Source organism: Salmonella sp. SSDFZ69 (genome assembly GCF_004010755.1).
GTDB lineage: Bacteria > Pseudomonadota > Gammaproteobacteria > Enterobacterales > Enterobacteriaceae > Salmonella > Salmonella enterica.
In genome coordinates this window covers 2,873,575-3,334,947 of record NZ_CP034831.1, presented here as the reverse complement: position 1 = coordinate 3,334,947, position 461,373 = coordinate 2,873,575, and the positions used below count along the sequence as shown (strand labels likewise).

Here is a 461,373-nt window from a genome sequence, read left to right as displayed (position 1 = left end):
CTGGCAAGTGGATAGCCAGAAAGTCGCGGGCGACCTCTTTTTGCATCAGCATTTGTCGAAATACCGCATCGTGCGGTGTGGTGGGTAGACGTTCCATGACCCGTCCCTTGTTGCCTGACTGTGGCGACCACTTTGTCAGCGACAACGAGGACAAACCAGGGGGCAATTACTCTGTTTGCGAGTCGTCTTCCGTACTTTTTAACTTGTTTTCATAATCACGCATAACTATTTCCAGCGCGCGTAGCACCGTTCGTGCCGGTAAGCGATTCTCTTCAAGCAGCACAATTAAATCCACGGCCAGTTTGACTTCATCAGGGGCATTTTCAAGCGACATACTTTCTCCAGGATTAACGGGTTAAACGCGCCAGTACGTTTTCTATTTTCTCCAGCGCATGTCGGCAACGCGCCAGCCGTCCTTCATAGATCTCGACTTCCTTTTGCAGCGTTTGTTGTTCGACAAGGCCGGTCGCCTGCGCCAGACGAATTTTGCGCTCCTGTGTCATCGCCAGTAGTCGACGTTCAAACTCCTGATGCTGTATTCGTCTGCGCTGCCAACGGCCAAGCCCTGGCGCGGCGGTGTCCCACTGGCGCAGCGACCAGGCGGCGGTTTCACGCGATATCGCCTCCAGTTGCGAAGCCAGATGTTCCGCCAGCCAGGCGACTTGCGGCAGTTGCTCATGTTTTACCGCCTGACGCAACGCGACGAGATTGGCGCCTGCCTCTTCCAGATATCCCTGCAACAGAGTACTGCGGGTACGGAAAAGGTGTCGGTCAAAGCGCGCGCTTAACGTCGCATGTTGCGCCAGCGGCGCGCAGCGTTGGCGTAGCGTCGCCAGCCTCTCTTCCAGCGTCTGTAACAGCATAGCGGTTTTCAATTCAACACCCCGATGAAAATAAGACAGGCTGTGCTACAGTAGCCTTCTGTTTGATAACGATTCGCATTATGCAACGTACTATTTTAATCATCATTGGCTGGCTGGCGGTAGTATTAGGGACACTGGGCGTGGTTTTGCCCCTGTTACCGACTACGCCGTTCATTTTACTGGCGGCCTGGTGTTTCGCCCGCTCGTCGCCGCGTTTCCATGCCTGGTTGTTATACCGCTCATGGTTTGGCGGTTATCTGCGCCACTGGCAGCGCTATCGGGCCATGCCGCCGGGAGCGAAACCGCGAGCGATCGCGTTGATATTGCTGACCTTTGGTATATCGCTGTGGCTGGTGAATATGATGTGGGTGCGGGTGCTGCTGTTGGTTATTTTGGCCTGTCTGCTGATTTTTATGTGGCGGATACCGGTGATTGATGAAAAGCAACAAAAGCGCTGAAGCACACGAATCGCTGTTGCAATTGTCGTTCACAGCCAGTAAATTCGACCGTTTTCGAGCACAGGCGCAGGCGGTCAAAGAGTAACCGAGCGTTACCCCTGACCGAAAAGTATTGCGCCGTGAGTAACACCGTACTTAGCAGGCATATATCCATGACCGCGACTGCACAGCAGCTTGAGTTTCTCAAAAACAGCATCAAAAGCATTCAGGATTACCCGAAACCGGGCATTCTTTTCCGTGATGTCACCAGCTTACTGGAAGACCCGAAAGCCTACGCGCTCAGTATTGAACTGTTGGTTGAGCGTTATAAAAATGCGGGTATCACCAAAGTGGTCGGCACCGAAGCGCGTGGCTTCCTGTTTGGCGCGCCGGTTGCGCTTGGGCTGGGCGTTGGTTTTGTTCCGGTACGTAAACCGCGCAAATTACCGCGTGAAACTATTGCCGAGACCTATGAATTAGAGTACGGCACCGATCAGCTGGAAATCCATGTCGACGCGATTAAACCTGGCGACAACGTGCTGGTCGTGGACGATCTGCTGGCGACTGGCGGCACCATTGAGGCGACCGTGAAGCTGATCCGTCGTCTGGGCGGGAAAGTCACCGATGCGGCGTTCATCATCAATTTGTTCGATCTGGGCGGCGAGCAGCGTCTGGAAAAGCAGGGGATTACCTGTTATAGCCTGGTGCCGTTTCCAGGGCATTGATTCAGGCTATCCGCACTGCTATTTTAGCCAGAGAGACAACCTCGCTGTATCGGCGAGGTTGTGTTAGCATTACCCTTCTATGAATCCACCTTCCAGCGTTTCAGAGCCTGCCAATGAGTTATCAGGTCTTAGCCAGAAAATGGCGCCCACAAACCTTTGCTGACGTCGTCGGCCAGGAACATGTGCTGACCGCACTGGCGAACGGCTTGTCGTTAGGGCGCATTCATCACGCATATCTTTTTTCCGGCACGCGCGGCGTCGGTAAAACCTCTATCGCCCGACTGCTGGCGAAGGGGCTGAACTGCGAAACCGGTATTACCGCGACGCCGTGCGGCGTTTGCGATAACTGTCGGGAAATTGAGCAGGGGCGTTTTGTCGATCTCATTGAGATTGACGCCGCATCGCGTACCAAAGTCGAAGACACCCGCGACCTGCTGGATAACGTCCAGTACGCGCCTGCGCGCGGTCGCTTTAAAGTCTATCTGATCGATGAAGTCCACATGCTGTCGCGCCACAGCTTTAATGCGCTACTTAAAACGCTTGAAGAGCCGCCAGCGCATGTGAAATTTTTACTGGCGACCACCGATCCGCAGAAGCTGCCGGTGACCATTTTGTCGCGCTGCCTACAGTTTCATCTCAAAGCGCTGGATGTTGAACAGATTCGCCATCAGCTTGAGCATATTCTCAATGAGGAACATATCGCTCACGAACCCCGCGCGTTGCAGTTGTTATCACGGGCGGCTGACGGCAGCCTGCGCGATGCATTAAGTCTGACTGACCAGGCGATCGCCAGCGGCGACGGGCAGGTTTCGACGCAGGCGGTAAGCGCCATGCTCGGTACGCTGGACGACGACCAGGCTTTGTCATTAGTCGAGGCGGTGGTTGACGCTAACGGCGAACGCGTCATGTCGCTTATCAACGAGGCGGCGGCGCGCGGTATTGAATGGGAAGCGCTGCTGGTCGAAATGCTTAGCCTGCTGCACCGTATTGCGATGGTGCAACTTTCTCCTGCCGCGTTAGGCAGCGATATGGCGGCTATCGAGCAACGGATGCGCGAACTTGCCCGGACGGTGCCTCCCGGCGATCTTCAGCTCTATTATCAGACGTTGTTGATTGGTCGCAAAGAATTGCCCTGGGCGCCGGACCGGCGGATGGGCGTTGAAATGACGTTACTGCGTGCGCTGGCGTTTCACCCGCGTATGCCCTTGCCGGAGCCTGAAACGCCGCGGCAGTCTTTTGCGCCCGTGGCCCCAACGGCGGTAATGACGCCGCCGCAGGTGCAGCAGCCGTCGGCGCCCGCGCCGCAGACATCGCCAGCGCCGCTGCCGGCGTCTACCAGTCAGGTGCTGGCGGCGCGCAATCAGCTACAGCGCGCGCAGGGAGTAACCAAAACAAAAAAGAGTGAACCGGCAGCCGCATCCCGCGCGCGGCCGGTGAATAACTCTGCGCTGGAGCGGCTGGCCTCGGTTTCGGAGCGCGTACAGGCGCGCCCGGCGCCGTCTGCGCTGGAAACGGCGCCAGTAAAGAAAGAGGCTTATCGCTGGAAGGCCACCACGCCGGTAGTACAAACCAAAGAAGTGGTGGCTACGCCAAAAGCGCTTAAGAAAGCTCTGGAGCATGAAAAAACGCCGGAGCTGGCGGCTAAACTGGCGGCGGAAGCGATTGAGCGCGATCCGTGGGCGGCGCAGGTAAGCCAGCTTTCTTTGCCTAAGCTGGTGGAGCAGGTGGCGCTCAATGCCTGGAAGGAGCAGAACGGCAACGCGGTTTGTCTGCATCTGCGCTCGACGCAGCGGCACCTCAATTCCAGCGGCGCGCAGCAAAAGCTGGCGCAAGCGCTCAGCGATCTGACGGGAACGACGGTTGAACTGACCATCGTTGAAGATGATAATCCCGCGGTGCGTACGCCGCTGGAATGGCGTCAGGCCATTTATGAAGAGAAACTCGCGCAAGCGCGTGAGTCAATTATCGCGGATAATAACATTCAGACGCTGCGTCGATTCTTCGACGCCGAGCTGGATGAAGAGAGTATCCGCCCCATTTGATCGTAAGCCCGGCTTGCGATTGTGAACCATCAAGAGAGAGAGCTTATGTTTGGAAAAGGCGGTCTGGGCAATCTGATGAAGCAGGCCCAGCAGATGCAGGAAAAAATGCAGAAAATGCAGGAAGAGATTGCGCAGCTGGAAGTGACCGGCGAATCCGGCGCGGGTCTGGTGAAGGTTACCATCAACGGCGCGCATAACTGCCGCCGCGTGGAAATTGACCCAAGCCTGCTGGAAGATGACAAAGAGATGCTGGAAGATCTGGTCGCTGCGGCCTTTAACGATGCGGCGCGCCGCATTGAAGAGACGCAAAAAGAGAAGATGGCCTCCGTCTCTTCCGGTATGCAACTGCCGCCAGGCTTTAAGATGCCATTCTGATGCAAACCAGTCCGCTGTTAACTCAGCTTATGGAAGCGTTGCGCTGCCTTCCGGGCGTCGGCCCTAAGTCGGCGCAGCGGATGGCGTTTACCCTGTTGCAGCGCGATCGCAGCGGCGGAATGCGCCTGGCGCAGGCGCTGACCCGGGCGATGTCGGAAATCGGCCACTGCGCCGACTGCCGCACCTTTACCGAGCAGGATGTCTGTAATATCTGCTCGAACCCGCGGCGTCAGGAAAACGGCCAGATTTGCGTGGTGGAGAGTCCTGCGGATATCTACGCCATTGAGCAGACCGGGCAATTTTCCGGGCGGTATTTCGTGCTGATGGGCCACCTGTCGCCGCTGGACGGCATCGGGCCGGATGATATCGGTCTCGATCGTCTGGAACAGCGGCTGGCGTCAGAAAAAATTAGTGAGCTGATCCTCGCGACCAACCCGACGGTTGAAGGGGAGGCTACCGCGAACTATATTGCCGAGCTGTGCGCGGAGGCCGGCGTCGAAGCCAGTCGTATCGCCCACGGCGTGCCGGTTGGCGGCGAACTGGAGATGGTCGACGGTACGACGCTGTCCCACTCGCTGGCGGGACGCCATAAGATTATTTTCTGAACAAACGGAGGCGGCATTCGCGGCCTCCGCTTGAAATCACACCCGCTTGTCCCCATCTCACCCTCAACGTATTTTTACCATTAAAAATGGCATTGTTGAGGTCTATCCACATGAAAGGACAAGAAACGCGTGGTTTTCAGTCAGAAGTTAAACAGCTTCTGCACCTGATGATCCATTCTCTTTATTCCAATAAAGAAATCTTCCTGCGTGAACTCATCTCTAACGCCTCAGATGCGGCGGACAAGCTGCGTTTCCGCGCTCTGTCAAACCCGGACCTGTATGAAGGAGATGGCGAGCTGCGTGTGCGCGTCTCTTTCGATAAAGATAAGCGTACGTTGACCATTGCCGATAACGGCGTGGGGATGAATCGTGATGAGGTGATTGACCACTTAGGCACCATTGCCAAGTCCGGCACCAAATCTTTCCTCGAATCAATGGGGTCCGATCAGGCGAAAGATAGCCAGCTCATCGGTCAGTTTGGCGTAGGCTTCTACTCCGCGTTTATTGTGGCCGATAAAGTGACCGTACGTACCCGTGCGGCAGGCGACAAGCCGGAAAATGGCGTGTTCTGGGAATCGGCAGGCGAAGGCGAATACACCGTTGCCGATATCACCAAAAATGACCGTGGTACGGAAATCACCCTACACCTGCGTGAAGGCGAAGATGAATTCCTCGATGACTGGCGCGTACGCTCGATTATCAGTAAATATTCCGATCACATCGCATTGCCGGTAGAGATTGAAAAACGGGAAGAAAAAGACGGCGAAACCGTGATTTCCTGGGAGAAAATCAACAAGGCTCAGGCGTTGTGGACCCGCAACAAGTCGGAAATTAAAGACGACGAGTACAACGAGTTTTACAAGCACATCGCGCATGATTTCACCGATCCGCTGACCTGGAGCCACAACCGCGTGGAAGGTAAGCAGGAGTACACCAGCCTGCTGTATATCCCGTCGCAGGCGCCGTGGGATCTGTGGAACCGCGATCACAAACATGGTCTGAAGCTGTACGTACAGCGCGTGTTCATTATGGACGATGCCGAGCAGTTCATGCCGAACTATCTGCGTTTCGTGCGCGGCCTGATTGATTCTAATGACCTGCCGTTGAACGTCTCCCGTGAAATCCTGCAGGACAGCACGGTAACGCGTAATCTGCGTAGCGCTCTGACCAAACGCGTTCTGCAAATGTTGGAAAAACTGGCGAAAGACGACGCGGAAAAATACCAAACCTTCTGGAAACAGTTCGGTCTGGTGCTGAAAGAAGGCCCGGCGGAAGATCACGCCAACCAGGAAGCGATCGCTAAACTGTTGCGCTTTGCCTCCACCCATACCGACTCTTCCGCCCAGACCGTGTCGCTGGAAGATTACGTCTCCCGGATGAAAGAAGGGCAGGAAAAAATCTACTACATCACCGCAGACAGCTATGCGGCGGCGAAAAACAGCCCGCACCTGGAACTGCTGCGTAAGAAAGGCATCGAAGTGCTGCTGCTCTCCGATCGCATCGACGAGTGGATGATGAACTACCTGACCGAGTTTGACGGTAAAGCATTCCAGTCGGTCGCTAAAGCCGATGAGTCCATCGAAAAACTGGCGGATGAAGTCGACGAAAATGCGAAAGAAGCGGAAAAGGCGCTTGAGCCGTTCGTGGAGCGAGTCAAAACCCTGCTGGGCGATCGCGTGAAAGAGGTGCGTCTGACGCACCGTTTAACCGACACGCCGGCGATTGTCACCACCGATGCGGATGAAATGAGCACCCAGATGGCGAAACTGTTCGCCGCGGCCGGTCAGTCCGTGCCGGAAGTGAAATACATCTTTGAGCTCAACCCGGATCATGTGCTGGTCAAACGCACTGCCGATACCAAGGATGAAGCGCAGTTTAAAGAGTGGGTCGAGCTGCTGCTGGATCAGGCGCTGTTCGCTGAACGCGGTACGCTGGAAGATCCGAACCAGTTTATCCGCCGTATGAACCAGTTGCTGGTGTCCTGATAACGCTCATCTGATTGCCGGATAGCGACGCGAAGCGTCTTATCCGGCCTACGGACGGGTACTGTTTTGTGACTGCCGGATGGCGACGTGAAACGTTTTATCCGGCCTACGGACGGGTACTGTTTTGTGACTGCCGGATGGCGACGCGAAGCGTCTTATCCGGCCTACGGGCGGGTACTGTTTTGTGATTGCCGGATAGCGACGCGAAGCGTCTTATCCGGCCTACGGACGGGTACTGTTTTGTGACTGCCGGATGGCGACGCGAAGCATCTTATCCGGCCTACGGGCGAGTACTGTTTGTAGGCCGGATAAGCGCCAGCGCCATCCGGCATTTTTTATAATACCTTCTCTTTTCTGGATTTCTCTTCGTTAACCGTTTCAGCATCAGGCGGCTTCCTTGAGCGAAATGCGTGATGGTGGTATCGTTTAGCGCTTTTTAAAAAATATCGACAACCTTTGAGGGGATTTTCGTAATGCGTATTATTCTGCTTGGCGCTCCGGGCGCGGGTAAAGGAACTCAGGCTCAGTTCATCATGGAGAAATATGGTATTCCGCAAATCTCCACTGGCGATATGCTGCGCGCCGCAGTGAAATCAGGCTCCGAGTTGGGCAAACAGGCGAAAGATATCATGGACGCCGGTAAACTGGTGACCGATGAACTGGTGATTGCGCTGGTTAAAGAGCGTATCGCCCAGGAAGACTGCCGTAACGGTTTTCTGCTGGACGGTTTCCCGCGCACGATCCCGCAGGCTGACGCAATGAAAGAAGCGGGTATTGTGGTGGATTACGTGCTGGAATTCGACGTACCGGACGAACTGATCGTTGACCGTATTGTGGGTCGTCGCGTACACGCCGCCTCTGGCCGCGTTTACCACGTTAAGTTTAATCCGCCGAAAGTAGAAGGCAAAGATGACGTCACCGGTGAAGATCTGACGACCCGTAAAGACGATCAGGAAGAGACCGTTCGCAAACGTCTGGTGGAATATCATCAGATGACCGCGCCGCTGATTGGCTACTACCAGAAAGAAGCGGAAGCGGGCAACACCAAATACGCTAAAGTTGACGGTACGCAGGCCGTTGCCGACGTGCGCGCAGCGCTGGAAAAAATCCTCGGTTAATTTTTTCGCGTAGTGAACCGCTTATCAGGCCTGCCATTATCCCGCAAGCCTGATAAGCGTAGCGCCATCAGGCAATCGGTGCCGGATGGCGGCCTGAACGCCTTATCCGGCCTGCTGGTATCGTTAGCGCCATTCGGCGAATTCTCGTCTTACCTCTCGCAGCAATTAGTTCTTCTTTATCACTTTTCCGCTACAATTATCAACAATTTGAATAGATAAGAGGCGGCAATGCGTCAGACGAAAACCGGTATCCTGCTGGCTAACCTTGGCACGCCAGATGCCCCAACTCCCGAAGCGGTAAAGCGCTACCTGAAACAATTTTTAAGCGACAGACGCGTGGTGGATACTCCTCGTCTGCTGTGGTGGCCGCTGCTGCGTGGCGTTATTTTACCGCTGCGTTCGCCGCGCGTCGCGAAACTCTATCAATCTATCTGGATGGATGGCGGTTCGCCGCTCATGGTATATAGCCGCGAACAGCAACAGGCGCTGGCCGCGCGGTTGCCAGACACGCCCGTCGCGCTGGGGATGAGCTACGGCTCGCCCTCGCTGGAAAGCGCTGTCGATGAACTGTTAGCAAGCGACGTCGACCATATCGTCGTGCTGCCGTTGTACCCGCAATACTCTTGCTCAACGGTGGGCGCAGTCTGGGACGAACTGGGGCGGATACTGGCGCGTAAACGTCGTATTCCCGGTATCTCATTTATTCGCGATTACGCAGATGACAGCGCTTATATCGATGCGCTGGCGAAAAGCGCGCGTGAGTCGTTCGCCAGACACGGCGAGCCGGATGTGCTTCTGCTCTCCTATCACGGCATTCCACAACGTTATGCGGATGAAGGCGATGACTACCCGCAGCGCTGTCGCGATACCACGCGCGAACTGGTTTCCGCATTGGGACTGCCGCCGGAAAAGGTAATGATGACGTTCCAGTCGCGCTTTGGCCGTGAACCGTGGCTGACGCCGTACACCGATGAAACGCTAAAAATGTTGGGTGAAAAGGGGACTGGCCATATTCAGGTTATGTGTCCGGGATTTGCCGCGGATTGTCTGGAGACGCTGGAAGAGATAGCGGAACAGAACCGCGAGATTTTCCTTGAAGCGGGCGGTAAAAAATATGCGTACATTCCGGCGCTGAACGCGACGCCGGAACATATTGATATGATGCTGAAACTCACGGCGCCGTACCGTTAACGCGGCGTCTTCATCCTCGCCATAAAGAATCGCGCGCCGTCCTGCAAGGCATCGTCGGCGATTGTCATCATTCGCGAATAGTGCAGAAAGGCGTGCAGCGTGCCGGGATACATTTTGTATTCGCAGGGCTGCTGGTGCGCCTGTAATGTCTGGTGCAGCAAGCGGCTGTCATCAATGAGCGGATCAAACTCCGCGCTGGCAATAAAGCAGGGCGGCACATCGCGCGTGAGATCGTTATTAAACAGACAATACCAGGGCGATTCCCGATCTTCATCGTTACGCAGATAGGCCTTTTCGTACATGTCCAGATCTTCACGCGTCAGGCCGTCCCATGCGCCGCCGAACAGACGGCGGCTTACCGAATCCTGCAACCCATACAGCCCATACCACAACAGAATCGCGATAACGTTACCGCAGCGAATGTGCTTATCACGTAACCAGAGCGCGCTGGCAAGCGCCAGCATGGCGCCTGCGGAATCTCCGGCGAAACCGATTTTCTCCACGTTGAGCGAGTATTCATCGGCATGTTGAGAGAAGTAGCTGCATACCGCGACGGTTTCTTCAATGGCCTGCGGATAACGCGCTTGCGGCGACAGCGAATAATCAATACCGATCACGGTGCAGCCGGTATAACGCGCCAGCAGACGCATTATCCGGTCATGCGTATCCAGATTACCGAGGATAAATCCGCCGCCGTGCAGATAGTATAAGGTGGCCTGACTGGTCGGCTGCGGCGAGTAGAGCCGGGTTGTTACATCGCCATAAGGCGTAGGGACGGCGCAGGTGCGGGTGGTCATGGACGGCGCGTCGGCATTCCAGAAACGGCGCTCAAGAAGATAATACTGACGCTGGGTCTCAATATCGCCATCGGCAGGCCAGGGGGGAAGGCCTGGTTGCTGGAAGTTTACGACGGCTGTCATTTCGTCAGACAGTCGGGTGAGTACGGGAATTTTATTTTCCGGCTTCATAAAACGCTCCTTGTGAAAGTGAACCATTGTAAAAAACGCGGCTGGAGAAACTGCGATCTCGTCGTCCGATATTGAAACGCCATCGTCCGTCGCGCGCAGCGGGGGGAATGTGCTACCATGCAGCGCTCCGTTATTCATCCGTAAGCACAATCATGAAATTTCCCGGTAAACGTAAATCCAAACACTATTTTCCCGTCAATGCGCGTGACCCGTTGTTGCAACAAATTCAGCCAGAACAGGAAACCAACGCCTCCTGGGTCGTCGGTATCGACCAGACGTTGGTGGATATTGAGGCGAAAGTGGATGACGATTTTATTACACGCTATGGATTAAGCGCCGGGCATTCTCTGGTGATAGAAGACGAGATGGCGGAGAAGCTGTATCAGGAACTAACGCGGGAAAATCTGATCACCCATCAGTTTGCTGGCGGCACCATAGGCAATACGATGCACAATTACTCGGTACTGGCGGATGACCGTTCGGTGTTACTGGGCGTGATGTGCAGCAACATTGAGATTGGCAGCTACGCTTATCGCTACCTGTGTAATACTTCCAGCCGTACCGACCTGAATTATCTGCAAGCGGTAGATGGCCCGATTGGCCGCTGTTTCACGCTGATTGGCGAATCCGGCGAGCGTACCTTCGCTATCAGCCCCGGCCATATGAATCAGCTACGGGCGGAAAGTATTCCGGAAGCGGTGATCGCTGGCGCTTCCGCTCTGGTGTTGACCTCATATCTGGTGCGCTGTAAGCCTGGCGAACCGATGCCTGACGCGACGATGAAAGCGATCGAATACGCGAAAAAGCATAACGTGCCGGTTGTCATGACGCTGGGCACCAAATTTGTGATCGCCGATAATCCGCAGTGGTGGCAGGCGTTTCTCAAAGAGAATGTCTCGATTCTGGCAATGAATGAAGAAGAAGCGGAAGCGCTGACCGGCGAAAACGACCCGCTGCTGGCGGCGGATAAGGCGCTGGACTGGGTCGACCTGGTGTTATGCACCGCCGGGCCGATAGGGTTATATATGGCGGGCTTCACCGAAGAGGAAGCAAAACGTAAAACCCAGCATCCGCTGCTACCGGGAGCTATTGCTGAATTTAACCAGTATGAATTTAGCCGGGCAATGCGCCATAAAGATTGTATTAATCCGCTGCGCGTTTATTCGCATATTGCGCCGTATATGGGCGGGCCGGAAAAAATCATGAACACCAACGGCGCGGGCGATGGCGCGCTGGCGGCGCTGCTGCACGATATTACGGCGAACAGTTACCATCGTAGCAACGTACCGAACTCCAGTAAGCACAAATTTACCTGGCTGACCTATTCGTCGCTGGCGCAGGTGTGTAAATATGCTAACCGTGTCAGTTATCAGGTACTGAACCAGCATTCTCCGCGTCTGACACGCGGGCTGCCGGAACGTGAGGACAGCCTGGAAGAGTCGTACTGGGATCGCTAATCTGGCTTGCCCGATGGCGCTGCGCGCATCGGGCCGCCCGGCAAACCCTTAACTGGCGACGACTTCACCTGCGGGCGGCGTTTCAAGCAGTTCCAACATCGCCCGGGCAATTTCTCGCTCGCCCATCACTACCTGATTGGCTCCCCGCTCGGTAATATATTTCACTTCATCATCATAGTGTGCGCGGGCGATTATCTCGATATCAGGACTTTTTTCCCGCGCTGAGGCGACAATCTCACCGGCTTCGTAACCGTTGGGGATGGTCAATAACAGCCAGCGGGCGCAGTCCAGATGCGCCAGATTCATGATTTCTTCGTTAGCGGCGTTGCCCAGCACGGCGCGAATCCCGCGTTCGCGCAGTTCATCCACGCGGGTACGGGACGTTTCGATAACCACCAGCGGAATCCCCGCCGCCAGTAATTTTTCTCCCAGCAGACTGCCTACGCGGCCAAAACCCACCAGCAGGGCATGATTACAGATATCCACCGGAATTTGCTTCTCTTCTTCGATAGCCTCTTCCAGAGTTTGCTCTTCCAGCGTTTCGGTTTTCGCCAGATACTTCTCCAGCAGGGTAAACAGTACGGGATTAAGCATAATCGACAAAATAGCGCCTGCCAGCACCAGGTTCTGTCCCGCTTGCGGCAGCAGATTGAGCGCCATGCCGAGTCCGGCGAGAATAAAGGCGAACTCGCCGATTTGCGCCAGGCTGGCGGCAATGGTCAGCGCGGTTCGCGGCGAGTGGCCGAACATACGCACCAGGAAAAACGCAGCGATCGATTTGCCAAAGACGATAATGGCAAGCGTCGCCAGCACCGCCAGCGGCTGTTGGATCAAGACTAACGGATCGAACAACATGCCGACGGAAACAAAAAACAGGACGGCAAAGGCGTCGCGCAGCGGCAACGTATCGTGCGCCGCCCGGTGACTCAGTTCTGACTCATTAAGCACCATTCCAGCGAAGAACGCGCCCAGCGCAAAAGAGACGTCAAACAGTTCTACCGCGCCAAACGCAATGCCTAACGCCAGCGCCAGTACGGAAAGGGTAAATAATTCGCGCGAGCCGGTGGCGGCGCTGCGGGCCATAATCCACGGCACCAGGCGGCGTCCGACCAGCATCATGATGGCGATAAACGCCACCACTTTACCAATGGTTATCCCCATATCGACTGCCAGCGAGGCTATGCCGACATCGCCTTTTTCCACCATGCCGGCAACGGCGGGCAGCAAGACCAGCGTCAGTACCATCACCAGATCTTCGACAATCAGCCAGCCGATGGCGATTTGCCCGCGCTGGCTATCAAGGAGTTGTCGCTCCTCAAGCGCGCGCAGCAGGACGACGGTACTGGCGGTAGACAGACAGAGCCCAAAAACGATGCCGGTCATTAATGACCATCCCAGCACGGCGGAAAGCGCCATACCCAGCAGCGTCGCCACCGCTATCTGAGCGACAGCGCCGGGAATGGCGATAGACTTTACCGCCATCAAATCCTTCAGCGAAAAATGCAGCCCGACGCCGAACATCAATAGAATCACGCCGAGCTCCGCCAGCTCCGGCGCCAGTTTGGTATCCGCAACAAAACCCGGGGTAAAAGGTCCCGCCAGAACGCCCGCTAACAGATATCCCACCAGTGGAGAAATACGCAATTTGTTGGCAATCATGCCGAGAATAAAAGCGAGCACAAGGCCGCCGACAATGGTGGTGATAAGCGGGGTAGCGTGATGCATTCCGTCTCCTTTGGTTGCTGGACTCCAAAACTCCGGGTAATAGTTTATGACAATTTCAATCAGGATGTTTATAAAAAATGGTTGTGTTTTATAAAAAGATACGATCTGAAGGCAAAAAGAGCACGGAACGTAAAAGTGATAAGTATGGGATGGACAAAGCAAGATGGCATCAGGATGTACAGGCGGTTAAAGCGTACCTTTAACCGCCATAAAATCATGCTTTATGTCGATTATCAGGTAAGAATATGGTCAGTATCCCCAGAAGCGGCAGGAAAGCACAGATTTTATAAACTAAATAGATACTGGTATGGTCGGCAATCAGCCCCAGCACCGCTGCGCCCAGGCCTCCCATCCCGAAGGCAAACCCGAAAAACAGGCCGGAAACCATACCGATGCGTCCTGGCAGCAGCTCCTGGGCATACACCAGAATGGCGGAAAACGCCGACGCGAGAATAAAGCCGATAATCACCGTTAAAATCCCCGTCCAGTACAGTGTGGCGTAGGGTAAAACAAGGGTAAACGGCGCGACGCCGAGAATAGAGCCCCAAATCACATATTTCCTGCCGATTTTATCGCCCACCGGCCCGCCGATTACCGTCCCGGCAGCCACCGCAAACAGGAAGGCAAACAGATGGAGCTGCGCGTTTTGTATTGATAATCCGAATTTTTGCATCAGATAAAAGGTGTAATAGCTACTGATGCTCGCCATATAAAAATATTTCGAGAAAATGAGTAGCAATAACACGCTGACCGCCAGCACGACTTTATTGCGCGGCAGCGGGTTAGCGATTATCGCTTTTGGCTTGCCTTTCGCTATCCGGTGCTGGGCGGCATACCAGCGGCTGATCTGCGCCAGCACCACGATCGCCAGCAGCGCGGCCAGCACAAACCAGGCGACATTCCCTTTGCCATAGGGCGCGATAATCACGGCGGCCAGCAGCGGGCCCAATGAACTGCCGAAGTTACCGCCGACCTGGAAGATAGACTGCGCCAGACCATGACGTCCGCCGGAGGCCATGCGCGCCACGCGGGACGATTCCGGGTGAAAAACGGACGAGCCGGTACCCACCAGCGCCGCAGCGAGCAATACGCCGCCAAAACTTCCCGCCATTGCCAGCAGTACCAGCCCGCTCAGGGTAAAACACATGCCGACAGGCAGCGACCACGGCATGGGATATTTATCCGTCCAGTAGCCGACGACCGGTTGCAGTAGCGATGAGGCGAGCTGGAACGTCAGGGTGATCAAACCTATCTGGACGAAAGTCAGTGAGAACTCCGCCTGCAACAGGGGATAAATGGCTAAGATTAGCGACTGGATCATATCGTTCAGCAGATGGGAAAGACTGATCGCGCCCAAAATACCAAACGAAGTACGTGCTTTAGCGGCCGCTGCGGGCGCGCCGGCTAACGGCTGGGTTGGTTCACTCATGGCCATAGAAAGTCACTTAAATTTTATGCGATGTTGGAGATAGTAGGATGTGTAATTATTACTTGCCTAACATACCTGTGAAATGTGTTTGAAGGAAGTCTCAATTCTGAAAACATATTTGTCTATTATTGCAAGGAAAGGTAATTTCTGCGGTTGATATTGAGTCAGGGAGAGAAAGATGAAATTTTTGAAACGGGGTGTGGCGCTGGCGTTACTGGCGGCGTTCGCGCTGACGACTCAGCCTGCACAGGCTTACGAAAAAGATAAAACCTATAAAATTACTATCCTGCATACCAACGATCACCACGGTCACTTCTGGCGCAGCGAATATGGCGAATATGGTCTGGCGGCGCAAAAAACGCTGGTGGACAGTATCCGTAAAGAGGTGGCGCAAGAGGGGGGAAGCGTCCTGTTGTTATCCGGCGGCGACATTAATACCGGGGTGCCGGAATCCGATCTCCAGGATGCGGAGCCCGATTTCCGCGGGATGAATCTGATTGGCTACGACGCTATGGCCGTCGGTAATCATGAATTTGATAATCCGCTCACCGTATTGCGCCAGCAGGAAAAGTGGGCGAAGTTTCCCTTTCTTTCCGCCAATATTTATCAAAAAAGTACCGGCGAGCGTCTGTTTAAGCCGTGGGCTATTTTTACACGCCAGGATATAAAAATCGCGGTAATCGGCTTAACCACCGATGACACGGCGAAAATAGGCAACCCGGAATATTTCACCGATATTGAGTTTCGTAAACCTGCTGAAGAAGCAAAGGTGGTGATTCAGGAACTTAATATGAATGAAAAACCGGACGTGATTATCGCGACCACGCATATGGGACATTATGACAACGGCGATCACGGTTCGAACGCGCCGGGCGACGTTGAGATGGCGCGTAGCCTGCCTGCCGGTTCGTTGGCGATGATTGTGGGCGGTCACTCACAAGACCCGGTATGCATGGCGTCGGAAAATAAAAAACAGGTGAATTACGTACCGGGAACGCCCTGCGCGCCGGATAAGCAAAATGGCATCTGGATCGTGCAGGCGCATGAGTGGGGTAAATATGTGGGCCGCGCGGATTTCGAATTCCGTAACGGCGAGATGAAAATGGTTAACTACCAGCTTATTCCGGTAAATCTCAAGAAAAAAGTGACCTGGGATAACGGGAAAAGCGAGCGTGTACTTTACACGCCGGAAATCGCCGAAAATCCGCAAATGCTCTCGTTATTAACGCCGTTCCAGAATAAAGGTAAAGCGCAACTGGAGGTGAAAATTGGTAGCGTGAATGGCCTTCTTGAAGGCGATCGCAGTAAGGTCAGATTTGTCCAGACCAATATGGGACGGGTGATTCTGGCTGCGCAGATCGCGCGCACCGGCGCCGATTTTGGCGTGATGAGCGGCGGCGGTATTCGCGACTCGATTGAGGCGGGAGATATTACCTATAAAAGCGTGCTCAAGGTACAGCCATTCGGCAACATTGTGGTGTATGCCGATATGAGCGGTAAAGAGGTGGTTGATTATCTCACCGCCGTAGCGCAGATGAAACCGGACTCCGGCGCCTATCCACAGTTCGCCAATGTGAGCTTTGTCGCCAAAGAGGGCAAGCTCACCGATCTGAAAATCAAAGGCGAGCCTGTTGATCCGGCTAAAACCTATCGCATGGCGACGCTGAGTTTCAACGCCACGGGCGGCGATGGTTATCCGCGCATCGATAACAAACCGGGATACGTGAATACCGGGTTTATTGACGCGGAAGTGCTGAAAGAGTTTATTCAGCAGAATTCACCGCTGGATGCGGCGGCGTTTACGCCAAAAGGCGAGGTGAGCTGGCTGTAGCGGTACGGATAGCCATTTCTGCCTGATGGCGCGCAGCCTTAAGGCCTACGGATTATATATGCTGTAGGCCGGATAAGGCGTTTGCGCCGCTATCCGGCAATGTATTTTACGCAGGCTTAATCCCGACGCGCGATATCAGCGAATTTAGCACCCAGTATGGCGGCCAAATCGTCAGCCGCCAGCTCAATATCCAGCCCGCGTTTACCACCGGAAACATAAATAGTGGCAAACGTGCGGGCAGGCGCGTCAATCAGCGTGGGCAGCCGTTTCTTCTGTCCCAGCGGACTGATCCCGCCGACCAGATATCCCGTGGTGCGTTGCGCCACCATCGGGTCGGCCATATCGACCTTTTTCGCGCCCAGAGCTTTGGCGACTTTTTTCAAATCCAGCTGCCCGGCTACAGGCGTCACGGCGACGGCCAGTTGCTTCATATCACCATTCACGGCAACCAAAAGCGTTTTATACACCTGATCGGCGTTTAGCCCGAGCTTACGCACCACTTCATCGCCAAAGTTAGTTTCATTCGGATCGTGATCGTAGGTGTGAATGTTAAACGGAATCTTGTTTTTTTCGAGTAACTTAACTGCGGGTGTCATAACGTTCCTTCTTACTACAGACGTGATTTGCCATCAGCATACGCCCGAAAGCGGACTAAAAAATAGTATAATCTTGTGCATTAGGTCTTGGCAGTTGCGGCAACTTTGAGCGACAATCTGAAGATCCGAAGCGAAAGCGTCGGGATAATAATAACGATGAAATTCCTCTTTGACGGGCCAATAGCGATATTGGCCATTTTTTTATTTCAATATTTGCGGTAGGTTGCCTTCGCCGTACAGATGTAGCGCCCCTACGGCTACCACGTAGCGTCCCGGCGGCAGTGCCAGCAGCGCGTCGCGCCAGGCTTCATTGCGTTTTACCATCAGTACATCATACAGCGGCTGGCTAAACGTTCTGGGAAGCGAAGCTCCGACGCTGGTCGGCGGCTGTTCAAGCCACCAGCCGATCATCACCTGCAAAAGCCGTGCGTTGGTGTGCCAGTGCGTCAGCGTGTCGTCGAGCAGCGCCATCCCGCCATCGGGCAGATCGCATAGTAGTTCGAGCTGGTGTTTCGCCCCTTCCAGCTCTTGCACCGGCAGCGACATTTCGCGGGCAGCCTGTAATAGCTGATAATCAATGCCATAGTCCGGGCGCAATCCCAGCCGTTGCGCCTGCGTGGCCTGTAGCACCATAGCTATCTGCCATAAAGGTTGATTATCAAAATGGATCAGCGGCATACCCAACTCGCTGACCCGTTTTTCCAGTGCGCTTAGCTGCCCGGCGCTGAGACGTTCGACCAACGGCGGGCATTTGGGGAGATTGCTGAATGGCGTTTCGTTACCAGAAATATCCGCTTCAACGACCAGCGCGTCGGCCTGGCGTAGCTTTTTCACCAGCTTTGCTGGAAGAGGAGCCATATCGCGTGTCCCCATATGAATACTGCCAACCAGATGCAGATGACGACCGCCGGGCAGGGAGAGATCGATAGCAGGCCAACTATTTGGGGTACCACGCAGCGCGCGCCATAAACGTTTAAGTTGATTTAATAACTCCATACGCGCTCCCTTTGAAAAAGCTCATGCTAGCGCGTTGGAGAAAAGGGCGCAATGCGCCCTGACGGGACGTCAACGAACGGTCGGGTTATTCGCTGCCGTCGAGATAGGCCGTTCTGGCGATGGTCATTTCAAGCTGGCATTTATAAATACTGATGCGCTTCTCAGCAGGTATGGCCTCGGATTTGGCATCGCTAAGTTTGCCGCACTGCTGCTCTTTTTTGGTCACCCAGACTCGCTGTTCTTGTTTTAATGCCGTTCGGGCAGAGGCGGGTAGCGATTTCCAGACCTGATTAAGCTCGCGATCTCTACTCTCAAATTTCTTTGCTGCGATTTCAATCAGTGAGTTATTTTTTTTCTTTATAATGCTATCACCAGATACCGTCATTCTTGCCATTACATAAATAGATCGCGCCAATTTATCGGTTTTTTGCACAGAGGTGACAACAATATCTTTGTTGTTGTCTGCTAGCTGAATATTGTAGTTAACCTGTTTCCAGGTCACCGTATTGTTTATTACCTGTCCATCCCCTTGTGAAATATAGAATAGAGTATTTGGTAAGTCTTTCATTAATTTAAATAATGGCTGAGGAATACCCATGGCGACGGTAGCCGAGCAAGTTCGTAGGTTGGCATTTTCTGCTTGAGGGTTCTGCGTGATTACATCACTGAATTGAACAGGAATAGCCCGGAGTTGCTGCTCGTATTGAGTCTGGGGGATATCGAAGAAAAGCGTGGAGGGCTCTTTAATATAGTCTTGCTGTAAACGACCTAATGCTTCATTGTAAATCCATTCTTTTGCCGCCGTGACTGCATTATCGTTGCCACATTTTAAATCTGGAGTGGAATCAAATAACCCTGCATAACTGACGGCGGGAGAAAGCAGGAAAAGAAGCGTAACTGCTTTTCTAAACATAAATAACACATCCTTATGATTCAAAAAAACATTATAAAATGTTGATTTTTATTTTTCTATAGGATGTGCGGTTAAATTTTTATATATTGATACGGTAAATTACTGATGGCTTAATAATATATCAGGCAGCTGATGCTGCCTGATATAGCGTTTTTACGCTTTCGGTTTAAAGCGCAATAGCCGGTTGGCATTGCTTACGACGGTAATGGAAGACAGCGCCATTGCCGCGCCCGCTACTACCGGGTTTAACAAGGTACCGGTAAACGGCCACAGAATACCGGCGGCCACCGGGATACCAATGCTGTTGTAGATAAATGCGCCAAGCAGGTTTTGCTTCATATTGCGCAACGTCGCGCGCGAAATGGCCAGCGCATCCGCCACGCCCATCAGACTATGGCGCATCAGCGTAATCGCCGCGGTTTCAATCGCCACATCGCTGCCGCCGCCCATCGCGATACCGACGTCCGCCTGCGCCAGCGCGGGCGCATCGTTGATACCATCGCCGACCATCGCAACCTGACGACCCTGGCTTTGCAGACGTTTAATCGCATCGGCTTTGCCATCCGGCAGAACGCCCGCAATCACTTCATCAATGCCCGCTTCTTTGGCAATCGCGTTAGCCGTCGTTGGGTTATCCCCGGTGAGCATTACCAGACGGTATCCGGCGTTGTGCAGGCGTTCAAGCGCGGCAATACTATCGCTGCGCAATGGATCGCGTACCGCCAGTAACGCCGCCGCTTTACCGTCAATCGCCAGCAGGACCGGAGTCGAGCCTTGCGAGGCCTGCGCGGTGATTTCCGCCGTCATATCATCCGTGGCGACGTGCTGTTCGTTCAGCAACGCCTGGTTCCCCAGAAGCAGTTGATGGCCTTCCGCTTCACCGCTGACGCCCAGTCCGCGCAGAGTTCTGAAACCGTTCACCTGCGGCAGTTTATCGTCGCCGGCTTTTTCCAGAATCGCATGGGCCAGCGGGTGGCTGGAGCCTTGTTCGAGCGCGGCTGCCAGACGTAATGCCTGAGCTTCATCAACGCCGTTAAAGGTTTTTACCGCCACCACTTGCGGCTTGCCTTCCGTCAGCGTCCCGGTTTTATCAAAAACGAGGGTATCCAACGTACTGGCGCGTTGCAGGGCATCGGCGTCGCGTACCAGCACGCCGAATTCGGCAGCGCGGCCTACGCCGGAAATAATCGACATTGGCGTCGCCAGGCCTAATGCGCAAGGGCAGGCGATAATCAGTACGGTGGTGGCGATGACCAGCGTATAAACAATTTGCGGCGCCGGTCCGAAGAAATACCAGATAGCGGCGCTGAACAGCGCAATGGCCACGACGACGGGAACGAATACCGCGGAGATTTTATCGGCCAGTTGGCCAATTTCCGGTTTACTGCTCTGCGCCTGGCGTACCATGCGAATAATGCGTGACAGCGTGGTATGACTGCCCACCGCGCTGGCGCGGAACAGGACGCTGCCGTCCTGGACGACGGTGCCGGCATGAACGCTGTCGCCTTCGCCTTTTTGCTGCGGAATAGGTTCGCCGGTCAGCATGGCTTCATCAAGCCACGCTTCGCCCTGGGTAATTTCGCCATCCACCGGCACGCGATCGCCGGTAGTGAGCCGCAGTAGCATCCCTGGCTGAACGTCCGCCAGCGGGACGCTTTTTTCGCCGTCTTCTGTCACGACGCGTGCGGTGGGCGGGGTGAGATCGAGTAATTTTTCCAGCGCTTTTGAGGAACGCTGACGGGCGCGCGCTTCCAGCATGTGTCCGAGATTAATCAAACCGATAATCATCGCGCTGGCTTCGTAATAGAGGTGCCGCGCTTCCATCGGGAACCACTGCGGCCACAGGTTGACGCTCATGGAGTAGAGCCAGGCGACCCCGGTGCCGAGCGCCACCAGCGTATCCATCGTCGCCGTGCCGTTCAGCAGGCTTTTCCACGCGTTACGGTAAAAGTGACCGCCCGCAAAGACCATCACCGCAAGCGTGATCAGGCCAATAGCCAGCCACAGGCTGCGGTTGTCGCCGGTCACCATCATGTTATCGCCGATCATCCCCCAGACCATGACCGGTATACCGACCGCCAGGGCAACGATGGCCTGCCAGCGAAAACGTTTCATGGTGGCGATGGCGGTTTCCTGCTGGCGCTCGCGGCGTTTGATGTCATCTTCAATCGCCTCTGCGCCGTAGCCGGCTTTTTCCACCGCCTGCACTAAATCAGCGGCGGACGCGCTGCCCATCACCAGCGCAGTGCGTTCCGCCAGGTTTACCCGTGCCTGCGTGACGCCCGGTACGCTTTGTAGCGCATGTTGTACGCGGGTGACACAACTGGCGCAGCTCATGCCGCTTAACAGCAACTGTTGGCTTTCTTCATCGGCCGTCGCTACCGGAAGCTCATGAGGAACCGCTGCCAGTGCTTCCGACGGGATTGATGACTCTGTCAGCGGTTTAGCCTTTGGGTGGCTTAACGTCGCGCCATACCCGGCTTGTTTGATGGTTTCAATTAACGCGTCCGCACTGGCGGTACCGGTAACGTGCGCTTCGGTTACGGTGACGTCCGCCAGCTCAACATCCGGACGTTGTTCAAGACTTTCTTTCACGCGTTTAACGCAATGACCGCAGGACAAACCGTCCAGGGTCAGGTCGATAGTTTGAGACATAGTAAAAACTCCTTTATGATTGGTCATCAATTCATTGACCTTAGTAATCGTAGTGACTCACTGTGATAAAGGTTAAACCTTCCAGCAAGGTTAAGGTCAAGGGGGAAATATGAATATTAGCGATGTGGCGAAAAAAACCGGTTTAACCAGCAAAGCCATTCGGTTTTATGAAGAGAAAGGGCTGGTGACGCCGCCATTACGTAGCGAAAATGGTTATCGCACCTACACGCAGAAGCATTTAAACGAGCTGACGTTGCTGCGACAGGCGAGGCAGGTGGGGTTTAATCTGGAAGAGTGTGGCGAACTGGTCAATCTGTTTAACGATCCGCGACGCCATAGCGCAGATGTGAAAAAGCGGACGCTGGAAAAGGTCGCGGAGATCGAGCGCCATATCAGCGAGCTGCAATCAATGCGCGATCAACTGCTGGCGCTGGCGGAGAGTTGTCCCGGCGATGACAGCGCCGACTGCCCGATTATTGATAATCTTTCCGGCTGCTGTCATCACAAGGCGCAAAAGCCACGTTGATTAAACGGCACGAATGCGTAAGGTGATGCCTTCCACGGCGATCACTTCGACATGCGTACCTGCGCGCAGGTCTTCGTCAGCGCATACCGGCCACGAGCTGTCGCCGACACGCATATGACCCCGTCCGTTCACTAACGCGGCATCAAGCATAAACCGGCGGCCTACCAGTTGTTGTCCGCGTTGGTTAAGGCGGCTGTCGGTCGGCTTTTGTTCCCGCACGCGACGCGCCAGCCAGCGCCACCAAAGCCAGGCCGCCAGTAACGTTAAGGCCGCAAACAGCACGCCCTGCCATTCCCAGCCGAGCGGTAAGAGCCAGACGGTTAAGCCGGTAATCACTGCCGCCACGCCGCTCCACAGCAAATAGCCGTTACCGCCGAGCATTTCCGCAGCCAACAACAGGCCGCCGAGGCTAAGCCAGAAGATATGCGGATGCACCAGAATCATCGCTATCATGCTTTTTTCCGTTCGCTGGCGCTGTCCTTAACCAGCTCGCTGATCCCGGCGATAGCGCCCATCAGACTGCTGGCATCCAGCGGCATCATGACCACTTTGCTGTTATTCGCCGAGCCGATTTGCTGTAACGCTTCGGTGTATTTCTGCGCCACGAAGTAGTTTATCGCCTGAATATCCCCGGCGGCGATGGCTTCAGATACCATCTGCGTAGCGCGGGCTTCCGCTTCGGCGGAACGTTCGCGCGCTTCCGCCTGCAGGAAAGCGGACTGACGTTCGCCTTCGGCTTTCAGAATCTGCGACTGTTTTTCCCCCTCGGCTTTCAGGATTTCCGCCTGACGTACCCCTTCGGCTTCAAGGATATAGGCGCGTTTGGTACGTTCCGCTTTCATCTGGGCGTTCATAGAGGAGATCAATTCCGCGGGCGGGCGGACATCGCGAATTTCGATACGGGTAACTTTAATTCCCCACGGGTTGGTGGCTTCATCGACAATATGCAGCAGCCGCGTGTTGATGCTGTCGCGCTGGGAGAGCATTTCATCCAGCTCCATCGAACCGAGCACCGTACGGATATTGGTCATGGTCAGGTTAATGATCGCCAGTTCCAGGTTACTGACTTCATAAGCGGCGCGCGGCGCATCGATAACCTGAATAAAACAGACCGCATCGATAGTGACGTTGGCGTTATCTTTTGAGATAACCTCCTGCGACGGAATATCCAGCACTTGCTCCATCATATTGATCTTGCGACCAATTCTGTCCATAAACGGTACAACAAGGCTTAATCCCGGCTGCAGGGTTTTGGTGTAACGTCCAAAGCGCTCCACCGTCCACTGGTATCCCTGCGGAACGATTTTGACGCCCGCGCCGACGATCACCAGCGCGACGAAAATGAGAATAGGGATAAGAATGAGCATAGCTAAACCTCCTGTTGCGTTGTCCATAAACCGATTTTGCTGACGAATTAAGCGAATTATACCTGATTCAGTAAAGCATGTTCCCCCCTTATTAATTACAGGGATACACTATCGCTATAAAAATATGAACAACGGATGCGCAATAAATGACAGAACGTAGCATGTTGCTTGAGTTAAAGCAGGTCGGTTACCGGACTGCGACGACAAAAATAGTGAATAACATCAGTTTTACGCTGCAACGCGGCGAATTTAAGTTAATTACCGGTCCTTCTGGCTGCGGAAAAAGTACGTTGTTGAAAATGGTGGCCTCGTTAATAAGCCCTGATATCGGCATGATTCTTTTTGAGGGGCAGGATATTACTACTCTGAGTCCGGAAGCCTATCGCCAGCAGGTTTCTTATTGCGCTCAGACGCCAGCGCTATTTGGCGATACGGTTTACGATAACCTGATTTTTCCCTGGCAAATTCGCCATCAGCGCCCGCAGCCGACAGCCTTCGCAGACGATCTGGCGCGTTTTGAACTGCCGGAGACGATTCTGCAAAAACCGATTACCGCGCTTTCCGGCGGAGAAAAACAGCGTATTGCTCTAATTCGTAATCTACAGTTTCTGCCGAAAATACTGTTACTCGACGAAATAACCAGCGCGCTGGATGAACATAACAAACGGAATGTAAATGATATTATTCATCGCTATGTTCGCGATAAGCAGGTCGCTGTCTTGTGGGTAACGCATGATAAAGATGAAATTCAACACGCGGATAAGGTGATAACGTTAACGCCATCTGCCGGAGAGATGCAGGAGGCGCGTTATGAACGAGCATAATATTACCAATACCTCGCTGGCGTTATCGATGCTGCTGGTGGTGGTCGCGATGCTCATCAGTCACAAGGAAAAGCTGGCGCTGGAAAAAGATATTCTGTGGAGCGTATGCCGGGCGGTGATACAGCTCATTATTGTCGGCTATGTACTGAAATACATCTTTGGCGTTAATCATGCCGCCCTGACGCTGCTGATGGTGCTGTTCATCTGTTTTAACGCCGCCTGGAACGCGCAAAAGCGCAGTAAATATATCGATAAGGCATTTCTCTCCTCGTTTATCGCCATCACCGTCGGCGCCGGACTAACGCTGACGGTACTGGTGCTTACCGGTTCGATTGAATTTGCGCCGATGCAGGTGATTCCCATCGCTGGCATGGTCGCCGGTAATGCGATGGTGGCGGTAGGGCTGTGCTACAACCAACTGGGGCTGCGTTTTCACAGCGAGCAGCAGCAAATCCAGGAAAAATTAAGTTTGGGCGCAACGCCGAAAATGGCCTCCGCCGGGCTTATCCGCGATAGTATCCGCGCATCGCTTATCCCGACGATCGACTCGGCAAAGACCGTTGGGCTGGTGAGCCTGCCGGGGATGATGTCCGGGCTGATTTTTGCCGGGATCGATCCGGTAAAAGCGATTAAATATCAAATTATGGTAACGTTTATGCTGTTGTCGACAGCCAGCCTGTCTACCATCATTGCCTGCTATTTAACCTACCGGAAGTTCTATAATTCGCGTCATCAGTTGGTAGTGATGCCGCTCAAGAAATCATGATAGTTGCCGGATGATGGCGCAAGCGCCTTATCCGGCCTGAGGACGACAGGTAGGCCAGATAAGCGCGCCATCAGGCAAGAGAGGATTAATACAGTAGCGCGTACAACTGGCGGCGGTATTTCGACGCCAGCGCGTCGCCGGTGCCGAGCGCGGCAAGGATCTCCTGGAAGGTTTTGCGCGTCTGTCCCTCGGCGGCGGCAAGATCTTTTCTCAGATGGCTGAACAGCAATTCCAGCGCTTCTTCATTACGTCCGACCTGGTGCAACTGCAACGCCAGTTGCGTTGCCAAAGCCGCATCCTGCGGATTCTCCGCGACTTGCTGCTGAAGTTGCTGAATTTCCGGCGTATCCGCCGCCTGTTTAAGCAGTTCGATCTGCGCGACCAGCCCCTGATAACGGGTATCCTGATCCTGTAGCGGTATAGTTTTTAACACCGCTTCGGCCTCTTCAGAGCGGTTCAGCGCAATTTGCGCTTCCGCCAGTAACAGGCCAATCTCACTGTTCTGCGAAGAGAGCTGCCAGGCGTCTTTGAGCAACGGCAGCGCGTCAATGTAGTTGCCCTCCTGCATTAACTGCATCGCTTGTTGCGCTTTTAGCTCTTCTTCGCGCGGCAGTACTTTATCCAGCAGAGCGCGGATCGCCTCTTCCGGCTGCGGCCCCTGGAAACCATCGACCGGTTGGCCATTCTGGAACAGATAGACTGTCGGGATGGCGCGCAGACCAAACTGAGCGGCGATCATCTGTTCGGCGTCGCAGTCCAGCTTTGCCAGAATAAACTGACCGTGGTACTGGGCAGCCAGACTTTCCAGCACTGGCGTTAATTGCAGACAGTGTTGGCTGCGTTCAGACCAGAAATAGAACAGTACCGGCGTGGTCATGGACTGCTCTAAGGTCTGCTGCAGGTTGGATTCATTAATATTGACAATGTTCTGTACGGACATGGCGTCGCTCTCTTTTGTCTGTGTCACGTTTACATGGGGGCTGACTGGCGCGCTTCAACTCAGCTTTGTAAAATTTTATCCAGCACCCGGCCCGGCAATAGGCGTTTCAGCGCCATCACCGCCCAGGTGACCAGCGTAACGGGATAGCGCAGCCTGGGTTTATCGCTTGCAAAAGCATGACGCACTTTCGCTACTACCGCGTCAGGATCGCGGGTGAAACGTGCGGCGATGCCGGGATTTTCTACCGGTTTATCACGCTGCGTCTGGTTAACGTTATCCGTAAAACGGGTACGAATCGGCCCCGGTTCTATCAGGCTCACTTTAATGCCTGTGTGCCGTAGCTCCATACGTAGCGCGTCAGACCAGGCTTCGAGCGCATATTTGCTGGCGGCATAAGCGCCGCGCCCTGGGGTGGAAATCAGCCCCATCACCGATGAGGTCATCACAATGCGTCCTTCGCCATGCGGCAACATGGCGGGAAGTAAGCGCATAGTAAGCTGATGCGCGCCGAAAAAATTACTGGAAAACTGTTGCTCCATCTGCTCACGGCTGATGGTAGAAAGGGGGCCATACACGCCGTAGCCGGCATTGTTAAAGATCCCATACAGACGATTATCGGTCAGGGCGATCACTTCATCGGCGGCACGATCCACGCTTTCAGGGGAGTCGAGATCGATCAACACGCCGGTAAATCCCATACTGTTCATCCGGGCGACATCATCAGGTTTGCGGCAGCCCGCCAGGATTTGAAAGCCCTGGCGTTTAAGTTCAAGCGCGCTGTCCAGACCGATTCCGCTGGAACATCCTGTTATTAAGACCGATTTTTGCATAACTTTACCTGTCAGGATCTCCGTTGATTTAAGAGTCGTGGTTAACTATATCCGTCATACTTCAAGTTGCCTGTGCGTTCGTTTACTCCAGTCACATAGGTATCTATGCTCCTGGAAATTCTCTTACGTGCCGCCTTCATGCAACTCGAATGATTCAGGAGAGAAAAGGGGTCAACTGCTTCGCCATCCAGTCGGCAATAAACGGCTGGGCGTCGCGGTTGGGATGAATGCCGTCATCCTGCATCCACTGCGGTTTCAGATATACCTCTTCCATAAAAAACGGTAACAGAGGAATATCGAACTCTTTGGCGAGCTTAGGATAAATGGCGCTAAAGGATTCATTATAACGGCGACCGTAGTTAGCGGGCAGATGAATTTGCATCAGTAACGGTTGGGCATCGGCGGCTTTCACCGTCTGAATGATTTTACGTAGCGTCTGTTCGGTTTGCGCAGGCGCAAAACCGCGTAGGCCATCGTTGCCGCCAAGTTCCACCACTACCCAGCGCGGGTGATGCTGTTGCAACAGCGCCGGCAAACGCGCCAGTCCCTGCTGCGAGGTATCACCGCTTATACTGGCATTAACGACCGACGTTTTGTTTTGCCATTTATCATTAAGGAGCGACGGCCATGCCGCGCTGGCGGCCATACGGTAACCGGCGCTGAGGCTATCGCCCAGAATTAATAAGGTGTCTGCGGCGGCGGCACGGAAAGTTAACAGGATCAAAAACAGGAAGGGCAAATGCCAGCGGAAAACAGTGTTGAAGTTCATCGTCTCAGGAAGTCCGTCGGTCAGGGTGAGCATGAGCTTTCCATCCTTACCGGAGTTGAACTGGTTGTCAAACGCGGTGAAACCATTGCGCTGATTGGCGAATCAGGATCGGGAAAATCTACGCTGCTGGCGATTCTCGCCGGACTGGATGACGGCAGTAGCGGAGAGGTCAGTCTGGTGGGGAAACCGCTTCACCAGATGGACGAAGAGGCGCGGGCGCAGCTTCGCGCTCAGCATGTCGGTTTTGTTTTTCAATCCTTCATGCTTATTCCTACGCTTAACGCGCTGGAAAACGTTGAGCTACCGGCCCTGCTACGCGGTGAAAACAGCGGTCAGAGTAAGGCGGGGGCGAAAGCGCTGCTCGAACAACTGGGACTGGGAAAACGGCTTGACCACCTTCCGGCACAGCTTTCCGGCGGCGAACAGCAGCGCGTAGCGCTGGCGCGCGCGTTTAACGGGCGTCCTGATGTGCTGTTTGCCGATGAGCCGACGGGCAACCTTGACCGTCAGACCGGAGATAAAATCGCCGACCTGCTATTTTCGCTTAACCGCGAACACGGCACCACGCTGATTCTGGTGACGCACGACCCGGCGCTGGCGGCGCGCTGCGACCGGCGGCTGCGGTTGGTCAACGGTCAGTTACAGGAGGAGGCATGATAGCTCGCTGGTTCTGGCGCGAATGGCGCTCGCCGTCGCTGATTATTGTCTGGCTGGCGTTGAGTCTGGCGGTGGCCTGCGTACTGGCGCTCGGCAGTATCAGCGACCGGATGGAAAAAGGGTTAAGTCAGCAAAGCCGCGAGTTTATGGCAGGCGATCGGACGCTGCAAAGTTCGCGGGAGGTACCAAAGGCCTGGATTGAAGAGGCGCGTAAACGCGGCCTTAACGTGGGCGAGCAGTTAACCTTTGCGACCATGACGTTTGCCGGCGATACGCCGCAACTGGCCAGCGTGAAGGCGGTAGATAGCATTTATCCGATGTACGGCGAATTGCAAACCCGTCCTGACGGAGTGAAACCGCAGCCGGGTAGCGTACTGCTGGCGCCGCGTCTGATGGCGCTGCTTAATTTGAAAACGGGCGATACCATTGATGTCGGCGACGTGACCTTGCGTATTGCCGGTGAAGTGGTGCAGGAGCCGGATTCCGGATTTAACCCTTTTCAGATGGCGCCGCGTCTGATGATGAATATGGCCGATGTGGCAAAAACCGGTGCGATACAGCCGGGGAGCCGCGTGATGTGGCGGTATAAATTCGGCGGAACGCCGCAACAGCTTGCTGGCTATGAAAGCTGGCTGTTACCACAGCTTAAACCGGAACATCGCTGGTACGGACTGGAGCAGGATGACGGGGCATTGGGGAAATCGCTCGAACGTTCGCAGCAGTTTTTGCTGCTTTCGGCGTTATTAACGCTACTGCTGGCGGTAGCTGCCGTCGCGGTGGCGATGAGCCATTACTGTCGTAGCCGCTACGATCTGGTGGCGATTTTAAAAACGCTGGGCGCGGGCCGGGCCCAGTTGCGTAAACTTATCATCGGACAGTGGTTGACGGTGCTGGGGCTTTCCGCCGTCACGGGAGGCGCGATTGGGTTACTGTTTGAAAACATATTGCTGGTGCTGCTAAAACCGGTACTGCCCGCCGATTTGCCGCCCGCCAGCCTGTGGCCCTGGCTGTGGGCGCTGGGCGCGATGACGGTCATCTCTCTGCTGGTCGGTTTACGGCCTTATCGATTGTTGCTGGCGACCCAGCCGCTACGGGTGCTGCGCCGCGACGTTGTCGCTCGCGTCTGGCCGTTAAAAATTTATTTGCCTGTCGCCTGCGCCGTCGTGGTGGCGCTGCTCGCCGGATTGATGGGCGGAAGTATGCTGTTGTGGGCGGTTCTGGCGGGTGCAGTGATACTGGCGCTGCTGTGCGGTCTGGTGGGCTGGATGCTGCTTAACGTGCTGCGCGGCATGACGTTGACGTCGCTACCGCTGCGTCTGGCCGTCAGCCGACTTCTGCGTCAGCCGTGGTCAACGTTGAGTCAGCTTTCGGCGTTTTCGCTTTCGTTTATGCTGCTGGCGCTCTTGCTGGTGCTGCGCGGCGATCTCCTCGATCGCTGGCAACAGCAGCTCCCGCCGGAAAGTCCGAACTATTTCCTTATCAATATTGCTTCAGAGCAGGTCGCGCCGCTGAAAGCCTTTTTGGCGGAACATCAGGTGATTCCGCAGACGTTTTATCCGATTGTGCGGGCGCGGTTAACGAAGATAAACGGTAATCCGACGGAAGGTCAGCAGGATGAGTCGCTCAACCGTGAACTGAATTTGACCTGGCAGGATACGCGCCCGGCGCATAATCCGCTGGTCGCCGGTCACTGGCCGCCAAAATCGGGCGAAGTCTCTATGGAGGAGGGGCTGGCGAAGCGGCTGAACGTCAAACTCGGCGATAGCGTAACCTTTATGGGCGATACCCAGGCATTTAGCGCTAAAGTCACCAGCCTGCGTCAAGTGGACTGGGAAAGCCTGCGGCCCAACTTTTTCTTCATTTTTCCTTCCGGGGCGCTGGACGGGCAACCGCAAAGCTGGTTGACCAGTTTTCGCTGGGAGAATGGCAACGGCATGTTAACGCAGCTTAACCGCGAGTTTCCTACCGTCAGCCTGTTAGATATCGGGGCGATCCTGAAACAGGTGGGACAGGTGCTGGAGCAGGTCAGTCGGGCGCTGGAGGTGATGGTTGTGCTAGTCACCCTCTGCGGCATGTTGCTATTACTGGCCCAGGTACAGGTCGGGATGCGTCAGCGCCATCAGGAGCTGGTGGTGTGGCGCACGTTAGGAGCCGGAAAGAAACTGTTGCGTACCACACTCTGGTGCGAATTCGCCATGCTGGGGTTAGTTGCCGGGTTGGTCGCCGCGATTGGCGCGGAGACGGCGCTGGCGATCTTACAAATTAACGTTTTTGATTTCCCCTGGGAGCCGGACTGGCGTTTATGGGGCGCACTGCCGTTTTGCGGCGCGCTGCTGCTTTCCGTATGCGGCGGCTGGCTTGGCGTTCGTTTGCTGAAAGGCAAAGCGCTATTCCGACAGTTTAGCGGATGATTCATGATGTGAATAATTTCGCGCCGGTTTTTAAAACGGCGCGTACTTTTTTAGTCGCACAAATTGCTAACTCCTTGATTTTTAGTAGCACAAATCATTAAAAAATACACAACACGTAAGGTTTTATAACAGTTATTATTTGCCTGCTAAATGATTTGGATTGGCTATCTATCAAGGAAAATATAATGACAATTAAAATAACAGCGTTGGCGGCATCGATCGGCGCGGCAGTGGCTTTCATGCCTTTCGCCACTCAGGCGGAAATCACCGTTTTAAAACAAGATCCCCAGGCGGGTAATCCACTCAGCCGACTCAATTTCACCGTTGGCGGGAGTATTCGTCCGCAGTTCCAGAATATGACCGGCAATGACGGCGCGAACGGTTATAAACGTAATGGTTTTGATGGCGGGACGCGTTTCCGCTTCGCCGCGGATTATTATCTGTTTGATGATATCAGTTGGATTAGCTATTACGAGCTGGGCGTCAATATCCCTGCGGTATTTGACTGGGATAACCATTATGCGAAGGGCGCGACTGATACCACTCGCCGTATGCTGTATACCGGCTTCAAGAGCGCGACGTGGGGAACGCTGACCTTCGGTCAACAGAACAGCATTTATTACGATGTGGTGGGCGTAAAAACCGATATCTGGGATTACGACATGATAGGTCAGGCGCCGGGCAACGGGATTAACGGCGACTACGATGGTTCTTACCGTACACGTAAGTCATTGAAGTATAAGAAAAACATTGGCAATGTCGATCTCTACGCGTCTTATCTGTTCAGCGACGATTATAATGCCAATAACGGCCTGAATTACAAACGTAAAGGCGGCGGTTCTTTAGGCGCGGATTACCATCTCACCGACGATCTGACCTGGGGGACGGCATGGAACTATACCCGTGCGGAGATGCGCGGCAACGGCAATAAAACTTACGATCAAAATATTGTCGGTACCGCGTTAAGCTGGACGCCGGAAAACTGGACTATCGCCGCAGGCGGCGGTTGGTATCAGAACTTTATGACGACCAAAAAAGTGTCTGTGAATGATTACTTTGCCGGCGATGCGTGGGGTCTGGAATATTTTGTCGGTTACGCTTTCCCGATTGGTCAGTATGCCGTGAAAGCTATTCAACCGTACTTTATGGGCGACCGCATTGAATATGTGAATGGCCGCGACTATCTGCGCACCGATAACGGCGTGGGGATCACCTTCCAACTGGATTATGGTTTCCGCGTTGATTATGAACATGTTTTCACCTCCAGCACTGACAATCTGGGCGATATGAACCTGGTGCGTCTGCGTTACGATTTCTAAAGCGTTTTCCTCTGCCGGATGTTGGCGTTAAGACCTCTTATCCGGCATTTCCCTTTACGCCATTCCCGCCTGACACACGCCTGAGCGCCTGCCTCGTACATTTAACGACACACCAGGAAACATCATGAAATAATTTCAAGGACAGCAGGCTGTGATCTGTGTCATGTTAAGAAATAGCCTTTCGTTTGGGCCAAAACAGACGATGCCGCATGAACGGCATCCGGCACAGCATCACACTATTTAAAATGGAGAAATTATGGGATTGCGTCAGAGTTTACGCATTGCGGCCAGCACGCTATTACTGGCCTGCGGATTACAGTTTGCCCATGCCGATAGTTCCCCGCAAACGATCGTATTTGGCGTCGCGCCAGGGCCGTATGGCGACATGGTGAAGCAGGCGATTGCGCCGACATTAAAAGAAAAAGGGTATAAGGTCGTGGTGCGCGAGTTTAGCGACTATGTCCAGCCCAATATGGCGTTAGCTAACGGCAGCATTGACGCCAACCTCTTTCAACATACCCTCTATTTTGACAAATTCACCGCTGACAAAGGGCTGAAGCTCAGCAAACTTATTGTGGTACCGACCGCCGGGATGGGCTTCTATTCACGTAAAATCAACAGTCTGGATGCGCTTAAAAAAGGGGACATTATTACCCTCTCCAACGATCCGACCAACCTGGCGCGCGGCCTTCGCTTCCTGCAATCGTTGGGGCTTATCACGATTAAGGACAATATCGATCCGACCAAAGCCTCTGAACGAGATATCGCCAGCAATCCAAAAGGACTGGTTTTCAAACCGCTGGAAGCCGCACAGCTACCGCGCACGCTGGATGGCGTGACCGGCGCGCTGGTTAACGGGAACTTTGCGGTGGCGGCAGGACTCGATCTCTCCAGCGCGATTAAGCAGGAACACCTGGATGAGAATCTGAAAAATATCATTGCGGTACGCAGTGAAGATGCCGATAAGCCGTTTGCCAAAGATATTGTCGAGGCGGTGAAATCGCCGGCTTATCGCGCGGTTATCGACGATCCAAAGAATATTTATAGCGCCTTCCAGAAACCGGAATGGATGACCGCGACACCCTGATCGCAGCGGTGGCCATCCCCAATTTCTGAGGTGAATATGATTGAAATAGAAAAAGTCTGCGTCGATTTTACCGCCGGTCGCGGTACCCCCACGCGCGCGGTGGATGATGTGAGCCTGCATATCGCCGCGGGCGAGATTTTTGGCATTGTCGGTACCAGCGGCGCAGGAAAAAGCACTCTGCTGCGTACCCTGAACGCCTTAACGCGTCCCAGCCAGGGGCGCGTCAACGTCAACGGCGTGGAAATTTCGGCGCTGGACGGAAAAGCGTTACGTCAGGCGCGGCAGCGTATTGGTATGATTTTCCAGCATTTTAACTTAATGCATACCCGGACAGTGGCGCAAAACGTTGCGTTTAGCCTGAAAGCGGCTGGCTGGGAACGCAGCAAAATCGCGCCACGGGTGGCGGAAATTTTAACGCTGGTGGGCCTTGCCGATAAAGCGAACCGTTTTCCGGTACAGCTCAGCGGCGGGCAAAAACAGCGGGTGGGGATAGCGCGCGCTATCGCTAACCATCCGGATGTTTTGCTGTGTGACGAACCGACTTCCGCTTTGGATCTGGAAACTTCCGCCACGATTCTGGCTCTGCTCAGACAGATCAACGCACAGCTCGGGATTACTATTGTGCTGATCACCCATGAAATGAACGTGATCAAATCTATTTGCGATCGCGTGGCGGTGATGTCGGGCGGTAAGGTTGTGGAATCGGGCGAGGTGTTTGATGTGTTTGCCCACCCGCAACACGCTTTCACACAGCAACTGGTGTCTCATACCCTTAATTTGACCCTGCCGGAGCGTTTACGGGAACACCTGCCCGGGCAGTTGCTGAAAATTTTGTTTATCGGCGATTCGGCGGAGCAGCCGGTACTGTCGGAGGTGGCGATCAAGTTTGGCGTCGCGGTCAATATCCTGCATGGCAAGATTGAGTATATCGGCGAACGCGCGTTGGGCATTCTGGTGGTGCAATTAACCGCGCCGCATAATCCAACGGCGGTGGCCGCCGCCGTGGAGCATATCCGTCAACGTACCGCACAGGTGGAGGTGATCCGTGGATGATTTATTGCCGGATTTAACGCTGGCGTTCAATGAAACTTTCCAGATGTTGAGTATTTCAACGGTGCTGGCGATTCTTGGCGGTCTACCGCTCGGTTTTCTGATTTTTGTCACCGATCGTCATCTGTTCTGGCAGAACCGTTTTATTTATCTCGTCGCCTCGGTTCTGGTGAATATTATCCGCTCGGTGCCATTTGTTATTTTACTGGTGCTGTTACTGCCGCTAACGCAGCTTTTGCTGGGCAATACGATAGGCCCGATTGCGGCCTCCGTCCCGCTGTCGGTGGCCGCAATCGCGTTTTATGCACGCCTGGTAGATAGCGCGCTCCGTGAAGTCGATAAAGGGATTATTGAGGCGGCGCTGGCATTCGGCGCTAGTCCGATGCGTATTATCTGTACCGTACTGTTGCCGGAAGCCAGCGCAGGGCTGCTGCGCGGCCTGACGATTACATTGGTAAGCTTAATCGGTTACTCGGCGATGGCCGGGATTGTCGGCGGCGGCGGGGTAGGCGACCTGGCGATTCGCTATGGCTACTACCGTTACGAAACCGAAGTGATGGTTGTTACCGTAGTGGCGCTGATTGTGCTGGTTCAGGTCGTTCAGATGCTGGGCGACTGGCTGGCAAAACGTGCCGACAAGCGCGACAGACACTAAGCCGGCTCAATGTAGCGTCAGCCGGCAATAAAAGTAAGCTATTGCGCTTTTAGCCAGTTGGCAACGTCTTGCCATGGGCCGCGAAAAACGATATTCGCGGCTTTTTTCTCCAGTTGATAGCGATACATTGGGTCGTAATATTCGTTAAGTAGCGGAACCAGCCATGCCATATGGCCGTCGGTGCTGCCGCTGGATAATTGTTCCGCCAGCGCCCTATCCAGCGTGTCCGTCAGTTCGGCAAAGCGTTGCAACCCCAGACGGCGGCGAATAGCGAACAGTCCATGATGAAGATATTCACTATACGCTTGCCAACCGGCTTCATCGCCGTAGGCGTGGGTGAAGTCGTGATGCATACGGATGAAATACTCTTCACGCAGTCGTTCCAGACGAAGCGCAAACGGATCTTCCACTACCGCAATGGGGGCCTGCGCCATTCTTTCGCGTAAACACTCAGGCAGATGGTTGGCGCCGATCGTTCGCCCTTCATCTTCCAGTACCCACCTTTTTAGCGTCTGACGCGCGTTAATTTTCAGCAATTCAACGGCAAGTTTGTTTTCAAAACTGGCCTGGCTGAGCTGGGGGTTCAGCGTGCGGCCAAAAGAGGAGCCGCGATGACGCGCGAGACCTTCCAGATCCACGCCGTTGGGCTGTTGTCGCACCAGTTGCGTTTTGCCGCTGCCCGTACAGCCGCCAATTAAAAGTATCGGTTTTTGCGCCAGTTGCCAGGTCGCCTGAATTGCCGTCTGGCGCAGCGCTTTATAGCCGCCTTCAATAAGCGGGCAGTCAATCCCTGTTTCTTGCAGCCAACGTTGTACGATATGTGACCGCTGACCGCCGCGCGCGCAGCACAGATACCCGTTGGGGAAACGTTGATACGCGGCTTTCCAGGCCTCAAGCCGCTGCTGGCGAATGTCGCCGCAAACCAGCCGATGCCCCAGCGCTAACGCCGCATCCGCGCCCTGACGTTTGTAGCAGGTGCCGACGGCGGCCCGCTCGTCATCCATCATCAATGGCAGGTTGATAGCGCCCGGCATGGCGCCCTGTTCAAACTCAATCGGCGCGCGTACATCAATTAAAGGCGTATCGGCAAGGAGGAGCGCGCGATAGTCCTGTGCTTTTTGTCTGTCTTGCATAACGTAAAACGTAACCTTAAATCATCCTTTGCGTTATTTTACGCGCCAATTCGCAAAGTGGCTTGATTTTTAACAGCGTACCGTGTTGAAAATGGATAAAAAACCGGCTATTTCGGGTTGCCGTTGGGTAAATAATTTCACAATGTCTTCTACCGCTTTGCCTCCGCCAAATTTATGCCAGGCGAGGCTTAACGGTGAGGGCGGACGCATCGTCGGGATGGTACAGCTTACCAGTTCGTTTTTGTCGATCAGCGTTTGACAAAGCGGCTGCGGGACAAAACCGATACCGACGCCTGCCAGATGAGCGGCGATTTTGGTTTCCATATCAGGCACGATAATTTCCTTCTGCCCCGGAAGGCGCCAGGCTACCCGTTTGGTCAGCGTACGCGCGCTGTCTTCGATATTAATTGCCGGGAAACGGCGCAACTGCGCTTCTGTTAGAGGCCCGCTGACGTGAGCTAAAGGATGATCCGCGGACATTACAAAACGCCATTGTACGGAACCTAAAGGGTCGAGCATAAAGGTATTAGCCAACGGCTCGGTGCCAGTTACGCCAATCGCCAGCGAAAAACCTTCATACAGGAGCGAATCCCAGACGCCCATATAAATTTGCCGGGAAAAGTGAAACTGAGTGAAAGGGTAACGCGCATTAAGCCACGATAAGAGACTGGCGACCGCTTGCGGGCTATAGAGCAGGTTATTCACCACAATATTGACCTGACGCTCTACGCCGTCGTTAACCTGGCGTAGCTCGTCAGGCATGCTGTCCAGCCACGCAAGCCAGTCTTTTGCCTGAGAGAGAAGGTGAGAGCCCGCCGCCGTCAACGAGACGCTTCGCGTTGTACGAAAGAACAGCCCTACGCCGGTATTTTCCTCCAGCAGTTTGATGCGGTAGCTAATGGTTGCCGTGGTTTTACACAGGCGCTCCGCCGCTTTGGAGAAACTCCCCGTTTCGGCAACGCTGATAAAGGTACGCAGTGTTTCCGGGTCAAACATCGTCAGACGCCTCCTTACGATCCTGATAAAACCAGAATTGTTTTCCTATGATTTTTAAGTAGTTTTACATAATAGCCATGTTTGATTTGTGGTCTAAATCTACTTTTGGAAAAATATTCCAACTTTTATGTTGATGTTAAATCCCGAAGGTTTTAGATTGCATGGTATTGAAACCGGACAGAGTCCAAACCGCGGTTAAACGGAATCGAGCTACAAGGGAAAAATAATGAAACTTGAGGTATTACCGTTAGATCAGAAGACGTTCAGCGCTTATGGCGATGTTATTGAGACGCAGGAACGTGACTTTTTTCATATAAACAACGGGTTAGTTGAGCGATATCACGACCTGGCGAAGGTTGAAGTTCTGGAGCAGGATCGCACGCTGATCAGTATTAACAGGGCGCAACCGGCCGCGATGCCTATTGTGGTACATGAACTGGAACGTCATCCTTTAGGTACGCAGGCGTTTGTGCCGATGAACGGCGAGGCTTTTGTCGTTATTGTCGCGCTCGGCGATGATAAACCCGATCTCTCCACGCTGCGGGCGTTTATTAGCAATGGACGGCAGGGCGTCAATTATCACCGTAATGTATGGCATCACCCGCTGTTTGCGTGGCAGACGGTTACCGATTTTCTGACGGTGGATCGCGGCGGCAGCGATAACTGTGATGTTGAAAGTATCCCGACACATGAACTCTGTTTTGCGTGACGCTATTGGCCTTCTTGCATAAGATGAACATATTGTTCATTGTTTATGCTCATATTTTGGGCCGGAGTTAACGTAAATATGACGGAAGTAAGACGACGCGGCAGGCCAGGACAGGCAGAGCCGACTGCGCAGAAAGGCGCTCAGGCGCTGGAGAGGGGCATAGCGATATTGCAATATCTCGAAAGAAGCGGCGGCAGTTCATCAGTTAGCGATATTTCCGGCAGCCTGGATTTACCGCTTTCTACGACGTTTCGCCTGTTAAAGGTACTGCAAGCGGCTGATTTTGTGTACCAGGATAGCCAGCTTGGCTGGTGGCATATTGGTTTAGGCGTATTTAATGTGGGCTCTGCGTATATTCATAATCGCGATGTCCTCTCGGTGGCCGGACCCTTTATGCACCGACTTATGCTGCTTTCTGGCGAGACGGTCAACGTAGCGATTCGCAACGGTAATGAAGCGGTGTTAATCGGTCAAAAGGAGTGCAAATCGATGGTCAGAATGTGCGCGCCCTTAGGGAGTCGTCTGCCGTTACATGCTTCCGGCGCCGGAAAAGCGCTGCTTTACCCGCTCACCGAAGAAGAGCTGGTGGGGATCGTCGTCAATACCGGTTTGCGGCGGTTTACGCCGACCACTCTGGTGGATTTACCTATCCTGCTTAAAAATCTGGAGCAGGCGCGTGAACAGGGCTACACCGTCGACCAGGAAGAACATGTTGTCGGGCTGAATTGTATCGCCTCCGCTATCTATGACGATGCGGGCAGCGTGGTCGCCGCTATCTCAATATCGGGACCGGCTTCCCGGCTGACGGAAGATCGCTTTATCAGCCAGGGGGAACTGGTACGGGATACCGCGAAAGACATCAGTACGGCGCTTGGGCTAAAACCCCCTGTAGCCTGAGCCGCATCCCGCTCGCTGGAGCGGGACTTTTTTAAAATTTTTAAAAGTTGGAAACTTTTTCCAATAAAAAGAGGTAGCAATAAAATGGCAAAAATGAGAGCCGTGGATGCGGCAATGTATGTGCTGGAAAAAGAAGGTATCACCACAGCATTCGGCGTTCCTGGGGCTGCAATCAACCCCTTCTATTCTGCAATGCGTAAGCATGGAGGCATTCGCCATATACTGGCGCGTCATGTGGAAGGCGCTTCGCATATGGCTGAGGGCTACACACGTGCGGCGGCAGGTAATATTGGGGTTTGCCTGGGCACTTCCGGCCCGGCGGGAACCGACATGATCACCGCGCTCTATTCCGCTTCTGCCGACTCTATCCCGATTTTATGCATTACTGGTCAGGCGCCACGAGCGCGTCTGCACAAGGAAGATTTCCAGGCAGTCGATATTGAAGCGATTGCAAAACCAGTCAGCAAGATGGCAGTGACGGTTCGTGAGGCGGCGCTGGTGCCGCGCGTATTACAGCAGGCTTTTCATCTGATGCGCTCAGGCCGCCCAGGTCCTGTGCTGGTTGATTTACCGTTTGATGTCCAGGTTGCGGAAATCGAATTCGATCCGGATATGTATGAGCCGCTGCCGGTATATAAGCCAGCCGCCAGCCGCGTACAGATTGAAAAGGCGCTGGAGATGCTGATTCAGTCCGAGCGTCCGGTAATTGTCGCGGGCGGCGGGGTTATTAACGCCGACGCCGCGCCACTGCTGCAGCAGTTTGCCGAACTGACCAATGTACCGGTGATCCCTACCCTGATGGGCTGGGGCTGTATCCCGGACGATCACCCCCTAATGGCGGGGATGGTCGGCCTGCAAACGGCGCACCGCTACGGCAACGCCACTCTGCTGGCATCCGATATGGTTTTTGGCATCGGTAACCGTTTCGCCAACCGTCATACGGGGTCCGTTGAGAAATATACTCAGGGGCGAAAAATCATCCATATCGATATTGAACCGACGCAAATTGGCCGCGTGTTGTGCCCGGATCTGGGCATCGTTTCGGACGCCAAAGCGGCGCTAACGTTGCTGATCGATGTCGCGCAGGAGATGCAAAAAGCGGGGCGTTTGCCATGCCGGAAGACCTGGGTGGACGAATGCCAGCAGCGTAAACGGACTTTGCTGCGTAAAACCCACTTTGACAACGTGCCAGTGAAGCCGCAGCGCGTCTATGAAGAGATGAACAAAGCCTTTGGTCGCGATGTGTGCTATGTCACCACCATTGGATTGTCGCAAATCGCGGCAGCGCAGATGCTGCATGTGTTTAAAGACAGACACTGGATCAACTGCGGCCAGGCGGGGCCTCTTGGCTGGACAATCCCGGCGGCATTAGGGGTTTGTGCTGCCGATCCGCAACGCAATGTGGTGGCGATTTCCGGCGATTTCGACTTCCAGTTCCTGATCGAAGAGTTAGCCGTCGGCGCGCAGTTTAACATTCCGTATATCCATGTGCTGGTTAACAACGCTTATCTTGGCCTGATTCGCCAGTCGCAACGCGCATTTGACATGGACTACTGCGTACAGCTCGCCTTTGAAAATATCAACTCCAGCGAAGTGAATGGCTATGGCGTTGACCATGTAAAAGTGGCGGAAGGGTTAGGCTGTAAAGCAATTCGTGTCTTTAAACCGGAAGATATTGCGCCTGCATTTGAACAAGCCAAAGCGCTAATGGCGCAATATCGCGTTCCGGTGGTGGTGGAAGTCATTCTGGAACGCGTAACCAATATTTCCATGGGCAGCGAACTGGATAACGTAACCGAGTTTGAAGAGATTGCGGATAGTGCGAAAGATGCGCCAACAGAAACCTGTTTTATGAAATATGAGTAAGGGAGGTAATCGATGTTACGTTTCTCTGCCAATCTTTCTATGCTGTTTACGGAATATGATTTCCTGGAACGCTTTGATAAAGCGGCGTTGTCGGGATTTCGCGGCGTGGAATTCATGTTTCCCTACGATAACGACATCGAAGTGTTAAAATGTAAGCTCAGGGATAATAATCTGGAACATACGTTACATAATTTACCGGCTGGCGACTGGGCGGCTGGCGAACGTGGAATTGCCTGTATTCCTGGGCGCGAAGAAGAGTTTCGCGATGGCGTAGCGGCCGCAATCCGCTATGCACGTGCGTTAGGCAATAAGAAAATAAATTGTCTGGTGGGTAAAACGCCGTCAGGATTCTCCGCAACGGAGATCCACGACACGTTGGTCGAAAACCTGCGCTATGCGGCAAATATGCTGGCGAAAGAAGACATTTTATTACTTATCGAACCTATTAATCACTTTGATATGCCGGGATTCCATCTCACCGGCACTCAACAGGCGTTAGCCTTAATTAAGGATATCGGCAGCGATAATATCAAAATTCAGTATGATATTTATCACATGCAACGCATGGAAGGGGAATTAACGCAAACCATGACGGCATGGGCCGATAAAATAGGCCATTTACAGATTGCTGATAACCCGCGTCGCGGCGAGCCGGGGACCGGGGAAATTAATTATGACTTTATTTTTAATGTCATTAAACAGTCTGGTTATGATGGCTGGGTTGGCTGTGAATATAAACCACTGACTACCACGGAAGCGGGATTATCGTGGATTAATCAGTACCGTTAAAACGCAGAATAATTCGGGCAGCGCTTTTTTTTTCCACTGTGTTGGAAGGGGATTGTGTTGCCTGAATCTGGAAACACCGAAAGCAATAAAAGAGGTTGTATATGAAACTGGGATTTATTGGCCTGGGAATTATGGGCTCGCCAATGGCTATCAATTTGGCACGCGCCGGTCATCAATTACACGTTACGACTATTGGTCCGGTCGCGGACGAACTGCTCTCGCTGGGGGCGGTAAATGTTGAGACTGCACGTCAGGTAACTGAATTTGCAGACATTATCTTCATAATGGTGCCGGATACGCCGCAGGTTGAAGAGGTGTTATTTGGCGAACACGGTTGCGCTAAAACATCGCTTCAGGGAAAAACCATCGTCGATATGAGTTCTATTTCTCCTATCGAAACCAAACGTTTTGCCCAGCGCGTTAATGAAATGGGCGCTGATTACCTGGATGCCCCGGTTTCCGGGGGAGAAATCGGGGCGCGTGAAGGCACTCTGTCGATTATGGTTGGCGGCGAGCAGAAAGTCTTTGACCGCGTTAAACCGCTCTTTGACATCCTGGGAAAAAATATCACCCTGGTGGGCGGCAATGGGGATGGGCAAACCTGTAAGGTGGCTAACCAAATTATTGTTGCGCTGAATATTGAAGCGGTTTCTGAAGCCTTAGTGTTTGCTTCAAAAGCAGGTGCCGATCCGGTACGCGTGCGCCAGGCGTTAATGGGCGGGTTCGCCTCTTCACGCATTCTGGAAGTTCACGGCGAGCGGATGATCAACCGGACGTTCGAGCCTGGTTTCAAAATCGCGCTTCATCAGAAAGACCTTAATCTTGCATTGCAAAGCGCAAAAGCGCTGGCGCTGAATTTACCGAATACGGCGACCTGCCAGGAATTATTCAATACCTGTGCGGCAAATGGCGGGAGCCAGCTTGATCATTCGGCAATGGTACAGGCGCTGGAATTAATGGCCAATCATAAATTGTCCTAATTATGTGTATCGCTGCGGCTGCAGCGATACCTGTTCACAAGGAACACTCTGTAAAGGTGAAGAACATGAGTGAAACTAAAAAATCCGGAATTGATTACTGGAAACAAATTGTTGTCGTAATGAGTCTGGGCTGGGTAGCGATTTGGATCTATCGCACCGTGCTTACGCCAATTTATCCAGAAATTCAGGCATCTTTAGACAATGTAAGTAATGCTGAAATAGGCGCCATTGCAAGTTTTTACTTTTTTGCTTACTGCAGTATGCAAATCCCTTGCGGAATATTGGTCGATAAATTCGGTCAAAAAATCATGCTGATGGCCGGATTTACGCTTTTTATTATTGGTACACTCTGTATCGCGAAAGCCAATGGCCTGACCATGATCTATATAGGGTCGCTAATGGCAGGTGGCGGATGCGCTTCTTTCTTTAGCTCGGCTTATTCACTCTCTTCGGCAAACGTGCCGCAGGCCCGTCGGGCATTAGCCAACGCGATTATCAACAGCGGGTCGGCTATAGGGATGGGGATTGGCTTAATCGGTTCCAGCGTATTAGTAAAAAACATGAGCATGGCCTGGCAGAATGTACTGTATATCGTGGCCGCGATATTAGTAATCATGCTGTGCGTCTTTACGCTGATCATTCGCGGTAAAGCCAAAAGCGACTCTGCGCAAGCGGAAAAGCAAACCCAAACCGTTACGGAAGATGAGAAACGCGCGCCTTTATTCTCTGGTTTATTGTGTAGCGTTTACTTCCTCTATTTCTGTACCTGCTACGGTTACTATTTGATAGTGACCTGGCTGCCCTCTTATCTACAGACTGAAAGAGGATTTGATGGCGGAGCTATCGGGCTGGCATCAGCGCTGGTGGCGGTGGTTGGCGTACCGGGGGCGTTATTTTTTAGCCATCTGTCAGATAAATTCCGTAACAGTAAAGTTAAGGTTATTCTCGGTCTGGAAATTGTGGCGGCAGCAATGTTGGCGTTTACGGTTTTGTCCCCGAATACCACGATGCTGATGGTCAGCCTGACGCTATACGGCTTGCTGGGGAAAATGGCGGTAGACCCGATCCTGATCTCCTTTGTATCTGAACAGGCTTCGGCAAAAAGTCTGGGAAGAGCTTTCAGCCTTTTTAACTTCTTTGGCATGAGTTCAGCGGTTGTCGCTCCAACGTTGACCGGATTTATTTCGGATGTAACGGGGTCGAAGGAGATCAGTTTTGTGATTTCAGCATGTTTAGTGGTCACCGGAACGCTGATCTTTGCTGTCGTCACTTTATATAAAAAGAAAGCAACGCAACGTATTGCTTCAGCTTAAAAATAATTATATCTACTGTTTCTTTATTTTATATTTATTTGTTCCTCATAGCTAAACCCATAACAACGTTATCCGATGCGTGAAAAGAGGGATTTATGGAACATCAAAGAGAGCTATACCAGCAGCGCGGTTATAGCGAAGACTTATTACCTAAAACAGAAACCCAACGAAACTGGAAGGCATTTAACTATTTCACCTTATGGATGGGATCTGTACATAACGTGCCAAATTACGTTATGGTCGGCGGTTTTTTTATACTGGGGCTATCAACATTTAATATCATGTTGGCCATTATTATCAGCGCATTATTTATTGCGGCGGCGATGGTAATGAATGGCGCGGCAGGCAGCAAATATGGTGTTCCTTTTGCTATGATATTGCGAGGTTCTTACGGCGTCCGCGGCGCGCTATTCCCTGGATTATTGCGAGGGGGAATCGCGGCAATTATGTGGTTCGGCTTACAATGTTACGCGGGATCGCTGGCATTTCTTATTTTGATTGGGAAGATCTGGCCAGGATTTCTGACATTAGGCGGAGATTTCAAGCTGCTGGGTCTTTCACTGCCAGGACTAATTACTTTTCTAATTTTTTGGATTATTAACGTTGGCATCGGTTTTGGCGGTGGTAAAGTATTAAATAAATTTACCGCTATCCTCAATCCATGTATTTACATTGTCTTTGGCGGCATGGCTATTTGGGCAATATCGCTGGTTGGCATTGGCCCGATTCTGGACTATCTGCCTTCAGGCGTGCAAAAAGCAGAGCACAGCGGCTTTCTGTTCCTGGTGGTGATTAACGCCGTAGTCGCCGTCTGGGCTGCGCCAGCGGTGAGCGCGTCCGATTTCACGCAAAACGCGCATTCATTTCGCGCTCAGGCATTGGGACAAACATTGGGGCTTATCGTAGCGTATATATTATTCGCCGTAGCCAGCGTGTGCATTATTGCCGGAGCCAGTATTCATTATGGTATGGATACCTGGAACGTGCTGGATATTGTGCAGCGCTGGGACAGTCTGTTTGCTTCATTCTTTGCGGTGCTGGTGATTCTGATGACGACAATTTCAACCAACGCCACCGGTAATATTATACCTGCGGGGTATCAAATTGCGGCGCTTGCCCCGACAAAGCTTAACTATAAAAATGGCGTAATGATTGCCAGTATTATCAGTCTACTGATTTGCCCATGGAAATTAATGGAGAATCAGGACAGTATTTATCTGTTCCTCGATATTATCGGCGGTATGCTTGGCCCGGTAATCGGCGTAATGTTAGCTCATTATTTTGTGGTAATGCGTGGAAAAATTAATCTTGATGAGCTGTACACCGCCAGCGGTGATTACAAATATTATGATAATGGATTTAACCTGACTGCATTTTCAGTCACCCTGGTCGCAGTCATTCTGTCATTAGGCGGCAAGTTTATACCATTTATGGAGCCTTTATCCCGCGTGTCCTGGTTTGTAGGCGTAATAGTTGCGTTCGTTGCTTATGCGCTATTGAAGAAACGCACGCGTTTTGAAAATACAGGAGAGCAAAAACTCGTAGGTTAAATATTGAAAAAGCATTAAGCGTATTTAATGAAGTGTGCGCTATTTAAAAACTATCTGTATCCATACAAGGAGTTTGTTATGTCTTTTGATTTAATTATTAAGAACGGTACTGTCATCTTAGAAAACGAAGCGAGAGTTATCGATATCGCCGTCCAGGGCGGAAAAATCGCCGCGATTGGCGAAAACCTGGGGGAAGCGAAAAATGTGCTGGATGCGACGGGATTGATCGTTTCGCCGGGCATGGTTGACGCGCATACCCACATTTCTGAACCGGGCCGTACCCACTGGGAAGGCTATGAAACCGGTACCCGCGCGGCGGCGAAAGGCGGTATTACCACGATGATTGAGATGCCGCTCAATCAGCTGCCAGCGACGGTCGATCGTGAGACGATTGAACTCAAGTTTGACGCGGCAAAAGGTAAATTGACCATCGACGCCGCGCAGTTGGGCGGTTTGGTTTCTTATAACCTGGATCGGCTGCATGAGCTGGACGAAGTGGGCGTTGTCGGCTTCAAGTGCTTTGTCGCCACCTGCGGCGATCGTGGCATCGATAATGATTTTCGCGACGTTAATGACTGGCAGTTTTACAAAGGCGCGCAAAAACTGGGGGAAATGGACCAGACGGTACTGGTACATTGCGAAAATGCTCTGATTTGCGATGAGCTGGGCGAGGAAGCTAAACGCGAAGGACGCGTAACGGCGCATGATTATGTCGCCTCACGTCCGGTATTTACTGAAGTGGAAGCCATTCGTCGCGTGCTGTATCTGGCGAAAGCGGCAGGTTGCCGTCTGCACGTTTGCCATATCAGCAGCCCGGAGGGGGTAGAGGAAGTAACGCGCGCGCGTCAGGAAGGTCAGGATGTCACCTGTGAATCATGCCCGCACTATTTTGTCCTCGATACTGATCAGTTCGAAGAGATTGGCACCCTGGCAAAATGTTCTCCGCCAATTCGCGACCAGGAAAACCAGAAAGGGATGTGGGAAAAACTGTTTAACGGCGAAATCGACTGCCTGGTATCCGACCACTCTCCATGCCCTCCGGAAATGAAAGCAGGCAATATCATGCAAGCATGGGGCGGAATTGCCGGACTGCAAAACTGCATGGACGTCATGTTTGATGAAGCGGTGCAAAAACGCGGTATGTCGTTGCCGATGTTTGGCAAATTAATGGCGACCAACGCCGCCGATATTTTTGGTCTGAAACATAAAGGACGTATTGCCCCCGGCAAAGATGCTGACCTGGTCTTTATTCAGCCTGACAGCAGCTATGTTCTGAAAAATGAAGATCTGGAATATCGCCATAAAGTCAGTCCGTATGTTGGCCGTACTATTGGCGCGCGTATTACCAAAACGATTTTGCGCGGCGATGTTATTTATGACATCGAGCATGGCTTCCCTGTGCCGCCAAAAGGTCAGTTTATCCTTAAACATCAGCAGTAATCCGGTGTGATTTAATGCCCGTCGTCACGACGGGCATTCTCTATTTTAAGGTGTGGATATGTTCCCTGTTATTAACCGCGAAAGTGTATTGTCCGGCTTTCAGTGGTTTTTCTTTATTTTCTGTAACACGGTTGTGGTTCCCCCTACCTTGCTGTCCGCTTTTCATCTTCCCGCTGATAACCTGTTAATGCTCACACAATACGCTTTTTTGACCACCGCGTTGGCCTGCCTGGTTCAGGCATTTTGCGGCCATCGTCGCGCCATTATGGAAGGGCCGACAGGGTTGTGGTGGGGCGCTATTCTTACGATTACGCTTGGCGAGGCGTCTCGCGGCACGCCGCTGAACGATATCGCCTCCAGCCTGTCGGTCGGGATTGCGATCTCCGCGATGGTGACGATATTTATCGGCATTAGCGGCTTAGGACACCGTCTGGCTCGCCTGTTTACGCCGGCGGTAATGGTTTTTTTCATGCTGCTTTTGGGCGCGCAGCTGACCTCAATATTTTTTAAAGGCATGCTGGGGCTGCCTTTTGGCATTGCCGATACCAGCGCCAGAATCAAATTGGCCCCCTTTGGGCTGGCGGTCGCGGTGATGTGTTTTATCCTCGCGATGATTATTTTCCTGCAGCAGCGTATCTCCCGTTACGCGTTACTGGTAGGGACCGTGGTCGGGTGGGGGCTATGGCGGTTATGCTTTCCTTCATCACACTTACCGCTGGGTGAATTAAGCTGGCGATGGTTTCCGCTGGGCAGCCACGGCACGCTGATGCCGGGTATTATTGTGACGGCGGTGATGACGGGGTTAGTCAACATCAGCAACACTTACGGCGCCATCCGCGGTACCGATATCTTTTATCTGCATCAAGGGTCGGGCAGTTCTCGTTATCGCCGAAGCTTTATGATTTCCGGACTGATGACGTTAGTGACGGTGCCTTTCGCGGTCGTGCCTTTTTCGCCTTTTGTGTCTTCCATTGGTTTATTAACGCAAACCGGCGACAGTTCTCGCAAATCCTTTATCTGCGGTAGCGCGCTGTGTCTGCTGGTTGCCATTATAACGCCGTTAACCCGCTTATTTTGCGCTATTCCACTGGCGATCAGCAGCGCCGTTATGCTGGTCTCTTATTTACCTTTACTTTATTCCGGTTTGGTTTTTAGCCAGCAAATTACGTTTACCGCACGGAATATTTATCGCCTGGCATTACCGCTTTTTGTCGGCATTTTTTTGATGGGGCTTCCTCCGGTCTATTTACAGGATCTTCCACTGATGATTCGTCCTTTGCTTAGCAACGGATTACTGGTGGGAATCTTACTGGCAGTGCTTATGGAAAATCTTATTCCGTGGGAACGCATTAAATAACGTGAGAAAACAAGGAGACATGATGAAGATTGTAATTGCGCCAGATTCATTTAAAGAGAGCTTAAGCGCTGATAAATGCTGTCAGGCTATTAAAGCGGGATTTTCAACCGTATTTCCTGATGCGCGCTATGTTTGTTTACCGATCGCCGATGGCGGAGAAGGAACCGTGGACGCAATGGTGGCTGCGACCGGCGGGAAACGGGTTTCTGTGGACGTTAGCGGGCCGATGGGGGAAAAAGTAAACGGATTTTATGGCCTGACCGGCGACGGCAAAACGGCGATTATTGAAATGGCGGCGGCGAGCGGATTGATGCTGGTGGCGCCCGAGGCGCGTAATCCGCTGCTGGCATCCAGTTTCGGCACCGGCGAATTGATTCGTCACGCCCTGGACGCGGGGATTCGCCATATTATTCTGGGTATCGGCGGCAGCGCCACGGTGGATGGCGGAATGGGAGTAGCGCAGGCGCTCGGTGTGCGTTTTCTGGACGCGCAGGGAACGCCGCTTGGCGCCGGAGGGGGCAATTTATCGCGCCTGGCGAGCATTGACCTGCAGGCGTGCGATCCGCGAATTTCAGAGTGTCGTATTGAGGTCGCCTGTGATGTTGATAACCCGTTGGTGGGGCCACGCGGCGCGGCGGCGGTATTCGGTCCGCAGAAAGGGGCGACGCCTGAAATGGTTGAGACGCTGGAAAATGGATTACGTAATTATGCCCGTGTTTTACATGCCCTGACCGGACGCGACATGTCTCAAATACCGGGCGGTGGAGCGGCCGGAGGAATGGGGATTGCTGCTATCGTCTTCCTGGAAGCGGAAATGAAGCCCGGTATTGAGATTGTTATGCAGGCGGTGAAGCTGGAGGAGGCGGTAAAAGAGGCCTCGCTGGTGATTACCGGAGAAGGGCGAATCGACTCGCAAACGGCGGGAGGAAAAGCGCCGATAGGCGTCGCGTCAGTGGCGAAACGGCATCACGTCCCGGTTATCGGCATTGCCGGCGTACTGGGCGACGGCGTGGAAGTGGTCCATCGCCACGGTATTGATGCCGTATTCAGTATTTTGCCGCGGCTGGCGCCTTTGCCGGAAGTTCTGGCGAACGGTGAACAAAATCTCTACCACAGCGCCTGTAATATTGCCCGCGTCATCAAACTTGGCCAGAATATCGGGACTCGTTAAGCATAAAAAAAGCCACGGTTCTCACCGTGGCAAAATCCAACATAGCTAAATTAAAAATAATCAGGAGGGCTGCCCGCCGTTAAATCATAACGTCGCGGTTACAGTCTTTGGAGTAGATGTAGCTGAATGCTTCGCCACGACCTACACCGTATCCGGCCTGCAGGGAATAAGCGCCCATGAAGATGTAGTCGCCTTTTTTCACCGGCACCCAGTTGTTGTCGAGGTTATAAACCCCCTGGCCGGAAAGGATATAAGCGCCATGTTCCTGGACGTGGGTTTCAATATAGCCGTGGCTGGCGCCCGGTTCGAACGACAGAATATGCATATTCATATCGAAGCCCAGCTCTTTAGGCAGGAAATCCAGCAGAATAACATCTTCCATGCCTTCATAATGAATACGCTCCAGCTGGCTGGCGTTGCCGGAAACCAACCACGGGGCATGCCCCTCGACAGGAGTATAGCGGCGTTTATATAAAAATAGCTGGCTGTCTTCCGTTTGAGCGTTGCTAAAAGTCATCATCTCGCCCGGTGGACAATAGAGGTATCCGCCCTGAGTTAAAGAGAATGTTTTTCCTTCTGCTTTAGCTTCAATATTTCCCGTAATGACATAGAGAAAAGTTTCAATCCCCTCGCCGCCAAAGCCCTGCTGGTTGCCGCCATTCTGATGTAAGGTGACCAGATAATCGACGAAAGAAGCACCCAGCTTCGGCGTCGAAAGGATGGTGACGTCACAGTTTTCAAAGCCGGGAATAATATTTTTCACCAGACCGTCCGGCGTTAAGAGCGCATAGTTACCGTGTTTCACAATGGCGCGGTTCGCCAGTAAATCATCGCGGTAACCCGTGACGTTATTCAGATATCCCATTGATGGCTCCTTATTTTTGCCAGGCAAGTTGATGCAGCATTAATGCCAGAGTTTTGACCCCTTCAGCAAGGTCATTAATGTTGGTACGTTCCGCCGGGTTATGGCTGATACCATTAATGCTGGGGACGAAAATCATACAGGTAGGGACGCGCGGCGCGAAAATTTGCGCGTCATGACCTGCGCCGCTATGCATTATGCGATAGTTCAGTTGTTCGGTTTCACACAGCCTGGTGAGGGCCGCGACCAGTTCGGCGTTCATCGGCACCGGCGCTTCGTCCATCCACAAATCGATATCGATGCTGATATCCATTTCATCGCAGATGGCGCGCATATCGTTTTCCAACTGTTCGGTAAATTCGCGAAGTACCGCGGCGTCCGTATGCCGGCAATCGATTGTAAATGTGGTTTTTCCAGGGACAACATTGACCGTATTCGGCTGCGGCTCAACTTTGCCGAACGTTAATACCAGGGGATCGCCATGCTGTTTGGCTTTTTCAATGGACTGACTGCAAATACGACTGAAGGCATGCACCGTATCGCGACGATAGCCCATTGGCGTTGTGCCTGCATGGTTGGACTCGCCGTTGAGCGTCACCGTGTAGCGACGTTGCCCGACGATGGCGTTGACGACGCCAATCGACTGTCCGTTGCTCTCCAGAACACAGCCTTGCTCAATATGCAATTCAACAAAGGCGCGGATATCGGTTCGCGCGGCGAGCGGCGCGGCGGGAAGGGTAAATCCGCACGCCTGCATAGCGTCGACAAAGCCTGTGCCTTTGGCGTCCTGGATATGGCGTACCTCTTCAGGATTCGCCAGGCCAAAAATGTTCTTGCTGCCCCAAAAAACGTAAGGGAAACGGCTGCCTTCTTCCTCAGCCATTGATACTACCTCGACGGTGCGCAGCGGCGCGCCGTAGGTCGCTTTTAGCCAGTCGAGCGCCAGCCAGGCGGCAAGCGCGCCAAATTGCCCGTCCAGATTGCCGCCGTTGACGACCGTATCAATATGCGAACCGCTTAAAATCACCTGCTCCGGAAATTGTGTGCCGCAAAGGCGGCCATATAAATTTCCGACGTCATCAAAGCGTGTTTCCAGACCGCTTTCTGCCATTCGCTTTTTAAACTGCTGCTGTGTTTCCAGCCACTCAGGCGAATAAAGTAAACGCGTCATTCCACCCGTAGGATCGGCTCCAATGGAAGAGAGCCAGGGCAATGTTTCTTCTATCGCGTGGCGAAAATGCTTTATCATAGAAAATTCCTGTTTCAATAATTATTGGGCAAAGGGATTTTTTGTTTCGTATGACTTGAGATAGAGGGCATCGGAAATAAGATATTGATAAATATCATCAACAATATCGATGCCATTCATATCGGCATTTTTCTGTTTAATATCCTGATCCTGTCCAGGATAATAAACCTGTTTAAAACCGGGAGCGGGCTTCACGGAATTGAGTTCCTGCATAGTCTGACTAATATGTTTGCGGAATAATTCACAGGAAGAAAAGAACGCCGGATTAATGACCAGATGAAGTTGTCCTAAATTGCGTCCGGCGTGTAAATCTTCATACATCGAACTGACCTGGCGGCCAAACGGCAGCCCCAGCAGAATGCCGGACAAAATATCGATCATCATCATCAGGCCGTAACCTTTCGGGCCTGCGGCGGGTAATAACGCATTGACGGCAAAAGGATCATGTGTCGGCGCGCCGTTTTTATCGACGGCCCAACTCTCCGGAATGGACTCATTGCGAGACCGTGCATCGAGGACTTTTCCCCAGGCCTGCACGGTGGTGGCCATATCAAAGGTAATGATGTCATCGCCTTCGCCCGGCGCGGCAAAGGCCAGCGGATTAGTGCCATAGTAAATATCCGCCCCGCCAAACGGCACGACCATAGGATCGGACTGACAGATAGACAGACCAATCAGGCCTTCGCGAGCAGCCTGGCGGACGAAATAAGAGATGGCGCCGCTATGGCCCATTCTGCTAATGCCGACAACCGCGACGCCATTTTTTTTGGCTATTTCAATAGCATGCTCCATTCCCATTTTGGCTGCGACCTGTCCGGCAGCATTATCGGCATGCAGTATCGCCGTACAGGGACCGGTATTCTCAATGCGGAACGTCGGCTCCCGGTTGGTGCCGCCTTTTGAAATTCGTTCGGCATAATATTCAACGCGTACGGCGCCATGTGAGTGAATACCTCTGGCATCTGCATAAACCAGTACGTCGGCGACGATGGCGGCGTGCTCACGTTTTAGTCCGGCTTTATAAAGCTTATTTTCGATAAGCTGATGGAGTGTTTCCCGACTGATTTTCATCTGTCTTCCTTTTTAACGACGGTGTGAAGCATGACTGCGATTAACATACCGGGAAAATAAAATGATTATGTGATCCAGACAGGCAAAAAAATATAATTAGAATTTATTTGATAATCAGGCGGGTTTTATCTTTTTGCTTAAATAAAAAGCTTTTTTAGAAAATCATAACTAATCCTTTAGCCGTTGTTTGAATTCTTTTGTTAATAAATTTGATGTGACGTTAATCACTCTATTTACCCTCCCGGATATATACCGTGAAGCGCACATTAACACTGCTCGTGCAATTGCAATGGGTGCAATTATTAAGGAGTTGTTATGATCCACGCCTTTATTAAAAAAGGGTGTTTTCAGGACTCTGTCAGCTTAATGATTATTTCTCGAAAGCTGAGTGAGTCCGAAAATGTTGATGATGTATCGGTAATGATGGGAACGCCTGCGAATAAGTCGCTGCTGGAAACTACCGGTTTCTGGCATGACGATTTTCATGGCGCTACGCCCAATGACATTTGCGTGGCGATTCGTACCGAAGCGGTAGATGACGGCATTACGCAGGTGATTGTGCAACAGCTCGAAGAAGCATTGCAGCAGTTGGCGCAGGGAAGCAGCGGCAGCCAGTCGTTAATCCAGGTCAGACGCTGGGAAAGCGCCTGTCAGAAACTGCCAGAGGCGAATCTGGCGCTGGTATCGGTGGCCGGCGAATATGCGGCGGAACTGGCAGAGCAGGCGCTGGATCGTTCGTTGAACGTGATGATCTTCTCCGATAATGTCACGCTGGACGATGAAATCAGACTAAAACGCCGGGCGCGTGATAAAGGACTGCTGGTCATGGGGCCGGATTGCGGCACCGCTATGATCGCCAATACGCCGCTGGCTTTCGCTAACGTCATGCCAGAGGGCAACATCGGGGTGATTGGCGCTTCCGGCACCGGTATTCAGGAGCTCTGTTCACAGATTGCGCTGGCGGGGGAAGGGATTACCCATGCCATCGGGCTTGGCGGACGCGATTTGAGCGCCGAGGTCGGCGGGATCAGCGCGCTAACGGCACTGGACATACTCAGCGCGGATGAAAAGAGCCAGGTGCTGGCCTTTGTCTCCAAACCGCCTGCCGATGCGGTTCGCCAGCATATTATCGCGGCGATGAAAGCCACCGGCAAACCTGTTGTAGCGCTGTTCTTAGGGTTTTCCTCCCCCGTTGCGCGTGAGGAAAACGTCTGGTTTGCCTCGACGCTGGATGAAGCCGCCCGCCTGGCATGTTTATTGTCTCGCGTGACGTCGCAGCGTAAAGAAATGGTTTCAACAGGCGGCGTGATTCGTGGCCTCTATACCGGCGGAACGCTGGCGGCGGAAGCGGCGGGGCTGCTGGCCGGCTATCTGGGCGTCGCGGCGGATACGGAACATCACCATGGCATGATGCTTGACGCTGACGGCCACCAGATTATCGATCTGGGCGATGACTTTTATACCGTTGGGCGACCACATCCGATGATTGACCCGGCGTTACGTAATCAGCTTATCGCCGGGCTTGGCGCGCAGCCGCAGGTACGCGTGTTATTAGTGGACGTCGTTATTGGTTTTGGCGCGACCGCCGATCCCGCCGCATCGCTGATTCAGGCCTGGCAGAAGGCATGCGCCGCACGCGCCGGCGACCAGCCGCTGTTCGCCATCGCAACCGTCACCGGAACGGAACGCGATCCTCAGTGCCGCTCGCAACAAATCGCCGCGCTCGAAGATGCCGGCATCACGGTAGTGGATTCTCTTCCCGAAGCCACTCTGTTGGCCGCGGAACTGATTCGACCCACTCTCTCTTCCACTCATCCATCAGCTCCCCGGTTACTGGAAGCGGTAGCGGTGATTAATGCCGGGTTACGTAGCTTCGCGCTGGATTTACAGGCTGCCGGTATGCCCGTGGTGCACTACCAGTGGGCGCCTGTTGCTGGCGGTAATAAAAAACTGGCTCGTCTGTTAGAACGTTTGCAATAAGGGGTTCCCATGTTTACATCAGTGGCGCAAGCCAACGCTGCAGTCATCGAACAAATTCGTCGCGCACGTCCGCACTGGCTGGATGTGAAGCCAGCTTCTTCATTAATTAGCGTGCTCAATCAGGGGAAAACGCTTCTTCATGCCGGCCCGCCGATGCGCTGGCAAGAGATGACCGGCCCGATGAAAGGCGCCTGTATCGGCGCATGCCTGTTTGAAGGATGGGCCAAAGATGAAATGAGCGCGCTCGCGCTGTTAGAGCAGGGAAAGGTCAACTTTATTCCCTGCCATCACGTTAACGCCGTGGGGCCGATGGGCGGTATCACGTCAGCCAGTATGCCGATGCTGGTCGTGGAAAATATCACCGACGGCAATCGCGCGTACTGCAATCTCAACGAAGGGATCGGCAAAGTGATGCGTTTCGGTGCCTATGGCGAGGATGTTCAGCAACGTTTGCGCTGGATGCGTGATGTGCTGATGCCGGTATTAAGCGCGGCGCTGGGACGTCTGGAGCGGGGGCTCGACCTGACCGCAATGATGGCGCAGGGCATTACGATGGGAGATGAATTCCACCAGCGCAATATCGCCTCTTCCGCATTGCTGATGCGCACGTTGGCGCCGCATATCGTCCGTCTGGAACACGATAAGCAGCAGATAGCGGAAGTGATGGATTTTCTGAGCGTCACCGATCAATTCTTCCTTAATCTGGCGATGGCCTACTGTAAAGCCGCCATGGACGCGGGCGCGCAGATTCGCGCCGGCAGTATTGTGACGGCGATGACCCGTAATGGCGATATGTTTGGCATTCGGGTTAGCGGTCTGGGCGACCGTTGGTTCACCGCGCCTGTTAATACGCCGCAGGGGCTATTTTTTACCGGTTTTTCGCAGGATCAGGCCAACCCGGACATGGGCGACAGCGCCATTACTGAAACGTTTGGTATTGGCGGCGCTGCGATGATTGCCGCGCCTGGCGTAACGCGTTTTGTCGGTGCCGGGGGAATGGAAGCGGCGAAATCTGTTTCTGAAGAGATGGCTGAAATTTATCTCGAACGCAACATGCAGCTACAAATCCCCGGCTGGGATTTTCAGGGGGCCTGTCTGGGACTGGATATCCGCCGCGTGGTCGAGACCGGAATTACGCCGCTGATTAACACGGGTATCGCGCATAAAGAAGCGGGGATTGGACAGATTGGCGCGGGAACCGTCCGTGCGCCGCTGGCCTGTTTCGAGCAGGCGCTGGAAGCGCTGGCGGAAAGCATGGGCGTAAGTTAAGAGAGCGTCTCATGAAACGTATCCATCCTCTTATGGCAAGCCGACAATCGGCGGATTATCGGCAACCCTGGCAGATGTCAGGGGTATGGCGTCGCTCTATTAATTTTGTGGCGAAAAGCGGTGAGTTATTAACACTTCACCGTCGGGGGAGCGGCTTCAGTCCGGGAGGGTGGATACTGCGCGGCGGCGATTTTGACGCCTTGCGCGATGTGCTCACCGATGGCGAAAAACCGCAGTCAACCGCTGCCGGTATTCAGATTGGCGAGTTTCTTTTATGCGAGCCGGAGAGGCGCTGTTCGCTGCGGGTTCCACGCTATCTTGCGTCGCCGCGTCTTAACGCGACGTACATGCAGCGTAGTGAGGAGACGGGACTGTTTGGGCCGTTAACCGTCGCCGCAGCCCAGCCTCTATGTCCGGAACTTCGCCAGTTTTGTCACTGCTTTCAGTCGGCGCTTGCAGGTGCTGCGACTGACTGGCGGCTATGGCTGGGTAAAGGGCCGGGCTTAACGCCCAGTCATGACGACACGCTGACGGGAATGTTGCTGGCGGCCTGGTATTTTGGCGCCATAGATGAACGCGCCGGGCGTAATTTTTTTGCCCAATCCGGCAGCCTTGATCGGGCGACGACGCTCGTGAGCGTCAGCTATTTACGCTATGCGGCTATGGGTTATTTCGCGTCGCCTTTACTCCACTTTATTCATGCGCTGCGACGAGATGCTCGCACAGAAACGGCGATTGACGGACTGCTGGCGCTGGGGCACACCTCTGGCGCGGATACGCTGCTGGGGTTCTGGCTTGGACAACAAATAGTAAAAGGATAGGGAATGAAAACGTTGGTAGTTGCTCTTGGCGGCAACGCATTATTGCAGCGCGGAGAAGCGCTAACGGCAGAGAATCAATATCGTAATATTGCCGACGCAGTGCCTGCGCTGGCGCGACTTGCCCGCTCGTATCGGCTGGCGATAGTACATGGCAACGGCCCCCAGGTCGGCCTGTTGGCTTTACAGAACCTTGCCTGGAAAGCCGTTGAGCCTTATCCGCTGGATGTGCTGGTGGCGGAGAGTCAGGGCATGATCGGCTATATGCTGGCGCAGCGTCTGGCGCTTGAACCCGATATGCCGCCGGTGACTACAGTATTAACGCGGATAAAGGTATCGGCGGACGATCCTGCTTTTCTTGAACCGGAAAAGTTTATCGGTCCCGTTTATTCGCCAGAAGAGCAAATGGCGCTGGAAGCGACTTATGGCTGGCATATGAAACGTGATGGAAAATATCTGCGCCGTGTCGTCGCTTCCCCGGCGCCGCGTCAGATTATCGAAAGCGCCGCTATTGAGTTATTGCTAAAAGAGGGCCATGTGGTGATTTGCAGCGGCGGTGGCGGGGTACCTGTTGCCGGCGAGGGCGAAGGGGTCGAGGCGGTGATAGATAAAGACCTGGCGGCGGCATTGCTGGCGGAGCAGATAGCGGCCGATGGTCTGATCATTTTGACGGATGCTGATGCGGTGTATGAACATTGGGGAACGCCACAACAGCGCGCTATTCGTCAGGCTTCGCCCGATGAGCTGGCGCCGTTTGCCAAAGCCGATGGCGCGATGGGACCGAAGGTGACCGCGGTAAGCGGATATGTGAAGCGGTGCGGAAAGCCGGCATGGATTGGCGCATTGTCGCGTATTGACGATACCCTGGCGGGCAGAGCGGGAACCTGCATCTGTCTGTGATCGCGACGGGCGGCGACAGAGAATGCGCCGCCCACGCTGTTTATTTAAGCTTACTTTGCGCCCAGATAATGCCGCTGGCGTATTCGCCCGGCAGGAGCGGAGAGAGCGCTTCCAGGGTGGCGCTAAGACGTGACGTATCGCTGTCGGTCAGATTCAGATGGCCGACTTTTCGCCCCGGACGTACCGCTTTATCATACCAGTGCAGATGTACCAGCGGCAGCTTCAGCCAGTCGTAATTCAGCTCGCTGCCGATCAGGTTGATCATCACCGACGGGGCGTTAATCACCGGCGCGGGCAACGGCAGGCCGGTAATCGCGCGCAAATGCAATTCAAACTGACTGATGCTGGCGCCATTTTGCGTCCAGTGTCCGCTGTTATGTACGCGCGGCGCCAGTTCATTGATTAACAGGCCTTCCGGCGTGATAAAACATTCCATCGCCATTACGCCGACATAGTTCAGCGCCTGCATAATTGCTGACAGCATCGATTCCGCCTGCTCCTGCTGTTCGGCGTTCGCCTGTGGGAACGCGACGCTGGTCCGCAAGATGCCGTCCTGATGCAAATTGTGCGTTAGCGGGTAAAACACGGTACTGCCGTCATGAGCGCGAGCGCCGACTAACGACACTTCGCCGGAAAAATGGATACCGCGCTCAACAATACATTCGCCATAGCAGTCATCCGGCAGTTGCCCGGTTTCGTCCGCGCGTAGACGCCACTGCCCGCGACCGTCGTAGCCGCCAACGCGACGCTTAATAATCGCCAGTTCGCCCAGGCGGTCAAAGATGCCGGACCACTCGTCGGCGCTGGTCAGCAGCTGCCACGGCGCGGTCGCGAGTCCCAGTTTATCGAAAAGCTGTTTTTGTGTCAGACGGTCGGCGATGATCGGAAATACATCGCGATTGACGAAGGCCGGGTGGCGCGCCAACTCGCGGGTAAGCGCGGTTTCCGGCCAGCGCTCAATCTCCGCGGTAATGACGCTCTGCTGTACCGGAACGGCGGTAGGCTCTGCATCCAGACCAACCGGCCAGACGGCGATACCCAGCGGTTCGCCCGCCTGGCGCAGCATTCGGCCCAGTTGTCCGTTGCCGAGAACGCAAACTTGCTTCATAGCGTCCCCCGCGGATCGGGATTTTCCAGAACTTCATCGGTTTGCGCTTTGCGCCAGTCAGCGATGCGCTGATGCAGTTCCGCGTCGCGTTGCGCCAGAATCTGCGCGGCGAGCAGGGCGGCGTTAGCGGCACCGGCTTTACCGATCGCCAGCGTACCCACCGGAATGCCGCGCGGCATCTGCACGATGGAGTAGAGGCTATCCACGCCGCTGAGCGCAGCGCTTTGTACCGGCACGCCGAGTACCGGGACCAGCGTTTTTGCCGCAATCATTCCCGGCAGGTGCGCCGCGCCGCCCGCGCCGGCAATAATCACTTGATATCCGTTCTCTTCCGCCGTTTCGGCGAAGCTGAACAGTTTATCGGGGGTGCGATGGGCGGAAACCACTTCTACATGGTGCGGGACATCCAGAATTTCAAAAATTTCGGCGGCGAATTGCATGGTAGCCCAGTCGCTTTTGGACCCCATCACGATGGCGACACGCGCCGGATTATTGCGGGAAGACATGCGTCTTAAAACTCCTGTGGTGCGGGACACGCTGCTTTTGAGGTGTCAAAGAATAGCATGATAATCAGGCAAGGAAAACGGTTGCGTGTGCGCCGTAACGGACGATTCGACGAACATTTACAGGGGGAAGGCGATTAACTCAACGTTGTCCGGCGTGACTTTTACCATTGAACCTTCATGATGCCATGCGCCTAACACCACGCGGAACGCGGGCTGGTCGTTGACGGAAAGTTCATGCACCGCCGGGCGGTGGGTGTGACCGTGAACCAGCCACTGTACGCGGTGTTTTTCCATTTCGGCGACGACGGTCTGCGCATTGACGTCCATAATATCCAGCGATTTGCTGCTGTTGGCGGCTTTACTGCCGGCGCGCATTCTGGCGGCGATACGGCGGCGGATAAACAGCGGCAGGGTAAGGAACAGTCGTTGAACCCACGGATTATGGACTTTGGCGCGAAACGCCTGATAACCGGCATCATCGGTACAGAGCGTATCGCCGTGCATAATCAACACATTGCGGCCATACAGGTCGAGCACTTTTTCCTGCGGCAGTAGAATCATGCCGCTTTCGCGGGCAAATCGCTTGCCAATCAGGAAATCACGGTTACCGTGAATAAAGAAGCAGGGGACGCCGGAATCAACCAGCGATTTAATGGCAACGGCCATTTCACGATGTAGCGGGTTGGGGTCGTCGTCGCCAATCCAGGCCTCGAAGAGATCGCCAAGAATATACAGCGCGTCGGCCTGACGGGCTTCTACGGCTAAAAAACGCAGAAAACCGGCGACGATCGCCGGTTCTTCCGTTTGCAGATGCAAGTCTGCAATAAACAGTGTCGCCACGATTACTCGCTGACGGTCACGTTTTCAATGATGACGTCTTCTTTTGGTACGTCCTGGTGCATACCGCTACGGCCAGTGGCGACGCCTTTGATTTTATCTACCACGTCCATACCTTCTACGACTTCCGCAAAGACGCAGTAGCCCCAGCCCTGCAGACTTTCGCCGGAGAAGTTCAGGAAGTCGTTGTCTGCCACGTTGATGAAGAATTGCGCGGTAGCCGAGTGTGGTGCCTGAGTACGCGCCATCGCCAGCGTACCACGGGTATTTTTCAGACCATTGTTGGCTTCGTTTTTGATCGCCTCTTTGGTGGCTTTCTGTTTCATGCCCGGCTCAAAGCCGCCGCCCTGAATCATAAAACCGTTAATCACACGGTGGAAAATGGTGTTGTTGTAAAAACCTTCGCGGCAGTAGTCCAGGAAGTTTTTAACTGTTTCAGGCGCTTTATCATCAAAGGTTTTGATTACGATATCGCCGTGATTAGTGTGGAAAGTAACCATTTTTGCATCCTGTTCCAAGAGAGTGGTGCTTTAGCCCGCAATGGGGCACATATAGGGGCTTGTTATAGCATAACCGTAAGCTGCGATCACCTTGCAAAGTGTGCTGCTTCGATTACGAATAATATGTATCATACAGAGATTATTACCCACACACGTCTATACGGAATCTTCGATGTTAAAAATTTTTAATACACTGACGCGCCAAAAAGAGGAATTCAAACCCATTCATGCCGGGGAAGTCGGCATGTACGTGTGTGGTATCACCGTTTACGATCTCTGCCACATTGGCCACGGACGCACGTTTGTCGCTTTTGACGTTGTCGCGCGCTATTTGCGTTTTCTCGGTTATAAGCTGAAGTATGTGCGTAACATTACCGATATCGACGATAAAATTATTAAACGCGCCAATGAAAACGGCGAAAGTTTTGTCGCGCTGGTCGACAGAATGATTGCGGAAATGCATCAGGACTTCGACGCGCTGAATATTTTGCGTCCGGACAGCGAGCCGCGTGCGACGCACCATATTCAGGAAATTATCGAGCTCACCCGCACCTTAATCGAGAAAGGGCACGCCTATGTGGCGGATAACGGCGATGTGATGTTCGATGTACCGACCGATCCGACTTATGGGCAGCTTTCCCGTCAGGATCTTGAGCAGCTTCAGGCGGGCGCGCGCGTGGATATCGTTGACGTGAAGCGTAACCCAATGGACTTTGTGCTGTGGAAAATGTCGAAAGAGGGCGAGCCGAGCTGGCCGTCGCCGTGGGGCGAAGGGCGTCCGGGCTGGCACATTGAATGTTCGGCGATGAACTGCAAGCAGTTGGGCAACCATTTTGATATTCACGGCGGCGGTTCCGATCTGATGTTCCCGCACCATGAAAACGAGATTGCCCAGTCTACCTGCGCGCATGACGGCGAATACGTCAACTACTGGATGCACTCCGGTATGGTGATGGTGGATCGCGAGAAGATGTCCAAATCGCTGGGCAACTTCTTTACCGTGCGCGACGTGCTGAAATACTACGATGCGGAAACCGTGCGCTACTTCCTGATGTCCGGGCATTACCGTAGCCAACTGAACTACAGCGAAGAGAACCTCAAGCAGGCGCGCGCCTCGCTGGAGCGGTTATACACTGCATTGCGTGGAACGGATAAATCAGCGGCCCCGGCGGGCGGCGAGGCGTTTGAAGCGCGTTTCGTGGAGGCGATGAATGACGATTTCAACACGCCGGAAGCCTACTCCGTCCTGTTTGATATGGCGCGTGAAGTCAACCGTCTGAAGGGCGAAGATATGACCGCCGCAAATGCGATGGCGTCTCATCTGCGGAAGATTTCCGGCGTGCTGGGACTGCTGGAGCAGGAGCCGGATGTTTTCCTGCAAAGCGGCGCGCAGGCGGATGACGGTGAAGTTGCGGAAATTGAAGCCTTGATTCAACAGCGTCTGGATGCCCGTAAAGCGAAAGACTGGGCGGCGGCGGACGCGGCGCGCGATCGTCTCGCTGAAATGGGTATTATTCTGGAAGATGGCCCGCAGGGCACCACCTGGCGGCGTAAGTAAGCGCTTTTACAGGCCGCTCTATTTGCATAGAACGGCCTGTTTTTTATTTTTTCGCACCGGGCGAAAGATAAACACACACCGACTCCCCCAGATTCTGATGTTCACACCCGGGCATTGCCCGGCTGTAATGGGCAATAAAGCGGATGACGCTGTCGCCGCTGTTTAGCCCCACATCTCCTTTTCGCAGCAATTCTGCTGGCTGATCGTCGGTGAAAACGTTGGGGGTGAACAGTTTTGCGCCTAATCGTTCAAAAGCGCCAGCACTAACGATAGAGGGTTGATAACCCTGAAGTTGCAACCAGCGGCGGGCATCATTGCGTGACCAAATCTGCGCATCGTTTGCTCGCGCAAACACTTCGAGAAGCCAACCATTCGAATTCTGATAAGGGCCGGAAAAAGGCCACGCAATCAGGTTATAGCGGGGACTGTGGAAGAGATTGAGTTTGATAGCGCTATGTAAGAGCGTTTGTAATGCCGTCGCGATATCTGAACGCGGGCGCAAAACGGCAATGCTCTGATTCACCAGGTCATCAGCCAGAAACTCATACAGACCTTGTATATAGAGCGCTGATTCAGCGGTTCCGCAAGTATTCAGATTATGGTAAACCCGCCAGTCTCCGTTTGGCTGGCGCATGGCATAGCCAGCATGTGACCAGGTTAAATGTCGGCTCGACATATCTTGCCCCTGGCGAACCAGAATGACGACCGGATCGGGTTGACTGTTAAGCTGTTGTTTGAGCTGTAGCGCCTGATCCATTGTCGCTGCGATGTTCTCCGGCGTGTTTGCTTTTTGGTGACAGTTAGCACTGTCTGCATAAGCGTTGAGCGAGATTGCGCTGAGCCACAGGGCAAACGCGAACCGCTTCATTTGGCCGGTACCGTCTGGTTGCTGGAAAGTCCTGCGTCGTCCTGATTTACCATATGGGCAAGGACTTTGCCCTCTTTTTTCAAATAAGCGCCGGTGCCTTCCTGCGTTTTTTCCAGAGTGACTTTATCACCTGCTTTGAGGTTGCCTTCTTTGACGACATTTAGCGGAACTTGCATTTTAATGTCTTTGTTATCGGGGGACTTAGTGGTTAACAGCGCGGTTTTTTGCTTTTTATTTTCGACAACAGAGCCAATGCTCAGGTTGAGCGGCAGCAGTACGGGGGAGAGTATAATTCCGCTAACCAGTGCGGAACTGCCCACGCTGACAACCGCAGACGATGCCGCATACCATCCAGTGGCAGACATTTCTTCGCTATAGCTGGCGTGGGAAAATGAGAAACAGACGACCGCGGCGGCGAATGTCATTTTATTCATATTGATTCCTTTTAATATGCGTTTTAAGTATCCATAGAAATAACACTAAAATACTTCCCGGCAACCACACCCACAGCAATTCTGAGAGAATGACCTGGTGTCCATACGGCGTGATGTAGCTTGAAAGCGCAAACGGCGCGACTTTAATCACCTGCCAGGGCGCAAAGAAACGTTCATCCGACCACGGCCACAGCCAGCCGACGCCTTTACCGCCCGTGGTTATCGAATCCAGCAGGCTGTGCGACAACAATGAAACGGTTAAAAATAGCCAGCAGCGCACCTGCCCAGCTCGAAACCATCGTCGTCCCGCGAGTACGCACAACAGGGGGAGGACGAATGCGAAAAGTAAAGAGTGGGTAAATCCGCGATGGCCGAAAACGTTGCCGTAGGCGACGCCAAATTTAAAGGCCAGCACGTCGGCATCGGGGAGCATCGCCAGCACAACACCGGCAAACAGCAGGCGAGGAGGGATAACTTTCAGGCCTAAGCCTGCGCCAAAACACAGGGGAACGGCGGCGTGGGTGATAACGGTAGGCATAGCGATGGTTCTCAGGGAAATAGCCATGCTAGCAGTTGGAACGCAGAGGATTAAGTGGATGATTATCTGAAAAGACAGCGTAATCAGGCCGGATAAGACGCTTTGCGTCGCTATCCGGCACTCTGTATCAGGCCACGACGTTCACACTTTGGCCTTCGAAGCTAACGGTTTGCCCGGCGACAATTTTGCAGCGTTTACGCGTTTCAACCGCGCCATCAACCTTCACCAACCCGTCGGCAATGGCGATTTTCGCCTGCGCGCCGCTTTCGCTCCAGCCTTCCAGCTTGAGCAGATCGCACAGCTCGACGTGCGGGTGCTTGCCTAAAGAGAATGTCGCCATGTTATTTTCCTTGTGGATCGTGATATTCAATGCACGCCTGCAGCGTGTTTTCGATAAGCGTGGCGACCGTCATCGGGCCGACGCCGCCCGGTACTGGCGTGATGTATGACGCGCGCGCCGCGGCTTCGTCAAACACGACGTCGCCAACGACCTTGCCATTTTCCAGACGGTTAATACCGACATCAATCACAATTGCGCCTTCTTTAATCCATTCGCCGGGAATAAAGCCCGGTTTACCTACGGCGACAATGAGCAAATCAGCATGCTCGACATGGTGACGCAGATCTTTGGTAAAGCGGTGCGTAACGGTAGTCGTACAGCCAGCCAGCAGCAGCTCCATGCTCATCGGGCGTCCAACGATATTGGACGCGCCAATGACCACCGCATTCAGGCCGTAGGTATCAATATTGTAACGCTCAAGCAGCGTCACAATACCGCGGGGCGTACAGGGACGCAGGCGCGGCGCACGCTGGCACAGACGACCGACGTTATAAGGATGAAAACCGTCTACGTCTTTATCCGGCGCGATACGCTCCAGCACTTTAACGTTGTCGATACCTGCCGGTAAAGGCAACTGCACCAGAATACCATCGATCGTGTTATCTGCATTCAGAGTATCGATAAGCGCCAGCAGTTCGGCTTCGCTGGTGGTTTCTGGCAGGTCATAGGAGCGGGAGACGAATCCCACTTCGTCGCACGCTTTACGTTTGCTTGCGACATAAATCTGTGAGGCCGGATTGCTGCCGACCAACACCACAGCCAGGCCGGGAGCGCGAAGACCCGCTGCGACGCGTGCCTGAACTTTTTGAGCAACCTCAGATCGCACCTGCTGCGCAATCGTTTTACCGTCAATAATCTTTGCTGCCATCAGAGAGAAGATTCCATCTGTTACTTCAAGTCAAAGGGGATAACGCTATTTTGTCAGAAGCGGGCCTCGCTGTCAGTTAACGTTTGTGTTTCCGATGCAAACGCGACGTCTCCCCCGTCCGTTGACGATGCTGAGACGTGACCCGTAAGCGCGCCATGATTAACCAAAAAGAAACAATTCATCACCCTGGCTATGGTTACCGTAATCCCTCGCCGTTAATAGCATCGGGCGGCATAATGCGACATTTTATACAAAATAAGATTAGACCATTCTTATATCCCAATAAGAATTAGCTTAGGTCATTAAAAGAGTTTGCGGCTATTTTTTATTTAGCGAAATGTTTAATTTATTACCGTGACGAAATGTCATATTCGCAAAGATTAATTACTGCGTCTGATACTCAGGGGAGAAACAGAAAACTAATTAATCTGCGATATCTATCTTTACAGGATGCAGAGATAACTTTTCTGACATGCTATGTCGATAATAATTCAAACGGAGCCGACAGGATGCCGAAACCGGGTGTGTGTAATTCAAGGGAAATCCATGAAACATAAATTAATGACCTCTACTATTGCGAGTCTGATGTTTGTCGCTGGCGCAGCGGTTGCGGCTGATCCTACTCCGGTGAGCGTGAGTGGCGGTACTATTCATTTCGAAGGTAAACTGGTTAATGCAGCCTGTGCCGTTAGCACTAAATCCGCCGATCAAACGGTGACGCTGGGTCAATACCGTACCGCCAGCTTTACGGCGATTGGTGATACGACCGCGCAGGTGCCTTTCTCCATCGTCCTGAATGACTGCGATCCGAAAGTGGCGGCTACCGCTGCCGTGGCTTTCTCTGGTCAGGCAGATAACACCAACCCTAATTTGCTGGCTGTCTCCTCTGCGGACAATAGCACTACCGCAACCGGCGTCGGGATTGAGATTCTTGATAACACCTCCTCACCGTTGAAACCGGACGGCGCGACCTTCTCGGCGAAGCAGGCGCTGGTTGAAGGCACCAATACGCTGCGTTTTACCGCACGCTATAAGGCAACCGCCACCGCCACGACGCCAGGCCAGGCTAATGCCGACGCCACCTTTATCATGAAATACGAATAATCCCGTCTGGGAACGCCAGGGAAGGGAGGCGCCTCAACGGAAGAGGCTATCGGGGATAAAAGAGAACATAGCAGATGATAAGGAAAGGCGCGGCGCTAGTGGGGCTTGTTTTGATGTCGCCCGTTATTGCGCAGCCGGTAATGGTGGAGAGCGGGCGTATTCACCTGCGCGGACAACTGGTCAATGGCGGCTGCGCTGTCGCCACAGAAAGCCAGGATTTGCGCGTACTGATGGGACAGTACCGCACGAATGCGTTTACCGGTCCTGGCAGCTTCGCTCCCGTCAGCGTTCCATTTTCGTTACGGTTAATCTCCTGTAGCGCGGAAGTCTGGCGTCATGTCGGCATTGCGTTTGCCGGCGTTACGCCTGCGGAAGATCCCCATGTTTTTCTGGCCAGCGGCGAGGGTATCGGTAATGCCGGAATCGGCCTGGCGTTATTTGATGACCAGCAGCGGCAAATCATACCTAACACATTACCGCTTCATTACACGCCCATTTTAACGTCAGAAATGACTTTGCATTTTACCGCCCGCTATCGGGCAATTTCAGAAAATATGACGCCGGGACGAATTCATTCAGAAGTGTGGTTTACGCTGGTTTACCCATGAATTTTCTTGCCGACGTGACTCAATGCAAAAGGTATTTTTTACCATGCTGAATAGTATAAAATTAGGCTTTATTGTTCTTCTCACGTTATTTACTTCGCTGAACGTACAGGCGGCGGGGGGGATTGCATTAGGCGCCACGCGCGTTATTTATCCCTCGGCGGCGAAACAGACTTCTCTGGCAATCAGTAATAGCGATACTCAAGAACGTTACCTCGTCAATTCATGGATCGAAAATAGCGCCGGGCAGAAAGAAAAAACGTTTATCGTTACGCCGCCTTTATTCGTCAGCGAACCCAAAAGCGAAAACACGCTGCGTATTATCTACGCCGGGCAACCGCTACCCGGGGATCGGGAGTCGTTATTCTGGATGAACGTGAAAGCCATCCCGTCGGTCGATAAAAGTCATATTGAAGGAAAAAACGTTCTGCAACTGGCGATTCTGTCGCGCATCAAACTGTTCGTGCGTCCGGCGAATTTGCCACAGACGCCGGAAGACGCGCCGACCTTGCTGAAATTTTCCCGTGTCGGCAACCATCTCAAGATAACCAACCCATCTGCTTATTACCTCACGCTGGTCAATATCAGCGTGGGCGCGAAAAAGATTGATAACGTGATGATCGCGCCAAAAAGCGACATGCAAATTCCCTTACCGACTGGCGCGCAGGGCAGCGTGACATTTCAGACCGTCAATGATTACGGCGCATTGACGTCGGCGACAACGGCCAGTCTCGGTTAAGCAGAGAGCGTGAAGCCACACGAGAACACGATGAAGAAGACAACCTGGTTTGCAGGGCGATTTCCCGGCTATGTATCACCGTTAAGCGGCGTGGCGCTGTCGGTGCTGGCGGCGCTGTGTCCGCTGACGAGCCGCGGCGAAAGTTATTTCAACCCTGCGTTTTTGTCGGCGGATACCGCGTCCGTGGCGGATTTATCTCGCTTTGAAAAAGGTAATCATCAGCCTCCCGGTATTTACCGGGTGGATATCTGGCGTAACGACGAATTCGTAGCGACGCAGGATATTCGTTTTGAGGCGGGCGCCGTGGGCACCGGCGATAAATCCGGCGGCCTGATGCCTTGTTTTACACCGGAGTGGATTAAACGGCTGGGCGTGAATACCGCGGCGTTCCCTGTCTCAGATAAAGGCGTCGATACCACGTGTATTCGCCTTCCTGAGAAAATCCCGGGCGCGGAGGTCGCGTTCGATTTCGCGTCGATGCGCTTAAATATTAGCTTGCCGCAGGCGTCATTGCTCAACAGCGCGCGTGGCTATATCCCGCCGGAAGAGTGGGATGAAGGGATACCCGCCGCACTCATTAATTACAGTTTTACCGGTAGCCGTGGAACAGACAGCGATAGCTATTTTTTGAGTCTGCTGAGCGGGTTGAACTATGGCCCCTGGCGGCTGCGTAATAACGGAGCCTGGAACTATTCGAAAGGGGACGGCTATCATTCGCAACGCTGGAACAACATTGGCACCTGGGTACAGCGCGCCATCATTCCGCTAAAAAGCGAACTGGTCATGGGGGACAGCAATACCGGGAACGATGTTTTCGACAGCGTCGGCTTTCGCGGAGCGCGGCTGTACTCTTCTGACAATATGTATCCCGATAGCCTGCAGGGCTACGCCCCCACGGTTAGAGGAATCGCCCGGACGGCGGCAAAGCTGACGATACGACAGAACGGGTATGTTATCTACCAAAGCTATGTGTCGCCGGGTGCGTTTGCGATTACCGATCTTAATCCTACCTCTTCCAGCGGCGACCTTGAGGTGACGGTAGATGAAAAAGACGGTAGCCAACAACGTTACACGGTGCCTTACTCTACCGTTCCGCTATTGCAGCGTGAGGGCAGGGTGAAGTATGACCTGGTGGCCGGGGATTTTCGCAGCGGCAATAGTCAGCAGTCTTCGCCATTCTTTTTCCAGGGAACGGTGATTGCCGGCCTGCCTGCGGGGCTGACGGCTTACGGCGGTACGCAACTTGCCGATCGTTACCGTGCCGTAGTGGTCGGGGCGGGGCGAAATTTGGGTGACTGGGGTGCCGTGTCGGTCGATGTCACACATGCGCGTAGCCAACTGGCAGATGACAGCACCCATCAGGGGCAATCGTTGCGTTTTCTGTACGCCAAATCGCTAAATAATTACGGGACTAATTTTCAATTGCTGGGTTACCGCTATTCCACACGCGGATTTTACACCCTGGATGATGTGGCATACCGCAGTATGGAAGGGTACGACTACGAATACGATAGCGACGGACGCCGCCATAAAGTGCCGGTGGCGCAGAGCTACCACAATCTCCGTTACAGCAAAAAAGGCCGCTTTCAGGTCAATATTTCGCAAAACCTGGGGGATTACGGGTCACTGTATCTTTCCGGCAGTCAACAAAATTACTGGAATACGGCGGATACCAATACCTGGTATCAACTGGGATACGCCAGTGGATGGCAAGGCATAAGTTATTCGCTGTCATGGTCGTGGAACGAGTCGGTGGGGATCTCAGGCGCCGACCGCATTCTGGCATTCAATATGTCCGTTCCGTTTAGCGTTCTGACCGGACGGCGTTATGCGCGCGACACTCTTCTTGATCGTACTTATGCCACGTTTAACGCCAACCGCAACCGCGACGGCGACAATAGCTGGCAGACCGGCGTGGGCGGCACGCTTCTGGAAGGACGTAATCTGAGCTACAGCGTGACGCAGGGTCGTAGCAGTACCAATGGTTATAGCGGCAGCGCCAGCGCTAGCTGGCAGGCGACGTATGGCACGCTGGGCGTGGGATATAACTACGATCGCGATCAGCATGACTATAACTGGCAACTTTCCGGCGGCGTGGTCGGTCATGCGGATGGTATTACGTTTAGCCAACCGTTGGGCGATACCAATGTCTTGATTAAAGCGCCGGGAGCGAAAGGCGTGCGCATCGAAAACCAGACCGGCGTGAAAACGGACTGGCGGGGCTATGCGGTAATGCCCTACGCCACGGTATATCGCTATAACCGCGTCGCGTTAGATACCAACACGATGGACAACCATACCGATGTCGAAAATAACGTCAGCAGCGTGGTGCCGACAGAGGGCGCGCTGGTAAGGGCCGCTTTTGATACGCGGATAGGCGTAAGGGCAATCATTACCGCGAGGCTTGGCGGACGTCCGTTACCGTTTGGCGCGATAGTACGAGAAACCGCCAGCGGCATTACCAGTATGGTCGGCGATGATGGGCAAATTTATCTGAGCGGCTTGCCGCTAAAAGGTGAACTGTTCATCCAGTGGGGAGAGGGGAAAAACGCGCGTTGTATCGCCCCTTACGCCCTGGCGGAGGACAGCCTGAAGCAGGCGATTACGATAGCCAGCGCGACCTGTATCCGTCCGGCGTCATAAAAGGAAAAATAGAGATGAAAATATACTCAGCGCTATTGCTGGCGGGGACCGCGCTCTTTTTCACCCATCCCGCGCTGGCGACGGTTTGCCGTAATTCAAACGGGACGGCGACCGATATCTTTTACGACCTGTCAGATGTTTTCACCAGCGGCAATAATCAGCCGGGACAGGTGGTGACGCTGCCGGAAAAATCAGGTTGGGTCGGCGTAAACGCGACGTGCCCGGCGGGGACAACGGTAAATTATACCTACCGAAGCTATGTATCAGAATTACCGGTACGAAGCACCGAAGGAAATTTTAAATACCTCAAACTGAATGACTACCTTCTGGGCGCGATGAGCATCACCGATAGTGTCGCTGGCGTATTTTATCCGCCCCGTAACTATATTCGCATGGGCGTCGACTCTAACGTGTCGCAGCAAAAGCCGTTTGGCGTGCAGGACTCAAAGCTGGTTTTTAAATTAAAAGTGATCCGGCCTTTTATTAATATGGTGACGATCCCTCGCCAGACAATGTTTACTGTCTATGTGACGACCTCTACCGGCGACGCGTTGAGCACGCCGGTGTATACCATTAGCTACAGCGGCAAAGTGGAAGTACCGCAAAACTGTGAAGTGAATGCCGGACAGGTCGTGGAGTTTGATTTCGGCGATATCGGCGCGTCGTTATTTAGTCAGGCGGGGGCGGGTAATCGTCCGCAAGGCGTCACGCCGCAAACGAAAACTATCGCTATTAAATGTACCAACGTCGCGGCGCAGGCCTATTTATCGATGCGGCTTGAAGCCGAAAAGGCCTCAGGGCAGGCGATGGTGTCCGATAATCCGGATTTAGGCTTTGTAGTTGCTAATAGCAACGGTACGCCGCTCACACCCAATAATTTGTCGAGTAAAATTCCGTTTCATCTTGATGATAACGCCGCCGCTCGCGTAGGTATTCGCGCCTGGCCGATCAGCGTGACGGGGAATAAACCGGTGGAAGGGCCGTTTACTGCGCGCGGCTATCTACGAGTCGATTATGATTAAGGAGGTATAATGATCCTTCGGCGCGTTTTCATCACTATTGGTTGTGTTTTGTTCAGCCCGCTGAGTCAGGCCAACTCATCTCTGGGCGAAGTGAATATTGAACTGCGCGGTAACGCGGTGGATTTTACCTGCGCCGTGGTGGCGGGCGACAGTAACAAATCGGTTAACCTCGGCACCTGGCCGACAAAACAGCTTCACGCCGCCGGTGACGCCACGCAACCGGTAGCCTTTAGCCTAAAACTTGAAGGCTGCCCGCCGGGGTCGGCGTCTATAACGTTTTCCGGGACGCCAGCGCCCGGCACGGCATTACTGGCGCTTGCTGATACGGCAATGGCGCAAAAACTGGCGATTGAAATTCGCGATGGCGATCAACGTCGATTGCCGCTTGAACAGGCCAGCAAGGCCGTCGATATTGACAACAACGGCAATGCTACCCTGAAATTCTATGCGAACTATATCGCCTTAGCCGATGGCGTGCAGCCCGGACTTGCTAACGCGGATGCGACCTTCCTGATCAATTACAATTAGTGTCCGTTATTGTGGCTCCCGAACGATAATTCGTCGGGAGTACCTTTACAATAATTCGTGTGATTTGGCGTAATCGATAAGCTCAACGATAGAGTGAAGGCCAAGTTTAGAAAATATATTGGCCTTATGCGCGCTGATAGTCTTGTTACTCAATAAAAGTTGCTCGGCAATTTCTTTGTTAGACATTCCATTGGCCAGATAGCGCAGCACGGTAACTTCGCGGTTAGATAGTGGCATATCATGGTGCCCGCCTTTGGGGGGACGGGTATTACTGATGAAATTAAGCGTCTCAGATGGGAAAAAAGAATAGCCGGATAAAATCGTTTTTACCGCATTATAAATATCATTGAGGTCTTTGCGTTTACTTACAAATCCGTTTGCGCCCGCTCTTATTGCTCTTCCGGCATAAAAAGCCTCTGATTTCGACGATAAAAAAAGTATCCGGGTATGTTCCTGGATAGATTTGATTCGTTTAAGTAAGGTAAAGCCGTCGGTGCCCGGTAATTCAATATCCAGAATGACAAGGTCAACAGGATAAGTGCGCAGATACTCTATCGCTGTTCGGCTATCATCCGTTTTCAGGACAACCTGGATATTGCTATTTTTACCGAGTAAAACTTCGATCGACATTCTTACAATAGGGTGTTCGTCCATAATGATAACAGATGCAGGTTTCATTGTTGTATGCCTCAGACTGTTATGCGTCCTTCGTTTTATAATAAGCGTCAGACACCTTAAAGATTGTGAAATAGCCAGATCTACACACCACACAGTGGAGCAATAATAAAGAATGAGACCTCCCTGTTGACTGGCTATTTTGCGTAAGAGTAATAAATATGTGGAATATCCATTTCGCACCAACAAAAAAGAAATTTCTGATTAAGTAAAAACAATATGGATTATACCTGGTCTGATTTCTCGGAAAAGTCTTGCGAAATGCGAATTATGGATAGCGGGTAGGATATTCTGTGACGTTATAGAAAATTTGTTCGTGGTGGAGCTATTTTCTTTGGAGTTGACATTGAACAGTTTAAACTGTTGTTTTTAAGTATAAAAATAATATGAAAGACTAATTGTTTAGTATTTGTTATGTAATAACAGAAAGATGTTGACGCTGGAGACCTCAAAAAACGAGGAGGGACAGGGGGCGATGTAAGAAAAAAATTTTTATCGCTTACCAGGACGAGTTGTAAATATTAATTTTATGTGAAATATTTACATTTAATGGAAGTGAAAATAAGTAATTTCTTAAAAAATCTTATTCACCAAAACGTTAGTTCGTTAAAAAATGTCGTGGAAAGTAACGTTTAACTGCTGGATCAGCCGAAGAAAGCTTTGCCTGTGGGGAAGGTTAAGGAGGGTGATAAGTTGTTTAAGCCGGTAAACTACACGATGATAAGGTACGCTTTGCTGACGTGCTATTTCTTTTAAAGAGGCACCTTGCGCTAAAGTTTCAATCATCAACCAGTCAGTACGGCTAAAGCTTTCCGATAAGCGAGGTTTGGCGGCTGATAACAAGGCTTCGCGTACTGAGGCCAGGTTTTGTTGTCGTGACAGAACAAAAAAACGCCCAGCCATACGGATAAACTGTGTTATAGCGGGGGTTTTATCTGATACCAGCAGGTAAATCTGGATATCGCTTTGTTGCCAACTGAGCGCGCGTAGCTGGTTAAGCGCCTCAATACAGGAGACAGGTAGCGCCTCCATATCTACAATCAGTTGTCTGAGCGACCCCTTTTCAATCCACAAAGAAATGTCATCTAATGAGCGGAATGCAGCAGTACGTTTTCCGGAAAATAAGTAGTGACTCAATGAATAGCCGAGGTAGTTATCAGTTGTAATTATTGCCTGGGAAATGATACCAACCGGCAAGGCATAATTAAGCTGTTGGTCCAGTAACTCAAGGCGATCAAATATCTGCGGCGTTGGAGAGTGATAACGGCAGGCGCAGTCTTTGGCATTTCTTAAACGGCGGTGTCTTTCCCTGCGTGGTACGCTGCGCATCCTGCTTTTTCCATTGCTCTAATATATATCTGGTAATATGGCTGGCCATAAATAACCTTGTTCCATCGTTGCACCAGCGTAAAAAGCAATGCTTCGTTGCTCTGATGTTTCAATGCCTTCCATCAGCATTAACTGCTGAAAAAAAACTTCGCTATCATGTTCTGACGGAAGTTGCGTCAGGACCTCATAGCCGATTAATTGCGCAGTTGAGAGATTAACGATTGGCTCAGATTTTAACAATTCGCTGTTGAGATATGAATGACGTGTGGGCGAAGACGCCAGGTGTGGGGGATTTATCCTTTCCTTTAATAAAGTACCCTGTGCCACCAAACACTCCTCCAGGCATTTATGATGCAGCCATATATTTTCGACCCCTGAATCTATCAGGATATTATGGGCATCATTGTGGCAGCGTTAAAAAAATGCCTGTAGGTATCGTTACTTAATTATTGGTGAGATATTTCGTAAGCCTTGTAAAAAGTTAAGTGAGTTTACTTACTGAGTAAGAAATGAAGGTTAACTCTAATATATTTTAAAAACTGCTGCTCCGTTTTAACATGTAATTTTCGCATAATGCTCCGGCGGAGTGACTTTGTCTGCTCTTCAGAAAGTGAAAGTAAAGCGGCCGTTTCGCTTAAATGATAACCGCTGGCGATCAGTTTTAACAGGTGACGTTCTGTTACTGAAAAATGACGAGTCGTGCAGTAGTGGCAAATGCCAGAAGGGACGCTATGTCGAAGCGCTCGCTTATGTAAGATCAATATCATTTTCCGGGTAATTTCTTCAACATCATCTTCCCGATAAATATGCGGCAGCATATACAGGCATGGTCTGAACATGAGCTTTTCTTTATCGCATTTATTACAAATAATCACCCGTAGCTGATGTTGGGTATGCATAGGTATCTGGTAACAACCTGCGCTGAACCAATCATCATCCAGGGCCAGAAAAGCGATATCGGCATTATCTATCTCTTCTGGCGGCAGAAAGTCAATTTTCTGCTGCCATTGATTCGCCAGACGCGTCATGATGATTTTCAAACCATGCTCAAAGTGACTGTTTTGTTCCTTAATAGCGATACGCAGCATAAAAAATATCCTACACGGCAGGTGAATCATGGTGAAATATTAAAGAAACTTATTGATTTTCTAAATACTGGCGGCCTTAATTCCCACTTTATGCGTGCTGAGATGTGTCCAGGCGATTTCCTGGAACCTGGCATTGCGCCAGAAAAGACGATATTCGTACACTTAGTCAGCAACCAGAACAAAAGCCATTGACTCAGGAGTGCCTGACCGTATAATTCTCGCGTTTCGTCTACACGAAGTCTTCACTTCACAAGGCGCCCTTAGCTCAGTTGGATAGAGCAACGGCCTTCTAAGCCGTGGGTCGCAGGTTCGAATCCTGCAGGGCGCGCCATCTAAAAATCAACAAATTACATTTCTTTTATTTTCTCTGCTCTTTCATTGTGGGGAAGCTGGGACACAATCGTTCAATATTACGCCTATTTGCTTAGCGTGTTCGGTTAAATTTATGCATACCTATTGACTGACTTGGCGGAATCTTTACATGATGTTTACAGACAGCCTGTGTGAATCCAGTTAGTAGCGATAGGTTTGGTAACTTGAAGAAATACACAGGCATCATCAAGTGTGAGGCTGTGTGATTCCGGGGGCATCTGGCTCAGCTTTTTGATTCTCTAGCGAGTTGTTGGTGCTACATTCCTGCGTGTCTCCATTTCAGACTTTAACAGCGCAACGAGGGAGTCCGATTTACTGAGGGCATCTTTGAATTCCGGAACTCATTTTGACGTTTTTCGGATGTATCCCTGATTCTGGAGACTGCTGAACAAGCCAGACACATCTGCGGAAGCCTGCTGGATCATATGGCGTGTCAAAGCCGTCACCATTAATATTCTTTTTCAGATCACACGCAATAGAAGTAAGAGTAGCACTGGTGATGCTGACATTTCCTGCGATTAGCATTTCAAAACCTTCATTGCCAAAGCCGACATTTATTGCCTCTAATAAAAAACGCCATCAAGTGGCTTGGTGTTTTTTCGCCTCTTCTATTGAGAACGACTACGTGTCGAAAACAGATGCAATATCGTAATCGCTGGTCTCCTCTCTTAATGTGGTAACATCTTGTTCAGTAGGCGGCATGAAAGTTATCGGCGCTCGCCAGACATAATCGACGGCAACTACTGGTACGGTACTTATCGGGGCGTTCGACGCCAGGCAATTATATAAGATTGGTACCATGTATGTTCAATCTGAAGGTGCTACTATAGTAGGGGGTTACAGCATGTTCTTCGCCATCTAATTCATAGCGCTGGTGTGGAATAACTATTCCGATTTTCGGAACATTTCAACCAAAACCCGCTTAACAGCATGAGTTTTCTATAGACAAAAAGCGCCTGTATTAGTTACTGACGCTTTTCCATGACTTTATTATTTTATATGCTGAAGTGAGTATGACTCAAAACATACATTTGAATCTTTTTGAGCGAATAACTGTATTTCTGCAGATGGCATATCTTCGTTTATTTCGAAAATATAAGAACCATTTTTATATTTATTCTCAGACATCTTGATTTTTTTTCCTGTTATATAAGAAAAAATTAATGCTTCATACTGATCGCCATGTGCATTAATTTTTAAAGAATACCACCCACGACCAAGAGTCTTATAGGGCCCATATGCAACCATGCCTTGTACGCCAGCATTGCATATTTGATTATTGTCCCCAACCTTGAAGTCACTTTTTACTACATTGGCACTTCCTTCTATATCGCCATCATAAATATTAATAGAATGACTGTAAACCAGGATGGGGGAATCCCACACCATATATGTTAATTCTGGTTTGCCATATAATTCTTCTATGACTTTTTTTTGTTGGTCATTATCAACAATGAAAAAGTTATTTCCATTGTTAAAATATGATATTTTTGTTAACCAAAAAGATGGCAAAACTTTTTTATTTTCTATGTCGATGTTAACAGGGGCTATATTGAATTTCTTTTCCACACTCACCGCTGCCGCATTCCAGAATGTTGCATATCCATTAGATAAGTTGTGTTGAGTCAAAAAATTAGATATAAGCCTATATTTTGATGTGGTTCTGTCATTGCGAAATAAGAAATCAGGCTGATTTACATATATTAATGAATAAGCAGAAATTGAAATTGAAAAAAACCATAAAACTATATTTGATATCTTTGGTACATTCGCATTTCGACATAAGAAAATTGAACCAAAAATAATGACAGGAATTAAATATCTTGTTGTACCCTCATCCACTGGTTTATCGCTTAAGGCATATGCAGGAATCATAATAAGAGATGCTATCAATAGCGCGGCGTCAACGAGACTAAACTTTCTTATTTTTATAAGCGAAGAAATTAAAAGTATAAAAAATATAACTAATGATGTGAATTTTAAAGAAGAGAATATTCCTTCAGGTGAACTGATTATTTTACTAAAAAAATCAGCGTTGAATAATATCAAAAGCCCTTTAAAAAGTAGCGAGATGTTAAAAGTTAACTTGTCATAACTAACAAATGTAGGCGAACCAACCCCTGGCAAATAAAAAAAATCAGCCGAGTTAGTAAAATGTAAGATTAACTTGAATAAAAAATACGAAAAAACCAAAGACGAAAATATTACAAATTTATCTTTTGCATTTTCATTGGCTATAAAACAGCTCAATGCAATTGGCAAAAAAAATAAATATATTGTTATATCATCGCTAAATATCGTTAAAGATGCGATTATTGATGATAGAAATAAATATAATCTATTTCTTCTGCGACAATAAAAATCAATTAATATATATGAAACAACGATATAAGTATATGTAGGGACATGGATTATCGCTACAGAAAGCATGTAACTGACAGCAGCACCAGGGAAAGCAAGGAACAGTAGCAAAGCCCATGCTTTTTTGTAGCCAGAAATTGTTCCCAGTGCATAGCATGAAGCGAACAGGCTACCAGCCATTAATCCAGGTATAACGTATGTTATCCATTCAGAATAACCAAAAAGCTTTATAGCAAGAGCAAACCAGACTAAGTCAGTAAAATAGAAAGTTACTGTAGATAAGTACCATCCTTTTAGTGTTATGTTTCCGTTTGCAATGTCAGCAGCCTCTAAAATACCACTCATGCTGTCAGAGCTTGGGATAAATTTATAGCTTAATGCGGTAAAAATATATGAAAATATCAAAAAAACTAATATTACCGAAAGCCCCTTTTTGGTCATTTTTTAATATCCTTAAGTAAATATTTTGGACGTTTTTTGGTTTCAATATAAATTCTGCCAATATATTCTCCCAGCACGCCTATCCCTATCAACTGCACCCCTCCAAGGAAAAGTATGGAGACGAGTAATGAAGGATATCCTCTTACTGGGTTTCCGAAGGCGAGCGTATCCAAAATCATCCACGCCCCGTAAATAAAAGCCATTCCTGCGACAACCAGACCGATATAGGTCCACATACGCAGAGGAAAAGTTGAGAAGCTAGTTATACCTTCTATCGCCAGATTCCATAGCTTCCATCCGTTGAATTTAGTGTTGCCAGCCACACGTTGCGCGCGCGCATACTCCACAACATCAGTGTGTCCCCCAACCCAACTCAGCACACCCTTCATGAACAAGTTGCGTTCGGGCATTAATTTAATATTTTCGACAACTTCACGACTCATTAACCTAAAGTCGCCAACGTTCTCTTCGATTTTCGGATTGCTGATTTTGTTGTGCAGCTTATAAAACCACTCAGCTGTCTTACGCTTCATGCGCCCGTCAGTTGAGCGGTCTGAGCGCTTAGCCAGCACCATATCTGCGCCAGCCTGCCACTTCTCAATGAGATGGGGGATTACTTCTATCGGATCCTGTAAATCGACATCAATAGGAATGACCGCATCCCCGGTTGCGTGGTCGAGCCCCGCGAAAAGAGCAGGTTCTTTACCGAAGTTTCGCGTAAACGAAAGCGGAATAACGAGCGGATCAGATGCAGCTATTTTGTTAATTATTGATTCAGTTGCATCTTTGCTTCCGTCATTAATAAAAACGATCTCCACTTCATATTCTTTTAGTTCATTAAACTCACGTACCGTTTTATAGAAAATCGGTATCGTGTCTTCTTCATTAAAAACTGGAACGACAAGAGAGATTTTCATTTCGCATCCCTAAAGACAATGAACTTTGAATAAATGAATCCGCATATCAGGCTGATAGCTGAAAAGGTGATAAGAGTAAGGAGTGGTGGCAAGGAGCATTTGTCAGCCATCCAGCCAACAACAGCGCTCAGTGTTCCCATAAATCCCACGTACATCATGTAGCGAAGCGTGGTGGTGCTGGCGTTAAAGGTGAAGCGCGCATTGGCATAGAAGCTGAACGATACAGCGATAACAAAACCGGAAAAGTTCGCCAACGCCTGATGCGTATGCATCCCATACACACAAAAAGCAAATACGCCCCAATGAATAAGCGTGTTAAGAACACCGATCGATGTGTACTTAGCGAATAACTTCAACATTATGAAAATCAGCGGATTCGGAAAGGTCTGGAGTGTAGCACTACAAATTGGTTTGATCGATATAAACGATCAATAATGTGATATTTGATAGTTTAAACTTATTGTTATCTTATTAATTGATCGTTGTTACCGATCAATTGGGGCTACTGATTGCTAAGTAGTTTGGGACAAAAACGGGACACACAAAGCTTTGCATCGGCTTGCAAGGCTTTGCATGTTTTTCGAAGATGGGGCGAGTGTGAGTGCCGTAGTAATGGGATAACTTGTTGTTAGCTCAAGTAGTTCCAGAAACATCTAAGCCGTGGGTCGCAGGTTTGAATCCTGCACGGCGCGCCATTTAACCTCTCAAAATTATGTTAATCCGTAAGCTTCTGCGGCGGCGACGTTGCGCCATCCGCTGTACGTGACGCTAATATGCAAATAACTAATTGCGTTTAATCTGTTTATGGTACTCCTCAGCCTGGATCTCGTGGGAGAAAGAATGGGCATTATTCATCGATTGATGGATGACCATTGCTTTTTCATAGTCGTCCATTTCAGAAAAGGGTGTCGCATTTTCCACAGTAGTCGGGGCGCTGGGTTTCTGTGTCTGAGCCATTTGCTGATGCGCGAAGGCGTCACCGTTATTCATCATCTCATGCGCCGTGGCGGATAATTGGCGGGATTCCATTTTCTCTGCGGCTTTTACGCCAGCTGAAATAAAAAAACGACAGCTAAAAGGGATGTAAACTTATTCATCTTATTTCTCCGGTGTGGGTTAAGAAGAGAAATAATAAAACAGTCATTGGGTCTGGCGCGTGACGGGATAATGACGATGATGTCAGATTATTTTGCTGTCTAGTGATAGCGCCTTTCACTATCGCTACAGTTCAACGGAGGTGTTTGGGTAATGTCAAAATAAAACGAGTAGCGCGCGTATCGGAGGCGACAGAAACTTTTCCCTGATGCGCAGTGACGATGGATTTTACAATTGCCAGGCCTATACCGCTGCCTTCCCCTTTACGCTGGCGGGAGGGATCAATGCGATAAAAACAATCGAAAAGGCGCGGCAAATGTTCCGGCGCGATTGGCGTACCGGGGTTTTCAACAATAATATGTATCTGGTCGTCCGCTTCTTTTATCTGAAGAGTAATGGTTTTACCCGGCGGCGTATAGCGCATCGTATTTGAGAGTAAATTACTGATCGCTCTGCGCAGCATGATGGGATCGCCGGTGATTCAGCAGGCGCGGCCTTCAAAGTGCAAGCTCCCAACACCTTTTCGGCAGAAAAGCTCGATGAGGCGCTTTATCACGGGGCGGTGCTCCGGGGGCGGCCAAAAGCCATGACGGTAGCGGTGATTATCGCCGGTCTGCTACCTGTTTTATGGGAGACCGGCGCGGGTTCTGAGGTGATGAGCCGTATTACCGCGCCGTTGCTGTCGCTGTTCATCATTCCGGCAGCCTACAAGCTGATGTGGCTGCGCAGGCATCGTCGCCTTGCGGCTAACGTGTGTCGCCCGCCTGCGGCGTCAAACTGCAGGCGGGTTCAGTATACGTTTATCGTCCGAGCGCGTTGACCCGTTTGCGGTACTCGCCTGGTGTACAACCGAATTCACGGACAAACGCTTTGTGAAAAGAAGATTCGCTCGCATAACCTACCGACTCGGCAATCACCATCACCGGCAGCGCTTCACGCGACAGGGTCTGGGCGGCGATTTGCAGGCGCAGCGTTGTTAACACGGCTAAGGGCGTTGTAGCGGACACGTCGCGAAATAGCTGGGCGAAACTCGCCCGCGACATGTGTACCCGTTGCGCCAGCGTTTCGACCGTCCAGGGATGCGCCGGTGTTTCCAGCATGTGAAGGATCACGCGACCCAGCCGGGGATGCAGCAATAAATTGAGCACGCTTTTCGCCGTGCCAGCCTGCGATAGCCAGTCGCGAACGGCGAGGGTAAACAGCGTGGCGCACTGCTGACTGTATAAGACATCAGCGCCGGGTAAATGGTGTTCTGACTCCTGCTGTAACAGCAAAATGGCGGCGTTAAGCCAGATACTGGCGGGGCTATGTGGCGGCGGGGCAAGACATAACACTTCCGGCAACGCGGTAAGGAAATAACGTGACGTCGTGTGCAGACGTAGACTACCGCACACGATATGTGTCGGTGCTTCGCCAGACTGGCGCAAACGGTGGGCGGAGTTTTGCGGCAGAATCACCACCTTTCCCGGCGTAAGCGTCATGGCGTCGCCGGTAGGCATTTCCAGTTGCGCTTCGCCCTGCGTAACGGTATGCCAGCGAATCACCGATAGTTCGCCAGCGGCGTGCGGCAACTGCCAGTCGCCGCCTAACGGGCAATTCTTGTCGATTGAGCCCTGAGGGGCGTTAAGCGTCAATAGCCGACTAAGCGCATCCATATAGACTCCAGAACAGATTCTTTTTCAAAAATAGGGATAACCATTTCTGTCTCTGATCACTATATTTCGGACTCAATGTCATTTCTACCCTTCTTTTTGCTAACCGCCAATTTAGACGATAAGACAAAAAATGACGCGTTGCGGATAACCCTGTCTTTTTTGACGTTATTTATACTTGTCCTGACAAACAGATGGTGATTTGGCGGAGAAAGAAGATGACACAGTATCAGGCGCTCATTATTGGTTTTGGCAAGGCAGGAAAAACGTTGGCGGCAACTCTGGCGAAGACGGGATGGCGCGTGGCGATTATCGAACAGTCCGCGAGTATGTTTGGCGGAACCTGCATCAACATTGGCTGTATTCCAACGAAAACGCTGGTGCATGACGCGGAACGTGAGGGCGATTTTTCTGTCGCCATGCAACGCAAAGCGGCGGTCGTAAATTTTTTACGCGACAAAAATTTTCATAATCTTGCCGACCTGGACAATGTCGATGTGATTGAGGGAAGGGCGGAGTTTATTGATAACCATACCTTACGGGTATTTCAGGCGGACGGCGAGCGGGTGTTACGGGGAGAAAAGATCTTCATTAATACTGGCGCAGAGTCGGTGATCCCGGCTATTACGGGCTTAACAACGACGGCAGGGGTGTTCGATAGCACCGGGCTACTCAGCCTGAGCCAGCGTCCGGCGCGGCTGGGGATTTTAGGCGGCGGTTATATTGGCCTTGAATTTGCCTCAATGTTCGCCAACTTCGGTACGAAGGTCACTATCTTTGAAGCAGCGCCGCAATTCCTGCCTCGTGAAGATCAGGATATCGCGCAGGCAATTACCCACATTTTACAGGAAAAGGGCGTCGAGCTGATTTTAAACGCCAACGTACAGGCCGTATCCTCAAAGGAGGGCGCGGTACAAGTTGAAACGCCGGAAGGCGCGCATCTTGTGGATGCCCTGCTGGTGGCGTCGGGGCGAAAACCGGCGACGGCTGGCTTACAGTTGCAGAACGCCGGCGTGGCGGTGAACGAACGCGGCGGGATCATCGTGGATGATTACCTGCGTACCACGGCGGACAATATCTGGGCGATGGGCGACGTTACCGGTGGGTTGCAGTTTACCTATATTTCACTGGATGATTTTCGTATTGTACGCGACGGGTTATTGGGAGATGGCAAACGCAGTACCCGCGATCGCCAGAATGTTCCGTATTCCGTCTTTATGACGCCGCCGCTCTCTCGTGTCGGGCTGACGGAAGAACAAGCGCGGGCAAGCGGCGCAACGGTGCAGGTGGTGACATTATCGGTGGCGGCGATCCCTCGCGCCCGTGTTATGAACGATACTCGTGGCGTACTAAAAGCGGTAGTGGACGTGAATACGCAGCGTATTGTAGGGGTGTCATTGTTATGCGTCGATTCTCATGAAATGATTAATATCGTTAAAACCGTTATGGATGCAGATTTACCTTATACGGTGTTACGCGACCAGATATTTACCCATCCTACAATGAGTGAGTCTTTAAACGATCTCTTCTCTCTCATTAAGTAAAACATAAATAACGTAGCCCTGTTAATCAGGGCTTTTTTTGGCCTGTCAGGCTATAAAAATACGCCAGGACAAATATGCTGGCGTCTGAAAGAAAAGGCTTTAGTCAGGCGTAACGTATTATAACACCATTGAAATAACCCACGACTGGAAATCTCGATGTTAAAAGTTACCACACTTATTGCTTCATTATTGGCTGCGCCGCTGGCGTTTTCCGCCTCCGCCCAGCCGCTAACCGGCGTTGAATATATCAGCGTTTCTGCGGTGTCAGCAACGCCGTCAATGCTTGAAGACGCTATTGCCAGACTGGCGCAAAGTAAACAGGCGTCGTCATGGAAAATTACGTCCATGCGTATTGATAATACGGGTTACGCCACTGCGATATTATATAAATAAGGAGAGCCTGAGATGGATAAATATCTTCGTCTGTTAAGTCAGGGGGATCGGCTAGGATTAACATTAATTCGCCTGAGTATCGCCATCGTTTTTATCTGGATTGGACTACTAAAATTTGTGCCCTATGAGGCAGACAGTATTACCCCGTTTGTGGCGAACAGTCCGTTTATGTCTTTTTTCTATGAACATCCTGAAGAATATCGTCAGCATCTGACTCATGAGGGCGAACTAAAACCGGAGGAACGCGCCTGGCAAACGGCCAATAATACGTATGCGTTTTCGGATGGTCTGGGCGTGGTGGAATTGATTATCGCGGCGCTGGTACTGGCTAACCCTGTCAGCCGCTGGTTAGGGCTGGCGGGCGGCGTGCTGGCATTCCTGACGCCATTTGTCACGCTGTCGTTTTTAATCACCACGCCGGAGGCCTGGGTTATGCCGCTGGGCGATGCGCATTATGGTTTTCCGTATTTATCGGGCGCCGGGCGGCTGGTATTAAAAGATACGTTAATGCTGGCAGGGGCGGTGATGATCATGGCGGACTCCGCCCGTTCGTTACTTTTACAGCGCCAGTAGCGACCCTCTTACCCTCTTTATGCCGCGATTCGTCGGGTGGCGCTTGCGCCATCCGACAATGTGTTGATGAATGATGGACTACCCTGCCAGAAGTTCCTGTTCCACCTGTTGAACCTGCGCCTCCAGCGTATTGCGAATTTCGGTTAGCGCCCGTTCCTGCTCGGAGAAATAGGCTTCCTTATCCGCAACGGAAGAGGCGAGCCGCCAGGCGTTTTCCGTTTCCAGCTGCGTTATCTCTTTCAACAGCGCGTCGATTTGCGTGCGGAGCTGGCGTATTTTATGGCGCAGATGTTCCAGGTTATTGAGCCTGTCGCTTGCCATCATCGGTTCCAGACCGCTTTGCAGCTGCGTCAATAACGCGCGAATTGCCGCCAGATCGGCATTCTGCCGCGCCTGATTAAGTTGTACCATCATCTGGTGCGCTTTTTCTTTCAATTCATCGGCGACCACATCCGGGTGACACAGGCGGCTGGCCTGACGCCACAAACGTTTTAATTCACTGCGTTCGTCTGCCGACAAACGTTGATCGCGGGCGTAGCGGAATTGCGCTTCCTGCTGCTGCTCTCGGTACTGGTGATAGTCCTGTTCCGCATTTTCCTGCGCCTGGCGGAATGCGCTGTCGTCCTGATGGGAAAAATCCGCTTCCAGCTCGCGAATTTCCGCCAGCAACGCGGTGATTAACTCCGTCTGCTGCTGGATTCGCTGACGGATGCCCACCGCTTCGCGCGAGGCGGCATTCAATCCTGTCCACTGTTGTTTTAGCGTTGCCAGTTGATCCACGGCCTGGGAAATAAATTGCAGGCAGGATTGATAATCCTTTTCCCGGCGTTTTATTTCGGCTTCTTGCTTACGCTGCATACTCACCGCGAGCTGTTTACGCAACTCCAGAATACGGCTCATCAACGGCCCGAGGCGCAGATGATAGAGGTCGTTGAAATCGTCGAGGATTTGTACCCGCGCATTTCGTTTGTCAATCAGATCGCGAAGCTGGGCTTCAAGCGCTTTCAGCTCCAGTTTACTGGCGGCAATAGAGGGATCTTGCCACGTCGAGAGCGCCCGTTGAGCCTGTAGCCAGGCGGCGATCTCTTGCATGGCGTCACTGAATCGACGAGCTTCAATCGCCTGGGCAATCGCGCTGATTACGGCATCCTGCGGCTCATTTTTCAGGTAGATGAGCTGCTGACGGATAATCTCTTCGTCCTCAAGTTCAATGGCGCTTTTGATGATCTCTAAACGTTTGATGATCTTATTCATGACGTTGATGCCTGGCGTGGCTCAAAAACGGATAACAGATACCAGGTCTGATTCACCTTTTTGAAAATACTGAAAAAATACTAAATGTATTCTGTAGGGTGTCGTACTTTTCGTCCAGAGTTATTCACATATTTTATACTCGGCGTCTGTCACCCGTAACGTTCTATATCGGCGCGCACTCTTTTCTTTTTACTGCCCGCGACATCTTTTTTTACACGATAACGTTAACGTCCGGAGTTGAGCCTTGACAAACGATTGCGCCTTGCGGCAGCGAGAGCGAAATGTTAAAAGGTGCCCCTCAATAAAAACGATACAGGGGTAGGACGTGAAAAACGCGTCAACTGCATCCGGCGCCAGCGTGTCGGATGCCGCGTCGAAGAATGAACCGACGCTTCAGCGGGGGTTGCAAAACCGCCATATTCAGCTAATTGCGCTGGGCGGCGCCATTGGCACCGGACTGTTTCTGGGCATCGGCCCGGCGATTCAAATGGCGGGGCCGGCTGTTTTGTTGGGCTATGGCGTTGCCGGGATTATCGCTTTTCTCATTATGCGCCAGTTGGGTGAAATGGTCGTGGAAGAGCCGGTTTCCGGATCGTTTGCCCACTTCGCCTGGAAATATTGGGGGCCGTTTGCGGGCTTTTTGTCGGGCTGGAACTATTGGGTCATGTTTGTGCTGGTCGGGATGGCGGAGTTGACCGCGGCGGGCATCTATATGCAGTACTGGCTGCCTGACGTACCAACATGGGTATGGGCGGCGGCGTTTTTTATTATCATTAATGCCGTGAATCTGGTGAACGTTCGTCTGTATGGCGAAACGGAATTCTGGTTCGCGCTCATTAAAGTGCTGGCGATTATCGGCATGATAGGTTTTGGTCTGTGGTTGCTGTTCTCCGGCCACGGCGGCGAACATGCCAGCATTGATAACCTCTGGCGTTATAACGGTTTCTTCGCTACCGGTTGGCATGGTTTGCTTCTGTCGCTGGCGGTGATTATGTTTTCTTTTGGCGGACTGGAGCTGATCGGCATTACTGCGGCGGAAGCGCGCGATCCACAAAAAAGCATTCCGAAAGCGGTGAATCAGGTGGTATACCGTATTTTGCTGTTCTACATCGGTTCGCTGGTGGTGTTGCTGGCGCTCTATCCATGGGTAGAGGTGAAATCCAATAGCAGCCCTTTTGTGATGATCTTCCATAACCTGGACAGTAATGTGGTGGCTTCGGCGCTGAATTTCGTTATTCTGGTCGCGTCGCTTTCGGTGTATAACAGCGGCGTTTATTCGAACAGCCGAATGCTGTTCGGCCTGTCCGTACAAGGCAATGCGCCGAAATTTTTAACCCGCGTCAGCCATCGCGGCGTGCCGGTGAACTCGCTGATACTTTCCGGAGCGATTACCTCGCTGGTGGTGCTGATCAACTATCTGTTGCCGCAAAAAGCGTTTAGCCTGTTGATGGCACTGGTTGTCGCGACGCTATTGCTAAACTGGATAATGATCTGTCTCGCGCATTTACGTTTTCGCGCGGCGATGCGTCGTAAAGGGCGCGAGACGCAATTTAAGGCGCTGTTCTATCCCGCCGGAAACTATTTGTGCATTGCGTTTCTGGCGCTGATTCTGGTGTTAATGTGTACGATGGACGATATGCGATTGTCGGCGATTTTGCTGCCGGTATGGATTGTATTCCTGTTTATCGCGTTTACCGTTTTGCGCCGTAAGTCTCATTAACTTTTTTGCCCGATCCCATGCTCATGCGATCGGGCAATCCATTAATGCCGCAATGTCCCTGACAGCGCGCGAATATCGCTGCCGGTCGGCGTCTGATGAATACGCAAGCCGAACTCTTCCACCACGGCAAAAATATGGTCGAAAATATCGGCCTGAATGCTCTCATATTCCAGCCACACGACGGTATTGGTAAAGGCGTAGATCTCTATCGGCAAACCATGATCGTCAGGCGCCAGTTGGCGTACCATCAGCGTCATGTCTTTACGGATGCGCGGATGGTGGCGTAAATATTCGTTCAGATAGGCGCGAAATGTCCCGATATTGGTCATTCGGCGGTGATTTAAGGCTGATTCCGGCGCATCCAGTTGTTTATTCCATTCATCGATTTCCTGATGACGGCTGGTAAGGTACGGCTTTAACAGTTGCGCGGTTAACAGCCGCTGTTTTTCATCATCATCCAGAAAATGGATACTGGTCGCGTCAATATTAATGCTGCGTTTAATCCGGCGTCCGCCGGACGCAGACATGCCGCTCCAGTTTTTGAACGAGTCGGAAACCAGCGACCAGGTGGGAATGGTGGTGATGGTATTATCCCAGTTGCGTACTTTTACCGTGGTTAAGCCAATATCAATGACCGCGCCATCTGCGCCATATTTTGGCATCTCCAGCCAGTCGCCTAGTTTGAGCATATCGTTGGCGGAAAGCTGGATACCGGCAACCAGGCCAAGAATCGGGTCTTTAAAGACCAGCATTAATACCGCGGCCATCGCGCCCAGCCCGCTGATTAAAATTGCTGGTGACTGGCCAATCAGCAGTGAGATCATCAGAATGCCGACGATAATTGCGCCGATGAGCTTAATACCCTGAAATATTCCTTTTAGCGGTAACTGAGAGGCGGCGGGCCATTTTTGCGATAGATTGAAAATCACGTCCAGCAGAGAAAATAACGACAGCAGGGCGTAGGTCATAATCCATAACTGCGCGCAGGTCGTCAGGATATCCGCAGCCTCACTGCCTTTTTGTAGCCAGAGCGCGGCCTGAATATTGACAATGATGCCTTGCAGCGTAAAAGCCAGACGATGGAATAATTTATTCTGGGTAATAATTTGCAGCCACAGGCGGGAACTGGCGCTGGCACGTTTTTCGAAAGCGCGCAGTACTATCCAGTGCAAAATAATATGCACGACAACTGCTGTCAGAAAAATAATACCAAATATCACCACCAGCGACGTGGTGTGATTCATTTCAATTCCCGCTAAATCTTCTACCTGGGATATCAATTCCTGCATAATCTCTCCTTTATAAACAGCAGCCTATGATGACTGCTGAATGGCATTTATGCAAATCAGGACGCCTGCGCTTCAGGCATAATCAGCAACAGACGGGTAAAAGCGCCTCTGGGGCTATCCATACGCTATATTTTATCCAGCGCCCTATAAACGTCGTTATTTTACGCGGTTCCCTCTTTTTGAACAGGCGCCAGTCCGTCAACAATGAATGAAAACTTTTTAACCAGAATGTTTAAAACGATTGCAATATCTCTGTCGGATAATGATTAGCACCGTCGTACCTATCAACAATAACATTAAGGAACATCGGATGACCCAAAAGCGTACCCTGCTAAAATACGGCATACTCTCGCTGGCGCTGGCCGCGCCATTATCTGCCTGTGCGTTTGATTCTCTTACGGTAATTGGCGATAGCCTTAGCGATACCGGGAATAACGGTCGCTGGACCTGGGATAGTGGTCAAAATAAGCTCTACGACGAACAGTTGGCCGAACGATATGGGCTGGAATTAAGCCCTTCCAGCAATGGCGGCTCTAATTATGCCGCCGGCGGCGCGACGGCGACCCCGGAATTAAACCCGCAGGATAATACCGCCGATCAGGTACGGCAGTGGCTTGCCAAAACGGGGGGAAAAGCCGACCACAACGGTTTGTATATTCACTGGGTCGGCGGAAACGATCTGGCGGCGGCCATCGCGCGACCTGCCATGGCACAGCAAATAGCCGGTAATAGCGCCACTAGCGCGGCGGCGCAGGTAGGGCTGTTACTGGATGCCGGCGCCGGGCTGGTCGTGGTGCCAAACGTACCGGATATTAGTGCGACGCCAATGCTTCTGGAGGCGGTAATCACCGCCGGGCTGGGCGCAGCGGCGCCCCCGGCGCTAAAAGCGGCGTTAGAGGCGCTGGCGGAGGGCGCTACGCCCGATTTCGCCAGTCGGCAACAGGCGATCCGCAAGGCGTTGCTGGCGGCGGCTGCAACGGTAAGCAGCAATCCGTTTATTCAGCAACTGCTCGTTGAGCAACTGCTGGCGGGCTATGAAGCGGCGGCAGGGCAGGCGTCAGCTCTGACCGATTATTATAATCAGATGGAAGAGAAGGGGCTGGAGCAACACGGCGGCAATATAGCCCGTGCCGATATCAACGGCCTCTTTAAGGAAATTCTTGCCAACCCGCAGGCGTTTGGTCTGACAAATACCGTAGGCATGGCCTGCCCGCCGGGCGTATCCGCTTCGGCGTGCTCCTCGGCAATGCCAGGATTTAATGCGTCGCAGGACTATCTGTTTGCCGATCATTTACATCCCGGTCCGCAGGTCCATACCATTATTGCGCAATATATCCAGTCGATCATTGCCGCGCCGGTACAGGCGACATATCTGAACCAAAGCGTTCAGTCGATGGCGCAAGGTAGTCGTACCACGCTTGACAGCCGTTATCAGCAGCTTCGCCAGGGGGAAAATCCTGTTGGTTCACTGGGCATGTTCGGTGGATACAGCGGGGGATATCAACGTTATGATAATAATGAGGCCGACGGGAACGGTAATCATAATAATCTGACGGTTGGCGTCGATTATCAGCTTAACGAGCAGGTACTGCTGGGAGGGCTGATAGCCGGTTCTCTGGATAAGCAACATCCTGACGATAATTATCGTTATGACGCCCGCGGTTTTCAGGCCGCCGTATTCAGCCATTTACGCGCCGGTCAGGCGTGGCTGGATAGCGATTTACACTACCTGTCCGCTAAATTCAGTAACATTCAGCGCAGTATCACGCTCGGTGCGCTAAGACGGGTGGAAGAGGGCGAAACCAACGGTCGGCTGTGGGGCGCGAGGTTAACCAGTGGTTATGATTTTGTCATGATGCCGTGGTTAACGACCGGACCGATGCTGCAATATGCATGGGATTACAGCCACGTTAATGGTTATAGCGAGAAGCTCAATACCAGTACATCAATGCGTTTTGGCGACCAAAACGCCCATTCGCAGGTGGGTAGCGCGGGTTGGCGTCTGGATCTCCGCCACAGCATCATTCACTCCTGGGCGCAGATTAATTATCGCCGTCAGTTTGGCGATGATACGTATGTGGCGAACGGCGGCCTTAAATCGACCGCGCTGACGTTTAGCCGCGACGGAAAAGCGCAGGATAAAAACTGGGTTGATATCGCGATTGGCGCAGATTTTCCGCTGTCGGCAACGGTGTCCGCTTTCGCCGGGCTGGCGCAAACGGCAGGGTTAAGCGATGGCAATCAAACCCGTTATAACGTTGGGTTTAGCGCCCGATTTTGATGACACGCCAGGGAGGGCCAACCCCGTGGTGACAATATCGCCATCGTAGGCGCAAACCGGTGTCACGCCGTTTTCTCCTTCATCCAGATAGGGGGTATCCAGATATGGCAAACGGCGTGCCAGTTTTAAATGTTATTTATTTTCAATGGCTTGAAAGAGAAAGTTAACACTAGCGATGTAAAACCTGGCACTTCGCGCCATTGATCATTGGGGAACCTGGCAGAAAGGTGAAAAAAGCCGGACGGGCGTCCGGCTTAGGCAGGGGATTAGACTTCCGTCAGTGTGGTTTCAAGCGGCAGACGTGATTTCGGCAGCCCGGCGTTGAAATCCTCGACGCTATGATGGCCGACCGGCACCACGACCAGACTGGTATAGCCTTTTTCTTTCAGACCAAATTCAGCGTCGAGCACCTCGGCGTCGAAACCTTCAATGGGGACGGCGTCGAGACCCATCGCGGCGACGCCCAGCAGAAAGTTGCCGACGTTCAGATAAACCTGCTTCGCCATCCACTGGTGGTCATCTTTCAGCGAGACGCGGTGCATATCGGCGAAAAAGCGGCGACCTTTATCATTTGCCGCTTTAGCTTCCGGCGTAGCGAAACGGCCATCAGCATCTTCCTGATCGACGACGCGCTCAAGCCATGCGTCATCCATTGCGGTTTTGGCGCAGAAGACCACCACATGGGAGGCGTCCAGCATTTTGCGTTCGTTGAACGTGTAGTTTCCGGCAGCGGATTTTGCTACGCGCGCTTTGCCTTCTTCCGTACTGGCGACAATAAAGTGCCACGGCTGGGAATTGGTGCTGGAGGGGCTGTACTGTAGTAGTGTTTTTATTTTATCCGCTTCTTCGGCGGTCAGTTTTTTGCTGGGATCGAACGCCTTAGTGGAGTAGCGCTGTAAGGCGACAGAAACGATATCCATAAATGCTCCTGGTTGGTTTAGTACCCTTTTGTATCAGCAGGGTACCGGGTTATCGGTAAAAAGATAAGGGAGGAAAATGCGGAAACGGTTATTGCATCAGCGCGGTCGCAGGCGCAGTTGCTCTCTTTTAGGCAGCCCGTCTACAACCAGATTCCATGAGTCATTTATCAAATCGTTGAGTAGCGAGACGGTGATATCCTCGCCCGCATAGACTGAAATCCAGTGTTTCTTATTCATGTGATAGCCAGGCGCAATGCTGGGGTAAATTTGTTGATTTACCAGGGATTTTTGGGGATCCGACTTCAGGTTCACCACTGGGCGACAGTGATGTTCAGTGAAAAGCATGAATATTTTGCCGCCGACTTTAAACACATCGTACTGTGGGCCGAAAGGCCAGCAGTGTTCGGTAAAAGGCAGTTCCAGCGCAAAGCGTTTTGCACAGGCGTGCAGTGTTTGACCGTCCATTATTGCTCCTCGCGAGTCAGCGCGCGCCACATGGCTTCGAATCCCAGCGCAATATATTCGCCAGCGCGAGCGGGATCGCGCGCGGCGAAATCCATTGTTGTTTCAGCCAGCGCCAGAAAAAGGCCGTCGCCGAAGGCGCGGTACTCATCCGACATAAACACCATCAAAACGGAACGATGACATAAATCGCGCAATTCGGGGAACATATCGTCGGCCCGTTGTTCCGTCTCTTTGGTGAGCTTTTCGCTGACGGCCAGTTGACGGATCGCCCGATGGCGCGCGGGATGGTTCAGACCCCAACTGATGTAACTGTTCCAGATAAAACGAGTCATCATTTTGGCATCGGTAATGGATCGATCCAGCTCCATTATCATTGACTGGCAGAGATCCTGCTTTAAATGCAAATACAACGTGTTAATCAGCTCATCTTTGGTCGCGAAATAGCGAAACAATGTTCCTTCTGCAACACCTGCGTTACGCGCAATCACCGCCGTTGAGGCGGCGATACCGGATTGCGCTATCGCCTGGGTTGCCGCTTCCAGTAATGCTTGTTTTTTGTCTTCACTCTTCGGACGAGCCACTACACGTTACCCTTATGTCTGGAAAAACATGATTGAATCATGCCCGTTGTCGCGTCGCAACGGTGAATGTCAACCTTTGAAAAGTACCTTGACGGCGTATCTTTGCTTTCTATAATGAGTGCTTACTCACTCATAATCAAGGGCTGCCGCATGAAGTGGTAGAAAAGCATATTGCAGGCCATGCGATAAGCCGTCTCACAATTTGTGTGGTTATTACTATGCTTATTGCTGTTGCCGTAAATGTGCGGTGCGGGAGCCGCTGACGAGTTTGATAGAGGGGAGAGCACGATGACCATTTCCGCTCAGGTTATCGACACGATTGTCGAGTGGATTGATGATAATTTGAATCAGCCGTTACGTATTGATGATATTGCCCGTCATGCGGGATATTCCAAGTGGCACCTGCAGCGCCTTTTTATGCAGTACAAAGGGGAGAGTCTGGGGCGCTACGTGCGTGAACGGAAGCTAAAACTGGCGGCGCGCGACCTGCTCGACACCGACCAGAAGGTGTATGATATTTGTCTCAAGTATGGTTTTGATTCGCAGCAAACCTTTACGCGCATTTTTACCCGCACGTTCAACCTGCCGCCAGGCGCTTATCGTAAAGAAAAGCATGGCCGTACGCATTGAAATGTTTAATCGGCCAGCGAAAACCAGCGCCGCCAGATAAAGCGAATAACATAATATTCCAGCGCGCCGAGCAACAGAAACCATAAACAAAACAACAAAGTATAAAGCTGGTTGAGATCCATAAGATGAAAGATCCCGACCAGTTTTTGCGCCAGCGCAAGGCCGAGCGAAGGGGCGGGCAGCAGCAGGCTGGAGAGCAACGCCATCAGCAAAATACCGGCAGCGGTCATCAATGATTCAAGCGGGTGTTTCATGGTTTTGTTAAACGTAAGTTAAAACGCCATTGTCCGGGATATCGCCTGGTAAGGCAAATATGCTGTCTATTGTCCCGCCCAGATTTCACAATGTTTTTGTACCAGACCTATCAGCGATCCGCCGTCGGCAATAAACTCCCGCATATATTGCGCTTCGTTACCGCCTTTTTTCACCTGCAGACGTAGCGCGTCAATGGCGCTGTCGGCGCCCAGCTTGCGCGCAGAGGGGGTAACGTTGTCCAGCAGACGCAGCGTATCATCTGCCAGGCGACGGCGGTCGCCGGTATAGACATCGGTTAGCACGCCCTCCAGACCATAGCGGCAAGCCTGAAAACGGTTGAATTTATATAACAGATAGTCTTGTTCCTGCGGTTTAAAGGGACGCTCGGTCAGCAGCCAGTGCGCGGTCGCCTGAATCAACCCTGCCATATTGATGGCATGATCAAGGGTGAGCGGCGTATCCATCACCCGAACTTCTACCGTGCCAAAGGCCGGGCTGGGGCGGATATCCCAGTGCAAATCTTTGATGCTGTCGATCATCGTGGTGTAAGACAGACGGCGAAATAGTCCGGCAAACTCTTGCCAGTTACTGACCCACGGCATGGGACCGTTATCGGGAAAAGCGGAAAAAATATTCAGGCGCGCGCAGGCAAAACGGGTGTCAGATCCTTGCATATAGGGGGACGCGGCGGAGAGCGCAATAAAGTGCGGCACAAAATGCGACAGCCCGTGTAAAAGATAAATCGCATCGTCGCCGTTCGCGCAGCCGACGTGGACATGCTGGCCGAAAACCGTCGCCTGTTGAATTAAGTAGCCGAAATTTTCCAGCGTGCGTTGATAGCGCTCATTATCACAGACCTCCTGACGCTGCCATTTTTGAAAAGGGTGCGTACCGCCGCCGCAAATGCCGAGATGGTGTTCCGACGCCGCCTGTAAAATAACGTGCTGCATGGCAGAAAGTTGGGCCGCCGCCTGGTCAATATCGCGGCAGACGCCCGTGGCCATCTCCAGCATACTTTCGGTGATATCGTGCTTAATTTCTCCCGCAGTAAGTTGGGGCTTAACGGAGTCGATCAGCGTAGAAGAGTCCTGGCTTAAATCGTAGCCAGGTGGATTGATCACCTGCATCTCCAGCTCAATACCAAGCGTATAAGGTTCAGAAACGTGAAAATCATTCAGCGCCATAGCGATCTCATTTATCGGGGGATTGCGCTAAGTATAGAAGCGGGAGCGCTCCTGTCGTGGGGAAAGCGCGTTATTGCAGAAACTAGAGTAATAACGCTATTGCCACGTTGAAACCATTCTGTACGGACGGTACGTTCAGCCATCATGGCGGCAAAGGCTGGCAGCAGATGTAACGAGATGTGCGTGGCGTTAAGCAAGGTAACTTTTGCGCTATCGAATCCCGGGAGCGTGACGCGGTCTGAAAAGGCTTTATAAACGCTCTCTTTGGCGGAGAAAGCCAGCGTCAGGGCAAGCGGAAAAGGGAGCGAGCTCGCCTGGAGAATTTGGCGCTCATCGCTATCAATAATGGACGGCGCCAGCTCTGTCGCCGTGTGCTGACTCATGATTTTTTCTATATCAATGCCGATACGCTGTCGGGATATGACGGCCAGCGCCGTTGTCGCACAGTGGCTGATGCTGCCAAATAGGCCGTCCGGCCATAGCGGCTGTCGCTTCTCGCCAATACCGGGCACTGTCCTGACGCCCACCTCGCGTAGCGCATGAACGGCGGCGATGCGGCCTGCCAGATGTTCAGCTTTACGCTTGCGTCCGGCAGACCGGAGCCGATCGTGATGAGGAAGCCATAGCAGGTCGTGTTCGTGAAAGCTGCTCGCATCAAAGTCGACGATATGCAGCCTGTGTCCGGCAAAGGGAAGGGGAAAATGAGATGTCAGCATCGTTTTTGCCAATTCCCTCCCCGAATGAGGGAGGGAAGGTTGCCATCAGAAATGGGTATTAATGCTCATATACCACGTACGCCCCGGTTCGTTATAGGTGTACGCGCCAGCGCCCGCCATATAAGCGCCAGTTTGAGTATCCCTGACGGTTTGCGCGTTACCTTCACGCCACAGACGTTTGTCAAAGAGGTTATCCACGCCACCGGTCAGGCTGACATTTTTGGTCACGTCCCAGGTCGCGCTCAGGCCAACAATACTGTATGGGCTGACCGCTTGCTTATCTGTTCCGGTAACGGGGTTACCCTGATAATCATATTTCTTCGGCTCTTGTTTGCCGTACCAGGTGAAGGTCGATTGCAGAGAAACGTCCTGACGTACCTGCCAGCTCAGGGTTGAGTTAAGCGTGTACTGTGGAATAATCGACAGGCGTTCGCCGGTCTCTTTGTTTTTGCTCTGCAGCATATACGTAACGTTATTCGTCCAGTTGACGGTGTCGCTAACCGGTACGTTTAACGTGCCTTCCAGACCTTCAACGACCGCTTTCGGCACGTTCTCCCACTGATAAACATCCGTTTTGCCGTTGTTGATACGCTGCAACGGCACCGTACCCGCTTCGATCTTATTGCGGTAATCATTGCGGAACCAGGTGATGCCGGCCAGCCAGCCATCGCGTTTAAATTCCAGACCGATCTCTTTATTGATGCTGGTTTCGGCTTTCAGATCATCGTTACCCATCATATAGCAGCCGATGCCGGTACCCGCGCCAGTCGCGTAGCAACCCTGACCTTTACTGTACAAAATATAGTTTGGGTTAGTCTGGTACAGACTCGGGGCTTTATAAGCGCGGGCGATTCCCATTTTCAGGGTAAAGTCATCCCCCAGACCTTGCGACAGGTTCAGCGACGGGCTCCAGTTATCCCCCACAATACTGTGATGATCGAAACGTAGCCCCGGCGTCAGCATGGTGCTGTCGGTCAGTTCCATGTTGTTTTCAGCAAACAGAGAGAAAATTTCCGCTTTTGAATAGGGGCTACGATTGGTACTGCTGTAACCCGGGATATTTCCCCCCATAAAGGTTTGCGAGTTGGAGAGCTCGTCTTTCATACGCTGTTGGGCCCATTCGGTACCCAGCGTCAGGTTTTGATTGACCAGCAGATCGAAAGGGAGGCTCACTTCGCTGTGTAGGGTGACGTCATTCAAATCGGCATCGGCATATTTTTGCGATGCTTTGGGATCGAAAATTCCTTCGGTGCCGCCTGCCAGGCCTTCCGGCATCCGGGAGTTACGGGTATGTTCGTATTGCACCCAGTTACTGGTGGTTACGCCATTATTCCAGCCGCCGTCCCAGGTCAGAGAGTAGTTCTGCCGATAGAGGCGGTTCGTCTCTTTTCCGTAATTATCTTTCACCAGTTGGTTCGTATTGGTGTTCTGAGTATCGCCGGCATAGAGGTTGCCCTGGCGACTGTATCCGGCCTCCAGTTCCAGAGACTGAAGCGGAGCAAAATCCCAACGAACCACGCCGTTGATATCTTTGTTAATGACCCCCTCGCGTCCTGCCGGTAGCGTGTCGGCGTAACTCCCGGTACGTTCAGACTGATGCCCCTGGTTAATATTACGCGCATCCGCCTGCGTTTTGTCGAGGTTGCCATACAGACGGAAGCTGAAATCCCCGCCCAGCGGGCCGTTCAGGCTAAAGTTAGTGCGTTTGGTCGCGCCTTCGTCTTTATGTTCCGGCGCGTTGAAATAGGTATTCCAGGAACCGTGCCACTCGCTACCGCCTTTTTTGGTAATGATATTGACCACGCCACCCGCCGCGCCGTTACCGAAACGTGCAGCGGCAGGGCCACGCAGCACTTCAATGCGTTCGATCATCTCCGGCGGCACCCACGCGGTATCGCCGCGGGTATCGCGTTCGCCGCGCCAGCCCAGGCGCACCGAGTTACGGCTGGTGACGGGTTTACCGTCTATCAGGATGAGGGTGTTTTCCGGCCCCATGCCGCGAATATCGATTTGGCGGTTATTCCCGCGCTGACCGCTGGTGGAGTTGCCGGTCAGGTTTACGCCCGGCATGGTGCGGATGATTTCTGACACGTCGCGCGCGGGCGGATTTTTGCGGATCTCATCGGCGGTGATGGTGGATACGCCTGGCGCCTGTAGGTTTTGCTGGGCAGCGGTCACCACGATGGTGTCTTCATTGGTGAGCGCAGCGCTATCGGTTTTGTCTTCCGCCATCACGGGCAGAGCGGCCCCGTAAATCCCTAAATTGACCAGTAAGGTCAGGGAATGAATCTTCTTGTTCATTGTATATCCTGCTTTTCTTTAGCCACATAAGCCAAAGCGCCCGTCAAAGGCATTGGCCGGGTGGTGAAATTGTGTTCGCGCGTCCCATAGCGCGACAATACGCTATTGCAAATGCAAATAGTTATCAATAATATTATCAATATATTTCACCTTTTATATACAAAATTCATAATAAACACAGGGTTATAATGAAAGAGGCGCTGGCAACGGGAAGTGAGGCCTGGTGGAGGACGAAAACCGGGCCGGAATGGATACGGGAAAAAGACGGAAATTATCGGGTCACTTTTTGGTGGCGCGACCCGCAGGGAAACGAAACACACTCCCCGATACGGCGTGTCTGGGTCTACATCACTGGCGTAACCGATCATCATCAAAACGCGCAGCCTCAGACGATGGCGCGTATTGCCGGAACGGATGTCTGGCGCTGGAGTACGGCGCTTAGCGCTAACTGGCGCGGCAGCTACTGTTTTATTCCTACCGAACGCGATGACGTTTTTGCCGCTTTTGCGCCGGGCGAAACGCCCGATCGGAACGCGCTGCGTGAAGGCTGGCGACAGCTATTACCGCAGGCGATTGCCGACCCGCTTAATTCGCGAAGCTGGCGGGGAGGACGTGGTCATGCGGTTTCAGCGCTGGAAATGCCGGGTGCGCCCCTTCAGCCGGGATGGGATCGTCCTGAAACGCCGTACTCGCCGCCTTTGATGATGCAGTGGCATAGCGAACGTCTGGGTAACTCCCGCCGCGTATGGATATTGACGACCGGAGACGAGGCGCCGGAGGAAAGACCGTTGGCTATTCTGCTGGACGGTCAATTCTGGGCGGAAAATATGCCCGTCTGGCCCGCACTCGCCTCGCTGACTCATCAACGCCTGCTTCCCGGTGCCGTCTATCTGCTGATTGACGCGATTGATACTCAACACCGCAGCCAGGAGTTGCCCTGCAATGCCGACTTCTGGCTGGCGGTGCAGCAGGAACTGTTGCCGCAAGTCAGAGCCGTGACGCCTTTTAGCGATGATGCCGGGCGAACGGTGGTCGCCGGACAGAGTTTTGGCGGCCTGTCGGCGCTGTATGCCGGCCTGAACTGGCCGACGCGTTTTGGCTGTGTACTAAGCCAGTCAGGATCGTTCTGGTGGCCTCATCGCATCACCCCGCCGGAGGGGGAAGTCATTACCCGGCTGAAAACCGGCGCATTATGCGCGCGCGGACTGCGTATCGTACTGGAAGCCGGCGTGCGTGAGCCGATCGTGTTTCAGGCGAATCAGGCGCTTTATGCCCAACTGAATACCTCGCAACAGTCCATTTTCTGGCGTCAGGTTGACGGCGGACACGATGCGCTTTGCTGGCGCGGCGGGCTAACGCAAGGTCTGATGCTGCTTTGGCAGCCGCTTATCGACACGCTTTAACCGGGCACATGTCCATGACAGGAGTTGAGTATGGAATTCAGTAATCCCTTCGATAATCCGCAGGGACAGTTTTACATCCTGCAAAATGCGCAGCGTCAATTCAGCCTTTGGCCAGCGGCATGTGCGCTTCCCGCAGGCTGGGACGTGGTATGCGAACCGCAATCGCAGGACGCGTGCCAGCAGTGGCTTAATACGAGCTGGACAACACTGAATCCGGCGCATTATGCCGATAAGCAGGAGGCGAAATGACGCAGCGTTTACCGTTAGTCGCCGCCCAGCCGGGGATCTGGATGGCAGAAAAACTCTCTGATTTACCCTCCGCCTGGAGCGTGGCGCACTATGTGGAACTGAATGGCGAGCTGGATGCCGCCTTGCTGGCAAAAGCGGTAGCAGTAGGGATGCAACAGGCGGATACGCTACGGATGCGTTTTACCGAAGAGAACGGCGAGGTCTGGCAATGGATAGATCCTGAGCACACCTTCGGCGAGCCCCCGATTGCCGATTTACGCGACCAGCCCGATCCGCATTACGCGGCGCAGGCGTTAATGCAGGCGGATTTACGGCAAAACCTGCGCGCAGATAGCGGTAAGCCGCTGGCGTTTCACCAGTTAATCCGCATTGATGATACCCGCTGGTATTGGTATCAGCGCTATCACCATTTGCTGGTGGATGGCTTTAGCTTCCCGGCGATAACCCGCCAGATTGCGGCGATTTATCGCGCCTGGCAGAGCGACGCTCCTACGCCGGAGTCGCCTTTTACCCCCTTTGCGGATGTGGTCGAGGAATATCAGCGCTATCGCCAGAGCGAGGCCTGGCAGCGTGACGGCGCCTTCTGGGCGCAGCAGCGCCGCGAGCTGCCGCCGCCGGCGTCAATGTCTGCCGCGCCGTTGCCGGGGCGGTCGGCGAGCGCGGATATTCTACGTATGAAATTGAGCGCGCCGGCGGGGGCGTTTCGCCAACTGGCGGCGCACATGCCTGAGATACCGCGAGCGGATCTTGCCCTGGCGCTGGTGACGTTGTGGCTGGGACGATTATGCGGGCGTATGGATTATGCCGCCGGATTTATCTTTATGCGGCGGATGGGTTCGGCGGCGTTAACGGCGACCGGGCCTGTCCTTAACGTGTTGCCGCTGGCGATTAACCTTCATGCGACGGAAGATCTGCCAACGCTGGCGAAGCGTCTTGCGGCGCAGTTAAAGAAGATGCGCCGCCACCAGCGTTACGACGCCGAACAGATTGTACGCGATAGCGGGCGAGCCGCAGGGGAGACGCCGCTATTTGGCCCTGTGCTCAATATAAAAGTATTTGATTATCATCTGGCTCTTCCTGGCATACAGGCGCAAACCCATACCCTGGCGACGGGGCCGGTTAACGATCTTGAACTGGCGCTTTTTCCGGATGAAAACGGCGGTCTGGATATTGAATTGCTGGCGAATGCACAGCGTTACGATGATGCCACGCTCTCCCGCCATGCCTTACGATTGATGGCGCTTATCACGCAGTTTGCGGATAACCCGGCGCTGCGCTGCGGCGATGCGCAAATGCTGCTGGCGGAAGAACAAACGCAATTAGCACACCTTAATAATACGGCGGTAACGATTCCCGCCGCCACGCTTAGCGATTTGGTGGCGCAGCAGGCGCAAAGAACGCCAGAGGCTTCCGCGTTGGCAGATGCGCATTATCATTTTACCTACCGTGAAATGCGCGAACAGGTTGTGGCGCTGGCGTACGCGCTGCGGGAACGCGGCGTTCAGCCTGGCGATAGCGTGGCGGTGGCGTTGCCGCGGTCGGTTTTCCTGACCTTAGCGCTGCATGGCATTGTCGAGGCGGGCGCCGCCTGGCTGCCGCTGGATACCGGTTATCCTGACGATCGGCTGCGAATGATGCTGGAAGATGCGCAGCCGAAACTGTTAATTACGACTCAGGCGCAGCTGGCGCGCTTTCACGATATTCCGGGGATGGAATATTTGTGTTATAGCCAACCGCTACCGGTCAGTGACGCCACTCCGCTGGGGCTGTCGTTACCGCATCATACCGCTTACATCATTTTCACCTCTGGCTCGACGGGCAGGCCGAAAGGGGTGATGGTGGGACAAACGGCGATAGTCAACCGGCTGCTGTGGATGCAGGATCACTATCCGTTGACGGCGGATGATGTAGTAGCGCAAAAAACGCCGTGCAGTTTTGACGTCTCAGTATGGGAGTTTTTCTGGCCGTTTATCGCCGGGGCGAAACTGGTGATGGCCGAGCCGGAAGCGCACCGCGACCCGCTCGCGATGCAGCGGTTCTTTGCGCAATACGGCGTCACGACCACTCATTTTGTGCCGTCGATGCTGGCGGCCTTTATTGCCTCGCTCACGCCAGCGTCGGCTGGGAAAAGATGCGCTTCCTTAAAGCGCGTTTTCTGTAGCGGCGAGGCCCTGCCGACGGCGCTGTGCCGCGAATGGGAGACGTTAACCAACGCGCCGCTACACAATCTGTACGGGCCAACGGAGGCCGCGGTGGATGTGAGCTGGTATCCGGCCTGTGGCGATGAGCTGGCGGCTGTTGACGGCAACAGTATCCCGATTGGTTATCCCGTCTGGAATACCGGTTTACGTATTCTCGATGCGCATATGCAGCCGGTGCCGCCGGGCGTGGCTGGCGATCTCTATCTTACCGGTATCCAACTGGCGCAGGGCTATCTGGGGCGTCCGGATCTTACCGCCAGCCGTTTTATCGCCGATCCTTTTGCGCCAGGCGAACGGATGTACCGTACCGGAGATGTGGCGCGCTGGCTGGATTCCGGCGCGGTAGAATACCTGGGGCGCAGCGACGATCAGCTCAAAATTCGGGGGCAACGTATTGAACTGGGCGAGATTGACCGCGTCATGCAAACGCTGCCGGATGTTGAACAGGCGGTAGCACATGCCTGCGTCTTTAATCAGGCGGCGGCGACGGGCGGGGATGCCCGGCAACTGGTCGGCTATCTGGTGTCGCACTCCGGTTTGCCGCTGGATTTACCGGCGCTGCAGGAAAAATTACGCCAAAAACTTCCCGCGCATATGGTGCCGGTTGTGTTGTTGCAACTTGCCAGCTTGCCGCTTAGCGCTAATGGCAAGCTGGATCGTAAAGCCCTGCCGCTGCCGGACCTGACGCCGCGCGTGAAAGGGCGTGCGCCGCAGTCCGCAACGGAGATTGCTGTCGCCGCGGCGTTTTCCCGCCTGCTGGGCTGTGAGATTAATGACGTTGAAAGTGATTTCTTTGCGCTGGGCGGACACTCGCTGCTGGCGATGAAACTGGCCGCGCAGCTAAGTCAGACGTTTAACCGCCAGGTGACGCCGGGGCAGGTGATGGTGGCGTCTGACGTGGCGCAGTTAAGTAAGCTGCTCGATACTGACGATGACGAACGCTCGCGCAATCTGGGGTTCGGGCCGCTGTTGCCGCTGCGTGAAAGCGATGGTCCAACGTTATTTTGTTTCCATCCGGCGTCGGGGTTCGCCTGGCAATTTAGCGTATTATCACGCTATCTCAGCCCGTCGTGGTCGATTATGGGGATTCAGTCGCCGCGCCCCGCTGGCCCTATGCAAACCGCAACCACTCTTGATGAGGTATGTGAACATCATCTGGCGACATTGCTCGCCCGGCAGCCGCATGGCCCTTATTATTTATTAGGCTATTCGCTGGGCGGGACGCTGGCGCAAGGGATCGCCGCCCGGTTGCGCGCGCGCGGCGAAACGGTGGCGTTTTTGGGGTTACTGGACACCTGGCCGCCGGAAACGCAAAACTGGCGGGAAAAAGAGGCGAATGGCCTCAATCCGGACGTATTGGCGGAAATTGAACGTGAACGCGCTGCGTTTGTCGCCGCGCAGCAGGGAAATGCCTCCGAAGCCTTATTTACTGCCATTGAAGGCAATTATGCGGATGCCGTCCGTTTGCTGACGACGGCGCATAGCGTACCGTTTGATGGACATGCTACGCTCTTTGTGGCGGATAAAACGGTGCCGGAAGGCGTATCGCCTGAACAGATCTGGTCGCCGTGGATAGCGTCTTTGGCTATTTATCGCCAGCCGTGCGCGCATGTAGATATTATTTCTCCCTCCGCTTTTGAAACTATCGGGCCCATCATCAGCGAACTTATTAATAAATAACGGGCGTTGTTTCTGCCTTTAACAAATTAAATCCTGAAACCCATAATAATTACTAATTATTATGGGTTTTTTATTGCAACTATTAATTCTTTTAACATAAGTGATACATGCTACAGGCAAGTTTAATTCCGAATATTTAGCTTTTCGGGCACTGGCGCGTAAAGATTGTTTCGGATAATTCTGACTTGCTGTTAGAATCTCTGACAGGAATGTGTTCTTTCATTGGATAAAGTTTTCAGGTCATACGGCATGCCATCTCTTAATGTAAAACAAGAAAAAAATCAGTCATTTGCAGGTTACTCACTGCCGCCCGCCAACAGTCATGAAATCGATTTGTTTAGCCTTATAGAGGTGTTATGGCAGGCGAAACGTCGTATTCTTGCTACCGTTTTCGCCTTTGCGTGCGTGGGGTTGCTTCTGTCCTTTCTGCTGCCGCAAAAATGGACCAGCCAGGCGATTGTCACACCGGCGGAGTCGGTACAGTGGCAGGGGCTGGAGAGAACGTTGACCGCGTTGCGCGTGTTGGATATGGAGGTAAGCGTTGATCGGGGCAGCGTATTTAATCTGTTTATTAAAAAGTTTAGCTCGCCCTCGCTGCTGGAAGAATATCTTCGTTCTTCTCCGTATGTCATGGATCAATTAAAAGGCGCGCAAATAGACGAGCAGGATCTTCACCGGGCGATTGTCGTGCTGAGCGAAAAAATGAAAGCGGTGGACAGCAATGCCGGCAAGAAAAATGAAACGTCGTTATTCACGTCGTGGACATTGAGTTTTACCGCGCCGACGCGGGAAGAAGCGCAAAAAGTGTTGGCTGGCTATATTCAGTACATCTCCGATATCGTCGTGAAAGAGACGCTGGAAAATATTCGTAACCAGCTGGAAATCAAAACCCGCTATGAGCAGGAAAAGCTGGCGATGGATCGGGTGCGTCTCAAAAACCAGCTTGATGCCAATATTCAACGTCTCCATTATTCGCTGGAAATCGCCAACGCCGCTGGCATTAAGAGACCGGTTTACAGCAATGGTCAGGCGGTAAAAGATGATCCGGATTTTTCTATTTCCCTCGGCGCGGATGGTATTTCCCGCAAACTGGAAATTGAAAAAGGGGTAACGGATGTGGCCGAGATCGACGGTGATTTGCGTAACCGTCAATACCATGTTGAACAACTGGCGGCAATGAATGTGAGCGACGTGAAGTTTACCCCGTTTAAATATCAACTGTCGCCGTCTCTGCCAGTGAAAAAAGATGGCCCGGGTAAAGCGGTCATTATTATCCTGGCGGCGTTGATTGGCGGTATGATGGCCTGCGGCGGCGTATTACTGCGTCACGCGATGGTCTCGCGTAAAATGGAAAACGCGCTGGCGATAGATGAACGGTTAGTCTGATTTACCCGAAAAGCCGGATAGCGATATCCGGCTTTTTCATCTGTGTGGGCGACTATCGCCGCCCCAACGGTACCACCAGCGGCGTCCCGGCAACCGGATCGTCGATAATCATACAGCGCAGCCCATAGATTTTTTCGATAAGCTCTGCGGTAACAATCTCTTTCGGCGCGCCCTGTGCGACAATGTTACCTTCGCGTAATGCAATCAAATGCGTGGCGTATCGGCAGGCCTGATTCAGGTCGTGCAGGACGGCGGCGAGCGTATAACCTTTTTCGCGGTTGAGATCGCTTAACAACTCCAGCAAATCAATTTGATGGCTAATATCCAGCCACGTTGTCGGCTCATCCAGCAGCATGATGGACGTTTCCTGCGCCAGCACCATGGCTATCCACGCCCGCTGACGTTGGCCGCCGGACAGAGTATCTACGCTTTGCGTCGCCAGTGAGGTGATACCTGTTGCACGCATGGCACTGGCGACGGCGTCGGCATCTTCCTTGCGCCAGCGGGTAAATAACGGCTGATGCGGATAACGCCCTCTGGCGACCAGTTCTTGTACGGTGATATCGCCCGGCGTAGTGGCGTTTTGCGCCAGCAATCCGATGCGCCGCGCCACCTCTTTACTGGCGTAACGCTGTATTTGTTCGCCATCCAGCCAGACATGGCCGTCAACAGGCGTCATCAGACGGCTTAGCGTGCGTAGTAACGTTGACTTGCCGCAGCCGTTAGGGCCGATGATGGCGGTAAAATGGCCGTCCGGAATCGAAACATTAAGGTTTTTTGCGACGGTATATCTGCCATAACCCAGCGTTAACTGGTCGCCGCGCAAACGGGCTACGGATTCGGTCATTTTTTGCGGGACTCCTGAATTAACAAGACGATAAGGTAAATACCGCCGAGGCTGACGGTGACCACGCCCACTGGAAGCTGATAAGGCATAAACAGTTGCTGCGCGCACGCATCGGCGGCCAGTAGTAATAACGCGCCGCACAGCGCCGACTGGGTTAATCCCCAGCGCGCTGTGCCGCTAAGGCGGCGGGCGATGTGCGGCGCGACAAGGGCAATAAACGAGATGGGGCCAGCCAGTGCCGTTGCCGCAGCGGTGAGCGACACCGCCACCAGCATCAGCATCAGGCGTGACCGCTCCACGCTAACACCCAGCGCGCAGGCGCTGTCATCGCCCATCTCCAGCAGCCGCATACGACGCACCAGTAGCGCGGCGCCTGTCAGCATTACAATAATCAGCGGCGCCGAAGGCCAGGTTTTTGCCCATGTCAGACCGTTGAGCGACCCGGCGTTCCATAAGCCGGCGGTGAGCGCCGTTTCCAGCGACGCCTGCAACAGAAGCCAGGTATTAAAGGCGACTAACATCGCGCGGATGCCGATACCGATGATAATCAGCCGGAAAGTTTCAATCCCGTTACGCCAGGCGAGCAGCCAGACAATCAATGACGTGACGATACCGCCCGCCATTGCCGCCAGCGCGATCGCGGTAAGATGCTGGCCAAACAGGACCATTGCGACCAGTACGCCGCTCCAGGCGCCGGTATTAAAGCCCATCACATCAGGGCTGCCTAGCGGGTTACGCATCAACGACTGAAAAATCGCGCCACTGACGCCAAGCGCAGCGCCAATCAGCAGCGCCATTAATACGCGCGGTAGTCGCCATTCGGTTACGACAAGGGTGATGTTACGCGGCGCGTCGCCCAGCAGCGCGGCAATAATCTGCCCGGTCTCAAGAGGCACGGCGCCGCTTTGCAGACTCCATAAGCCAATGGCGAAGCAGCCAGCCGCCAGAAGCAGGCAGCTTACGATAAGCCGACGAGAAAGAAACATCACAGGCCGCCTCCGCTCGATTTACGGCGTACCAGAAAGATAAGTACCGGCGCGCCGATAAACGCACTGACAACCGATACGCGGAGTTCGCCCGGCACCAACAGACGACCAATAATATCGGCAAAAAGCAGCAGAGCAGGGGTTGCCAGTAGCGTCACTGGCAGCGACCAGCGGTGGTCTGCGCCCACCAGCCAACGCGCCATATGCGGCATCATCAGACCAATAAAGGCGATAGGGCCGACCAGCGCCGTTGCGCTGCCGCACAAGACGGTAATCGCCAGTAAACCGATAAGTTGGGTGCGCGCCACTTTACTCCCCAGCGCCGTCGCGGTATCGCTGCCGAGGCTCAGGCTGTTCAGCGCACGGCTCAGAAATAGCGCCACGATCCCAGCGATAACCACGGGTGCGAGCGCGACTTTCAACGTTTGCAGGCTGCGAATATCCAGCGATCCCGCCTGCCAGAAGCGAAGCTGGTCATAGACCTCTGGATTTAACAGCGCGATGCCGCTGGTCAGTCCTTCCAGTACCGCGCCAAGCGCCACGCCCGCCAGTGTCAGGCGGACCGGGCTTAACTGGCCGCCGCCCTGACTACCGGTGAAGGCGACAATCAGCGATGCGATAAGCGCGCCGCTAAATGCCATGAAAAGCTGTTCCAGCGGCGTGGAGAAACCAAACAGCGCCGCGCCCAGTACAATGGCGAAGCTGGCGCCGTTGTTAACGCCCAGAATCCCCGGGTCGGCGAGCGGGTTGCGAGTGAGTGTTTGCATGAGCGCCCCGGCGAGACCCAACGCGCCGCCTGCCAGTAATCCGGCCAGCGTACGCGGCAAACGCGCATCCAGGACGATGGTGCAGTCGGCGCTTTGGCATACGCCGGTGAACGCCTCCAGCACGGCGGCGGCGGGCAGCGGTTTCGCGCCAATGACCAGGCTTAAAACCGCGGCGAGACTCAGTAATAACAACAATCCGGGCACGGCAAACGCGCGCGTCACGGAAAACGAGCATGACATAGTAACTTCCCTGATAATGATAGTAATTATCGTTATCTATCTTATTTGGTTATGTTAGCATGTGCAGCCATTGAATGGATATTTAAAAAAACTCGCATTAAGGCGTTGTAATGAATCGACAATCCTGGCTGCTCAATCTCAGCCTGTTGAAGACGCACCCTGCATTTCGCGCAGTATTTCTGGCCCGTTTTATCTCTATTGTCTCGCTGGGGCTGCTTGGCGTGGCGGTTCCGGTACAGATCCAAATGATGACGCACTCCACCTGGCAGGTAGGGCTGTCGGTAACGTTAACCGGCGGCGCCATGTTTATTGGCTTAATGGTGGGCGGTGTGCTGGCCGATCGCTACGAACGTAAAAAGGTGATTCTGCTGGCGCGCGGTACTTGCGGTATTGGCTTTATTGGCCTGTGCGTGAACGCGCTGCTGCCGGAACCGTCATTGCTGGCGATATATCTCCTTGGCCTGTGGGACGGCTTTTTCGCGTCTTTGGGCGTGACCGCGTTACTGGCGGCGACGCCAGCGCTGGTCGGAAGAGAAAATCTGATGCAGGCCGGCGCGATTACCATGCTGACGGTACGTCTGGGATCGGTTATTTCGCCGATGTTGGGGGGCATATTGCTTGCCAGCGGCGGCGTAGCCTGGAACTATGGGCTGGCGGCCGTCGGGACGTTTATTACGCTATTGCCGTTACTGACGCTGCCGCGACTGCCTGTTCCTCCGCAGCCGCGGGAAAATCCTTTTATCGCGTTACTGGCGGCATTTCGTTTTTTGCTCGCCAGTCCGCTTATCGGCGGTATTGCGCTGCTTGGCGGTCTGGTGACGATGGCAAGCGCGGTACGCGTCCTCTATCCGGCGCTGGCGATGAGCTGGCAGATGTCGGCGGCGCAAATCGGTTTACTGTATGCGGCAATTCCGCTGGGGGCGGCCATTGGCGCGCTGACCAGCGGACAACTGGCGCATAGCGTTCGTCCGGGGCTCATTATGCTGGTTTCGACAGTCGGTTCTTTTCTGGCGGTGGGGCTGTTCGCCATCATGCCGGTCTGGATCGCAGGTGTTATCTGTCTGGCGCTGTTTGGCTGGCTTAGCGCCATCAGTTCGTTATTACAATACACCCTGCTGCAAACCCAGACGCCGGAAAATATGCTGGGGCGAATGAACGGCCTGTGGACCGCGCAAAACGTCACGGGAGACGCTATCGGCGCGGCGCTGTTAGGCGGTCTTGGCGCAATGATGACGCCGGTCGCTTCCGCGAGCGTGAGTGGATTCGGGCTGGTGATTATTGGTTTGCTGCTGCTGTTAGTGCTGGGCGAGCTACGTCGTTTTCGCCAGACGCCGCCGGTTAGCGATGCTGGCTGATAAAGAGGCGTTTATCCGACTGACAAAATCGGTCTGGTCAGTCGGATAAGACTCCGATAAGGCTAAAACAGGGCGGCCAGCCGGTTAAGCAACAACGTTGCGCTGTAATAATCCAGACGGAACGTCTCCGTACCAAGGGCATAGACGCGCTTATTTTGCACCGCTGGCAGGTGCGCCAGCAGCGGATTGGCGTAAAGGGCCGCGACATCTTTGTTGTCGCCGGCAAACAGGAAAAGAGATTCGCCGTTTAACCCGGCGGCCAGATTTTCACCGCCAAGCTGAATGATATCGTGGCGCTTACCCTGGCTTTTGCTGGTTTGCAGCCCTCGGGGCAATGTCGCCAGCGTAAAGCCTAACTGCGTCAATAGCTTGCCTTGTGCTGATTCTGGCGTCCACAGATTGGCGCTATGCGCGGCAGGGGTATACACCAGCGCGCTAACCGGCTGCGGCGGCAGGGCGATTCGCTGTTTAACCGTCGTCAGTTGCGCCTCAAATTCCGCTATTCGCGCGGCGGCCTGTTTCTCCTGACCGGTGATCTCGCCAAGCTGCGTGAGCAAACTCTGCCAGCTTTTATCGTCATAATTGATGACGAGCGTCGGCGCGATAGCGGAGAGCTGATCGTAAAGCGCCAGCGCGGAGTCGCCGCCGGTGGCGCTAATCAAAATGAGATCCGGCATTTGCGCGGCGACCGTTTCGGCATTCGGTTCGCCGATATACAGCCGGGCGACATGGCGAGCCTTTGCTACGTCGCTCCACTGGCGCATAAACCCTTGATCGTCGGCAAAGCGGTTATTCGGCGTAGTGGCTCCGCTGGCGACGACGGGCGCATCAATCGCCAGCAGCGAGCCTGTCAACGTCACGCTAGTAGAGACGATACGCGCGGGTTTGTGGTCCAGAGTATGAACGCCGCGGCTGTCCTGGAGTTGCCGGGGCCAACCGGCGTCCTGGGCTAAGGATATTCCTGAAATTGATAAACCAACCACTAAAAGCAGCCAACGATAAAAGGCGGGGAGTCTCACAATAGCGTCCTGTTATTAATAAAGTTAATGCTTCTCATTTTCATATCGGCGGCAGCGAGATGCAAGCCTTAGTGCCATTTAACTCATGACCAGAGTTGACAGAGCGACGTTTTACTCTTAGGTTAGCGCACTAAAAATAGAAATAATAATCATTATTATACACAAAATCATTCAAGAAGCATCGCGACGGCAAGGGAAGAAATCCCCGCGAGCATAGATAACTGTGTGACCGGGGTTTCTGAGCGCAGCCAACAAAGAGGCAGCTTGAAAGATGAAGTGTATATAAGCCTTTATCATTGGAGGATGATATGGATATGTCACTGGCCGAGGACGCTCAGGAGACAATGGCAACGCTTGCTCCCGATCGCTTTTTCTTCATGTCGCCGTATCGCAGTTTTACCACTTCCGGGTGCTTCGCCCGTTATACCGAGCCTGCGGTTGCCGGAGATTCGCCGGATAGCCCTTTCCAGCAGAAATTGCGCCAGCAGTTTGCCGAGGCCAAATCGCAGGGCATCGCCAACCCTATCCTGGTGGGGGCGATCCCCTTTGATACCCGTCAGCCGTCGTCGCTATTTATCCCGATGGCGTGGCAGTCCTTTTCCCGCCAGCAAAAGCAGCGCACGGCGCGTTATTTTACTGCCCATCAGCCGCTGACGGTGACGGCGCGAAAGGCGATTCCGGAGCAGGATGCTTTTGAAGCGATGGTCGCACGTGCGGCTATGCTGACCGCCACGCCAGACGTCGATAAAGTGGTGCTTTCCCGGTTAATAGATATCACCACTGATGTGGCGGTGGATAGCGGAGCATTGCTGGAGCGGCTGGTTGCGCAGAATCCAGTTAGTTACAACTTCCATGTGCCACTGGCGGATGGCGGCGTTCTGCTGGGCGCCAGCCCCGAATTGCTGCTACGCAAAGAGGGCGAGCGGTTTAGTTCGCTGCCGTTAGCAGGCTCGGCACGCCGGCAGCCGGATGACGTTCTGGATCGCGAGGCGGGAAACCGACTGCTGGCTTCACAAAAAGATCGCCATGAACATGAGCTGGTGACGCAGGCGATGAAGCAGATCCTGCGCGATCGCAGCACGGAACTGCAATTACCTTCCTCTCCGCAGTTGATCACCACGCCGACGCTATGGCATCTCGGTACGCCGTTTGAGGGCAAGGCCAACGCCGGAGAAAACGCGCTGACGCTGGCCTGTCTGCTGCATCCAACGCCTGCGTTAAGCGGTTTCCCCCATCAGGTCGCGAAAAAGCTGATTGCTGAACTGGAACCGTTCGATCGTGAACTGTTTGGCGGCATTGTCGGCTGGTGCGACGCCGAAGGAAACGGCGAGTGGGTAGTAACGATTCGTTGCGCGAAATTGCACGGTAATCAGGTGCGCCTGTTCGCCGGCGCCGGGATTGTCCCTGCCTCTTCGCCAGTCGGAGAGTGGCGGGAAACCGGCGTCAAGCTCTCTACGATGTTGAACGTTTTTGGACTGCATTAAGGAACGATGATGCGTATACCTTTCACCCGTTGGCCGGATGAATTTGCCCGCCGTTATCGTGAAAAAGGCTACTGGCAAGACGTGCCGTTGACCGATATTCTGACCCGCCACGCTGACAGCGACAAGACGGCGGTCATTGAAGGCGAGCGCGCATTCAGCTATCGCCAGCTCAACCAGGCCGCGGATAATCTGGCCTGCAGTTTACGCCGTCAGGGCATCAAACCTGGCGAAACCGCTCTGGTGCAACTGGGGAATGTACCGGAACTGTATATCACCTTTTTCGCCCTGTTGAAGCTTGGCGTAGCGCCCGTTCTGGCGCTGTTTAGCCATCAACGTACCGAACTTAACGCCTATGCGATGCAGATCGCGCCGACGCTGGTGATTGCCGATCGCCAACATACGCTGTTCGCCGGGGAGGACTTTCTCAACACGTTTGTGGCTGAACACCGCTCTGTGCGGGTGGTGTTATTGCGCAACGACGACGGCGATCACAGCCTGGACGCGGCGATGCGGCAGGCGGCGGAAGATTTCACCGCCACGCCATCACCTGCTGACGAAGTGGCCTACTTTCAGCTTTCCGGCGGTACTACCGGCACGCCAAAGCTTATTCCCCGTACCCATAACGACTATTACTACAGCGTGCGCCGCAGCAATGAGATTTGCGGTTTCAACGAGGAGACGCGTTTTCTGTGCGCGATTCCCGCCGCGCATAACTACGCCATGAGTTCGCCGGGCGCGCTGGGCGTTTTTCTCGCCAAAGGAACGGTAGTGCTGGCGACCGATCCCAGCGCCACGCTCTGTTTCCCGCTGATCGAAAAACACCAGATTAATGCCACGGCGCTGGTGCCGCCCGCGGTCAGTCTATGGCTACAGGCTATCCAGGAGTGGGGCGGCAATGCGCCGCTGGCGTCATTAAGGTTATTGCAGGTCGGCGGCGCGCGGCTTTCTGCGACGCTGGCCGCCCGTATTCCGGCTGAAATTGGCTGTCAGTTGCAGCAGGTCTTCGGCATGGCGGAAGGGTTAGTGAACTATACCCGGCTGGACGATAGTCCGGAACGGATTATCAATACCCAGGGAAGACCCATGTGTCCGGACGACGAAGTGTGGGTGGCGGATGCTGACGGGAATCCACTGCCGCCGGGCGAGATTGGTCGTCTGATGACGCGCGGCCCCTATACTTTTCGCGGCTATTTCAACAGTCCGCAACACAATGCCAGCGCCTTTGACGCCAACGGTTTTTACTGTTCCGGCGATCTGATCTCCATTGATCAAGACGGCTACATCACCGTTCACGGGCGTGAAAAAGATCAGATCAATCGGGGCGGCGAGAAGATAGCCGCCGAAGAGATAGAAAACCTGTTACTGCGCCACCCGGCGGTGATCCATGCGGCGCTGGTCAGCATGGAAGATGAACTGCTGGGGGAAAAAAGTTGCGCATATCTGGTGGTAAAAGAGCCGCTGCGAGCGGTACAGGTACGCCGTTTCCTGCGAGAGCAGGGCGTGGCGGAATTTAAATTACCGGATCGCGTGGAGTGCGTTGCGTCACTGCCGCTGACGCCGGTTGGTAAAGTCGATAAAAAACAATTACGCCAGCGGTTGGCGTCACGTTCACCGCTCTGAAGGAGAAAGAGAGATGGCCATTCCAAAACTACAGTCTTACGCGCTGCCCACCGCACTGGATATCCCGACCAACAAAGTGAACTGGGCATTTGAGCCGGAGCGCGCGGCGCTGCTCATCCACGATATGCAGGATTACTTTGTCAGCTTTTGGGGCCGCAACTGCCCAATGATGGACCAGGTAATTGCCAATATCGCCGCTCTGCGCCAGTACTGTAAGGAACATCATATCCCGGTCTATTACACCGCTCAGCCGAAAGAGCAAAGCGATGAAGATCGCGCGTTACTCAATGATATGTGGGGACCGGGACTGACGCGCTCTCCGGAACAGCAGAAGGTGGTAGAAGCCTTAACGCCGGATGAGGCGGATACGGTGCTGGTGAAGTGGCGCTATAGCGCGTTTCACCGCTCGCCGCTGGAACAGATGTTAAAAGATACCGGACGCAATCAGCTCATCATTACCGGCGTGTATGCGCATATTGGCTGTATGACCACCGCTACCGATGCGTTTATGCGCGACATTAAGCCGTTTATGGTGGCGGATGCGCTGGCGGATTTCAGCCGGGAAGAGCATCTGATGGCGCTGAACTATGTGGCGGGGCGTTCAGGTCGCGTCGTCATGACTGAATCGCTGCTGCCGACGCCGGTTCCTGCCAGTAAAGCGGCGCTGCGGGCGTTGATTCTGCCGTTGCTGGATGAGACTGACGAGCCGCTGGATGATGAAAACCTGATTGATTATGGCCTGGATTCAGTACGCATGATGGGGCTGGCGGCGCGCTGGCGTAAAGTACACGGCGATATCGACTTCGTGATGCTGGCGAAAAATCCGACCATTGACGCCTGGTGGGCGCTGCTTTCTCGCGAGGTAGGGTAATGGCCTGTATTGATTTTTCAGACAAAACGGTATGGGTGACCGGGGCGGGGAAAGGGATCGGTTACGCGACGGCGCTGGCGTTTGTTGACGCCGGGGCGCGGGTGATCGGCTTCGATCGCGAATTTACGCAAGAGAATTATCCCTTTGCTACCGAAGTCATGGATGTGGCGGATGCCGGGCAGGTTGCGCAGGTGTGCCAGCGTGTGTTGCAAAAAACGCCGCGGCTGGATGTGCTGGTCAACGCCGCCGGTATTTTGCGTATGGGAGCGACCGATGCGTTTAGCGTTGACGACTGGCAGCAGACATTTGCGGTCAATGTGGGCGGGGCATTTAACCTGTTTTCCCAGACGATGGCGCAGTTTCGCCGTCAGCAGGGAGGGGCGATTGTCACCGTAGCCTCAGATGCGGCGCATACGCCGCGCATCGGTATGAGCGCCTACGGCGCCTCTAAAGCGGCGCTGAAAAGCCTGGCGCTAACCGTAGGGCTGGAGCTGGCGGGCTGTGGGGTGCGCTGTAATGTGGTGTCGCCCGGTTCGACCGACACCGATATGCAGCGCACGTTATGGGTAAGTGAAGATGCCGAACAGCAGCGTATTCGCGGTTTCGGCGAACAGTTTAAGCTCGGCATACCGCTCGGTAAAATCGCCCGTCCGCAGGAGATAGCCAATACCATTTTGTTTCTTGCCTCCGATCTGGCCAGCCACATTACCTTGCAGGATATCGTGGTGGACGGCGGTTCAACATTGGGAGCCTGACGATGATCTGGAAACGGCATTTAACGCTGGATGAATTGAACGCTACCAGTCAGAACACGCTGGTGGCGCATCTGGGCATTGTTTACACCCGTCTGGGCGATGACGTGCTGGAGGCGGAAATGCCTGTCGATGCCCGCACTCATCAACCGTTTGGTCTGCTACACGGCGGCGCATCGGCAGCGCTGGCGGAGACGTTAGGATCAATGGCGGGTTATCTGATGACCCGCGACGGGCAGTGCGTGGTCGGGACCGAGTTAAACGCCACCCACCACCGCGCCGTCTCGCAGGGGAAAGTACGCGGCGTTTGCCTGCCGCTGCATCTGGGGCGGCAGAATCAAAGCTGGGAAATTACGCTCTTTGACGAGCAGGGGAGGCGCTGCTGCACCTGTCGCCTGGGAACGGCGGTAATGGGATAGTTCTGGCAAAGTAAAATGCAATTGCAGCATTAACGAAGAAAGGAAGTGATCTGGTTAACACTGTAATGTAAAAAATGGGTAACGATACGGTTTTATCATGTTGTTGTGTTGTTAATTACGGTAAAGGTGTTATAGAAACAAAATGTAACATCTCTCTGGAACACCCAAACGGACAACAACTATGAATAAATCAGGGAAATACCTCGTCTGGACAGCGCTCTCAGTATTGGGTGCGTTTGCCCTGGGCTATATTGCGTTAAATCGTGGGGAACAGATCAACGCGCTATGGATCGTGGTGGCGTCGGTCTGTGTCTATCTAATTGCGTATCGTTTTTATGGGCTCTATATCGCCAAAAAAGTGCTGGCGGTTGACCCAACGCGTATGACGCCCGCGGTACGTCATAATGATGGTCTGGATTATGTCCCGACCGATAAGAAAGTGCTTTTTGGTCACCATTTTGCGGCCATTGCTGGCGCAGGTCCGCTGGTCGGGCCGGTACTGGCGGCGCAGATGGGCTATCTGCCGGGGATGATCTGGCTGTTGGCGGGCGTCGTGCTGGCGGGAGCGGTGCAGGACTTTATGGTGCTGTTCGTCTCGACCCGGCGCGATGGGCGTTCGCTTGGCGAGCTGGTTAAAGAGGAGATGGGCGCGACGGCAGGGGTGATCGCGCTGGTAGCCTGCTTTATGATCATGGTGATCATTCTGGCCGTCCTGGCGATGATCGTGGTGAAAGCGCTGACCCATAGCCCGTGGGGAACGTACACTGTCGCGTTCACTATTCCACTGGCGATTTTTATGGGTATCTACCTGCGTTATCTGCGTCCGGGGCGCATCGGCGAGGTGTCGGTCATTGGGCTGGTATTTCTTATTTTCGCTATTATTTCCGGCGGATGGGTGGCGGCAAGCCCAACCTGGGCGCCGTACTTTGATTTTACTGGCGTGCAGCTTACCTGGATGCTGGTGGGTTATGGTTTTGTCGCGGCGGTACTGCCGGTCTGGCTGCTGCTCGCGCCGCGTGATTACCTCTCTACCTTCCTGAAAATTGGTACGATTGTCGGTCTGGCGGTCGGGATTCTGATCATGCGTCCGACGCTGACTATGCCGGCGCTGACCAAATTTGTTGATGGTACCGGACCGGTCTGGACGGGCGACCTGTTCCCGTTCCTGTTTATTACCATCGCCTGCGGCGCGGTATCCGGTTTCCATGCGCTCATCTCCTCCGGCACGACGCCGAAGATGTTGGCCAACGAAGGCCAGGCCTGCTTTATCGGCTACGGCGGGATGTTAATGGAATCTTTCGTCGCCATTATGGCGCTGGTCTCCGCCTGTATTATCGATCCGGGCGTTTACTTTGCGATGAATAGCCCGATGGCGGTACTGGCGCCAGCGGGGACAGCGGATGTTGTGGCTTCTGCCGCGCAGGTGGTCAGTAGTTGGGGTTTCGCTATCACGCCGGATACGTTACACCAGATTGCCAATGAAGTCGGCGAACAATCCATTATCTCCCGCGCAGGCGGTGCGCCAACGCTGGCGGTAGGGATGGCCTACATTTTACATGGCGCGTTGGGCGGCATGATGGATGTGGCGTTCTGGTATCACTTCGCCATTCTGTTTGAAGCGCTGTTTATTCTGACGGCGGTGGATGCGGGTACCCGTGCGGCGCGCTTTATGTTGCAGGATTTGTTGGGCGTAGTGTCGCCAGGGCTGAAACGTACCGATTCGCTGCCAGCGAACCTGCTTGCTACGGCATTGTGCGTGCTGGCGTGGGGGTATTTCCTCCATCAGGGCGTGGTCGATCCGTTGGGCGGTATTAACACCCTGTGGCCGCTGTTTGGCATCGCCAACCAGATGCTGGCGGGTATGGCGCTGATGCTTTGCGCCGTGGTACTGTTCAAAATGAAGCGTCAGCGTTATGCGTGGGTCGCGCTGGTGCCAACGGCCTGGCTGCTGATTTGTACGCTGACGGCGGGCTGGCAGAAAGCGTTTAGTCCGGATGCGAAAATCGGCTTCCTGGCCATTGCCAATAAGTTCCAGGCGATGATCGACAGCGGCAATATTCCGCCGCAGTACACCGAATCGCAGCTCGCGCAATTGGTATTCAATAACCGTCTGGATGCCGGGCTAACCATCTTCTTTATGGTGGTGGTCGTGGTGCTGGCGGTCTTCTCTATTAAGACGGCGCTGGCCGCTCTGAAGATTGATAAACCGACGGCGAATGAAACGCCGTATGAGCCGATGCCGGAAAATGTGGATGAGATCGTGACGCAGGCGAAAGGCGCGCACTAATCTTTTTACATCAATAGCCCTCTCCAGAATAAGGAGAGGGCATTTGGATGACAGGTGACAACGATGTTCGATACGCTTTCGAAAGCCGGAAAATATCTGGGACAGGCCGCAAAAATGATGATTGGCGTGCCAGACTACGACAACTATGTGGAACATATGCGCATAACGCATCCGGATCAGACGCCGATGACCTATGAAGAATTTTTCCGCGAGCGGCAGGATGCGCGCTATGGTGGAAAAGGCGGCGCGCGTTGCTGCTGAGGGTTGCCAGGCCTGATAAACGCAACGTCACCAGGCTATATTCTGAAAAATTCAACTTTTTCAAACGCCGCACGCAGGGTGTCTGGCGTTAACGTCACCGGTAAATAGTGGATGGATTCGACCGGGCGCAGGGTATGCGCGATGACCCTATCGATCTCGGCGGTGTTATGAATATCCACGTCCAGTTCGCTAAGCCGGGTCGGCAGATGAAATCGCCGGTACGCTGTAATCAATTGCGCCAGCACGTCATCTTGTCCCAGTAGCGCGCTTTGCACCAGAATGCCATAAGCTACTTTCGTTCCGTGCAGGAATTTTTCCGTTTGCGGCAGAACGGTCAGACCGTTGTGTACCGCATGGGCGGCGGCGACACGGGTATAGCGTTCCCCGAGGCCGCCGACCATACCGCCGCCAGCGATAATCGCATCCACCACGTCGCAAAATGCCTGGGTCAGCCGACGCTGCTGTTTATCCGCTAATGCTTGTTCGCTGCTGTCCAGCAGGAGATCGCGAATAGCGCACGCGCTGTTAATGCCCAGTCTTACGGTCAAAGGTAACGTTTCAGGCTGCGGCGCAAGCACAACGGCTTCATACCATTTCGCCAGCGTATCGCCAATGCCAGCTAACAGATAGTCATCGGGCGCCTGCAGAATAATGCGCGGTTCGACCAGCACCAGAAAATTGGCATCATCAAAAATTTCGAACTGTAACGCCTGTCCCGCATCGTTATACCAGACGGAAAGCGGTGTCCAGGCGGCGCAGGTCGCTGCGATGGTCGGGATAGCGACAAACGGCAGCGCCAGACGGCGGGCGAGCGCTTTAGCGGTATCGAGCAGCGCGCCGCCGCCGACGCCTATCACCACCTGACGATCGTCGTTGCAGGCGTGCGCCAGTTGGGCAACATGGCGTTCGCTACAATGGCCGGTAAACTGCAGATGTTTTGCGCCAGCACGTTCAAACGCTTCCGGCAGGTAAGGCCGGGCGGCGGCAATCGCGCGTTCGCCGTACACCCAAACGGCGTGGGAAAGCTGTTCCGGCGTGAAAAAGTCTGTCAGTCTTCCGAGGCTTCCGGCATGGGAAAAATAATTCGCCGGGCCGGTAACGACGCGGATTTCAGTGTGGTTCATGTTGTGTTGTCCTTAGGGTCTTCTCACCGCTGTTATTATATTTAGACATCTAAACGTCTTGATTGCCAAATACTAACACCCTGTGATAGTGTGTCAATAACCACATCACTGGCGGGTATGAAGATAATGAGAAATAACCCACTGATTCCAAAAAGCAAATTGCCCAATCTTGGCACCACGATTTTTACGCAAATGAGCGCGCTGGCGCAGAAACATCAGGCAATAAATTTATCGCAAGGCTTCCCTGATTTTGATGGTCCTCGTTATTTGCACGAGCGGTTGGCTTATCATGTCGCGCAGGGCGCGAATCAATATGCGCCGATGACGGGCGCGCAGGCGCTGCGGGAGGCCATAGCCGATAAAACGGCGGAAATATATGGTTATCGACCCGATGACGTAAGTGATATCACCGTCACGGCGGGCGCGACAGAAGCGCTGTATGCGGCGATTACCGCGCTGGTGCGGGCAGGGGATGAGGTTATCTGTTTCGATCCCAGTTACGACAGCTATGCCCCGGCCGTGGCGCTTTCCGGCGGCGTGTTAAAACGCATAGCGCTTACGCCGCCGCATTTTCGCGTCGACTGGCAGGCGTTTTCGGCGCTGCTTAGCGAGCGCACGCGGCTGGTGATCCTCAATACGCCGCATAATCCCACCGCTACCGTCTGGCGTCAGGAGGATATCGAGGCGCTGTGGCAGGCTATCGGCGAGCGGGAAATTTATGTGTTAAGCGATGAAGTGTACGAACATATTTGTTTTGCCGTCGAAGGCCATGCCAGCGTATTGGCGCACCCTCAGTTACGAGAGCGGGCGGTTGCCGTTTCATCGTTTGGTAAAACCTTTCATATGACAGGATGGAAGATTGGTTACTGCGTTGCGCCTGCGGCCATTAGCGCCGAAATACGCAAAGTTCATCAGTACCTGACGTTTTGCGTCAATACGCCGGCGCAACTGGCGCTGGCGGATATGCTGCGCGCCGCGCCGGAACACTATCGCGCGTTACCCGATTTTTACCGGAAAAAACGCGATGTGCTGGTTAACGCGCTGGCGCAAAGCCGATTAAAAGTGCTGCCCTGTGAAGGTACCTATTTTCTGTTAATCGATTACAGCGCAGTGTCGACGCTAAATGACGTTGAGTTTTGTCAGTGGCTAACCGAAGAAGTCGGTGTCGCCGCTATTCCGCTCTCTGTCTTTTGCGCCGCCCCTTTCCCGCATCAGCTTATACGTTTATGTTTCGCTAAACAGGAATCAACGCTGCTGGCCGCCGCAGAGCGACTGTGTAAACTGTAGTTATTTAACCGTCCACGCTCTGGAGAATCGACGGTCTGCAAAAAGCTCCTGCAGGCCGTTGATCTGTTTCAGGCGCAGGACTTCATCGGCGTCCATACCTAACTCCTGGCCGATTTTGCTCTCGTCCCAGCCTAGCAGAGAAAGTTCGCGCACGATTTCTGACATGGCGTGGATCTGGTGACGCCCGCGCGCGCGGTTATGCCGAATGGTTGCCGCCATGCGTTCGTGACGTTCTCTGTCCAGACACGTTATCGGCAGGTAGCCTTTCAGACGCCTTTTCAGGGCCGCTTTTCCTTTGCCCAGCTCATGACGGTGAAAACCGTCCACAATCTCGTACTCCTCGGCATCGGCCTTTACCACCACGATCGGCTGAGTAAACCCATCTTGTTCAATCGATTTAAGCAGCAGTTTTTTCTCCGGCGGCGCAACGTTATTCGGGTTGTAGTCATTAGGCGAAATATGATCGTTTTTCACCCACAGGACACAATCGACAGGCTCATCGCGAAAAGGACTAACGCTATGTATCGCCATTCTAAATTCATTAATGGCGGCGATCCTCTCCTCTTCAGGCAGTTCAGAGAGAAAGTGAGTTATTTCGGTTGTGAGTCGGTGTTGCATAAGATCCCCCATTCCTGGCGTTTAGCTTTCATACGTTCGTTATAACGCTGGTAATTCTTAGGTTTTGTCGGACTGAATGACAGCGCCCGGCACCAGTAATCATTGTTCAGTAATACTTTGCAGATCCGTCGCCACGACGGAATATCGCGCGATCCGATATCGCCATGCTGCGTTTGTGGAATGGTGTGCATGCCTTTTTTCTTATACCACTGCAAATAAACGGCGATTTTATTACGGTAATGTTCGGCAGTGACTTCAGGCATACTGTGTAGCAGGAGCAGCGCGTACTCTTCCCAGTTAAGGTGATCGGGTTTTAAAATTTTCCGGTGGCCATAAAAATGGCTGTCTTGTCCGGCGTATATTCCTCCGCTGAGTGCGCCGCTGACTCTGGCGCACATGGCCGCCCAGCGCTCAGGTTCGATTACATGATACAGCCATAACCCCTGTCGTTGTTCCGGGCCGAACGGTTCGCAAATACGCATGTAACGGGGCGGTACGCCAGCCTGATACATCAAATTATACAAAGGGTTACAGGGTTTACCTGTTTTGGCGAACCAGGTCCAGATATCTGCGGTTTTCCAGTCATAGATGGGATAGATATACCAGGTGTGCCCTTTAGGGGCTAACGTGGTCCAGGGCTTATCGTCGGCAAAGCGCAGCTTATGCGAGTTAGCGATAGCGGCAAATCGGTTATAGGATTCGTCGGAACGAATACCGACCAGCATAGCGGCAGGACGTTTTTCTGAAAACCAGTCGGCAAAATCGCGAACGAACTGTTCAAAGGTCATGCCTTGTTGATAAAAGGAAAAAAAGGCCGGATCGGTAATCGCATCTTCTGGCGGTTGTCGTACCCAGTCGGTACCCGGTTGCCAACACTGCCACTCCGGCTGGTATTGTGAAAGGGAATTTTGTGTGGTTAAGGGTAATGCGACCCAATAAAAACGCTCAATAACGTCCGCGTAGTATTCACGTAACGATTCAATATAGGCGATGGTACAGGAGAATTGCGCTTCCCAGTCAATGAAGAGAACGTGGATCTTTTTATTCATTTTGCGCGCCAACGTTGCCGTCAGGTGCAGCATAAGTCCTGAATCTTTACCACCAGAAAATGAGACGCAGACCCGGGGTAAGGTTTCCAGGGTCCACATTATACGCTCTTGAGCCGCTTCCAGAACATTTTGCTCAAGCGGAACTTTATAAACCGACATCTCTGGATAGTCTCCGATGTGTTAACTAGAGTATATTCGAATAATTAACATAAAGGATAAGCGGATTAGATGAACTTGCAATGCTTTATTATATTTGCTAAATAAATACATTATGTAGACATATACATTGAATTTATATTACCTCCCTCTTGGGCCTTCTTATTAATACTTTTTTGTGATGTGCTCAATGAGCTCAGCAAATCCGCTATTATTCAGCGAAGCTCTATTATACATAAGATAGAGGGGGTTGGCAGGAACAGAAAAAGGTGTGGAAATTTGTCTAAGCTTAACCGTGGGTTGATAATAATCCACAATAATCTTAGGTAAAAAACCAATAAGATCTGTCACGCTAATCGCATTGGCAATAGTGATAAGCGACTTACTTTTAAAGCCTATAGTTCTTTCTGCTAATACCTGATTAAGGAAAGTCTGATGCTCTTTTACTGCGGCATCATCGGCGGCGATGAGATGAGTAAAATTTTCTTTCAGCAGTTCTTCAACGCTTACGCTCTCTCGCAATCGGGGATGGTTTTCACTGCAAACCAGAACGCATTCCACCCTATAAAAGTGCGTACAAACAATGGAGCGATTACTGATCGGCGACATCGAGAGGACAATATCTGCTTTACGGTAGGCGAGAAGATCTTCAGGAGATTCTTCCGTTCCCAAAATGTCGTGATGTTCAATTTCAATCTGTGGGTCTTTACGCAGATATTTCATCAGTTCCAGTAATTGTTTCGTTATCAACAGCTGTGGGCTGTAGATAATAAACTTTTTCTTCAGGCTGGACTGATTCATTATATTAATAGTTTGTTCCAGGCTGTTAAGGTTATTTTCTAAATGATAATGTAAATTAATGCCTGTTACGGTAGGCGTAATTCCTTTACCTGAACGAATAAATAGAGGGTCGTTGAATTGCGTGCGCAGGCGTTGCAATGACTGGCTTACAGCAGAAGGTGTAATATAGAGTGTTTCTGCTGCTTTGCTAATGCTTAAATGTTGATAGATACATTCAAATATAACCAACAAGTTAAGATCAAATTTTTTAAGGTCGTAAAGGTTAGCCATAGTATCTTCCCGGCATCATCATGGTATCTTCCATGATTATGACTTAATCTCAATAATTTACCAGAGTTATGTTTATTAAACTTAATGTAGAGTTTATTTAAACTAAAATACCACAGTTATGAATATTTTAGCGAGTAAATAATTACAGTAAAGGCGGACATAACGTACACTTTTATAATCACGCCGTTAGTCTAAAAAGGCTGTGCCGGATGACATGCTGGTCTGGCGTCGCGTTAATGCCGGGAGGAGGTTGGCCCGACAAACGCAGCGCTATCGGGCGGGGTACGGTTAAGCTTCTGCCTTGCTAATTTCTGCGTTAAGGCTGCCCCATCATGGCGTCCAGTTGCGCTTTTTCCGGTAAACCTACAACCTGTTGCAAAATCTTATCTTTATTCATGTAATAAATTGCTGGCGTCGCGTTAGCGCCAAGATCGTCCATTAACTGCTGATTCTGATTAATGACTTTCATCTGCGCCGGGGGGATGGACGCCGGAACCTCCAGCTTCATCTTTCCTGCGGAGGCTTCATAGTCATGCCAGGTTTTCGCCGGGTCTTTCGCGGCTAAAATCGCTGCGGCTGTGGCCGGGCTTTCCGGTTTAATCACGCCGACCAGTAACGTACGTAATTGTACCTTGCCGGATTCGACCCACGGACGAGCTTGTTGCCAAAACTGCTTACAATAGGGGCAGAAAGGGTCGGCGAAGACATACAGCACCACCGGCGCGTCTTTTTTACCGTCGAGTATCCATGACGCTTTTTCCATTTTCTGCCACATTTCTCGTCCGGCCGGCGCATAGATCTCTTTTTCTATCAGGGCGTTGCTAAGATTTTCACCTTTTTCATTATACATATAGCCGGAAATCGCGTGTTTACCGTCCGGCGTCAGGTAAATGGTGACGCCCATATCCTGATACTTTCCGAGATAGCCCTTCATGCCCCCCGGCGCCTCGAAGGATTTCAGGATTGTTATGCCCTGTTTTTCAATGGCTTTTACCGGCGCAGGCAGTTCTTCCGCGTGGGCGAGAATGGGCAGCATAGCAAGCAGCAGTGTACGTTTAATCATATTTTTTCCTTTTAAGATCAAAGCGAAAAGAGTATTAATGATGATGCCTATCACAGACATAGGTAAGAGCTGGCGTGCCGGGATTGCCCTTTCTATGCTGGGGTGATGTAATCCTTTTCGCTGTTACAGCCTTTGTTAAGGTAATGTAGAGCGCAACACTTAGCCAGCATATACGCTATGGATTTCGAGTTGCAGACAATACGTCTGTAATTTGCAAGACGAGTCGTACTGGCTCTGAAGTTACCTACGGGTAGTTCAGGTAATGGGGCCGCCTGTCAGGCGGCCTTTTTACTTTAGATGGCTGACAGGGCGCAGTGTTCACAATGTCGCCCGAATCGGGTTGTTAGTTAACGCTTATTGATTTGATAATGGAAACGCATTAGCCGAATCAGCAAAATTTCGTTAACTTACTCCTCAACGAAAACACGGAGGAAGTATAGATGTCCTTAATTAACACCAAAATCAAACCTTTCAAAAACCAGGCGTTCAAAAACGGTGAATTCATTGAAGTCACCGAGAAAGATACCGAAGGCCGCTGGAGCGTCTTCTTCTTCTACCCGGCCGATTTTACCTTTGTTTGCCCGACTGAACTGGGTGACGTTGCCGACCATTACGAAGAACTGCAGAAGCTGGGCGTAGACGTTTATTCCGTCTCAACCGATACTCACTTCACGCACAAAGCATGGCACAGCAGCTCTGAAACTATCGCAAAAATCAAATATGCGATGATCGGCGACCCGACTGGCGCCCTGACCCGTAACTTCGACAACATGCGTGAAGATGAAGGCCTGGCAGACCGTGCGACCTTTGTTGTTGACCCGCAGGGTATCATCCAGGCGATCGAAGTTACCGCTGAAGGTATCGGCCGTGACGCGTCTGACCTGCTGCGTAAAATTAAAGCAGCACAGTACGTTGCCGCTCACCCAGGCGAAGTATGCCCGGCGAAATGGAAAGAAGGTGAAGCGACTCTGGCTCCATCTTTAGACCTGGTCGGTAAAATCTAAATTTCCGTCGTCTTTCACGCCATAGCTGCGTTGGCGTCGCCTGCTCACCCCGGTCACTTACTTCAGTAAGCTCCCGGGGATTCTCAGGCTAGCCACCTTACTCTGACGTGAAATACTTTGGAAATTGTTTCAGTCATGGGCGCACCCGCGCCCATTTCATTTCAGCACCATGACGCAAGTTGCATTAATGCAGTCCCGCGAAGTCGGCTTGCATGATGATGTTTTCAGAGAGGGAAGAAGAATGCTCGACACAAATATGAAAACCCAGCTCAGGGCTTACCTTGAGAAACTGACCAAACCTGTTGAGCTGATTGCCACGCTGGATGACAGCGCTAAATCGGCGGAAATCAAGGAACTGCTGGCTGAAATCGCCGAGCTGTCCGACAAAGTCACGTTTAAAGAAGACAATACTCTGCCGGTGCGCAAGCCGTCTTTCCTGATTACGAATCCAGGTTCTCAGCAGGGGCCGCGCTTTGCCGGTTCTCCGCTGGGCCACGAATTTACCTCGCTGGTTTTGGCGCTGCTGTGGACCGGCGGTCATCCGTCAAAAGAAGCGCAGTCGCTGCTGGAGCAGATTCGCGATATTGACGGCGATTTTGAATTCGAAACTTATTATTCACTCTCCTGCCATAACTGCCCGGACGTAGTGCAGGCGCTGAACCTGATGGCGGTGCTGAACCCGCGTATTAAACATACGGCAATTGATGGCGGTACCTTCCAGAACGAAATCACCGAACGTAACGTGATGGGCGTTCCGGCGGTATTTGTTAACGGTAAAGAGTTCGGCCAGGGACGTATGACTCTGACCGAGATTGTCGCTAAAGTGGATACTGGCGCAGAAAAACGCGCGGCGGAAGCGCTGAACAAACGCGATGCGTATGACGTACTGATTGTCGGCTCCGGCCCGGCGGGCGCGGCGGCGGCGGTCTACTCGGCGCGCAAAGGCATCCGTACCGGTCTGATGGGCGAGCGCTTCGGCGGTCAGGTGCTGGATACCGTGGATATCGAAAACTATATCTCAGTGCCGAAAACCGAAGGCCAGAAACTGGCGGGCGCGCTGAAAGCGCATGTCAGCGATTATGACGTTGACGTTATCGACAGCCAGAGCGCAAGTAAACTGGTTCCGGCCGCGACAGAAGGCGGCCTGCATCAGATTGAAACGGCGTCCGGCGCAGTATTGAAAGCGCGCAGTATCATCATCGCCACCGGCGCGAAATGGCGCAATATGAATGTGCCGGGCGAGGATCAGTATCGCACCAAAGGCGTCACCTATTGTCCGCACTGCGACGGTCCGTTATTTAAAGGGAAGCGTGTGGCGGTCATCGGCGGCGGCAACTCTGGCGTTGAAGCGGCTATCGATCTGGCAGGTATTGTAGAACACGTTACGTTGCTGGAGTTCGCGCCGGAGATGAAGGCGGATCAGGTGCTACAGGACAAAGTGCGTAGCCTGAAAAATGTCGATATCATTTTGAATGCGCAAACGACAGAAGTGAAGGGCGACGGTTCGAAAGTGGTGGGGCTGGAGTATCGTGACCGTGTCAGCGGCGATATTCATAGCGTCGCGCTGGCAGGGATTTTTGTGCAGATTGGTCTGTTGCCGAATACCCACTGGCTGGAAGGCGCGCTTGAGCGTAACCGCATGGGCGAGATCATTATTGACGCCAAATGTGAAACCAGCGTTAAGGGCGTCTTCGCTGCAGGCGATTGCACCACCGTTCCTTACAAACAGATTATCATCGCCACAGGCGAAGGGGCGAAAGCCTCGTTGAGCGCCTTTGATTATCTGATTCGTACCAAAATCGCATAAAAAGAAGTAAGCACACCTGCAAGGTCAGTTAACTGGCCATCGTAAACGGCCCGATAGTGTAAGCTATTCGGGCCTGCGGTGTTTATGCCCGGGGAACGCCGCCGGGTAAAACACGTTCTTCATTATCAATACTCTGAAACCGTCTGTTAATAACAGACGGTTTTTTATTTCAACGGTCTTCTGTTTTTAAACTTTGAAACAATAAAAAAGCCTTCTACGGATTTAACTGGAATTTTTCTGTTTTTTTATCAAAGAAAGATTAAGCGCTTCCGTTAACATGCCCATTCTTTTTTCTTGATTTATATTGCATTTGTATGTGAGGTTATTTATTCATGGATTCAATCTATGAATCACTGACGGAATTAGAAAAAACAGGGCTTACATTGCGTGATTTTTTTAATTCTCATGATAGTCGTTCACTGAAATCTGCCTACGTGAGATTAAATCCCACTGCTGCGGTAAACCTTACCGACCGGGCGTGGCTGGAAGCGGAGTATGATTTTAATGCGCTATTCGTCGGCCCTGGCAAGCTGCTGGCTGCGCCTTTCGCTTCAGTGTATCTGGAAGAGGATGCGCTGGTGATGGGAAAGGCGACGCTGGAGATACGGGAGTTTATGGCAGCGTTGGGATTATCGGTTAATCAGGGGAGCAATATTCCTGACGATCATATTTCCTGCGTGCTGGAATTGACCACACTATTACTGGCTAATACCCGGCAAACGTCACAATACCGATCTACTCTCACTCAATATATCAATAACTATTTAACAAAGTGGGTGCCATTATATATCGAAAAAATAAAAACTCATGCACAAACGACCACGTTATATACGGTGGCGGACATCTTATTTTATTGGCTTGATGAATTAAAACGAGAGTATCTATATGAGTAATGAGACGGGACATCTGAACAGACGTTCTTTTTTAAAGGGGATAGTGGCACTGGGCGCCGTTGCGGCTTTACCCGGAGGATTACTGACCTCCCGATGCGCGCTTGCGCAGCCGCCTGTTCCCTTTAACCCTAAAACGTACAAAATTTATCGTAACGCGTGTCCGCGTAACTGCTATGACACCTGTAGCCTCAAGACGTGGGTAAAGGACGGGGTCATTACTTTCGTGGAAGGCGCGTCGGAATCAACATTTACTCACGGTACGCCTTGCGTCAAAGGGTTAAGCTATCCTCGCCGGGTTTATAGCCCCGATCGTATTAAATATCCCATGGCGCAGGACGTTCGCGGTAGCGGCAACTGGCGTCGCATCTCATGGGAAGAGGCGATGCAGCGCATTGCCGCCAAAATGCTGGAGATTAAGAAAAAAGACGGTTCTATGCTCGGTCTGGCGCTGACCAAATATTCCGGTAAGTTTGGCGTGCTGAACTATGCCGTTGAAGGGATGATGTCCTCGCTTGGCTATACCACCCGTTTTGCCGGTACGCCGTGCTGGCCTGCCGGTATCGACGCGCAAAACTACGACATGGGCGACATGTGGTGTAACGACCCGGAAGATATGGTGAAAGCGAAATACATCATTATCTGGGGCGCCAACCCGGCCTGGTGCTCAATGCACAGCATGAAGTACATCTATCAGGCGCGCGAGAAAGGGGCGAAGGTCGTGGTTATCGACCCGCTGCTGTCGCAGACTGCCGCCAAAGCCGATCTCTACCTGCGCGTACGGCCTGGCTCAGACGGTGCGCTGGCGCTGGGGATGGCGCGTCATCTGGTGGATAAAGGCCTGGTGGATCAGAATTTTGTCAACAACGATGCTCACGGCTATCCGGAATTTGAAGCCTATCTGCGCAATAACGTCACCGTGGAATGGGCGGCAGAAATCTGCGGCCTGTCTGCGGATGTCATTCGCCAGCTGGCAGAAGAGTTTACGGCGGTTAAGCCGGCCACGGTCTGGATTGGTTACGGGATGCAGCGTCATGTCAACGGCGGCGCCAACGTTCGCGCTATCGACGCCTTTGTCGCTATGTCCGGCAACATCGGTGTCGAAGGCGGCGGCGCGCGTTATGGCCATCTGCATACCTGGGGCTTTAACTATAACGCCATGCAGCAGAAGCCGCCGGTGGGCGCTATTGGCATACCGGGAGCGGCGGGCACCACCAGTGAATTCGGGGCTGCCGCTGGCAGCGACGCCGTGCAGTACTCCGATCGCTCTCTGAATATTAACCAGACGGCGCAGGGGATTCTGGAGGCCAACGATCCGCCGGTTCGTATGCTGTGGGTCGCCTGTAAAAACCCGTTTGCCCAGGATTTCGATCGCAGCAAGATGAAGAAAGCGTTTGAAAAACTGGAAATGGTGGTCTGCGCCGATCAGTTCTTCAACGAAACGGTGCAACACGCTGATATCGTGCTGCCCGTTACCACCGCGTTTGAAGAATGGAACGTGGATGCTTCTTACTGGCACTACTGGCTTTCCATTAATCAGCCGGCGATTAAGCCGATGTATGAAGCAAAATGCGATCTCGAAATCGCTACCATGCTGTCGCGCACCATTAATAAGATGGCGCCGGGTTCCTGTACCTTCCCGCAAGAGTTCGATCACAAGCGCTGGCTGGATCAGGAGTTCAACGACGGTATGGCGAAAATGTTCGGCATCTCGTCCTGGGACGATCTGCTGGACGGGCCGAAAAAAGCGATTCTGCCAAGTTCAGCCGCCTGGTACGATCGCAAGTTCAAAACGCCGTCAGGCAAGTATGAATTTAAATCTGAACTGGCGGAGAAAAACGGCCACACCGCGCTGCCGGAATACAAACCGGAAGCCGAGAGCAAACTGCCTTTCCATCTGTTTACGCCGCACGTGCAGTTTGGCCTGCACTCGCAGTTTATCAACCTGGACTGGATGCAGGTGTTCTACCCGGAACCGTTCGTTTATATCCATCCTTCTTCCGCACAAAAAAAAGGCATCAGCGAGAACGATCTGGTCAAAGTTTTCAATGGCACCGGTGAAGTTGAGCTGCGGGCAAAAGTCACCACCAACGTGCCGGAAGATTTTCTGGTGATGTATGAAGCGTGGTTCCCGAAACGGCAGTACAACGTGCAAAACGTCGTGGCCGATACGCCTGCTGATATGGGGCTGATGAAAACTGGCGCGCCGGGCGCCGCTATCCACAGTCAGTTTGCTGACGTTGTATTGATCGGTAAAGGGGAATCCGTAGCATGAGACGTGCGTTTTTAGTGAATAGCGATAAGTGCATCGGCTGCCGCGGCTGTGCTATGGCGTGTAAAAGCTTTAACCAACTGGAGCCGGATCGTTTCTGGCGCTACGTTTATCCGTTGGATAAAGACATCTATCCACATGAAGAGCGGGCGTTTTACTCGCTGGCCTGTAACCACTGCGAACATCCGGCCTGCGTCGCCGCCTGTCCGGTCGAAGCCTATACCAAACGTGAAGATGGCGTGGTGGTGCATAACCCTGAGCGCTGCATTGGCTGCAAAAACTGTATTCGTAACTGTCCTTATGGCGCGCCGCGTTTTAATGAAGAGACGCGTAAAGCGGAAAAATGCAGTATGTGCTACGAGCGTCTTGATATCGGTATGAATCCGGCGTGCGTAAACGCCTGCCCGGTGGGCGCCTTGTCGATTATCGATTTGGATGCCGATCCTGTACCCGATAATGCGGTGCAGTATCCGCCAGGGTTCCCGCATATGCCACAGCTCAATCCAGGAACGCGCTTTATTCTGGCGCGCCAGCCTAAGCAGCCGGAGGACAAGTAATGGAAAAATATGAACTGCCGCTGGTGTTTTTTACGGTATTAAGCCAGATGTCTGTCGGGATGGCTTTGGTACTGACATGGCGTACGCTGCGTGGTGAAGTGGAAGGCCAGCGTTTCTATTGGTTGGCCACCGGGCTGGTGCTGGCATTGGCGTCTATTGCCGCGATTCTGCATCTGGCGCATCCCGATCGCGCTTATAATGCGCTGATTAACCTGCGACATGCCTGGTTAAGTCGGGAAATCCTTGGCGCCACGTTGTTTGGCGCAGCGGTCGGCGTAACGTTCCTGGCAAAGGGACATAAAGCGATGGCTCTTATCGCCTCCGTGTTCGGCGTGTTACTGGTGGCGGTGCAGGGGATGACCTACGCCGCGCCAGCGATGGTAGCTATCGCTAATGGATTTACCATGCTGTTATTTTTTATTACGGTATGGGTCATGGGTTGCGCGGCGATTCCGCTGTTAAAACTCAGGCCTGCCGTTCCTGCGTTACGCCAGGGAATTGTGGTGTGTATCGCGGTACTTATCGCGGCGCCGCTGGTGTGGTTAAGCGGGGGAACGGTAATGCAGATGACGGCGCGTTCATGGCTGGCTTCACCGTTTTATCTGGCAAGCCTGGTCTGCCTTGCGCTCGCTTTTGTCGCCAGCCGTCACGGTGATTCGCGCCCGAAACTCCTGTTCGTCTTGTTATTCGTCGGCGTATTTCTGAGTCGGCTGGTCTTTTTTGGCGACACGGTGAGTACTATTGTGAATATCGGGCATTTGTACTAACGATGATGCAGTAAAAAGCCCTGCCAGGCGTGACCTGGCAGGGCGTGTCAGTTTTTAGCCACTAGGGTTAACGCACAACCAATACTGGCAGCGTCGCATGGCGCACCACGCTTGAGGCGTTAGACCCCAACAGGTGTGTCGTGATGGACGGATTACGCGAACCGATTACCACGACATCCGCATCCAGTTCTTCGCCCATCTCATTGACGACATCGCGCACGCTACCAAAGCGAACATGCGTTTTAATTCGTGAAGGATCGATACTGAAGTGTCCCACCATCGTTTGCAGACGCGTTTCCGCCTCATGCTGTAAATGTTCTTCAAAGCGACGCACGTCGGCGGCAAAGCGGTGCAGACTCATGCTCGCGGACCCAGGCAGTACATGCAACAGATGAATGACGCCATCCTGTTGCGCCAGAAACTCAGCGTGGCGAATGGCTTTATCGCTAAGTTCCATTTCAAAAACATCAACCGGCATAATGATTGTCTTATACATACCCGTTACTCCCTGTTAATCAATACTGAATTTATTCAAGCATATAATAATGTTTCTTTCTGCTATTTGTCTGGCAATTTTAAATATTGCGACAACCTGACGTTAAAAAAGTCGTGTATTTTCCAGGAAAAATCCTAAAGCCGCCTGTTTTTCCGGCAGTCTCTCCGGGATAGCTACCCTTTTATAGTCGAACGCAACATTCACCGTTACCCCGGAGGCTGCATGAAAGCATTGACGTATCACGGTCCACATCACGTAAAGGTTGAAAACGTACCCGATCCCGGCATTGAGCAGCCTGACGATATCATTTTGCGTGTTACCGCCACCGCGATTTGCGGATCTGATTTGCATCTCTATCGCGGCAAGATCCCACAGGTAAAACATGGCGATATTTTCGGCCATGAGTTTATGGGCGAGGTGGTGGAAACCGGACATGATGTGAAGAATATTCGAAAAGGGGATCGGGTCGTTATCCCGTTTGTCATTGCCTGTGGTGACTGCTTTTTCTGTCGGCTACAGCAATATTCAGCGTGTGAAAACACTAACGACGGACACGGCGCGGCGATGAATAAAAAACAGATCCCGCCACCGGCGGCGCTGTTTGGGTATAGCCATCTGTATGGCGGCGTTCCCGGCGGACAGGCCGAATATGTTCGCGTGCCAAAAGGTAATGTTGGTCCATTTAAGGTGCCGCCGCTGTTATCTGACGATAAGGCGCTGTTTCTTTCTGATATTTTGCCTACCGACTGGCAGGCGGCAAAAAATGCCCAGATTCAGCAAGGTTCCAGCGTGGCGGTTTTTGGCGCAGGGCCGGTAGGATTACTGACTATCGCCTGTGCGCGACTGCTGGGCGCGGAGCAGATCTTCGTCGTTGATCACCACGCCTGGCGCCTGCGTTTCGCCGAAGAACGTTACGGCGCGATACCGATCAACTTCGATGATGAGAACGATCCGGCGGAAAAAATCATCGAGCAGACGGCAGGACACCGCGGCGTGGACGCGGTAATTGATGCCGTAGGCTTTGAAGCGAAAGGCAGCTTGACGGAGACGGTGCTGACGAACCTTAAACTGGAAGGCAGCAGCGGCAAAGCGCTGCGACAATGTATCGCGGCGGTCAGACGCGGCGGCGTGGTCAGCGTGCCCGGCGTGTATGCCGGTTTTATTCACGGCTTTTTATTCGGCGACGCCTTTGATAAGGGGCTAACTTTTAAAATGGGTCAAACCCATGTTCACGCGTGGCTGGGGGAATTATTACCGCTTATTGAAAAAGGGTTGCTGAAGCCGGAGGAGATTGTCACGCACTATATGCCGTTTGAAGAGGCGGCGCGCGGCTACGAAATTTTCGAAAAACGCGAAGAAGAGTGCCGGAAGGTTATCCTGGTGCCGGGAGCGACGTCGGCACAAGCGGCGCAGAAACAGGCGACGGGAGTAGTCAACCCGATGCCAGGCGGCGTTGTCTGAAGCAGGCAGAAATGAAAGGGCTAACGGAAAGAGGATGCGCAGGCATCCTCTGTGTAAACGCATTAACGCTTATGCAGATGGTTTAACGCAGGAAGTCGCCCGCGGCTTCAGGCTGATATTCGAGTTCCAGCACTTCGAGATGGGTGGAGGCGCCGCCCGGCAGTTCCCAGTGAATGGTGTCGCCGACGCGCAGTCCCAGCAACGCCGCGCCGACGGGCGCCATTACCGAAAGCTGGGTACTGCTATCCGTCATATTGGCGGGGTACACCAGCGTCCGCACGCGTGTTTCACCATCGCTCAAATTGCGGAATTTAACGCGGCTGTTCATGGTGACGACATCGTTCGGCATCTCTTGTGGGGAACACATTTGCGCGCGATCCAGTTCGGCGTTGAGCGCGTCGGCAATCGGCAGATCCGCATACGCAGGCTGTTCCAGAAGACGATCAATACGTTCGGCGTCAAGGTCGTTAATGATAATAGTGGGTCTGGACATTTCTTACTCCATGTCATCGATACTGCGAGTAGTGCAGGTAAATGGTCCCAAAAGAAAACCCTCACCGTCTGGCGGCGAGGGTTTAACTCTCATGATGATACTGAGACTTACCCCGTCTTTGAAGTGATTTAGTTCACATTCGGGTAAATCCTCAAACGTCATAGCCCTGAGTGAATTTTAGTCTACATTCGGGCGTGTTCTCAAATGTGGCTACGGTTTTAAACCTCTGCTTCGTCAATAACCGGCTTTATCGATAATAAACTGTTTCCCGCAGTTGCCGGGATGCGGCTGCGGCTGGAATGAGGCAGAGGAGAGCGGGGCGTTAATCATCGACGCCTTTAATGAAAACTGAATCTCTGTTAAATAGGCGGGATTGCCATGGCAGTTTACTTTAACGGCTTTGACATTATCCTGGCCCCACATTTGTGCGACGACGCTATCAAACTCAGCGCGGCTAACGGTTTTGCCGTAATTATCCGCCAGAAACTGCCCCAGCGCGCTGTCTTTTATCGCCTTATCCAGCCGTATCATGGTGCCGAAATAGGCATTGGGATCAAACCCGAAACAGGCGCCATGTTTGGCATATTCGTAGCGCTCCAGACAGGAATTCCCCCCCGCGCCGGGCATCACTTCCTTAAGCGCTGCCGCGATGTCAGGCGAAAGTCCAGGGGCGGGGGCGGAGCATTTCCGGCTGGCCTTGACTTCAGGCAGATTCGGGATTGGCCGCGTCGCACAACCAAAGCGCTGCCAGCGTCTCTGGTCAACACCGCGTGCGGCGATAGATTTGGGTAATCCTGGCCACAGGCCGTGGACGGTCAGAAAGTCTGCTTTGTTGGCTGGCTCTTTTTGCAGACGGCACTCATCGGGTTCCCGATGGCGGCGTTCATGCTGGCTTTGACAAAAACCGGTTTGCCAGGAAAGCGCCAGCACATAGTCAGTGAAATCACCGTACTGTTGCGCCTGAAGTTCGTCGGCGTTGGCGGCAAAAATCGGGGTTAAGAGGGCAGCCAGCAGCGGACTGTAATGCCATATTGTGTTCATGATGAATTCGATAATTTATACACATTATGAATGTTACCCATTTAATCATAAAAAATGCCGCTCAGGTGAACCTGAACGGCATCATTTTTAACCTGCGTTGGCGTAATGTTTAATTCCACATTGCCAGAATCGGCCAGCCCACCAGCAACAGCATCGCGATATAGATAACGCCAAAGATTGCGCCAAGCCGCCAGTAGTCTCTGGATTTCACGTAACCGCAGCCGTAGATAATCACACCAGGGCCGGTGGCATACGGCGTCAGACAGCCCATGATACCGATAGACAGCACCAGCAGAATACACAGTTGTTCCATCGGAACGCCCGGAATGCCTTTACCCACCGCCAGAATGACCGGCAGCATGGTCGCGGTGTGAGCGGAAAGACTGGCGAACAGATAGTGCGCGAAATAGAACACCAGTACCAGTACAATCACGGTTGCATCCGGCGAGAAACCTTCCAGATGCGTACTCATGGTATTGGCGAACCAGTCAATAAAGCCGGAGCGGGTTAAGCCATTGGCCATGACCACCAGCGTAGCGAGGTTCACCAGGGTGTTCCAGGCGCTGTTGTAGCGCGTAATATCTTTCCACGGCACAACATGCAACGCCAGCATCAGCGAGACGGCCAGCAGACCCACGGCAGTGGCGTTGATGATTTTTCCACCAAAAACCCACAATCCTAAGCTAAGCAGCACCAGGCCAATCAGCGTCCACTCTTTGCGGGACAGACGCCCCATGTTTTTTAACTCGCCGCCAGCCCAGGCCGCGACTTCCGCACTGTGGGTCACTTCAGGTTTATAAAGTACATAGGAGAGCCACGGCGCAACGATCAGTAAAATAATCCCTACCGGCAGAAAGCTGAGAAACCACTGCAGCCAGCTAATCTGGACGCCAGCGATCTTGCTGACGAACTCCAGACCTAATACGTTCGGGGCCGCGCCAGTGACAAACATCGAAGAGCTCAGGCTGGTACTGATCACCATCATCCACATCAAATAACCGCCGATGCGGCGTGCGGAAGGATCGTTTGGAAACGATTTAAACAGCGGCGGCAGGTTCTTGATGACCGGGAAGACAGTCCCGCCGGTACGAGCCGTATTGGAGGGAGTAAACGGCGCCAGCAAAATATCGATAATGACAATCGCATAGCCGAGCGTCAGCGTGCGTTTACCCATGAATTTTACCAGAAACAGCGCAATGCGGCGCCCCAGCCCGGTCACTTCGTAGCCCAGCGCGAAAATAAACGCGCCGAAAACCAGCCAGACCGTGGTGCTGGAGAAACCGGCAAGCCCCCATTTCAGCGCCTGTTTACTGGCTTTAAACGCCGGATCGGCCAGTTCTGAAGCGTCAAATAGCAGGTAATTGCTGCCGATAACGCAAATGGTTACGGCGATAAAACTGATCGCTGTCGCCGGGATCGGCTCCAGGATCATACCGACAATCATCGCGACGAAAACCGCAAAATAGTGCCAGGCCTGCGGCGGCATACCATCTGGAACAGGAATTAGCAACATGACGCCCATCACCACTAATGGGGCCAACAACTTCCATATATTATCTTTGGATAAAGACATAAATGACTCTCCGGAAAGGATATTTTCTATAATTGTGTTAATGATTAACTTGCGAAATTTGCGCTAAAAACCAGGTCACGATCAGCAGATCGGCGCTACCGCCTGGGCTGAGATTGCGTTCAATGCATTGCTGATCGAACCGGTGGAGATAAACGAGATCGTCAGGCGTCCGTATGCCGCCCTGCTGTAATAAGACCGCAGCCTGCTGCTGTAACCAGCGCAGACCGTCCGCCCCGCCGCGCGACGCGACGTTGGTATCGCCGTTAAGCGACATCAGCAGCAGTAAGGTATCAAGCAGCGCCAGCTCCGGATCGCGCCCCTGCGCCAGCAATGCGCGGTAGTGCGGCAACGCGTGGCGGATGACCAGCGGATAGCCCGCTTCCGCTTCACCGCGCGCGCCGGTTAATCCCAGTTGCTGATACAGCCGCTGGCCTGCGGTGAGCTGTAGGTTGTTCTGGCGCAGTTCGCGCGTGGTCAGGCCGCGGCAAAAATCGGCGGCGGTAGCGCAGAGTGTTTCTGCAGCGATCGGCTGGCGTAGCTGATACAGGCGGCCAATGGCGGCGCACAGTAACCCCAGCGAGAAAATGCTGCCTTTATGGGTATTGACGCCCGCCGTTGCGCGAAACATCGCTGCTTCACAGGCCATCCCCAATGGACGCAGGCCCGCCAGAACTGACTCTGGCGGCAGGCGCGTGCAGCTGGCGCCATATTCCATAAAGCGCGGCAGCCAGTGTCGAATCGCCTCCGCGCTGCGGTGAAAATCCGCCAGCGCCATATCTTTGTGCGCGCCGCAGTTTAGTCGGTCTACCAGACCGGGTTTTGGCGATAAATTTACCTCGGTCAGCATGGCGCGCCAGGCCAAATCGGCCCAGGCGTCATACAGCGACTGAGGCTGAATGGAGGCGTTAGTCGGGTTGGCGGGAATCGGCATCATGCAGCAGCGCCTCCATATGAATCAGTAAATCAGTCAGCGCGTGGGTTTTACCCCGCGCGCATTCAGCCGCGCTTTGCCCGCACAGCAGACAGCGGCGAGCGGGAAGCGCGAAATGGCGGCGGGAGAGTATTTCGCCTTCCGCCGTCAGGACATCGATATCCCACAGGCGCCCCAGTGGATAACGCTGTTCAAGTGCGATGGTCGCCTGTTTGAGCGCCTGAGCGGGCGCGTCAATCGCCAGCAGCCCTTCCGGCCCGCTGGCGGAAGCCAGTGCAGCCTGCTCCCGGATGGTCCAGCCATACTCTTCTGCCAGCGTGTGCAGGGCAGTCACGCCGTGATTAAAGATCCGGCGGGTTAACGCGCTGTCTTTTATCGGGCCTGGCGCCACCACGGTAAAGGAGACCAGTGGAGTGGCGTGGCGCGTTAGCCAGGCGCGCTGTCTTGCTTGTCTCTCATCCCGGCTGGCGAGCAGCTCAGGAATAGAAACGTCGTGACAGGTGGCGAGTTCAGGAAACAGGCGCATGGCTTATTCCTTCACCTGATGCACCACATCGATCACTGAACCGTCGCGATAACGCACGACAGCAATCACGCGGTCGGTGAATTCGATAGGGCGGGGCTGACCGGTAAGCAGTTGCGCGCGTTCGCGCAGCCACTCAATCGATACCACTTTCATTCCCGCTGCTTTCAGGCGTTCAGCCAACTCCGGACGCGCCGGATTGACGGCGATACCGTGATCGGTGACCAGAATGTCAACGCTGGAGCCTGGTGTGACGCAGGTGGTGACGTTATCAACCAGCGTTGGGATGCGACCGCGCACCAGCGGCGCGACGATGATGGACAGCGCCGCCGCGACGGCGGTATCGCAGTGACCGCCGGACGCGCCGCGTAGAACGCCGTCGGAGCCGGTCAGCACGTTAACATTGAAGTGGGTGTCTACTTCCAGCGCGCTCAGCACCACCACGTCCAGACGGTCGACGGAAGCACCTTTAGAGCCCCAGTTGGCGTACTGGTTAGCGCTGATTTCGATATGGTTCGGGTTGCGGGCCAAAGATTGCGCAGCGTTACGATCGAAGCTCTGCACGTCAAGCAGTTTGCGGATTAAGCCCTTTTCATGCAGGTCGACCATGGTGGCGGTGATACCGCCCAGCGCGAAATTAGCCACAATGTTGCGGCTACGCATTTTGTCTTCCAGGAAGCGGGTGACCGCCAGCGATGCGCCGCCGGTGCCGGTTTGCAGGGAGAAACCTTCGTTGAAGTAGCCGGAGTGAGCAATGACTTCCGCCGCGCTGCGGGCGATCAGCAGTTCACGCGGATTAGTGGTCATGCGGGTCGCGCCAGCGCCGATTTTGTTTGCATCACCGACTTCTTCGATTTGCACGATCAGATCAACCTGATCCTGAGCGATGCTTGCCGGGTTATGCGGATACGGCAGCAGTTGCTCCGTCAGCATCACGACCTGCTTCGCGCTGTCGGCATCCACCATCGCGTAGCCCAGTGAACCGCAACAGGCTTTGCCGGTATAACCGTTAGCATTACCGAATTCATCGCAGGAGGGCACGCCAAGAAACGCAACATCAATATTGAGTTCGCCGCTTTGTACCAGATGCACACGACCGCCGTGGGAGTGAATCTGAACCGGCTCAGCCAGCAAGCCGCGAGAAATTTCTTCCGCCAGCGGGCCGCGCAGGCCTGACGTGTAGATGCGGCTGACCACCCCGTTACGAATGTGTTCAACCAGCGGCGCATGGCAGTCGCTCAGCGAACTGGAGGCCAGCGTCAGGTTTTTGAAGCCCATCTTCGCGATGGTTTCCATCACCAGGTTAATCGTCAGATCGCCGCCGCGAAACGCGTGGTGAAAGGAGACCGTCATGCCGTCGCGTAAACCGGAACGGCGGATGGCCTCTTCCAGGCTGGCGCACAGTTTGTGGTCGCGCGGTTTTTGCGCTTGTAGATCCAATTTTGCCGCACTTTGGTAAGCACTCAGTTCGCTTTCAGCGTGACGGCTCCAGGCGGCTACGCGATCCTGGCGTTGAGATTCATTTTTCTGCGTCATTTTTTTGCCTTATTCTTCGCGAATACCGGAAAGTTCTGCACGGGAGAGCACCAGACGGGCGCGTTCAATCACCGGGCTGTCGACCATCTTGCCGTTAAGGGAAACGACGCCGAGACCTTCGCGGGCGGCGGCTTCTGCGGCTTCAACGACCAGACGCGCATGGGCGACCTCTTTACGCGTCGGCGCATAAAGGTTGTGCAGCAGTTCTATTTGGCGGGGGTTGATCAGTGACTTACCGTCAAAGCCCAACTGTTTAATGTGGGCGGCTTCTTGCAGGAAACCGGCTTCGTTGTTGGCGTCGGAATAGACGGTATCGAAGGCCTGAATGCCGGCGGAACGCGCGGCCTGCAAAATGGCGCAGCGGGCGAACAGCAGTTCGGTGCCTTCCGGAGAGCGTTCGGTGCGCAGGTTGCGAACATAGTCTTCCGCGCCCAGCGCAATCCCGATCAACCGTTCAGAGGCGTGGGCGATTTCTACCGCGCGGGTAATACCCAGCGGCGATTCCACGGCGGCTAACAGGCCGGTACTGCCCGGTTCGCGACCGCAGGCGTTTTCAATGCGCAGAATTTCGTTTTCGATATCAATGACGTCCTGCGCGGTGTCGGTTTTCGGTAAACGCACCACGTCCGCGCCGCCGCGCACGACCGCTTCCAGATCGTTGACGCCCCATTCGGAGTCCAGCGCATTCACGCGGACAATGGTTTCGACGTCACGGTAAAGCGGGTGTTGCAGCGCGTGATATACCAGACGGCGCGCCGCGTCTTTTTCGCGTAATGCAACGGAGTCTTCCAGGTCGAACATCAGCGCGTCGGCCGGGTAGATAAACGAATTGCTCACCATCGCCGCGTTGGCGCCCGGTACGAATAACATACTGCGGCGGGTGCGGGTTTTACGTTGTTGCAGAGAGGCGGAAATCATTGGCGATCCTCCCAGGGCAGAGCGGCAATACCGCTGGCGCGCGCCAGTAGCGTTTCCAGTCGGGCGCGCAAAATGCAGTCCAGAGCGCCTTTATCATCGACGTTCAGTTGTACGCCGCGCACGTCGTAGCGAGAAAGCACCTCCAGGATGGTGGCGCGAATGGCCTCGCCAAACTGTTTTTCAACGCTACTGTTGATTTGCAGGTCAATATCCTGCGTATCGAGCGGCGCAATGCGTATCATCACATCGCCGGACTCAAGCGTGCCTGCGACGGCTAGCTGGTTTATTTTCATTTTTCACCTGTTGCTAATACGGGGGACTTTTGACGGGCTGCCGCGCTGCCCGGATGGCGTTCGACCATGCCCTGCAAATAGCGCAGGGTGGCGTCGGGAACCAGCGGCGCGATAGCCGTGAGATCGTGTTTAACCAGCAGCTTGCGTACCCAGGAGGCGGATATCGGCGTCTCCTGGAAGCAAAGCCGCTCTATTTCCACCAGCGTAATGGGTGGGGCGGGAAGCGTTGGCGTCTCCAGCCAGAAACGCATATCAAGGTTGTACTGGGCAGTAACGGTGCAAAACGGCTCCGTACCGACAAAGCGGTGTGTGATGCCAAGCGCGGGCGCCAGATACTGGCGGAAAATCTTCAGGTCGATTTCGGTATAACAGTGATTAATAACGCTCTGCTCTTTAATGAAATAGCAGGGGAACGTCGCACGAGAAATAATGTATTCGGAGCCGCGGTGAACGGTTAAGCGCGGGATATCGGTGGTCCCTTTAAGGACCAGATCGAGTCGGTCTTCATAGGGAAAGCGTGATGTATCTTCTTTGACCAGGAACAGATGCAGCCAGTCGCACTGTGCCGCCGCCTGTTGGATCAGATAGCGATGGCCGTTCGTGAAAGGATTGGCGTTCATCACAATACAGCCAATTTTCTTTCCCTCATGACGCAATGTCGCCAGCGATTCCGCATACCGTTTCAACCGGGTCGCGCTATTTTCCATTAAGACCATCACGCCAGGGACGCTGGCTATCGTCGAAAAGCTGCACTGTTTAAACAGCGCTTCGTATTCCGTTTTGGTATAAATAAAAAGATGGGTGCAGTGCCGTTCCCAGGCGAGATTAATCAATTCCGTCGCCAGCGTTAACGCTAAGCCTTCGCCGCGTACTGATTCGCTAATGGCCACACATTTAATGATATTTCCGGCAATACCGCCGCAGGCAATAAGACGGTCATCACGGCTGACGGTAATAAACACTTCTACAGTGGTATCGACGCTTAAATCATTCTCTTTGAGAAAGTGAGCGATCTCCGCCATTTTTTTATTTTCAGAGCGTTTTACCCGAGTGAATACATTATTGCCAAACATAGTAAGAAATATCCTGGTGATATGCTTGTTGCCACTTTTCTGTATATGTTGCGCTGTGTTGCAACTTGATAACTTTTTCTTTTCAGTCAGAGTGGGAGTATTTTTATGACGAGTTATTTATTTTTTCTCACTGACGTATACATCGTAAGGAGTATTTTGGTGGTAAATTTTGATTTATTTCACAAAGCGTTAGATGGTTTTTAAGTGTTTTATGGTTTTAAGTTTTTTAATTAATTTAATCGCCATTCCGGCGGTGGGTTTTAGTTGTTTAATTGATTTAATGTGGGGAATCTGTAACGATTGGTTTTTATATGCTCCAAGATGCTGAAAACATTTTTATTACATTTGCGATAAATCTGAAGATAAATGCCAATAAGGAACCTTAATGTCCTATCAGAAAAATAAAAAGCTGTTTCCTTTTTTTCGGCAACTCGCGTTTCCGTTACGTATTTTTCTGCTCATTCTGGTGGTTTCTGTTTTCATCGTGGCAGCGTTAGCACAATATTTGTCTGCCAGTTTCGAAGATTATCTGGCGTCCCATGTTCGTGATATGGCGATGAATCAGGCAAAAATTATTGCTTCTAACGACAGCATTATCGCTGCCGTAAAAAACCGGGACTATAAACGCCTGGCGATAATTGCGAATAAACTGCAGCGCGGGACGGATTTTGACTATGTGGTGATAGGCGATCGCCACTCGATCCGGCTTTACCATCCGAATCCGGAAAAAATCGGCTATCCCATGCAGTTTACGAAACCCGGCGCGCTGGAAAGAGGAGAAAGTTATTTCATTACCGGTAAGGGCTCAATAGGGATGGCGATGCGCGCCAAAACGCCTATCTTTGACAACGAAGGCAACGTGATCGGCGTTGTTTCAATTGGCTATCTGGTCAGTAAAATCGACTCCTGGCGGCTGGACTTCTTATTACCGATGGCGGGGGTTTTTGTCCTGTTGCTGGTGGTATTAATGCTGCTTTCCTGGTTTTTCGCCGCGCATATCCGCCGACAAATGCTGGGCATGGAGCCGAAACAGATTGCGCGCGTGGTACGCCAGCAGGAGGCGTTATTTAGCTCGGTTTATGAAGGGCTGATCGCCGTTGATCCGGAGGGACATATCACCGCGATTAACCGCAGTGCGAGAAAAATGTTGGGGCTGTCGTCGCCGGGGCGTCAGTGGCTGGGCAAGCTGATAGCGGAAGTCGTCAATCCGGCAGACTTTTTTACCTGCCAGATCGCAGAAAGACGCCAGGACGTGATGGCCAACTTCAATGGCCTGAGCGTCATCGCCAATCGTGAGGCTATCCGTTCCGGCGAGGAGCTGCTGGGCGCTATTATTAGTTTTCGCAGCAAAGATGAAATCGCGACGTTGAACGCGCAGTTAACCCAGATTAAACAGTATGTTGAGAGCCTGCGCACGCTACGCCATGAGCACCTGAACTGGATGTCGACTCTGAACGGCCTGCTGCAAATGAAAGAGTATGATCGGGTCAGAGAGATGGTGCAGGGCGAATCGCAGGCGCAGCAGCAACTTATTGATAGTTTACGCGGCGCCTTCGCCGATCGTCAGGTAGCCGGTTTGCTGTTTGGCAAAGTTCAGCGCGCGCGTGAACTGGGGCTCAAGATGGTGATTGTTCCCGGCAGTCAGCTACATCAACTGCCGGAGGGGCTGGATAGCACGGAATTCGCCGCCATCGTCGGGAATCTGCTGGATAACGCGTTTGAGGCGAGTTTGCGTACACAGGAAGGCGACAATACCATCGAACTTTTCCTGAGCGACGAGGGCGACGAGGTGGTAATAGAGGTCGCCGACCAGGGCTGCGGCGTTCCTGAAGCGCTGCGGGAAAAAATTTTTGAACAGGGCGTAAGTACCCGAACTGACGAACCCGGTGAGCATGGTATCGGGTTATATCTGATTGCAAGTTATGTGGGGCGCTGTGGCGGGGTCATTACGCTGGAAGACAATGATCCTTGTGGCACCTTATTTTCTTTATTCCTTCCGAAAGTGAAAAAAAACGATGACAGAACCATTAACCCTATTGATCGTTGAGGATGAAACGCTGCTGGCGGAAATGCACGCAGAATATATCCGCCATATTCCTGGCTTTAACCAGATATGGCTGGCGGGCAATCTGGCGCAGGCGAGAATGATGATTGACCGGTTCAAACCTGGATTAATTCTGTTAGATAATTATCTGCCGGATGGGAAGGGGATTACGCTGCTGCATGAATTAATGCAGTCGCGCTATCCCGGCGGCGTCGTGTTTACGACCGCCGCCAGTGACATGGAGACGGTAGCGGAAGCGGTACGTAGCGGCGCGTTTGATTATCTGGTCAAACCTATTGCTTATGAACGTTTGGGACAGACGCTGACCCGCTATCAACAGCGCAGACGTATGCTGGCGAGCGCGGATAGCGCAAGCCAGAAGCAGATAGATGAAATGTTCAACGCCTATGCGCGCGGCGAACCGAAAGGGGATTTGCCGACCGGTATTGATGCCTTAACCCTTAATGCGGTGATGAAGCTGTTTGCCGATCCAACCGTACGCCATACGGCTGAAACGGTCGCGCAGGCCTTAACGATAAGCCGCACCACATCCCGACGCTACCTGGAATATTGCGCGAGTCGGCACCTGATTGTCGCAGAGATTATTCATGGCAAAGTGGGCAGGCCGCAGCGTATTTACCACGGCGGCTAAGCCTGGTTTAAGATGCAGGGGCGATGTTTTCCCTCGCCCCGGCTTACCGGCTATCAGCTGCCAGTAACGCTGGAAGAGGCGCCTGGCACCATAATTTCCGTGGCGATAATGACGATCAACAGACCGACGATGACCGGAACGGACGTGCGTTTCACCACTTCAAACGGTGATATTTTAGCCATCCCGGCGACAGCGACCACGACGCCGGAGACCGGCGAAATCGTGCGCCCCAGGTTTGAGGCTTGCAGCATTGGGATGGATAAATAGGCTGGGTTGATGCCGGAGGAGTGCGCCAGTTTAGGGATCATCTCAACAAAGGCGTAAAAAGGCGCATTGCCTGAACCGGTGGTCATCGCGGCCAGCATGGTTAAAATCACTAAGACCAGCATCAGAATAATGCTGGCGGAGCCAAAAGAAGTGGCAATCGAGATCAGACTTTGGATAAAGCCAATGGTGCTCAGCCCCTGGGCGAAAACGCCCGCCGCGACCAGCAGCATCACGACGCTGGCAAACGCATCCGCCATGCCGCGATAAGCCACTTCCAGGCCGGAAAACACATTTTGCGTGTTGAAGCCGCGCACGAATTCCAGCACGGCGGCCAGCAGCATACAGATCACCAGAATGGTAATAATGTGCAACTGCGGCCCCCATTTACCGTCAAAAATCAGTACGCCGATAATGGGCGTGAACGGCAAAAGGGCATAAAACGCCGGGGCCGTGGTGGTAATCTCCGCCACGTCCAGCATCTCATGTGAAATGTTCTCTTTTTTATCCAGATAGCGTTGCCAGAAAAAGTGTGCAATCGCCATACCGATAATGGCGGCGATGGAAATCGGCAGCGTGGTTTTGAACGCGAAATCGATTAACGGCATCTCCGCCGCCTTTGCGGCTAAAACCACATCGCCAGACGTTGGCGAGAGGATGATGGCGGCCGGAGAGGCGCAAATAGCCGCCGCCGCGCCGCGGCTAATGCCGACGTTGACCATCACCGGGAAGAGAGTAGCCATGAGCAGTACGCCAAGCCCCGTCGCGGAAGAGACGGCCAGCGACATCAGGCAGGCGACAAAATAGGCGGCAATCATCAACAGGTAGGGCGAGTTTATGTACTGTAAAGGTTTCGACGCCAGCTTCACGACCATATCATTCGCGCCGATATGCGTCATATAAGCGGCAAAGCCGCACAGCATCATGATCATCATGCCAAGATCGCCGCCGCGACTCATAAGCAAAATTTTGATGTATTCAACAATATCTGTTGCGGTATAGCCGGTACTGGTTTCGCTGGCAGGTAATACCTTATGCCCCATCAGCGCGCTGATAATAAGCAGAACCAGACCGCCGACAAATAAAACGCCAGTGGCGGAATATCCCTTAATGATGTAGCGCGCTACACCCACAATAACGACGACTCCGATAAGGAGTTCTATAACTGTTAGCATTGTTTCCCCTGTCTTATCGACACCCAGAGTAAAAATAAGAGCCACAAAAGTGGTATAAAAATGTACCGAATAAAGGATGGCGCCTTACTGATTAAAATCACGGCGCGGTTATTTTTTCATGTCATCGCTAAAGATGAAATATGCTTATACGAATTTTCTGTAGCGCTATAAGTATTAATTTATTGTTATTTTATTGTTTTATTTGTTGTGCTTTGTTTTGTGTTTTTTGTGAAAGCTTATTAAGGAGCGCGCGACGGTTCTGAGTGCTAAATCAAACGCCGTTAACCCGATACTCTCTCAGATTATTCTCTGTTTATAGTTTGTTAAGATTTTATTCAGGTTAATGTTGTTATTATCACAGTCGAATTTTTGAACGGTATGGCTGTTGTGATGATTATCAGAAAGTATTTTCTTATTATTGCTCTCCTTGTTATGCCATGGCTGGCTATTCCTTCAGTCTCTGCGGCGGATAAAGGGTGGTTTAACACGTTTACCGATAACGTCGCAGAAACGTGGCGACAGCCTGAGCATTATGATTTGTATGTCCCCGCCATTACCTGGCATGCGCGCTTTGCCTACGATAAAGAGAAAACGGATCGCTATAACGAGCGGCCGTGGGGCGTTGGTTTTGGTCAGTCGCGCTGGGACGACAAAGGCAACTGGCATGGCCTTTATATGATGGCCTTTAAAGATTCATTTAACAAATGGGAACCCATAGGCGGTTATGGCTGGGAAAAAACCTGGCGACCGCTGGAAGACGATAATTTTCGCCTTGGACTGGGCTTTACCGCAGGCGTTACCGCGCGCGACAACTGGAATTATATTCCCATCCCTGTGCTGTTGCCTTTAGCGTCGATAGGCTATGGGCCCGCTACCTTTCAGATGACCTACATTCCGGGTTCGTATAACAACGGAAACGTCTATTTCGCCTGGATGCGTTTCCAGTTTTGACGGGGAAGGGCATGCTTCAGTTGTGAATTAAAAAGTCTTAAAAAACAATAGGTAGCTAGAGTTAGCTAAAAATTAACGCGATATTTATCACTTTTTCGCAAAGTTCGACTGGACAAAATGCATCACAATTGTTGTACTGGTATCCGACACAGCATTTGTGTCTATTTTTCATGTAAAGGTAATTTTGATGTCTAAGATTAAAGGTAACGTTAAGTGGTTTAATGAATCCAAAGGATTCGGTTTCATTACTCCGGAAGATGGCAGCAAAGACGTGTTCGTACACTTCTCTGCAATCCAGACCAATGGTTTTAAAACTCTGGCTGAAGGTCAGCGCGTAGAGTTCGAAATCACTAACGGTGCCAAAGGCCCTTCCGCTGCAAACGTAACTGCTCTGTAAGCATACGTCCGACAGCAAGATTTCAAAACCCGCCCTTTCGGCGGGTTTTTTTTGCGCTTAACGCGCCGCTGCGGCGGAAAATAGCCAGAATGCCAGCGCCGTCATGGCAAACGAACCCAACAGGTTAATCAGCACATTCAGCAGCGCCCAGCCAAAGCGCCCCTCTTGCAGCAAGAATACCACTTCAGCAGAAAAAGTAGAAAAGGTCGTCAGGCCGCCGCAAAAGCCGGTCGTAATGAGCACTTTCCACATCGGATCGATATGTGTCATGCGGTTAAACCAGGCGAACCCCATGCCGATAATAAACGCGCCAAGCAAATTTGCTGTTAGCGTACCGATGGGAATCGCCTGATGAAGCGGATTAAAACGCATACTTAGCATCCACCGGGCTACGCTCCCCGTTCCACCGCCGATAAAAACTGCTAAAAGAAGCTGTAACACTGCCGAATCCTTTATTTAATTGCTATACAGGAGGAGTGTAACGCCGAACACGCATAATTGGCGAGTCCTGACAGAGGTGTGGGAGGGGATATGTTCGTTGCAGCCGGGCAGTTTGTGGTGAGTTCTGTATGGGAAAAGAATGCGCAAGTTTGCGTTTCGTTAATGGCTCAGGCGGCGTGCCGCGGCGTATCGCTTCTGGTGTTGCCTGAGGGGATATTAGCGCGAGATGACATCGACCTTGACCTGCCGATTCGCGCCGCGCAGCCGCTGGATGGCGCGTTTATGACGCGGCTTCTGGAAGAAAGCGCTCATAATAATATGACGACGATATTCACTATCCTTGTCCCGTCAACGCCTGGACGGGCGGTTAATATGCTGGTGGCGCTACGGGCGGGTCACATTGTCGCGCGTTACGCGAAGCTGCATCTCTATGATGCGTTTTCGATGCAAGAATCCCAAAGTATTGATGCCGGAACCGTTATCGCGCCTGTGCTGGACGTGGAGGGGGTTAAGGTGGGGCTTATGACCTGTTATGACCTGCGCTTTCCGGACATGGCGTTAGCGCTGGCTTTACAGGGGGCTGACGTATTGGCGCTGCCGACGGGCTGGGTTCGCGGCCCGTTGAAAGAGCAGCAGTGGTCGACGCTGCTGGCGGCGAGAGCGCTGGATACCACCTGCTATATGATTGCGGCCGGGGAGTGTGGTAATCGTAATATTGGTCAAAGTCGTATTATCGATCCGTTGGGGGTAACGATAGCCGCGGCAGCCGATCGTCCGGCGCTGATCGTCGCGGAAATATTCAGAGAACGAATAGACCAGGTGCGGGAGCAACTTCCTCTTTTGCAGCAACGACGATTTGCGCCACCGCAATTATTATGATGTTTTTTTACGCAAAGCTTGATTCACCTTGTTACAGATTGCTATTGTGTGCGCGCGTCGAAAGACCGTTAATATTCTCAGGTTAATCCGGCGCGTTACGCAGCCTGTTTTTAGTGAAGAAGGTATCTATGGGTGAGATTAGTATTACCAAACTGCTGGTGGTTGCCGCACTGGTTGTTCTGCTGTTTGGTACCAAGAAGTTACGTACGCTGGGCGGAGACCTGGGCACGGCGATTAAAGGATTCAAGAAAGCAATGAACGATGAAGACGCGGGCGTTAAGAAAGACGTCGACGGTAGCGTTCAGGCTGAAAAACTCTCGCATAAAGAGTAATAGCGCAATGCGCTTGCTCCGCAGAGTAAAAAAACCGGCGAGTTGCCGGTTTTTTTTGCCTGAAATGTAAGCGTCTATTACACGATCATTTCACTTCCATGCCTTTGGCCTGGAGATCAGCATGGTACGAAGAACGTACAAAGGGGCCACAGGCGGCATGGGTAAAGCCCATCGCCAGGGCTTCCGCTTTCATCTCGTCAAACTCTTCCGGGCTGACATAACGCTGTACCGGCAGGTGATGGCGGCTTGGCTGTAGATACTGACCAAGCGTCAGCATGGTAACGCCGTGACGGCGTAAGTCGCGCATAACCTCAATGATTTCCGCATTGGTTTCGCCTAAGCCCACCATCAGACCCGATTTTGTCGGAATTTCCGGGTGCGCTTCTTTGAAGCGTTCCAGTAATTTCAGCGACCAGTTGTAATCGGCGCCCGGACGAACCTGGCGGTAGATACGCGGCACGTTTTCCAGGTTGTGGTTAAACACATCCGGCGGCGTCGCGTTAAGGATATCCAGCGCGCGATCCATACGTCCACGGAAGTCTGGCACCAGCGTCTCTATTTTTATCTCCGGGCTTTTGGCACGGATGGCGGTGATGCAGTCAGCAAAATGCTGGGCGCCGCCGTCACGCAGATCGTCACGGTCGACAGAGGTGATGACCACATAGCGTAGCGCCATGTCGGCGATCGTTTGCGCCAGTTTCTGCGGCTCTTCCGCATCCGGCGCAACGGGGCGGCCATGGGCGACATCACAGAACGGACAGCGGCGAGTGCAAATGGCGCCAAGGATCATAAACGTAGCGGTACCGTGGTTGAAACATTCAGCCAGGTTTGGGCAAGACGCTTCCTCGCAGACAGAATGCAGGCCATTTTTGCGCATTGCGGCTTTGATGCCCTGGATACGGGTAGAATCCGCCGGAAGTTTTATTTTCATCCATTCCGGTTTACGTAGTAGAGCGTCGCGCTCTGTGACCACATTTTTAACCGGGATAAGAGCCATCTTATCGGCATCGCGGTATTTTACACCGCGTTCCATCACAATGGGTTTACTCATAGCGTGCGTGTTCCAGTTGCGAATAACGAAGGAAAGCGTTTCAATTCAAGGGAAAGTTGTATTTATCAACTATTTTTGAATTTGTGACACGCAGTATATCATTGATAAGGGCCATAAAGCAGCCTGACAGCCCGGCAAAATGTAAAATAGTTGTTGTTTTGTGCTGTTTGCCCATATCTTCCGTGACCTGGATGCAACATTTTTGTCAGAACGCCTCACGGATGATATCAATGACGTTCTCCAGCACCGGATCGCGCAGACTCAGTTTATTGTAATGCAGCGAGAACTCGACCTGTTCACTATTCACCGGCGCGTAGGGAAGGCGTTCAAGCGGCCAGCAGCGGCTAAATAAGTCGTAGAAGCGGGTGGGCATCAGTCCCAGCAGATCGCTGCTGGCGATCAGCGAGGCAATGGTAAAAATATTGTAGCTGCTAAAACTGATTTGCTGATCGGGAAATGTCTCCTGCAGTCGCTGGCGCAGGAGGGAAAGATGTTGTCCCTCCAGCATCAGAAAGGTGTGATCCGCGCTGTTCAGTCTCTCTTCAGTAATGGCGTTCGCCAGACACGGGTGATGCTGGCGGCAGACAATCTCAAGCGTATCGCTAAACAGGACGTGATGCTGGATGCTCCGGTTGTTATAGCTATGGGTATTGATAATGAGATCGGTCTGAAACTGACTAAGCTGGCTTTCGGCATCGTCTACCGGAATGTTGCGCAGCAAAAGCTGAGGATAACGCGGCCTGATGGCCTGGTAAATAATCGGCATCACTAGCGCGCCGACCGAAGGCGTCGTGCCAATTGTAATGGTGCGTTGCTTATCATAGCTGCCCGTAAGATCCAGGGCGCCAAGAATAGATTCCAGCCCCTGGCTGATGTATTCGTGCAGATGCGTAGCATACGTCGTGGGCGTTACGCCCTGGCCTTTGCGAATAAACAGCGGATCGGGAAATATAGTCCGTAATTTTTGAATGGACTGGCTGATGGCTGACGGCGTCAGGTTAAGGATTTTCGCTGCATTGACGATCCCTTTATGGACATATACGGCCTCAAAAATCGTCAACAGATTGAGGTCAATATTTCTCAGTGTTCTGAAAATTTGCGGTTTGTCTTGTAGGTGTTGATCGGCCGGTTGTCTTTCTGCCTGATTATTATCACTCACGCTCTGGCTCCGAATTCATTCGTATTATGAATAATAGATGAAATAGTATATTTTGCATTTATGAGTTGGTTTTAAAATTACTCTTATGAATGTATTTTTAGTCATTTCAATAAGATAAGTAACAGCAAGGCCGGGATTTTGTTCACGGAAAATTCCTCATCATGAGGACTGAAGAGGCCATGCCGCCTGGCGGCTACAGCAGGGATATAACGAAAATATAGAAAGCGGGGGGAGAAGTAAAGCATTCAAATCATATATGATTAATGACCCATAAATTTCTTGGGCCATTATATTTTACGCATTAAGCAGCAATATATTCATACGGTGGATTATTTAGCAGAGCTAAAATATTCGCCAGCAAGCGGGGCGCAATATTATCCGTGGTAGCGTCTTCCTTCCACTGTGTTATTTTGGCCATTTCCATGCCGGCATAACCACACGGGTTGATGCGCAGGAAAGGAGAAAGATCCATGTTAACGTTTAGCGCTAAACCATGGAATGAGCAGCCGCGACGGATACGTAAACCCAGCGAGCAGATTTTCTTTTCACCCACATAGACGCCCGGCGCATCGGCGCGCGGATGCGCCTCAATACCAATTTCAGCCAGCGTATTCACCACGGTCTGTTCAAGTAGGGTGACTAAATCACGCACGCCCAGTTTACGTCGTTTCAGGTTAAGTAAAACGTACATTACCTGTTGGCCCGGACCATGATAGGTCACCTGTCCTCCACGATCGCTCTGCACAACGGGAATATCGCCAGGCATCAATATATGTTCCGCTTTACCGGCCTGGCCCTGGGTAAACACCGGGTAATGCTCAACCAACCAGATTTCATCATGGCTGTTTTCATCGCGCATATCGGTAAAGTTATGCATGGCCTGAGAGATAGCTTCATAGGGCTGAAGGCCGAGCTGGCGGACAAGGATTTTATCCTGATACAAAACGGCATCTCCGTAGAGAATGAAAAAAGAGAGGAAAGTATATCACAGCGGGGGAGGCGGGGAGTTACCCGGATAAGACCGGGTAACCGTCTGGATGTATTACAATACCATTCGCACGATATCAATATTGCCCAGTTCTTCGTACAGCGTTTCAACCTGTTCAATATGGGTGGCATTAATGGTGATAGAGACCGAGTGGTAGTTGCCTTTGCTGCTCGGTTTTACCGTCGGAGAGTAATCACCAGGCGCATGGCGCTGTACCACTTCAACCACCTGATCAACCAGCTCAGGTAACGCCTGCCCCATTACTTTGTAAGTAAATGGCGTAGGGAATTCAAGCAGTTCGTTAAGTTTGGTTTTCATGTCAGCTCCGGCATTACGTAAAAAAAATAACAACTCCCGCCACAGGGCGGGAGTTTTACTGATGCATAGTATATGGGGACGAAAATCACACTTTCAAGCGTTCAATTTTTATCCAAACCAGTGATGGAACATTAATTTAATGTAATCAATGATTTTACCGAAGAAGTTCCCTTCCGGGATCTCTTGCAGTACGACCAGCGGACGCTGCTCGATGGTTTTACCGTCCAGCTGGAAGTTGATGGTGCCGACCACCTGGTTTTTCTGCAGCGGCGCGTGCAGTTCTGCGGTATTCAGTACATAGCTCGCTTTCAAATCTTTCATGCGACCGCGAGGGATCGTCAGGTAAACGTCTTTATCGACGCCCAGCGAGGCGCGATCGGTATTACCAAACCAGGCGGGTTCAGAGGCGAACTCTTTACCAGCCTTCAGCGGATTAACGGTTTCAAAGAAACGGAAGCCCCACGTCAGCAGTTTTTTGCTTTCTGTTTCACGGCCTTTATAGGTTCGTCCGCCCATTACGGCGGAAATCAACCGCATCTGGCCTTCGGTTGCGGAAGCGACCAGATTATAGCCCGCTTTGCTGGTATGGCCGGTTTTGATGCCGTCCACATTCAGGCTGTTATCCCACAGCAGACCGTTACGGTTTAACTGGCGAATGCCGTTAAAGGTGAACTCTTTTTCTTTATAAACGGCATATTCGTTAGGCACATCGCGAATTAACGCCTGACCAATCAGCGCCATATCGCGAGCTGAACTGTATTGTCCGTCGGCGTCCAGGCCGTGTACGGTCTGGAAGTGGGTATTTTTCAGCCCCAACGCGTTCACATAGCTGTTCATCAGTCCGACGAAAGCATCCTGGCTACCGGCGGCGAAATCAGCCATCGCCACACAGGCGTCATTACCGGATTGCAGATTGATGCCGCGTATCAACTGAGAGACCGGTACCTGCATTCCCGGTTTGAGGAACATCAGCGAGGAGCCTTTAAATACCGGATTGCCGGTGGCCCAGGCGTCATTACCGACGGTAACCAGGTCGGTTTCTTTAAATTTACCCGCTTTCATTGCCTGTCCGATGACGTAACTGGTCATCATCTTCGTCAGACTAGCCGGGTCGCGACGTTCGTCGGCGTTTTGTTCCGCCAGAACTTTGCCGGAGTTGTAGTCGATCAGGATGTAGGATTCCGCATCGATCTGCGGAACGCCCGGGATCATAGTTTTGATATTCAGGTCATCGGCATGTGCGGTTGAGATAAACGCGGCACAAAGCGCCGTGGTGAGCGCCATGCGCTGCATAAAACGAGCGGAAAAAGTGGTCTTCATGGTCTGAACTACGACGTCCGTGATGAAATTAAAAAAAGAGCCCTACTATAGCAAAAGCATAACTGGCAGGCATCTGACTTTCCGCGTGACTTTGTTAATGTCATTTACAGAAATTGACAGTACAGATACCTGCGATCGGTTACTGCGCGCTGGCGATAAAGGACTGTAATTGTGCTTCTGTTTGCAAACGTTGCTGTAACGCGCTGGCTTCGGCTTTACTGGCAAAAGGCCCCAGTTGAATACGCCAGACCGCGCCGTTTTGTATTACGCGTCCTGGTACGCTGAACTGCTGGCTTAAACGCTGTTGGTACTGCTGCGCGCGCGTTTGATCGCTGACGGCGCCGACCTGGACGACGAAACGACCGCTCGCCGCGGCGGCTGGCGCACTCACCGGGGCAGATACCGGGGCCGCGGCAGCAGGCGCGCTTACCGGCGTCGCAGTCGCTGGAGCCGTCACCGGCGCGGAAACCGGCGCTGGCTGTGGCGCCGGCGTCGGTTCATTACCCTCCAGCACGCCAGGCGCCAGCGTGGTCGGCGCGCCGAGGAAGCCGCTGCTGCTCACCGGCGCGCCGGTGGTATCGTCACTTTTCAACGTGGAATTACTGACCGGAAGAACGTCGCCTTGCGGTTGCGCAGGCGCTGAAGAGGCGCTTCCCATTCCGCCGCTTAAATCAGGGCGAGGGGGCAGAGCGTAGGTCTGTTTCGCCACCGTCGTACAGGCCATCCCCGGGCCGGAGAGCGAACCATCCGGCGCCACGATAATGGGGTCAATCCGTACTTTAGTATTATTCGAGGTATTCAGACGATCCGCCGCCGCGCGGGACAGGGAGATGACCCGATCGGTGCCATAGGGGCCGCGATCGTTAATACGCACGACGATCATGCGACCGTTGGCCAGGTTGGTGATTCGCGCATAGCTGGGGATAGGCAGTGTCGGATGGGCGGCGGTAAGCTGCATCGGATCGAACATCTCCCCGGAGGCGGTTAAATTACTGCCGGGTTCCGCATCATAAATAGCGGCCAGGCCAGCCTGGCTAAAGCGGGACGGGTCCTGAACGATTTTATAACTTTTACCGTCACGCTGATAATCCTGGTTTGCGGTCGGATTCAGAGGTTCATAACGCGGTTCCGCTCCGCTGATTTCCACAGTCGGACCATTACATACCGCAGGTTGCGGCGCGACGGTGGTTTGCTGCTGACCGCCGTCATTAGTACATGCCGCGAGTAGTACTATCCCTGCCGCGACGCAGATTACAGGCAACTGCTTACGCATTGCGCACCCCTTATACGCTTTTCGACAACATTTTTCTGTGGGTGTGGATCGACATCACAATCCCGAACCCGGCCATCAGCACAATCAGTGCGGAGCCCCCGTAGCTGACCAGGGGTAAAGGTACTCCAACCACAGGCAGAATACCGCTCACCATACCAATATTTACGAAGACATAAACGAATAATATTAACATTAATCCGCCAGCCATCACGCGACCAAATGTAGTTTGCGCTCTGGCGGCAATCCACAAGCCGCGCATTATTAGCAAAATATAGAGCGCGAGCAGAATCAGGATGCCCACCAGACCGAGCTCTTCCGCCAGTACCGCGAAGATAAAGTCGGTATGGCGTTCGGGTAAAAACTCCAGCTGCGACTGGGTGCCGTGGAGCCAGCCTTTACCGCGCAGGCCGCCTGAGCCAATGGCGATTTTAGACTGAATAATATGATAGCCCGCGCCCAGCGGATCGGTCTCCGGATCAAGGAGCATCATGACGCGCTGGCGTTGGTAATCGTGCATCAGGAAAAACCACAAAATAGGAATAAATGCAGCGATCAATACAATGGCGACCCCAATTAAGCGCCAGCTCAGACCAGACAAAAATAGGACAAAGAGACCGGAAAGGGCGACCAGAATAGACGTCCCCAGGTCCGGCTGGGCGGCGACCAGCAGGGTAGGCATAAAGATTAATACCAGGGCGATGGCGGTATTTTTCAGCGAGGGCGGGCAGACGTCGCGGTTAATAAAGCGGGCGACCATCAGCGGCACGGCGATTTTGGCTATTTCCGAAGGCTGAAAGCGAACGATTCCCAGATCGAGCCAGCGCTGCGCGCCTTTGGATATTGCGCCGAAGGCATCAACGGCGACCAGCAAAATGATACAAATGATATAGAGATAGGGCGCCCAGCCTTCATACACGCGCGGCGGGATCTGCGCCATCACCACCATGACCACCAGCCCCATCGCAATCTGACCGATTTTACGCTCCATCATGCCGATGTCCTGGCCGCTGGCGCTCCAGATGACCAACGCGCTATAAACCAGTAACGCCAGCAGAATAAGTAACATCGTGGGATCGATATGAATTTTATCCCAGAAGGTTTTTTTGTTCGGATTATCCGTCATGATTATTGGTCCTCCGCCGCTGCAACCACCGGGTTTTCCGCAGGCAAATGGGTGTTGTTGTCGCCCAGCATGATGTGATCAAGGATTTGGCGCATGATTGTGCCTACTGCCGGGCCTGCGCCGCCGTTTTCAAGGATGATCGCGACGGCGACCTGGGGATTGTTATACGGCGCAAAGGCGGTCATCAATTTATGGTCGCGCAGGCGCTCGGCGATTTTATGCGCATTGTACGTTTCGTTGGCCTTCAGGCCAAAGACCTGCGCGGTGCCCGACTTCGCCGCGATTTTATAGGGCGCGCTGGCAAAATATTTATGCGCCGTGCCGTTAGGGCGGTTGGCGACGCCATACATGCCATCTTTCGCAATTTCCCAGTAGCCGGAGTGAATATCGCCCACCGGCGGCTCATGCGGCTGTACCCACGGCACCTGTTTACCGTTTTCCGCGGTGCTCATTAACAGGTGCGGGACTTTAACTACACCGTCGTTAATAAGGATCATCAGCGCCTTACTCATCTGAATCGGCGTCGCTGTCCAGTAACCCTGGCCGATGCCCACCGGAATCGTATCGCCCTGATACCACGGTTTTTTAAAGCGTTTCTGTTTCCACTCGCGGGTCGGCATATTACCAGAGCGCTCTTCTGCGAGATCAATTCCGGTATAGTGACCATAGCCGAACTTACCCATCCATTCTGACAGGCGATCGATCCCCATGTCATAGGCCACCTGATAGAAGAAGGTATCCGCCGACTCTTCAAGGGATTTGGTGATATTCAGATGCCCGTGGCCCCATTTTTTCCAGTCGCGGTAGCGTTTCTCAGACCCCGGCAACTGCCACCAGCCTGGGTCGAAAAGACTGGTGTTACGGGTGATGACGCCAGCGCTTAACGCCGATACGGCGACGTAAGGCTTAACGGTAGAAGCGGGTGGGTAGACACCCTGAGTCGCGCGGTTCACTAATGGCGTGTTCGGGTCGTTAAGCAGCCCGGAGTAATCTTTGCTGGAGATGCCATCCACGAAAAGGTTAGGGTCGTAACTTGGCATGGAGACCAGCGATAGCACGCCGCCGGTACGCGGATCGGTGACAATCACCGCCGCGCGACTGCCTGCCAGCAGCGTTTCAATATACTGCTGGAGCTTGAGATCCAGCGTCAGGTAGATATCGTGTCCGGCCTGCGGCGGCACCTCTTTGAGTTGGCGAATAACGCGACCGCGGTTGTTGACTTCAACCTCTTCATAACCGGTTTGCCCATGCAGAATATCTTCATAGTAGCGCTCAATGCCCAGCTTGCCGATGTCATGGGTGGCGGCGTAGTTCGCCAGTTTGTTTTCTCTGTCGAGACGCTCGACGTCTTTATCATTGATTTTCGATACGTAGCCGATAACGTGGGTCAGCGCCGATCCGTATGGATAATAGCGGCGTTTATAGCCTTTGACTTCGACGCCCGGAAAACGGTACTGGTTGACAGCAAAGCGCGCGACCTGAACTTCCGTCAGGTTTGTTTTCACCGGAATAGAAGTAAAGCGATGGGATCGGGCGCGCTCTTTTTTAAAGGCGGCGATATCGTCGTCGTTTAAATCGACCACACTGCGTAGCGCATCCAGCGTTTGCTGAACGTTATCCACCTTTTCCGGCATCATTTCAATCTGATAGATAGTGCGGTTCAGCGCAAGGGGAATGCCGTTACGGTCGTAGATTATCCCGCGGCTTGGCGCAATTGGCACCAGCTTGATACGGTTTTCGTTCGAGCGGGTCTGGTAATCGGTAAAACGGAGAATTTGCAGATTATACAAATTGGCGATCAGTACGCCGGTCAGCAGCAAAATACCCAAAAAGGCGACCAGCGCCCGACGCACAAACAGTGCGGACTCAGCCGTATAGTCACGAAAAGAATTTTGTCGTTTCATCCGCTGCTTAATCTTCTCAAGACTTCACGATCACTCACGGTGATAAGGGTGGTTGGTTGTGATGCTCCACGCCCGGTACAAACTCTCCGCGACCAGAACCCGAACCAGCGGGTGAGGGAGCGTTAACGCCGAGAGCGACCAGCTCTGTTCCGCTGCCGCTTTGCAGGCGGGAGATAATCCTTCCGGGCCGCCAATCAGCAAACTGACGTCGCGCCCGTCCTGTTTCCAGCGCTCCAGCTCATTGGCTAACTGCGGCGTATCCCACGGCTTGCCTGGAATATCCAGGGTAACAATGCGATTCTTACCGGCGGCGGCCAGCATCTGCTCGCCCTCTTTGTCGAGAATGCGTTTGATATCCGCGTTCTTGCCGCGTTTGCCCGCAGGGATTTCGATCAGCTCAAAGGGCATATCTTTCGGAAAACGACGCAGATATTCCGTAAATCCCGTTTGAACCCAGTCGGGCATCTTCGTGCCGACAGCGACAAGTTGCAGCTTCACGCATTAACTCCAGAGTTTTTCCAGTTCATACAGGCGGCGACTTTCTTCCTGCATGACATGCACAATCACATCGCCCAGATCGACGACAATCCAGTCAGCCGCATTTTCGCCTTCGACGCCCAATGGCAGCATACCGGCCGCGCGCGACGACTGCACCACGTGGTCGGCAATAGACATAACGTGACGGCTGGAGGTGCCGGTACAAATAATCATACAGTCGGTGATACTGGATTTACCCTGAACATCTAAGGCGATGATGTCCTGACCTTTCAGGTCATCAATTTTGTCGATAACAAAATCCTGGAGTGCTTTACCCTGCAAGTTTTCCCCCTGGGTGAATAATTGCGTTATAACGATAGAAAAAAGGCCAACAGGCTGGACCGGTAAGGCGTTGCGAGTTAACGCTAACCTTCCGGCGGGACGCCGTGTAGTATACCTGAATTAGCAGCGATACCGGGACTTATGTCGCCGGATCGGCGTTTAAAACCAGATTATCATCCCATCCCACGTCACAGAAAGCATCGCCATTTTTGTAAAACAATTTCTGCAAAGCTCTGCAAGGTGAAAAAAGCCTGGCTGCGGAGAATAACAGCCTGTCGGGGGCTGTCAATGGGCGAAACCGCTGCGGCGAGAAAAAACGGAAAATTCATCACTCAGGCCGCCAGACGGCACGACTATTTAATACTTTCAGGGTGGCGAACCCTTCGCATATGTCGATTGCGCTCCAGCATCCCTGTTCTACCCGGAAATGCCATAGCGAGGCGGCGGGCATTGCGAGCAGACGGGCAATCAACAGGCTGAGTACGCCCTGATGGCTGACGATCAGCAGGTTCTGGCAATCGCTAAACGCGTCGAGTCGCGAGATAAAGCGCTCTACGCGCCGGGTAAAAGCCTGAAAACCCTCGCCATTGGTCGGAACCGCATTCTGCCAGTCCGTACACCAGGCGGCATAGCTTTCGGCATCTTCATGGGTGAGGTCGCGGTGATGGCGCATTTCCCAGTCGCCAAAGTACATCTCATTAAGCTCAGGTAAGATGTGTTGCGGCACATCCCGGCCCTCCAGTACGAGCCGGGCGGTATGGCGCGCGCGCTCCAGCTCGCTGCATAACACCCTGTCAAATGGCGCGTGGCGCAATAAAGTATGTAGCGTTTTCGCCTGGCCAATCCCTTTTTCCGTTAACGGCGTGGGAGCATGTCCGCTATACAACCCGGCGACATTGGCCTCGGTTTCGCCATGACGCACCAGCCACAATCGCATGGTATTCCTCATGAGGTTAAATGCGCAAAACATGATAATGCCCCTGATTGCGCAACGTTTTTTTCACTAAAATAGCGTTTTTTGGCCGGAGGCATAATGGCGTTATTCAACAGCGCGCATGGCGGTAATATTCGGGAAGCCGCGACGGTGTTGGGCATCTCGCCTGACCAGTTACTGGATTTTAGCGCAAACATTAATCCGCTGGGTATGCCTGTCAGCGTGAAACGCGCGCTTATCGACAATCTGGACTGCATTGAGCGCTACCCGGACGCCGATTATTTTCATTTGCACCAGGCGCTGGCGCGTCATCATCAGGTGCCGGCATCGTGGATACTGGCGGGAAATGGCGAGACGGAGTCAATCTTTACCGTGGCGAGCGGTCTTAAACCGCGTCGTGCAATGATTGTCACGCCAGGTTTCGCGGAGTATGGCCGGGCGCTGGCGCAAATTGGCTGTGAAATTCGTCGCTGGTCTCTACGCGAAGCGGATGGCTGGCAGCTTACCGATGCCATTCTCGAGGCGTTGACGCCCGATCTGGACTGCCTGTTTCTGTGTACGCCCAATAATCCTACCGGCCTGCTGCCGGAGCGGCAGTTATTACAGGCCATTGCCGTACGCTGCAAATCGCTGAACATTAACCTGATCCTGGATGAAGCGTTTATCGATTTTATTCCGCATGAGACGGGCTTTATTCCTGCTCTTAAAGATAATCCGCATATCTGGGTGCTGCGTTCGCTGACCAAATTTTATGCCATTCCCGGCCTGCGGTTGGGATATCTCGTCAACAGCGATGACGCGGCGGTAGCGCGGATGCGTCGCCAACAAATGCCGTGGTCGGTTAACGCGCTGGCGGCGCTTGCCGGTGAGGTAGCGTTACAGGATAGCGCCTGGCAACAGGCGACCTGGCATTGGTTACGGGAGGAGGGTGCCCGGTTTTATCAGGCGCTTTGTCAGCTCCCCCTGCTGACGGTCTATCCCGGGCGGGCAAACTATCTGTTGTTACGCTGTGAGCGAGAGGATATTGACCTACAGCGGCGGTTGCTGACGCAGCGGATTTTAATTCGTAGCTGCGCTAACTACCCGGGGCTGGACAGCCGCTATTATCGTGTGGCGACACGCAGCGCTGCGCAAAACGAGCGTCTGCTGGCGGCGCTGCGCAATGTGCTTACCGGTATAACCCCTGCTGATTGATGTAGTTCAGCACGTTTTCCGGCAACAGATCGTCGCAGGACTCGCCTTTTTCCAGCCGTTCGCGGATGAGGGTTGCGGAGATATTAAGCCAGGGCGTTTCCGCCAGGTAAATTTTACCGGCTGGCAACTGGTGCAGATCGTCCGGCGTATGGGTCAGATGCTGTTCCAGCCACTGCTGGTGTTGCGCCTGCGTCATTTCAAGGGGGTAGCCCGGACGACGACAAACGATCAGGTGAGTGTTATCAAGGATGGTGTCGTAATCATGCCAGGTGGGGAAGTTAAGTAGCGAGTCCTGGCCGATAATAAACGCCAGCGGCGCTTCGGGGCCCTGTTCTTCGCGCCATGCTTTCAGCGTTTGCGCAGTGTAAGAGGGCGCGTTTCGCTGTAGCTCGCGTTCATCCAGCGTAAAAAGCGGCTTATCGGCGATAGCCAGCTCCAGCATATATTTACGCTGCGCGCTGGAGGCTTCCGGCTGGGGGCGATGCGGCGGCACATTGTTAGGCATAATAATCACCCGCGATAAGCCGATCAGATTCGCCAGCGTTTCAACAGGTTTAAGATGTCCATAATGCACCGGATCAAAGGTGCCGCCGAATAAAGCCTGTAACGATTTCATATCACCCATCAATAAATACGTCTGCCAGCGCCTTATGGCAGAGCAGGAGCGACAGCCCTTCAAGATCTGCCCATACCGACTGACCATAATCCTGTTTGAGCGTAATTTCTGTACGCGTCAGTAACTGCACGGCCTGGCGAAGCTGTGCAGGATGGAGACGCTGCAACGCGTCGCCGATCATGGGGCGACGGTTTTGCCAGACCCGGTGTTTATCAAACAGCGCGCGTAACGGCGTATGCGCGGACTGACGTTTGAGATTTACCAGTAGCAGCAGCTCTCGCTGGAGGGTCCGCAGCAGAATGACCGGCTCGCTGCCTTCAAGGCGTAGCTGTTGCAGAATGTGCAGCGCGCGTTTGCTTTTCCCCATCAGTAACGCATCCACCCAGTGGAAAGGGGTAAAGTGGGCGGCGTCATTGACGGCCTGCTCCACGCGAGGAAGCGTTAACTTACCGTCAGGCCAAAGCAGCGACAGTCGTTCCAGCGCCTGCGCCAGCGCCAACAGATTGCCCTCATAGCAATAGCACAGCAGTTGGTTCGCGGCGTCATCCAGTTGCAAATTCTGTGCTTTCGCTCTGGCGGCCACCCAGCGGGGAAGCTGCGCCTGCTCCGGCGTCTGACAACTGACCTGAACGCTACGGTCTGCCAGCGCGGTATACCAGGCGGCGTTTTCCTGCGCTTTGGTGAGCTTGTTTCCGCGTACTATTAATAACAGGTCGTCATGCAGCAGCTCGCTCAGCGTGGCGAGTTGCTCATTCATTGCCGCGTTAGGCCCGTTTTCCGGCAGTTGCAGCACCAGCGTTTGACGGCTGGCGAACAGGCTCATCGCCTGGCAGAGTGAGAAAAGCGATCCCCAGTCGGTACTGGGATCGAGAGTAAAAGCGTGGTGCTCTTCGAAGCCTTGCGACGCAGCCGCCAGACGAATAGCGTCCTGACTTTCCTGCAGCAGCAGCGGATCGTTGCCCAATAGCAGATATGCCGCACGCAGCCCTTCATTGAGCTGCGCGCGGAGTTGTTCAGGATACAACCTGATCATTAGTTACTCAGCGTAGTGGAGACGCGTGCTGGCGTAGAGGCGGGCGCCGCCGTCTCATTGTCGGCGGTAGCCTCCTCTTTCGTCGCCTGAATATCCGCCGCGCGGACGCTGGTCAGCTTACGAATCAGCTGTTCAGCGGCTTTGTCGTACATCTCCTGAACGATCATGGCCTGCTCGTTATCCTTCGCCAACGCCATCTGCGGGTTATCGAAGAACGAACGGTACACTTTCGTGCTGATAGGATAGATGTCATGGCCCGGAATCAATACCGAGGCATTGACGGTCATCACCATCTGATATTCCGCCGTCTGGCCGTCCTGGAACACTGACGCCGTATCCTGCGAAATAGTCACCGTTCCAAGCCGCAGAGACGGAACGTCTTTGCGCGTTGTGTCTTTATCAAGCAGGTTTACGTTATTCAGCCGTAACTGATTACGTACCGCACGACTTAGCGGACCGTTCGGATCGCCTGAATCGAGGATCATCGTTTTCATTGAAGCCGGAACCTGCGTAGTGCTACGCAGATGCCAGCCGCATCCGGCGGTGACCAGCACCGCCAGAGATAACAACAGTGTTACCAGATATCGCACGCTTCCTCCCGCGCTTAGCCAACAACCAGATTGAGGAGTTTACCCGGAACGTAAATCACTTTACGCACGGTAACGCCATCAAGATATTTTGCCACCAGATGTTCCTGGCCTGCACGTTCACGCACCTGTTCTTCGGTAGCATCCACCGGTACGGTGATTTTCCCGCGAACTTTACCGTTAACCTGCACGACAACCAGCGTGGTGTTTTCCACCATTGCCTGCTCGTCGGCAACCGGCCACGGCGCGTTGTCGATATCGCCTTCGCCACCCAGTTCCTGCCACAAGGTAAAGCAGACGTGCGGGGTGAACGGGTTAAGCATACGCACGACGGCCTGCAGCGCTTCCTGAAGCAGTGCGCGGTCTTGTTCGCCTTCCTGCGGGGCTTTCGCCAGTTTGTTCATCAACTCCATGATCGCCGCAATGGCGGTGTTGAACGTCTGACGGCGGCCGATATCATCGGTCACTTTGGCAATGGTTTTATGCACATCGCGACGCAGCGCTTTTTGATCTTCGCTCAGCGCATCGACGTTCAGCGCCGCGACAGGACCTTTAGCGGTGTGTTCGTAAACCAGCTTCCAGACGCGTTTAATAAAGCGGTTTGCGCCTTCTACGCCGGACTCCTGCCATTCCAGAGTCATATCCGCCGGAGAAGCGAACATCATAAACAGGCGTACCGTGTCCGCGCCATAACGTTCAACCATTACCTGCGGGTCGATACCGTTATTTTTCGACTTGGACATTTTACTCATGCCAGTGTAGACCAGCTCATGACCCGCTGCGTCTTTTGCTTTGACGATGCGGCCTTTTTCATCGCGCTCGACGATAGCGTCAACTGGCGAAACCCAGTTACGTTCGCCGTTCTCGCCGACATAATAGAACGCATCCGCCAGTACCATGCCCTGGCACAGCAACTGTTTAGCCGGCTCGTCAGAGGTGACCATGCCCGCATCGCGCATCAGCTTATGGAAGAAGCGGAAGTAGAGCAGGTGCATGATGGCATGTTCAATACCGCCGATGTAGATGTCGACTGGCAGCCAGTAGTTTGCCGCTTTCGAATCCAGCATTCCTTCCTGATACTGCGGGCAGGTGTAACGCGCGTAGTACCATGACGATTCCATAAAGGTGTCGAAGGTGTCGGTTTCACGCAGCGCCGGCATACCGTTAACGGTGGTTTTCGCCCACTCAGGATCGGCCTTGATCGGGCTGGTGATGCCGTCCATGACGACGTCTTCCGGCAAAATAACCGGCAGTTGATCTTCCGGCGTCGGCAGCACGGTGCCATCTTCCAGGGTGACCATCGGGATCGGCGCGCCCCAGTAACGCTGACGGGAAACGCCCCAGTCACGCAGACGATAGTTCACTTTACGTTCGCCGACGCCTTTTTCCGCCAGTTTATCGGCAATGGCATTAAACGCCGCTTCAAAGGCCAGACCGTCGAACTCGCCGGAGTTAAACAGCACGCCTTTTTCGGTCAGCGCCTGTTCGGAAAGATCCGGCTCGGAACCGTCGGCGGCCAGAATCACCGGCTTGATGGTCAAACCGTATTTGGAGGCAAATTCGTAGTCGCGCTGATCGTGACCCGGAACGGCCATCACCGCGCCAGTGCCGTACTCCATCAGGACAAAGTTTGCCGCCCAGACCGGGATCTCTTCGCCAGTTAACGGATGAATCGCTTTATAGCCGGTGTCGACGCCTTTTTTCTCCATGGTCGCCATTTCGGCTTCGGCCACTTTGGTGTTACGGCATTCGTCGATGAACGCCGCCAGCTCGGCGTTATTCGCCGCCGCTTTTTGCGCCAGCGGATGACCGGCGGCCACTGCCAGGTAGGTGGCGCCCATAAAGGTATCCGGACGGGTGGTATAGACGGTCAGCGTGTTATCGTAACCCTTCACATCGAAGGTGATTTCCACGCCTTCAGAGCGGCCAATCCAGTTGCGCTGCATCGTTTTTACGGTATCAGGCCAGTGGTCCAGCTTATCCAGATCGCGCAACAGCTCGTCTGCGTAAGCGGTGATTTTGATAAACCACTGTGGGATCTCTTTACGCTCAACTTTGGTATCGCAGCGCCAGCAGCAGCCGTCGATCACCTGTTCGTTGGCGAGAACGGTCTGATCGTTCGGGCACCAGTTAACGGCAGAAGTCTTCTTGTACACCAGGCCTTTTTTATACAGCTCGGTGAAGAATTTCTGTTCCCAACGGTAGTATTCCGGGGTGCAGGTCGCGATTTCACGGCTCCAGTCATAGCCAAAACCCAGCGTTTTGAGCTGGTTTTTCATGTACGCGATGTTGTCGTACGTCCACGGCGCCGGCGCGGTGTTGTTCTTCACCGCCGCGCCTTCCGCCGGCAGGCCGAAGGCGTCCCAGCCGATTGGCTGCAGCACGTTTTTGCCCAGCATACGCTGGTAGCGGGCAACCACGTCGCCGATGGTGTAGTTACGTACGTGGCCCATGTGTAGTCGGCCAGAAGGATAGGGAAGCATCGACAGGCAGTAATACTTCTCTTTGCTCTCGTCTTCGGTCACTTCAAATGTGCGCTTCTCATCCCAGTGAAGCTGTACTTTGGATTCTATCTCTTCCGGGCGGTATTGCTCTTGCATGGCAGCCAGTAGTCCTGTTTTCGATACAGCTACAAATGTAGCTTTAGAGGTGGTGTTTAGATCCGCATAGCATAGCCCAAACACGCACGTCAAAACAGGGGGTAGAACATTTGTCGCGCCAGGCGTCCGTGAGGAGGTGACGCAAAATGCGACACGACTGAGGCAAATTACCGCAGTTCCTGTCACCGCCAGATCGGCCTGTAAAAATAAAGTCATATAAACCATGCAGTTAAAAAATGGCACGCCTTTTGATTAGGGAAGACAGGACTAAAGCAAAGGAGTTAATCGTGAAAAAAAATGCAGTGGTGATTCACCCTCAGGATTGCGTCGCGACGGCTATTACGGCGCTCAAAGCCGGCGAAACCGCCACAATGTTCGTTGGCGAACGCGAGATAAGCGTTGTGTTACATCAGGATGTGCCATTTGGCCACAAATTCGCCATCTGCGATGTGCCTTTTCATGGCGAAGTTTATAAATATGGTGAATCCATTGGCCGCGCCACTCAGGAAATAAAAAGTGGCGACTATGTGCACGTCCACAATGTGGAAAGCGAACGCGGACGTGGTGACTGGAAATAATATAAAACAAGGGAAAATGATTATGAGCAATGAGACTTTTTTGGGTTTCCGCCGCCCTGACGGCCGTTTTGGCATCCGTAATTATGTACTGATTTTACCTACCAGCGTTTGTGCGAATAAAGTTGCTCAGGATATTGCCCGGCAGGTAAAAGGCGCGACATGGGTGAATAACGATTTTGGCTGCTGCCAGGTGGCAGGCGATGCGCGTCTGACGGAAAAGACATTGATTAATGTGGCGAATAATCCCAACGTCGGCGCTATTGTGGTTGTGGGCTTAGGCTGTGAAGGCGCGGAGCCGCTGCGCATCGCAGAAGAGATTACCGCATTTGGCAAACCGACTTCCTGCATTACCATTCAGGAAGAGGGCGGCACGCTTAAATGTCAGGCCAGGGGGATTTCGCTGGCCCGCGACTATGCGCAACAACTCTCCATGCAAAAACCGCAGCAAGCACCGGTTAGCGAGCTGCTGCTGGCGATGGAGTGCGGCGGGTCAGATACGACATCGGGGCTGGCGTCTAACCCTTCCTGCGGGGTCGCCTCGGATAAGCTGATACGCTGCGGCGGAAGCTCAATTCTTTCTGAAACGACGGAATTTATTGGCGCCGAGCATGTGATGGCGAAACGCGCGGTGACGCCGGAGGTTGGTCAACAGCTCATTGATTTAGTGGTCGGCTGCGAGGCGCGAGCAAAAGCGCTGGGCGAGGATATTCGCGGGGGACAGCCGACGCCGGGCAATATTAAAGGCGGGTTGACTACCATTGAAGAAAAATCGTTAGGCTGTATGCATAAAGCAGGTCATGCGCCGCTACAGGGCGTACTGGAATATGCCGATAGCCCAACGCATCCTGGCCTGTGGATTATGGATACCCCAGGGCAGGATATTGAATCTATTTCCGGCATGGTGGCGGGTGGAGCGCAGATCGTTATTTTTACTACCGGTCGCGGAACGCCTGCCGGTAACCCAATAGCGCCGGTAATAAAAATTACGGGTAATAAAGCAACGTGGGAAATGATGCAGGACAATATTGATATTGATGTGTCCGCCATTATGTCTGGCGAGGCTTCTATTACGCAAATGGGCGAGGAAATTTATCAGGAAATTTTACGCGTCGCGAATGGGAAAACGACTAAATCAGAAGATTTAGGTCATAACGAATTCTCTATTTATAAGATCGCGCCGACGTTCTGATACCAAATCGGGCAGCACAAGCTGTCCGGTTATCTCCTGGGAATAAGCTATGAAAATTAAAAAAACACTGGAACGTTTTCCTGGTGGTATGATGGTTGTACCGCTGATCATCGGCGCATTGTTTAAAACCTTTGCGCCGGAGGCGCTGGAAATAGGCGGTTTTGTCACCTCTATTTCGCATGGCGCAATGGCGATTTTAGGCATGTTTTTAGTCTGTATGGGCGCGGATATCCAGTTTAAAGCCGCGCCGAAAGCGCTGAAAAAAGGCGCTGCGATCACCTTTGCGAAATTTGCCAGCGGCGTGATTATTGGCATTCTGGTCGGAAAATTTTGCGGCCCGGATGGGTTATTAGGTCTGTCTGCTTTAGCGATTATTTCGGCGATGACCAACTCAAACAGTGGGTTATATGCCGCGTTGGTGGGGGAGTACGGCGATGAAACCGACGGCGGCGCGATTGCGGTAATATCGTTGAACGATGGTCCCTTTTTCACCATGCTGGCGTTAGGGTCGGCAGGCATGGTGTCGATACCCTTTATGAATCTGGTGGCGGTTATTATTCCCATTATCATTGGCATGATTTTGGGTAATCTGGATGAGGACATGCGCAAGTTTCTTAAACAGGGCAGCGTGGTAACGATTCCCTTTTTTGCCTTTGGGTTAGGATACGGTATTGATTTCGCAAGACTTATCACGGCAGGTTCTTCAGGCATTTTACTGGGACTCATGACGGTGGCGATTGGCGGATTTTTTAATATTTTCGCCGATCGTGTGACGGGAGGCAGCGGCGTGGCAGGCGCGGCGGTATCCACCACCTCTGGCAACGCCGTCGCGACGCCAGCGGCAATCGCGCTGCTCGATCCGCATTTTACTGACCTGGCGTCGACGGCGGCGGCGCAGGTGGCGGCCTCGACGATTATTACCGCTCTGTGCGCCCCCTTCCTGACCGTATGGATAAAAAAACGCTACGATCGTAAACTGAACCCAGCCGCCGCAGGCGGTTAGCGTTTCGGCGGAAAATAAATCACGACGGGCGGTCTCGCCCGTTCATAAACCAACAGGATGGTGAGTGATGAATAAGACGAAAGATATAGCCGCATCTCCTCTCTGTTTTGTCTCTCCTTACCCTCAACTGGCAAAGGCTGCCGAGGCGCTGGTCGCGCAGTTGGATTACGCCGTCACTATTCATCAAACGACGCTTAATCGTATCCTGGATGAGCTACCTTTATTAGAGTCCCGTGGGCACCAGGTACTGATTAGTCGTGGCGGCTGTGCGGAAATATTAAAAAAGCACAGTAAATTACCGGTAGTCGAAATTAAAATGTCTGGCTACGACATTCTTGATGCGCTTATCCCTTTTAAAGGACAAAAAGGCACTGTCGGTATTGTCGGCTTTTCCAGTGTGATCAAAGGATGCGCGCGCGTAGCGGAACAGTTAAATATTAACTATAAAATTTTTACCTTACAGGGAAATGATAAAGAAACGATTTCTTGCCTGAAGCGGCAATTAGCGTCCACGCCATTAGATTGCATTGTTGGCGATACCGTTTGTCAGGATTATTTTTCACCGCTGGGCTCGCAATTCCGTTTACTTGATTCCAGCCCCGCCTCAATAACCGAAGCTCTGGAAGAAGCCCGCTCATTATATCTGGCTTTTCGCAGCCAATTACTGGAGCGCCATCATCTGCAGCTGATTCTCGATCAGTTTGATAAAGCTGTTATCACGCTTGATGATACCGGCGCGTTACTGCATTACAATAAATATGCGAGCCAACTTTTTAAAATTAACGCCTCCGGTGAGATTTATGACGCATCTTTCCTGAAACAGGTATTGCACCAGGAGCGGCATACATTACGTGAGGGAAAAACCGTCAGCGCGAAAGTCGTCGATACGCCGCAAGGCGCGATGGTGGTTAATCTGTATCCGGTATTTGCGGCCAGACAGTTAAGCCGGGTAGTGTTGACGATGCAAACCGTCTCCAGTTTACAGGGGGCGGAACATCATGTTCGCCGCCAGGAACTGTCTCGCCGTGGCTTGAGCGCCCGCTATCATTTCGACGATCTGCTTACCGAAAACCCGGAAATGCTGCGTCGTCTGGCGATCATTAAAAATTATGCCGGTACGGACGCGACTATCTTAATTAATGGCGAAAGCGGGACGGGAAAAGAGGTGCTGGCGCAAAGTATTCATAATGCCAGCCAACGCGTCAACGGCCCGTTTGTCGCCATTAACTGCGGCGCGATGGCCCCTCAGATTCTGGAGAGCGAACTCTTTGGCTATGTCGCCGGCGCATTTACCGGCGCGTCGCCGAAAGGCAAAATAGGCCTGTTTGAATTAGCGCACCACGGTACCATTTTTCTGGATGAGATTAGCGAACTGGATAAACCGCTACAGACGCGCTTATTACGGGTATTGCAGGAGCGGCAGATTATGCGGCTGGGCTCAGACCAGATGATACCTGTTGATATTCGCGTGATTGCGGCGACCAATCAGACGTTAACGAAGCTCATTGCGGACGGGGCATTTCGCGAAGATCTTTATTATCGGCTTAACGTATTAAAAGTGACCACCATCCCGCTACGCAAACGTCCGGAGGATATCAAAGCCATCGGCCTGTCGCTGCTTACTAGTTTCAGCCAGCATTATAAACGCCCGGCACTAACGTTAACCCCGGCGCTGTGGCAAGAGCTTCAGCGCTTCGCCTGGCCCGGAAACGTCAGGCAGTTAAGCAATATTATCGAACGGCTGGTGCTCTCTATTGATCACTCCCCGGCAACGCTGGATGAGGGCCGCCTCTTGCTGGACGATCTGGAAGAGGGGAACCGACGCGAGCCAAGTACCTGCCACGACTGCCAGATGTTGGCTGGCGATTATAAAACGATTCTCCTGCGTATTTTGAGAAAATTATTAGAGGCGGAAAGGGATAATAAATCGTTAGTGGCGAAACGGTTAAATGTCGATCGTACCTCGCTGACGCGCTGGATACGTGAGTCGGCCTGACAAGAATTTACAGACTCTGTGGGCAGCCTTGCAAAGCGTAACGCAAATAACGTCTATTATTATAGGCAGTTAACGATCCAAGAGGTGAAGTGATGAACAAGGTTGCTCAATATTACCGTGAACTGGTGGCCTCATTAAGCGAGCGTTTACGCAATGGCGAGCGCGACATTGATGCGCTGGTGGAGCAGGCGCGCCAGCGCGTGATGCAAACAGGGGAGTTAACGCGAACCGAGGTGGACGAACTGACGCGCGCTGTCAGACGCGATCTGGAAGAGTTCGCCATGAGCTACGAAGAGAGCCAGGAAGATAGCGTCTTCTTGCGGGTGATTAAAGAGAGTCTCTGGCAGGAACTGGCGGACATTACCGACAAAACCCAGCTGGAATGGCGTGAAGTCTTCCAGGATTTGAATCACCACGGCGTGTATCACAGTGGCGAAGTGGTGGGGTTGGGGAATCTGGTGTGCGAGAAATGCCACTATCATTTGGCGGTTTACACGCCGGATGTGCTGCCGCTCTGCCCGAAGTGTGGGCACGATCAGTTCCAGCGCAGGCCGTTTGAGCCGTAAGGTTCATTATCGTGAGCGGACGGTTGCCGTCCGCCATGTTAAGCGTGCAGTTGGGCTTCCAGTTTGCGGATCTCTTCGTCGACGTTCCATTTGCCCGTGGGCTGTGCTTTTTTGAACCAGTAAAGCGCTTGTTGTAGGTCTTGTGCGGTACCGTATCCATCTCTGTACATGCATCCGAGGTTGTACCAGCCCGATGAATTGTTACATTCTGCTGATTTGTGGAACCATTCCAGTGCTAGCGAATAATTTTGCTCGACGCCATGACCGCATTTGTACATCCAGCCGATACTGTTATAGGCATCATCGTCACCCTGGTCTGCCGCTTTTCGAAACCAGTATATTGCCTGCTGGTAATCTTGTTTGATACCTTTTCCGATGTAATAACAATAGCCCATCTGATATTGCGAGTAGTTGCTCTCTTGTAGCGCGCTCTTCTTGTACCAAAGGGCGGCAAGGGATAAATTTTTTCGACATCCTTTCCCATTGCCATACATATACGCCAGTCTTTCCTGGCTGGCGCAATGGCCTTGTAATGCTGCCTGTTTAAACCAGTAGAGTGCCTGTGTATCATTTTGCTCTACGCCAGTTCCTGAATGATACATTCTCCCGAGATTATATTGCGCAAGGTTGTGGCTCTGTTCTGCTCCTTTGCGATACCAGGCAACGGCCTGGGCATAATCTGGCGCCATCCCGGTTTCTCCTTCCTGAACCCAGCCTAATGTGTTGAAAGCGTGGCGGTGTCCTTGCTGTGCGGCTTTTTCTGACCAGAATAAAGCCAGCGTATTATCTTTCATGTCGGTAGGCGTGTCTTTGTATCGTAAGCCGAGCCAATATTGCGCCTCGCAATGCCCTTGCTCGGCCGCCTGCTGTAGCCAATAAAAAGAGAGCTTATCCTCTTCGCTGCCATCTATACGTTCGTCATTATATAAACGGCCTAATATATATTGAGCTTCACTATTTCCTGACTGCGCCAGTTCGGTTAATTGTGCTAAAGATACGTTGTCGCAGGGATGACTGGTTATGGAATGATTCATTTTTTAATTTATCCCGCCATTGTTTTTTAGATTAATAATATATTGCGATTTGGCTTTGTTGTACTCTATTTTAGTTTTCAATTGCGTTTTTATTTGTGGTGTGAATATATTTTGGCGATTTATTATGGATAAAGAATCACAATATTTACTCTTTGCACTTTCCTCGCCGATGGAAGTATTGAACGAGGACTGTTTACCTTCACATTCGTCACCGAAAATGTATTTAGGGATAAAACGTTTCGATCTTGAATCGTCGTGGGGTATTGAAAATCGCGATGAACTGCTTCAGACCATTTCCCGCATGACGGATGACGGTCATGCCACACAACTGGAATGGCTATATCGCCGCTGGTTTAGGTATGCGCCGCAGGAGTGGCAGGAGTATACCGACGCGCTGGATGAGGGAGATCGCATTTATGCCCGATTCGTCGCTGATACCGCCGTGTGTTGCGGCGAAGGTGGTATTCGTAGCTGGGATTATGTGCGGATGGGGTTTCTCTGCCGCATGGGCGTACTCAATGAATGGCTGACGGAAGAGGAGAGCCTGTGGCTGCAGTCGCGGATACAGCTTCGTGCGCTCAGCTATTATTCCGGCTGGTTGCCGTATTTCAGCGCTTATTACACCGGGCGTTTGTACTGGCAGTTACGGAATGGCGATAACCTACCGCTGCTACGCGAGACATTCGCCCGTAAGGAGTTTGATGACGCGGGGCGACGTATGATGAATAAGCTGATCGCCGGGAAAGACAGTTTTTACGCCACGCTGCCGTGGCGCTACCTGCCCCATTACCCTGAATGCCCGGACACGCTTCAGGAGGTGAGCGATCTATGAAAACCTGTTGGCAAGTCCTTGGTATTGAGGCCACCACGGATACCGACGCCATTCGTCAGGCTTATCTGGCGCTGCTGCCGTCATTTCATCCGGAAACCGATCCGCAGGGTTTTAAGCAATTGCGAGAAGCTTATGAATACGCATTGCGGTTTACGAAATCTCCCGCCATAACGATGGTTGAAGAGGATCCCGATACCCCGTGGGTGAATTATCTCAGGGAGATATTCGGTGATTTGCTGGCGGATGGCGAACGGCGCTTTCAGCCGCAGGCATGGCAGGAGTTTATCCAACAGATCAATAAATTATCGATTTCACAGGTCGAAAAATCGCGCTGGTGGCTGTGCGCTATCGCGATGAAGACCTTTCCTGTTTCGTACTCGTGTCTGAAACTGCTGTCAGATCGCCTGGCCTGGGAACAGGGGAGTGATAATCGAGATGTCGATGCCGAGGAGGTGGAGGATCTTTTGTTTGAAATCCGCCGTGGCGACCTGTTTGATTATTCGCTATTGCTGCATTTGCCAGTGGCGGTACAAAACCAGACCATTGCTTTTTATGATGCCCTGGACAACACCTTTTTCGAGCATCCTCTCTATTTCGCCCAACTTATGGCGCAGCACGGCGCCTGGATTATCCCGGACAATCTACGCTTTCAACGACGTCTGTTACGCTGGTTCAGCACCTTGCACTGGGGTATTGCGGAGCTGCTGCCTGTCGCCCTGGCATGGCAGGAAGCCGAACCCGATAGCCAGACGCCGGGTTATTACTACTTAGCCCAGCGCGTATTCTGCGGTGAAGGCGATAGCCTGCTGCCAGAACTTTACGCGCAGTGGTGGGCGCATCCTTCTACCCAGCTTGACGATCTGTTGCTGCGCTGGTGTCGCCAGCATCGGCCGGACTTTTTCCCGCTGCTGGTGATGGCGGTTGAGACGCGCGAGCAGGTCGATATCGATGGCGAACCGCTGCTCTATATTCCCGGCTCAAGCGCGCGTACCTGCTTGCTGTGGGCCGAGGCGCTGCACAGCGTCGCATTATCGCCACTGAGCGAAAGTTTTATTGCGCGGCGTTTGAATTATGGCGCGCCAGCGATGAGTGAGGCGCATAGCCAGCATCCATACTGGCTGTTGTATCAGGTGGCGGATAGCCTGGCGTGCGCCGAGGAGCCGTCAGCGGCATTGTTACAGAGGCTGGTGACGAAGCTTGATACGCCGGATATCTGCCCGTTGGAAGCGCTGGTTATTCGCGGGTTGCTGGGGCGGGCTGCGGCTGTCGCCACACCGTGTGAAGCTGTAGTCGCAGATGAAGACCCGGTGACGACGGTGACTTCGCCGAGTACGGAGGAATCTGGCGGCGGCTTTGGCCTCTGGCAGGTGATTAAAATCATTTTATTTATTGGCGTTGTCGGCCATGTATTACGCCAGTTTATGCATTAGGGATATCGAATATGGACAAGGAAGAACAATATTTACTTTTTGCGCTCTCCACGCCGATGGAGGTGCTAAACAGTCGTGCCATTGGCGCGAAACCTTCGCACTTCTCCCCGGCAATGTATACCGGGAAAACACACTTTGATCTCTCCGATTCATGGGGGATTGATAACCGTGAAGATCTTATTCAAACCATCTATCGGATGACGGACGATGGTCATGCGGCAGATTTGGCTCCCTTTTATATCCGCTGGTTTACGCTATCTCCTCGCCAATGGCGCGAATTTACCGCGCAGTTTGGCGAGCAGGGCCAGATTTATGCGCGATTTGTTGCCGAAACCGCACTATGCTGCGGTCGCGGCGGTATCAAAGCCTGGGACTATGTGCGTATGGGGTTTTTATGCCGGATGGGGGTGTTGAATCAATGGCTGACGGAAGAGGAAAGCCTGTGGCTGCAATCGCGTATCTATGCGCGGGCGCACTATTTTTACGACGGCTGGACGCAATATTTTGCCGCCTATTCGTTGGGGCGGCTGTACTGGCAGGCCGAAGGGGACGCCATGCAGGCATATTTCGCCCACCTAAAGTACGACGCTTCAGGCGCGCGGATGTTTAATGAACTGGCCTCTACGACAGAGAGTTATTATGCGCAGCTACCGTGGCGTCCGCTCAACGAACAACCGACATGCCCGGAAACGCTTAAAGGAGTGAGCGATTTATGAATATCTGTTGGGAAATCCTGGGCATTGAACCCACCACCGATCTGGAATGTATCCGTCAGGCTTATCTTGCCCTGTTGCCCTCATTCCACCCTGAGAGCGATCCGCAGGGTTTTAAGCGATTGCGCCAGGCCTATGAAGAAGCGCAGCACTGGGCCGCCTCGCCTGCGGAAGATGTAAAAACGGAAGAGGTGGGCGACGAACATGAAATACTGGTGGCGTTCAGGGAATTACTGGCATCAGAGCGCGATCGCTTTCAGCCCTCGGCATGGCAGAAATTTATTCAGCAATTGAACCAGTGTTCAATGGATGAGATAGATAAGCTGCGCTGGCAGTTGTGCGACATCGCCATGAAAACGGAAACGATCTCGCTGTCTTGCCTGGCATTGTTGGCGCAGCGTCTGAACTGGCAGCCGCAGGAAGCAGACGATGATGCTGAGGGAGAAGAGCTGGAAGCATTTCTGGAGACCGTAAAGCGGGGCGATGCGTTTGATCTGCTAAGTCTGGCCAAATTGCCTCTTGTTGTTCAAGACCAAACTGACGCCTACTTTTTTAAGCTTGAGCATATCTGGCGCTTTTATCCCGAACATTTTGCCGACGCTCTGCAGGTTCAGGGAGCCTGGATAATTCCCGATGATAAACAGCTGCATCGTAAACTATTACACTGGTTTAGCGCCGAGCAGTGGGGTATGGCGGAACTGGCCGATATTGCTCGTCGCTGGCAGGCCGCGGAGCCGGATAACGAAGATGCGCACTATTACCTGTGCAAACAGCGTTTGCTCTGCGGTGAAGGGGAAAGCCTGTTGGCCGACCTTTGTGATTTCTGGCAGCGTTATCCCTCCACGCAGGCGGACGACCTGTTGCTGGGCTGGTGCCGCCAGCACCGGCCTGATTTCTTCCCGCTGGCGGTGATGGCGGTCGAAGCGCGCTGTATGGCGGATGCCGAATATGTCCCCGGTGAAAGTGCGCGCACGCGTTTACTGTGGGCGGATATTTTGCACAGCGGTAGGTTATCACCGCTGGGGCGTTCATTTGTTGACTCCCTGTTTTATAAGCGAAAAGCGATGGCGTGGGCAAATTCACGGCTGAGTACCCAGGGGGAACCCGAAACGCCGCTGTTGGATCTGTACCGGACGGCGGAGCAGGTGGTGCTGGAAGCGTTTCCCAAAGAAAAGCCCTTTTTTCGCCTGCTGATCCGGCTGGAGGAGGGGCAAGCCTGTCCGCTGGAGGCGCTGATAACCCAGGCATTGTCATCAAAAATCGCCATGAAGCCAGGCGATATTCGCGACAAAAAGGAGCTGGCGGAAGAGCTCAGACTGGCGGCTGAGAAAAAATTGTCTTCTGAAGCGAAAACCGAAGCACCCCGTCAGGCGGAATCTGGCGGGGTGATGAAAATCATGAAAATTGTCGGTTTGATCGCGTTGATTGTCTGCGCGTTAAATCGATTCTTCCATTTTTTCTGAACAGGGGCAGTGAAAGCGCCGTTACGGCGCTTTCGGCTCGTCAATACCCAGATATTCGCAGGCACGACGGCGCACGTCATCGACGCGCTGCATATCATTAGACAGCAGCGCCGCGTCGAAATCGGTAATAATCTCCCCCAGCATTTCGCGCTCATCGCCTAACGCGCGTGACCACTGCTCCTCTAACTGTGCTTTAAACGTCCGGTTAATCAGCATATCGCGGGGATAAATTTTCAGCGCCTGCAGGCGCTCGCGGCTGGCGTCGATTTGCTGCGTCGTCAGTGAGGTGGCATTGTGGCTGATGATTCTGGATTCACTCTTGCCGTCTTCCAGCAGCACGTCAACTTCCAGCAGACCATTAATATCGTAGCTAAAACGAATATCAATGGCCTGAATGTGCCCGTTCGGCTTCAGCATGACGTCAAAAGAATCGATCAGGATATTATTTTTCACCTTATGGCTTTCGCCCTGGTATACCCTGACGCAAATAGAGTCCTGCTCAGGGTGCATGGTGGAGTACGTTTCCACTTTTGACACCGGAACGGTGGTATTGCGTTCAATGATGGGCGAGAAAATACCAGGCACGCCCTGTCGGTTGACTTCCACGCCCAGCGAGTAGGGGCAGATATCCGTGAGGATCACCTCTTCAACGTCTTCATGGCGCAGGCGACAGGCGGCCTGAGTCGCGGCGCCAAGCGCCACGATGGTGCTGGGATCGTAACTTTGATAGGGCAATTTACCGAATAAGCGCACCGCGATGCGTTGCACCAGCGGCATCTGTGACGCGCCGCCGACCAGCACCAGGCTGTCAATTTGCTCCGGTTTGAGTCGGGAATCGCGCAGCGCCTGCTCAATGGGCGTGCGCAGCCGGTTGAGCAACGGTAGCCACAGGGCTTCCAGCTCATCGTCATAAAACGTGCTTTCCAGCGCGCGCTCCTGATAAAGCCAGCTCATGCGCAGCGGGGAGCCGCTGGCGCATTTTGCGGCTTCAACACAGGCATACAGCGCAGCCAGATCGCTATCCGTCAGCGCTGATTTATCGAGATTCCAGCGTTTCAGCACTTCATCAAGTAACAAATGCGTGAAATCTTCGCCGCCGAGGTAGTTATCGCCAGCGGAGGCGTGAACTTCGATAATCGGCGTAGCGTATTCCAGAACGGTCACATCAAAGGTTCCGCCCCCCAGATCGAAAACCAGCGAACGGCTGTTTTGCTGCGTATGCAGGCCATAAGCCATTGCCGCCGCCGTGGGTTCATTGATCAAGCGCACGGCGTTTAACCCCGCAAGCTCAGCGGCAAGGCGTGTATGCTTACGCTGCTCATCGCTGAAATAAGCCGGAACCGAGATCACGACGTCCTTGATTGGCTGCTGAAGGTAGTCTTCCGCATCTTCTTTCAGCGAGCGTAAAACCAGCGAAGATAATTCCGGCGCATTAAACGACTCTTCACCCAAATGCCAGTGAGTATTACTGCCCATTGCGCGTTTAAATAAGGCAGCGGTTTTATCTGGATGAGATGTTTTACGAGCTGCGGCAGGTTTTCCCACCAGAATTTGTTTATTTTCATCCATACTAATTATGGATGGTGTTAAATATTCACCAAATTTATTAGGTATTAATTGTGCGGCTCCGTCTTGCCAGACGGCGATTAAACTATTAGTGGTGCCGAGATCGATACCAATCGCTAACGTTGCATTATCCATTGCGTTTAATTTATCGGGAAAGAGAGTTCATAGAATAAAGAACACCACCCTCTGGCGTGGTGATCTTTATCAATGTCATGCCTGGCGAAAGTATTCATCCATAATATTCGTTAACTCCGGGCGCTCGCCGTCATCATTGATCGCAAAATCGAGGAAAAAAGCATCGGCCTGTGGCGTGCGTTTTTGGGCCAGTAAACGAAACGCCAGCGGGTAGTGGCAAGCATAATCGGGGATGCGAGTCAGAAAACGGACAAAATCAATCAACAAGGGAGAATGGGTATAAAACAGCGCGCGTAACAGTACGGCGGGAAATCCCTCTTCGGCGATCCCTTGCGCCATGATTTTGTTGAGGCCGGCCTCGCTCAGATCGCCTGCGGCAATAATATCTGCGCAGGCCGCAAGATCGGGATAATGCGTTGCGCAGTTAGCCAATGCGTTCGGCCAGTTGACGCGGGTATAACGTCCGTCATGGCGAGTAAAGTAATCCTCCCAAAGGGATGGCGGTAGTTTTTCGTACTGTATTTTCAGGGGGATGCGGCGCTGAAACTGGGCTGCTTCCAGGCGCTCGCCGTCATAAAATCGCAGGTATTGCTGTCGCGTCTCGTAGCATGACACCGCTACCGGCTGGCTGATGACCCAGGTCTTCACGGGCCGGCCTTCCAGCGCCGCGGCGGTAGCTTTATGGTGACCATCAAGCAGGACGCAAAGCCAGCTGTCATTCATATGCCAGGCCAGCGCGTGGCTCTCTGGCTTATCGCGGTAATACCCGGCGCGTTGTGGGTTAAATCGCGATGGGGGCTGGCCTGGCAGTAAAAAACAGGGTTCGCCGGACTGGTAGTGATAGTCCACGTCAGCAATCCACTGCCCTGTGGTCGCGGGATTCGGTTGTTTTTCGTTACCCACCGCCCAGAAAAAATGTCCGTTGCCATCTGTGGGATAAAGTTCGCGTTCCTCCAGTCGGTAATAGCCATCGGCAAAGAGTGAAAACAGCGGCGTCAGGGCGGTAAATGCTTCGTTCAACCCGACTCCTGTCTGATTCCACTCGGCAAGTGAGGATAAAAACTCCGCGGCGCCTTCATCATCATTGCTAAAACCGGCATAAACAAATTCTGCGCAGGTTGGGCACCAGGCTTCAGTGTAAAAACGAATCAGCGGCGAGCCATGCCAGGAGAGCGTATGAATACCGGCGTAAGAGTCGGGATCGTGGATAACGCAGGGACGAAGCAATGCTTTTCCGTTACGTACTGAAAACGTAATATGGGCTACGTCGTGCTGTAGCAGGCTGATTTCAGGTCTATTGTTACGCCAAAACATCGCTGTTCATCCCTGGATTCTACTTTGCGCTTTATGCGTAGTATTGCAGCCGTTCCGCCAGCAAATCGACAAATCCCTGGCGGTCTACATCGACCATCACCGTCGCATTCGGCTTATTCCCCGTCAGAAAATAATAATCCACCACCGTCATCCCCTGGGTGTATTTCCCCTGGGTTTCCACGCCAACCCAACGCTCAACGGTGGTGAAAATCTCGGGCTTGAGCAGCCAGGCGATGGTGCACGGGTCGTGCAGCGGCGCGCCGACAAATCCCCATTTTTCGTCTTTGTGGTACTCCATAAAGAAGTCCAGCAGTTCGGCGACGATGGTGGAAATCGGGTTACCGATGGCGCGAAAGCGTTCGATATCGGCGGCGTGAATCTGCGCCTTATGGGTGACGTCCAGCCCGGCCATCACCACCGGAATGCCTGACTGGAAGACAATTTCTGCCGCTTCCGGGTCGACGTAAATATTAAATTCCGCAGCGGGCGTCCAGTTACCCAATCCTATTGCGCCGCCCATGATCACAATGCGGGCGATTTTCGTATGCAGTTCCGGATGGCTATTCAGCAGCAGCGCCACGTTGGTCTGTGGGCCAGTAGAGACGATGGTGACCGGCTGTGCGCTCTCGCGCAGTGTTTTTGCCATCAGCTCAACGGCAGTGCCGCTTTGCGGGGCGAATGACGGCTCGGGCAGCGCCGGGCCGTCGAGGCCGCTTTCGCCGTGAACGTTATCGGCGATAATCAGTTCGCGCATGAGAGGTTTCACCGCGCCGCCCGCCACCGGAATATCCGGGCGTTTGAGCAGTGTCAGCATCCGCAGCACGTTGCGCAGGGTCTTCTCCGGCGTCTGGTTACCGGCGGAAGAGGTGATCGCTTTCACTTCCAGTTCAGGGGAGGCGAGGGCGAGAACGAGGGCGATCGCGTCATCATGACCCGGATCGCAATCAATAATAATGGGCAGTGCCATTGTGGCTCCTTGTAAGCGGTACTTTGTGACAAGGTTAACGCCCGGCTGGATACGTTTCGAGAAGCGAAGAAGTAAAGCGTGAGATAGCGCGCACTCTGACGTGCGCGCCGGGAAGATTAGTGCAGGATTTTCGCAAGGAAGTCTTTTGCGCGATCGGAACTGGGGTTAGCGAAGAACTCCTCTTTTGGCGAATCTTCGACGATTTTACCTTCATCCATAAAGATCACCCGGTTAGCCACTTTACGGGCAAAGCCCATTTCGTGCGTCACCACCATCATGGTCATCCCTTCGTTCGCCAGCTCGACCATTACGTCCAGTACCTCGTTGATCATTTCCGGATCGAGCGCGGAAGTCGGTTCATCGAATAACATGGCAATGGGGTCCATACATAGCGCGCGGGCGATCGCCACGCGCTGCTGCTGACCGCCGGAGAGCTGCGCCGGGAACTTGTTGGCATGTGCAGACAGGCCAACGCGCTCCAGCAGCTTCAGGCCTTTATCGCGGGCGGCGGCCTTATCGCGCTTGAGCACTTTCACCTGCGCCAGCGTCAGGTTTTCGATGATCGACAGGTGGGGAAACAGCTCGAAGTGCTGGAATACCATGCCTACGCGGGAACGCAGTTTCGCCAGATCGGTTTTTTTGTCGTTCACAATAATGCCGTTAACGGTAATTTCGCCTTTTTGCACCGGTTCCAGACCGTTGACGGTCTTAATCAGCGTGGATTTACCGGAACCCGATGGCCCGCAGACTACTACCACCTCACCTTTTTTCACTTCTGTTGAACAATCGGTCAGCACCTGAAAGTGACCATACCATTTTGAAACATTTTTCAGGGTAATCATTAAACTGTCCTTTTCTTCAAATAGCTGACCAGCAACGACGCGCTCAGGCTGATAACAAAATAAACGGCGCCAGCGAACAGAATCATTTCGACCTGAGTACCGTCACGCTCGCCGATAGTCGACGCGGTGCGGAAGAAGTCCGCCAGGCTGAGTACATAAACTAAAGAGGTGTCCTGAAATAGCACAATGCCCTGCGTAAGCAACAGCGGCACCATCGCCCGAAACGCCTGCGGCAGAATAATGAGCTTCATCGACTGCCAGTGGGTCATCCCCAATGCCAGCGCGGCGCTGGACTGCCCGCGGGAAATACTTTGAATACCGGCGCGAATAATCTCGGAATAGTAGGCCGCTTCAAACATGGAGAATGCCACCATCGCGGAGATCAGGCGGATATCGGTTTTCGGCGATAGTCCCAGCACGTTTTGCAGAAAGCCGGGTACAATCAGATAAAACCACAGCAGCACCATCACCAACGGGATGGAACGGAAAACGTTAACATACGCTTTAGCAAACCAGGCGATAGGGGTAAAGCTTGAGAGGCGCATGACGGCCAGAATGGTTCCCCAGACTATCCCCACGACAACGGCGGTGACGGTGATCTTCAGCGTGATGACCAACCCGGCCAGCAGGTAAGGCAGTGAGGGGATAATCGAACTCCAGTCAAATTCGTACATTATTTGCTCCCCACGTTGCCCGGCAGGCGGACTTTGCGTTCAACCAGGCTCATGACCAGCATGATAACGGCGTTAATCAGCACATAGGCCAGCGTAATGGCGGTGAAGGATTCCCAGGCGTGCGCCGAGTAATCCAACAGTTTGCCTGCCTGCGCTGCCATATCCACCAGACCGATGGTTGACGCGATGGCCGAGTTTTTCACCAGGTTCATCATCTCTGACGTCATTGGCGGCACGATAACGCGATAGGCATTCGGCAGCAGGACATAGCGATAAGCCTGCGGCAGCGTTAGCCCCATCGCCAGCGCCGCGTTCTTCTGCCCGCGAGGCAAAGACTGAATCGCAGCGCGTACCTGTTCGCAAACACGGGCGGCGGTAAACAGTCCCAGACAGATCATTGAGGAGAGGAAAAACTGAATATTGGGATCGAGTTCCGCCTTAAACCACATGCCAAGATCTTCCGGCAACAGTTCAGGCACCACCAGGTACCAGGTGAAGAATTGCACGATCAGCGGCACGTTACGGAACAGTTCTACGTACAACGTGCCCAGTCCGGAGAGGAAACGGTTGGGAACGGTACGTAAAATGCCGAAAATAGATCCTACCAGGAAAGCGATAATCCAGGCGGTAATCGAAAGGGCTACGGTGACCTGAAAACCACTCCATAGCCAGCCGAGATAGGTGGTATTGCCGAAGGGGGCTTCCTGTAAAAAAATACCCCAGTTCCAGTCTATTGACATACATCTACTCCGAAAAAAAAGGGTAGCAGCGCTACCCTCGAAGATTGTTGCCCGGCGATTTGCGGCTTCAGGCCCGATGGGGAACGACCATCAGGCTTATAGTCTGTCCGTGCTGAGCGACAATCGAGAGGACAGGAGTCCCGTCCCATTTAGTTTTAGTTAGTTAAGCGCTTTATCATTCGGTGCTTTGAACAGGGCTTTCATCTCGTCAGACAATTCGAAATTCATGTTCAGGTTTTTCGGTGGGATCGGATTTTTAAACCACTTATCAAACCACTTTTCCGCTTCGCCGGAGGTTTGCGCCTGGGCGATGGTATCGTCCATCAGCTTTTTAAACTCAGGGTCGTTTTTACGCAGCATACAGCCGTAGGCTTCCTGGGACTGCGGTTTACCGACAATCTCCCAGTTATCCGGTTTCTTGGCTTTGGCGCGCTCGCCGGCCAGCAGCGCGTCATCCATCATAAAGGCGACGGCGCGACCGCTTTCCAGGGTGCGGAACGAGTCACCGTGGTCTTTCGCGCTAATAATACGCATCCCCATCTTTTGCTCTTCGTTAAGCTTATGCAGCAGAATTTCAGAGGTCGTCCCGGAGGTGACGACGACCGCTTTGCCTTTCAGATCCGGGAAATCTTTAATATCGCCGCCTTTTTTAGTCAGCAGTCGCGTCCCGACGACGAAAATCGTATCGGAGAAGGCGGCCTGTTTCTGGCGCTCAAGGTTGTTAGTCGTTGAACCACATTCAAAATCGAAGGTTCCGTTTTGCAACAGCGGAATACGGTTTTGCGAGGTGATCGGGATCAGCTTCACCTGCAGATCGGGCTTGTTAAGTTTCTTTTTTACCGCTTCCACAATGGCGTTGGAGTAGTCCTGGGAATAGCCGACCACTTTCTGCTGGTTGTCGTAATAAGAAAAGGGCACAGAAGATTCGCGATGCCCGACGACGATCACGCCATTTTTAGCGATCTTGTCCAGGGTGCTACCAGCGGCAGGCGCGCCATCTTCTGCGTGCGCGAGGCCCGCAGACAGTCCCATGACCAGCATTGCTGTGGTTAGCTTACGTAATTGCATATCCAACTCCTTTATCATCTGCGCCGTCGACGCATTGATAGCTATTGTGATGTTGTTATTGCCTGCAACTTGCGCGTGCAGTGTTATGTGTGTTTGTTAACATTTAGTGTGGCTTGTTGTAAATATTTTGCTGCGATATTGTTTATTTTTGCGAAGTGCGCCGCACCGTTCAGAGGCAAAAATCGCAGTTTGCACAATAATGGTGCTACCGATGCTGTGTTGTGGTGCAACCTGGTTGCGCCGGTAGGGAGTGTGCAGCCTCTTGATTATATTAAGCAATTGGCGTGCCAGAATGAGATTTTGGTGGCGGTGAGAGGTTGTAGGCCTGATAAGCGTAGCGCCATCAGGCACGGTGCGATACAACTGCCGGATGGCGGCGTAACGCCTTATCCGGCCTACATTGGATAGTGCAATGTTTTATTTGCGGCGTTGACGCAGGCTCATCACCAGCGCGCCAAAGCCGAACAGTACGGTAATCAACCACACCGTCCAGTCGCCGGTTCGTGCGTACGGCGTCAGGCCGGTGGTCGGCGTGACTTTGGTAGTTAGCACCTGGCGTGTGAACTGCGGGATCATCGCCTGGATTTCGCCCTGCGGGCCAATCACTGCCGTAATACCGTTATTAGTACTGCGCAGTAACGGACGCGCCAGCTCCAGCGAACGCATCCGCGCCATCTGGAAATGTTGCCACGGGCCAATGGACTTACCAAACCAGGCGTCGTTAGAAATCGTCAGCAGATAGTCGGTGTCCGGGCGGAAGTTATCCCGCACCTGTTCGCCAAGAATAATTTCATAACAGATTGCCGCCGTCAGCTTATAGTCGTGCGCATGTAACTGCGGCTGGATATAAGGGCCGCGGCTAAAGGAGGACATGGGCAGATCGAAGAACGGCGCCAGCGGACGCAGGATAGACTCCAGCGGAACGAACTCGCCAAAGGGTACAAGGTGATTTTTATTGTAGCGATTGGGCGAGTCATAACTGTATGGATTATCCTTGCCCAACGTAATAATCGTATTGTAGGTGTCGTATCGATTCTGTTTATTGAGACGCGCATCGACAATACCGGTGATCAGCGTGCTATTTTTTTCGCGTAACATCTCGTCCAGCGAACGAAGGAAAGGCTGCTGATTGATTTCGAGATCCGGAATCGCCGACTCAGGCCAGATAATAATCTGTGATTTGCCTAACTCTGGGCGGGTTTCGTTGAGATAAATTTTTAGCGTATTCAGTAGCTGGTTTTCGTCCCACTTCAGCGACTGCGGAATATCGCCCTGCACCAGCGATACCTGGGTCGCTTTGGTCGGTTCCAGCGTAAACCACTGGATATAACGTAGCGGAAAGGGCAAAGCAAACAGAATCACGGCGACAGCCAGCGGACGCCAGTTCCGCGTCGCCAGTGCCAGCGCTAACAGGCCGCTGACCATCATCAGCAGGAAGTTGATCGCTTCGACGCCCATTACCGGCGCCAGGCCTTTTAGCGGGCCGTCGACCTGACTATAGCCAAATTGCAGCCAGGGGAAGCCGGTCAGCACCCAGCCGCGTAAAAATTCGGTGATTTGCCATACTGCAGGCGCGGCGATAGCGACGCGCAGCCAGTTGGTTTTTGGCCACAGGCGCGACAAAATCCCGGCAAACAGTCCGGTATACAGCGAGAGATAAGCTGCAAGCAGCACCACCAGAAAAACGTTAACCGGGCCCGGCATGCCGCCAAATTGCGCGATACTGACATAAACCCAGTTAATCCCGCTACCGAAAAGTCCGAGTCCCCAGCAATAGCCGATGGCGGCAGACTGGAGCGGGCGGCGATTGAACGTTAAGGCCTGCAGCCCGATAAGCGACACTATCGCTGCGGGCCAGACGTCATACGGAGAGAAAGCCAGTGTTCCGCAGGCGCCGAATAATAACGCCAGCAGCAGGCGAATACGCTGGCGTTCAATTAACGAGGCAAATGCCATTTTTAGTCCACTATTGCTGTTATTCGTCCAGTTTTGGCTGGGGCGAGTCATCCGGGATCCTGACATGCACCTGAATAATACGACGACTATCGGCCATCGCCACTTTGAACTGGTAACCATCAATGTCAATGGTTTCGCCGCGGGCCGGTAAATGGCCGAACGCCTGCATCACCAGCCCGCCGATGGTATCGACCTCTTCATCGCTGAAGTGGGTGCCGAAAGCGTCATTGAAGTCTTCAATCGACGCCAGCGCGCGAATCGTCCAGGTATGGCGGCTAAGCTGACGGAAGTCGATATCGTCTTCTTCGTCATACTCATCTTCAATTTCACCGACAATCAGTTCGAGGATGTCTTCGATAGTCACAAGGCCGGAAACGCCGCCAAACTCATCGATAACGATGGCCATATGGTAGCGCTGGGAGCGGAATTCCTTGAGCATACGGTCAACCCGTTTGCTTTCCGGTACGACAACCGCGGTGCGTAACACTTTGTCCATGCTGAAGGCTTCGGCATCGCTGCGCATAAACGGCAGCAAATCTTTGGCCATCAGAATCCCTTCAATGTGATCTTTATCTTCGCTGATCACCGGAAAACGCGAGTGGGCGGACTCGATGATAACATCGAGACATTCGTCCAGCGTCTGGTTGCGTTTCAGGGTAATCATCTGGGAGCGCGGGATCATAATATCGCGAACGCGCTGGTCGGCGATGTCCATTACGCCTTCGAGCATATCGCGCGTATCTTCATCGATAAGCTCGTTCTGCCCGGAATCACGGATCAGCGCCAGCAACTCATCACGGTTTTTAGGTTCACCGTGGAAAAGCTGGCTGAGTAGCAGGGAAAAAAATCCCTTTTTACTGTTTACTGTGTCACTACTGTGTGAATTGTCGTCGCTCATGGCGTCGTATGGGTTCTCATGTTAGTTAATACAAAGCTCGTCATGCGTATACTCAGCTGTGACGGCATGTTTTGCCTGATGGCGCTACGCTTATCAGGCCTACAAAAGGCATGAATGTAGGCCGGATAAGGCGCAAGCGCCGCCATCCGGCAAGCTACTATTCTGCAATCTTCTCGGCAATGTACGGATCCTCATAGCCCATAGCAAGCATAATCTCCGTTTCGAGAGACTCCATCTCTTCCGCTTCGTCATCGTCGATATGATCGTAACCCAGCAAATGCAGGCTACCGTGCACGACCATGTGCGCCCAGTGCGCCTCCAGCGGCTTGCTCTGTTCCTGCGCTTCCTGCTCCACGACCTGACGGCAAATAATCAGATCGCCCAGTAGCGGCATTTCAATGCCGGGGGGCGCTTCAAACGGGAAGGAGAGAACATTAGTGGGTTTATCTTTCCCGCGGTACGTCAAATTAAGGTTGTGGCTTTCGGCCTCATCCACCAGACGGATTGTGACTTCCGCCTCTTCCTGAAACTGCGGAATAACGCCGTCCAGCCAGCGTTGAAACTGAGCTTCATCCGGCAGGCCCGCGTGGTTTTCACAGGCCAACTGTAAATCGAGGATCACCAGGCTCATTTCTGTTCCTGCTCCTGGGCTTCACGCTTACGCTCTGCCGCCAACGCCGCTTTGCGTTTTTGTTCGGCCTCTTCCCAGGCTTCATAGGCGTTAACAATGCGGGCAACGACCGGATGGCGCACCACGTCTTCGCTGTGGAAGAAGTTGAAACTGATTTCATCGACTTCCGCCAGCACTTCAATGGCATGACGCAAGCCGGATTTGGTGTTGCGTGGCAGGTCAATCTGCGTCACGTCGCCGGTGATCACCGCTTTCGAGTTAAAGCCGATACGCGTCAGGAACATCTTCATTTGTTCGATAGTGGTGTTCTGGCTTTCATCCAGAATGATAAAGGCGTCGTTTAATGTGCGTCCGCGCATATAGGCCAGCGGCGCGACTTCAATCACATTGCGCTCAATCAGCTTCTCGACTTTTTCAAAGCCGAGCATTTCGAACAGCGCGTCATACAGCGGACGCAGGTACGGGTCCACCTTCTGACTTAAATCGCCTGGCAGAAAGCCCAGTTTTTCGCCCGCTTCCACCGCCGGACGGGTCAGTAGAATACGGCGAATCTCCTGGCGCTCCAGGGCGTCTACCGCAGCGGCGACCGCAAGATAAGTTTTACCGGTACCCGCCGGGCCGACGCCAAAGGTAATATCATGATCGAGAATATTGGCGATGTACTGCGCCTGGTTCGGGGTACGCGGTTTAATCACGCCGCGCTTGGTTTTGATATTGATCGCTTTGCCATAGTCAGGCACGCTTTCCGCGCTCTGTTCCAGCACCCGCGCTTCTTTGATCGCCAGATGAATTTGTTCCGGTTCGATATCCTGAGTCTGACCGCGCATCGGTGCGGTATCGACATACAGACTTCGCAAAATATCTGTCGCCGCGGTCACGCAAATCGGACGACCGGTCAGTTTAAAGTGATTGTCACGGCGGTTGATTTCAATACCGAGACGACGTTCGAGCTGTTTAATATTGTCATCAAACGGCCCGCAAAGGCTCAACAGACGGGCGTTGTCTGCGGGCTCAAGGGTAATTTCGCGAGTGTCTATATTCAAACTGTTCCTCTTGTGTCTGTATCGCCGGACGCTGAACATTTACCGGCATCTAAGGAAATTATTCACGCCATAGGGAAAAGGCGCAAGCATTGCAATGAAGATGGGGATGAAGAGAGAAAATTGCAAGGCCCGTCGGGCGACAGGCCATGACCAGGAAGCCCGACAGGCGTAGCGCCATCGGGCATTATTGCCTTTCCTGCAGGATTAAGGCTGGTAGAATCCTACGCCCAGCTCATTTTCTTTACGGGTACGGGCAATGACGGACTCCGGCGTTTCGGCGACGCGCAGCCCCATTTCATCTTCGGTACGCACCACTTTTCCGCGCAGGGAGTTCGGATAGACGTCAGTAATTTCCACATCGACAAACTTACCAATCATCTCCGGCGTGCCTTCAAAGTTCACCACCCGATTGTTTTCGGTACGGCCAGACAGTTCCATAATGTTTTTACGCGACGTGCCTTCCACCAGAATGCGCTGTGTCGTGCCGAGCATACGGCGGCTCCATGCCATCGCCTGCTGATTGATACGCTCTTGCAGAATATACAGACGCTGCTTTTTCTCTTCTTCCGGTACGTCATCAACCATATCGGCAGCCGGCGTTCCCGGACGCGCAGAGAAGATAAAGCTGTAGCTCATATCAAAGTTGACGTCGGCGATAAGCTTCATGGTTTTTTCGAAATCATCGGTAGTTTCGCCTGGGAAACCGACGATAAAGTCAGAGCTTATCTGAATGTCCGGCCGCGCCGCGCGCAGTTTACGGATGATTGCTTTATATTCCAGCGCAGTGTGGGTGCGCCCCATCAGATTCAACACGCGATCGGAACCGCTCTGTACCGGCAGATGCAGGAAACTGACCAGTTCCGGCGTATCGCGGTACACCTCGATAATATCGTCGGTGAACTCAATCGGATGGCTGGTGGTAAAGCGAATACGGTCAATGCCGTCGATGGCGGCAACCAGACGCAGCAGATCGGCAAAGGTGCCGGTGGTGCCGTCGTAGTTTTCTCCGCGCCAGGCGTTAACGTTCTGGCCCAGCAGGTTGACCTCACGCACGCCCTGCGCCGCTAACTGGGCGATTTCGAACAGGATATCGTCTGAGGGACGGCTGACTTCTTCACCGCGGGTATACGGTACCACGCAGTAAGTACAATATTTATTGCAGCCTTCCATGATAGAAACGAAAGCGGTCGGGCCTTCGGCGCGCGGTTCCGGCAAACGGTCGAACTTCTCGATTTCCGGGAAGCTGATATCGACCACCGGGCTGCGGTCGCCACGCACGGAGTTAATCATCTCCGGCAGGCGGTGTAAGGTTTGCGGACCAAAAATAATGTCGACGTAATGGGCGCGTTGACGAATGTGCTCGCCTTCCTGGGAAGCCACGCAGCCGCCGACGCCGATAATCAGATCGGGATTTTTCTCTTTTAACAGTCTCCAGCGACCTAATTGATGGAAGACTTTTTCCTGAGCCTTCTCGCGGATTGAGCAGGTATTCAACAGCAGCACATCCGCCTCTTCCGCCACGTCGGTCAGTTGATAGCCGTGGGTGGCGTCCAGCAGATCGGCCATCTTCGATGAATCGTACTCGTTCATCTGACAGCCCCAGGTTTTAATATGGAGTTTTTTAGTCATCGACTTGCTCTTGCGAAATAGTGGCTGAAAAGCAGGGCGCATAGTGTAATGCTTTGGCGCGGTTGTGACCAGTATGACTGACGTCAGCCCTAATGGGTAAAAAATCCTGTAAACTTGTCTAAAACGTAACAGGATGAATGACCATGACAAATCAACCAACGGAAATTGCCATTGTCGGCGGGGGAATGGTCGGCGGCGCGCTGGCGCTGGGTCTGGCGCAGCAAGGGTTTACGGTGATGGTAATAGAACATGCCGCGCCTGCGCCGTTTGTGGCTGACAGCCAGCCTGACGTGCGGATTTCGGCCATTAGCGCGGCATCCGTGGCGCTGCTCAAGGGGCTGGGTGTTTGGGAGGCGGTGCAGGGGATGCGTAGCCATCCTTATCGGCGACTGGAGACCTGGGAGTGGGAAAACGCCCATGTGGTGTTCGACGCCGCTGAACTCAAGCTGCCGCTGTTAGGCTATATGGTAGAGAACAACGTCCTGCAACAGGCGCTGTGGCAGGCGCTGGAAACGCACCCCGGCGTGACGCTGCGCGTTCCGGCTTCACTGGCGGCATTGCACCGCCGCCACGATGGTTATGCGCTGGAACTGGCCGACGGCGAATGGGTAACGCCGAAGTTAGTGATTGGCGCCGACGGCGCGAATTCGCAGGTTCGGCAAATGGCGGGAATTGGCATTCATGCCTGGCAATATGCGCAGTCGTGTATGCTTACCACCGTTAAGTGTGAAAATGCGCCAGGCGACAGCACCTGGCAGCAGTTTACGCCAACGGGGCCGCGCGCCTTTTTGCCGCTGTTCGACGATTGGGCGTCGCTGGTGTGGTATGACGCTCCGGCACGTATTCGCCAGCTACAGAGTTTATCGATGACGCAATTGCAGGTGGAAATTAACCAGCACTTTCCGGCGCGTCTGGGGGCGGTGATGCCTGTCGCGGCGGGCGCGTTTCCGCTAACCCGTCGTCACGCGTTGCAGTATGTACAACCGGGGCTGGCGCTGGTAGGCGACGCGGCGCATACCATTCATCCGCTGGCCGGGCAGGGCGTCAACCTGGGGTATCGGGATGTTGATGCGTTGATTGATGTGCTGGCGAGTGCCCGTAGCTATGGCGAGTCCTGGGCCAGCCATTCGGTGTTGAAACGCTATCAGACGCGGCGCATGGCAGATAATTTTATGATGCAAAGTGGAATGGATCTGTTTTATGCCGGGTTCAGCAATGAATTGCCGCCGCTGCGTATTTTACGCAATATGGGGCTGATGGCGGCGCAGCGCGCAGGCGTGCTAAAACGTCAGGCGCTGAAGTATGCGTTGGGGTTGTAACCCGCTGAATGCCTTACCCGGTTTGTAAAAACGCTCAATTGCAGGTCGGGTAAGCGTATTGACATCTTACTTTACTGCAAATAAAGCACATAAACCTAATTTCCCTTTTAAATCAAACTCATACCAAGGTGATGCCATTTCAATTGTGCATACGTTGTATTGGCAACGTACTACTTTATGTAGCATCAGTAATGTGGAACTCATTGATTTTACAAGAATCGCCAGGGTGATTAATGCGGCGATAATCCGATACCACGTCAGTGTTGCATGTTGGACATCAAACCACAGAATATAAAAAGTGATGATGTGAAGAATGACTTTGCTGGACAGGGCGCGAATATAGAATCCACGCAGCGCCGTTTTCGAGGAAAACGCGACATTAATCAGCGCGCTTTGTTTTTCTTGCACAGGGATCCCTGGCAGATACACTATCCATTCCGCACTATTCTGGCGTAGCATGACCGCCTTTTTCTGGTGCAGTATATGTAGCCTCATTGACACTGCCACGGGGTAAACCAGACCCAAAATAATCAACCGGGCGGCGCTGGCCGTGATATCAATGAAGGTGAAAGCGCAGAGCAAGACGACCATAAAAAATGTTAATGGCCGCAAAAAGAGATACCAACAAAACTGGTAATTCATTGTGAGGTTACCGAACGATCCCTGTAAGGCTTTATCATAGCGTTTTACTGATAGCAGGGCATTGAGGGGGAAACCTCTTTCGGAATTTATAAACGCAGAAAAGCAAAAAGCTCGCCGAAGCGAGCTTTTTAAAGGTGGCTGGGGTACGAGGATTCGAACCTCGGAATGCCGGAATCAGAATCCGGTGCCTTACCGCTTGGCGATACCCCAATTGTCGTACTTCTTGCGCTCATTAGCAGAGCGTCTTTAAAACTGGCTGGGGTACGAGGATTCGAACCTCGGAATGCCGGAATCAGAATCCGGTGCCTTACCGCTTGGCGATACCCCAACAAATTATTTTCGAACCGGTCGAATACCTCGACGCGTTCTGAATATGGTGGCTACGACGGGATTCGAACCTGTGACCCCATCATTATGAGTGATGTGCTCTAACCAACTGAGCTACGTAGCCAGATGATTTCTTCGATGGCTGGGGTACCTGGATTCGAACCAGGGAATGCCGGTATCAAAAACCGGTGCCTTACCGCTTGGCGATACCCCAATACCGTCGCGGTGAACCGCAAACTCGAAGAAATATGGCTGGGGTACCTGGATTCGAACCAGGGAATGCCGGTATCAAAAACCGGTGCCTTACCGCTTGGCGATACCCCATCCGTACAACGCTTATCGGTGAATGGTGCGGGAGGCGAGACTTGAACTCGCACACCTTGCGGCGCCAGAACCTAAATCTGGTGCGTCTACCAATTTCGCCACTCCCGCAAAAAAGATGGTGGCTACGACGGGATTCGAACCTGTGACCCCATCATTATGAGTGATGTGCTCTAACCAACTGAGCTACGTAGCCATCTTTTTTCGCGTTACCTTATCGGCGTTGCGGGGCGCATTATGCGTATTGAGCCTTGAAGCGTCAACCTCTTTTTCATCGAAAAACGTCGGAAAGTGTCTGTTTGGTTAGGTTGCGAACAGCGTGGCGCAATATTCGGCAATTATTGGTTATTAATCGTTTTTCCGAAAGTGGTTTGCTATAAAAAAAGAGCCCCTAAGGGCTCTTTCGTCATCGTTAATTTACTGGTACGCCGACTGATGCACGCCGACCGCGCGGCCTGACGGGTCATCCATCGTTTTGAATGCTTCATCCCACTCAATGGCTTTGGCGGAAGAGCAGGCCACGGACGGGCCGCCGGGTACGCATTCCGCCGCGCTCGGCACCGGGAACAATTCTTCAAAAATTTCCCGGTACAAGTACGCCTCTTTAGACGACGGCGTGTTGTATGGAAAGCGGAAGCGGGCGGTTTCCAGTTGTTGATCGGAAATCTGTTTCGCCGCCACCTCTTTCAGCGTATCAATCCAGCTGTAGCCTACGCCGTCAGAGAACTGCTCTTTCTGACGCCACGCGACGCTTGCGGGCAGATAAGACTCGAAGCACTCGCGCAGCACGTGTTTTTCCATCTTGCCGTTACCGCACATTTTATCCTGTGGGTTGATACGCATCGCCACGTCGAGGAATTTTTTATCCAGGAACGGTACGCGCGCTTCCACGCCCCAGGCGGACATCGCTTTGTTGGCGCGGGCGCAGTCATACATATGCAGCGCCTGTAGCTTACGGACCGTCTCTTCATGTAACTCTTTGGCGTTCGGCGCTTTATGGAAGTACAGGTAGCCGCCAAACACCTCATCGGAACCTTCGCCGGAGAGCACCATTTTGATGCCCATCGCTTTGATCTTACGCGACATCAGATACATTGGCGTTGAGGCGCGGATAGTGGTCACGTCATAGGTTTCAATGTGATAGATAACATCACGAATGGCATCAAGGCCTTCCTGCACGGTGAAGTGAATTTCATGGTGCACGGTGCCGAGGTGGTTAGCCACTTCCTGGGCCGCCTTCAGGTCAGGCGAACCTTCCAGACCGACCGCAAAAGAGTGCAACTGTGGCCACCAGGCTTCGGAGCGCTCCTGATCTTCGACGCGACGGGCGGCGAATTTTTTGGTGATTGCCGAAATAACCGACGAGTCCAGACCGCCGGAGAGCAGCACGCCATAAGGGACGTCGGACATCAGGTGGCTTTTCACGGATTCTTCCAGCGCCTGGCGCAGCTCATTTTTGTCGGTAACGTTGTCTTTTACCGCATCGAACTCAAACCAGTCGCGCTGATAGTACTGACGAATTTCGCCGTCTTTGCTCCACAGGTAGCTGCCCGCCGGGAACTCTTTAATGGTGCGGCAGACCGGGGTCAGCGCTTTCATTTCTGACGCTACGTAGAAGTTGCCGAATTCGTCATAGCCCATATAGAGCGGAATAATACCGATATGGTCACGACCAATCAGATAAGCGTCTTTTTCGCTGTCATACAGGGCGAAGGCGAACATCCCCTGTAAATCGTCAAGGAAATCCGGCCCTTTTTCCTGATACAGCGCGAGGATAACTTCGCAGTCGGAGCCTGTCTGGAACGCGTAACGATCGCCATACTCCGCGCGTAACGTCTGATGGTTATAAATTTCACCGTTCACCGCCAGTACGTGGGTTTTTCTGGCGTTATACAGGGGCTGGGCGCCGGCGTTAACATCAACAATCGACAAGCGTTCATGTGCGAGAATCGCGTTATCGCAAGCGTAGATGCCGGACCAGTCCGGGCCGCGATGGCGCATCAGGCGTGACAGTTCAAGGGCTTTTTTACGCAGTTCCGCTGCATCTGTTTTGATATCGAATACGCCGAAAATAGAACACATAGCCTTCTCCGTTAATCTGTTGCGTCGTACTTTTTGTGTTTGCTTGACTAAAAAATGCCGCAAAGGCGTGGAAGGCGCAAGGGGATTACGGTCTGAAAAATGAAAAATGCAATCGTCATTGTTGATTAGTGAAAAATGATTACGTATTGCGCGGATTTATTGATGGATCTTCAGTTTTATCGTGGATTAATTGAATTATGTTTTTCCTGATGGCGTTTCGCTTATCAGACCTACAATGTTGTTCGAACCGTAGGCCTGAAAGCTATGCGTCATCAGGCAGGGGACAGGTTTAGATAACGTCGATCTCGGCGACGGAAGGGTAAATCCAGCTTGGGCGGAACGGCATACTGTCAATATCATTGATTGTTGATACGCCTGAAAGCACCAGAATGGTCTCCAGACCGGCCTGGAACCCCGCCAGAATGTCGGTGCGCAGGTTATCGCCGACAATAACGGTCTCTTCCGAGTGCGCCTGCATTTTGTTCAACGCCGCGCGGATGATCCACGGGCTGGGTTTGCCGACATAAAACGGCTTCCGGCCGGAAATTTTTTCAATGCCTGCGCACAGCGCGCCGCAGGCCGGATAAAAGCCGCGACCGTGGGTATCCGGGTTGGTGGCGATAAAGCGCGCGCCATTGGCGACGAAAAATGCCGCTTTATGCATCATGTCCCAGTTGTAGGAGCGGGTCTCTCCAACGATGACAAAATCAGGGTTCACATCGGTAATAGTAAAACCCGCTTTATAGAGCTCGTGAATAAGCGCGCCTTCGCCCACGACATACGCTTTCTTACCTTCCTGACGGCGCAGAAAATCGGCTGTCGCCATTGCTGACGTATAAAACACGCTGTCCGGCACGTTAACGCCAGCGGTAGCAAAACGGTTCGCCAGATCCTGGCCGGTTTGCGACGGGTAATTGGTCAGCAGCACCAGCGGCAGACCTTTTTCCAGAATCCCCGTCAGAAATTCCGCCGCACCGGGTACGGCTACGTTGTCGTGCATCAGCACGCCGTCGATATCGCAGATTACATTCTTGATGGTCATGAACTACCCAGGGAATTTGTGAATAATCCGATACTATAAGAGCGCATCAACTTTCCAGCAAACGTTGCAGCAATGTTCCGTTGAGCATGGCGCGTTTAACTAAGGCAAATGCGCCGATAGCAGAACGGTGATCCAGCGTGGAGCGTACCACCGGCAAATTTTTGCGAAAGGCCTTTAACGCCTGCGTATTGATACAGCTTTCGATAGCGGGCAACAGGACTTTATCGGCTTCAATGATCTCGCCGGCAATGACGATTTTTTGCGGATTAAACAGGTTGATAGCAATGGCGATCGTTTTGCCCAAATGGCGACCAACATGCTCAATGACTTCCGAGGCCAGGCTGTCGCCCCGGTTTGCCGCCTTACAGATGGTTTTAATCGTGCAGTCGTCAAGCGGAACACGGCTTTGATACCCTTGTTTAAGCAAATTCAGCACCCGTTGTTCAATCGCCGCATTGGCGGCAATGGTTTCCAGACAGCCGAAATTACCGCAGTGGCAGCGCTCGCCCAACGGCTCCACCTGAATATGCCCAATTTCGCCGACGTTGCCGTTACGGCCAATGAAGATGCGTCCGTTGGAGATAATCCCGGCGCCTGTACCACGATGAACGCGCACCAGAATCGAGTCCTCGCAATCCTGACTGGCGCCGAAGTAGTGTTCCGCCAGCGCCAGGCTACGGATATCGTGTCCCACGAAACAGGTAACGTGAAACCGTTTTTCCAGCGCTTCGACCAGTCCCCAGTTTTCAACCTGAATGTGCGGCATGTAACGAATCACGCCGCTTTCCGGATCGACAAGCCCTGGCAGGATCACCGAGATAGCGATCAATTCACGAATTTTACGCTGACAGCTATCAATAAAGACGGCGATGGTGTTGAGCAGCGCATGTTCCAGCGTCTCCTGGGTGCGCTCCGGCAGCGGATAATGCTCCTCAGCGACCACTTTACTGCTCAGATCGTAGAGCGTTAAAGTGGTGTCATGACGGCCCAGGCGAACGCCAATGGCATGGAAGTTACGGGTTTCCGTGACGATAGAGATAGCGCGGCGGCCTCCGGTCGAGGCCTGCTGATCGACTTCTTTGATCAGCCCGCGTTCAATGAGTTGACGCGTAATTTTCGTTACGCTGGCGGGAGCAAGCTGGCTTTGCTCGGCAATTTGTATGCGCGAGATAGGACCATGCTGGTCAATCAGGCGGTAAACGGCCGCGCTGTTAAGCTGTTTTACGAGATCAACGTTACCTATCTGAGCTTGTCCGCCTGGTGTCATATTCTCACTTACTCAAGTCAACGACCTCGTCACCATTAACGATGGTCTTGATAATTTTAAAATCGTGGGTGAACGCGGTCAGGTTGGCGACTTTACCCGGCGCAATGCTACCGAGATGTTTATCAACGCCGATAGCGCGAGCCGGATAGAGCGTTGCCATGCGCAGCACTTCATCCAGCGCGATGCCGCAATGCGCGACCAAGTTGCGTACGCCTTCAATCATGGTTAAGGACGAACCGCTCAACGTACCGTTTTCATCCACACACAGTCCATTGCGGTAGTATATTGTTTTACCTGCGAAAATGAACTGCTCAATATTGGCCCCCGCCGGTGCGGTGGCGTCTGTCACCAGACAAAGTTTGTCGCCTTTAAGGCGTTTGGCATTGCGAATGTTGGCGTAGTCGACATGCAGACCATCGGCGATAACGCCGCAATAAATATCCGCTTCGTCCAGAACGGCGCCAGCAAGGCCCGGCTCACGCCCTGTAATGTACGGCATCGCGTTAAACAGGTGAGTCGCAAAGGTAATCCCGGCGCGGAAGCCCGCTTTTGCCTCTTTTAACGTCGCGTTGGAGTGGCCTGCGGAAACCACAATGCCCGCATTCGCCAGTTTAGCGATTACGTCAGCAGGCACCATTTCCGGCGCGAGTGTAACTTTGGTGATGACGTCGGCATTATCGCACAAGAAATCAACCAGCGCAGCGTCTGGTTTACGTACGAAATCAGGATTATGGGTGCCTTTTTTTACCAAATTAAGCCAGGGGCCTTCCAGGTGGAGACCCAGCGCCTGGTGCGGATGTTTTTCCAGGTATTCGCGCATGACGCGAATGCCCTGTTTCATCAATTCGTCGCTGGTAGTGATAAGCGTTGGCAGAAAGTTAGTACAGCCCGATTTTTCATTGGCTTTCTGCATAATTTCCAGCGTTTCAACGCTGACGGCTTCTGCGGTATCGTTAAACTGCACGCCGCCGCAGCCGTTTAGCTGCACATCAATAAAACCGGGGGAGAGAATGGCCCCATTCAATGAGCGTTGTTCTATTCCCGGCGGCAGTTCAGCCATCGGACAAACGCGGTCAATCAGGCCATTAGCGACAACAAGCGCATGGTCATCAAGAATTTCGTGACCGGTAAAGATCCGGCCCTGGGTTAAAGCATACATTCCGACCCCCGATATCAAAAATTTACCGCCCCGCATTGACTGGCGGGGCGGAGACAACATTACAGACCTTTAATATTCTCTGCTTCTAATTCATTGAAATATTTCAATGTTTTAACTTTAAGTTCCATTGTGGAAGGCTCATCGCATATCACAACCGCTTTCGGATGGAGTTGCAGGCAGCTAATGGTCCACATGTGGTTAACGTTGCCTTCAACCGCCGCCTGCAGCGCCTGGGCTTTCTGATGGCCCAGCACCAGAATCATCACTTCTTCCGCATCCAGCAGCGTGCCTACGCCTACCGTCAGCGCGTATTTCGGCACCTGGTTTACGTCGCCGTCAAAGAAGCGGGAGTTCGCTACGCGAGTATCATGGGTTAACGTTTTGATACGGGTACGGGAAGCCAGGGAAGACGCCGGTTCGTTAAAGGCGATGTGACCGTCGTTGCCGACGCCGCCCATAAACAGATGGATTTTACCGTAAGAACGAATTTTTTCTTCATATTGACGGCATTCTGCATCGATATCCGGTGCGTTACCGTTGAGAAGATTGATGTTTTCTGCTGGAATATCAACGTGATCGAAAAAGTTACGATGCATAAAGCTGTGGTAGCTTTCCGGGTGCTCTTTCGGCAGGCCAACATATTCGTCCATATTAAAGGTGACCACATGCTTAAAGCTGACCTCGCCCGCTTTGTGCATCTCAACCAGCGCTTTGTACGCCGTTAGCGGCGTGCCGCCGGTAGGCAGTCCAAGGACAAACGGACGATCGGCTGTCGGTTTGAACGCATTAATACGGTTAACGATATGGCGAGCGGCCCATTTGCCAACCTGTTCTGCGGTACTCAGGGGGATCAGTCTCATTCTTCACCTCAATAATCAATGTCAAAATTTGGCGGATCGTATTAAGCGTAACCTGGATATCCAGGGTTCGTGTTCAATCCGTCCTGATTTTTTGAATCATAAAATAAGTTTTCCGTGTTAGCCAGTGGATGGTGGGGGTGATTACGATATTTAGTGATTATAATCACAAAAAACACCCGTTTAATTTGCGAGGCGAATTAATTTTCCACACACTCTGCAGAAGATGATCTCACCGTTCGATTACAGAACATCACGTTTTTAACGTTTGCAGCACAATAAAAAACGGCTTCAAAGAAGCCATATCGGCGTCTCGTAGGGGGAATAAGATGAATATTTTAGGTTTTTTCCAGCGGCTGGGTAGGGCGTTGCAGCTCCCTATCGCCGTGTTGCCGGTGGCAGCGTTGTTGCTGCGATTCGGCCAACCAGATTTGCTGAATATGCCGTTTATCGCGCAAGCGGGCGGGTCTATTTTCGATAACCTGGCGCTGGTTTTCGCTATCGGCGTGGCCTCCAGTTGGTCTAAAGATAGCGCAGGCGCGGCAGCGCTGGCGGGAGCCGTGGGTTACTTCGTCATGACCAAAGCGATGGTGACGATTAACCCGGAAATCAACATGGGCGTGCTGGCGGGGATTATTACTGGTCTGGTCGGCGGCGCGGTTTATAATCGCTGGTCTGGTATCAAACTGCCTGATTTTCTCAGTTTCTTCGGTGGAAAACGTTTTGTGCCGATCGCAACGGGCTTTTTCTGTCTGGTGCTGGCCGCTATTTTCGGTTACGTCTGGCCGCCGGTACAGCATGGCATCCATGCGGGCGGTGAATGGATCGTTTCCGCAGGCGCGCTGGGTTCCGGTATCTTTGGCTTCATCAACCGTCTGCTGATCCCCACCGGTCTGCATCAGGTACTGAACACCATCGCCTGGTTCCAGATTGGCGAATTCACCAATGCCGCAGGCACTGTATTCCACGGCGATATCAACCGCTTCTATGCTGGCGACGGCACGGCGGGGATGTTTATGTCCGGCTTCTTCCCGATCATGATGTTTGGTCTGCCGGGCGCCGCTCTGGCGATGTATTTCGCCGCGCCGAAAGAACGTCGTCCGATGGTGGGCGGTATGCTGCTGTCTGTCGCGATCACCGCGTTTCTGACCGGCGTAACCGAGCCGCTGGAATTCCTGTTTATGTTCCTGGCGCCGCTGCTGTACCTCCTGCACGCCATTTTGACCGGTATCAGCCTGTTCGTCGCGACGTTGCTGGGTATCCATGCGGGCTTCTCTTTCTCGGCAGGCGCGATCGACTATGTTCTGATGTATAACCTGCCTGCGGCCAGCAATAACGTCTGGATGTTGCTGGTGATGGGCGTTGTATTCTTTATCATCTACTTCCTGCTGTTCAGCGCGGTTATTCGTATGTTTAACCTGAAAACGCCGGGCCGCGAAGATAAAGTTGATGAGATGGTAACGGAAGAAGCCAACAGCAACACCGAAGAAGGGTTAACGCAACTGGCGACCAGCTATATTGCTGCGGTTGGCGGTACGGACAACCTGAAAGCGATCGATGCGTGTATTACCCGTCTGCGCCTGACCGTGAACGACGCTGCTCGCGTCAACGATGCGGCCTGCAAACGCCTCGGCGCTTCCGGCGTGGTGAAACTGAACAAACAGACCATTCAGGTTATTGTCGGCGCGAAAGCGGAATCGATTGGCGATGAAATGAAGAAAGTGGTGGCGCGGGGGCCGGTCGCGGCAGCGTCTGCTGATGCGGCTCACGTTGCGACACCTGCTCCGGCGGCCAAACCCCAGGCGGTGCCGAATGCGGTGACTATCGCTGAACTGGTCTCTCCGATTACCGGTGAGGTAGTGGCGCTGGATCAGGTACCGGATGAAGCTTTCGCCAGCAAAGCGGTCGGCGACGGCGTGGCGGTGAAACCCACCGATAAAACCGTGGTTTCTCCGGCGGCGGGTACTATCGTGAAAATCTTCAACACTAACCACGCGTTCTGTCTGGAAACCGAAAAAGGCGCGGAGATCGTTGTCCATATGGGTATCGATACCGTCGCGCTGAACGGTCAGGGCTTCAAGCGTCTGGTAGAAGAGGGTGCGGAAGTCACGGCGGGTCAGCCGGTTCTGGAACTGGATCTGGACTTCCTGAATTCCAACGCGCGCTCCATGATAAGCCCGGTTGTTTGCAGCAACAGCGATGACTTCAGCGCTCTGGTCATCAAAGCGGATGGTCACGTGGTAGCGGGTCAAACGCCACTGTACGAGATCAAGAGCAAATAATCGCTTCCTGGCCGGATAAGGCGTAAGACGCCATCCGGCGATATCACAGAAAACATAAGCGGCAGAGGGAAACCTTCGCCGCTTTTTTTTACCGCAATTAGCCCCAATATTTTCTGCAAAGCCACTTTTTAAGTAACTAAAGGTTGTCAGTCTGTCCGGCTTATAAGATCATATGCCGTTATACGTTGTTTACGCTTTGAGGAATCCACGATGAGTGAGGCTGAAGCCCGCCCGACTAACTTTATTCGTCAGATTATTGATGAAGATCTGGCGAGTGGTAAACATACCACTGTCCATACCCGTTTTCCGCCGGAGCCGAATGGCTATCTGCACATCGGCCACGCGAAATCTATCTGCCTGAACTTTGGCATCGCGCAAGATTATCAGGGCCAGTGCAACCTGCGTTTCGATGATACCAACCCGGTAAAAGAAGATATCGAGTACGTTGATTCGATCAAAAACGACGTCGAGTGGTTAGGCTTTCACTGGTCTGGCGATATTCGCTACTCCTCCGATTACTTTGACCAACTGCACGCCTATGCGGTCGAGCTAATCAATAAAGGCCTGGCCTACGTTGATGAGCTGACGCCGGAGCAGATCCGCGAATACCGCGGTACGCTGACCGCGCCGGGTAAAAACAGCCCGTTCCGCGATCGCAGCGTCGAAGAGAACCTCGCGCTATTTGAAAAAATGCGTACCGGCGGTTTTGAAGAGGGTAAAGCCTGTCTGCGCGCTAAAATCGACATGGCGTCGCCGTTTATCGTGATGCGCGATCCGGTGCTGTATCGCATTAAATTCGCCGAGCATCATCAGACCGGCAACAAGTGGTGCATCTACCCGATGTACGACTTTACTCACTGCATCAGCGATGCGCTGGAAGGCATTACTCATTCGCTGTGTACGCTGGAGTTCCAGGATAACCGTCGTCTGTACGACTGGGTGCTGGACAACATCACCATTCCGGTTCACCCGCGCCAGTACGAATTCTCGCGGCTGAATCTGGAATACACCGTGATGTCCAAGCGTAAGCTGAATCTGCTGGTGACCGACAAACACGTCGAAGGTTGGGATGATCCGCGTATGCCGACTATTTCCGGTCTGCGCCGTCGCGGCTATACCGCAGCTTCTATTCGTGAGTTCTGCAAACGCATCGGCGTCACCAAGCAGGACAACACCATTGAGATGGCGTCGCTGGAATCCTGCATTCGCGAAGATCTGAACGAAAACGCGCCGCGCGCAATGGCGGTAATCGATCCGGTAAAACTGGTTATCGAAAACTACCCGCAGGGTGAGAGCGAAATGGTTACCATGCCTAACCATCCGAATAAACCGGAGATGGGCAGCCGTGAAGTGCCGTTTAGCGGTGAGATCTGGATCGATCGCGCAGATTTCCGCGAAGAAGCGAACAAGCAGTACAAGCGTCTGGTGATGGGCAAAGAAGTGCGTCTGCGTAATGCCTACGTCATTAAAGCGGAGCGCGTAGAGAAGGATGCCGAAGGGAATATCACCACCATCTTCTGTACCTATGATGCCGATACGCTGAGTAAAGATCCGGCTGACGGGCGTAAAGTGAAAGGCGTAATCCACTGGGTTAGCGCAGCACATGCGCTGCCGATTGAAATTCGTCTCTACGACCGTCTGTTCAGCGTGCCGAATCCGGGCGCCGCGGAGGACTTCCTGTCCGTTATCAACCCCGAATCATTAGTGATTAAGCAGGGTTATGGCGAGCCGTCGCTGAAAGCGGCGGTAGCAGGGAAAGCTTTCCAGTTTGAACGTGAAGGCTACTTCTGCCTCGACAGCCGCTATGCAACGGCCGATAAGCTGGTCTTTAACCGCACCGTGGGCCTGCGTGATACCTGGGCGAAAGCGGGCGAATAAGCACTGCGCCAACAGGCGAATGCTGTAAAAATACCTTGTCAACGCCGCGTTCTGCGGCGTTTTTTCTCTGCATTTCCAAGAGCCTATCCCATTAGGGCTATTTTACTTGCCATTTTGGACCTGGGCAGTGCTCAAAATCCTCACGTACTACGTGTACGCTCCGGTTTTTGCGCGCTGTCCGTGTCCAAACTGGCTGCGCCAATAACGCCTGGTGGGATAGGCTCTAAGTCGATTCTCTTTTTTGCGAGGCTAATTAATTATTTTCTGAAAATTATTGATCTGATAAATGATTATTAATCTAAATGTTATAAGCGTCAGGTCAACAGGAGACAATTATTTTCATGCCTATGGAAAACAAGTCAATTTTCTTTCTGGCGGTCTGCTTCCCCCACCAGCAGTCGAATGTAACAGAAAGCAATTAAATATGTGCGGTTGCTCATATTATTACATACTGGTTACAGAAAGAGATTGATAATTCGCATCGCGAAAAATAGTCTATTTAACGTAGTAAATGAGGTTTCTCAGCGCTACTTTTTATTTTTATTTTTTCGCTGTTCGCTTTTGTCGGCAGCAATTTATACGTCAAAGAGGATTAACTTATGCGTACGTTTAGTGGCAAACGTAGTACGCTGGCTCTGGCTATCGCCGGTATCACAGCAATGTCGGGGTGGATCGTTGTTCCGCAGGCGCAAGCCTCCGGCTTTTTCGACGACTCCACGTTAACGGGCGGCATCTATTATTGGCAGCGTGAACGCGATCGCAAAGATGTGACCGACGGCGACAAATATAAAACTAACCTTTCTCATGCGACCTGGAACGCTAACCTGGATTTTCAGTCTGGTTACGCTGCGGATATGTTCGGTCTGGATATCGCGGCGTTTACCGCGATTGAAATGGCAGAAAACGGCGACAGCGGTCATCCAAACGAAATTGCCTTCTCGAAAAAGAATAAAGGCTACGACGAAGACTATTCCGGCGATAAGAGCGGTATCAGTCTTTATAAAGCCGCAGCGAAATTTAAATATGGCCCGGTCTGGGCGCGCGCCGGTTATATTCAGCCTACCGGTCAGACGCTGTTAGCGCCGCACTGGAGTTTTATGCCGGGTACTTATCAGGGTGCGGAGGCCGGCGCCAGTTTTGACTATGGCGATGCGGGCGCGTTAAGTTTTTCCTACATGTGGACTAACGAATATAAAGCGCCGTGGCATACCGAAATGGATAAGTTTTATCAGGCGGATAAAAAAACCAATGTGGACTACCTCCACTCCATCGGCGCGAAGTACGACTTCAAAAATGATCTGGTGCTGGAAGCGGCGTTTGGTCAGTCCGAAGGCTATGTCGATCAATATTTCGCAAAGGCCAGCTATAAATTTGATTTAGGCGGCAATCCGTTCACCACCAGTTACCAGTTCTACGGCGCGCGCGACAAAGTAGACGATCGCAGCGTGAATGATATTTACGACGGTACGGCCTGGCTGCAGGCGTTGACCTTCGGCTACAAAGTCGCGGAAGTGGTTGACCTGCGTCTGGAAGGCACCTGGGTGAAAGCGGACGGTCAGCAGGGCTATTTTCTGCAACGTATGACGCCAACCTACGCCTCTTCAAACGGTCGTCTGGATATTTGGTGGGATAACCGCTCCGACTTTAACGCTAACGGTGAAAAGGCGGTTTTCTTCGGCGCGATGTATGACCTGAAAAACTGGAATCTGCCGGGCTGGGCTGTGGGCGCGTCTTACGTTTACGCCTGGGATGCTAAACCGGCAACCTGGCAAAGTAACCCGGATGCTTACTACGACAAAAACCGCACTATCGAAGAGTCCTCATACAGTCTGGATGCGGTCTATACCCTGCAGGAGGGGCGTGCCAAAGGCACCATGTTCAAACTGCACTTCACCGAATATGACAACCACTCCAATATTCCAAGCTGGGGCGGTGGTTACGGCAACATCTTCCAGGATGAGCGTGACGTGAAATTTATCGTTATTGCGCCATTCACTATTTTCTGATGTCAGATGCGGCAGGCTGCCGGTCTGCCGCGCTGTTGAGGAACGACCTATGAAAAAAATTTTACTCATCGCCAGCATGACCGCCGGTTTGACGGCCTGCGCGTCATCACCCGCGCCGGAAGAAGATAGTCGGCTGAAAGAGGCGTACAGCGCCTGTATCAATACCGCACAGGGCTCGCCTGAGAAGATAGAGGCCTGCCAAAGCGTGCTGAATGTCCTTAAAAAAGAGCGTAAACATCAGCAATTTGCTAACGAAGAAAGCGTGCGGGTACTGGACTATCAGCAGTGCATTCAGGCGACGCGCACGGGTAACGATCAGGCGGTCAAGGCTGACTGCGATAAGGTCTGGCAGGAAATTCGCAGTCATAATAACGTGCAATAAAACCCTGCCTTGCCACCCACGGGCGAATGTTTTCCGCCCGTGGTTTTTTCAGGCTTTATTTTCTGCTGCGATATAGCCGCGACTCAGACGTACAAACAGCATCGCCGTCGCGGCAAGTCCACATAACGCTGCGCACATCAGCCACCAGCCGGGCGAGCTTTTATCGCCGGTTAACTTTACCAGCGCGGTAGAGATGGCCGGCGTCAGGCCGCCAAAAATTGCCGTCGCCAGGCTAAAGGCCAGCGAGAAACCAACGGTACGCACATAGACTGGCATCACTTCGGTTAACGCAGCGACCATTGCGCCGTTATACATGCCAAAAAAGAAAGAGAACCACAGCAGTACCAGCGTCATGCGGGTAAAGTCGGGCGCGGCGGTCAGCCACTGCATGACGGGCCAGGTGGTGATCAGCGCCAGCAACGTAATGCCCATTAACACGGCGCGACGGCCAATCCGGTCGGAAATCGCGCCGCCAATGGGTAACCAGATAAAATTGGACACCCCCACTAACATGGTGACGATCAAACTGTCCCGCGCGCTGAGATTAAGCACGGTTCTGCCATAGGTCGGCGTATAAACGGTGATAAAATAAAACGTTGTGGTGGTCATCGCCACCAGCAACGTTCCGGCTGTAATAATGCGCCAGTTTTTGGCGATAGTTGCAAAAATTTCCCTGGTGTCGGGGCGATGCTTGCGTTGTAAAAACGCTTCTGTTTCTTGTAATGAACGACGTAAAACAAAAATCAGCGGAATGATCATACAGCCGATAAAGAACGGAATTCGCCAGCCCCACTCCGATATCGCGTCGTGTCCCAGCGTGATATTCAGGCTATAACCAATCAACGCGGCGACAACGATCGCGACCTGCTGACTGGCAGATTGCCAGCTGGTATAAAACCCTTTATTGCCTGGCGTTGCGATTTCGGACAGATAGACTGAGACGCCGCCTAACTCAACGCCCGCAGAAAATCCTTGTAATAACCGGCCCAACAGCACCAACGCAGGCGCTGCCAGGCCGATCGTTTGGTAGCCGGGGACGAGGGCGATGAGCAACGTACCGCAGCCCATAATCGCCAGCGTCACCATCAGCCCTTTACGGCGTCCGATTCTGTCAATATAGGCGCCAAGCACAATCGCGCCGACGGGGCGCATTAAAAAACCGGAGCCAAAGACGGCAAAGGTCAACATTAATGAGGCAAATTCGCTTTCCGCCGGAAAAAACGTTCTGGCGATATAGGTGGCGTAAAATCCGAACAAGAAAAAATCAAACTGTTCAAGAAAATTGCCGCTTGTCACGCGCAGTATTGCGCCGAACGTGCCGGCGCGCGATGTTGCAGGTGTGTGTTGTGCCATAGGGTTTGCTCTCCACTGTCTTTATTGTTTTATGGGTAAGATGTTGCGGGTCAGTTGCCTGTATCCCCCGCATGTTTTCCGCGTCGCTTCTCAACTGCCCATTTGAGTAAGGCCGCGCAGCGGAAAAATCCGTGGGCGAATTTTCCATAGGGAAGGGTGAGAAAGAGCGCCATCACCACGCCTAAATGGAGCGCCAGCAGTATGCCCATTCCGCTGGTGTCTCTGCCTGCCAGCAGCGCCAGCCCGGTAAGGCTGGTTAAGAACAGCAGCAGAATAAAGCCGCGATCCATGGGTTTCTGGCGCGCATCGCCATGTAACGGCGACCGCCGCAGATTGAGCCACAGTAGCCCGGCCGGGCCGATAAGCAGACCGATACCGCCCAGCGTGCCGAGCATGACAGGCAGGCTAAAGAACGGGTAGGGCGCTTCCCAACCGGCGACGTAGTGATAGCCCGTCGCCACGACCGTGGCGGCAAAACAGAGCATAAAACCGTAGAAGGTAAAGTGATGAAAGCGACGGCGCAGCAGCGTGAACGCATCGTCCGCTTCGTTACAGCCTTTGCCGTGACCGCCGTCAAGATATTTCAGCGTTAACGCATTGTGCGACGCTTCCGCAATCTCCGCCGAACGCGGTACACCCGGCGAGATCTCACGCCAGAAGCGGATTACGCCCGCCATAAGCAAACCGATTGCCAGCACAAAAACTGAGCCAAACATCCATGCCAGCAGGCTATGCGGAAAAATTTGATAGAAGTCACCGGCCAGCGGCGGATGAATCAGCGACCCTTTCAGCGCCATCGCCAGTAATAAAAAGAGCGTCAGACCGACTATCAGCGCCAGCGCGACGGTGATCCCCGCCCGGCGGTATAACGCGCCAAAAGCGGCGGGCTGGGCATACTGTTGATATGTCTCCAGGCGGGCTTGCGCCATCGCTTTCGGCACGTTAATGGCAAATTCATGGGGCGGCGCATACTGGCACGCGTGCAGGCAGGCGCCGCAGTTATGACATAAATTCGCCAGATAATGAATATCGGCTTTACCGAATTCGAGCCGCTGGGTCATCGCCGGAAATACCGCGCAAAAACCTTCGCAGTAGCGACACGCGTTACACACTTGCATGACGCGTTCGACCTCGGCTTCCGGTTCGGTAAGCACGGTGGCCTCAATGATTAATTTTTCAAGCTGTTTCATGCTGCGCCTCCTTGTGCGCCGCGCGGGCGGCTTCTATTCCCGCAATGCGGCCAAAGGTTGTGCCGATAGACATGCCTACGCCTGCGGTATACCCCTTGCCCAGAACATTTCCTGCCATCATCTCGCCGGCAACAAACAGGTTGCGGCTTGGATGACCGGCAAAATGCACCGCGGCACGTTCATTGACTTTCAGACCCAGGTAGGTAAACGTGATGCCGGGTCGCAGCGCATAACCGTAGTAGGGCGGTGCATCAAGCGGGCGCGCCCAGTGGGTTTTCGCCGGCGTCAGGTTTTTGGTGGCGCAGTCATCAAGCAAGGTATGATCAAAATGACCGGGTTGGCAGGCCTGGTTATACTGCGTGACGGTATGGGTAAATTTTTCCGCGTCCAGCCCCAACTGGCAGGCCAGTTCAGCCAGCGTATTGGCCTGCGCGCCAGGAAAAACCGGCGGCATAAAGTGGCCGATGGCTTTACTGTCAATAATCGAATAGCCAATTTGTCCTGGCTGTTGAGCCACCAGCCGCCCCCAAATGGCGTAACGCTTCGGCCAGAAATCTTCGCCTTCATCATAAAAACGTTCGGCGTCGCGATTCACGACAATACCCAGCGATACGCAATCCACGCGAGTACAAATACCGCCGTCGTACAGCGGCGCCCTGGCATCAATCGCTACGCAGTGCGACTGGGACGGATCGCCAATGATATCCGCGCCGGCATCCATCATAAATTTGAGTAATACGCCCTGGTTAAAACGCGTGCCGCGAATCAGGAAATTATCCGCGGGCCATTCGCCGCGGGCGTTTTCTCCCCAGGCCTCCCGCAGCCATTCACGGTTTGATTCGAAACCGCCAGCCGCTAATACGCAGGCTTTGGCGGTAATACGTTCGCTACCCGCCAGCGCTGCCACGAATTCGCCGTCATGAAGTTCAAGCGCGTGAACCGGCGTGTTATAGCGAATCTGTACGCCCAGCCGTTCGGCGCTACGGTAATAGGCATTGACGAGCGCTTTCCCGCCGCCCATAAAAAACGCATTGGTGCGCGCAACGTGGAGCGCCCCAGATAGCGGCGGTTGAAAGTTAACGCCATGTTTGCGCATCCAGTCGCGGCATTGCGAAGAGGTGCGAATGACCAGCCGCGCCAGCGCCTCGTTGGTGTTGCCGTCGGTGACTCGCCACAGATCCTGCCAGAATTCCTCTTCAGGATAGCTTTCTACCAGCACATCCTGCGGCGCATCATGCATACAGCGCAGGTTTCGTGTGTGCTGAGAATTTCCGCCGCGCCATTCCCGCGGGGCAGCCTCCAGCAGCAGAACCGATGCGCCCGCTTCCCGTGCGGTCAGGGCGGCGCATAATGCGGCATTGCCTCCGCCTATCACCAGTACATCAACCATCTTATACTCCCGTACTATTTAACTATTTGTTAAATTTGTAATTGAAATGTATACGGATAAATAAGCGGCGCGCTATCAGGTAGCGCTAAACAGGGGTTTAGTAAGCGTAAAGGGTTGCGCCTGGCCATTCACCGGCGTCGACTAACTGACGCATAATTTTGGTAAGGACTACTCTGGCGGCAAGGCCGGCGGGCGTCAGTTCATCATCCGACAGGCTGACTAAAAAATTGGGGCGGCTGAGTACCGGATTATGGACGCCGATCACGCGTAGCGCGTCGTTATCCAGATGAGAAATCGCCGCGCCGGGCTGCAACGTGGCGCCAAGACCGTCGCGCACGGCGCGCATCAACAACGCCAGGCCGTCAATTTCCGCGACGATTTCAACGTTAAGCGCATGTTCCTGGCAGACAGCGTCCAGCCTGCCGCGCAGCCCATGTCCCTGGCTTGGCATAATGAGCGGAATGCCTGCCAGTTGTTCAGGTGTGATCGGGTTATCAGGAAGCGCCGCCAGCAGGGCATGGGAGCCAATCAGAAAAAGCTGTTCTTCAAGGATCGGTCTGGCGCTCCAGCGCAGGATTTTATCTTTTTGAAAGACAACGGCTAAATCAATCTGGCGGGTATTGATCATTCTTTCCAGATTACCGGACAAGCTTTCCACCACATGCAGTCGGACATCGGCATAGTTTTCCTGCATGGCATGGATAAACGGTATACCCAGTATGGAGGCGGTACTGGGGGCCATTCCTACGCTCACATGACCGGAAAGGCGCGCTTCTCTGGCGGCGAGAATCGCGTCGTCGGCATGACGCAGGGCGAGTTGCGCCTGTGAATAAAAGGCCAGCCCGGCGTTGGTTGGCGTTACGCCGCGCGAGGTGCGCTGCAGCAGACGGATGGCGAGCTCGTTTTCCAGACGGGACATCTGTTGACTCAATGCTGAAACGCCAATATCAAGATCCTGTGCGGCGCTGCCCATACTGCCGGTTTCAATAATACGCACGAAATAGCGTAACTGGCGAAGCTCCATTCCTGCTCTCCTGAGATGCGATAGCGTTTTTTACATTAAATCAACATCAAGCGGCAGGAAAGGGGAGGATATAAAAAAGCCAACCGGGCGGTTGGCTCTTCGAAAGATTTACACTTATTTAGTCGCGTCATCGTGCGCGTGCTCGTCTTCGCGGCAGTCGCCTTCAGCGCAGTGGCCGTAAAGATAGAGGCTGTGATTAGTTAAACGAATACCGTGTTTCGCCGCAATTTCACGCTGGCGCGCTTCAATAGAGTCATCACTAAATTCAATCACTTTTCCGCAATCAAGGCAGATAAGATGGTCGTGATGATGCTGTTGCGTCAGTTCAAAAACGGATTTACCGCCTTCAAAATTATGGCGGGTCACGATACCGGCATCGTCAAACTGGTTCAGCACACGGTATACGGTTGCCAGACCGATTTCTTCACCCATGTCGATCAGGCGTTTGTATAAATCTTCCGCACTGACGTGATGGTTATCTGGTTCCTGAAGAACTTCCAGAATTTTTAAACGAGGAAGCGTTACTTTCAGGCCAGCCTTCTTTAATGCGGTATTGTTGTCAGTCATGCGGAATCTGTCCTGTTGCTAAACGATTCACTTCATTAGAGAAGTGACAGAAATTGCACTCAAGATAATGCGTATCATTATAGGACTGCCATGCCGAAATGAAAACCGCAAGTCTCTCGCAGATATTAATAAAACTGTGGTTTTGCCTGCAAATTCTGGCGCCACCTGATTACACCCGGACATTGTACAGGGATGGGTGCGAAAGTTACAAATTTGTAGCAATTATTTTGATTGGTCTTGTCTATTGATGCGGCGCAGATATAACGCTGCGCCGCATAAGATTAGGCGTTGAGGATGTCGTCGAGGTGCAATTCAGCCGAAATTTGCTTAACCCATTTTTCAACACGCTCGGCGGTCAGTTCAGGCTGACGGTCTTCGTCAATCGCCAGACCGACAAAATGATCGTCGTCAGCCAGACCTTTAGAGGCTTCAAAATGATAGCCTGCGGTTGGCCAGTGACCCACAATCGTGGCGCCGCGCGGCTCAATAATGTCGCGAATCGTGCCCAGCGCATCACAGAAGTATTCCGCGTAGTCTTCCTGATCGCCACAGCCAAACAGCGCCACCAGCTTACCGTTAAAGTCAATCTCTTCGAGAGTCGGGAAGAAGTCATCCCAGTCACATTGCGCTTCGCCATAGTACCAGGTTGGGATGCCCAGCAGCAGAATGTCATACCCTTCCAGGTCTTCTTTACTGCTTTTTGCAATGTCATGCACATCGGCAACGTCTTTACCAAGCTGTTTTTGAATCATTTTTGCGATATTTTCGGTATTACCGGTGTCGCTGCCGAAAAAGATGCCAGTGATTGCCATGAGTAAAATAACCTCTTGAAACTTATTGAAATGGTGGTGGCGAATTGCCCACGGATAAGGGCAATCATAGCAGAACAGGCAGATATGCGGAAACAGCAATCACGCGGGACTGCACGCTCTGCTACACGAAATATGAAACAAAACTTATTTTCAGACTAAACCCTGGCCGCGCAGCGCCATAAGCTGCTTCATTAATATTTCTTCAATGAGCTCGCTGCGGCTAATGTTGCGCGCTTCGGCCAGCTCATTCAGCGCGTCAACCGCTTGTGCGTTGAGTTTTAATTCGACACGCTTGAGGCCACGAACTTTGTCGCGTTTTAACTGGTTGCGCTTGTTGATGCGTAACTGTTCATCGCGCGAAAGCGGATTCGTTTTAGGTCGTCCCGGGCGACGCTCGTGCGCGAACAGATCTAATGTCGTACGGTCCGTTTGTTCTTTGGCCATGATTTTGGTGACTTCGGGGGAAACAATCAGCCAGGCTTATGCCCGGATGGATAGCGCGCCATCATACATCAGCGAGGAAGCGACGCCAACGCCCGCGCGCGTAATCGCGCACAGGCGATGAGTTTTTAATCAGTTAGCGTTTATCGTGCAGATAACGGCGGATGGCGCGCAGAACCGCCTCTGGTTTTTCAGCATGTACCCAGTGGCCCGCGCCGGCGATCACATGCGCGCGCGCCAAAGGGAATTGCGCCAGCAGCGCGTCGCGGTACGCTTCGGTCACGTACGGCGAGTTACCGCCTGGAATAAACAGCGCCGGATATTCCCAGGGCGGAATGGTTTCCCAGCCGACGATATGCGGATACTGCTCCCATAATACCGGAACATTAAAACGCCATTCGCCTTCAGCCCAGGATTTTAACAGAAACTGGATCACGCCTTCTTCGTTGAGGTGTTGGCGCATAATCCCTGCCGCCTGTTGGCGGGATGTCGCGTCGGATTCGCTGACGGCATTAATGGCCGCGAAAATGCGATCGTGGCGGCGAACGTGATAATCCACGGGGGCGATATCAATCGCGACCAGACGATCGATGCGATCGGGCGCCAGCGCCGTCAGCGCCATTACCGCTTTTCCGCCCATGGAATGACCAATAAACGTCGCTTTTTCAATCTGCTGCGCGTCAAGCGTATCCAGAAGATCCTGGGCCATTGCCGGATAATCCATGACCGGATCGCGCGGCGATAAACCATGATTGCGCATATCGACCTGAATAATGTCGTGATCGGTCACCAGATCGCGCGCCAGTACGCCGAGGTTGTCCAGGCTGCCAAACAGGCCATGAACGAGAACGATGGGGGAATTATTGTGCAGGTTTTGTGCAGATTGCGCTCGGATGTTTAATTTCATGGCAAAGTTCTTTTTTTCGCTCTGTCGGGTTAGGGTATTATGTTGACCATTCTGCCACTGGGCTGCAACCTCTAAGGTTTACTCCGAGTTTTTTTGTCAGCCGGGCTTAACGCTATCCGCTGTTGGGATTTGTTCCTATAATCCCAATGACTTGTATTCAGCAAAGACATCGCACTGGATTAAGATGAAAACGATTGAAGTTGATGATGAACTCTATAGCTATATTGCCAGCCACACCAAGCATATCGGCGAGAGCGCATCCGACATTTTACGGCGTATGTTGAAGTTTTCCGCCACGACACAGCCAACGGCTTCAGCGGTGAAGGGGACGCCTGCGGCGCAACCCGTTGCCGAAGCGAAACCGGTTAACCCGGTAAAAGACAAAGTTCGCGCGATGCGTGAGCTGTTGTTGTCTGACGAATATGCCGAGCAGAAAAAAGCGGTCAACCGCTTTATGCTGATTCTGACTACACTCTATTCACTGGATCACCACGCGTTTGCGGAGGCGACGGAGTCGTTGCATGGCCGCACGCGCGTCTATTTTGCGGCGGATGAACAAACGCTGCTGAAAAATGGGAATCAAACTAAACCTAAGCACGTTCCCGGCACGCCGTACTGGGTGATCACCAACACCAACACCGGCCGTAAATGCAGCATGATCGAACACATCATGCAGTCAATGCAATTCCCGGCGGAATTGATTGAAAAGGTTTGCGGAACAATTTAATCCTTGCATTAGAAGGACCAGGCAATGGCAATCCACAACCGCGCAGGACAACCCGCGCAACAGAGTGATTTGATTAACGTCGCCCAACTGACGGCGCAGTATTATGTACTGAAACCGGAGGCAGGGAATGCAGAACATGCCGTGAAATTTGGCACTTCCGGCCATCGCGGTAGCGCAGGTCGTCACAGTTTCAACGAACCGCATATTCTGGCGATCGCCCAGGCGATTGCTGAAGAGCGGGCGAAAAATGGCATTACCGGCCCCTGCTATGTGGGGAAAGACACCCATGCGCTCTCGGAACCGGCCTTCATTTCCGTGCTGGAAGTGCTGGCGGCAAACGGCGTAGACGTTATCGTGCAGGAAAATAATGGCTTCACGCCAACGCCTGCCGTGTCAAATGCTATCCTGGTCCATAACAAAAAAGGCGGCCCGCTGGCTGATGGTATTGTCATTACGCCGTCGCACAACCCGCCGGAAGATGGCGGTATTAAATATAATCCGCCCAATGGCGGCCCGGCGGATACCAACGTCACTAAAGTGGTAGAAGATCGCGCCAATGCGCTGCTGGCGGGCGGCCTGCAAGGCGTTAAGCGCATCTCTCTGGATGCGGCAATGGCCTCGGGCCACGTTAAAGCGGTAGATCTGGTACAGCCATTTGTCGAAGGGCTGGCGGATATCGTTGATATGGCGGCGATTCAGAAAGCCGGTCTGACGCTGGGTGTCGATCCGCTGGGCGGCTCCGGTATTGAATACTGGAAACGTATCGCTGAGCATTACAAACTTAACCTGACGTTAGTCAACGATCAGGTTGATCAAACCTTCCGCTTTATGCACCTTGATAAAGATGGCGCGATCCGTATGGATTGCTCCTCCGAATGCGCGATGGCGGGTTTGCTGGCGCTGCGTGACAAGTTTGACCTGGCCTTCGCCAACGACCCGGACTACGACCGTCATGGCATCGTGACGCCTGCAGGGCTGATGAACCCGAACCATTATCTGGCGGTCGCCATTAACTATCTGTTCCAGCATCGTCCGCTGTGGGGCAAAGACGTGGCTGTCGGTAAAACGCTGGTCTCTTCCGCGATGATTGACCGCGTGGTGAATGACTTGGGACGCAAGCTGGTGGAAGTGCCGGTAGGCTTCAAATGGTTTGTTGACGGTTTGTTCGACGGCAGCTTTGGTTTCGGCGGGGAAGAGAGCGCGGGCGCTTCGTTCCTGCGTTTCGACGGTACGCCGTGGTCTACCGATAAAGACGGTATCATCATGTGCCTGCTGGCGGCGGAAATCACCGCCGTTACCGGGAAAAACCCGCAAGAGCATTACAATGAACTGGCAGCGCGTTTTGGCGCGCCGAGCTATAACCGTCTGCAGGCGGCAGCGACCTCGGCCCAGAAAGCGGCATTGTCTAAACTGTCTCCGGAAATGGTGAGCGCCAGCACGCTGGCAGGTGACCCGATTACCGCGCGTCTTACCGCAGCGCCGGGTAATGGCGCATCGATTGGCGGCCTGAAGGTAATGACCGATAACGGCTGGTTCGCCGCGCGTCCATCCGGTACGGAAGATGCTTACAAGATCTATTGCGAAAGCTTCCTGGGGGAAGAGCATCGCAAGCAGATTGAGAAAGAAGCCGTTGAAATCGTTAGCGAAGTATTGAAAAACGCCTGATGGGCGATATGGAAGAAAAAGGAGCCTTACGGCTCCTTTTTTGTATTAACGGCGCTGCGCTTATCAGGCCTGTAAACCGCCTCCAGGCCGGATAAGGCGCTTGTGATATCTGACTTATTCGCTCTGAGTCGCCAGATGTCGGCGGCAGGTGAGGGCGTCGCATTCGATACGCACCACGCAAACCGCTTTCATCATATCTTCCCGATAATTGAAGGTTTTTCCCGGATCGGTCTGGCGCATAATGACGTCCAGGCCGTAGCGCATCTCCTCGCGTGTTTGCAATATCGATGCCAGTCCGGTGGCGAAAACGCTGGTGTAGGCGTAGCTATAATCACAGGGGTCATCGGCACGTAGTAATGCATGGTCGCCGTCCATTTCAATGCATACTGCCGGGTTCTTACGTAACAGACGCATCTTTTTCCCGGTGCGTGCGCCGTGAAAATAAAATATCCAGCGTCCGTTCTGATACTCGTAGCCAAAATTTACGGGGACAACATACGGACAGAGATTGTCGTTAAACCCTATCCGACACACTTCGTGTTTACTGAGAATAGCCAGTATTTCTGCTATATCAGTGACTTCCCGTTCTGGATTACTCATTTCTATTATCTTATTCAAAGAGTGAAAATGCCCGGACTACCGTTACCGCAGCCCGGGCGCGCCATCAGCCGTGTTTATTTTTCAATTCAAAACGCGGTGAGACCAGGCCGTATAACGTCCAGCCGAGGAAGGTCACAATTGAGCCGTACAGCATGGCTTCTTCACCGGAGGAATATAGCGCGTAGAAGCTATACATGGCGCCAACGAAGGCCACGAAGTTAGCGACTTTCGCTTTTGATGACGGCACATTCGCCATTTTCTGAATGATAACCAGCGCGGCCATCGACAGAATATACGGAATAATGTTCGTCACCACCGCCAGGTTAACCAGGACGTTAAACTGACTATTCAGCGACGGGCTAATGGTCATCAGCGACAGGCCAGTCTGAATAATCACAATAATCAGCATCCCCTGTACCGGCGCGTCGACTTTCGTTACACGAGAGAAGACTTTCGGGAAATAGCCTTCGTCAGCGGAGGATTTAAAGACCTGGGCGATAGTGAACTGCCAGCCCAGCAGCGAGCCGCAGCAGGACATTACCATCAGCGCCATGATCACTTTACCTACCGCAGGCGTGAACATCTGTGCAAACGCCAGACCAAACGGCGCCGTGGAGTTCGCCAGATCCATGTTCGGCACAATCCCGGCAATCACGTTAGTCGAAACGATATAGATGACCGCCGCGCCCAGCGTACCGCCCAGTACCGCAATGGGGACGTTCTTTTCCGGATTCTCGACCACGTCTGCGTTGGCGCAGGCGGATTCCAGTCCAAGAAATGCCCACAACGTCATGGCGATGGAAGAACCGACCGCGCTAAAGAACGGAACATGGTGCGGGTTCCATGACGCTACGTACATGCTGGGGCTAAACCAGAACCAGCCAATGATGCACAGGCCGACAACCGGAATGATGACGCCCCAAACGGTAACGCTACTGATCTGTCCGGTAATACGCGCGCCGCCAAAGTTTGCGATAGTACAAACCCACAATACGGCGATAGTCGCCAGGCCGATCTGGAGCGGCGTCAGCGCGGCGCCGAACAGTTCGGTGCCATAGCCGACAGCAGAGATGGCGATAGCCACGTTGGCGATCAGCAGCGAGACGCCGTAGGTATAGTTCGCCATAAAGTTGCCGGATTTACCGAAGGCATATTCGGCGTAACCGCCCATGCCGCCGGATTTACGGCTAAACATACCGCATTTCGCAAACGCCCAGGCCAGCGCCATCGAGCCGACGGCGGTGACCAGCCAGGAGATAATGGATATCGTGCCGACTTCAGACAGTTTGGTCGGTAGCATGATGATCCCGGAGCCCATCATGTTGACCATAGTCAGAATTGTGAGCTGCACGACACCCATTTTATTGGATTTAGGTTTACTCATAATTTTTCCTCCTTCAGCAGGGAGCGCTGCGCGTCACGAGGTTTAATGACGTAGCACCAGACCTGCTTACGGCCGTCGTGTTCTTCGATATAAACGCCCTGCAGTTCAGGCGCAAAGCCCGGCAGCAGGTTGATCCCTTCTTCCAGGGCGCTGAAGTAACGCAGGACAGAACCGCCCCAGATTTCACCCGGAACTACACACAGCACTCCCGGCGGGTAAGGCAGAGCGCCTTCAGCCGCGATACGACCTTCCGCTTCCGGCAGGCGAACCAGTTCGACCTCGCCGCGCAGATAGGCATAGTTGGCCTCTTGCGGATTCATACTGACTTTCGGGAAATGCGATTTACGGAACATCTCTTTTTGCAGTTGTTTCACGTTGTGCCGCGCATAGAGATCGTGCATCTCCTGGCAAAGCTGACGCAGGGTATAGCCGGCATAACGCGCTTCATGCTGTTTGTAGATGGACGGTAATACTTCCGCTAACGGCGCATCAGCTTCCAGCAGTTTTTCGAAACGAGCCAGCAGGGCGACAAGCTGTTGTAACTTCGCCATGTCTTCTGCCGGCGTCAGCAGGAACAGAATGGAGTTGAGGTCGCATTTTTCCGGCACAACGCCGTTCTCGCGCAGGAAGTTGGCGAGGATCGTGGCAGGAACGCCAAAGTCTTCATATTCGCCGCTCGCTGCATTAATGCCCGGTGTGGTGAGCAGCAGTTTGCAAGGGTCGACAAAGTACTGATGTTCGGCATAGCCTTCAAACGCATGCCAGTGTTCTCCCGGAACGAAGTGGAAGAAGCGCAGATCGCTGGCGATCTCTGATGTCGGGTATGACTGCCACGGCTTACCATCAATCAGTTCCGGTACGAACGGACGGATGTGATGACAGTTTTCGAGGATCAATTTACGGGCATCGATGCCGTTAACCACGCAATCCATCCACATATTGCGACCGCTGACGCCTTCGTGCATTTTGGCGTTAACGTCCAGCGCGGCGAACAGCGGATAGAACGGGCTGGTGGAGGCGTGCATCATAAAGGCGTTGTTCATGCGCTTATGCGGAACGTAGCGCGATTGCCCTTTGATATGGCTATCTTTTTTATGGATCTGCGAGGTCTGGGAGAAACCGGCTTGTTGTTTATGAACGGACTGCGTCACCAGAATACCCGGATCGTTTTCGTTCAGTTCCAGCAGCAGCGGCGAACAATCGGCCATCATCGGAATAAATTGTTCATAGCCGACCCAGGCGGAGTCAAACAGGATGTAGTCGCACAGATGACCAATTTTATCGACGACCTGACGGGCGTTATAAATGGTACCGTCGTAGGTGCCTAACTGGATGACGGCCAGACGGAATGGACGTGCTTCGCGGGCGCGCTGCGGCGCGACTTCGCTAATCAGCTCGCGCAGGTAATCTTCTTCGAAGCAGTGAGCGTCGATCCCGCCGATAAAACCATACGGGTTACGCGCGGTTTCCAGATAAACTGGCGTTGCGCCCGCCTGCAATAATGCGCCGTGGTGGTTAGATTTGTGGTTGTTACGGTCAAACAGTACCAGATCGCCCGGCGTTAACAGCGCGTTGAGTACGACTTTGTTAGAGGAGGAGGTCCCGTTCAGCACAAAGTAGGTCTTATCGGCGTTGAAGACTTTCGCCGCATGTTGCTGCGCAATGCAAGGCGCGCCTTCGTGAATCAGCAGATCGCCCATCGCCACGTCCGCGTTGCATAGGTCGGAGCGGAAGAGCGTTTCGCCAAAGTATTCCACGAACTGATTACCGGCAGGATGACGGCGGAAGAATTCGCCGCCCTGATGCCCCGGGCAGTCAAATGCGCTGTTGCCCTGGTTGACATAATCCACCAGCGCGCGGAAAAACGGCGGACGTAACTGCGTTTCGTAGTGGCTTGCTGCGGTTTCCAACTGGCGACCATAGAAGGCAGTACGGGATTCATTATATTCGAATACACCAGAGATACGCGGCAAATACTCAGGCGGTACGCGCCCTTCGTCATGAGTCGCGACAAACACGGGAATACCGTAACCCGTTGCGTCGATTTCATCGAGTTTTCCGTGTTCAATGTCGTCGATGGATAACACGATGGCAGCCACGTCGATGAAACGACTCTCATCAACATTTACAATATTACGGTGTGTAGAAAAACAATCCGGGCAATGACGGCTAACGGCAATTTTTAATTCTGACATTTTTCATCTCTTTATTTCAGGTAATAGCAGGCCCTCAATTTCTCGCATGAGAAACTGATTCTTCCGGAAAAAATCAAAGCTATCCCGCTGATAAAAAAATCAGTAAATTAGCTTTATTTTAGATGTAATAAATCCCAACCCGTCCGGTTGCAGGAAATTCAGGATTTAAGGAGTTGAGTACTACGATATACAGGCAGAAACCGCGATAACTAAAATTGCGCTGAGTCGGAATTTCTTCTGTCAAACCACATAGTTAGTTGGCTGGGCGTAAAGGAATTACCGTACTGTCGCTTTTAACAATTCGAGTTATTTAGGCAATAGACCTGAATGACATAAGGGTCGGAAAGACCTGTATGCTGAAGTACCCGTAGCAGAAAAACTACCGGGCATTAAAGAAATGAAAGTCGAAACTATTACGGTGGGCAAACATCATAATATGCGTTGTCCGCCTTATATGGGGCATAAAACGATTATTATTTTCCATTTTGAGGTCCTTTCATTGATTTATTGAAAGCATGGATATTTTATCCAGGAAGCGCCAGCAATCTGTGAACCAGATCAACAAAAAACGATCATTTGAAAAATAATTAGTCGGCGATTATGCATATCGTGCTGTGAAATAACGGATTGTTTCTTAAATGTTAATTATATGTTTTTTATATTCTCCATAAAATATAATATCGCCGCGAAAATAATTATTCGCGACGCCGAAAATAAATGACATAAAAATTAGAAGTTATTTAAAAATAATGAATAGCTATTCACGGCATAAAGCGATAGCCAATTCCGGTTTCGGTAATAAAATGGCGTGGGCGGGTGGGATCTTGTTCCAGTTTCTGGCGTAAATGTCCCATATAGATGCGCAAATAGTGGCTATGCTCCACGGCGTTAGGGCCCCAGACCTGGTTTAATAACTGCCGTTGGGTTAATACCTTGCCGGCATTATTGAGTAATACCGCCAGCAGGCGGAACTCAATCGGCGTCAGATGGATTTCTTCGTCGCCACGGTGGATCAACCGTGCGGCGAGATCGACCGTCACGCCGGAAAAGCGGACGATCGGATCGGCGCAAGGGCTGGCGGCGTGCCGTCGCAGCGCGACACGCAAACGCGCCTGCAACTCGCCAATGCCGAATGGCTTGCTCAGGTAATCATCAGCTCCGGCGTCAAGCGCGGCAATCTTATCGCTTTCTTCGCTGCGGGCGGAAAGGACAATCACCGGTATTGCGCTCCACTGACGCAGGTCGCGAATAAAATCGATTCCGTCGCCGTCCGGCAGGCCGAGATCGAGAATAATCAGATCGGGCTTTCGCGTGGCGGCTTCCAGTAAACCACGTTGTAATGTTTCAGCTTCATACACGCGCAGGCCGTCGCCTTCCAGCGCGGCGCGCAGAAAGCGGCGGATGGCCTGTTCATCTTCAACAATCAGAACGTTTGTCACATATCCTCATGAAAATCATCAAGTTCAGGTGGCTTTCCTTGCGGCAGCGTCACACGGAAACAGGCGCCGCCCTGCGGTCGATTATAGGCGGTAAGCGTGCCGCCGTGTACCTCTACGATAGCATGGCAAATCGCCAGCCCCAGCCCCACGCCGGGGACGGCGGACTCTTTGTTGCCGCGGGCGAACTTATCGAAAATCTTCTGTTCTTGCCCCGCAGGAATACCCGGCCCGTTATCCCAGACATCCAGTTGTAAACGATCGTCCTTAACCGCAGCATCAATGCCGATACTGGCCTGCGGCCCGGCGTACTTAACGGCGTTTTCCAGCAAGTTGATCAGGACACGCTCAAATAAGGGGCCATCGACATGGATAAGCGTTAACTGTTGCGGCAGCGACAATGTAATCGGATGCAATAAACCCGGCTCTAACATCTGTAACGCGCTACCGACGACCTCTTCCAGCGTCAGCCACTCTTTTTTAAGATTAAACCCGCCGGACTGAATACGCGCCATATCCAGCAAATTATTCACCAGCCGGGTGGTGTTGAGAATATGCTGGCGGATTTCACTGGCCTGACGCGCGTGGGGCGATCCTGCGCTGGCTAAATCCAGCGTCAAAATTTCCGCCTGGCCGAACAATACCGTCAGCGGCGTGCGTAAATCATGCGACAGCGCCGCCAGCAGAGCGTTGCGAATACTTTCGCGCTCGCTGGCGAGACGCGCCTGTTCTTCGCTGGCGGTCAGCGTCAGTCGTTCCAGCGCGTTGGCGACAAGCAGAGTGAATGTTTCCAGCAGGCGTTGCTGCTCCGGCACCATTAACTGACGCAAATTACCCGGTTCGACGATAGCCAGACCGTACGTTTTATCGGCGCTTTTCAGCGGCAGGATTTGATAAGGCACGCCAGGGAGGGTATCGGTGCCTGCGCCGGCAGGCTGGCCTTTATCAAAACTCCAGCGCGCAATTGCGTCGTCCCACGGCGTCATGCCTTGCTGGTGGGTGAGAGGCAGCAACTTACCGTTAGTATCAGGTAATAAAATTTGGCTGCGCGCCTGAAACGTCGAGGCGATAAACCGCTCGCTGGTCGCGGCGATATCATGTTCGCTACGCCCGACGGCCAGCGCTTTAGACATTTCATATAAATGGCGGGTACGCTGTTCCCGATAACGGGCGACGCGCGCCTGATAGCGCACCCCGGCAGTAAGATTGCCAATCACCAGACCAACCGTCAGCATCACGGCAAAGGTCAGCAAATACTGCACGTCCGAAACGGCGAGCGTACCGCGTGGCGCGATAAAAAAGAGATCGAAACTCGCCACGTTAATCACCGTCGCCACCACCGACGGCCAGCGTCCGTAAAGCAGCGCAATCACCACTACGCCCAGCAAATAGAGCATCACCAGATTGGCGGCGTCGAAGGTGACAAGCCACTGCATAGCGATAAGCGTGGTGATGGCGCAAAGCGCCACGGCGACCAGACAGCCCTGAATCTGCCCACGCCATTTCTCTTTAAAAGGTCGGTTATCAGGCGTTTGCGCCAATGCGCGGGCTGGCGGCTCTTCCAGCGCGACGATCACCTGATCGAGATCCGGCGCGCGCCTGGCAAGACGGTCGGCGAAAGCGTCACGTCGCCACCAGCGTCGCGACGCCGGGCGGCCCATGACGATTTTCCCCAGATTATGCTCGCGGGCATAGCGCACGACCGCTTTCTCTTCGGCGGGATCGGACAGGGTGGCGGTTTCCGCGCCAAGCTCCTGCGCCAGGCGCAGCGCGCTTAAAATAGCCCGCCGTTGTTTTTCCGGTAAGCGGTGTAACGTTGGCGTTTCGACATAGACGGCGTGCCAGACGCTGCCGAGCCGGGAGGCCAGACGCGCCGCGGTACGCACCAGTTTTTCGCTGCCGGTGTTATGCCCGATACACAGTAAAATCGCATCGCGGGTATGCCATACTTTTTCTTCGCCCGGATGCGCGCGCCAGGCGCGCATCTGATCGTCCACGCGATCGGCTGTCCGGCGTAGCGCCAGCTCGCGGAGGGCGATCAGATTGCCCTTGCGGAAAAAATGTTCAATAGCGCGTTCCGCCTGACCGGCGATATACACTTTACCTTCGTTGAGCCGTTGGCGCAGATCGTCGGGCGGCAGATCGACCAGTACGACTTCATCAGCGGCATCAAAAAAGGGATCGGGGACGGTTTCGCGCACCTGAATCCCCGTGACGCCGCTCACCACATCGTTCAGACTTTCCAGATGTTGTACGTTCACGGTGGTGAAAACGTCGATTCCCGCTTCCAGCAGCTCTTCAATATCCTGCCAGCGCTTAGGATGGCGTGAGCCAGGCGCGTTACTGTGCGCCAGCTCATCCATTAAAATCAGCGCCGGACGCCGGGCGAGGGCGGCATCCAGGTCAAATTCGCGGATTTGCCGCCCCCGGTGCGAGTGACGTTTTGGCGGCAGAATGGTCAGCCCGTCAAGTAGCGCGGCGGTCTCTTTACGGCCATGCGTCTCTACCACGCCGATCACCACATCCAGTCCCTGCGCTCGCAGCCGCTGCGCTTGCGCCAGCATCGCCCAGGTTTTTCCGACGCCTGCGCAGGCGCCGAAGAAAATTTTCAACTTCCCCCGGTGGGGCGGGGGCGTTTGTTCCAACAAGCGATCCGGATCAGGACGCAAGGGTTCGTCGTTCATTTCGCTCTGTGTCCCTGTAGCGCATCCAGCGCCAGATTAAGCTCAACAATATTCACCACCGGTTGCCCAAGAAAGCGCGCCAGCGGCCTGTGCGTATATTCTGCAACCAGTTGCGCGACCTGTTCAACGGGAAGCTGGCGAGCCGCCGCCACGCGGGGGATTTGCCATGCCGCGGCGCCGGGTGTCAGATTATTATCCAGCCCGCTTGCCGACGCCGTCGCCAGCTCAACCGGAACCGCGGAACTCGCCTGGGGGTTAGCGGCGCGTAGCGCGGCGACGCGGGCCTGTATTTGCGCATCCAGTTCGGGATTGCTGGCGGCCAGGTTGCTTCCGCCCGACGCCAGTGGATTATAAGGCGTATCGGCGGTGGCGGAGGGCCGGCCATGAAAATAACCCGCGGCGGTAAACGATTGTCCGATAAGCGCTGAGCCGCGTATCACATTGTCTTTATGAATCAGCGAGCCATTAGCCTGCCAGGGAAACCACCACTGCCCCAACGCCGTGGTCAGAAGCGGATACACGCCGCCGGTCAATAACAGCAGAAATAACATTGTCGAAAAAGCAGGACGTAAACCGATCATCATACACCTCATGCCAGACCCAGCAGGGTCAGCAGCACATCAATCACTTTGATGCCAATAAACGGCACCACCAGACCACCCAGACCATAGATCCATAAATTACGGCGCAGCATGGCCGATGCGGAAAGCGGCTTATAACTCACGCCTTTTAATGCCAGCGGGATCAGAAAAATAATAATCAGGGCGTTAAAGATCACCGCGCTCAGAATGGCGGAGTTCGGCGAATGCAGCCCCATCACGTTGAGCGCGTTTAGCTGCGGATAGGTAGCGGCAAACGCGGCGGGAATAATGGCGAAATATTTCGCTACATCATTCGCGATACTGAAGGTGGTGAGCGAGCCGCGCGTCATCAGCATCTGCTTACCGATATGCACCACTTCAATCAACTTGGTCGGGTTAGAGTCCAGATCCACCATATTACCGGCTTCTTTTGCCGCCTGGGTGCCGGAGTTCATCGCCACCGCGACGTCAGCCTGCGCCAGCGCCGGGGCATCGTTAGTGCCGTCGCCGGTCATGGCGACCAGCCGTCCTTCCGCCTGATATTGACGGATCAGCGCCAGCTTGGCTTCCGGCGTGGCTTCGGCAAGAAAATCGTCCACACCGGCTTCGGCGGCAATCGCTGCCGCCGTCAGGCGGTTATCGCCAGTGATCATCACCGTTTTAATGCCCATCTTTCGTAGCTGGGCGAAACGTTCTTTAATGCCGCCTTTAACGATATCCTTGAGGGCGATAACACCCAGTACGCGCGCGCCTTCCACGACCACCAGCGGCGTCGCGCCCAGACGCGCCACGTTCTCGACGTTTTGCTCGACATCGGCGGGAAAATGGCCGCCATTGCTCTCGACATGACGCCGAATCGCGTCCACCGAGCCTTTACGGATCATCCGGTTATCGATATTAATCCCGCTCATGCGGCTTTGCGCGGTAAACGGAACAAAGGTGGCATGAAGCGACTGCACATCGCGTTCACGCAGGTTAAAGCGCTGTTTGGCGAGGATCACAATGCTGCGGCCTTCCGGCGTTTCGTCGGCCAGCGAAGCGAGCTGCGCGGCGTCAGCCAGCGTGCGTTCGTCCACCCCTCGGGCGGGTATAAAATCGGACGCCTGGCGGTTGCCGAGCGTGATAGTGCCGGTTTTATCCAGCAGCAGCACGTCGACATCGCCCGCGGCTTCTACGGCGCGGCCGCTGGTGGCGATGACGTTCGCGCCCAACATTCGGCTCATTCCGGCTACGCCAATGGCGGAGAGTAGCCCGCCGATGGTGGTGGGGATCAGGCACACCAGCAACGCCACCAACACGGTGACGCTGACCGCGTTACCGCCCCAGGCGGAGAAGGGCCACAGGGTGGCGGTCGCCAGTAAAAAGACAATGGTCAGGGCGATGAGCAAAATCGTCAGGGCAATCTCGTTAGGCGTTTTCCGCCGCTGTGCGCCTTCCACCATCGCGATCATCCGGTCAAGAAAGGTTTCGCCAGGATTGACGCTACAGGCAATCACCAGCCAGTCGGAAAGAATTCGCGTGCCGCCGGTGACAGAGGCGAAATCGCCGCCGGACTCGCGGATCACGGGCGCGGATTCGCCGGTAATCGCACTTTCATCCACCGAGGCGCCGCCTTCGATGACCTCGCCGTCGCAGGGAATAATATCGCCCGCTTTGACCAGGACAATGTCGCCTTTCCGCAGTTCAGCGGCGGGCACGTTATCGGCCTGCGCATCATGGCGCGGGGCGCGCAGGCGGCGAGCGAACGCGGTCTTTTTCACTCCTTTCAGACTGTTTGCCTGGGCTTTGCTGCGGCCTTCCGCCAGCGCTTCGGCAAAATTGGCGAACAGTACGGTGAACCATAACCACAGGCTGATAATCCCTGTAAACAAGGCGCTTCCCGCTATTTGTCCTGTTACCATAACGAGCGTTAACAGAGTGGTTAGCACGCTGCCGGCCCAGACCACAAACATCACCGGGTTACGCCACTGGGCGCGTGGGCTTAATTTTTTTACGGCATCCGTTAGCGCCTGTACGAGTAAAACAGGTTCAAACAGCGCCAGTTGCTTGCGACTCATATCAATGTACTCCACATCGCTCAAGGTAAAGAGAAATGTTCCGCTACCGGGCCAAGCGCCAGGGCAGGAATAAACGTCAGCGCGCCGACCAGCAGTACCGTGCCGATGAGCAGTCCAATAAATAGCGCGCCGTGGGTCGCCAGCGTTCCCTGACTGGCCGGCTGTACTTTTTTACTGACCAGCGATCCGGCGATGGCCATGACAGGAATAATCACGCCGAAACGGCCGACGAACATGCAGAACGCCAACAAACAGTTCCAGAAAGGCGAGTTAGCGCTCAGACCCGCAAAGGCGCTACCGTTGTTGTTGGCGGCAGAGGAGACGGCATATAGCACTTCGCTAAAACCGTGCGGGCCAGGGTTCAGCATTGCGCTGCGTCCGGCATCCGTCATCATCGCCAGCGCCGAACCCAACAAGACCAGCATCGGCGTGACCAGAATCGCCAGCGCGGTCATTTTCATTTCGCGCACGTCGATTTTTTTCCCCAAGTACTCCGGCGTGCGACCGATCATCAGCCCCGCGATGAACACCGCCAGCAGGACAAACAGCAACATGCCATACAGGCCTGAACCGACGCCGCCAAAGACCACTTCGCCAATTTGCATCAGCCACATCGGCACCATACCGCCCAGAGCGGTAAACGAGTCGTGCATGGCATTTACCGCCCCGCAGGACGCCGCGGTCGTGACGACGGCAAACAGGCTGCTGGCCAGCACGCCAAAGCGTGTTTCTTTACCCTCCATGTTGACGCTACTGTCCGCGCCTGCCGCCAACAGATGTGGATTTCCCTGAACTTCCGCCCACATCACTACCGCTACGCAGACCACAAAAATGAATGACATTGCCCACAGTAGCGCGCGTCCCTGACGGCGATCGCCCGCCGCTTCGCCAAAGGCGAAACAGAGCGCGGCTGGAATCAAAAATATCGCCAGCATCTGCGCCAGATTAGTGAGCGCGGTGGGATTTTCGAACGGATGCGAAGAGTTGGCGTTAAAGAAACCGCCTCCGTTGGTGCCAAGCATTTTGATCGCCTCCTGCGAAGCAACCGGACCCATCGGCAAGAGTTGTTTAGCGCCTTCAAGAGTGGTGATGGGCTGATAAGCCGACAGGTTTTGCGGTACGCCTTGTTGGATAAAAAACAGCGCGATAATTAACGCGACAGGAAATAATATCCATAGCGTAATGCGTACCAGATCCTGCCAGGCATTACCCAGCGAGTGCACATTCTGGCGCGTAAAGGCGCGGATAAGCGCAAAAACCACCGCAATCCCGGTCGCCGCCGACAGGAAATTTTGCACCGTCAGCCCCGCCATCTGGCTAAAGTAGCTCAGCGTGCTTTCGCCGCTGTAAGCTTGCCAGTTGGTATTGGTGACGAAGCTGACGGCGGTATTCAACGCCAGATCCCAGGACAGCCCCGGTAGCCGCTGCGGATTTAAGGGCAGCCACTCCTGCCAGAATAGCAGGCAAAACAGGATGCCCAGTCCCAGCAGATTGAGCGTCAGTAGCGCCAGTAAATACTGACGCCAGTTCATTTCGTGGTCGGTAATGCCAAGAGTCCGCCAGAGGATACGCTCAATGCCAGCCACGCCCGGCAACGGAACGGCGGCGATGAGCCTTGCCAGGCCCGAACCCAACGGTTTCGCCAGTACTAATAAAATCAGTAAAAAACTGGCGATCAGTAAAAATCCTTGCGCGGCCATCAGAACGCCTCCGCATTAATCAGGGCATAGATCAGATAACCTAAAAGTAAGAAAACCAGCACGATGCCGGTTATCACGCCTGCACTCACAGAGCACCTCCAGTGGCATTGTTTTACTCCTGAGCAAGGTAATTTTTTGGCTGCAAAGATTTCGCAAAAATTGGCGGGCGGAGTGTAAAAAAAGTATAAAAATGGCAAAGACCATTATTTAACTAATGATTAGTATTAATTTAACCTTTTTGTAACTAATTTACGCTTTGAATGTAAATCTGCTGGAAAAGCGTGAAAATAAGTGGTCGGATGAGTAGTAAAATTACACCGAAAGCGGTACTATTTTAATCAGGTAACGAGGTTCAATTTTTCGGTGCTATTCACCGATTCAATCTATACCGGGGCGGGTAGCGTCGGTATAAAGGGGGGAAACGTATGGAACACTATAAAGACTATCCGGCGCATGTCATTTTTGTCCGTCGTGCTTTCGCGGTGATCGCAGGCGTGCTGGCGCTGCCGGTGATGCTCTTCTGGAAAGACCGCGCGCGTTTTTATAGTTATCTGCACCGTGTCTGGTCGAAAACCAGTGATAAACCGGTATGGATGGCGCAGGCTGAAAAAGCCACCTGCGACTTTTATTAATCGCGACCAGCCTGAAAAACCGTCAGCCGCCACGCTGGCGGTTTTTTTATGCGCCAGGGTCTACACTGTTTAACGCTATTCGCCGTGACGTTTCATCTTTCAGGAGTTGTATGCCCACCCATTTAGTCTGGTTCAGGCGCGATCTGCGTTTACAGGATAACCTTGCGCTGGCCGCCGCCTGCCGCGATACATCCGCGCGGGTGCTGGCGCTTTATATTTCCACCCCCGCGCAGTGGCAGGCCCATGATATGGCGCCGCGGCAGGCGGCATTCATCAGCGCGCAGCTCAATGCGCTACAGGCGGCCCTTGCAGAGAAAGGCATTCCGCTGCTGTTTCATGAAGTGGCGGATTTTAACGCCAGTATTGAAACGGTCAAAAACGTTTGCCGACAGCATGACGTCAGCCATCTGTTTTATAACTATCAGTATGAGTTTAACGAGCGTCAGCGTGATGCGGCGGTGGAAAAAACGCTGCCCTCTGTCATCTGCGAAGGCTTTGACGATAGCGTGATTCTGGCGCCCGGCGCGGTGATGACCGGCAATCATGAAATGTATAAAGTTTTTACGCCGTTTAAAAACGCCTGGTTGAAACGGCTAAAAGAGGATATTCCGCCATGCGTTCCGGCCCCGAAGATCCGGGTGAGCGGCGCGCTTTCTACACCCTTAACGCCAGTCTCGCTTAACTACCCGCAACAGGCGTTTGACGCCGCGCTTTTCCCGGTGGAAGAAAACGCGGTCATCGCGCAGCTACGTCAGTTTTGCGCGCAGGGCGCAGACGGGTATGAGTCACAGCGGGATTTCCCTGCGGTTGAAGGCACCAGTCGGCTTTCCGCCAGCCTGGCGACGGGCGGCCTGTCGCCGCGACAGTGCCTGCACCGATTACTGGCGGAGCAGCCGCAGGCGCTGGACGGCGGACCGGGAAGCGTCTGGTTGAATGAACTCATCTGGCGGGAATTTTACCGTCATTTAATGACCTGGTATCCGGCATTATGCAAACACCAGCCGTTTATCCGCTGGACAAAACGCGTCGCGTGGCAGGAGAACCCGCACTATTTTCAGGCATGGCAGAAAGGCGAAACCGGTTATCCCATTGTCGATGCGGCGATGCGCCAGCTTAACGCGACGGGCTGGATGCATAACCGTTTACGCATGATTACCGCCAGCTTTCTGGTAAAAGATCTGCTGATTGACTGGCGGTTGGGGGAGCGCTATTTCATGTCGCAGCTTATTGACGGCGATCTTGCCGCCAATAATGGCGGCTGGCAGTGGGCCGCTTCAACCGGTACTGATGCCGCGCCTTATTTTCGTATTTTTAATCCCACGACTCAGGGAGAGAGGTTCGATCGCGACGGCGAATTTATCCGCCAGTGGCTACCGGCATTACGCGATATCCCTGGAAAAGCGATTCACGAGCCGTGGCGGTGGGCGGAAAAAGCGGGAGTCATGCTTGATTATCCTCGGCCTATTGTGGAGCACAAACAGGCGAGAATCGCGACGCTTTCCGCCTATGAGGCGGCGAGAAAAGGGGCGTGATACAGGCCCGATAGCGCAAACTACCGGGCCTTCTGCTATCAGGATTCGACGGCCAGCGCGCGGCTTTTGAATTTGAAGGACTGATACAGCCAAATCAGCAGGACAACCCCTACGCAGGCTAACGCGCCCCAGGTGATCTGTTCAAAAACATCCACATAGGCGTTGATGGCGTAATTAACCGCGCCGCTGGCGTCGAAGGCGCTTTGCGAGGTCTGGTCAGCGATGACGCCTGCCAGATAGTTAGCTATCGCGCCGGACAGCAGCATATAAATTCCGGTTAATACGCCGGTGACGCCGGGGATATCAATGCGCGTAATTTGCGACATGGCGACCGGGTCGATAAACAGCTCGGCAAAGCCCATCACCGCCAGTCCCAGCACCATTAGCGGCATTGAAGAGTGTCCGTAAGCGGCGGACCAGCGTGCGCTCAGGGTCAAAATACAGAATCCGGCGCTCATCAGACCGAGACCCAGCGCGAATTTGCCCCAGATACGCACGGTGCGATTACCGCTTACGCTCTCTTTAACCAGCCAGGCCAGGACGACCCCACACAGCATCACGGCAAAGGCGTTCACCGACTGGAACATGGCGGTAGGAACGGAATAGCCCAGAATATCGCGGTTCACAAAGCGGTCGATATACAGGCTGATAGAACTGCCGCCCTGCTGGGCAAACGCCCAGAACAGCATACTGAACAGGGTCAGGGTGACAATCAGCCCCAGTTCTTTGCGCTGTTTGGCCGTTTGCGCCTGGCGATAAATTTTTGCCAGCACGACCAGGCCGATCGCGGTCGCCACGATTAAGGCATAGACAGACCATTCTTTCCAGAACAGAACGGTAATCAGCAACGGCGCCGCTACCAGCAGAATTAACAGCCAGCCCCAGTTCGGCAGCAGGTAGTTTCTGGCGCACAACACGGCTTTATTCACGCCGGTGGTGTGGGTGAAATGACGATTTCCACACAGGAAGATCACCAGCCCCGCCAGCATACCAATGGCGGCGAGCGCAAAGCCCATCGCCCAACTGTACTCCTCTTGCACATAGCCGCAGGCGATAGGCGCCACGATCGAACCAATATTGCCCGCTGCGTAAAGCAGCGAGAACCCGCCGTCGCGGCGCGGATCTTCCGGCTGGTACAGTTCGCCCAGCAGGCAGCTAATATTCGATTTAAACAGGCCGTAGCCGCAGACAATGATCGCCAGCGACAGATAAAGGAATGTCGGCGCGATCTCACTGGCGCCCAGCACTAAATGACCTATAGCCATTAAAAATGCGCCCAGCATGACTGCCATTCGGTTGCCAAGTACCTTATCCGCCAGATAGCCGCCAAGAATAGGCGTTACGTAGACCAGCGAACAATAAGCGCTGAATAACTCATAGGCGTGGTTATCGTCGTATTTTAGCTGATTGGTGAGATAAAGAATCAGTAGGGCGCGCATACCATAAAAGCTGAAGTACTCCCAAATTTGCAGGGCGACAACGTAGTAAATAGCGCGGGGTTGAGATGCTTGTTTATTCATCGTATTTCCGGGATAGAGACGCTGCGGCAAGAAAGCGGCATTCTCAGATAATGCCTTTCTTTGTGGGCTTATTAAGCCTGCCGTATCGCCGTGTTTCCTTAAAGTTACCAACATGATACAGAACTGATTTTTTCTGCAATATGCGTTCTGATTGCATAAATATACATGAAACCGATCGTGTTTTGCTAAGTAATTTGCGCCAAACCCGGGGGTGATTGTTTCTTGATGTGTCAAACAAATGTTTATCGACGAACGGCCAGCGGGAGGCTATGTTAACGGAGACTGAACCCGTAACGGGAAAGTAGAACGTGGGTTAAAGGGAGCGATGATGAAAAACACCGAGCTGGAACAACTGATTAACGACAAGCTGAACAGTGCGGCAATAAGCGATTATGCGCCGAATGGTTTACAGGTCGAAGGAAAAGAGACGGTACAGAAAATCGTTACCGGCGTGACCGCAAGTCAGGCGCTGCTCGATGAGGCGGTGCGTTTGCAGGCCGATGCGGTCATTGTTCATCATGGTTACTTCTGGAAAGGCGAGTCTCCGGTTATTCGCGGCATGAAACGCCGTCGCTTAAAAACGTTACTGGCAAATGATATTAACCTTTACGGTTGGCATCTGCCGCTGGATGCGCACCCTGAGCTGGGCAACAATGCGCAGTTGGCGGCGCTATTGGGCATTACCGTGAAAGGAGAAATTGAGCCGCTGGTGCCGTGGGGAGAGCTCTCAATGCCGGTGCCAGGGCTGGAACTGGCCTCATGGATTGAAGCGCGTCTGGGGCGTAAACCGCTATGGTGCGGCGATACCGGGCCAGAGAATGTGCAGCGTGTCGCCTGGTGTACCGGCGGCGGGCAAAGTTTTATTGATAGCGCCGCCCGCTTCGGCGTGGATGCTTTCATTACCGGCGAGGTGTCTGAACAGACCATTCATTCCGCGCGCGAACAGGGGCTGCATTTTTATGCCGCCGGGCACCATGCCACTGAACGCGGCGGTATTCGCGCCCTGAGCGAATGGTTGAACGAAAACACGGCGTTGGATGTGACGTTTATTGATATCCCTAACCCGGCATAACTGAGAGGTAATAAAGTGCAGCGAGCGCGTTGTTATCTGTTAGGCGAAACGGCGGTCGTCCTGGAACTTGAACCGCCGATTACGCTGGCGAGCCAGAAACGCATCTGGCGTCTGACGCAGCGTCTGGTCGATATGCCGAACGTGGTGGAAGCTATTCCCGGGATGAACAATATCACCGTGATCTTGCGGGAACCGCAAACCCTGGCGCTGGATGCGATTGAGCGTCTGCAGCGCTGGTGGGAAGAGAGCGAGGCGCTGGAGCCGGACTCGCGTTCGGTTGAGATCCCGGTGATCTATGGCGGCGCAGGCGGGCCGGATCTGGCGGCGGTGGCACGGCACAGCGGTTTGAGTGAAAAGCAGGTCGTGGAGCTACATGCCTCCGTTGAGTATGTCGTCTGGTTTTTAGGCTTTCAGCCTGGCTTTCCCTATCTTGGGAATTTACCAGAACCGCTCCATATGCCCAGACGTGCGGAGCCGCGCCTGCAGGTTCCGGCCGGTTCTGTCGGCATCGGCGGCGCGCAGACGGGTATTTATCCATTATCCACGCCGGGCGGCTGGCAGCTGATCGGCCTCACGCCGTTGAAGTTATTCGATCCGATGCGGGAGCCTCCGGTTCTGCTACGCCCTGGCGATAGCGTACGCTTTGTGCCGCAAAAGGAGGGAATATGCTGAATATTATTCGCGCGGGGATTTATACCTCCGTGCAGGATAGCGGGCGTCACGGCTTTCGTCAGTCGGGGCTGAGTCACTGCGGTGCGCTGGATAAACCCGCCTTTCAGACCGCTAATCTCCTGGTCGGGAACGATGCGAATGCCCCGGCGCTGGAAATTACTCTCGGTCAACTGGTTGTCGAATTTGAAAATGAGACCTGGTTCGCTCTTACCGGCGCAGGCTGCGAGGCGCAGTTGGATGATCAACCGGTCTGGACAGGCTGGCGATTGCCGGTAAAAGCGGGTCAACGTCTTACGCTGCATCGACCGCTTCACGGGATGCGTAGCTATCTGGCGGTGGCTGGCGGTATTGCTGTGCCGGAGGTGATGGGATCGTGTAGTACCGATCTGAAGTCCGGTATCGGTGGGCTGGAAGGACGGCTGCTAAAAGATGGCGATCGGTTGGCGACGGGTAAACCATCGCGACAGTTTAGCGGGCCGCAGGGCGTGAAGCAGTTACTGTGGGGGAATCGCATCCGTGCGCTGCCGGGGCCGGAATACCGTGAATTCGATCGCGCCTCGCAAGAAGCGTTCTGGCGTTCGCCATGGCAGCTCAGTCCGCAAAGTAATCGCATGGGCTATCGTTTGCAGGGACAATCGTTAACGCGGACAACGGATCGCGAACTGCTGTCGCACGGTTTGCTGCCCGGTGTCGTGCAGGTGCCTTACAACGGCCAACCTATTGTGCTAATGAATGATGCCCAGACAACTGGCGGCTATCCGCGCATTGCCTGCATCATCGAGGCAGATATGTACCATCTGGCGCAGATCCCGCTAGGACAACCGATCCATTTTGTGCAATGTTCGCTGGAAGAGGCGCTCAACGCGCGCCATGAGCGTCAGCGCTATCTGGAACAGCTTACCTGGCGGCTTCAGCATGAACATTGATTTAAATGCGGATGTGGGCGAAGGTTGCGCCAGCGACAGCGAATTATTAACGCTGGTCTCCTCCGCCAATATCGCCTGTGGTTTTCACGCCGGAGATGCGCAAACCATGCTGACCTGCGTGCGCGAGGCGCTGAAAAACGGCGTGGCGATCGGCGCGCATCCCAGCTTTCCGGATCGGGATAATTTTGGGCGGACGGCGATGGTTTTGCCGCCGGAAACGGTATACGCCCAGACGCTGTACCAAATCGGCGCGCTGGGGGCGATTGTCCAGGCGCAAGGCGGCGTGATGCGCCATGTCAAACCGCACGGTATGCTCTATAACCAGGCGGCGAAAGATCCTCATCTGGCACAGGCGATTGCGAAAGCGGTACACGACTATGATCCGTCACTGATACTGGTTGGACTGGCGGGAAGTGAGCTGATCCGGGCCGGTGAGCGCCATCGCCTGGTGACGCGGCAGGAGGTGTTTGCCGATCGCGGATATCAGGCCGACGGTAGCCTGGTGCCGCGCATGCAACCTGGCGCGCTGATTCACGACGAAGAGCAGGCGCTGGCGCAAACGCTGGATATGGTACAAGCCGGGAGAGTGAAAAGCGTTACTGGCGTGTGGACGACTGTCACGGCGCAAACGGTGTGCATTCATGGCGACGGCGAGTATGCGCTTGCATTCGCTCGCAGGTTACGCGCCGCGTTCAATGCGCGTAATATACACGTTATTGCCTGAGAGCCCGACGATTGAAGCTATTATATTACGGCTGTGGATGTTCATTATGGCGTTCGATGTGCATTCCAGACAGTCAGAGGCGGTCTAGTCCATTAATCAACTGTTAACAAAGGATATTATCATGCCTGAAGGCCCGGAAATTCGTCGTGCGGCGGATAATCTGGAGGCGGCAATCAAAGGCAAACCCTTAACCGATGTCTGGTTTGCCTTTGCACAGTTAAAACCGTATGAATCGCAGCTTACCGGTCAACTTGTTACCCGGATAGAGACGCGGGGAAAAGCGTTATTGACCCACTTTTCAAATGGCCTGACGCTCTACAGCCACAACCAACTCTATGGCGTATGGCGGGTGATCGACACCGGTGAAATACCGCAGACCACGCGTATATTGCGCGTCAGGCTACAAACGGCGGATAAAACTATTCTGCTTTATAGCGCGTCTGATATCGAAATGCTGACAGCAGAGCAGCTCACGACGCACCCCTTTTTACAGCGAGTCGGTCCGGATGTGCTGGACGCGCGTCTCACTCCGGAAGAGGTTAAAGCTCGATTGCTGTCGCCGCGTTTTCGCAACCGACAATTTTCCGGGCTGTTGCTGGATCAGTCCTTTCTGGCGGGACTGGGGAATTATCTGCGCGTTGAAATCCTCTGGCAGGTAGGATTAACCGGACAGCATAAAGCGAAAGATCTCAACGAGGCGCAACTGAATGCGCTTTCTCACGCGCTGTTGGATATTCCGCGCCTGTCCTACACGACTCGCGGTCAGGCGGATGAGAACAAGCATCATGGCGCACTGTTTCGCTTTAAGGTTTTCCACCGTGACGGCGAAGCGTGCGAGCGGTGTGGCGGCATTATTGAAAAGACAACACTGTCCTCACGCCCGTTTTACTGGTGCCCGCATTGCCAGAAATAGCCGGAACCGCCATCGGCGAGCGGCTATTGCCTGATGGCGCGACGCTTATCAGCCCTACAAAGGTTGTTTGGGCGCATAGGTTGATATAAAACGGGCCACTGCTGGCCCAGTTAACAGAATGCTGAACAGCCGTAGGGTTTGCATTGCCATGATGAGCGCCATATCGGCACTGCTTCCTGCCGCGATCGCGGCAACCGTATCCAGACCACCGGGACTGGTGGCGAGATAAGCCGTCATAAAATCAATCTGCATGTAGTAAGCCATTCCCCACGCCATCGCGGCGCAAATCGCCATCAGCGCGAAAATTGACAATAAGATTTGCGGCAATGGCCGCAGCGCCATAAAAAACACCTGTCTGTCAAAACCCAGCCCAATACGCCAGCCTATCGCCATATACGCCACGGCCAGCAGCCATTCGGGTAATTCAATCTCAATGATGCCTTGCGAATGGAGAAGCGCGCCTGCCAACATGGGGAGCAGCATCGTGCCGGAAGGGATACGCATCAGGCGACCGGCAATGCCCGCCACGATCGCTAATAACAGCGTCGTCAATAAATTACCGCTAAGCGGCGGAAACCAGATCACCTGTTGGCTGACCGCTGCCGCGCTGTCGCCGAGTATCAGGCGTGTCACCAGCACCGCCGCGCCAGCCACAAACAGTACCCGTAGATACTGCATAAACGCCACCAGGCGGATATCCGCCCCGTAATCTTGCGCCATCGCTACCATTGCCGCCGCGCCGCCCGGCGAAGACCCCCATGCGCCGGTGTTGCCGGGCAGCGAGCTGTAACGTACCAGCAGCCAGCCGACTACCGCGCTGGAAAGCAGCGTCACCAGCAACACTAAAAGCACGACCGGCCAGTAGAGGGCGAGGGTGGTCAATATCGAACCGGTTAGATTTTGGGCGATCATACAGCCGAGAATTGCCTGCGCGGCGAGAAAAATACCGCGCGGAAGTTGTAGCGTACTACCTCGCAAACTCAACACGATACCCGCAATCATTGGACCGAGCAGCATTGCCGCCGGAAGGTGCAGATAGAGAAAAATAAGGGAAATGAGCAGCGATAACAGGAACAACAAAAACCACTGCAGAATCGGCATTCCATGCTCCCTGAATGATATTTAGCGAAACCTTAATTAATCATAGAGAGTAACGGGGTAAGAATAAAATAATGAGGATAAGAAAAAAGGGAAAATGTACCGGATGGCGAGGGTTGTGTCGCCATCCGGTTGTCAATTAACGCTTCAGCGCCGATTTAAAATCGCGTTTATCGTAGCCGGTATACAGCTGACGAGGACGGGCGATTTTCATGCCGTCAGTGTGCATTTCATTCCAGTGTGCAATCCAGCCAACGGTACGCGCCATGGCGAAGATCACGGTGAACATGGAGGACGGAATGCCCATCGCTTTCAGAATGATGCCGGAGTAGAAGTCTACGTTCGGGTACAGTTTCTTCTCGATGAAGTACGGGTCGTTGAGCGCAATGTGCTCAAGCTCCATCGCCACTTCCAGCAGATCGTCTTTGGTGCCCAGCTCTTTCAGCACTTCGTGGCAGGTTTCACGCATCACGGTGGCGCGCGGATCGTAGTTTTTGTAAACACGGTGACCGAAGCCCATCAGGCGGAAAGAATCATTCTTGTCTTTCGCACGGCGAACAAATTCCGGAATGTGTTTAACAGAGCTGATTTCTTCCAGCATTTTCAGCGCGGCTTCGTTGGCGCCGCCGTGCGCGGGTCCCCACAGGGAGGCGATCCCGGCGGCAATGCAGGCGAACGGGTTGGCGCCGCTTGAACCTGCGGTACGTACCGTTGACGTAGAGGCGTTCTGCTCATGGTCAGCGTGCAGGATCAGAATACGGTCCATCGCGCGCTCCAGTACCGGATTCACTTCATAGGTTTCACACGGCGTGGAGAACATCATGTTCAGGAAGTTACCGGCGTAGGAAAGGTCGTTGCGCGGATAAACAAACGGCTGACCGATGGAATATTTGTAACACATCGCCGCCATGGTCGGCATTTTGGACAGCAGGCGGAACGCCGCGATTTCACGGTGGCGCGGATTGTTCACATCCAGCGAGTCGTGGTAGAACGCTGCCAGCGCGCCAGTGATCCCGCACATTACCGCCATCGGATGTGAGTCGCGACGGAAAGCATGGAACAGGCGAGTGATTTGCTCATGGATCATCGTATGGCGGGTGACTGTCGTTCTGAACTCGTCATACTCTTCCTGCGTCGGTTTTTCGCCGTACAGCAGGATGTAACAGACTTCCAGATAGTTGGAATCGGTAGCAAGCTGGTCAATCGGGAAACCGCGATGCAACAAAATGCCTTCGTCGCCGTCGATGAAGGTGATTTTAGATTCGCAGGATGCGGTAGAGGTGAAACCAGGGTCAAAAGTAAAAACTCCTTTTGAACCGAGACTACGAATATCAATAACATCTTGACCGAGTGTACCTTTTAGCACATCCAGTTCAATAGCAGTGTCACCAGTAAGGGTGATTTTTGCCTTTGTATCAGCCATTTACGGTCTCCTTAGCGCCTTATTGCTTAAGACTGCCGGAACTCAGACTTGCCTTCTCCACGTCATCTTCCTCGTCGTTAGTGCAGGGAAGATTCTGTGTATGCATCAATCAACCGTTACCAGTTTGTTATTTGGCTCGCCGCTCTGTGAAAGAGGGGATGACCTGGGTACAGAGCAATGGGCGCTTGCAGGTAACGGCTTGATTAATTTCGAATTAGCAGCAAATCAGGAACGTAGCAATCCGAGTAATGTAACCTGTCTATCACTAATAACTGTCCTGAAAGAATGGGTCAATATCATTGTACTGTTGCATAACTTATTAACAGGTGAAAGAGTGACCCCATAACTTTTACGCATTATATGCTTTTTCTGGTGTCGTTTGTAACAATTTTGTTTAATGTTTGTCAAATCAGATGATTGAAAATTAAAAAAATGTTGTTATCGTGACCTGTGTCACTGTTCAGGATAAAACCCGACAAACTATATGTAGGTTAATTGTAATGATTTTGTGAACGTCCTATACTGCCGCCAGGTCTCCGGAATACCCTGCAATCCCGAGCCACCCAGCGTTGTAACGTGTCGTTTTAGCTACTGGAAGCAGTGTTTTACATGACGCGCAGTTATAGAAAGGACGCTGTCTGACCCGCACGCAGACCGGAGGAAGGAAATCCCGTCGTCTTTCTGGCTACAGGTAGATTCACCTCTGTAACCGAAGTCTTAAGGGAATAATAAGAACAGCATGTGGGCGTTATTCATGATAAGAAATGTGAAAAAACAAAGACCTGTCAATCTGGATCTACAAACGATTCGGTTCCCCATCACAGCGATAGCGTCCATTCTCCATCGCGTATCCGGTGTGATTACTTTCATCGCCGTCGGCATACTACTGTGGCTACTGGGCACCAGCCTCTCTTCTCCGGAAGGATTCCAGCAGGCCGCCGACATCATGGACGGCTTCATCGTTAAATTTATCATGTGGGGCATCCTTACCGCGCTGGCATATCACGTCATCGTGGGAATTCGTCACATGTTAATGGATTTTGGCTATCTGGAAGAAACATTCGAAGCGGGTCAACGCTCTGCCAAAATCTCTTTTGTTATCACTGTCGTGCTTTCACTTCTCGCAGGAGTCCTCGTATGGTAAGCAACGCCTCCGCATTAGGACGCAATGGCGTACATGACTTCATCCTGGTCCGTGCTACCGCTATCGTTCTGACGTTATACATCATCTACATGGTGGGTTTTTTCGCCACGAGCGGCGAACTGACCTTTGAAGCCTGGACCGGTTTCTTCTCATCGGCCTTCACCAAAGTCTTCACCCTGCTGGCGCTTTTTTCCATCTTGATTCATGCCTGGATCGGCATGTGGCAGGTGTTAACCGACTACGTTAAACCACTGGCAGTGCGTCTGATACTGCAACTCGTTATTGTTGTTGCGCTGGTGGTTTACGTCATCTATGGATTTGTTGTGGTGTGGGGTGTGTAATGAAACTGCCAGTCAGAGAATTTGATGCTGTTGTGATTGGTGCCGGTGGCGCAGGTATGCGCGCGGCGCTGCAAATTTCCCAAAGCGGCCAAACCTGTGCGCTGCTCTCGAAAGTCTTCCCGACCCGTTCCCATACCGTTTCCGCGCAGGGCGGTATCACCGTGGCGCTCGGCAATACCCATGAAGATAACTGGGAATGGCACATGTACGACACCGTTAAGGGGTCGGACTACATTGGTGACCAGGATGCCATCGAATATATGTGTAAGACCGGACCGGAAGCGATTCTGGAACTGGAGCACATGGGGTTACCGTTCTCCCGTCTTGATGATGGACGTATCTATCAGCGCCCGTTCGGCGGCCAGTCGAAAAACTTTGGCGGCGAGCAGGCGGCACGTACCGCGGCGGCGGCTGACCGTACCGGTCACGCCTTGCTACATACGCTGTATCAACAGAATTTGAAAAACCACACCACGATTTTCTCCGAATGGTATGCGCTGGATCTGGTGAAAAACCAGGATGGCGCGGTGGTGGGGTGTACCGCACTGTGCATCGAAACCGGTGAAGTGGTGTACTTCAAAGCTCGCGCGACGGTGCTGGCGACCGGCGGCGCAGGCCGTATCTACCAGTCCACCACCAACGCTCATATCAATACTGGTGATGGTGTCGGTATGGCGCTGCGTGCCGGTGTCCCGGTGCAGGACATGGAAATGTGGCAGTTCCACCCGACCGGTATCGCCGGGGCGGGTGTGCTGGTGACAGAAGGCTGCCGCGGCGAAGGCGGTTACCTGTTGAACAAACATGGCGAGCGCTTTATGGAGCGTTATGCGCCGAACGCCAAAGACCTGGCGGGTCGTGACGTGGTGGCGCGTTCCATCATGATCGAAATCCGTGAAGGCCGCGGCTGCGACGGTCCGTGGGGGCCGCACGCTAAACTGAAACTGGATCACCTGGGTAAAGAGGTGCTGGAATCTCGCCTGCCGGGTATCCTGGAACTGTCCCGTACTTTCGCCCACGTTGACCCGGTGAAAGAGCCGATTCCGGTTATTCCGACCTGCCACTACATGATGGGCGGTATTCCGACTAAAGTGACCGGTCAGGCGCTGACCGTGAACGAGCAGGGCGAAGACGTGGTCATTCCGGGGCTGTTTGCGGTAGGCGAAATCGCCTGTGTATCGGTTCACGGCGCCAACCGTCTGGGCGGTAACTCACTGCTGGATCTGGTGGTCTTTGGCCGCGCGGCGGGGCTGCATTTACAGGAATCCATCGCCGAGCAGGGCGTGCTGCGCGACGCCAGCGAGTCTGACGTTGAAGGTTCTCTGGAGCGCCTGAATCGCTGGAACAATAACCGCAATGGCGAAGATCCGGTGGCTATCCGCAAAGCGTTGCAGGAGTGTATGCAGCATAACTTCTCCGTATTCCGTGAAGGCGACGCGATGGCGAAAGGGCTTGAGCAGTTGAAAGTGATCCGCGAGCGTCTGAAAAACGCCCGTCTGGATGACACGTCCAGCGAGTTTAATACCCAGCGTGTTGAGTGTCTGGAGCTGGATAACCTGATGGAAACTGCCTACGCCACTGCCGTATCAGCCAACTTCCGGACGGAAAGCCGCGGCGCGCATAGCCGCTTCGATTTCCCGGAGCGTGATGATGCCAACTGGTTGTGTCATACCCTGTATCAGCCGCAAACGGAATCCATGACGCGCCGAAGCGTCAATATGGAACCGAAACTGCGTCCGGCGTTCCCGCCGAAGATTCGTACTTATTAATTGCGGAGACAGGATGATGAAACTCGAATTTTCGATTTATCGTTATAACCCGGATGTCGATAACGCTCCGCGTATGCAGGACTACACCCTGGAAGGCGAAGAAGGGCGCGACATGATGCTGCTGGATGCGTTAATCCAGCTTAAAGAAAAAGATCCCAGCCTTTCTTTCCGCCGTTCCTGCCGCGAAGGCGTGTGTGGTTCTGATGGTTTGAATATGAACGGTAAGAATGGTCTGGCCTGTATTACCCCTATTTCGGCGCTGACTCAGCCGGGTAAGAAGATTGTGATTCGCCCGCTGCCCGGTTTGCCGGTGATCCGCGATTTGGTGGTAGACATGGGGCAATTCTACGCACAATATGAGAAGATTAAGCCTTACTTATTGAATAATGGGCAAAATCCACCGGCTCGTGAGCATCTGCAGATGCCGGAGCAGCGTGAAAAACTCGATGGGCTGTATGAATGTATTCTTTGTGCCTGTTGCTCAACATCCTGCCCGTCATTCTGGTGGAACCCGGATAAGTTTATCGGTCCGGCGGGTCTGCTCGCGGCATATCGATTCCTGATCGATAGCCGTGATACCGAGACCGACAGTCGTCTGGAAGGGATGAGCGATGCATTCAGCGTATTCCGCTGTCACAGCATTATGAACTGCGTCAGTGTATGCCCTAAAGGGCTGAACCCGACGCGCGCTATCGGCCATATTAAGTCGATGCTGTTGCAGCGTAGCGCATAAGTAGTTGTAGTGGTTGCCGGATGGCGACGTACCGTCTTATCTGGCCTACAGGCGCAATCCCGTAGGCCTGATAAGCCAGGCGCCATCGGGCAATAGAAGTGCAGGAAACCTCTAAAAACTGCCATATGATTAGTAATAATCGAGATGTTCAGAGCGAGACAAGGCGCGGTCTGAACGAATCTTCGGGAGCATAGTTAACTATGTGACCGGAGTGAGCGAAGGCCGCAACGCAGTCGTAGCCTGAACAGCGAAGATTATTAGACAGTTTTTAAAGGTTCCTTAGCGGACGCAGATGACACGACAGTCCGCAACAAGTGAACCCCGGCACGCATACAGCGTATGCGTGGTTAGTATCCACGGCGAAATACTCGTCATAGTTCACGTTGCATGTGCGTTGGCTGCACTTGCTCACCCCGGTCACTTACTGGATGTAAGCTCCGAGGGATTCGCAAGCTTGCCGCCTTCCTGAAACGTGACCTATTTAGAGTATTAAATAAGCAGAAAAGATGCTTAAGGGATCACGATGCAGAACAGCGCTTTGAAAGCCTGGTTGGACTCTTCTTACCTCTCTGGTTCGAATCAGAGCTGGATAGAACAGCTCTATGAAGACTTCTTAACCGATCCTGACTCGGTAGACGCTAACTGGCGTTTGACGTTCCAGCAGTTACCTGGTACCGGAGTCAAACCGGATCAACTCCATTCAAAAACACGTGAATATTTCCGGCGGCAGGCGTTGGCTGGCTCACGTCACTCTTCTACGATTTCCGACCCTGACACCAATGTGAAGCAGGTTAAAGTCCTGCAGCTTATCAACGCTTATCGTTTCCGTGGCCATCAGCATGCAAACCTCGATCCGCTGGGACTGTGGAAACAAGAACGCGTGGCGGATCTGGACCCTTCTTTCCATGATTTGACCGAGGCCGATTTCCAGGAAACCTTCAATGTCGGCTCCTTTGCCAGCGGCAAAGAGACGATGAAGCTGGGCGAGCTGCTCGACGCGCTCAAACAGACCTACTGCGGCCCGATTGGCGCTGAGTATATGCACATCACCAGCACCGAAGAGAAACGCTGGATCCAACAGCGCATCGAATCCGGTCGTGCGGCCTTTAGCGCTGACGAGAAAAAACGCTTCCTGAACGAACTGACCGCCGCTGAAGGGCTGGAGCGTTATCTGGGCGCCAAATTCCCGGGTGCGAAACGTTTCTCGCTTGAGGGGGGAGATGCGCTGATACCCATGCTGAAAGAGATGGTTCGCCATGCGGGTAACAGCGGCACTCGCGAAGTGGTGCTGGGGATGGCGCACCGCGGTCGCCTGAACGTGCTGATCAACGTACTGGGTAAAAAACCGCAGGATCTGTTCGACGAGTTTGCCGGTAAACATAAAGAACATCTGGGTACCGGCGACGTGAAGTATCACATGGGCTTCTCGTCAGATATCGAAACCGAAGGCGGTCTGGTTCACCTGGCGCTGGCGTTTAACCCATCGCACCTGGAAATTGTGAGCCCGGTGGTGATGGGCTCCGTGCGTGCCCGTCTGGACCGACTGGACGAACCGAGCAGCAACAAAGTGTTGCCGATCACTATTCACGGCGACGCCGCGGTGACCGGCCAGGGCGTGGTTCAGGAAACCCTGAACATGTCGAAAGCGCGCGGTTACGAAGTGGGCGGTACGGTACGTATCGTTATCAACAACCAGGTGGGCTTCACCACCTCTAACCCACTGGATGCGCGTTCAACGCCTTACTGCACCGATATCGGTAAAATGGTCCAGGCGCCGATTTTCCACGTCAACGCGGACGATCCGGAAGCCGTCGCTTTTGTGACCCGTCTGGCGCTGGACTTCCGTAATACCTTTAAACGCGATGTCTTTATCGATCTGGTGTGCTACCGCCGTCACGGCCACAACGAAGCCGACGAGCCAAGCGCAACCCAGCCGCTGATGTACCAGAAAATCAAAAAGCATCCGACGCCGCGTAAAATCTACGCCGACAAACTGGAAGCTGATAAGGTCGCAACGCTGGAAGATGCCACTGAAATGGTCAACCTCTATCGCGATGCGCTGGATGCAGGCGAATGCGTGGTGAAAGAGTGGCGTCCGATGAATATGCACTCGTTCACCTGGTCGCCGTATCTAAACCACGAATGGGATGAAGCATACCCGAACAAGGTAGAAATGAAGCGTCTGCAGGAGCTGGCAAAACGTATCAGCACCGTGCCGGAAGCCATTGAAATGCAGTCTCGCGTGGCGAAAATTTATGGCGACCGTCAGTCAATGGCGGCAGGCGAGAAATTGTTTGACTGGGGCGGTGCGGAAAATCTGGCTTACGCCACGCTGGTCGATGAAGGCATTCCGGTGCGCCTGTCCGGGGAAGACTCCGGTCGCGGCACCTTCTTCCATCGTCATGCGGTGATCCACAACCAGACGAACGGCTCAACGTATACGCCGTTGCAGCATATTCACAGCGGTCAGGGACAGTTTAAAGTCTGGGACTCCGTGCTGTCTGAAGAAGCGGTACTGGCTTTTGAATACGGTTATGCCACGGCGGAACCACGTACCCTGACTATCTGGGAAGCGCAGTTTGGCGATTTTGCCAACGGCGCGCAGGTAGTGATTGACCAGTTCATCTCCTCCGGCGAGCAGAAATGGGGCCGGATGTGCGGTCTGGTGATGCTGTTGCCGCACGGCTATGAAGGGCAGGGGCCGGAGCACTCTTCCGCGCGTCTGGAACGTTATCTGCAACTTTGCGCCGAGCAGAATATGCAGGTTTGCGTGCCGTCCACCCCGGCGCAGGTCTACCATATGCTGCGCCGTCAGGCGCTGCGCGGGATGCGTCGTCCGCTGGTGGTGATGTCGCCGAAATCGCTGCTGCGTCACCCGCTGGCGGTTTCCACGCTTGATGAACTGGCGAACGGTTCCTTCCAGCCGGCCATTGGCGAAATTGACGAGCTGGACCCTAAAGCCGTAAAACGCGTGGTAATGTGTTCTGGTAAGGTTTATTACGACCTGCTGGAACAACGTCGCAAAAACGACCAGAAAGATGTCGCTATCGTGCGCATCGAACAGCTCTATCCGTTCCCGCATAAAGCGGTGCAGGAAGCGCTGCAACCATACGCTCACGTCCATGATTTTGTCTGGTGCCAGGAAGAGCCGCTCAACCAGGGCGCATGGTACTGCAGCCAGCATCATTTCCGTGAAGTGATTCCGTTTGGGGCCGCTCTGCGTTACGCAGGTCGCCCGGCCTCCGCCTCTCCGGCGGTAGGGTATATGTCCGTTCACCAGAAACAGCAACAAGATCTGGTTAATGACGCGCTGAACGTCGATTAAATAAAGGATAAATAATGAGTAGCGTAGATATTCTTGTTCCCGACCTGCCTGAGTCCGTAGCGGACGCGACCGTCGCCACCTGGCATAAAAAACCGGGTGATGCGGTTGTTCGTGACGAAGTGCTGGTAGAAATCGAAACTGACAAAGTGGTACTGGAAGTACCGGCATCAGCGGACGGCATTCTGGATGCGGTTCTGGAAGAGGAGGGGACGACTGTCACCTCTCGCCAGATCCTGGGTCGCCTGCGTGAAGGCAACAGCGCGGGTAAAGAGACCAGCGCCAAATCTGAAGAGAAAGCGTCTACGCCGGCACAGCGCCAGCAGGCGTCGCTGGAAGAACAAAACAACGATGCGCTCAGCCCGGCGATCCGTCGCCTGCTGGCTGAACACAATCTGGAAGCCAGCGCCATTAAAGGCACTGGTGTGGGTGGGCGTCTGACCCGTGAAGATGTGGAAAAACATCTGGCGAAAGGCGAGTCTAAAGCACCCGCTGTTGAACCTGCAGCACAACCCGCTCTGGGCGCGCGCGGCGAAAAACGCGTGCCAATGACCCGCCTGCGTAAGCGCGTGGCCGAGCGTCTGCTGGAAGCGAAAAATTCCACCGCCATGCTGACGACCTTCAATGAAGTCAACATGAAGCCGATTATGGATTTGCGTAAGCAGTATGGCGAAGTGTTTGAAAAACGTCATGGTATCCGCCTGGGCTTTATGTCCTTCTACGTGAAAGCGGTAGTGGAAGCGCTGAAGCGTTATCCGGAAGTGAACGCCTCTATCGACGGCGATGACGTGGTGTATCACAACTACTTTGATGTGAGCATGGCGGTGTCTACGCCGCGCGGCCTGGTCACGCCGGTATTACGTGACGTGGATACGCTGGGCATGGCTGACATTGAGAAAAAAATTAAAGAACTGGCTGTCAAAGGCCGCGACGGCAAGCTGACCGTAGAAGACCTGACCGGTGGTAACTTTACCATTACCAACGGCGGCGTATTCGGTTCGCTGATGTCTACCCCGATCATCAACCCGCCGCAGAGCGCGATTCTGGGAATGCATGCTATTAAAGACAGGCCGATGGCGGTGGATGGCAAGGTGGAAATCCTGCCGATGATGTACCTGGCGCTCTCTTACGATCATCGCCTGATCGATGGTCGCGAATCCGTGGGCTTCCTGGTCACCATCAAAGAGTTGCTGGAAGATCCGACCCGTCTGCTGTTGGACGTGTAGTCAGCAAGAGCATCACCTGCTACCTGTAGGCTGGATAAGGCGTTCACGCCGCCATCCGGCGATGGTGTAATGCCTGATGGCGCGCAGCTTTCAGGCCTACAGGTCTAAAGATAACGATTACCTGAAGGATGGACAGAACACATGAACTTACATGAATATCAGGCAAAACAACTTTTTGCCCGCTATGGCTTACCGGCGCCGGTGGGTTATGCCTGTACTACTCCGCGTGAAGCCGAAGAAGCCGCGTCTAAAATCGGTGCCGGCCCGTGGGTAGTGAAATGTCAGGTTCACGCTGGCGGCCGCGGCAAAGCGGGCGGTGTGAAGGTAGTAAAAAGCAAAGAAGAGATTCGCGCCTTTGCGGAAAACTGGCTGGGCAAACGTCTGGTGACCTATCAAACAGACGCTAATGGCCAACCGGTAAACCAGATTCTGGTTGAAGCGGCGACCGACATCGGCAAAGAACTGTACCTCGGCGCGGTAGTTGACCGTAGTTCTCGTCGCGTGGTCTTTATGGCGTCTACCGAAGGTGGCGTAGAGATCGAAAAAGTCGCGGAGGAAACCCCGCATCTGATCCATAAAGTCGCGCTCGATCCGCTGACCGGCCCGATGCCGTATCAGGGACGGGAGCTGGCGTTCAAATTGGGTCTGGAAGGTAAACTGGTGCAGCAGTTCACCAAAATCTTTATGGGCCTGGCAACCATTTTCCTTGAGCGCGACCTGGCGCTAATCGAAATTAATCCGCTGGTGATCACTAAGCAGGGCGATCTGATTTGCCTCGACGGCAAGCTGGGCGCTGACGGCAACGCGCTGTTCCGCCAGCCGGATCTGCGCGAAATGCGCGACCAGTCTCAGGAAGACCCGCGTGAAGCGCAGGCGGCGCAGTGGGAACTGAACTACGTCGCGCTGGACGGCAACATCGGTTGCATGGTGAACGGCGCGGGTCTGGCGATGGGCACCATGGACATCGTTAAGCTGCATGGCGGCGAACCGGCTAACTTTCTTGACGTGGGCGGTGGCGCAACCAAAGAGCGCGTCACCGAAGCGTTTAAAATCATCCTCTCGGATGACAACGTGAAAGCGGTTCTGGTTAACATCTTCGGCGGTATCGTCCGTTGTGACCTGATTGCCGACGGTATCATCGGCGCGGTGGAAGAAGTGGGCGTGAACGTTCCGGTGGTGGTGCGTCTGGAAGGCAACAACGCCGAACTCGGCGCGAAGAAACTGGCTGACAGTGGCCTGAATATTATTGCAGCGAAAAGTCTGACGGATGCAGCTCAGCAGGTTGTTGCCGCAGTGGAGGGGAAATAATGTCCGTTTTAATTAATAAAGATACCAAGGTTATCTGCCAGGGCTTCACCGGTAGCCAGGGGACTTTCCACTCCGAACAGGCGATTGCTTACGGTACGCAGATGGTCGGCGGCGTAACGCCGGGCAAAGGCGGCACCACGCATCTGGGTCTGCCGGTGTTCAACACCGTGCGCGAAGCGGTAGAAGCTACCGGTGCGACCGCATCCGTTATCTACGTCCCGGCGCCGTTCTGCAAAGACTCCATTCTGGAAGCGATCGACGCAGGCATCAAACTGATTATCACCATCACCGAAGGTATTCCGACGCTGGATATGCTGACCGTGAAAGTGAAGCTGGACGAAGCGGGCGTACGCATGATCGGCCCGAACTGCCCAGGTGTGATCACCCCGGGCGAATGCAAAATCGGCATCATGCCGGGTCACATTCATAAGCCGGGTAAAGTGGGTATCGTTTCCCGTTCCGGCACGCTGACCTATGAAGCGGTTAAGCAGACCACCGACTACGGTTTCGGCCAGTCCACCTGCGTGGGTATCGGCGGCGACCCGATTCCGGGCTCTAACTTCATCGACATTCTGAAATTGTTCCAGGAAGATCCGCAGACTGAAGCGATCGTGATGATCGGCGAGATCGGCGGTAGCGCAGAAGAAGAAGCGGCGGCTTATATTAAAGACCACGTGACCAAGCCGGTTGTTGGCTATATCGCGGGTGTTACCGCGCCGAAAGGCAAGCGTATGGGCCACGCGGGCGCCATCATTGCCGGTGGTAAAGGCACTGCGGATGAAAAATTCGCCGCGCTGGAAGCCGCGGGCGTGAAAACCGTTCGCAGCCTGGCCGATATCGGCGAAGCGCTGAAAGCAATTATAAAATAAAACTCGCTGTTCCTGCGGGAACAGATAAATGTCCGTTTTCGACATGGTTGGCCACCTTTACGGTGGCCTTTTTTATGGCTTTATTGTTTGTGGCAAAGTACGGGTGAAGCATCCGGGATATAAAATTATTGGCTTTGTAAATATTGAACTATAGGAAAATAATGCCTCATTAAAAAAACATGGTGGAGTCTAAAAATAATTGATAATAACCGTCTGGCAGCGGCAGTAAATTTACTCAGTTTGCTGGTTAACTCTTTTGCAGCAAATACAGATGCTGTCTTAGTGAAAGACCTGCCGACCTCACTGGAGACGGATTATGCGCTTTCCGCCATGAAAAAAACGCATCGCAGCATTACACTATGTTGACGCTAACCTCTATAGTAAATTGACGCTTGACTCTGTGGCCGCGCATGTTTGCCTGAGCGCGAACTACATGTCTCCTCAGATGTATCGCGCTTACACAGACTGCTTGTTTAATGGCAGAATAAAACAGCTATTTTAATCATAAGAGTACCAGCATTATTTCCCTGAAGTATTAAAGATATCGTTTAATAAATCATATGAACTTTTTCTGGTTAAAAGAGGTTAACTTTAAAAATTATTAAGAACTTATTGACACTATTCGTTCGTGATTAATCATGTCTAAAGGGTATTTATGGCTGCGAATAAACAGAATTATCACTATGAGTGACGTAGAAATTGAGGGTAAATCTGTGAAGGTGATAACAGAATCTTCACTATAATAATTATAGAGAGGCAAATACGGTGTTATTGAAATAAAGAAAAAGTAGCGAATAAAATGTTTGTTTCTGGCTATCTGGAAAGCTTATTAGCGATAATTAAGACGATAACCTGGCAAGATGATCCTGGCCATTAGTCGTCGGGAAAGGGAAGTTGGGACAGGGTAATCCCGGTGGGATGATGGCGCGTGTGCAATGAGATAGTTTCTTTGCGGTGTTAATTATAAGTAAAATAAAAATAGACTAAATGTATAAAATAATAAGCGTTGATAACCTACAGAAAAAATCTGTGAGCTATTTAGCAATAATTGAACATCAATGTGGAATGTTTTTTACGGGATGCGGGGCAGTAAAAAACGCACAAAATGTTTAGCCTTATCGAATAAGCCTCTTTTTACAGGGGGTTTGAAATTACTCTTTGCAAAAACAAAAAGTTAACAAAAAATTCACCATGCATTCAATGAATAAACATTATTAACATTAACTTCAAAAATTGATTTTAATCAATATTTAAATGTTGGAAAAGAGCATCAAAACTGGTTAAATTGTCCGTGATCAAATTCCCTGAAAAGCGATAGATTAGCCATAAATTGATCGCTGTCGAAAAAAGCAAATCTGACCCACTAAAAACCTGTTTATTGTAAGGGTTTTACGGCGTAATATATTTGCGGGATCAATTTGGGTTTTTTATTAACATGTTTGTAACTTTTCATCATTACTGTTTCCTTCCCGAGGGGATAGTACGATGGAAGGCCGCAAATAAATTTGTATTGGGGCATGCGTGTGACCCTTTCTAACGGGGTTCACTCTCGGAGTCTTCATGCGATGAGCAAGGAGTCATGATGTTAGATATAGTCGAACTGTCGCGCTTACAGTTTGCCTTGACCGCGATGTACCACTTCCTGTTTGTGCCGCTAACGCTCGGTATGGCGTTCCTGCTGGCCATTATGGAAACGGTATACGTCCTTTCCGGCAAACAGATTTATAAAGATATGACCAAGTTCTGGGGCAAGTTGTTTGGTATCAACTTTGCTCTGGGTGTGGCTACCGGTTTGACCATGGAGTTCCAGTTCGGGACAAACTGGTCGTACTACTCCCACTATGTTGGGGACATCTTCGGTGCGCCGCTGGCCATCGAAGGTTTGATGGCCTTCTTCCTCGAATCCACCTTTGTAGGTCTGTTCTTCTTCGGCTGGGATCGTCTGAGTAAAGTTCAGCATATGTGCGTCACCTGGCTGGTGGCTCTGGGGTCCAACCTCTCCGCGTTGTGGATTCTGGTAGCGAACGGCTGGATGCAAAACCCAATCGCTGCGGATTTCAATTTCGAAACCATGCGTATGGAAATGGTGAGCTTCTCTGAACTGGTGCTGAACCCGGTAGCACAGGTGAAATTTGTTCACACTGTGGCGTCCGGCTATGTCACCGGCGCGATGTTCATCCTCGGTATCAGCGCTTACTACATGCTGAAAGGTCGTGACTTCGCCTTTGCTAAACGCTCCTTTGCTATTGCTGCCAGCTTCGGTATGGCTGCCGTACTGTCCGTTATCGTACTCGGTGACGAATCCGGTTACGAAATGGGCGACGTGCAGAAAACCAAGCTCGCTGCGATTGAAGCAGAATGGGAAACGCAACCTGCTCCGGCCTCCTTTACCCTGTTCGGCATTCCTGACCAGGACAAACAGGAAAACCATCTGGCGATTCAGATCCCTTATGCGCTCGGCATTATCGCTACGCGTTCCGTGGACACGCCGGTTATTGGCCTGAAAGATCTCATGGTTCAGCATGAAGAGCGTATCCGTAACGGGATGAAAGCCTATGAACTGCTGGAGCAGCTGCGCGCCGGTTCTACCGACCAGGCCGTTCGCGACCAGTTTAACAGCATGAAGAAAGATCTCGGTTACGGCCTGCTGCTGAAACGCTATACGCCTAATGTGACTGACGCGACCGAAGCGCAGATCCAGCAAGCGACGAAAGATTCCATTCCTCGCGTTGCGCCGCTGTACTTCGCTTTCCGTATTATGGTGGCGTGCGGCTTCCTGCTGCTGGCGATTATCGCACTCTCCTTCTGGAGCGTGATTCGTAACCGCATCGGTGAGAAAAAATGGCTGTTGCGCGCGGCGCTGTACGGTATTCCACTGCCGTGGATTGCGGTTGAAGCAGGTTGGTTCGTCGCCGAGTATGGTCGTCAGCCGTGGGCGATCGGCGAAGTGTTGCCGACAGCCGTGGCGAACTCATCGCTGACCGTGGGCGATCTGCTGTTCTCCATGTTCCTGATTTGCGGCCTGTATACCCTGTTCCTGGTGGCAGAATTGTTCCTGATGTTCAAATTTGCACGCCTTGGCCCAAGCAGCCTGAAAACCGGTCGCTATCACTTTGAGCAGTCCACCGTGACTTCTCAGCCGGCACGCTAAGACAGGAGTCGTCAAATGATCGATTATGAAGTACTACGTTTTATCTGGTGGCTGCTGGTTGGCATTTTGCTAATTGGTTTCGCTGTCACCGATGGGTTCGACATGGGGGTGGGGATGCTCACCCGTTTCCTCGGTCGTAACGACACCGAACGTCGAATTATGATTAACTCTATCGCCCCGCACTGGGACGGTAACCAGGTGTGGTTGATCACCGCGGGCGGCGCGTTGTTTGCTGCCTGGCCGATGGTTTACGCTGCGGCGTTCTCCGGTTTCTATGTGGCGATGATCCTGGTGCTGGCGTCTTTGTTCTTCCGTCCGGTCGGTTTTGATTACCGTTCCAAGATTGAAGACCCGCGCTGGCGCAACATGTGGGACTGGGGCGTGTTCATCGGTAGCTTTGTGCCGCCGCTGGTGATTGGCGTGGCCTTTGGCAACCTGTTGCAGGGCGTACCGTTCCATGTAGATGAGTATCTGCGTCTGTACTACACCGGTAACTTCTTCCAGTTGCTGAACCCGTTTGGTCTGCTGGCGGGTATCGTAAGCGTAGGGATGATCATCACGCAGGGGGCGACTTACCTGCAAATGCGCACCGTTGGCGAACTGCACCTGCGCGCGCGCGCCACCTCGCAGATTGCGGCGCTGGTGACATTAGTGTGCTTTGCGCTGGCGGGCGTTTGGGTAATGTATGGTATTGATGGTTATGTCGTGACATCCGCGATTGATCATCATGCCGCCTCTAACCCGCTGACTAAAGAAGTGGCGCGTGAAGCTGGCGCCTGGCTGGTGAACTTTAATAATGCTCCGATCCTGTGGTTGGTTCCGGCTCTGGGCGTGGTTCTGCCGCTGCTGACTATCCTGACTTCCCGTATGGAGAAAGGCGCGTGGGCATTCCTGTTCTCTTCGCTGACCCTGGCCTGCATTATTCTGACGGCGGGTATCGCTATGTTCCCATTTGTGATGCCGTCCAGCACGATGATGAATGCCAGCCTGACCATGTGGGATGCGACATCCAGCCAGATGACGCTGAACCTGATGACCTGGGTTGCGGCGGTGTTCGTACCGATCATTCTGATCTACACCAGCTGGTGTTACTGGAAAATGTTCGGTCGTATCACTAAAGAACATATTGAAAGCAACACCCACTCTCTGTACTAAGTAAGGAGCTTAAAATGTGGTATTTCGCATGGATTCTGGGAACGCTTCTTGCCTGTGCATTCGGGATCATTACCGCCTTGGCGCTTGAGCACGTTGAAGCGGGTAAAACCGGTCAAGAAGAAAGCTAATGATTCATATTGTCGCTATGCAATATACAAAATCATTTAAGTTGCATCGCGGCGGCAAGGCTGCGAATCCCCAGGAGCTTACATCAGTAAGTGACTGGGGTGAGCAGCCGCAGCCAACAAAGAGGCAGCTTAGAGGATGAAGTATATTTATGCGGTAATGGACAAGCGCCCCTTAAGGGCGCTTTCCTTCGTGATGGCGATAGTGCTGGCAGGATGTATGTTCTGGGACCCGTCACGGTTTGCCGCCAGGACCAGCACGCTTGAAATCTGGCACGGATTATTGCTGATGTGGGCGGTTTGCGCAGGCATAATCCACGGTGTGGGTTTTCGCCCTGAATCCGTACACTGGCAAGGGATTTTTTGCCCGCTCCTTGCGGATATCGTCCTTATCGTCGGCCTGATTTTCTTCTTCTTGTGAATAAGAAACCTCCTTAAAAATATAGGGGCTTGCATAAGCCCATATATTTTTACTCTCCCTTAACTTCCCCCCATTCCCAAGCCTCATTCCCACGCGTATAGTAGCAACGTTTAAAAGCTCTACTTTTGTTGCATTACCGGGATGTAAAGTGAATACAAGGCGATATACAACGGCATTCTTGAGGCATTACGGCGGCAAGCGGATGACGCCAACAAAGAGGCTGCAGGGATGAATAAGTATATGTTTCGATGGCCAATTCGAGTTTATTACGAAGACACGGACGCCGGCGGTGTGGTTTATCACGCCAGCTATGTCGCTTTTTATGAAAGAGCGCGCACGGAGATGCTGCGTCACCATCACTTCAGCCAACAGGTGCTGCTGGCGGAGCGGGTCGCCTTTGTGGTGCGCAAGATGACGCTGGAATACTATGCGCCTGCGCGGCTCGACGATATGCTTGAAGTTCAAACAGAAATTACGTCAATGCGTGGCACCGCTTTGGTTTTCACGCAACGCATTGTCAACGCAGAGAACACGCTGCTAAATGAAGCAGAGGTTCTGATTGTTTGCGTTGATCCACTCAAAATGAAGCCTCGTGCGCTTCCTAAGTCTATTGTCGCGGAGTTTAAGCAGTGACTGACATGAATATCCTTGATTTGTTCCTGAAGGCAAGCCTTCTGGTTAAACTTATCATGTTGATTTTGATTGGTTTTTCAATAGCATCCTGGGCCATCATTATCCAGCGAACGCGTATCCTGAACGCCGCTGCGCGTGAGGCGGAAGCGTTTGAAGATAAATTCTGGTCCGGAATCGAACTATCGCGTCTGTACCAGGAAAGCCAGGGGAGACGCGATAGTCTGTCGGGCTCGGAGCAAATCTTTTATAGCGGGTTCAAAGAGTTTGTCCGGCTCCATCGCGCCAACAGCCATGCGCCGGAGGCAGTGGTAGAGGGGGCGTCGCGTGCGATGCGCATCTCCATGAACCGAGAGCTGGAAACGCTGGAAACGCATATCCCGTTTCTTGGCACGGTAGGCTCTATCAGTCCTTATATCGGTCTGTTTGGCACCGTATGGGGGATTATGCATGCGTTTATCGCCCTGGGCGCGGTGAAACAGGCGACTCTGCAAATGGTTGCGCCGGGTATTGCCGAAGCATTGATTGCCACGGCGATTGGTCTGTTTGCCGCTATCCCTGCGGTTATGGCTTACAACCGACTGAATCAGCGCGTGAACAAGCTGGAACTGAATTACGACAACTTTATGGAAGAGTTTACCGCGATTCTGCACCGCCAGGCGTTTACCGTAAGCGAAAGCAACAAGGGGTAAGCCATGGCCAGAACGCGTGGACGAGGTCGTCGCGAACTTAAGTCCGAAATCAATATTGTACCGCTGCTCGACGTACTGTTGGTGCTGCTGCTGATCTTTATGGCAACCGCGCCGATCATTACCCAGAGCGTGGAGGTCGACTTGCCGGAGGCGAATCAGTCGCAGGCGGTCAGTAGTAACGACGATCCACCGGTCATTATTGAGGTTTCCGGAGTAGGGCAATACAGCGTAGTGGTTGATAAAGATCGAATGGATCAACTGCCGTCTGAACAGGTGATCGCAGAAGTAAAGCGTCATCTGCAGGCTAATCCGAAAACAGTCTTTTTAATCGGCGGCGCGAAAGAGGTGCCGTACGATGAAATAATTAAAGCGCTGAACTTGTTACACAGCGCGGGCGTAAAATCGGTTGGCTTAATGACGCAGCCAATCTGAAGTCTGCGTCCCGTTGGCTTGAAAGACGGCGAGTAACAGGCGAACAGTTTTTTGGGAACCGAGAGTGTCAAAGGCAACCGAACAAAACGACAAGCTCAAACGGGCGATAATTATTTCAGCCGTGCTGCATATCATCTTATTTGCAGTGCTGATCTGGAGTTCGTTTGATGAGCATATAGAGGCTTCTGCCGGCGGCGGCGGCGGTTCCGCTATCGACGCGGTGATGGTCGATCCTGGCGCCGTTGTGCAGCAGTACAACCGTCAGCAGGATCAACAGGCCAGCGCCAGACGCGCGGAAGAAGAGCGTAAAAAGCTGCAACAGCAGCAAGCAGAGGAGCTGCAGCAGAAGCAGGCTGCCGAACAGGAGCGGTTGAAACAACTTGAGAAAGAACGTTTAGCGGCTCAGGAGCAGCAAAAGCAGGCTGAAGAAGCGGCAAAACTGGCGCAACAGCAGCAGCAACAGGCCGAAGAAGCGGCGAAAGCGGCGGCGGACGCGAAGAAGAAAGCGGAGGCCGAGGCGGCGAAAGCGGCGGCGGACGCGAAGAAGAAAGCAGAGGCCGAGGCGGTAAAAGCGGCAGCGGACGCGAAGAAGAAAGCGGAAGCCGAAGCGGCGAAAGCAGCGGCGGACGCGAAGAAGAAAGCAGAGGCCGAAGCGGCGAAAGCAGCGGCGGAGGCGAAGAAGAAAGCGGAAGCCGAAGCGGCGAAAGCAGCGGCGGAGGCGAAGAAGAAAGCGGATGCCGAGGCGGCGAAAGCGGCGGCGGAGGCGAAGAAGAAAGCGGATGCCGCGGCGGCGAAAGCAGCGGCGGACGCTAAGAAGAAAGCGGCTGCCGAAAAAGCGGCCGCCGCAGAAGGCGTCGATGATCTGCTTGGCGATCTCAGCTCGGGTAAGAATGCGCCGAAAACCGGCGGTGGCGCGAAAGGGAATGGTCAGCCATCGAAAGATAGCGGTACATCGGGCGCTAACGGTGGGGCGACAGGCGCTGATATCAGCGCCTACGCGAAACAGATTCAGGTCGCCATTCAGAGCCGTCTGTATGATGCGAGCCTGTATCAGGGCAAACAATGTGTCTTGCATATTAGCCTGGCGCCGGATGGCTCATTAAAAAGCATTACGTCTGAGGGCGGCGATCCGGCGCTTTGTCAGGCGGCGTTAATGGCGGCAAAAACCGCGAAAATTCCTAAACCGCCAAGCCAGGCTGTTTATGAGAAAATAAAGGATGCCAAACTAGACTTTAAACTGTAGATACTTTTCTTTATGGAAGTTGGAGCGGTTGAGTTGTTACTGGTCCTGGTGGTTTTGTGTATTTGAGTTTGTTAACATTCTGCTAAATTATCGTGGGTCGCAGGCCCAGGTATGGGAGATATGATGAAGCAGGCATTACGAGTAGCATTTGGTTTTCTGATGCTGTGGGCGGCAGTGCTGCACGCAGAAGTCCGTATCGAGATCACCCAGGGGGTGGACTCGGCGCGACCGATTGGCGTTGTGCCTTTTAAATGGGCCGGGCCGGGCGCTGCGCCTGAAGATATCGGCGGCATCGTGGCGGCAGATTTACGCAATAGCGGTAAATTTAATCCGTTAGACCGGTCCCGACTGCCGCAGCAGCCAGCCACCGCTCAGGAAGTTCAGCCTACCGCATGGTCTGCGCTGGGTATTGATGCCGTCGTCGTTGGGCAGGTAACGCCGAATCCGGACGGTTCCTACAATGTTGCTTATCAGCTGGTTGACACTGGCGGCGCGCCGGGGACTGTACTGGCGCAAAACTCTTATAAAGTGAACAAGCAGTGGCTGCGTTATGCAGGCCATACCGCCAGTGACGAAGTCTTTGAAAAACTGACGGGCATTAAGGGCGCGTTCCGTACTCGTATCGCCTATGTGGTACAGACTAACGGCGGTCAGTTCCCGTATGAACTGCGTGTGTCGGATTACGATGGCTACAATCAGTTCGTAGTGCACCGTTCTCCGCAGCCGCTGATGTCTCCGGCGTGGTCTCCGGACGGCTCAAAACTGGCTTACGTGACATTTGAAAGCGGTCGCTCCGCGCTGGTTATCCAGACGCTGGCAAACGGCGCAGTGCGTCAGGTTGCGTCCTTCCCGCGTCACAACGGCGCGCCGGCCTTCTCGCCGGATGGGACGAAACTGGCGTTCGCGTTATCGAAAACCGGAAGTCTGAACCTGTACGTCATGGATCTCGCCTCCGGCCAGATTCGTCAGATAACGGACGGGCGTAGCAACAATACGGAGCCGACCTGGTTCCCGGACAGCCAGACTCTGGCCTTTACCTCTGACCAGGCTGGACGTCCGCAAGTGTATAAAATGAACATTAACGGCGGTGCGGCGCAGCGTATTACCTGGGAAGGTTCGCAAAATCAGGATGCGGATGTCAGCAGCGACGGTAAATTTATGGTAATGGTAAGCTCAAATAACGGGCAGCAGCACATTGCCAAACAAGATCTGGTGACGGGTGGCGTACAGGTTCTGTCGTCAACGTTCCTGGATGAAACGCCAAGTCTGGCACCTAACGGCACGATGGTAATCTACAGCTCTTCTCAGGGGATGGGATCTGTGCTGAATTTGGTTTCTACAGATGGGCGTTTCAAAGCGCGTCTTCCGGCAACTGATGGTCAGGTGAAATCGCCTGCCTGGTCGCCGTATCTGTGATAATAATTAATTGATTACTAAAGGAATTAAAGAAATGCAACTGAACAAAGTGCTGAAGGGCCTGATGATTGCCCTGCCTGTTATGGCAATCGCGGCATGTTCTTCCAACAAGAACGCCAGCAATGACGGTAGCGAAGGCGGCATGCTGAACGGCGCCGGCACTGGTATGGACGCTAACGGCAACGGCAACATGTCATCTGAAGAGCAAGCGCGTCTGCAGATGCAGCAGCTGCAGCAGAACAACATCGTTTACTTCGATCTCGACAAGTACGATATCCGCTCTGACTTCGCGGCAATGCTGGATGCGCACGCTAACTTCCTGCGTAGCAACCCGTCTTACAAAGTCACCGTAGAAGGTCACGCGGACGAACGCGGTACTCCGGAGTACAACATCTCCCTGGGTGAGCGTCGTGCGAACGCTGTTAAGATGTATCTGCAGGGTAAAGGCGTTTCCGCTGACCAGATCTCCATCGTTTCTTACGGTAAAGAGAAACCTGCCGTACTGGGCCACGACGAAGCGGCTTACGCTAAGAACCGTCGCGCTGTACTGGTTTACTAAGAGAATTGCATGAGCAGTAACTTCAGACATCACCTGTTGAGTCTGTCGTTACTGGTTGGCATAGCGGCCCCCTGGGCCGCTTTTGCTCAGGCGCCAATCAGTAGTGTCGGCTCAGGCTCGGTCGAAGACCGCGTCACTCAACTTGAGCGTATCTCTAACGCTCACAGTCAGCTTTTAACCCAACTTCAGCAGCAGCTCTCCGATAATCAGTCCGATATCGATTCTTTGCGCGGCCAAATCCAGGAAAATCAGTATCAACTGAATCAGGTGATGGAGCGCCAGAAGCAAATTATGCTGCAGCTGGGGAGCTTAAATAATGGCGGCGCAGCGCAGCCAGCAGCTGGTGACCAGAGCGGGACGGCAACCACTGCGACCCCCGCCCCGGATGCCGGTACGGCAACCTCAGGGGCGCCGGTACAAAGTGGCGATGCGAATACCGATTACAATGCGGCAATTGCGCTGGTGCAGGATAAGTCTCGCCAGGATGATGCGATTGTGGCGTTTCAGAACTTCATCAAGAAATACCCTGATTCTACTTATCAGCCGAACGCCAATTATTGGCTGGGCCAGTTGAATTACAACAAGGGTAAAAAAGATGATGCCGCCTATTATTTCGCCTCGGTAGTAAAAAACTATCCTAAGTCGCCGAAGGCTGCGGACGCGATGTACAAAGTTGGCGTTATCATGCAGGACAAAGGTGATACGGCAAAAGCGAAAGCGGTTTATCAGCAGGTGATTAACAAATATCCTGGCACTGATGGCGCGAAACAGGCGCAGAAGCGTCTTAACGCGATGTAATGCGTACCATGCGACCAGAAAACGCCTTTTTTCTGGTCGCGTCGTGCGATTCCTAAGCAGTTGAGCCCCCTGCGTCGAAATTTTTGTTGCGCTCAAATCTGAAATCAGTAATATATGCCGCCGTTGCCACGGGATATTAAACAACTCGAAAGCAACGCAAAAGTGGGTCGTTAGCTCAGTTGGTAGAGCAGTTGACTTTTAATCAATTGGTCGCAGGTTCGAATCCTGCACGACCCACCAATCGTTCGGTGGAAACGAGAATAAAACGTGAAGGATAACGTTGCGTCAGCAACGGCCCGTAGGGCGAGGCGAAGCCGAGTCATCCTGCACGACCCACCGCTAACTTCGGTTAGTCAGTAATATCCAGCGTAGTATCGGGTGATTAGCTCAGCTGGGAGAGCACCTCCCTTACAAGGAGGGGGTCGGCGGTTCGATCCCGTCATCACCCACCACTTGGGTCGTTAGCTCAGTTGGTAGAGCAGTTGACTTTTAATCAATTGGTCGCAGGTTCGAATCCTGCACGACCCACCAATTTAACATCAAACTCAGATGTTGAACGTGAAGGATAACGTTGCGTCAGCAACGGCCCGTAGGGCGAGGCGAAGCCGAGTCATCCTGCACGACCCACCATCTTTAGATGGTCCGAGTAAAATCTTTCAGGCAGCACCCGTATGGGTCGTTAGCTCAGTTGGTAGAGCAGTTGACTTTTAATCAATTGGTCGCAGGTTCGAATCCTGCACGACCCACCAATATACAAGGTGGTAACTGGTAGAGAACGTGAAGGATAACGTTGCTTTAGCAACGGCCCGAAGGGCGAGGCGAAGCCGAGTCATCCTGCACGACCCACCATCCTGAATGATTGAAGCAGTAACCCTTATCCAAGGGGTCGTTAGCTCAGTTGGTAGAGCAGTTGACTTTTAATCAATTGGTCGCAGGTTCGAATCCTGCACGACCCACCAATTTAACATCAAACTCAGATGTTGAGCGTGAAGGATAACGTTGCGTCAGCAACGGCCCGAAGGGCGAGGCGAAGCCGAGTCATCCTGCACGACCCACCAATGTAAAAAAGCGCCCTAAAGGCGCTTTTTTACTATCTGCGATATGGAAGATTCGAACCTGCCGCAGGTTCGGGTCGAACGCAGTGAGACAACGGAGCCGTTTACGGCGACGGCCCGAAGGGCGAGCGAAGCGAGTCATCCTGCACGACCCACCAGTGTAAAAGAGGGCGCTGGCGGCGCCTTTTTGCTATCTGCAATATGGAAGATTCGAACCTGCCGCAGGTTCGGGTCTTGCCTGATGCGCTGCGCTTATCAGGCCTACAGACGGCACCGCTCACGTAGGCCAGATAAGACGTTACGCCGCCATCAGATACGGGGCTACGTAATTATTGTGACTTTCCTTATTGAATCAGCTATCTTGTTTAGCATATAAAACAAATTAACCGATTGTGGCGTTTATTACGCTTTCATTCGGTTGTTTCGTTAAGTCAGTAAAACGAGAAGCCACGATGAGCGTAATGTTTGACCCACAAGCCGCAATCTACCCGTTCCCGCCGAAACCAACGCCGTTGAACGACGATGAAAAGCAATTTTATCGTGAGAAAATCAAGCGCTTGCTCAAAGAGCACAATGCCGTCATGGTGGCGCACTACTACACCGATCCGGAAATTCAACAGTTAGCAGAAGAAACCGGCGGCTGTATTTCCGACTCACTGGAAATGGCCCGTTTCGGCGCGAAGCACGCCGCATCCACGCTGCTGGTAGCGGGCGTACGGTTTATGGGGGAAACCGCCAAAATCCTCAGCCCGGAAAAGACCATTCTTATGCCTACCCTGGCGGCGGAATGTTCGCTGGATTTAGGCTGCCCAATAGACGAATTTAGCGCTTTTTGTGATGCACACCCTGACAGAACCGTAGTGGTCTATGCTAACACCTCTGCTGCTGTTAAAGCGCGTGCGGACTGGGTTGTGACCTCCAGTATCGCCGTAGAACTGATTGAGCATCTGGATAGTTTGGGGGAAAAAATTATCTGGGCGCCGGACAGACACCTGGGGAATTACGTGCAAAAACAGACCGGGGCCGATGTACTGTGTTGGCAAGGGGCGTGTATCGTGCATGACGAGTTTAAAACCCAGGCGTTGACCCGTTTAAAAAAAATCTATCCCGATGCCGCTCTTCTGGTTCACCCTGAATCGCCGCAGTCCATTGTCGAAATGGCCGATGCGGTGGGCTCCACCAGTCAGCTTATTAAGGCGGCAGAAACGCTGCCGCACAGACAGCTTATCGTGGCGACCGATCGCGGCATCTTCTACAAAATGCAGCAGGCGGTGCCTGAAAAAGAACTGCTTGAAGCGCCCACGGCTGGCGAGGGGGCGACCTGCCGTAGCTGCGCGCACTGTCCGTGGATGGCGATGAATGGCCTGAAAGCCATTGCTGAAGGGCTGGAGCAGGGAGGCGCGGCGCATGAAATACAAGTTGATGCGGCGCTACGCGAGGGCGCATTACTGCCGCTCAACCGGATGCTGGATTTTGCGGCTACACTTCGGGCGTAAAGACGGAAATCTTTGGGGGAGAGAATGGATTTTTTTAGTACGCACAACATACTGATTCATATTCCGATTGGCGCTGGCGGGTACGATCTCTCGTGGATCGAAGCGGTAGGAACCATCGCCGGCCTGCTCTGTATTTGGCTTGCCAGTCTGGAGAAGATCAGCAACTACTTTTTTGGACTGGTTAACGTCACCCTGTTTGCGATTATTTTCTTTCAGATCCAGCTTTATGCCAGCCTGTTGCTGCAACTCTTTTTCTTTGCCGCCAATATTTATGGCTGGTATGCGTGGTCGCGGCAAACAAAGGATAATCAAGCCGAGCTTAAAATCCGCTGGCTACCGTTGCCAAAAGCAATGGCATGGCTGGCGATATGTGTGATAGCTATCGGTTTGATGACGCGATATATCGATCCCGTATTCGCCGTCCTGACGCGCGTGGCCGTCGCCATTATGCAGATGCTGGGGTTACAGGTGACAATGCCCGTACTGCAACCGGACGCTTTCCCGTTCTGGGACTCTTGCATGATGGTGCTGTCTATCGCGGCGATGATTCTGATGACACGCAAATATGTCGAAAACTGGCTCCTGTGGGTGGTAATCAACGTGATCAGTGTGGTGATTTTTGCTTTGCAGGGCGTCTATGCGATGTCGCTGGAATATCTGATCCTGACATTTATCGCCGTGAACGGTAGCCGCCTGTGGATAAACAGCGCGCGGGAGCGAGGATCGCGCGCGCTTTCCCGTTAATGGTGATGAACATGCCCGGATGGCGTCTGATTCAGATGACAGTCCGGGCCGTGACACACTTGATACTCCATCTGAATCGTAGCGTGCGCAATATGGTATTCGTGCATCAGGAAATCCTGGATACGTTCCAGCAGCGCATCATGGTCGTGTGGCGGAATGACCTGAGCGTGCAACGTCATGACCGATTTTTCGCCGACCATCCAGACATGCACATGGTGTACGTTGCGGACTTCGGGGATTTCCCGGCTTAAATGGCGCTGTAAGGCATTAATATCCAGTGAAACCGGCGCGCCTTCCAGCAATTCGTTGACGCTATCTTTTAACAAACGCCAGGCGCTGCGTAGCACCAGTACCGAAACCAGAATAGAGAGAATCGGGTCCGCTGGCGTCCAGCCCGTCCAGATAATGATCAACGCGGCGACTATTGCGCCGACGGAACCCAGCAAATCGCCCATCACATGTAGCGCGGCAGCGCGCACGTTCAGGTTTTTTTCATCGCTTCCCCGATGGAGAATCCAGAACGCAAACAGGTTCGCCAGCAGACCCGCAACCGCAATCACCATCATCAGATTGCCCGCCACCGGACGTGGCGTGTAAAAGCGCTCTATCGCTTCCCAGACAATGAGAAGGGTAATGACCACCAACGCAATGGCATTCACAAAGGCCGCCAGAGTGGTGAGTCTTAGCCAGCCAAAAGTGTGGCGAACAGTCGGGGGACGACGGGAAAATTGAACCGCCAGCAGCGCAAAGAGAAGGGCCGCCGCGTCGGTGAGCATATGTCCCGCATCCGCCAACAACGCCAGAGAGCCGGAGAGTATCCCGCCCACCACCTCAAGGAGCATAAATCCGGCAGTGACGATAAAGGCGAAAAGCAGGCGACGAGCATTATTATCTTTCGGCAGGTGTGAATCGGCATGAGAGTGTGAGTGCGCCATAACGTCATTCCTTTGTTATTCTCATCAATACTGTAGACATCATACTGATTTTTCGCTGACAAAATAAAAAGGAGAGCGAAAGCTCTCCCGTTATCAGACTTTTTTCTGCATTACTGTGTGGTACCGTCGGTTTTGGTATTCACGTCATTATTGACGCCATTACCGGTTTCCACTTTTTTATTAATATCCGGGCAGCGACCGTCTTTACACATGGTATTTTTATGCTCTTCATCCTTGGTCATTCCGTCATGATTCATGGTTGAACCGTCTGGATGCTGCATCGTGCTGTTAGTATTGCCGTTGGTATTGATGTCGTTGTTATTCACATCATTCGGCGCTACATTCTGGCGGGCGTCCGGGGCAACCTGACCGGCATTTGCCGCCGAGTTCGCCTGGCCATTACTGGATTGCGCGTTAGATTCAGCAGCTAACGCTGCGCCGCTGGCAAGGCCGAGGGTAGCGGTGAGTAAAAGCGTAGTCAGTTTTGTCATTTTCATAAGATGCTCCTGTTATGGTGGATATGTCGGATAACCTCTTCCAACAGTGCACGTGTCAGTCAAATCCTCAAATAAGGGATAAAAAACGTTAGCCGCCGCGGGTTAACGCAGCAGAGAATCTTGCAATAATTCATAAACAGAGTGGTTACAGTTAAAAAGTGTAGGTTAGATCCCATTTTTCGCTACATTTGTGCGTTTTTTTCCTGAATTCCAGGATTATTCCGTTCAAAGTGTAAAAGCCCGTTTACACTATTTAATTGAAGAGATAGATTGGAGGGATTGCATTCATTGGGATAAGTACGGCAACACTGGAATAAACATGAATTATCAGAACGACGATTTACGCATTAAAGAAATCAACGAGTTATTACCTCCGGTCGCGCTGCTGGAAAAGTTTCCCGCTACGGAAAATGCAGCGAATACCGTTGCTCACGCGCGCAAAGCCATCCATAAAATTCTCAAAGGCAATGACGATCGTCTGCTGGTGGTGATCGGTCCTTGTTCAATTCATGATCCGGCAGCGGCGAAAGAGTATGCCGCCCGTTTGCTGGCGCTACGCGATGAGCTTCAAGGCGAGCTTGAAATTGTCATGCGCGTCTATTTTGAGAAACCGCGTACCACCGTCGGCTGGAAAGGGCTGATTAACGATCCGCACATGGATAACAGCTTCCAGATTAACGACGGTCTGCGTATTGCGCGCAAACTGCTGCTGGATATTAACGACAGCGGCCTGCCTGCCGCCGGCGAATTCCTCGATATGATCACGCCGCAATATCTGGCCGATCTGATGAGCTGGGGCGCCATTGGCGCGCGGACTACTGAATCCCAGGTTCATCGCGAATTGGCGTCTGGCCTCTCTTGTCCGGTCGGTTTTAAAAATGGTACTGATGGCACGATTAAAGTCGCCATTGACGCCATCAACGCCGCTGGCGCGCCGCATTGCTTCCTCTCCGTCACTAAATGGGGTCATTCGGCGATTGTGAATACCAGCGGCAACGGCGACTGCCATATCATTCTGCGCGGCGGTAAAGCGCCAAACTATAGCGCGCAGCATGTTGCTGAGGTGAAAGAAGGCCTCACCAAAGCGGGACTGACGCCGCAGGTCATGATCGATTTCAGCCATGCCAACTCCTGTAAGCAATTTCAAAAGCAGATGGAGGTTTGCGCCGATGTCTGTCAGCAGATAGCGGGCGGTGAAAAAGCGATTATTGGCGTGATGGTCGAGAGTCATCTGGTAGAAGGAAACCAGAGTCTGGAAAGCGGTCAGCCGCTGACCTACGGTAAAAGCATTACTGACGCCTGTATTGGCTGGGAAGATACCGATGCGCTGCTTCGTCAGTTGTCGGCAGCGGTAAAAGCCCGTCGCAGCTAAGTTTAGTTTCTATCCTGTGGTGACGTGCAGGATAGAAAACGTATCGGTCCGGTAACAGCCTACCGGACCGATATTGCCAATATTAATGTATTATTATTTGGCGTACTTGGGTACTTCCTGCTTCTGGAGAGTATTTCCTTCCGAATCAATTCCTACAATGACTCTATAGCGGTCAAAATATAACTTCTTAATGGATTCTGTTCCTAATTCTTCGTAGGCAACAATTTCTACTGATTTAACATGTTTTGTATTAATTGCAGACGCTCCTCCAATCCCGAGTAGCGAAACCCCACCGTATTTTTTACAAAGCTCAGCGACATAATCAGCACGATCGCCTTTGCCAAGAAACGCAGTTGCCCCTTGTTGAAACATCATTTCTACAAATGGGTCCATACGCGCGGCCGTTGTAGGACCGTTGGAGCCAATAGGTAAACCAGGTCTGGCAGGGCAGGGGCCAGCATAGTAAATCGTTTGATTTTGAAAATCGACCGGTGATTTTTCTCCGTTACTAAGCGCTACTTCGATTTTTTTATGCGCGGCGTCACGGCAGGTGTAAGCAAATCCAGTGAGAAATAATATATCGCCGACCTTAAGAGTTTTCGCTTTCTCTTTAGTCAATGGTAATGTTAATTCCATCATAGCTTCTCCAGGTATTAAATGATTTCACTAGCGTGGCGGCTTGCATTACATTGGAAATTGATTGCGACTGGCAGTGCAGTGATATGGCAAGGATAGTAATCGACATGCACGCCTAATGCCGTAATACGCCCGCCCATACCTAAAGGGCCGATCCCTGTATTATTCACGGCCTCTAATAATTCAGCTTCGAGCTGGGCATAAAGTGGTTTAGCATTGAACTCACCAAGAGGGCGTAATAATGCTTTCTTCGCCATCCACGAACAGTGATCCATTGTACCGCCAACGCCGATACCAATAATATAAGGAGGGCATGGATTGCCTCCTACACGACGGACAGTTTCCAGAACAAAATCTTTTATACCATCAATACCATCGCCGGGAAGCAATGTTTTAAAAGTTCCCATATTTTCGCTACCGCCGCCCTTTGGCATAACGGTAATTGTCACTCGGTCACCATCAACAATTTCAGTATGTAAAATTGCAGGAGTATTATCATTAGTATTAATACGTTCTAATGGATCTGCAACCATGGATTTTCTTAAGTATCCATTTTCATAGCCCTGGCGAACACCCTGGTTCACCTGATCTTTAAGCGGCTTACCTTCCCAGCATACATGTTGTCCAATTTCCATTATAACGATACAAGTGCCGGTATCATGGCAGCATGCAAGTTGTTCTTTTTTTGCATACTCTCCATTATCAATTAATATCTTAATGGTTTCCTTGCCGATCTTTGACTCTTCTTTATCATATGCTTTACGAAAAGAACACATGAGATTATCATCCAGTTCATAACAAGCTTTTTTTACAAGTTTTTCGATAACCGGAATGATAATTTCTGTATTTAATATACGACTCATACTCCCTCCAGTGCTATGTTGCATTGTTTTATCCATTGATCACATTTTCATGATATTCGTATTCATTGCAGGAAGGAAATATGTTATTTTTATTAAATGATAAATTTTATTTATAGTAGTGGAAAATAGATGGAAATTAGACAATTAGAATATTTTGTAAGCGCTTCTTTGTTAGGTAACTTAACCAGAGTTGCTGAGCGGCATTTTGTTTCTCAACCTAATATCACCATTGCTATTAAGAAGTTAGAGACTGAATTAGGGGTGACATTATTTGATAGAAAGAAAAATAAACTTGTCCTTACTGAGGAGGGCATGTTTTTCTTACAAAAAATTGAACCTATCCTTATTGCGTTAAAAAATAGCGTAGCGGAAATGAAAGATTATCGTAATGAAAATGGTGGCATAGTAACTTTGGGGATCCCACCGATGATAAGTTTGTTTCTTTTTTCACCGCTCTTCAAGCATTTCCGGGAGATTTATCCAGAGATGGAACTCTCTCTTGTTGAAGAGGGGACTTTTGGTTTACATGATAAACTTTCTGCTGGAGAGCTGGATCTTGCTATTGTTATTATTAATGACTGTCCAAAAGAATTAGTTACGGTACCATTAATGACTCAGCAGCACGTGGTATGTATGTCAGATAAACATCCTCTGGCAAAAAAGGATAGTATCGATTGGGAAGATCTACAATATGAGCCATTGATACTAATGAAAAAAGATTCCTGGCATAGAAAAACGATTATTGAAGAATGTACAAAGCGAGGAATTCATACACATATTTTTCTATCATCAAACAGGGTTCAAACCAACATAGATCTGGTTGCTAAAAATGAAGGAATTTCTTTCATTTTGGACGCTGTCGATCTTAAAGCCGAAAAAGTAATAACCAAGGCCATGACTGAGCCGACTTATGTTACGATTGGTTTGGCCTGGAAGAAAGATAAATATTTATCATATGCAACCAGAGCGTTAATTAAATTCATTGAGGATTATATTAAAGAACATTTTACAATTAAATAATTATATTTGTTCTTCAACAAAAATTTCCCATAGCTCTTCGGCATCTGGAGGCATTCTCTTGGCTGGTCTATAAAGTCTTATTTCTATGGGTACCCATAAATTGCTTTCTTTTTCCGCTGCAGTAACAATAGTTTTAGCCTCTATATCTTGCCTGGCAAGGCTTTGAGGTATCCAGGCAACACCATCGCCAGATCTGACCATTGCCAATAGTGTTGCTGCCAGATCGGCCACAAAGGCAATATTTATATTATGGGTAATTCTGTTAATAGACGCTGTATTTGCTATTATTCTTCCCAGACCTGATTGTGATGAAAAAGAAAGGTAAGGGAATTGAATCTTATTATTTATATTCCACAACGGTTTTAACGTTTCTGAGTCTGGTTTACTGAATGGAATTAATGTATCAAACCCAAGACGAATGCTCATAAAGTTATTTTTATTTAAATTTAGATGCATATGTGGGTGATGGTGACACAGCAAAAATTGTGAATCTCCCTGCCGCATCATTTTTTCGCACGCATTCAATGAGTCAGATAAAAGACGAAATGAACCAAATTTTGCAATTTTATCACTTTGCTTTAACAAGTGCGGTACAAAAGAGAAAGACAAAGCATGCGTTGCTGAAAAAACAAGACTAGGTTGTTTATTACCTGCAGCCTCAAGGGTATCACTTTTCAATGTGTACAAGGAGTGGATCAGTTCGGGAAGCTGGTCTGTAAATACTTCTCCGGCCTTGGTAAGGGTGACTCCCCGTTTACTTCTTTCAAAAAGGGGCGTACCCACCCATTCTTCGAGAGATTGTATCCGACGACTAAATGCGGGTTGAGTCACATATCTTGAGGCAGACGCTTTTGAGAAATTCAACGTTTCTTTTAGAGCCAGACAGTCTTCGAGCCATGTTAGTTCGAGGTGATGCCGATATTGCATAAGCTGCAACCTTATTAGCATTGGATGAGTTTCATTTATATAAGTAGCATTATACACAGACAGATTTTAAGAGGAAATTATTTGATTAAACAGAAACAAAAGCAGTAAGAATATGTTATGCCTTTGTCGGGTAAGTGTTGTTATTTATGTGAGTGTATTCTTTCTCAATAGAAATTAATTAGATGTAATTTTAGTATAACATGTGATTTATGCTTGTTGCAGTTGTATTCATGACTGTAATGAGTTGTTTTTGTACCCTAATAATATAAGGACGTATACATGTCACCAGCGATTATTACTTTGTTGGTTTTAGTGGTTGCAATAATTATCTTTGTTAGCGATCGTCTTCCTATGGGATTAGTTGCATTTATGGTCCCAATGGCACTTTATTTTACCGGTGTTATCGATGCTAAGGATATTTTTGCTTCAATCGTAAATGCGAATGTTATTCTTATCGTCGCCATGTGTGTACTCGGTGCGGCATTTTTTAAAACAGGTTTGGCATGGCAATCAAGTAAAATTTTACTAAAATATGCTAAAACAGAAAGAAGCCTTAGTGTATTGATTTTTCTTATTGGTGGAGTTATGTCTGCCTTTGTTTCTAATAGCGGAACAGTTGCTGTGCTAATTCCTATTGTTTTAGGTATTGCCGCCAGTAGTCAGATTAAGCCTATTAAACTTCTTATGCCTCTGGTTTTTGGGGCAACAATCGGTGCTGATATTTCTATTATCGGTTCGCCAGGAAATCTGATTGCTAAAAATACTATTGAAACTTTTAGTAAGGGAAGTCTGTCGGTGCCATTTTTCGAATACGCTAAAATTGGTATTCCTTTGCTGATTGCATGCTCTATATTTCTCTATTTCTTCGGTTCAAAACTCATCGCAGATCGTGATGGAAATACACAATCTGATTCTCAAATGGATTATAGCCAAATTCCGGCCTGGCATAGAAATTTAACTTTAGCCATTTTTATTCTGTCTATCGCTGGGATGGTGGCAACTGATTATATTAAGTTTCTGCCTCCAATGCATATTATTGCGTGTTGTGCGGCTATTGTTCTTGTATTTGCTGGCGTTTTGACACAAAAGGAAACTTTTAATTCTTTTGAAACGCTAACTGTTTTCATGCTTGCGTTTATGATGCCTTTAGGAGCCGCGCTTAATTCTACTGGTGCTGGAGAAATGATTGCCAATGCCGTTATTTCAGTAACCGGAGATTCTGGCGTTATGATTATTATGGCATCATTGTGGATACTTACATGGGCTTTGACTCAAGTTATGAGTAACACTGCAGCATGTACGTTGTTATGCCCGGTAGGGTGGACTATCGCACAGTCTATTGGCGCAGACCCTCGTGCAGTTGTTATTGCTGTTTTTATTGCGAGTAGTGTTGCTGTTTGTACCCCAATGGCTATTCCAGCAAACTCAATGATTATTGGCCCGGGGAATGTTAAATTTAAAGATTTCTTAAAACCCGGACTGGCGATTAGTTTGGTTTGTTTTATCGTTAGTATGATTTTACTACCGATATTTTATCCCTTCTATTAATGCCTGATATTACTTTTCTATTTTAGATTATTAAATTTGAGACTTTATTATGAATAGTTCGGTGCTATTAGGTGAAGGCTTCACTCTGATGTTCCTCGGCATGGGGTTCGTGCTGGCGTTTCTGTTCCTGCTGATTTTCGCCATCCGCGGCATGTCCGCCGCCGTCAACCGTTTCTTCCCTGAACTGGCTCCGGTGCCGAAGGCGGCACCTGCCGCCGCCGCGCCCGCTGACGACTTCACCCGCCTCAAGCCGGTGATTGCCGCCGCCATTCACCATCACCGCCACCACGTTTAATTTCCCGGAGGGATCCATGACCATTGCCATTACCGACGTCGTCCTGCGTGACGCCCACCAGTCTCTGTTCGCCACCCGCCTGCGTCTTGACGATATGCTGCCGATTACCGCTCAGCTCGACGACGTGGGCTACGGCTCCCTCGAATGCTGGGGCGGCGCCACCTTTGACGCCTGTATCCGCTTTCTCGGCGAAGACCCGTGGGTCCGCCTGCGCGAACTCAAAAAAGCCATGCCCAAAACCCCGCTGCAGATGCTGCTGCGCGGCCAGAACCTGCTCGGCTACCGCCACTACGCCGACGACGTGGTGGAGCGCTTCGTCGAACGCGCGGTGAAAAACGGCATGGACGTGTTCCGCGTCTTCGACGCCATGAACGACCCGCGCAATATGAAGGCCGCCCTGCAGGCGGTACGCAGCCACGGCGCGCACGCCCAGGGCACCCTCTCCTACACCACCAGCCCGGCCCACACCCTGCAGACCTGGCTGGATTTAACGGAGCAACTGCTGGAAACCGGCGTTGACTCGATTGCCATCAAGGATATGTCCGGCATTCTTACACCGATGGCGGCGTATGAGCTGGTCAGCGAAATCAAAAAACGTTTTGAGGTGCGCCTGCACCTGCACTGTCACGCCACCACCGGGATGGCGGAGATGGCGCTGCTGAAGGCTATCGAGGCGGGCATCGACGGCGTCGACACGGCGATTTCCTCCATGAGCGCCACCTACGGCCACCCGGCCACCGAAGCGCTGGTGGCGACGTTGGCAGGTACTGAGCATGACACCGGGCTGGATATCCTGAAGCTGGAAAATATCGCCGCGTACTTCCGCGAGGTGCGCAAAAAGTATCACGCCTTTGAAGGCCAGCTGAAGGGCTACGACAGCCGTATTCTGGTGGCCCAGGTGCCGGGCGGGATGCTCACCAACCTGGAAGGCCAGCTGAAGCAGCAGAACGCGGCGGACAGGCTGGACCAGGTGCTGGCGGAAATCCCCCGCGTGCGCGAGGACCTCGGCTTTATCCCGCTGGTGACCCCGACCTCGCAGATTGTCGGCACCCAGGCGGTGCTCAACGTGCTGACGGGCGAACGCTACAAGACCATTGCCAAAGAAACGGCCGGCATTCTGAAAGGCGAATACGGCCACACGCCGGTGCCGGTGAACGCGGCACTGCAGGCCCGCGTGCTGGAAGGGGCTGCCCCGGTGACCTGCCGCCCGGCAGACCTGCTGAAGCCGGAGCTGGCTGAACTGGAAGCGGACGTCAGGCGCCAGGCGCAGGAGAAGGGCATCCAGCTTGCGGGAAACGCCATTGACGACGTCCTCACCGTGGCGCTGTTCCCGCAAATCGGCCTCAAATTCCTTGAGAACCGCCACAACCCGGCGGCGTTTGAGCCGGTGCCGCAGGCGGAAACCGCGCAGCCGGTGGCAAAAGCAGAGAAGCCTGCCGCCTCCGGTATCTACACCGTGGAAGTGGAAGGTAAAGCCTTTGTGGTGAAGGTCAGCGACGGCGGCGATATCAGCCAGCTGACGGCGGCTTCGTCTGCGCCGGTTCAGGCGGCATCCCCGGTTGCTCCGGCAGGCGCCGGCACACCGGTCACCGCGCCGCTGGCGGGCAACATCTGGAAGGTGATTGCCAGCGAGGGCCAGACGGTGGCCGAAGGCGACGTGCTGCTGATTCTGGAAGCCATGAAGATGGAAACCGAAATCCGCGCCGCGCAGGCCGGGACGGTACGCGGTATCGCGGTGAAGTCCGGGGACGCGGTCTCCGTCGGCGACACCCTGATGAAGCTGGCGTAAGGACGAGGAGCGGAAATGGAAAGTCTGAACGCCCTGCTTCAGGGCATGGGGCTGATGCACCTTGGCGCAGGCCAGGCCATCATGCTGCTGGTGAGCCTGCTGCTGCTGTGGCTGGCGATTGCGAAAAAGTTCGAACCGTTACTGTTGCTGCCGATTGGCTTCGGCGGCCTGCTCTCCAACATCCCGGAAGCGGGCATGGCGCTGACCGCGCTGGAAAGCCTGCTGGCGCATCACGACGCCGGGCAGCTGGCGGTGATTGCCGCGAAGCTGAACTGCGCGCCGGACGTGCACGCCATCAAGGAAGCGCTGGCCCTTGCTCTGCCGTCGGTGCAGAGCCAGATGGAGAACCTGGCGGTGGACATGGGCTACACGCCGGGGGTGCTGGCGCTGTTCTATAAAGTGGCGATTGGCTCCGGTGTCGCGCCGCTGGTCATCTTCATGGGCGTCGGCGCGATGACCGACTTCGGCCCGCTGCTGGCCAACCCGCGCACCCTGCTGCTCGGCGCGGCGGCGCAGTTCGGTATCTTCGCCACGGTGCTCGGGGCGCTGACGCTGAACTACTTCGGCCTGATTGCCTTCACCCTGCCGCAGGCGGCGGCCATCGGCATTATCGGCGGCGCGGACGGCCCGACGGCGATTTACCTGTCGGGCAAACTGGCGCCGGAGCTGCTGGGGGCCATCGCGGTGGCGGCGTACTCGTATATGGCGCTGGTGCCGTTAATCCAGCCGCCGATTATGAAAGCGCTGACCACGGAGACGGAGCGGAAAATCCGCATGGTGCAGCTGCGCACGGTGAGCAAGCGGGAGAAGATTCTGTTCCCGGCGGTGCTGTTACTACTGGTGGCGCTGCTGCTGCCGGACGCCGCGCCGCTGCTGGGGATGTTCTGCTTTGGCAATCTGATGCGTGAAAGCGGCGTGGTGGAGCGTCTGAGCGACACGGTACAGAACGGGCTGATTAATATCGTCACCATCTTCCTCGGGCTGTCGGTGGGCGCGAAGCTGGTGGCGGACAAGTTCCTGCAACCGCAGACGCTGGGCATTCTGCTGCTGGGTGTGATTGCCTTTGGTATCGGGACGGCGGCCGGGGTACTGATGGCGAAGCTGCTGAACCTGTGCAGTAAGAACAAAATTAACCCGCTGATTGGCTCCGCCGGCGTGTCGGCAGTGCCGATGGCGGCACGCGTATCGAACAAGGTGGGCCTGGAGTCGGACCCGCAGAACTTCCTGCTGATGCACGCGATGGGCCCGAACGTGGCGGGGGTGATTGGCTCGGCGATAGCCGCCGGGGTGATGCTGAAGTACGTGCTGGCGATGTAAATCTGTTCCTTTCCCGGAGGCGGCGCGTTGCGCCTGTCCGGGCTAACGGATTGCATGGATCTGTAGCCCGGACAGATGCGCAGCATCGCCTCCGGGAATGTCCCATAAGGAGACTTTGATGAATGAAACCATAGCATTTCGTCCGGAAGGCAGGGCATCGATAAAAGATGTGGTTGTCAATTATACGCTGGCATCACTGGACGAGCTTGAACAACTGCACCCGGCGCTGAATCTGCTGGCGCACCCGTCAATTGTCCGTGGCAGCCATGATTTCTTTGTCCGTTGTTATGACGCGGGCGTACAGCATGCGCAGGCCGGGGCGGCTGAAACGGTAGCGGTTTTGCCTGATTCGCTGCCACAAGAACGGCAAAGGAGCGGGCTGCTGTGTGCCGCAGCAGGTCGTCTGGATGCCCTGCGCCAGCCGCTGACGCACAATCGTTTATGTGACCTGGCCAGTCAGTTCTGTGCTGGCATGGCAGATGTTGACAGCGAAACCCGCAGCGGTTTTTATACCGTGCGCAGCATATCGCTGCCGGTTTACCGGCGGCTGTTGCGGGATCAACATTCTCACGGTGTCTGCCTGCAGCAGGCTCTGCTGCACCTGCTGGCCTGGAAGAGCGATTCTCCCTGGGCGCGGCAGCAGGCGCAGCGGCTGCTCTGGCAGGGCGGCGTGCTGGGCGATAAAGGTGAGTTTGCGCTTATGACGCTGGATGATGAACTGCGGGAGCGCCAGATTGAGTGGCCCGGGCTATGGTCGCTGCTGGCCGTCACCGGGTTTCTGGCGAAATTCCCTGCCGGACCGATATTTGCTGACTGAAAAATGAGGACTGCTGACAATTATCTATTGTGTTGGCATTTCTGCGAGAGGCAGCTAGCGCTTTGCCTGACTTACGAAATGAGAATATCAACAGATTACGTACTTTTTGTAGGTCCGTGGTTGGAACATTGCCACCTGGTTACACGTTGTCAGCAGCCTCAAGCGTGGATGGCTCCACGCTTTTTTTGTCTATGGAAAACCCCCAGCCAGGCCCTGTCTCTTGATCAGGAGATCTGATCAAGAGACAGGGCTATGCCGGAGGATATTTATTGGAAACCGGTGAGATAGGCCACCGTGTCATCAATCGAAATATAAATAAATATATAACGAAATAATTCGGCGCTATAATTCTCCTCTGATTAATAACGTAGCCCGAACCATGACCTGTCAGGACAAATCACTTTTAGCCCCCGGTTTCGCTTCCACGCCCGTCATTCCGCGCTATCGCCAGATCATACGAAAACGGGCTGTGCTCATGTTAGCTATTGCGCTGGCGATGATGGCTTCACTGATGGTGGATGTAACCTGTGGGTCTTCTGGTTTACCGCTCAGTGCGCTGTGGCAGGCGCTTTTTCAGCCGGAAAAGGTGAATGCGGGCATACACGTTATTGTCTGGGATATCCGCTTACCCTATGCCCTGATGGCCCTACTGGTGGGCATGGCGTTAGGGTTAGCGGGCGCCGAAATGCAAACCATTTTAAATAATCCGCTGGCGACGCCGTTTACCCTCGGCGTATCGTCCGCGGCGGCTTTTGGCGCTGCGCTGGCGATTGTGCTGGGGATCGGTATTCCCGGTATTCCTGCCGCCTGGTTTATCCCGGCCAATGCGTTCATCTTTGCGCTTTTATCCGCGTTACTCCTGGACGGTATTACCCGTTGGACAGGCGTCGCCGCATCCGGAGTGGTGTTGTTCGGTATTGCGCTGGTATTCACCTTTAACGCGTTGGTCGCCATTATGCAGTTTGTGGCTGATGAAGATACGCTGCAGGGGCTGGTATTCTGGACGATGGGGAGCCTGGTCCGCGCGTCGTGGGAAAAATTGGGCGTACTGGCCGTGGTGTTTATTGCTGTGCTTTTTTGCGCGTTACGAAGCGCCTGGCAACTCACGGCATTACGTCTGGGCGAAGAGAGGGCGATGAGCTTTGGGATTCATGTCCGCCGTTTACGCCTGCTGTCATTGTTGCGTATCAGCTTGTTATCAGCGCTGGCGGTAGCTTTCGTCGGGCCGATTGGTTTTATTGGTCTCGTTGCGCCGCATATTGCGCGAATACTTTTGGGGGAAGATCACCGTTTCTACCTTCCGGGCAGCGTGCTGATAGGCGGGCTGGTGTTATCGCTGGCCTCTATTGCGGCGAAAAATAGTATTCCGGGCGTCATGGTACCGGTGGGGATTGTCACCTCGCTGGTCGGGGTTCCGTTCTTTTTAAGCATTGTATTGCGACATCGGGGGAGTCTCTGATGCGCGGGTTAATGCTCCGCTCATTTAGTGCCGGCTATTCCACTCAGCCGGTTATTGCAGACCTCAACGTTCCCTTACTGCCGCGCGGGAAAATTACCATTTTGCTGGGGCCGAACGGCTGTGGTAAATCGACGTTACTACGTTCGCTGGCCGGGCTGAATAACGCCGACGGCGAGGCGCTGCTTGATGGCGAGGATCTCATGTCGTTATCGTTTGCCGAGCGGGCGCAGAAAGTTGTGTTTTTGCCGCAGTCATTACCGCAGGGCGTACATCTGCATGTACTGGAGTCGATTATCGTGGTACTGCGGGCATCAGGCGGCAGAGACAATGCGCAGGGCAGAGCGCAGATACTGGCTATCCTTGAGCAATTGGGCATAACGCATCTGGCGTTGCAGTATCTCGACCAGCTTTCCGGCGGTCAGCGGCAGTTAGTGGGTCTGGCGCAATCGCTGATTCGTCGCCCTGAACTTCTGTTGCTGGATGAGCCGCTCAGCGCGCTGGATTTAAACTATCAGTTTCACGTAATGGATCTCGTGCGTCGGGATACCCAGGCGCAAAATAGGGTAACGATAGTCGTGGCGCATGACATTAATATTGCACTGCGTCATGGTGACCATGTCCTGATGCTAAAAGACGGCAGGCTGGTCGCCAGCGGCGCGCCGGAGACGGTGATTACTGCGGAGCGTCTGGCTGAAGTGTACCGGGTACGAGGACGCGTGGAGCGCTGTTCGCAGGGGAAACTGCAGGTGGTGCTGGACGGCGTGATCGCTGTTTAAGACATATTGCCTGATGGCGCTGCGCTTATCCGGCCTACCCATTGCTCGTAGGCCGGATAAGGCAGTTATACCGCCATCCGGCAAAGGTGATTACTTCGCTTTACCCTGATTCGCCACGGCAGCCGCTTTCGCGGCGATTTCGTCAGCGTTGCCCAGATAGTAATGTTTGAGCGGCTTGAAGTTTTCGTCGAACTCATACACCAGCGGCACGCCGGTCGGGATGTTTAACTCAAGGATCTCATCTTCACTCATGTTATCCAGGTATTTCACCAGCGCACGCAATGAGTTACCGTGAGCGGCGATGATCACGCGCTCACCGCTCTTCATACGCGGCAGGATGGTGTCGTTCCAGTAAGGAATAACGCGGTCGATGGTCAGCGCCAGACTTTCGGTCAACGGCAGCTCTTTCTCGCTCAGTTTGGCATAACGTGGATCGTGACCCGGATAACGCTCATCATCTTTGGTCAGTTCCGGCGGCGTCACGGCAAAACCGCGGCGCCACTGTTTAACCTGCTCGTCACCATATTTTTCTGCCGTTTCCGCTTTATTCAGCCCCTGCAACGCGCCATAGTGACGTTCATTGAGTTTCCAGGATTTTTCCACCGGCAGCCACGCCTGATCCAGTTCATCCAGTACGTTCCACAGCGTATGGATAGCGCGTTTCAGTACGGAAGTGTAGGCAAAATCAAAGCTGAAACCTTCTTCTTTTAGCAGTTTACCCGCTGCTTTTGCTTCGCTTACGCCTTTTTCAGACAGGTCAACATCATACCAGCCGGTGAAACGGTTCTCTTTGTTCCATTGACTTTCACCGTGACGTACCAGAACCAGCTTAGTTACAGCCATACTCTCACTCCTATAAATCATATGTAATGATAATAATTCTCATTATATTGCCGCGAGGTGTTGGCGGCAATGCTTACGCATAACCATAGCGAAAATAGTGGCGCAGTGTAAGGTTCTTGTGAACTCAGAGTTGCGATTTTGTCTTTAAGTGGTGGAGGTTTGAGCAGGGCAATGGCGCGTAGGCCCGATAAGCTTGCGTCATCGGGCATGTAGCGGCATATCGTTAGAACGGAATAAACTGATACTCGGTCAGGCTGGCGTACTCCTCGCCAGGGCGAAGGATACAGTCAGGCTGCGGCCATTCAGGATGATTCGGGCTGTCCGGCAGCAGTTCGCTTTCCAGCGCCAGCCCTTGCCAGTCGGCATAAGGTTCCGGTCCGCGGGAAGGTGTACCCGCCAGATAATTGCCGGAATAAAACTGTAGCGCCGGGGCGGTGGTGTAAACCATCATTTGTAGCTTTCCATCCTGTGACCACAGACGGGCCGCCGGCTTTTTGCCATCACCCTGCGTCTGTAGCAGGAAAGCATGATCGTAGCCTTTAACCTTGCGCTGATCGTCATCGGCGAGAAATTCACTGGCAATGACTTTTGGCATCCGGAAGTCAAACGAGGTATTGGCTACCGATTTTAGCCCCTGGCGTGGAATACCGGATTCATCTACCGGCAGATACTCATCCGCCAGAATTTGCAGCTTATGCTGGCGCACGTCGGTCCGATCGCCGTCCAGATTAAAATAGACGTGGTTGGTCAAATTCACCGGACAGGGTTTATCGACCGTCGCCCGGTAGGTGATGGAGATTCTATTGTCATCGGTCAGACGATATTGCGCCGTGGCGCAAAGATGGCCGGGAAAACCCTGGTCGCCGTCATCAGAGGTGAGCGCGAATAATACCTGGCGATCGTTCTGGTTCACAATTTGCCAGCGGCGCTTGTCAAAGCCTTCCGGTCCGCCGTGTAGCTGGTTCTCGCCCTGACTTGGGCTTAACTGTACGGTTTCGCCGGCAAACGTATAGCGGCTATTGGCGATACGGTTCGCGTAACGGCCAATAGAGGCGCCGAGGAACGACGTCTGTTCAGGGTAGTGTTCCGGGCTGGCGCAGCCCAGCAATGCTTCCCGAACGCTGCCGTCAGACAGCGGAATACGGGCGGAAAGAAGAGTGGCTCCCCAGTCCATCAGCGTTACCACCATCCCTGCGCTATTGCGCAGGGTTAGCAGGCGGTACGGTTGACCATCGGGGGCCAGTGCGGGCGTTTCATTTAGCACTGTCCTGCTCCTTGTGACGGTTTGCATACATAAAAGGTTTCTTTGATTCCGGTTTTCGCTTCGTACTGTTGCGCAACGGCCTGCCGAACAGCGGGAACCAGATCTTCCGGGATCAGTGCGACAACACACCCGCCGAAGCCGCCGCCGGTCATGCGCACGCCGCCTTGATCGCCGATGGTCGCTTTGACGATGTCTACCAGCGTGTCTATCTGCGGGACGGTAATTTCGAAATCATCGCGCATTGAGGCATGGGACTCCGCCATCAGTTGGCCCATACGTTGCAAATCACCTTTCTCCAGCGCGCTTGCCGCTTCAACGGTGCGCGCATTTTCGCTCAATACATGGCGAACGCGTTTTGCGACTACCGGGTCCAGTTCGCTGGCAACGGCATTGAACGCCTCAAGGCTGACATCGCGCAGGGCCGGCTGCTGGAAGAAACGGGCGCCGGTTTCGCACTGTTCACGGCGGGTATTATACTCGCTGCCCACCAGCGTGCGCTTAAAGTTACTATTGATGATCACCACGGCGACACCTTTCGGCATGGAAACCGCTTTGGCGCCGAGCGTACGGCAATCAATCAGCAACGCATGATCTTTTTTGCCGAGCGCAGAGATGAGCTGATCCATAATGCCGCAGTTACAGCCGACAAACTGGTTCTCGGCCTCTTGTCCGTTGAGCGCAATTTGCGCGCCGTCCAGCGGCAGGTGATAAAGCTGCTGGAAGACGGTGCCCACCGCCACTTCCAGCGAGGCGGAGGAGCTTAACCCGGCGCCCTGCGGCACATTGCCGCTGATGACCATATCCACGCCGCCAAACGTGTTGTTACGCTGCTGCAGGTGTTTCACTACGCCGCGCACATAGTTAGACCACTGCTGACTATCGTGGGTCACGATCGGCGCATCCAGTGAAAATTCGTCCACCTGATTGTCGTAATCGGCGGCAATCACCCGTACGGTACGATCGTCGCGCGGCGCACAGCTAATTACGGTCTGGTAATCGATAGCGCAGGGCAGAACAAAACCATCATTGTAATCAGTGTGCTCGCCGATCAGATTGACGCGGCCTGGCGCCTGAATCGTGTGGGTGGCAGGGTAGCCGAAAATTTCAGCAAACAGCGCGCGCGTTTTCTCTTTCAGATTCATTTTTATACTCCGGATTCGCGAAAATGGATGTCGCTGACCGCGCGCAGGCGTTCAGCCGCTTGTTCTGCGGTTAAATCACGCTGGGTTTCCGCCAGCATTTCATAGCCGACCATAAATTTACGGACGGTCGCAGAGCGCAGCAGCGGCGGGTAAAAGTGTGCGTGCAACTGCCAGTGTGCGTTTTCTTCACCGTTAAACGGCGCGCCGTGCCAGCCCATTGAGTAGGGGAAGGAACACTGAAACAGGTTGTCATAACGACTGGTCAGCTTTTTCAACGCCAGCGCCAGAGAGTCGCGCTGCTCGTCGCTTAAATCGGTAATGCGCAGGACATGCGTTTTGGGTAACAGTAGCGTTTCGAACGGCCACGCCGCCCAGTAAGGCACCACCGCCAGCCAGTGTTCGGTTTCGACCACGGTGCGGCTGCCGTCCGCCAGTTCTCGCTGGACATAATCCACCAGCATTGGCGAACGCTGTTCGGCGAAATAGGCTTTTTGTAAACGATCTTCGCGTTCGGCCTCATTCGGCAGGAAGCTGTTGGCCCAGACCTGTCCATGCGGATGCGGGTTCGAACAGCCCATCGCCGCGCCTTTATTTTCAAAGACCTGCACCCACGGATAGGTTTTGCCTAACTCGGCGGTCTGCGTCTGCCAGGTTCTGACGATTTCCGTCAGCGCGGGCAGGCTCAACTCCGGCAGCGTTTTACTGTGATCGGGAGAAAAGCAGATCACGCGGCTGGTGCCGCGCGCGCTCTGACAGCGCATCAGCGGATCGTGGCTGTCCGGCGCATCCGGCGTGTCGGCCATCAGCGCCGCGAAATCGTTAGTAAAGACGTAAGTCCCTTTGTAATCGGGATTTTTATCGCCGGTGACACGCGTATTGCCCGCACACAGGAAGCAGTCGGGATCGTGGGCCGGCAGCATTTGCTGAGACGGCGTTTCCTGCGCCCCCTGCCAGGGGCGTTTTGCGCGATGCGGCGAAACCAGAACCCACTGGCCGGTAAGCGGGTTATAACGGCGATGCGGATGATCGATGGGATTAAATGGGGTCATAACAACGTCCTTAATCTGGGTATCCCTGCGGATGGCGTGACTGCCAGTGCCATGTGTCCTGCGCCATTTCGTCAAGCGTGCGGGTGACGCGCCAGTTCAGCTCGCGATCGGCTTTGCTGGCATCCGCCCAATACGCCGGGAGATCGCCGTCGCGACGCGGCGCGAAGTGGTAATTAATGGGTTTACCGCAGGCTTTACTAAAGGCGTTGACCACATCCAGGACGCTACTGCCGACACCCGCGCCGAGGTTATAAATATGTACGCCGGATTTGTCCGCCAGTTTTTCCATCGCCACGACGTGCCCGTCGGCTAAGTCCATAACGTGAATGTAATCGCGTACGCCGGTGCCATCCTCGGTCGGGTAATCGTTGCCGAAAACGGCGAGCGATTCGCGACGACCCACGGCGACCTGGGCGATATAGGGCATCAGGTTATTCGGAATACCTTGCGGATCTTCTCCCATGTCGCCCGACGGGTGCGCGCCGACCGGGTTGAAATAACGCAGCAGCGCAATACTCCACTCCGGCTGGGCTTTTTGCAGATCGGTGAGGATCTGTTCTACCATCAATTTACTTTTGCCGTAGGGGCTTTGCGGCGTGCCGGTAGGAAAACTTTCGACGTAAGGAATTTTGGGCTGATCGCCATAAACGGTGGCGGAGGAGCTAAAAATAAGGTTTTTAACGTTGGCCGCACGCATGGCGCTGACCAACCGCAGCGTACCGTTGACGTTGTTGTCATAGTACTCCAGCGGCCTGGCGACCGATTCGCCGACGGCTTTCAGGCCGGCAAAGTGAATCACGGTATCAATCGCGTGATCGTGCAGAATTTCGGTTATAAGCGCTTCGTTGCGAATATCGCCTTCGACAAAGGTCGGGTGCTTACCGCCCAGACGTTCAATAACGGGCAGCACGCTGCGCTTGCTGTTGCAGAGGTTATCGAGGATGACGACGTCATGACCATTTTGCAGCAATTGTACGCAGGTATGACTTCCAATGTAACCGCTACCACCTGTAACCAATACTCTCATAATTCGCTCCGTTAAGCCTATGGTATGGAATAACCATAGCATAACAAAGATGCGAAAAGTGTGACATGTAATAAATTAGTGGAATCGTTTACACACTGGTGATTTTACGCATTTATATCAATTAAATGATTACAAATCATCTGGCTTGAGAATGCTTCTGCTTTTTATCCGAAAAAAAGGCGCGTTACGCGCCTGGGAATAAAACGGACGGGGCAGGAGCTGTCAGTCTTTTTTACGCGAGAGTAGCTTCCTGGCGAGCGCCCCGACAGCGACGACGCCGATAGCGGTCACTTTCCAGAATTTAAGCAGCGCGATACCGAGCATAGCAAGCAGTCCTACTTTCTTGGCCGCGATACCGCCAATCAGCGCGGCGAGCCCATACTCCGCTATTTTGTCCGTTGATTCGTTGAAGTCAGCGTAGCGTTGTCCAGAGTTGAACTTGACGGCACTGAGAATTCTTTTCGCCAGAGGGATTTCGTGGTCAACAGAACCTCTGTCGGTCACCAGATTTAAAGAAAAATAGCCTTCACGTCCCAGCAGATAGGTGTTGTAGTTCACGCCTTGTTCATTCAGTGGTTCGTTGGTGCCGATATCATGGATGGCGGCGGACCAGATCAGACGATGATTGGTTGCATCGTAGGTAGGCTTCTCGATCCAGCCAATAATTTCTATCGGCTCAATGCCTTTTGCAATACGATCTTTATTCGCTTCTTTTGTGCCTTTGCGCAGGTTATCCATTAATTCATCGGCATCCCAGTTTTTTGCATCATCATCTTTTACATAACCAGAATCATCATATTCGATAGAAATAAATCCATTCATTTCCTTTTTAAATACGAGGCCGTAAAAATATTCATCGTCAACATAGTTACCAATTTCACGCATAAATACCGCCGCTTCTTTTGCGGGTATCCAGGTAAATCCTTCCGGTAGATTAAGCGTGGCTTTATCACCTAAACTAATCTTTGTCGGACCCGCAACGGCGGCGCGACTCATGCCTTCAACAGCGACCTCAACGGCGGTTTTACGCGCTTCCTGCGCAGCGGTCGGCTTTTGCTCAGCATAACTGCTGGGGCAAAATAACATGGCTGCCAGTAAAAATAGTATTATTTGTGGAAAACGAAAAGCCATAATGAATCCCTTATATTCACATACGACATCATTGTCGAAAATTTCAGGATTATTATGACAATGAGGCGGTCAGCGATTCAAGAGATAGTAAGCTTATCGACCGTTATTATTATTCTTAATAAAAGGAGAGTGGTTCCAGAATGGCGCGCGGCGCCATTCTGATAATACATTTAATTATTGCATCGTCCGGAAACGTACTTATAACGTTCGCCCTCTGGTACAAATTCCAGCCGGTGGGTAATACAGGCAGGCGCATCCTCTGCATGATGGGAAACGAACAGCAGTTGAGTCTCTCCCTGGCGAATTAATACATCCACAAAACGGCGTACCAGTTGGCGGTTCAGCGGGTCCAACCCTTGCAGCGGCTCATCCAGAATCAACACTGTCGGATGTTTAACCAGCGCGCGCACGATCAGCGCCAGCCGCTGCTGTCCCCAGGAGAGACTGTGGAAGGGGGCATCCGCCGTACGCTTATCGATTCCCAGAATATCCAGCCACTGTTGCGCCAGTTTTCGTTGCCTGTCTGAAACGGCCTGGTAAATGCCGATAGAATCGAAATAGCCGGAGAGAATGACATTGCGTACCGTGGTACTGACGCGGTAATCCAGATGTAAACTGCTGCTGACGTAGCCGATATGTTTTTTGATATCCCAGATTGTTTCGCCGCTTCCTCGCCGTCGCCCGAACAGCGTAAGATCGTTGCTGTAGCCTTGCGGATGATCGCCAGTAATAAGGCTAAGCAACGTAGACTTACCCGCTCCGTTAGGACCGACGATCTGCCAGTGTTCGCCCGGATTGACTCGCCAGCTTAGGTGGTGGAGGATAGGGCGATCGTTATACGAGACTACGCCATCGTTAAGTACGATCCGTGGTTCGCCATCGGGTAACGCATGGCGGGCGGAAGGTTCGTCCGGTTCGGGTAATTGTACGTCGGTCAGACGCTCGCTGTGCGCGAGTTGAGCGACCAACGCCCGTTGCAGTAACTCTGTCGTCGTTCCGGTCTCCGCCAGCGTACAGTCGGCAAGCACGCCGGCAAACTGCACGAAGTCCGGGATCTCATCAAAACGGTTGAGTACCAGCGCCAGGGTCATACCCGCCTGGTTCAACGCCGTCAGGCGTTGCGCCAGTTGTTGACGGGCGGTCACGTCAAGTCCGTCGAACGGTTCATCAAGGATTAATAACTCCGGCTCAGACATCAGCGCCTGACACAGCAGCGCTTTTCGCGTCTCGCCGGTAGAAAGGTATTTAAAACGTCTGTTGAGTAAAGCGGAAATGCCAAACTGCTGCGCCAGCATCGCACAGCGGGCAGGATGGTGAACATCATCCTGAATAATTTCCGCGGTAGTGCGCCCGGTATCGTCTTCGCCAGGACTGAGCATATCGGTGTTATTACGTTGCCACTCATCGCTGACCAGCTTTTGCAATTGTTCAAAGGACAGACGAGTAATGCGGGTAAACTGACACTGGCGCTCGCCTGTTAATAATGGCAGTTCACCCGCCAGCGCGCGGGCGAGCGCCGACTTCCCGCTCCCGTTAGCCCCAACGAATGCCCAGCTATCGCCCGTATTGAGCGTCAGCGAATCCAGATGAAGTGTTTTTGTATCGCTCAGACGAAACGTGCCTTGCGAAATTTGCAACGATGACATTTTGCATCCCATTTTTTGCAGCGATGAATGACAGGGATACGTCTTTCGGCAACGGATGTCAATGTGCTTAGCACAACGTTGCAATAATCACTCTGTCCGCATTAAACCAGGCAATCACGTCATCGCCTTCCTTTAACGTGGCGGCATCCGCAGTCGGTATCGTGGCGCACAGCGTCTGGCCGTCCGGCAGCGCCATCAACACTTCACACTGTTCCGCGCCGCGCTCGATATGGCTGATCGTTCCCGACAACTGATTGTCAGCGGCGCGCGCAACGGCTGCATCCCGGGTAATGCCAACCCACGGCGCTTTTAGCAGGATCAGCACTTCTTTACCTTCCTCCAGGCCGAGACGCTCGCCGCTTTGCGCCGTCAGCGCGACTTTGAGCCGCGTTTTGCCGTCGGCCAGCAGCACGTCGACATGCTGTTGTACCTGATCGCGATCGCGGGCGGTAATGGTGCCGAACCACTGATTTCGGGCGCTGGTTTGCAGTGAAAAGCGGGAGATAGCGGCCAGCAGACTGTCAAGCGGCAGGGCGTCATCGTCGCTTAACACATCGAACGCTTTTTGCTGAATTTGGCCCAGCAAATCGTAAAGCTGGATCAGACGCTGACCATAGCGGGTTAATACCGCGCCGCCGCCGCCTTTGCCGCCCGTTGCGCGTTCAACCAGCATATGTTCGCTAAGCTGGTTCATGTCGTTTATCGCATCCCAGGCGCTCTTATAGCTGATTCCCGCGTCTTTCGCGCCCTGACTAATCGAGCCGGAAAGCGCAATGTGTTTCAGCAGAGAGATACGTCGGGGATCGGCAAAAAGCTTTTGCTGAAGTTTCAGGGTAAGAAGGATTTCGGCCTGCATAACCAGCTCCTGGTAAAAAGACTATTGTGACTGAAAAGCGCGTCAGCGCAAAGCCGACCGCACAAAAGGGGAGTGCTTTTCTGTGTGATGCGGTTAAAATACAAAAAGGACTATATCTGGAGTTGCCCATGTTAGAGTTATTAAAAAGTCTGGTATTCGCCGTCATCATGGTACCGGTAGTGATGGCCATCATCCTCGGTCTGATTTACGGTCTGGGTGAGGTGTTCAACATTTTTTCCGGTATCGGTCAGAAAGACCAGTCCAGACAGAACCGCTGATTTCCCCAAACGCCCGCTCAGTCGGGCGTTTTTGTTACTCAAGATCCTGCTTTTCCTGCCGATATTTTCTGTGTTTAATCGTTAATGGGTATGAATAACCGCTGGGAAACCCCTGAGATTATCGTTATATTATCGTTTACATAACGAAACGCACAAGGAGTTACAGATGGCGCATTCCTGGTTACGCCTGGTCGCAGGGGCGACATTATCTTTCGTCATCGCTGGTCATGCGCTGGCGGATGAAGGCAAGATCACCGTATTTGCCGCCGCGTCGCTAACGAACGCGATGCAAGACATTGCGGCAGAATATAAAAAAGAGAAAAATGTGGATGTGGTTTCCTCATTCGCCTCCTCTTCAACGCTGGCGCGGCAGATAGAAGCGGGCGCGCCGGCGGATCTGTTCATCTCTGCTGACCAGAAATGGATGGATTACGCAGCCGATAAAAAAGCGGTGGATACCACGACGCGCGAAACATTGCTTGGCAATAGCCTGGTAGTGGTGGCGCCGAAAGCCAGCGAGCAGAAACCGTTTACCATCGACAACAAAACGGACTGGATTCATCTGCTGAACGGCGGGCGTCTGGCGGTGGGCGATCCGCAACACGTACCGGCGGGAATTTATGCCAAAGAAGCGCTGCAAAAGCTGGGCGCATGGCAAACGCTTGAACCGAAACTGGCGCCGGGCGAGGATGTGCGCGGTGCGTTGGCGCTGGTCGAACGTAACGAAGCGCCTTTGGGCATTGTATACGGTTCTGATGCGGTCGCCAGCAAGGGGGTCAACGTGGTGGCGACGTTCCCGGAAGATTCACATAAAAAAGTGGAATACCCCATCGCTATCGTGGAGGGGCATAAAAATGCGGCCGTCAGCGCGTTCTATGATTACCTGAAAGGACCGCAGGCCTCGGCAATCTTTAAACGTTATGGATTTACGACGAAGTAATGATACTGACCGATCCAGAATGGCAGGCTGTCCTTCTTAGCCTGAAAGTGTCTTCCCTGGCCGTGCTGTTTAGCCTGCCGTTTGGGATCTTTTTTGCCTGGTTACTGGTGCGATGCCGGTTTCCGGGCAAAGCCTTACTTGATAGTGTCCTGCATCTGCCGCTGGTGCTGCCGCCGGTGGTGGTCGGCTATCTGCTGCTGGTGTCGATGGGGCGACGCGGGTTTATTGGCCAGTGGCTGTATGACTGGTTCGGTCTCACGTTTGCCTTTAGCTGGCGCGGCGCCGTGCTGGCGGCGGCGGTGATGTCCTTCCCGCTGATGGTGCGGGCCATTCGGCTGGCGCTGGAGGGGGTGGATATCAAGCTTGAACAGGCCGCCAGAACGCTGGGCGCCGGGCGCTGGCGCGTTTTTCTGACTATCACCTTACCGCTTACCCTGCCGGGCATTATTGTCGGTACGGTGCTGGCGTTTGCCCGTTCGCTTGGCGAATTTGGCGCGACCATTACCTTTGTTTCCAATATTCCGGGCGAAACCCGCACCATACCTTCCGCCATGTATACTTTGATTCAGACGCCTGGCGGGGAGAGCGCGGCGGCGAGGCTGTGCGTGATTTCGATTGTATTAGCGCTGATTTCGCTGTTGATTTCTGAATGGCTGGCGCGGATTAGCCGTGAACGGACGGGGCGCTAACCATGCTGGAGCTTAATTTTTCCCAGACGCTGGGAACGCACTGTTTAACCCTCAACGAAACGCTGCCAGCCAGTGGGATCACGGCTATCTTTGGCGTCTCCGGCGCGGGAAAAACCTCGCTGATTAATGCCATCAGCGGTTTGACTCGCCCACAAAAAGGACGCATCGCGCTGAATGGTCGGGTGTTGCATGACGCGGAAAACGGTATCTGTTTAACGCCGGAAAAGCGCCGCATCGGTTATGTTTTCCAGGATGCGCGCCTGTTCCCCCATTACAAAGTACGCGGCAATTTGCGCTACGGCATGGCGAAAAGCATGACCGGCCAGTTTGATAAGCTGGTGTCGCTGCTGGGAATTGAAGCGTTGCTTGATCGCCTGCCGGGGAGCTTGTCCGGCGGAGAAAAACAGCGCGTAGCGATAGGCCGGGCATTGCTCACCGCCCCGGAGTTGCTGCTGTTGGACGAACCGTTGGCCTCGCTGGATATCCCGCGTAAACGCGAATTACTGCCGTACCTGCAACGGCTGGCGCGAGAAATCAATATTCCCATGCTGTATGTCAGCCATTCTCTCGATGAAATTCTCCACCTGGCGGATAAAGTCATGGTGCTGGAGGATGGACAGGTTAAAGCGTTTGGCCCGCTGGAGGAGGTCTGGGGAAGCAGCGTTATGCACCCGTGGCTGCCGAAAGAGCAACAGAGCAGTATTCTGAAAGTCAGCGTGCTGGAGCATCACCCGCATTATGCCATGACCGCCCTGGCGCTTGGCGACCAGCACCTATGGGTAAATAAACTCAATCAGCCGCTGCAATCCACACTGCGTATTCGTATACAGGCGTCGGATGTCTCGCTGGTACTACAGCCGCCGCAGCAGACCAGTATCCGCAACGTATTGCGGGCAAAAGTGGCGAATTGTTATGACGATAACGGACAGGTGGAAGTCCAGCTTGAGATAGGCGGCAGAACGCTGTGGGCGCGAATAAGCCCGTGGGCCAGGGATGAGCTGAGTATCAAGCCTGGCCTGTGGCTTTACGCGCAGGTGAAAAGCGTTTCTATCACCGCCTGACTATAGCAGGTGGGTGTAAATAAATTTGGCGATGCTATCGGTAGTGTTATCGCCGATCACGACGTCAGCGCGCGCTTTCACCGCCTCATCGGCGTTGCCCATCGCAACGCCGGTGCCTGCCGCCTCCAGCATACTGATGTCGTTGTAGTTATCGCCGAAAGCGATCACATTTTTCATTGACCCTCCCTGCGCTTCTATCCACTGGGTAAGGCGCTTGCCTTTACTGTTGCCTTTGCGCGCGATATCCACCTGATCGTGCCATGACCATTCGCACTCCAGGCCAAGCGCCTGTTCAACATGCTGACCGAACCGCTGTAGCCTGGGAATATCTTCATCGGTAAGCGCAAACTTCCACACGGCATTCACGTCGCGCGCCGCCTGCGCCAACGAAGAGACCTGTGCAAAGGTCGGACGTTGCTCCGGCGGCAAGGTCTGCGCCCACCGGGAGGTACGCACGACGTGACCGGTTGGGTGTTCGTAAAGCATAGCGTCATCAACATACATCAGGCCGTGAATCTGATGCTCATCCAGTAAATCAATCAACTGCAACGCCTTATCCACGGGCATAGGATCGGCATCCAGGACAGTTTTAGCTTGATAATCATACAAATAGGTGCCGTTGCAGCAAATAGCAGGTGTTTCCAGCGCCAGCGCCTGATAAAAAGGATGAATAGCAACGTGATGGCGACCAGTGACAATGATAAGTTGAAAGCCCGCCTCTTTGGCACGTGATAGCGCGTCAAGCGAGGAGGGGAGTAAGGTTTTATGCGGGGTTAATAACGTTCCGTCTAAATCGAGGGCAATCACGCGTGCAGTCATAATTTTTTCCAGATTAAGAGTAATAATTCCGTCTGTCGGCATGGTACACCGGGACGGTAAGCAGACAAAATTCTGCGTCTGAATTCAGCATTCGCCGTCAAAAGCGACTACGTTAAGCTGTGTCCTGTTATTGCAGCTACATGCCATATGCAAAGGAGTATTCATGAAACAAACAGTCTATACCGCCAGCCCTGAGAGTCAGCAAATTCACGTCTGGAGCCTGAACCACGAAGGGACGCTGACGCTGGTACAGGTCGTGGATGTGCCCGGTCAGGTTCAGCCAATGGTGGTCAGTCCGGATAAACGCTACCTCTATGTCGGCGTGCGCCCGGAGTTTCGTGTCCTGGCGTATCGTATTGCGCCGGATGATGGCGCGCTGACGTTTGCCGCCGAATCCGCCCTGCCGGGTAGCCCGACCCATATTTCTACCGATCATCATGGTCGTTTTGTCTTTGTCGGATCGTATAACGCCGGTAATGTCAGCGTGACGCGCTTACAGGATGGTCTGCCGGTTGAGCTGGTGGATGTGGTGGAAGGGCTGGACGGCTGCCACTCGGCAAATATTACGCCTGATAACCGTACCCTGTGGGTGCCTGCGCTAAAACAGGATCGCATTTGTCTGTTTACGCTAAGCGATGACGGCCATCTGGTGGCCCAGGAGCCGGCGGAAGTAAATACAGTCGAAGGGGCAGGCCCGCGTCATATGGTCTTCCACCCGAATCGACAATATGCCTATTGCGTCAATGAACTGAACAGTTCGGTGGATGTCTGGCAGCTTAAAAATCCGCATGGCGAGATAGAGTGCGTACAAACGCTGGATATGATGCCCGCCGATTTTTCCGATACCCGCTGGGCGGCGGATATTCATATTACGCCGGATGGACGGCATCTGTATGCCTGTGACCGCACCGCCAGTCTGATTACCGTCTTTAGTGTCTCCGAAGATGGCAGCGTACTGAGCGTTGAAGGCTTCCAGCCGACGGAAGCCCAACCGCGCGGCTTTAATATCGACAATAGCGGAAAATACCTGATTGCAGCGGGTCAAAAATCACATCATATCGCGGTCTATGAAATTACGGGCACTCAGGGGTTGCTGACGGAAAAAGGCCGTTATGCCGTCGGGCAGGGGCCGATGTGGGTTGTGGTGAACGCGTACTAAAGCGTTGTGTGCCGGAGGGCGGCGGGCTGGAGCTCACCAAGGCAGGATGCCTGATTAATTTCGATAAACATCGCTTGCAGTAAAACCACGGGCCGCCACATCTGCTGCGGCGGCCCGTTTATAAGCCTGAACCGGAACGGCGATTACTGTTTAGGTTCCGCCACCACTTTACTGCCTACACCGCGGTTGTTGTATTCCCACATGCGGTTGTAGTTAGTGTCGTTCAGATTACGCTGCACCTCGTCTTTGTCATCCACGGTTCCCGTATTTCCGGCAAACGGACGTTTCGAGATGACCGCGTCGGCCCACGGTTTGGCAACGTTGAAGCCCTCGTTAATCACGCTGTCGCGGATCACGACCTGACCGTTGGTGTTGGCGTCGACATCCAGCGAGCGGCCAAGCTGCGCAACGCCATCGCCGGAGGCGTTAAAGCGGCTGTTGATCGCCAAAAAGCCATAGTAAATATTGGACAGCGTCGCCGGGGCGAAGACGTAGGCTTCCTGCTGTGTGCGGGAGTTGACGACCTGGAAGTTGGTGTTATCGAACACCACGGCGCCGCGTCCGGAAACCATATCCACATCGCCTTCAATATAGCTGTTCGTCACCAGCGTACGCGGCTGACGATCGGTCTGCAGACGGTTCTGCACGCCGCTGTTGGTCACAAAGAAGGTGTTCTGGCGGCCAAGGATATTGACCTTGTTAATCTGGACTTTGTCGCCATCGGTACGCAACGCCACCGCCGGATGGTTTCCGGCATCGACGCTGTCGCCCAGCGTGTTCTCGATGGTCAGATTTTGTAGCTGCAGACCGTTATTCTGCGACCAGAACGCGGCAGAACACATCACACCGATCGTTGCGGCGTGTTTGCTTTGGCAGTTATCGAACATATACCAGGCGGGTTTACCAGGCATATATTTCCCGCCGGGATTCACCGCGCGGCGCCAGTCAGCGACGCTCATTTCACCATCAATCGCCATCCCAATTTTCACATCGATCGGTTTTTCACCGGTCCCGTACAGGGTCAGACTTCCCGGCGCGGCGGGAACATACACGGTCCCCTGATAGTCGCCCGGCATAATAGCAATGTACTGGCGTTTGTTCGTGCGTTTAACCATTGCCGCATCGACCGCGGCCTGAATCGAGGTGTGCGTAACGCCTGGCGTACCTGCCGGCCCCACCACAAAGTCAGGCTGTGCGGGCAGGGTAATCGGCGACGGCGACCACGGGGCGGTATTCGGCGTCAGGGAGGCAAAATAGCGCGCCGCAACGAAGTTTTTCGCTTCATTTGCCGACAGAATGGGGCGCGAGGCGGTGCCAGGCGCGGTTTGATCGGAAGGGATCTGATCGGGTGGCGTAGAGCTACAGGCGCTCAGCGTCACGCCAAAAGCCAGTGCCAGCGCCAGACGGGAAACCGATAATGTATTCACAGGTTGCTCCGGGCTTGAAAAAGTTAAATGACATCCATTGAAGCCTGCTTTTTTATACTAAGTTGAACGAAACGGGAAGGCGAAAAGGTAAAAAGTTCCTTTTCAGGCTGGAAACACCTGTAGCATCAGATAGTTTTATCACAATTAAGCAACAACTTTCGCGCTTTGAGTTGACAATCCGGAGCAGAAAGAAAATAAATGTCTATACAACTCATGACAGGCAAGAGAGCGACAGGAATGCGGCAACTTTTACCGGGCGATACTGTCTGGCGAAACATCAGGCTGGCGACAATGGACCCGCAGCGGCAAGCCCCGTACGGGCTGGTAGATAACCAGGCGCTGATTGTACGCGAAGGGCATATTTGCGATATCGTGCCAGAGACGCAGCTTCCTGTCAGCGGGGGCAATATCCATGATATGCAGGGACGACTGGTAACCCCGGGACTTATCGATTGCCACACGCATCTGGTGTTTGCCGGTAACCGCGCCGCAGAGTGGGAGCAGCGGCTTAACGGCGCGTCATACCAGCATATTAGCGCTCAGGGCGGCGGCATTAACGCGACGGTATCAGCAACCCGCGCCTGTGCGGAGGAGACGCTCTACCTGCTGGCGCGCGAACGCATGATGCGCCTTGCCAGCGAAGGCGTTACGCTGCTGGAGATTAAATCCGGCTATGGTCTTGAGCTGGCGACAGAAGAAAAGCTGTTGCGCGTTGCTGCAAAACTTGCCGCCGAAAACGCTATCGACATTAGCCCCACGCTATTGGCCGCTCATGCTACGCCAGCGGAGTATCGTGACGACCCGGACGGCTACATCACTCTGGTCTGCGAGACGATGATTCCGCAGCTCTGGCAAAAAGGGTTATTTGATGCGGTAGACCTCTTTTGCGAGAGCGTCGGCTTTAATGTGGCGCAGAGTGAGCGCGTGTTGCAGACGGCGAAGGCGTTAGGTATTCCCGTTAAAGGCCATGTTGAGCAGCTTTCGCTGTTGGGCGGCGCGCAGCTGGTGAGTCGTTATCAGGGTTTATCGGCGGATCATATCGAATATCTTGATGAAACGGGCGTCGCGGCGATGCGTGACGGCGGTACTGTCGGCGTGTTGTTGCCCGGCGCGTTTTATTTTCTGCGCGAGACGCAGCGCCCGCCGGTGGAACTGCTGCGCCGCTATCAGGTGCCTGTCGCTGTCGCCAGCGATTTCAATCCCGGCACCAGCCCGTTTTGCAGTTTGCATCTGGCGATGAATATGGCCTGCGTACAGTTTGGTCTGACGCCGGAAGAGGCATGGGCGGGCGTTACGCGCCATGCCGCTCGTGCGCTGGGAAGACAGGCGACGCATGGGCAGCTCAGGGCCGGCTACCGGGCGGATTTTGTGGTGTGGGATGCTGAACAGCCGGTAGAGGTTGTGTATGAGCCGGGGCGTAACCCTTTATATCAGCGGGTATACAGAGGAAAAATCTCATGACGCAATGGTATCCGGCTTCTCCGGCGCTTTGGCAGGGGCGCGATGACAGTATAGAAGCGCCGGATGCGCGGCGTCTGTTTCAGACCGTCACGCGCAGCGAGACCTTTTCCCCCGAAAACTGGCAGCAAAAGATCGCGTTAATGGGATTTGCCTGCGACGAGGGGGTAAAACGCAATGCAGGGCGTCCCGGCGCGGCAGGCGGCCCGGACGCGTTGCGTAAAGCGCTGGCGAATATGGCCAGCCACCAGGGACATGAACGGCTGGTGGATTTAGGCAATTGGGTTGCGCCGACGCCCGATCTGGAAGGCGCGCAGCAGGCCTTGCGCGATGCGGTAAGCCGCTGTCTGCGGGCCGGGATGCGCACGCTGGTGCTGGGCGGCGGGCATGAAACCGCATTTGGACACGGCGCGGGGGTGCTGGACGCGTTTGCGCAGGAAAGCGTAGGGATCATTAATCTTGATGCGCATCTGGATCTCCGTCAGACTGACCGGGCAACATCCGGGACGCCGTTTCGTCAACTGGCGCAGCTATGCGACGCGCAGAGCCGCGCGTTTCATTATGCCTGTTTCGGCGTGAGCCGTGCGGCGAATACGCAGGCGTTGTGGCGGGAAGCGCAGTGGCGGAATGTTACCGTGGTGGAGGATATTAACTGCCATGACGCGCTGGCGCAGATGACGCAGTTTATTGACAAGGTGGATAAAATTTATCTGACTATCGATCTCGACGTATTGCCTGTCTGGGAAATGCCGGCCGTCTCCGCTCCCGCGGCGCTGGGCGTGCCGCTGATACAAGTTCTGCGTTTAATTGAGCCGGTTTGCCGCAGCGGAAAATTACAGGCGGCGGATCTGGTTGAATTTAATCCACGCTTTGATGAAGATGGCGCAGCGGCGCGCGTGGCGGCGCGGCTTGGCTGGCAAATCGCGCACTGGTGGCGTTAATCTGTCATCCGGAAAACACTCTCCGCATAAGGAAGGCTTCACGCATGTATTCATCCCGCTCCCGTTCTGCGCCTGCGCCTTTTTACGAAACGGTGAAACAGGACATCTGTAAAAAAATAGCCGGCGGCGTCTGGCAGCCGCACGATCGCATTCCGTCGGAAGCTGAACTGGTCGCTCAGTATGGCTTTAGCCGAATGACCATCAACCGGGCGCTGCGTGAGCTGACGGATGAAGGGTGGCTGGTGCGTTTACAGGGCGTGGGGACGTTTGTCGCCGAACCGAAAGGCCAGTCCGCGCTGTTTGAAGTCCGCAGTATCGCCGAGGAGATTGCCGCCCGCCGCCATCAGCATCGTTGTGAGGTGCTCACGCTGGAGCGCGTGCGGGCAAACGCCATCCAGGCCAGCGCTCTCAACGTCAATGAGAGCGATGTCATTTTCCATTCCATCATGGTGCATTATGAAAACGATCTGTCGGTACAAATTGAAGATCGCTGCGTGAATGCGGATATTGCCGTGGATTACCTGACGCAGGATTACCGTCAGACCACGCCGCACGCTTATTTGTCGCGGATCGCGCCGCTAACGGAAGGGGAACATATTGTGGAGGCGGTGCGCGCCACGGCGCAAGAGTGCGCGTGGTTAACTATCAAAGAGCATGAGCCTTGTCTGCTCATTCGTCGTACAACCTGGTCCGCGTCGCGGATTGTTTCTCACGCCCGCTTACTTTTCCCCGGGTCGCGCTACCGGCTACAGGGACGATTTATCTCCTGAGCGGGCCGCTGCCGGAAAACGTGATTGCTGACACAATATAACAAAATTGTATCTTTTTTGTTAATTCTATTCTTGTGCTTACTTGTATAGACAAGTATATGTCTGATTCTTATCTGTGGGTCTGCGGCGGTGCCTGATAGTAGCGTTTTTGCGTTATTTGGCGATGGCAGACCGATAATAATGAGGAGTCATTGCTATGCCTGAAAGCAAGTATCGTCAGCAGACTATCCGCGCGCCCAGAGGCACGGTATTAACGGCGAAAAGCTGGCTGACAGAAGCCCCGCTGCGGATGTTAATGAATAATCTCGATCCTGACGTGGCGGAAAATCCGCATGAGCTGGTGGTCTACGGCGGGATTGGTCGCGCCGCGCGCAACTGGGAATGCTATGACGCTATTGTTGATGCGCTCACCCGGCTGGAGGCGGACGAAACGTTGCTTATTCAGTCTGGCAAACCGGTCGGCGTATTTAAAACGCACGACAACGCGCCGCGGGTATTAATCGCCAACTCCAACCTGGTTCCCCACTGGGCGACATGGGAACATTTTAACGAACTGGATGCGAAAGGGCTGGCGATGTACGGTCAAATGACGGCCGGAAGCTGGATCTATATCGGCAGCCAGGGAATCGTGCAGGGAACATACGAAACCTTTGTCGAGGCGGGGCGTCAGCACTATAACGGCACGCTGGCGGGACGCTGGGTGCTGACCGCCGGACTGGGCGGCATGGGCGGCGCGCAACCGCTAGCCGCGACGCTGGCTGGAGCGTGTTCGCTGACGATTGAATGCCAGCAAAGCCGTATCGATTTTCGTCTGCGTACTCGCTACGTGGATGAGCAGGCCGCCACGCTGGATGACGCGTTGGCCCGCATTACGCGCTACACCCGCGAGGGGAAAGCCGTGTCCGTCGCCCTGTGCGCGAACGCGGCGGATATCCTGCCGGAACTGGTTAATCGCGGCGTGCGCCCGGACCTGGTGACCGATCAGACCAGCGCCCACGATCCGCTACATGGCTATTTACCCTCCGGCTGGCGCTGGGAGGAGTATCAGAAAAACGCGCAATCCGATCCCCACGGGACGATGCAGGCAGCGAAACGTTCCATGGCGGCGCATGTTCGGGCGATGCTGGCGTTCAGTAAAATGGGCGTGCCGACCTTTGACTATGGCAACAATATTCGCCAGATGGCGAAAGAGATGGGGGTGGAAAACGCCTTTGATTTTCCGGGATTTGTGCCAGCCTATATTCGTCCGCTGTTCTGTCGTGGCATCGGGCCGTTTCGCTGGGTGGCGCTGTCCGGCGATCCGCAGGATATCTATAAAACCGATGCCAAAGTCAAAGAGATAGTGGCGGAGGATAAACATCTGCATCACTGGCTGGATATGGCGCGCGAGCGCATTCATTTTCAGGGGTTACCGGCGCGTATCTGCTGGGTAGGCCTGGAGTGGCGGCAAAAACTGGGACTGGCGTTCAACGAAATGGTGCGTTGCGGCGAGGTATCCGCGCCCATTGTGATTGGCCGCGATCACCTGGATTCTGGTTCTGTCGCCAGCCCTAACCGTGAAACCGAAGCGATGCGCGACGGTTCCGACGCGGTTTCCGACTGGCCGCTGTTAAATGCGTTGCTGAATACCGCCAGCGGGGCGACATGGGTATCGCTCCATCATGGCGGCGGGGTGGGAATGGGGTTTTCGCAACACGCCGGTATGGTGATTGTCTGTGATGGCACTGACGAGGCCGCCGCGCGTATTCGCCGCGTGTTACACAACGATCCGGCGACGGGCGTCATGCGCCATGCCGATGCCGGATATGATCTCGCGGTGGAATGCGCTGTTGAGCAAGGTCTGAATTTACCGATGGTTGCGGCGACGCAGGGGAAAGGCTGATATGAACACCATGACACTCACTCCGGGGCAGCTAAGCCTCTCTCAACTGTACGATGTCTGGCGTCATCCGGTACAGCTTCGGCTGGACGCCAGCGCCATTGACGGCATTAACGCCAGCGTCGCGTGCGTCAATGATATCGTTGCCGAAGGGCGTACCGCCTACGGCATCAACACCGGTTTCGGCCTGCTGGCGCAGACGCGCATCGCTGATGAAGACTTGCAAAATCTACAGCGATCGTTGGTGTTGTCTCACGCCGCGGGCGTAGGCGACCCACTGGATGACGCGATGGTGCGTCTGATTATGGTATTGAAAATCAATAGCCTGGCGCGCGGGTTTTCCGGGATTCGGTTGAGCGTGATAGAGGCGCTCATCGCTCTGGTGAATGCCGGCGTGTATCCGCTGATTCCGGCAAAAGGCTCGGTTGGCGCGTCGGGCGACTTAGCACCGCTGGCGCATCTGTCGCTGACGCTGCTTGGCGAAGGAAAAGCGCGCTGGCAGGGCGAATGGCTTCCGGCGCAGACGGCGCTAAAAAAGGCCGGACTGGAGCCTGTCGCGCTGGCGGCCAAAGAGGGGCTGGCGCTGCTTAACGGCACCCAGGCGTCAACGGCCTTCGCGCTGCGCGGTTTGTTTGAGGCACAGGAGTTATTTGCCTCCGCCGTCGTCTGCGGCGCGCTGACCACCGAAGCCGTACTGGGATCGCGCCGTCCTTTTGATGCGCGCATTCATGCCGCGCGCGGACAACAGGGGCAAATTGACGCCGCGCGGTTGTTCCGGCATCTGTTGACCGATACCAGTGCTATTGCTGAATCACATCACCACTGTCATAAAGTTCAGGACCCGTATTCCCTTCGCTGCCAGCCGCAGGTAATGGGCGCTTGTCTGACCCAGTTACGTCAGACGAAAGAGGTACTGCTGGCTGAGGCCAACGCGGTGTCCGATAATCCGCTGGTCTTTGCCGATGCGGGGGAGGTGATCTCCGGCGGTAACTTCCATGCTGAACCGGTTGCCATGGCGGCGGATAATCTGGCGCTGGCGATAGCGGAAATCGGTGCGCTATCGGAGCGGCGCATCGCGCTGATGATGGATAAACATATGTCGCAGTTACCGCCGTTCCTGGTAAAAAATGGCGGCGTTAATTCCGGTTTTATGATTGCCCAGGTCACCGCCGCGGCGCTCGCCAGCGAGAATAAAGCGCTGGCGCACCCGCACAGCGTGGATAGCCTGCCGACCTCGGCGAATCAGGAAGATCATGTCTCAATGGCCCCGGCGGCAGGACGGCGACTCTGGGAAATGGCGGCGAATACCCGCGGCATCATTGCCGTGGAGTGGCTGGCGGCCTGTCAGGGGATAGATTTACGGGAAGGGTTAACCTCCAGCTCGTTACTGGAACAGGCGCGGCAGACACTGCGCGAGCGGGTGACACACTATACGCAGGATCGTTTTTTCGCGCCCGATATTGAGTGTGCGACGGCGCTGCTGGCACAAGGCGCGTTACAGCGTCTGGTGCCGGACTTTATGTGAATGCTGCCGGATGGCGCGGCGCTTATTCGGCTTACCCAACCCGTTGGCAGGGTAAGACGTTTACGCCGCCATCCGGCACAGCGTTTAACTGAACATCGCCGTGATCGAGGCGCTGGCGAGCGAATGGAAATGCACATTAAAGCCGACCATCGCGCCGCTGGCGTCTTCATCAACGTCAAGACGCTCGACGTCCAGCGCGTGAACCGTAAAGATATAGCGGTGCGTTTCCCCTTTAGGCGGCGCCGCGCCGCCGTAGCCCGCTTTACCGAAATCGGTACGCGTCTGAATGACGCCGTCTGGTACGGCCACCAGGCCTGAGCCGAACCCCTGGGTCAGTACGCGCGTATCCGCCGGGAGGTTCACCACCACCCAGTGCCACCAGCCGGAGCCGGTCGGCGCGTCGGGATCGTAACAGGTCACGACAAAACTTTTGGTGCCCATCGGCACGTCGTCCCAGGCCAGATGCGGCGAAATATTATCGCCATCATAGCCCATACCGTTAAAAACGTGGCGATGAGGAAGTTTATCTCCATCGCGCAAATCGTTGCTGATAAGTTTCATGCGCTCTCCTTTTGACTCACCAGAAGTGTAGCCAGAAGCAGCATCGCTTACTGCTGATTAATGGCTAAAAAATGTTTCATTGTGTACCGCGTCATTGACCGCCTGGGTCAAACGGCGCAGTTGATCCGGACGAATAATATAGGGCGGCATCAGGTAGATTAGCTTGCCGAACGGCCTGATCCAGACGCCTTGCCCGACGAAGAAGCGTTGAAGCGCCGCCATATTGACCGGATGCGTGGTTTCAACCACCCCAATCGCGCCCAACACCCGCACATCCGCCACCCAGGGCGAACTTTGCGCGGGGGCTAACTCAGCGCGTAACTGAGACTCGATAGACGCCACCTGCTGACGCCATTCGCCGCTTTCCAGCAGCGTCAGGCTGGCGCAGGCGACGGCGCAGGCCAGCGGATTCCCCATAAACGTCGGGCCATGCATAAAACACCCCGCCTCGCCGTTGCTAATAGTCTCTGCAACCTGGCGTGTCGTGAGCGTTGCCGAGAGGGTCATGGTGCCGCCGGTTAAGGCTTTGCCGAGACACAGAATATCCGGCGCGATCCCGGCGTGCTCGCAGGCGAACAGTTTGCCGGTACGGCCAAACCCGGTGGCTATTTCATCGGCAATCAGCAGAATGCCTTCGCGATCGCACATGTTACGAATACGCCTGAGCCATTGTGGATGATATATGCGCATCCCGCCCGCGCCCTGAACGATAGGTTCCAGAATCACGGCGGCTATTTCATGGCGATGCGCGGCCATCAGGCGGGCAAATGGCGCGATGTCGCTTTCATCCCATTCGCCATCCATCCGGCTTTGCGGCGCCGGCGCGAACAGGTTTTCCGGCAGATAGCCTTTCCACAAGCTGTGCATGGAGTTATCCGGATCGCACACCGACATCGCGCCGAACGTGTCGCCATGATAACCGTGGCGAAACGTCAGAAAACGCTGACGCGATTCGCCGCGCGCCTGCCAGTATTGCAGCGCCATCTTCATGGCCACTTCCACCGACACCGAACCGGAGTCGGCCAGAAAGACACACTCCAGCGGCTCAGGCGTTATCGCGACCAGCTTACGGCACAGATTCACCGCAGGTTGATGGGTTATGCCGCCGAACATGACATGCGACATGGCGTCAATTTGCGCTTTCATCGCCGCATTCAATTGCGGGTGGTTATAACCATGAATGGCCGCCCACCAGGAGGACATCCCCTCAATCAGGCGTTCGCCCGAGGCGAGAACCAGCTCGCAGCCTTCGGCCCGCTCAACGGGATATACCGGCAGCGGCGAGGTCATGGAAGTGTAAGGATGCCAAATATGGCGTTTATCGAAGGCCAGATCGTCCGTTGTCATAATCGACTTGTAAACCAAATTAAAAAGATTTAGGTTTACGAGTCTACACCATATCAAAAACAAACAACATATTTTGGAGAAGCCCGATGGCTCGCCACCCACGCTGGACACTGTCGCAAGTAACCGAATTATTTGAAAAACCACTGCTGGAATTGCTGTTTGAAGCGCAGCAAATTCATCGCCAGCATTTCGATCCGCAGCAGGTACAGGTTAGTACGCTGCTGTCGATCAAAACCGGCGCCTGCCCGGAGGATTGTAAATACTGCCCGCAGAGCTCGCGTTATAAAACCGGGCTGGAAGCCGAGCGTTTAATGGAGGTAGAGCAGGTACTGGACTCCGCCCGTAAAGCGAAAAACGCCGGTTCGACCCGCTTCTGTATGGGGGCGGCCTGGAAGAATCCGCATGAACGCGATATGCCTTATCTGGAGCAGATTGTACAGGGCGTCAAAGCGATGGGGCTGGAAACCTGTATGACGCTCGGCATGTTGAACGAGAGCCAGGCGCAGCGTCTGGCTAACGCCGGGCTGGATTACTACAACCACAACCTCGATACCTCGCCGGAGTTTTACGGCAATATCATCACTACCCGTACCTATCAGGAGCGCCTCGACACGCTGGAAAAAGTCCGTGAAGCAGGGATTAAAGTGTGCTCCGGCGGCATTGTGGGTCTGGGCGAAACGGTTACCGATCGCGCCGGACTGTTGTTGCAGTTGGCGAACCTGCCGACGCCGCCGGAAAGCGTGCCAATTAACATGCTGGTGAAGGTGAAAGGCACGCCGCTTGCGGATAACGATGACGTGGATGCGTTTGATTTTATTCGTACTATCGCCGTAGCGCGCATCATGATGCCGACCTCATACGTGCGTCTTTCCGCAGGACGTGAACAGATGAACGAGCAGACCCAGGCGATGTGCTTTATGGCCGGGGCGAACTCGATTTTCTATGGCTGCAAATTGTTAACTACGCCAAATCCGGCAGAGGACAAGGATCTGCAGTTATTCCGTAAGCTGGGGCTGAATCCGCAGCAGACCAGGGTGCTGGCGGGCGATAACGAGCAGCAGCAACGTCTGGAGCAGACGCTGATGACGCCTGACACCGATGATTATTACAACGCGGCAGCCTTATGAGTTGGCAACAACGCGTCGACGATGCGCTGACGGCGCGTCGGGCGACGGATACGTTGCGCCGCCGCTATGTGGTGTCGCAGGGGGCCGGACGCTGGCTGGTAGCGAACGGGCGACAGTATCTTAACTTCTCCAGCAATGATTACCTCGGCTTAAGTCAACACCCGCAGATTATTCGCGCCTGGCAACAGGCAGCGACGCGTTTTGGCGTCGGCAGCGGCGGGTCGGGTCATATCAGCGGTTATTCCGTGGCGCACCAGGCGTTAGAGGAGGAACTGGCGCAATGGTTAGGATATCCACGCGCGCTGCTGTTTATCTCTGGCTTTGCGGCGAATCAGGCGGTCATTACCGCCTTAATGAAAAAAAATGACCGAATTGTGGCCGACAGGTTGAGTCATGCTTCCCTGCTGGAGGCCGCCAATCTGAGTCCGGCGCAGCTTCGCCGCTTTATCCATAACGATACGCAGCATCTGTCGCGTTTACTGCAATCGCCCTGCGTGGGTCAGCAACTGGTGGTGACAGAAGGTGTATACAGCATGGACGGCGACAGCGCGCCGCTGGCGGAAATCCAGCACATTGCCCGCAGGCATCATGCCTGGCTGTTGGTTGATGATGCGCACGGCATCGGCGTGACTGGCGATGAGGGGCGGGGCACCTGCTGGCAACGGGGGGTGAAGCCTGAGTTGCTGGTGGTGACTTTCGGTAAGGGGTTTGGCGTCAGCGGCGCAGCGGTGCTCTGCTCGGAAAGCGTCGCGGATTATCTGCTGCAATTCGCCCGTCATCTGGTTTACAGCACCAGTATGCCGCCCGCCCAGGCGCAGGCGTTAAGCGCCTCGCTGGCGGTGATCCGTAGCGATGAAGGTGGTGAACGGCGCGAAAAACTCGCCGCTCTGGTTCAGCGCTTTCGGGCCGGCGTTAACGCGTCCCGATTTACGCTACTGAATGCCCATAGCGCCATCCAGCCGTTAATCGTGGGCGATAACAGCCGTGCATTGCGCCTGGCGGAGGCGCTGCGTCAACAAGGATGCTGGGCGACGGCGATTCGTCCGCCGACGGTGCCTGTCGGTACGGCGCGCCTACGCTTAACGTTAACGCAGGCGCATGAAGCGTGCGATATCGACCGTCTGCTGGAGGTGCTGCATGGCGCAGGTGAATAAGCAGGCTATTGCGGCGGCGTTTGGCCGGGCCGCATCGCAATATGAACAGCACGCCTCTTTGCAGCAACACAGCGCGGATGCGCTACTGACGCTGTTGGCAGGCCGCCAGTTTGCCAGTGTGTTGGACGCAGGCTGCGGCCCCGGACGTATGAGTCGTTACTGGCGAGAGCGGGGGAGCGAAGTGACCGCCCTGGATCTTTCGCTGCCGATGCTGCAACAGGCTCGCGATCGTCAGGCGGCGCATCACTATTTGCTGGCGGATATCGAAGCGATTCCCCATGACGCCGAAGTTTTTGACCTGGCCTGGAGCAACCTGGCGGTCCAGTGGTGCGGCGATTTACGTGATGCGTTGAGCGAGTTGTATCGGGTTGTACGGCCCGGCGGCGTGGTGGCGTTTACCACCTTGTGCCAGGGGTCGTTGCCGGAGCTGCGTCAGGCATGGCAGGCCGTCGATAATCGCGCTCACGCGAATAGCTTTTTGCCGGAAGAGGCCATTGACCACGCGCTGCGCGGCTGGCGGGCGTCTCGTCATACTCAGGCGATGACATTGTGGTTTGAGGATGCCCTGAGCGCGATGCGCTCGCTTAAAGGCATTGGCGCCACCCATCTTCATGAAGGGCGGGAGTCGGATGTATTAACCCGCGCCCGGCTTAGACAGATTCAGTTGGCATGGCCGCAGCGGCAGGGGAAATATCCGCTGACGTACCATCTTTTTATGGGAGTGATTGAACGTGACTAAACGCTATTTTGTGACCGGTACTGATACTGAAGTCGGTAAAACGGTTGCCAGTTGCGCCTTATTGCAGGCCGCAACGCAGTTAGGTTATCAAACCGTAGGCTATAAGCCCGTCGCTTCCGGCAGCGAAATGACAACCGACGGGCTACGCAATAGCGATGCCCTGGCCTTGCAGCGTAACAGCAGCCTGCCGCAACCTTATTCCGCTATCAATCCTTATACTTTTGCCGAGCCTACCTCTCCCCACATCGTTAGCGCCGACGAAGGCCGGGCGATAGACGCGGCGGTGTTATCACGCGGATTGCGAACGCTGGAGGCGCAGGCAGACTGGGTGTTGACAGAAGGGGCGGGCGGCTGGTTTACACCGCTCTCTGCCACGCTGACGTTTGCCGACTGGGTACAGACGGAACAGCTGCCGGTGATTCTGGTTGTTGGCGTCAAGCTGGGCTGTATTAATCACGCCATGCTGACGGCGCTGGCGGTAGAACAGGCCGGATTACCACTTGTCGGATGGATAGCCAACGACATACAGCCGCCGGGCGCGCGTCATGGTGAATATCTCGCGACGCTTCGCCGCGTCATACCGGCCCCGCTGTTAGGGGAAATCCCGTGGCTGGGCGTTTCTCCATCGCAGGCGGCGACAGGACAGTATCTGGACCTTAGCCCCCTGGAACGCGCCTGACCGCGCTTAAAAACCGCCTTCTTGCAGGATCTGACGATCCTGCTGCTCTTTCGCCAGACCCTCCTGACGTCGCCATGCTGAAAATGTGCAAAATGTGAGCGTCTACGCCTCAATTTTTCCCTTCTCGTTAGCCAATAATCTGCCAAAAATAGCGATAATTTTTTTTTATCGCCCGGCGAAAACGTCAAGGGCTGATTTTGCCAGGCGGCAGGGGATACGGGCTGGAAGCAGTTATCCACTATTCCTGTGGATAACCTTGTGTATTAGAGTTAGAAAACACAACGTAAGCGAGAGGCGACGCGGCCTGCGACTAAATTGGCGCGAAAGACGGCTTGAGAAAATATTCCTTTTCAGACAGCAAGTTATATAAAATCAATGGTTGTAAAGGAAGGAGGATACGTTGACATAAAACTTTCATCATCCGACTTGACAAATGTTAAAAAAGACTCTGGTCTGGGGATAACCAGCACACTGCTGGAATTTTACCCCGCGACTGTCTATGTTTTACCTCTAAATAGCGTGGGGTATCTACCGATAGCCATTATACACTGGAGTGTTACTGTTTTTTCATCCAGTATTTTTTATTGGCAATATTCACCGTCGAGAGTAAAATTACACCCCTGCCCGCTCACTCCTTCAGGTAGCCGCTCATGAGTAAACCGTTCAAACTGAATTCCGCTTTTAAACCTTCTGGCGATCAGCCGGACGCTATACGTCGTCTGGAAGAGGGGCTGGAGGACGGGCTGGCGCATCAGACGTTATTGGGCGTTACCGGCTCCGGGAAGACATTCACCATTGCCAACGTCATTGCGGACTTGCAGCGGCCAACGATGGTGCTTGCGCCCAATAAAACCCTGGCGGCGCAGCTCTACGGCGAAATGAAAGAGTTTTTCCCGGAAAACGCGGTCGAGTATTTCGTCTCCTACTATGACTACTATCAGCCGGAAGCGTATGTGCCAAGTTCGGATACGTTTATCGAAAAAGACGCTTCGGTAAACGAACATATTGAGCAAATGCGGTTGTCGGCAACGAAAGCGTTGCTTGAGCGACGCGATGTCGTGGTGGTGGCTTCCGTGTCCGCGATTTACGGTCTGGGCGATCCGGATCTCTACCTGAAAATGATGCTGCATCTGACGGTGGGAATGCTGATTGACCAGCGCGCGATTTTGCGTCGGCTGGCGGAATTGCAATACACCCGTAACGATCAAGCTTTTCAGCGTGGTACCTTTCGCGTGCGCGGCGAAGTGATCGACATCTTCCCGGCTGAATCTGACGACATCGCGCTACGCGTTGAGCTGTTTGATGAAGAAGTGGAACGCCTGTCGCTGTTCGACCCGTTAACCGGGCAGGTAGAGTCAACGGTGCCACGTTATACTATCTATCCCAAAACGCACTACGTAACGCCGCGCGAGCGTATTCTGCAGGCGATGGAAGAGATAAAAGATGAGCTGGCGGACAGGCGTAAGGTCTTGCTGGCGAATAATAAGCTGCTTGAAGAGCAGCGATTAAGCCAGCGCACGCAGTTCGATTTAGAGATGATGAACGAGCTGGGCTACTGCTCAGGCATTGAAAACTATTCCCGCTTTCTGTCGGGCCGCGGGCCGGGCGAACCGCCGCCAACCTTGTTCGATTATCTGCCCGCCGACGGACTGCTGGTGGTGGATGAGTCTCATGTCACCATCCCGCAGATAGGCGGCATGTACCGCGGCGACCGGGCGCGCAAAGAGACGCTGGTCGAGTATGGCTTCCGTCTGCCTTCGGCGCTGGATAACCGTCCGCTGAAGTTTGAGGAGTTTGAAGCCTTAGCGCCGCAAACTATCTATGTTTCCGCCACGCCCGGCAACTATGAGCTGGAAAAATCTGGTGATGAGGTGGTGGATCAGGTCGTGCGACCGACCGGGCTGCTGGACCCGATTATTGAAGTGCGTCCGGTGGCGACCCAGGTGGACGATCTGCTGTCCGAAATTCGTCAGCGTGCGGCCATTAATGAGCGTGTCCTTGTCACTACGCTTACCAAACGGATGGCGGAAGATTTGACCGAATATCTGGAAGAGCACGGCGAGCGCGTGCGTTACCTGCACTCAGATATTGATACCGTGGAGCGCATGGAAATCATCCGCGATTTGCGTCTGGGCGAGTTTGACGTTCTGGTGGGGATTAACCTGCTGCGCGAAGGGCTGGATATGCCGGAAGTCTCGCTGGTGGCGATTCTGGACGCCGATAAAGAGGGCTTCCTGCGCTCCGAGCGCTCCCTGATTCAGACCATAGGACGCGCGGCGCGTAACGTTAACGGTAAAGCGATTCTGTATGGCGATAAAATCACGCCGTCGATGGCGAAGGCGATTGGCGAAACCGAGCGACGTCGCGAGAAGCAGCAGAAGTACAACGAAGAGCACGGTATCACTCCGCAGGGGCTGAACAAAAAAGTGGTCGACATCCTGGCGCTGGGGCAGAACATTGCGAAAACCAAAGCGAAGGGGAAAGGCAAGGGCCGTTCTACGGCAAAAGCCGGAATTGTCGAACTGGATATGACGCCGAAAGCGTTGCAGCAGAAAATTCATGAACTGGAAGGGCAAATGATGCAGCACGCGCAAAATCTGGAGTTTGAAGAAGCCGCGCAAATTCGCGACCAGTTGCACCAGTTACGCGAGTTGTTTATCGCGGCGTCCTGACAATGTGTCGATCGCCAGCGAGTCATCGTTACCATGGCTCGTTTTTGAGAATTTCAGTGCAATAGTCAGGGCTAAGTCAGTCAGGAATGAAAAACAGTGACAGGCTTTGACTAACGAGATTGTCGAAAAACTCAAAACATCAATGGGGTAGCTAGTTTAATCACAACTGAAGAAAATTAGCGTTGAGGCTGAACCCAACGCTAATTTTCCCTCTCTCCTCGGCTATGAAAAAAAACGCCCCGTATTATCGGTATAGCTATCCTCATGATCGTCATTTTAATCTTATGTGAGTTCGTTGAAAGCGTGTCATGGCAACAGATTACATCATTCTACTTAAAAAAGAGGTGATGGAAGCGCGAGCATTTATAAGTCAAGCGCTGCAAATACTGAATGATTTGTCCGAAATAATGACGACTATGGCCTCTTGTTTAAAGTTGAGAATATCCTTATCTGTTACTTTAGGTTACGTTCAGATCAGGTAGGGAAAATATGTTTAATATTACTAATATACAATCTACGGCAAGGCATCAAAGTATTAGCAATGAGGCCTCAACAGAGGTGCCTTTAAAAGAAGAGATATGGAATAAAATAAGTGCCTTTTTCTCTTCAGAACATCAGGTTGAAGCACAAAACTGCATCGCTTATCTTTGTCATCCACCTGAAACCGCCTCGCCAGAAGAGATCAAAAGCAAGTTTGAATGTTTAAGGATGTTAGCTTTCCCGGCGTATGCGGATAATATTCAGTATAGTAGAGGAGGGGCAGACCAATACTGTATTTTGAGTGAAAATAGTCAGGAAATTCTGTCTATAGTTTTTAATACAGAGGGCTATACCGTTGAGGGAGGGGGGAAGTCAGTCACCTATACCCGTGTGACAGAAAGCGAGCAGGCGAGTAGCGCTTCCGGCTCCAAAGATACTGTGAATTATGAGTTAATCTGGTCTGAGTGGGTAAAAGCGGCGCCAGCGGAAGAGGCAGCAAATCGTGAAGAAGCCGTACAACGGATGCGTGACTGCCTGAAAAATAATAAGACGGAACTCCGTCTGAAAATATTAGGACTTACCACTATACCCGCCTGTATTCCTGAGCAGATAACTACTCTGATACTCGATAACAATGAACTGAAAAGTTTGCCGGAAAATTTACAGGGAAATATAAAGACCCTGTATGCCAGCAGTAATCAGCTAACCAGTATCCCTGCCACGTTACCGGATACCATACAGAAAATGGAGCTGAGCATTAACCGTATTACTGAATTGCCGGAACGTTTGCCTTCAGCGCTTCAATCGCTGGATCTTTTTCATAATAAAATTAGTTCCTTACCTGAAAATCTACCTGAGGAACTTCGGTACCTGAGCGTTTATGATAACCGCATAAGGACACTGCCAGAACATCTTCCGTCAGGGATTACCCATTTGAATGTGCAGAGTAATTCGTTAACCGCTCTGCCTGAAACATTGCCGCCGGGCCTGAAGAATCTGGAGGCCGGCGAAAATGCTTTAACCAGTCTGCCCGCATCGTTACCACCAGAATTACAGTTCCTGGATGTAAGTAAAAATCAGATTACTGTTCTGCCTGAAACACTACCTCCCACGATAACAACGCTGGACGTTTCCCGTAACGCATTGAGTAATCTACCGGAAAACCTCCCGGCGGCATTACAAATAATGCAGGCCTCTCGCAATCGCCTGGTCCGTCTCCCGGAGTCGTTACCCCATTTTCGTGGTGAAGGACCTCAACCTACAAGAATAATCGTAGAACATAATCCTTTTTCAGAACGAACAATACAGAATATGCAGCGGCTAATGTCCTCTGCGGGTTATCAGGGACCCCAGGTATTTTTTGCCATGGGCGACTTTTCAATTGTTCGGGTAACTCGACCACTGCATCAAGCTGTCCAGGGGTGGCTAACCAATCTCGAGGAGGAAGACGTCAACCAATGGCGGGCGTTTGAGACGGAAGTAAACGCGGCAGCCTTCAGCATGTTTCTGGATCGTCTTAGCGATACGCAGAACACCCGACATTCGGATTTTAAGGAACAAGTCTCCGCCTGGCTAATGCGCCTGGCTGATGATAGCGCACTAAGAGAAACCGCATTTATTATAGCGATGGATGCAACGATAAGCTGTGAAGATCGGGTCACACTGGCATACCATCAAATGCAGGAAGCGACGTTGGTTCATGATGCTGAAAGAGGCGCCTTTGATAGCCACTTAGCGGAACTGATTATGGCGGGGCGTGAAATCTTTCGGCTGGAGCAAATAGAATCGCTCGCCAGAGAAAAGGTAAAACGGCTGTTTTTTATTGACGAAATCGAAGTATATCTGGGTTTTCAGAATCAGTTACGAGAGTCGCTGTCGCTGACAACAATGACCCAGGATATGCGATTTTATAACGTTTCGGGTATCACTGAGTCTGACCTGGACGAGGCGGAAATAAGGATAAAAATTGCTGAAAATAGGGATTTTCACAAATGGTTTGCGCTGTGGGGGCCGTGGCATAAAGTGCTGGAGCGTATAGCGCCAGAAGAGTGGCGTGAAATGATGGCTAAAAGGGCTGAGTGTATTGAAACGGATGAGTATCAGAGCCGGGTCAATGCTGAACTGGAAGCGTTAGGAATAGCAGGTGATCCTGACGCAGAGCGCATGGCTGGGATGCGGATAATGGAAGAGATCAATCAGACCCTCTTTACTGAGATCATGGAGAATATATTGCTGAAAAAAGAGGTGAGCTCGCTCATGAGCGCCTACTGGCGATAGCTGAACGCAGTTTATCAGAAGGGGGAGAGAGCCTGTTTACCCTTCGGTGTAAACAGGCTTTTGATAAGCGCAGCATCGTCGGTAAACGGGCTTAACCTAACGCCTGTAGCGCTTTTTCCAGCGCATTGTGTAATAACTGACGATCGTGGCGATAGGGGATATCGCTGGCCTCCAGCACTTCCTGAATCACCAGCCGATCGTTCACCGCACTGACGTCAACTCGCGGCCCAACCACTACTGCGTCAATGACTTTTTTGCCAATATATTGCTCCATCATTGCCAGCTTATCGACCAGCGTTAAACTGGCGGCGGGCAGACTCAGTTCGCGACCCAGATTGCCGATATACACCATTGGCGCTGGGGTGCGCCGCAGCGCCTGCGCCAGTTCATCCAGCAGCAGGCAAGGCATCAGGCTGGTATAAAAACTGCCAGGGCCAATCAGAATCAGATCCGCGTCATTAATGGCCTGTACCGCTTCCCGCGTCGCCGGAACGTTTGGCGTTAACATGATCTCCTGCGGCGGCGTCGCTAACTGATCGATATTCACCTCGCCATAAATCTCATGCCCCTGATCGTCAATCGCCATCAGATCTACCGGTAGCTCCGACATCGGGATCAGCTGCGCGTCCACTTTAAGCAGATTACGAATTAAATTAATCGCTTCCAGAGGCCGCACGCTCAGGTGATCTAACGCCTTTAACATCAAATTTCCGAGGTTATGACCAGAAAGTTCGCCATTACCGCCAAAACGATACTCAAACATAGCGGATGCGACGCTGGGTTCGGTAATTAACTGATTCAGACAGTTGCGCATATCGCCCCATGCGATCCCGCCTTCCGAGCGGCGAATACGGCCAGTTGACCCCCCGTTATCTGTGGTAGTCACAATGCCGGTCAGGCGCGAACCTAATGAAGAAAGCGAGGAGAGGACGCGTCCTAATCCATGCCCTCCGCCGAGGGCAACGACACGATCAAGGTCAGCCAGCGTACGATTGCGCATAAAAATTCCTGAAGTCAAATAAGCAGCGCTACAGTAGCGCAAGTCGCGGGTTTTCAGCAATTAGCCGACCGGCTAAAAGACAATTAATTATTCCCGACTACCCCTTTATAGCGAGGGCGTTACCACGGCTAAATGATGTATATCAATGTAAAAGTGTGATTTTCACGTATTCTGTTGCTAAATAGCACGATCATATCGCTATGTATATATTTATATAGCGAAAGCGTGATGGCGAAATTGTCATTTACACGCTAGTATCGGCGTAACCACAGTAAACACTCTAGCCTCTGCACCTGGGTCATTTTTGATATGGTGCTTTGGCCGTGACAACGTTTAACGTTTGCCACCAGGGCGCAGGAAGAAATGACTCCGCCTCCCGTATTTGGAAAGGTGTACATGGCTTCACAACTTACCGATGCTTTCGCGCGTAAGTTTTACTACTTGCGTTTGTCGATTACCGATGTGTGTAACTTTCGTTGCACCTACTGTCTGCCGGATGGCTACAAACCTGGCGGCGTCACTAACAACGGTTTCCTTACCGTCGATGAAATTCGTCGCGTTACGCGCGCTTTTGCCAGTCTTGGCACGGAGAAGGTGCGTCTTACCGGCGGCGAGCCTTCATTACGCCGCGATTTTACCGACATCATTGCCGCCGTGGGTGAAAATGATGCTATTCGCCAGATTGCGGTGACCACTAACGGTTATCGACTGGCGCGCGATGCCGCGAGCTGGCGCGAAGCGGGGCTGACGGGCGTCAATGTTAGCGTGGATAGTCTGGATGCGCGTCAGTTCCATGCGATTACCGGTCAGGACAAATTCCGCCAGGTGATGGCGGGCATCGATGCCGCCTTTGACGCCGGTTTCGAAAAGGTGAAAGTCAACACCGTGCTGATGCGCGACGTGAATCACCATCAGTTGGATACCTTCCTTGCCTGGATTCAGCCTCGCCCCATTCAGCTACGCTTCATTGAACTTATGGAGACGGGCGAGGGGAGCGATCTCTTCCGCAAACATCATATTTCGGGTCAGGTATTACGCGACGAGCTGATTAAGCGCGGCTGGATCCACCAGCTCCGCCAGCGTAGCGATGGCCCGGCGCAGGTTTTTTGTCATCCCGATTACGCCGGTGAGATCGGTCTCATTATGCCGTATGAAAAAGATTTCTGCGCCACCTGTAACCGCCTGCGTGTTTCGTCCGTCGGGAAGCTGCATTTATGTCTGTTTGGCGACGGCGGCGTGACTTTACGCGACCTGTTACAGGATGACGCGCAGCAATACGCGCTTGAGGAACGTATTTCCGACGCGTTGCGGGAGAAAAAGCAGACCCACTTCCTTCACCAGAGCAATACTGGTATTACGCAAAATTTATCTTACATTGGCGGTTAATCCTTAATAAGGAGATTTCAGATGAGTCAGGTCAGCGCTGAATTTATCCCGACCCGCATCGCTATTCTTACTGTTTCCAGCCGACGCGGCGAAGAAGACGATACCTCCGGTCATTATCTGCGTGATTCGGCGCAGGAGGCCGGGCATGAAGTGGTGGCGAAAGCCATCGTTAAAGAGAACCGTTACGCGATTCGCGCCCAGGTTTCCGCCTGGATCGCCAGTGATGAGGTGCAGGTCGTATTGATAACTGGTGGGACCGGTTTGACCGAAGGCGATCAGGCGCCGGAAGCGCTGTTGCCGCTGTTCGATCGTGAAGTGGAAGGATTTGGCGAAGTGTTTCGCATGCTCTCGTTTGAAGAGATCGGCACCGCAACTCTGCAGTCGCGCGCGGTAGCTGGCGTGGCGAATAACACCTTGATTTTCGCCATGCCGGGCTCCACAAAAGCGTGCAGAACCGCATGGGAGAATATCATTGCGCCGCAGCTGGATGCCCGTACACGCCCATGTAATTTTCACCCTCATTTAAAGAAATAACGATGTCGCAATTAACCCATATAAACGCCGCAGGCGAAGCGCACATGGTGGACGTTTCCGCGAAAGCGGAAACCGTTCGTGAAGCGCGTGCGGAAGCATTCGTTACCATGCGTAGTGAAACGCTGGCGATGATTGTTGATGGCAAACACCACAAGGGCGATGTTTTCGCCACCGCCCGAATTGCCGGTATTCAGGCCGCCAAACGCACCTGGGAGCTGATCCCGCTGTGCCACCCGCTACTGCTAAGTAAAGTGGAGATTCAGCTTCAGGCCGAGCCGGAGCATAACCGCGTGCGTATTGAGTCTCTGTGCCGTCTGACCGGTAAAACCGGCGTCGAAATGGAAGCATTAACTGCGGCGTCCGTCGCGGCGTTAACCATCTACGACATGTGTAAAGCGGTACAAAAAGATATGGTAATTGGTCCGGTGCGCCTGCTGGCGAAAAGCGGCGGCAAATCGGGGGATTTTAAGGTGGATGCGCATGATTAAGGTGCTTTTCTTCGCCCAGGTTCGCGAGCTAACAGGAACTGACGCGCTGGATCTTCCAGCAGATTTTTCCACCGTTGAGTCGCTGCGACAGCATCTGGCGACAAAGAGCGATCGTTGGGCGCTGGCGCTGGAAGACGGCAAGCTGTTGGCGGCGGTCAACCAGACGCTGGTAAGTTTTGACCATCCGCTGACGGCGGGCGATGAAGTGGCGTTTTTCCCGCCAGTCACGGGGGGCTAACATGCACGAAACGCGAATTGTAGTCGGTCCTGCGCCGTTTAGCGTCGGGGAGGAATATTCCTGGCTGGCGGCGCGCGACGAAGACGGCGCGGTCGTCACCTTTACCGGAAAAGTGCGCAATCATAACCTGGGCGATAGCGTTAAGGCGCTGACGCTGGAGCATTATCCCGGCATGACTGAGAAAGCTCTGGCGGAGATCGTCGCGAAGGCGCGTTCCCGCTGGCCGCTGGGGCGGGTCACGGTGATTCATCGCGTTGGCGAATTATGGCCGGGCGATGAGATTGTGTTTGTCGGCGTCACCAGCGCGCACCGCAGTAGCGCGTTCGACGCCGGTCAGTTCATTATGGATTATCTGAAAACCCGTGCGCCGTTCTGGAAGCGTGAAGCCACGCCGGAAGGCGATCGCTGGGTCGAAGCGCGCGACAGCGACCAGCAGTTGGCGAAACGTTGGTAGCAGAATGTGATACGCTTTAGGGTATCATTTCCACACAGGAGTTCATCATGGACAGATTTCCACGATCTGATTCAATAGTGCAGGCGCGGTCCGGCCTGCAGACCTATATGGCGCAAGTGTATGGCTGGATGACGGTCGGACTGTTACTGACCGCGTTTATCGCGTGGTATGCGGCTAATACGCCAGCCGTCATGATGTTTGTCTTTTCCAGTAAGATCACCTTCTTTGGCTTAATTATTGCCCAGCTTGCGCTGGTGTTTGTTCTGTCGGGACTGGTGCATAAACTTAGCGCCGGAATGGCGACGACGCTGTTTATGCTCTATTCGGCGCTAACCGGATTGACGTTATCCAGTATTTTTATCGTTTACACCTACTCCTCTATCGCCAGCACGTTTGTGGTGACGGGGGGAATGTTTGGCGCCATGAGCCTGTACGGGTACACCACTAAACGCGATCTTAGCGGTTTCGGCAATATGCTGTTTATGGCGCTTATTGGTATCGTTCTGGCGTCGCTGGTCAATTTCTGGCTGAAGAGTGAAGCGCTGATGTGGGCGGTAACCTATATCGGGGTGGTGGTGTTTGTCGGTCTGACCGCCTATGACACGCAGAAACTGAAAAATATCGGCGAGCAAATAGATACCCGCGATAGCGCTAATCTGCGTAAATATTCGATTCTCGGCGCGTTAACGCTGTACCTGGACTTTATCAACCTGTTCCTGATGTTACTGCGTATTTTTGGCAATCGCCGCTAATTATAGCGATCTCTTAAAATCCTGGCCCTGCGCCAGGATTTTTTTAGGACTATATTTAGGGCGAAACAGCATAAATATCTTAGAAATGTTTTCCTGCGCTTGCCATTCTTATCACCGTGATCATGTGAAGAGTGATAAATGACAAGTGGGACCTCTGGCTGCAATACGTATACGGCAAATAGCATTTATTCCCGCGACAATGTTATCCCTTACCTATTGGTATACTGCGTTGGGACTATGGTGTACCGCCGGCATTATATGGTTAACGTTGTATACTCATTTTTTGATAACCCACGTTCAACCTGTTGTTGTTTTGTGGATATCAGCACTTTTGCTTGGTCTGGGGTATGGGGCCGTTACCTGTCTTTCCCGCTTTGGCACTGTTGTCGCAACGTTGATATATATTGCCATCATTACGCTTACCGGCGTGTCATTAGCTTACCTTTTCTCAGGTGGCGCGACCATTTTCGTGATTGTTGGAATCATGTTTAGTCTTAATGCCTTATTTATTTTCTACCTGAATATCAGTTCTGGTCTATTCAGGCCGTTAATTTTTATGGCGGTAAGCGGGATCATCGCTGCGATAGTTGTCAATAGCCTGGTGGCCAGTAGCACTCTGGTCTGGATAGTCAGTATGCTGACGGTATTGGTATGGACATTGATTACAGCACTAGAAAAATCGACACTTCATGGTTATGCCCGCATATTATACCACAGCGAGTTTTCATCCCTGTCTCGTTGCGCTTTATTTGGCGCGCTGACGCTTTACCTTGGCATTATTAATGCTGTGGTTACGCTGTGTCGTTATATCATTTTGATGATTCTGGAAATACTATTATCTTTCAGGCCGTAGGCGTTGCAGGTTTTTTATTCAGGTTGGTGATGATGGGTATAATGAGTAAATTATGTGGCAAACAATTTTGGTTAGCGTTTTGTGAAGCTAAAGACGTCACTCGCGCCATTAAAAATGGCGGCGAGGATTTTAATAAGAAATGCCCGCCAGCGCTGATTTCTCATTTCATTACCGGATTGTCATGGGAACATTCATTACCCAATCCTGCGCCTGTTTGCGCGTTTAGTTTTATGCTTCTTGTGGGAGGTGTGTGCAGTGCGCATTTTGTTTTTGATAAGTTTATCCTGTATTGGCCACTAAATATAATTATTTATTTTGGCAGTGCTATAGGTATTATGCTATGTGTTATGGCTGAGGTATGGCTTATTGCCAAAGGTTTTATTCTGGGGTTGCGCCTCTGCGTTTTACTGTTTTTGTTAAATATTATGCTCTGCGGTACTGGATTATTTGACGTGTTGTGCCATCAAAATAGCGAACTAAAGAGTGATCTGGTTATCGCGATTATTATGGTTGTGCTTTGCCGCTGGGTGATGAATGGCGAAACGTTTACGATGATGATTCGTTTCTGCCTGGGGCGTCGATTAGTGCGAGTCGCATTACAAAAATATCTCACCTCACAGACAAGGAAATGATAAGCCCATGAACCTGATGACGTGGCTAACAGGAAAAACACTGGCGGAGCTGGTGAAAAAAGGGCAGCTGATCCCGCCAGAGATTAAGTTACCTGTGTATCCGGCCAGCCACTACAAAAAAAACTGGTATGAACAAGGTATTCCTCACGGAGGCGTTATTGGGCTTACGGCGATTATGATGACCATGACATGGATCGTCAGTATAAACATGGTTATTGCGCAGTTTGAGCTGCACAATAAAAAGCATCTGGAGCTGGTCTTCTTCCTGGCCGTGGGCTATATCGCTTTTCTTACCCCGTCAAATCAGCTCCTGCTTAAAGGAAGAATGAGCGGGGTCATTATTTACCGCTATGCACTATTGCTGGCCATTATTTCCGTTACGTTGGCAACGTTCTGTACCCTGTCATCAGTATTCATGGGCGAGTTTCACGAAGTGCTCCTGCTGCTGTTTAGCTGGTCATTGCTGCTTTTTTCCCGCTTACAGATGAATACGTCTTTTTTCTCAGCATATGTTTATTTTTACCGGATAAAACGCGTTGTGCTGGAAAGCGAAAACGCGTCTGCTTAAATTTATTTCGCCATCGCCCGCTCGTTTTTCGCCCGCAGCTTCTTCGCCCGGCTCTCCAGGATCAGATAGCACACCAGCGCCAGCAACAGGGGAATAAAATAGTAAAGCACGCGGTATGCGAGCAGGGCGGCGATAATCGTGCCTTGCGACGTATGTTCGCCCGCCAGCAACGCAAGGAATACGGCCTCCAGCACGCCGATGCCTGCCGGAATATGCACGATGACGCCCGCGATACTGCTCACCAGCAGTACGCCCAGCACAAAGAAATAGTTCACATCCTGACCCATCAGCAGCCAGATGATGGCGCCCATCGCCATCCAGTTCGCGCTGGAGATCGCCATCTGCGCCAGCGCGAATTTCCATGACGGCAGCACCAGTTTCTGTCCTTTAATCGTCATATGCCGCCGCTTCGCAAAGGCGCAAAACCACAGATAGACCGCGATAATCAACAATAAAACGATACCGAGAATACGTAGCGTGCCTTCATCGATATACCAGTGGTCGGGAAGCTGGACAATGCCGAAGGTAAAAATGATGCCGCCAAGCAGAATATAGCCCAGCCAGTTAGTGGTAATGCTGAGTGAGAAAATGCGCGTAATAGTACTGCCGGGCAACCCGAGGCGAGAGTATAGTCGGTAACGCATCCCGATCCCGCCGACCCAGGTGCTGAGCGTCAGGTTAAAGGCATAGCAGACGAACGATACCAACATCACCTGTCGCTTCGCCAGCTTATGGCCGCAATAAAGCCGTCCAAGCAGGTCGTAGCAGCCGTACAGAAGATAGCTAACGATCACCAGTCCTACAGCGCTTAAAAGCGCCGTGCGGTTATAGTCGCGGATGACGGTCCAGACATCGCCCCAGTCGACCTTTTTAGCATAAACCACCAGCAGAACGACGACCGCAATAAAAAACAGCCAGGTCAGCACTTTTTTAGCCAGCCGCCAGCGCGGATGCGATTTAGCCATTAGGGCTTCACTCCTGTATTTTCTGGATCAACGCGATCCTGGGTTTCCATTTCTGGCTGGGCAGGCGGGGGAACCTGCGCCAGATGCGGGGTATGCGCAGGTAGCCAGCCGACCAGCGCCGGGAAATGACGTAAAAAGTGGAACGCCAGCACGCTTTTGGTCAGGTTCCACCAGGTGCGTTTCGGCAGCATAGACTCATCGACCTGCTTACAATCATTCACGATGATGCCTTGTAAATTATCGCGCAGGGTCTGGTTAAAGGTACGATCGTGAATGATCAGGTTAGCTTCAAGGTTAAGCGACAGGCTGAGCGGATCGAGATTACTCGACCCTACCGTGGCCCAGTGATCGTCCATCAGCGCCACTTTGCCATGCAGCGGACGGCGTCGGTATTCATAAACCTGCACGCCGCCCTTCACCAGATAGTTATAGAGCAACCGCGCGCCGACTTTGACTATCGGCATGTCTGGTTCCCCCTGGACAATCAGTTTTACGCTCACGCCACGGCGGGCGGCTTTACGCATTGCGTGGAGCAAGCGATAGCCGGGGAAAAAATAGGCGTTAGCGATAATCACCTCACGCTTTGCCTGGGTCAGCATTTTCAGATAATGACGTTCGATATCGTCGCGGTGCTCTTCGTTATCTCGCCAGACAAACAGCGCCTGCGCTTCGCCGGGGTGGCGGTTTTCTTCGGCCTGATGATGGCGCTTCCACCAGCGGCGCGCGGGGCTTTGCCCCGGCAGATTCTCGACTTCGAATTGCAGGATATCGGCCACTACAGGCCCTTCGACCCGTACCGCGTAGTCTTGTTTCGCCTGCGGGCCGTAATCCGACATATGTTCGGCGGAGTAGTTAATGCCGCCGACAAAGGCAATACGATCATCAATCACCACAATTTTGCGGTGCATTCGGCGGAAGATATTGGTTCGCAACCCCAGTAGACGCGGGCGGGGGTCGTAATAGCGAAAAATCACGCCCGCCGAGGTTAATTCGCCGACAAACGCGTCGCTGAGATCGGGAGAGCCGTAGCCGTCGAGTAATACTTCGGCTTTTACGCCGCGCTGTGCGGCTTTTAGCAGAGCGGCATGGAGTTTTTTACCCACCTCATCTTCAAACAAGATAAAGGTTTCCAGAATGATTTTTTGCTGTGCCTGAGCGATAGCCTCAAACACGGCAGGATAGAACTGGTCGCCGTTTTCCAGTAGCTGAATTTGATTACCTTCACGCCAGCCGCATTTCATAGATGGATCTCCGCGCTAAGGGGGGCATGGTCTGATAAATGTCGCCAGTTCCGCAGCGGTAGCGCCGTAGGAGAACTGGCGTTCGCATTCTTGACGTAAATACGATCGAGTCGCAGCAGCGGCATACTCACCGGGAATGTGCGCGCCGGTCGGCCATGGGCACGGGTGAATATCTCCTCCAGCCCGGCCGCGTTTAATGGCGGGCCGGCCTTTTGCCGCCAGTCATTAAAGTCTCCGGCCACCAGCACCGGTTCTGATTCCGGCAAGGCATTCACCCATCCCGCCAGCATGGTTAACTGCGCCTGGCGGTGGCTCTCCCGCAGGCCGAGATGTACGCACATGACGTGGATAGGGCGGTTGAGCATGGGCGGCGTAATGCGGCAATAGAGCACGCCGCGTTTTTCGCTACCGCCGACCGAGACGTCGCGATTTTCATAATGTTCAATGGGATAGCGAGAAAGAACCGCGTTACCGTGATGGCCTTCCGGATAGACCGCATTGCGGCCATAGGCGAAATCGCTCCACATGGTGTCGGCCAAAAATTCATAGTGGGTAGTGTCCGGCCAGTTTTCGATATGCAGCGGATGTACTTCATGCGCGCCCATCACTTCTTGCAGACAGACGATATCGGCGCCGACCGTTCTGACGGCGTCGCGCAGCTCCGGCAGGATGAAGCGTTTATTAAAGGCGGTAAAACCTTTGTGCGTATTAATTGTGAGCACTTTGAATGAAAAATTTCGCGTGTGTTGAGTCATTTTCTTCCTGTCCGCGTCACTATCCTGATTGAAATAGTGTAGTCGTCGTCACAAAAAGATGCGGTCTTACGGAATTTTCCGTAAAGTTCGGTACTCTGAATAATGAGAGAAAAATGCTTCAGGAGAAAAGCCATGAAGTGGCAACAACGCGTTCGTGTCGCAACCGGCCTCGGTTGTTGGCAGATTATGTTGCATTTACTGGTAGTGGCGATGCTGGTAATAGGCTGGATGAGCGGCACATTAGTGCGCGTCGGCCTGGGATTATGCGTGCTTTATGGCGTGACGGTACTGCTGATGCTGGCGTTGCAGCGCCATCATGAGCAACGCTGGTGCGATGTGGCGGATGTGCTGGAAGAGCTGACTACCACCTGGTACTTCGGCACCGCGCTGATTGTGCTCTGGCTGCTATCCCGCGTATTGCAAAACAATGTCTTACTGGCGCTGGCGGGGCTGGCTATCCTGGCCGGGCCCGCCGTGGTCTCGCTACTGGCGAAAGATAAAAAGCTACATCACTTTGCGTCTAAACATCGCATACGCCGCTGACCCCGTGGTGGCCGCTATCACCAGTAGCGGCCACAAACTTCCCCAGACAATTCCCAGACTCGCATCCTTAAGATAAATTTGCTTAGTAATATCAGTAAAGTGGCGGATAGGGTTTATCCACGTCAGGTTTTGCAGCCAGACCGGCATATTTTCCACCGGCGAGACATAACCCGAGAGCAAAATCGCCGGCATCATAAAGACAAAGACGCCGATAAACGCCTGCTGTTGCGTGGCGCAAAGCGATGATATCAGCAAGCCAAAGCCTACCAGCGACAGCCCGTAAATCACCATCGTGAAATAAAACAGCGCTAACGAACCGGCGAAGGGAATTTGGTATGCCCAAATGCCGATAGCCAGCACGATCGTGGCCTGGAAGGTCGCGACAATCAGCGCCGGCACCGCTTTACCAACGAAAATCTGCCAGGTGGTGAGCGGAGAGACCAGCAGCTGATCCAGAGTGCCTTGTTCACGCTCGCGGGCGACGGACAGCGAAGTGACGATCATCACGCCAATAGTGGTGATCATGGCGATCAGCGAGGGCACCACAAACCACTTGTAGTCCAGATTCGGGTTATACCAGTTGCGTACCACCAGTTCGCTATTGTTGGGCTTTGGCTTGCCGTCCATCAATGTCTGCTGATACTCCTTGACGATCTGTTGCAGATAATTGGCGGCGATTTGCGCGCTGTTGGAGTTACGTCCATCAAGAATGAGTTGCATCGGCGCAGGCTGGAAGGTATCCAGATTCCGCGAGAAATCCGCCGGGAAGCGTACCAGCAGCAGCGCTTTTTGCGTATCGATAGTCGGCTGGATCTCCTGCGGACTGTTCAGCAATAGCACATGGGTAAACGCTTTCGCGCGGGCAAAGCGCTGGGTAAGTTCTACCGAATGTTTGCCGTTATCTTCGTTATAGATGGCGATAGTCGCGTTAGTGACTTCAAGCGTCGCGGCGAACGGAAACAGGATGACCTGAATCAGCACCGGCAGAATCAGGATCGCGCGCGTTTGCGGTTCGCGTAAAAGCGATTGCAGTTCTTTGCGAATTAACGTCCATAAACGATGAAACATGTCCGTCCTCTCAGTCCAGTTTGTAGGCCTGATAAGCAAAGCGCATCAGGCATAATGCCGGATGGCGGCGTGAACGCCTTATCCGGCCTACGACGACAATTATCCATACACATATTTAATCCAGTCGTCGTTTGGTTTTTAGCCACGTCAGGCCAATAAACATCACCGCCGAGGCGATTAAAAACAGTACGTTAACGCCTAAAACGACCGGAATATTGCCGGCCAGAAACAGACTTTGCAGGGTGCTGACAAAATAGCGCGCCGGAATAATATAGGTCACCGCGCGGATCACCGCAGGCATACTGTCTATCTGGAAGATAAACCCGGACAGCATAATTGAGGGCAAAAAGGCGGCGTTCAGCGCCACCTGCGCGGCGTTAAACTGGTTGCGAGTGATGGTGGAAATCAACAGCCCCATCCCCAGCGTACTCAGTAAAAACAGACTGGTGATGATAAACAGAATCACCAGCGAACCGCGATACGGCACGCCGAGAATAAACACCGATACCAGCATACAGAGCAGCATCGCCAGCATACCGAGAAAGTAATAGGGAATAAGCTTACACAGCAGCAGTTCAACACGCGTCACTTCGGTTGAGAGCAGCGCCTCCATCGTGCCGCGCTCCCATTCGCGGGCAACGACCAGCGAGGTGAGGATTGCGCCAATTACCGTCATGATAATGGTCACCGCCCCGGGAATGATAAAATGCTGACTGATCGCCGCCGGGTTAAACCAGTAGCGCGTCTGGACGTCGATGAGCGGTTCAAAGGTGTCGCCGCGATCTTCCGCCCGCTGCTGTTGCCAGATTTGCCAGATGCCTTCAACATAACCCTGAACGAAGTTGGCGGTGTTTGGCTCGCTGCCGTCGGTAATCACCTGAATCGGCGCGCTGTCACCGGCGCGCGCCATTTGCTGCGCGAAATCCACCGGAATCACCACCAGTCCGCGAATGCGTCCGGCCTGCATTTTTTCAATTAATTCATGGCGATTATCGCTAATGGTCGCGTCGATATAGGGTGAACCGGTCATCGCATGAGTGAAATCCAGCGCCTCCTGGCTTTGCTGTTCAAGCAGAATCCCCACCCGCAGCTTGCTGGAGTCGAGGTTAATGCCGTAACCAAAAATAAACAGCAACAGCAGCGGGATCACCACCGCAATCAGCCAGCTACTGGGATCGCGCACGATCTGGCGCGTCTCTTTGACGCACAACGCACGCACGCGGCGCCAGGAGAGAGACTTACTCATGCGTATGCTCCTTATCCCAGTCATTGATGAGAGTGATAAAGGCCTGCTCCATCGTTGGATCGGCCTGTTGCTCATCGGCGGCCTGCGCTTTGAGATCGTCCGGCGTACCGCTGGCGATAAGCTTCCCGCGATAAACCAGTCCGATGCGATCGCAATATTCCGCCTCATCCATAAAGTGGGTCGTCACCATTACCGTGACCCCTTTTTCCACCATGCTATTAATGTGCAGCCAAAATTCACGACGGGTGAGGGGATCAACCCCGGACGTTGGTTCATCAAGGAATAAAATATCCGGTTCGTGCATCAGCGAGCAGGCCAGCGCCAGTCGCTGTTTAAAGCCCAGCGGCAGCGCATCGGTGGGATGCGACGCGATGCTTTTCAGACCAAACGCTTCACTCATGCGCTGAATTTTTTCATTTTGCGCGCGGCCCCGCAAACCGTAGACGCCGGAGAAAAAACGCAGGTTCTGCTCAACCGTCAGGTTGCCGTAAAGCGAAAATTTTTGCGCCATATAGCCCAGATGCTGACGGGCTTTGCCGGAGCTGACTTTCAGGTCCATATCCAGCACCAGCGCCTTGCCGGACGTCGGCACCAGCAGGCCGCACATCATTTTAAAGGTGGTTGATTTACCCGCGCCGTTCGGGCCGAGCAGGCCAAAAATCTCGCCGCGCTGTACGACGAAATTAACATGGTCCGTGGCCGCGAAATCGCCAAATTTTTTCGTCAGTTCCTGCGCTTCAATCACCGTTTCGCCGGCAGTGCCTTCAACCGTATGCAGGATTGAACCCAGCGGAGACTCCGAGGTTCCCGCTCCGCCAAGCAGATCGATAAACGCATCTTCGAAGCGCGGCGCGGTCTCATTGAGGGTGATTTCCGGCATTCCTTCGGCCTGACGAATATCTGCTGCGGTCGCCTCTTTTTTCAGGATCAGGCGTACCGAACGCCCCTGAATCATGCCGTCGCTCACCTGCGGCAGTCTGAGCGCTCTCTGTAGTAACTTACGGTTGTTTTCCTGTGGACTGCTCATCAGAAAGCTACGTCCGGCCATCGTTTGCGTCAGCGCTTTAGGTTCGCCCTGATAGAGCAGCTCGCCTTCATTCATCAGCAGTACATCGCGACACTGTTCGGCTTCATCCAGATAGGAGGTGCTCCATAAAATCAGCATCCCGTCGCCCGCCAGTTCGTGGACCATTTGCCACAACTCGCGCCGTGAAATCGGGTCAACGCCAACGCCCGGTTCATCCAACAGCAGCACTTTCGGTTCGCCGACCAGCGTACAGGCCAGCCCCAGTTTTTGCTTCATCCCGCCGGACAATTTTCCTGCCAGACGGCCAGTGAAAGGGCCGAGGGCGGTAAACTCCAACAAACGGGCAAAGGTCTTTTCCCGTATCTCGCCGGTAACGCTGCGCAAATCGGCATAGAGATTAAGGTTCTCCATGACGGTAAGATCTTCATACAGACCGAATTTCTGCGGCATATAGCCCAGAACCGCGTGCAGCTCGCTGTCGTTTTGTATCGGGTCGAAGCCCAATACTGACGCGTTGCCGCCATCGGCTTTGAGCAGGCCCGCCAGCATACGCATCAGCGTGGTTTTTCCTGCGCCGTCCGGCCCTACCAGCCCGGTGACATAACCGGAATGAATGGTACAGTCGAGCGGCGCGACGGCGGGTTTATCCATTCCCGCAAAGCGCTTCGTCAGACCGTGCAGCGTAATAACGGCCTCACTCATGCCGTGCCTCGTCATTAAATTTCACCGTGACTGGCATCCCCTGGCGTAACGCATCGTCCGCATCGGTGACGATAATGCGCAGGCGATAGACGAGATCGGTACGCAGATCCGGCGTTTCGACGGTTTTCGGCGTAAATTCCGCGGTGGGCGAAACGAAACCAATCTTGCCGTGGTAAGGTTTGTCAGGACGACCGTCGGTATACAACAGAATGTCGCGCCCCGGTTGCGTCTGACTGAGGTTGCGTTCATCGACATAGGCGCGCACCCAGACGGGGCGGGTCAGCGAGAGCGTTAATACCGTGCTGCCGGCGTTCAGCATACTGCCAGGCTCGACCGCGCGGGTGAGCAAGGTTCCGTTGGCAGGCGCGATAAGCGTAGTGTCGTGCAAATCAAGCTGCGCCTGCGCCAGTTGGGCCTTTGCCTGTTCCAGGCTGGCTTTCGCCTGGGCGATATCCTGTTCACGATTACCGGTACGGTACTGGCTCAGTTTATCCTGCGCGGACTTCAGCGTCGCCTGCGCCTGATCGCGCGATGAGCGGGCGTTTTCCAGATCGTTAGCGGAAATGGTGCGGCTTTTCCACAATCCTTGCTGACGGTTATAAAAGTTTTGCGCGTAGTCATAAGCGGCTTGCGCCTGTCTGACGGCGGCGGCGGCCTGGGCTATCTCTTCATCGCGATAGCCTGCCAGCATCAAATCATATTGCGCCTGCGCGACCGACACGCCAGCTTTCGCCTGCATTAGCGCGTTTTCGTATGGCGCGTGATCCAGTTCGCCGAGCACCTGTCCGGCTTTGATGGCATCGCCTTCATCAACATTCAGCGACGCCAGCCTGCCGCCGACGCGAAAGCTGATATTGACGGTACGGATATCGACATTACCGTATAGCGTCAGCCCATCGTCCTGCCGACTTTGATACCACCAGGTTCCACCGGCAATCACAGCGACGATCGCTGCGATTGCCAGTCCGATAACGACAGTTTTTTTCATCAGTCCAGACTCCTTTGCGTTAAACCGTGCAGAATAAGATCGATGTGGCAGGTTACCGTCTGGTAAATCAGCTCCGCTTTTTCTTCATCAAACTGCGGCCAGCCGGTACGTAACAGAATAGTTTCTTTGCCGAGACGGAACGCCAGCACTTCGCCCAGTAAGGCATGGGTATGCAAAATCATGCGCGTATCATTGGCGTCGCAGCCGGTATAAGCGGCAACCAATCTTGTCAGATGGGTGTGCAACGGATCGATAACCTGTTCATGAACCAATTGATAGGCCGACGTGGGAGAGAGCTGCTCGCGTGAAATAAATTTGCTCAGGTTAACGGTGTCTTCCTGCGTCAGCAGCATAATCATGTTCTTGCAGGCGAGCAGAATGAGCTCGCGTATGGCGTCCCGGTCAGGGGCAGGCTGGCGAAACAGACGTTCCGCTTTTTCAGCATGGGGGCGAAATTTTTCGCCAAGAAAATCGGCAATCCACTGGGCGCAGGCGAGGTATAAATCCTCTTTTGAGCCGAAATAGTAAGTAATAGCGGCAATATTTTGCCCCGCCAGCGCGGCGATATCGCGCGTGGTGGCATGGAGGCCATACTCGCCAAACTGCGCCAGCGCGGCGGCAATGAGCTGACTTTTCGCCTGCTCGCCCTTGGTGGTCGTAGTGGGAATATTCATCACACGCCCTAAGTCTTAATCAATCGATTGATTAACTTTAGGCGCACATTTCAGGTTTGTCTACCGCCAGCTATTAGATCTGAAATCCTTCGCGGCTTAGCTCTTTGGAAACCCAATTAAAGAATATCTTCACTTTCTCTTTTTGTTCATTGTGATGTGGCAAAACGAAGTGGTGAGCGTTAACCGGCATACTCACGTCAGTCGTAAAAACGGGCGCCAGGTGGCGTTGGCTAACGCTTTGTCCGGCCAGTAAATTGCTTTCAAGAATAATCCCCATGCCCATACGTGCAGCCTCAATGCTCATATAGGAGCGGTCAAAATTAAAAATAAAGTTTTTATTCCAGCCGCGAACCTTATGCCAGGACAGCCAGTTGCTCCAGTTGATCAGCGTGCTATCTGAATGAATAAGATCGCAACCCAGTAAGTCTTCAATGTTTTGAATGCTATGACTCGCTAAATAAGTCGATGACGTATAGGGGAGCATACGTTCATTTTTTATGGTTTTGACGACCAGCGTCGGCCATTGTGAAAGGCCGTGGCGGATATCGATGTCGATATTATCACGGGAGAACTGAATACTTTCGTAAGAACAGGTCAGGCTAATTTTAAGCTCAGGCCAGGCCTGGCGAAATTTATTCAGACGGGGCATCAACCATAGTAATCCAAAACTCGGTGCTGAATGTATGCGTAAATAATCCTGGTGAATATCATTTATGACCTGGTTGGTAGCCTGTCCAATAATGTTTAACGCCCCCGAAACCTCTTTTAAATATTTTTCACCAATCGCGGTCAATACGACGCCTTTACTGCTGCGCGAAAAAAGTTTCTTTCCCAGATACTGTTCCAGACTGGCTATCTGATGGCTTACCGCAGAGGCCGTAACATTGAGATTTTCAGCTGCCAGATTCAGGCTGTTGGTATCAGCCACTTCAATGAATGCCTGGATATTGCGTAAAGATGGCACAGGCAAGCTTTTATTCTGTAGTGGCTGGTTCATGATTATCTCCGGCGAATGGAATGATGATCGCCCAATTTTATTACCCCAGGAAGTAAATTCAGCGGTTACTCCCCTAATACCTGGTCAGCTTAACATAGGCGAAAAATAAGTTATGGGGTAATTCGTGATGAAGTTAACAGTTTTATCTGCCATTTCTGTCGGTCAAGCTGATTCAACAATAATTTGAATCCAGTCACGAAGCAAATTTTCCTCATTCATAATTGAGGTTTTTTGAATACCGTTTCTTTTGGGGATTGTTATATTGCAACCACAGGCCTGATAACAAGGCGCGATGCGGTAAGGTTCGCGAAAAAAACATATACCCAAAATAATTCGAGTTGCTTAAAGGCGGCAAGGGAGTGAGTCCCCAGGAGCATAGATAACTATGTGACTGGGGTGAGCGACAAATCTGCCGGGAGTAGATTTGAACGTCGCGTGCGACGGCCCGTCAGGGCGAGGCCCATGGATGGGCCGAGTAATCCGTAGCCAACACATAAGCAACTTGAAGTATGAAGGGTATAAACAATAATGAGGATACCCTATGTCACGTATAGATACTGTAGTCTGTACTGACGCCAGGAAGACAAAATATCGTTTGGTGGTTTTGACGATGATTTTCCTGGTGTATGCAATAAATTACGCCGACAGAACCAATATCGGCGCGGTGCTGCCGTTTATCATTGATGAGTTTCATATCAACAACTTTGAAGCCGGGGCCATCGCCAGTATGTTTTTCCTTGGCTACGCGGTAAGCCAGATCCCGGCAGGTTTTTTTATCGCCAAACGCGGCACGCGGGGGTTAGTTTCACTATCAATTTTCGGCTTTTCCGCTTTCACCTGGCTGATGGGCACGGTAAGTTCGGTGTTTAGCCTGAAGATGGTGCGACTGGGACTGGGGCTTAGCGAAGGACCATGCCCGGTGGGGCTGGCTTCAACCATTAATAACTGGTTTCCGCCGAAAGAGAAAGCCACGGCAACCGGCGTTTATATCGCGGCCACCATGTTTGCGCCGATTATCGTGCCGCCGTTGGCGGTGTGGATTGCGGTCACCTGGGGCTGGCGGTGGGTCTTTTTCTCCTTTGCGATCCCGGGGATCGTGGCGGCGATTGCCTGGTATTTACTGGTTAAGTCAAAACCTTCAGAGAGCGGATTTGTTTCGCAAAGTGAACTGGAAGAGATTAATACCGGGCGTGATATCCATAAAAACACCGTACGGGAAAATATATTAATTGCCGATCGTTTCACTTTGCTGGATAAAATTATTCGGGTGAAAAAAATGGCGCCTATCGATACGGCAAAAGGATTATTCACCTCCAAAAATATCCTCGGTGACTGCCTGGCCTATTTTATGATGGTTAGCGTGCTGTACGGCTTATTAACCTGGATTCCGCTCTATTTAGTGAAAGAACGCGGTTTTGATGTCATGAGTATGGGGTTTGTAGCCAGTATGCCGTGCATCGGCGGGTTTATTGGCGCGATTGGCGGCGGATGGATTTCGGATAAAGTATTAGGCCGTCGTCGTAAGCCAACGATGATGTTTACCGCTATTTCCACCGTGGTCATGATGTTAATTATGCTGAATATTCCGGCAAGCACCTGGGCGGTATGTGTTGGGTTATTCTTCGTCGGTTTATGCCTGAATATTGGCTGGCCCGCATTCACAGCATACGGTATGGCGGTTTCGGATACGAAAACTTATCCCATTGCCTCTTCTATTATCAATAGCGGCGGTAACCTCGGCGGGTTTGTCGCTCCGATGGCTGCGGGTTTTTTACTTGATAAGACCGGCAGCTTTAATTCTGTATTTACCTATTTCGGTATCTGCGCAGCAATTGGTCTGGTGGTTATTCTCTTCCTCGATGAGCCACAATAACGGAAATATATCCTGTTAATTAATATGACGTAATGTCATGGAGTGAAAATATGTTATTAAAAGATAAAGTCGCCATTATTACTGGCGCGGCCTCCGCACGCGGTTTGGGTTTTGCTACCGCGAAATTATTTGCTGAAAACGGCGCTAAAGTGGTCATTATCGACCTCAATGGCGAAGCCAGCGAAGCCGCGGCTGCGGCATTAGGCGAAGGTCATCTCGGGCTGGCGGCAAACGTCGCTGACGAAGTTCAGGTTCAGGCGGCAATTGAACAGATTATAGCTAAATATGGTCGGGTCGATGTACTGGTGAATAACGCCGGTATTACTCAGCCGCTGAAGCTAATGGACATTAAGCGCGCTAATTATGACGCGGTGCTTGACGTCAGCCTGCGCGGCACGCTGTTGATGTCACAGGCGGTTATCCCGGTCATGAGAGCGCAAAAATCCGGCAGCATTGTCTGCATCTCCTCCGTTTCCGCCCAGCGCGGCGGCGGTATCTTCGGCGGCCCGCACTACAGCGCGGCAAAAGCCGGCGTGCTCGGTCTGGCGCGGGCGATGGCGCGTGAGCTTGGCCCCGATAACGTCCGCGTAAACTGCATCACTCCGGGGCTGATTCAGACTGACATCACCGCCGGTAAGCTGACCGATGAAATGACGGCCAACATCCTTGCCGGGATCCCGATGAACCGCCTGGGCGATGCGGTAGACATCGCGCGCGCCGCGCTGTTCCTGGGAAGCGATCTCGCGTCCTACTCCACCGGTATCACCCTGGATGTTAACGGCGGCATGTTAATTCACTAAGCGAGGCAATGAGATGAAGATGACCGAATCACAAAAAGTCGCCGCGGCGGCGTGGCGCATCCGCCGCTACGCCCTGCAAATGGGGGAAGTTCAGGGACAGGGCTATATCGGCCAGGCTCTGGGCTATGCCGATGTGCTGGCAACCGCGTTCAGCCACGCGATGACCTACCGTCCGGAAGACCCTGAGTGGGAAGGGCGCGACCGCTTCCTGCTTTCTCACGGCCATTACGCTATCGCCTACTATGCGGCGCTGCTGGAAGCGGGAATTATCCCGGAAGAGGAGCTGGAAACCTACGGTTCCGACGACAGCCGCCTGCCGATGTCGGGGATGGCGACCTACACGCCGGGGATGGAGATGTCCGGTGGTTCGCTGGGGCAGGGGCTGTCCATTGCCGTAGGAATGGCGCTCGGGCTGAAGCAAAAGAGCAGCACGTCCTGGGTTTATAACTCTATGTCGGATGGGGAGTTGGACGAAGGTTCAACCTGGGAAGCGGCGATGTCGGCAGCCCACTATGGCCTGACTAACTTGATTAACATCGTTGATGTCAACAAACAGCAGGCGGACGGCGATTCGCGCAAAATCCTCGGCTTTGAGCCGCTGCATGAAAAATGGGCCGCTTTCGGCTGGTACGTACAGCGCGTGGACGGTAACGATCTGGCCGCGGTGATTGCGGCCTTTGACAACGCGAAAAGTCATGCCGGCAACCAGCCGCGGGTCATTCTCTGCGACACGCTGATGGGCAAAGGGGTGCCGTTCCTCGAAACCCGCGATAAGAACCATTTTATTCGCGTCGATGCTGACGAGTGGCAAAAAGCGATTGCGGTGCTGGACGCTAACAAACCGGAAGGAGTGCTGTAATGAGCCAGAGTAAACCACGTTTAAAAACGTCCGCGATGATTGCTTCTATCGCCGATGAAGGCCAGGCGACGATCCCTGCTCCATTTGGCGTCGCGCTGTCAAAACTGGCGGCGCAGCGCCCTGAAATCGTCGGTATGACCGCGGACCTGTCAAAATATACCGATCTACATATTTTCGCCCAGGCTTTCCCGGCTCGATTTTTCCAGATGGGAATGGCGGAACAGCTGCTGATGGGGGCTGCCGGGGGAATGGCGAAAGAGGGATTTATTCCCTTCGCTACCACCTACGCTGCGTTTGCCACCCGTCGCGCCTATGATTTTATCCATCAGGTGATCGCCGAAGAGCATCTGAACGTGAAGATCTGCGCAGCGCTGCCGGGCCTGACGACGGGTTATGGTCCAAGCCACCAGGCAACCGAAGATCTGGCGATTATGCGCGGCATTCCCGGCATGGTTATCGTCGATCCTTGCGATGCGCTGGAGATAGAGCAGGCGGTACCGGCAATTGCTGACCATAACGGCCCGGTGTATATGCGCCTGCTGCGCGGTAAGGTGCCGCTGGTGCTGGATAAGTACGACTATCAGTTTGAGCTGGGCAAGGCGAAACTGCTGGAGGACGGCAATGATGTGCTGATTATTTCTTCCGGGCTGATGACCATGCGCGCTCTGGAGGCGGTTGAAAAGCTACGCGCCGATAATATCAGCGTGGCCGTACTGCACGTGCCGACAATCAAGCCGCTTGATGAAAAAGCGATTATTGAGCAGGCGTCGAAGCCCGGTCGCCTGGTGATGACCGCGGAAAACCATACCTCGGTCGGCGGGTTAGGGGAGGCGGTTGCCGCGCTGCTGATGCGTAAGGGCGTACGCTGTGAGCTGGATACCGTTGGTTTGCCTGACGAATTCCTGCTGGCCGGCGCGCTGCCGACGCTGCACGATCGCTACGGCATCTCCACCGCGATGATGGTAGAAAAAATTAAGCATCGTCTGCGTTAATGACTTTCGCCGCCGCGTTCTGCGGCGGCGCTTCTCTGTTTCCGTTCGAGGTTTCCATGTCGATTAATTCCATTGAAGAATTAAACGCGCTGGTTGCGCGCGTCAAAAAAGCCCAGCGTCAGTACGCGAGTTTCACGCAACAACAGGTAGACAAAATCTTCCGCGCCGCCGCTCTGGCCGCCGCTGATGCCCGCATTCCGCTGGCCAAAATGGCGGTCGCCGAGTCTGGTATGGGTATCGTGGAAGACAAAGTGATTAAAAACCACTTCGCTTCCGAATATATCTATAACGCCTATAAAGATGAAAAGACCTGCGGTGTGCTGTCAGAAGACGACACTTTCGGGACCATTACGATTGCTGAGCCTGTCGGTATTATTTGCGGTATCGTTCCAACCACTAACCCGACCTCTACCGCGATTTTCAAGTCGCTGATTAGCCTGAAAACGCGTAACGCCATCATCTTTTCTCCGCATCCGCGCGCTAAAGAGGCAACCAACAAAGCGGCAGATATCGTTCTGCAAGCGGCAATCGCTGCCGGCGCGCCGAAAGATCTGATTGGCTGGATCGATCAACCTTCCGTAGAACTGTCTAACGCATTGATGCACCACCCGGATATTAACCTGATCCTCGCGACGGGTGGTCCAGGCATGGTTAAAGCAGCATACAGCTCCGGCAAACCGGCTATCGGCGTAGGCGCAGGTAACACTCCGGTAGTGATTGATGAAACTGCTGACATTAAACGCGCTGTGGCGTCAATCCTGATGTCGAAAACCTTCGATAACGGCGTAATCTGTGCTTCTGAACAGTCTGTTGTCGTTGTTGATTCCGTCTACGATGCCGTGCGCGAGCGTTTTGCGAAATGCGGCGCGGTGATTCTGAATAAAAAAGAGAGGAAAGCTGTAGGCGGAGTATTGCTCAAAAATGGGGCGCTGAATGCGGCAATTGTCGGCCAGTCAGCGGCTACAATCGCAGAGATTGCCGGCATTTTTGTGCCTGAAAACAGCAAGGTTCTGATAGGGGAGGTGAGTGCAACGGACGTCTCTGAGCCTTTCGCTCACGAAAAACTCTCTCCGACGCTCGCCATGTACCGAGCAAAAGATTTTGCCGATGCGGTAGATAAAGCGGAGCAACTGGTCGCTATGGGCGGTATCGGTCACACTTCCTGCCTGTACACTGACCAGGATAACCAGCCAGAACGCGTTGCTTACTTCGGTCAGATGATGAAAACCGCGCGTATCCTGATCAACACCCCGGCCTCTCAGGGTGGTATCGGTGACCTGTACAACTTCAAACTCGCACCTTCCCTGACGTTGGGTTGTGGTTCCTGGGGTGGTAACTCCATCTCTGAAAACGTTGGTCCGAAACACCTGATCAACAAGAAAACCGTTGCTAAGCGAGCTGAAAACATGTTGTGGCACAAACTTCCGAAATCTATCTACTTCCGCCGTGGCTCTCTGCCCATCGCGCTGGATGAAGTGATTACTGATGGCCACAAACGTGCGCTCATCGTGACTGACCGCTTCCTGTTCAACAACGGCTATGCAGACCAGATCACCTCTGTGCTGAAAGCGGCTGGCGTTGAAACCGAAGTCTTCTTCGAAGTTGAAGCCGACCCGACGCTTTCCGTTGTGCGCAAAGGCGCTGAGCTGGCTAACTCCTTCAAACCGGACGTGATTATCGCGCTGGGCGGCGGTTCCCCGATGGACGCCGCGAAAATCATGTGGGTCATGTACGAACATCCGGAAACCCACTTTGAAGAGCTGGCGCTGCGCTTTATGGACATCCGTAAACGTATCTACAAGTTCCCGAAAATGGGCGTGAAAGCGAAAATGATCGCCGTCACCACCACTTCCGGTACCGGTTCTGAAGTCACACCGTTTGCGGTTGTGACCGACGATGCAACCGGTCAGAAATATCCGCTGGCTGACTATGCCCTGACCCCGGATATGGCGATCGTTGACGCCAACCTGGTGATGGATATGCCGAAGTCCCTGTGTGCGTTCGGTGGTCTGGATGCGGTAACTCACGCTCTGGAAGCTTATGTTTCCGTACTGGCTTCTGAGTTCTCTGACGGTCAGGCTCTGCAGGCCCTGAAACTGCTGAAAGAAAACCTGCCGGCGTCTTACCACGAAGGGTCTAAAAATCCGGTTGCGCGTGAACGTGTTCACAGTGCAGCGACTATCGCCGGTATCGCGTTTGCCAACGCCTTCCTCGGTGTATGTCACTCCATGGCGCACAAACTGGGCTCTCAGTTCCACATTCCGCACGGTCTGGCGAACGCCCTGCTGATTTGTAACGTTATCCGCTACAACGCGAATGACAACCCGACCAAGCAGACCGCTTTTAGCCAGTACGATCGTCCGCAGGCACGCCGTCGTTACGCTGAAATTGCTGACCACCTGGGCCTGAGCGCGCCGGGCGACCGTACCGCCGCTAAGATTGAAAAACTGCTGGCATGGCTGGAAAGCATTAAAGATGAGCTGGGCATTCCTAAGTCTATCCGTGAAGCAGGCGTGCAGGAAGCTGACTTCCTGGCACACGTTGACAAACTGTCTGAAGATGCCTTCGATGACCAGTGCACCGGCGCTAACCCGCGTTATCCGCTGGTATCGGAACTGCGCCAACTGCTGCTGGCAAGTTTCTACGGCGAGGCGTTTGCTGAACAATAACGCATGGATCTCCGTCGCGGGGCGTCATTTTCCCCGCGGCTCACCGTAAGGATAATTTATGCGCCGCATCACAAAAACTGCTACACTCCGCCCCTTCATGACATTGTGGTTTTTGTCATTCCAAATTTGAGCATCTCCCTGAAAACTACACCGGCAACGGTCGGGGCGGTCCGGAGTAGTTATGTCTTTTGATTCCCTGGGATTAAACCCTGATATCCTGCGCGCTATTGCCGAGCAGGGTTACCGTGAACCTACCCCTATTCAGCAACAGGCGATTCCCGCCGTGCTGGAAGGCCGCGATCTGATGGCCAGCGCCCAGACTGGAACCGGTAAAACGGCGGGTTTTACCCTGCCATTGTTGCAGCATCTGATTACCCATCAGCCGCACGCTAAAGGTCGTCGCCCGGTGCGTGCGTTGATCCTCACGCCAACCCGCGAGCTGGCGGCGCAAATTGGCGAAAACGTCAGAGATTACAGTAAATATCTCAATATTCGCTCGCTGGTGGTATTTGGCGGCGTAAGCATCAATCCGCAGATGATGAAACTGCGCGGCGGCGTGGATGTGCTGGTGGCGACGCCGGGACGTCTGCTCGACCTGGAACATCAAAATGCCGTGAAGCTGGATCAGATTGAGATTCTGGTACTGGATGAAGCCGACCGTATGCTGGATATGGGCTTCATTCACGACATTCGTCGTGTGCTGGCGAAACTGCCGGCGAAGCGTCAGAATCTGCTGTTCTCCGCCACGTTCTCCGACGACATCAAAGCGCTTGCCGAAAAGCTGTTACGCAACCCGCTGGAAATCGAAGTGGCGCGCCGCAACACGGCCTCAGAGCAGGTGACGCAGCACGTGCACTTTGTCGATAAAAAACGCAAACGTGAACTGTTGTCGCAGATGATTGGCCAGGGCAACTGGCAGCAGGTGTTGGTCTTCACCCGCACCAAGCATGGCGCGAACCATCTGGCGGAACAGCTTAATAAAGACGGTATTCGCAGCGCGGCGATCCACGGTAATAAATCGCAGGGCGCACGTACCCGCGCGCTGGCCGATTTTAAATCCGGCGATATTCGCGTGCTGGTGGCGACGGATATTGCGGCGCGTGGTCTGGATATTGAAGAGCTGCCGCACGTGGTCAACTATGAGCTGCCGAACGTGCCGGAAGATTATGTACACCGTATTGGCCGTACCGGTCGCGCGGCGGCAACTGGCGAGGCGCTGTCGCTGGTCTGTGTTGACGAGCATAAATTGTTGCGTGATATCGAAAAATTGCTGAAAAAAGAGATCCCACGCATTACGACGCCGGGCTATGAGCCGGACCCGTCGATTAAAGCGGAGCCGATTCAGAATGGCCGTCAGCAGCGCGGCGGCGGCGGTCGTGGTCGCGGACAAAATCAGGGGGGAGCGGGGCGCAGTCAGCAGCCGCGACGTCAGGATAGCGGGGCGGCGAAGGCGAAACCAAAACCGCGCACAGGCGAGGGGAAACCCGCTGGCGACAAAGCACGTCCGCCGCGTCGCCCGCGCAGAATCACGCCTGCCCAGTAAATTTTATCCGGCAACATGCCCGGTAGCGCGACGCTTACCGGGCCTACGGACTATGCAAATACGTAGGCCCGATAAGGTGCTTGCACCGTCATCCGGCAAAATACACATCGCGTTGCGAGCCGCCTTCCAGAACCGGTAAAAAAGGTACTTCCCGCCCCTGAAATGTGACACAATAGTGGCTGTTTATACAGTACTTCAGGTTTTCTCATGGCATTGACCGCTGCGCTGAAAGCGCAAATCGCCGCCTGGTATAAGGCGCTTCAGGACCAGATTCCCGACTTTATTCCCCGTGCGCCGCAGCGGCAGATGATTGCTGACGTCGCCAGAACGCTGGCCGGGGAAGAAGGGAGACATCTGGCTATTGAAGCGCCGACCGGCGTCGGGAAAACCCTCTCCTATCTTATTCCCGGTATCGCCATTGCCCGGGAAGAGCAAAAAACACTGGTGGTCAGTACCGCTAACGTGGCGTTACAGGATCAGATCTTTAGCAAAGATTTGCCGCTGCTACGAAAAATCATCCCCGATCTGCGCTTTACCGCCGCCTTTGGCCGCGGGCGTTACGTGTGTCCGCGAAACCTGGCGGCGCTCGCCAGTAGCGAGCCTACGCAGCAGGATCTGCTCGCCTTTCTTGATGATGAACTGACGCCTAACAACCAGGAAGAGCAAAAGCGCTGCGCCAGGCTGAAAGGGGATCTTGACGGTTACAAATGGGATGGTCTGCGGGATCATACCGACATTGCTATTGACGACGATCTGTGGCGGCGATTAAGTACCGATAAAGCCAGTTGTCTGAACCGCAACTGTCACTATTACCGCGAATGTCCATTCTTTGTCGCCCGACGTGAAATACAGGAAGCGGAAGTCGTGGTGGCGAATCACGCGCTGGTAATGGCGGCGATGGAAAGTGAAGCCGTACTGCCGGAACCAAAGCATCTGCTGTTGGTACTGGATGAAGGTCATCATCTGCCCGATGTCGCGCGCGATGCGCTGGAGATGAGCGCGGAAATTACCGCCTCCTGGTATCGATTGCAACTGGACCTGTTCAGCAAACTGGTGGCGACCTGCATGGAGCAATTTCGCCCTAAAACCACGCCGCCGTTAGCGAACCCTGAGCGACTTAACGCCCATTGCGAGGAGGTATACGAACTGATCGCCTCGCTCAATGCCATTCTTAATCTGTATATGCCCGCAGCGCAGGAGGCGGAGCACCGTTTTGCAATGGGCGAGTTGCCTGATGAGGTCATGGAAATCTGCCAGCGACTGGCGAAGCTGACCGAGACGCTGCGTGGGCTGGCGGAATCCTTTCTCAACGATCTCAGCGAAAAAACCGGGTCGCACGATATTGTGCGTTTGCATCGGGTGATTTTACAGATGAACCGGGCGCTGGGAATGTTCGAGGCGCAAAGTAAATTATGGCGGCTGGCTTCGATGGCGCAGTCTTCAGGCGCGCCGGTGTCCAAATGGGCGACGCGTGAAATACGCGAAGGGCAACTCCACGTCTGGTTCCATTGTGTCGGTATCCGCGTCAGCGATCAGCTGGAAAGATTGTTATGGCGCAGCGTACCGCACATTATTGTCACCTCGGCGACACTGCGCTCGCTCAATAGCTTTTCGCGTCTGCAGGAAATGAGCGGCTTAAAAGAAAAAGCCGGCGACCGCTTTGTGGCGCTGGATTCGCCGTTTAATCATGTGGAACAGGGGAAACTGGTGATTCCTCAAATGCGCTACGAACCCACCATTGATAACGAAGAGCAGCATATTGCCGAAATGGCGGCCTATTTTCGTGAGCAACTGGAGAGCAAAAAACATCATGGTATGCTGGTACTGTTCGCCAGCGGGCGGGCGATGCAGCGTTTTCTGGAGCATGTCGCTGATGTGCGCTTACTCCTCCTGGTCCAGGGCGACCAGCCGCGTTACCGGCTGGTAGAGCTGCACCGTAAACGGGTGGAGAGCGGCGAACGCAGCGTGCTGGTTGGGCTTCAGTCTTTTGCCGAAGGGCTGGATCTTAAAGGCGAGCTGCTGACGCAGGTCCATATCCATAAAATTGCCTTCCCGCCGATCGACAGCCCGGTCGTGATCACCGAAGGCGAATGGCTAAAAAGTCTGAATCGTTATCCGTTTGAGGTACAAAGTTTACCAAGCGCGTCTTTTAATTTAATTCAGCAGGTAGGGCGATTGATCCGTAGCCATGCCTGTCGGGGAGAAGTGGTCATTTATGATAAGCGGTTGTTGACCAAAAACTACGGACAGCGTTTACTGAATGCCTTACCTGTTTTTCCGATAGAGCAGCCTGCCGTGCCAGACGTTATAGTAAAACCAAAAGCAAAACCTGCACGCCGCCGACGGCGTTAATGCTGTGAGCACACTTCAAGGAGCTTTCAATGGATTATCGCAAGATCATCAAAGAGATCGGGCGAGGTAAAAATCACGCCCGCGATCTGGATCTGGATACCGCGCGCGGTTTGTATACCCGAATGCTGAATGGCGACATCCCCGACCTGGAAATGGGCAGTATATTGATGGCGCTGCGTATTAAAGGCGAAGGCGAAGCCGAAATGCTGGGCTTTTATGAAGCCATGCAGAATCATGCCATCAAACTGACACCGCCCGCAGATAGGCCGTTGCCGGTCGTTATTCCCAGCTATAACGGCGCGCGTAAACAGGCGAATTTAACGCCGTTGCTGGCTATCCTGCTGCATAAATTGGGCTTTCCAGTTGTAGTACACGGCGTCAGTGAAGATCCGACCCGCGTACTGACGGAAACAATATTTGAGCTGATGGGGATTGTGCCCACCCTACACGGCGGACAAGCGCAGGCCAAACTGGACGGGCGCCAGCCGGTGTTTATCCCGGTGAGCGCGCTCTGCCCGCCGCTGGAAAAACAGCTGGCGATGCGCTGGCGGATGGGCGTGCGTAACAGCGCGCATTCACTGGTCAAGCTGGCGACGCCATTTGCTGAGGATGCCGCGCTGCGTTTATCAAGCGTTTCTCATCCTGAATATGTTCCGCGTGTGGCGACCTTTTTTAGCCGCATTGGCGGGCGGGCTTTGCTGATGCATGGTACCGAAGGCGAAGTCTATGCCAACCCGCAACGCTGTCCGCAAATCAGCCTGATTGATAGCCGCGGCGTGCAGGTACTGCATGAGCGCCAGAGCGACACGTACGACGAGCCGCTTTCACTGCCTGCGACTAAAGATCCTGAAATCACCGCGCGCTGGATTGAGCGCTGCCTTGCCGGCCACGAGCCGGTGCCGCAATCATTAAAAACGCAAATGGCCTGTTGTCTGGTTGCGACGGGAGAGGCGGCGACGTTAGAAGACGGGCTTGCGCGCGTCGAACAGGCTTTTAGCGAATAAAAAAAGCCCGTCCAGTGGCGGACGGGCAAATAAGGGTAACAAACAGGGTTAATGAGGGTTGGAGCAGTGGGTCTGTTGGCAAACAGACGAGGGTAATACCCGTCAGAATTCAAACAACAGCGATGTTACAGCCTGAAATCTGGCGGGCAGGTAAATTATTTATAAATCACCGCAGTGCCGCTCATTTTGTCATTACCCACGGCGGAGGTGATGTTATAAGCGCTTGCGCCAGCAGCGGCGGCTTTTTCAGCCAGTTTAGCTTCTAGGCCATCCAGCGTGGTGGCGCCATCGGCAGACACTACGCCGATTTTATGCAGGTTTTGCGTCTGAGACGCGCTAACCGGTTCTGCGGCAAAAGCGCCAAAAGAAAGGGTGGAAAGCGCGATGGCTGCAACAGCATATTTAATGGTTTTCATGATTAATCTCTCGCAGGTTATTCTGTTTATGGGACGATGTTCCGTCGATGTGATGAGTATCACGGTTTTTTGCGAAAGATAAAATCGAATAGAATTGACGGCCTTGCTCAAAATTTTTGAATGACAAATAACCTATTGATTATTAATTAATTCAACGGTGGAATTTACCGTTCTTGTCATCTGGCTTTACGGAGTCGAGGTTAACGGCACATTCTGCGACGCAGAACGCTAAAAAGCATGAGCGTAAAGGAATGGATGATACTGGCGGTTTCGGTAAAGAAAAGTCAGCGTAACTGGCTGTCTTTTGAACCTCTGCGATTATATCCTGAAAATGTTGCGTTATGTAAATCTTTCTCCTGCTGGCAGGATATGCATAACCGAACGCCCGGTACGGCTTTACGCCGCGCTTCAGGGATAGGGTCGCCGCAAGATTCGCATTCATCGCGACTTTCGCCGTGGGGAAGTTCGCCGCGAGCGCGGGCAACGGCATCTTCAATGGTATTGTTGATTTGTTCATTCACTGCGTCGTCATTTGCCCAGCCGGATGCCATCACGCTCTCCTGATTTTAGGGTACCTGAGGTTAAGTGTAGCGCCGTCAGGTGAAAAAATCGCATCGCGCGATCTTTTCAGACCATGAGCAGAACCAATGTCATTCAGATATCCGATCAAACGAGCGAGGCAGGGAATTCGCGGTGGTATATTTACCCCGTGGCGTTATACGGGTATCTTACGCCGCTGCTAAAAGGAGAATGCCATGTCCGCCCAGAAACCGGGGTTACACCCGCGCAACCGCCACCAACACCGTTATGATCTCGCCGCACTGTGTCAGACCACGCCGGAATTGACGTCCTTTCTTATCCGCACGCCCGCCGGTGAACAGAGCGTTGATTTTGCTAATCCGCAAGCGGTAAAAGCGCTCAATAAGGCGTTGCTGGCGCATTTTTATGCCGTTACACACTGGGACATTCCGCCAGGGTTTTTATGTCCGCCGGTGCCTGGTCGTGCGGATTATATCCATCATCTGGCGGATCTGCTTGGCGAAACGACAGGGAGTATTCCGGCGCAGGCAACTATTCTGGACGTGGGCGTGGGCGCCAATTGTATTTATCCGCTTATCGGCGTACATGAATATGGCTGGCGATTTACCGGTAGTGAAGTCAGCGACGCAGCGATGTCCAGCGCGCAGGCTATCATTCAGGCTAATACGGGGTTAAGCCGCGCCATTCGTCTGCGTCGGCAAAAAGATCCGGCGGCCATTTTTACCGGTATTATTCATAAAAATGAATTTTATGACGCAACGCTTTGTAACCCGCCTTTTCACGACTCCGCCGCCGCAGCCCGCGCGGGCAGCGAGCGTAAGCGCCGCAATTTGGGGCAGAATAAAGATGATGCGCTGAACTTTGGCGGTCAACAGCAGGAGCTATGGTGTGAAGGCGGCGAAGTCGCCTTTATTAAAAAAATGATTGCTGAAAGCCAATCCTTCCGCCGTCAGGTGTTGTGGTTTACGACGTTGGTATCGCGCGGCGAGAATTTACCACCGCTTTACCGGGCGTTGACGGAGGCTGGCGCGGTGAAAGTGGTGAAAAAAGAGATGGCCCAGGGGCAAAAGCAAAGCCGCTTTATTGCCTGGACCTTTATGGATGACGACCAGCGTCGCCGTTTTATCACCCGTAAACGCTAAATCGTCGGTTCGCGCGGCGGCAGTGAATCAGGCGACGGGCCGCCGGCGGGGGCGGGCAGAACCTGATACGTTTGCACCGGCGCGCGCACATTGGCCAGATCAAAATGCTTTTTCACCTGGCTATCAAGGGCAAAACGCACCGTCCACTGCTTGAGCGGTAGGGTGGTGAACGATACGCGTAAAGTAAACGCCGTGTTCGTTAAACCGACAATACCGGCGAACGTGGGTTCGCCGATAATCAGCCCGCGAATATCCTCCGTCTCCATCAGCGCCGTTACCGCGTCTTTCAGCGCCTGATTCGCTTTATCCGCATCCTCATGGCGATCCACGTCATAGTTGGCGACAACTGAGCCGATACCGCGCACAAAGTTGGCGAAAGTGGTGATCGAGGACCACGGGATAATATGGTATGCCCCGGTATCCTGCCGCACGCCGACGGAACGAATCGACATTCTTTCGACCGTCCCCGTCAGCGGGCCTATGGTGACTAAGTCGCCGGTATTCATCCCGTTTTCAAACTGAATAAAGACGCCGGTAATAATATCTTTCACCAGAGTTTGCGAACCGAAAGAGATAGCCAGACCTAACGCCCCCGCGCCAGCCAGCAATGGCGCGATATTGACGCCGATTTCCGATAACACGATCATGATGGTTATGGTACTGATAATCACTGCCAGCGCATTGCGGAACAGCGTCAGCAGCGTGCGCGTGCGGGCGCTGGGTAGCGGGCGACCATGAATATCGGAGGCCAGGCGATTCTCAATCAGACTGGCGAGAATCGTCCATCCCACGGCGGAGAAGAATAAGATTAACGCGATACGGATGAGGATATCGACCATCTTTTCCCCCGCGCCATAATGTAGCCAGTGCCAGAAATCGAATAATCCCCAGGCGTTGAGCAACAGCATAACGGCGACGCAGACGGTCAAAAAGCGTGCGACTTTTAGCGCCGAGGAGAGCCAGCCGTTAAGCCGCTTTTGTAATTCCGGGTAATTGCGCTGCGTATGGGGCGACAGGGTGATGGTTTTCGCTATCCAGCGGGTAAACATACCGGAGATAAACGCCGCGATGCCAATAATCGCCAGACTGCGCACGGTCGCGCCCATCATAAACTTCAGGCTATTGCCTGGGTCGAATAACGAGAAGAAAAACAGCACGATAAAGTAAGCGCTGGCCAGCCAGTGCCACACCAGCGCAAAGGCGCGGATAAACAGGCTAAAAAAGGCTAATGATCGTTCCGCCAGACTTAATAAATGTTGCGTAATCTCCGCTTTGTTTTTAAAGATCAGGTACAGCGCCCAGATGGTGATGCAGAGCATGATCGCCACATTAGCCATCGCGCCAACCTGAACATTCACCTGGTTGGAAATAATCGGAACGGCAACAATTAGCCCGTAGCCAATCAAACTGCTAAGGGAACTCATACGGCGATTCCAGTAACGCGCTGTCGCATCCTGAATCGCGAATGGGCGTAACTCCGGTACATTAGGGCAAAAAATAAGCCGCAGAATCGCTTTAAAGAACTCTATCAGCGCGAAGGCATTCAGGAACAGGCTTTGCTGAAAAGCGATAGTTCGACTTCCCGCATGGAAATTATCACTGAGCATCTGACCGATAAATAAGGTGAGCGCCAGTAGCAGCAGGTCGATAATAAACGCGCCGACGATCATCGCCGGGAGCTGTAACCAGTTGCTGCGTTCACGGTTTTTCTTGCGCGCCCACAGGCCCATTTTTCGATATAACGGCAGGGCGCAAAGCCGTATCACGCTATAAAAACCAAATACCGCGACGGCCAGAAATAAAAAGTGGGTTAACGCGTTGGTGAAGGTTTGCGAGTTAAACGGTTTGTGCGGCACATCGGTGATGTTGCGATAAAGCTGGGCGAAACGGGTAGCGAAAGCATCGCCGTACTGACGGGTAACGGTGGTGACGTTCTCCAGTACCGTTTTCTCATCTTTGGCCGCAGGCGGCGCAAGCGCTGGCGCTGGCTCGGTCGGCGGCGTGGTTGAGGCTTCGCGGAGTTGCGCTATTAATTCGTTACGTGAAGCCTCGTTCTCCAGTACGTCAGCCAGGGCCGCATAGGCCGCTTTTTTTTGTTCAGAACTGGGCTCTGGCGCTGCTTGCTGGCTGGTTGATGTCCCCGTGGTCACGCCGGGTATGGCGACCGCATGGGCAGGCGCGCCCAGTAGACAAAAAAGGATGAACAGGGTCCACCGCATGACTCCTCCAGTGAGAAAAGAGACGCAAAACACTAAGTATAGATGGCGCAGGGGAGGGAAAATGAAATGGGACTATTCCATGATGCCCTTCCTGCCGCAGGGCAGGAAGGGCGATATCTCAGGAGACGTGCTGTAAAAATTCCTGTAAACGTGGGCTTGGCGGGTTTTCGATCAACGCCTGCGGACTGCCATCTTCGGCAATACGGCCTTTATCGATAAAAATCAGCCGTGAGGCGACTTTTTCGGCAAAGCCGATTTCGTGAGTGACAATGACCATGGTCATGCCTTCTTCCGCCAGATCCTGCATGACTTTCAGCACTTCATGGCGCAGTTCAGGGTCCAGAGCGGAGGTTGGCTCGTCAAAGAGCATCATTTTCGGCTTCACGGCCAGCGCTCGGGCAATGGCGACGCGCTGTTGTTGACCGCCGGAAAGCTCGGAGGGGTAGTGGTGCGCCCGTTCCGCCAGTCCAACTTTCGCTAATAGTGCTTTCGCCTGTTTTTCCGCTTCTTCTTTCTTTACGCCGCGCACGCGCAGAGGACCGAACATCACGTTTTCGAGCGCGGTCAGATGCGGGAACAGATAAAACTGTTGAAACACCATGCCGGCTTCCTGGCGAATCAGCCGTTCGTCTACTTTAGGATCGTTGACTTTCAGACCATCGACAATCAGATCGCCGGAGGTGATCTCTTCCAGTTTATTGATACAGCGTAATAACGTGGATTTACCCGAACCGGAAGGGCCGATGATCACAACCACTTCGCCCTGACGGATGTTTAAATCAATGTTATGTAGCACCTGGGTGGGGCCAAAGTGCTTGGAGACGTTTTTAAATTCAATCACAGGATTTTCATCCTTCTTTCAAGACGACGCAAAATAAAGCTCAGCACCAGCGTAATGATCAAATAGAAGACGGCCACGGCGCTCCAGATTTCCAGGGCGCGAAAGTTACCGGCAATAATTTCCTGGCCCTGACGGGTCAGCTCGGCTACGCCGATAACAATAAACAACGAGGTGTCTTTGATGCTAATGATCCACTGGTTGCCCAGCGGCGGCAGCATACGGCGCAGAGCAAGCGGTAAAATAACATGGCGGATGGTTTCCCGGCGAGAAAGGCCCAGCGCCAGACCCGCTTCGCGAAAACCTTTGTGAATGGATAGTACTGCGCCGCGAGTAATTTCCGCGATATAAGCGCCGGAGTTAATCATAATTGTCACGACCGCTGCGCTGAACGGATCAATACGCAAATCATTAAATGCCATCGGCAGGGCAAAGTAGATAAACATGACCTGGACAACGATGGGCGTGCCGCGAATAATTTCAATGAAAACCAGGGCGATGTGGTTGGCGAACCAGCCGCCAAACGTACGGGCAAAACCTGCCGCCAGTCCAATAACCAGGCCGCCAGCCAGACCGAGGACCGAGATCCACAGGGTCATTTTAGCGCCCTCAAGCAAAAGCGGAATGGCGGGCCAGATGGCGCTCCAGTCAAACTGCATATGTCGTTCCTGTTACCGTGGTGTAAATAGTCAAATGCTCTATCCGGCGCGGAAATGGCGTGAAAGTGTCTTATCCGTCACGGAAAAGAGCTGTAGGCCCGGTGAGCGTCCTCACTACCGGGCCACAAGCCAACATCAGGTCGTTTTATTTAGGTTCTGTACCGAACCATTTTTTGTAGATTTCGTTATAGGTGCCATTCTCACGCAGCGTTTTCAGCGCGCCGTTGACTTTCTCGCGCAGTTCATCGCTGCCTTTCGGGAAGGCAACTCCGTATTGCTGTGCTTCCAGCGATTCGCCTACCGCCTTGAACTGGCCGTTGCCTGCGGTTTTGATAAAGTACAGGATGTTCGGCGTATCGTGCAGAACAGCGTCTGCGCGGTTGGTGCCTAATTCCATGTACGCGTTATCAATGTTCGGGAACTGACGCAGGTCTTTAGTTTTGATGTTCGCTTTCGCGTAATCCACCGACCCGGTTCCGCTCTTCACGGCAACGACTTTGCCATCGAGGTCTTTAACGCTTTTAATATCGTTATTGTTGGCTTTCACCATCACGAGCAGACCGCTTTTGTAATAGCCATCGGAAAAGTCGATCGCTTTTTTACGCTCGTCCGTAATCGTAATACCCGCCAGCGCCAGATCGATATTTTTGGTTTGTAATGCCGGAATAATGCCGCTGAAATCCATCGGTTTCAGGGTGTAGTCCAGCTTCAGTTCTTTCGCGATAGCGTCCCACAGATCAACATCAAAACCGACGTATTTGTCGCCCTGTTTAAATTCAAACGGAACGAACGCCGTATCGGTTGCCACAACGAGTTTCTTATCCGCGGCGTGCGAAGACACCGCAAAAGCCAGGGTAAGTGCAGCCAGTGAAACTTTTAATAGAGACTTCATAGCATTTCCTTTTCTATCCACGGGGCGATCCCCTGCGAGAACATGTAGCGTAATGAAAAAATCATGCCAATTATGTAACTCATTGTTTTAACAGAAGCGTGAACCATTCCTGTGCACAATAAGTCGGGCAAAACCAGTATGCCGCACCGTTTTGGGGCACTGATTTAGTGCATGAATAACAAAGTAGAGATACAGGGTCTATTTAGCGTAAAAATTGTTGTTAAAACAATCTTTAATTAACGATTGTGTGATGTAATTATTACAAATAATTCACTTTTATTGAGAGGGAGTACAAGACGTGTGCACTATTTAAGTGCAAAACCCCTGTGACAGGCAGGGGTATAGGGATGACTTATATACCTGTGTACATCAAGTTGCAGGTGCGTTCGCTTCAGTGACCGACGGAAGTCAGGCTTCTGCGGATTCGCTGCGTTTGTACCTTCCTGCAACTCGAAGTATTCAGGGTAGAGATAGATTTATTCGATGTTGGATTCGATAAACCACAGGAATTTATCGAGGTCGCGTGATGCGGCGGTAAAGATATCGGCAGTGTCTTCATCTTTGGCTTCACCAATAGCTTTGCGAACATCATTAGCGACAACAGCGTAGCGATCGGCCAGTTCTTTTAAGTGATCCTGCACGTTATGGATGTCGAGCGGATAGCTTTTCAGTGGAGTTTTGCTGTTGATAACTTGCGTGGTGCCTAACGCCACACCGCCAAGCTGTACGGCGCGCTCGGCCATAGTATCCAGATGATCGGTCAGTGCGGTACGGAAGCCATCCAGCATCTCATGAACGGCAATAAAGTTAGCACCGCGCATGTTCCAGTGGGCCTGTTTCGTGATCAGCGACAGGTCAATGAACTGGATCACCTGACGATTAAGCAACTCAACCGTCGCTTTTTTATCGCTCTCTGATACATCGTTACGGGTATAAAGCAGATTAGACGCTTTTGTTTTTACCAGTTTAGCGGTACTCATAATCTCATATCCTCTTGATGTTTGTGTCCCAGGTAATTAACGAAAATAAGTATAGCACCAGTTTTTAACTTTGCTTTTTTGAATTTACCTATCACTTTAATAGTACAGACAAGATTTAATATTTATTATGATTAAAAATCAATTAGTTAGACGAGTTTGCTGTTTGATGGGTAATAATTCTCATTTTAATGTAAAAAATGAGAAAAAATATGACAAAAAATGACGAAGTAATAGCGCAATAATAAAAGGTGAATAACGAGGTGATATTCTGCATGATTATGCACATCATGCAGAATAAGAAACTATTTTACGTCAACTTGTTTAATTTGCGGTTCGCGGCGAATCGTTAGGGTAGATCCCATTGAAGCGGCAATGATGGCGCACAGGGCCATGATTTGTATGCCCGTAAGCGTTTCGCCCAGAAAAATCATCCCGGAAACGGCGGCCAGCGCGGGTTCCATGCTCATCAGCGTACCGAAGGTGCGGGTTGGCAGGCGCGTCAGTGCAATCATTTCCAGTGAATAAGGCAGCGCCGTAGAAAGCACAGCGACCGCTAACCCTAAGGGAAGAATCGACCAGTGCCATAGCGCGTCGCCAGCCTGAACTGCGCCAATCGGCACGAAAATGATGGCGGCAATCAGCGAGCCTACCGCCACCGTGGCCGGACCATGTTCCGCGCCTGCTCGCTGGCCGGTAAGAATATAGACAGCCCAACAGGCGCCAGCGCCGAGCGCTAACGCGGCCCCGGTAAGATCGACGTGAGACATATCTTGCCCTAATGGCAGCAGGAACCAGAGCCCAAGCACAGCCAGTACGACCCAAATAAAATCTACCGGCCGCCGGGATGAAAACAGCGCGACCGCCAGAGGACCGGTAAATTCCAGCGCGACCGCAATACCCAACGGCACCGTCTGAATCGACAGATAGAATAGATAGTTCATCCCGCCCAGCGACAGACCATAAAACAGTAAAGGCAGCCGCTGCTCTTTGGCAAAACGCAAACGCCAGGGTTTGAAAAAGGCGATAAGGATAAGCGTTCCCAACGCCAGACGAAGCGCCGTTACGCCCGGCGCGCCGACAAGAGGAAATAACGATTTCGCCAGTGAAGCGCCACTCTGAATAGAGGACATGGCAATGAGCAAAACCAAAATGGGCAACCAGACTGGTAGTTTACGTGTTGACCCCGGCATCCTTTCTCCTGTCAAAAAATGTCAGTACGAGTAGAGGTGGCAGTGTAATGGAAATTCCCCGTGGCGGTTTAGGATTCGTTGAAAAAAAATTTCCAGGATTCCATAAAATGAACTTAAATTGATGGATAAATAGACTGTTAGTTTAGGAATAATCTGGATGAATGTATCGCGTCGCACGCGCATTATTGGTGCAATCAGCCGGAAAAGTGATGTTAATTGAATAAGATAGCGCGATATGGAAACGTTCTGTTACATGAAAGGCGCCCTTAGACACCGTGAATCGCAAAGAGTTTCCCATTAATTTTTGATATATTTAAAACTTAGGACTTACTTGAAGCACATTTGAGGTGGTTATGAAAAAAATTGCATGTCTTTCAGCACTGGCCGCTGTTCTGGCTTTTTCCGCAGGTACTGCAGTAGCTGCTACTTCTACCGTTACCGGTGGTTACGCTCAGAGCGACGCGCAGGGCGTAGCGAATAAAATGAGCGGTTTCAACCTGAAGTATCGTTACGAGCAGGACGACAACCCGCTGGGCGTAATCGGTTCCTTCACCTACACCGAAAAAGATCGTACTAACGGTGCGGGCGATTACAACAAAGGTCAGTACTACGGCATCACTGCCGGCCCGGCTTACCGTCTGAACGATTGGGCGAGCATCTACGGTGTAGTCGGTGTGGGTTACGGTAAATTCCAGACGACCGATTACCCAACCTACAAGCATGACACCAGCGATTATGGCTTCTCCTATGGCGCTGGTCTGCAATTCAACCCGATGGAAAATGTTGCTCTGGACTTCTCTTACGAGCAGAGCCGTATTCGTAGCGTTGACGTTGGCACCTGGATTGCTGGCGTGGGTTACCGCTTCTAATCACGTCGGTGAAAATGAAAAATCCGCCTTTCGGGGCGGATTTTTTTTGCCTGAAACATGCATTATTTTAGTGAAAAAATATCGCTGCCCAGATGGTTATAGTCCACTTTCTGTAATTTGAAATTGGTGATATAAACGGGCCCGGCTTTCTGCTCGGAAATAAATCGATAGCGATTTTTGATCTCTTTAGCGCTAATTCCTGTCCATTGCGAGAAAAAACTCAGGAAATCGTTCGCAGAACGGCGAGCTTTAATGATCCGATGCGCTTTACTGTCGCTGGATAGCACCATAAACGGCACCTGGAAGTTTTGCTGGAATTTGTCGTCATGCGCCAGGTACTGTACCGCTTTGCCGCGCTCTTTAAACGCCAGTCCGTGATCGGAGAAATAGACGAGCGAAAAACTGTCGCCGCTATGACGAAGCTGAGTATAGAGCTGACGGAGCAAATCGTCGGTTTGCGTCATGGTGTATAAATAACAAGACGTCTCTTTCGACTGGACAAACGTCGCGTATTTTCCCTGAGTACGGTCGCAGGCCTGGGGATGCGACCCCATTAAATGCAACACAATCAACTGCGGTTGCGTGCGTTCTGTCGCCAATACCTGCGCCGTCATGGTTAACAGCGCGTCGTCGCGAGTATTTTTATCCGCTTCAAAATCGCCGTTTTTCAGGAAATGCGCTTCATCGGCTCGTTTGGCGATACTGGCGATGGCCGTGTCGTATTCGCCGATTTGCCCCTGATTGGAAAACCACCATGTCTGAAAACCGGCGCGGTTAGCCAGCGTGACGAAGTTATCCTGATACTGCGGTTTGTTATCCACCACGCGATTGAGCGTTAAACCAAGCGATTTTTGCGTTGAGCCGCTGGCGGCGATGTAATCCATAAAGAAGTCGCCATTCACATGGCTGGCGAAGGGGGTATTATCCCAGTGGCCGCCGAAAGCGCCCATGGCATCCCGTCGCGCGCTTTCACCAATCACCACGACATAGATGTGATATCTGGGTTTCACCGCAGTAACCGTCCAGCTATCTTTTATGCCGGATAGCTGCGCCATACGGTGCTGCTCTTCAATGACTTCGTTGTTATTGACGATAACGTCTTTAGCGAAGCGAAAAACCGGATAGCCGGTATCAATAACCTTAAAAACGCCGCCCCACGCCAGATTTTGTACCGGCGCGACGAAAAATGCCGCGACGCTAATCAGCAGGCACAGGCTGTCGAGGCTATTCCAGCGCGGCCTGACCTCTTCTTTTCGGCGGCGAAGCGCAATAATACCCAGCGCAAAAATAAAAAGTCCGGTCAGGTAGCTATACCACGGGAAGATGGTCAGGATTTCGCTCGACTCTTCCATATTGGTGGAGTGCAGCGCCAGCAGCGTATTAAAGTTCGGCGCGCCGTAAGCCTGGCCAAAGGGAAAATAGCAAGCGGCTACCAGCGAACAGATGCCGAGCAGCGCTTTTTGTCCGCGAGGCAGGTAGCGCCAGAGCAGCAGCAACAGGCAGGTAAACGCCGCGGTATAAAGCAGGCTAAAGGGGTAGCCGAGCGCGAGGTTAATCAGCAGCGACTGTAAAAAGTAGAGGCCCGCCCACGGGCTTACAGCCCGACGACGGGCGAGAAGTGAATCGATAAGGGTTGAATTCATATGCCACTATTGCAAAAACGCCATGTGCTAACCCTGGCGCGAAGGGTCATTACCTGCCTGATTATGCGTAAAAAAGGTATTGGGTTCGCAACGGCGAGTCGCAAAATATTCAGGGCTGCCAGAAGATAGAGCGTGCGGGTAAGAAGGTCAACCGCCGGAAAGAAAATGTTTTGCGAAGAGAATAGCAAAACCACAAAAAAACAGGGGAAATGGGCGCCATTTCCGTTGAGGATGCAAAATAAAGCGGCGTACCGCACCGCCGCCTTATTTCGTGGAAGGGTTATCCTGCTCCGGTTTGCCGTTGATCATATCGCACAACATAGAGAGCAGCATTAACCGGACTTTAAAGGGAGAGTGACTGAACACGCGTATACACCTCTTAAATTCGTTCATATAAACCTCCTGATGTTTCTATCCCATCGATCCGTGAGGGATGTCTGCATTACATACAGATATAGCACAGGCTATGTTTTATAGCTATTGCTAAAACGTTAATTTTTTGTGCCCGGACAACTCTGGTTTACAATGAGCGCTCTGTCAGCTGACGCGTTAACGCGTCACAGAAACGAGGAAGCAAAATGGGTCGTCGCGCAGGTACGCCAACAACAAAAAAAGTGACGCAATTGGTGAACGTAGAAGAACACGTTGAAGGATTTCGTCAGGTCAGAGAGGCGCATCGCCGTGAGTTGATAGACGACTACGTTGAGCTGATTTCCGATTTAATTATTGAGGTAGGGGAAGCGCGTCAGGTGGATATGGCGGCGCGGCTCGGCGTCTCCCAGCCGACTGTGGCCAAAATGCTTAAGCGCCTGGCATCGTTAGGATTTATTCAAATGATCCCCTGGCGCGGCGTTTTTCTGACGCCGGAAGGGGAGAAGCTGGCGCAGGAAAGCCGCGAGCGGCATCAAATTGTCGAAAATTTTTTACTGGTATTAGGCGTAAGCCCGGAAATCGCGCGTCGTGATGCGGAAGGGATGGAACACCATGTCAGCCAGGAGACATTGGATGCCTTTTTGGCCTTCACGCAACAGCATGGAACATCTGCAGAATGAATCTGGCCTTTTTACGGGCGCTGCGGCGTGACCGTTTTTTTCAGTTGTTGATCATTGTGGGGATGGCGTTAAGCCTGTTTGTTCCTTTTGCGCCTCGCGCCTGGCCTGGCGCGATTGACTGGCACACCATTATTACCCTCAGTGGGTTAATGTTGCTCACTAAAGGCGTTGAGCTGAGCGGCTATTTTGATGTGCTGGGACGCAAGATGACGCGCCGATTTCATACCGAGCGGCAACTGGCGATGTTCCTGGTGCTGGCTGCGGCGGCGCTGTCGACCTTTCTGACAAACGATGTCGCGCTGTTTATCGTTGTGCCGCTGACGATAACGTTGAAAAAACTGTGCGCGATTCCGGTCAACCGATTGATTATTTTTGAAGCGTTGGCGGTGAACGCCGGTTCGCTGCTGACGCCTGTCGGTAATCCGCAAAATATTCTGTTGTGGGGACGCTCCGGCTTAACCTTTGCTGAATTTAGCGGGCAAATGGCGCCGCTTGCCGTCATGATGATGCTGACGTTACTGCTCCTGTGCTGGTTTTGTTTTCCGGGTAGGGCGTTACAGTACCATACCGGTACGCGTTCGCCGCAGTGGCAGCCCCGTCTGGTGTGGAGTTGCCTGGCATTATATGTCGTTTTTCTTACCGCGCTGGAGCTCAGACAAGAGTTATGGGGACTGGTGTTGGTAGCTGCTGGGTTTATTGTGCTGGCGCGCAGGGTGATAGTCAGCGTGGACTGGACGCTGCTGCTGGTATTTATGGCGATGTTTATTGATGTCCATCTACTAACGCAATTGCCGGCGTTGCAGGGCGTTTTCAACCAGGTTGGCGCACTGTCTCACCTGGGACTTTGGCTAACCGCTATCGGCTTGTCGCAGGTTATCAGTAATGTGCCCAGTACCATTCTCCTGCTGAACTATGTACCGGCCTCGACGCTGCTGGCGTGGGCGGTGAATATCGGCGGGTTTGGTCTGCTGCCGGGGTCGCTGGCAAATCTTATTGCTTTACGGATGGCGAACGATCGCCGAATCTGGTGGCGATTTCATTTCTATTCGCTGCCGATGCTGGCATGGGCGGCGCTGGTGGGATATGGATTATTGCAACTGATGCCGTAAGAGAAGCCCGATAGTATCTATCGGGCTTCGCAGGCAGAGTCTGTCAGTTCAGACGAACCGGCATCCCGGAACGATCCTGAACCGCCTGTTGTACGACGGTCTGATCAACGTCAGGCTCGTTGGTAACGGCCAGGATGCTCTTATTAAGCGTGATCGGCACCGCTTCCTTACCTTCAAACTGCGCTTCCGTCGTTGACAGCGGGTTATGCACCTCAATGTAACGGCTACCGTCCGGCTCGGTGGTGGCTTTTACCGGTTCATCGATAAACTGCACGCGGGTACCGACCGGCACATTTTCAAACAGGAATTTGATATCGTCGTTGCGCAGACGCACGCAGCCGTGGCTCACGCGAAGCCCGATGCCGAAGTTGGCGTTGGTGCCGTGAATAGCATACAGGCGACCAATGTACAGCGCGTACAGGCCCATCGGGTTATCCGGGCCCGCAGGCACGACGGCAGGCAGCGGCTCGCCGGCGGCGCGATATTCAGCGTGCATTTTTGCCGTAGGCGTCCAGGTCGGACCGGCTTTTTTACGTTCAACTTTGGTCGTCCAGTTGATAGGCGTGTCTTTACCTAACTGACCGATCCCAATCGGCAGGACGATAACGGTGTTTGTGCCTTTCGGGTAGTAATAGAGGCGCATTTCCGCGCTATTGATGATAATGCCTTCGTGTACGGTATCCGGCAAGATCAGCTGCTGCGGAATATTCAGCACGGTACCGCCCTTCGGCAGGAAGGTATCCACGCCCGGGTTGGCTTCCAGCATGTTGGAGAGCCCCATCTGATACTCCGCGGCAAAATACTCCAGCGGCTGGGTATTGCCCTCCGGAACGGTGATGACCTGATTTTGCCCAATTAAACGGCTACCATCGGTAGGCAGCGGGTAAGTGACTGCTGAGGCTGTTTTACAAAAACCAACTACAGCGAAAGCCGCCGCGAAAAGCGTTGTTAATTTCATATTCATGTTATGCGAGATTCTGTGCCAAGCAGGCTAGTAGGTTGAGAATTCTGTCATGTTGGGAGCGCATTATAGGTGCATTCCAGTAAACAGGGAATTCAGATGTGTACGAAATCACGTTTTTTTCCCTTACGGTTCAGTGTAGCCCTTTGTACAGGGCGCGATCTTATTTCAGACTTGTGGCATAATAAGCGGTTTGTCACATCTTTTTTCAGGATAAGCCTGTGTTAGTTTCCAGCAACGTTACCATGCAGTTCGGCAGTAAGCCGCTGTTCGAAAACATTTCCGTCAAATTTGGCGGCGGCAACCGTTACGGCCTGATCGGCGCCAACGGTAGCGGAAAGTCCACTTTTATGAAAATCCTCGGCGGCGACCTGGAGCCGACGCTGGGCAATGTTTCCCTCGATCCGAATGAGCGCATCGGTAAGCTGCGTCAGGACCAGTTCGCTTTTGAAACATTCACCGTACTTGATACTGTCATTATGGGGCATGGCGAACTGTGGGAAGTCAAGCAGGAGCGCGACCGTATCTACGCCTTGCCGGAAATGAGCGAAGAAGACGGCTATAAAGTCGCCGATCTGGAAGTAAAATACGGCGAGATGGACGGTTATTCCGCTGAGGCGCGCGCGGGCGAACTGCTGTTGGGGGTGGGCATCCCGCTGGAGCAGCATTACGGTCTGATGAGTGAAGTCGCGCCAGGCTGGAAATTGCGTGTGCTGCTGGCGCAGGCGTTATTCTCTAATCCGGACATCCTGTTGCTCGACGAACCGACCAACAACCTGGATATTGATACTATCCGTTGGCTGGAGCAGGTGCTGAACGAGCGCGATAGCACGATGATCATCATTTCGCACGACCGTCACTTCCTGAACATGGTTTGTACGCATATGGCGGATCTGGATTACGGCGACTTGCGCGTCTATCCGGGTAACTATGATGAGTATATGACGGCGGCGACCCAGGCGCGTGAACGTCTGTTGGCCAATAATGCGAAGAAAAAAGCGCAAATTGCCGAGCTGCAATCTTTTGTTAGCCGTTTTAGCGCCAATGCCTCTAAATCGCGTCAGGCAACGTCGCGCGCGCGGCAGATTGATAAAATCAAGCTGGAAGAGGTGAAAGCCTCCAGCCGTCAGAACCCGTTCATCCGTTTTGAGCAGGATAAAAAACTGTTCCGTAACGCTCTGGAAGTGGAGGCGCTGACGAAAGGTTTTGATAACGGTCCGCTGTTTAAAAATGTCAATTTGCTGCTCGAAGTCGGCGAGAAGCTGGCAGTACTCGGCACCAATGGCGTGGGTAAATCTACGCTGCTGAAGACGCTGGTTGGCGATCTGGATGCCGATCACGGCACCGTTAAATGGTCGGAAAACGCGCGTATTGGTTACTACGCGCAGGACCACGAATATGAATTCGAAAATGACCTGACGGTGTTTGAATGGATGAGTCAGTGGAAGCAGGAAGGCGACGACGAGCAGGCAGTGCGCAGTATTCTGGGCCGCCTGTTATTTAGCCAGGATGATATCAAAAAGCCTGCGAAAGTCCTTTCCGGTGGCGAGAAGGGCCGTATGCTGTTCGGCAAACTGATGATGCAAAAGCCGAATATCCTGATCATGGACGAACCGACTAACCACCTGGATATGGAGTCGATCGAATCGCTGAATATGGCGCTGGAGCTGTATCAGGGCACGCTGATCTTTGTTTCGCACGACCGTGAGTTCGTCAGCTCGCTGGCAACCCGCGTCATTGAAATTACGCCGGAGCGCGTGGTGGACTTCAGCGGCAACTACGACGATTATTTGCGTAGTAAAGGGATTGAAAGCTAAACACTGACGCCCGGTGGCGCTGTGCTTACCGGGCCTACGTATCCTGGCGCGTAGGTTCGGTAAGACGGGTGCGCCCAGGAAAAGGGCACACCGCAGGTGAGCGGGCAGGGCGGTACGACCGTCAAACGTCCATACCTAATGCCCGTTTACCGTGAATATTCAGATCGCGCAGCGTGAAGCGCCCTTCCCAGGTGGTTTCATAGTCCTCGCGCGGGAAATCGCCCGGTGATGCGCCTGTCTCCAGCGCCGCTTTCACCTTACGCGCATAGGCCAGGTTTTTCTCACACATTGGCGCGGCAGGAATGTACATCACATTGCCCCAGCCCTGCTGATTTTCGACGGGGGCGACGGAGTGGATGACATCGCAATGCCACCACACGGAATCCCCGGCTTCCAGTGGCGGAATGCTGGTTAACGCCGCCATCAGTAAAGGATGCCACTGTTCAGAAATCGGCAGCACCCGGCCCGGCGCGACGCCGCATAATTCATCTTCCGGGACATCATCCAGCAGCGGGCGCAGCAGAATATACGCCATCGCCTCCGGGATAGGGACGACATGAAGCAACCCCTGACCGGGCAGCATATCGGAGAGCGCGGTCCAGCCCTGGAAGGTGCGAAATACCGAGCATTTTGTGGTGTTATCCACCGTATACTCTTCAACTTCGGTACGGTGCGCCGCATTCCACGGATCGTACTGCTCGACGTTGCCGTTAAACACGCTGGCGAATACCTGCTGATAGGCTGGCAGCAGCCAGCGTTCCAGCGCGCCGGAGTCGGTATGCGCTCCCAGTCCTTTGGATGTGGTGCCCGGCGGGCGGCGACGGATGCGATCCGGGTAAATGATGCTGATATCCGGATTAAACCATCGCTTGCCGTCGTGCTCTACCTGCCACAGACGGTTGAGGAACGACTGCGCCAGTGCCATCTCTTCACTTTGGCGGGCCTGCATTTGCGCCTGCGACCAGTAGACAGGATAGATTTCAGGCCGGGAGGCGCTCAGCGTACCGAAAAAATTATCCCCCGGTCCTTTATACACCTCGTCAAAATGGTTCTTGTCCAGATAGTCGAGCATCGACTGGTCCCATTCCAGCGCCTGTTCGCGTGGAAAATGACCTTTAATCACCGCGCACCCGCGGCGCTTAACCTCGGCGCGGGTGGCATCGCTAATGTTGCCCATCGCCAGTTCGCTAAAAGGGATAATTGGCCATACCGGCTGCCCCTGCGCCTTCAGATCGTTAATTTCCGCCACCCGGGCTGCTATGGTGGCGCTCAAACGGTCGAACACCGCCTGTACGTCGCCGATTTGCGCGCGTAGCGCCTGCTTCATCTGACGAATGGCCGCTTTTGGGTCGGCGGGCAGCGTTTCGTGGGTAAAAGGAGTCGTCATATCAACCTCATCATCTTTCGTTCGAAAGTAAAATTAGTTACATCTGATACTTTAAGTTAAAATAAGGTTAATGCAAGTTTAAAATATTGCAGGAGCGCACAAGGAGAGAAGCGAGAGGAAAACGTAAGGTGGCCAGGACGCCTTAATGTCTTATGCGGCTATTCCTTTCGTTCAGCCACTTTTCATTCGAAATAAATTTGTGGTTCTGCTCACATTGTTATTAAAATGTTTCTGGTCGCAGTTACAGCCAGGAGCTTAAGTATGACCGTTAACGTTGTCGTTACCGATATGGACGGCACTTTTCTCGACGATGCCAAGCAGTACGATCGTGTACGCTTCATGGCGCAATACCAGGAACTGAAAAAACGTAATATCGAATTTGTGGTCGCCAGCGGTAATCAGTACTACCAGTTGATCTCCTTCTTCCCCGAGCTGAAAGACGAAATTTCCTTTGTCGCAGAAAATGGCGCGCTGGTGTATGAACATGGCAAGCAGTTGTTTCACGGGGAGCTAACCCGGCATGAATCGCGTATTGTGATTGGCGAACTGCTGAAGGATAAGCAGCTTAACTTCGTCGCCTGTGGTCTGAAAAGCGCTTATGTCAGCAAAAACGCTCCCGAGACTTTCGTGGCGCTGATGGCCAAACATTATCACCGCCTGCAGCCGGTAAACGATTATCACGACATTGACGATATCCTGTTTAAGTTCTCTCTGAATTTGCCCGATGAACAAATTCCGCTGGTTATCGACAAACTGCACGTATCTCTGGATGGCATCATGAAGCCCGTCACCAGCGGCTTCGGTTTTATCGACCTGATTATCCCGGGACTGCATAAAGCGAATGGCATCAGTCGTCTGTTAAAGCGCTGGAACAGGTCGCCACAGAATGTCGTCGCCATTGGCGACAGCGGTAATGATGCGGAAATGTTGAAAATGGCGCATTACTCTTTTGCCATGGGCAATGCCGCAGACAATATCAAAGCGCTTTCACGTTATCACACTGATGATAATAACCATCAAGGCGCGCTCAACGTCATTCAGGCCGTGCTTGACGGCACCGATCCCTTCTGATTAACAGGCCTGCGCAGGCCTGTTAAACGTAGCGCCATCAGGCAGTTCGGACATATTGCCGATGGCGCCAGGGAAAATTACAGCATATGTTCGGTACGGGCGATGATATCGTCCTGCGCATCCGGCGACAGCGCGGTGAAGAAGGCGGAGTAGCCTGCCACACGCACGACCAGATCGCGGTACTGGTCCGGATGTTTTTTCGCATCCAACAGCGTTTCGCGTGACACGATGTTGTACTGGATATGCCAGCCTTTATGCACCTCAAAGAACGTCCGTAGCAGAACCATCAGTTTCTGTTTGTCGGATTCGTTTTCCAGCGTCGTTGGGTTCAGTTTCTGGTTGAGCAGCACGCCGCCGAGAATGGAACCGGTAGGTAATTTGCCTACGGAACCAATCACCGCCGTTGGGCCGAGATGATCCGTACCTGATGCAGGGCTTGCGCCTTCCGCCAGCGGCGTATGCGCTTTGCGACCATCCGGGGTAGCCATAGTCGCGGCGCCAAATGGCACGTTTGCTGAGATAGAGGACGTACCGGCGTAATAGTTGCCGCCCACAGGGCCACGACCGTAGCGCGGGTTATGGTACTGCTTCAGCTCATCAATATAGGTCTGATAAGCGCGCGCCAGCAGCGTATCGACGGTATCATCGTCGTTACCGTACTTCGGCGCGCCGTTAATCAGACGCTGGCGCAGCTGCTCATGGGTCAGCCCGTCAAAGTCATCGGCCAGCGCGGCGGCAAGCTGCTGTTGACCGATAACGCCCTGTTCGAAGACCAGTTTTTTCACGGCGGCGAGGCTGTTGCCCAGGTTGGCGATACCGACCTGGAGACCGGATACCCAGTCATATTTCGCGCCGCCTTGCTTGATACTCTTCGCTCGCTCAATACAGTCATCTACCAGCGCTGAGCAGAGAATATCGTGGACGTTCTCTTCCAGCATGGTGTCGACCACATACTCAATTTCGATCGATTTGCGCGTGTAGTAGCGAATTTGGGTATCCCAGGCGGCCATCACTTCGTCAAAATTGTTAAAGTTGCCTGCGGAGAGCGCCTTTTCCTGCGGCAGAAATACCTTGCCGCTGGTGGCGTCGCGACCGCCTTCCAGCGCCGCCAGCATGACGCGGGCGAAGTTAATAAAGCTCATGCCGGTGCAGCGATAACCCCATTTCCCGCCGACGGCGGTTTCGATACAGCCGATCGCCGCGTAATCGTAAGCGTCCTGCGGTTCGATCCCCAACTTGATAAATTCCGGGATGACGATTTCATCATTGTTAAACGCCGGCATCCCAAAGCCGCAGCGGATGACCTGGACGCAGGCGTCAAGGAAATCGTTACTCATTCCGGCGTGATAACGCACACTGAGGTTGGGCTGGGTAGAACGCAAACGTCCGCAGGACTCCAGAATGGCGTAAGACAGCGGATTCACTGCGTCCACTGGCTGACCGTTGATGAGATTCTGACCGCCAATGGTGACGTTTTGATACAGCGGGCTGCCCGCGGAGGCTTTAGAGTGCGAACCGGAGCGGATCTTGTTTACTTCCAGCAGTTTCAGCCAGCAGCTGTGCAGCAGTTCAATGGCGTGCTCACGATCCAGCGTCTGGTTTAGTTCGACATCGCGACGATAATAGGGGTAAAGATACTGGTCCATACGACCAAATGACACTGAGTGACCGTTAGACTCAATTTGTAGAATCAGTTGGATGAAGTAGCACAATTGCAGTGCTTGCCAGAAGGTCTGCGGCGGTTGGTGGGCGATCACCTCGCAGTTTTCGGCGATGGTAAGTAGCTCTTTACGACGGCTTTCACGGGACTCTTCGCCCGCCATCTGGCGCGCCAGCGCGGCAAAGCGCGTGATATGCTGGCTTACCGCGTCCAGCACAATATCAATCGCCTTCAGGAACTGCTCGCCATGCAGATCTTCCAGCACGGTCAGGTTGATGCGTGAGCGGCGCTCGGCGACTTTATCGCGCAGGCCATCAAGCCCTTTTTCCAGCAGCAGCGGGAAGTTCACCGCCAGGTGCGCGTCACCGGAGGTCATATTGCCTTCGGCTTTGATAATGCCAGTCGCCAGAAGCCCTTTTTGTTCATCGGTAAACATGCCGTAGCAGCGATCCTGGACGGTTTGACCGCGCCACCACGGACAGACGTCGTGCAGAATACGCTTGTTTTCTTCACTTACGGAAAAACCTGCGCCGGGTCGGTCTGCCAGGTCGTCGATCTCTTTTTCAATCCACGAGACGGTATATTCCGGGAAAATCGGCGCGGCGCGGACTTCACTTGCCTGGTTGCCGACGATCAGTTCATCGTGTTTTATCCAGATAGTGCGTTCCGCCAGGTGATGGGCCAGCGCCAGCGCACGGCGTACCGGAATCGGTTTATCCAGATGCTGCTGGTACATTTCGGTATAATGCTGCGCGCGTTCGGTACAGACCGGCGGTTTCACGATATGTACCAGCGCGGTTTTGTGCGCTTTAATGCGGTCACTGAGCGTGTCCAGTTTCAGTTGGGTCATGATAATTATCCTCGTAGGGTCGCGGTTAAACCTTTTTGGCAGGCGTACTTCTGGGCAAAATCAAGTAACGCCGGCGCATCCAGTGGTTTATCCGGGGCATGATAGGGTTGACTGAGTAAGTGGTATTTATTGATGCCCAGCGTGTGGTAGGGCAGAAAATGAATTTCCCCGACGTGCAGTTCGTCGGCGGCAAAGTCGGTAATGGCTTTAATGGCCTCCTCATCGGCATTAAATCCCTGAATCAGCGGGACGCGAATCACCATTTTTTTGCCCGCGGCGGCGAGTTTCCTGAGATTTTCCAGCACCCGCGAGGCGCTGCCATCGGTCCACTGCTTAAACGGCCCGTCGGCGACATGCTTCAAATCAGCCAGAAACAGATCGATATAAGGCAGTGAGGGCGCAATGTATTTCCATGGAACATGCAGACAGGTCTCAACCGCTGTATGAATACCGGCGTCATGGCTGGCTTTAAACAGCTCTGCCGCCAGTTCCGGCTGCATAAACGGTTCGCCGCCGGAAAGCGTAAGACCGCCGCCGCTGCGATCGTAAAAAGGTTTATCGCGCAGTACCGTCGCCATGATCTCATCCACGCTTTTTATTTCGCCGCACACGGTTAACGCCTGTGTGGGGCAGCAATGCGCCAGGATGGAAAAATGGGCGTCGGTCAGTTTCTCGCGATGGATGAGCAGGCCGTTTAGCGCGCGCTCAATGACGTCCGGCGCGGCTTGCGCGCACAGGTCGCATCCTTCGAGACACAGCCGCGTGTCGTATAACAGATCCTGAGCGCGGGCGCGGCTTTCCGGGTTCTGGCACCAGCGACAGCCCAACGAACAGCCTTTGAGAAATACTACGGTACGGATACCGGGGCCATCGTGGGTAGAATAGCGCTGAATATTGAAGATCATAAACGGCCTCTCTTATTTCATATAAAGATTAAATTACTTTCGAATGAAAGTTGTCTTGATGTGCGTCAACGAATGGAGAGGTTCTGACAAAGAGGCGTTAAATGAGGTACAACATCACGGGTTGAGGCTGTGATATGGCGTTTAAGATGATGCCGCGCTGCTTGAGCCGATCGTCAGTCGGAGCTTGGGTAAGCTGGCTTTGCGTCTGATGACAGTAATTATCTGTTGATACAGCACGGCCATAAACCGTGCTTTGGTATGTTTATCCGTAAAGTGACTACTGCCCGCAGACCTCACAGCCGGGGTTGCGCATCAACTTCATTTCGCGGAACTGACAGGTCATCGCATCGTACATGACGATTTTTCCGCTGGCAGGCTGACCGTAATGCGCCAGCAGCTTAATGGCCTCCATTGCCTGTAGCGAACCGATCACGCCAATCAGCGGCGCCATCACCCCTGCCTCTACGCAGGTCAGAGCGTTTTCGCCAAACAGACGGCTCAGGCAGCGGTAACAGGGTTCGTTTTCCCGATACGTAAAGACGGTAACTTGTCCTTCCATACGAATTGCCGCGCCGGAGATTAGCGGCACTTTCGCGGTATAGCACCCGGCGTTAAGTTGATTACGTACGCTAACGTTATCGGTACAGTCCAGTACCAGCGAATGCCCGGCAATCAGGCTGGTCATAGCGTCGTCGTCCAGCCGCGCGTTAACGGGCGTAATGGTAATATGCGGGTTGATTCGCGCCAGCGCGTCGCGGGCGGATTCTACCTTTAGCTGCCCGACCGTGGCGTCGCTGTGCAAGGTTTGACGCTGGAGATTGGAAACGGAAACGGTATCAAAATCGAGTAGCGTCAGTTGCCCGACGCCAGCGCCGGCCAGATACTGCGTTGCCGCGCAGCCGAGCCCGCCCAGCCCGACCACTAATACCCGCGCATCTTTTAACGCTTCCTGCCCTTCAAAATCGAAGCCGCGCAGAATAATTTGTCGGTTATAGCGCAGCATCTCCTGGTCGCTAAGTTCCGCCATTACAGGCCTCCGAACAGAGCATTAAACGGCTCGACTTCCACCCATTCTCCCGGCTCAACATTGCCGCGTTCACGCTCCAGCACAATAAAGCAGTTGCCCAGACTAAACGAGCTAAAAATATGTGAACCCTGGTGTCCGGTGGTCGTGACCTCCAGTTCGCCGTTGGCGCTACGTTGCAGGATGCCGCGCTGGAAATCGAGACGCCCCGGCGTTTTCTTCAGGCGAGATGTTGTGCGTACACGCTGGCGCGGCGGTACAGCGCTTGCCGTGTTGCCGCCAAGCTTCGCCAGTAAGGGCTGAACCAGTTGATAAAACGTGAGCGCCGCAGAGACTGGATTCCCCGGCAGGCCACAGAACCAGCTATTACTGAGTTTGCCGAAGGCAAACGGTTTGCCTGGCTTGATAGCCAGCTTCCAGAAGGCGATTTCGCCCAGCTCCTCAAGGATGGTTTTGGTATAGTCCGCTTCACCAACCGAGACGCCGCCGGAGCTTATCACTACATCGGCCTGGCTGTCGGCGTCGATAAATGCGGCGCGAAGCTTACCGGGATCGTCAGGAATAATGCCTAAATTGATCACTTCGCAGCCAAGCTGTTGCAGCATCAAATGTATAGTTAGACGGTTAGTGTCATAAATTTGTCCCGCCTCCAGCGGCTGGCCCGGAAGCTGGAGCTCGTCGCCGGTCGAGAACAGCGCTACGCGCACTTTACGTACAACCTGCGCATCGGCAATTCCCAGCGACGCCAGCACTGGCAGTTCGGCAGTAGTCAGGCGCGTACCGGCCGGAAAGACCACCGCATCCTGGCGAATATCCTCGCCGCGGCGGCGGATGTTTTGTCCGCAACGAACATCGGCGGTAAAACGCACGCCGTCATCGGTTTGTTCCGTCTGCTCTTGCATAACTACCGCCTCGCAACCTGTCGGCACCGGGGCGCCGGTCATAATGCGAATGCAGGTGCCCGCAGGCCACTCTCCCTGGTAAGGCTGACCGGCAAATGCTTTGCCGGCGACGGGCAGCGGCTTATCGGCGGACAAATCCGCCACGCGTACCGCATAACCATCCATAGCTGAATTATCAAAGCCGGGGACATCAAGGGGAGATACGATATCGGTCGCCAGGATGCGGCCAAAGCAGTTCACCAGCGGCAACGTTTCTACGGCGGTGAGCGGGGTAATACGTGAAAGCATCTGGGTCAGCGCCGTTTCAAGCGGCATCAATCCGGCGGAAAATTCCATGAACATACTCCTGCGAGGCAAAATCGAATCCGGCTATTATGTCAGAAAACAGTGGCGGGCAGTATGCTACCTCGGTCTTAGAGACGGCCTTGCGCCTTTACATACCTTACGCATCTTTCTATATTCAAAAATCGAATGAATAACTCACAACAATTCTGATAGTTATAGTAAAAGTTGTGTGCCACCGTTAATGGACCCTAAAAATGAATAAAGCAGTGATTGCGATTCACGGCGGCGCAGGCGCGATTGCTCGCGCGCAAATGAGCCATGAGCAGGAGCTACGCTATATCCAGGCGCTGTCAGAGATTGTCGAAAGCGGGCAAAAGATGCTGGAAGCGGGTGACAGCGCGCTTGATGTAGTGACGGAAGCGGTGCGCCTGCTGGAAGCGTGTCCGCTCTTCAATGCGGGTATCGGCGCGGTCTATACCCGAGACGGGACTCATGAACTGGATGCCTGCGTGATGGACGGCAATACCCTGAAAGCCGGAGCCGTCGCGGGCGTGAGTCATGTTCGCCATCCTGTGCTCGCCGCCAGACTGGTGATGGAGCGCAGCCCGCATGTACTCATGGTGGGGGAAGGGGCGGAAAACTTTGCCTTTTCACAGGGGATGGCGCGCGTTTCGCCGGATATCTTTTCCACCCCGGCGCGTTACGAGCAATTACTGGCCGCGCGTGCGGCGGGCGAAATGGCGCTCGATCACAGCGGCGCGCCGCTGGACGAAACGAAAAAAATGGGTACAGTCGGCGCGGTGGCGCGGGATAAATTCGGCAATCTGGCGGCGGCAACGTCTACCGGCGGGATGACCAATAAATTGCCCGGGCGCGTCGGCGACAGCCCGCTGGTCGGCGCCGGGTGTTATGCCAACAACGCCAGCGTCGCCGTTTCCTGTACCGGAACGGGAGAGGTCTTTATTCGCACGCTCGCGGCTTACGATATCGCCGCATTGATGGAATATGGCGGACTCAGCCTTGCCGACGCCTGTGAGCGCGTGGTGATGGAAAAATTACCGGCGCTGGGCGGCAGCGGTGGATTAATCGCCGTTGATCACGAAGGTAATGTCGCGTTGCCGTTTAACAGCGAAGGGATGTATCGCGCCTGGGGATATGCCGGGGATACGCCTACCACAGGAATTTACCGGGAATAAGGAGCCGCAGGTGCCGCACAGCGATGAACTGGATAGCCGCGATGTTCTGTCCGTCAGTGGCCTGAATATCGCGTTTCACCACGAAGGGCAACAGGTAGACGCCGTGCGTAATGTGTCATTACGCCTGAAGCGTGGAGAGACTCTGGCGATTGTCGGCGAGTCGGGCTCGGGAAAATCGGTGACGGCGCTGGCGTTAATGCGGCTGATTGAGCAGTCGGGCGCGAACGTGCGCTGCGGCGAAATGCTGTTGCGTCGGCGTAATCGCCAGGTGATTGAGCTGTCTGAGCAGAGTGACGCGCAGATGCGGCGTGTGCGCGGCGCGGATATCGCCATGATTTTCCAGGAGCCAATGACCTCGCTCAACCCGGTATTTACCGTTGGCGAGCAAATTGCCGAATCTATTCGTTTGCATCAGGGCGCCAGCCACGAAGAGGCGCTGGCGGAAGCGAAACGTATGCTCGATCAGGTACGGATCCCGGAGTCGCAGGCGATTTTATCGCGTTATCCGCATCAGCTTTCCGGCGGGATGCGCCAGCGAGTCATGATCGCGATGGCGCTATCCTGCCGTCCGGCGGTATTGATTGCCGATGAACCCACCACGGCGCTGGATGTCACTATCCAGGCGCAAATTCTGCAACTTATCAAAGTGTTGCAGCAAGAGATGTCGATGGGTGTGATTTTTATCACCCACGACATGGGCGTCGTGGCGGATATTGCCGATCGCGTGCTGGTGATGTATCAGGGCGAGGCCGTGGAAACCGGCAGCGTAGAGCAGATTTTCCATGCGCCGACGCATCCTTATACCCAAACGTTACTGGCCGCCGTCCCTCAGCTTGGCGCGATGCGAGGCCACTCGCTGCCACGCCGTTTCCCGTTGATTTCCGCTGACGAACCGGCCCTTTATGAATCGCAGATTGAGCAAGACACGGTGGTGGAAGGCGAGCCTATTCTCCAGGTTCGGGGGCTGGTGACGCGATTCCCGCTGCGTAGCGGTCTCTTTAACCGCGTTACGCGTGAAGTTCATGCCGTTGAGAATATCAGTTTCGATCTCTGGCCCGGCGAAACGCTATCGCTGGTGGGCGAGTCCGGTAGCGGAAAATCGACGACCGGACGCGCGCTACTGCGGTTGGTTGAATCCCGGCAGGGGGAGATTATCTTTAACGGCCAGCGCATTGACACGCTGTCTGAGGGTAAACTCCAGCCGTTGCGCCGCGATATTCAATGTATTTTCCAGGACCCTTACGCCTCGCTCGACCCGCGCCAGACCGTGGGGTATTCCATTATGGAACCTTTACGGATTCATGGTCTGGGGCAGGGGGACGCTGCGGCAAAGCGCGTGGCCTGGTTGCTTGAGCGTGTCGGATTACGTCCTGAACATGCCTGGCGTTATCCGCATGAGTTTTCCGGCGGTCAACGTCAGCGCATCTGCATAGCTCGCGCGCTGGCATTGAATCCTAAAGTGATTATTGCTGATGAGGCGGTCTCCGCGCTGGATGTTTCCGTTCGCGGACAGATCATTAATTTACTGCTCGATTTACAACGGGAAATGGGGATCGCCTACCTGTTTATTTCGCATGATATGGCGGTCGTGGAGCGAATTAGCCATCGCGTGGCGGTGATGTATCTTGGTCAAATTGTTGAGATGGGGCCGCGGCGCGCCGTTTTTGAAAATCCGCAGCATCCTTATACGCGTAAATTGATGGCGGCGGTGCCGGTTGCCGATCCCTCCAGACACCGGCCGCGGCGCGTTCTGCTATCAGATGATATACCCAGCAATATTCATAAACGTGGCGAAGAGACGCCCGCCGTTTCATTACAGTTGGTCGGGCCGGGACATTATGTCGCGCGGCCGCTGCAGGATAATGCGCTCTCGCGCTTATAACATTCAGACAGGCAGGGTTTCAGGAGAACAACATGACGCAATTTATTACGCATAAATGGCTGGCGGCGCTGGGACTGGCCTCATCCATTGCGGCTTTTCCGGCCCTGGCGGCCAAAGATGTGGTGGTGGCGGTAGGGTCTAATTTCACCACGCTCGATCCGTATGACGCCAACGATACACTCTCGCAGGCGGTGGCGAAGTCATTTTATCAGGGGCTGTTTGGCCTGGATAAAGACATGAAGGTAAAAAACGTCCTGGCGGAGGGCTATACCGTTTCTGATGACGGTCTGACCTACACCATTACCCTACGGCAGGGGGTGAAATTTCAGGACGGCGCGGATTTTGATGCGGCAGCGGTGAAAGCGAATCTCGATCGCGCCAGCAATCCGGATAATCACCTCAAGCGTTATAACCTGTATAAAAATATCGCAAAAACGGAGGTTGTCGACCCGGCAACGGTAAAAATTACCCTGAAACAGCCGTTCTCCGCTTTCATTAATATTCTGGCGCACCCGGCGACGGCGATGATCTCGCCGCAAGCGCTGGAAAAATATGGCAAGGATATTGGTTTTCATCCGGTCGGTACCGGTCCATACCAGCTTGAAACCTGGAATCAGACCGACTTTGTCAAAGTGAAAAAGTTCGCCGGTTACTGGCAGCAGGGCTTACCCAAGCTGGATTCTATTACCTGGCGTCCGGTTACTGACAACAATACCCGCGCGGCGATGCTGCAAACTGGCGAAGCGCAATTTGCTTTTCCTATCCCTTATGAGCAGGCCGCGTTACTGGCGAAAAATAAAAACCTCGAACTGGTCGCCAGCCCGTCCATTATGCAGCGTTATATCAGTATGAATGTGACGCAGAAGCCGTTTGATAATCCTAAGGTGCGTGAGGCGTTGAATTACGCTATCAATCGCCAGGCGCTGGTTAAAGTGGCGTTTGCCGGATACGCCACGCCGGCGACGGGCGTGGTGCCGCCGTCGATAGCCTATGCGCAAAGCTATCAGCCGTGGCCCTATGATCCGGCTAAAGCGCGCGAACTGTTGAAAGAGGCGGGGTATCCAGACGGTTTCAGTACCACGCTGTGGTCATCGCACAACCATAGCACCGCGCAAAAAGTGTTGCAGTTTACCCAACAGCAACTGGCGCAGATTGGCATTAAAGCCCGGATAACCGCGATGGACGCCGGCCAGCGCGCCGCGGAAGTTGAGGGCAAAGGGCAAAAAGAGAGCGGCGTGCGAATGTTCTATACCGGCTGGTCGGCGTCGACGGGCGAAGCTGACTGGGCGTTATCGCCGCTCTTCGCATCACAAAACTGGCCGCCGACGCAGTTTAATACCGCTTTTTACAGCAACAAGCAGGTCGACAGCGATTTGGCGGCGGCCTTAAAGACTAACGATCCGCAGGAGAAAACACGATTATACAAAGAGGCGCAGGATATTATCTGGAAAGAGTCGCCCTGGATACCGTTGGTGGTGGAGAAATTGGTTTCTGCGCACAGTAAAAATTTGACCGGTTTCTGGATTATGCCGGATACCGGTTTCAGCTTTGACGATGCGGATTTGAAGTAAGTAATGCGATGGGGCTGGATGGCGCGCGCGTTGTCCGCCATCCGGTAAAAGGTTCGTGTGATGCTTAACTATGTTCTCAAGCGCCTGCTGGGATTAATTCCTACGCTGTTGATTGTGGCAGTGCTGGTGTTTTTATTTGTTCATTTGTTGCCCGGCGACCCGGCGCGGCTGATAGCCGGACCGGAAGCCGACGCGCAGGTGATCGCGCTGGTTCGTCAGCAGCTGGGGCTTGATCAGCCGCTTCATGTCCAGTTTTGGCGTTACATCACCCATGTTTTACAAGGCGATTTCGGGACGTCAATGGTTTCCCGCCGCCCGGTTTCTGAGGAGATCGCCAGCCGCTTTTTGCCGACGCTGTGGCTGACGATAACCAGTATGATATGGGCGGTGCTGTTTGGCATGGCGATCGGCATCGCCGCCGCCGTGTGGCGTAATCGCTGGCCTGACCGGTTAGGAATGACGCTTGCCGTGACCGGCATTTCTTTTCCGGCTTTTGCGCTGGGAATGTTGTTAATGCAGATTTTTTCCGTGGATCTGGGCTGGCTACCGACCGTGGGGGCGGATAGCTGGCAACATTATATTTTACCCTCCCTGACGCTTGGCGCGGCGGTGGCATCCGTCATGGCGCGTTTTACGCGCTCCTCGTTTGTCGATGTCCTGAGCGAGGATTACATGAGGACCGCGCGGGCGAAAGGCGTCAGTGAAACGTGGGTGGTGTTAAAACATGGCCTGCGCAATGCGATGATCCCGGTCGTCACCATGATGGGATTGCAATTTGGCTTTTTGCTTGGCGGATCGATCGTCGTCGAAAAAGTGTTTAACTGGCCGGGGCTTGGGCGATTACTGGTCGACTCCGTCGACATGCGCGACTACCCCGTGATTCAGGCGGAAGTGCTGCTGTTTTCTCTGGAATTTATTCTTATCAACTTAGTGGTGGATGTCCTCTATGCCGCCATTAATCCGGCTATCAGGTATAAGTAAGGATGCGATTATTTAACTGGCGCCGTCAGGCGATTTTACATGCTATGCCGGTGGTAAAACCCGACCAGATACGCACGCCGTGGCGGGAGTTCTGGCGTCGTTTTCGCCGCCAGCATGTCGCGTTGGTCGCCGGGGGATTCGTACTGGCGTTAATTCTGGTGGCGATTTTTGCCCGTTGGCTGACGCCCTACGATGCGGAAAACTATTTTGACTACGATAGCCTGAACAATGGCCCCTCTTTGCAGCACTGGTTTGGCGTTGACTCGCTGGGAAGAGACATCTTTAGCCGGGTTCTCGTTGGGGCGCAGATCTCACTGGCGGCGGGCGTGTTCGCGGTATTTATCGGCGCGATAATCGGCACGGTGTTGGGATTGCTGGCGGGATATTATGAAGGCTGGTGGGATCGTTTCATTATGCGCATTTGCGATGTTCTGTTCGCCTTCCCCGGCATTTTGCTGGCGATTGCCGTTGTGGCGGTGTTAGGCAGCGGTATTGCTAATGTGATCGTTGCGGTGGCGATTTTCTCTATTCCGGCGTTTGCACGTCTGGTGCGCGGAAATACCCTGGTCTTAAAACAGCAGACGTTTATTGAGTCTGCCCGCAGTATCGGCGCCAGCGATACGACGATTTTGTTTAGCCATATATTGCCGGGAACGGTCTCGTCAATTGTGGTTTTCTTTACGATGCGTATCGGTACGTCAATTATTTCCGCGGCAAGCCTGTCATTTCTCGGATTAGGCGCGCAGCCGCCAACGCCGGAGTGGGGAGCGATGCTCAATGAAGCGCGGGCGGATATGGTCATCGCGCCGCACGTAGCGCTCTTCCCGGCGGTGGCGATTTTCCTGACTGTGCTGGCGTTTAACCTGTTAGGCGACGGGTTGCGCGATGCGCTGGACCCGAAGATTAAGGGGTAAGCCAGCCCGGCGGCGTTGACGCCTGGCGGGCCTGGAACGGCCTCGTCAGGCGGGATAACACATCCGGCACCCGCGCCGGGGGAGGTGGCGTTAAACCCGACTGCCCCACAAATCATATTCGTCGGCGTTTTCCACTTTCACGCGCACGATATCGCCCGGCTTGACGTTGGTTTCGCCGTTCAAATAGACCGCGCCGTCAATTTCCGGCGCATCCGCCATGCTACGCCCGATAGCGCCTTCTTCGTCAACCTCATCAACGATCACCAGAATTTCGCGGCCCACTTTTTCCTGCAAGCGCTCAGCGGAGATTTGCTGTTGCAGTTGCATAAAGCGGTTCCAGCGCTCTTCTTTCACCTCTTCCGGCACCTGATCCGGCAGGTCATTCGCGCCTGCGCCTTCCACCGGGCTGTACTTGAAGCAGCCTACACGATCGAGGCGCGCCTCTTTCAGGAAGTCGAGCAGCATCTGGAAGTCTTCTTCCGTTTCGCCGGGGAAGCCGACAATAAAGGTGGAGCGTAGGGTCAGTTCCGGGCAGATTTCGCGCCACTGCTTAATGCGCGCCAGCTGGCGGTCAACGGAACCAGGACGTTTCATCAGTTTAAGAATCCGCGGGCTGGCATGTTGCAGCGGAATGTCCAGATAAGGCAGGATTTTGCCTTCCGCCATTAGCGGAATCACATCATCAACGTGTGGGTAGGGGTAGACGTAGTGCAGACGTGTCCAGACGCCCAGTTTTGATAACTGTTCGCACAGGCTCACCATACTGGTTTTCACCGGTTCGCCATTATGGAATCCGGTGCGGTGCTTCACATCTACGCCGTAGGCGGAGGTATCTTGCGAAATCACCAGAATCTCTTTGACCCCGGCATCAACCAGACGTTTCGCTTCGCTTAATACGTCGCCAATCGGACGGCTGACCAGATCCCCGCGCATCGACGGGATGATGCAGAACGTGCAGCGGTGATTACAGCCTTCAGAAATTTTCAGATACGCATAATGGCGCGGCGTCAGTTTTACACCCTGTTCCGGTACGAGGCTTAAAAATGGATTGTGCTTCGGCTTCGGTACGTAATGATGTACGTGCTGCAGAACTTGCTCATAGCTATGCGGCCCGGTGATTTCCAGTACTTTCGGATGCACTTCGCGGATCTGATCTTCTTTTGCGCCCAGGCAGCCGGTGACGATTACCTTACCGTTTTCGTTCAGCGCTTCGCCAATGGCTTCCAGCGACTCTTGTACCGCGCTGTCAATAAAGCCACAGGTATTAACGATAACCATATCCGCATCGTCATAGCGTGGCACAACGTCATAGCCTTCGGTACGCAGTTCAGTCAGGATGCGTTCCGAATCAACGAGGTTTTTCGGACAGCCCAGGGAAACGAAGCCGATCTTTGGCTGGTGGGTTACATTACTCATAGCTTAAAAAGTGTTCATTTATTGGAATGGTCAGGGCAGGGATTCTACAGATATCCGAACAAAAATTGTATCGCAATCTCATCAGGAGCGGCGGCATCAACCGTTGTGGTTATCAGCAAAAGGTGAAAAAGGGCAATTCTAAGAAAATTCTTGATCTCTGACACCCCTTTGTCTAAAAAACGACCATACTATTAAGTTGAACCCTGGTAGAAAAGAGGAGGAAAAAGGTATGGTCGTTGACAGACTGAGAACCGATCTTCTCAACAAGCTGATAAACGCGCGTATCGATCTTGCCGCTTATCTGCAATTGCGAAAAGCGAAGGGGTATATGTCAGTCAGCGAAAGTGACACTCTGCGTGACAATTTTTTTGAACTGAATCGCGAGCTCCACGATCACGCTTTACGGCAGGGACTGCATCTCGATCAGGAAGAGTGGAACGCGCTGCGCCGTGCCGAAGGCGCGCTTGCAGCCGCCGCCGTTTGTTTAATGAGCGGACACCATGATTGTCCGACCTTTATTGCCGTCAACGCAGATAAACTTGAAAACTGTCTGACAACTTTGACGCTGAGTATTCAGAGTCTGAAAGCACATTCACCGCTTACACAGGTCTGAATAAGGGGGAGGCGACTCCCCCTTTTTACCGGACCGCTCCGCTTAATGTTTTGTAAAAATAAACCGACCTCTTGCGATGCTGACTACGCTTTAACGCAGAGCCCTGAAGGAGGCGGTATGCGTCGAATACTTCTCGCGATAGTTTCATTCTCTCTTTTCTCTTCATGGGCGAACGCCAATCTTGCGCCGGTGAACGTTGAGGTGCTGCAAACCCGACTCGATCACCCGTGGTCGCTGGCTTTTTTGCCGGATAACCGTGGAATGCTCATTACCCTGAAAGGGGGACAACTGCGCCACTGGCAGGCGGGGCGGGGACTTTCCGATCCGCTGGCTGGCGTACCGAAAGTGTGGGCAAACGGGCAGGGAGGTTTGCTGGACGTCGTGCTGGCGCCTGACTTTGCCCAGTCGCGCCGCGTCTGGCTGAGCTATGCTGAAGCTGACCGCGAAGGAAACGCCGGTACGGCAGTCGGTTTTGGACGGCTGAGCGACGATCTTCAGCGTCTGGAGCATTTTCGTACCGTGTTTCGCCAGATGCCTAAGCTGTCTACCGGCAACCATTTCGGCGGACGTATGGTATTCGATGCGCAAGGGTTTCTTTTTATTGCCCTGGGTGAAAATAACCAGCGCGCTACCGCGCAGGATTTGGATAAATTACAGGGTAAGCTGGTGCGCCTGACCGGGCAGGGCGAAATTCCGCCGGATAATCCGTTTGTGCATCAGGCGGGCGCGCGTCCGGAAATCTGGTCTTACGGTATTCGTAATCCGCAGGGGCTGGCCATCAATCCCTGGAGCGGCGCGCTATGGCTGCATGAACACGGTCCGCGCGGCGGCGATGAAATTAACATCCCGGAAAAAGGCAAAAATTATGGCTGGCCGCTGGCCACATGGGGCGTCAACTATAGTGGTCTGAAAGTGCCGGAAGCCAAAGGTGAAATTGTCGAGGGAACGGAGCAACCGGTTTACTACTGGAAGGATTCTCCGGCGATCAGCGGGATGGCTTTTTATGCCAGCGACGTTTTTGCGCCGTGGCGGCACAAACTGTTTATCGGCGCGCTAAAAGATAAAGAGGTCATTGTGATGCGCGTCGATGGCAATACGGTGACGGAAGAAGGCCGTATTCTGGGTGACAGAAAGCAGCGTATTCGGGATGTGCGTGTCGGACCTGACGGCTACTTATATGTGTTAACCGATGAGTCCGACGGGCAGTTACTCAAGGTAAGTCCTGCAGCCACGCGTTAGGTCACCGGGATCATCACCACTTTGCGAAAAGCAGGGCGCTCGGTAAGCTGCTGATACCAGCGCTCCAGATTCGGGCGCGGCGTCCATTTCAGATCCACGTTCAGCAGGTTATAGACGAAAGGCGCAATAGCGATATCGCCGGTGCCAAAGTTATCCCCGGAAAACCACGGCTGGTGGGCCAGAGCATCATCAAGAAGCGCAAACAGGCCATCACACTTTTCGATACCGGCTTCAATTGCCGCCTGGTCGCGTTTTTCCGGCGGGGTTCTGACCAGTCCCATCAGGATCACACGGTGCGCCGGGCTTAACGTTTGATTCGCCCAGTCCATCCATTTTTCGCCCTCCGCACGCCGCGCCGGATTATCAACCCATAGCCGGTTCTGGCCGTATTGCGCCGCCAGATAGCGGACAATGGCATTGGATTCCCACAATAACAGGTCGGTTTCATCATCTTTAAGCAGCGGCACCAGCCCATTAGGATTCATCGCCAGATAGTCGGCATCCTGGTTAACGCCGTATTTTCCGCCTGCCAGAATTTGATCGTATGGCAGTTCCAGCTCTTCAAGCGTCCACAACACTTTTTTAACATTAGTCGAGTTGTTCCGGCCCCACAGCGTAATCATATTAACCCCTTCTGTTTTATCAGGATGATGACAGTAATCGGCCTACCGTGAGATAAACCTAACATTTACACAATGGTCTGTAAAAAAATCGTTATGAAGGAAGCGTAACGGGATGTTATTGCATAAACTTTAAAAACTTTACCAAGTTACGGTTTCTTTAACGTCGTGAGTGCGTTATTACTCACCGCACTTATTACACGGTGGTGTGACGTGTGTTTTTGGAATGGATACTCGGGTGGTACTATGACGCAATACGCTTCTTCCCTTCGTAGCCTCGCGGCAGGTTCGGTTCTCTTATTCCTTTTCGCTTCGCCTGTAAAGGCAGAGGAACAAACGATCGCGCCGCCGGGCGTTGATGCGCGAGCCTGGATCTTAATGGATTACGCCAGCGGTAAAGTACTGGCGGAAGGCAACGCCGATGAGAAACTCGACCCTGCCAGTTTGACAAAAATTATGACCAGCTACGTGGTGGGCCAGGCGCTGAAGGCAGGGAAAATCAAGCTGACCGATATGGTGACGGTGGGCAAAGATGCCTGGGCGACGGGGAACCCGGCGCTACGTGGGTCGTCGGTGATGTTTCTGAAGCCAGGCGATCAGGTGTCGGTTGCGGATCTTAATAAAGGCATCATCATTCAGTCAGGTAATGATGCCTGTATCGCGCTTGCCGACTACGTCGCCGGAAGCCAGGAGTCCTTTATCGGCCTGATGAACGCTTATGCGAAACGACTGGGATTAACGAATACAACCTTCCAGACGGTACACGGTCTTGATGCGCCAGGGCAGTTCAGTACCGCTCGCGATATGGCGTTGCTCGGCAAGGCCTTGATTCACGATGTGCCTGACGAATACGCCATTCATAAAGAGAAAGAATTTACTTTTAATAATATTCGTCAACCGAACCGCAACCGCCTGTTGTGGAGCACCAATCTGCATGTCGACGGCATGAAAACGGGGACAACGGCAGGGGCTGGATATAACCTTGTCGCCTCCGCCACCCAGGGCGATATGCGCCTGATCTCTGTCGTGCTGGGGGCGAAAACGGACCGTATTCGTTTTAATGAGTCAGAAAAACTGCTGACCTGGGGTTTCCGTTTCTTTGAAACGGTCACGCCGATTAAACCTGACGCGACATTCGTGACGCAACGGGTCTGGTTTGGCGATAAGCGTGAGGTCAATTTGGGGGCGGGCGATGCGGGGTCTGTGACGATTCCGCGTGGGCAGCTTAAAAACCTGAAGGCCAGCTTTACGTTGAACGAACCACAGCTCACGGCGCCGTTGAAGAAAGGGCAGGTTGTCGGCACCATCGATTTCCAGCTTAACGGAAAATCCATTGAGCAACGCCCGTTAATGGTGATGGAAAACGTCGAGGAGGGGGGATTTTTCAGCCGGATGTGGGATTTTGTGCTGATGAAACTCCATCAGTGGTTTGGCAGTTGGTTCTCGTAAAATAACCCCATTGCCGGGTGCGCGTCGCATCCGGCAACGGGCGGTTAATACATCAGAGTAATTTGTTGCGCTTTAGCGTAGGCCACAAAGGCCTCATCGGGACGGCGGTCGCTGATAATCGTATCAAAGCGTGATAATTCCCCCATCCGCGCCGGACGTACCTTGCCGAATTTACTGTGATCCACCACCAGTACATGGCTCTGTGCCATTGTCATTGCCCAATGTTTTACCGGCAGCTCTTCCAGATTAAAGCAGGTAGCGCCTTTACTGGTATGAACGCCGGCGGCGGAATAAAACGCGATATCCGGACAAATATTGTTTAACGTTTCATGGAAATCAAGCGGCTTGAAAATGGCGTTGCTGGCGTGAAACTCCCCGCCGCTCAGGATGGCGCGGCAATGGGGTTTGTCCTGCAGCGCCAGAAAGGTATTAAGTGAATAGCACACCGCCGTAAAGGGAAGGTCATTATCAATGGCTTCAATGATCCACGGCGTGGTGGTGCCGCAGTCAATAAATACCGTCTGATGCGCTTGTACCAGGCCCGCAGCCAACTGAGCGGCTCGGCGTTTTTCTTCCACCAGACGAGATTTTTGATCGCTTAACAGATAATGACTGGCGCTGCGGGGCTCCAGTACGATATAGCCGCCCAGCAATACGACAGGCGCGCTTTTATGGTTCAGGTCGCGACGAATGGTCATTTCAGAGACGCCCAACAGGGTCGCGGCTTCTTTAAGATGAAGTTTATCGCTGCGTTTTAAGGCCTGCAGCAATTGACCAATACGCTCGTCGCGTCGCGTTTCCATAGTTCCCCTGGAGAGTTAAATAAGCGCTCCGCACCATACAGAGCGCTTAATATTACTCTTTTTTTCGCTATTTAGTCACGTACCCAGCCTTTTCGAATGGGCAATGCGAAACAGAAACGGTAACAACGTTGCAGCGCCTGGTAGAGCGGCGCGCCGTACCATTGCCAGATCAGCTGTGCGCTCAGGCAGCCAAGCATCGCTACCAGCAGCGCGCCAATCATATCTAACGGCCAGTGTACGCCGAGATAGACGCGCGACCAGGCGATGGTCATGGCTATCGCCATCATCACGATGCCTGACCAGAGGCGGTGCCAGAACAAAAACGCCAGCGCAAAGGTAAAAATCACCGTACCGTGATCGCTGGGGAACGAGTCATCGGCGGCATGATGCAGGAAGTTATAGCCGATATGATCGACAAACGGACGGTCGTGCGGGAAAAGGTGTCCCATTGTCCAGGAGACCGCCAGACTGATAATCAGCGCGATGCCGATTTTAACGATCAGCTGGCGCTGGGCGCAGACCCGATCGCGGGGCCCCCACAGCCAGAGTACCACGGCTAAGAGCGGGACGATGTTGATGACATCTTTGGCGATAAAGATAGCGAGCGAAATTATCCACTGCGCGGAATCAGGCGTGGCGTTAATAAAATAAAACAGCGAGTTGTTAAGGTTTTCCAGCATAACATCCAGGCTCGGAGCAATGAAATCAAAAGGGATAGCCAGCTCATCCCCGTGCAAACTGAGCATAAATGCAGCGTAACAGGGAGGAAAAGCAGTATTGTCTTATTTGGCGGCAACATGAAGAGATTTAAGACAATGGCATAAAATAATGTCGATGATAACGGCGCAAACTTAAATTAACCTTAAAGTACGCAAGCGCTAAGCGGCTTTCTGTAAAAATGTGCGCTATTTCCCTTGCAGCCTCATAATTCGCTATCTCAGTTCCCCGACTTTCATTACACTCTGCGCGGTTTTTATTGGCGAAGAGATGGTATGCAGAATCGTTTACAATCAGGCGGCAGGCTGGGACGTCAGGCGCTGCTTTTTCCTCTCTGTCTGGTGCTGTACGAATTTTCTACTTATATTGGCAACGACATGATCCAGCCGGGTATGCTGGCGGTGGTTGAGCAGTATCAGGCGGGCCTGGACTGGGTTCCGACGTCCATGACCGCTTATCTGGCGGGCGGTATGTTCTTACAGTGGCTGCTTGGCCCGTTGTCTGACCGGATTGGCCGTCGTCCCGTGATGCTGGCGGGCGTCGTGTGGTTTATTGTCACCTGCCTGGCGACGTTACTGGCGAAAAACATCGAACAATTTACCTTCCTGCGTTTTTTGCAAGGGATTAGCCTGTGTTTTATCGGCGCTGTAGGGTATGCCGCGATTCAGGAATCCTTTGAGGAGGCGGTGTGTATAAAAATTACCGCGCTGATGGCGAACGTGGCGTTAATCGCGCCGCTACTGGGACCACTGGTTGGGGCGGCATGGGTGCATGTTCTGCCGTGGGAGGGGATGTTTATTTTATTTGCCGCACTGGCCGCTATCGCCTTTTTCGGGCTACAGCGCGCAATGCCGGAGACCGCCACGCGGCGGGGCGAAACGTTGTCATTTAAGGCGCTGGGCCGTGACTATCGGCTGGTGATAAAAAACCGGCGGTTCGTCGCAGGGGCGTTAGCGCTGGGATTTGTCAGCCTGCCGCTGTTGGCCTGGATTGCGCAGTCGCCGATTATCATCATTAGCGGCGAACAGCTCAGCAGCTATGAATATGGTCTGCTGCAGGTGCCCGTTTTTGGCGCGCTCATTGCCGGTAATCTGGTGTTGGCGCGTTTAACCTCCCGACGTACGGTTCGCTCGCTGATCGTGATGGGCGGCTGGCCTATCGTCGCGGGGCTGATCATCGCCGCGGCGGCGACGGTGGTTTCATCCCATGCTTATTTATGGATGACGGCGGGATTAAGCGTATACGCTTTTGGCATTGGGCTGGCGAATGCCGGACTGGTGCGTCTGACGCTCTTTTCCAGCGATATGAGTAAAGGAACGGTCTCGGCGGCGATGGGAATGCTACAAATGCTGATTTTTACCGTTGGCATTGAAGTCAGTAAACACGCCTGGTTAAGCGGCGGCAATGGGCTATTTAGCCTGTTTAATCTGGCAAACGGTATTCTTTGGCTACTGCTGATGCTGGTCTTCTTAAAAGATAAGCGGACGGGGAATTTGCAAACAGTCTGAGAGAGCGGCTACGCCTGATAAGCTTTCTGTTATCAGGCATAGAGAGGCATCCGCTAGATGTTAAGCGGCGGCTCGTTGTTTAATACGCTGTCGATGATATCCAGCACGCCTTCCTGGTTGTTCGATCCGGCGCGGTATTTCGCCGCCGCCGCGACCGCTTCGCTGGCGTGCGACATGGCAAAACTAAACCCGGCCTGACGCAGCATCTCAATATCGTTGCCGCCGTCGCCGAATACCACCACTTCACTATCATGAATGCCCCAGCGCTGCTGTAACAGACGCAGGCCGTTGGCTTTATGCACGCCGGGAATTATTAAATCAATACTGCCATAGCCGGTATGAACGGGGACCATGATATCGCCAATGGCGTCGTGCAGCGCCGCCTGTACTTCCGGTATCCGTTCATCGGTAATATTAAGGCCGAATTTGAAAAAGACATCGTTGATGTTATTAAAATTATCCACAAACTCCAGACGATGATAATACATTGCCGCAACGGCTTTTAACGCATCGTTGTACCGTTTCAGCGTATAGGCGCTGTTTTTTCCACAGGCGATAATCTCCACATCGGCGCGTGTGAGCAGGTGTTCGACAACCGTCTGGAAGTCGGCTTTTGTCAGCTCGCCGTTAAAAATATCCTCTCCTTCGCTGACCACCCAACCGCCGTTTTCCGCGACAAAAGCGATTTCGTGCGCAATTTCCGGAAAGAACGAGATTAACTGGTAATACTGGTTGCCGCTGGCCACGACAAAGCGAATGCCTTGCCGCTTCATTTGTTGGTACTGCGCCATAAACCGGTCACGGTTATAGGTTTTTTGATCGCTCAGAAAAGTGCCGTCCATGTCGACGGCGATTAATTTGATACTCATGCGTTATGCTCCATCACCGGTTGCGGAGTCGATACAGGTTTGGCGACGGCCTTCGCCACCAGCGCCGCCAGAATAACCAGCGCCAGCACAACCATCATGGCGCTGCGTAATCCATAATGCTCTCCCAGATAGCCCAACAGCGGCGGCCCGACCAAAAACGCCAGATAGCCGGTCGTGGCGACAACGCTCACGCGCGTCGGCGCGTCGGGACCGGTATCGCTGGCGGCGGAAATGGTCAGCGGGAAGCCGAGCGAAGCGCCTAAGCCCCAAAGAATGACCGAGACGCCGGCGACCCAGTCGCTATCGACAAAAATAATCAGGCCAATGCCCAGCGCTCCCATCAACGCGCTGGCGCGAACAACCGTCACCCGGCTATAGCGGTCAATAAACCAGCCGCCGGTAAAGCGGCCAACGGTCATACCAAGCGTGAAACCGGCGTAGATCAGAGAGCCGGAGGTTGGGCTAAAACCGTGTCCGTCTACCATCAGTAGCGGCAGCCAGTCATTCGCAGAGCCTTCGGCGAATGCCATTGCCAGCACCACCACGCCAATAAGCAAAAGCTGGATGTCCCGATAAAAAGGTAATCCTTTTTCCTGAAGGTGAGCATCTTCCGATGCGTTTTTACCCGTACCGTCAGGGATCGCCCGAATGGCGATAAAAATGGGCGCGATCGCCACGGCAGCCGCGAGGATGATATGGATGTTAGCCGGGACGCTTAATGCGGTTAACGCCATGCCGACACCAGCGCCCGCCAGCGTGCCGAAACTGTAGAAACCATGCATCATCGGCAGAACGGTTTTATTCAGCTCGCGTTCGACCGCCGCGCCTTCGACATTAATCGCCACTTCGGCTGCGCCAAAACTGGCGCCGAAAACGGCTAATCCAAGGGCAAAAATCAGCGGCGAGGCGCACCACAGCGCGACGCTAAGAATAACCATCCCGGTTACTGCGCAGGTCATCGTCGTGCGAATAACCTTCCGGGTGCCAAATCGTTTCACCAGCCAGGCGGAACAAAGAATACCGCTCATTGAACCGATAGAAAGCCCGAATAAGACCGCCCCCATTTCCGCGGTAGAGACGGAAAGAATATCCCGAATAGCAGGCGTTCGGGTTGCCCAGGAGGCCATCAGCAGTCCGGGTAAAAAGAAGAACATAAACAGCGCCCAGGTACGGCGTTTTAAGGCGTTACGTGAGGAGAGGACGGTCATAGCGTCAGGCCAGAAAATAGAAGCGAGAGGTAAACATTAGCAAGCTTGTGTACATTTGTACATATCGTCGTCATACTTCGTTGTGCAGACAGTTTTTACTGTCTGTTTTTTCAGCGTAAGCGGCAGGCTACTATCGCCTGCATCCTGAATGAGATGTGGAACTCATCATGAAAGAAAATGCCGTAAGACGCGCCAATGATCCTAAGCGACGGGAAAAAATAATTCAGGCCACACTGGAAGCGGTAAAGACCTATGGCGTTCATGCCGTGACGCACCGGAAAATCGCCGCTATCGCTCAGGTGCCGCTTGGCTCGATGACCTACTATTTTGCCGGTATGGATGCGTTATTGAGTGAAGCTTTTACACTTTTCACCGAGAACATGTCGCGTCAATACCAGGATTTTTTTGCGCAGGTGACGGATGCGGAGGGGGCGTGCCAGGCGATAACGGAAATGATTTACGGCTCGCAGGTTACGACGCCGGATAATATGGCGTTAATGTATCAGTTATATGCCTATGCCAGCGATAAGCCAGCGTTAAAAATAGTCATGCAAAACTGGATGCAGCGTAGCCAGAATACGCTGGCGCAGTGGTTTGACGCGCAGACCGCCCGCGCGCTGGATGCGTTTATCGAGGGGATGACGCTGCATTTTGTAACGGATCGAACGCCGCTGGCGCGTGAAGCGATTTTACAGATGGTAAAGCGAATCGCCGGAGCGTCAATGTCGTGTCACTCTGCGTCAGGCAACAAAAAACCCACCAACCTTGAACCGAAATGGCGGGGTTGATGGGCTCCACAAAATGGGGACATCAAAGAAAAGCAGTGGCAATAGGTATGACTGATGCTTTAACGAAAAGTTCGACCTATTGGCAAAATTTTTTCACTTAAAGGCAAACTTCAGTTTTATCCTAACCCCGGCCAGATGATGACAATAAGCGTCCCCGCCAGCGTTAGCAGAACGTTGGCGATGGCGTAAGTCCCCGCATAACCCAGCGCTGGAATATTACTGCGCGCCGTATCGCTAATGATTTCCATCGCCGGGGCGCAGGTACGCGCGCCCATCATGGCGCCGAACAGCAGCGCCCGGTTCATGCGCAGCACATAAGCGCCAAACAAGAAGCAGATCACCACCGGTACCAGGCTGACGACAAGCCCGGCGATCAGCATTTGTCCGCCGACCGCGCCCAGACCGTTACTGATACCGCTGCCGGCGCTTAAACCAACGCCTGCCATAAACACCATCAAGCCGAATTCTTTCACCATATTAAGCGCGCCCTGCGGAATATAACCAAAGGTAGGATGGTTAGCGCGCAGGAAACCGAGCATGATCCCGGCGAACAGCAATCCGGCCGCGTTGCCGATGCCGAAACTAAAATTGCTGAACTGGAAGGTAATCATCCCGATCATTAACCCGATGATAAAAAAAGCGCAGAAGGCGAGCAGGTCCGTCACCTGACTATGGATTGAAATAAAACCAATGCGATCGGCAATGGTTTTTACGCGTCTGGCGTCGCCGCTCACCTGTAACACGTCGCCTTTATTCAGCACGACGTTATCGTCGATAGGCATTTCGATCTGGCTGCGGATGACGCGGTTAAGGAAGCAGCCATGATCGGTCAGCTTGAGCTGAGCGAGGCGGCGACCGACCGCATTGTGGTTTTTCACCACAATTTCTTCCGTTACGATGCGCATATCAAGCAGATCGCGATCAAACACTTCCTTACCATTACGGAAGCTGGGATCGAGCCTGGCGTGCGCGTCCGGATAGCCGACCAGCGCAATCTCATCGCCCATTTGCAGCACCGCATCGCCATCCGGGTTCGCCAGAATACCGTTACGACGAATACGTTCGATATAGCAGCCTGTCTGGCGGTAAATACCCAGCTCGCGCAGGTTTTTACCATCAGTCCAGGCCACCAGTTCCGGACCAACCCGATAGGCGCGGATAACCGGCAAATAAACCTTGCGATTAGCATCGGTATCCAGACCGCGCTCGCGAGCAATTTGCTGGGCGCTGGTTTGCAAATCCTGATGCTGCAGTTTAGGCAAGTAGCGCGCGCCCACGATCAGACTGACCAACCCAATCAGATAGGTCAGGGCATAGCCCAGGCTCAGATTATCAAGAGCGGAGGAGAGTTGGGTGCTGGCGATGCCGGAATGTCGCAGGGTATCGCCTGCGCCAACCAGCACGGGCGTGGATGTCATTGAACCGGCCAGCATACCGGCCGTCAGGCCGATATCCCAGCCGAATAGCTTACCAAGGCCTAAGGCGATTAGCAGAGCGCTACCGACCATGACCAGGGCAAGCATCAGATAGTTTTTACCGTCGCGAAAAAAAATCGAAAAAAAGTTGGGGCCAGCCTCGACGCCGACACAAAAAATAAACAGCATAAATCCCAGATTTAGCGCGTCGGTGTTAATACTGAAGTGTTGCTGCCCTAATAATAGAGAGACCACTAAAACGCCAATGGAATTACCAAGTTGGACTGAACCCAGACGTAACTTGCCAAGACACAGGCCAAGAGCCAGGACCACAAATAATAACAGGATGTAATTCCCATTTAACAAATCTGCGACGTTTATATTCACGGAGACTAACTTCTTGTTTACGAGTAAGCTGTTGAAAGAAATGGTAATTTACGCTACTGTTTTTATCATGAATTAAGGGTGCAATCGTATTGCATACAGCATCCAAATAAAAACAACACAACAATATATCCTGCTAGTTTAATCTTATTGCGTACTAACGGCTATAAGAATCGTGCAGGTGTGTTTTTGGCATGGAATGCCACATGACTTTATCTGACTGGATGCCTCACGGCGGAAAGCGTGTTCGATAGAGAGTGTCAGGAGGAACGATTGAAACATAAACACGGGTGGGCAAGCGTTGTCTGCTGCTTTGTACTCTTTATTGTGGTGTGTCTTTCATTAACTATGCATGTACAAGGCGCTTTTCGCGCGGCAGGGCATCCTGAGATTGGACTGTTATTTTTTACGTTGCCTGGTGCGGTGGCCAGTTTTTGTTCTCACCGACGCGAGGTGATCCGACCGCTGATCGGGGCGATGCTGGCGGCGCCGTTTTGCCTGGTGTTAATGCGCGTGGTATTTATGCCTACCCGATCGTTTTGGCAAGAACTGGCGTGGTTATTTAGCGCCGTATTCTGGTGTGCGTTAGGCGCGCTCTGCTATTTGTTTATTAGCAGCCTGTTTAGCCACCGGCGAAAAAAACGCCGATAGCGCCCTCCGGTAGAGGGCGTTGCCAGAGCAATCAGGCGAAAAGATTCAGATTTTCTTTTGCCCATGCTTCAAAATCCGTACAGCCGCCGATATGTTTTTGATCGACAAAAATCTGCGGTACGGTTTCTACAGGTTTACCTACGGTTTTTTCCAAATCCGCTTTAGTAATGCCTTCAGCATGGATATCAATATAGCGGTAGTTGAAATCGTCGCGTTCTTTGCTCAGTTTTTCCGCCAACTCTTTTGCACGCACGCAATAAGGGCACCCTGGGCGGCCAAAAATAACAGTAAACATATCTCTCCTCGAACATAAAGCCAGACGGCGAACAGGTGTTATCATGCCGCGATTTACGGCAGATGAAAAGCAGGTTACGCCTGTTCCTTTGATAACCCAGGGCTATATCTGTTAAGCACGCCGGACCAGAACGTTCTACACTGTGCGTCAGTTAACCGGGAGGCTTGATATGCGCACGATTGGCGTGTTACCCAAAAGCGTACTGATACTGGAATGCCTCGGTATGATTTTGCTGGCGCTTGCTCTGCTATCGCTTAATCATTACCTTACGCTGCCCGCGCCGTTCAATACGCCGCTGGCTGGCGTATTGATGGTTTTCCTCGGCGTCGTGTTGATCCTCCCCGCCGCGGTGGCGATGATGTGGCGTATTGCGCAGTTACTGGCGCCGCAGTTGATGAAACGTCCACCCGACATTTCTTCCCGTTCAGATAGAGAAAAGCATAATGAGTCCGACCATTGAACTTCTTTGTGGCCATCGTTCTATTCGCCATTTCACCGATGAACCCGTGACTGACGCGCAGCGAGAGGCCATTATTGCCGCCGCGCGCAGCACGTCCAGTTCCAGTTTTTTACAGTGCAGCTCTATTATCCGTATTACCGATCGGGCGCTGCGCGAGGCGTTAGTGCCCCTGACGGGCGGGCAAAAGCATGTGGCGCAGGCCGCTGAGTTCTGGGTATTTTGCGCCGATTTTAATCGTCATTTGCAGATCTGTCCTGACGCGCAGTTGGGGCTTGCCGAACAACTGCTGCTCGGTGTCGTCGATACGGCGATGATGGGGCAAAATGCGTTGACGGCGGCGGAATCACTGGGATTAGGCGGCGTGTATATCGGCGGCATCCGTAACAATATTGAGTCTGTTACCGAACTGTTAAAATTGCCGAAGCATGTATTGCCGCTCTTTGGCCTGTGTTTGGGATGGCCTGCGGATAATCCGGATCTGAAGCCGCGCCTGCCTGCCGAGCTTGTGGTTCATGAGAACCAGTATCAACCGCTTGATGAAAAGCTGCTGGCGCGCTATGACGAGCAGTTGGCTGAGTATTATCTGACCCGCGGCAGTAATACGCGACGCGATACCTGGAGCGATCATATCCGTCGCACCCTGATTAAAGAAAATCGCCCATTTATCCTTGAATATTTGCATAAACAGGGCTGGGCGACGCGCTAAAACCTGCGGGCCAGTGTATGATACGCGGGCTTTTCAGGGTTTTCAGCGAGGTGCAGGGTGAAAATTGCCATATTGTCCAGGGATGGAACGCTCTATTCTTGCAAACGTCTGCGCGAAGCGGCGATGCGGCGCGGCCATCTGGTCGAGATACTCGATCCTCTTTCCTGCTATATGAATATTAATCCGGCTGCGTCGTCGATCCATTACAAGGGGCGTCGTCTGCCTCATTTTGACGCCGTTATTCCCCGTATTGGTTCGGCCATTACCTTTTATGGTACCGCTGCGCTACGTCAGTTTGAGCTACTGGGTAGCTATCCGCTGAATGAATCCGTCGCCATTACCCGCGCGCGCGATAAGCTGCGATCGCTACAACTTCTGGCGCGCCAGGGGATCGATCTTCCCATTACCGGGATCGCCCATTCGCCGGATGATACCAGCGATCTTATTAAGATGGTTGGCGGGGCGCCGCTGGTCGTGAAGCTGGTAGAAGGCACGCAAGGGATCGGCGTGGTATTGGCGGAGACGCGTCAGGCTGCTGAAAGCGTTATTGATGCGTTTCGGGGGCTGAATGCCCATATCCTGGTTCAGGAATACATTGGCGAAGCTAAAGGATGCGATATTCGTTGTCTGGTCGTCGGCAATGAGGTTGTGGCGGCGATTGAGCGGTGCGCGAAAGCCGGTGATTTTCGCTCCAATCTTCATCGCGGCGGGGTGGCCAGCATCGCGACGATCACGCCCCGTGAACGGGATATCGCCATCAAAGCCGCACAGACGCTGGGGCTGGATGTGGCGGGCGTCGATATTTTACGCGCCGCGCGCGGGCCGCTGGTGATGGAGGTGAATGCCTCGCCGGGACTGGAAGGTATCGAAAAGACTACGGGCGTGGATATCGCGGGGCGAATGATTCAGTGGATAGAACGTCACGCTACGCCTGAATTTTGCCTTAAAATCGGCGGCTAATCGCAATCGTGGATTCCGCCGTAGTACGAAGCACGCTTTTTGCGTAAGCTGTGCCGGTAATTTTTTCATCGTCATCGTAAGAGGTAGCACATTATTATGATATCACTGGTCGTTCCCACTCTGGATACGTTGCGTCAATGGCTCGACGACCTGGGCATGAATTTCTTCGAATGTGATACCTGCCAGGCGCTGCATTTGCCGCATATGCAGAATTTTGACGGCGTCTACGATGCTAAAATCGATTTGGTGGACAACACCATTCTTTTTTCCGCGATGGCGGAGGTCAGGCCTTCCGCGTTGCTGCCGCTGGCGGCCGATCTCTCTGCTATCAACGCCAGTTCGTTGACGGTAAAAGCCTTTCTCGATATGCAGGATGATAATCTGCCAAAACTGGTTGTGTGCCAGTCTTTATCCGTTATGCAAGGCGTCACCTACGAACAGTTCGAATGGTTTGTTCGCCAAAGTGAAGAGCAGATTTCTATGGTGATCCTTGAGGCCGGGGCGCATCAGCTTCTGTTTAACGCGGAAGAAGACGCGCAAAAAACCAGCGCGGTTGACCATTTTCTTCACTAATCCCTTCCGATAATCAGGCAGTCGCTGCCAGCGCGGCTGCTGTTTACGTTTTTTTATGCTGCTATTAACCTTTATTTAAAGAATTATTCACCTCCTTTCTGACCATTTCGCTTTATCACATAGACAAAACCTGCATAAAAAATTGATAAAAGGCGTTTTTTAATCTGGGCTATAGCCTCAAACCTTAGCTAAAGTTATTCTTGCGAAGCTTCTATAGCGAGCTTGATGGCAGGGAGGGCGACCTCTCTTCTTCATTTGTATCAAATGAAAAGGTATGCACATTTCAGGCATGTTTTAAACCACGCCTAATGGGTTCATTTGTTAACGGATTTCAGAAGGAAAGCGATGATGACCGCCTTAAAGAAAAAATGGCTATCGGGTCTGGTTGCGGGTGCTCTGATGGTCGTCTCTGTCGGCACGCTCGCTGCCGAACAAAAAACGCTGCACATTTATAACTGGTCAGATTATATCGCGCCGGACACGGTGGCGAACTTTGAAAAAGAGACCGGGATTAACGTTATCTATGATGTCTTTGACTCTAACGAAGTGCTGGAAGGCAAGTTAATGGCAGGCAGCACCGGGTTCGATCTGGTGGTGCCATCGGCCAGTTTTCTTGAGCGCCAGCTCACCGCGGGCGTTTTTCAGCCGCTGGATAAAAGCAAACTTCCCGGCTGGAAAAACCTCGATCCTGAACTGCTGAAACTGGTAGCGAAGCACGATCCTGACAACAAATACGCCATGCCCTATATGTGGGCCACGACGGGCATTGGCTATAACGTTGATAAAGTGAAAGCGGTGCTGGGGGATGATGCGCCAGTGAATAGCTGGGATTTAGTCCTCAAGCCGGAAAATCTGGAGAAGCTAAAAAGCTGCGGCGTCTCTTTCCTTGATGCGCCTGAAGAAATTTTTGCCACCGTGCTGAATTATCTGGGTAAAGATCCGAATAGCAGCAAAGCGGATGACTACACCGGCCCGGCAACCGATCTGTTGTTGAAGCTACGGCCAAACATTCGCTATTTCCACTCCTCGCAATACATTAACGATCTGGCTAATGGCGATACCTGTGTGGCCATCGGCTGGGCGGGCGATGTCTGGCAGGCCGCTAACCGGGCGAAAGAGGCGAAAAATGGCGTCAATATCTCTTTCTCGATCCCCAAAGAGGGGGCAATGGCGTTTTTTGATGTGTTTGCCATGCCGGCTGACGCCAAAAATAAAGACGAGGCCTACCAGTTCCTTAATTATCTGCTGCGCCCTGATGTGATTGCCCATATTTCCGATCACGTTTTCTACGCCAATGCGAATAAAGAGGCGACGGCGCTGGTCAGCCAGCAGGTGCGCGATAACCCGGGAATTTATCCGCCGGCGGATGTGCGGGCCAAGTTGTTTACCCTGAAAGTGCAGGAGCCGAAGATTGATCGCGTCCGCACCCGCGCATGGACGAAGGTGAAAAGCGGTAAGTAATTGATTAACGGTATGGCCTGATAAGCGTGCGCTATCGGGCATTCCACCGTTTGTATCGTTTGATTGTGTTATGCCGGAGAGCGCCTTGTGAATGATGTCCCCCACCGCCCGCAGGTGAAAACCCGTAAAGCGCTGACGCCGCTTCTGGAAATTCGCAACCTGACGAAGTCATTCGACGGGCAACATGCTGTCGATGATGTCAGTCTGACTATCTATAAAGGCGAGATTTTTGCCCTGCTGGGCGCGTCAGGTTGTGGAAAATCGACTCTGCTACGGATGCTGGCAGGTTTTGAACCGCCGAGCAGCGGGCAAATTATGCTCGACGGCGTCGATCTGGCGCATGTTCCGCCGTATCAGCGTCCGATTAATATGATGTTTCAGTCCTATGCGTTGTTTCCGCATATGACGGTAGAGCAGAACATCGCTTTTGGTCTGAAGCAGGACAAACTGCCGAAGGCGGAGATTACCAGCCGCGTCAATGAGATGCTGGGTCTGGTGCACATGCAGGAGTTTGCAAAACGTAAGCCGCATCAGCTTTCCGGCGGTCAGCGTCAGCGCGTGGCCCTGGCGCGCAGCCTGGCGAAACGTCCTAAGCTGCTCTTGTTGGATGAACCGATGGGCGCGCTGGATAAAAAATTACGCGACCGGATGCAGCTTGAAGTGGTGGATATCCTTGAGCGCGTCGGCGTGACCTGCGTCATGGTGACGCACGATCAGGAAGAAGCGATGACGATGGCGGGGCGCATTGCCATCATGAACCGTGGAAAATTTGTGCAAATTGGCGAACCGGAGGAGATTTACGAGCATCCGACGACCCGCTACAGCGCCGAATTTATCGGATCGGTAAATGTTTTTGAGGGCTTACTGAAAGCGCGTGAAGAGGACGGTCTGGTCATTGACGCGCCTGGTTTGGTTCATCCGTTAAAAGTCGATGCAGATGCCTCTGTCGTTGATAATGTGCCGGTATATGTGGCGCTACGTCCGGAAAAAATCATGCTGTGTGAGTCGCCGCCTGCCGATGGCTATAATTTCGCCGTCGGCGAAGTGGCGCATATTGCGTATCTCGGCGATCTGTCTATTTATCATGTGCGGCTAAAAAGCGGGCAGATGATCAGCGCTCAACTGCAGAATGCGCACCGTTACCGGAAAGGGTTACCGACCTGGGGCGATGAAGTGCGTTTGTGCTGGGAAGCGGATAGCTGCGTGGTCCTGACGGTATAAGGGGGAAACATGAGCACACTTGAACCTCCGGCACGCATCAGTAAACCTGGCGGCGCGGCGCTATGGTTGGCGCGAATGCAAATGAAACATGGGCGTAAGCTGGTTATTGCTTTGCCTTATATCTGGCTCATTCTGCTGTTTTTATTGCCGTTTCTTATCGTCTTTAAGATAAGCCTGGCGGAAATGGCGCGGGCGATCCCGCCGTATACCGATCTGCTGGAATGGGCTGACGGTCAGTTGTCGATTACGCTCAATCTCGGTAATTTTTTGCAACTGACCGACGATCCGCTTTATTTCGAAGCCTATCTGCAATCGTTACAAATTGCCGGTATTTCCACAATCTGCTGCCTGCTGCTGGGCTACCCGCTGGCGTGGGCGGTGGCGCACAGCAAGCCCTCCACGCGCAATATCCTGCTGCTGTTGGTGATCCTGCCCTCGTGGACGTCTTTTTTAATACGCGTCTATGCCTGGATGGGCATTTTGAAAAACAACGGTGTGCTGAACAATGTGTTGCTGTGGCTAGGGGTTATCGATCAGCCGCTGACGATCCTGCACACTAACCTGGCCGTCTATATCGGCATTGTTTATGCGTATCTGCCGTTTATGGTTCTGCCCATTTATACCGCATTAACGCGTATTGATTATTCGCTGGTGGAAGCGTCGCTGGATCTCGGCGCCCGACCGCTGAAAACATTTTTTAGCATCATTGTCCCGCTCACCAAAGGCGGAATCATCGCCGGCTCGATGCTGGTTTTTATCCCGGCGGTGGGCGAGTTTGTGATCCCGGAACTGCTTGGCGGGCCGGACAGTATCATGATTGGTCGCGTTCTGTGGCAGGAGTTTTTCAATAACCGCGACTGGCCGGTGGCTTCTGCGGTCGCCATTATTATGTTGCTGCTGCTGATAGTACCGATCATGTGGTTCCATAAACATCAGCAAAAAAGTGTGGGGGAGCATGGATGAATAACTTACCGGTCGTTCGCTCGCCCTGGCGCATTCTGATTCTGGTGCTGGGGTTTACTTTTCTCTATGCGCCGATGTTAATGTTGGTGATTTACTCGTTTAACAGTTCGAAGCTGGTGACGGTGTGGGCGGGATGGTCGACGCGCTGGTATGGCGAGCTCTTTCGGGATACCGCCATGATGAGCGCAGTGGGACTAAGCCTGACAATTGCCGCCTGCGCGGCGACGATGGCGGCGGTGCTCGGTACTATCGCCGCGGTGGTGATGGTGCGATTTGGACGATTTCGCGGCGCAAACGGCTTTGCGTTTATGATCACCGCGCCGCTGGTGATGCCGGATGTGATTACCGGGCTGTCGCTGCTGTTGCTGTTTGTCGCGCTCGGTCATGCTATCGGCTGGCCCTCCGATCGCGGGATGCTGACCATCTGGTTGGCGCACGTCACGTTCTGTACCGCCTACGTGGCAGTGGTGATCGCTTCGCGATTACGCGAACTGGATCGTTCGATTGAAGAGGCGGCGATGGATCTTGGCGCGGTGCCGTTGAAGGTCTTTTTCGTCATTACGTTACCGATGATCATGCCAGCGGTGATCTCGGGCTGGCTGTTGGCCTTTACGCTCTCCCTTGACGATCTGGTGATTGCCAGCTTCGTTTCCGGTCCCGGTGCCACCACGCTACCGATGCTGGTTTTCTCCAGCGTGCGCATGGGCGTGAACCCGGAAATCAACGCGCTGGCGACGTTAATCCTCGGCGTGGTAGGAATCGTCGGATTTATTGCCTGGTACCTGATGGCGCGAGCGGAAAAACAGCGGATTCGCGATATCCAGCGTGCAAGACGCGGCTGAAGCCACTAAAATCTTCCACTATGGTAATGCGTTGCCGCGCGGGTCGCGGCATCATTTTCAGGGAAGACATTCATTGGGATTTATAAAGCAATCAACCTCATCACATGCCCGTTTAAATGTGCCTACGCTGGTGCAGGTTGCGGCTATGGCGATTATTTTGATTCGCGGTCTCGATGTGCTGATGATTATGAATACCCTCGGCATACGCGGGATGGGCGAGTTTATTCATCGCAGCGTGCAGACGTGGAGCTTAACCCTTGTCTTTCTGGCCAGCTTAGTGCTGGTCTTTGTTGAAATTTATTGTGCGTTTTCGCTGGTGAAAGGCCGTAGCTGGGCGCGCTGGGTGTACCTGGCGACACAAATTATTGTGAGCGGATATCTGTGGGCGGCGTCGTTAGGCTACGGGTATCCGGAGTTGTTTAGCATCGCGGGAGAATCGAAGCGTGATATCCTGCATTCCCTGGTCATGCAAAAACTCCCCGATCTTTTAATTCTGTTTCTGCTGTTTATTCCCGCTCCCAGCCGTCGGTTCTTCCGGCTGCAATAATGTGTATAATCGTCGCCCCGGATAATATGAAGGTTTTTTGGTATGCAGTGCGCACTCTATGACGCGGGTCGCTGCCGTTCCTGTCAATGGATTACGCAGTCGGTTAACGAACAACTTTCCGCAAAAACAGCCGATTTACATCGTTTGCTCGCCGGGCTGCCTGTTGAACAGTGGTGCGCGCCGACTGGCGGCCCGGAACAGCATTTCCGCAACAAAGCGAAAATGGTCGTGAGCGGTAGTGTAGAAAAACCGCTCTTCGGGATGCTGCATCGCGACGGTACGCCAGTCGATCTTTGCGGCTGCCCGCTGTATCCCGCCTCCTTTGCCCCCGTATTCAGCGCGCTAAAACCTTTTATTGCCCGTGCCGGACTCACGCCTTATAACGTGGCGCGAAAACGTGGCGAACTGAAATACCTGTTGCTGACGGAAAGTCAGTTCGATGGCGGCATGATGCTACGCTTCGTGTTGCGTTCAGAAACCAAACTTACGCAACTGCGCGCGGCGTTACCGTGGCTGCGTGCGCAACTGCCGCAGCTCAGAGTGATCACCGCAAATATTCAGCCGGTACATATGGCGATTATGGAAGGGGAGACGGAAATCTACCTGACGGATCAGCAGGCGCTGGCGGAACGTTTTAACGATGTGCCGCTGTGGATTCGTCCGCAAAGTTTCTTTCAGACCAACCCTACGGTCGCCAGCCGATTATATGCGACGGCGCGCGACTGGGTAGGGCAACTGCCGGTACGCCATATGTGGGATCTTTTTTGCGGAGTGGGCGGATTCGGCCTGCACTGCGCGACGCCGCAGATGCAATTAACCGGTATTGAGATCGCGCCGGAGGCGATTGCCTGCGCGAAGCAATCCGCTGCCGAGCTGGGATTGACCCGCCTTCATTTCCAGGCGTTGGATTCCACCCAATTCGCCACCGCCCAAGGTGAAACGCCCGACCTGGTGTTGGTGAATCCTCCCCGCCGCGGCATTGGCAAGCCGTTGTGCGATTACCTTGCACAAATGGCGCCGCGTTTTATTATTTATTCAAGCTGTAACGCGCAGACGATGGCGCAGGATATTCGTCATCTGCCGAACTACCGTATTCAACGTGTTCAGCTTTTCGATATGTTCCCGCATACCGCGCATTATGAAGTGTTAACACTGCTTTGCAGGCTGTAGCGCCAAAAGCCAGACATACAAAATATCTATATTAACTATCTAATTATCCATAAATAATAATAACCATGATCGATCGATAAAAAACTCCGATCGATCGTGGTTATATATTACCCTATTTTTGCAAATCAAATCACAAATAATCACTTTAAATCTTTTAATGACTAATTTTGATTATTACAGTGCGTGTAAGGCAAAATTAGACAAGGTGGTTTATCGGGTAACTTTCAATAGCATCAGCGAAGCAATACGTAACGTCAGTAAAGGGGTCAATCATGACAACGAATAGGCACGCTTATGGAGGGCGTTCAGACGATGTTTGCCAAATTTATAGATGTTATTCAAACGTTTTTAACTGAACCGGCAATATTAATTGGGATATTAGTCGGTGTTGGCTATGCGCTGGATAAAAAGACGCCTATAAAAATTATCACCGGTATGATCAGCGCGATGGTCGGTTTGATGATGGTGTTATTTGGCGGCTTTCAATTTTCAGCCACTTTTAAACCGGTTGCAGAGGCAGTCAGCAAAGCTTATGGCGTGCATGGATACTTAATGGATTCATACGCCATGAAAGCCGCGACGCAAATAGCGCTGGGCGATAATTTCGGCTATGTAGGATACGTTTTTGTACTGGCGTTTTTTACTAACCTGTTATTAGTTTTATTTGGCCGTTATACCGGCGCAAAAGGTATATTTCTTACCGGTAATACCGGGGTCTCTCATTCACAGGCGGTACTGTGGTTAATCGTCTTCTGGCTGGGGTTCGGTTGGGTACAATCCATTGTGATTGCCGGGGTATTGACCGGGGTCTTTTGGGCGTTTTCAACTACGCTTATTGTTAAACCCATTGCCAAAGTGACCAATAACGCCGGTTTTACCATTGCGCATAACCAGATGCTGGGACTGTGGTTTTTCTCGAAATTCGCGCATAAATTCGGCGATCCGGAAAAGCATGACGCCGAAAACCTGAAACTTCCCGGTTGGTTAGCCATTTTTAACCACAACGTGACGGCAATCGCCATTGTGATGACGCTCTTCGTTGGCGGTTTTCTATTGGCGACAGGGATCGATAACGTACAGTTAATGGCGAAAGGCAAACCCTGGTATATCTATATCATCAATCTGGGCCTGCAATTCTCTATGTATATGGTCATCTTGCTGCAGGGCGTGCGGATGATGGTAGGCGAAATTAACGGTTCGTTTAAAGGATGGCAGGATCGCTTTATTCCTAACGCTATACCGGCTGTGGATGTTGCTGCTTTATTACCTTTTTCGCCGAACGCGGCTACGCTGGGATTCGTCTTTTGTACCTTCGGCACGATTTTTTCCATGGGCATTCTGCTGCTCATCCATAGCCCTATTATGGTATTGCCTGGTTTTGTTCCGCTCTTCTTTTCCGGCGGTCCCATCGGCGTATTAGCCAACCGAATGGGGGGATATCGTTCCGTTATTATTTGTACTTTCCTGTTAGGGATTATTCAGACTTTCGGTACGGTATGGGCCATTCCTTTAACCGGGCTGGCAAAAGAAGGTGTTGGCTGGACGGGAATATTTGACTGGGCGACTCTGTGGCCTGCAATTTGTGAATTACTGAAATTTATTGCTTCAACGTTCCATCTTGGTCCTTATTCCATTTAATTGATTCGGTTTATATAAAGGATTTTATTATGAAAGATTCTGTAAATATTTTATTCGTATGCGGTTATGGCGTAGGCAGTAGCGTAATGTTACAGACTGTTGTTAAAAAAGCGTTAGCAAAATATGACTTCTCTTTTGATATGGAGCATACGGCCGCGGGAGAGGTCGGTGGATTTACCGACTGGGCAGATATTTATGCGATTTCGAAAAAATTGCTTGATGTTGTTAGCCTCGATCCTAAACACGGACAATATCTCATTCCCATTGAAAATATCATGGATGGCGAATCAATAGGCAAACAGATTTACGATGTGGTAGAGAAAAATTTTCCGCACCTGCTCAACAAATGAGGGTGAGTCATGAAAGCGATTATTCTGCTGTTTGACAGTCTGAATAAAAACTATTTGCCGCCCTATGGTGATTTGCTAACGAAAGCGCCTAACTTTCAACGCCTGGCGGCACATGCCGCCACCTTTGACAATAGTTATGTCGGCAGTATGCCCTGTATGCCAGCCCGTCGGGAACTGCACACCGGGCGCTATAACTTTCTGCATCGTGAGTGGGGGCCGCTGGAACCCTTTGATGATTCCATGCCGGAATTATTGAAAAAAGCGGGGATCTACACCCATCTTATCAGCGATCATCTGCATTACTGGGAAGACGGCGGCGGTAACTACCATAACCGCTATAGCTCCTGGGACGTAGTACGCGGTCAGGAGGGCGATCACTGGAAGGCGAGCGTTGGCGAGCCGCCCATTCCGGAAGTACTGCGCGTTCCACAAAAACAAACCGGAGGCGGCGTTTCCGGGCTATGGCGTCATGACTGGGCGAACCGCGAATACATCCAGCAGGAAGCCGATTTTCCCCAGACGAAAGTTTTTGACGCAGGGTGCGATTTTATCCATAAAAATCATGCCGAAGATAACTGGTTATTGCAGGTTGAGACGTTTGATCCGCATGAGCCGTTTTATACCACCGAGGAATATTTATCGCTCTATGACGATGAGTGGCAAGGCCCGCATTATGACTGGCCGCGCGGCAAAGTCAGTGAAAGTGAGGAGGCGATAGCGCATATTCGCTGTCGTTATCGGGCCCTGGTTTCCATGTGCGACCGCAATCTGGGACGTATCCTTGATCTGATGGATGAACACGATCTCTGGCGCGATACGATGCTGATTGTCGGTACCGATCACGGCTTCTTGCTGGGGGAGCACGGTTGGTGGGCTAAAAATCAAATGCCCTATTATAACGAGGTGGCGAATAACCCGCTGTTTATCTGGGACCCACGCAGCGCGGTAAGCGGAGCGCGACGGCAGTCGCTGGTGCAGATGATTGACTGGGCGCCAACGCTACTGGATTATTTTCAGCAACCTATTCCCGCAGATATGCAGGGCCAACCGCTGGCGAAAGTCATTGCCAGTGATGAACCCGTCAGGGAAGGCGCGCTGTTTGGCGTGTTTAGCGGACATGTTAATGTTACCGACGGACGCTATGTTTATATGCGGGCCGCGCAGCCGGGGCGTGAGCATGACATTGCGAACTACACGTTAATGCCGATCAAGATGAATGCGCGTTATGATGTGGATGAACTGGGAAAATTATCTCTGGCACCTCCGTTTAACTTTACTAAAGGGCTTCAGGTATTACGTATTCCGGCCAGGGAAAAATATAAAGGTGTGAATAGCTTTGGTCATCTCTTGTTTGATCTCAGAGACGATCCGCAGCAGCAACATCCTATTCATGATGAGGCCATCGAAGCAAGGATGATCAACTTACTTATCCGTTTGATGAAAGAAAATGATGCTCCGGCGGAGCAGTATCGCCGTCTGGGTCTGGATGTTATCTAAAAACGTAACAATGTTGTAAGCCGGGTACGCGTTAGCGTCACCCGGCAAGTATTAGTCCGAATCGCCTGTTGATGCAGGCCTTTGAGACTGATGACAAACTGTAGAATGCTCAATGGCGCTGCGCTTATCAGGCCAGGATAGTTTCCGATAGCGGCCCGTGGGCTGAATAAGGTATTTATACTGCCATTTCGCAACACGGTGGGCTAATCACATACGTTTTACTGCGGGAACCACTGATCGCTGATTTTCTGATAAGTGCCGTCCGCTTTAATGGCGGCCAGCGCATTATTCAGTTTTTCCAGCAACGCCTTATTGTCCGGGCGCACCGCGATGCCAAGTCCGGTACCGAAGTATTGCGGATCGGTCACTTTCTCTGTTGCCGGACCCAGTTGCGGATTCGTTTTCAGCCACTCATTGACCACTGCGGTATCGCCAAAGACACCGTCAATACGGCCATTTTTCAGGTCGATAATCGCATTCTGGTAGCTGTCGTAGGCCACGGTTTTGACCTCCGGATGTTTATCCTGGAGATATTTTTGATGCGTGGTGCCATTTTCCATACCGATACGCTTACCTTTTAGATCGGTAAAGGTTTTATAGGTGTCTTTTTTGGCAATCACCAGCGCGGAGTTCGCATAATAGGGATTGCTAAAGGCGACCTGCTTACTGCGCTCCGGGGTAATGTCCATTCCGGAAATGACGGCATCATATTTTCTGAATTTCAGCGCCGGGATAAGACTATCGAAAGCATGATTGGTAAAAGTACATTCTGCCTGCATTTGCTTGCATAATGCGGTTGCCAGATCGATATCGAAGCCCACAATTTTATTACTCGCATCCAGGGATTCAAACGGGGGATAGGTGGCGGAAACCCCGAAATTGATTTTTTCAGCGGCGATGCTGCCAGTGGCGAAAGAGGCGAGTAATGCAGCCAGAACTAACTTTTTCATGATGTCACTCCCGTAATCTTATGATTATGCGCCGTGTCTGCGGCATAGATTTACAATGCCATCAATTGAATTTGTATGCAATAAAAATGAGTAAATATTTTAAAATGGATAAAAAAAGACGGACAAGTTAACCACTTGTCCGTCGGGTTTATTCAATATTATGCATCGTAGGCTTGATAAGAGCAGCGCCATCTGACCATTGTCGAACGGCGGCGAGAATGCCTTATCCTGCCTGGTTAATTGCGCCGCTCAAACGCCAGGGCTTTACGCTCAATCAAACGCATCATCAGCGTCAATAGACCGTTGACGACCAGGTAAATTACGCCTGCCGCGCCAAATACCACCACATCGTAGGTACGACCATAGAGCAACTGACTGTACCCCATGACCTCCATCAAGGTGATGGTATAGGCCAGCGAGGTACTTTTGAAGACCAGTACCACCTCATTAGAATAGGAGGAGAGGGCGCGTTTAAACGCATAGGGCAACAAAATCGCCAGCGTATCTTTCTTACTCATCCCCAGCGCGCCGCAGGACTGCCACTGACCTTCCGGAATCGCGCGAATCGCGCCATAAAATAGCTGCGTCGTGTAAGCGGCGCTGTTTAGCGACAACGCGATCAGTGCGCACAGCCACGGTTCAGACAGTAGATGCCAGAGTAGCGGATACTCTTGCAGTGTCGGGAATTGACCGGGTCCGTAGTAGATCAGGAAAATTTGCACCAACAACGGCGTACCGGTAAACAACGTGATATAGCCGCGCACCAGCCACACCACGAACGGCGTTTTTAGCGTCAGGATGATGGTAAAAACTAACGCCAGCACCAAAGCGACGGCAATAGAAGCCACGGTCAGCGTCAGGCTGGTGTGTAGCCCTTTTAGCAGTTCAGGTAAGTACTCAAGCATTAGTCCGGCCTCCGCTCAAAACGTGTTGCGCGCAGGTCTATGCGTTTGAGAATGTACTGACTGATCAGCGTAATGACCAGGTAAATAGCCGCCGCAATAATGTACCAGTTAAACGGTTCCTGGGTGCGTGTGGCAATACTTTTGGTCTGCAACATTAGATCGTTAACGCTGATAAGGCTGACCAGAGCCGTATCTTTTAGCAACACCAGCCACTGATTACCCAGTCCTGGCAGGGCGTGACGCCACATCTGCGGCATCACCAGACGGAAAAAAATCGCCGTCTTTGATAATCCCAGTGCCTGACCCGACTCCCACTGACCAGACGGAACGGCTTTCAGCGCGCCGCGTAGCGTCTGCGACGCATAGGCCGCATACAGCAGGGACAACGCAATCACGCCGCACAGGAACGGACTGACGTCAAAGTTCTCAATCTCCATTTGCACCGGGATCTGTGTAAAGCCGAGATGGAGGGTAAACCCGTCAGACAGCGTAAGCAGGAGTTGCGAGGAGCCGAAATAGATAAACAGCACCACCAGAATTTCCGGCAGGCCGCGCAAAATAGTGACCAGCGCGGAGCCTATCCAGGCAATCGGGCGCCATTTTACGGACTCCCAGACGGCAAAGAACATGGCTAACGCGAGGCCAATGATCAGCGCGCAGACGGCAAGGCCGACGGTCATCCCGGCGGCGCTTGCTAAAGGAAAAAATTCGTTCATCAAAGATTACTTCTGGAACCATTTGTTATAGATGGTCTCGTAAGTCCCATCTTTCTTCACTTTTTCCAGCGCAGTATTGAATTTCTGCTGCAGCTCGGTGTTGCCCTGACGTACCGCGATACCCAGACCGGTGCCGAAATAATCTTTATCGGTGACTTTATCGCCGACCGGCGCCAGCTTAGGATTGGCTTTCAGCCATTCGGTCACGACCGCCGTGTCGCCGAAAACAGCGTCGATACGGCCATTTTGTAGATCCAGCTTCGCGTTCTGATAGCTGTCATACGGTACGGTGGTGATTTCCGGATGCTTATCCATGATGAATTTCTGGTGCGTCGTACCGTTCTGTACGCCGACTTTCTTGCCTTTCAGTTGATCGACGCTGGTGTATTTGCCCTGCTGACCCACGAACAGCGCGGAGTTGTCGTAATATGGCGTGGTAAACAGCACCTGCTTTTCACGTTCCGGCGTGATATCCATTCCCGCCATTACAGCGTCGAAACGGCGGAATTTCAGGCTGGGGATCAGGCTGTCGAACGCCTGATTGGTAAAGGTACAGGAGGCGTCGATCTCTTTACATAGCGCGTTGGCCAGGTCGACGTCAAAGCCGACAATCTTGTTATTAGCATCCATCGATTCGAACGGCGGATAGGACGCTTCGGTCGCAAAACGAATGGTCTGGGCTGCTGTAGCGGAAAGGCTAAAGCCTGCAATTAGCGCGGCAATCAGAACTTTTTTCATTGTCATTGTCCCGAATCTTAGTGAGAGAGATAGTTTTTGAACGCTTCGGTCTGAGGGTGGGCAAAGCAACCCGCATCACCGTGCTCGACGATGTGACCATTTTCCATATAAATCACACGACTGGCGGTCTTACGCGCCACTTCGACTTCATGCGTAACGATCACCTGAGTAATGTTCGTTTCCGCCAGCTCATGAATAATGCTGACGATTTGAGCGGTAATTTCCGGGTCCAGCGCGGCGGTCGGTTCATCAAACAGCAGCACCTGCGGCTCCATCATCAGCGCGCGGGCAATCGCGACGCGCTGCTGCTGACCGCCGGAAAGGTGCAACGGATAACGATCGCTATATGGCTTCAGACGTAAACGCTCCAGCAGCTTTTCTGCGCGCGCCAGCGCCTGATCTTTTGTCAGACCCAGTACGCGGCAGGGCGCTTCAATCAGATTCTGCACAACGGTGAGATGCGGCCAAAGATTATATTGCTGAAAGACCATTCCGACATTTTGACGTAGCTCACGAATCGCCTTATCGGACGGCGTTTTCGTAAAGTCAAAATGGTTCCCGGCGATAGTCAGAGTGCCGGAGCGCGGCATCTCAAGCAGATTGAGTACACGCAGCAGCGAACTTTTACCCGCCCCGCTTGGGCCAAGCAACACCAGCGTTTCGCCTTCGGGGCAATCCAGCGTGATATCGAACAGCGCCTGATGCGCGCCGTAAAAGCAATTAATGCCGTTTAATTGAATACTCATTGACACTCGTATACAGGCAGTCTGATAGCTATTGAAGCCGCAGATAGTACCTTTCGCAGAATAGTTATGCAATATTTATGCGTTAAAAGTTAAATATATCCCACATTCTTCCCTAAACATAGCACAAAATAGCAGGAGGAATAGTAGGTAAGAAGAATTGTCGGCATCCCGGGCAGAATGCCAGACAATTTACGGGGTTATGAGTGCAAAAGCGGGGAATACTGTCTGTTAACGGTTTTCTATCGACTGGCGCAGCGTACCGGCAGGGGCATGGACATCTCCGCCCAGATAGCGAACGTCGTCAATCACCCAGCATGAGCCTTCGTGAATCATAAGCACTTCATCCTGCCAGCTTTGATCGCCCTGTTTTAACGCTACCCGCAGAGGAATGTTGCGCGCATCTCGGTTCGGGATGGTTGATGCGCTGGCGACGTTGGCGCTATCCGGCAGCGTAGCGCGGCTGGAGAACAGATCGCCGCTCATCAACTGGCGGTGCTCCGTATCGCGGCTGGCGTCGGTCAGCAATTTCGCCAGGTTATCACTCAAGTAGGGGCGAAGCGCGGCGATATCATTGCTGTGGTGTTGAATACGGTAGTCGTAAAATTGTTGAGCCACGCTGTCCGGGCCGCCTTCCACACACGCGCCGATACGCGGGCCATTATCTTTGTAGGCGGGAGTGACGGTCGTACAGGCGCTAAGCAGAAGCGCGCACGGGATGAGCAAAGAGAGTTTAGAATAGCGCATGATGATTTCCTTATAGGCGATCGAGCAAAAACCGATCTACGATAATCAATTATATCCTTTCAATGATAGCGTATCAGCTTGATAATGCGTTTGAGATCGTGTCCTTAGCTAACCCGGGAGATTCACTATGCAGTTTTCAACAACCCCAACGCTGGAAGGACAAAGCATCGTGGAGTATTGCGGTGTGGTAACGGGCGAAGCCATTTTAGGCGCCAATATTTTCCGCGATTTTTTCGCCGGCATTCGGGATATCGTCGGCGGACGTTCCGGCGCGTATGAGAAAGAGCTGCGTAAAGCGCGTGAAATCGCTTTTCAGGAACTTGGCGAGCAGGCTAAAGCGTTGGGCGCCGATGCGGTGGTAGGCATCGATATTGATTACGAAACTGTCGGCAAGGATGGCAGTATGCTGATGGTCAGCGTCAGCGGAACGGCGGTGAAAACGCGCCGATGAGAGCGCTACTGTGGCTGGTGGGTCTCGCGTTGCTGTTAACAGGCTGCGCGAGCGAAAAAGGAATTATCGACAAAGTGGGATATCAGCTTGATACCCGACATCGGGCGCAGGCGGCCTATCCGCGCATTAAAGTCCTGGTGATTCACTATACGGCGGAAAACTTTGACGTTTCGCTGGCGACGTTAACGGGCCGCAACGTCAGTTCGCATTACCTGATTCCCGCAACCCCGCCATTATATGGCGGTAAACCGCGCATCTGGCAACTGGTGCCGGAACAGGATCAGGCCTGGCATGCGGGCGTCAGTTTCTGGCGAGGCGCCACGCGTCTCAATGATACGTCTATTGGCATTGAGCTGGAAAATCGCGGCTGGCAAATGTCCGGCGGGGTGAAATCTTTCGCGCCGTTTGAATCCGCGCAAATTCAGGCATTGATTCCGTTAGCGAAGGATATTATCGCGCGCTATAACATCAAACCGCAGAATGTGGTGGCCCATGCGGATATCGCGCCGCAGCGTAAAGACGATCCCGGCCCGCGCTTCCCGTGGCGCGAGCTGGCGGCGCAGGGGATTGGCGCCTGGCCTGACGCCCAGCGTGTGGCGTTTTATCTGGCTGGACGCACGCCGTATACGCCAGTCGATACCGCAACGGTGCTTGCGTTACTCTCGCGCTATGGCTATGAAGTCAAAGCCGATATGACGGCACGCGAGCAGCAGCGGGTGATTATGGCGTTCCAGATGCACTTCCGTCCGGCGCAATGGAACGGTATCGCAGATGCCGAAACGCAGGCGATTGCCGAAGCATTACTGGAGAAGTACGGCCAGGATTAACGCGGTAAATTTCCGTGATCGCGCAGCCAGGCGGCGGTGCGCTCAATGCCTTCGTCCAGCGTGACGATGGGCTGGTAGCCCAACTCGTCCTGCGCGCGAGTTGTATCGAGCGTAAAATCAAAATTCAGTTTTGACACGCCGTAATGCGTTAGCGGGGGCTCTTTGGCGGATTTTTTGCCGAAGCGCTCCATACTGCGGGCGATCATATCCAGCATCGGGTAAGGCACAGAGCGAATGCGGCAGTCGATAGTCAGTTCATCAATTAACTTTTGTACGATGCTGCGTAAGGTGCGGTTTTCGCCGTTAGTGATGTTATAAGCGCGGCCAGAAGGCAGATGATCGCAGCCCGGCTGGCTGGCCAGCCACATGGCGTGGATCGCATTTTCATAGTAGGTCATATCGACCAGCGCGCTGCCCCCGTGCGGTAATAAGACGCTACCGTAATGGTGCATCATATGCGCCAGACGTGGGATAAATACTTTATCGTGCGGGCCAAACAGGCTTTGCGGACGCAACACCGTAAAACGTGTTTGCGGATTGGCCTGCGCCAGCAGATTAATCACCTCTTCACCGGCGGCTTTACTGCGGGCGAACTCATTGGCAAACCGATGCGGACGGAAATCCTCCTTGATATCACGGTGATGGTGGTAATCAAAATAGAGTGAGGGAGAGGAGATATGAATAAAATTGCGCACGCCCCAGGCGACCGCCCATTCTCCCAGACGGCGGGTGGCGCGAACATTCGCCAGATCGAAAGCTTGTTGGGTTCCCCAGGGCGAGGTAAAGCTGGAGCAGTGCCACAACGTGTCGATCCCGGCGAGCATCACTTTAGCCTGCGAGGAGACCAGTTCGGTTAAATCCGCATGGACGAATTCCGCGCCCATTTTTTCAAGCAGCTTGCCCATCGCTTCATTGCGACCCGTCGCTCTGACGCTGATGCCTTTATTGCGTAAAAATTCAACCGCGTTTCGACCTAAGCCGCTGGTGGCGCCGGTAACCAGTACCTTCATATCAATCCACTGTGTTTAATAAACCGTCGTGCGCATTCTTCCGTGAATTACGTCGGTATGCAATGGGAAACACGAAAGAATACAGCAACTTTTTCTCATTTTTCTGTGATTTGTTCTGCAAGTCGGGCAATACGCCTTGCCATTCCCCGGAAAATAAACAGGTGCGCCGGGATCATCAGTAGCCAGTAAATCAGGCCCGGCATTCCGTGTGGATGCCACCAGGCGCGCACGTCAATTTCGCGGTAGCGGCCTTTATCGTGCAGCGTGAAGCTAAGCCGCCCCAGGCCCGGAGCTTTCATGCCAAACAAGAGCGTGAGCTGTTTTTCTGGTTCGACAATGATCACTTTCCAGCTATCTACCGTATCGCCAGGCTTGAGCAAAGTATGCGACGGGCGGCCTTTCGCCAGTTTATGCCCCACCAGACGGTCCATCGCGGCGCGCGTCTGCCACAAAATATTGCCGAAAAAATAGCCCTCTTTGCCACCCAGCCGATTTACGACCTGCCATAGCGCCGATAGGCTGGCCGGGGTCTGCGCGGTAAAGCCCGCCTGCTTTGGAAAATAGCCGTATTCGGGACGCCAGCGGGCGAAGGCCAGCGCGTCGTAGCCCCAGTCGCTGGAGTTCACCAGTTTTTCTTCTTCTTTCAGCGTGCGGCGAACGGCGTCGTCAAAGGTGATAAGCGTTTGGGGGATCAACTTTTTTAACGCGGCGTCATCGGCCAGCAAATCGTGCCTTAACCCCTGGATTAAGGCTTTTGCGGTAGTCGGCGGCACGGAGGTAATGACGTTTAAAAACCAGACCGAAATCCAGCGGGTCGGAAAAGGTACCGGGATCAGCGGACGCCGTTTACCGCTGACGGCCATAAAACGTTCAAACTGCTGCTGATAGCTTAATACCTGCGGCCCGGCGGCTTCCAGAATACGATGCTCGTGCGCAGGGTGGTCCAGCAAGCCGACCAGGTAGTAGAGTAAATTTTCCAGAGCGATGGGCGTAGTGCGCGAACGCACCCAGCGCGGCGGCGTGAGTATTGGCAGGTTGTAAACCATGTCACGCATGACTTCGAAGGCGGCGGAGCCTGCGCCGACGATGATCCCGGCGCGTAATTCTGTCACCGGCACGCCTGCGTCGCGCAGCGTGTCAGCCGTAAGCTGGCGGGCGCGCAGGTGATCGGATTGCTCATGCGTCGGCGCCTGCAATGAACTGAGGAAAATAAGTTGTTTAACCGGCGTCTGGCGCAGCGCGTCGCGCACGTTGAGCGCCGCCTGACGCTCATGGGCGATAAAATCGCCGCCTTCGCCCATGCCGTGTACCAGATAGTAAACGGTATCAACGTCGCGAAGCAGCGCAGGTAAATTTTCCGGCCAGTGCAGATCGACCTTATGACAACTGACGTTGGCGAGGCGCTGTTTTTCCAGACGTTCCACGCGCCGCGCCGCCGCCCGCACCTGATGCCCTTGCTGACTTAGCGCACAGACCAGGTGCTGGCCGATATAGCCGCTGGCGCCGAGAACCAGAATGCGTTGCGCCACGTTGCTCTCCTTAGCGGGCTAAAAAGGCGCGCCAGTGGGCGACGACGTCGGCAAGCTGTTCGCGAGAGACATCCAGATGCGTCACCAGACGCACAATCGGCGCGGCGTTAATCAGGATATTCCGTTCCCGCAAATAGTCGCCAAGCGCGGCGGCCTGTGCTTCGCCAACGCGAACAAACAGCATATTCGTTTCGTGGCGCATGACCTCCGCGCCCGCTTCGCGAAGCTGCTGCGCCAGCCAGGCGGCGTTGTCATGATCCTCTTGCAGACGCGCCACGTTATGCTTCAGCGCATACAGTCCGGCCGCTGCCAGAATCCCGGCCTGACGCATTCCGCCGCCGACCATTTTACGCCAGCGCGTCGCGCGTTTAATGTAGTCGCGGTTACCGACCAGCAGCGAACCGACCGGAGTTCCGAGACCTTTTGACAGGCAGATGGTAAAAGAGTCGCAATACTGCGTAATTTCTTTTAACTCACAGCCGTAGGCAACCACCGCGTTAAAAATTCGGGCGCCGTCAACGTGCAGCGCCAGCCCACGTTCGCGGGTAAACGTCCAGGCGTCTTTCAGATATGCGCGCGGTAGCACTTTCCCGTTATGCGTATTTTCCAGACTGAGCAAGCGCGTGCGTGCGAAGTGGATGTCATCCGCTTTAATCTTCGCCGCCACGTTCTCCAGCGGCAGCGTACCGTCCGCGGCGGCGTCGATGGGCTGCGGCTGAATGCTGCCGAGCACCGCCGCGCCGCCAGCTTCATAGAGATAATTATGCGCGCCCTGACCGACGATATACTCTTCGCCGCGTTCACAATGGCTAAGCAGCGCGACCAGATTGGCCTGGGTGCCGGTGGGTAAAAAAAGCGCCGCTTCTTTACCGGAAAGGTCGGCGGCGTAGCGCTGAAGGGCGTTAACGGTAGGGTCATCGCCGTATACGTCGTCCCCGACCGGGGCGGTCATCATCGCCTCGAGCATGGCGCGGCCCGGTCGGGTAACGGTATCACTGCGTAAATCAATCATGGCACATCCCTGGATTTTAAAAGGTGATGTGCACTGTTTTACCTTAGCCAGTTCGTTTTCGCCAGTTCGATCACTTCATCGCCGCGGCCGCTAATAATGGCGCGCAGCATGTACAGGCTAAAGCCTTTCGCTTGTTCCAGTTTGATCTGCGGCGGGATCGCCAGCTCTTCTTTTGCCACGACCACGTCAACCAGTACCGGGCCGTCAATGGAAAACGCGCGCTGTAGCGCTCCGTCCACGTCTGCGGCTTTTTCCACGCGAATACCGGTAATGCCGCAGGCTTCGGCGATACGCGCGAAATTGGTGTCGTGCAGTTCGGTACCGTCGGTAAGGTAGCCGCCGGCTTTCATTTCCATCGCCACAAAGCCCAGCACGCTGTTATTAAAGACGACGATTTTTATCGGCAGCTTCATCTGTACCACCGAGAGAAAATCGCCCATCAGCATACTGAAGCCGCCATCACCGCACATCGCGATAACCTGACGACCCGGCGCGGTGGCCTGAGCGCCGAGCGCCTGCGGCATGGCGTTGGCCATTGACCCGTGGTTAAACGAGCCCAGCAGGCGGCGCTTGCCGTTCATTTTTAGATAGCGGGCCGCCCAGACGGTCGGCGTGCCGACATCGCAGGTAAAAATAGCGTCGTCAGCGGCGAAATGGCTAATTTGTTGCGCCAGATATTGTGGATGGATGGCTTTATCGCTGAGTTTGGCTAAGTCATCAAGTCCCTTACGGGCGTCCCGATAGTGCTCCAGAGCTTTATCGAGGAATTCACGATTGCTTTTTTCTTCCACCAGCGGCAGCAGGGCGCGAAGCGTGGCTTTAATATCGCCCACCAGCGCCATGTCGACTTTGCTGTGCGCGCCAATACTGCCCGGGTTGATGTCAATCTGAATGATTTTGGCATCGCTCGGATAAAAGGCGCGGTAGGGGAACTGGGTGCCGAGCAGGATCAGCGTATCGGCGTTCATCATGGTGTGGAAGCCAGAAGAGAAGCCAATCAGGCCGGTCATTCCCACATCATAAGGGTTATCGTACTCAACGTGCTCTTTGCCGCGCAGGGCATGAACGATTGGCGCTTTTAGTTTTGCCGCCAACGCGACCAACTCCTCATGCGCGCCCGCGCAGCCGCTACCGCACATCAATGCGATATTGCTGGAGTAGCGCAGCAGTTGCGCCAGTTTTTTCAGCTCTTCCTCCGCCGGCGTGACGACGGGGAGCGGGGCATGGTACCAATGGGTGACGGCGTTTTCAGGCGCGGGTTTCAGCGCCACGTCACCCGGCAGTACGACCACGGAGACGCCGCGGTTTAGCACCGCTTTGCGCATGGCGATGGCGAGTACCTGCGGGATCTGCTCCGGGCTGGAAACCAACTCGCAATAGTGGCTGCATTCACGGAACAACTCCTGCGGGTGGGTCTCCTGGAAATAACCGCTACCGATTTCACTGGACGGAATATGGGCGGCGATCGCCAGAACAGGGACGTGGTTACGGTGGCAATCAAACAGGCCATTGATCAGGTGCAGGTTGCCCGGTCCGCATGAACCGGCGCACACTGCCAGCTCGCCGGTAAGCTGCGCTTGTGCGCCGGCGGCGAAAGCGGCGACCTCTTCGTGGCGGGTTGGCATCCATTCAATGGTTCCCATACGATTAAGACTATCGCTCAGGCCGTTCAGGGAATCGCCAGTGACGCCCCAGATTCGTTTTACGCCAGCCTGTTCCAGCGTTTTGGCGATGAAAGCAGCAACGGTTTGTTTCATGGTTCTCCATCTCCTTAAATGTGATAACGGTTACAAGTTTAGTTGAAGATGACGATGACGTTTTTCTTTGGCGGAGAGAGGGGCGAAAGGATGAAGCGAGTGGTAAATCGCCCGGTGGCGCTAACGCTTACCGGGCCTACGATGGAACGTTTACCGATTATGCGAGAACAAGATCGCCCTGCGGATGGCAGGAGCAGGCCAGTACGTAACCTTCGGCAATCTCCGCCTCGCTCAGCGTCATGGTGCTGCTCACCGTATAGTCGCCGGAAACGACTTTGGTTTTACAGCAGCCGCAAACACCTGCCCGACAGGCAGCGGCAACCGGTACTTTATTACTCTCCAGCGCCTCCAGCAGCGTTGTACCGATCGGGGCATAAAATTCCTGCGCTGGCTGTAGCTTGGTGAATTTCAGGCCGCTGGTTGCCGTTTCCGCCACCGGCGTGAAGAACTTCTCTTTAAAGAAGCGCGTTACGCCAAGCGCTTTCACTCCCTGTTCGACGAAATCCATATAGGGCGCCGGGCCGCAGGTCATGATGGTGCGCGATGCCAAATCCGGTACGCGCTGTAACAATTCCGTGGTCAGACGGCCCGCGACAAAACCTTCCGTGGCATGATTTTCCGCCACTAGCGTGACCGGATACTGTCGCCACTCGTCGGCAAAAATCACATCATCCGGCGAACGGACGTTAAAGATGACCTGCACATCGGCCTGCGGGCGGTATTTCGCCAGCCAGCGACGCATCGACATGATTGGCGTTACGCCACAACCGGCGGCGAGCAGCAGAAACTTATCTTCTGTTTTATCGTCACAGGTAAAATCGCCCATTGCATCAGACAGCCAGATGTAATCGCCGCGCTTGATGTCATGGGTCAACCACTGTGAACCCGTGCCATCTTCAATCCGACGAACGGTCAGCGTGATATATTCACTGACGCCCGGCGTAGACGAAAGGGTGTAGGCGCGCAGCGTTTCCGCTGAATTACGCACGCTCACCAGCGCATACTGCCCGGCGCGGTAAGGGTAGTAATCATGGCATAATAGCGCAATTGTCCATACATCCGGCGTCTCCTGACGGATGTGATGCACCTGCATTCGCCAGGGACATTGTGAGGTTGGCATCGTCATCATTGACCTCCTTACGCGCTCAGCAATTGCTTCATGTCTTCTTCAACGGTGGTCACGGAACGCAGACCGAACTTCTCGTTGAGGATAGCCAGCAGATCCGGCGTGAAGAAGCCCGGCGCGGTCGGCCCGGTGACAATATTTTTCACGCCTAATGACAGCAGCGTCAGCAGAATCACGATCGCTTTCTGCTCAAACCAGGAGAGCACCAGCGATAGCGGCAGATCGTTGACGCCGCAGCCCAGTTTTTCCGCCAGCGTCACCGCCAGGATAATTGCGGAGTAAGCATCGTTACACTGACCGGCATCGACCAGACGCGGCAGCCCTTCGATGTCGCCGAACTCCAGTTTGTTGAAACGGTATTTACCGCACGCCAGGGTCAGGATCAGGCAGTCATCCGGTACGCTGGTGGCGAAATCGGTAAAGTAGTTACGCTCGCCGCGCGCGCCGTCACAGCCGCCGACCAGGAAGATGTGGCGCAGTTTTTCACGGCTGACCAGATCGATGAGCGTATCGGCAGCGCCGAGCAGGGTCTGACGGCCAAAACCGACGGTGATGAGATGCGGAATTTCGCTATACGGGAAGCCCGCCATTTGCTGCGCCTGGGCAATGACCGGCCCGAAGTCATCGCCTTCAAGATGGCTAACGCCCGGCCAGCCGACGATGCTACGGGTCCAGATACGGTCGTCATAGCTGCCTACGGTCGGGTCGATAATGCAGTTAGAGGTCATCACGATTGGGCCAGGGAAGCGGGCGAATTCGACCTGCTGATTCTGCCAGCCGCTGCCGTAGTTACCGACCAGATGCTTGAATTTACGCAGTTCCGGATAGCCATGTGCGGGCAGCATTTCACCGTGAGTGTAGACGTTAACGCCGGTGCCTTCGGTCTGCTCCAGCAGGTTGTAGAGATCTTTCAGATCGTGACCGGAGATCAGAATGCACTTGCCTTCAGTCGCTTTGACGTTGACCTGAGTCGGCGTTGGGTGACCGTATTTGGTGGTTTCACCGGCATCCAGAATGCTCATCACTTTGAAGTTCATCTGGCCGATTTCCATTGCGCACTCCAGCAGCGCGTTCATGTCAGCAGGCCAGGTGCCCAGCCAGGCCATGATTTTGTGGTACTGCGCGTAAATGTCGTTGTCGTATTGACCGAGAACGTGCGCGTGCTCCATATACGCCGCCGCGCCTTTCAGACCGTACAGGCACAGCAGACGCAGGCCGAGGATGTTCTCGCCAATGGCGGCTTTGTCTTTATTCGGGGTAAATTCCGCCGCCTGACGTTGCAGGTCGCCCAGATCGTCGCTGACCAGTTGCAGATCGGCCATCGGATTGTCGCAATGCGCATTAGCATCTACGCTCAGGCACTGCGCTTTCAACGCTTCACGCAGGGCAATCGCTTCACGGGCGTAGCCGACGATACGCGGAGAGTCGAAGTTAACGTTGGTCAGCGTGGAGAAAAACGCGCGCGGCGCAAAGTTATCAACGTCGTGATTAATGATGCCATATTCACGGGCCTTCACCGCCCAGGCAGACAAACCTTGCAAAGCCGCAATCAGCAGATCCTGCAGATCGGACGTTTCAGCTGTTTTACCGCACATTCCCTGCGCGTAGGAGCAGCCGTTTCCGGCTGGTGTACGGATGGTTTGTTCACATTGCACACAAAACATGGTCACACCTTTTAAAGTTATATTTAATATACATGTTTAAGATTATGCCTGTGAACAAAGGGATAAAAGGGATTTCTGCCATAATGTGCAAGGAGATTGATTTAGCGCAATTTTGGCGGCAGATGCCTACCGCCAAAGAGGTATCAGGCCGAGAAGAACGCCATTAAGAGGGGGACCAGCAGGCTGAGGATAAAGCCATGTACGATAGCCGCCGGAACAATCTCTACGCCGCCGGAGCGCTGTAATACCGGCAACGTAAAGTCCATTGAGGTCGCTCCGCACAGGCCCAACGCCGTTGAACGGCTGCGGCGAACCAGACCGGGAATAAGCATAATGGCTAAGAGCTCGCGGGCCAGATCGTTAAAAAATGCCGCGCTGCCGATAACCGGTCCAAACGACTCCGTCAGCAAAATACCGGAAAGAGAGTACCAGCCGAAACCTGACGCCATCGCCAGGGCGGTTTTTAGCGGTAAGTCCAGGATAAACGCATTAATCACGCCGCCCAGTAATGAGCTTGCCACGACAACGACCGCGACCATCATTCCCCGACGGTTAAGCACAATTTGCTTTAAGGTCATGCCGCTATTTCGTAGCTGAATCCCCACCAGGAACAATAAAAAGATCAGCGTATATTCACTGGCTTCGGTGGCGTGCTGTAAAACAGAGAGTCCGCTCAGGCCGATGACAAACCCCAATACCACTACGCCGCACAGTTGCAGCGACTCCAGCGCCATGGCAATACGTGAAGGCAGTTTTTCCTGCTGATGATGGTGACGCCACGGGAGGATACGTTCCAGCCACAATAAGGCGGCGATATTACACAATAAAATAATCGTAATACTGACGGCGGAATAATGAAAAATCGCCACCAGATTACTGGCGAGGTTATCCAAAAACGCCAGGCTTATTCCCATAAAAAAGAGAATAAGGTACACGATCCAGCTCAGTAGCCGGTTAATAAGTTGTAATGCGGCTTTATGTCGCAGTGGAATGAGATAGCCCACAATCAGTGGAACCAGAATGATTAAAAGTCCTGAAAACATGAACAGCCGGGCCCTTTTTTATTGTTTGAATAGCGTACATGACACTACCGAATTCCAGACTATCAGTAAAGCGACACCGTCAGCCGTACATTTATCAGACAGTTGCCCCAGGCAAAGGGGGGAATATCACGCCAGGCGGACGCATTTGCCGTTATACTGCGGTGAGTTTAATGGAGTGGTGACGTTTTTCTGGAGGAAGCATGATTCTCGAACGCGTTGAAATAGTAGGATTTCGCGGTATCAACCGACTATCGTTGATGCTGGAGCAAAACAACGTGCTGATTGGGGAAAACGCCTGGGGCAAATCCAGCCTGCTGGATGCGCTGACTCTGTTATTGTCGCCGGAACTCGATCTCTACCATTTTGTCCGTGAGGATTTCTGGTTTCCGCCTGGCGACATAAAAGGACGCGAGCATCACCTGCATATTATTCTGACTTTTCGCGAAACGCAGCCAGGGCGGCATCGGGTACGTCGTTATCGAGCGCTGGAAGCATGCTGGTCGCCTTGCGAGGATGATTTTCACCGTATTTTTTATCGGCTAGAGGGCGAATGCGGCGCCGATGGCAGCGTGATGACGCTGCGCAGTTTTCTCAATAGCGATGGGCAGCCATTACTGGTGGAAAATATTAACGATCAGGTGCGCCACCTGGTTCGTCTGATGCCAGTGCTACGTTTGCGCGATGCGCGCTTTATGCGACGTATTCGCAACGGTACGGTGCCCAATGTGCCGGATGTTGAAGTCACGGCCCGACAGCTGGATTTTCTGGCGCGTGAGCTGGCGACCCGGCCGCAAAATTTAACCGACGGGCAGATTCGCCAGGGACTGTCCGCGATGGTGCAACTGCTTGAACACTATTTCTCAGAGCAGGGCGCAGGACAGGCTCGTCACCGACTCATGCGCCGACGTTCGCAAAATGAGCAGCGTAGCTGGCGCTATCTGGATATTATTAATCGGATGATCGACAAACCGGGCAGCCGGTCGCATCGGGTGATCCTGCTGGGGCTTTTCTCCACGCTGTTACAGGCGAAAGGGACGCTGCGGTTACATAAAGACGCGCGACCATTACTGCTGGTGGAAGATCCGGAAACCCGTTTGCATCCCATTATGCTTTCAGTCGCCTGGCAATTGCTCAATCTGTTACCGCTACAGCGGATAGCGACAACCAACTCAGGCGAATTGCTCTCGCTAACGCCGGTGGAGCATGTCGTACGGCTGGTGCGCGAATCTTCCCGCGTCGCCGCCTGGCGTCTGGGCCCGGGCGGGTTAAGCGCGGAAGATGGACGGCGCATCGCCTTTCATATCCGCTTTAATCGCGCGTCGTCGCTGTTTGCGCGTTGCTGGCTACTGGTGGAAGGCGAGACGGAAACCTGGGTTATTAATGAGCTGGCGCGTCAGTGTGGTCATCATTTTGATGCGGAGGGCATTAAAGTCATTGAGTTTGCTCAGTCTGGCCTGAAACCGCTGGTGAAGTTCGCCCGCCGTATGGGAATCGAGTGGCATGTCCTGGTGGATGGCGACGAAGCGGGGAAAAAATATGCCGCGACGGTCCGCAGTCTGCTTAATAACGATCGGGAAGAAGAACGCGAACATCTCACGGCGCTGCCTGCGCTGGATATGGAACATTTTATGTATCGTCAGGGCTTTGCCGATGTTTTTCACCGGGTTGCGCAGCTTCCGCCTAATGTGCCGATGAATACCCGGAAAATTATCACTAAAGCTATCCACCGCTCGTCAAAGCCGGATTTGGCGATTGAAGTCGCGATGGAAGCCGGGCGGCGGGGAATTGACGCCGTGCCGCCGCTGTTCAGAAAGATGTTCTCGCGCGTGGTTTGGCTGGCGCGGGGCCGGGCGGATTAACGTTTGAATGTGGCCGGAACCTGTTCGACGACGCTATCGAGTAACGCATAGCGGCGGCGATACTCGGCCCGTTTCTTACTGGCGATCTCCGATTCGCTTTTTCGGGCGATCGCCAGCGGTAGCGCATAGTAATTTCCTTTAATTCTTTCACCGCCTAACGATTCCCAAAACGCGTCATAGTCGGCATGCATTTGCGTCTTTTTATCCATGTATCGCCAGCTACGGTAAACGTGCGCATCGTTACTCACAGCTATAATCTTTTCTGCCTGAAAGACTTGCGCAAACTGACAGAGAGCCTCCATCACGATGCGTTTGGGAAAAAGACCATGGCAGGCTTTGGTCGCCTGCTGGATAATTTCGTGAGGGACGTCGTTTGCCGCGCCCTGTAATCCGCCGATAAATAGTGTGCGTTGTTGGTTAAAGCGACACAGAGTAAATGTGATCTCTGCCAGAATACGTAACTGTGCGTCGCGAACAACAATAGTGCTTTCACCTTCTTTATCCAGTGAGACCAGACTGACTAAATCAAGTTGAAACAACTCGCCGGTTTTAGTTTCAAATTTAGCAAGATTCAGGCCATACTGACTTAAATAGCTAACTTGTTGTTCCCGCGATAAAAGTTGGCGCATCTGTTGATAATGAAAACACAGAGCGTCTAAGGCGAAATCGCGTTTAATATTTACAGCCATATAAGGACGATGTAGCCGAATAGGCAAACGCGGCTGACGAGCAAGTAACGTATTTAACTCCGGCCATTGGGTGAGATTAGTCAGTAATTGGCTGGTCGCACGCGGCATGACTAATGAGCGGATTAAAAACTTGCGACGAAAGCTGGCTTTACGCCAGAATTTTCCTGGCTGTAATTGCCCGCGTGTCAGACGAATAAATAATTGTAAAGGAGAGATGTAATCTGAAGTGTACCAGGTATTATCTGTAAGCTGTGTCATGATCGTAATCCGCGACATAAGATTGTCGAGATTGAACCACAGGAAACATTAACCAATCGTCAATACAGCCGACGCTATCTTTATTGTGTCAGGTTTGTTTAGATACGGTTTACTTTCTGGTTGAAATTTTGCCGTCAGGGTTTCTATGCGTGCTAAGGGAAAGAAATTTAAAAAGCGTTATCTGGTCATTATTTTAATTCTTTTAGTGGGGGGGATGGCTGGCTGGCGAATGCTAAATGCGCCGCTGCCAACTTATCAGACATTAATCGTGCGGCCAGGCGATCTTGAACAGAGTGTACTGGCGACTGGAAAACTGGACGCGTTGCGTAAAGTGGATGTCGGCGCGCAGGTGAGCGGCCAGTTGAAAACGCTGCTGGTCTCCATTGGCGATAACGTTAAAAAAGATCAGCTACTCGGCGTGATTGATCCGGATCAGGCGGAGAACCAGATAAAAGAGGTCGAGGCCACCCTGATGGAGCTGAACGCAGAGCGTCAGCAGGCAGCCGCTGAGTTAAAGCTGGCGCGGGTTACGCTGGCGCGCCAGCAGCAGTTAGCTAAGACTCAGGCGGTATCGCAACAGGATCTGGATACCGCGGCGACGGAGATGGCGGTTAAACAGGCGCGTATTGGCACCATAGATGCCCAGATCAAACGTAATCGGGCCTCGTTGGACACCGCGAAAACCAACCTGGAATATACCCGTATTGTTGCTCCCATGGCGGGGGAAGTGACGCAAATCACTACCCTGCAAGGACAAACGGTGATTGCAGCTCAGCAGGCGCCCAATATTCTGACGCTGGCGGATATGAGCACTATGCTGGTAAAAGCGCAGGTCTCGGAAGCGGACGTGATCCATCTTCGGGCGGGGCAGAAAGCATGGTTCACCATTGCAGGCGATCCGCAAACGCGCTATGAAGGCGTTTTAAAAGATATTCTGCCGACGCCGGAAAAGATCAACGATGCTATTTTTTATTACGCCCGGTTTGAAGTGCCGAATCCCAAAAGAATCTTGCGTCTTGATATGACCGCACAGGTTTATATTCAACTCATGGATGTCAAAAATGTGTTGATTATTCCTCTCGCCGCGCTTGGCGAACCGGTGGGCGGCAATCGTTATAAAGTGGCGCTGTTGCGTAACGGCGAAAAACGTGAGCGCGAAGTGATCATTGGCGAGCGTAACGATACAGACGTGGAAGTGGTTAAAGGTCTGGAAGCGGGCGATGAGGTGATCATCGGTGAGAGCAGGCCAGGAGCGACGCCATGACGGCATTGCTTGAACTGCGCAATGTGAGTCGCAGCTACCCCTCCGGAGAAGAGCAGGTGGCGGTGTTGAAAGATATCTCCCTGCAAATCCACGCCGGGGAGATGGTGGCGATCGTCGGCGTTTCCGGTTCTGGAAAATCAACGCTGATGAATATCCTCGGGTGCCTGGATAAACCGACCAGCGGCACTTATCGGGTGGCGGGGCGGGACGTCTCGACGCTGGACCCGGACGCGCTGGCGCAGCTGCGGCGTGAGCATTTTGGCTTTATCTTTCAGCGCTACCATCTGTTGTCGCATTTAACGGCAGCGCAAAATGTTGAAATCCCCGCCGTCTACGCCGGCATTGAACGCAAAAAACGCCAGGCGCGCGCCAGAGAGTTGCTTTTGCGGCTGGGATTAAGCGATCGCGTCGATTACCCACCTTCACAGCTTTCTGGCGGACAGCAGCAGCGTGTCAGTATTGCCCGCGCTCTGATGAACGGCGGACAGGTGATTCTGGCAGATGAGCCGACCGGCGCGCTGGATAGCCATTCCGGCGAAGAGGTGATGGCGATTTTGCGCCAACTGCGCGATCGCGGACATACGGTGATCATTGTGACGCACGATCCGCTGATTGCCGCCCAGGCGGAGCGGATTATTGAAATTCACGATGGCAAGATTGTCCATAATCCGCCCGCGCAGGAAAAGAAACGCGAACAGGGCGTTGACGCTGCCGTAGTTAATACGGCTCCCGGCTGGCGGCAATTTGCCAGCAGCTTTCGCGAAGCGCTGTCGATGGCGTGGTTAGCGATGGCCGCTAACAAAATGCGTACTTTACTGACCATGCTGGGAATTATTATCGGTATTGCGTCAGTGGTGTCGATTGTGGTGGTCGGCGACGCCGCAAAACAGATGGTACTGGCGGATATCCGCGCTATGGGCACTAACACGATTGATATTCATCCAGGCAAAGATTTTGGCGACGACAACCCGCAGTATCGACAGGCGCTGAAATATGACGATCTGGTCGCTATTCAGAAACAGCCGTGGGTTAACTCTGCGACGCCCAGCGTTTCAAAGAGCTTACGTCTTCGCTATGGCAATATTGATATTGCCGTAAATGCTAATGGCGTCAGTGGCGATTATTTTAACGTTTACGGCATGTCCTTTAGGGAGGGGAACACCTTCAATGCTGTACAGCAACAGGATCGCGCGCAGGTGGTGGTGCTGGATGCCAACACGCGACGCCAGCTATTTCCAAATAAAGCGAATGTCGTAGGGGAAGTGGTGCTGGTGGGTAATATGCCGGTTATTGTTATTGGCGTGGCGGAAGAGAAACCGTCCATGTACGGCAATAGCAATCTGTTGCAAGTTTGGTTGCCCTATAGCACGATGTCAGATCGCATAATGGGACAGTCATGGCTTAACTCGATCACCGTTCGTGTGAAAGATGGCGTTGATAGCGATCAGGCTGAACAGCAGCTTACCCGCCTGCTCACCTTACGCCACGGTAAAAAAGACTTCTTCACCTGGAATATGGACAGCGTCCTGAAAACAGCTGAAAAAACCACCTATACTCTTCAGTTATTTCTGACGCTGGTGGCCGTCATTTCGCTGGTTGTCGGCGGCATCGGCGTCATGAATATTATGCTGGTTTCCGTCACCGAGCGAACGCGTGAAATCGGCATCCGTATGGCGGTAGGCGCGCGCGCCAGCGATGTGCTACAGCAGTTTCTTATTGAAGCGGTGCTGGTTTGCCTGGTTGGTGGAGCGCTGGGGATTAGCTTGTCGATGTTCATCGCATTTATGCTACAGCTTTTCCTGCCCGGCTGGGAGATCGGTTTTTCACTGACTGCGCTGGCGAGCGCGTTTTTATGTTCGACATTTACCGGGATACTGTTTGGCTGGCTACCGGCGAGAAACGCGGCGCGACTGGACCCGGTGGATGCGCTGGCAAGGGAGTAATCTTGCTGACGTCATTTGTCGGCCTGATAAGATGCAACAGTGTCGCCACCAGGCACTGGCGTTAAATAAAAATGCCAGCCGATCGGGCTGGCATTTTGCCTCCTGGATGTACACAATGAGACAGAGGAGCTATGCAACGGCCTCTGCTTCGATGGGCACGATGACGCTGGCGTGATTGCCTTTTGGCCCCTGGTGGACATCAAACCGGACAGACTGTCCGGCTTTAAGCGTTCTGTAACCATCCATTTGAATGGTGGAATAATGGGCGAAAATATCCTCGCCGCCGCCTTCAGGGCAGATGAAACCAAACCCTTTGGCATTGTTGAACCACTTTACAGTACCCGTTTCCATGCTTCGACATCCTTCGTAAATCTTATATAAGTAAGATGGAATGAACCGGTGACGGAGTGGGGGCTGTTCAAAACCTCACCAACTCTCGACATTACAATTTAGAGAAATCAGGCGAGGCGTCAAGCATCAGGCAGGGGGGATCGGGTAAAAATGAATCAAAAATTTGAAGCAGTTAACGCTATTGCCGGGAATGTGACAGATGTCGCGGATGGTACTGATAGATGTTAGTTATCTATCAATTGAGGTAGATTGATTGTGTGCATAGACTCTGGTCAGCGGCAGATTTTCCTGCCGACAACCGTAACCGATAATGACGACTGACAATGGGTAAGACGAACGATTGGCTGGATTTTGACCAGTTGGTGGAAGATAGCGTGCGCGACGCGCTAAAACCGCCATCTATGTATAAAGTGATATTAGTCAATGATGACTACACTCCGATGGAGTTTGTTATTGACGTGTTACAAAAATTCTTTTCTTATGATGTAGAACGTGCAACGCAATTGATGCTTGCGGTTCACTATCAAGGCAAAGCTATCTGCGGCGTGTTTACCGCCGAGGTGGCGGAAACCAAAGTGGCGATGGTGAACAAGTATGCAAGGGAGAACGAGCATCCGTTGCTGTGTACGCTGGAAAAAGCCTGAATGCAGGTATAAAAATTGGGGGAGGTGCCTATGCTCAATCAAGAACTGGAACTCAGTTTAAACATGGCTTTCGCCAGAGCGCGCGAGCACCGTCATGAGTTTATGACCGTCGAGCATCTGTTGCTGGCGCTGCTCAGCAACCCATCGGCTCGCGAAGCGCTGGAAGCATGCTCCGTGGATCTGGTGGCGCTCCGTCAGGAACTCGAAGCCTTCATTGAACAAACCACACCCGTACTGCCTGCCAGTGAAGAAGAGCGTGATACGCAGCCGACGTTAAGTTTCCAGCGTGTCCTGCAACGTGCCGTCTTCCACGTTCAGTCTTCCGGGCGTAGTGAAGTGACTGGCGCGAATGTGCTGGTGGCTATCTTTAGCGAACAGGAATCACAGGCGGCTTATCTGCTGCGCAAGCATGAAGTGAGCCGTCTGGATATCGTGAACTTTATTTCTCACGGGACGCGAAAAGACGAACCGAGCCAATCTTCCGATCTCGGCAATCAGCCAACTGGCGACGAACAAGCTGGCGGGGAGGAACGTATGGAAAACTTCACGACGAATCTTAACCAACTTGCTCGCGTGGGCGGCATCGATCCGCTGATTGGTCGTGAAAAAGAACTGGAACGCGCGATCCAGGTCTTGTGTCGTCGCCGTAAAAATAACCCGTTGCTGGTAGGGGAATCCGGTGTTGGCAAAACGGCGATTGCCGAAGGGCTGGCCTGGCGTATCGTGCAGGGCGATGTGCCGGAAGTGATGGCCGATTGCACCATTTACTCGCTGGATATCGGTTCGCTGCTGGCGGGCACCAAATACCGCGGCGATTTTGAAAAACGGTTTAAGGCGTTGCTGAAACAGCTTGAGCAGGATACCAACAGCATCCTGTTTATCGATGAAATCCATACCATTATCGGCGCTGGCGCGGCGTCGGGCGGACAGGTGGATGCGGCAAATCTGATTAAACCGCTGCTTTCCAGCGGCAAGATCCGGGTGATCGGCTCAACGACCTATCAGGAATTCAGCAATATTTTTGAGAAAGACCGCGCATTAGCGCGCCGTTTCCAGAAAATTGATATTACCGAGCCTTCGGTGGAAGAGACGGTGCAAATTATCAACGGCTTGAAACCTAAGTACGAAGCGCACCACGACGTGCGTTATACCGCAAAAGCGGTGCGTGCGGCGGTCGAGCTGGCGGTAAAATATATCAATGACCGCCATCTGCCGGATAAAGCCATTGACGTGATTGACGAAGCGGGCGCTCGGGCGCGTCTGATGCCGGTGAGCAAACGTAAGAAAACGGTCAACGTGGCGGATATTGAGTCCGTAGTGGCGCGAATTGCGCGAATTCCTGAAAAGAGCGTCTCGCAGAGCGATCGCGATACGCTGAAGAACCTGGGCGATCGTCTGAAAATGCTGGTCTTCGGCCAGGATAACGCGATTGAGGCGCTGACCGAAGCTATTAAGATGAGTCGTGCGGGGTTGGGCCATGAGCATAAACCTGTCGGCTCATTCTTGTTCGCCGGGCCAACTGGCGTAGGGAAAACTGAAGTTACGGTACAGCTTTCAAAAGCGCTGGGTATTGAGCTGTTGCGCTTCGATATGTCCGAATATATGGAGCGTCATACGGTGAGCCGTTTGATCGGCGCGCCTCCGGGATACGTCGGTTTCGACCAGGGTGGGCTGCTGACGGATGCGGTGATTAAGCATCCTCATGCGGTGCTGTTGCTGGATGAGATCGAAAAAGCGCACCCGGATGTCTTTAACCTGCTGCTGCAGGTGATGGATAACGGTACGCTGACCGATAACAACGGCCGTAAGGCGGATTTCCGCAACGTGGTGCTGGTGATGACCACCAACGCCGGCGTGCGAGAAACCGAACGTAAATCTATTGGTCTTATTCATCAGGACAACAGTACCGATGCGATGGGCGAGATCAAGAAAGTGTTTACGCCGGAGTTCCGTAACCGTCTCGACAACATTATTTGGTTCGATCATCTGTCTGGCGAGGTGATTCATCAGGTTGTCGATAAGTTTATCGTCGAGTTGCAGGCTCAGTTGGATCAGAAAGGCGTCTCCCTGGAAGTCAGTCAGGAAGCGCGCGACTGGCTGGCGGAAAAGGGCTATGACCGGGCGATGGGCGCACGTCCAATGGCGCGTGTGATTCAGGACAACCTGAAAAAACCGCTGGCCAATGAGTTGCTGTTTGGATCGCTGGTTGACGGCGGACAGGTCACCGTCGCGCTGGATAAAGAGAAAAATGCGTTGACGTATGGCTTCCAGAGTGCGCAAAAGCACAAGCCGGAAGCCGCGCATTAATCTTCGTTTCACTGCCGTACAAACCGGGCCTTAGCGCCCGGTTTTTTTATGCCGGCTAATAGTTAGCCTGATGGTGTTGTGCTCGCGGTAGGCGGACAAGGCGCTTGTAAATTGCGTCATCATCCGGTAATCGACGGGGGGGTTAATGCGAAAAAAAGCCCGCCCCGCTGTGTGAAAAGGGATGCTGAAGCCGCTGTTACCAATGCCAAAAAACTAATCCTCTTCTCTGAAAAGAGTAGTCTTACACTTAGCACAAAGAATTCTTCTGTGATTATCCCATACCTGTATCAAACCAACATCGCTGAATTTCTCGTGACCACAACTGTAGCAGGATATTTTACTCATATTGTGTTTTTTAATATATTCATCTTTGGTTGGAAGTTGCTTCCAGTAGCCTATCAGTCCGGGCATAACCTCTCCTTGAGTGGTTTATGTAATTTGCAAACCATGATAATAATTATATAAGAAATAGTTCATTATAAAATTATTGCTTATCACATTTTCGAAAGCGAATGCTATTAGCATCACACTTTCTACATTGTTATCAACGATAATGCTTTCGTACAGGTAGCTTAGCTGTTGGCAGTGCTATACCCCGTCCAATCATCCATCAACGCCACCCGTTTAGGCCATAACGTCCCACGCTGATACGCTGCTTCAGCCTTATCTGCCAACTGGTGCGCCAACGCATGTTCAATAACCTCACGTTGATAGTCCGTTGTTTCACCAGCCCACTCATGGAAAGTAGAACGGAAGCCATGCTGCGTTAAGTTGGTATATTCCATTCGCTTCAATACAGCCAATAACGACATATCAGAAAGTGTTTCAGCGCGAGGGGCAGGGAATACATGATTGTTATTTTTCAAACGCGGTAAGCCTTCTAATAAAGCAACGGCAGCATCAGACAGAGGAACTCGGTGCTTTTTTACTACCGAGAGATACTTATGCAAACTTTTCTAAAGCGTTTCAGGTAGGGGAGTGGGGCTGTTTTACACAATCTATAGTAAGTTTAGTGTAGCAACCAAAGGTCAAAAAACGAACCTTCATCAGGAAAATCACAGTAAAAACAATAGGTTTAGATACAAAAGCCCGTACTTTCGTACGAGCTCTTTCTTGAATATGGCGGTGAGGGGGGATTGACTCGCTTTGCTCGCCCCTTCGGGGCAGCCCGTTCGCTGCGCGCCCGGTCTGTCCAACTGGCTGCGCCGCTACTCAGCCCATCCCTGGGCCTCGCCCCTTCGGGGCCAGAGCAAGCTCTGTTCAAAAACGCTCCCGGCGTTTTTGTGTCGAACCCCGGTCGGTGGTTCTCATCCCCCCTTGGTTTGGGGGATACATATAAGCAAAAAGCCCGTACTTCTGTACAGGCTCTCAGCTTAAATATGGCGGTGAGGGGGGGATTGACTCGCTTTGCTCGCCCCTTCGGGGCAGCCCGTTCGCTGCGCACCCGGTCTGTCCAACTGGCTGCGCCAGTTGTCGAACCCCGGTCGGTGGTTCTCATCCCCCCCTTGGTTTGGGGGATACATATAAGCAAAAAGCCCGTACTTCTGTACAGGCTCTCAACTTAAATATGGCGGTGAGGGGGGGATTCGAACCCCCGATACGTTGCCGTATACACACTTTCCAGGCGTGCTCCTTCAGCCACTCGGACACCTCACCATATTGTATTGCTGCCTGACCACTTGGGGGGCAACGGGGCGCTACTATAGGGAGTTGCGCTAAAACGGTCAAGCAGAATTTACAGATTCACTGTCGTTTGCTCATGCAATAGACATAATCCCCGCCCAAACTGGCGCGGGGAGGCAAATTAGCGCTGTGAATCCAACATTTCGTTGTTTTTCACCACATCCTGCGCTTTGCTGTAGCTTTCGATCAGCAGTTGATAGGCCGGGAATACCTGAGTATAAACGTCGGCCCACGCGGCGGCGTCTTCACGGTTCCAGGTGCCTTGCAGCTCAGAGGCGACTGCGGCAGTATCCATCGGTACGACGCCAGCCTGTACGATACGCGCCAGGGTGATCTCCTGCGCCATCTTACTGTAGGTGCCGGATGCGTCGATCACGGCAAATACCTTATAGCCTTCCGCTACCGCGCTAATGGCCGGGAATGCCATGCACACGCTGGTAATCGTCCCGGCAATGATCAGCGTCTTACGACCCGTCGCTTTTACCGCCTTAACGAAATCTTCGTTATCCCAGGCGTTAATTTCACCTTTGCGCGCAATGTACTGCGCATGTGGCGCATTAGCGTGGATCTCCGGGATCAGCGGGCCGTTCGGACCTTGCGGTACGGATGCCGTGGTAATGACCGGCATTTTCGCTAACGTCGCCATCTTCGCCAACGCCGCGGCGCGAGCGCGTAATTCCGGCATTGGCATATCGCCTACGGTCTGGAAAAGACCGCTTTGATGATCGATTAAAAGCATCACGGAATCGTTAACATCAATTACCGGGCGCAAACCATTAAAATTAGCAGGACTTGACATCGTGTTCTCCTTCATGTTTTCAGATTTGGCCAAAACGGCCGGAGTTGAAATCGCGGACTGCTTCTGCGATCTCTTGTTTCGTGTTCATAACAAATGGGCCGTAACCCACAATCGGTTCATTCAGCGGCTCGCCTGATAACAGCAATACGCTGGCGTCGCTGCTGGCCTCAAGGTGCAGCGTTTTCCCTTGCTGGCTCAACACCACCAGTTGCGCTTCGTTGACCGGCGTCGTGCCGTTCACCGTGATATTGCCTTTCAGTACCACCAGCGCGGTGCTCCATCCTTCCGGCTGTGCCAATGTAAGCTGGCGATTGCGTTGCAGGCGCATATCCCAGACATTGAGCGGCGAGAAAGTGTGCGCCGGGCCTTTTGTCTCTTCATAACGCCCTGCGATGACCCGCACGACTCCGGCGTCATCCGGCAACGTAACGGTCGGGATAACATCGTGGGTAATGCTTTGATAACCCGGGGTGGTCATTTTGTCCTTCATTGGAAGGTTAACCCACAACTGCACCATTTCCAGTTCGCCGCCCCGACGGGTAAACGCGTCGGAATGGAACTCTTCATGCAAAATGCCTGCGCCTGCGGTCATCCACTGAACGTCGCCCGGGCCGATAACGCCGCCGCGACCGGTAGAGTCCCGATGCTCGACTTCGCCACTATAAACAATCGTCACGGTCTCGAAACCGCGGTGTGGATGCTCCCCAACACCGCGTTTTTCATTACCCGGCGTAAATGTGTGCGGCCCGGCATAATCCAGCAGCAGGAATGGACTCAACTGCTGCGCATGTGACTGATAAGAAAAGAGTGAACGAACCGGAAATCCATCGCCAACCCAGTGCGGGCGAGGTGCGGTATAGACGCCTGTAATCTGTTTCATGGTGTTCTCCTCAGTGGCGTTGTCTTGATGTGAATAAGCTTATATTCATGACAAAAGGTTCGGTAGTGGCTAAAATGGCTCATACCGTTCCATTAATAGGACAATATAATGATAAAAACGGATCTCAATGATTTTGCGTGGTTTGTGCATGTGGTCGAAGAGGGTGGGTTTGCCGCGGCGGGGCGTGCGCTTGATGAACCAAAATCAAAACTGAGCCGGCGTATTGCGCAACTGGAGGAACGGCTGGGCGTGCGATTGATTCAGCGAACCACCCGGCAGTTTAACGTTACCGAAGTGGGGCAAACATTCTATGAGCACTGTAAAGCGATGCTGGTGGAAGCTCAGGCGGCGCAGGATGCCATTGCCGCATTGCAGGTAGAGCCTCGCGGTATCGTGAAGCTGACCTGCCCGGTGACGCTGCTGCATGTACACATCGGCCCAATGCTGGCGAAATTTATGGCGCGTTATCCTGATGTTTCGCTACAGCTTGAAGCAACCAATCGTCGGGTGGACGTCGTAGGGGAGGGGGTGGATGTGGCGATTCGCGTCAGGCCGCGCCCGTTTGAGGATAGCGACCTGGTGATGCGCGTCCTGGCTGACAGAGGGCATCGCCTGTTTGCCAGCCCGGATCTTATCGCACGGATGGGAATCCCTTCCGCGCCGGCGGAGTTGAGCCATTGGCCAGGGCTAAGTCTTGCATCCGGCAAGCATATCCACCGCTGGGAACTTTACGGCCCGCAGGGCGCGCGTGCGGAAGTCCATTTTACCCCGCGTATGATTACTACAGACATGTTGGCGCTACGCGAGGCGGCGATGGCGGGCGTGGGGCTTGTGCAGTTACCTGTCTTAATGGTGAAAGAACAACTGGCCGCCGGTGAACTGGTCGCGGTGCTGGAAGAGTGGGAGCCCCGGCGGGAGGTTATTCATGCTGTGTTCCCATCCCGGCGAGGATTATTACCTTCCGTACGCGCGTTGGTCGATTTTTTGACGGAAGAGTATGCGCGGATGGTGGAAGAGTAACCTGCTCGTCATTCATCGACTTAATGGACGCAAAAAAGGCCGGTTAAACCGACCTTTTATCCAGCGCCCTTCAGGGCGTGAGGAGACAATTAGCGACTACGGAAGACAATGCGGCCTTTGCTCAGGTCGTACGGGGTCAGCTCAACGGTCACTTTGTCGCCCGTCAGGATGCGGATGTAGTTCTTACGCATTTTACCGGAGATGTGTGCAGTAACCACGTGACCGTTTTCTAACTCTACGCGGAACATGGTATTAGGTAACGTTTCGAGAACGGTACCTTGCATTTCAATATTGTCTTCTTTGGCCATCTAATCCTCTGGGGTATCACTACCATAATTTGAACCGGCAAGATAATGCCGAACTTCTTTTGATAAGTAAAGATTTGTGCGTTTAAAACACAGCAAACCAGGTTTAGCACATGATTCCGCGACACACGACAACGCCGCGTTATACACCTTTTCCCTGATACTACCGCCTGATGTATCGACATAAGCGCAACATATAAGGGAACGGTGAAATAAACGATGGGCGTTACCTGACAACGGGCTGCGGGATAATGAGCTAAACCAATTCTGCGGCAGCAATTATAACACCCCAATAAAAAATGTGCCGAAAACATTCACTTCCGGGGCAAAAATAATGTCCGCGGCACCCAAAAACGGGAGGCCAGCTGCTGTTGGCGTAAGGCCGCGAGGTGATCGAGGTAGTCACGACGTGGAATTTCAATGGCGCCGAGCGAGGCGGTATGACTATTAAGTACCTGACAATCAATAAGTTTACCGCCGTGACGGATAAATTCAGCGCAAAAAACCAGCAGTGCGGTTTTAGAAGCATTCTCCTGGCGGCTAAACATCGATTCGCCGCAAAACAGCGCCCCCTGCGAGACGCCATACATCCCGCCGACCAGTTCCCGATCGCGCCACACTTCAATGGAGTGCGCGTGGCCCAATTCATGTAATCGGCGATAGGCTTCCTCAATACCACGCGTTATCCAGGTGCCTTCGTCACGGTGATTGGCGCATCCATCAATGACCCGATCGAAAGCGTAATTGAGCGTCACGCGGTAAGGAGATGCGTTGTGAAAGCGCTTCATGCTGCGACTGAGGTGAAACTTTTCAGGCCACAGCACGGCGCGCGGATCGGGCGACCACCACAGAATCGGGTCGCCCGGCGAAAACCACGGGAAAATCCCGTGCTGGTAGGCCATTAACAACCGGGCAGGGCTGAGATCGCCGCCCAGTGCCAGTAAACCGTTAGGCTCGCGTAAAGCGCCTTCCGGCGAAGGGAAGGCGATAGAATGTCGGGAAAGCTGAACCAGACGCATGACGGCGAAACTCCAGTACGCAAGTCGGATCGTTCAATAATAGCTTACAGACGTTGTTTAAACTGATAATAGCGCCCTTGTCCGGCTAACAATTCTGCATGAGTGCCTCGCTCAATGATGCGCCCGTCGTCCATTACGATGATTTGATCAAAACGGGCCAGACCGCGCAAACGGTGAGTCACCATCAGGACGGTTTTCTCGCGCATCACATCGGCAAGTAATTCCAGCATTTCGCTCTCGGTGGTCGCATCCAGCCCCTCAGTGGGCTCATCCAACAGCATTAACGGAGCATCATGCAACAGCGCGCGGGCGATGGCCAGACGACGAAGTTCGCCGCCGGATAGCAGGCGACCGCCTTCGCCGAGCCAGCTATTAAGCCCACTATCTTCGAGCAGATTTTCGAGGCCGATGCGACGCAGCATGTCGGAAAGGGCTTCGTCGCTGGCATTGGGCGCCGCCAGTAATAAATTATCACGCAGCGTGGCGCTGAACAGGTGGACACGCTGCGGCACCACGCTGATAGTCCGGCGTAAGGCGGATTCGCTCAGCGAGGATAGCGGAAGATCGTTGAGCAGAATTTCGCCTTGTTGCGGGTCCCAGGCGCGGGTGAGTAGCTGCAACAGCGTTGATTTTCCGCAGCCGGTACGCCCCAGAATAGCGACATGCTCGCCAGGATTAGCCTGTAATGAGAGGGCATTGAGCGCATTAATCGGCTGGTCGGGATAACGAAACGAAACGTCCCGCAGGGTGAGTGTGACCTTTTCCGGCGCGGGAGTTTCTGCCTGCGGAAAGGTCACCTCCGGTTTTTGCTCCGTTAATTCAGTGATACGAAGCGCAGAGGCGATAACCTGCCCCAGATGCTGGAATGCGCCGGTAACGGGCGCAAGCGCCTCGAAAGCCGCCAGCGCGCAGAAGACAAACAGCGCGATGAGCGCGCCGGGCTGCGTATTGCCGCCAACGCCGCCGGAGGCCATCCACAACATTAACATCACCGCCAGCGCGCCAATCAGCAGCATTAACGCCTGCGATAAGGCGGTCAGTTCAGACTGTCGGCGTTGGGCCTCATGCCATTGTAATTCGGTGGCTTCCATTTGCGCCCGATAGCGTTTGCTGGCGCCAAAAATGGTGAGTTCCGCCTGGCCCTGTAACCATGACGTGAGCTGTTGGCGATACTGACCTCGTAGATGCGTCAGATTTTGGCCGGTATTTTTGCCGGCGCGATAAAACACCGGCGGCATAATAAACAGCGTCAACAGCATAATGCCGCCCAGCGTGATCGCCAGCGTCACGTCGAGAACGCTAAGCCCCAGGGTGACAATCATAATCACTACAAAAGCGCCGACCAGCGGGGAGATGACGCGCAAATAGAGATGATCCAGCGTGTCAACGTCGGCAACGATGCGGTTCAGCAGTTCACCTTGCTGATATCGCGCCAGACCCGCGGGGGAGAGCGGTAAAAGTTTGCTAAAGGTATAAATACGCAGATGTTGCAGCACGCGGAACGTGGCGTCATGACTTACCAGACGTTCAAAATAACGACCAGCGGTACGGGTAATGGCCGCGCCGCGCACGCCGGCTGCCGGGAGCATATAGTTAAAACTGTAAATTCCCGCGAAGCCTGCGATAGCGGACGCGGACAGGAACCAGCCGGAAAGCGTCAGCAGCCCGATACTGGCAAGCAGGGTCAGGATTGCCAGCGCAATTCCCAGCGTTAGCATCCATTTATGGCGTTTATAAAGCGTCAGATAAGGGAGTAGCGCGCGCATTTAAATATCCTCCTGACGATGAGCCAATAACGTCGCAAAAGCGCCGTTGGCGGCGCTGAGTTCGGCATAACTGCCTTGTTCGACAATCGCGCCATCTTGCATAACCCAGATAGCGTCCCAGTCGGCGAGATCTTCCAACTGATGCGTCACCATTAATGTGGTCTGGCGTTTTGACGCCGCTTTTAACGCCTGCATGACGCGTTGCTCGCTGTGAGCGTCCAGGCTTGCCGCCGGTTCATCCAGCAGTAGCAGTTGACAGGGATTAAGTAGCGCACGGGCGACCGCTACGCGCTGTGCCTGGCCGACGGAAAGTCTGCTGGCATGATTGCCGAGCGGGGTGTCTACTCCCTGCGGCAGCAGCGGTAAAAACTCGCTTACCCATGCGGCGTCAAGCGCGGCATAAAGTTCCTGCTCGCTGGCGTCCGGGCGCGCCAGTAATACATTTTCGCGTAGCGTCGCCGCAGGTAATTGCGGGTTTTGCCCAACCCAGGAGAGATGCTGGCGCCAGGATTCCGGCGAGAGATCGCGAAGCTCGACACCGTTAATACGCAAAGATCCCTGATAGGAGAGAAAACCGGATAATACATTCAACAGAGTGCTTTTACCGGAACCGCTGCGTCCTACCAGGACGGCGCGTTCTCCTGCCGCTAGTGAGAAATTCAGCGGCCCGGCAAGCGTTTTGCCTTCTGGCGAGGTGATAATAAGATTGACTGCGTCAATGGTTACAGGTTCGTTTTCCGCCAGCTCAACTTCGCCGCGCGCCGGGTGGGCGAGGGGAGTTTCCAGAAACGTCTTCAGACTATCCGCCGCGCCAACCGCCTGCGCCTTAGCATGATAAAACGTGCCGAGGTCGCGTAATGGCTGGAAAAACTCCGGCGCGAGGATCAAGGCGAGGAACCCGGCGGCGAGCGTCACACCGGTACCGTAATGACCAAAGTTCAGCTCGCCCAGGTAAGAGAAGCCAAAATAAACGGCGACCAGCGCAATAGAAAGCGAGGTGAAAAACTCCAGCACGCCGGAAGATAAAAAGGCGAGGCGCAGTACTTCCATCGTGCGCTGACGAAAATCCTGCGATGCTGCGCGAATGCTCTCTGTTTCCGCTTCACCACGACCGAAAATTCGCAGCGTTTCCATCCCGCGCAGACGGTCAAGAAAATGGCCGCTTAGCCGGGCAAGCGCCAGGAAATTGCGGCGGTTGGCGTCAGCCGCGCCCATCCCCACCATCGCCATAAATAGGGGAATGAGCGGGGCAGTGCCCAGCAGAATCAGCGCCGCCGCCCAATTTGACGGGAAAATCGCCGCCACGATTAAGAGCGGTACGCAAACGGCAAGCGCCATTTGCGGCAGATAGCGCGCATAATAGTCATGCATATCGTCAATCTGTTCCAACACCAGCGTCGCCCAGCTACCGGCGGGCTTGCCCTGAATCCAGGCTGGGCCGGCTTGCTGCAGACGATCCAACACCTGACGGCGGATCTCAAAGCGAATATGCTGTCCGGCATGAAAACCGACGCGCTCGCGCAACCACACCACCCAGGCGCGGAGGACAAAGACCAGTATCAGCAGGATAAAAGGGAGCAACAGCGCTTCCCGTGGAATGTTCTCCATGATCATATGTTGCAGGATACGCGCCATGATCCAGGCCTGAGCGACAATTAATACGCCACTCATGAACCCCAACAGGCGGGAAATATTCAACCACCGTTGGGAGATTACGCTTTGCTGTTTTAACCAGCGGGTCAGCTCTTTTTGGCGGGTTTTATTCATTGCACGCTTAGCAGGTGAGTTATTGGAATTTCAGGCAGGGCAATGTTACAACGACGCAAAAATAAAGGCGACTTATAGTCGCCTTTTTTACTTTTGTTACTGATTTGTAAAAACTATTTGCTCGCGTCGGCCAGACCATCGAGATAGCGTTCAGCATCCAGCGCCGCCATACAGCCCGTACCTGCAGAGGTGATCGCCTGACGGTAAATATGATCCATGACGTCACCCGCCGCGAATACGCCAGGGATGCTGGTTTGTGTGGCGTTGCCATGGGTGCCGGACTGAACTTTGATATAACCATTTTCCAGCTCAAGCTGGCCTTCGAAGAGCGCCGTGTTTGGGCTATGACCGATGGCTACGAAAAGTCCGGCGATGTCCAGCGTCTCAATATTATCGCTTTGCTGCGTGTCGCGAAGACGCAGACCAGTAACGCCCATCTGATCGCCGGTCACTTCTTCCAGCGTCCGGTTGGTGTGCAGAATGATATTGCCATTTTCGACTTTATCCATCAGGCGCTTAATGAGGATTTTTTCAGCGCGGAAACCGTCACGGCGATGGATAAGGTGCACTTCCGAAGCGATGTTGGACAGATAAAGCGCTTCTTCAACCGCGGTGTTGCCGCCGCCGATCACCGCCACTTTCTGATTGCGGTAGAAGAAACCGTCGCAGGTTGCGCAGGCGGAAACGCCGCGCCCTTTAAAGGCTTCTTCCGATGGCAGCCCCAGATAGCGCGCGGAAGCGCCGGTCGCAATGATCAACGCATCACAAGTGTACTCTGCGCTGTCACCTGTCAGACGGAACGGACGATTTTGCAGATCCACTTTGTTGATGTGATCAAAAATTATCTCGGTTTCAAATTTTGCCGCATGTTCATGCATGCGTTCCATTAGCAGCGGGCCGGTCAAATCGTTTGGATCGCCGGGCCAGTTTTCCACTTCCGTCGTGGTAGTCAGTTGACCGCCTTTTTCCATACCGGTAATAAGTACCGGCTGTAAATTTGCGCGCGCGGCATACACCGCCGCGGTATATCCCGCCGGTCCTGAGCCCAGAATAAGCAGCTTACTGTGTTTGGTCGTGCCCATGAGATCCCCATAGTTGTTGGCAGACAATGAGCAGAATTGTAGGGAATTTACAGACGTAAAAAAAGAGCATAACGATTTTGTTAACAATATGTGTAATAGCATGAACCGATGAACGACCGCGACAGCGGCGTTATCATCACAAACTTTAATTAAAATCGGTAACTTATAAGGTGACGAAATGACAGTTTACCGCCCTCTCTAATGAATAACTGGCATGTTGTACTAAAAATCGATGTTTTGCTTTGACAATCACCTGCTGTTTTGCGAAAACATTCGAGGAAGAAAAAAACTGTGTTATGTATGTGCTGCATAATCATGCATGTAAATACCATGTTTACCGGGCTAGTGAAATCTACGCATGGCGTGGACAGACGCCATTCGTGATGTCGATAGCTGCCGCGAGGCAACGGTCTTCTCACCATAGACCAGGCATTGCGCGCCGTTAATCCCTCTGGGTTTCGGTCTATTGTGATGGGCAGCGACTCTGAACAGTGATGTGAGTAGAGTCAGGCAGGAGTAGGGAAGGAATACAGAGAGACAATAATAATGGTAGATAGCAAGAAGCGCCCTGGCAAAGATCTCGACCGTATCGATCGTAACATTCTTAATGAACTGCAAAAGGATGGGCGTATTTCCAACGTCGAGCTTTCTAAACGAGTAGGACTTTCGCCGACACCTTGCCTTGAGCGTGTGCGTCGGCTGGAGCGACAGGGGTTTATCCAGGGCTATACGGCGCTGTTGAACCCGCATTATCTGGATGCGTCACTTCTGGTATTCGTTGAGATTACCTTAAATCGCGGCGCGCCGGATGTGTTTGAACAGTTTAATGCCGCCGTGCAAAAGCTTGAAGAGATTCAGGAGTGTCATTTGGTTTCCGGCGATTTCGACTACCTGTTGAAAACCCGTGTACCGGATATGTCAGCGTATCGAAAACTATTGGGAGAGACGTTACTGCGCTTGCCAGGTGTGAACGACACCCGAACTTACGTAGTGATGGAAGAGGTAAAACAGAGTAATCGTCTGGTTATTAAGACACGCTAACACGGAACAGGTGCAAAATCGCTGTAGTTTGATTACACTCCTGTTAATCCATACAGCAACAGTGCCGGGGCAACCCGGTGCTGTTGTCCGTTTTAGCATCGGGCGGGAAAAGCCTGGAACCTGGAGAGCCTTTTTTGAGCCAGGAATATACTGAAGACAAAGACGTCACATTGACGAAGTTAAGCAGCGGGCGCCGACTTCTGGAAGCGTTGTTGATACTTATTGCCCTTTTTGCCGTCTGGTTGATGGCGGCCTTGTTGAGCTTTAACCCTTCGGACCCCAGTTGGTCGCAAACCGCCTGGCATGAACCCATCCATAATTTAGGCGGCGCGCCGGGCGCGTGGCTGGCCGATACACTGTTCTTTATTTTTGGCGTAATGGCCTACACCATCCCTGTCATTATTGTCGGCGGGTGTTGGTTTGCGTGGCGTCATCAGTCTACGGATGATTACATCGACTATTTTGCTGTGTCGCTACGCCTTATCGGCGTGCTGGCGCTGATTCTCACTTCCTGCGGTCTGGCGGCCATTAATGCCGACGATATCTGGTATTTCGCCTCCGGCGGCGTAATTGGCAGCCTGTTAAGCACCACGCTGCAGCCGTTGTTGCATAGTAGCGGCGGAACGATAATGCTTCTCTGTATTTGGGCTGCCGGGCTGACGCTCTTTACCGGCTGGTCCTGGGTTAGTATCGCCGAAAAATTAGGCGGCTGGCTGCTTAATATACTGACCTTCGCCAGCAACCGTACCCGGCGTGATGATACGTGGGTTGACGACGAAGAGTATGATGACGAATACGATGAAGAAACCGACGGCGTGCAGCGTGAATCTCGCCGGGCGCGTATTTTGCGCGGCGCGTTGGCGCGTCGTAAGCGACTGGCTGAAAAATTCAGCAATCCACGGGGCCGTCAGACCGATGCCGCGCTCTTTTCCGGCAAACGGATGGATGATGACGAGGACATTCAGTATAGCGCGCGCGGCGTCGCTGCCGATCCCGACGACGTTCTGTTTTCGGGCAACCGTGCGACGCAGCCGGAATATGATGAATATGATCCGCTGTTAAACGGCCATTCTGTCACCGAACCGGTCGCCGCCGCTGCGGCTGCAACCGCCGTCACCCAGACGTGGGCAGCGTCCGCCGATCCCATAATGCAAACGCCGCCCATGCCGGGGGCTGAGCCGGTTGTCGCGCAACCGACCGTGGAGTGGCAGCCCGTACCGGGGCCGCAAACCGGCGAACCGGTTATCGCGCCTGCGCCGGAGGGGTATCAGCCGCATCCGCAATATGCTCAACCGCAGGAGGCGCAAAGTGCGCCGTGGCAGCAACCTGTGCCTGTCGCTTCCGCGCCGCAATACGCCGCGACGCCAGCGACCGCAGCAGAATATGACTCTCTTGCGCCGCAGGAAACACAGCCGCAATGGCAGCCGGAGCCGACCCATCAGCCGACGCCGGTTTATCAGCCGGAGCCGATAGCGGCTGAACCTTCTCACATGCCGCCGCCGGCTATCGAACAGCCGGTTACCACCGAGCCTGAACCTGACACAGAAGAGACCAGACCCGCCCGTCCTCCGCTTTACTATTTTGAAGAGGTGGAAGAGAAACGCGCCCGTGAGCGCGAACAACTGGCGGCATGGTATCAACCGATTCCGGAGCCGGTAAAAGAGAACGTGCCGGTCAAACCTACGGTATCTGTCGCGCCGTCCATACCGCCAGTGGAAGCGGTAGCCGCCGCGTCGCTTGACGCAGGTATTAAGAGTGGCGCCCTGGCAGCAGGCGCCGCGGCCGCTGCGCCTGCATTTAGTCTGGCTACCGGCGGCGCGCCGCGTCCGCAGGTGAAAGAGGGGATTGGTCCGCAACTGCCGCGTCCGAACCGCGTTCGCGTGCCGACCCGACGGGAACTGGCGTCGTACGGTATTAAGCTGCCGTCACAGAGGATTGCAGAAGAAAAAGCCCGCGAGGCGGAGCGCAATCAGTACGAGACGGGCGCGCAGCTAACCGATGAAGAAATAGATGCAATGCATCAGGACGAGTTAGCCCGTCAGTTTGCGCAGTCGCAGCAGCATCGTTATGGTGAGACGTATCAGCACGATACTCAACAGGCAGAAGATGACGATACCGCTGCGGAAGCTGAATTAGCCCGCCAGTTTGCCGCTTCGCAACAACAGCGCTATTCCGGCGAGCAACCCGCTGGCGCGCAGCCGTTCTCACTGGACGATCTGGATTTCTCGCCAATGAAAGTATTGGTTGATGAAGGTCCGCACGAACCGCTGTTCACGCCGGGTGTCATGCCCGAGTCAACGCCTGTTCAGCAACCGGTAGCGCCGCAGCCGCAGCCACAGTACCAGCAGCCGCAACAGCCGGTAGCGCCGCAGCCGCAGTATCAGCAGCCGCAGCAGCCGGTAGCACCGCAGCCGCAGTATCAGCAGCCGCAACAGCCGGTAGCGCCGCAGCCGCAGTATCAGCAGTCGCAGCAGCCGGTAACGCCGCAGCCGCAATATCAGCAGCCGCAACAGCCGGTAGCGCCGCAACCGCAGTATCAGCAGCCGCAACAGCCGGTAGCGCCGCAACCGCAGTATCAGCAGCCGCAACAGCCGGTAGCGCCTCAGCCGCAACAGCCGGTAGCGCCGCAGCCGCAGTATCAGCAGCCGCAACAGCCGACAGCGCCGCAAGACAGCCTGATCCACCCGCTGTTGATGCGTAACGGCGACAGTCGTCCATTGCAGCGTCCGACGACGCCGCTGCCTTCATTAGATCTTCTGACGCCGCCGCCGAGCGAAGTTGAACCGGTAGATACCTTTGCGCTGGAACAAATGGCGCGTCTGGTTGAAGCGCGTCTGGCGGATTTCCGCATTAAAGCTGATGTGGTGAACTATTCGCCAGGCCCGGTCATTACTCGCTTTGAACTGAATCTGGCCCCGGGCGTTAAAGCGGCGCGTATCTCCAACCTTTCCCGGGATCTGGCGCGCTCATTGTCAACGGTAGCCGTACGCGTTGTGGAAGTCATTCCAGGCAAACCTTACGTAGGGTTGGAATTGCCGAACAAGAAACGGCAAACCGTTTATCTGCGCGAAGTGTTGGATAACGCCAAATTCCGCGAGAATCCGTCGCCGCTTACCGTGGTGTTAGGTAAGGATATCGCGGGCGATCCGGTAGTGGCGGATCTGGCGAAAATGCCTCACCTGCTGGTGGCCGGTACGACCGGTTCCGGTAAGTCGGTCGGGGTTAACGCCATGATCCTCAGTATGCTGTATAAAGCGCAGCCGGAAGACGTTCGCTTTATCATGATCGACCCGAAAATGTTAGAACTCTCGGTCTATGAAGGTATACCGCATCTGCTGACGGAAGTTGTTACCGACATGAAAGACGCGGCTAACGCGTTACGCTGGAGCGTCAATGAGATGGAGCGTCGCTATAAGCTGATGTCCGCGCTCGGCGTGCGTAATCTGGCTGGGTATAACGAGAAAATCGCCGAAGCGGCCCGCATGGGGCGTCCGATTCCGGACCCGTACTGGAAGCCGGGCGACAGTATGGATGTTCAGCATCCGGTTCTGGAAAAACTCCCGTATATCGTGGTACTGGTTGATGAATTTGCCGACCTGATGATGACCGTCGGTAAAAAAGTTGAAGAGCTGATCGCGCGTCTGGCGCAGAAAGCGCGCGCCGCGGGGATTCACCTGGTACTGGCGACGCAGCGTCCGTCGGTCGATGTGATTACTGGTTTAATTAAAGCCAACATACCAACCCGTATCGCTTTTACCGTATCCAGCAAGATCGACTCCCGCACTATTCTTGATCAGGGTGGCGCTGAGTCGCTATTGGGAATGGGGGACATGCTCTATTCCGGACCAAACTCCACCATGCCGGTACGTGTCCATGGGGCGTTTGTGCGTGACCAGGAAGTCCATGCGGTGGTGCAGGACTGGAAAGCGCGCGGTCGTCCGCAATATGTGGATGGCATTACCTCCGACAGCGAAAGCGAAGGTGGCGGTGGCGGTTTTGACGGCGGCGAAGAATTAGATGCGCTATTTGATCAGGCCGTTAATTTCGTCACCCAGAAGCGTAAAGCGTCCATTTCCGGCGTTCAGCGTCAGTTCCGCATCGGCTATAACCGTGCGGCGCGTATTATCGAACAGATGGAAGCGCAGGGTATTGTCAGCGCTCAGGGGCATAACGGTAATCGTGAAGTGCTGGCTCCGCCGCCTTTTGAGTAAACCTGTAAGCCGGATGGCGCTGTGCAGGCTGCCATCCGGCAACAAAATTCAGTATTTTCTTCTTTCCTCATGCTGATTTTTGGCCTGGAATAGAAAGCAAAAGGAGCTCCTGGTCGGGAGTGTCGAAACCTGAGGAATAATGATGAAAAAAATGGCAATCGCCTGTGCATTACTTTCAAGCGTTGTAGCCAGCAGCGTATGGGCTGACGCCGCCAGCTCTCTGAAAAGCCGTCTGGATAAAGTGAGCAGCTTTCATGCCACCTTTACTCAAAAAGTCACCGATGGCAGCGGTGCCGCGGTGCAGGAGGGACAGGGTGATTTATGGGTTAAGCGGCCAAATCTATTCAACTGGCATATGACGCAACCTGACGAGAGTATTCTGGTTTCTGACGGCAAAACGTTATGGTTCTATAACCCGTTTGTAGAACAGGCTACCGCCACGTGGTTGAAAGATGCCACCGGAAATACACCGTTTATGCTGATTGCCCGCAACCAGGCCAGCGACTGGCAGCAGTATAATATTAAGCAGGATGGCGATAATTTTGTGCTGACGCCGAAAGCCAGCAACGGCAATCTGAAACAGTTCACCATCAATGTGGGACGCGACGGGACTATCCACCAGTTTAGCGCCGTAGAACAAGACGATCAGCGTAGCGCCTATCAGCTAAAATCCCAGCAAAACGGCGCTGTTGATCCGTCAAAATTTACGTTTACTCCGCCGCAAGGGGTAACGATAGACGACCAACGTAAGTAGAGGCGATGAGTGAGCAATCTGTCGCTCGATTTTTCTGATAATACGTTTCAACCGCTGGCCGCGCGAATGCGGCCGGAAAATTTAGCGCAGTATATCGGCCAGCAGCATTTGCTGGCCGCAGGTAAGCCGTTGCCTCGCGCTATTGAGGCCGGGCATCTGCACTCCATGATTTTATGGGGGCCGCCAGGGACGGGGAAAACCACGCTCGCTGAAGTGATCGCCCGCTACGCCAGCGCCGATGTCGAGCGTATTTCCGCCGTCACTTCTGGGGTAAAAGAGATTCGTGAAGCTATCGAGCGCGCCCGCCAGAATCGTAATGCTGGTCGCCGTACCATCCTGTTTGTCGATGAAGTGCATCGCTTTAACAAAAGCCAGCAGGACGCCTTTTTACCGCATATCGAAGATGGCACTATCACCTTTATCGGCGCGACCACGGAAAATCCCTCTTTTGAGCTGAACTCGGCGCTATTGTCGCGAGCGCGGGTCTATCTGCTGAAATCGTTGACCACTGACGATATTGAGCAAGTACTGGACCAGGCGATGCAGGACAAAACGCGTGGTTACGGCGATCAGGATATCGTGTTACCGGATGAGACACGGCGAGCAATTGCTGAGCTGGTCAATGGCGACGCGCGGCGCGCCTTAAATACGCTGGAAATGATGGCCGATATGGCGGAGGCGGATGACAGCGGCAAACGCGTTTTATTGCCCGCCTTGTTGACCGAGATCGCCGGCGAGCGCAGCGCGCGTTTTGATAACAAAGGCGATCGCTTCTACGATCTTATTTCCGCCTTACATAAATCAGTGCGCGGCAGCGCGCCGGATGCCGCCCTCTATTGGTATGCCCGTATCATTACCGCGGGAGGCGATCCGCTGTACGTGGCGCGTCGCTGCCTGGCGATTGCCTCGGAAGATGTGGGTAATGCCGATCCGCGCGCGATGCAGGTCGCTATTGCCGCGTGGGATTGTTTCACCCGCGTTGGCCCGGCTGAAGGCGAAAGGGCGATCGCGCAGGCTATCGTTTATCTCGCCTGCGCGCCGAAGAGCAACGCCGTCTATACCGCCTTTAAGGCTGCGCTGGCCGACGCGCGCGAACGTCCTGATTATGACGTTCCTGTCCATCTGCGTAATGCGCCAACCAAACTGATGAAAGAGATGGGCTATGGCCAGGAGTACCGCTATGCCCACGATGAGCCCAATGCCTATGCTGCGGGTGAAGTGTACTTCCCGCCGGAAATCGCGCAAACGCGCTATTATCATCCGACAAATCGTGGTCTGGAAGGCAAGATTGGCGAAAAGCTCGCCTGGCTGGCTGAACAGGATCAAAATAGCCCCACAAAACGCTACCGCTAGTGTAAACGTTGCGGTAAGGTTATCTCTAAATATGATGCTCCAGGTATCATGGCGTTGATGATGAACCTCGTTATGCCTGATAGCACGTTGCTTATGAGGTCCGCGGGTATAGCGCAATGGATGCGTTGTTGCTGTCGTCGGTCTGGTAAGGCGAAAACGTCGCTATTACGTAAACGCGGTTTACGTTCATCAATACAATCAGAGGCGATCATCAATTGATCGCGTTTCCTTTTATTATTCGATAAGCACAGGATAAGCATGCTCGATCCCAATCTGCTGCGTAATGAGCCAGACGCAGTCGCTGAAAAACTGGCACGCCGGGGCTTTAAGCTGGATGTAGATAAGCTGCGCGCTCTTGAAGAGCGTCGTAAAGTTTTGCAGGTCAACACGGAAAACCTGCAGGCGGAGCGTAATTCTCGATCGAAATCCATCGGCCAGGCGAAAGCGCGCGGGGAAGATATCGAGCCTTTACGCCTGGAAGTGAATAAACTGGGCGAAGAGCTGGATGCGGCGAAAGCCGAGCTGGATACCTTGCTGGCGGAGATCCGCGATATCGCGCTGACCATCCCAAACCTGCCTGCGGATGAAGTGCCGGTAGGTAAAGATGAAAACGACAACGTTGAAGTCAGCCGCTGGGGTACCCCGCGTGAGTTTGATTTTGAAATCCGCGATCACGTCACCTTAGGGGAAATGCACTCCGGCCTCGACTTTGCCGCCGCGGTTAAGCTGACCGGCTCCCGTTTTGTGGTGATGAAAGGACAGATTGCGCGTATGCATCGCGCATTGTCGCAGTTCATGTTGGATCTGCATACGGAACAGCACGGCTATAGCGAAAACTACGTGCCGTATCTGGTTAACCACGACACGCTGTATGGCACCGGTCAACTGCCGAAATTCGCAGGCGACTTGTTCCATACCCGTCCGCTGGAAGAAGAAGCAGACAGCAGCAACTATGCTTTGATCCCGACGGCGGAGGTTCCGCTGACCAATCTGGTACGCGATGAAATCATCGACGAAGATCAGCTGCCGATTAAAATGACGGCGCATACGCCTTGTTTCCGTTCTGAAGCAGGTTCTTATGGTCGTGATACCCGTGGCCTGATTCGTATGCATCAGTTTGACAAAGTGGAAATGGTGCAGATCGTTCGCCCGGAAGATTCTATGGCTGCGTTGGAAGAGATGACCGGCCACGCGGAAAAAGTGCTCCAGCTACTGGGACTGCCGTACCGTAAAATCATTCTGTGCACTGGCGATATGGGCTTCGGCGCCTGCAAAACCTATGACCTCGAAGTCTGGGTTCCGGCGCAGAATACCTACCGCGAGATCTCTTCCTGCTCTAACGTCTGGGACTTCCAGGCGCGTCGTATGCAGGCACGCTGTCGCAGCAAGTCCGACAAAAAGACCCGTCTGGTCCATACCCTGAATGGTTCTGGTCTGGCGGTAGGTCGTACCCTGGTGGCCGTGATGGAAAACTATCAGCAGGCTGATGGCCGCATTGAAGTGCCGGAAGTATTACGTCCGTACATGAACGGACTGGAATATATCGGCTAATCCTCGCTTTCTTCTCTTCTAAAAAGCGCCTTCGGGCGCTTTTTTTATGCCAGTTTGATACCGGACAATAATCCCTACCCTATTAGGGGTAATACTGATTTCGAATGAAGGTCAGTTTTTAACACTATTTTTCTACTTTTTCGATATATATCAGACTTTATAGCGACGTTATCGCTATATAAAATTCTATACATCGTTTTATTATTTTTTATTGTGAGCAGCAGAGTGAGCCCTTATGAAAACTAAGATCCCTGATGCCGTGCTGGCAGCCGAGGTGAGCCGTCGTGGTTTAGTCAAAACCACCGCGATAGGCGGCCTGGCGATGGCCAGTAGCGCATTTACCCTGCCATTTACCCGCATCGCTAACGCCGCAGAGGCAATAAGCCCGGCGAAAACCGGCGAGAAAGTCGTCTGGAGCGCCTGTACGGTAAACTGTGGCAGCCGTTGTCCGCTACGTATGCATGTTGTGGATGGCGAAATCAAATATGTAGAAACGGATAATACCGGAAACGATGATTACGATGGCTTGCATCAGGTTCGCGCCTGCCTGCGCGGTCGTTCTATGCGTCGTCGCGTCTATAACCCGGATCGGCTCAAGTATCCGATGAAGCGCGTCGGCGCCCGCGGCGAAGGTAAATTTGAGCGTATTAGCTGGGACGAAGCCTACGATATCATTGCCACCAATATGCAGCGTCTTATCAAAGAGTATGGCAACGAGTCCATTTATCTGAACTATGGCACGGGAACGCTGGGCGGCACTTTGACACGTTCATGGCCGCCGGGAAAAACGCTGGTCGCTCGTCTGATGAACTGCTGCGGCGGTTATCTTAACCACTACGGTGATTACTCTTCCGCGCAAATCGCAGCGGGTCTGAACTACACCTATGGCGGCTGGGCGGATGGCAATAGTCCATCCGACATTGAAAACAGTAAGCTGGTGGTGTTGTTTGGTAATAACCCTGGCGAAACCCGCATGAGCGGGGGCGGTGTAACCTATTACCTTGAACAGGCGCGGCAGAAATCAAACGCGCGGATGATCATTATCGATCCTCGTTACACCGACACCGGCGCCGGTCGCGAAGATGAGTGGATTCCGATTCGTCCAGGTACCGATGCGGCGCTGGTCAATGGTCTGGCATATGTCTTAATCACCGAGAACATGGTCGATCAGCCGTTCCTGGATAAATATTGCGTCGGTTATGACGAAAAAACCTTGCCTGCCAGCGCGCCGAAAAACGGTCACTACAAAGCCTATATTCTGGGCCAGGGTAAAGACGGTATTGCGAAGACGCCGGAGTGGGCGGCGCAAATTACCGGTATTCCGGCGGATCGCATTATTAAGCTGGCGCGAGAAATCGGCAGCGCTAAACCCGCCTATATTTGCCAGGGGTGGGGGCCACAGCGTCATGCTAATGGAGAAATCGCCACGCGCGCCATCTCGATGCTGGCGATCCTGACGGGTAATGTTGGGATTAACGGCGGTAACAGTGGCGCGCGCGAAGGGTCTTATGCCCTGCCATTTGAACGTATGCCCACGTTGGAAAATCCGGTTGAAACCAGCATCTCCATGTTTATGTGGACCGATGCCATTGAACGCGGCCCGGAAATGACGGCGTTGCGTGATGGCGTGCGGGGTAAAGATAAGCTGGACGTGCCGATCAAAATGATCTGGAACTATGCTGGCAACTGTTTGATTAACCAGCACTCTGAGATTAACCGCACCCACGAAATCCTGCAGGATGACAAGAAATGCGAAATGATCGTCGTTATCGACTGTCATATGACCTCGTCGGCAAAATACGCCGATATTCTGTTGCCTGATTGCACTGCTTCTGAGCAGATGGACTTTGCGCTGGATGCCTCCTGCGGGAACATGTCTTACGTTATCTTCACTGACCAGGCGATTAAACCGCGCTTCGAGTGTAAGACGATTTATGAGATGACCAGCGAACTGGCGAAACGTCTTGGCGTGGAACAACAGTTTACCGAAGGACGGACGCAAGAAGAGTGGATGCGTCATCTGTACGAACAGTCGCGTAAATCCATTCCGAATCTGCCCACCTTTGAGGAGTTCCGTAAGCAAGGCATCTTCAAACAGCGCGACCCCGAAGGCCACCATGTCGCCTATAAAGACTTCCGCGAAGATCCGCAAGCGAATCCACTTACAACGCCATCGGGCAAGATTGAAATCTATTCACAGGCGTTGGCGGATATCGCCGCCACCTGGGAGCTGCCGGAAGGCGACGTTATCGATCCATTACCGATCTACACGCCAGGTTTTGAAAACTATAACGATCCGCTAACGGATAAATTCCCGCTGCAGTTGACGGGTTTCCACTATAAAGCGCGTGTGCATTCCACTTATGGCAACGTAGACGTACTGAAAGCCGCCTGTCGCCAGGAAATGTGGATTAACCCAATGGATGCGCAGAAACGCGGTATCAACAATGGCGATAAAGTCCGCATCTTCAACGATCGCGGCGAAGTACACATCGAGGCTAAAGTGACGCCGCGCATGATGCCGGGCGTGGTCGCCCTGGGAGAAGGCGCATGGTATGACCCGGATGCAAAACGCGTGGATCAGGGCGGATGTATTAACGTACTGACGACCCAACGTCCTTCTCCGCTGGCGAAGGGGAACCCGTCACATACGAACCTCGTTCAGGTTGAAAAGGCGTAAGGAGTAACCGATGACAACCCAGTATGGATTTTTTATTGATTCCAGCCGTTGCACCGGTTGCAAAACCTGCGAACTGGCCTGCAAGGACTACAAAGATTTGACCCCGGATGTCAGCTTCCGCCGCATTTATGAGTATGCAGGCGGCGACTGGCAGGAAGATAACGGCGTCTGGCACCAGAACGTCTTTGCCTATTATCTCTCCATTTCATGCAACCACTGCGAAGACCCGGCCTGTACCAAAGTCTGCCCGAGCGGCGCGATGCACAAGCGCGATGGCGGTTTTGTGGTAGTGAACGAAGAGGTCTGTATCGGTTGCCGCTACTGCCACATGGCCTGCCCGTACGGCGCGCCGCAGTACAACGCCGCCAAAGGTCATATGACCAAGTGCGATGGCTGTTATGACCGGGTGGCGGAAGGCAAGAAACCGATTTGCGTGGAATCCTGCCCGCTACGGGCGCTGGATTTTGGCCCGATAGACGAACTGCGCAAAAAACACGGTGAGCTGGCTGCCGTCGCGCCGCTGCCGCGCGCGCATTTCACGAAGCCGAATATTGTGATTAAACCCAACGCCAACAGCCGCCCGACCGGGGACACTACCGGTTATCTGGCCAATCCGAAGGAGGTATAAGATGGGAAGTGGATGGCATGAATGGCCGTTGATGATCTTCACGGTCTTTGGTCAGTGCGTGGCCGGTGGTTTTATTGTTCTGGCTCTGGCGCTGATGAAGGGCGACCTGCGCGCGGAAACGCAGCAGCGGGTGATCGCCTGTATGTTTGGTCTGTGGGTGCTGATGGGGATTGGCTTTATCGCCTCGATGCTGCATCTGGGCTCGCCGATGCGCGCGTTTAACTCGCTTAACCGCGTGGGTGCTTCCGCACTGAGCAATGAAATTGCCAGCGGCTCGGTGTTTTTTGCGGTCGGCGGGATTGGCTGGCTGCTGGCGGTACTGAAAAAGCTGCCGCCGGCACTGCGCACACTCTGGCTGATTATCACGATGGTACTGGGCGTCGTCTTCGTCTGGATGATGGTACGCGTCTATAACAGCATCGATACAGTACCGACCTGGTATAGCGTCTGGACGCCGCTGGGCTTCTTCCTGACGCTCTTTATGGGGGGGCCGCTACTGGGTTATCTGCTGCTGCGCATCGCAGGCGTGAACGGTTGGGCGATGCGTCTGTTGCCTGCGGTTTCGGTGCTGGCGCTGGTGGTTATTGCCATTATGGTGGCCATGCAGGGCGCGGAACTGGCGACGATTCACAGTTCCATTCAGCAGGCGTCTGCTCTGGTGCCGGATTATGGTTCCCTGATGGCCTGGCGTATGGTGCTGCTTGCGGCGGCGTTGTGCTGCTGGATTGTGCCACAGTTAAAAGGGTATCAACCTGCGGTACCGTTGCTCTCTGTCGCCTTCATTCTGATGCTGGCGGGGGAATTGATTGGCCGCGGCGTATTCTATGGGCTGCATATGACCGTGGGCATGGCGGTAGCCAGCTAACGCGTTGACGCGCATTCGGCCTGCAGAACGTGCAGGCCGAATGCGCCTTTAGCCACCATCAATCTAAGGAATATAACCGGGGTGGAGAAGGCGCATATAAATCCATAGAGAAGAAAACGAAGCTAAAGGAACCATGAAATTTTTCGACTGAACAAAACGCCGATTTTGCGGGTTAGATCAATAAAAACAAGGGGATGAATTTTTAGCCTTTCAATATATTCACGTACAGAATAAGTAAATCAAATCGATAGTCTCAAAACTTGCGGATCGCCCATGCGGAGCCGATTGACAATGTTTTTGGCGATGGCATGATGCGCATGAAATTTGAACTTCCTCACGGTTTTTATTCATGTCCACCTATACCCGTCCCGTCATGCTTTTGCTGTGCGGGCTACTTTTGTTGACCCTGGCCATTGCGGTACTGAATACGCTTGTGCCGCTGTGGCTTGCTCAGGCAAACCTTCCGACCTGGCAGGTGGGGATGGTCAGCTCGTCTTATTTTACCGGCAATCTGGTCGGGACGTTATTTACCGGGTATTTAATTAAACGCATTGGGTTTAACCGTAGCTATTATCTTGCCTCGGTGATCTTCGCCGCGGGTTGTGTCGGGTTGGGGGTGATGGTGGGGTTCTGGAGCTGGATGAGCTGGCGTTTTATTGCCGGTATCGGCTGCGCCATGATTTGGGTGGTTGTCGAAAGCGCGTTGATGTGCAGCGGAACCTCGCATAATCGCGGGCGCCTGCTGGCTGCCTATATGATGGTCTATTACATGGGGACCTTCCTTGGACAATTATTGGTCAGTAAAGTATCTGGTGAATTGCTGCACGTCCTTCCCTGGGTGACCGGAATGATTCTGGCGGGAATTCTGCCGCTACTCTTTACCCGAATTGTAAATCAGCAAACGCAGGCACGTCATTCCTCTTCTATTAGCGCCATGCTGAAGCTACGCCAGGCGCGTCTTGGCGTGAATGGTTGTATTATTTCCGGCATTGTTCTTGGTTCATTATATGGCCTGATGCCGTTATATCTGAAGCATCAGGGGATGGCTAACGCCAGCATCGGTTTCTGGATGGCGGTGCTGGTGAGCGCCGGCATTTTGGGGCAATGGCCAATGGGACGTCTGGCGGACAAATTTGGTCGCTTGCTGGTGTTACGCGTACAGGTATTCGTTGTCATACTCGGTAGTATTGCCATGTTAACCCAGGCGGCGATGGCGCCAGCTCTGTTTATTCTGGGGGCGGCGGGTTTTACGCTTTATCCCGTTGCAATGGCCTGGGCCTGTGAAAAAGTCGAACACCACCAGCTTGTGGCAATGAACCAGGCGCTGTTGCTAAGTTATACGGTAGGGAGCCTGTTGGGGCCGTCTTTTGCTGCGATGTTAATGCAGAATTATTCAGATAATCTGCTGTTTATTATGATCGCCAGCGTATCGTTTATTTATCTGCTGATGCTGTTACGTAACGCCGGCCAGACGCCTAATCCTGTCGCCCACATCTGACTGTTCTCTGAATCGTATGCAGGACGTGAGTCTTGCATACTCTTTGTTTATGTTTTACGTAAAATAATTGACCTGCATAATTTTCTTGCTTTACTGAAAAATAAAATGTGCCGAAGGTTATAATTTTGCGCTCCTCTATTTTCTCTCTTCGTCTTTACCGCGCATAATCCCCCGCTTCATTTATAGTAATAGCATTGTGTTCACGAAGGATCGCGTTATGCCGAATGTGCAGGAAAAACAGTTGCGATGGTACAACATCGCCCTGATGTCGTTTATTACCGTTTGGGGATTCGGCAATGTTGTCAATAACTATGCTAACCAGGGGTTAGTGGTTGTCTTCTCCTGGGTGTTTATTTTTGCGCTCTATTTCATTCCTTATGCCTTAATCGTGGGGCAACTGGGCTCAACCTTCAAAGAGGGAAAAGGGGGCGTCAGTACCTGGATTAAGCATACGATGGGGCCGGGGTTGGCTTACCTTGCGGCATGGACCTATTGGGTCGTGCATATTCCCTACCTGGCGCAAAAGCCGCAGGCGATACTCATTGCATTGGGATGGGCTTTAAAAGGCGACGGCTCGTTGATAAAAGAATATACCGTCGTTGCCTTGCAGGGGCTGACGCTGGCATTGTTTGTTTTCTTTATGTGGGTTGCTTCCCGGGGGATGAAATCGCTAAAGGTTGTTGGGTCTGTGGCCGGAATTGCCATGTTTATCATGTCAATTTTATATGTTGTGATGGCAGTGACCGCGCCAGCAATTACAAACGTTGAAATTGCGACCACTAACATCACCTGGCAGTCATTTATTCCTCATATCGATTTTACCTATATCACCACCATCTCTATGTTGGTCTTTGCGGTTGGTGGGGCAGAGAAGATCTCGCCTTACGTTAACCAGACGCGGAATCCAGGAAAAGAATTTCCGAAGGGGATGCTCTTTTTAGCCGTCATGGTTGCGGTCTGCGCTATCCTCGGTTCGTTGGCGATGGGAATGATGTTTGATTCGCGGCATATACCTGACGATTTAATGACCAATGGGCAATATTATGCATTCCAGAAATTGGGTGAGTATTACCATATGGGTAATTCATTAATGGTGATTTATGCCATTGCCAATACTCTGGGGCAAATCGCCGCGCTGGTGTTTTCTATTGATGCGCCACTGAAAGTCTTACTGGGTGATGCAGACAGTAAATATATCCCGCAGCGCTTATGTCGTACTAACGCTTCAGGTACGCCAGTTAACGGTTATTTGCTGACATTAGTGTTGGTCGCTATCTTGATTATGTTGCCAACGCTTGGCATCGGCGATATGAACAACCTGTACAAATGGCTGCTTAATCTCAACTCAGTTGTTATGCCGCTGCGCTATCTGTGGGTATTTGTCGCCTTTATTGCCGTCATTCGACTGGCGCAAAAGTACAAACCCGAATATGTGTTTATTCGCAACCGGGCGTTGGCGTTAACTGTGGGGATATGGTGTTTTGCCTTCACCGCGTTTGCCTGCCTTACCGGTATTTTCCCCAAAATGGAGGCGTTCACGCCGGAGTGGACATTCCAGCTGACGTTGAACATCGTGACGCCTTTTGTCCTGGTCGGGTTGGGATTAATTTTCCCACTGCTGGCGCGTAGAAACACATAACGACGCTCTTTTCCACGGCGCTCCTGTCAGGCGAGCGCCTTTTAAGGTTACAGGTGCCTGGGTTCCAGGCGGAGACCACGGTATTAACAGGCGCCGGGGCAGCAATAGTTGTCAGACCTTCAACCCAGCAGCAGATAAGCGACTCTGTATTTAATACCTGGTAAGCGCAATATTGTTAACCAGGCCTGTCTGACGGCGGGGTCGGGTATTTTAGCGGTAAGAGCGTTATCCAGACAGCAAAACGGCTACCCTCATGGGTAGCCGTTTAAAAGCGGATAAGATAGCAGGCGATTAATACATTACTTTATGACCATACTGCTCAAGAATACCCTTTACACGCTCCATGGTCTCTTTTTTAGGCGGCTTCACGCCATCCAGTTTATATTCTTCGCCCATTGCCACCCATTTATGTTTGCCCAGCTCATGATAGGGCAGCAGCTCGATTTTTTCGACATTACCCATATCGCGGGTAAACTCGCCCAGGCGATGCGCGGAATCATCGTCGTCAGACCAGCCGGGAACGACAACGTAACGGATCCAGACCTTCACATTTTTCTTTGATAAATACTGCGCGAATTCCAGCGTCCGGTGATTAGAGACACCGACCAGATTCTGGTGGATCTCATCATTCATCTGCTTGAGATCGAGCATCACCAGATCGGTAACGTCCAGCAGTTCATCAATCACCGGGTCATAACGGCGCACAAAGCCGTTGGTGTCGAGACAGGTGTGGATACCTTCTTTTTTACAGGCGCGAAACCAGTCGCGTACAAATTCTGCCTGCAAAATGGCCTCGCCGCCGGATGCCGTCACGCCGCCGCCAGAAGCATTCATAAAATGCCGATAGGTCACCACCTCTTTCATTAAGTCTTCAACGGTGATTTCTTTACCGCCATGCGTATCCCATGTGTCGCGGTTATGGCAATACAGGCAGCGCATCAGGCAGCCCTGGAAAAAGGTAATAAAGCGGATGCCCGGGCCATCAACGGTGCCACAGGATTCAAAGGAGTGAATGCGACCAATAACCGGCTTTTTATCAGCAGTTACTGCAACACTTTCATTTGTAATACAATCGGTTAAGTTACTCATATCGCTTCGGCTAGCTCTAAATAACATGGGGTTTATGGACACATTCCGGGCATGTTGAGCACCCTGGTAAGGGGGTTGCATCCTGTAAAAAAGCGGTACTGCGAGCGTAAATTTTGGACTACAGAATGTGTGGCTGTTCCAGAATGTGCTGCAATGGAGCTATTTTACCTCTATTCAGTATAAAATATACGGCAAATCTATGCTGCATAACTCGCACCGCCAGAAATTCTGGCTCATTCATCAGCTCGTAACGCCCGAACCGCAATACATACTGTAAGTGTATCATCCGTAGCGTCCTGGTTTTGCTGTTTATGATCCGCCTCTTTTTTCGAATGGTTGGCACTGTTTTGTTGTGGTCAGAACGAAAATAATTCTCAACATAATTCAGATGCGTCCAAAGAACGTTACGCCTGTCCAGCGCCTGGCGTTGCATTCAACGCGCAATCAGGTGTAAATCTGATGTTATTTCTAAACCCGGACTGATTCAATCTCTTAAATAGAGTGTGGTTTTAATCAAAAAATGAGAGCAACGGATTGGATTTTGCTTTCGCGGTAAATAATCAAAGGAGTTATTATGCCAGTTACGTTAAGTTTTGGTAATCGTCATAACTATGAAGTTAATACTTCACGGCTAACCCGTTTGATGAGTCCTGATAAAGAAGAAGCGCTATACATGGGGGTATGGGATAGATTTAAGGACTGCTTCAGAACACACAAAAAAAAAGAGATGCTGGAGGTATTATATACACTCATCCATGGATGTGAACGTGAAAATCAAGCTGAACTTAATGTTGATATAACCGGCATGGAGAAGATACATGCCTTTACACAATTAAAACAATATGCTAATCCATCTCAACAAGAGCGCTTTGTTATGCGTTTTGATATGAATCAGACACAAGTTTTATTTGAGATTGATGGCCAGGTTATTGATAAATGTAATTTGCATCGTCTCCTCAACGTCTCAGAAAACTGTATTTTTAAAGTGATGGAAGACGATGAAGTAGAGTTGTTTTTTAAAGTATGTATTAAGTATGGAGAAAAAATTGCTCGCTATCCAGAATTATTAGAAGGCTTTGCTAATGAACTTAAAGATGCAGTTAATGAGGATGATGACATTAAGGATGAAGTTTATAAGCTTATGCGATCTGGAGAAGATCGAAAAATGGCATGTGTTCAATGGAATGGTACGCTTACTGAAGAGGAGATGAACAAACTATGCTGTCTTCAAATGGGGTCTTTTAGTATTGCTACCCAATTTTTTAAAATAGGTTACTGGGAATTAGAAGGGGAAGTCCTGTTTGATATGGTTCATCCAATACTTAGCTATCTGCTACAAGCATATAAACCGTCATTGTTACCTGATTTAATAGAAACTAACACCATGCTGTTTTCTGATGTATTAAATAAGGATTATAATGAGTATCAAAATAATAAAAGAGAAATTGATGCTATTCTGAGAAGAATATATAGATCACATAATAACACTTTATTTATAAGTGACGGTTCTGGTTGTCGCAATATGCTTATATAAAAAATTAAAAAGGCTCCACTGACATGGAGCCTTTTTTGTACGCTTTTTATAGCGTAATTTCAGTCAAACCCATTACATGGTCTGCGTGAAGGTACGAGTAATAACGTCCTGCTGCTGTTCTTTCGTCAGGGAGTTAAAACGTACTGCGTAACCAGATACACGGATGGTCAGCTGCGGATATTTTTCCGGATGTTCCATCGCGTCCAGCAGCATTTCACGGTTCATGACGTTGACGTTCAGGTGCTGACCGCCTTCGATGGACGCTTCGTGGTGGAAGTAACCATCCATCAGACCTGCCAGGTTAGTCTTACGAACTTCGTCGTCTTTACCCAGTGCGTTCGGAACGATAGAGAAGGTATAAGAAATACCATCTTTCGCGTAAGCAAACGGCAGTTTAGCAACGGAGGTCAGAGAAGCGACAGCGCCTTTCTGGTCACGACCGTGCATCGGGTTAGCACCTGGTCCGAACGGCGCGCCAGCGCGACGACCATCCGGGGTGTTACCGGTTTTCTTACCATACACAACGTTAGAAGTGATGGTCAGAACAGACTGCGTCGGGATAGCGCCACGGTAGGTGGTCAGTTTCTGAATTTTCTTCATGAAACGTTCTACCAGGTCAACCGCCATGTCATCTACACGAGCGTCGTTGTTACCAAACTGCGGGTATTCGCCTTCGATTTCGAAGTCGATAGCCAGACCATCTTCGTCACGAATCGGTTTAACTTTCGCATATTTGATAGCAGACAGGGAGTCAGCCGCAACGGACAGACCAGCGATACCACACGCCATGGTGCGGATAACGTCACGGTCGTGCAGCGCCATCAGAGAGGCTTCGTAGCTGTACTTGTCGTGCATGTAGTGGATAACGTTCAGCGCGGTGACATACTGTTTAGCCAGCCAGTCCATGAAGTGATCCATGCGATCCATCACTTCGTCGAAGTTCAGAACATCGCCTTTGATCGGTTCGGATTTCGGACCAACCTGCATTTTCAGTTTTTCATCAACGCCGCCGTTGATTGCGTACAGCATGGTTTTCGCCAGGTTTGCACGCGCGCCGAAGAACTGCATTTGTTTACCAACGATCATCGGGCTTACGCAGCATGCGATAGCGTAGTCATCGTTGTTGAAGTCCGGACGCATCAGGTCATCGTTCTCGTACTGCAGAGAAGAGGTGTCGATGGAGACTTTAGCGGCGAATTTCTTGAAGTTCAGCGGCAGTTTTTCAGACCACAGAACGGTGATGTTCGGCTCCGGAGACGGCCCCATGGTGTACAGGGTGTTCAGGAAGCGGAAGCTGTTTTTGGTGACCAGAGTACGGCCATCAACGCCCATACCACCGATAGATTCGGTTGCCCAAATCGGGTCGCCGGAGAACAGTTCATCATATTCAGGAGTACGCAGGAAGCGAACCATACGCAATTTCATGACCAGGTGGTCAATCATTTCCTGTGCGTCTTGCTCGGTGATTTTGCCTGCTTTCAGGTCACGTTCGATGTACGCATCCAGGAAGGTGGATACACGACCGAAGGACATTGCTGCGCCGTTCTGAGATTTAACCGCAGCCAGGTAACCGAAGTAAGTCCACTGGATTGCTTCCTGAGCGTTAGTCGCCGGACCAGAGATATCGCAGCCGTATTTAGCCGCCATTTCTTTGATCTGACCCAGAGCGCGGTGCTGTTCAGCGATTTCTTCACGCAGACGGATAGTCGCTTCCAGATTTACGCCGTTTTCCAGATCGGATTGCAGAGACGTAAACTGTGCGAATTTGTCTTTCATCAGGTAGTCGATACCGTACAGCGCTACGCGACGGTAGTCACCGATGATACGACCACGGCCATACGCATCCGGCAGACCGGTCAGCACGCCGGATTTACGGCAACGCAGGATGTCCGGAGTATAAACGTCGAATACGCCCTGGTTGTGGGTCTTACGGTATTCGGTGAAGATTTTTTTGATCATTGGGTCCAGCTCGCGATTGTACGCTTTGCAGGAACCTTCAACCATTTTGATGCCGCCGAACGGGATAATCGCACGCTTCAGCGGAGCTTCAGTCTGCAGACCAACAATTTTCTCAAGCGCTTTGTTGATGTAGCCAGCGTCGTGAGAAGTGATGGTGGAAGCAACGGAGGTGTCAAAGTCAACAGGCGCGTGAGTGCGGTTTTCCTGTTTAACGCCTTCCATTACGCTGTCCCACAGCTTGGTGGTCGCGTCAGTAGCGCCAGCCAGGAAGGACTCGTCACCCTCATACGGAGTGTAGTTTTTCTGAATGAAGTCACGGACGTTTACTTCATTCTGCCAGTCACCTTTGGTAAAACCTTCCCAGGCTGTGGCTAACTTTTCATTAAGCTCGGACATGTAACACCTACCTTCTTAAGTGGATTTTTTATTTACTGCGTGTAATGGGCATCAACAGATTAATGATGCTCGTTACCACGCAGGTAAATGACCCAGTATGTCAACCCGACCAACAAACCGCCGCCGATAATATTACCGATCGTGACCGGAATCAGGTTATCAGTGATGAAGCTCATCACGGTCAGGTGAGAAAAACTTTCCGGAGACGAACCAACCGCGGTCCAAAACTCCGGTGTAGCGAAATCGCGTATTACAATACCCATAGGAATCATAAACATGTTTGCGATACTGTGCTCAAAACCGCTGGCGACAAACATGGCGACGGGCAGTACCATGATGAACGCTTTGTCCATCAGGCTACGACCTGAGTAGCTCATCCACACGGCCAGACAAACCATCAGGTTCGCCAGAATACCGAGGCAGACAGCTTCAATAAAAGTGTGGTGCATTTTGTGGTCGGCGGTTTGCAGGACGTTAAGTCCCCATTGACCGTTGGCAGTCATATACTCGCCGGAAAGCCACATCAGTAACACGAAAAGCAGAGCGCCAATCAGGTTACCAAAATAGACGTTTAACCAGTTTTTAGCCAGTTGCCCCCAGGTGATGCGACCGCTAGCTTTAGCTACAACGATCAGAACAGTAGAGGTGAAAAGATCAGCGCCGCAAATAACACAGAGAATCAGTCCCAAAGAGAAACAGATACCCCCGATAAGTTTCGCCATACCATAAGGCATCGCGCCAGTACCGGTTGTCGCAGTAATATAAAAAACAAAGGCAATTGAAATGAATACGCCGGCGGTAATCGCCAGATAGAAAGTCTTAAGCGGATGTTTCGTTGCTTTATAGACGCCTGCTTCTTCAGCCACTTTGGCCATTGCTGCAGGGAGTAAAAGGTCAAAAGGGTTGTCAGCTTTCACACTAACTCTCTCTTTATTAAGTCGGCGACGAGATACTAACAAAGCATTATAGATGAGAATTTGATATAGATCATATCTCGCCTGGCTTATAGGCCCGTAAGTCGCATGGCTTTTATGCAATTACGGTGTAACTTTTTGATTATCCTAATAAAAATAAATTTTAAAAATTATAAATAGAGTTGAATTTTTTCCTGGCTCCTCCTGCTGCACGGTTAATTAATATGGAGTAATCAACAAATAAAGTAACATCACTATGTCAATTAATTTAATGTCAACAACCAATATTTAACCTTGTTATTACATTTTTCGTCGTTTAGTGAAAATAAATAAAACGGGGCCGCAAAGGCGCCCCGTAATATAACGCAGCCGAGAGGGTAAACCTACCCTAAGTCACTCATATGGCCTTATTTTGACCAGTATGCCGCTTTCGCGCGCTGTAATTTATCATACGCTTTTAACAAGGACTGATGCGCCGGGAACGCTTGTAGATCGTGGTCGACAGCCGGTAGTCCGTAAAAAGCCGCTTCACCGCTAAGCGCAGCGCTGGCGGCTTCTACAGCCTCCGCGCCATACATTTTTATAAAAGCATTGAGATATTGCAGCGGCTGACGCGCATCTTCTTGCGACAGGAGCAGCAGAGTTTGCAGGCAACGGTAATAGTTTGCGCGTGCCGGACTAAAGACCGACGAATTGAACTCCATCGTCCATTCTGTCCAGATTAGCGCCTGCTCCAAATCGCCGCCCGCTAACGCTAACATTGCTTTTAATTCGCCGACGCGCAGTGTATACCAACCATTGTCCGCTCCGGTCGCCAGACCCAGCAGCTCACGCACGCGGGTGAAATCGTCAAAACCTTCTTCATCCAATTGTTCAATCAGATTGAGATAGTCTTCTTTATTCCAGGTGCTACCGGGCAGCGAAAGCAGAGTCTCACGAAGATGGCTACCCATATTGTTGTTGGCCAGCCACAGATCTTCGGCAGGATAAATATCAGACATTCCCGGTACGATAATACGACAGGCGTATACGCCGAGATGCTCGTAATCGGCAATGTAAACTTCTTTATCTTCAGCAGCAAAGATGGCCATCAGCGTGGCGAATTCTTCTTCGGTAGTGCCGGAAAAACTCCAGTCCGTGAACGGGTAATCGGCGTCCTGTTTGAACAGATCCCAGGAAATCAGGCCGCTGGAGTCGATGAAGTGGGTCTCCAGATTAGTGTGCTCCGCGACTTCTTCATCATCGAACGTTGGTGGGGTGAAGACATCAAGATCTTTCAGTCCGCGTCCCTGGAGTAGCTCGGTCACTGTACGTTCCAGCGCAACGCCAAAGTCAGGATGGGCGCCAAAAGAAGCAAAGCAGGTACCGTTAGCCGGGTTGAACAGCACGACGCAGATAACCGGATACTTACCGCCCAGCGAGCCGTCATAGGCGAAAATCGGGAAACCCTCGGCTTCCAGCGTGGCGATTGACTCCATTACCGCCGGATAACGCGCCATCACCTCTGCGGGAATCTCCGGCAGACTGATACTTTCCGCAATGATGCGATTTTTCACATAACGCTCGAAGACTTCCGACAGTCCCTGAACGCGGGCTTCATTACGCGTATTGCCGGCGGACATTCCGTTAGAGACGTACAGGTTGCCGATGATATTCATCGGAATATACACGGTCTGGTTATCAGATTGACGGGTAAATGGCAGGCCGCAGACGCCGCGTGCTTCATTGCCGGACTGAAGATCAATTAACTGGCTTCCGGTGAGTTCATTTTCCGGATCGTAAAACGCGCGCAGACGGGCATCAAGCAAGCCTTCCGGTACGTCGTCATTTTCAGTCAGCGGGAACCACTTTTCATTCGGATAATGCACGAACGGGCTGTTGGCGATGGTTTCACCCAGCCAGAAATCAGCAAAAAAGTAGTTGGTTGACAGACGCTCGAAGTATTCGCCCAGCGCCGAGGCCAGCGCCGCTTTTTTGGTCGCGCCTTTTCCGTTGGTAAAGCATAACGCGCACTCTTTATCGCGAATATGCACTGACCAGACGTTTGGCACCGGGTTCAGCCAGGAGGCCTCTTCGATGTGAAAGCCGAGGTCGAGTAACTTTTGCTGGAAGCGGGCGATGGAGTCTTCCAGCGCGGCGTCTTTGCCGGGAATAAATGTTTGCGTCATGAAAATCACTTTTGTCGTACGGAAAGCGCGCAATGATACGGGTTTTATGTGACGGGCGCTATCTCGCCGGGACATCGGCGGAAATAAAAGTATTGGCTATGCTTTTACACTGGAATTCACAGGAAGAGCATAAAAAATGAAAGCATTTGATTTGCAACGAATGGCGCTGGATAACGTGCCGGTAGCGTTTTTGGGGGAAGTGGCGCTACGTAGTTTTTACACCTTTGTGCTGGTGTTTCTTTTCTTAAAGGTGACAGGACGACGCGGCGTACGGCAAATGTCGCTTTTTGAAGTGCTGATCATTTTGACATTGGGATCGGCGGCAGGCGACGTCGCGTTTTATGATGACGTTCCGATGCTCCCTGTTCTGGTGGTATTCATCACCCTGGCGCTGCTCTATCGCCTGGTCATGTGGCTGATGGCGCATAGTGAAAAGTTGGAAGATCTGCTGGAAGGCAAGTCGGTGGTCATTGTTGAAGACGGCGAACTGGCGTGGGAAAAACTGCAGCGCTCGAACATGACGGAGTTTGAGTTTTTTATGGAGCTTCGCTTGAATGGCGTTGAGCAACTGGGGCAGGTCAGACTGGCCATTCTGGAGACAAACGGACAAATCAGCGTCTATTTCTTTGAAAATAAAGACGTTAAGCCGGGGTTAAGCATTCTTCCTGAGCACTGTACGCCACGCTTTATCGTGGCGCCGGAGGCTGGCGACTATGCCTGCGTACGTTGCAGTGAAGTGATACGCATGAATGTCGGGGAAAAGCAATTATGTCCGCGCTGCGCAAATCCAGAATGGACGAAGGCAAGCCGGGCTAAACGCGTTGTTTAACAGCGAAAATATCGGATTTATACGGTTAATCCGGAAGATTCTGTTGTGTGACGCATGCCGCATTTTCTCCTCGCATTGTTTTACCCATTGCGGCGCGTGTCACTGAATGATAAAACCGATATTCACATGAATAACGTTTGCCTGATGTCTGTCAGGCAGGAAACAATGCAGCGTGGTGAGGGGAAATGGCTCAGGTCTTTAATTTTAGTTCAGGTCCGGCGATGCTACCGGCGGAAGTACTTAAACTGGCGCAACAGGAACTGCGTGACTGGCACGGTCTTGGTACGTCGGTAATGGAAATTAGCCATCGAGGCAAAGAGTTTATCCAGGTCGCTGAAGAGGCGGAGCAGGATTTTCGCGATCTCCTTAATATCCCCTCCAACTATAAAGTTTTATTTTGTCACGGCGGCGGTCGCGGGCAGTTTGCTGGCGTGCCGCTCAATCTGCTGGGCGATAAAACCACGGCGGATTATGTCGATGCCGGTTACTGGGCGGCGAGCGCCATCAAAGAAGCCAAAAAATACTGTGCGCCGCAGATTATCGACGCCAAAATCACCGTTGACGGCAAACGTGCCGTAAAACCGATGCGCGAGTGGCAGCTTTCCGATAACGCCGCTTATTTACACTATTGCCCGAATGAGACCATTGACGGCATCGCCATCGATGAAACGCCGGATTTTGGCCCGGAAGTGGTCGTCACGGCGGATTTTTCTTCTACCATCCTGTCTGCGCCGCTGGACGTCTCTCGCTATGGCGTAATTTATGCTGGCGCGCAGAAGAATATCGGTCCGGCAGGACTGACGCTGGTTATTGTCCGGGAGGATCTGTTAGGCAAGGCGCATGAGAGCTGCCCGTCCATCCTCGACTACACCGTCCTGAATGATAACGACTCGATGTTTAATACGCCGCCGACTTTCGCCTGGTATCTTTCCGGTCTGGTGTTCAAATGGTTGAAAGCGCAGGGCGGCGTGGCGGCGATGCACAAAATCAATCAGCAAAAAGCGGAGTTGCTGTACGGTGTGATTGATAACAGCGATTTCTACCGTAACGATGTCGCACAGGCCAACCGTTCGCGGATGAATGTTCCGTTCCAGTTAGCGGACAATGCGCTGGACAAGGTCTTTCTGGAAGAGTCTTTCGCCGCCGGTCTGCACGCCTTAAAAGGGCACCGTGTTGTTGGCGGGATGCGCGCCTCTATCTATAACGCCATGCCGATTGAAGGGGTAAAAGCGCTAACCGATTTCATGATCGATTTTGAGCGTCGCCACGGCTAATACGTTTCTTTTTTCATCCCCACGGCCAGTCTGTGGGGGTTTTATTTCTGTTTTTTGAGAGTTGAGTTTCATGGAATCCCTGACGTTACAACCCATCGCGCGGGTCGATGGCGCCATTAATTTACCTGGCTCCAAAAGTGTTTCAAACCGTGCTTTGCTCCTGGCGGCTTTAGCTTGTGGTAAAACCGTTCTGACGAATCTGCTGGATAGCGATGACGTCCGCCATATGCTCAATGCCCTGAGCGCGTTGGGGATCAATTACACCCTTTCTGCCGATCGCACCCGCTGTGATATCACGGGTAATGGCGGCCCATTACGCGCGTCAGGCGCTCTGGAACTGTTTCTCGGTAATGCCGGAACCGCGATGCGTCCGTTAGCGGCAGCGCTATGTCTGGGGCAAAATGAGATAGTGTTAACCGGCGAACCGCGTATGAAAGAGCGTCCGATAGGCCATCTGGTCGATTCGCTGCGTCAGGGCGGGGCGAATATTGATTACCTGGAGCAGGAAAACTATCCGCCCCTGCGTCTGCGCGGCGGTTTTACCGGCGGCGACATTGAGGTTGATGGTAGCGTTTCCAGCCAGTTCCTGACCGCTCTGCTGATGACGGCGCCGCTGGCGCCTGAAGACACAACTATTCGCGTTAAAGGCGAACTGGTATCAAAGCCTTACATTGATATCACGCTAAATTTAATGAAAACCTTTGGCGTAGAGATAGCGAACCATCACTACCAACAATTTGTCGTGAAGGGCGGTCAACAGTATCACTCTCCAGGTCGCTATCTGGTCGAGGGCGATGCCTCGTCAGCGTCCTATTTTCTCGCCGCCGGGGCGATAAAAGGCGGCACGGTAAAAGTGACCGGAATTGGCCGCAAAAGTATGCAGGGCGATATTCGTTTTGCCGATGTGCTGGAGAAAATGGGCGCGACCATTACCTGGGGCGATGATTTTATTGCCTGCACGCGCGGTGAATTGCACGCCATAGATATGGATATGAACCATATTCCGGATGCGGCGATGACGATTGCCACCACGGCGCTGTTTGCGAAAGGAACCACGACGTTGCGCAATATTTATAACTGGCGAGTGAAAGAAACCGATCGCCTGTTCGCGATGGCGACCGAGCTACGTAAAGTGGGCGCTGAAGTCGAAGAAGGGCACGACTATATTCGTATCACGCCGCCGGCGAAGCTCCATCACGCGGATATTGGCACGTACAACGACCACCGTATGGCGATGTGTTTCTCACTGGTCGCACTGTCCGATACGCCAGTCACGATCCTGGACCCTAAATGTACCGCAAAAACGTTCCCTGATTATTTCGAACAACTGGCGCGAATGAGTACGCCTGCCTAATTCTTCTGTTGCGCCAGTCGACGGGCTGGCGCGTCGAGTCCGTATTCGCACTATTTTTATAATTATGACTAATGCTAATTTGTTGATGATTTAACACATTGATTTATGTGTTTTTTATAATGGTTATCAACGGAAGATTAGTATGAAAAATAAATCATTACTACTGGCGGTGGCGATTTCCGCCACGCTACTGGCAGGATGTAAAAATGGCGTGAATGGCAATTTAATCGCCAGTTCCGGCATGTCAGCCTACAAAGCCGCCACACTGTCCGATGCGGATGTTAAAGCATTATCTAATAATGCCTGTAAACAAATGGACAGCGAGAATCAACTGGCAGGTTCGAAAAGCAAATACACCAAACGTCTGAGCAAAATCGCCAAAGCGCTGGGTAACAACATTGACGGTACGCCGGTTAGCTATAAAGTCTATATGACCAGCGATATCAACGCATGGGCGATGGCGAACGGTTGCGTTCGCGTATACTCCGGCCTGATGGATCTGATGACCGATAATGAAATTGAAGGCGTACTGGGCCATGAACTGGGCCATGTCTCTTTAGGGCACTCTCGCAAGGCAATGCAGACCGCTTATGCCACGCTGGCGGCTCGCGATGCGATTTCCGCCACCAGCGGCGTCGCAGCGCAGCTTTCCCAGTCTCAATTGGGCGATCTGGCGGAAGGCGTCATCAATTCGGCGTTTTCTCGCAGTCAGGAGTCGGATGCGGATGACTTCTCTTACGATCTGCTGAAAAAACGCGGGATTAACACCCAGGGCTTAGTCACGGCATTCGATAAATTCGCCACAATGGACGCAGGTCATGCAAAATCATTGATGGACTCCCACCCGGCCTCAGCCGATCGCGCGCAGCATATGCGCGACAGAATTGCCGAAGATAAAAAGTAAATCATTGTCATCTTTCGGGCTGGTTTCTCGCCGGCCCGCTATAATTGCGCAATTATTCCGCATCTGATTACAGACAAAACTGGTTTTTGCACGCAACGTTAACGGTCGCGAGCGTTGGCGCGTATAATGCGCGGCGTTTACGTTAACGGTACGCCTGTTTAAGGAGATAAAGATGACGGCAATTGCCCCGGTAATAACCATTGATGGCCCAAGCGGTGCAGGTAAAGGCACCTTGTGCAAAGCAATGGCGGAAGCATTGCAATGGCATCTGCTGGATTCCGGCGCGATATACCGCGTACTGGCGCTGGCGGCATTGCACCACCATGTCGATCTTGCCTCTGAAGATGCGCTGGTGCCGCTGGCGTCCCATCTGGACGTGCGTTTCGTCTCAACGGACGGCAACCTGGAAGTTATCCTGGAAGGCGAGGACGTTAGCGGCGAAATCCGTACGCAGGAAGTCGCGAACGCGGCATCCCAGGTGGCGGCATTCCCACGCGTGCGTGAAGCGCTTCTTCGCCGCCAACGCGCATTCCGCGAAGCGCCTGGTTTAATCGCCGATGGACGCGATATGGGGACCGTGGTCTTCCCGGATGCGCCGGTAAAAATTTTCCTTGACGCCTCCTCGGAGGAACGTGCGCATCGACGTATGCTACAGTTGCAGGAGAATGGCTTTAGTGTTAACTTTGAACGCCTTTTGGCCGAGATCAAGGAACGCGACGATCGCGATCGTAATCGCGCTGTAGCGCCGTTAGTTCCTGCTGCTGATGCATTAGTTTTGGATTCTACCCGATTAAGCATTGAGCAAGTGATTGAAAAAGCGTTACAATATGCGCGCCAAAAATTGGCTCTCGCTTAAATGCGACCGAATTTGTAGTACCCCCGTTGCAAAGGACTGACAGCGGGT

418 protein-coding genes, 14 tRNA genes, 2 other RNA genes, 7 pseudogenes, 1 riboswitch and 1 other annotated feature (1 of these 443 only partly in view) are annotated in these 461,373 nt (G+C 53.1%); of the genes and pseudogenes, 225 read left to right on the top strand and 216 right to left on the bottom strand.

The window, feature by feature from the left end; genetic code table 11:
* From EOS98_RS16705 to priC, 3 genes are all read right to left on the bottom strand, one after another.
* Positions 1-97, bottom strand: partial view of an Rpn family recombination-promoting nuclease/putative transposase gene (locus EOS98_RS16705; protein WP_000440504.1) — the 5' portion only. The gene continues 839 nt to the left of window position 1, outside the view; the window shows 97 of its 936 coding nt (coding positions 1-97); it begins with the start codon at positions 95-97; its stop codon lies off the left edge, out of view.
* A 69-nt stretch (positions 98-166) separates the two neighbouring features.
* Positions 167-334 carry a pleiotropic regulatory protein RsmS gene (rsmS, locus tag EOS98_RS16700; RefSeq protein WP_000051161.1) on the bottom strand — a complete coding sequence of 56 codons (168 nt, stop codon included), beginning with the start codon at positions 332-334 and terminating at the stop codon, positions 167-169.
* 13 nt (positions 335-347) lie between these two features.
* Positions 348-875: a primosomal replication protein N'' gene (gene priC, locus EOS98_RS16695; protein ID WP_076735411.1), complete on the bottom strand. Its 528-nt coding sequence runs from the start codon at positions 873-875 to the stop codon at positions 348-350.
* A gap of 68 nt (positions 876-943) precedes the next feature.
* On the opposite strand from priC, the gene EOS98_RS16690 reads away from it, so the two are divergent.
* The 8 genes from EOS98_RS16690 to hemH all read left to right on the top strand — a co-directional run bounded on the left by EOS98_RS16690 (position 944) and on the right by hemH (position 9,341).
* On the top strand, positions 944-1,321 hold the full coding sequence (locus EOS98_RS16690; RefSeq protein ID WP_001189860.1) for a DUF454 family protein: 378 nt from the start codon (positions 944-946) through the stop codon (positions 1,319-1,321).
* Positions 1,322-1,473: 152 nt separating this feature from the next.
* Entirely contained in the window at positions 1,474-2,025 is a 552-nt protein-coding gene (apt, locus tag EOS98_RS16685) for an adenine phosphoribosyltransferase (protein WP_000127350.1), read from the top strand.
* A 113-nt stretch (positions 2,026-2,138) separates the two neighbouring features.
* On the top strand, positions 2,139-4,067 hold the full coding sequence (gene dnaX / locus EOS98_RS16680) for a DNA polymerase III subunit gamma/tau (protein ID WP_000121967.1): 1,929 nt from the start codon (positions 2,139-2,141) through the stop codon (positions 4,065-4,067).
* Positions 3,400-3,464 (top strand) — a sequence feature (DnaX frameshifting element). It overlaps the preceding gene by 65 nt.
* A gap of 45 nt (positions 4,068-4,112) precedes the next feature.
* Entirely contained in the window at positions 4,113-4,442 is a 330-nt protein-coding gene (locus EOS98_RS16675; RefSeq protein WP_000467098.1) for a YbaB/EbfC family nucleoid-associated protein, read from the top strand.
* Positions 4,442-5,047: a recombination mediator RecR gene (gene recR / locus EOS98_RS16670; RefSeq protein WP_001195023.1), complete on the top strand. Its 606-nt coding sequence runs from the start codon at positions 4,442-4,444 to the stop codon at positions 5,045-5,047. Before EOS98_RS16675 ends, recR begins: the two co-directional genes overlap by 1 nt.
* Positions 5,048-5,157: 110 nt before the next feature.
* Positions 5,158-7,032, top strand: a complete 1,875-nt coding sequence (gene htpG, locus EOS98_RS16665) for a molecular chaperone HtpG (RefSeq protein ID WP_001682145.1) — start codon at positions 5,158-5,160, stop codon at positions 7,030-7,032.
* A gap of 473 nt (positions 7,033-7,505) precedes the next feature.
* The gene (gene adk / locus EOS98_RS16660) at positions 7,506-8,150 is read left to right on the top strand and encodes an adenylate kinase (RefSeq protein ID WP_001220237.1); all 645 of its coding nucleotides are present in this window, start codon (positions 7,506-7,508) and stop codon (positions 8,148-8,150) included.
* A gap of 228 nt (positions 8,151-8,378) precedes the next feature.
* Positions 8,379-9,341, top strand: coding sequence for a ferrochelatase (gene hemH, locus EOS98_RS16650; protein ID WP_001250083.1), 963 nt, complete (start codon positions 8,379-8,381; stop codon positions 9,339-9,341).
* On the opposite strand, the gene aes is transcribed toward hemH, so the two are convergent.
* Positions 9,338-10,309, bottom strand: a complete 972-nt coding sequence (aes, locus tag EOS98_RS16645) for an acetyl esterase (protein WP_000801786.1) — start codon at positions 10,307-10,309, stop codon at positions 9,338-9,340. The two genes, hemH and aes, sit on opposite strands and share 4 nt — an antisense overlap.
* A 152-nt stretch (positions 10,310-10,461) precedes the next feature.
* Here aes and gsk point away from each other — a divergent pair, with 152 nt between their 5' ends.
* Complete coding sequence (gene gsk / locus EOS98_RS16640; RefSeq protein WP_080232262.1) at positions 10,462-11,766, top strand: inosine/guanosine kinase; 1,305 nt, start codon at positions 10,462-10,464, stop codon at positions 11,764-11,766.
* Between the two features lie 48 nt (positions 11,767-11,814).
* Here gsk and ybaL read toward each other — a convergent pair whose 3' ends face one another.
* Positions 11,815-13,491 (bottom strand): YbaL family putative K(+) efflux transporter, encoded by a 1,677-nt coding sequence (ybaL, locus tag EOS98_RS16635; protein WP_000546202.1) that lies wholly within the window; start codon positions 13,489-13,491, stop codon positions 11,815-11,817.
* 214 nt (positions 13,492-13,705) lie between these two features.
* Positions 13,706-14,926 (bottom strand): MFS transporter, encoded by a 1,221-nt coding sequence (locus EOS98_RS16630; RefSeq protein ID WP_001251593.1) that lies wholly within the window; start codon positions 14,924-14,926, stop codon positions 13,706-13,708.
* A gap of 172 nt (positions 14,927-15,098) precedes the next feature.
* Between EOS98_RS16630 and ushA the strand changes: the two genes are divergently transcribed.
* On the top strand, positions 15,099-16,751 hold the full coding sequence (gene ushA / locus EOS98_RS16625; protein WP_000670398.1) for a bifunctional UDP-sugar hydrolase/5'-nucleotidase UshA: 1,653 nt from the start codon (positions 15,099-15,101) through the stop codon (positions 16,749-16,751).
* Positions 16,752-16,867: 116 nt separating this feature from the next.
* On the opposite strand, the gene ybaK is transcribed toward ushA, so the two are convergent.
* From ybaK to copA, 4 genes are all read right to left on the bottom strand, one after another.
* Entirely contained in the window at positions 16,868-17,347 is a 480-nt protein-coding gene (gene ybaK / locus EOS98_RS16620; protein ID WP_000186618.1) for a Cys-tRNA(Pro)/Cys-tRNA(Cys) deacylase YbaK, read from the bottom strand.
* Positions 17,348-17,548: 201 nt separating this feature from the next.
* The gene (locus tag EOS98_RS16615) at positions 17,549-18,343 is read right to left on the bottom strand and encodes a TraB/GumN family protein (RefSeq protein WP_000421861.1); all 795 of its coding nucleotides are present in this window, start codon (positions 18,341-18,343) and stop codon (positions 17,549-17,551) included.
* An 85-nt stretch (positions 18,344-18,428) separates the two neighbouring features.
* On the bottom strand, positions 18,429-19,256 hold the full coding sequence (locus EOS98_RS16610; protein WP_079961476.1) for a lysozyme inhibitor LprI family protein: 828 nt from the start codon (positions 19,254-19,256) through the stop codon (positions 18,429-18,431).
* A 153-nt stretch (positions 19,257-19,409) separates the two neighbouring features.
* Positions 19,410-21,911 carry a copper-exporting P-type ATPase CopA gene (copA, locus tag EOS98_RS16605; RefSeq protein WP_000083910.1) on the bottom strand — a complete coding sequence of 834 codons (2,502 nt, stop codon included), beginning with the start codon at positions 21,909-21,911 and terminating at the stop codon, positions 19,410-19,412.
* A gap of 109 nt (positions 21,912-22,020) precedes the next feature.
* Here copA and cueR point away from each other — a divergent pair, with 109 nt between their 5' ends.
* Positions 22,021-22,437 (top strand): Cu(I)-responsive transcriptional regulator, encoded by a 417-nt coding sequence (cueR, locus tag EOS98_RS16600; RefSeq protein WP_001026760.1) that lies wholly within the window; start codon positions 22,021-22,023, stop codon positions 22,435-22,437.
* On the opposite strand, the gene EOS98_RS16595 is transcribed toward cueR, so the two are convergent.
* Together EOS98_RS16595 and EOS98_RS16590 are read right to left on the bottom strand one after the other, a co-directional pair.
* Positions 22,438-22,890: an NfeD family protein gene (locus tag EOS98_RS16595; RefSeq protein ID WP_000561177.1), complete on the bottom strand. Its 453-nt coding sequence runs from the start codon at positions 22,888-22,890 to the stop codon at positions 22,438-22,440. It abuts the gene before it with no gap.
* Positions 22,887-23,804, bottom strand: coding sequence for an SPFH domain-containing protein (locus tag EOS98_RS16590; protein WP_000906146.1), 918 nt, complete (start codon positions 23,802-23,804; stop codon positions 22,887-22,889). The genes EOS98_RS16595 and EOS98_RS16590 overlap by 4 nt, the downstream gene beginning before the upstream one ends.
* A 146-nt stretch (positions 23,805-23,950) precedes the next feature.
* Between EOS98_RS16590 and fetA the strand changes: the two genes are divergently transcribed.
* Both fetA and fetB read left to right on the top strand, forming a co-directional pair.
* A complete protein-coding gene (gene fetA / locus EOS98_RS16585; RefSeq protein WP_000140187.1) occupies positions 23,951-24,628 on the top strand; it encodes an iron efflux ABC transporter ATP-binding subunit FetA in 678 nt (225 codons plus the stop codon).
* Positions 24,615-25,394, top strand: a complete 780-nt coding sequence (gene fetB, locus EOS98_RS16580) for an iron efflux ABC transporter permease subunit FetB (protein ID WP_001002130.1) — start codon at positions 24,615-24,617, stop codon at positions 25,392-25,394. The genes fetA and fetB overlap by 14 nt, the downstream gene beginning before the upstream one ends.
* Positions 25,395-25,479: 85 nt before the next feature.
* On the opposite strand, the gene cnoX is transcribed toward fetB, so the two are convergent.
* From cnoX to tesA, 3 genes are all read right to left on the bottom strand, one after another.
* Positions 25,480-26,334, bottom strand: a complete 855-nt coding sequence (gene cnoX / locus EOS98_RS16575; RefSeq protein ID WP_000116060.1) for a chaperedoxin — start codon at positions 26,332-26,334, stop codon at positions 25,480-25,482.
* Between the two features lie 59 nt (positions 26,335-26,393).
* Positions 26,394-27,164 carry an SDR family oxidoreductase gene (locus EOS98_RS16570; RefSeq protein ID WP_023182324.1) on the bottom strand — a complete coding sequence of 257 codons (771 nt, stop codon included), beginning with the start codon at positions 27,162-27,164 and terminating at the stop codon, positions 26,394-26,396.
* A gap of 154 nt (positions 27,165-27,318) precedes the next feature.
* Positions 27,319-27,933, bottom strand: a complete 615-nt coding sequence (tesA, locus tag EOS98_RS16565) for a multifunctional acyl-CoA thioesterase I/protease I/lysophospholipase L1 (protein ID WP_001010574.1) — start codon at positions 27,931-27,933, stop codon at positions 27,319-27,321.
* On the opposite strand from tesA, the gene ybbA reads away from it, so the two are divergent.
* The 6 genes from ybbA to EOS98_RS16535 all read left to right on the top strand — a co-directional run bounded on the left by ybbA (position 27,904) and on the right by EOS98_RS16535 (position 35,112).
* Positions 27,904-28,590 (top strand): putative ABC transporter ATP-binding protein YbbA, encoded by a 687-nt coding sequence (ybbA, locus tag EOS98_RS16560; protein WP_001110598.1) that lies wholly within the window; start codon positions 27,904-27,906, stop codon positions 28,588-28,590. The two genes, tesA and ybbA, sit on opposite strands and share 30 nt — an antisense overlap.
* A complete protein-coding gene (gene ybbP / locus EOS98_RS16555; protein ID WP_126524219.1) occupies positions 28,587-31,001 on the top strand; it encodes a putative ABC transporter permease subunit YbbP in 2,415 nt (804 codons plus the stop codon). The genes ybbA and ybbP overlap by 4 nt, the downstream gene beginning before the upstream one ends.
* A gap of 185 nt (positions 31,002-31,186) precedes the next feature.
* On the top strand, positions 31,187-32,320 hold the full coding sequence (locus tag EOS98_RS16550; RefSeq protein WP_021000018.1) for a porin: 1,134 nt from the start codon (positions 31,187-31,189) through the stop codon (positions 32,318-32,320).
* Positions 32,321-32,576: 256 nt separating this feature from the next.
* Positions 32,577-33,407, top strand: a complete 831-nt coding sequence (locus tag EOS98_RS16545; protein ID WP_000524317.1) for a MetQ/NlpA family ABC transporter substrate-binding protein — start codon at positions 32,577-32,579, stop codon at positions 33,405-33,407.
* A gap of 36 nt (positions 33,408-33,443) precedes the next feature.
* Complete coding sequence (gene sfbB, locus EOS98_RS16540) at positions 33,444-34,460, top strand: virulence-associated ABC transporter ATP-binding protein SfbB (RefSeq protein ID WP_000569660.1); 1,017 nt, start codon at positions 33,444-33,446, stop codon at positions 34,458-34,460.
* Entirely contained in the window at positions 34,453-35,112 is a 660-nt protein-coding gene (locus EOS98_RS16535) for a methionine ABC transporter permease (protein WP_000342247.1), read from the top strand. Before sfbB ends, EOS98_RS16535 begins: the two co-directional genes overlap by 8 nt.
* A gap of 38 nt (positions 35,113-35,150) precedes the next feature.
* Here the strand turns inward: EOS98_RS16535 and mnmH are convergent, their stop codons facing one another.
* Positions 35,151-36,245 carry a tRNA 2-selenouridine(34) synthase MnmH gene (mnmH, locus tag EOS98_RS16530; RefSeq protein WP_001154077.1) on the bottom strand — a complete coding sequence of 365 codons (1,095 nt, stop codon included), beginning with the start codon at positions 36,243-36,245 and terminating at the stop codon, positions 35,151-35,153.
* A 69-nt stretch (positions 36,246-36,314) separates the two neighbouring features.
* Positions 36,315-37,241, bottom strand: a complete 927-nt coding sequence (gene allS / locus EOS98_RS16525) for an HTH-type transcriptional activator AllS (protein ID WP_000460169.1) — start codon at positions 37,239-37,241, stop codon at positions 36,315-36,317.
* Between the two features lie 226 nt (positions 37,242-37,467).
* On the opposite strand from allS, the gene allA reads away from it, so the two are divergent.
* The 10 genes from allA (at position 37,468) to glxK (ending at position 49,313) form a co-directional block, all read left to right on the top strand.
* Positions 37,468-37,950 carry an ureidoglycolate lyase gene (allA, locus tag EOS98_RS16520; protein WP_000764659.1) on the top strand — a complete coding sequence of 161 codons (483 nt, stop codon included), beginning with the start codon at positions 37,468-37,470 and terminating at the stop codon, positions 37,948-37,950.
* 78 nt (positions 37,951-38,028) lie between these two features.
* On the top strand, positions 38,029-38,847 hold the full coding sequence (allR, locus tag EOS98_RS16515; protein WP_000141265.1) for an HTH-type transcriptional repressor AllR: 819 nt from the start codon (positions 38,029-38,031) through the stop codon (positions 38,845-38,847).
* 84 nt (positions 38,848-38,931) lie between these two features.
* Positions 38,932-40,713 carry a glyoxylate carboligase gene (gene gcl / locus EOS98_RS16510; protein ID WP_126524218.1) on the top strand — a complete coding sequence of 594 codons (1,782 nt, stop codon included), beginning with the start codon at positions 38,932-38,934 and terminating at the stop codon, positions 40,711-40,713.
* A 12-nt stretch (positions 40,714-40,725) separates the two neighbouring features.
* The gene (gene gip, locus EOS98_RS16505) at positions 40,726-41,502 is read left to right on the top strand and encodes a hydroxypyruvate isomerase Gip (RefSeq protein WP_126524217.1); all 777 of its coding nucleotides are present in this window, start codon (positions 40,726-40,728) and stop codon (positions 41,500-41,502) included.
* A 101-nt stretch (positions 41,503-41,603) separates the two neighbouring features.
* The gene (gene glxR, locus EOS98_RS16500; protein WP_000765815.1) at positions 41,604-42,482 is read left to right on the top strand and encodes a 2-hydroxy-3-oxopropionate reductase; all 879 of its coding nucleotides are present in this window, start codon (positions 41,604-41,606) and stop codon (positions 42,480-42,482) included.
* Between the two features lie 65 nt (positions 42,483-42,547).
* Positions 42,548-43,795: an MFS transporter gene (locus EOS98_RS16495; protein WP_000005070.1), complete on the top strand. Its 1,248-nt coding sequence runs from the start codon at positions 42,548-42,550 to the stop codon at positions 43,793-43,795.
* A 95-nt stretch (positions 43,796-43,890) separates the two neighbouring features.
* Positions 43,891-45,345: an allantoin transporter gene (locus tag EOS98_RS16490; RefSeq protein WP_000401066.1), complete on the top strand. Its 1,455-nt coding sequence runs from the start codon at positions 43,891-43,893 to the stop codon at positions 45,343-45,345.
* Between the two features lie 78 nt (positions 45,346-45,423).
* Positions 45,424-46,785 carry an allantoinase AllB gene (gene allB, locus EOS98_RS16485; protein ID WP_000006865.1) on the top strand — a complete coding sequence of 454 codons (1,362 nt, stop codon included), beginning with the start codon at positions 45,424-45,426 and terminating at the stop codon, positions 46,783-46,785.
* A gap of 58 nt (positions 46,786-46,843) precedes the next feature.
* On the top strand, positions 46,844-48,142 hold the full coding sequence (locus tag EOS98_RS16480) for a uracil/xanthine transporter (protein WP_000484504.1): 1,299 nt from the start codon (positions 46,844-46,846) through the stop codon (positions 48,140-48,142).
* A gap of 22 nt (positions 48,143-48,164) precedes the next feature.
* Complete coding sequence (gene glxK / locus EOS98_RS16475) at positions 48,165-49,313, top strand: glycerate 3-kinase (protein ID WP_126524436.1); 1,149 nt, start codon at positions 48,165-48,167, stop codon at positions 49,311-49,313.
* A 79-nt stretch (positions 49,314-49,392) separates the two neighbouring features.
* Here glxK and allE read toward each other — a convergent pair whose 3' ends face one another.
* Genes allE through allD form a run of 3 tightly spaced genes read right to left on the bottom strand, consistent with a single transcriptional unit; the run spans position 49,393 to position 52,495 of the window.
* A complete protein-coding gene (allE, locus tag EOS98_RS16470; RefSeq protein ID WP_000540985.1) occupies positions 49,393-50,178 on the bottom strand; it encodes a (S)-ureidoglycine aminohydrolase in 786 nt (261 codons plus the stop codon).
* A 10-nt stretch (positions 50,179-50,188) separates the two neighbouring features.
* Entirely contained in the window at positions 50,189-51,424 is a 1,236-nt protein-coding gene (allC, locus tag EOS98_RS16465; protein WP_000589769.1) for an allantoate deiminase, read from the bottom strand.
* A gap of 21 nt (positions 51,425-51,445) precedes the next feature.
* Entirely contained in the window at positions 51,446-52,495 is a 1,050-nt protein-coding gene (allD, locus tag EOS98_RS16460; RefSeq protein ID WP_000703936.1) for an ureidoglycolate dehydrogenase AllD, read from the bottom strand.
* 315 nt (positions 52,496-52,810) lie between these two features.
* Between allD and EOS98_RS16455 the strand changes: the two genes are divergently transcribed.
* Genes EOS98_RS16455 through EOS98_RS16440 form a run of 4 tightly spaced genes read left to right on the top strand, consistent with a single transcriptional unit; the run spans position 52,811 to position 57,462 of the window.
* On the top strand, positions 52,811-54,475 hold the full coding sequence (locus EOS98_RS16455) for an acyl-CoA synthetase FdrA (RefSeq protein WP_094947306.1): 1,665 nt from the start codon (positions 52,811-52,813) through the stop codon (positions 54,473-54,475).
* A gap of 9 nt (positions 54,476-54,484) precedes the next feature.
* Complete coding sequence (locus tag EOS98_RS16450; protein WP_000495333.1) at positions 54,485-55,744, top strand: DUF1116 domain-containing protein; 1,260 nt, start codon at positions 54,485-54,487, stop codon at positions 55,742-55,744.
* Between the two features lie 11 nt (positions 55,745-55,755).
* Complete coding sequence (locus tag EOS98_RS16445) at positions 55,756-56,565, top strand: DUF2877 domain-containing protein (RefSeq protein WP_000821191.1); 810 nt, start codon at positions 55,756-55,758, stop codon at positions 56,563-56,565.
* Between the two features lie 3 nt (positions 56,566-56,568).
* Positions 56,569-57,462, top strand: a complete 894-nt coding sequence (locus EOS98_RS16440; protein WP_000855343.1) for a carbamate kinase — start codon at positions 56,569-56,571, stop codon at positions 57,460-57,462.
* A 40-nt stretch (positions 57,463-57,502) separates the two neighbouring features.
* On the opposite strand, the gene purK is transcribed toward EOS98_RS16440, so the two are convergent.
* The 4 genes from purK to ppiB form a co-directional block, all read right to left on the bottom strand.
* Positions 57,503-58,570 (bottom strand): 5-(carboxyamino)imidazole ribonucleotide synthase, encoded by a 1,068-nt coding sequence (gene purK, locus EOS98_RS16435; protein ID WP_000815601.1) that lies wholly within the window; start codon positions 58,568-58,570, stop codon positions 57,503-57,505.
* Positions 58,567-59,076 (bottom strand): 5-(carboxyamino)imidazole ribonucleotide mutase, encoded by a 510-nt coding sequence (purE, locus tag EOS98_RS16430; protein ID WP_023241823.1) that lies wholly within the window; start codon positions 59,074-59,076, stop codon positions 58,567-58,569. Before purE ends, purK begins: the two co-directional genes overlap by 4 nt.
* Positions 59,077-59,193: 117 nt before the next feature.
* A complete protein-coding gene (gene lpxH, locus EOS98_RS16425; RefSeq protein ID WP_000212287.1) occupies positions 59,194-59,916 on the bottom strand; it encodes a UDP-2,3-diacylglucosamine diphosphatase in 723 nt (240 codons plus the stop codon).
* Between the two features lie 2 nt (positions 59,917-59,918).
* Positions 59,919-60,413, bottom strand: coding sequence for a peptidylprolyl isomerase B (gene ppiB / locus EOS98_RS16420; RefSeq protein WP_000255991.1), 495 nt, complete (start codon positions 60,411-60,413; stop codon positions 59,919-59,921).
* A gap of 172 nt (positions 60,414-60,585) precedes the next feature.
* Here ppiB and cysS point away from each other — a divergent pair, with 172 nt between their 5' ends.
* Positions 60,586-61,971: a cysteine--tRNA ligase gene (gene cysS, locus EOS98_RS16415; protein ID WP_126524216.1), complete on the top strand. Its 1,386-nt coding sequence runs from the start codon at positions 60,586-60,588 to the stop codon at positions 61,969-61,971.
* A 43-nt stretch (positions 61,972-62,014) separates the two neighbouring features.
* On the opposite strand, the gene EOS98_RS16410 is transcribed toward cysS, so the two are convergent.
* The 5 genes from EOS98_RS16410 to folD form a co-directional block, all read right to left on the bottom strand.
* Positions 62,015-62,839, bottom strand: coding sequence for a DUF2145 domain-containing protein (locus EOS98_RS16410; RefSeq protein WP_126524215.1), 825 nt, complete (start codon positions 62,837-62,839; stop codon positions 62,015-62,017).
* A complete protein-coding gene (locus EOS98_RS16405; RefSeq protein WP_001038581.1) occupies positions 62,836-63,273 on the bottom strand; it encodes an STM0539 family protein in 438 nt (145 codons plus the stop codon). Before EOS98_RS16405 ends, EOS98_RS16410 begins: the two co-directional genes overlap by 4 nt.
* Complete coding sequence (locus EOS98_RS16400; RefSeq protein ID WP_126524214.1) at positions 63,266-63,811, bottom strand: metal-dependent hydrolase; 546 nt, start codon at positions 63,809-63,811, stop codon at positions 63,266-63,268. The genes EOS98_RS16405 and EOS98_RS16400 overlap by 8 nt, the downstream gene beginning before the upstream one ends.
* A 127-nt stretch (positions 63,812-63,938) precedes the next feature.
* Positions 63,939-64,151, bottom strand: coding sequence for a ribosome-associated protein YbcJ (gene ybcJ / locus EOS98_RS16395; RefSeq protein WP_000190278.1), 213 nt, complete (start codon positions 64,149-64,151; stop codon positions 63,939-63,941).
* Position 64,152: 1 nt separating this feature from the next.
* On the bottom strand, positions 64,153-65,019 hold the full coding sequence (gene folD / locus EOS98_RS16390) for a bifunctional methylenetetrahydrofolate dehydrogenase/methenyltetrahydrofolate cyclohydrolase FolD (RefSeq protein WP_000729165.1): 867 nt from the start codon (positions 65,017-65,019) through the stop codon (positions 64,153-64,155).
* 546 nt (positions 65,020-65,565) lie between these two features.
* Between folD and fimA the strand changes: the two genes are divergently transcribed.
* The 6 genes from fimA (at position 65,566) to sfmF (ending at position 71,660) form a co-directional block, all read left to right on the top strand.
* Complete coding sequence (gene fimA / locus EOS98_RS16380; protein ID WP_126524213.1) at positions 65,566-66,123, top strand: type 1 fimbrial protein subunit FimA; 558 nt, start codon at positions 65,566-65,568, stop codon at positions 66,121-66,123.
* Positions 66,124-66,197: 74 nt separating this feature from the next.
* Positions 66,198-66,731: a type 1 fimbrial protein subunit FimI gene (gene fimI / locus EOS98_RS16375; protein ID WP_000619614.1), complete on the top strand. Its 534-nt coding sequence runs from the start codon at positions 66,198-66,200 to the stop codon at positions 66,729-66,731.
* A gap of 43 nt (positions 66,732-66,774) precedes the next feature.
* Positions 66,775-67,467: a type 1 fimbria chaperone FimC gene (gene fimC / locus EOS98_RS16370; protein ID WP_001519112.1), complete on the top strand. Its 693-nt coding sequence runs from the start codon at positions 66,775-66,777 to the stop codon at positions 67,465-67,467.
* A 30-nt stretch (positions 67,468-67,497) separates the two neighbouring features.
* A complete protein-coding gene (locus EOS98_RS16365) occupies positions 67,498-70,110 on the top strand; it encodes a fimbrial biogenesis usher protein (protein ID WP_126524212.1) in 2,613 nt (870 codons plus the stop codon).
* A 14-nt stretch (positions 70,111-70,124) separates the two neighbouring features.
* Entirely contained in the window at positions 70,125-71,132 is a 1,008-nt protein-coding gene (gene fimH / locus EOS98_RS16360; RefSeq protein ID WP_058821687.1) for a type 1 fimbria D-mannose specific adhesin FimH, read from the top strand.
* A 9-nt stretch (positions 71,133-71,141) separates the two neighbouring features.
* The gene (gene sfmF / locus EOS98_RS16355) at positions 71,142-71,660 is read left to right on the top strand and encodes a fimbria assembly protein (RefSeq protein WP_126524211.1); all 519 of its coding nucleotides are present in this window, start codon (positions 71,142-71,144) and stop codon (positions 71,658-71,660) included.
* Positions 71,661-71,705: 45 nt separating this feature from the next.
* Here sfmF and fimZ read toward each other — a convergent pair whose 3' ends face one another.
* The 4 genes from fimZ to fimW all read right to left on the bottom strand — a co-directional run bounded on the left by fimZ (position 71,706) and on the right by fimW (position 74,752).
* The gene (gene fimZ / locus EOS98_RS16350) at positions 71,706-72,338 is read right to left on the bottom strand and encodes a fimbria biosynthesis transcriptional regulator FimZ (protein ID WP_126524210.1); all 633 of its coding nucleotides are present in this window, start codon (positions 72,336-72,338) and stop codon (positions 71,706-71,708) included.
* Between the two features lie 603 nt (positions 72,339-72,941).
* A complete protein-coding gene (gene fimY, locus EOS98_RS16345) occupies positions 72,942-73,664 on the bottom strand; it encodes a fimbria biosynthesis regulator FimY (RefSeq protein ID WP_001258108.1) in 723 nt (240 codons plus the stop codon).
* Positions 73,665-73,682: 18 nt separating this feature from the next.
* Positions 73,683-73,994 carry a hypothetical protein gene (locus tag EOS98_RS16340; RefSeq protein ID WP_000226492.1) on the bottom strand — a complete coding sequence of 104 codons (312 nt, stop codon included), beginning with the start codon at positions 73,992-73,994 and terminating at the stop codon, positions 73,683-73,685.
* A 161-nt stretch (positions 73,995-74,155) separates the two neighbouring features.
* Complete coding sequence (gene fimW, locus EOS98_RS16335; protein WP_001523348.1) at positions 74,156-74,752, bottom strand: fimbria biosynthesis transcriptional regulator FimW; 597 nt, start codon at positions 74,750-74,752, stop codon at positions 74,156-74,158.
* Positions 74,753-75,006: 254 nt separating this feature from the next.
* On the opposite strand from fimW, the gene EOS98_RS16325 reads away from it, so the two are divergent.
* A tRNA-Arg gene (locus EOS98_RS16325) sits at positions 75,007-75,083 on the top strand.
* Between the two features lie 160 nt (positions 75,084-75,243).
* On the opposite strand, the pseudogene EOS98_RS24900 reads toward EOS98_RS16325, so the two are convergent.
* The 7 genes and pseudogenes from EOS98_RS24900 to EOS98_RS16285 form a co-directional block, all read right to left on the bottom strand.
* Positions 75,244-75,342: pseudogene (locus EOS98_RS24900) on the bottom strand (DNA-binding protein); the annotation flags it as partial.
* A 21-nt stretch (positions 75,343-75,363) separates the two neighbouring features.
* A pseudogene (locus EOS98_RS25130) lies at positions 75,364-75,678 on the bottom strand (hypothetical protein).
* Positions 75,679-76,114: 436 nt separating this feature from the next.
* Positions 76,115-77,926 (bottom strand): hypothetical protein, encoded by a 1,812-nt coding sequence (locus EOS98_RS16305; RefSeq protein WP_000162128.1) that lies wholly within the window; start codon positions 77,924-77,926, stop codon positions 76,115-76,117.
* Entirely contained in the window at positions 77,923-78,843 is a 921-nt protein-coding gene (locus EOS98_RS16300) for a glycosyltransferase family 2 protein (RefSeq protein WP_000703644.1), read from the bottom strand. Before EOS98_RS16300 ends, EOS98_RS16305 begins: the two co-directional genes overlap by 4 nt.
* Positions 78,840-79,202, bottom strand: a complete 363-nt coding sequence (locus tag EOS98_RS16295) for a GtrA family protein (protein ID WP_000915520.1) — start codon at positions 79,200-79,202, stop codon at positions 78,840-78,842. The genes EOS98_RS16300 and EOS98_RS16295 overlap by 4 nt, the downstream gene beginning before the upstream one ends.
* 424 nt (positions 79,203-79,626) lie before the next feature.
* Positions 79,627-79,872, bottom strand: coding sequence for a copper-binding protein (locus tag EOS98_RS16290; protein ID WP_225741088.1), 246 nt, complete (start codon positions 79,870-79,872; stop codon positions 79,627-79,629).
* Positions 79,873-80,071: 199 nt separating this feature from the next.
* A pseudogene (locus EOS98_RS16285) lies at positions 80,072-80,446 on the bottom strand (ATP-binding protein); the annotation flags it as partial.
* A 3-nt stretch (positions 80,447-80,449) separates the two neighbouring features.
* Here EOS98_RS16285 and EOS98_RS24625 point away from each other — a divergent pair.
* A pseudogene (locus EOS98_RS24625) lies at positions 80,450-80,674 on the top strand (hypothetical protein); the annotation flags it as partial.
* A gap of 64 nt (positions 80,675-80,738) precedes the next feature.
* Here the strand turns inward: EOS98_RS24625 and rclR are convergent.
* Positions 80,739-81,593 (bottom strand): reactive chlorine-specific transcriptional regulator RclR, encoded by an 855-nt coding sequence (gene rclR / locus EOS98_RS16275; RefSeq protein ID WP_000339621.1) that lies wholly within the window; start codon positions 81,591-81,593, stop codon positions 80,739-80,741.
* 215 nt (positions 81,594-81,808) lie between these two features.
* Between rclR and rclA the strand changes: the two genes are divergently transcribed.
* The 3 genes from rclA (at position 81,809) to rclC (ending at position 84,100) form a co-directional block, all read left to right on the top strand.
* Positions 81,809-83,134, top strand: coding sequence for a reactive chlorine resistance oxidoreductase RclA (gene rclA, locus EOS98_RS16270; protein WP_023261318.1), 1,326 nt, complete (start codon positions 81,809-81,811; stop codon positions 83,132-83,134).
* A 156-nt stretch (positions 83,135-83,290) separates the two neighbouring features.
* Positions 83,291-83,527: a reactive chlorine resistance periplasmic protein RclB gene (gene rclB, locus EOS98_RS16265; RefSeq protein WP_000922172.1), complete on the top strand. Its 237-nt coding sequence runs from the start codon at positions 83,291-83,293 to the stop codon at positions 83,525-83,527.
* A 12-nt stretch (positions 83,528-83,539) separates the two neighbouring features.
* A complete protein-coding gene (rclC, locus tag EOS98_RS16260) occupies positions 83,540-84,100 on the top strand; it encodes a reactive chlorine resistance membrane protein RclC (protein ID WP_000362177.1) in 561 nt (186 codons plus the stop codon).
* A gap of 78 nt (positions 84,101-84,178) precedes the next feature.
* Here rclC and EOS98_RS16255 read toward each other — a convergent pair whose 3' ends face one another.
* Positions 84,179-85,354, bottom strand: coding sequence for a DnaJ family molecular chaperone (locus tag EOS98_RS16255; RefSeq protein WP_001033456.1), 1,176 nt, complete (start codon positions 85,352-85,354; stop codon positions 84,179-84,181).
* Between the two features lie 325 nt (positions 85,355-85,679).
* Here EOS98_RS16255 and pheP point away from each other — a divergent pair, with 325 nt between their 5' ends.
* Positions 85,680-87,074: a phenylalanine transporter gene (pheP, locus tag EOS98_RS16250; protein ID WP_023993241.1), complete on the top strand. Its 1,395-nt coding sequence runs from the start codon at positions 85,680-85,682 to the stop codon at positions 87,072-87,074.
* Positions 87,075-87,115: 41 nt separating this feature from the next.
* Here the strand turns inward: pheP and EOS98_RS16245 are convergent, their stop codons facing one another.
* Complete coding sequence (locus EOS98_RS16245) at positions 87,116-88,363, bottom strand: mechanosensitive ion channel family protein (RefSeq protein ID WP_001156971.1); 1,248 nt, start codon at positions 88,361-88,363, stop codon at positions 87,116-87,118.
* Between the two features lie 310 nt (positions 88,364-88,673).
* Here EOS98_RS16245 and EOS98_RS16240 point away from each other — a divergent pair, with 310 nt between their 5' ends.
* Positions 88,674-90,644: an autotransporter outer membrane beta-barrel domain-containing protein gene (locus tag EOS98_RS16240; protein ID WP_126524209.1), complete on the top strand. Its 1,971-nt coding sequence runs from the start codon at positions 88,674-88,676 to the stop codon at positions 90,642-90,644.
* 266 nt (positions 90,645-90,910) lie between these two features.
* On the opposite strand, the gene nfsB is transcribed toward EOS98_RS16240, so the two are convergent.
* The 3 genes from nfsB to EOS98_RS16225 form a co-directional block, all read right to left on the bottom strand.
* Positions 90,911-91,564 carry an oxygen-insensitive NAD(P)H nitroreductase gene (gene nfsB / locus EOS98_RS16235; RefSeq protein ID WP_000355879.1) on the bottom strand — a complete coding sequence of 218 codons (654 nt, stop codon included), beginning with the start codon at positions 91,562-91,564 and terminating at the stop codon, positions 90,911-90,913.
* A gap of 96 nt (positions 91,565-91,660) precedes the next feature.
* Complete coding sequence (locus EOS98_RS16230; RefSeq protein WP_000348989.1) at positions 91,661-92,029, bottom strand: MmcQ/YjbR family DNA-binding protein; 369 nt, start codon at positions 92,027-92,029, stop codon at positions 91,661-91,663.
* Entirely contained in the window at positions 92,029-92,610 is a 582-nt protein-coding gene (locus tag EOS98_RS16225; RefSeq protein WP_000113609.1) for a TetR/AcrR family transcriptional regulator, read from the bottom strand. Before EOS98_RS16225 ends, EOS98_RS16230 begins: the two co-directional genes overlap by 1 nt.
* 288 nt (positions 92,611-92,898) lie before the next feature.
* Here EOS98_RS16225 and EOS98_RS16220 point away from each other — a divergent pair, with 288 nt between their 5' ends.
* Complete coding sequence (locus EOS98_RS16220) at positions 92,899-93,240, top strand: RamA family antibiotic efflux transcriptional regulator (RefSeq protein ID WP_000155631.1); 342 nt, start codon at positions 92,899-92,901, stop codon at positions 93,238-93,240.
* A gap of 5 nt (positions 93,241-93,245) precedes the next feature.
* Here EOS98_RS16220 and EOS98_RS16215 read toward each other — a convergent pair whose 3' ends face one another.
* The 4 genes from EOS98_RS16215 to EOS98_RS16200 all read right to left on the bottom strand — a co-directional run bounded on the left by EOS98_RS16215 (position 93,246) and on the right by EOS98_RS16200 (position 97,696).
* On the bottom strand, positions 93,246-93,494 hold the full coding sequence (locus EOS98_RS16215; protein ID WP_000682497.1) for a DUF1158 family protein: 249 nt from the start codon (positions 93,492-93,494) through the stop codon (positions 93,246-93,248).
* Between the two features lie 66 nt (positions 93,495-93,560).
* Positions 93,561-94,679 carry a YbdK family carboxylate-amine ligase gene (locus tag EOS98_RS16210; RefSeq protein ID WP_076932594.1) on the bottom strand — a complete coding sequence of 373 codons (1,119 nt, stop codon included), beginning with the start codon at positions 94,677-94,679 and terminating at the stop codon, positions 93,561-93,563.
* A gap of 11 nt (positions 94,680-94,690) precedes the next feature.
* Complete coding sequence (gene entD / locus EOS98_RS16205) at positions 94,691-95,395, bottom strand: enterobactin synthase subunit EntD (RefSeq protein WP_076932595.1); 705 nt, start codon at positions 95,393-95,395, stop codon at positions 94,691-94,693.
* 45 nt (positions 95,396-95,440) lie between these two features.
* Positions 95,441-97,696, bottom strand: a complete 2,256-nt coding sequence (locus tag EOS98_RS16200; RefSeq protein ID WP_126524208.1) for a TonB-dependent siderophore receptor — start codon at positions 97,694-97,696, stop codon at positions 95,441-95,443.
* 188 nt (positions 97,697-97,884) lie between these two features.
* Between EOS98_RS16200 and fes the strand changes: the two genes are divergently transcribed.
* From fes to wzz(fepE), 4 genes are all read left to right on the top strand, one after another.
* Entirely contained in the window at positions 97,885-99,099 is a 1,215-nt protein-coding gene (gene fes / locus EOS98_RS16195) for an enterochelin esterase (RefSeq protein ID WP_000656599.1), read from the top strand.
* Positions 99,100-99,129: 30 nt separating this feature from the next.
* Positions 99,130-99,348: an MbtH family protein gene (locus EOS98_RS16190; RefSeq protein ID WP_001603140.1), complete on the top strand. Its 219-nt coding sequence runs from the start codon at positions 99,130-99,132 to the stop codon at positions 99,346-99,348.
* Positions 99,345-103,229, top strand: a complete 3,885-nt coding sequence (entF, locus tag EOS98_RS16185; RefSeq protein WP_127821182.1) for an enterobactin non-ribosomal peptide synthetase EntF — start codon at positions 99,345-99,347, stop codon at positions 103,227-103,229. Before EOS98_RS16190 ends, entF begins: the two co-directional genes overlap by 4 nt.
* A 249-nt stretch (positions 103,230-103,478) precedes the next feature.
* Positions 103,479-104,615 carry an LPS O-antigen length regulator Wzz(fepE) gene (gene wzz(fepE), locus EOS98_RS16180; protein WP_020898520.1) on the top strand — a complete coding sequence of 379 codons (1,137 nt, stop codon included), beginning with the start codon at positions 103,479-103,481 and terminating at the stop codon, positions 104,613-104,615.
* Between the two features lie 52 nt (positions 104,616-104,667).
* Here the strand turns inward: wzz(fepE) and fepC are convergent, their stop codons facing one another.
* The 3 genes from fepC to fepD are packed head-to-tail and all read right to left on the bottom strand — an operon-like array spanning position 104,668 to position 107,455.
* Complete coding sequence (gene fepC / locus EOS98_RS16175; RefSeq protein WP_126524207.1) at positions 104,668-105,462, bottom strand: iron-enterobactin ABC transporter ATP-binding protein; 795 nt, start codon at positions 105,460-105,462, stop codon at positions 104,668-104,670.
* Positions 105,459-106,448: an iron-enterobactin ABC transporter permease gene (fepG, locus tag EOS98_RS16170; RefSeq protein WP_000480064.1), complete on the bottom strand. Its 990-nt coding sequence runs from the start codon at positions 106,446-106,448 to the stop codon at positions 105,459-105,461. Before fepG ends, fepC begins: the two co-directional genes overlap by 4 nt.
* Complete coding sequence (gene fepD / locus EOS98_RS16165; protein WP_001277870.1) at positions 106,448-107,455, bottom strand: Fe(3+)-siderophore ABC transporter permease; 1,008 nt, start codon at positions 107,453-107,455, stop codon at positions 106,448-106,450. The genes fepG and fepD overlap by 1 nt, the downstream gene beginning before the upstream one ends.
* A gap of 110 nt (positions 107,456-107,565) precedes the next feature.
* Here fepD and entS point away from each other — a divergent pair, with 110 nt between their 5' ends.
* Positions 107,566-108,810 (top strand): enterobactin transporter EntS, encoded by a 1,245-nt coding sequence (entS, locus tag EOS98_RS16160; RefSeq protein ID WP_001081666.1) that lies wholly within the window; start codon positions 107,566-107,568, stop codon positions 108,808-108,810.
* A 62-nt stretch (positions 108,811-108,872) separates the two neighbouring features.
* On the opposite strand, the gene fepB is transcribed toward entS, so the two are convergent.
* On the bottom strand, positions 108,873-109,829 hold the full coding sequence (gene fepB / locus EOS98_RS16155; protein ID WP_114047293.1) for a Fe2+-enterobactin ABC transporter substrate-binding protein: 957 nt from the start codon (positions 109,827-109,829) through the stop codon (positions 108,873-108,875).
* 308 nt (positions 109,830-110,137) lie between these two features.
* Here fepB and entC point away from each other — a divergent pair, with 308 nt between their 5' ends.
* From entC to EOS98_RS16120, 7 genes are all read left to right on the top strand, one after another.
* Entirely contained in the window at positions 110,138-111,313 is a 1,176-nt protein-coding gene (gene entC, locus EOS98_RS16150; protein WP_023231632.1) for an isochorismate synthase EntC, read from the top strand.
* Between the two features lie 9 nt (positions 111,314-111,322).
* Positions 111,323-112,933, top strand: coding sequence for a (2,3-dihydroxybenzoyl)adenylate synthase EntE (gene entE, locus EOS98_RS16145; protein WP_001222447.1), 1,611 nt, complete (start codon positions 111,323-111,325; stop codon positions 112,931-112,933).
* Positions 112,934-112,946: 13 nt separating this feature from the next.
* Entirely contained in the window at positions 112,947-113,804 is an 858-nt protein-coding gene (locus tag EOS98_RS16140; protein ID WP_001577997.1) for an isochorismatase, read from the top strand.
* Complete coding sequence (gene entA, locus EOS98_RS16135; protein ID WP_126524206.1) at positions 113,804-114,559, top strand: 2,3-dihydro-2,3-dihydroxybenzoate dehydrogenase EntA; 756 nt, start codon at positions 113,804-113,806, stop codon at positions 114,557-114,559. The genes EOS98_RS16140 and entA overlap by 1 nt, the downstream gene beginning before the upstream one ends.
* Positions 114,560-114,561: 2 nt before the next feature.
* A complete protein-coding gene (gene entH, locus EOS98_RS16130) occupies positions 114,562-114,975 on the top strand; it encodes a proofreading thioesterase EntH (RefSeq protein WP_000637966.1) in 414 nt (137 codons plus the stop codon).
* Positions 114,976-115,156: 181 nt separating this feature from the next.
* Entirely contained in the window at positions 115,157-117,262 is a 2,106-nt protein-coding gene (gene cstA, locus EOS98_RS16125; protein WP_001043108.1) for a pyruvate/proton symporter CstA, read from the top strand.
* Positions 117,263-117,325: 63 nt separating this feature from the next.
* A complete protein-coding gene (locus tag EOS98_RS16120; RefSeq protein WP_000460619.1) occupies positions 117,326-117,523 on the top strand; it encodes a YbdD/YjiX family protein in 198 nt (65 codons plus the stop codon).
* Positions 117,524-117,558: 35 nt separating this feature from the next.
* Here the strand turns inward: EOS98_RS16120 and EOS98_RS16115 are convergent, their stop codons facing one another.
* Positions 117,559-118,647, bottom strand: coding sequence for an oxidoreductase (locus tag EOS98_RS16115; RefSeq protein WP_080091139.1), 1,089 nt, complete (start codon positions 118,645-118,647; stop codon positions 117,559-117,561).
* Positions 118,648-118,773: 126 nt separating this feature from the next.
* Here EOS98_RS16115 and EOS98_RS16110 point away from each other — a divergent pair, with 126 nt between their 5' ends.
* Positions 118,774-119,934, top strand: coding sequence for a pyridoxal phosphate-dependent aminotransferase (locus EOS98_RS16110; protein ID WP_001245599.1), 1,161 nt, complete (start codon positions 118,774-118,776; stop codon positions 119,932-119,934).
* Here the strand turns inward: EOS98_RS16110 and EOS98_RS16105 are convergent, their stop codons facing one another.
* From EOS98_RS16105 to dsbG, 4 genes are all read right to left on the bottom strand, one after another.
* On the bottom strand, positions 119,935-120,552 hold the full coding sequence (locus EOS98_RS16105; RefSeq protein ID WP_001164755.1) for an IbrB-like domain-containing protein: 618 nt from the start codon (positions 120,550-120,552) through the stop codon (positions 119,935-119,937). It lies immediately after the preceding gene.
* Positions 120,525-121,760 carry a phosphoadenosine phosphosulfate reductase gene (locus EOS98_RS16100; RefSeq protein ID WP_000118141.1) on the bottom strand — a complete coding sequence of 412 codons (1,236 nt, stop codon included), beginning with the start codon at positions 121,758-121,760 and terminating at the stop codon, positions 120,525-120,527. The genes EOS98_RS16105 and EOS98_RS16100 overlap by 28 nt, the downstream gene beginning before the upstream one ends.
* Positions 121,761-121,922: 162 nt before the next feature.
* A complete protein-coding gene (citR, locus tag EOS98_RS16095) occupies positions 121,923-122,828 on the bottom strand; it encodes a DNA-binding transcriptional repressor CitR (RefSeq protein WP_039589546.1) in 906 nt (301 codons plus the stop codon).
* A 316-nt stretch (positions 122,829-123,144) separates the two neighbouring features.
* On the bottom strand, positions 123,145-123,891 hold the full coding sequence (dsbG, locus tag EOS98_RS16085) for a thiol:disulfide interchange protein DsbG (protein WP_000597122.1): 747 nt from the start codon (positions 123,889-123,891) through the stop codon (positions 123,145-123,147).
* 440 nt (positions 123,892-124,331) lie between these two features.
* Here dsbG and ahpC point away from each other — a divergent pair, with 440 nt between their 5' ends.
* The 6 genes from ahpC to EOS98_RS16055 all read left to right on the top strand — a co-directional run bounded on the left by ahpC (position 124,332) and on the right by EOS98_RS16055 (position 131,188).
* Positions 124,332-124,895, top strand: coding sequence for an alkyl hydroperoxide reductase subunit C (ahpC, locus tag EOS98_RS16080; protein WP_000052802.1), 564 nt, complete (start codon positions 124,332-124,334; stop codon positions 124,893-124,895).
* Positions 124,896-125,136: 241 nt separating this feature from the next.
* Positions 125,137-126,702: an alkyl hydroperoxide reductase subunit F gene (gene ahpF, locus EOS98_RS16075; RefSeq protein ID WP_000887644.1), complete on the top strand. Its 1,566-nt coding sequence runs from the start codon at positions 125,137-125,139 to the stop codon at positions 126,700-126,702.
* Positions 126,703-127,034: 332 nt separating this feature from the next.
* Positions 127,035-127,595, top strand: a complete 561-nt coding sequence (locus tag EOS98_RS16070) for a molecular chaperone (RefSeq protein ID WP_094897699.1) — start codon at positions 127,035-127,037, stop codon at positions 127,593-127,595.
* On the top strand, positions 127,588-129,867 hold the full coding sequence (locus tag EOS98_RS16065) for a molybdopterin-dependent oxidoreductase (RefSeq protein ID WP_094897700.1): 2,280 nt from the start codon (positions 127,588-127,590) through the stop codon (positions 129,865-129,867). The genes EOS98_RS16070 and EOS98_RS16065 overlap by 8 nt, the downstream gene beginning before the upstream one ends.
* Positions 129,864-130,421, top strand: coding sequence for a 4Fe-4S dicluster domain-containing protein (locus EOS98_RS16060; RefSeq protein ID WP_001250381.1), 558 nt, complete (start codon positions 129,864-129,866; stop codon positions 130,419-130,421). The genes EOS98_RS16065 and EOS98_RS16060 overlap by 4 nt, the downstream gene beginning before the upstream one ends.
* The gene (locus tag EOS98_RS16055) at positions 130,421-131,188 is read left to right on the top strand and encodes a dimethyl sulfoxide reductase anchor subunit family protein (RefSeq protein ID WP_000417102.1); all 768 of its coding nucleotides are present in this window, start codon (positions 130,421-130,423) and stop codon (positions 131,186-131,188) included. Before EOS98_RS16060 ends, EOS98_RS16055 begins: the two co-directional genes overlap by 1 nt.
* 67 nt (positions 131,189-131,255) lie before the next feature.
* Here EOS98_RS16055 and uspG read toward each other — a convergent pair whose 3' ends face one another.
* Positions 131,256-131,684, bottom strand: a complete 429-nt coding sequence (gene uspG / locus EOS98_RS16050; RefSeq protein WP_000278499.1) for a universal stress protein UspG — start codon at positions 131,682-131,684, stop codon at positions 131,256-131,258.
* Between the two features lie 222 nt (positions 131,685-131,906).
* Between uspG and EOS98_RS16045 the strand changes: the two genes are divergently transcribed.
* Positions 131,907-133,145, top strand: a complete 1,239-nt coding sequence (locus EOS98_RS16045; protein WP_126524205.1) for a zinc-dependent alcohol dehydrogenase — start codon at positions 131,907-131,909, stop codon at positions 133,143-133,145.
* An 82-nt stretch (positions 133,146-133,227) separates the two neighbouring features.
* Here the strand turns inward: EOS98_RS16045 and rnk are convergent, their stop codons facing one another.
* From rnk to citC, 9 genes are all read right to left on the bottom strand, one after another.
* Positions 133,228-133,638 (bottom strand): nucleoside diphosphate kinase regulator, encoded by a 411-nt coding sequence (gene rnk / locus EOS98_RS16040; RefSeq protein WP_000089748.1) that lies wholly within the window; start codon positions 133,636-133,638, stop codon positions 133,228-133,230.
* A 234-nt stretch (positions 133,639-133,872) separates the two neighbouring features.
* A complete protein-coding gene (rna, locus tag EOS98_RS16035) occupies positions 133,873-134,679 on the bottom strand; it encodes a ribonuclease I (RefSeq protein WP_001529051.1) in 807 nt (268 codons plus the stop codon).
* A gap of 109 nt (positions 134,680-134,788) precedes the next feature.
* On the bottom strand, positions 134,789-136,252 hold the full coding sequence (citT, locus tag EOS98_RS16030; protein ID WP_000059029.1) for a citrate/succinate antiporter CitT: 1,464 nt from the start codon (positions 136,250-136,252) through the stop codon (positions 134,789-134,791).
* Positions 136,253-136,289: 37 nt separating this feature from the next.
* Positions 136,290-137,186 carry a triphosphoribosyl-dephospho-CoA synthase CitG gene (gene citG / locus EOS98_RS16025; RefSeq protein ID WP_000982657.1) on the bottom strand — a complete coding sequence of 299 codons (897 nt, stop codon included), beginning with the start codon at positions 137,184-137,186 and terminating at the stop codon, positions 136,290-136,292.
* Entirely contained in the window at positions 137,158-137,709 is a 552-nt protein-coding gene (gene citX / locus EOS98_RS16020) for a citrate lyase holo-[acyl-carrier protein] synthase (RefSeq protein ID WP_001236063.1), read from the bottom strand. The genes citG and citX overlap by 29 nt, the downstream gene beginning before the upstream one ends.
* 3 nt (positions 137,710-137,712) lie before the next feature.
* A complete protein-coding gene (citF, locus tag EOS98_RS16015) occupies positions 137,713-139,242 on the bottom strand; it encodes a citrate lyase subunit alpha (protein WP_000192334.1) in 1,530 nt (509 codons plus the stop codon).
* Between the two features lie 9 nt (positions 139,243-139,251).
* Positions 139,252-140,160, bottom strand: a complete 909-nt coding sequence (gene citE / locus EOS98_RS16010; RefSeq protein ID WP_000622342.1) for a citrate (pro-3S)-lyase subunit beta — start codon at positions 140,158-140,160, stop codon at positions 139,252-139,254.
* Positions 140,157-140,453 (bottom strand): citrate lyase acyl carrier protein, encoded by a 297-nt coding sequence (gene citD / locus EOS98_RS16005; RefSeq protein WP_000700679.1) that lies wholly within the window; start codon positions 140,451-140,453, stop codon positions 140,157-140,159. Before citD ends, citE begins: the two co-directional genes overlap by 4 nt.
* Positions 140,450-141,526 (bottom strand): [citrate (pro-3S)-lyase] ligase, encoded by a 1,077-nt coding sequence (gene citC / locus EOS98_RS16000; RefSeq protein WP_000467874.1) that lies wholly within the window; start codon positions 141,524-141,526, stop codon positions 140,450-140,452. The genes citD and citC overlap by 4 nt, the downstream gene beginning before the upstream one ends.
* 385 nt (positions 141,527-141,911) lie before the next feature.
* Between citC and dpiB the strand changes: the two genes are divergently transcribed.
* Both dpiB and dpiA read left to right on the top strand, forming a co-directional pair.
* Complete coding sequence (gene dpiB, locus EOS98_RS15995) at positions 141,912-143,573, top strand: sensor histidine kinase DpiB (protein ID WP_126524204.1); 1,662 nt, start codon at positions 141,912-141,914, stop codon at positions 143,571-143,573.
* On the top strand, positions 143,542-144,222 hold the full coding sequence (dpiA, locus tag EOS98_RS15990; RefSeq protein ID WP_000138786.1) for a two-component response regulator DpiA: 681 nt from the start codon (positions 143,542-143,544) through the stop codon (positions 144,220-144,222). The genes dpiB and dpiA overlap by 32 nt, the downstream gene beginning before the upstream one ends.
* Before the next feature lie 53 nt (positions 144,223-144,275).
* Here dpiA and dcuC read toward each other — a convergent pair whose 3' ends face one another.
* Positions 144,276-145,661 (bottom strand): anaerobic C4-dicarboxylate transporter DcuC, encoded by a 1,386-nt coding sequence (dcuC, locus tag EOS98_RS15985; protein ID WP_126524203.1) that lies wholly within the window; start codon positions 145,659-145,661, stop codon positions 144,276-144,278.
* Between the two features lie 378 nt (positions 145,662-146,039).
* Between dcuC and pagP the strand changes: the two genes are divergently transcribed.
* Both pagP and cspE read left to right on the top strand, forming a co-directional pair.
* Entirely contained in the window at positions 146,040-146,612 is a 573-nt protein-coding gene (pagP, locus tag EOS98_RS15980) for a lipid IV(A) palmitoyltransferase PagP (RefSeq protein WP_001623090.1), read from the top strand.
* A gap of 187 nt (positions 146,613-146,799) precedes the next feature.
* Positions 146,800-147,009 carry a transcription antiterminator/RNA stability regulator CspE gene (gene cspE, locus EOS98_RS15975; protein WP_000034826.1) on the top strand — a complete coding sequence of 70 codons (210 nt, stop codon included), beginning with the start codon at positions 146,800-146,802 and terminating at the stop codon, positions 147,007-147,009.
* A 57-nt stretch (positions 147,010-147,066) separates the two neighbouring features.
* Here cspE and crcB read toward each other — a convergent pair whose 3' ends face one another.
* Positions 147,067-147,450, bottom strand: a complete 384-nt coding sequence (gene crcB, locus EOS98_RS15970) for a fluoride efflux transporter CrcB (RefSeq protein ID WP_000939753.1) — start codon at positions 147,448-147,450, stop codon at positions 147,067-147,069.
* Between the two features lie 90 nt (positions 147,451-147,540).
* Here crcB and EOS98_RS15965 point away from each other — a divergent pair, with 90 nt between their 5' ends.
* Positions 147,541-148,329 carry a deaminated glutathione amidase gene (locus tag EOS98_RS15965; protein ID WP_023206857.1) on the top strand — a complete coding sequence of 263 codons (789 nt, stop codon included), beginning with the start codon at positions 147,541-147,543 and terminating at the stop codon, positions 148,327-148,329.
* A gap of 128 nt (positions 148,330-148,457) precedes the next feature.
* On the top strand, positions 148,458-148,661 hold the full coding sequence (tatE, locus tag EOS98_RS15960; protein WP_000503938.1) for a twin-arginine translocase subunit TatE: 204 nt from the start codon (positions 148,458-148,460) through the stop codon (positions 148,659-148,661).
* 85 nt (positions 148,662-148,746) lie between these two features.
* Here tatE and lipA read toward each other — a convergent pair whose 3' ends face one another.
* The 11 genes from lipA to EOS98_RS15905 form a co-directional block, all read right to left on the bottom strand.
* Positions 148,747-149,712: a lipoyl synthase gene (gene lipA / locus EOS98_RS15955; protein ID WP_000042640.1), complete on the bottom strand. Its 966-nt coding sequence runs from the start codon at positions 149,710-149,712 to the stop codon at positions 148,747-148,749.
* A gap of 205 nt (positions 149,713-149,917) precedes the next feature.
* On the bottom strand, positions 149,918-150,871 hold the full coding sequence (locus tag EOS98_RS15950) for a YbeF family transcriptional regulator (protein WP_001282817.1): 954 nt from the start codon (positions 150,869-150,871) through the stop codon (positions 149,918-149,920).
* A gap of 301 nt (positions 150,872-151,172) precedes the next feature.
* Positions 151,173-151,814, bottom strand: coding sequence for a lipoyl(octanoyl) transferase LipB (lipB, locus tag EOS98_RS15945; RefSeq protein WP_000284009.1), 642 nt, complete (start codon positions 151,812-151,814; stop codon positions 151,173-151,175).
* Between the two features lie 99 nt (positions 151,815-151,913).
* On the bottom strand, positions 151,914-152,177 hold the full coding sequence (ybeD, locus tag EOS98_RS15940; protein WP_000850547.1) for a DUF493 family protein YbeD: 264 nt from the start codon (positions 152,175-152,177) through the stop codon (positions 151,914-151,916).
* 108 nt (positions 152,178-152,285) lie between these two features.
* Positions 152,286-153,497 (bottom strand): D-alanyl-D-alanine carboxypeptidase DacA, encoded by a 1,212-nt coding sequence (dacA, locus tag EOS98_RS15935; RefSeq protein ID WP_000858711.1) that lies wholly within the window; start codon positions 153,495-153,497, stop codon positions 152,286-152,288.
* Between the two features lie 139 nt (positions 153,498-153,636).
* Entirely contained in the window at positions 153,637-154,770 is a 1,134-nt protein-coding gene (gene rlpA, locus EOS98_RS15930; protein WP_001728669.1) for an endolytic peptidoglycan transglycosylase RlpA, read from the bottom strand.
* A 10-nt stretch (positions 154,771-154,780) separates the two neighbouring features.
* Entirely contained in the window at positions 154,781-155,893 is a 1,113-nt protein-coding gene (gene mrdB, locus EOS98_RS15925; RefSeq protein WP_000131713.1) for a peptidoglycan glycosyltransferase MrdB, read from the bottom strand.
* Between the two features lie 2 nt (positions 155,894-155,895).
* Positions 155,896-157,797 (bottom strand): peptidoglycan DD-transpeptidase MrdA, encoded by a 1,902-nt coding sequence (gene mrdA / locus EOS98_RS15920; RefSeq protein ID WP_000828700.1) that lies wholly within the window; start codon positions 157,795-157,797, stop codon positions 155,896-155,898.
* Positions 157,798-157,827: 30 nt separating this feature from the next.
* Positions 157,828-158,295 carry a 23S rRNA (pseudouridine(1915)-N(3))-methyltransferase RlmH gene (gene rlmH / locus EOS98_RS15915; protein ID WP_000776107.1) on the bottom strand — a complete coding sequence of 156 codons (468 nt, stop codon included), beginning with the start codon at positions 158,293-158,295 and terminating at the stop codon, positions 157,828-157,830.
* Between the two features lie 3 nt (positions 158,296-158,298).
* The gene (rsfS, locus tag EOS98_RS15910) at positions 158,299-158,616 is read right to left on the bottom strand and encodes a ribosome silencing factor (protein WP_001161670.1); all 318 of its coding nucleotides are present in this window, start codon (positions 158,614-158,616) and stop codon (positions 158,299-158,301) included.
* Between the two features lie 328 nt (positions 158,617-158,944).
* Positions 158,945-159,553 (bottom strand): adenosylcobalamin/alpha-ribazole phosphatase, encoded by a 609-nt coding sequence (locus EOS98_RS15905; RefSeq protein ID WP_001241922.1) that lies wholly within the window; start codon positions 159,551-159,553, stop codon positions 158,945-158,947.
* Positions 159,554-159,649: 96 nt separating this feature from the next.
* On the opposite strand from EOS98_RS15905, the gene cobD reads away from it, so the two are divergent.
* On the top strand, positions 159,650-160,744 hold the full coding sequence (gene cobD / locus EOS98_RS15900; protein WP_126524202.1) for a threonine-phosphate decarboxylase CobD: 1,095 nt from the start codon (positions 159,650-159,652) through the stop codon (positions 160,742-160,744).
* Here the strand turns inward: cobD and nadD are convergent.
* Genes nadD through leuS form a run of 4 tightly spaced genes read right to left on the bottom strand, consistent with a single transcriptional unit; the run spans position 160,719 to position 165,580 of the window.
* Positions 160,719-161,360, bottom strand: coding sequence for a nicotinate-nucleotide adenylyltransferase (nadD, locus tag EOS98_RS15895; RefSeq protein ID WP_001518902.1), 642 nt, complete (start codon positions 161,358-161,360; stop codon positions 160,719-160,721). The genes cobD and nadD overlap by 26 nt on opposite strands.
* A gap of 1 nt (position 161,361) precedes the next feature.
* Positions 161,362-162,393 carry a DNA polymerase III subunit delta gene (holA, locus tag EOS98_RS15890; RefSeq protein ID WP_000620491.1) on the bottom strand — a complete coding sequence of 344 codons (1,032 nt, stop codon included), beginning with the start codon at positions 162,391-162,393 and terminating at the stop codon, positions 161,362-161,364.
* Positions 162,393-162,983 (bottom strand): LPS assembly lipoprotein LptE, encoded by a 591-nt coding sequence (gene lptE, locus EOS98_RS15885; protein WP_001269950.1) that lies wholly within the window; start codon positions 162,981-162,983, stop codon positions 162,393-162,395. Before lptE ends, holA begins: the two co-directional genes overlap by 1 nt.
* Positions 162,984-162,997: 14 nt before the next feature.
* Positions 162,998-165,580, bottom strand: a complete 2,583-nt coding sequence (gene leuS / locus EOS98_RS15880) for a leucine--tRNA ligase (RefSeq protein WP_001157918.1) — start codon at positions 165,578-165,580, stop codon at positions 162,998-163,000.
* Positions 165,581-165,816: 236 nt separating this feature from the next.
* Here leuS and EOS98_RS15875 point away from each other — a divergent pair, with 236 nt between their 5' ends.
* From EOS98_RS15875 to EOS98_RS15855, 5 genes are all read left to right on the top strand, one after another.
* On the top strand, positions 165,817-166,158 hold the full coding sequence (locus tag EOS98_RS15875; RefSeq protein ID WP_015632837.1) for a UxaA family hydrolase: 342 nt from the start codon (positions 165,817-165,819) through the stop codon (positions 166,156-166,158).
* Between the two features lie 16 nt (positions 166,159-166,174).
* Positions 166,175-167,347, top strand: coding sequence for a UxaA family hydrolase (locus EOS98_RS15870; protein WP_001670689.1), 1,173 nt, complete (start codon positions 166,175-166,177; stop codon positions 167,345-167,347).
* 49 nt (positions 167,348-167,396) lie between these two features.
* Positions 167,397-168,350 (top strand): 2-keto-3-deoxygluconate permease, encoded by a 954-nt coding sequence (locus tag EOS98_RS15865; RefSeq protein WP_000694480.1) that lies wholly within the window; start codon positions 167,397-167,399, stop codon positions 168,348-168,350.
* Positions 168,351-168,417: 67 nt separating this feature from the next.
* Positions 168,418-170,346, top strand: a complete 1,929-nt coding sequence (locus tag EOS98_RS15860) for a sigma-54 interaction domain-containing protein (protein ID WP_126524201.1) — start codon at positions 168,418-168,420, stop codon at positions 170,344-170,346.
* Positions 170,347-170,438: 92 nt separating this feature from the next.
* Positions 170,439-170,912, top strand: coding sequence for a zinc ribbon-containing protein (locus tag EOS98_RS15855; protein ID WP_001044885.1), 474 nt, complete (start codon positions 170,439-170,441; stop codon positions 170,910-170,912).
* 38 nt (positions 170,913-170,950) lie between these two features.
* Here EOS98_RS15855 and EOS98_RS15850 read toward each other — a convergent pair whose 3' ends face one another.
* Entirely contained in the window at positions 170,951-171,946 is a 996-nt protein-coding gene (locus EOS98_RS15850; protein WP_126524200.1) for a tetratricopeptide repeat protein, read from the bottom strand.
* A 124-nt stretch (positions 171,947-172,070) separates the two neighbouring features.
* On the opposite strand from EOS98_RS15850, the gene EOS98_RS15845 reads away from it, so the two are divergent.
* The 4 genes from EOS98_RS15845 to EOS98_RS15830 are packed head-to-tail and all read left to right on the top strand — an operon-like array spanning position 172,071 to position 176,384.
* A complete protein-coding gene (locus EOS98_RS15845; protein ID WP_076741470.1) occupies positions 172,071-172,778 on the top strand; it encodes a DUF1266 domain-containing protein in 708 nt (235 codons plus the stop codon).
* The gene (locus tag EOS98_RS15840; protein WP_126524199.1) at positions 172,775-174,208 is read left to right on the top strand and encodes a J domain-containing protein; all 1,434 of its coding nucleotides are present in this window, start codon (positions 172,775-172,777) and stop codon (positions 174,206-174,208) included. The genes EOS98_RS15845 and EOS98_RS15840 overlap by 4 nt, the downstream gene beginning before the upstream one ends.
* Positions 174,209-174,219: 11 nt before the next feature.
* Positions 174,220-174,924, top strand: a complete 705-nt coding sequence (locus tag EOS98_RS15835) for a DUF1266 domain-containing protein (protein WP_000356620.1) — start codon at positions 174,220-174,222, stop codon at positions 174,922-174,924.
* Positions 174,921-176,384, top strand: a complete 1,464-nt coding sequence (locus EOS98_RS15830) for a J domain-containing protein (RefSeq protein WP_126524198.1) — start codon at positions 174,921-174,923, stop codon at positions 176,382-176,384. The genes EOS98_RS15835 and EOS98_RS15830 overlap by 4 nt, the downstream gene beginning before the upstream one ends.
* Positions 176,385-176,405: 21 nt before the next feature.
* Here EOS98_RS15830 and hscC read toward each other — a convergent pair whose 3' ends face one another.
* From hscC to miaB, 12 genes are all read right to left on the bottom strand, one after another.
* Positions 176,406-178,085 carry a molecular chaperone HscC gene (hscC, locus tag EOS98_RS15825; protein ID WP_000368026.1) on the bottom strand — a complete coding sequence of 560 codons (1,680 nt, stop codon included), beginning with the start codon at positions 178,083-178,085 and terminating at the stop codon, positions 176,406-176,408.
* 75 nt (positions 178,086-178,160) lie between these two features.
* Positions 178,161-179,399, bottom strand: coding sequence for a hypothetical protein (locus tag EOS98_RS15820; protein WP_126524197.1), 1,239 nt, complete (start codon positions 179,397-179,399; stop codon positions 178,161-178,163).
* Between the two features lie 31 nt (positions 179,400-179,430).
* On the bottom strand, positions 179,431-180,366 hold the full coding sequence (gene rihA, locus EOS98_RS15815) for a pyrimidine-specific ribonucleoside hydrolase RihA (RefSeq protein ID WP_127821181.1): 936 nt from the start codon (positions 180,364-180,366) through the stop codon (positions 179,431-179,433).
* 116 nt (positions 180,367-180,482) lie between these two features.
* Positions 180,483-181,208, bottom strand: coding sequence for a glutamate/aspartate ABC transporter ATP-binding protein GltL (gene gltL, locus EOS98_RS15810; protein WP_000631369.1), 726 nt, complete (start codon positions 181,206-181,208; stop codon positions 180,483-180,485).
* A complete protein-coding gene (gene gltK / locus EOS98_RS15805; protein WP_000272802.1) occupies positions 181,208-181,882 on the bottom strand; it encodes a glutamate/aspartate ABC transporter permease GltK in 675 nt (224 codons plus the stop codon). Before gltK ends, gltL begins: the two co-directional genes overlap by 1 nt.
* On the bottom strand, positions 181,882-182,622 hold the full coding sequence (gene gltJ, locus EOS98_RS15800; RefSeq protein ID WP_000020930.1) for a glutamate/aspartate ABC transporter permease GltJ: 741 nt from the start codon (positions 182,620-182,622) through the stop codon (positions 181,882-181,884). The genes gltK and gltJ overlap by 1 nt, the downstream gene beginning before the upstream one ends.
* 159 nt (positions 182,623-182,781) lie before the next feature.
* Positions 182,782-183,690 carry an amino acid ABC transporter substrate-binding protein gene (locus tag EOS98_RS15795; RefSeq protein WP_001518176.1) on the bottom strand — a complete coding sequence of 303 codons (909 nt, stop codon included), beginning with the start codon at positions 183,688-183,690 and terminating at the stop codon, positions 182,782-182,784.
* 417 nt (positions 183,691-184,107) lie between these two features.
* Positions 184,108-185,646, bottom strand: coding sequence for an apolipoprotein N-acyltransferase (lnt, locus tag EOS98_RS15790; RefSeq protein ID WP_024146132.1), 1,539 nt, complete (start codon positions 185,644-185,646; stop codon positions 184,108-184,110).
* Between the two features lie 19 nt (positions 185,647-185,665).
* A complete protein-coding gene (gene corC / locus EOS98_RS15785; RefSeq protein WP_001278615.1) occupies positions 185,666-186,544 on the bottom strand; it encodes a CNNM family magnesium/cobalt transport protein CorC in 879 nt (292 codons plus the stop codon).
* A gap of 157 nt (positions 186,545-186,701) precedes the next feature.
* Complete coding sequence (ybeY, locus tag EOS98_RS15780) at positions 186,702-187,175, bottom strand: rRNA maturation RNase YbeY (RefSeq protein ID WP_126524196.1); 474 nt, start codon at positions 187,173-187,175, stop codon at positions 186,702-186,704.
* Positions 187,172-188,218 carry a PhoH family protein gene (locus EOS98_RS15775; protein ID WP_001018045.1) on the bottom strand — a complete coding sequence of 349 codons (1,047 nt, stop codon included), beginning with the start codon at positions 188,216-188,218 and terminating at the stop codon, positions 187,172-187,174. The genes ybeY and EOS98_RS15775 overlap by 4 nt, the downstream gene beginning before the upstream one ends.
* Positions 188,219-188,422: 204 nt before the next feature.
* Positions 188,423-189,847 carry a tRNA (N6-isopentenyl adenosine(37)-C2)-methylthiotransferase MiaB gene (gene miaB / locus EOS98_RS15770; RefSeq protein WP_001519200.1) on the bottom strand — a complete coding sequence of 475 codons (1,425 nt, stop codon included), beginning with the start codon at positions 189,845-189,847 and terminating at the stop codon, positions 188,423-188,425.
* A 143-nt stretch (positions 189,848-189,990) separates the two neighbouring features.
* Between miaB and ubiF the strand changes: the two genes are divergently transcribed.
* Positions 189,991-191,166 carry a 3-demethoxyubiquinol 3-hydroxylase gene (gene ubiF / locus EOS98_RS15765; protein WP_126524195.1) on the top strand — a complete coding sequence of 392 codons (1,176 nt, stop codon included), beginning with the start codon at positions 189,991-189,993 and terminating at the stop codon, positions 191,164-191,166.
* Between the two features lie 66 nt (positions 191,167-191,232).
* Here the strand turns inward: ubiF and EOS98_RS15760 are convergent, their stop codons facing one another.
* The 13 genes from EOS98_RS15760 to nagB form a co-directional block, all read right to left on the bottom strand.
* Positions 191,233-191,808, bottom strand: a complete 576-nt coding sequence (locus EOS98_RS15760; protein WP_126524194.1) for a hypothetical protein — start codon at positions 191,806-191,808, stop codon at positions 191,233-191,235.
* A gap of 135 nt (positions 191,809-191,943) precedes the next feature.
* Positions 191,944-192,018, bottom strand: a tRNA-Gln gene (locus tag EOS98_RS15755).
* 43 nt (positions 192,019-192,061) lie between these two features.
* Positions 192,062-192,136, bottom strand: a tRNA-Gln gene (locus EOS98_RS15750).
* Between the two features lie 46 nt (positions 192,137-192,182).
* Positions 192,183-192,259: transfer RNA gene (locus EOS98_RS15745), tRNA-Met, on the bottom strand.
* Positions 192,260-192,274: 15 nt separating this feature from the next.
* Positions 192,275-192,349 (bottom strand) — tRNA-Gln (locus tag EOS98_RS15740).
* Positions 192,350-192,384: 35 nt separating this feature from the next.
* Positions 192,385-192,459, bottom strand: a tRNA-Gln gene (locus tag EOS98_RS15735).
* A 23-nt stretch (positions 192,460-192,482) separates the two neighbouring features.
* Positions 192,483-192,567 (bottom strand) — tRNA-Leu (locus EOS98_RS15730).
* Between the two features lie 8 nt (positions 192,568-192,575).
* A tRNA-Met gene (locus tag EOS98_RS15725) sits at positions 192,576-192,652 on the bottom strand.
* A 221-nt stretch (positions 192,653-192,873) separates the two neighbouring features.
* Positions 192,874-194,538, bottom strand: coding sequence for an asparagine synthase B (asnB, locus tag EOS98_RS15720; protein ID WP_126524193.1), 1,665 nt, complete (start codon positions 194,536-194,538; stop codon positions 192,874-192,876).
* 289 nt (positions 194,539-194,827) lie between these two features.
* Positions 194,828-195,580 carry a ribonucleotide monophosphatase NagD gene (gene nagD / locus EOS98_RS15715; protein WP_000153143.1) on the bottom strand — a complete coding sequence of 251 codons (753 nt, stop codon included), beginning with the start codon at positions 195,578-195,580 and terminating at the stop codon, positions 194,828-194,830.
* 46 nt (positions 195,581-195,626) lie between these two features.
* Positions 195,627-196,847, bottom strand: a complete 1,221-nt coding sequence (gene nagC / locus EOS98_RS15710; protein WP_000187578.1) for a DNA-binding transcriptional regulator NagC — start codon at positions 196,845-196,847, stop codon at positions 195,627-195,629.
* A gap of 4 nt (positions 196,848-196,851) precedes the next feature.
* Positions 196,852-198,006, bottom strand: coding sequence for an N-acetylglucosamine-6-phosphate deacetylase (gene nagA, locus EOS98_RS15705; RefSeq protein WP_000271186.1), 1,155 nt, complete (start codon positions 198,004-198,006; stop codon positions 196,852-196,854).
* Positions 198,007-198,065: 59 nt separating this feature from the next.
* A complete protein-coding gene (gene nagB / locus EOS98_RS15700) occupies positions 198,066-198,866 on the bottom strand; it encodes a glucosamine-6-phosphate deaminase (RefSeq protein ID WP_080204618.1) in 801 nt (266 codons plus the stop codon).
* A 326-nt stretch (positions 198,867-199,192) separates the two neighbouring features.
* Between nagB and nagE the strand changes: the two genes are divergently transcribed.
* The 4 genes from nagE to chiQ all read left to right on the top strand — a co-directional run bounded on the left by nagE (position 199,193) and on the right by chiQ (position 205,411).
* Positions 199,193-201,145 (top strand): PTS N-acetyl glucosamine transporter subunit IIABC, encoded by a 1,953-nt coding sequence (gene nagE, locus EOS98_RS15695; RefSeq protein WP_126524192.1) that lies wholly within the window; start codon positions 199,193-199,195, stop codon positions 201,143-201,145.
* Between the two features lie 210 nt (positions 201,146-201,355).
* Positions 201,356-203,023, top strand: a complete 1,668-nt coding sequence (gene glnS, locus EOS98_RS15690) for a glutamine--tRNA ligase (RefSeq protein ID WP_001287181.1) — start codon at positions 201,356-201,358, stop codon at positions 203,021-203,023.
* 599 nt (positions 203,024-203,622) lie between these two features.
* Positions 203,623-205,029 (top strand): chitoporin ChiP, encoded by a 1,407-nt coding sequence (chiP, locus tag EOS98_RS15685; RefSeq protein WP_001258803.1) that lies wholly within the window; start codon positions 203,623-203,625, stop codon positions 205,027-205,029.
* 49 nt (positions 205,030-205,078) lie between these two features.
* Positions 205,079-205,411 carry a ChiQ/YbfN family lipoprotein gene (chiQ, locus tag EOS98_RS15680; RefSeq protein WP_000722260.1) on the top strand — a complete coding sequence of 111 codons (333 nt, stop codon included), beginning with the start codon at positions 205,079-205,081 and terminating at the stop codon, positions 205,409-205,411.
* A 48-nt stretch (positions 205,412-205,459) separates the two neighbouring features.
* Here the strand turns inward: chiQ and tcuC are convergent, their stop codons facing one another.
* From tcuC to ybfF, 9 genes and pseudogenes are all read right to left on the bottom strand, one after another.
* The gene (tcuC, locus tag EOS98_RS15675; protein WP_000057014.1) at positions 205,460-206,764 is read right to left on the bottom strand and encodes a tricarballylate/proton symporter TcuC; all 1,305 of its coding nucleotides are present in this window, start codon (positions 206,762-206,764) and stop codon (positions 205,460-205,462) included.
* A 50-nt stretch (positions 206,765-206,814) separates the two neighbouring features.
* Positions 206,815-207,954: a tricarballylate utilization protein TcuB gene (gene tcuB / locus EOS98_RS15670; protein ID WP_000811134.1), complete on the bottom strand. Its 1,140-nt coding sequence runs from the start codon at positions 207,952-207,954 to the stop codon at positions 206,815-206,817.
* Positions 207,941-209,344, bottom strand: coding sequence for an FAD-dependent tricarballylate dehydrogenase TcuA (gene tcuA / locus EOS98_RS15665; protein WP_000228705.1), 1,404 nt, complete (start codon positions 209,342-209,344; stop codon positions 207,941-207,943). Before tcuA ends, tcuB begins: the two co-directional genes overlap by 14 nt.
* 97 nt (positions 209,345-209,441) lie before the next feature.
* A complete protein-coding gene (gene tcuR / locus EOS98_RS15660; protein ID WP_042948010.1) occupies positions 209,442-210,368 on the bottom strand; it encodes a tricarballylate utilization LysR family transcriptional regulator TcuR in 927 nt (308 codons plus the stop codon).
* A 114-nt stretch (positions 210,369-210,482) separates the two neighbouring features.
* On the bottom strand, positions 210,483-210,935 hold the full coding sequence (gene fur, locus EOS98_RS15655) for a ferric iron uptake transcriptional regulator (protein ID WP_000131699.1): 453 nt from the start codon (positions 210,933-210,935) through the stop codon (positions 210,483-210,485).
* Positions 210,928-211,013: pseudogene (locus tag EOS98_RS24705) on the bottom strand (ryhB-regulated fur leader peptide). Before EOS98_RS24705 ends, fur begins: the two are co-directional and overlap by 8 nt.
* Before the next feature lie 203 nt (positions 211,014-211,216).
* Entirely contained in the window at positions 211,217-211,747 is a 531-nt protein-coding gene (gene fldA, locus EOS98_RS15650; protein WP_001018620.1) for a flavodoxin FldA, read from the bottom strand.
* Positions 211,748-211,897: 150 nt separating this feature from the next.
* A complete protein-coding gene (gene ybfE, locus EOS98_RS15645) occupies positions 211,898-212,191 on the bottom strand; it encodes a LexA regulated protein (protein WP_001040939.1) in 294 nt (97 codons plus the stop codon).
* Positions 212,192-212,324: 133 nt separating this feature from the next.
* Entirely contained in the window at positions 212,325-213,095 is a 771-nt protein-coding gene (gene ybfF / locus EOS98_RS15640; RefSeq protein WP_000773249.1) for an esterase, read from the bottom strand.
* A 184-nt stretch (positions 213,096-213,279) separates the two neighbouring features.
* On the opposite strand from ybfF, the gene seqA reads away from it, so the two are divergent.
* On the top strand, positions 213,280-213,822 hold the full coding sequence (gene seqA / locus EOS98_RS15635) for a replication initiation negative regulator SeqA (protein WP_000848395.1): 543 nt from the start codon (positions 213,280-213,282) through the stop codon (positions 213,820-213,822).
* Between the two features lie 24 nt (positions 213,823-213,846).
* Positions 213,847-215,487 (top strand): phosphoglucomutase (alpha-D-glucose-1,6-bisphosphate-dependent), encoded by a 1,641-nt coding sequence (pgm, locus tag EOS98_RS15630; protein WP_000974385.1) that lies wholly within the window; start codon positions 213,847-213,849, stop codon positions 215,485-215,487.
* 114 nt (positions 215,488-215,601) lie between these two features.
* Here pgm and EOS98_RS15625 read toward each other — a convergent pair whose 3' ends face one another.
* From EOS98_RS15625 to kdpF, 10 genes are all read right to left on the bottom strand, one after another.
* Entirely contained in the window at positions 215,602-216,087 is a 486-nt protein-coding gene (locus tag EOS98_RS15625; RefSeq protein ID WP_000070055.1) for a pyridoxamine 5'-phosphate oxidase family protein, read from the bottom strand.
* 64 nt (positions 216,088-216,151) lie between these two features.
* Positions 216,152-217,471, bottom strand: coding sequence for a putrescine-ornithine antiporter (gene potE, locus EOS98_RS15620; RefSeq protein ID WP_000042658.1), 1,320 nt, complete (start codon positions 217,469-217,471; stop codon positions 216,152-216,154).
* Positions 217,468-219,666 (bottom strand): ornithine decarboxylase SpeF, encoded by a 2,199-nt coding sequence (speF, locus tag EOS98_RS15615; protein ID WP_001292402.1) that lies wholly within the window; start codon positions 219,664-219,666, stop codon positions 217,468-217,470. Before speF ends, potE begins: the two co-directional genes overlap by 4 nt.
* Before the next feature lie 379 nt (positions 219,667-220,045).
* Positions 220,046-220,150 carry a leader peptide SpeFL gene (speFL, locus tag EOS98_RS15610; RefSeq protein WP_015632840.1) on the bottom strand — a complete coding sequence of 35 codons (105 nt, stop codon included), beginning with the start codon at positions 220,148-220,150 and terminating at the stop codon, positions 220,046-220,048.
* A gap of 277 nt (positions 220,151-220,427) precedes the next feature.
* On the bottom strand, positions 220,428-221,105 hold the full coding sequence (kdpE, locus tag EOS98_RS15605) for a two-component system response regulator KdpE (RefSeq protein WP_000186053.1): 678 nt from the start codon (positions 221,103-221,105) through the stop codon (positions 220,428-220,430).
* A complete protein-coding gene (gene kdpD / locus EOS98_RS15600) occupies positions 221,102-223,786 on the bottom strand; it encodes a two-component system sensor histidine kinase KdpD (protein ID WP_000997489.1) in 2,685 nt (894 codons plus the stop codon). Before kdpD ends, kdpE begins: the two co-directional genes overlap by 4 nt.
* Positions 223,783-224,367 (bottom strand): potassium-transporting ATPase subunit KdpC, encoded by a 585-nt coding sequence (gene kdpC, locus EOS98_RS15595; protein ID WP_000579804.1) that lies wholly within the window; start codon positions 224,365-224,367, stop codon positions 223,783-223,785. The genes kdpD and kdpC overlap by 4 nt, the downstream gene beginning before the upstream one ends.
* Before the next feature lie 8 nt (positions 224,368-224,375).
* The gene (gene kdpB, locus EOS98_RS15590) at positions 224,376-226,424 is read right to left on the bottom strand and encodes a potassium-transporting ATPase subunit KdpB (protein WP_126524191.1); all 2,049 of its coding nucleotides are present in this window, start codon (positions 226,422-226,424) and stop codon (positions 224,376-224,378) included.
* 20 nt (positions 226,425-226,444) lie between these two features.
* A complete protein-coding gene (kdpA, locus tag EOS98_RS15585; protein WP_126524190.1) occupies positions 226,445-228,124 on the bottom strand; it encodes a potassium-transporting ATPase subunit KdpA in 1,680 nt (559 codons plus the stop codon).
* Positions 228,124-228,213 carry a K(+)-transporting ATPase subunit F gene (gene kdpF, locus EOS98_RS15580; protein ID WP_126524189.1) on the bottom strand — a complete coding sequence of 30 codons (90 nt, stop codon included), beginning with the start codon at positions 228,211-228,213 and terminating at the stop codon, positions 228,124-228,126. Before kdpF ends, kdpA begins: the two co-directional genes overlap by 1 nt.
* A 336-nt stretch (positions 228,214-228,549) precedes the next feature.
* On the opposite strand from kdpF, the gene EOS98_RS15575 reads away from it, so the two are divergent.
* Positions 228,550-228,756, top strand: a complete 207-nt coding sequence (locus EOS98_RS15575) for a YbfA family protein (RefSeq protein ID WP_000401437.1) — start codon at positions 228,550-228,552, stop codon at positions 228,754-228,756.
* Positions 228,757-228,866: 110 nt separating this feature from the next.
* Entirely contained in the window at positions 228,867-230,288 is a 1,422-nt protein-coding gene (gene phrB, locus EOS98_RS15570; protein ID WP_126524188.1) for a deoxyribodipyrimidine photo-lyase, read from the top strand.
* Between the two features lie 38 nt (positions 230,289-230,326).
* Here the strand turns inward: phrB and EOS98_RS15565 are convergent, their stop codons facing one another.
* The gene (locus EOS98_RS15565; RefSeq protein WP_001041123.1) at positions 230,327-231,808 is read right to left on the bottom strand and encodes an MFS transporter; all 1,482 of its coding nucleotides are present in this window, start codon (positions 231,806-231,808) and stop codon (positions 230,327-230,329) included.
* 328 nt (positions 231,809-232,136) lie between these two features.
* Between EOS98_RS15565 and ybgI the strand changes: the two genes are divergently transcribed.
* From ybgI to nei, 5 genes are all read left to right on the top strand, one after another.
* Entirely contained in the window at positions 232,137-232,880 is a 744-nt protein-coding gene (gene ybgI, locus EOS98_RS15555) for a radiation resistance protein YbgI (RefSeq protein WP_000798844.1), read from the top strand.
* 15 nt (positions 232,881-232,895) lie between these two features.
* Positions 232,896-233,552, top strand: a complete 657-nt coding sequence (gene pxpB / locus EOS98_RS15550) for a 5-oxoprolinase subunit PxpB (protein WP_001188371.1) — start codon at positions 232,896-232,898, stop codon at positions 233,550-233,552.
* Positions 233,546-234,478: a 5-oxoprolinase subunit PxpC gene (gene pxpC, locus EOS98_RS15545; protein WP_000932043.1), complete on the top strand. Its 933-nt coding sequence runs from the start codon at positions 233,546-233,548 to the stop codon at positions 234,476-234,478. The genes pxpB and pxpC overlap by 7 nt, the downstream gene beginning before the upstream one ends.
* The gene (pxpA, locus tag EOS98_RS15540) at positions 234,468-235,202 is read left to right on the top strand and encodes a 5-oxoprolinase subunit PxpA (RefSeq protein ID WP_001017922.1); all 735 of its coding nucleotides are present in this window, start codon (positions 234,468-234,470) and stop codon (positions 235,200-235,202) included. Before pxpC ends, pxpA begins: the two co-directional genes overlap by 11 nt.
* 121 nt (positions 235,203-235,323) lie before the next feature.
* A complete protein-coding gene (gene nei / locus EOS98_RS15535; RefSeq protein WP_001113971.1) occupies positions 235,324-236,115 on the top strand; it encodes an endonuclease VIII in 792 nt (263 codons plus the stop codon).
* A gap of 54 nt (positions 236,116-236,169) precedes the next feature.
* On the opposite strand, the gene EOS98_RS15530 is transcribed toward nei, so the two are convergent.
* Positions 236,170-237,216 carry an AbrB family transcriptional regulator gene (locus tag EOS98_RS15530; protein ID WP_023206683.1) on the bottom strand — a complete coding sequence of 349 codons (1,047 nt, stop codon included), beginning with the start codon at positions 237,214-237,216 and terminating at the stop codon, positions 236,170-236,172.
* A 136-nt stretch (positions 237,217-237,352) separates the two neighbouring features.
* Complete coding sequence (locus EOS98_RS15525) at positions 237,353-238,636, bottom strand: citrate synthase (protein ID WP_000785811.1); 1,284 nt, start codon at positions 238,634-238,636, stop codon at positions 237,353-237,355.
* Between the two features lie 100 nt (positions 238,637-238,736).
* Here EOS98_RS15525 and EOS98_RS24620 point away from each other — a divergent pair, with 100 nt between their 5' ends.
* The 28 genes from EOS98_RS24620 to pnuC all read left to right on the top strand — a co-directional run bounded on the left by EOS98_RS24620 (position 238,737) and on the right by pnuC (position 263,262).
* Positions 238,737-238,982, top strand: coding sequence for a hypothetical protein (locus tag EOS98_RS24620; RefSeq protein WP_001539488.1), 246 nt, complete (start codon positions 238,737-238,739; stop codon positions 238,980-238,982).
* 393 nt (positions 238,983-239,375) lie between these two features.
* Positions 239,376-239,780, top strand: coding sequence for a succinate dehydrogenase cytochrome b556 subunit (gene sdhC, locus EOS98_RS15520; protein WP_000263340.1), 405 nt, complete (start codon positions 239,376-239,378; stop codon positions 239,778-239,780).
* Positions 239,774-240,121 (top strand): succinate dehydrogenase membrane anchor subunit, encoded by a 348-nt coding sequence (sdhD, locus tag EOS98_RS15515; RefSeq protein ID WP_000254356.1) that lies wholly within the window; start codon positions 239,774-239,776, stop codon positions 240,119-240,121. The genes sdhC and sdhD overlap by 7 nt, the downstream gene beginning before the upstream one ends.
* Positions 240,121-241,887, top strand: coding sequence for a succinate dehydrogenase flavoprotein subunit (gene sdhA, locus EOS98_RS15510; RefSeq protein WP_000775561.1), 1,767 nt, complete (start codon positions 240,121-240,123; stop codon positions 241,885-241,887). Before sdhD ends, sdhA begins: the two co-directional genes overlap by 1 nt.
* A gap of 16 nt (positions 241,888-241,903) precedes the next feature.
* On the top strand, positions 241,904-242,620 hold the full coding sequence (gene sdhB / locus EOS98_RS15505; RefSeq protein ID WP_001537859.1) for a succinate dehydrogenase iron-sulfur subunit SdhB: 717 nt from the start codon (positions 241,904-241,906) through the stop codon (positions 242,618-242,620).
* 523 nt (positions 242,621-243,143) lie between these two features.
* Positions 243,144-245,945: a 2-oxoglutarate dehydrogenase E1 component gene (gene sucA / locus EOS98_RS15500; RefSeq protein ID WP_126524187.1), complete on the top strand. Its 2,802-nt coding sequence runs from the start codon at positions 243,144-243,146 to the stop codon at positions 245,943-245,945.
* Positions 245,946-245,959: 14 nt separating this feature from the next.
* On the top strand, positions 245,960-247,168 hold the full coding sequence (gene odhB / locus EOS98_RS15495) for a 2-oxoglutarate dehydrogenase complex dihydrolipoyllysine-residue succinyltransferase (RefSeq protein ID WP_000099858.1): 1,209 nt from the start codon (positions 245,960-245,962) through the stop codon (positions 247,166-247,168).
* Positions 247,169-247,309: 141 nt separating this feature from the next.
* Positions 247,310-248,476 (top strand): ADP-forming succinate--CoA ligase subunit beta, encoded by a 1,167-nt coding sequence (sucC, locus tag EOS98_RS15490; protein ID WP_001048590.1) that lies wholly within the window; start codon positions 247,310-247,312, stop codon positions 248,474-248,476.
* Complete coding sequence (gene sucD, locus EOS98_RS15485; protein WP_000114631.1) at positions 248,476-249,345, top strand: succinate--CoA ligase subunit alpha; 870 nt, start codon at positions 248,476-248,478, stop codon at positions 249,343-249,345. Before sucC ends, sucD begins: the two co-directional genes overlap by 1 nt.
* 1,582 nt (positions 249,346-250,927) lie before the next feature.
* On the top strand, positions 250,928-252,496 hold the full coding sequence (cydA, locus tag EOS98_RS15480; RefSeq protein ID WP_000884369.1) for a cytochrome ubiquinol oxidase subunit I: 1,569 nt from the start codon (positions 250,928-250,930) through the stop codon (positions 252,494-252,496).
* 15 nt (positions 252,497-252,511) lie between these two features.
* Positions 252,512-253,651: a cytochrome d ubiquinol oxidase subunit II gene (cydB, locus tag EOS98_RS15475; protein ID WP_000568258.1), complete on the top strand. Its 1,140-nt coding sequence runs from the start codon at positions 252,512-252,514 to the stop codon at positions 253,649-253,651.
* A gap of 14 nt (positions 253,652-253,665) precedes the next feature.
* Positions 253,666-253,779, top strand: coding sequence for a cytochrome bd-I oxidase subunit CydX (cydX, locus tag EOS98_RS15470; RefSeq protein ID WP_000270278.1), 114 nt, complete (start codon positions 253,666-253,668; stop codon positions 253,777-253,779).
* 136 nt (positions 253,780-253,915) lie between these two features.
* Entirely contained in the window at positions 253,916-254,197 is a 282-nt protein-coding gene (ybgE, locus tag EOS98_RS15465) for a cyd operon protein YbgE (RefSeq protein WP_000875305.1), read from the top strand.
* A 228-nt stretch (positions 254,198-254,425) separates the two neighbouring features.
* Positions 254,426-254,830 carry a tol-pal system-associated acyl-CoA thioesterase gene (gene ybgC / locus EOS98_RS15460; protein WP_001046240.1) on the top strand — a complete coding sequence of 135 codons (405 nt, stop codon included), beginning with the start codon at positions 254,426-254,428 and terminating at the stop codon, positions 254,828-254,830.
* Positions 254,827-255,519 carry a Tol-Pal system protein TolQ gene (gene tolQ / locus EOS98_RS15455; RefSeq protein ID WP_000131318.1) on the top strand — a complete coding sequence of 231 codons (693 nt, stop codon included), beginning with the start codon at positions 254,827-254,829 and terminating at the stop codon, positions 255,517-255,519. The genes ybgC and tolQ overlap by 4 nt, the downstream gene beginning before the upstream one ends.
* A gap of 3 nt (positions 255,520-255,522) precedes the next feature.
* Positions 255,523-255,951: a colicin uptake protein TolR gene (gene tolR, locus EOS98_RS15450; RefSeq protein ID WP_000124676.1), complete on the top strand. Its 429-nt coding sequence runs from the start codon at positions 255,523-255,525 to the stop codon at positions 255,949-255,951.
* 64 nt (positions 255,952-256,015) lie between these two features.
* Positions 256,016-257,194 carry a cell envelope integrity protein TolA gene (gene tolA / locus EOS98_RS15445; RefSeq protein WP_000030589.1) on the top strand — a complete coding sequence of 393 codons (1,179 nt, stop codon included), beginning with the start codon at positions 256,016-256,018 and terminating at the stop codon, positions 257,192-257,194.
* 123 nt (positions 257,195-257,317) lie between these two features.
* Positions 257,318-258,610: a Tol-Pal system beta propeller repeat protein TolB gene (tolB, locus tag EOS98_RS15440; protein WP_001562341.1), complete on the top strand. Its 1,293-nt coding sequence runs from the start codon at positions 257,318-257,320 to the stop codon at positions 258,608-258,610.
* A 34-nt stretch (positions 258,611-258,644) separates the two neighbouring features.
* Positions 258,645-259,169, top strand: a complete 525-nt coding sequence (gene pal / locus EOS98_RS15435; RefSeq protein ID WP_001176621.1) for a peptidoglycan-associated lipoprotein Pal — start codon at positions 258,645-258,647, stop codon at positions 259,167-259,169.
* A 9-nt stretch (positions 259,170-259,178) separates the two neighbouring features.
* Positions 259,179-259,967, top strand: a complete 789-nt coding sequence (gene cpoB, locus EOS98_RS15430; RefSeq protein WP_000097553.1) for a cell division protein CpoB — start codon at positions 259,179-259,181, stop codon at positions 259,965-259,967.
* Positions 259,968-260,131: 164 nt separating this feature from the next.
* Positions 260,132-260,207: transfer RNA gene (locus EOS98_RS15425), tRNA-Lys, on the top strand.
* 136 nt (positions 260,208-260,343) lie between these two features.
* Positions 260,344-260,419: transfer RNA gene (locus EOS98_RS15420), tRNA-Val, on the top strand.
* Between the two features lie 3 nt (positions 260,420-260,422).
* A tRNA-Lys gene (locus EOS98_RS15415) sits at positions 260,423-260,498 on the top strand.
* Positions 260,499-260,640: 142 nt separating this feature from the next.
* Positions 260,641-260,716, top strand: a tRNA-Lys gene (locus EOS98_RS15410).
* 134 nt (positions 260,717-260,850) lie between these two features.
* Positions 260,851-260,926: transfer RNA gene (locus EOS98_RS15405), tRNA-Lys, on the top strand.
* Between the two features lie 128 nt (positions 260,927-261,054).
* Positions 261,055-261,180, top strand: a non-coding RNA gene (locus tag EOS98_RS15400) — RtT sRNA.
* A 294-nt stretch (positions 261,181-261,474) separates the two neighbouring features.
* On the top strand, positions 261,475-262,518 hold the full coding sequence (gene nadA / locus EOS98_RS15395) for a quinolinate synthase NadA (RefSeq protein WP_126524186.1): 1,044 nt from the start codon (positions 261,475-261,477) through the stop codon (positions 262,516-262,518).
* A 24-nt stretch (positions 262,519-262,542) separates the two neighbouring features.
* Positions 262,543-263,262, top strand: coding sequence for a nicotinamide riboside transporter PnuC (gene pnuC / locus EOS98_RS15390; protein ID WP_000345367.1), 720 nt, complete (start codon positions 262,543-262,545; stop codon positions 263,260-263,262).
* On the opposite strand, the gene zitB is transcribed toward pnuC, so the two are convergent.
* Together zitB and EOS98_RS15380 are read right to left on the bottom strand one after the other, a co-directional pair.
* Positions 263,259-264,197 carry a CDF family zinc transporter ZitB gene (zitB, locus tag EOS98_RS15385; protein WP_076726295.1) on the bottom strand — a complete coding sequence of 313 codons (939 nt, stop codon included), beginning with the start codon at positions 264,195-264,197 and terminating at the stop codon, positions 263,259-263,261. The two genes, pnuC and zitB, sit on opposite strands and share 4 nt — an antisense overlap.
* A 110-nt stretch (positions 264,198-264,307) precedes the next feature.
* Complete coding sequence (locus tag EOS98_RS15380; RefSeq protein WP_000784380.1) at positions 264,308-264,694, bottom strand: YbgS-like family protein; 387 nt, start codon at positions 264,692-264,694, stop codon at positions 264,308-264,310.
* A gap of 319 nt (positions 264,695-265,013) precedes the next feature.
* Between EOS98_RS15380 and aroG the strand changes: the two genes are divergently transcribed.
* Complete coding sequence (gene aroG, locus EOS98_RS15375) at positions 265,014-266,066, top strand: 3-deoxy-7-phosphoheptulonate synthase AroG (protein WP_126524185.1); 1,053 nt, start codon at positions 265,014-265,016, stop codon at positions 266,064-266,066.
* 93 nt (positions 266,067-266,159) lie between these two features.
* Here the strand turns inward: aroG and EOS98_RS15370 are convergent, their stop codons facing one another.
* Both EOS98_RS15370 and EOS98_RS15365 read right to left on the bottom strand, forming a co-directional pair.
* Entirely contained in the window at positions 266,160-266,705 is a 546-nt protein-coding gene (locus EOS98_RS15370) for a FumA C-terminus/TtdB family hydratase beta subunit (protein WP_000970374.1), read from the bottom strand.
* 14 nt (positions 266,706-266,719) lie between these two features.
* A complete protein-coding gene (locus EOS98_RS15365) occupies positions 266,720-267,565 on the bottom strand; it encodes a fumarate hydratase (protein WP_000086831.1) in 846 nt (281 codons plus the stop codon).
* Between the two features lie 129 nt (positions 267,566-267,694).
* On the opposite strand from EOS98_RS15365, the gene EOS98_RS15360 reads away from it, so the two are divergent.
* Positions 267,695-268,585 (top strand): LysR family transcriptional regulator, encoded by an 891-nt coding sequence (locus EOS98_RS15360; RefSeq protein ID WP_000405927.1) that lies wholly within the window; start codon positions 267,695-267,697, stop codon positions 268,583-268,585.
* Here EOS98_RS15360 and EOS98_RS15355 read toward each other — a convergent pair whose 3' ends face one another.
* Positions 268,586-269,569 (bottom strand): LysR family transcriptional regulator, encoded by a 984-nt coding sequence (locus tag EOS98_RS15355; RefSeq protein ID WP_077914051.1) that lies wholly within the window; start codon positions 269,567-269,569, stop codon positions 268,586-268,588. It abuts the gene before it with no gap.
* 222 nt (positions 269,570-269,791) lie between these two features.
* Between EOS98_RS15355 and EOS98_RS15350 the strand changes: the two genes are divergently transcribed.
* From EOS98_RS15350 to EOS98_RS15320, 7 genes are all read left to right on the top strand, one after another.
* Entirely contained in the window at positions 269,792-271,060 is a 1,269-nt protein-coding gene (locus EOS98_RS15350; RefSeq protein ID WP_126524184.1) for an SLC13 family permease, read from the top strand.
* Between the two features lie 49 nt (positions 271,061-271,109).
* Positions 271,110-271,355, top strand: a complete 246-nt coding sequence (locus EOS98_RS15345; RefSeq protein ID WP_126524183.1) for an oxaloacetate decarboxylase subunit gamma — start codon at positions 271,110-271,112, stop codon at positions 271,353-271,355.
* A 16-nt stretch (positions 271,356-271,371) separates the two neighbouring features.
* Positions 271,372-273,144: a sodium-extruding oxaloacetate decarboxylase subunit alpha gene (oadA, locus tag EOS98_RS15340; RefSeq protein WP_126524182.1), complete on the top strand. Its 1,773-nt coding sequence runs from the start codon at positions 271,372-271,374 to the stop codon at positions 273,142-273,144.
* A gap of 15 nt (positions 273,145-273,159) precedes the next feature.
* On the top strand, positions 273,160-274,461 hold the full coding sequence (locus EOS98_RS15335) for an oxalacetate decarboxylase subunit beta (RefSeq protein ID WP_126524181.1): 1,302 nt from the start codon (positions 273,160-273,162) through the stop codon (positions 274,459-274,461).
* A 118-nt stretch (positions 274,462-274,579) separates the two neighbouring features.
* Positions 274,580-275,278: a triphosphoribosyl-dephospho-CoA synthase gene (locus tag EOS98_RS15330; protein WP_017441912.1), complete on the top strand. Its 699-nt coding sequence runs from the start codon at positions 274,580-274,582 to the stop codon at positions 275,276-275,278.
* A 379-nt stretch (positions 275,279-275,657) separates the two neighbouring features.
* A complete protein-coding gene (locus EOS98_RS15325; RefSeq protein WP_000128336.1) occupies positions 275,658-276,737 on the top strand; it encodes a FecCD family ABC transporter permease in 1,080 nt (359 codons plus the stop codon).
* Positions 276,737-277,513: an ABC transporter ATP-binding protein gene (locus EOS98_RS15320; RefSeq protein WP_001214710.1), complete on the top strand. Its 777-nt coding sequence runs from the start codon at positions 276,737-276,739 to the stop codon at positions 277,511-277,513. The genes EOS98_RS15325 and EOS98_RS15320 overlap by 1 nt, the downstream gene beginning before the upstream one ends.
* A 90-nt stretch (positions 277,514-277,603) precedes the next feature.
* Here EOS98_RS15320 and gpmA read toward each other — a convergent pair whose 3' ends face one another.
* The 8 genes from gpmA to modE all read right to left on the bottom strand — a co-directional run bounded on the left by gpmA (position 277,604) and on the right by modE (position 286,471).
* Positions 277,604-278,356 (bottom strand): 2,3-diphosphoglycerate-dependent phosphoglycerate mutase, encoded by a 753-nt coding sequence (gene gpmA, locus EOS98_RS15315; protein ID WP_000301556.1) that lies wholly within the window; start codon positions 278,354-278,356, stop codon positions 277,604-277,606.
* A gap of 223 nt (positions 278,357-278,579) precedes the next feature.
* The gene (galM, locus tag EOS98_RS15310) at positions 278,580-279,620 is read right to left on the bottom strand and encodes a galactose-1-epimerase (RefSeq protein WP_000931428.1); all 1,041 of its coding nucleotides are present in this window, start codon (positions 279,618-279,620) and stop codon (positions 278,580-278,582) included.
* Positions 279,614-280,762 (bottom strand): galactokinase, encoded by a 1,149-nt coding sequence (gene galK / locus EOS98_RS15305; protein ID WP_023256905.1) that lies wholly within the window; start codon positions 280,760-280,762, stop codon positions 279,614-279,616. Before galK ends, galM begins: the two co-directional genes overlap by 7 nt.
* Before the next feature lie 2 nt (positions 280,763-280,764).
* Entirely contained in the window at positions 280,765-281,811 is a 1,047-nt protein-coding gene (gene galT / locus EOS98_RS15300; protein WP_000187473.1) for a galactose-1-phosphate uridylyltransferase, read from the bottom strand.
* A 10-nt stretch (positions 281,812-281,821) separates the two neighbouring features.
* Positions 281,822-282,838 (bottom strand): UDP-glucose 4-epimerase GalE, encoded by a 1,017-nt coding sequence (galE, locus tag EOS98_RS15295; protein WP_001265465.1) that lies wholly within the window; start codon positions 282,836-282,838, stop codon positions 281,822-281,824.
* A gap of 222 nt (positions 282,839-283,060) precedes the next feature.
* Positions 283,061-283,969, bottom strand: coding sequence for a DUF2167 domain-containing protein (locus EOS98_RS15290; protein WP_023258607.1), 909 nt, complete (start codon positions 283,967-283,969; stop codon positions 283,061-283,063).
* Between the two features lie 170 nt (positions 283,970-284,139).
* Positions 284,140-285,615: a molybdate ABC transporter ATP-binding protein ModF gene (gene modF / locus EOS98_RS15285; RefSeq protein ID WP_126524180.1), complete on the bottom strand. Its 1,476-nt coding sequence runs from the start codon at positions 285,613-285,615 to the stop codon at positions 284,140-284,142.
* A 67-nt stretch (positions 285,616-285,682) separates the two neighbouring features.
* Positions 285,683-286,471: a molybdenum-dependent transcriptional regulator gene (modE, locus tag EOS98_RS15280; protein ID WP_001147416.1), complete on the bottom strand. Its 789-nt coding sequence runs from the start codon at positions 286,469-286,471 to the stop codon at positions 285,683-285,685.
* 128 nt (positions 286,472-286,599) lie between these two features.
* Here modE and EOS98_RS15275 point away from each other — a divergent pair, with 128 nt between their 5' ends.
* The 4 genes from EOS98_RS15275 (at position 286,600) to modC (ending at position 289,439) form a co-directional block, all read left to right on the top strand.
* On the top strand, positions 286,600-286,749 hold the full coding sequence (locus tag EOS98_RS15275) for an AcrZ family multidrug efflux pump-associated protein (protein ID WP_000891513.1): 150 nt from the start codon (positions 286,600-286,602) through the stop codon (positions 286,747-286,749).
* Between the two features lie 166 nt (positions 286,750-286,915).
* The gene (gene modA, locus EOS98_RS15270; protein ID WP_000951413.1) at positions 286,916-287,689 is read left to right on the top strand and encodes a molybdate ABC transporter substrate-binding protein; all 774 of its coding nucleotides are present in this window, start codon (positions 286,916-286,918) and stop codon (positions 287,687-287,689) included.
* Entirely contained in the window at positions 287,689-288,378 is a 690-nt protein-coding gene (gene modB / locus EOS98_RS15265) for a molybdate ABC transporter permease subunit (RefSeq protein ID WP_000604026.1), read from the top strand. Before modA ends, modB begins: the two co-directional genes overlap by 1 nt.
* Before the next feature lie 2 nt (positions 288,379-288,380).
* Entirely contained in the window at positions 288,381-289,439 is a 1,059-nt protein-coding gene (gene modC / locus EOS98_RS15260; RefSeq protein ID WP_000891711.1) for a molybdenum ABC transporter ATP-binding protein ModC, read from the top strand.
* Here the strand turns inward: modC and EOS98_RS15255 are convergent, their stop codons facing one another.
* Positions 289,440-290,258: a pyridoxal phosphatase gene (locus EOS98_RS15255; RefSeq protein WP_001539531.1), complete on the bottom strand. Its 819-nt coding sequence runs from the start codon at positions 290,256-290,258 to the stop codon at positions 289,440-289,442.
* A gap of 163 nt (positions 290,259-290,421) precedes the next feature.
* Between EOS98_RS15255 and pgl the strand changes: the two genes are divergently transcribed.
* Positions 290,422-291,417: a 6-phosphogluconolactonase gene (gene pgl, locus EOS98_RS15250; RefSeq protein WP_000815468.1), complete on the top strand. Its 996-nt coding sequence runs from the start codon at positions 290,422-290,424 to the stop codon at positions 291,415-291,417.
* Between the two features lie 143 nt (positions 291,418-291,560).
* Here the strand turns inward: pgl and EOS98_RS15245 are convergent, their stop codons facing one another.
* A complete protein-coding gene (locus EOS98_RS15245; protein ID WP_001094776.1) occupies positions 291,561-292,844 on the bottom strand; it encodes a putative acyl-CoA thioester hydrolase in 1,284 nt (427 codons plus the stop codon).
* 237 nt (positions 292,845-293,081) lie between these two features.
* On the opposite strand from EOS98_RS15245, the gene hutI reads away from it, so the two are divergent.
* The 5 genes from hutI to hutH all read left to right on the top strand — a co-directional run bounded on the left by hutI (position 293,082) and on the right by hutH (position 299,417).
* Positions 293,082-294,305, top strand: a complete 1,224-nt coding sequence (hutI, locus tag EOS98_RS15240) for an imidazolonepropionase (protein WP_126524433.1) — start codon at positions 293,082-293,084, stop codon at positions 294,303-294,305.
* Positions 294,302-295,243: a formimidoylglutamase gene (gene hutG, locus EOS98_RS15235; protein WP_126524179.1), complete on the top strand. Its 942-nt coding sequence runs from the start codon at positions 294,302-294,304 to the stop codon at positions 295,241-295,243. Before hutI ends, hutG begins: the two co-directional genes overlap by 4 nt.
* A gap of 44 nt (positions 295,244-295,287) precedes the next feature.
* Positions 295,288-296,013, top strand: a complete 726-nt coding sequence (locus tag EOS98_RS15230; protein ID WP_126524178.1) for a histidine utilization repressor — start codon at positions 295,288-295,290, stop codon at positions 296,011-296,013.
* Between the two features lie 196 nt (positions 296,014-296,209).
* The gene (gene hutU, locus EOS98_RS15225) at positions 296,210-297,895 is read left to right on the top strand and encodes a urocanate hydratase (protein WP_001115209.1); all 1,686 of its coding nucleotides are present in this window, start codon (positions 296,210-296,212) and stop codon (positions 297,893-297,895) included.
* A 1-nt stretch (position 297,896) separates the two neighbouring features.
* Positions 297,897-299,417 carry a histidine ammonia-lyase gene (hutH, locus tag EOS98_RS15220; RefSeq protein ID WP_079984595.1) on the top strand — a complete coding sequence of 507 codons (1,521 nt, stop codon included), beginning with the start codon at positions 297,897-297,899 and terminating at the stop codon, positions 299,415-299,417.
* 84 nt (positions 299,418-299,501) lie between these two features.
* Here hutH and EOS98_RS15215 read toward each other — a convergent pair whose 3' ends face one another.
* Positions 299,502-299,978, bottom strand: coding sequence for a kinase inhibitor (locus tag EOS98_RS15215; protein ID WP_000767403.1), 477 nt, complete (start codon positions 299,976-299,978; stop codon positions 299,502-299,504).
* A gap of 57 nt (positions 299,979-300,035) precedes the next feature.
* On the bottom strand, positions 300,036-301,325 hold the full coding sequence (gene bioA / locus EOS98_RS15210; protein WP_000205503.1) for an adenosylmethionine--8-amino-7-oxononanoate transaminase: 1,290 nt from the start codon (positions 301,323-301,325) through the stop codon (positions 300,036-300,038).
* An 86-nt stretch (positions 301,326-301,411) separates the two neighbouring features.
* Here bioA and bioB point away from each other — a divergent pair, with 86 nt between their 5' ends.
* The 7 genes from bioB to slrP all read left to right on the top strand — a co-directional run bounded on the left by bioB (position 301,412) and on the right by slrP (position 310,453).
* Entirely contained in the window at positions 301,412-302,452 is a 1,041-nt protein-coding gene (gene bioB, locus EOS98_RS15205; RefSeq protein ID WP_000090727.1) for a biotin synthase BioB, read from the top strand.
* Positions 302,449-303,606: an 8-amino-7-oxononanoate synthase gene (gene bioF / locus EOS98_RS15200; RefSeq protein WP_000118941.1), complete on the top strand. Its 1,158-nt coding sequence runs from the start codon at positions 302,449-302,451 to the stop codon at positions 303,604-303,606. The genes bioB and bioF overlap by 4 nt, the downstream gene beginning before the upstream one ends.
* Positions 303,590-304,345, top strand: coding sequence for a malonyl-ACP O-methyltransferase BioC (bioC, locus tag EOS98_RS15195; protein ID WP_020898567.1), 756 nt, complete (start codon positions 303,590-303,592; stop codon positions 304,343-304,345). The genes bioF and bioC overlap by 17 nt, the downstream gene beginning before the upstream one ends.
* On the top strand, positions 304,338-305,024 hold the full coding sequence (gene bioD / locus EOS98_RS15190; RefSeq protein ID WP_000167222.1) for a dethiobiotin synthase: 687 nt from the start codon (positions 304,338-304,340) through the stop codon (positions 305,022-305,024). Before bioC ends, bioD begins: the two co-directional genes overlap by 8 nt.
* Before the next feature lie 650 nt (positions 305,025-305,674).
* On the top strand, positions 305,675-307,696 hold the full coding sequence (uvrB, locus tag EOS98_RS15180) for an excinuclease ABC subunit UvrB (protein ID WP_000042502.1): 2,022 nt from the start codon (positions 305,675-305,677) through the stop codon (positions 307,694-307,696).
* A 308-nt stretch (positions 307,697-308,004) separates the two neighbouring features.
* Positions 308,005-308,178 (top strand): hypothetical protein, encoded by a 174-nt coding sequence (locus EOS98_RS15175; RefSeq protein ID WP_001539544.1) that lies wholly within the window; start codon positions 308,005-308,007, stop codon positions 308,176-308,178.
* A 7-nt stretch (positions 308,179-308,185) separates the two neighbouring features.
* Complete coding sequence (slrP, locus tag EOS98_RS15170) at positions 308,186-310,453, top strand: SPI-1 type III secretion system effector E3 ubiquitin transferase SlrP (protein WP_126524177.1); 2,268 nt, start codon at positions 308,186-308,188, stop codon at positions 310,451-310,453.
* A gap of 91 nt (positions 310,454-310,544) precedes the next feature.
* On the opposite strand, the gene yvcK is transcribed toward slrP, so the two are convergent.
* Positions 310,545-311,453 carry a uridine diphosphate-N-acetylglucosamine-binding protein YvcK gene (yvcK, locus tag EOS98_RS15165; protein WP_001246033.1) on the bottom strand — a complete coding sequence of 303 codons (909 nt, stop codon included), beginning with the start codon at positions 311,451-311,453 and terminating at the stop codon, positions 310,545-310,547.
* 264 nt (positions 311,454-311,717) lie between these two features.
* A riboswitch (molybdenum cofactor riboswitch) is annotated at positions 311,718-311,862 on the top strand.
* On the opposite strand from yvcK, the gene moaA reads away from it, so the two are divergent.
* The 9 genes from moaA (at position 311,850) to EOS98_RS15120 (ending at position 317,358) form a co-directional block, all read left to right on the top strand.
* Positions 311,850-312,839, top strand: a complete 990-nt coding sequence (gene moaA, locus EOS98_RS15160) for a GTP 3',8-cyclase MoaA (protein ID WP_126524176.1) — start codon at positions 311,850-311,852, stop codon at positions 312,837-312,839. (Overlaps the previous riboswitch by 13 nt.)
* A 21-nt stretch (positions 312,840-312,860) precedes the next feature.
* Complete coding sequence (gene moaB, locus EOS98_RS15155) at positions 312,861-313,373, top strand: molybdenum cofactor biosynthesis protein B (RefSeq protein ID WP_000084604.1); 513 nt, start codon at positions 312,861-312,863, stop codon at positions 313,371-313,373.
* 2 nt (positions 313,374-313,375) lie between these two features.
* Entirely contained in the window at positions 313,376-313,861 is a 486-nt protein-coding gene (moaC, locus tag EOS98_RS15150; protein ID WP_000080894.1) for a cyclic pyranopterin monophosphate synthase MoaC, read from the top strand.
* A complete protein-coding gene (gene moaD / locus EOS98_RS15145; RefSeq protein ID WP_000598596.1) occupies positions 313,854-314,099 on the top strand; it encodes a molybdopterin synthase sulfur carrier subunit in 246 nt (81 codons plus the stop codon). The genes moaC and moaD overlap by 8 nt, the downstream gene beginning before the upstream one ends.
* Position 314,100: 1 nt before the next feature.
* Entirely contained in the window at positions 314,101-314,553 is a 453-nt protein-coding gene (moaE, locus tag EOS98_RS15140; protein WP_000545202.1) for a molybdopterin synthase catalytic subunit MoaE, read from the top strand.
* A gap of 47 nt (positions 314,554-314,600) precedes the next feature.
* A complete protein-coding gene (locus EOS98_RS15135; RefSeq protein ID WP_000373611.1) occupies positions 314,601-315,305 on the top strand; it encodes a Bax inhibitor-1 family protein in 705 nt (234 codons plus the stop codon).
* Between the two features lie 145 nt (positions 315,306-315,450).
* Positions 315,451-316,158, top strand: a complete 708-nt coding sequence (locus EOS98_RS15130; protein WP_109188075.1) for a Bax inhibitor-1 family protein — start codon at positions 315,451-315,453, stop codon at positions 316,156-316,158.
* Between the two features lie 23 nt (positions 316,159-316,181).
* Entirely contained in the window at positions 316,182-316,790 is a 609-nt protein-coding gene (locus EOS98_RS15125; RefSeq protein ID WP_010988984.1) for a membrane protein, read from the top strand.
* A 7-nt stretch (positions 316,791-316,797) separates the two neighbouring features.
* Complete coding sequence (locus tag EOS98_RS15120) at positions 316,798-317,358, top strand: hypothetical protein (RefSeq protein ID WP_001052196.1); 561 nt, start codon at positions 316,798-316,800, stop codon at positions 317,356-317,358.
* Between the two features lie 2 nt (positions 317,359-317,360).
* Here the strand turns inward: EOS98_RS15120 and EOS98_RS15115 are convergent, their stop codons facing one another.
* From EOS98_RS15115 to EOS98_RS15105, 3 genes are read right to left on the bottom strand one after another with little or no spacing between them, the layout of a single operon-like run.
* Entirely contained in the window at positions 317,361-318,323 is a 963-nt protein-coding gene (locus EOS98_RS15115) for a lysylphosphatidylglycerol synthase transmembrane domain-containing protein (protein WP_001129817.1), read from the bottom strand.
* The gene (gene clsB / locus EOS98_RS15110; RefSeq protein WP_000649639.1) at positions 318,323-319,564 is read right to left on the bottom strand and encodes a cardiolipin synthase ClsB; all 1,242 of its coding nucleotides are present in this window, start codon (positions 319,562-319,564) and stop codon (positions 318,323-318,325) included. The genes EOS98_RS15115 and clsB overlap by 1 nt, the downstream gene beginning before the upstream one ends.
* Positions 319,561-320,319, bottom strand: coding sequence for an endonuclease/exonuclease/phosphatase family protein (locus EOS98_RS15105; protein ID WP_000192039.1), 759 nt, complete (start codon positions 320,317-320,319; stop codon positions 319,561-319,563). Before EOS98_RS15105 ends, clsB begins: the two co-directional genes overlap by 4 nt.
* A gap of 132 nt (positions 320,320-320,451) precedes the next feature.
* Between EOS98_RS15105 and EOS98_RS15100 the strand changes: the two genes are divergently transcribed.
* Positions 320,452-320,862 carry a YbhQ family protein gene (locus EOS98_RS15100; RefSeq protein ID WP_126524175.1) on the top strand — a complete coding sequence of 137 codons (411 nt, stop codon included), beginning with the start codon at positions 320,452-320,454 and terminating at the stop codon, positions 320,860-320,862.
* On the opposite strand, the gene EOS98_RS15095 is transcribed toward EOS98_RS15100, so the two are convergent.
* The 6 genes from EOS98_RS15095 to EOS98_RS15070 all read right to left on the bottom strand — a co-directional run bounded on the left by EOS98_RS15095 (position 320,824) and on the right by EOS98_RS15070 (position 327,564).
* Complete coding sequence (locus EOS98_RS15095) at positions 320,824-321,930, bottom strand: ABC transporter permease (protein WP_000469050.1); 1,107 nt, start codon at positions 321,928-321,930, stop codon at positions 320,824-320,826. The two genes, EOS98_RS15100 and EOS98_RS15095, sit on opposite strands and share 39 nt — an antisense overlap.
* Before the next feature lie 115 nt (positions 321,931-322,045).
* Positions 322,046-323,176 carry an ABC transporter permease gene (locus tag EOS98_RS15090; RefSeq protein ID WP_000045762.1) on the bottom strand — a complete coding sequence of 377 codons (1,131 nt, stop codon included), beginning with the start codon at positions 323,174-323,176 and terminating at the stop codon, positions 322,046-322,048.
* Positions 323,169-324,905 (bottom strand): ATP-binding cassette domain-containing protein, encoded by a 1,737-nt coding sequence (locus tag EOS98_RS15085; protein ID WP_001287612.1) that lies wholly within the window; start codon positions 324,903-324,905, stop codon positions 323,169-323,171. The genes EOS98_RS15090 and EOS98_RS15085 overlap by 8 nt, the downstream gene beginning before the upstream one ends.
* A complete protein-coding gene (gene hlyD / locus EOS98_RS15080; RefSeq protein ID WP_126524174.1) occupies positions 324,898-325,893 on the bottom strand; it encodes a secretion protein HlyD in 996 nt (331 codons plus the stop codon). The genes EOS98_RS15085 and hlyD overlap by 8 nt, the downstream gene beginning before the upstream one ends.
* Positions 325,893-326,567 carry a transcriptional regulator CecR gene (cecR, locus tag EOS98_RS15075; protein ID WP_020898574.1) on the bottom strand — a complete coding sequence of 225 codons (675 nt, stop codon included), beginning with the start codon at positions 326,565-326,567 and terminating at the stop codon, positions 325,893-325,895. The genes hlyD and cecR overlap by 1 nt, the downstream gene beginning before the upstream one ends.
* 73 nt (positions 326,568-326,640) lie before the next feature.
* Positions 326,641-327,564 (bottom strand): LysR substrate-binding domain-containing protein, encoded by a 924-nt coding sequence (locus tag EOS98_RS15070; protein WP_001075546.1) that lies wholly within the window; start codon positions 327,562-327,564, stop codon positions 326,641-326,643.
* Between the two features lie 541 nt (positions 327,565-328,105).
* On the opposite strand from EOS98_RS15070, the gene EOS98_RS15065 reads away from it, so the two are divergent.
* The 8 genes from EOS98_RS15065 (at position 328,106) to ybiB (ending at position 339,656) form a co-directional block, all read left to right on the top strand.
* Positions 328,106-329,437: an MFS transporter gene (locus EOS98_RS15065; protein WP_061383487.1), complete on the top strand. Its 1,332-nt coding sequence runs from the start codon at positions 328,106-328,108 to the stop codon at positions 329,435-329,437.
* 50 nt (positions 329,438-329,487) lie between these two features.
* Entirely contained in the window at positions 329,488-330,237 is a 750-nt protein-coding gene (locus EOS98_RS15060) for an SDR family NAD(P)-dependent oxidoreductase (protein ID WP_000924695.1), read from the top strand.
* Positions 330,238-330,250: 13 nt separating this feature from the next.
* The gene (locus tag EOS98_RS15055; protein ID WP_000784291.1) at positions 330,251-331,096 is read left to right on the top strand and encodes a transketolase; all 846 of its coding nucleotides are present in this window, start codon (positions 330,251-330,253) and stop codon (positions 331,094-331,096) included.
* A complete protein-coding gene (locus tag EOS98_RS15050) occupies positions 331,096-332,088 on the top strand; it encodes a transketolase family protein (protein WP_126524173.1) in 993 nt (330 codons plus the stop codon). Before EOS98_RS15055 ends, EOS98_RS15050 begins: the two co-directional genes overlap by 1 nt.
* Before the next feature lie 56 nt (positions 332,089-332,144).
* Entirely contained in the window at positions 332,145-334,757 is a 2,613-nt protein-coding gene (gene adhE / locus EOS98_RS15045; protein WP_114051988.1) for a bifunctional acetaldehyde-CoA/alcohol dehydrogenase, read from the top strand.
* A 181-nt stretch (positions 334,758-334,938) separates the two neighbouring features.
* Complete coding sequence (gene rhlE / locus EOS98_RS15040) at positions 334,939-336,300, top strand: ATP-dependent RNA helicase RhlE (RefSeq protein ID WP_000007065.1); 1,362 nt, start codon at positions 334,939-334,941, stop codon at positions 336,298-336,300.
* Between the two features lie 207 nt (positions 336,301-336,507).
* Complete coding sequence (gene dinG / locus EOS98_RS15035) at positions 336,508-338,652, top strand: ATP-dependent DNA helicase DinG (RefSeq protein ID WP_001218630.1); 2,145 nt, start codon at positions 336,508-336,510, stop codon at positions 338,650-338,652.
* A gap of 29 nt (positions 338,653-338,681) precedes the next feature.
* On the top strand, positions 338,682-339,656 hold the full coding sequence (gene ybiB / locus EOS98_RS15030) for a DNA-binding protein YbiB (RefSeq protein ID WP_126524172.1): 975 nt from the start codon (positions 338,682-338,684) through the stop codon (positions 339,654-339,656).
* A 155-nt stretch (positions 339,657-339,811) separates the two neighbouring features.
* Here ybiB and ybiJ read toward each other — a convergent pair whose 3' ends face one another.
* On the bottom strand, positions 339,812-340,072 hold the full coding sequence (gene ybiJ / locus EOS98_RS15025) for a DUF1471 family protein YbiJ (RefSeq protein WP_000849089.1): 261 nt from the start codon (positions 340,070-340,072) through the stop codon (positions 339,812-339,814).
* Positions 340,073-340,356: 284 nt separating this feature from the next.
* Positions 340,357-340,623, bottom strand: a complete 267-nt coding sequence (locus EOS98_RS15020) for a DksA/TraR family C4-type zinc finger protein (protein WP_000146332.1) — start codon at positions 340,621-340,623, stop codon at positions 340,357-340,359.
* Positions 340,624-340,827: 204 nt separating this feature from the next.
* Between EOS98_RS15020 and rlmF the strand changes: the two genes are divergently transcribed.
* On the top strand, positions 340,828-341,754 hold the full coding sequence (gene rlmF / locus EOS98_RS15015; RefSeq protein ID WP_001275962.1) for a 23S rRNA (adenine(1618)-N(6))-methyltransferase RlmF: 927 nt from the start codon (positions 340,828-340,830) through the stop codon (positions 341,752-341,754).
* Here rlmF and ybiO read toward each other — a convergent pair.
* The 6 genes from ybiO to rhtA all read right to left on the bottom strand — a co-directional run bounded on the left by ybiO (position 341,751) and on the right by rhtA (position 348,532).
* Positions 341,751-343,973 (bottom strand): mechanosensitive channel protein, encoded by a 2,223-nt coding sequence (gene ybiO / locus EOS98_RS15010; RefSeq protein ID WP_127821180.1) that lies wholly within the window; start codon positions 343,971-343,973, stop codon positions 341,751-341,753. The two genes, rlmF and ybiO, sit on opposite strands and share 4 nt — an antisense overlap.
* Positions 343,974-344,091: 118 nt before the next feature.
* Positions 344,092-344,814: a glutamine ABC transporter ATP-binding protein GlnQ gene (gene glnQ / locus EOS98_RS15005; RefSeq protein WP_000569093.1), complete on the bottom strand. Its 723-nt coding sequence runs from the start codon at positions 344,812-344,814 to the stop codon at positions 344,092-344,094.
* Positions 344,811-345,470: a glutamine ABC transporter permease GlnP gene (gene glnP, locus EOS98_RS15000; RefSeq protein ID WP_001159076.1), complete on the bottom strand. Its 660-nt coding sequence runs from the start codon at positions 345,468-345,470 to the stop codon at positions 344,811-344,813. Before glnP ends, glnQ begins: the two co-directional genes overlap by 4 nt.
* Positions 345,471-345,615: 145 nt before the next feature.
* Positions 345,616-346,362, bottom strand: a complete 747-nt coding sequence (gene glnH / locus EOS98_RS14995) for a glutamine ABC transporter substrate-binding protein GlnH (protein WP_000838671.1) — start codon at positions 346,360-346,362, stop codon at positions 345,616-345,618.
* A gap of 476 nt (positions 346,363-346,838) precedes the next feature.
* Positions 346,839-347,342 carry a DNA starvation/stationary phase protection protein Dps gene (gene dps, locus EOS98_RS14990; RefSeq protein WP_000100805.1) on the bottom strand — a complete coding sequence of 168 codons (504 nt, stop codon included), beginning with the start codon at positions 347,340-347,342 and terminating at the stop codon, positions 346,839-346,841.
* 302 nt (positions 347,343-347,644) lie between these two features.
* Positions 347,645-348,532: a threonine/homoserine exporter RhtA gene (gene rhtA, locus EOS98_RS14985; protein WP_001119555.1), complete on the bottom strand. Its 888-nt coding sequence runs from the start codon at positions 348,530-348,532 to the stop codon at positions 347,645-347,647.
* Between the two features lie 353 nt (positions 348,533-348,885).
* On the opposite strand from rhtA, the gene ompX reads away from it, so the two are divergent.
* Positions 348,886-349,401, top strand: a complete 516-nt coding sequence (ompX, locus tag EOS98_RS14980) for an outer membrane protein OmpX (protein ID WP_000716763.1) — start codon at positions 348,886-348,888, stop codon at positions 349,399-349,401.
* 62 nt (positions 349,402-349,463) lie between these two features.
* Here the strand turns inward: ompX and EOS98_RS14975 are convergent, their stop codons facing one another.
* Together EOS98_RS14975 and mntS are read right to left on the bottom strand one after the other, a co-directional pair.
* Positions 349,464-351,044, bottom strand: a complete 1,581-nt coding sequence (locus tag EOS98_RS14975) for a phosphoethanolamine transferase (protein WP_001089327.1) — start codon at positions 351,042-351,044, stop codon at positions 349,464-349,466.
* Between the two features lie 264 nt (positions 351,045-351,308).
* The gene (gene mntS / locus EOS98_RS14970; protein ID WP_001001755.1) at positions 351,309-351,437 is read right to left on the bottom strand and encodes a manganase accumulation protein MntS; all 129 of its coding nucleotides are present in this window, start codon (positions 351,435-351,437) and stop codon (positions 351,309-351,311) included.
* A 185-nt stretch (positions 351,438-351,622) separates the two neighbouring features.
* Between mntS and mntR the strand changes: the two genes are divergently transcribed.
* Complete coding sequence (gene mntR / locus EOS98_RS14965) at positions 351,623-352,096, top strand: manganese-binding transcriptional regulator MntR (protein WP_000533542.1); 474 nt, start codon at positions 351,623-351,625, stop codon at positions 352,094-352,096.
* A complete protein-coding gene (locus EOS98_RS14960; RefSeq protein WP_001046521.1) occupies positions 352,093-353,205 on the top strand; it encodes an anion transporter in 1,113 nt (370 codons plus the stop codon). Before mntR ends, EOS98_RS14960 begins: the two co-directional genes overlap by 4 nt.
* Positions 353,206-353,248: 43 nt before the next feature.
* Here the strand turns inward: EOS98_RS14960 and ldtB are convergent, their stop codons facing one another.
* The gene (ldtB, locus tag EOS98_RS14955) at positions 353,249-354,169 is read right to left on the bottom strand and encodes a L,D-transpeptidase (RefSeq protein WP_001056404.1); all 921 of its coding nucleotides are present in this window, start codon (positions 354,167-354,169) and stop codon (positions 353,249-353,251) included.
* A 218-nt stretch (positions 354,170-354,387) separates the two neighbouring features.
* Between ldtB and EOS98_RS14950 the strand changes: the two genes are divergently transcribed.
* Positions 354,388-355,983: an ABC-F family ATPase gene (locus tag EOS98_RS14950; RefSeq protein WP_126524171.1), complete on the top strand. Its 1,596-nt coding sequence runs from the start codon at positions 354,388-354,390 to the stop codon at positions 355,981-355,983.
* Positions 355,984-356,104: 121 nt separating this feature from the next.
* Here EOS98_RS14950 and EOS98_RS14945 read toward each other — a convergent pair whose 3' ends face one another.
* Entirely contained in the window at positions 356,105-357,370 is a 1,266-nt protein-coding gene (locus EOS98_RS14945; protein WP_126524170.1) for a DUF1479 domain-containing protein, read from the bottom strand.
* 261 nt (positions 357,371-357,631) lie between these two features.
* On the opposite strand from EOS98_RS14945, the gene EOS98_RS14940 reads away from it, so the two are divergent.
* Positions 357,632-358,441 carry a Cof-type HAD-IIB family hydrolase gene (locus EOS98_RS14940; RefSeq protein WP_000217910.1) on the top strand — a complete coding sequence of 270 codons (810 nt, stop codon included), beginning with the start codon at positions 357,632-357,634 and terminating at the stop codon, positions 358,439-358,441.
* 77 nt (positions 358,442-358,518) lie between these two features.
* Here the strand turns inward: EOS98_RS14940 and EOS98_RS14935 are convergent, their stop codons facing one another.
* From EOS98_RS14935 to moeA, 4 genes are all read right to left on the bottom strand, one after another.
* Complete coding sequence (locus EOS98_RS14935) at positions 358,519-360,951, bottom strand: glycyl radical protein (protein ID WP_023258304.1); 2,433 nt, start codon at positions 360,949-360,951, stop codon at positions 358,519-358,521.
* A 5-nt stretch (positions 360,952-360,956) separates the two neighbouring features.
* Positions 360,957-361,856, bottom strand: coding sequence for a glycyl-radical enzyme activating protein (locus EOS98_RS14930; RefSeq protein ID WP_126524169.1), 900 nt, complete (start codon positions 361,854-361,856; stop codon positions 360,957-360,959).
* Positions 361,857-362,133: 277 nt separating this feature from the next.
* Positions 362,134-362,883, bottom strand: a complete 750-nt coding sequence (gene moeB, locus EOS98_RS14925) for a molybdopterin-synthase adenylyltransferase MoeB (RefSeq protein ID WP_126524168.1) — start codon at positions 362,881-362,883, stop codon at positions 362,134-362,136.
* Positions 362,883-364,118, bottom strand: a complete 1,236-nt coding sequence (moeA, locus tag EOS98_RS14920; protein ID WP_001522974.1) for a molybdopterin molybdotransferase MoeA — start codon at positions 364,116-364,118, stop codon at positions 362,883-362,885. The genes moeB and moeA overlap by 1 nt, the downstream gene beginning before the upstream one ends.
* Positions 364,119-364,321: 203 nt before the next feature.
* Here moeA and iaaA point away from each other — a divergent pair, with 203 nt between their 5' ends.
* The 5 genes from iaaA to gsiD are packed head-to-tail and all read left to right on the top strand — an operon-like array spanning position 364,322 to position 370,611.
* A complete protein-coding gene (gene iaaA, locus EOS98_RS14915) occupies positions 364,322-365,263 on the top strand; it encodes a beta-aspartyl-peptidase (RefSeq protein WP_001030503.1) in 942 nt (313 codons plus the stop codon).
* Between the two features lie 10 nt (positions 365,264-365,273).
* The gene (gene gsiA / locus EOS98_RS14910; protein ID WP_001120600.1) at positions 365,274-367,145 is read left to right on the top strand and encodes a glutathione ABC transporter ATP-binding protein GsiA; all 1,872 of its coding nucleotides are present in this window, start codon (positions 365,274-365,276) and stop codon (positions 367,143-367,145) included.
* A gap of 32 nt (positions 367,146-367,177) precedes the next feature.
* Complete coding sequence (gene gsiB / locus EOS98_RS14905; protein ID WP_000191427.1) at positions 367,178-368,716, top strand: glutathione ABC transporter substrate-binding protein GsiB; 1,539 nt, start codon at positions 367,178-367,180, stop codon at positions 368,714-368,716.
* A 60-nt stretch (positions 368,717-368,776) separates the two neighbouring features.
* Positions 368,777-369,697: a glutathione ABC transporter permease GsiC gene (gene gsiC / locus EOS98_RS14900; RefSeq protein ID WP_000936067.1), complete on the top strand. Its 921-nt coding sequence runs from the start codon at positions 368,777-368,779 to the stop codon at positions 369,695-369,697.
* 2 nt (positions 369,698-369,699) lie between these two features.
* Positions 369,700-370,611 (top strand): glutathione ABC transporter permease GsiD, encoded by a 912-nt coding sequence (gsiD, locus tag EOS98_RS14895; protein ID WP_001236024.1) that lies wholly within the window; start codon positions 369,700-369,702, stop codon positions 370,609-370,611.
* Positions 370,612-370,701: 90 nt separating this feature from the next.
* Here the strand turns inward: gsiD and rimO are convergent, their stop codons facing one another.
* A complete protein-coding gene (gene rimO, locus EOS98_RS14890) occupies positions 370,702-372,027 on the bottom strand; it encodes a 30S ribosomal protein S12 methylthiotransferase RimO (protein ID WP_000073314.1) in 1,326 nt (441 codons plus the stop codon).
* Positions 372,028-372,256: 229 nt separating this feature from the next.
* On the opposite strand from rimO, the gene bssR reads away from it, so the two are divergent.
* Both bssR and EOS98_RS14880 read left to right on the top strand, forming a co-directional pair.
* Positions 372,257-372,640, top strand: a complete 384-nt coding sequence (gene bssR / locus EOS98_RS14885; RefSeq protein ID WP_000259651.1) for a biofilm formation regulator BssR — start codon at positions 372,257-372,259, stop codon at positions 372,638-372,640.
* Between the two features lie 117 nt (positions 372,641-372,757).
* Positions 372,758-373,879: a PQQ-dependent sugar dehydrogenase gene (locus EOS98_RS14880; RefSeq protein WP_001252730.1), complete on the top strand. Its 1,122-nt coding sequence runs from the start codon at positions 372,758-372,760 to the stop codon at positions 373,877-373,879.
* On the opposite strand, the gene EOS98_RS14875 is transcribed toward EOS98_RS14880, so the two are convergent.
* Complete coding sequence (locus EOS98_RS14875; protein ID WP_001628729.1) at positions 373,876-374,502, bottom strand: glutathione S-transferase family protein; 627 nt, start codon at positions 374,500-374,502, stop codon at positions 373,876-373,878. The two genes, EOS98_RS14880 and EOS98_RS14875, sit on opposite strands and share 4 nt — an antisense overlap.
* A gap of 243 nt (positions 374,503-374,745) precedes the next feature.
* Here EOS98_RS14875 and dacC point away from each other — a divergent pair, with 243 nt between their 5' ends.
* On the top strand, positions 374,746-375,948 hold the full coding sequence (gene dacC / locus EOS98_RS14870; RefSeq protein ID WP_000195712.1) for a serine-type D-Ala-D-Ala carboxypeptidase: 1,203 nt from the start codon (positions 374,746-374,748) through the stop codon (positions 375,946-375,948).
* Between the two features lie 44 nt (positions 375,949-375,992).
* Here the strand turns inward: dacC and deoR are convergent, their stop codons facing one another.
* Positions 375,993-376,751: a DNA-binding transcriptional repressor DeoR gene (gene deoR / locus EOS98_RS14865; protein WP_000450106.1), complete on the bottom strand. Its 759-nt coding sequence runs from the start codon at positions 376,749-376,751 to the stop codon at positions 375,993-375,995.
* Positions 376,752-376,822: 71 nt separating this feature from the next.
* Complete coding sequence (gene ybjG / locus EOS98_RS14860; protein WP_001520197.1) at positions 376,823-377,431, bottom strand: undecaprenyl-diphosphate phosphatase; 609 nt, start codon at positions 377,429-377,431, stop codon at positions 376,823-376,825.
* A 312-nt stretch (positions 377,432-377,743) separates the two neighbouring features.
* Between ybjG and EOS98_RS14855 the strand changes: the two genes are divergently transcribed.
* Positions 377,744-378,976: an MFS transporter gene (locus tag EOS98_RS14855; protein WP_001181284.1), complete on the top strand. Its 1,233-nt coding sequence runs from the start codon at positions 377,744-377,746 to the stop codon at positions 378,974-378,976.
* 53 nt (positions 378,977-379,029) lie between these two features.
* Here EOS98_RS14855 and EOS98_RS14850 read toward each other — a convergent pair whose 3' ends face one another.
* Together EOS98_RS14850 and EOS98_RS14845 are read right to left on the bottom strand one after the other, a co-directional pair.
* Positions 379,030-379,845: a Cof-type HAD-IIB family hydrolase gene (locus EOS98_RS14850; RefSeq protein WP_126524167.1), complete on the bottom strand. Its 816-nt coding sequence runs from the start codon at positions 379,843-379,845 to the stop codon at positions 379,030-379,032.
* A complete protein-coding gene (locus EOS98_RS14845; protein WP_000217430.1) occupies positions 379,842-381,053 on the bottom strand; it encodes an MFS transporter in 1,212 nt (403 codons plus the stop codon). The genes EOS98_RS14850 and EOS98_RS14845 overlap by 4 nt, the downstream gene beginning before the upstream one ends.
* Positions 381,054-381,220: 167 nt before the next feature.
* Between EOS98_RS14845 and EOS98_RS14840 the strand changes: the two genes are divergently transcribed.
* Positions 381,221-381,841, top strand: coding sequence for a TetR/AcrR family transcriptional regulator (locus EOS98_RS14840; RefSeq protein ID WP_000661870.1), 621 nt, complete (start codon positions 381,221-381,223; stop codon positions 381,839-381,841).
* 116 nt (positions 381,842-381,957) lie between these two features.
* Here EOS98_RS14840 and EOS98_RS14830 read toward each other — a convergent pair whose 3' ends face one another.
* Positions 381,958-383,643: an aspartate:alanine antiporter gene (locus tag EOS98_RS14830; RefSeq protein ID WP_001024853.1), complete on the bottom strand. Its 1,686-nt coding sequence runs from the start codon at positions 383,641-383,643 to the stop codon at positions 381,958-381,960.
* A gap of 270 nt (positions 383,644-383,913) precedes the next feature.
* Between EOS98_RS14830 and EOS98_RS14825 the strand changes: the two genes are divergently transcribed.
* Positions 383,914-384,291: an inner membrane protein YbjM gene (locus EOS98_RS14825; protein WP_000680850.1), complete on the top strand. Its 378-nt coding sequence runs from the start codon at positions 383,914-383,916 to the stop codon at positions 384,289-384,291.
* Positions 384,292-384,322: 31 nt separating this feature from the next.
* Here the strand turns inward: EOS98_RS14825 and EOS98_RS14820 are convergent, their stop codons facing one another.
* Complete coding sequence (locus EOS98_RS14820) at positions 384,323-384,586, bottom strand: GrxA family glutaredoxin (RefSeq protein ID WP_000495513.1); 264 nt, start codon at positions 384,584-384,586, stop codon at positions 384,323-384,325.
* Positions 384,587-384,755: 169 nt separating this feature from the next.
* On the opposite strand from EOS98_RS14820, the gene EOS98_RS14815 reads away from it, so the two are divergent.
* From EOS98_RS14815 to EOS98_RS14755, 13 genes are all read left to right on the top strand, one after another.
* A complete protein-coding gene (locus EOS98_RS14815; RefSeq protein ID WP_001259131.1) occupies positions 384,756-385,046 on the top strand; it encodes a YbjC family protein in 291 nt (96 codons plus the stop codon).
* The gene (gene nfsA / locus EOS98_RS14810) at positions 385,030-385,752 is read left to right on the top strand and encodes a nitroreductase NfsA (protein WP_000075300.1); all 723 of its coding nucleotides are present in this window, start codon (positions 385,030-385,032) and stop codon (positions 385,750-385,752) included. Before EOS98_RS14815 ends, nfsA begins: the two co-directional genes overlap by 17 nt.
* Positions 385,753-385,809: 57 nt before the next feature.
* A complete protein-coding gene (gene rimK / locus EOS98_RS14805; RefSeq protein ID WP_126524166.1) occupies positions 385,810-386,712 on the top strand; it encodes a 30S ribosomal protein S6--L-glutamate ligase in 903 nt (300 codons plus the stop codon).
* 96 nt (positions 386,713-386,808) lie between these two features.
* Positions 386,809-387,285 (top strand): YbjN domain-containing protein, encoded by a 477-nt coding sequence (locus EOS98_RS14800; protein WP_000624810.1) that lies wholly within the window; start codon positions 386,809-386,811, stop codon positions 387,283-387,285.
* A gap of 348 nt (positions 387,286-387,633) precedes the next feature.
* Positions 387,634-388,746 (top strand): spermidine/putrescine ABC transporter substrate-binding protein PotF, encoded by a 1,113-nt coding sequence (gene potF / locus EOS98_RS14795; RefSeq protein ID WP_000125769.1) that lies wholly within the window; start codon positions 387,634-387,636, stop codon positions 388,744-388,746.
* An 87-nt stretch (positions 388,747-388,833) separates the two neighbouring features.
* On the top strand, positions 388,834-389,967 hold the full coding sequence (potG, locus tag EOS98_RS14790; protein WP_001000698.1) for a putrescine ABC transporter ATP-binding subunit PotG: 1,134 nt from the start codon (positions 388,834-388,836) through the stop codon (positions 389,965-389,967).
* A 9-nt stretch (positions 389,968-389,976) separates the two neighbouring features.
* Positions 389,977-390,930 carry a putrescine ABC transporter permease PotH gene (gene potH, locus EOS98_RS14785; protein ID WP_000105453.1) on the top strand — a complete coding sequence of 318 codons (954 nt, stop codon included), beginning with the start codon at positions 389,977-389,979 and terminating at the stop codon, positions 390,928-390,930.
* Entirely contained in the window at positions 390,927-391,772 is an 846-nt protein-coding gene (gene potI / locus EOS98_RS14780) for a putrescine ABC transporter permease PotI (RefSeq protein ID WP_061378475.1), read from the top strand. Before potH ends, potI begins: the two co-directional genes overlap by 4 nt.
* Positions 391,773-391,845: 73 nt before the next feature.
* Positions 391,846-392,319: a YbjO family protein gene (locus EOS98_RS14775; protein WP_000505788.1), complete on the top strand. Its 474-nt coding sequence runs from the start codon at positions 391,846-391,848 to the stop codon at positions 392,317-392,319.
* Between the two features lie 42 nt (positions 392,320-392,361).
* The gene (gene rlmC / locus EOS98_RS14770) at positions 392,362-393,489 is read left to right on the top strand and encodes a 23S rRNA (uracil(747)-C(5))-methyltransferase RlmC (RefSeq protein ID WP_001149792.1); all 1,128 of its coding nucleotides are present in this window, start codon (positions 392,362-392,364) and stop codon (positions 393,487-393,489) included.
* Between the two features lie 294 nt (positions 393,490-393,783).
* Complete coding sequence (locus EOS98_RS14765) at positions 393,784-395,127, top strand: PTS sugar transporter subunit IIC (protein WP_000399323.1); 1,344 nt, start codon at positions 393,784-393,786, stop codon at positions 395,125-395,127.
* A gap of 29 nt (positions 395,128-395,156) precedes the next feature.
* Entirely contained in the window at positions 395,157-395,477 is a 321-nt protein-coding gene (locus EOS98_RS14760) for a PTS sugar transporter subunit IIB (protein ID WP_000655399.1), read from the top strand.
* A 9-nt stretch (positions 395,478-395,486) separates the two neighbouring features.
* Positions 395,487-396,974 carry a sulfatase gene (locus EOS98_RS14755; protein WP_023205695.1) on the top strand — a complete coding sequence of 496 codons (1,488 nt, stop codon included), beginning with the start codon at positions 395,487-395,489 and terminating at the stop codon, positions 396,972-396,974.
* Between the two features lie 218 nt (positions 396,975-397,192).
* Here EOS98_RS14755 and artJ read toward each other — a convergent pair whose 3' ends face one another.
* The 6 genes from artJ to EOS98_RS14725 all read right to left on the bottom strand — a co-directional run bounded on the left by artJ (position 397,193) and on the right by EOS98_RS14725 (position 401,773).
* Positions 397,193-397,924, bottom strand: coding sequence for an arginine ABC transporter substrate-binding protein ArtJ (gene artJ, locus EOS98_RS14750; protein WP_000737538.1), 732 nt, complete (start codon positions 397,922-397,924; stop codon positions 397,193-397,195).
* A gap of 236 nt (positions 397,925-398,160) precedes the next feature.
* Positions 398,161-398,829, bottom strand: coding sequence for an arginine ABC transporter permease ArtM (gene artM / locus EOS98_RS14745; RefSeq protein WP_000895396.1), 669 nt, complete (start codon positions 398,827-398,829; stop codon positions 398,161-398,163).
* The gene (gene artQ, locus EOS98_RS14740; protein WP_001001677.1) at positions 398,829-399,545 is read right to left on the bottom strand and encodes an arginine ABC transporter permease ArtQ; all 717 of its coding nucleotides are present in this window, start codon (positions 399,543-399,545) and stop codon (positions 398,829-398,831) included. Before artQ ends, artM begins: the two co-directional genes overlap by 1 nt.
* Positions 399,546-399,551: 6 nt before the next feature.
* Positions 399,552-400,283: an arginine ABC transporter substrate-binding protein ArtI gene (gene artI / locus EOS98_RS14735; protein WP_000756586.1), complete on the bottom strand. Its 732-nt coding sequence runs from the start codon at positions 400,281-400,283 to the stop codon at positions 399,552-399,554.
* A 17-nt stretch (positions 400,284-400,300) separates the two neighbouring features.
* A complete protein-coding gene (gene artP / locus EOS98_RS14730) occupies positions 400,301-401,029 on the bottom strand; it encodes an arginine ABC transporter ATP-binding protein ArtP (RefSeq protein WP_000027186.1) in 729 nt (242 codons plus the stop codon).
* 228 nt (positions 401,030-401,257) lie between these two features.
* Positions 401,258-401,773 carry a lipoprotein gene (locus EOS98_RS14725; RefSeq protein WP_001270724.1) on the bottom strand — a complete coding sequence of 172 codons (516 nt, stop codon included), beginning with the start codon at positions 401,771-401,773 and terminating at the stop codon, positions 401,258-401,260.
* 127 nt (positions 401,774-401,900) lie between these two features.
* On the opposite strand from EOS98_RS14725, the gene EOS98_RS14720 reads away from it, so the two are divergent.
* Together EOS98_RS14720 and EOS98_RS14715 are read left to right on the top strand one after the other, a co-directional pair.
* Complete coding sequence (locus EOS98_RS14720) at positions 401,901-402,224, top strand: heavy metal-binding domain-containing protein (RefSeq protein ID WP_001160725.1); 324 nt, start codon at positions 401,901-401,903, stop codon at positions 402,222-402,224.
* Positions 402,221-403,051 carry an N-acetylmuramoyl-L-alanine amidase gene (locus EOS98_RS14715; protein WP_126524165.1) on the top strand — a complete coding sequence of 277 codons (831 nt, stop codon included), beginning with the start codon at positions 402,221-402,223 and terminating at the stop codon, positions 403,049-403,051. Before EOS98_RS14720 ends, EOS98_RS14715 begins: the two co-directional genes overlap by 4 nt.
* Here EOS98_RS14715 and EOS98_RS14710 read toward each other — a convergent pair.
* The 7 genes from EOS98_RS14710 to EOS98_RS14680 all read right to left on the bottom strand — a co-directional run bounded on the left by EOS98_RS14710 (position 403,048) and on the right by EOS98_RS14680 (position 412,192).
* The gene (locus tag EOS98_RS14710) at positions 403,048-404,061 is read right to left on the bottom strand and encodes an NAD-dependent epimerase/dehydratase family protein (protein WP_000866904.1); all 1,014 of its coding nucleotides are present in this window, start codon (positions 404,059-404,061) and stop codon (positions 403,048-403,050) included. The two genes, EOS98_RS14715 and EOS98_RS14710, sit on opposite strands and share 4 nt — an antisense overlap.
* Positions 404,062-404,156: 95 nt before the next feature.
* Positions 404,157-405,590 (bottom strand): SDR family oxidoreductase, encoded by a 1,434-nt coding sequence (locus EOS98_RS14705; protein ID WP_000068995.1) that lies wholly within the window; start codon positions 405,588-405,590, stop codon positions 404,157-404,159.
* Positions 405,591-405,600: 10 nt separating this feature from the next.
* Complete coding sequence (gene ltaE / locus EOS98_RS14700; RefSeq protein WP_000566346.1) at positions 405,601-406,602, bottom strand: low-specificity L-threonine aldolase; 1,002 nt, start codon at positions 406,600-406,602, stop codon at positions 405,601-405,603.
* A gap of 38 nt (positions 406,603-406,640) precedes the next feature.
* A complete protein-coding gene (gene poxB, locus EOS98_RS14695; protein WP_127821179.1) occupies positions 406,641-408,359 on the bottom strand; it encodes a ubiquinone-dependent pyruvate dehydrogenase in 1,719 nt (572 codons plus the stop codon).
* Positions 408,360-408,516: 157 nt separating this feature from the next.
* Entirely contained in the window at positions 408,517-409,485 is a 969-nt protein-coding gene (gene hcr / locus EOS98_RS14690; protein ID WP_000178698.1) for an NADH oxidoreductase, read from the bottom strand.
* Positions 409,486-409,496: 11 nt separating this feature from the next.
* A complete protein-coding gene (hcp, locus tag EOS98_RS14685; RefSeq protein ID WP_000458776.1) occupies positions 409,497-411,149 on the bottom strand; it encodes a hydroxylamine reductase in 1,653 nt (550 codons plus the stop codon).
* A 143-nt stretch (positions 411,150-411,292) separates the two neighbouring features.
* Entirely contained in the window at positions 411,293-412,192 is a 900-nt protein-coding gene (locus EOS98_RS14680) for a lysine exporter LysO family protein (protein ID WP_000491118.1), read from the bottom strand.
* Between the two features lie 200 nt (positions 412,193-412,392).
* On the opposite strand from EOS98_RS14680, the gene EOS98_RS14675 reads away from it, so the two are divergent.
* Complete coding sequence (locus EOS98_RS14675) at positions 412,393-414,051, top strand: ATP-dependent endonuclease (protein WP_000599765.1); 1,659 nt, start codon at positions 412,393-412,395, stop codon at positions 414,049-414,051.
* On the opposite strand, the gene EOS98_RS14670 is transcribed toward EOS98_RS14675, so the two are convergent.
* Entirely contained in the window at positions 414,048-414,998 is a 951-nt protein-coding gene (locus EOS98_RS14670; protein WP_001617140.1) for a VirK/YbjX family protein, read from the bottom strand. The two genes, EOS98_RS14675 and EOS98_RS14670, sit on opposite strands and share 4 nt — an antisense overlap.
* A 145-nt stretch (positions 414,999-415,143) precedes the next feature.
* Between EOS98_RS14670 and macA the strand changes: the two genes are divergently transcribed.
* Positions 415,144-416,262 carry a macrolide transporter subunit MacA gene (gene macA, locus EOS98_RS14665; RefSeq protein WP_001201754.1) on the top strand — a complete coding sequence of 373 codons (1,119 nt, stop codon included), beginning with the start codon at positions 415,144-415,146 and terminating at the stop codon, positions 416,260-416,262.
* Complete coding sequence (macB, locus tag EOS98_RS14660) at positions 416,259-418,205, top strand: macrolide ABC transporter ATP-binding protein/permease MacB (RefSeq protein WP_000125894.1); 1,947 nt, start codon at positions 416,259-416,261, stop codon at positions 418,203-418,205. The genes macA and macB overlap by 4 nt, the downstream gene beginning before the upstream one ends.
* 129 nt (positions 418,206-418,334) lie before the next feature.
* Here the strand turns inward: macB and cspD are convergent, their stop codons facing one another.
* On the bottom strand, positions 418,335-418,556 hold the full coding sequence (gene cspD / locus EOS98_RS14655) for a cold shock-like protein CspD (protein WP_000447499.1): 222 nt from the start codon (positions 418,554-418,556) through the stop codon (positions 418,335-418,337).
* Between the two features lie 150 nt (positions 418,557-418,706).
* Here cspD and EOS98_RS24895 point away from each other — a divergent pair, with 150 nt between their 5' ends.
* From EOS98_RS24895 to clpA, 3 genes are all read left to right on the top strand, one after another.
* The gene (locus EOS98_RS24895) at positions 418,707-418,784 is read left to right on the top strand and encodes a hypothetical protein (RefSeq protein WP_212742690.1); all 78 of its coding nucleotides are present in this window, start codon (positions 418,707-418,709) and stop codon (positions 418,782-418,784) included.
* Between the two features lie 95 nt (positions 418,785-418,879).
* A complete protein-coding gene (gene clpS, locus EOS98_RS14650) occupies positions 418,880-419,200 on the top strand; it encodes an ATP-dependent Clp protease adapter ClpS (RefSeq protein WP_000520789.1) in 321 nt (106 codons plus the stop codon).
* Between the two features lie 30 nt (positions 419,201-419,230).
* The gene (clpA, locus tag EOS98_RS14645) at positions 419,231-421,507 is read left to right on the top strand and encodes an ATP-dependent Clp protease ATP-binding subunit ClpA (protein ID WP_000934064.1); all 2,277 of its coding nucleotides are present in this window, start codon (positions 419,231-419,233) and stop codon (positions 421,505-421,507) included.
* 213 nt (positions 421,508-421,720) lie between these two features.
* Here clpA and EOS98_RS14640 read toward each other — a convergent pair whose 3' ends face one another.
* The 6 genes and pseudogenes from EOS98_RS14640 to EOS98_RS14610 form a co-directional block, all read right to left on the bottom strand.
* Positions 421,721-421,918 (bottom strand): hypothetical protein, encoded by a 198-nt coding sequence (locus EOS98_RS14640; RefSeq protein ID WP_001117984.1) that lies wholly within the window; start codon positions 421,916-421,918, stop codon positions 421,721-421,723.
* Between the two features lie 161 nt (positions 421,919-422,079).
* Positions 422,080-422,433 (bottom strand): annotated as a pseudogene (locus EOS98_RS14635) (tyrosine-type recombinase/integrase); the annotation flags it as partial.
* Positions 422,434-422,887: 454 nt separating this feature from the next.
* A non-coding RNA gene (locus tag EOS98_RS14625) (RtT sRNA) lies at positions 422,888-423,026 on the bottom strand.
* A 49-nt stretch (positions 423,027-423,075) separates the two neighbouring features.
* Positions 423,076-423,163: transfer RNA gene (locus EOS98_RS14620), tRNA-Ser, on the bottom strand.
* Positions 423,164-423,311: 148 nt separating this feature from the next.
* Positions 423,312-423,989, bottom strand: a complete 678-nt coding sequence (locus EOS98_RS14615; RefSeq protein ID WP_000097893.1) for a hydrolase — start codon at positions 423,987-423,989, stop codon at positions 423,312-423,314.
* A gap of 19 nt (positions 423,990-424,008) precedes the next feature.
* Positions 424,009-424,869 (bottom strand): pirin family protein, encoded by an 861-nt coding sequence (locus tag EOS98_RS14610; RefSeq protein WP_000809969.1) that lies wholly within the window; start codon positions 424,867-424,869, stop codon positions 424,009-424,011.
* 108 nt (positions 424,870-424,977) lie between these two features.
* Between EOS98_RS14610 and EOS98_RS14605 the strand changes: the two genes are divergently transcribed.
* Positions 424,978-425,889 carry a LysR family transcriptional regulator gene (locus EOS98_RS14605; protein ID WP_000597928.1) on the top strand — a complete coding sequence of 304 codons (912 nt, stop codon included), beginning with the start codon at positions 424,978-424,980 and terminating at the stop codon, positions 425,887-425,889.
* An 89-nt stretch (positions 425,890-425,978) separates the two neighbouring features.
* On the opposite strand, the gene infA is transcribed toward EOS98_RS14605, so the two are convergent.
* The 5 genes from infA to trxB form a co-directional block, all read right to left on the bottom strand.
* Positions 425,979-426,197: a translation initiation factor IF-1 gene (gene infA, locus EOS98_RS14600; protein WP_001040187.1), complete on the bottom strand. Its 219-nt coding sequence runs from the start codon at positions 426,195-426,197 to the stop codon at positions 425,979-425,981.
* A gap of 311 nt (positions 426,198-426,508) precedes the next feature.
* Positions 426,509-427,213 carry a leucyl/phenylalanyl-tRNA--protein transferase gene (aat, locus tag EOS98_RS14590; RefSeq protein WP_126524164.1) on the bottom strand — a complete coding sequence of 235 codons (705 nt, stop codon included), beginning with the start codon at positions 427,211-427,213 and terminating at the stop codon, positions 426,509-426,511.
* Between the two features lie 44 nt (positions 427,214-427,257).
* Positions 427,258-428,979: a heme ABC transporter ATP-binding protein/permease CydC gene (gene cydC, locus EOS98_RS14585; protein WP_126524163.1), complete on the bottom strand. Its 1,722-nt coding sequence runs from the start codon at positions 428,977-428,979 to the stop codon at positions 427,258-427,260.
* A complete protein-coding gene (cydD, locus tag EOS98_RS14580) occupies positions 428,980-430,746 on the bottom strand; it encodes a heme ABC transporter permease/ATP-binding protein CydD (RefSeq protein ID WP_001044545.1) in 1,767 nt (588 codons plus the stop codon).
* Positions 430,747-430,859: 113 nt separating this feature from the next.
* Positions 430,860-431,828, bottom strand: coding sequence for a thioredoxin-disulfide reductase (trxB, locus tag EOS98_RS14575; RefSeq protein WP_000537406.1), 969 nt, complete (start codon positions 431,826-431,828; stop codon positions 430,860-430,862).
* Between the two features lie 546 nt (positions 431,829-432,374).
* Here trxB and lrp point away from each other — a divergent pair.
* From lrp to EOS98_RS14525, 10 genes are all read left to right on the top strand, one after another.
* Positions 432,375-432,869 carry a leucine-responsive transcriptional regulator Lrp gene (lrp, locus tag EOS98_RS14570; protein WP_000228469.1) on the top strand — a complete coding sequence of 165 codons (495 nt, stop codon included), beginning with the start codon at positions 432,375-432,377 and terminating at the stop codon, positions 432,867-432,869.
* A 134-nt stretch (positions 432,870-433,003) separates the two neighbouring features.
* Entirely contained in the window at positions 433,004-437,080 is a 4,077-nt protein-coding gene (gene ftsK, locus EOS98_RS14565) for a DNA translocase FtsK (RefSeq protein ID WP_126524162.1), read from the top strand.
* A gap of 142 nt (positions 437,081-437,222) precedes the next feature.
* Complete coding sequence (lolA, locus tag EOS98_RS14560) at positions 437,223-437,834, top strand: outer membrane lipoprotein chaperone LolA (RefSeq protein WP_001519746.1); 612 nt, start codon at positions 437,223-437,225, stop codon at positions 437,832-437,834.
* A 9-nt stretch (positions 437,835-437,843) separates the two neighbouring features.
* Positions 437,844-439,187, top strand: a complete 1,344-nt coding sequence (rarA, locus tag EOS98_RS14555) for a replication-associated recombination protein RarA (RefSeq protein ID WP_000067785.1) — start codon at positions 437,844-437,846, stop codon at positions 439,185-439,187.
* A gap of 258 nt (positions 439,188-439,445) precedes the next feature.
* Positions 439,446-440,738, top strand: a complete 1,293-nt coding sequence (gene serS, locus EOS98_RS14550) for a serine--tRNA ligase (RefSeq protein ID WP_000886697.1) — start codon at positions 439,446-439,448, stop codon at positions 440,736-440,738.
* Positions 440,739-440,973: 235 nt separating this feature from the next.
* Positions 440,974-443,418 carry a dimethylsulfoxide reductase subunit A gene (gene dmsA, locus EOS98_RS14545; protein ID WP_000850250.1) on the top strand — a complete coding sequence of 815 codons (2,445 nt, stop codon included), beginning with the start codon at positions 440,974-440,976 and terminating at the stop codon, positions 443,416-443,418.
* A 10-nt stretch (positions 443,419-443,428) separates the two neighbouring features.
* Entirely contained in the window at positions 443,429-444,046 is a 618-nt protein-coding gene (gene dmsB / locus EOS98_RS14540) for a dimethylsulfoxide reductase iron-sulfur subunit DmsB (protein ID WP_097360736.1), read from the top strand.
* A gap of 1 nt (position 444,047) precedes the next feature.
* Positions 444,048-444,911, top strand: coding sequence for a dimethyl sulfoxide reductase anchor subunit family protein (locus EOS98_RS14535; protein ID WP_000534681.1), 864 nt, complete (start codon positions 444,048-444,050; stop codon positions 444,909-444,911).
* A gap of 349 nt (positions 444,912-445,260) precedes the next feature.
* Positions 445,261-446,409 carry an MFS transporter gene (locus tag EOS98_RS14530; RefSeq protein WP_126524161.1) on the top strand — a complete coding sequence of 383 codons (1,149 nt, stop codon included), beginning with the start codon at positions 445,261-445,263 and terminating at the stop codon, positions 446,407-446,409.
* 217 nt (positions 446,410-446,626) lie between these two features.
* A complete protein-coding gene (locus tag EOS98_RS14525) occupies positions 446,627-448,048 on the top strand; it encodes an APC family permease (RefSeq protein WP_001134264.1) in 1,422 nt (473 codons plus the stop codon).
* A gap of 291 nt (positions 448,049-448,339) precedes the next feature.
* Here EOS98_RS14525 and pflA read toward each other — a convergent pair whose 3' ends face one another.
* Together pflA and EOS98_RS24890 are read right to left on the bottom strand one after the other, a co-directional pair.
* Entirely contained in the window at positions 448,340-449,137 is a 798-nt protein-coding gene (pflA, locus tag EOS98_RS14520) for a pyruvate formate lyase 1-activating protein (protein WP_000067928.1), read from the bottom strand.
* A gap of 118 nt (positions 449,138-449,255) precedes the next feature.
* Positions 449,256-449,581: pseudogene (locus tag EOS98_RS24890) on the bottom strand (cytoplasmic protein).
* Between the two features lie 130 nt (positions 449,582-449,711).
* On the opposite strand from EOS98_RS24890, the gene sopD2 reads away from it, so the two are divergent.
* The gene (sopD2, locus tag EOS98_RS14510; RefSeq protein ID WP_127821178.1) at positions 449,712-450,671 is read left to right on the top strand and encodes a type III secretion system effector SopD2; all 960 of its coding nucleotides are present in this window, start codon (positions 449,712-449,714) and stop codon (positions 450,669-450,671) included.
* A gap of 72 nt (positions 450,672-450,743) precedes the next feature.
* Here sopD2 and pflB read toward each other — a convergent pair whose 3' ends face one another.
* The 3 genes from pflB to ycaO form a co-directional block, all read right to left on the bottom strand.
* On the bottom strand, positions 450,744-453,026 hold the full coding sequence (pflB, locus tag EOS98_RS14505; protein WP_001292799.1) for a formate C-acetyltransferase: 2,283 nt from the start codon (positions 453,024-453,026) through the stop codon (positions 450,744-450,746).
* Between the two features lie 59 nt (positions 453,027-453,085).
* Positions 453,086-453,943 (bottom strand): formate transporter FocA, encoded by an 858-nt coding sequence (gene focA / locus EOS98_RS14500; RefSeq protein ID WP_000642539.1) that lies wholly within the window; start codon positions 453,941-453,943, stop codon positions 453,086-453,088.
* 404 nt (positions 453,944-454,347) lie between these two features.
* Positions 454,348-456,108, bottom strand: coding sequence for a 30S ribosomal protein S12 methylthiotransferase accessory factor YcaO (gene ycaO / locus EOS98_RS14495; RefSeq protein ID WP_126524160.1), 1,761 nt, complete (start codon positions 456,106-456,108; stop codon positions 454,348-454,350).
* 136 nt (positions 456,109-456,244) lie between these two features.
* Here ycaO and EOS98_RS14490 point away from each other — a divergent pair, with 136 nt between their 5' ends.
* The 5 genes from EOS98_RS14490 to cmk all read left to right on the top strand — a co-directional run bounded on the left by EOS98_RS14490 (position 456,245) and on the right by cmk (position 461,325).
* The gene (locus EOS98_RS14490) at positions 456,245-456,937 is read left to right on the top strand and encodes a DUF421 domain-containing protein (protein ID WP_000642868.1); all 693 of its coding nucleotides are present in this window, start codon (positions 456,245-456,247) and stop codon (positions 456,935-456,937) included.
* Between the two features lie 185 nt (positions 456,938-457,122).
* Positions 457,123-458,211 (top strand): 3-phosphoserine/phosphohydroxythreonine transaminase, encoded by a 1,089-nt coding sequence (gene serC, locus EOS98_RS14485; protein WP_000079590.1) that lies wholly within the window; start codon positions 457,123-457,125, stop codon positions 458,209-458,211.
* Between the two features lie 70 nt (positions 458,212-458,281).
* A complete protein-coding gene (gene aroA / locus EOS98_RS14480; protein WP_023136934.1) occupies positions 458,282-459,565 on the top strand; it encodes a 3-phosphoshikimate 1-carboxyvinyltransferase in 1,284 nt (427 codons plus the stop codon).
* A gap of 142 nt (positions 459,566-459,707) precedes the next feature.
* The gene (locus tag EOS98_RS14475) at positions 459,708-460,469 is read left to right on the top strand and encodes a M48 family metallopeptidase (RefSeq protein WP_000792301.1); all 762 of its coding nucleotides are present in this window, start codon (positions 459,708-459,710) and stop codon (positions 460,467-460,469) included.
* Between the two features lie 172 nt (positions 460,470-460,641).
* Positions 460,642-461,325, top strand: coding sequence for a (d)CMP kinase (cmk, locus tag EOS98_RS14470; RefSeq protein WP_000125007.1), 684 nt, complete (start codon positions 460,642-460,644; stop codon positions 461,323-461,325).
* Positions 461,326-461,373 lie beyond the last annotated feature (48 nt).

Bases quoted from the DNA above. Each gene is read 5' to 3' on its own strand.
- rsmS (WP_000051161.1), bottom strand. From the start codon at position 334: ATGTCGCTTGAAAATGCCCCTGATGAAGTCAAACTGGCCGTGGATTTA.
- EOS98_RS16690 (WP_001189860.1), top strand. From the start codon at position 944: ATGCAACGTACTATTTTAATCATCATTGGCTGGCTGGCGGTAGTATTA.
- apt (WP_000127350.1), top strand. From the start codon at position 1,474: ATGACCGCGACTGCACAGCAGCTTGAGTTTCTCAAAAACAGCATCAAA.
- dnaX (WP_000121967.1), top strand. From the start codon at position 2,139: ATGAGTTATCAGGTCTTAGCCAGAAAATGGCGCCCACAAACCTTTGCT.
- EOS98_RS16675 (WP_000467098.1), top strand. From the start codon at position 4,113: ATGTTTGGAAAAGGCGGTCTGGGCAATCTGATGAAGCAGGCCCAGCAG.
- recR (WP_001195023.1), top strand. From the start codon at position 4,442: ATGCAAACCAGTCCGCTGTTAACTCAGCTTATGGAAGCGTTGCGCTGC.
- htpG (WP_001682145.1), top strand. From the start codon at position 5,158: ATGAAAGGACAAGAAACGCGTGGTTTTCAGTCAGAAGTTAAACAGCTT.
- adk (WP_001220237.1), top strand. From the start codon at position 7,506: ATGCGTATTATTCTGCTTGGCGCTCCGGGCGCGGGTAAAGGAACTCAG.
- hemH (WP_001250083.1), top strand. From the start codon at position 8,379: ATGCGTCAGACGAAAACCGGTATCCTGCTGGCTAACCTTGGCACGCCA.
- aes (WP_000801786.1), bottom strand. From the start codon at position 10,309: ATGAAGCCGGAAAATAAAATTCCCGTACTCACCCGACTGTCTGACGAA.
- gsk (WP_080232262.1), top strand. From the start codon at position 10,462: ATGAAATTTCCCGGTAAACGTAAATCCAAACACTATTTTCCCGTCAAT.
- ybaL (WP_000546202.1), bottom strand. From the start codon at position 13,491: ATGCATCACGCTACCCCGCTTATCACCACCATTGTCGGCGGCCTTGTG.
- EOS98_RS16630 (WP_001251593.1), bottom strand. From the start codon at position 14,926: ATGGCCATGAGTGAACCAACCCAGCCGTTAGCCGGCGCGCCCGCAGCG.
- ushA (WP_000670398.1), top strand. From the start codon at position 15,099: ATGAAATTTTTGAAACGGGGTGTGGCGCTGGCGTTACTGGCGGCGTTC.
- ybaK (WP_000186618.1), bottom strand. From the start codon at position 17,347: ATGACACCCGCAGTTAAGTTACTCGAAAAAAACAAGATTCCGTTTAAC.
- EOS98_RS16615 (WP_000421861.1), bottom strand. From the start codon at position 18,343: ATGGAGTTATTAAATCAACTTAAACGTTTATGGCGCGCGCTGCGTGGT.
- EOS98_RS16610 (WP_079961476.1), bottom strand. From the start codon at position 19,256: ATGTTTAGAAAAGCAGTTACGCTTCTTTTCCTGCTTTCTCCCGCCGTC.
- copA (WP_000083910.1), bottom strand. From the start codon at position 21,911: ATGTCTCAAACTATCGACCTGACCCTGGACGGTTTGTCCTGCGGTCAT.
- cueR (WP_001026760.1), top strand. From the start codon at position 22,021: ATGAATATTAGCGATGTGGCGAAAAAAACCGGTTTAACCAGCAAAGCC.
- EOS98_RS16595 (WP_000561177.1), bottom strand. From the start codon at position 22,890: ATGATAGCGATGATTCTGGTGCATCCGCATATCTTCTGGCTTAGCCTC.
- EOS98_RS16590 (WP_000906146.1), bottom strand. From the start codon at position 23,804: ATGCTCATTCTTATCCCTATTCTCATTTTCGTCGCGCTGGTGATCGTC.
- fetA (WP_000140187.1), top strand. From the start codon at position 23,951: ATGACAGAACGTAGCATGTTGCTTGAGTTAAAGCAGGTCGGTTACCGG.
- fetB (WP_001002130.1), top strand. From the start codon at position 24,615: ATGAACGAGCATAATATTACCAATACCTCGCTGGCGTTATCGATGCTG.
- cnoX (WP_000116060.1), bottom strand. From the start codon at position 26,334: ATGTCCGTACAGAACATTGTCAATATTAATGAATCCAACCTGCAGCAG.
- EOS98_RS16570 (WP_023182324.1), bottom strand. From the start codon at position 27,164: ATGCAAAAATCGGTCTTAATAACAGGATGTTCCAGCGGAATCGGTCTG.
- ybbA (WP_001110598.1), top strand. From the start codon at position 27,904: ATGCCAGCGGAAAACAGTGTTGAAGTTCATCGTCTCAGGAAGTCCGTC.
- tesA (WP_001010574.1), bottom strand. From the start codon at position 27,933: ATGAACTTCAACACTGTTTTCCGCTGGCATTTGCCCTTCCTGTTTTTG.
- ybbP (WP_126524219.1), top strand. From the start codon at position 28,587: ATGATAGCTCGCTGGTTCTGGCGCGAATGGCGCTCGCCGTCGCTGATT.
- EOS98_RS16550 (WP_021000018.1), top strand. From the start codon at position 31,187: ATGACAATTAAAATAACAGCGTTGGCGGCATCGATCGGCGCGGCAGTG.
- EOS98_RS16545 (WP_000524317.1), top strand. From the start codon at position 32,577: ATGGGATTGCGTCAGAGTTTACGCATTGCGGCCAGCACGCTATTACTG.
- sfbB (WP_000569660.1), top strand. From the start codon at position 33,444: ATGATTGAAATAGAAAAAGTCTGCGTCGATTTTACCGCCGGTCGCGGT.
- mnmH (WP_001154077.1), bottom strand. From the start codon at position 36,245: ATGCAAGACAGACAAAAAGCACAGGACTATCGCGCGCTCCTCCTTGCC.
- allS (WP_000460169.1), bottom strand. From the start codon at position 37,241: ATGTTTGACCCGGAAACACTGCGTACCTTTATCAGCGTTGCCGAAACG.
- allA (WP_000764659.1), top strand. From the start codon at position 37,468: ATGAAACTTGAGGTATTACCGTTAGATCAGAAGACGTTCAGCGCTTAT.
- allR (WP_000141265.1), top strand. From the start codon at position 38,029: ATGACGGAAGTAAGACGACGCGGCAGGCCAGGACAGGCAGAGCCGACT.
- gcl (WP_126524218.1), top strand. From the start codon at position 38,932: ATGGCAAAAATGAGAGCCGTGGATGCGGCAATGTATGTGCTGGAAAAA.
- gip (WP_126524217.1), top strand. From the start codon at position 40,726: ATGTTACGTTTCTCTGCCAATCTTTCTATGCTGTTTACGGAATATGAT.
- glxR (WP_000765815.1), top strand. From the start codon at position 41,604: ATGAAACTGGGATTTATTGGCCTGGGAATTATGGGCTCGCCAATGGCT.
- EOS98_RS16495 (WP_000005070.1), top strand. From the start codon at position 42,548: ATGAGTGAAACTAAAAAATCCGGAATTGATTACTGGAAACAAATTGTT.
- EOS98_RS16490 (WP_000401066.1), top strand. From the start codon at position 43,891: ATGGAACATCAAAGAGAGCTATACCAGCAGCGCGGTTATAGCGAAGAC.
- allB (WP_000006865.1), top strand. From the start codon at position 45,424: ATGTCTTTTGATTTAATTATTAAGAACGGTACTGTCATCTTAGAAAAC.
- EOS98_RS16480 (WP_000484504.1), top strand. From the start codon at position 46,844: ATGTTCCCTGTTATTAACCGCGAAAGTGTATTGTCCGGCTTTCAGTGG.
- glxK (WP_126524436.1), top strand. From the start codon at position 48,165: ATGAAGATTGTAATTGCGCCAGATTCATTTAAAGAGAGCTTAAGCGCT.
- allE (WP_000540985.1), bottom strand. From the start codon at position 50,178: ATGGGATATCTGAATAACGTCACGGGTTACCGCGATGATTTACTGGCG.
- allC (WP_000589769.1), bottom strand. From the start codon at position 51,424: ATGATAAAGCATTTTCGCCACGCGATAGAAGAAACATTGCCCTGGCTC.
- allD (WP_000703936.1), bottom strand. From the start codon at position 52,495: ATGAAAATCAGTCGGGAAACACTCCATCAGCTTATCGAAAATAAGCTT.
- EOS98_RS16455 (WP_094947306.1), top strand. From the start codon at position 52,811: ATGATCCACGCCTTTATTAAAAAAGGGTGTTTTCAGGACTCTGTCAGC.
- EOS98_RS16450 (WP_000495333.1), top strand. From the start codon at position 54,485: ATGTTTACATCAGTGGCGCAAGCCAACGCTGCAGTCATCGAACAAATT.
- EOS98_RS16445 (WP_000821191.1), top strand. From the start codon at position 55,756: ATGAAACGTATCCATCCTCTTATGGCAAGCCGACAATCGGCGGATTAT.
- EOS98_RS16440 (WP_000855343.1), top strand. From the start codon at position 56,569: ATGAAAACGTTGGTAGTTGCTCTTGGCGGCAACGCATTATTGCAGCGC.
- purK (WP_000815601.1), bottom strand. From the start codon at position 58,570: ATGAAGCAAGTTTGCGTTCTCGGCAACGGACAACTGGGCCGAATGCTG.
- purE (WP_023241823.1), bottom strand. From the start codon at position 59,076: ATGTCTTCCCGCAATAATCCGGCGCGTGTCGCCATCGTGATGGGGTCC.
- ppiB (WP_000255991.1), bottom strand. From the start codon at position 60,413: ATGGTTACTTTCCACACTAATCACGGCGATATCGTAATCAAAACCTTT.
- cysS (WP_126524216.1), top strand. From the start codon at position 60,586: ATGTTAAAAATTTTTAATACACTGACGCGCCAAAAAGAGGAATTCAAA.
- EOS98_RS16410 (WP_126524215.1), bottom strand. From the start codon at position 62,839: ATGAAGCGGTTCGCGTTTGCCCTGTGGCTCAGCGCAATCTCGCTCAAC.
- EOS98_RS16405 (WP_001038581.1), bottom strand. From the start codon at position 63,273: ATGAATAAAATGACATTCGCCGCCGCGGTCGTCTGTTTCTCATTTTCC.
- EOS98_RS16400 (WP_126524214.1), bottom strand. From the start codon at position 63,811: ATGCCTACCGTTATCACCCACGCCGCCGTTCCCCTGTGTTTTGGCGCA.
- ybcJ (WP_000190278.1), bottom strand. From the start codon at position 64,151: ATGGCGACATTCTCTTTAGGCAAGCACCCGCACGTCGAGCTGTGCGAT.
- folD (WP_000729165.1), bottom strand. From the start codon at position 65,019: ATGGCAGCAAAGATTATTGACGGTAAAACGATTGCGCAGCAGGTGCGA.
- fimA (WP_126524213.1), top strand. From the start codon at position 65,566: ATGAAACATAAATTAATGACCTCTACTATTGCGAGTCTGATGTTTGTC.
- fimI (WP_000619614.1), top strand. From the start codon at position 66,198: ATGATAAGGAAAGGCGCGGCGCTAGTGGGGCTTGTTTTGATGTCGCCC.
- fimC (WP_001519112.1), top strand. From the start codon at position 66,775: ATGCTGAATAGTATAAAATTAGGCTTTATTGTTCTTCTCACGTTATTT.
- EOS98_RS16365 (WP_126524212.1), top strand. From the start codon at position 67,498: ATGAAGAAGACAACCTGGTTTGCAGGGCGATTTCCCGGCTATGTATCA.
- fimH (WP_058821687.1), top strand. From the start codon at position 70,125: ATGAAAATATACTCAGCGCTATTGCTGGCGGGGACCGCGCTCTTTTTC.
- sfmF (WP_126524211.1), top strand. From the start codon at position 71,142: ATGATCCTTCGGCGCGTTTTCATCACTATTGGTTGTGTTTTGTTCAGC.
- fimZ (WP_126524210.1), bottom strand. From the start codon at position 72,338: ATGAAACCTGCATCTGTTATCATTATGGACGAACACCCTATTGTAAGA.
- fimY (WP_001258108.1), bottom strand. From the start codon at position 73,664: ATGCGCAGCGTACCACGCAGGGAAAGACACCGCCGTTTAAGAAATGCC.
- fimW (WP_001523348.1), bottom strand. From the start codon at position 74,752: ATGCTGCGTATCGCTATTAAGGAACAAAACAGTCACTTTGAGCATGGT.
- EOS98_RS16305 (WP_000162128.1), bottom strand. From the start codon at position 77,926: ATGACCAAAAAGGGGCTTTCGGTAATATTAGTTTTTTTGATATTTTCA.
- EOS98_RS16300 (WP_000703644.1), bottom strand. From the start codon at position 78,843: ATGAAAATCTCTCTTGTCGTTCCAGTTTTTAATGAAGAAGACACGATA.
- EOS98_RS16295 (WP_000915520.1), bottom strand. From the start codon at position 79,202: ATGTTGAAGTTATTCGCTAAGTACACATCGATCGGTGTTCTTAACACG.
- EOS98_RS16290 (WP_225741088.1), bottom strand. From the start codon at position 79,872: ATGGAATCCCGCCAATTATCCGCCACGGCGCATGAGATGATGAATAAC.
- rclR (WP_000339621.1), bottom strand. From the start codon at position 81,593: ATGGATGCGCTTAGTCGGCTATTGACGCTTAACGCCCCTCAGGGCTCA.
- rclA (WP_023261318.1), top strand. From the start codon at position 81,809: ATGACACAGTATCAGGCGCTCATTATTGGTTTTGGCAAGGCAGGAAAA.
- rclB (WP_000922172.1), top strand. From the start codon at position 83,291: ATGTTAAAAGTTACCACACTTATTGCTTCATTATTGGCTGCGCCGCTG.
- rclC (WP_000362177.1), top strand. From the start codon at position 83,540: ATGGATAAATATCTTCGTCTGTTAAGTCAGGGGGATCGGCTAGGATTA.
- EOS98_RS16255 (WP_001033456.1), bottom strand. From the start codon at position 85,354: ATGAATAAGATCATCAAACGTTTAGAGATCATCAAAAGCGCCATTGAA.
- EOS98_RS16245 (WP_001156971.1), bottom strand. From the start codon at position 88,363: ATGCAGGAATTGATATCCCAGGTAGAAGATTTAGCGGGAATTGAAATG.
- EOS98_RS16240 (WP_126524209.1), top strand. From the start codon at position 88,674: ATGACCCAAAAGCGTACCCTGCTAAAATACGGCATACTCTCGCTGGCG.
- nfsB (WP_000355879.1), bottom strand. From the start codon at position 91,564: ATGGATATCGTTTCTGTCGCCTTACAGCGCTACTCCACTAAGGCGTTC.
- EOS98_RS16230 (WP_000348989.1), bottom strand. From the start codon at position 92,029: ATGGACGGTCAAACACTGCACGCCTGTGCAAAACGCTTTGCGCTGGAA.
- EOS98_RS16220 (WP_000155631.1), top strand. From the start codon at position 92,899: ATGACCATTTCCGCTCAGGTTATCGACACGATTGTCGAGTGGATTGAT.
- EOS98_RS16215 (WP_000682497.1), bottom strand. From the start codon at position 93,494: ATGAAACACCCGCTTGAATCATTGATGACCGCTGCCGGTATTTTGCTG.
- EOS98_RS16210 (WP_076932594.1), bottom strand. From the start codon at position 94,679: ATGGCGCTGAATGATTTTCACGTTTCTGAACCTTATACGCTTGGTATT.
- entD (WP_076932595.1), bottom strand. From the start codon at position 95,395: ATGCTGACATCTCATTTTCCCCTTCCCTTTGCCGGACACAGGCTGCAT.
- EOS98_RS16200 (WP_126524208.1), bottom strand. From the start codon at position 97,696: ATGAACAAGAAGATTCATTCCCTGACCTTACTGGTCAATTTAGGGATT.
- fes (WP_000656599.1), top strand. From the start codon at position 97,885: ATGAAAGAGGCGCTGGCAACGGGAAGTGAGGCCTGGTGGAGGACGAAA.
- EOS98_RS16190 (WP_001603140.1), top strand. From the start codon at position 99,130: ATGGAATTCAGTAATCCCTTCGATAATCCGCAGGGACAGTTTTACATC.
- entF (WP_127821182.1), top strand. From the start codon at position 99,345: ATGACGCAGCGTTTACCGTTAGTCGCCGCCCAGCCGGGGATCTGGATG.
- fepC (WP_126524207.1), bottom strand. From the start codon at position 105,462: ATGACCGAATCCGTAGCCCGTTTGCGCGGCGACCAGTTAACGCTGGGT.
- fepG (WP_000480064.1), bottom strand. From the start codon at position 106,448: ATGTTTCTTTCTCGTCGGCTTATCGTAAGCTGCCTGCTTCTGGCGGCT.
- fepD (WP_001277870.1), bottom strand. From the start codon at position 107,455: ATGTCATGCTCGTTTTCCGTGACGCGCGCGTTTGCCGTGCCCGGATTG.
- entS (WP_001081666.1), top strand. From the start codon at position 107,566: ATGAATCGACAATCCTGGCTGCTCAATCTCAGCCTGTTGAAGACGCAC.
- entC (WP_023231632.1), top strand. From the start codon at position 110,138: ATGGATATGTCACTGGCCGAGGACGCTCAGGAGACAATGGCAACGCTT.
- entE (WP_001222447.1), top strand. From the start codon at position 111,323: ATGCGTATACCTTTCACCCGTTGGCCGGATGAATTTGCCCGCCGTTAT.
- EOS98_RS16140 (WP_001577997.1), top strand. From the start codon at position 112,947: ATGGCCATTCCAAAACTACAGTCTTACGCGCTGCCCACCGCACTGGAT.
- entA (WP_126524206.1), top strand. From the start codon at position 113,804: ATGGCCTGTATTGATTTTTCAGACAAAACGGTATGGGTGACCGGGGCG.
- entH (WP_000637966.1), top strand. From the start codon at position 114,562: ATGATCTGGAAACGGCATTTAACGCTGGATGAATTGAACGCTACCAGT.
- cstA (WP_001043108.1), top strand. From the start codon at position 115,157: ATGAATAAATCAGGGAAATACCTCGTCTGGACAGCGCTCTCAGTATTG.
- EOS98_RS16120 (WP_000460619.1), top strand. From the start codon at position 117,326: ATGTTCGATACGCTTTCGAAAGCCGGAAAATATCTGGGACAGGCCGCA.
- EOS98_RS16115 (WP_080091139.1), bottom strand. From the start codon at position 118,647: ATGAACCACACTGAAATCCGCGTCGTTACCGGCCCGGCGAATTATTTT.
- EOS98_RS16110 (WP_001245599.1), top strand. From the start codon at position 118,774: ATGAGAAATAACCCACTGATTCCAAAAAGCAAATTGCCCAATCTTGGC.
- EOS98_RS16105 (WP_001164755.1), bottom strand. From the start codon at position 120,552: ATGCAACACCGACTCACAACCGAAATAACTCACTTTCTCTCTGAACTG.
- EOS98_RS16100 (WP_000118141.1), bottom strand. From the start codon at position 121,760: ATGTCGGTTTATAAAGTTCCGCTTGAGCAAAATGTTCTGGAAGCGGCT.
- citR (WP_039589546.1), bottom strand. From the start codon at position 122,828: ATGGCTAACCTTTACGACCTTAAAAAATTTGATCTTAACTTGTTGGTT.
- dsbG (WP_000597122.1), bottom strand. From the start codon at position 123,891: ATGATTAAACGTACACTGCTGCTTGCTATGCTGCCCATTCTCGCCCAC.
- ahpC (WP_000052802.1), top strand. From the start codon at position 124,332: ATGTCCTTAATTAACACCAAAATCAAACCTTTCAAAAACCAGGCGTTC.
- ahpF (WP_000887644.1), top strand. From the start codon at position 125,137: ATGCTCGACACAAATATGAAAACCCAGCTCAGGGCTTACCTTGAGAAA.
- EOS98_RS16070 (WP_094897699.1), top strand. From the start codon at position 127,035: ATGGATTCAATCTATGAATCACTGACGGAATTAGAAAAAACAGGGCTT.
- EOS98_RS16065 (WP_094897700.1), top strand. From the start codon at position 127,588: ATGAGTAATGAGACGGGACATCTGAACAGACGTTCTTTTTTAAAGGGG.
- EOS98_RS16060 (WP_001250381.1), top strand. From the start codon at position 129,864: ATGAGACGTGCGTTTTTAGTGAATAGCGATAAGTGCATCGGCTGCCGC.
- EOS98_RS16055 (WP_000417102.1), top strand. From the start codon at position 130,421: ATGGAAAAATATGAACTGCCGCTGGTGTTTTTTACGGTATTAAGCCAG.
- uspG (WP_000278499.1), bottom strand. From the start codon at position 131,684: ATGTATAAGACAATCATTATGCCGGTTGATGTTTTTGAAATGGAACTT.
- EOS98_RS16045 (WP_126524205.1), top strand. From the start codon at position 131,907: ATGAAAGCATTGACGTATCACGGTCCACATCACGTAAAGGTTGAAAAC.
- rnk (WP_000089748.1), bottom strand. From the start codon at position 133,638: ATGTCCAGACCCACTATTATCATTAACGACCTTGACGCCGAACGTATT.
- rna (WP_001529051.1), bottom strand. From the start codon at position 134,679: ATGAACACAATATGGCATTACAGTCCGCTGCTGGCTGCCCTCTTAACC.
- citT (WP_000059029.1), bottom strand. From the start codon at position 136,252: ATGTCTTTATCCAAAGATAATATATGGAAGTTGTTGGCCCCATTAGTG.
- citG (WP_000982657.1), bottom strand. From the start codon at position 137,186: ATGATGCCGATTCCCGCCAACCCGACTAACGCCTCCATTCAGCCTCAG.
- citX (WP_001236063.1), bottom strand. From the start codon at position 137,709: ATGCGCCTGTTTCCTGAACTCGCCACCTGTCACGACGTTTCTATTCCT.
- citF (WP_000192334.1), bottom strand. From the start codon at position 139,242: ATGACGCAGAAAAATGAATCTCAACGCCAGGATCGCGTAGCCGCCTGG.
- citE (WP_000622342.1), bottom strand. From the start codon at position 140,160: ATGATTTCCGCCTCTCTGCAACAACGTAAAACCCGCACCCGCCGCAGT.
- citD (WP_000700679.1), bottom strand. From the start codon at position 140,453: ATGAAAATAAACCAGCTAGCCGTCGCAGGCACGCTTGAGTCCGGCGAT.
- citC (WP_000467874.1), bottom strand. From the start codon at position 141,526: ATGTTTGGCAATAATGTATTCACTCGGGTAAAACGCTCTGAAAATAAA.
- dpiB (WP_126524204.1), top strand. From the start codon at position 141,912: ATGTCCTATCAGAAAAATAAAAAGCTGTTTCCTTTTTTTCGGCAACTC.
- dpiA (WP_000138786.1), top strand. From the start codon at position 143,542: ATGACAGAACCATTAACCCTATTGATCGTTGAGGATGAAACGCTGCTG.
- dcuC (WP_126524203.1), bottom strand. From the start codon at position 145,661: ATGCTAACAGTTATAGAACTCCTTATCGGAGTCGTCGTTATTGTGGGT.
- pagP (WP_001623090.1), top strand. From the start codon at position 146,040: ATGGCTGTTGTGATGATTATCAGAAAGTATTTTCTTATTATTGCTCTC.
- cspE (WP_000034826.1), top strand. From the start codon at position 146,800: ATGTCTAAGATTAAAGGTAACGTTAAGTGGTTTAATGAATCCAAAGGA.
- EOS98_RS15965 (WP_023206857.1), top strand. From the start codon at position 147,541: ATGTTCGTTGCAGCCGGGCAGTTTGTGGTGAGTTCTGTATGGGAAAAG.
- tatE (WP_000503938.1), top strand. From the start codon at position 148,458: ATGGGTGAGATTAGTATTACCAAACTGCTGGTGGTTGCCGCACTGGTT.
- lipA (WP_000042640.1), bottom strand. From the start codon at position 149,712: ATGAGTAAACCCATTGTGATGGAACGCGGTGTAAAATACCGCGATGCC.
- ybeD (WP_000850547.1), bottom strand. From the start codon at position 152,177: ATGAAAACCAAACTTAACGAACTGCTTGAATTCCCTACGCCATTTACT.
- dacA (WP_000858711.1), bottom strand. From the start codon at position 153,497: ATGAAGACCACTTTTTCCGCTCGTTTTATGCAGCGCATGGCGCTCACC.
- rlpA (WP_001728669.1), bottom strand. From the start codon at position 154,770: ATGCGTAAGCAGTTGCCTGTAATCTGCGTCGCGGCAGGGATAGTACTA.
- mrdB (WP_000131713.1), bottom strand. From the start codon at position 155,893: ATGACGGATAATCCGAACAAAAAAACCTTCTGGGATAAAATTCATATC.
- mrdA (WP_000828700.1), bottom strand. From the start codon at position 157,797: ATGAAACGACAAAATTCTTTTCGTGACTATACGGCTGAGTCCGCACTG.
- EOS98_RS15905 (WP_001241922.1), bottom strand. From the start codon at position 159,553: ATGCGATTGTGGCTGGTGCGTCATGGCGAAACCGAGGCCAATGTCGCC.
- cobD (WP_126524202.1), top strand. From the start codon at position 159,650: ATGGCGTTATTCAACAGCGCGCATGGCGGTAATATTCGGGAAGCCGCG.
- nadD (WP_001518902.1), bottom strand. From the start codon at position 161,360: ATGAAATCGTTACAGGCTTTATTCGGCGGCACCTTTGATCCGGTGCAT.
- holA (WP_000620491.1), bottom strand. From the start codon at position 162,393: ATGATCAGGTTGTATCCTGAACAACTCCGCGCGCAGCTCAATGAAGGG.
- leuS (WP_001157918.1), bottom strand. From the start codon at position 165,580: ATGCAAGAGCAATACCGCCCGGAAGAGATAGAATCCAAAGTACAGCTT.
- EOS98_RS15875 (WP_015632837.1), top strand. From the start codon at position 165,817: ATGGCACGCCTTTTGATTAGGGAAGACAGGACTAAAGCAAAGGAGTTA.
- EOS98_RS15870 (WP_001670689.1), top strand. From the start codon at position 166,175: ATGATTATGAGCAATGAGACTTTTTTGGGTTTCCGCCGCCCTGACGGC.
- EOS98_RS15865 (WP_000694480.1), top strand. From the start codon at position 167,397: ATGAAAATTAAAAAAACACTGGAACGTTTTCCTGGTGGTATGATGGTT.
- EOS98_RS15860 (WP_126524201.1), top strand. From the start codon at position 168,418: ATGAATAAGACGAAAGATATAGCCGCATCTCCTCTCTGTTTTGTCTCT.
- EOS98_RS15855 (WP_001044885.1), top strand. From the start codon at position 170,439: ATGAACAAGGTTGCTCAATATTACCGTGAACTGGTGGCCTCATTAAGC.
- EOS98_RS15850 (WP_126524200.1), bottom strand. From the start codon at position 171,946: ATGAATCATTCCATAACCAGTCATCCCTGCGACAACGTATCTTTAGCA.
- EOS98_RS15845 (WP_076741470.1), top strand. From the start codon at position 172,071: ATGGATAAAGAATCACAATATTTACTCTTTGCACTTTCCTCGCCGATG.
- EOS98_RS15840 (WP_126524199.1), top strand. From the start codon at position 172,775: ATGAAAACCTGTTGGCAAGTCCTTGGTATTGAGGCCACCACGGATACC.
- EOS98_RS15835 (WP_000356620.1), top strand. From the start codon at position 174,220: ATGGACAAGGAAGAACAATATTTACTTTTTGCGCTCTCCACGCCGATG.
- EOS98_RS15830 (WP_126524198.1), top strand. From the start codon at position 174,921: ATGAATATCTGTTGGGAAATCCTGGGCATTGAACCCACCACCGATCTG.
- hscC (WP_000368026.1), bottom strand. From the start codon at position 178,085: ATGGATAATGCAACGTTAGCGATTGGTATCGATCTCGGCACCACTAAT.
- EOS98_RS15820 (WP_126524197.1), bottom strand. From the start codon at position 179,399: ATGTTTTGGCGTAACAATAGACCTGAAATCAGCCTGCTACAGCACGAC.
- rihA (WP_127821181.1), bottom strand. From the start codon at position 180,366: ATGGCACTGCCCATTATTATTGATTGCGATCCGGGTCATGATGACGCG.
- gltL (WP_000631369.1), bottom strand. From the start codon at position 181,208: ATGATTACCCTGAAAAATGTTTCAAAATGGTATGGTCACTTTCAGGTG.
- gltK (WP_000272802.1), bottom strand. From the start codon at position 181,882: ATGTACGAATTTGACTGGAGTTCGATTATCCCCTCACTGCCTTACCTG.
- gltJ (WP_000020930.1), bottom strand. From the start codon at position 182,622: ATGTCAATAGACTGGAACTGGGGTATTTTTTTACAGGAAGCCCCCTTC.
- EOS98_RS15795 (WP_001518176.1), bottom strand. From the start codon at position 183,690: ATGCAATTACGTAAGCTAACCACAGCAATGCTGGTCATGGGACTGTCT.
- lnt (WP_024146132.1), bottom strand. From the start codon at position 185,646: ATGGCATTTGCCTCGTTAATTGAACGCCAGCGTATTCGCCTGCTGCTG.
- corC (WP_001278615.1), bottom strand. From the start codon at position 186,544: ATGAGCGACGACAATTCACACAGTAGTGACACAGTAAACAGTAAAAAG.
- ybeY (WP_126524196.1), bottom strand. From the start codon at position 187,175: ATGAGCCTGGTGATCCTCGATTTACAGTTGGCCTGTGAAAACCACGCG.
- miaB (WP_001519200.1), bottom strand. From the start codon at position 189,847: ATGACTAAAAAACTCCATATTAAAACCTGGGGCTGTCAGATGAACGAG.
- ubiF (WP_126524195.1), top strand. From the start codon at position 189,991: ATGACAAATCAACCAACGGAAATTGCCATTGTCGGCGGGGGAATGGTC.
- EOS98_RS15760 (WP_126524194.1), bottom strand. From the start codon at position 191,808: ATGAATTACCAGTTTTGTTGGTATCTCTTTTTGCGGCCATTAACATTT.
- asnB (WP_126524193.1), bottom strand. From the start codon at position 194,538: ATGTGTTCTATTTTCGGCGTATTCGATATCAAAACAGATGCAGCGGAA.
- nagD (WP_000153143.1), bottom strand. From the start codon at position 195,580: ATGACCATCAAGAATGTAATCTGCGATATCGACGGCGTGCTGATGCAC.
- nagC (WP_000187578.1), bottom strand. From the start codon at position 196,847: ATGACACCAGGCGGACAAGCTCAGATAGGTAACGTTGATCTCGTAAAA.
- nagA (WP_000271186.1), bottom strand. From the start codon at position 198,006: ATGTATGCTTTAACCCAGGGCCGGATCTTTACCGGTCACGAAATTCTT.
- nagB (WP_080204618.1), bottom strand. From the start codon at position 198,866: ATGAGACTGATCCCCCTGAGTACCGCAGAACAGGTTGGCAAATGGGCC.
- nagE (WP_126524192.1), top strand. From the start codon at position 199,193: ATGAATATTTTAGGTTTTTTCCAGCGGCTGGGTAGGGCGTTGCAGCTC.
- glnS (WP_001287181.1), top strand. From the start codon at position 201,356: ATGAGTGAGGCTGAAGCCCGCCCGACTAACTTTATTCGTCAGATTATT.
- chiP (WP_001258803.1), top strand. From the start codon at position 203,623: ATGCGTACGTTTAGTGGCAAACGTAGTACGCTGGCTCTGGCTATCGCC.
- chiQ (WP_000722260.1), top strand. From the start codon at position 205,079: ATGAAAAAAATTTTACTCATCGCCAGCATGACCGCCGGTTTGACGGCC.
- tcuC (WP_000057014.1), bottom strand. From the start codon at position 206,764: ATGGCACAACACACACCTGCAACATCGCGCGCCGGCACGTTCGGCGCA.
- tcuB (WP_000811134.1), bottom strand. From the start codon at position 207,954: ATGAAACAGCTTGAAAAATTAATCATTGAGGCCACCGTGCTTACCGAA.
- tcuA (WP_000228705.1), bottom strand. From the start codon at position 209,344: ATGGTTGATGTACTGGTGATAGGCGGAGGCAATGCCGCATTATGCGCC.
- tcuR (WP_042948010.1), bottom strand. From the start codon at position 210,368: ATGGAGCTTCGCCAGTTACGCTATTTCGTGCGTATTATTGAAACCGGC.
- fur (WP_000131699.1), bottom strand. From the start codon at position 210,935: ATGACTGACAACAATACCGCATTAAAGAAGGCTGGCCTGAAAGTAACG.
- fldA (WP_001018620.1), bottom strand. From the start codon at position 211,747: ATGGCAATCACTGGCATCTTTTTCGGCAGCGACACCGGTAATACCGAA.
- ybfE (WP_001040939.1), bottom strand. From the start codon at position 212,191: ATGGCCAAAGAACAAACGGACCGTACGACATTAGATCTGTTCGCGCAC.
- ybfF (WP_000773249.1), bottom strand. From the start codon at position 213,095: ATGAAATTAAACATCCGAGCGCAATCTGCACAAAACCTGCACAATAAT.
- seqA (WP_000848395.1), top strand. From the start codon at position 213,280: ATGAAAACGATTGAAGTTGATGATGAACTCTATAGCTATATTGCCAGC.
- pgm (WP_000974385.1), top strand. From the start codon at position 213,847: ATGGCAATCCACAACCGCGCAGGACAACCCGCGCAACAGAGTGATTTG.
- EOS98_RS15625 (WP_000070055.1), bottom strand. From the start codon at position 216,087: ATGAGTAATCCAGAACGGGAAGTCACTGATATAGCAGAAATACTGGCT.
- potE (WP_000042658.1), bottom strand. From the start codon at position 217,471: ATGAGTAAACCTAAATCCAATAAAATGGGTGTCGTGCAGCTCACAATT.
- speF (WP_001292402.1), bottom strand. From the start codon at position 219,666: ATGTCAGAATTAAAAATTGCCGTTAGCCGTCATTGCCCGGATTGTTTT.
- speFL (WP_015632840.1), bottom strand. From the start codon at position 220,150: ATGGAAAATAATAATCGTTTTATGCCCCATATAAGGCGGACAACGCAT.
- kdpD (WP_000997489.1), bottom strand. From the start codon at position 223,786: ATGAACGACGAACCCTTGCGTCCTGATCCGGATCGCTTGTTGGAACAA.
- kdpC (WP_000579804.1), bottom strand. From the start codon at position 224,367: ATGATCGGTTTACGTCCTGCTTTTTCGACAATGTTATTTCTGCTGTTA.
- kdpB (WP_126524191.1), bottom strand. From the start codon at position 226,424: ATGAGTCGCAAGCAACTGGCGCTGTTTGAACCTGTTTTACTCGTACAG.
- kdpA (WP_126524190.1), bottom strand. From the start codon at position 228,124: ATGGCCGCGCAAGGATTTTTACTGATCGCCAGTTTTTTACTGATTTTA.
- EOS98_RS15575 (WP_000401437.1), top strand. From the start codon at position 228,550: ATGGAACACTATAAAGACTATCCGGCGCATGTCATTTTTGTCCGTCGT.
- phrB (WP_126524188.1), top strand. From the start codon at position 228,867: ATGCCCACCCATTTAGTCTGGTTCAGGCGCGATCTGCGTTTACAGGAT.
- EOS98_RS15565 (WP_001041123.1), bottom strand. From the start codon at position 231,808: ATGAATAAACAAGCATCTCAACCCCGCGCTATTTACTACGTTGTCGCC.
- ybgI (WP_000798844.1), top strand. From the start codon at position 232,137: ATGAAAAACACCGAGCTGGAACAACTGATTAACGACAAGCTGAACAGT.
- pxpC (WP_000932043.1), top strand. From the start codon at position 233,546: ATGCTGAATATTATTCGCGCGGGGATTTATACCTCCGTGCAGGATAGC.
- pxpA (WP_001017922.1), top strand. From the start codon at position 234,468: ATGAACATTGATTTAAATGCGGATGTGGGCGAAGGTTGCGCCAGCGAC.
- nei (WP_001113971.1), top strand. From the start codon at position 235,324: ATGCCTGAAGGCCCGGAAATTCGTCGTGCGGCGGATAATCTGGAGGCG.
- EOS98_RS15530 (WP_023206683.1), bottom strand. From the start codon at position 237,216: ATGCCGATTCTGCAGTGGTTTTTGTTGTTCCTGTTATCGCTGCTCATT.
- EOS98_RS15525 (WP_000785811.1), bottom strand. From the start codon at position 238,636: ATGGCTGATACAAAGGCAAAAATCACCCTTACTGGTGACACTGCTATT.
- EOS98_RS24620 (WP_001539488.1), top strand. From the start codon at position 238,737: ATGCATCAATCAACCGTTACCAGTTTGTTATTTGGCTCGCCGCTCTGT.
- sdhC (WP_000263340.1), top strand. From the start codon at position 239,376: ATGTGGGCGTTATTCATGATAAGAAATGTGAAAAAACAAAGACCTGTC.
- sdhD (WP_000254356.1), top strand. From the start codon at position 239,774: ATGGTAAGCAACGCCTCCGCATTAGGACGCAATGGCGTACATGACTTC.
- sdhA (WP_000775561.1), top strand. From the start codon at position 240,121: ATGAAACTGCCAGTCAGAGAATTTGATGCTGTTGTGATTGGTGCCGGT.
- sdhB (WP_001537859.1), top strand. From the start codon at position 241,904: ATGAAACTCGAATTTTCGATTTATCGTTATAACCCGGATGTCGATAAC.
- sucA (WP_126524187.1), top strand. From the start codon at position 243,144: ATGCAGAACAGCGCTTTGAAAGCCTGGTTGGACTCTTCTTACCTCTCT.
- odhB (WP_000099858.1), top strand. From the start codon at position 245,960: ATGAGTAGCGTAGATATTCTTGTTCCCGACCTGCCTGAGTCCGTAGCG.
- sucC (WP_001048590.1), top strand. From the start codon at position 247,310: ATGAACTTACATGAATATCAGGCAAAACAACTTTTTGCCCGCTATGGC.
- sucD (WP_000114631.1), top strand. From the start codon at position 248,476: ATGTCCGTTTTAATTAATAAAGATACCAAGGTTATCTGCCAGGGCTTC.
- cydA (WP_000884369.1), top strand. From the start codon at position 250,928: ATGTTAGATATAGTCGAACTGTCGCGCTTACAGTTTGCCTTGACCGCG.
- cydB (WP_000568258.1), top strand. From the start codon at position 252,512: ATGATCGATTATGAAGTACTACGTTTTATCTGGTGGCTGCTGGTTGGC.
- cydX (WP_000270278.1), top strand. From the start codon at position 253,666: ATGTGGTATTTCGCATGGATTCTGGGAACGCTTCTTGCCTGTGCATTC.
- ybgE (WP_000875305.1), top strand. From the start codon at position 253,916: ATGAAGTATATTTATGCGGTAATGGACAAGCGCCCCTTAAGGGCGCTT.
- ybgC (WP_001046240.1), top strand. From the start codon at position 254,426: ATGAATAAGTATATGTTTCGATGGCCAATTCGAGTTTATTACGAAGAC.
- tolR (WP_000124676.1), top strand. From the start codon at position 255,523: ATGGCCAGAACGCGTGGACGAGGTCGTCGCGAACTTAAGTCCGAAATC.
- tolB (WP_001562341.1), top strand. From the start codon at position 257,318: ATGAAGCAGGCATTACGAGTAGCATTTGGTTTTCTGATGCTGTGGGCG.
- pal (WP_001176621.1), top strand. From the start codon at position 258,645: ATGCAACTGAACAAAGTGCTGAAGGGCCTGATGATTGCCCTGCCTGTT.
- cpoB (WP_000097553.1), top strand. From the start codon at position 259,179: ATGAGCAGTAACTTCAGACATCACCTGTTGAGTCTGTCGTTACTGGTT.
- nadA (WP_126524186.1), top strand. From the start codon at position 261,475: ATGAGCGTAATGTTTGACCCACAAGCCGCAATCTACCCGTTCCCGCCG.
- pnuC (WP_000345367.1), top strand. From the start codon at position 262,543: ATGGATTTTTTTAGTACGCACAACATACTGATTCATATTCCGATTGGC.
- zitB (WP_076726295.1), bottom strand. From the start codon at position 264,197: ATGGCGCACTCACACTCTCATGCCGATTCACACCTGCCGAAAGATAAT.
- EOS98_RS15380 (WP_000784380.1), bottom strand. From the start codon at position 264,694: ATGAAAATGACAAAACTGACTACGCTTTTACTCACCGCTACCCTCGGC.
- aroG (WP_126524185.1), top strand. From the start codon at position 265,014: ATGAATTATCAGAACGACGATTTACGCATTAAAGAAATCAACGAGTTA.
- EOS98_RS15370 (WP_000970374.1), bottom strand. From the start codon at position 266,705: ATGATGGAATTAACATTACCATTGACTAAAGAGAAAGCGAAAACTCTT.
- EOS98_RS15365 (WP_000086831.1), bottom strand. From the start codon at position 267,565: ATGAGTCGTATATTAAATACAGAAATTATCATTCCGGTTATCGAAAAA.
- EOS98_RS15360 (WP_000405927.1), top strand. From the start codon at position 267,695: ATGGAAATTAGACAATTAGAATATTTTGTAAGCGCTTCTTTGTTAGGT.
- EOS98_RS15350 (WP_126524184.1), top strand. From the start codon at position 269,792: ATGTCACCAGCGATTATTACTTTGTTGGTTTTAGTGGTTGCAATAATT.
- EOS98_RS15345 (WP_126524183.1), top strand. From the start codon at position 271,110: ATGAATAGTTCGGTGCTATTAGGTGAAGGCTTCACTCTGATGTTCCTC.
- oadA (WP_126524182.1), top strand. From the start codon at position 271,372: ATGACCATTGCCATTACCGACGTCGTCCTGCGTGACGCCCACCAGTCT.
- EOS98_RS15335 (WP_126524181.1), top strand. From the start codon at position 273,160: ATGGAAAGTCTGAACGCCCTGCTTCAGGGCATGGGGCTGATGCACCTT.
- EOS98_RS15330 (WP_017441912.1), top strand. From the start codon at position 274,580: ATGAATGAAACCATAGCATTTCGTCCGGAAGGCAGGGCATCGATAAAA.
- EOS98_RS15325 (WP_000128336.1), top strand. From the start codon at position 275,658: ATGACCTGTCAGGACAAATCACTTTTAGCCCCCGGTTTCGCTTCCACG.
- EOS98_RS15320 (WP_001214710.1), top strand. From the start codon at position 276,737: ATGCGCGGGTTAATGCTCCGCTCATTTAGTGCCGGCTATTCCACTCAG.
- gpmA (WP_000301556.1), bottom strand. From the start codon at position 278,356: ATGGCTGTAACTAAGCTGGTTCTGGTACGTCACGGTGAAAGTCAATGG.
- galK (WP_023256905.1), bottom strand. From the start codon at position 280,762: ATGAATCTGAAAGAGAAAACGCGCGCGCTGTTTGCTGAAATTTTCGGC.
- galT (WP_000187473.1), bottom strand. From the start codon at position 281,811: ATGACCCCATTTAATCCCATCGATCATCCGCATCGCCGTTATAACCCG.
- galE (WP_001265465.1), bottom strand. From the start codon at position 282,838: ATGAGAGTATTGGTTACAGGTGGTAGCGGTTACATTGGAAGTCATACC.
- EOS98_RS15290 (WP_023258607.1), bottom strand. From the start codon at position 283,969: ATGGCTTTTCGTTTTCCACAAATAATACTATTTTTACTGGCAGCCATG.
- modF (WP_126524180.1), bottom strand. From the start codon at position 285,615: ATGTCATCGTTGCAAATTTCGCAAGGCACGTTTCGTCTGAGCGATACA.
- modE (WP_001147416.1), bottom strand. From the start codon at position 286,471: ATGCAGGCCGAAATCCTTCTTACCCTGAAACTTCAGCAAAAGCTTTTT.
- EOS98_RS15275 (WP_000891513.1), top strand. From the start codon at position 286,600: ATGTTAGAGTTATTAAAAAGTCTGGTATTCGCCGTCATCATGGTACCG.
- modA (WP_000951413.1), top strand. From the start codon at position 286,916: ATGGCGCATTCCTGGTTACGCCTGGTCGCAGGGGCGACATTATCTTTC.
- modB (WP_000604026.1), top strand. From the start codon at position 287,689: ATGATACTGACCGATCCAGAATGGCAGGCTGTCCTTCTTAGCCTGAAA.
- modC (WP_000891711.1), top strand. From the start codon at position 288,381: ATGCTGGAGCTTAATTTTTCCCAGACGCTGGGAACGCACTGTTTAACC.
- EOS98_RS15255 (WP_001539531.1), bottom strand. From the start codon at position 290,258: ATGACTGCACGCGTGATTGCCCTCGATTTAGACGGAACGTTATTAACC.
- pgl (WP_000815468.1), top strand. From the start codon at position 290,422: ATGAAACAAACAGTCTATACCGCCAGCCCTGAGAGTCAGCAAATTCAC.
- hutI (WP_126524433.1), top strand. From the start codon at position 293,082: ATGCGGCAACTTTTACCGGGCGATACTGTCTGGCGAAACATCAGGCTG.
- hutG (WP_126524179.1), top strand. From the start codon at position 294,302: ATGACGCAATGGTATCCGGCTTCTCCGGCGCTTTGGCAGGGGCGCGAT.
- EOS98_RS15230 (WP_126524178.1), top strand. From the start codon at position 295,288: ATGTATTCATCCCGCTCCCGTTCTGCGCCTGCGCCTTTTTACGAAACG.
- hutU (WP_001115209.1), top strand. From the start codon at position 296,210: ATGCCTGAAAGCAAGTATCGTCAGCAGACTATCCGCGCGCCCAGAGGC.
- hutH (WP_079984595.1), top strand. From the start codon at position 297,897: ATGAACACCATGACACTCACTCCGGGGCAGCTAAGCCTCTCTCAACTG.
- EOS98_RS15215 (WP_000767403.1), bottom strand. From the start codon at position 299,978: ATGAAACTTATCAGCAACGATTTGCGCGATGGAGATAAACTTCCTCAT.
- bioA (WP_000205503.1), bottom strand. From the start codon at position 301,325: ATGACAACGGACGATCTGGCCTTCGATAAACGCCATATTTGGCATCCT.
- bioB (WP_000090727.1), top strand. From the start codon at position 301,412: ATGGCTCGCCACCCACGCTGGACACTGTCGCAAGTAACCGAATTATTT.
- bioF (WP_000118941.1), top strand. From the start codon at position 302,449: ATGAGTTGGCAACAACGCGTCGACGATGCGCTGACGGCGCGTCGGGCG.
- bioC (WP_020898567.1), top strand. From the start codon at position 303,590: ATGGCGCAGGTGAATAAGCAGGCTATTGCGGCGGCGTTTGGCCGGGCC.
- uvrB (WP_000042502.1), top strand. From the start codon at position 305,675: ATGAGTAAACCGTTCAAACTGAATTCCGCTTTTAAACCTTCTGGCGAT.
- EOS98_RS15175 (WP_001539544.1), top strand. From the start codon at position 308,005: ATGGCAACAGATTACATCATTCTACTTAAAAAAGAGGTGATGGAAGCG.
- slrP (WP_126524177.1), top strand. From the start codon at position 308,186: ATGTTTAATATTACTAATATACAATCTACGGCAAGGCATCAAAGTATT.
- yvcK (WP_001246033.1), bottom strand. From the start codon at position 311,453: ATGCGCAATCGTACGCTGGCTGACCTTGATCGTGTCGTTGCCCTCGGC.
- moaA (WP_126524176.1), top strand. From the start codon at position 311,850: ATGGCTTCACAACTTACCGATGCTTTCGCGCGTAAGTTTTACTACTTG.
- moaB (WP_000084604.1), top strand. From the start codon at position 312,861: ATGAGTCAGGTCAGCGCTGAATTTATCCCGACCCGCATCGCTATTCTT.
- moaC (WP_000080894.1), top strand. From the start codon at position 313,376: ATGTCGCAATTAACCCATATAAACGCCGCAGGCGAAGCGCACATGGTG.
- moaD (WP_000598596.1), top strand. From the start codon at position 313,854: ATGATTAAGGTGCTTTTCTTCGCCCAGGTTCGCGAGCTAACAGGAACT.
- moaE (WP_000545202.1), top strand. From the start codon at position 314,101: ATGCACGAAACGCGAATTGTAGTCGGTCCTGCGCCGTTTAGCGTCGGG.
- EOS98_RS15135 (WP_000373611.1), top strand. From the start codon at position 314,601: ATGGACAGATTTCCACGATCTGATTCAATAGTGCAGGCGCGGTCCGGC.
- EOS98_RS15120 (WP_001052196.1), top strand. From the start codon at position 316,798: ATGAACCTGATGACGTGGCTAACAGGAAAAACACTGGCGGAGCTGGTG.
- EOS98_RS15115 (WP_001129817.1), bottom strand. From the start codon at position 318,323: ATGGCTAAATCGCATCCGCGCTGGCGGCTGGCTAAAAAAGTGCTGACC.
- clsB (WP_000649639.1), bottom strand. From the start codon at position 319,564: ATGAAATGCGGCTGGCGTGAAGGTAATCAAATTCAGCTACTGGAAAAC.
- EOS98_RS15105 (WP_000192039.1), bottom strand. From the start codon at position 320,319: ATGACTCAACACACGCGAAATTTTTCATTCAAAGTGCTCACAATTAAT.
- EOS98_RS15100 (WP_126524175.1), top strand. From the start codon at position 320,452: ATGAAGTGGCAACAACGCGTTCGTGTCGCAACCGGCCTCGGTTGTTGG.
- EOS98_RS15095 (WP_000469050.1), bottom strand. From the start codon at position 321,930: ATGTTTCATCGTTTATGGACGTTAATTCGCAAAGAACTGCAATCGCTT.
- EOS98_RS15090 (WP_000045762.1), bottom strand. From the start codon at position 323,176: ATGAGTAAGTCTCTCTCCTGGCGCCGCGTGCGTGCGTTGTGCGTCAAA.
- EOS98_RS15085 (WP_001287612.1), bottom strand. From the start codon at position 324,905: ATGAGTGAGGCCGTTATTACGCTGCACGGTCTGACGAAGCGCTTTGCG.
- hlyD (WP_126524174.1), bottom strand. From the start codon at position 325,893: ATGAAAAAAACTGTCGTTATCGGACTGGCAATCGCAGCGATCGTCGCT.
- cecR (WP_020898574.1), bottom strand. From the start codon at position 326,567: ATGAATATTCCCACTACGACCACCAAGGGCGAGCAGGCGAAAAGTCAG.
- EOS98_RS15070 (WP_001075546.1), bottom strand. From the start codon at position 327,564: ATGAACCAGCCACTACAGAATAAAAGCTTGCCTGTGCCATCTTTACGC.
- EOS98_RS15065 (WP_061383487.1), top strand. From the start codon at position 328,106: ATGTCACGTATAGATACTGTAGTCTGTACTGACGCCAGGAAGACAAAA.
- EOS98_RS15060 (WP_000924695.1), top strand. From the start codon at position 329,488: ATGTTATTAAAAGATAAAGTCGCCATTATTACTGGCGCGGCCTCCGCA.
- EOS98_RS15055 (WP_000784291.1), top strand. From the start codon at position 330,251: ATGAAGATGACCGAATCACAAAAAGTCGCCGCGGCGGCGTGGCGCATC.
- EOS98_RS15050 (WP_126524173.1), top strand. From the start codon at position 331,096: ATGAGCCAGAGTAAACCACGTTTAAAAACGTCCGCGATGATTGCTTCT.
- adhE (WP_114051988.1), top strand. From the start codon at position 332,145: ATGTCGATTAATTCCATTGAAGAATTAAACGCGCTGGTTGCGCGCGTC.
- rhlE (WP_000007065.1), top strand. From the start codon at position 334,939: ATGTCTTTTGATTCCCTGGGATTAAACCCTGATATCCTGCGCGCTATT.
- dinG (WP_001218630.1), top strand. From the start codon at position 336,508: ATGGCATTGACCGCTGCGCTGAAAGCGCAAATCGCCGCCTGGTATAAG.
- ybiB (WP_126524172.1), top strand. From the start codon at position 338,682: ATGGATTATCGCAAGATCATCAAAGAGATCGGGCGAGGTAAAAATCAC.
- ybiJ (WP_000849089.1), bottom strand. From the start codon at position 340,072: ATGAAAACCATTAAATATGCTGTTGCAGCCATCGCGCTTTCCACCCTT.
- EOS98_RS15020 (WP_000146332.1), bottom strand. From the start codon at position 340,623: ATGGCATCCGGCTGGGCAAATGACGACGCAGTGAATGAACAAATCAAC.
- rlmF (WP_001275962.1), top strand. From the start codon at position 340,828: ATGTCCGCCCAGAAACCGGGGTTACACCCGCGCAACCGCCACCAACAC.
- ybiO (WP_127821180.1), bottom strand. From the start codon at position 343,973: ATGCGGTGGACCCTGTTCATCCTTTTTTGTCTACTGGGCGCGCCTGCC.
- glnP (WP_001159076.1), bottom strand. From the start codon at position 345,470: ATGCAGTTTGACTGGAGCGCCATCTGGCCCGCCATTCCGCTTTTGCTT.
- glnH (WP_000838671.1), bottom strand. From the start codon at position 346,362: ATGAAGTCTCTATTAAAAGTTTCACTGGCTGCACTTACCCTGGCTTTT.
- dps (WP_000100805.1), bottom strand. From the start codon at position 347,342: ATGAGTACCGCTAAACTGGTAAAAACAAAAGCGTCTAATCTGCTTTAT.
- rhtA (WP_001119555.1), bottom strand. From the start codon at position 348,532: ATGCCGGGGTCAACACGTAAACTACCAGTCTGGTTGCCCATTTTGGTT.
- ompX (WP_000716763.1), top strand. From the start codon at position 348,886: ATGAAAAAAATTGCATGTCTTTCAGCACTGGCCGCTGTTCTGGCTTTT.
- EOS98_RS14975 (WP_001089327.1), bottom strand. From the start codon at position 351,044: ATGAATTCAACCCTTATCGATTCACTTCTCGCCCGTCGTCGGGCTGTA.
- mntS (WP_001001755.1), bottom strand. From the start codon at position 351,437: ATGAACGAATTTAAGAGGTGTATACGCGTGTTCAGTCACTCTCCCTTT.
- mntR (WP_000533542.1), top strand. From the start codon at position 351,623: ATGGGTCGTCGCGCAGGTACGCCAACAACAAAAAAAGTGACGCAATTG.
- EOS98_RS14960 (WP_001046521.1), top strand. From the start codon at position 352,093: ATGAATCTGGCCTTTTTACGGGCGCTGCGGCGTGACCGTTTTTTTCAG.
- ldtB (WP_001056404.1), bottom strand. From the start codon at position 354,169: ATGAATATGAAATTAACAACGCTTTTCGCGGCGGCTTTCGCTGTAGTT.
- EOS98_RS14945 (WP_126524170.1), bottom strand. From the start codon at position 357,370: ATGACGACTCCTTTTACCCACGAAACGCTGCCCGCCGACCCAAAAGCG.
- EOS98_RS14940 (WP_000217910.1), top strand. From the start codon at position 357,632: ATGACCGTTAACGTTGTCGTTACCGATATGGACGGCACTTTTCTCGAC.
- EOS98_RS14935 (WP_023258304.1), bottom strand. From the start codon at position 360,951: ATGACCCAACTGAAACTGGACACGCTCAGTGACCGCATTAAAGCGCAC.
- EOS98_RS14930 (WP_126524169.1), bottom strand. From the start codon at position 361,856: ATGATCTTCAATATTCAGCGCTATTCTACCCACGATGGCCCCGGTATC.
- moeB (WP_126524168.1), bottom strand. From the start codon at position 362,883: ATGGCGGAACTTAGCGACCAGGAGATGCTGCGCTATAACCGACAAATT.
- moeA (WP_001522974.1), bottom strand. From the start codon at position 364,118: ATGGAATTTTCCGCCGGATTGATGCCGCTTGAAACGGCGCTGACCCAG.
- iaaA (WP_001030503.1), top strand. From the start codon at position 364,322: ATGAATAAAGCAGTGATTGCGATTCACGGCGGCGCAGGCGCGATTGCT.
- gsiB (WP_000191427.1), top strand. From the start codon at position 367,178: ATGACGCAATTTATTACGCATAAATGGCTGGCGGCGCTGGGACTGGCC.
- gsiC (WP_000936067.1), top strand. From the start codon at position 368,777: ATGCTTAACTATGTTCTCAAGCGCCTGCTGGGATTAATTCCTACGCTG.
- gsiD (WP_001236024.1), top strand. From the start codon at position 369,700: ATGCGATTATTTAACTGGCGCCGTCAGGCGATTTTACATGCTATGCCG.
- rimO (WP_000073314.1), bottom strand. From the start codon at position 372,027: ATGAGTAATGTAACCCACCAGCCAAAGATCGGCTTCGTTTCCCTGGGC.
- bssR (WP_000259651.1), top strand. From the start codon at position 372,257: ATGGTCGTTGACAGACTGAGAACCGATCTTCTCAACAAGCTGATAAAC.
- EOS98_RS14880 (WP_001252730.1), top strand. From the start codon at position 372,758: ATGCGTCGAATACTTCTCGCGATAGTTTCATTCTCTCTTTTCTCTTCA.
- EOS98_RS14875 (WP_001628729.1), bottom strand. From the start codon at position 374,502: ATGATTACGCTGTGGGGCCGGAACAACTCGACTAATGTTAAAAAAGTG.
- dacC (WP_000195712.1), top strand. From the start codon at position 374,746: ATGACGCAATACGCTTCTTCCCTTCGTAGCCTCGCGGCAGGTTCGGTT.
- deoR (WP_000450106.1), bottom strand. From the start codon at position 376,751: ATGGAAACGCGACGCGACGAGCGTATTGGTCAATTGCTGCAGGCCTTA.
- ybjG (WP_001520197.1), bottom strand. From the start codon at position 377,431: ATGCTGGAAAACCTTAACAACTCGCTGTTTTATTTTATTAACGCCACG.
- EOS98_RS14855 (WP_001181284.1), top strand. From the start codon at position 377,744: ATGCAGAATCGTTTACAATCAGGCGGCAGGCTGGGACGTCAGGCGCTG.
- EOS98_RS14850 (WP_126524167.1), bottom strand. From the start codon at position 379,845: ATGAGTATCAAATTAATCGCCGTCGACATGGACGGCACTTTTCTGAGC.
- EOS98_RS14845 (WP_000217430.1), bottom strand. From the start codon at position 381,053: ATGACCGTCCTCTCCTCACGTAACGCCTTAAAACGCCGTACCTGGGCG.
- EOS98_RS14840 (WP_000661870.1), top strand. From the start codon at position 381,221: ATGAAAGAAAATGCCGTAAGACGCGCCAATGATCCTAAGCGACGGGAA.
- EOS98_RS14820 (WP_000495513.1), bottom strand. From the start codon at position 384,586: ATGTTTACTGTTATTTTTGGCCGCCCAGGGTGCCCTTATTGCGTGCGT.
- EOS98_RS14815 (WP_001259131.1), top strand. From the start codon at position 384,756: ATGCGCACGATTGGCGTGTTACCCAAAAGCGTACTGATACTGGAATGC.
- nfsA (WP_000075300.1), top strand. From the start codon at position 385,030: ATGAGTCCGACCATTGAACTTCTTTGTGGCCATCGTTCTATTCGCCAT.
- EOS98_RS14800 (WP_000624810.1), top strand. From the start codon at position 386,809: ATGATATCACTGGTCGTTCCCACTCTGGATACGTTGCGTCAATGGCTC.
- potF (WP_000125769.1), top strand. From the start codon at position 387,634: ATGACCGCCTTAAAGAAAAAATGGCTATCGGGTCTGGTTGCGGGTGCT.
- potH (WP_000105453.1), top strand. From the start codon at position 389,977: ATGAGCACACTTGAACCTCCGGCACGCATCAGTAAACCTGGCGGCGCG.
- potI (WP_061378475.1), top strand. From the start codon at position 390,927: ATGAATAACTTACCGGTCGTTCGCTCGCCCTGGCGCATTCTGATTCTG.
- rlmC (WP_001149792.1), top strand. From the start codon at position 392,362: ATGCAGTGCGCACTCTATGACGCGGGTCGCTGCCGTTCCTGTCAATGG.
- EOS98_RS14765 (WP_000399323.1), top strand. From the start codon at position 393,784: ATGGAGGGCGTTCAGACGATGTTTGCCAAATTTATAGATGTTATTCAA.
- EOS98_RS14760 (WP_000655399.1), top strand. From the start codon at position 395,157: ATGAAAGATTCTGTAAATATTTTATTCGTATGCGGTTATGGCGTAGGC.
- EOS98_RS14755 (WP_023205695.1), top strand. From the start codon at position 395,487: ATGAAAGCGATTATTCTGCTGTTTGACAGTCTGAATAAAAACTATTTG.
- artJ (WP_000737538.1), bottom strand. From the start codon at position 397,924: ATGAAAAAGTTAGTTCTGGCTGCATTACTCGCCTCTTTCGCCACTGGC.
- artM (WP_000895396.1), bottom strand. From the start codon at position 398,829: ATGCTTGAGTACTTACCTGAACTGCTAAAAGGGCTACACACCAGCCTG.
- artQ (WP_001001677.1), bottom strand. From the start codon at position 399,545: ATGAACGAATTTTTTCCTTTAGCAAGCGCCGCCGGGATGACCGTCGGC.
- artI (WP_000756586.1), bottom strand. From the start codon at position 400,283: ATGAAAAAAGTTCTGATTGCCGCGCTAATTGCAGGCTTTAGCCTTTCC.
- artP (WP_000027186.1), bottom strand. From the start codon at position 401,029: ATGAGTATTCAATTAAACGGCATTAATTGCTTTTACGGCGCGCATCAG.
- EOS98_RS14725 (WP_001270724.1), bottom strand. From the start codon at position 401,773: ATGCGCTATTCTAAACTCTCTTTGCTCATCCCGTGCGCGCTTCTGCTT.
- EOS98_RS14720 (WP_001160725.1), top strand. From the start codon at position 401,901: ATGCAGTTTTCAACAACCCCAACGCTGGAAGGACAAAGCATCGTGGAG.
- EOS98_RS14715 (WP_126524165.1), top strand. From the start codon at position 402,221: ATGAGAGCGCTACTGTGGCTGGTGGGTCTCGCGTTGCTGTTAACAGGC.
- EOS98_RS14710 (WP_000866904.1), bottom strand. From the start codon at position 404,061: ATGAAGGTACTGGTTACCGGCGCCACCAGCGGCTTAGGTCGAAACGCG.
- ltaE (WP_000566346.1), bottom strand. From the start codon at position 406,602: ATGATTGATTTACGCAGTGATACCGTTACCCGACCGGGCCGCGCCATG.
- poxB (WP_127821179.1), bottom strand. From the start codon at position 408,359: ATGAAACAAACCGTTGCTGCTTTCATCGCCAAAACGCTGGAACAGGCT.
- hcr (WP_000178698.1), bottom strand. From the start codon at position 409,485: ATGACGATGCCAACCTCACAATGTCCCTGGCGAATGCAGGTGCATCAC.
- hcp (WP_000458776.1), bottom strand. From the start codon at position 411,149: ATGTTTTGTGTGCAATGTGAACAAACCATCCGTACACCAGCCGGAAAC.
- EOS98_RS14680 (WP_000491118.1), bottom strand. From the start codon at position 412,192: ATGTTTTCAGGACTTTTAATCATTCTGGTTCCACTGATTGTGGGCTAT.
- EOS98_RS14675 (WP_000599765.1), top strand. From the start codon at position 412,393: ATGATTCTCGAACGCGTTGAAATAGTAGGATTTCGCGGTATCAACCGA.
- EOS98_RS14670 (WP_001617140.1), bottom strand. From the start codon at position 414,998: ATGACACAGCTTACAGATAATACCTGGTACACTTCAGATTACATCTCT.
- macA (WP_001201754.1), top strand. From the start codon at position 415,144: ATGCGTGCTAAGGGAAAGAAATTTAAAAAGCGTTATCTGGTCATTATT.
- macB (WP_000125894.1), top strand. From the start codon at position 416,259: ATGACGGCATTGCTTGAACTGCGCAATGTGAGTCGCAGCTACCCCTCC.
- cspD (WP_000447499.1), bottom strand. From the start codon at position 418,556: ATGGAAACGGGTACTGTAAAGTGGTTCAACAATGCCAAAGGGTTTGGT.
- EOS98_RS24895 (WP_212742690.1), top strand. From the start codon at position 418,707: ATGAATCAAAAATTTGAAGCAGTTAACGCTATTGCCGGGAATGTGACA.
- clpS (WP_000520789.1), top strand. From the start codon at position 418,880: ATGGGTAAGACGAACGATTGGCTGGATTTTGACCAGTTGGTGGAAGAT.
- clpA (WP_000934064.1), top strand. From the start codon at position 419,231: ATGCTCAATCAAGAACTGGAACTCAGTTTAAACATGGCTTTCGCCAGA.
- EOS98_RS14640 (WP_001117984.1), bottom strand. From the start codon at position 421,918: ATGCCCGGACTGATAGGCTACTGGAAGCAACTTCCAACCAAAGATGAA.
- EOS98_RS14615 (WP_000097893.1), bottom strand. From the start codon at position 423,989: ATGTCAAGTCCTGCTAATTTTAATGGTTTGCGCCCGGTAATTGATGTT.
- EOS98_RS14610 (WP_000809969.1), bottom strand. From the start codon at position 424,869: ATGAAACAGATTACAGGCGTCTATACCGCACCTCGCCCGCACTGGGTT.
- EOS98_RS14605 (WP_000597928.1), top strand. From the start codon at position 424,978: ATGATAAAAACGGATCTCAATGATTTTGCGTGGTTTGTGCATGTGGTC.
- infA (WP_001040187.1), bottom strand. From the start codon at position 426,197: ATGGCCAAAGAAGACAATATTGAAATGCAAGGTACCGTTCTCGAAACG.
- aat (WP_126524164.1), bottom strand. From the start codon at position 427,213: ATGCGTCTGGTTCAGCTTTCCCGACATTCTATCGCCTTCCCTTCGCCG.
- cydC (WP_126524163.1), bottom strand. From the start codon at position 428,979: ATGCGCGCGCTACTCCCTTATCTGACGCTTTATAAACGCCATAAATGG.
- cydD (WP_001044545.1), bottom strand. From the start codon at position 430,746: ATGAATAAAACCCGCCAAAAAGAGCTGACCCGCTGGTTAAAACAGCAA.
- trxB (WP_000537406.1), bottom strand. From the start codon at position 431,828: ATGGGCACGACCAAACACAGTAAGCTGCTTATTCTGGGCTCAGGACCG.
- lrp (WP_000228469.1), top strand. From the start codon at position 432,375: ATGGTAGATAGCAAGAAGCGCCCTGGCAAAGATCTCGACCGTATCGAT.
- lolA (WP_001519746.1), top strand. From the start codon at position 437,223: ATGAAAAAAATGGCAATCGCCTGTGCATTACTTTCAAGCGTTGTAGCC.
- serS (WP_000886697.1), top strand. From the start codon at position 439,446: ATGCTCGATCCCAATCTGCTGCGTAATGAGCCAGACGCAGTCGCTGAA.
- dmsA (WP_000850250.1), top strand. From the start codon at position 440,974: ATGAAAACTAAGATCCCTGATGCCGTGCTGGCAGCCGAGGTGAGCCGT.
- dmsB (WP_097360736.1), top strand. From the start codon at position 443,429: ATGACAACCCAGTATGGATTTTTTATTGATTCCAGCCGTTGCACCGGT.
- EOS98_RS14535 (WP_000534681.1), top strand. From the start codon at position 444,048: ATGGGAAGTGGATGGCATGAATGGCCGTTGATGATCTTCACGGTCTTT.
- EOS98_RS14530 (WP_126524161.1), top strand. From the start codon at position 445,261: ATGTCCACCTATACCCGTCCCGTCATGCTTTTGCTGTGCGGGCTACTT.
- EOS98_RS14525 (WP_001134264.1), top strand. From the start codon at position 446,627: ATGCCGAATGTGCAGGAAAAACAGTTGCGATGGTACAACATCGCCCTG.
- pflA (WP_000067928.1), bottom strand. From the start codon at position 449,137: ATGAGTAACTTAACCGATTGTATTACAAATGAAAGTGTTGCAGTAACT.
- sopD2 (WP_127821178.1), top strand. From the start codon at position 449,712: ATGCCAGTTACGTTAAGTTTTGGTAATCGTCATAACTATGAAGTTAAT.
- pflB (WP_001292799.1), bottom strand. From the start codon at position 453,026: ATGTCCGAGCTTAATGAAAAGTTAGCCACAGCCTGGGAAGGTTTTACC.
- ycaO (WP_126524160.1), bottom strand. From the start codon at position 456,108: ATGACGCAAACATTTATTCCCGGCAAAGACGCCGCGCTGGAAGACTCC.
- EOS98_RS14490 (WP_000642868.1), top strand. From the start codon at position 456,245: ATGAAAGCATTTGATTTGCAACGAATGGCGCTGGATAACGTGCCGGTA.
- serC (WP_000079590.1), top strand. From the start codon at position 457,123: ATGGCTCAGGTCTTTAATTTTAGTTCAGGTCCGGCGATGCTACCGGCG.
- aroA (WP_023136934.1), top strand. From the start codon at position 458,282: ATGGAATCCCTGACGTTACAACCCATCGCGCGGGTCGATGGCGCCATT.
- EOS98_RS14475 (WP_000792301.1), top strand. From the start codon at position 459,708: ATGAAAAATAAATCATTACTACTGGCGGTGGCGATTTCCGCCACGCTA.
- cmk (WP_000125007.1), top strand. From the start codon at position 460,642: ATGACGGCAATTGCCCCGGTAATAACCATTGATGGCCCAAGCGGTGCA.